The organism is Legionella lytica (assembly GCF_044626755.1).
Classification (GTDB): domain Bacteria; phylum Pseudomonadota; class Gammaproteobacteria; order Legionellales; family Legionellaceae; genus Legionella; species Legionella lytica_A.
In genome coordinates this window covers 1-461,373 of the sequence record NZ_JBGORX010000001.1, presented here as the reverse complement: position 1 = coordinate 461,373, position 461,373 = coordinate 1, and the positions used below count along the sequence as shown (strand labels likewise).

Below are 461,373 nucleotides of genomic sequence, written 5' to 3'. Positions count from 1 at the left end.
CCATATCGCCAGCATCCTTTTCCTCTACTTGCTTACGGAAACGCTCTGCTTGATCCTCGGCATCATTTAACTCAGAGAATCCATTCGCAATTTCCCGCCCAGCAATAAAGAACTCAAAACGATCGGTAACTTCAGGGTCCTGATCATTACGACGTGCCAAAGGTGAAATTTCTGTAGGGTATGCCGTAATAAATGTAGGTTGGAACAGTTGATGCTCTACAGTTTCTTCAAACAGAATCATTTGTAACTTACCTAAACCATCGGTTCCTTTATACGCAAAACCTTTTGCTTCGAGTTGTTGACGACAGAACTCAACATTTTCTAATTGTTGTGCGCTAATTTCAGGATGGTAATGCAAAATAGCTTCTTTTACCGTCATACGTGCAAATGGCTGATTAAAATTAATCACTTGCCCTTGATAGTCAATCTGGCGTGAACCAACCACTGCATCACATAAATACTGTAGTAATTGCTCGGTAAAGTTCATCAAGTCATTATAATCCGCATATGCCTGGTAAAACTCAACCATAGTAAACTCAGGGTTATGACGTGTAGAAAGCCCCTCATTACGGAAATTACGGTTGATTTCATAAACACGCTCAAAACCACCAACAACCAGACGTTTTAAGTAGAGCTCTGGAGCAATACGCAAATACATAGTCATATCAAGACTGTTGTGATGCGTAATAAATGGACGCGCGACCGCGCCCCCAGGAATAGGATGCATCATCGGAGTTTCTACTTCGAGAAACTGATTCTTATCCATAAACTGTCTGAATGCTTGAATAAGACGTGAACGGGCCAAGAAAGTAGTACGACTGTCTTCATTCGCAATTAAGTCAACGTAACGTTTACGGTATTTTACTTCCTGATCCGCCAAGCCATGAAACTTGTCTGGCAATGGTCTTAAGGATTTGGTCAATAATTCAACATGTTCTGAATTTACAGTCAACTCTCCAGTATTCGTTTTAAATAACTCTCCACGAACACCAACAATATCTCCTAAATCCCAGTGCTTGAATTGTTCGTATATTTCAGGAAGATCATTAGCTCTAATGTAAATCTGAATACGACCAGAAACATCCTGAATATGAAAAAAACTAGCTTTCCCCATAACACGTCTTAAAACAATTCGTCCCGCAACCGCGACTTTAACATGCTGTTCAGCAAGCATTTCTTTTTCTGATTCAGCATATTCTTTAACTAAATCAGCAGCTAAATGCTCACGGCGAAATTCATTAGGGAAATTAAAGCCTGCTGTGCGTAAGTCTGCTAATTTTTGCTTACGTATAAGATAAACTTCGCTTTCATCTATATGTTCTACTTGTTGCTCATCTGTCATGCTGCACCTACTCCTGCTTTTAAACTGGCTTCGATAAATTGATCTAAGGCACCATCCAATACGGCTTGTGTATTGCTTGTTTCCACACCGGTGCGAAGATCTTTAATACGGGACTGATCCAATACGTAAGAACGTATTTGTGACCCCCAACCTATATCTGATTTGCTGGCTTCCAAAGCTTGTTGCTCAGCGTTTTTCTTTTGCATTTCCAATTCATATAATTTAGCGCGCAATTGCTTCATTGCTTGATCTTTATTGCGATGCTGACTACGATCATTCTGACATTGCACCACAATGCCACTTGGAGCATGGGTTATACGTACTGCGGAATCCGTTCGGTTTACGTGCTGACCACCTGCACCTGAAGCACGATAAGTGTCAATTCGTAAATCAGCAGGATTGATTTCTATTTCAATGTCATCAGCAATTTCAGGAGAAAGAAATACCGCCGCAAAAGAGGTATGGCGTCGGTTTCCTGAGTCAAACGGTGATTTACGAACCAGGCGATGCACCCCACTTTCAGTGCGTAACCAACCAAAAGCGTATTCACCACTAAAATAAATCGTGGCGCTTTTGATTCCCGCAACATCTCCAGGGGAGCATTCAATGAGTTCCGTAGTAAACCCATGTTGCTCACCCCAACGCAAATACATGCGCAATAACATTTCTGCCCAATCCTGGGCCTCGGTACCTCCGGAACCTGATTGAATATCTAAATAGGCATTACAGACATCCATCTTTCCGGAGAACATACGTCGGAATTCTAAATCAGCAACTTTTTGCTCAATAGATTGAACTTCAAGCCCTATTTCATTAATCGATTGCTCATCATTTTCTTCTCGAGCTAATTCAAATAACTCAATCGAATCATTGATGGATTGACCTAGCTCAGCTAGTGTCAAAACAATATTTTCAAGCTGGGTTCGTTCTCGCCCTAAAGCTTGAGCGACTTCAGGATTATCCCATACTGAAGATGATTCCAACTCTCGAACTACTTCCTCTAAACGCTCACGTTTGGCGTCAAAGTCAAAGATACCCCCTAAGCGCTTCCACTCGCTTATCCAGATCTACCAGATTAAGGTTAATTTGGTTTACTTCCAACATAAGTGTCTCATTTAAAAAATTAACTTCGCATTCTACCGCGAAAGTGCTTTTCTATCTAGAGTCAACTTAAATAAGTGCGTTAAATATACAAAACTGTGCCAATAACTCGGCACAGTTTAAAATGAGGGCAACTAAATATTAATGTACGAGGAATTTTAATGATTGAGGAAGTAGTTTAGATACACCGGGTACCCCAAAGCTAGTAAACATTCCATTATCTTGGTAATCAGCAGGTAATGCCGGATAGAGACTATTAATCGAATAGCTCCAGGTTGTTCCTCCATCACGACTAACCGCTAATAACGGATAATTTTTAGTGCCATTGGAGTAACCACCCGCTGCAAAACAGATAGTTTCTTTACACTGAACCGCATTAAAATAGCCATCAGTCATCCTATCATTCGTCATGCCCGGATAAGTACTGGTAATTCTATACGTCCATGTTTTGCCAGCATCAGTACTATTTGCTAGTAAAGGATAATTTCCATTAGCATTTTGGTAATTTCCACCAGCAATACAAATAGCTCCACTACAGGCTGAGGTGTAAAGTTGGCCAAAACCTTCCGATGAAAGAAAATCAGCGGGCAACTGGGGCTTAGAACTATCCATCGTATAAGCCCACGTCTGTCCCTGATCTGAGCTTGTCATGATTAAAGGATAAGTGCTATTTTGGTTGTTTCTATAACGCCCTACAGCAATACATATTTTGCCACTACAACTCACATTGTAAAACACCCCACTGTTAGAATAATCATCAACCCGGGTAGTACTATCAATAGGAAAAGACCATGTGGAACCCCCATTGGTGCTTAACCCTACTAAAGGATAACTCGTATAACTGAAATTATCATAAGAACCCACGACAATGAAATTAGAGCCACTCGCATCAACTGCATTAAGAACCCCATTATTATAGAAATCAGGAGGGAGTCCATCAGAATATCCATCTAATGTATTAGTCCAACTTGTTCCCTGAGTTCGACCAGTGGAAATGAGGGGGTATGTAAAAAAATCATCCGCAAGATAGGTGCCTACAGCAACACAGGTCGTGGCTGTACACTTCACATTTGAATACCCCTTGCTGATACTAAAGTTAAATAGTGTTGGCAGTGAAGCGTAAGACCAATTTGCTGTAATATTACTTCTAAAAACGATCGCTGGGTACGACTTACTGCTGTCAGAATAGGTACCTACCGCAACACAAAAAACTCCGCTGCATGAAACCCCCAAAAAGTTTCCACTAGTAAGGCCTGTAGGCTCTCGTACCGCACTATGTGCAGTCATTGTATAGCGCCAAGTTTGGCCGCTATCAGTACTGCTCGCAATAAGCGGATAAGGTTGAGTGCCATAGCCACCTACAGCAGAACAATTGTTCTGCACACAATCAACAGCCCAAAGTGGAGGTGGTTCATCCTCAAAATTATAAGCAGGCCCGCTATTCGCTAAGGAGGTAGGAAGTGTAGGTCCCGTAACTCCAGAAAGGGTGTAACTCCATTGCATGCCATTATCAATGCTCGTAGCAATTAACGAATTAGCTTTGATGTTATTGTCATAGCCCCCTACCGCGATAAAAGGTGTTATCGAAACCACGCTCACATTTAAAGGTACTGATGAAGAAGTGCAACTTGAGGCTTTACACAGATAAAAGGCACCTGAAGCAGCCCCACTAATGTCTAGTTGTAAGACACAACTTGCTTTGGCCGCAAGGGTAAGTGGGAACATGCAATTTCCACTGCTTAAATTCGGCATTACTGTTGATGGAAGCCCTTTTAACGTGTAGCCACTACGTATGGAGTTCGTATTATTAGTGATTGTGTAGTATGCAGAAACACTTTTTCCGATAGGTACCGTAGTTGGTAGTGTAGTCCCTGCTTTGGGTCCTATCGTAAAATTAGCCCCGGCACTTGCCTGAGCAGAGAAAAACATGGCAATAAGAGACAAGGCCAAATTATATTTTTTATTCATCTATGAAAATCCTGTTCCAATGAAATTAAATTATGTAGCTGATTTGCGCAACTAATTGGTTCGCATACAGAGTACGAATGCCGTAGGTAAATGGTACTGGGGCAATATAGTCACCAGCCACAATATGCCCTCCTTTAAACGAAGCATCACCAAAGCCACTGAATCGATAACCTAATCCCACGCGAACATTCTGGTTGACGTCCACATCAACACCAGCCCCCAGGCTGTAACTAAATTGTGATTGATTATTATCCCGGAAAGATGCAGTACTATTTAAGTTGCCAGTTTCTGCAGTTGCTGCTCGAAAACGCCCCACATCATTAAAGGCCGCACCTAAGCCCACTGAAGCATAGGGATGATAACGCTCATGAGTTGTCATTAAGAATTTGGCAGAAGCAAGAACTTGCTGTGTTTGAAAGCGGTACTGGTAACTATATAAAGTAGATGTTTCAGGCTCTACACCCACAGTATTAAATCCATGGACAGTTAAAGGTCCAAAATAGCTATATTCCACTCCTGCTTGCACTAATACATTATACCAAGGTAATGGATGTTCTAAACCTATAAATCCCCCAATAAAACCGTCATTATGCCCATCCTTTGAGCTTCGATAAGTATAAATATTATCATCATCACTCAAATAAGAGTCGTGGCTACCCGCATTAATACTGGCATATCCTTCCATAAAGGAAACTACTGAACGATAACTTGGAGTCATGGATTGAATACCTGATTCACCTGCCAACGCAAATGAAGAGTAGAAGCAGACTCCGGCTATACCAAGAACAGAGATTCCTAAACGCATATCATTCATCCTTAAATTTATTTCTTTAATATTCTGAAGCTTAATTACATCATCATCGGTAAATAGCTCGACGCATAAGATGGTAACATAATATTTTTTGAGTACAAGTCAGATTAATTTGATGAGGTAACAGAAGGAGATGTTTGTAAATGAAACCTGGCTGCTCGCAACCAGGTTACATTCATTTGATAATTAAACGGTTTTCATTGCAGCGCGGTATGCCTGCAAGTTCATTAAGAATTCTGCTTCTGCATGAGAAAGATGGCAACTATCAACAATCTCTTCGCGATTCCCCCCCATTTCCAGGATTTTCATCGCATGCTGGTAACCACCGTCATTATCACGTTTATTTTCTAAACCTTGGATTTGGTTATCCATACTAACTAGTTGTGAGTTTAATTCTTTAAGCTGCTTCGAGAATAATAAATCGGCATGGATCAAAACAGGATGATCTTTAGCGATTTGCTCTACAGACTTAGCAAGGCTTTCCTGACGTTCTTCAAGAACCATCATTTTTTTACGTTGAGCCCATAAACAATTTCCAAACAAGACGAAGAGCCCTACAGTTAAACTCATAATAATACTATTTATCATTTTATTTCCTTATTTCCCTACAACAACACGATGCACCTGTTTATTTAATGCTGGATTAAGAAGACGTTTGTTATTTCTGTCTACAGCAATAATGATGCTTACCCTGCGATTTAATGCCCTACCTACTTCTGAAGCATTATCAGACATAGGATATTGCTCTCCATATCCTGTTACCATCAAGCGGCTCGTATCAATACCATAAGAGTTTAAAATACGACCCACTGCTGCTGCCCGAGCAGCTGACAGTTCCCAGTTTGAAGGGTACTGCGGTGTTTCTATTGGCATGTTGTCAGTATACCCTTCTATAGAAACAATAGCATGTGATTTTTTAAGCTTTTCAGCAAGTTGCATCAATTTAACTAATGCATCTGCCTTTAAATCTACATCTCCGGAACCAAATAAAGCACCGGATTTGATGTCTAATTCAATCCAGCCCTTTTGGCGATTAATCTTGTAATTTTTATCTTCCAACTGGGATAAAGATTGATTTATTTCATCCAAACCATCTTGGTATTGCCCATAGACTTTTTTCGTATAGGGTCCCTTTTTTTGATCTTCCTTTGACTGCTGTTCGTGTGGTTGATCCATTTTACTAAAGGCGGTTTTCATCCCTTCAGAAAGTGATTTGTATTTTGCCGTATTTACGGATGAAATAGCATACATCACCACAAAAAATGCAAACAATAAGGTAATAAAATCAGCGTATGAGATAACCCAACGATGATGATCTACGTGTTCCTCAGTCTTTGATTTTCTTGATCTCATTTTTCTTCTGCTGTCCAAAATTATTAAGTTTTAGCAATAAAATGCCAGGACTTTCACTGGCTGCAATAGAAACCATCCCTTCAACAATCATTTCATCATAATGAACCTGACGCGCAATGCAGGCTCTTAACTTATTTGCTATAGGAAGAAAAACCAAGTTCGCTAAGCCCACACCATACACGGTAGCAACGAAAGCTACAGCGATACCTGCCCCGAGTTCATTTGGCTGAGATAAATGGCGCATTACCTGAATCAATCCAAGTACCGCCCCCAAAATGCCTAAAGTCGGACTGTAACCACCCATACTTTCGTAAACGTGGGCTGCACGTAAATTGTTATGTTCAATACGATCGATTTCTGCTTCTAAAACTTGTCTAATCGTCTGCTTATCCACCCCAATAACTAATAACTCTAATCCCTTATTAATCAGTGGGGTTTTTTCTACTTCCAGGTGATCTTCAAGAGAGAGCATTCCAAGCTGACGAGCCTTGCGTGCTAATTCAAACATACGTGTTCTACACGCTTCGAAATCGAGATGGGGTGGCTTAAAAATCCAGGGTAAAATCGTTATTGCCCGCTTAAAGGTGTGTAGTGGTGACTGCACCAGCACCGCACCAATAGTGCCTCCAAGCACAATAAGTAAAGCAGAAAAGTTGAATAAAGATTCAAGAGTACCACCTTCAAGCATTTGCCCAATGATGATGGCGAGAAAACTGGTCATAAGACCCATAAATGTTAATGCATCCATACGCTCTACTATTCCCTACTATTCCGGTAATCGTGATTTAACACGATGTGTTGCTTGACTAAGAATTTGTGAAACGCGTGATTCACTTACTCCTAGAACCTCCCCAATTTCTTTCAAATTCAAATCGTGTTCATAATACAAAGACAACACCATTTGCTCTTTATGGGGTAACCCTTTTATGACCTCTGACAAACGGCTCATTAAATCATTATGAAATACGTTTGCGTGAGGTTCAGTAGAGGTTTGTCCACCCTCTCCTTGCAAGGCATCGTCGGTAACGCCCAAATCCTCAAAACCATATAAATGGCTACTGGCAGAATCCTGCAGCATTTCATGGTATTCATTAAGCGGAATACCAAGCTCTGCAGCAATTTCAAAATCTTTTGCCTCACGCCCGAGTTGATGCTCTACATGCTTCACTGCTTCAGAAATCATTCTTGAGTTTCGGTATACTGAACGCGGAACCCAATCATTCCTTCTAACCTCATCAAGCATGTAGCCTCTAATGCGAATTCCAGCATAAGTTTCAAATGAAGCGCCTTTGGATGAATCATAATGTCTTGTAGCTTCTAACAAACCAAGCATCCCAGCTTGAATTAAATCATCAAGCTGAACACTACTCGGTAAACGTCCCAACAAATGGTGGGCGATGCGTTTCACTAACAAAGCATGATTCTTTACCAGCGTTTCCTGGATTTGTTGATTTACTTTGCTGTACGCAGCCAAAGCATCCACGACACTCTCCTTATCGCAAACTACCCATCAAATTTATACTTCATCCATTACTAAACGCTCTAAAAAGAAACTTGTATTGCCACCCAATAAAGACTTTAATGGCCAATTGGCTACACCTGCCGCAATTTCTCTTATAGATGCCGCAGCATTTGAATCCGGATAAGCCATTAGTACAGGTTTTTGATTTTTAACCGCCTTATGAACATGTTCATCAAACGGTATCGCTCCTAGATAGTCTAGCTTAACCTCAAGAAATTGCTCGGAAACTCGGAATAATTTGTTAAATAAATCACGTCCATCTTTCTCACTTCGAACCATATTGGCTACGATATGAAAATTTGGCCATCCATAACGCTTACTCATTACTTTAATTAATGCATAGGCATCCGTTAGCGAAGTTGGCTCATCGCAAACTACTACAAGCAATTCCTGAGCAGAACGAGTAAAGCTTAAAACTGTATCCGAAATCCCTGCGGCAGTATCAATGATCAGGTAATCCAAATCTTCAGTGAGTTGATTAAATGCATCAATAATACCCGCATGTTGTCGGCTACCCAATTGTGCCATAAACTCCGTACCAGAGGCGGCTGGAATTATTTTTAAGCCATTGGGACCTTGCAAAATCACATCATTTAACTGACAAGTTCCTTGAATCACATGCGACAAATCATATTTGGTATGTAAGCCCAACATAATGTCGATGTTTCCTAAGCCTAAATCAGCATCCAAGAGCATCACTTTATTATTCAGCTGGGACAATGCTACGGCCAAGTTCACCGAAACATTGCTTTTACCTACACCGCCCTTACCTGCCGTCACCGCAATGATGTTCATTGGCTTAACGCGAGATAAATTTCTCAGGCCCGAGGCTTGATCGCCAATAATATCATTAACTCTCAACATAATATTCTCTCCCAGCAGGTTGTCGCTCTTTACTCATGTAGTTCGCTTCTACTGGAAACAATTGCTGTTCTTGCTGAGCAAATAATTCAACAAGCTGATGACGTGTAGCTAATTTAATATCTTCTGGAACACGTTGGCCATGTGTCAAATAACTGATGCGTAATCCTGTTTCAATTGCAGCACTTAAAGCGCCACCAATTGCTTGAGCCTCATCCAGTTTAGTTAAAATACATTGATCCACACAATTGGTTTCATAGCGATGAATCGCATCAACAAGTACTTGGTAATGGCTTGTTGCAGGTAGAACCAATACCTTAGAAATCGATTGCATGTGATTGCTTAGAATTTGCATTTGGCGAATGACACGCTCATCTGATGGATTCATTCCTGCAGTATCGATGAGAATAAGCTTTTTATCGCTTAATTGACGTAATACTCGAGATAGAGACACTTCATCATTGGCAAGACATACTTGCACACCCAAAATTTTTCCGTAAAGCATTAATTGTTCTTGGGCTGCCATGCGGTAGGTATCCATCGTTACCATACCTAATTTATCGGCACCAAAACGTAGAGCAAAGCGTGCACCAATCTTAGCCAGAGTTGTTGTTTTACCAACACCGGTAGGTCCTAAAAATGCGTAAATGCCACCTTCTTCGATTCGACGTGTATCACGAATAGGTAATTGTTCAGTAATGTGGGTTAGAACAGCTTGCCATGCGCGTTGTTGATTTAAATCAGGGCGTACTGAACGTGTCCAAGCTGCCGCTGTTGTTGGGCTAACTCCTAAATACAAAAGCTTTTGTAATAAGACAGTATGTAAAGGTTCTGTACTTCCCCCTACACTTCCGCCTCGTAATTGAGCCTCAAGCATGCCACGCAGAGTTTGAATTTCCATACGCAAATCATCAAATGGTGTTTGAGTTTGGAATTTATCGACTTGACTTGGTGGTTCTGCACACGCAACCGCAGCTTCTGTTGAAAGAATTGTTTCGTCAAAATCAATCGCTGCGACGATTTCAACTCCACCATCAACATCACTGCTGGATAAAATAACTGCATCAGAACCAAATGTCGCCTTTATTTGCTGCATTGCTGTTCGTGTATCTGCGGCGACAAATCGTTTTAATTTCATAAAGCTCCCCCTGCTATGACGCGTACCCAATCGTCAATATTAAAAATTAAGTACTACTTCCGTTTTTTTATATAAAACAAATATTTACCTGAAAAATCGTAAAAAGTCAGCCCCCTATGTGTTTTTAATTTTAGGTTGGGTTCATGACCTAATCGCGATGCCTGAAGACATTTTGCCTTTATATCTCCTCTACCCTACATCCCCGGCTCGGAACGAAGGTAGTGGGAGTTTGGCTTAAGGCACATCATTAGGCCCAACCTACAAAAATTCTATATTACTTACCCCACGGTGCCAATGATTCTTATTTGTTTATTATCAGGAATTTCCTGATAAGACAAAACATGGAAATCAGGAGATATATTACGCACAAATCGAGCCAGTACAGAGCGTATTCCTGGTTGAACGACCAGTACTGAACTTTCTTGTTTTGCTTGCTGTTGCATAGCTAACTGCGCTAAAGAATGTTGTATTTTGTCAGCCATCCCAGGCTCAAAACTTACACCGTGGGAATTACCACTTTGAATCGTGTTCTGTAGTAATTGTTCCAGCTCTGGTTTTAACGTAATAATGGGTAGCTCTTCATTCATACCACTGATTTTCTGCGTTATCAATCGAGATAAAGCAATGCGAACTTGGCTAATTAAAAACTCACTATCCTTAGACTTAGGCGCCATTTCGGCCAAAGTTTCAACAATCGTGCGGATATCGGTTAAAGGTATATGTTCAGCGAGCAAGCCTTGCAGAACTTTGTTCACCATTCCTAACGTTAATCCGTCTGGTACTAATTCTTTCACCAACTTCGGCGAGGAGATAGCCAGCTTATCTAACAACTGCTGGGTTTCTTCATAACCAAGCAATTGTTGGCTATTACGCTCGAGAATTTGGCTTAAATGGGTAGCCACTACGGTAGACACATCAACCACGGTATACCCTAGAGTATGAGCTTGTTCCTTTTGCACTTCAGTAATCCATACCGCTTCCATGCCAAAAGCAGGATCACGGCCTTTGATCCCATCCAACTCACCAAACACTTGGCCAGAGTTAATTGCCAAAGAGCGATCCGGATGAATAACCGCCTCCCCCATAATCACGCCTGCAAGGCTAATTCGATATTGATTGGGTTTCAAATCCAAGTTATCACGCACATGCACAGAAGGAATTAAGAACCCTAACTCTTGCGATATCTTCTTACGTATCCCTTTAATACGTGCCAACAACACACCGCCTTGCGAATTATCAACCAAGGGAATCAATCGGTAACCTACTTCAAGACTAATCACATCAACGGGGTTTACATCATCCCATGATAACTCGGTTGACATACTTGGGCTTTGAACGACAGGTGTATCGCTTTCTTTCACCACCTTCTTTTTGTGCTTGTCTTTTTCTTGCTGTGCAAATAAATAAGCCATCCCTCCAAGACCCGCAGACAAGAGGAGAAATGCAACATGAGGCATTCCAGGAATAATACCAATCACTCCCAAAATCGCTGAAGCAATAATTAAGGAGCGAGGATTAGCCAAAACTTGGGAAACAACTTCACGCCCCATGTTTTGCGCACTGGAAACACGGGTGACAATAATTGCAGCTGCTGTAGATAAAACTAATGAAGGAACTTGGGCAACCAGACCATCACCAATGGTTAGCAAAATATAATTGTGTAAGGCATCAGAGATACTCATACTATGTTGGAATACACCAATGATTAAACCGCCAATAATATTAACGACGAGAATCAATATCCCCGCAACAGCATCTCCGCGGACGAATTTACTCGCTCCATCCATTGAGCCATAAAAATCAGCTTCCTGTGCTACTTCCAGACGACGTTTAATTGCTTGTTCTTGATTAATTAAGCCCGCGTTCAAATCCGCGTCAATCGCCATTTGCTTACCTGGTAAGGAGTCCAAAGTAAACCGAGCACTCACTTCTGAAACACGCCCCGCCCCCTTGGTGACTACCACAAAGTTAATCACCAGCAAAATCATAAACACGACTAAACCAACAGTGTAGTTTCCACCAATAACCACTTCACCAAATGATTGAATTACATGCCCTGCAGCATCAGTCCCATTGTGGCCATTCAATAACACCACCCGGGTGGAGGCCACGTTTAGCGCTAAACGAAGCAAGGTAGCCAGCAAAATAACTGTAGGAAATACTGCGAAATCCAAAGGCCTTTCGCTATAAATTACAGCCAATAAAACTACTAAAGATAAGGCGATATTAAAGGTAAAAAATACATCCAGTAAAAATGGAGGTAAAGGCAAGATCATCATGCCGAGCATGACCACCAACATCAGTGGCGTGCCTAGGCCTTGGCTCATCCAAAATTGAACATGTTGCCAGGCATTCTTAGTGCTACTCATTAAACATCCTCCTCACGCGCTAATTCAGGTGGAATAGGCACATCTTGTAATACTTCCGGTTTGGGGTCATAACGTGTTTTATCACGCAGCTGAAACACGTAAGCTAATACTTGTGCTACTGCAACATAAAGTCCTCTGGGAATTTCCGCATTCAATTTGGTCGAGAAATAAAGTGCTCGGGCTAAAGGAGGTACTGAAATAATTGGAATATCATGCTCCTTTGCTACCCCATTAATTTGGAAAGCGATCAAATCTTTTCCTTTGGCAATGACCATCGGAGCCTTATTCCCCTTTTCCTTATACATCAACGCTACCGCATAATGGGTAGGGTTAGTTAGTACAACATGAGCTTTGGGTAGTTCAGCCATCATTCGCCGTCTGGCAATTTCTTGCTGTGCACGACGAATGGCATTTTTAACCTCAGGCTTTCCTTCAGTATCTTTATATTCTTCGCGTAATTCCTGCTTAGTCATCTTCAAGCCTTTATTGTGCTGATATAATTGAAACGGAACATCCAGCGCAGCAATTAAAAGCAAGCTTGCAGAAACCCAAAGAAAGGATTTGATAACAATCAGTGCACCCGTACTAATCGCTATTTCAATAGGGCTATGTGCGAGCGCAAGCAGCATAGGTACTTGTAGGTTAAGTACGACAACAGCAACGATGGCCACTAAGACAAACTTAAAAAAAGATTTAATCATTTCGACAAAGTTCTTCAGCGACACCATACGCTTCAAACCTTGCAAAACATTTAAACGGGAAAATTTTGGCTTGACTACTTGACCACTAAATACCCAGCCACCCATTAAAAGAGGTGCAGCTAAAGAAACCAAGAAAATAACAATTAATAGAGGAAATAGTGCCAACACACCCATTTTCGCGGTAAAGAACAAGCGCTCGAGACTGACTACAGGGGTAATAATGATTTCAGTGTCAAACTCAAAGGCTTCACGCATCATCAAGGCTAATTGCGTTGATAACTGTTTGCCAAAAACTAAAAAACCAACTGCTGTAAATAATAAAGCAAAGGTAGTATTAAAGTCTTTTGAACGAGCAACCTGACCTTTTTCACGAGCTTCTTTAAGTCGTTTGGGCGAGGGCTGTTCGGTTTTTTCGTCGTTCTCTTGTTCTGACATTAACGTAACATCCCTACTACAAAACGTATTCCATCATCAATGATATCTGTCATCTGAGCCGCCACGCTAGGCAAGCCAATTTTAATCACTGCAATTCCCATCACCAAAGTAATAGGAAAACCTAAAGAGAAAATATTCAACTGGGGCGCGGCACGCGCCATAACTCCAAATGATAAACTAACTATAAGTAAAGACAATAAAGCAGGAATAGAAATTAATAATGCTTTTTTAAACATCCATCCTGAAAAAGTAATAACATTCCATAGCATATTGGAACTTACAGAAGTCTTCCCTATAGGCATTGTTCTAAAACTATCCATTAGGGTTTCGATAATGAGTAGGTGTCCATTCAAAGCCAAAAAGATTAAGGTCATCATCATTAAATAAAGCTGACCAACTAAAGGAACACTGGCCTTACTGGCGGGATCCACCATTACAGCAAATCCCATCCCTGTCTGCATGGAAATAATTTGCCCTCCTAAAATAAATACCTGGAAGGATAATTGCACCACAAAGCCCATCAATAAACCTAATAATAATTCCTGAGCAATGTATAAGGGATAAGCGGCATTAAAATTAAGAAAGCTAAGCTCTGGTGCCACTAAAGATGAGCAAATCCAGCTTAGAACGAAAAGAAAAATAACTTTAACTCGAGTCGGTATGAGCACCGATGAAAAGACAGGAACAGCAATTAATAATCCGCCCACACGTGCAAACGGCCAGACAACCTGGCTGATGTAACGTATTAATGTTGGATAATCAATATTCATTGCCGCATTAACCTATCAAATAAGGAATATTACTAATCAAAGAGCTGGTGTAATTGATCACCGTTTTTAATAGCCATGGCCCGGCAAATATCATCACTAAAAAAGTAGCGAATAATTTGGGAATGAAGCTGATACTTGATTCATTAATTTGCGTTGCCGCCTGAAACATAGAAACAACTAATCCAACGAGCATCCCTGGCACGACTAACACGGTAATCAGTAACAGCATGAGGTAAACCCCTTCGCTGAATATGGCAACAACCGACTGCGGTGTCATTGGCTCTCCCTGTAAAAATACATAAAAAATCTTAAGCGTAAGCTAGTTGCTTACAACTAATGGTGCTACTTAAGTGTTTTTACCTAATAACATTTTCGAATTATCACGACTTGACCGCGGTAATTCGGTCCTCAAAAGTAAGACCTGTTAGTTGCAAGCAACCAAGTTTTTATTTTAATTGTTCAATTCGTGGGTTCAGACCGGAACGGTTCTATGCAAGAATTCACACAGCAAAACTCGATGCCAATGAACCAAGGATTAATGTCCAACCATCAACCATCACAAACAACATAATCTTAAACGGTAATGAAATAATTAGAGGAGATAACATCATCATCCCCATCGCAATCAATACGCTCGATACAACCAAATCAATAATTAAAAACGGTAAAAATAAAATAAACCCAATTTGAAATGCTGTTTTCAATTCGCTTGTAATAAACGCTGGAATAATGACACTCATCGGCAAATCATCTAAAGAAGCAGGCTCTTTATTGGCAAATTTTTCAAATAAAGCCAAATCATTTTTACGGGTTTGATTGAGCATAAAGTGCCGTAATGGCGCTTGTGCATTCGCCATAGCCTGGGGAAACTCCATGGTTTCGGCTAAATAAGGTTGAATCGCAGTATCATTAATTTTATTAAATGTGGGGGCCATCACAAAATAGGTCATGAATAATGCAATACCAATTAATACCTGGTTTGTTGGAGCTTGAGCCAAACCAATTGCCTGACGTAAAATGGACAAAACAATAATGATTCGTGTAAATGCCGTCATTGCCATCAATAAACCAGGCAAGACCGTTAGCAAAGCCATAAAGATTAGGATTTGCAAATTGACGCTATATGATTCGCCGCCATGAGAGCCGGGTTGTACTGTCATTGCGGGTAAAGATAAGGAGTTTGCTGCTTGTGCTGCAAAAGGTAAAACACTTAATAAAACCCCAAAAATTACATAATTTTTTATTTTCATCTTATGATTTCACTACCGCCGATTTAAGCAGCTCCGCAAATGAAGGTTTATTTGGTGCATCAAAACCTGGAGGTAACTCTTCGCCAAAATCATACAGAAGTGTGATGTGACCGGAACCAGAACCCAGCAATAGATATCGTGTACCAACTTTCAACAGCATAATCTTTTCTTTAGGCCCTAGGATCATACTGGCAACAGATTGAAATCCTTTAGAAGAGCCTAAGTGTGCTCCTTGCAATCGCTTTACCACCCAAGATAAAACCATGATAACTAACAGAACCGAAAACAAGCCCAGCACAAGACGTACGAGCTCGCCTTGAGTAATTGCATGCTGAATCATCTTAATCGTCTAATCCGCTCAGCCTTACTCACGATGTCTGTTAATCGAACTCCGAATTTATCGTTAACCACAACAACTTCGCCGTGAGCAACCAACGTTCCGTTAACTAATACATCAAGTGGATCACCTGCTAAACGATCCAGAGGCACAATTCCCCCCTGATTTAATTGCAGTAAGTTACGAATGGTCATTTTAGTACGACCAATTTCGACCGTTATCGCAACAGGTATGTCTGAAATCAACGCCATTTTTTCTTCGTCATTTTCATGAGGTAGCGCACTTACCTGTTTTGGCTGCTCCATTGCTGAATCTGTCATCTCAATCCCCTAATAACTAATATGCTTGATTATCTTTACAGCGCGTTTATCATTTGCAGTACCCTGAGTTGCTGTAAAACCCGGTGTGCCTTCAATATCCAGTGTGACAATTTCTTTCATTTCCACCGGTATAAAATCCCCTGCTTGCCAAGCCATTACCCCACCTAAGGTAGTTGTTGCTTGCGCCATTGCGGAGCTGATAATCAATTCCACATCCATCAACTCTTCTTTTAAGGATTTGACCCAGTTCGGATCAATTTCATCCTCTGGGCGAGCGGCCCCTAACTCTAATTGCTCTTTAATGGGTTCAACCATGGAATAAGGAAGAACAAAATAAAAATCCCCTGTTTCCTTACCAAAATCTAAAGTAAAACGTACCACCAATAACATTTCTTCAGGTTCTGCGATGTTCACCAGTTGGGGGTTTGTTTCATCATTAAATTTTGTAATATCTAATTGAATAATCGGCTTCCAGGCTGACATCAAATCAGCAACCAATTTTTTAGACACAGCATCCATAACCCGCAATTCAGTTGCGGTAAAGTCAGTGCGGTCTTTTTGAGCAAAAAATTGAGAGCTACCGCCAAAATAATAATCAACCAAATCATAAACAAAGATACTATCAAACATGATAATTCCTTTGCCACGCAAAGGTTTGAACTTATAGACATGCATTAAACTTGGGTTGGGAAGGCCTTCCATGAATTCGCGGTTTTTAACAATTTGTAACTGATCTTGCGTAATCTCAAAATCTTTAGCCGTTAATTGATAAATGTCTGAAGCAAATGAGCGTACGGCGCGATCATAAATTCTTTCGAGTACAGGTAATTTACCTTTGATAATGCGTTCTTGAGTGGAAAAATTGAGTGTTTTTACCTCACTCTCTTCAAAGATAATAATAGGGTCAGCGGCTCCTTCGGAAGCCCCATCTGCTGCTTGCTTTGCAGCACTACTTTTTTTGCGGGAAGATTTTTTCTTGGCTGTTTCTTGGAACTCAGCATTTAATACTTCTTCTTCCTCAGCAGACTCATCAACTGACTTTAGAAGCGCATCTATTTCTTCTTGCGATAAAACGTTTTTCTCAGCCATAAGCAATCCATACTAAAAAATACTAAAATTCAATACTGCTTTTTGATGTTTCTATGCAAATTGCATATTTCTAAAAATTAATTAAAAATCAAACAGCTGATCCATTTAGACTACGCAATTTGACATAAAAAAGAGGCCCTCGTCAATGAGTTAAGAAAAATAAGACTTTCATTAGGGAATAACTGTAATTAAAACGAACTATTTGTATTTGCAACCCAAAATATAGCCAACAATTTCTTTTCAATCATTAGCTAAATCGTTATAGTTTTTATATCCTCACTAATCAGGCAATGGTACATGCACAGTAAAAAAGTCCTACTGTCCAATTTTAGCCATGCAATGTTCAGTCAATCCTTATGTGTTCGCCCCGAAAGTGAGCATGAGTTGATTACGTACAGTACCCAGCATCCGGAGCAAGCGATGCTTCCGCGAGGAGCTGGATTAAGCTATAACGACAGCTGCTTCAATACAGATGGCATTATTATTGATACCCAACGATTCAATCACTTAATCAGTTTTGATGCGAATACCGGTGTGGTCGTCTGCCAAGGTGGTCTACCCCTTAAAGATTTATTTTTAGTACATCCGGATTTTATTCCACCAGTAATCCCTGGAACCATTCATGCAACCGTTGCCGGGGGAATTGCCCATGATGTGCATGGAAAAAATAATCCACATGCAGGGAGTTTTGGTAATCATATTCTCTGGTTTGATTTACTGGTAGGAGCAAAGCTAATACATTGTAGTCCTGAGGAAAATCCGGAGCTGTTTCATGCCACAATTGCAGGTCTTGGACTCACCGGAATCATTATGCGTGCAGCCATTCGACTACAGAAAAGATCGCGCTCGCTAGAGGTAAAACGCGAGCAATTTAATGCTTTAGATACCTTAACTGAAGCCATGTGCAACTATGGTCGTGAACATGACTATCAAGTTGCCTGGCTGGATTTGCTGCATAGCACACCCTGCTCCGTGCTTTCCTTGGCAGATCATTCGCTTTCTCCTTCACCCACTCAAAAACGCCCAGCAATGACAGTACCCAAGCTGCCCTTTGGCTGCATTAAAAAATGGAATATGAAATTATTTAATTCTCTATTTTTTAAACAGCAGAAATCAGAAGAGACATTAGAACTCCTGCAATTTAATAATCCGCTGGATAAATTAAATCATTGGAATCGACTCTACGGCCCTAAAGGGCTGATGCAATTTCAAGCAGTATTTGCCCAAGAACAAGCGGCAGAAACTTTAGAACAGTTAATCCAACTAATAAGAACCTATAAAGCCACGCCTACCCTTGCGGTACTTAAACTATTGGCCCATTCAGGCCATGGCTTGCTTTCGTTTTGCCAACCCGGTTTCACGCTTGCCGTTGATTTCCTCCATAATGAGTATGCGGTAAACGCTGTAAACGCAATGAATCGGTTAATTACGGAATGTAATGGACGTGTATATTTAGCCAAAGATCAACTGCTCAATGTGGAGCAGTATCAAAAAATGTATGAGCGGCACAATGTATTTTCTGCGGTATTAAAACACTATGGCTGTACAGCACAGTCGGATCTGGCTCGACGTTTAGGAATAATAAAATGACACAAAGAACTTGGGTAATTTTAGGAGCAACCTCAATTATTGCCGAAAAATTCGCTCATATCGCAGCACAATCAGGACATCGCTTGCGCTTAATTGGCCGTCATGCAGAACAATTACACTTAATAGCTCAAGATATTCAACTACGCTATCAAGTTTCCTGTGAATTTTTTGTGGCCGATATGACCGCGCCTGAAACCCTACCTACGGTTTTAAACAAGAGTGAGCAAGAACTGGATTTATTTGTTGCTCACAGTGACTTTACCGAGAATGAACACTTAAATCCACATTCGATTCAGCATTTAATCCAAGTAAATATTCAGGCAACGACCCTACTTATCAATGCTTACTTAAATAAAGCACAAACACACCACCACCTTGTGTATTTAAGTTCCGTCGCCGCCTGCCGTGGACGTGCTAAAAACAGTCTTTATGGTGCGACTAAAGCCTGTATTGAAGTATATCTGCAAGGACTACAACAAGCCGCAAACAGCCATCAACACATTACCATTGCCCGCTTAGGTTTTATTGATACGCGTCAAACCTATGGTCGACCCGGGATCTTTTATGCAGGCCCTCCTGAGGCTTGTGCTCAAGCGTGCTGGAACGCTTTAGGCAAAAAGAAACGACTCATATATTATCCTTTTTTCTGGAGATGGATTATGGCTGTTATAAGCAGAATTCCCTTTTTTATTTATAAAAGAATGAGTTCGGTTTAATTTTGTATCTAAATTCCTCATTTCTTGCAAGAACACATAAAACATGTATAATTTGCCCACTATATGAACAATTGCTTGGGTATCTCAATGCTCCTCTATTTTCCAGCTTTTTTTGACACACCTCAAGAAAAAGACATTAACAGTAAACTTCGTCTACCAGCAACATTGGCCTGGAATATTAATGAATACAGACAGTTATGGAAATTAAAAAAACATACGGAAAGAGTTACTGCAAGTATTCATCAGTTACAATTTATTGTTCCAATGGATCAAACGCTTAATGATTTAAAGGTGCTTGTGTCATCAGCCTTTGCTCTGGCAATTGAAGGAAAGAAACTCAACCGTACACAGCATACTAATCGATTAGAAAATTGCTTTTATATTTTGGAAAGTGAACTTTCTGAGTCTGCAACTTGGGATATTTCTTTTAGTTGTTTGAACTTGATCTCTAATACATTCATTATTGGACTGGCAAGCGCTAGCACTCTTTTATTTACCGCTACAGCTCTTGCAGGACCAGGTCCTATGCTATTACCGTTAGCACTAGCAGTTATTGCTAGTTCACTCACTATGATTGCAGCTTATAGTATGTATGTAGATATACGTTTCGCACGCCACAAACAGCTTACGGAAATTAAAGAGGGTATTGACTTTCTGTGCGCAAACTACTGCCCTGACTACGAGTCTGAATCAACTAATGAAGATAGTTTAGCTTACAAATAAGCCTATTGAGAGTAAGTTTTTAAGTTTGACACCACAGTCAGAAATCCCCGACGCGCTCAAATGAGCCCCACTACGTCGGAGATTTCCCTTATAAAGAAAGCCTTAAGTGATTATAGTTTTTCAGACTACCCTTTCACACATAAAACCTGCTTCAACGTATAAACAATCTCAACTAAATCACTTTGTGCAGCCATTACTGCATCAATATCTTTATACGCTTGAGGCGTTTCATCCAAGGTGCTCGCATCTTTTTTACATTCAACACGAGCCAGTGCCCGTCTATGTTCATCCAAATTAACTAATTGTTTGGCTTTAGTGCGTGACATCACTCGTCCTGCGCCATGACTACAACTATGAAAACTTTCCGGCGTTCCTAATCCACGCACAATAAAGGACTTAGCTCCCATAGACCCAGGAATTATACCCATTTGCCCTTTTTGCGCAGAAACCGCACCTTTACGAGTAACCCAAACCTCCCGTCCAAAATGTTGCTCTCGTTGCACATAGTTATGATGACAATTTACAGAATACTCGTGACAAATAATGTCACGTTCTAATTGCTTGCTCACCGTATCGATAAGAAGCCTCATCATAATACGGCGATTTTCTGCTGCGAAATTCTGGGCCCACTCAACCGCTTGGCAGTAATCATTAAAATAAGTACTTCCTTCAGAGAAATAGGCTAAGTCCTTGTCTGGTAAATGAATTGTATGCCGTTGCATATCTTGTTTGGCTAATTCAATAAAATGGGTGCCAATTGCATTGCCAATACCTCGTGAGCCGCTATGTAACATAAACCAAACGTCTTGATACTCATCCAAACAAATTTCTATAAAATGATTCCCGCCACCTAAAGTCCCTAGGTGATTCACATTATTGGTTTTGATAAAACGAGGGTATTTTTCACAAAGCCTATCAAAAGGAACAGCTAAAGAATGATTCCATTGTTGCATCACGTAATGTGGAATCAAATTCCACTGGCCTATCTTTTGTCTGGGGCTGCTGCCAACAGGAATTGCTTCTTCGATTTTATTGCGTAATAAACCCAGGCTATCGGGTAAATCCTTGGCGACTAAGTTAGTACGAACCGCCATCATGCCACAACCTAAATCAACACCTACCGCGGCCGGAATAATTGCCTTCCTCGTTGCCATTACCGTACCGATAGTAGAACCTTTTCCCACATGCACATCAGGCATCACCGCTAAATGTTTATAAACAAAAGGTAAGGTAGCTAAATTTTTAAGCTGTTTCTGCGCCTCTTCATCAAATAAAACTCCATCAGTCCATGCCATAATTGGCACATTTGACGTAGTAATCATTTTCATTTTCTTTCCTGTTTTTGCTCTAAGGACACGAGCCAGAGCCTAACTTATATAGTTTACATATGCTATCTTAATAACATATATTGATGCTTCATGGATGAGATTTTGAATCCCACGCCCCTGACTACTGAGCCTGTTTGGAAGCAATCCATGTTAATCTTATTGGTTTTGTTTCCCGCCGTCATGTTAGAAAACATGTATTTTTTCCCCCATCTGGCGTCCCTCAATCCGGTACTGGCACGATTTTTAGGTGTAATAATCATTGTTTGTAGTATTTCTTGGGTATTAATGCCAATGGTGCATTATTCTTTGGGATGGTGGCTAAGTCCTATCTCAGCAAATCAGGAATATGGAGGATTTTTCATTGTTCTTTGCTTATATCTAATGGAAATTTGTTTTTTCCTGTTACTGTATCAGTATTAGTGATACACCGGAGCCACAATACCTGTTTCACAATACTGTTGTAAATGTTGCATAAGAGTTCGCCAAATCTCTACACAACGCTCAAGCTTAGGATCATTTTTATTCCAGCCTTGATGATTAATAGTAAGCGTGCACTGGTTATCTGCTGTAGCCTTTAAATAAAATCCAGCCTCGGTTCCTGGGGAGTTTCCAGGGCCGTCGATACATTTCCATACTACACATTTCCCCTCGTCCATCATCACTATTTTCCAGTCAAAAGAATGTTGATTCTCAAATTTCAATATCCAATCACTATCCGGTCGACCAGAACCTTTTACTTGCGTAGTAAACCATGAGCTCAAACCCTGAGCAGTGGTTAGCGCTTCATAAACGGTTGCACAACTTGCATTGATAACTCGATCATGAGAAATGGCAGACATAGCTCCTCCATCCATAGCGGTATTATTAATTAAGCTTAGCAGAATTACCTCATTTAATTTGTTAATGAAATGTGTCCGGATGAATATTTTTTATAAATAGTGTATATTACGCGAACTTTTATTGTTTAATATTCAGCTTATGTTTCTCAGTTTTTTCCAATCTGTCTTTAAATCTTCAGCTGTCAGTAATGCGCTTGCAAAAATAAATAATGATTACTTTACTAATCCCAATATTTACTCCTTCAATGCAGGGAGTAGTTTGTATTTTGATGAAGCCTCGTTGCAAAAAACCAGTGCTATTGATGATGAGCGCCGACTTTACATCTGGGTTTCGCAAATTGCTCGTTATTTTAAAGTAGGTGCAGACATCAAAGGTACGAACTCTAAAGACACTACCAGCACCTTGATTAGTAAATTTCTAAAAGACATCAGCACCTTAAATGATAGCACGAAGCAGTTTTTATGCACTGATGAACATGCATTGAACTGTTTAGTACTCGCTCTTTTATTAAGTAATAATAAAAATGACTGGAGTACCGTCTTAGAATTAATCCGTCAAAATAATACCTCCTCTCCTGCCCTATTAGTGCAATTAGAGTGGTTTTTTGATTTTGCATTTAACGCTACATCGCCCTCCTCCTGCGAAAAATTATTCACTCCGCAATCAGAGCCACTATCCTTAATTTCTCTGCCTGTATTTCCGGTCCTCAAGTTCATGATTTTGGCCCAACGTTACCTGCAAAATCCGAGCAGCGACTTTAGGGAGCTCTCTCATCTTGAACTACCGTTTACAGAACAAAGCCCTAAGTTGGAAATTTTAGCAGCACTAATTCAACAAGGCATTGTTGCCACTCAATTTACTAAGCATCCTTTTGTGCATGATTTACAGCATGCGCTAAAACAAATTTTCCGCGTCGAATTTCAAAACCTAGAAAAAGAGCCATCCAACAAAAAACCACTTAAAAAACCTCACGAGCGATTATTTTTAGAGTATTTTATTATTGATTCACTCAATAATATGAAACAACTAGAGCAAGAAGAGCAACTCATTGGTTTATCTCAAATGATTCGCTTTTTCTCAATGAAAACACTCGAATTTTACAAGAAAACCCAAGACAGCAGTGCTGCACTTGTGCAAAAGCTCTTTGCATTAGAAAAATACACAGAAACCTACATGCTGCATGATGACGTCATCCAATTTGTGACACATACAGATAAAAACATGATCGATGCAAGAATCGCTTTATATTGTGTGTGCTGCCGACTGGAACAATGGCTTTCAGGTAATACAGCTGTTCCTACATTCAATTCAATGGAAGAACCTTACATCGAGAAATTTAAAAAATTAAAACTTGATTTTAAAATGGGAACGCTTGCTCGTGAGCAATTATTTGCACTGGCAAAAAAAATAGTTCAGCAATTTGCGCAAGTGCAAAATAAGACCAGACAAGATGAATGCAAAAACTATTACAACACCCTTATAAAAAAATACTTATCGTCAGCACAGCAAAAAACGATAAATAAACTCTTTGAGGCCTCTATTGTAAATAAAAAGAAAGAGCTATTTCAGCCCCCAACACCATCGAAACCAAAAAATAATAAAATAAGTGAAAGCCAACAGATTCAGAAACCATCGGAAGAACACCAGGAAATAGCGAGCACATTAAGCCCAGTACTAACGTCAACCGCAGTTCCAATCCAGTCCGAAAAACCAGCGGTCCCTCATGAAACGAGTACGATTAATACTCCTGTGATAGCCTCCGAGCTTGTGCTTGCCTTACCAGATATTCAAGATCCACAACCTATTTCTACTAAAGCGAGTAAGGTAGTCTTCTCTCACCCACTAAAAACGACACAGCCTAAAATAACCGCCCCAAACACGAAAGAAAATAAACAAGAAAAAGCAGTGCTTCCTGCTAAGACAAGCTCGGCGTCACCCAAGCCCACTCAGACGGTTACAAAAGCTGTAGAAGTAAAAACTCTTCCGGAAAAAAACCTGACCAAGACATCACCAAAGAAAAAAAATAATACAGTCGTTACCCTCCCCCCCGTAGCGCTTATACCTCAATCACCCGAAATACTTAGCGAAAAAGAAAAAAGTGCCGAGCTAAAAACCGTGGAACCCCCTACACCGCTTAGCCCCCATTCATTTTTTAAGGCAGAACCATCAGCAGTATATCTAACACGAGGACAAATACCTCAAGAGCTATTGCAACTCATCGATGAATTACGTAAAGAATTTCCTAAGGCTGCATTTTATTTAACGGGGGCTGCTCCGGGAAATATATTGGAAGATAAAGAGCCTAATGACTATGACCTATTAGCTTTGAATATCTCCCTCTATGAACTCCAAAACGCCCTTACTAAGAAAAAGATTTCTTCCGAGCAGCGCAGTGTGAAATATCCCATTTTATATTGCCCTTTAACGTCTAAAATCTCTATTGATTTTTCTGTGAAATTTTTAGGCTCAAAGCAAACCACTCAAGAGTTATTAAAGGACGATTTCCTCGTGCGGGACTTTAATCTTAATGCCCTATATATGGAATTTACTGAACAGGCGCAATTCCCTATCTTTAGCTTTTCTAATGCCTTAGCCAAAAGAGCAGAAAAAAAGATTGTTGATGTAGTTGGCTCACCCGTTGAAACACTCAAACAAGATCCAATCCGTTTGTTTCGTCTGGCAAAATTAATAATTAGCTATCCTGATTATAATCTAGATGCAACCATGAAAAAGGCATTAATAGAATTACAAACTCAATGGCCGGAAATAATGAGTACGTATTTGCTGCAGGATAAAGCAAATCTATACCGAATGAGTCATGCCTTAAGAAAACTATTCTCAAAATGCAGCATGGAAGCAATCAACGAAGCATTCGTAACACTGCACGTATTACCAGTATTCTCGGGTAACTCAAAAACATTAAGTGATACTGCATGTGCGCGAATCCCTAAACATCTCCCGAGAGAATACTATTGCTTTAGTTGGATTTTAGCGAACTCCCTACAATATTTAGAAGAAAAAAAACAAGTCTATTGTCCACTTCTGACGGCTTTAGCGCTTACATCCAATGAATCGCTCTGTCTGCAATTTGTTGCGCAAAAAGTAAATAATAATGTGATTGATATGCAAGCATTCAACCTGATTAATGAGCCCGCATTAGTTGAGCTCTTACAGGAGTTCCATTTGATTGAACCATCCACCAAGCCCTCGCTGTAGTCAGTTACGTAGCCCGTAGTGATACGGGCTGCGTAGGTTAGAGAGCTTCGTCACCTCAAGATATGAATCATCGGCAAGATAGTTTTAATTAAGCCAAAAAATTGCAAAATATAAATTATTAAAACAATTAAGACTAAAATGTTTAAAAGGCTTTTAATTGCTCCCGGCATTGGGATAAACGCATTGATAAGCCATAAGGCCACCCCAAAGACAATAATTATCGCAATAAGGTTTAGTAGCTCGCTCATAAATTTCCTTTTTAATTGCTAGTAATGAAATTATAGCATAGAAGAGATTTTTTGTTTAAAAATAACGCACATGGGGTGATGAGCACTTTGCCTTTCCTCCTATGTAGGCACCATTACTACGGATTGCCTGAATATCCACTAAGGTGCTAATACATTACCTATGATGCTTCTTCAATTGTAAAAAAGCGGCATCTTCTTGGGCCGCTGCCCTTAATTAGCCATTTATTAATTAGCCATTTAATGGATACCGTGCTTCAGCCACGGTAAGGAAAGTAAGGGGTTTCTAGGTGCAAGCAACCCAGCAGCGCAAGATAACTTTATTGGCTATTTGTTTTAGTTTTCAAAAGATCTCGAATTTCGGTTAATAACTCTTCTTCTCGAGTTGGAGGAGTCTCTTTTTTCTCCTCTTTTCTTATGAAGGACATGCCTTTGACGGCGAGAAAAATTGAAAAGGAAATAATCGTGAAATCAATAATGGTCTGGGTAAACTCTCCCCATTTTACAACCGCATCTCCTACTGTGACAGATTTACCGGCAATATTAATTCCACCTAAAAGTAATCCAATCAGGGGCATGATGATTCCACTCACCAAGGAGCTTACTATCTTGCCAAATGCAGCGCCGATTACCACCGCAACTGCTAAGTCAACCGCATTACCTTTGACGGCAAACTCTTTAAACTCTTTCATAAAACTCATATTATCTCCTTATAGCGAGTTTTGATTTATAGCCCGTATCAAACAAAGATTTAACACAAAAGCTGGGACTAATAGCCTTACCTCGGACTAAATTCTCATTGTACCTACGTCCCACTTGCCTGCGGGACGTAGAATCTGTAGAGGTATGCATTCCAGATCTAAGAACCAATATACCAGTATATGCTAATATGAGCTATACTCTGCTTTATTGCGAATTACGAACCATGTCCTTGATTTCATTAATTTTCGCCTCTAAATCAGCAGGAACAACGCCCCCGCCTTGAGCCATGTCATCACGACCACCGCCTTTGCCACAAAGATGGCGTACTAAAGCTGCAGCTGCAGGAACTTTCCCTAGAATATTTTTGCTTACACCTGCAATCACATTCATTTTATCTTGATCAATAACAAAGAGCACAATAACCGCTGAATCCAATCTGGATTTTAATTGATCTAAAGTAGCGCGTAGAGCTTGGCTATCAGCTCCTTCCAGTTGTTTCACCAATAAATGTACCCCATTGATGTCTTCAACTTCACTGGCAAGATCAGCTCCTGATTTCTGAGCTTTCTCACTTTGCAGCTTAGCTACTTCCTTTTCAAGCGCCTTGCCATCAAGAACCAATTGAGAAACTTTTTCCACCAAGGTCGCCACATTCGTTTTCAATAAGGAAGCAAGTTCAACCAGTAAATCTTGTTGCTGATTAACCCAAGCTAAAGCATGGCTGCCAGTAACTAGCTCAATACGGCGTACTCCACTAGCAATGCCATATTCTGCAACAATCTTAAATAGGCCAATATCGCCCGTGCGTCGTGCGTGTGTACCGCCACACAGCTCTTTAGAAAACTCGCCCATAGCCAATACACGTACATCATCAGCATATTTCTCGCCAAATAAAGCAACCGCACCACTCTTTTTAGCGGTTTCGATGTCCATAATCCGAGTGACCACTTCGTTATTGGCACGAATCTGCTCATTAACCAGAATTTCAATCTGTTGTATTTGATCTGTAGTTACAGCCTCAAAATGAGAAAAGTCAAAACGTGCGCGCTCTGCATCAACTAGAGAACCCTTTTGTTGCACTTGGGGCCCCACAATAGTTTTTAATGCAGCATGAACTAAGTGTGTTGCAGTATGATTTAAACGAATGGCTTCACGACGCGCTACATCAATTTGTGCATCAACCAATTGGTCCACAAAAATGGAACCTTCAATAACTTCACCATAATGTACAATGGCTGGGCCATTCTTTTGCGTATCATCCACCCGAAAACGTAATTGATTTGCAAGTAGAAGACCACGGTCACCTACCTGGCCACCACTTTCAGCATAAAAAGGTGTATGGTCAAGTACAACCACACCTTTCATACCAGCGCTTAAAGACTGAACCTCTGCTCCGTCTTGCAATAAGGCAACAACTTGTCCTTCCATTCGGTCTTTTTCATAGCCATGAAAATCTGATTGGTGATCAAGTTGGGAGGCCGCATGATAATCCGTTGTAAACTGACTGGCGGCTTGAGACTGTTCTCTTTGCTGTTGCATTAATTGATTAAAGCCATCCATATCAACATACAAGCCCTGCTCTCTGGCTATGTCTGCTGTTAAATCAACGGGAAAACCATAGGTGTCATAAAGTTTGAACGCGATTTGCCCAGTAATTTCTTGACCACCTAAAGAATGCATTTGCTCTTGTAATAAACGCAATCCTTGATCCAAGGTACGCGCAAACTGATTTTCTTCTTGAGCTAAGATTTTTTCTACATGTGCTTTAGCACTAACCAGTTCAGGATAAGCATCACCCATAACATCAATTAGAGGCTGAACTAATTTAGAGAAGAATGGGGTTGGTAAACCCAGTTTATTCCCGTGACGTACTGCACGGCGAATAATTCTTCTTAATACATAACCACGTCCTTCATTGCCCGGGATAATGCCATCAGCAATTAAAAATGCACAGGAGCGGATGTGATCAGCAATAACTTTTAAGGAAGTATGGTTGAGATCAGAAATAGGGCCTAGCTTCGCAATGGACTTAATTAGGTATTGGAAGGAATCAATTTCATAGTTACTGTGTACACCTTGTACCACCGCAGCAAGACGCTCTAATCCCATACCGGTATCAACGGAAGGCTTAGGTAGTGGGTGCAAATTACCGTCTTTATCACGGTTAAACTGCATGAATACTAAGTTCCAAATCTCGATATAGCGATCGCCATCTTCATCAGGGCTTCCTGGAGGGCCTCCAGCAATGTCTGCGCCATGGTCATAGAAAATTTCCGTACATGGACCACAAGGACCCGTATCGCCCATTGACCAGAAATTATCTTTTTCTCCACACCGTGAAAAACGTTCTGCAGAAACCTTCATTTCTTTAAGCCAAATGTCCTCTGCTTCTTGGTCATCTTTATATACCGTGATCCATAAGCGCTCTTCAGGCAAGCGTAAAACTTCAGTCAAAAATTCCCAAGCGAACTTAATGGCCTCACGCTTAAAATAATCACCGAAGCTGAAATTACCCAGCATTTCAAAAAAAGTATGATGACGTGCGGTATAACCAACATTTTCTAAATCATTATGTTTGCCCCCGGCACGAACACAACGTTGTGCAGTGACCGCTCGTTGGTAAGAACGAGATTCAAGCCCTAAAAATAAATCCTTAAATTGCACCATACCGGCATTGGTAAACAATAAAGTAGGATCATTAGCGGGAATCAATGAGCTCGATTCTACCGGCTGATGGCCTCGTTGTGCAAAAAAATCAGTGAATGCTTGTCTAATTTCAGAACTTTTCATATTCAAATCGATACCAAATAGAGGGGGATGATTAACAGAGTAAACGTAGGTAACCCATACACATCAAGCCCCAAATTGAGTTAATTCTTGCTACAGTTCCAACTCCTTTGTTACCTGAGCAATAATATCCATACTAAATCCACGATAAAGTAAGAAGCGTTGTTGTTTTTGCATCTCGTTAAATGACATTTCCTCCTGGCCTTTACTTTTTTTGTGCCAAACATCTAAAGCATAAGCCAACCAATTGCCTTCTTCTTGCTGCAAAACATCATGAATTATTTCTTTATCGATCCTTTTATTATTTAATTCCTGGCGAATTTTTAAAGGCCCATAGCCCTGACGAATACGTGAACGACTGTATACTTCAACAAAACGATGATCATTTTGTAAATCCATCTGTTGACAAGTATCCAAAGCTTCTTGTGCTTCGCTCGAGCTAAATCCCTTCTGCCTTACTTTCTCATAAAGCTCTATTGCACCGTGCTCGCGCCTAGAGAGTAGGCGCACAGCACAGTCAAATGCTTTAGTCATCCATAGCCTCAAGCTCATCTTCTGTAGCAGAAGCCCGTATAGGTTGCTTCTTCTCTAATAATTCAGAACGAATTTGCTTCTCTAGCTCAACAGCAATTTGAGGATTGTCTTTTAGGTACATGCGAACATTTTCTTTACCCTGGCCAATTTTTTCTTGTTTGTAGCTATACCATGCGCCAGCTTTTTCAATAAGATTCAATTGAACGGCCAAATTAATAATTTCGCTTTCACGAGAAATACCTTCATTATATAGGATATCAAATTCGGTCATCTTAAATGGTGGCGCTACTTTATTCTTAACTACTTTAACGCGAGTCTCACTACCTAAGATCTCTTCACCTTTCTTAATTGAACCAATACGACGAATATCTAAACGCACAGAAGCATAGAACTTCAATGCATTACCACCTGTAGTCGTTTCAGGGCTACCAAACATTACGCCAATTTTCATACGAATTTGGTTAATGAAAATTACCAGGGTATTTGAACGTTTGATATTCGCAGTCAGCTTACGCAATGCTTGAGACATAAGACGTGCTTGTAAGCCTACGTGAGAATCCCCCATTTCCCCTTCAATTTCTGCTTTAGGTGTTAATGCAGCAACCGAGTCAACGATAATCACATCAACTGCAGCAGAACGAACGAGCATATCGGTAATTTCTAAAGCTTGCTCACCAGTATCTGGTTGAGAAACTAATAATTCATCGACATTAACCCCAAGTTTTTGTGCATAGCTTGGATCTAAAGCATGTTCTGCGTCAACGAACGCAGCGGTCCCACCCATTTTTTGGCACTCAGCAATAACTTGCAGAGTAAGAGTGGTTTTACCAGAAGATTCAGGACCATAAATTTCAACGATACGACCTTTAGGTAAACCCCCTATTCCCAAAGCAATATCCAAACCTAATGAACCGGTTGAGACTGCTTCGATATCACGGGATACAGTGCTGTCTCCCATACGCATCACTGAGCCCTTACCAAATTGGCGTTCAATTTGCGAGAGAGCGGCGGCTAAAGCTTTTTGTTTGTTCTCTTCCATAGTTTTTTCCAGGTAGATGTTAATGCAAGGACAAAATTATCACACAGATAAGAACAAGCAGCAAACTGAATTAAGCAGGATTGATGGGAATATTTTTTAGGAGTGAATGAACACCGGTTAAAGCCTCTTGGCAGGCAGCCAAACGAATCTCATGACGAGTACCTGAAAATTGCCTTCTCACCGTTTTGGCACTGTCCATACCTTGAGCAAACCAACCGAAACATACAGTACCTACTGGCTTCTCCACACTTCCACCGTCGGGTCCCGCAATGCCAGTAACGGATACTGCGATCTGTCCTGCACTGTGCCGTACTGCCCCAGTTGCCATAGCTGCCGCAACGGGCTCACTAACTGCCCCATACTCAAGAAGCAAGTGTTTAGGAACTGCAAGCATTTCTTCTTTGGCTTGATTACTGTAGGTGACAAAACCACGTTCAAACCAAATTGAACTTCCGGGAATTTCGGTAAGATATCCAGAAACGAGCCCGCCCGTACAGGATTCAGCCGTGACTAATTGCCAATGCTTTTTTTGTAACAGGGTTGCTATTTGGAGGATTAAAGAATTCATGAAGCACCAGAAAGTGGGTTACCCTTGACCTGAAGATATTAAAATTACATCTCCACCGACATCCCACGGACAATCTGTGGCACGTCGGAGAGGTGTAAAAAGCGTAACGCTAAGAAATCTTAGTGACCTTGACCTTCAGTTGGTTGTTGCTGAGGAGCAGGTGCAGCACCTTGTTGCTGCTGAGCATTGTCAGTAGCTACGGGTGGTTGTTTGTTGCCGTGCTCACCGCAAGCAGTTAACGCTAATGCCAAAAATCCAGTTGCAGCAATTAGAGCCAAACGATTCATAATTAATTCTCCCTATTAGTTTTATATATTTCCCTCTTGAGTTTAGCAAAGAAATTTAAGTTCAACCATGAGGTCCTGATAATTCACAGGAAAAATCCGTTTCATTATCCTAAGGAATTTCCTGAGATACTGACTTCCCGAGGTGCTTTTGTTAGAATCGGGACAATTTTATTGTTAGCCAATTACTATGACTGCTGCACACACGCCCATGATGCAACAATATTTACGCATCAAATCCGAATACCCCGATATGCTCTTACTTTATCGTATGGGCGATTTTTATGAATTATTTTTCGATGATGCAAAACGTGCAGCTCACTTGCTTGATCTAACGCTGACACACCGTGGCCAATCTGCTGATAAACCAATCCCTATGGCTGGTGTACCCTATCATGCGATAGAAAACTACTTGGCACGACTCATAAAAAAAGGCGAATCCGTTGCCCTATGTGAGCAAATCGGTGATCCCGCTACCAGTAAAGGACCGGTAGAGCGCCAAGTAACCCGTATTATTACCCCGGGAACCGTCACTGATGAGGCCCTGCTGGATGCTAAAAAAGATAATTTACTGCTCGCCTTGCATCAGCAAAAACAAAAAATCGGTCTGGCTTGGGTGGATTTAAGTAGCGGTCGCTTTCATTTGCTCGAACTCATAGAAAGCACTCAGCTCAGCGCGGAATTAACTCGTTTACAACCTGCGGAGTTACTTTTACAAGAAGCATCTCCTTTAGAAGAATACTGCCAAAACTTTCCGGTCAAACAAAGACCAGGCTGGGACTTTAATAGAGAGAGCGCGCAACATCGCCTGCGTGAGCAATTTCAAGTCACTGATCTGGCAGCTTTCGGCGAACACGACTACCCTACGGCATTAATTGCAGCAGGTGCCTTATTAGCTTATTTGCAAACCACTCAGAAACAGGCCCTGCCCCATCTGAATGCCATTACCCTGGAAAACTCCCAGGATTATTTACAACTGGATGCCTCCACACAAAAGCACTTGGAATTATTTGAAAACGTACAAGGTAGCCAGGAAAACAGCCTGATTTCCGTACTGGATAGAACGGCATGTACTATGGGTGGTCGGCTTTTAAAACGCTGGTTAAGTAGACCACTCAAACAACATCATTTAATTCAGGCCCGCCAACAAACCATTAGCGAAATGATTCAGCAACAGTCTGATGCAGGATTACATCAATTCCTACGCCAGGTTTGCGATGTAGAACGTATTGTGTCACGTATTGCACTTAAATCAGCACGCCCACGGGATTTACATGCCTTAAGTAATACTTTAACCCTGCTCCCGAAGCTCCATGCAGCCCTTATGCCTCTGCAAAGCATGCTTGCACTAGAACTGAAAGAGCACACCAAGCCTTTACCTGAATTACAACAGCTGCTTGCTACAGCTATTATTGATAATCCACCGGTATTAATTCGTGATGGGGGCGTCATTGCCCCGGGCTTTGATGAGGAGCTTGATGAATTAAGAATCCTCAGTACTCGTGCCAACGAAACCTTAGATAAGCTGGAGCAAGATGAGCGACAAAGTACAGGCCTTTCCAGCTTGAAATTTGGCTTTAATAATGTACAAGGTTATTATATTGAGCTATCAAAAGCTCAATCAGAAAAAGCCCCTGTTCATTATCACCGCAAACAAACATTAAAAAATGTTGAGCGTTACATTACTCCCGAACTCAAAGTATTTGAAGAAAAGGTTCTTTCCGCTCAAGTAAAAGCTTTAGCTCGTGAAAAGTGGTTGTACGAAAATTTATTGGCAGAAATCCAACGCAGCATCAGCGAGCTCACCCAACTTGCTCGAGCCCTCGCGCAATTGGATGTATTGATTACTCTGGCTGAACGCGCTCAAAGCTTAAATTGGTGTTGTCCAAAACTAGTGGCTCAATCACAAATATCTATTGAGGAAGGCCGTCACCCAGTGATTGAAAATTTACTGCAAGAGCGGTTCATTGCCAATGATCTACAACTAAACCCTTCACAAAATATTTTATTAATCACCGGACCGAACATGGGTGGAAAATCCACCTACATGCGACAAACTGCATTAATTGTGCTATTAGCCCATATCGGGAGTTTTGTACCAGCAAAAGCAGTGACGCTAGGACCAATTGACCGCATTTTTACCCGGATTGGAGCGAGTGATGACTTAGCCTCTGGTCGCTCCACCTTTATGGTTGAAATGACCGAAACCGCACAAATTTTAAGGCAGGCAACCGAAGAAAGCCTGGTTTTAATTGATGAAATTGGTCGTGGAACCAGTACCTATGACGGTATGGCCTTAGCCTATGCCAGCTGTGTGTATCTTGCTACCTCGATTAAAGCCTATACCTTATTTTCTACCCATTATTTCGAGTTAACTAATTTACCCGAACAATTTCCTTGTATCCGCAATGTGCATCTACAAGCTTCATTAGATACGGGACGTATTATCTTTTTATATCGTGTAGAACCCGGCTCAGCCAATCGCAGTTATGGTCTGGAGGTTGCTGAATTAGCCGGTATCCCTGCAGCCGTACTTAAAATAGCTCATTCCCATTTAAGTCATATGCAAAATAGCACACCCACTGTAGAACAATTTCAACCTGTAGTCGCAGCTCAATCCCCGATACTGCGTGAATTAGAACGCATTGACCCAGATCAATTAAGTGCGAGAGAAGCGCTTGATTTGATTTACCGGTTTAAACAAATGGAGACGGTGGATGCGAGGTAGCCTGGTTGCGCTCTGCCTAATACTTCTCATTGTATGCACCTCCTCTTTTGCTAAAAGCAATGATGCCCTGTCGATTAAAATTACGGGCATCAGTGGCAAAGTACAAACAAATGTTGAGAAACACTTGCAAGAACTTCAACAGTTAAAGCCATTAACCGCTTTTTCTGAGGATGAATTGCGTGAGCAAGTTCTCAAGGCCGTACAACCTTTTGGTTATTTTAAAGCGCAAGTAGCAGTAGACCAGCTCGATGCGAAAAAACTAGTGGTGTTCGTGCAGGCGGGCCCACAAATTTTGATTTCTCGCTTAACCATTGAAGTCATTGGCGAAGGAGCACCTAATCCATCGCTGCAAAATGCCTTAAAAAACATACCATTACATCTGTCTGCTCCGTTGCTTACAGAAGACTACAATCAAAGCAAACAAAATCTCATTAATGCAGCAGAAAGCCAAGGCTATATGCATGCTAATTTTAAAACCAATGAAATTTTAATTGATCAGGAACGCTATACCGCCGAAATTACTCTGATCTTTGATACAGGCCCCTTATATTATTTTGGCCAGGCCCAATTTGATCCTACCTATATCAATCCTAAATTACTGCATCGATTTGTTCCCTTTCGCCCAGGACAAGCCTATTCAGGCGATAAGATTCTGCAGCTTAATAATGATTTAACTAATAGTGGCTACTTTAGTTCCGTGGTCGTAAAACCACAAATTAGCGACAATACAATGGTCCCTGTGCTGGTCCATGTTGAGCCTGTACCCAAATATTCATACACCTTAGGTGCTGGTTATGGAACGGACACCGGGATACGTGGTCGTGCGGCCCTGCATGTCATTCCTGTAAATCGTAATGGACATAAATTTAATGCATTAGCACAAGGTTCTTTTGTACAAAGTGCATTACAAGGCCAATACGTTATTCCAGGGTTCAACCCAGTTACCGATCAATACAGCATTACTGGAAATTACTCCAATTTAAATTACAGTGCGGGTTATAGTAATGCCTGGTTACTGTCTTTAGCACAACAACATCATCTGACACGCTATAAACGAATCCTTTCGGTAAATGCTCTATATGAAGGATTTCATTACAATGCTGAAGAAAATACAAAACAATTTTTGCTCTATCCTAAAGCCACTTTATCCTTTATTAAAACCCAGAATATCTTGTTTTCTCCCTCAGGTTATAACATTACCATTAATGGTTTAGGGGCAAGTACAGCAACCTTATCAACCATTAATCTTGCCCAATTTTCGGTGGATGCTAAAGCGGCTTTAAGAATTGAGCCCTGGCGGTTGCGTTTGTATGGACATGTAATACAAGGCTTTACTGCCATTGATAATATTATACAGCAGCCACTCTCCCTCGCCCTATTATTAGGGGGCATGGATAACTTAAAAGCTTATAGTTTTAACTCCATAGGACCTGGAAGGATATTAACTTATGCCGGCTTTGAGATTCAAAAAGAGACGAAAAAGAATTGGTACCTAATCGCCTTCTATGATGTCGGCGATGTGTATAACCCAACTCCGGCGGCCTTCCAACAGGATGTAGGAGGAGGATTAATGTGGGTCTCTCCTATTGGTCCGATTAAAGTGGGAGTAGCACAAGAAATTAATAATCATTGGCAACGTACCCACCACAGTCCACGGTTAGTTATTAGTATGGGGCCCGATTTATGATTCGCTTTCTCGTAAAAACGTTATATTTTTTGATGCTGTTTTTTATTTTACTAGCAGGAATTGTAGTTTCTTTAATATCTACAACCCCCGGGTTAGAGACCTTAATCGATTTGGGGCGAGTCTATATTCCTGGCACGCTAAAAATCCAACAAATTAAAGGAACTCTGCTCGGTGATTTTACCTTAGGTTTCCTGGAGTATAAGCATCAAAATACCCACATAAAAATAAATAATATCCACGTGCAATGGCATCCTGGCCCCTCATTTAAAAATCATCAGCTAACCCTGCAATGGGATGCATTGAAAGGATCACTAAGTTCAGAGCAAAAATTCACTAGCCCTCATGGTAAGCTTACCGCCACAGCAACGCTCCCCGATCTAAGCGTTGAATTAACTACCCAAATCAATCCTTCTGCGGAGGAGCATTGGCAAATGAATGCCCGGCTATTAGGGGCTATGCCATGGCAGTGGACTTTTAGTGCTAATCTGTCACCTACCGCTAACACGTCTATTAAACATACTGGTTTGCATGCCAAGCTCTCATTAGATGGGAAAACAACTGCAAAGAATAAGGGAGGTTTAGTATTCACCCTCTCCCCGGGTACCTACCAAGTTCCCGATAATACGACGATTCCCGCATTGGAATTTAAAGGCGGCAAGCTCAATGTCGCTCTATCCCCACAAAAACTGTCTGGATCAGGCAGCTTTATGATTGACCCGAATAAGAATTTAAAACTAGCATTTCAATTACCTCAGTTCTCACTTGAAAAAGGATTCAGCGCGAAACAAAAACTGAATAGTGAGGTTCGCCTAGAAATTAACAGTTTGGATTTTTTACACAATATAAGTCCTGAAATAGACAAGCTAAAAGGACAAGTGGTCGCCTCGCTTAAAGCAACGGGTAGCATTGGGAAACCACAAATAGACAGTCAATTACTCCTGTTTAAGACAAGCCTCTTTATTCCCAAGCTAAAGTTAAGTTTAGATTCAGTCGATCTGGACGTTCGTAGCAAGAAAAAAGCCTGGGATGCCAATGGTTCTATCATCTCCGCGGGACATCGCTTAATACTTAAAGGTAAAGGAACTCTTGATACTGCCTATGTTGCAGAATTAAACCTTGAAGGCAATGATTTTCCCTTGATGAAAACCAATGAGCTCGAGATCACCATTTCCCCACAGCTAAAACTCCAGGCAACGCCTACTACACGTGTGATTTCGGGCTCAGTACTCATTCCTAATGCACAAATAAATCTTCAAACATTTAGTAATAGTGTGTCCTTACCTGATGAGGTTGTCTATAAGCAACAAAAACCAGAATCGCCCTCCTCCATTGCGGGTACTAGCATGGATGTTTTAGTTAAGCTTGGAGAAAATGTTGCATTAAATGTTAAAGGATTAAAAGGCCATCTTGATGGCGCTTTAAACCTAAAGCAACAACCCCAGGGCGCAATCAATGCTTATGGTGAATTGTCTGTTCGCGATGGTACTTATAAAGCCTACGGACAAGACTTAACCATTAAACAAGGCGAATTAATCTTTACCGGTGGTCCCATTGATAATCCTGGTATCAGCCTGCGCGCAGCAAAAAAAATTAATAATACCTCCACTTATACTAATGCATCGCAGCTTTTTGATTTTAATAGTTCGAATTTACAAAATGCTGGTTTTGGCGACACCATTACACTGGGTGTAGAGGTAACCGGGAGATTAATGAAACCCCAGATACAGCTTTATTCAGAACCTGCCATTTTTTCTCAAGCAGATATTCTTTCAATGCTGGTACTTGGACGTCCAGCCAGTCAAGCAAATAAAGCAGGGGCGCAGTTGCTATTAACTGCTCTATCCTCGATGAATGTTGGCGGTACGAATAGTAGCCAACTGTTAGAACAATTGAAGCAAACTTCAGGTTTAGATTTTAACGTACAAACCAACACTAATTACAATCAATTAACAAATACAGTAAATGATTCAACCGCTTTTGTGGTGGGTAAATCCCTTTCCAAACGGCTTTATTTGAGCTATAACATCGGCCTATCACAAACTGATACCAATATGTTAACGTTAAAATACATGCTGAATAAGTTTTTTAGTATCCAAATTAGTACCAGTGATACGAGTAGTGCTATTGATTTTTTATATACTTCACACAAGAAAAAACTCAAGAATACCAAATGATGCACACCCTTAAAGAGGCAATACTTATGACCAATTACAATATCCCTCTGCGCTTAACGCGTTTAAGAAACAATCCGGCAACGCGTGCCCTAGTTCGAGAAACACGGCTGCATGCTCAACAATTGATTATGCCCTTATTTATCAGTGAAGAACTAACTGCTCCTAAAGCAATCAATGCGATGCCTGGGCAATATCAATTAAGTCTTGATGCCCTCCCCAAAGAAATTGAAACTCTAAGTGCATTAGGTATTCAAGCCGTATTACTTTTTGGTATTCCAAAGCACAAAGATGCGTGTGGAAGTGAATCATTTAACGATGAAGGTATTATTCAACAAGCCATAAGAAAAATACGTGCGGTGAGTAAAGACATTTTAATTATTTCTGATTTATGTTTTTGTGAATACACCGATCACGGCCATTGCGGAGTGGTTTCCGAAGAGCGTATTGATAATGATAAAACCTTAGAGCTACTTGCTAAACAAGCAATTAGCCATGCTAAGGCCGGTGCTGATTGGGTCGCTCCTAGTGGTATGACTGACGGTATGGTTAGTGCCATTCGTGAAGCTCTGGATTCTGAAGGATATAAAAATATTCCAATTCTAAGTTACAGTGCAAAATACTGTTCGTGTCTCTATGGTCCCTTTAGAGAAGCAGCCCAAGGAGCCCCTCAATTTGGCGATAGAAAGTCCTATCAGATGGATCCCGCTAATGGCAATGAGGCCATTCGTGAAACAGCACTGGATCTGGATGAAGGCGCAGACATGATTATGGTTAAACCTGCCGGATACTACCTTGATGTGATAGCCAAACTGAAACAGAACTTCCCTGAGGTTCCTCTTTGCGCGTATCAAGTGAGTGGTGAATATTCCATGATTAAAATTGCAGCGCAACATCAACTCATTAATGAAGAACAGGCCATGATGGAAAGCTTAATTGCGATTAAACGTTCGGGAGCTGATTTTATAATTACCTATTTCGCCAAAGATGCTGCCCGTTTTTTGGACAAAACTTCGTGAATTATATATAATACTCACCGGTTTTAAGATATAATCGGTACGCGTTGTATGAAATTACAATTAAATTGGCGCGGGCCAATTGCTTATAATTACAATGGAGAAATAATGAATTTAATTGCTAAAAGTCTTTCAGCAGTAGCGTTGAGTTTAAGCGCGATCACTTCTTTCGCTGCTCCGGCTTATTTAATAACTCACAATAATACTAACGAAGAATCTAATGCTTTTGTTGCAGGCGCCCCATCTATTTACCCAACAGCTCCTCATTCATCTCGCAAAGTTTATTGGAATTTGGTGAAGTTAGCATGTCATGGTCACACTACTAATGGCAGATGTCCTGCTGTGATTAAAATGGCTACTAACACTGCAAATCCTATCGTGGTTGGCACGGTAGAAATGGAAGTGAATACTGGGGAAATTTATCCCAAGCAACTCACTGGAAATGGATACACAGTAACCGTAAATGGTCCTGGCGAGTCCACTATCAGCAAAAACTAAGATATTCCTATAACGTGTTGGGAATATTCTGACACGTTATACCGTCGTAGACTTACTTCATTCAAGCATCAATTCTCCTTATTACTCTGCGCAACAGTGCGTTCATTTGTTATTAAAAAATATCATAAGCAGTGCTCCTGTAACGTGAAAACAATTCTATTTAAGCAATAAAAAAAGCCACGCATGCGTGGCTTTTCAGCTTTTGAAAATTTCAAGAATTATTTCATTGGCGCTGTTTCTACTTTATCAAGAACCCAAACAACTTGTCCCCCCACTAGATCAGCAGCGAACTTACCATTGTTAGAATCAACGCTATAAGAAGAGCTTGAAGACAATTGTTGATAAGAATGAATACTTGGTCTGCTACCTGGGAACAGGTGAGTATAGCCAAGATCAAATCCAAGATTTGGTTTCATTTGATAATGACCACCAACAGCAACAGCCCAACGATCAACGTCTGGCAAACGAATGTTTCTATCTCTGTTGTTAGTTGGGCTCTGATCATAACCACCACCAACACGAAGCATTACGCGGTCATTAAAACGATAGTTCGCGCCAATTGCTACACGCCATGCATCAGTAAAGTTTTCTGCCACAGAGCTAATAGCATTTGCTCTGCTCACAGGAAATGGAGGATCTTCGCTAATGTTAGGAACAGGAACATTATTCAATTGAATGTCTTTGAATGTGCCCCAGGCAGTGTAAACAACAGAACCTAATAAAGCCAATTTTTCATTAACATCCTGATAACCACTTAGAGTTACTACATCTGGAAATGCAATCGAATTACTAAAGAGATCATAGTTTTTCCAAACGTTAGAAGCAGGAACCTCTGGTGAAACTAAATCAAAGTCATTCGCCAAACGACCTTTGAAGAAGCTATGTCCGTTGAACACATGTCTTACTCGAGATTGGTAATTCACCCCAATACGCGTATGGTTGTCATTAAACATGGCTAAAATACCTGCATGAAAACCTAAGCCCCATGAAGCGCCTTTATTTTTACTTGATGAGTCAACCAGAGACGGGTCTTCACCAAGAAAATCAAATAAAGCTGGCGCACCAACCATTTGGTTGAACTTAACACGTGACCATTGGAAATCCATACCCGCACCAATGGCAAAATGCTCGGATATTTGTGTACCAATTTCAGGAGAAATATTTGCAGTCAACAGCTCAGTAAAAGTGGCTGAATAACGTACTGGGGAAGAAGGTTTCCAATCCGTAGCCAAACCATAAGGAGCAGTAACACTTAAACCAAGTGTAGTACGCTCACCCACTGGTAACGCAAAATGAGAAGATGGAACAAAACCATTATAGTCACCAGCTAACCCGCGATAGTACTGACGATAAGGAGGCAATCCTGCTGTATTAAAAGTACTCGAGCCATCCATTTGGATAGTAGGGAATATACCTACTCCCCCGAAGACCGTTTGTTTTTCATGAAGAAGAGCCAAACCAGCTGGGTTGTACCAACCAGTTGACGCATCAGCAGCTTCTGCTGCAGCACCAGCAGCGTAGTTACCCGCTGTGTAACCAGCACTTTCACCATACAAAGCAAAACCAGCTGCATGAGCTGCGCCAGTCGTTAAAACACCAAGAACTGCGGCATTAACCAGCGTTCTTAAGGGCTTATGCATATTCATCACTCCTATACACTCCTTTAATAATCAGTACATCAACAGTTGAATAAAATCCGTTCGATGAAAAGAGTGTACCTTGTTTTCAAATCTTTAAAAACATTTTTTTCTTTTTGCTTTCAATAAGTAAAAAATATTAATCCATGGTGGGCCAATTGGATTCACGCTAGGCAATTAATGAACAATCACCTGGCAAATTTCATCAAAAGACAGCAATTTCAGTTAGTACGCAGAATAATTTTCAACTTGATATTTGTGCAAAAGAATCGCCGATTTAAGGCATAATGATAATTTGTCTAAAGAATCTTGTATCCCTACTAAAGTCCATGCTAAGGTGTACTAATTTAGTGCGGAAATAGACCATGCAGCAGATCGTAACAAAATTTGGTGGGACTAGTGTTTCAACGCGAAGTACTTGGAACAATATAGCTTCAATTACGAAAAAACACTTAAGCACTGGGGTACAGCCAGTTATCGTTTGTTCTGCGTTAACGCAAATCTCCAATAAACTTGAAAAGGCAATTGATGCCGCTCTTATTAATGAGCATCAAAGTATTTTGCTGGATATTCGTAATAGTCATCTTAATCTTGCTGAAGCCCTGGAAGTTAATCCTGAGGTGATTCACGATGACTTACATCAATTAGAACAATGGCTGACCGGGATTGCCTTATTGAAGCAAGCCCCCGCAAAAACTCATGCGCAAATATTAAGTATGGGCGAATTAATGATGACTCGTTTGGGGCATCTATTTTTAGAACGCCAGGGAATTTATTGCAAATGGTATGATGCTCGTGAATTATTAACTAGTACTCCTTTCCCTGATGGTCAATCAGCAAATTATCTTTCCGCACGATGCGACAGCGAACATGATCCCAAATTAGTAGAGAAATTCATTTCCAGTGGTGCAGAAGCAATTATCACTCAAGGTTTCTTTGCAGCAAATCCTGAAGGCGAAACTGTGTTATTAGGCCGTGGGGGTTCAGATACTTCCGCAGCCTTGCTTGCCGGCAAATTACAAGCTGCAGCCTGTGAAATATGGACTGATGTCCCCGGTATTTACACGGCCAATCCTCATCAATTGCCCCATGCACGTCTATTAAAAAAATTAAATTATGATGAGGCTCAAGAGATTGCGTCGATGGGGGCAAAAGTATTGCATCCCAACTGCATACCCCCGGTGCGTCGAGCCAATATTCCCATGTCAGTGAAGTACACTCAATTACCTGAGCACTCAGGTACGTTGATCACTAAAGATATTGATGAGTCAGCCCCATTTATTAAATCAATTCAAATTAAAAACAGCATTCTGCTTATTTCTATAGATACCTTACATATGTGGCAACAAGTAGGTTTCTTGTCGGATGTGTTTTCCGCATTTAAGCATCACGGTTTTTCTGTAGATTTATTGTCTTCATCCGAATTCAATGTGACCTTATCGCTGGATATTAATACGAAAATACATGATCGAGCGGCAATCAATGCCCTATTGGATGAACTCAACCAATTTGGTCGTGCAAAACTTATTGAGCCATGTAGTGCAGTTAGCTTAGTAGGACACCATATTAGAACCGTATTGCCACAACTGGGCCCTGCTTTAGAAGTCTTTGATTCCAAGCAAGTGTACTTAATGTCACTGGCCTCTAATGACTTAAACTTAACTTTTGTGGTTGATGAGTCTCAGGCAAATTTATTGTGCCAAAAACTGCATCATTTATTAATAGAAAATAATCCGCAAATTTTCTATTACTCTAAAAGCTGGCATGAAGAGTTTGGAGCCCCCTCAGTACGATTCGTACCGTGGTGGGAAAAAGAGCGCGATCGTCTACTGACCACTGCAATACAGCATTCTCCTTGTTATGTCTATCATACTCCAACGCAAGCAGAGCGTGCGCAACAATTATTAGCATTAAAGTCTATTGACACCGTATTTTATGCCATCAAAGCAAACCCCTATCCTTCTATTTTACAAACCTTAGAAAAAGAAGGAGTTGGCTTTGAATGCGTTTCGATTCAAGAATTGGATAGAGTATTAGAATTGTTCCCAGGAATCGATCGCAAACGTATTTTATTTACACCAAACTTTGCACCGAAGTCTGAATATGACTATGCACTGAAGATCGGTTGCTATATCACCATCGACAGCCTCTATCCATTAGAAAACTGGGCATCATTATTTAAAAATAAAGACGTAATTATTCGTATCGACCCAGGTACTGGAGCAGGTCACCATAAACATGTATCTACCGCAGGTAATGAATCCAAATTTGGTATTACTCAAAATGATATTGCGCATGTGGTGGCATTAACCAAGAAGCATAATATTCACGTAATTGGCTTACACGCGCATTCAGGTAGCGGCATCCTTACTCCTGAACTGTGGCAGCAAACAGCATCGATGTTAGCGTCATTAGCCCACCAGTTCCCTGAGGTTAAAGTGATTAATCTAGGTGGTGGCTTAGGTATTGTTGAAAAACCTGGACAACAGCCCTTAGATTTCGCCAATTTAGATGCCTTGCTTATGGCAGTGAAATCACGCTATCCGCACCTAGAGCTGTGGCTAGAACCCGGACGTTTTTTTGTAGCAGAAAGCGGTGTTATTTTAGCCAAAGTTACCCAGTGCAAAGAAAAAGGAAAAGTTCGCTTTGTCGGTATTGAAACCGGAATGAATTCATTGATTAGACCCTCCTTGTATGGTGCTTATCATGAAATCGTCAACTTAAGCCGTCTATACGAAGAAAAAGCAGGTTTTTCTCACATCGTGGGTCCTATCTGTGAATCCGGAGATACCCTAGGTTATGACCGATTATTACCGGTCACCCAAGAAGGTGATATCTTATTAATTGCAAATACAGGCGCTTATGGGCGCTGTATGAGTTCACATTATAATTTACGTCCACCGGCTCAGGAAATTGTCCTGGAGTAGTAGTTCCCTTGTGAATTATAAACGGATGTACACCGTGCTGAAATCCTCTGATTGACCTAAATCCCGACATACCAGGGAGATAGAAAAAATAAGAGGATTTAGCTATTCATGATACAATTTTCTCAAGATGACCCATACCCTTTGTTAGGAGTTTTACCCCCATCATGCTTGTTGATAGCCATCAAAGAAGTCAAGCGACTAATCCAACTCAATCATTCATCGTACAAGCTCCCGCCGGCTCTGGAAAAACAGAAATCTTGACACAGCGTTATCTACGTTTGTTAAGTACGGTCACAGCACCAGAACAAATTATCGCCCTTACCTTCACTCGTAAAGCTGCGAGTGAAATGCGCGAGCGTATTCTTCTAGCCTTGCAACAAGCTGCACAAAATATCGAAGCAAAAAGTGCACATCAGCAAATGACGCTTGAATTTGCTCAGAGTGCGCTCCAGCGCAATAGCCAATATCAATGGGATTTGCTCAACCAGCCTAGTCGTCTAAAAATTGTCACCATAGACTCGTTGTGCCAAAGCATTAATCAGGCAATTCCATTACTGGAAAAACAAATTGCTTACTCGCAAATTACTGATAAAGCAGAAAGCCATTATTTAAACGCGGGCAGAGCCTGTATTCAATTTGCTTTAGCGAATCCAGAATATCAACATGCAATAAAAACCCTCCTATTACATGTAGATAATCGCCAAGAACTTTTGTTGGATTTATTTAAAGAGTTACTCGCTCAACGCGATCAATGGCTCTATCCCCTCTTTCAGGCAAGGACTCAGGATAAAGCTATTTTTGAACAAGCATTAACTTTAATCGAAGAACATGAATTAGCTCGGTTTAAAGAAAGTCTTCCCTTTCAGTTAGCCGATGAATTGGTGCAACGGGTACGCGAACTCGCATGCATTGAAAATAATCCAGACTCTCCTCGCTATTTGCTGCAAGATTGGCATAGCTTTCAACACACAAACCAGAAAATTGCAACCGCCTTAAGTAAAACCTTATTAACCGGCGATTTGAATTTACGTAAAAGTTTTGACCATCATGTAGGGCTGTTAAGTAGCTCGTGCCCTGCTGCTGAATACAAACAACTTAAAAATGCCAGCAAAGAACTCTTAACGCAACTGGGTGACTATCCAGACTTTATTGAGACCTTAATCCAAGTCAGTAATTTGCCTAAGCCTGAATACGATCTAGAACAATGGGAAGTATTACAAGCCTTATTTATACTGCTACCACTGCTTGTTGGCCATTTGTATCTGCTCTTTAGTGAGCATAATGAAGTCGATTTTACGGCGATTTCGCAACAGGCACTGATCGCTCTGGGGGAGTCAGATAATCCTACTGACTTAGCCTTGTATTTGGATAACGCCATTCATCATCTATTGGTTGATGAGTTTCAGGATACCTCCATCACGCAATTTGAACTACTCAATAAATTAGTCCATGGTTGGCAATCCGGGGATGGGAAAACACTATTTCTGGTTGGCGATCCCATGCAATCAATTTATCGTTTTAGACAGGCGGAAGTAGGTTTATTTTTCCGTGCAAAAGAACATGGAATTGGTCCTGTACAACTTACCCCTTTAGAACTTAGTTGTAATTTTCGCTCCACAGAAACGATTGTCAGTTGGGTCAATAAACAATTCGCACAAATATTCCCAAAACAAGTGGATATTGAATCGGGTGCCGTATCTTTTCACCCCAGCGTTAACGTGATTCAGAATGATGAACACAGCGCTGTTCATGCATGGCAATTCCAAGGTCGTGAACAAGAAGCAGAAAAAATGATGCAGCTTATTCAAACAGAACAGCAAATAAATCCAGAGCAAAGCATCGCCATTTTAGTACGCTCGCGCAGCCAACTTGCTGAAATTATTCGCTTATTACGACAATACCAAATCCCCTACCAAGGCACAGACATTACCTTATTGGCAAACCTGCCCCATTTACGCGATGTTTGGTCATTAACTCAAGCTTTATTATCACCGGCAAATCGTCTTACTTGGTTGTCCATGCTGCGTAGTCCTTACTGTGGTATGTCCTTGTCAGACGTACATACTATTGCCCAATATAATAAAAAGAAATCCATTTATGGTGCTTTATTGCAGTTACATAAAATTGCTGGCTTAAGTGAAGATGGATTAATTAGAGCTCAGTTTTTTATTCGCGTGATGCAACAGGCATTGTCGCATCGCTATGAAATCAAACTATCAACTTGGGTAATTAACACCCTTAATGCCTTGCATGTTGATAAGGTACTGAATCAAGCACAACTGAATGATCTGGAGCAATTCTGGTCCCTGCTTGATCGCTACGAGCTCGATGGACGCTTATCAAATATGAAAGAATTCATGCAAGAATTTAATAAGCTATATTCCCAACAAGTAACCCCCTCCACATTACACGTGATGACTATTCATAAATCGAAAGGCTTAGAATTTGATACCGTGTTTTTACCCAGCCTAGGTTCCCAAGCCAATCGCGGTGATTCACCGATGTTAAGGTGGCTCAATTTACCCACCCAAGACCAGGATAATTTGTTACTCATGTCTCCCATACAGGCAGCCCATCTTGATCGTTGCCCAGTTTATGATTATCTCGGGCAATTGGATGAAGTCAAAGGAAGCTATGAAATACAACGCTTGCTTTATGTTGCCGTAACACGAGCAAAATCACGTTTATACCTAATGGATAATAGTGAAAAATCGTCAAAAAGCTCATTTCGTAGTTTATTAAAAAATCAGAGTTTTGCTGATGATGAATCCACTGGCAACATGGAAGAACTCGAACGCCCCTTACCCAAATTAGTACAGCTTCCCTTGCATCATTACCAAAACCAGCAATCCGAAAATGATGAGCCATTCTCGCGGAATGCGCCCTCCACTTTAGTATCGAATATTCCCCGCTTAACCGGAATTGTTACCCATCAACTCTTACAATGGATCTGTGATAATCATCCAGAATCATTAGATGATGTCCCCTGGAATTTAGCCCGTTATGAATTCAAAAAATTGGGGTTTGATGAAGGCATGCAAAACGATGCAATGCAGATACTTCAAGAGCAAATAACTCGCCTTACTCAGGATCAAATTGGTTCCTGGATTATTACCTCCCATGCTAAAGAACAGAATGAATATGAATTGCTAGTGGCTCCTCAAAATCGTCCCATTACCCGCATCATTGACCGAACCTTTGAAGACGATGGTAAACTATGGATTATCGATTTTAAAACAGGGAAAGAAGATAAACATAGCTTAGTTAAACATCAAGCCCAGCTAAATGAGTATGGTGTTTATCTATCGGAGCGTACGCATCTGCCCATTTACTGTGGAATTTATTACCTCCCCACAAATCACTGGGTCAAATGGCAATACGAACCGGCTCATAGCCAATAGCCTGCACCGTGTAATCAAGATCACTCTGGCAGGAAGCCTTGATTTTGCCTTGTTATCAACAAAGCCCTGAGCTATTATTCACCTTTTGCAATAAAGGTTCGTAATGACTGTTGAAAGCACGGTACTAAGCATATTAAATACCCTAAAAGATCCCTTTTTGGAGTGTACTAGCAAAGAGATGAATTTACAGTGTAAGGTCGAAGCTAGGGAAGATAAATTATTTATCGATCTAGTCGCCGGCTTCCCCGCGCTCTTGCTCGAAGCAAATTATAAACCGCTCATGCTTTCTGCATTACAAACCCAGTTTCCCAATTATGAGATCTCAATTACCATTGAGCAATTGATTAAGCCGCATCGTACTCAATTAGCGGGTAAAGGATTACGGGGTGTTAAAAACACCATCGCTGTCGCCTCAGGTAAAGGTGGGGTCGGTAAATCAACCGTAACTGTTAATTTAGCCACTGCATTAGCCCGTACAGGCGCGCGTGTAGGTATTCTTGATGCTGATATTTATGGCCCAAGTATGCCACTTATGCTGGGGAAAACGGAGCCAGTGCAGCTGCAAGGTGATTTCTATTTACCCGTTAAAGCCCATGGAGTCCAAGCGATGTCTATTGGTTATTTAACGAAGGATGAACACGCATTAATTTGGCGTGGTCCTATGCTTGCTAAATCATTAATTCAAATGCTGGACATTACTCTTTGGGATGAACTGGATTATTTATTTATTGATTTACCTCCCGGAACCGGCGACATTCAGCTGACTTTAGTGCAAAAAATCCCACTGACTGCAGCAATTGTAGTGACGACCCCACAAAACGTTGCTACCCTAGATGCACAAAAAGCAATAAACATGTTTTCTAAAACAGGAATCGATGTACTCGGTATTGTGGAAAATATGTCCACCCATATTTGCAGCGAATGTGGTCATCAGGAAGCGATTTTTGGTGCTGGTGGTGCAGAGGCTTTGTCTGCAACCCATCAATGCAGCTTGTTAGGGCAACTTCCATTGAATGGCTCCATACGGGAGCATTGTGACGAAGGTCGTCCAACGGCAACTCAAGCCCGTAACAATTTAACCGATGCGTTTATAAAAACTGCTATGCGTGCCGTGATTGCTCTTGGCAAAAAGCCAATTAATTATGCGGATAAGTTTCCTCCAATTGTAGTGGAATAAAAAGTACGGCCTTGAACAGGTATTAACAGCACTGCTCGAAGCTTGGTATTGTGTGGTTTAAATGGTCGAATTACCGCGACGTGACCGCGGTATCTAACGATCTTGCCACATTCCTAGACTCCTACACCCGCGTCAAAGGTCCGAAAAACTAACAAAACACATACAGATAAATAGTTAATTCATATAAGCATAAAGCCTAATAGCGTTTTGGTATTTCTTAAGTATATAATGCTGAAAAACCAAAGAATTTAAATCATGCAACGACTACTTATCATTACAATAACAGTACTGTATTCTTGTCTTAGTTTCGCAAAACCAAATTATCAAATTGACCTCATTGTCTTTGCGCAAAACCCTTCAACGACACAAAATTCGGGACCAGGATTAGATTCTCCCTTAATTCCCATGGCCTACACGAATGCTATTTCCTTAAGATCCAGTTCGGAAAAAACCCAGAAGCCTTATTGCTTGCTGTCTAACTCCTACTCCAGCTTAAAAGATCAATATTACTTACTAAGCCGCCGCTCGCCCCACCCAGTTCTAGGACATTATTCATGGAGGCAACCTGCGAATAACCAAAGCTCTGTTGCCCTGCCTTTGGTTGAACATAATGGATGGCAAATGCAAGGCACGCTGCGCATCACCCAAAGTGCTTATTATAATTTCGATGCGAATATTCAGGTATCTCCTCCTGGTAATCCACAAGCATCAATGAGCATAAGCCAAAAACAACGTTTAAAAGGTGATACAGTTTATTATTTAGATAATGATCATTTGGGAATGGTCGTGAAGGTTCATCAAGTATCCTAAGATTGGATAGAGGGTAATTCGGGATCAATACGTCAATTCAGCAGTGATCCCGTATTACGCTGAGCTAATAAGTTACAGTCTGTTTCTATGGCCTGTTCTGAGAAAAAAGCTGTTGATATACAGAGTCACCACCATTAATTATATTACGAGCTGTGTTCTCTAGGTCTGTACTTGGGTCTCCCGTGTATGGCGCAAAAAAATTATTCATTTTATTAACCATATTCCCGATTGGCCTCGTTGGTTCGCCTATTTTGTTAAACTGATAAAACGTTGTTCCTGTTATCAATACCAATAAACCAGCCCCCAAACGCGAATCAGCAAAAAAAGCTGGAATTGAAATTAAATTGAATAAACCTACTACGATTGCGGTATGAGCTACTTTTTCTGTACTTGTTGCTTCTTTTGGCATAAACAACTCCTTTTGAGTAATAATTCTAATACAGACTATTGGAGTAGCAATAAAATTGCAAGAGTCCCAAACTGTACACAAAACACTCATAATTTATTTAAAGTAGATTGTGCTTCAAATACAAATTGGTTATAATTTCACCAATAAGATTGCAATTATCAGGGGCTCTATGCCAAGTCAAATTAGAATTATTAATGCAGTCAACCTGTGTCTGCAACAGAAAGAAAATACTGAATTTGCCTTAAATCGTTTAGGTGTTTGTGCGGGCTTAGCGGGTTTGTATGTGAAATACAGCGTAGAGAACAAAACTCACCAATTTTTTGCCATTATCGAGCGTTTAGCAAACCTTCCTCCCAGTTATCGCATTGGTGATGATCCGCTAATTGATGACTTTATCATCCAAATAGAAAAAGTCTATAATCCCGAAGACTACAGTGGCCACCAATTAATTCAAGGTGATTTAGACAAAATACTGCACGTGGGTACCAAACCCTTAAGCAATGAATTTAACTTTGGTTTAGTGGCTGAAGAACAGGAATGGGCGCAGATTTTAGAGCAAATTACCCGCACTGACCGAGCTTATTATATCTGTAGTCACAATCACGCCGTTGCAATATCCTTTAAAAATGGAACATACTCCCTTTACGATCCAAACTACCAACAAAAAACGAAAGAATTTGCCTCAGCAAAAGAAGTTATTCAAGAACTTAAAAATTGCTTTGGATACAGAGATAAAGTATTTGGCCTTACTCTTCGTACCTTTGCAAATCCCAATATGCCAGCAGCAACCTACCCTACACCAACCGAACTTCACCCGCTCGTAGCATCAAGGCCGATGGGCAAAGCAGAACAGCCTACGTGTGAATTTTCAGCGATGGCACGCGATATCAGGAGCATAGATTATTTAGCGCAGAAAGATACGGCTAATTGGGAAGATTTAACTAAGGCTCATTTAATTCCAGAAGTCATTGAAATCTTGTTAAAACAACCCAAATCAGTTTCTATAAAAAAAGCATTACTCAGAAGTATTGGGCTCAATTTTTATGTTGGAAATATTGAAACGGCCAAAAAACTAATTGCCCATTATCAAACACATTACCCTAATGTGGAAGAACAAGTGCTCTTAAAAGAGCGACTTCAAGAACTTCTTATTAATCCAGTGACAAAACAGTCGCGATGCCTGAAAACCATAGCCGACTTCAGCGAATTTATAACCCTTTGCGAACACTTAGGACTCGCTCAAGAACATCAAACCTATCTTGATCACCTGCGATTCCTAACCCTCGTGCATCATAACGACCCAATTACACTCGAGCGCTTTTTAGGTGATTTATCCCCTCAGCAGTTAGTAAAACATATTCAATATGCGTCAATCACCAATCAACAACAATTGTTAGATACATTACTTAATGTTCCGATTAGCCCAGAATTTCTAAGAGCTGCTTTTACCCCTAAAGTAATTGAACATATTGGTGTTGTCAGTTTAAAAAAACTGCTCGATAAAGGATTTATTCCAGATATTCAGGATGCTCAATTACTAGCACGCTGCATGAATAGAAAAGATAAATCTATTTTTAAATTAATCGCTGGCGCCTGGGCAATACAAAGCAAGCAACACGATTTATGGGAACGGATTACAAAAAGTCAGGTTAAAGAACTCGATCTAGGTGCTACCATCGGTTCTGTATCCCTTCTAGGTATTTTGGTCTTTCTGAATAAAGAAAAACTTATTAGTGCAGCACCCGCTAATTTTTCAGAAGAGCCACTACAAAGCGCATTAATGATTGCCATTATGGATAGCAATAGCAAAATGAGCAAATGGCTGCATGAAAAAATATTAGAGCACGGCTTTAGCTTTGATCTGGATACCTTGCAGCATTTTTATGAAGATGCATTGGCAAATGAACATTTAACCAAACTAAACATCCTTGCCGACATAGGTTTTGATGTCCTACCTGTAGGAAAAAATACCGACAAACTATTAGCTTTGTGCCATGATAATAACGATTACTCAATCATTTTTAATTCTTTTGATGCCGCATCAGAAAAGGTAAAACAACAGATTATAGACAGCAGTTTGCGAATGAACCTTGTATCTGTGGCCAGACATTATGCACAACATGCCCCCCAATTCTTTAATGTTGCTTTAAATAATTCATTAGATAACCTAGCCAAATTAAAAAAACTAAATCAGGCCGCTCGTTTTCTGCCTCCAGAAACACTGGCTGTTAAACTTCAAGATCCCAACGGGAAAACGTTTATTGCAAATTGCTTTAAACAGAAATTACTCCACCTAGCAGGTGCATTAGCTCAAACAGTTCAGTGGACTGAAAAAGAATTAAATGAATTATGCGATGACTTAATTGAGGCCAAAAATGAAGAGGCAGTAATTAAGCTCATCCAAATCAATCCTCAGTTAAAACAAAGACAGGAATTACTTCCTCGATTAATCCAAAGTAATCTGCTTGATGTGGTTGCTTATTTGACGCCAGAAGAGCGAGAGCTAAGCCCCAAACAGGCCGAAGAATTATTGATTGCCGCACTAGCCAATAACAAAAAAAAGTTAGTAGAGAAATTTTTAACTCCTGAGCGCATCAACACCCTCGAGCAACCACTAATGAGTGTAGTTGAACAAGTCGTTGCCCGAGGTCATTATGAAATCATTGAAACTCTAGTCCAATCACCAATTGATTTAAGCTTGGATTATAAAGCACTTTATTTCTACAGCTGTGCGCAAAAGCAAGGAAAAATAGCAAACTTATTACTTACTAAAGCCCCTAATTTGGACGAAGAAGAAATCCGACAGTCAATTCAACAGCTTTTTGGTGAACACGATCAACCCGCTTATTTTGAGATTACTTATCAGCAAAGCTATGGCAGACTGTATCAACTTTTATTTAAAATTGGCTTAAAAAATCCAAGAGAAGAACTTCTAAAAACCATTTTAAATCCAGAAACCGATTTGAAATTTCAAAAAACCAGCCTCTACATGTCGCCTTTAAAACGCGCGCTTAAAGAAGAAAATGAAGAACGCTTTAATGTCATGTTTGGCGAGGCGAATGATTTACCCACTAATGTGGATGAAAATGTGCTAATCTTCTTACAGAATCCGGTGACCACTGCCAAAATATTACCGCTTTTCCTCAGAAAATATACCCTGGAAGCTTTGCTTTCTGAAGCACTGACCCAGGAAAAATGGGATGTTGTTGCCAACATACTTGAGCAATCTGTACAGTTAAATGTCCTTGACTTGGGGCTGCAGCAACAAATCGAAGATAAAGCCGAACTCATTATGAAGGCTTATATTAAAAATTTGGAAGCTCATTTTGATAAAGCAGATATGCGACCTCGTTTATTTAATTTGCTTTCAGGTCTGAGTGCTAATGTACTCCAGCATATTGCAACACCTTTGAATAAAGAAATCCAGGAAGGTTTAGCTCGCATTGAATTGGCCATGATTGAAAATAACCTTAATTTGGATAAGCAAATTTATCGCCACGCCTTTAGTGAGTTAACCATTCAACAGCAAAAATGCACCCAAGCTATTGAAAATTACCTTGGCCATCGCGATAAAACCCTGAGCTACTTATCCTATCTTTTTGATTACAGCCGTGGTCAAACACGAGCTAAACATTATGAAAACCTTATTAAATCAGCAGCCACTAAAGAAGAACTGTATGTGCTTGAATATGCTATTTTAATTAATTCGTACACTAAGCAATTTAAAAAAGATATGATTCAAGGGCTTCAATTTACTGATGAACAAAGTGCTAGAGAACAACTCAAAAGAAGCATTAAAAACTCTCGTTTAGGGAAATATGCATCGCAATTAGATGATATTATTGAGCGCATTAACAACAAAGCGAATGCAAATGACTCATCCTCAACTGAGGATCTGTTCAATGAGGAATTAGCGAGTTTAAGGAAAATATGTAAGCCTCGCAGTGCCTTAGAGCAGTACACCTTGTTCCAAACCTCAGAGCCTGCTCAGCAAACTGGCTTCTGGCATTGGCTTACTCATTTGTTTAGTAGTGACAATCAGGATAAATTGGCATCAATGCCTTAGGCTTATGCAAATGAAGGTGGCTTGACCCCGTGAGTACCTCAAACTTGGTTTAAAGATAATTATTGCCAACTTAGGCGTATATGACGCAATTGAACACTGAAAGTATTGAATAACAAAATGCCTATTAATTTCGTGTTAAATGCTCCCCCCTGAAATACATTAACCCTGAGTTTATATTTATAATATGGTAGCCTCCTATCATGGATTTTCCTTAGAAATCATCCCGTATTGGTACATAAAATAGCAATAATTAAGTCCAACCCCGAAAATAAATTTACACCTAGCCCGCAATCCTATATATTCGGGCTTTTATTTAAAATGTGTATTCTCAGTACACAGTTAAATATGGGGAATGATCGTATTGAATACATCACCATCGCAAAGCTCAAAAAGTATTATCATCTGGCTGGTTGGCGTTTCCTTTTTATTATTCCAATTTTTTTTACAATTATCTTCTGGTATTGTTATCGGTGCAATCATGCACGAGCAAGGTATCTCTGCGCTGACAGCAGGACTTTTAAGCAGTTCATTTTATTATGTATATACCAGTTTACAAATCCCCGTTGGCTTACTGTTTGATCGCTATAACACGCGCACCTTATTATCCGTTAATGCCCTCTTATGTGCCTGTGGCTGTTTTATTTTTTCCATGGGGCATACCCTACCTGTATTATTCTGTGGTCGCCTGATTATTGGAGCTGGTTCTGCTTTTGCTTTCGTTGGTTTAACGCGTGTATTACGGCAAAACTTCGCCTTGAAACAATACGCCTTTATGATTGGTTTATCTGAAACCTTAGGATTTACGGTCACCGTAACGGGCATGGTAGGGATGGGAGCCCTGATTAGCCAAATTAGCTGGAGATACTTTATTGCTATTGCAGGAACTGTGGGAATATTTATTGCCGGTCTATGCCGTATGGTTATTCCTAGCAATAAACCTGAGCCACAAAACCAACAGCAATATAACAAGCAATTAGCCCTTATGCTGAAAGACAAATTGATTTGGATTAATGGTCTATTTGTCGGACTGGAATTTTCCGTAATCACTGTTTTTGCAGCAATGTGGGCGGTTCCTTTTGTACAACTTAAATTGCATTGCGATATTAAAACGGCCAGTATCCTGACCTCTATGGTTTTATTGGGGGCTGGCTTAAGCTGCCCTATTTATGGCTGGTTATCCATCATTCTCAGCAGACGCAAACCGCTAATTCATTTCTCTTGTTTATCGACTGCATTACTCTTATTGGTTGTTCTTTATTTACCGATGCAAAGCACTCATCTTACCGGAGCTCTTCTCTTTTTGATTGGACTACTCTGCGGCGCTTACATGCTTGCATTCACGATTTCTAATGAACTTGCCCCCCCTGAATCCTTATCTGCATGTACTGGATTCACCAATACCTTAGGGATGCTCTCTGCTCCTCTCATGCAACCACTAATAGGCTACTTTTTGGATTACTCGAGTAATCACTCCGGGCATTATACTTTGGCAGATTACCAATTTGCCTTGTTGAGCGTCCCTATAGCTCTAGTTATTGCTAGCATATTGTCACACTACTTGCCTGAAAAAAACAGCAATGGAATGGAAAATATTCAAAAAGATAATCCTTCCTTACAAAAATGCCCCCAAGCTTAAACAATCCCAAAACGCCCCTTATTGCCGCACTTTGTTCGTAATAAAGACTATTATCATTTGCAAATGCTTGAATTTAGTGTATGATTTTATTCCAATTTTAGAATGAAAGTTTTTTCACATGGGATTTCATCATGAGACATCTTATTCTAGGAACGGCACTATTCTTTTGTGGCTATAACGCCTTTGCTCAATGTGAATTACGCATCAATAATCTCACCGATAAACCGGCTTTAGCCTTAATTCAATATGACCAAAGGTTAAATGATCGAGTAGATATTGCCCCGCATCGCTCTTTATTCGTTGATTTATACTACGATGGCTACTGTCACAGTGGCGCTTCCATCCAATTATATCGTGATGCTTCCGAATTATATTTTTCAGGCGTATTAGCACCGGGGCAAATATTTGATATCACCCCTTAATCCGTATTAACCATTTCAAAGGACAACGTGATATGCCAACAATTTCTGTATCAGGCTCGGAACAAAGCGATGCTGGTGAAATAAACATTGTGCTTGAAGAGAACCATAACGCAACAATTGCGATAACCGGTTCCCATAACCTCACGGTGCCTTTTGTTGAAAAGCTACGTTTATTAGCCGTAGGTGGCGATGGTCTGGATGGAGAAATAGGCGCAAATGGCCGTGATGGTTCTCCCGGGATTGATGGATGCGATGCAGATAGATATCGCTCTGGAGAAAATGGAAGCCCCGGTGAGGATGGGGAACACGGGTACGCAGGAACTCATGGTGGCCCAGCGGGCAATGGTGGTAAAGTAGATGTCTGGGTAAGGCAAGAGAATTTAGCGCTCTTGGACGCCATTTCCACCATAGATGTTTCAGCGGGTATCCCGGGAAAGGCAGGAAGACATGGTTTGGGCGGGCGTGGTGGCCGAGGAGGTCGTGGAGGCTCATCTTACTCCTGGAATGAACCCTATACTGTAAATCATACAGAACATTGGACCGATGCGGAAGGCAATAGCCATAGTCGTATAGTGGGAGAAACACACCACCGTCATCACTATTCTTCTGGTGGATGTAATGGTCGCGATGGTTTCGATGGTGGTTCATATGCTTACCCTTTATATCCAGGAGCGGAAGGAAAAGCAGGCCAAATTTACTTTCATGTGATGCGCGAAATGACGACCCATCATTTAACTCCCTATAAATTAATTACTCGAGCAATTCATTTCCAAGCCGCTGAAAATAGTGGCCTATGGGAACCAGGTGATGTCATTACGGCATTTTATGGGATTGAAAATGCGGGACTAACAATGATGTCCCCTCCCGAATTAATTCCATTAATGTTGGAAAATAATGAACTTTTGGAGTTAATTCAAACAGGTAGCGTTACAGGTAGTATTCAGCCTGGAACAACTCATTCGAATGAGGCAGCTCCGTTGCGGTTTCGCATAAGAGAACCATACAGCCATATGGGAAATGAGCCCTATAACCTTACGGCCAAGATTAATGTAGCAGCCCATAATATTCGCCTTAATCAGCCCTATCAACACAGCTGGGCTAGTGATGCTCTAAACATACAGTACCCTGCTTTACTCGAGGCGCAATCAACGCATTTTTCTATTGCCGAACATGAATCTCATCTACTGCAGGCAACGGTGAAAAATATCGGAGCAAAGGCTCTAGGAAAATATGCAGGGCGTGAACTATTTGTTGAAATGACGGCTGTTGATACTAACTTTTCTTTAGTTTCCGAACATATATCCTTCATAGAACCACAGAACAATCATCAAATAACTTATCGTGAACGCTTTAAACCAGGAACAGAACTCGGCGAGCAACAAACTTATCAGATGAGCCTGTATTTGCAACCAATTAATCGCAGCGAAAAGAAAACACTAATTCAAAGACAAACGATAACCGGACAACTCAGCCCTAAATACACTCCTCCTGCCAACAAATTCATACTGGTTATTAATTGCAATACAAGCAAACAGCAACTTAAATATTGGACAAACTTCCTTGGTGAGTTATCGGGAGATAGCCAATTAGCGATATGGAATACTTATTATTATCAAGGGTTAAATTTAAATGGGAGTCCCTGTTTGCTTGATGATGCAGCTCATGGAACCATCATTATTCTCGATGACTTATTCCCAGAAAAAACATTCAATAAACAGCAGCAAAATACTCAATACATTACTCCAGAACAATTACTAAAGGCATCACAGCAGTATGATGTTTCATTAGTTTCTTTAGGTCCTAAAGCACAAACTAAGCCTTATACACACCGTGATGTTGTATCTTGGCTAGATCCCAGACAGCAATATGCATCAATAAAACAACTAATGGACATATTGCTCCATGAAGACATTAACCAACCCATATTAGTACATCAAGTTACCGTCCCCTTAGAAGAACGGTGGTTTTGCAGAGGAAGAGAGCAAGCAGATGAGGTTCTTGCGTTAGTAAGAACGCAACTGAATAACGTGTTTCCTAATCGGACTTATCACGTAAGTATTGCCAGCGAAGAGGAACAACAAGTAACTATAAGTGTGCGCCGTTTAGCAGATACATTAGAGCAGAATATCCATCAGGTTTCATTAACAGATGAGCAGTTAAGTAATCCTGAAAATAATCGGGACTTGATTGAATCGGGAATAATAGAGAACTTATCTTTTTCGCAAAAATTAGATTTATTTATGCGAAAAAGTAATCCTTACCATCTGCACTTAGCTCAGGCAATTACGAAAGATTTATTAAATGAATCGAATGTCGTAATGCAAACTGGTACTTATAATAATTGGTTAGAGCAAATCATGCAAAAAAATCAGCGTGATTTTAGCTTGGAATTTAAAAAGTTACGCCAATTGGTTAATTTATTAGAGCAATTTGTGCAAAATGGAGATTTTGAAAATGTGCAGGCATGGTCTCCTTATGTAATGCGTATGATTGCGCAAGTGGACTATCATAGCAAACAACACTCTTCTTTTTGGACCCGACTCATTCATTGGTTTCTACCCCAAACCAACGAGCAAATTATTGCCAGTAGTCATGCCTTATGTGCTCAGGTTTGGGATTTGCAAAGTCGGTGTTTAAACATCCCTATTCAAGAAATAAAGGCATCGGCTCAACGTGAGGAACAGATTATTAATCTTGCTGTGAAACTGAAAACCTTTTTGCAAGAGTATGATGACCGAAGTTCAAAACAACATTTTTGCTTCTTTAATAAATCGGTACTCAGCAATATGGAGCGAAAAGCAACACAACAGTTATTGAGTGTTTGTGTAGAGAGGACCACGTTAGCTCCTTTAGATTGGCGTACCATAGAGCAGAGCACTAAACTTAAAGCGTTCTCTTCGCCGTTTAAACTATTGTTTCCTGAGTTTACTCCGGAACAGAGCGTAGTTTTAGCGATTCATTAAGAAAATCCTGGTTGCAGGTGTAGCGTTCAGGTAATGGTAAAAATAGTACTTGGGCTTGACAACCCAGCCTACATTAAATGGAGCCCTTTCGGGTTAGATTCACGGGATATGCAATTTTGTCATTGCAAGCCTTAGTGAAGCAACCCAGAGCGATGCTTCGTTAAAACTCAGTGCTGGGCTGCTTCGCTTGGTTCGCAATACTGACTGTTTTTTATTTAATTTAATAAAGTACATAACCCCGACAAGTTGGCCGGTAGAAGGAGAGGCAGTTACGTTGCCGACAACCAATCAGCTCCTATTATTTTATGCCGTAGCCTGCTCTTTAAATGATTGCTCTGTAACAAAACAAAAAGCACCTTTATTTTCTTTAGAAAAACCGGCAATGGAATGAGAGGAATCATCAGACTTCAATGTATTCAATAATTTTAACGTTAGCTTAGGCAATCCTACATTAACAATACATTGATCTTTATCTAAAGATTTGATGGACACAAACTGCGACATTTTCACGCGATTTCCCGTAGGATCAAGCCAACCCGCCACCGCAGCACTGGTTGCATCTTTTTCTTTTAAGTTCGCAGAATAAAAACCATTATCGTCGCTCAAGCGGCAGAACGTGGTGCTAATGTCATGAGGATCTTTTTGCTCCGCGCTTAAAACTAACTTACCAAACCAAGCTTTATTTCCAGTAACAAATTGCTCTTTGTCATCAACTTGGATATGCCCATTTAGCTGACTGGTTTGTAAAGCCTGCAATTTAACTCCAGGACGTAAAACTAAAGTTTCGCTGCTATGATTTTCTTGTTTTAGCATATCTACTTTAAAATTAAATCCCTTTTTATCCTGTTCCTTCACCCCGAAAATCCAACTGTCATTAATTGGGTTATAACGGATAAATGAATGGCCAACATGCCAATCCAAAGAAGAAGTAGTGGCCTGTTCAATTTTTTCATTACCTTCATAGAAAAAAACGAGCTGATTGGTTTGGCCATCAATCAGTGCAGCTTTGGTATGAAATTTTTCGCCTTGACGTTGCATCGCAAAAAAATATCCGTATTTATCGCCGCTTTCATTATTAACCATTCCCGAAAAAGTCCAACTGCCTGTAGTTGGATCAACAGGTTTGCTTTCCAGTTTTATTTCTTCTGTTGCCGCAGCAAACAAGACAGTACTAATGAACAATAAGATCCCAAATAAAAAACCACAACGTCGAATAGGTAACATATTAATAATAACCTTTTAACTGTTGATGTGACCACAATGCGTTCCAAAATGCATCATCCAATACTGCGTTTACGGGCAAATAATACATATTATCGGAACTAAACGAGCGACACTTTACTGCATCCTTTTCGGTCATAATAATCGGTGAGCTCAAATAGTTCAGATCCTGCGGCTTAAACTGATAGTGATCGGGATAAGAACAGGTATCGAATTCTATCTCTAATTGGCTTAAAGTGGAATAAAAACGTTGCGGATTCCCAATTGCCGCAATCGCCTCCCATTTTCCACTGACTGATTCGGGATTTATCTCCGCGCCAGTGCTAAGTTGCGTTATTTTACCAGGCCTTAGCTGCATCGGATACGCATTCTTCCAACTGCCCTGGTTTACGATAACGAAATCTACCTGATCCAAACGAGCGGCCGATTCGCGCAGAGGACCAGCCGGTAAACATAAGCCATTTCCCAAGCCTCGGGTTCCATCAATTACGGCAATTTCAATAGCACGTCCCATGCGATAATGTTGTAGCCCATCATCACTGATGATAATTTGGCACTGATGCTTTTCTAAAAGATAGCGCACCGCATCCATTCGTTTTGGTGCGATCACTACTGGACATTGAGCGCGTTGCGCTAATAATAAAGGCTCATCTCCTACATCTTTAGCGGCATCCTGAAGGCTCACTTCATGAGGAAAGGTTTTGATTGCAGCACCATAGCCACGGCTAACGATGCCTACAGATAATCCTTTGGCTTGGCATTGACGAGCAAGTTCAACAACTAAAGGTGTTTTCCCCACCCCACCAACGCTAATATTACCCACGACAATTAGAGGCACTGGGCACTTAATTTGGCAATAACGCTCTAAGTACCATCGTCGTAAAGAAGTAATACCTTGATAAGCCCAGGACAAAGGACTAAACACCCATCGTAACGCATGGTTTCCATACCATAAATTTTCGATGAATGAGGACATCAAATTAATGCTTCCTCATACCGTAGATTAGTTTGTTGCACCCCGTGCAATTGCGCGTAATGCCCTTGTAACGCTAACAGTTCGTGATGAGCACCCTCTTCTACGATTCGACCATGTTGCATCACAATAATTTTATCCGCATGCTGAATAGTAGAAAGTCGATGAGCAATTACTAAAGTGGTACGGTTTTTCATTACGCCTTCCAAAGCAATTTGGATATAACGTTCTGATTCACTATCCAGAGCTGAAGTTGCCTCATCCAAAATTAATATAGGCGCATCTTTCAAAATGGCACGTGCAATCGCAATTCGTTGGCGTTGTCCACCCGACAGTAATACCCCATTTTCACCAACACGTGTATCGTAACCATCCGGTAATTTACTAATAAATTCATCGGCGAACGCTAATTTTGCTGCCTGAATAATTTGCTCTCGACTTACATCTAAATGACCATAGGCAATGTTATTCGCTAAAGTATCATTAAAAAGGGTAACGCTTTGACTCACCAGAGCCATTTGCTCACGCAAACTACGTAAATTAATTTGGTTAATTGGCATGCCATCGAGAGTAATCTCTCCCTGAGATATCTCATAAAAACGGGGCAGTAAACTGGCGATAGTCGTTTTACCACTTCCTGAATGCCCTACCAAAGCAATAGTCTTGCCTGCTTCTGCAGTAAAACTCACGTCATGTAACACGTGTTGGCCTTGACGGTATGCATAAGAAACATGGTTAAACGCAATCTCGCCTCGTGCTCTTTGGGTCAATATGCTGCCCTGCTCGTTTTCAACGGGCTGATCTAATAAATTGAATACACTTTCAGCCCCAGCTAATCCTTTTTGAATGACCGCATTCAACGTAGTTAGGGTTTTCATTGGCTTAATTAACTGCAACATCGCAGCAATAATCGCTAAAAAGGAACCAGCAGATACAATAACTACCGTGGAGAGTTGAATTGCCGCAGCAATAATGGCGGCAATACCGATCGCAATCACGATTTGTACACCAGACACATTAATTGCTTTGCTCACCGCAACTTTCATGTCGTTTTGGCGTGAACGCTCTATTGCTTTACTAAATTTCGCGTTTTCATAATCAAGGCCACCAAAAATACGCACCACACGATAACCATCGATTGCTTCGCTGGCAATTTCCGTCACCTCACCCATGGTTTTTTGTACTTTATGGCTAATACGTCGAACTCGTTTGTTGGTATAGCTGACAATGAAACCAACAAAAGGAATGGTCAATAAAAACATCAGCGATAATTGCCAGCAAATAACCATCATTACGGTCAATAATCCCAGAATCAAACAGGTATTTTGGACGAAATCGGTTAAAGCTTCAGCACTAACCTGCGCTACCTGCTCTACGTCATAAAGAATTTTAGACAACAATTGCCCTGAAGTCGCTTCATCATAAAAATCAGCCGGTAAACGTGAGACATGGGTAAACACTTTCTGGCGAAGCACTTTAACTACAGAACGAGCAACCCAGGTCATGCAATAACTTCCCAGAGAGCTTACTAATCCTCTTAAAGTAATACCAATTAAAACAATGTATGGAATTTTTTTAATGAATTCTATATCGATGTTAATAAAGCCTTTATCAAAAAATGGCCGCATCATATACGTAAAACCGGCATCGATTAGCGAATAAAAAATATTGGCACCAATACCTAATGCCAAAACAGGCCAAAATGGTTTGACATAAGCAAGTAAACGCTTATAGAGGACGCTGGTTTTTACCGTATGTTTCTTTTTCATTGATCGGGAATTTGGGGTTGTTAGTAAATGGCTCAGATTGTATCGCTTATTAACCCGAAGTGCTAATGATCAATACACTCAAATCGCGATTAAGATATTTTTTTTAAAAATTTTAATATTAAAACAATAGGTTATCGTTGATGTTGTTTTAATTTTTTTATGTGGGTGCTTTGACTGTTTAGCTAAGTATGTATGGCTAATGCGGGCGTGGTAACCAGCCTATTTTCCCTTTAAAGCGGCTCGACTGCTAGCAAATCCTCAGCCGAACGACTTAATATAAATAGGAATCTGTTTAATACAACCGTCTATTTGGGCCACTAAATCTTTGGTTATTTATTTCATTTGGTTTTTAATCCTGCAACCAGTTCGCGAACTAAGCGAGGTCCCTGATAAACTAAACCACTGTATACCTGGACCAAGGAAGCTCCCGCATCCAGTTTAGCTTGAGCACTGACGCAGCTATTGATGCCCCCCACTCCAATTAAGGTGACTGCATTACCCACATATTCTTTGAGCAAACGTAAACACTGTAATGAGCGCTCTTGCAAGGGTTGGCCACTTAACCCACCGACTTCTTCAGCATTAGGTAAACTAACCACTCCCTCACGCGAACAGGTAGTATTCGTTGCAATGATCCCTTCTATACCATGGCTTAAAATCACTTCCGTCATTTGTTTCAGTGTTTCGATTTCTTCATCAGGAGAGACTTTTACAACCAAGGGAACATGGCGCTGAAACTTATCAGCTAAACGCTTTTGAGCCTGCTGTAATTGCGATAACAAATCAGCAAAATAGGCCTTTTGTTGTAATTGGCGCAGATCAGGAGTATTGGGTGATGAGATATTAATGGTGACATAAGTAGCATGCTCATACACCTTTTCCACACAATAGAGATAATCATCCGCGGCTCGATCTAAAGATGTATCTTTATTTTTACCAATATTAATGCCCAAAACACCTTGATAATGCGCTTTTTTCACCTGAGCCACCAAAGCATCAACCCCTTGATTATTAAATCCCATACGATTAATAATGGCTTGCGCTTGCGGTATGCGAAATAAGCGGGGTTTAGGATTTCCCTCTTGGGGTCGTGGAGTTACCGTTCCTAATTCAATAAAAGAAAATCCAACCTTGGCCAAAGCATCTAGGTGCTCGCCATTTTTATCTAATCCAGCGGCTAATCCCACGGCATGAGGGAATTGTATTCCCATCGCCTGAACCTGATTTGATTTTGCTGTTTTAAAACAGGCTTGTGGAATAAAATGCAAGGCGGACAAACTAAAAGAATGCGCCCTTTCCGCATTCATACAAAACAATAAAGGGCGGACAATAGAATACAAATTAGACATCACACTTCTGCGCCCACACTCGAAGCATCGCATTTTCTGCTTTATGCAAATGATAATCTACTTCCCGGACCTCAACCCCATAATTTTCCTGTTGAAGCTGCAGTAAAACGGGACCTAAAAGCTCTGAAGTTTTGCCTTCGCGATCGATAAGCGGGAAAACACGTACTTCTTTTGCTACTCGAGCTAATTCGCGAAGTACATTTAAATGAAAGTCTACGGTCTGATCCTCTAAATCAGCAAAAAGATAATGAGCACTCAAAGCAAAATCAAAGGAAAAATCAGGATAAGGTAAATGATAATCTGCAGCACCATAATAACGGCCTTGTGCCTTGCCCTGCTCGTAATCTGCAAAAAACTCTTTCATCCCTCTTTGGCGTTTTTCAATTAATTGTTCCAAACTCCCGTATTCACTAAAATCAAATTTATCTTGCTCTTTTTCTATTTCGTGTACCATTTCAGAAAAAATCATTACGGATTTGGAGGATAAGGTATCTTTATCTAAAACAAATAAAGGATCACAACTCACAGCTTCATGCGCTTCGTGAACTTGCTGCGCATTGACTGCACTTGGGCCACATCCATATTCTAAAATTCGGGAGTTCATATCTTCTTGAGATAAATCAAACATCTCGCGATACTCATCAACATTGTGTCCCCAGAGCACTAACTTCCGCATAAGCAACTCTCCTTAATAAATATAAATCTTGATTGCAACCTGCAGGGTGTGCAAGGCTGAAAGATTCCCTCTTTGTCAAACCCTCCACATGCCTCAGGGCATCGATATTCTTTCAGTACAGCCCCTTTATTGGTTGCGACAGCATTCTAAGCTCGTTTCAACTTCTAACTTGGCTTAAGATTAGGCGATTTTTTAAATCAGGTAAAGGAGCTTTTTATAAAATTAATATCAAAGATGAGTGAAAAAGAAACAAGAAATAAAACTCCATTAAACTTAACCCGCATTAAGACAGACCTAATGCGGACTATAGCTTTTTTAGAATAATCAATACACTCAATTAATTAGAACAGGTCCGTGGTTGGTAATAACCACCTCTGTCAATTCTTGAACCCGCTTTTCTCTAGCGGAAAGAGCAAAGAGGCTATAAGCGGCCATACCCCCACCAGCAAGACCTGCTGCAGTACCAGCAATACTCGCAGTGATCATTGCACCTTGAAACCCACTTAAAAATGCACTAACTAGCGTGGCAATGAACGTGCCTGAGCCAGTAATTGTTCCCGTAGCTAATCCCATACCCAAACCAATTATCGCACCTGCCATACATCCAACGACAGCTGTAGCAAGACCAAGCACTACACCAGCAAGCACCTTATTACCTACACTCCACTGTTTGCCACAACACAGATTTACGTTAACGTAATCCGTTGCCGCGGTGAGAATACTCTCTGGGCTTACATTGGGTGCGTAAATTGCATTAAGAAATGCAACTGTATTTTTTGCAACTATCAATACTTCTGAACTTTGAATAAGAGCAATATTTTTTCCTAAACAAATTTCAAAATTCAATTCTTCTTTTAGTACTGAAATCAAAGCCAGCAAATTATAACAAAGCGCATCCTTTACTGAGGCTCCATCTAAAAGCTCCTGGAGATAACCATTCACACATAAAGAGTTAATCGCTACATAAAGCTGCTTCTCATAAACTCCAGCCTCATTAAGTACTTGCTGACAATCATTGTAAAATTTTTTTAAACCAGTATGTCCTGTCGCAATATATTCTTGAGCATAATCTTTAAGCCGTTGAACTAAATCCTCATCTTTTGGATGAGTTACTAAATAGCTATCAAGTATCAAAGTAAAATTGCAATAATGCTCCAGATCAGTTTTCTCATTATTATAATAAGGATGAGTAACACCATATAGCACATGTTCAGGTACAGCCTTAGTCAATTGAGCATGCCGCCAATTAATTGCTTCCAACTTCTCTTTTTGGGTATTGTTAGCAATCAGATGCCCTCCGTAGTGAAGATTGCGTTCTTCAAAGGCAAGAATCCTATTTTTTACCCAAATGAGTAACTTTTTATAAGCTTCAATTTGTTGACGTTGTAATGCGCCTCCATCAGAACCAACATCATGACCATCTGCCTCGAGAATGGTCATAGTCTTTGCCTCCCCAAGATCATACAGTGCCTGATGCTCGACCTCAGGTCTAATTTGCCCACTATGTTGAACATCATACCAACCAGGTAAGGCCTCTACCTCAACTTTTGTAGCAGCATGGAACTTAGGAATAAAGGCGTCCCATCCAGCAGAACCTAAACCTTTCTCGTGTAAAGTCAGATGAGCATGTTTAACTAAATCACAATCACTTAAGTCATGAACCCTATTCGCTGTTATTAAATTACCGCCAATTGCTGTGGACCAACGAAAATTACGAGGAACCAGTTCATGCAAATCTACAGTGATAGTAACGCGCCCCATTAATTGAGGATCCGCCTGAATTTTTTTAATAGCGAGTAAGGCCGAAAAACACCCCTGCGAATGCGCGATGAAATTAATTTGAATCTTTTCAGTATTATCCGAAGATTCAATTTCCTTTTTTAAGTCAGTGATAAATGCATCAGCCTGGCTTTGTATTCCAATCGCAAATAGCCCTGCATGACTGTGGCAGCCATCATATACTCGTAAGGCAGTCTTACTTGCATTAATGTTGACACGAAGAGTCTCATAAAGCTTATCATTTTCGCGAGTATAATCCGTACCACAAAAAAAACCGATTATCATTTTCGTCATAAATAATGCTACCGTGCTGGATGTTTGTGCCCATTTTAATCAATGGTAGCGTATGCTAACCTTAACTCGATAAATTTTCATCTTTCTTTAATAAATTCATGTTATTGATGAGCCACCTCAATTCGAACATCACCCACAATGATCTTATTTAATTCGTTTTGATAGCGTTAAAACCCAACTGAAACACTTTAAGTCGGAGCGTCAACCAACGCATTTTGGGTGTAAATAATAATTTGTTATTCAATAATGAGATAAGAACAAAAACGGGAAAAAATTCTGGTTGCAACTTCAATGCGATTGGGTATAGTTAGTGCATTTACAAAAATTACAGGAAGTCATCTATGTATACAGGGCCAAACTATCAACTAGGCGAAACCTACGATCTTTTACGAGACAGTGTTCGCCAATTTGCTCGTACCGAAATCGCCCCTTTAGCTGCAGAAATCGATACCAGCAATACTTTTCCTAATCAGTTATGGCCAAAACTGGGTGATATGGGCCTATTAGGTATTACGATCAGTGAAGAATACGGTGGAGCCAATATGGGCTACCTTGCCCATGCCATTGCCATGGAAGAAATCTCTCGTGCCTCCGCCTCTGTGGGTTTAAGTTATGGCGCACACTCCAATTTATGCGTCAATCAAATTTATTTAAACGGTAATACTACGCAAAAAGCGAAATATTTGCCTAAACTTATTAGCGGAGAATATGTTGGCGCTCTAGCAATGAGTGAATCCAATTCAGGCTCTGATGTAGTCAGTATGCAATTACACGCTCAAGCTTCCGGCGACAAATTCATTCTCAATGGCACCAAGATGTGGATTACCAATGGTCCTGATGCACATGTTTTAGTTGTTTATGCTAAAACAGATAAGCAGGCAGGAAGCAAAGGCATCACAGCGTTTTTAATTGAAAAAGGAATGCCTGGATTTAAAACCGCCCAAAAACTCGATAAGCTAGGAATGCGTGGTTCAAACACCTGCGAATTGGTCTTTGAACAATGCGAAGTGCCTGCAGAACAAGTATTAGGCGAAGTAAATCAAGGTGTTAAGGTATTGATGAGTGGTCTTGACTACGAACGTACTATTCTTGCGGCAGGTCCCGTAGGCATTATGCAGGCTTGTATGGATGTTGTTCTACCTTATGTGCATGAACGCAAACAGTTTGAACAACCTATTGGCGAATTCCAATTTATCCAAGGCAAATTGGCTGATATGTATACAGATTTAAATGCAAGTAGAGCCTATTTATATGCAATTGCCAAAGCCTGTGATTGTGGGAACGTCAGCCGTAAAGATGCTGCGAGTGTGATTTTGTATACTGCAGAAAGAGCAACACAAATGGCATTACAGGCAATTCAAATTCTAGGTGGCAATGGATACATTAATGAGTATCCAGCAGGTCGTCTATTACGTGATGCTAAGTTGTATGAAATTGGAGCTGGCACTTCTGAAATCAGAAGAATGCTTATTGGACGTGAACTTTTTAAAGAAACAGCATAAGGAATATCGACATGGATCAGAATGATATAGTAATTGTTGCAGCCAAAAGAACGCCTATGGGAGGTCTATTAGGCACTCTTTCTGCACTGAGCGCGCCAGAATTAAATGCAATTACCCATAAAGCAGCTTTAGAACAAGCAGGCATAAATCCTGCCGAAATTGAAGAAGTAATTAGTGGTTGCGTACTCCAGGCTGGCATTGGTCAAGCACCCGCAAGACAGGCCGCCATCAAGGCAGGTGTTCCTGATTCAGCAGGCGCAACTACTCTCAATAAAATGTGTGGTTCTGGAATGAAAGCAGTGATGCTAGCCCATGACCTAATTAAAGCAGGTTCTGCAAATATCGTTTTAGCTAGTGGTATGGAGAGCATGAGTAATGCCCCCTACCTCTTACCTAAAGCACGTGCAGGATACCGTCTAGGACATGGGGAAGTTAAAGATCATATGTTTCTTGATGGGCTTGAGGATGCCTACACTCGTGGCCAACTGATGGGATGTTTTGCTGAAGATACGGCAGCTCATTTCAATTTCAGCCGCGAACAACAAGATGAATATGCAGCTCAATCAATGAGCAAAGCATTAAAAGCAATTGAAAGTGGCGCTTTTGCTGAAGAAATTGCAACGGTGACCATCAATACCCGTAAAGGAGATGTCAGTGTAACTACTGATGAAGGCCCTGATGCGTCAAAGCTATCTAAAATTGCGCAATTAAAACCCGCATTTAAAGCAGATGGTACCGTTACAGCGGCAAACTCAAGCTCCATTTCTGATGGCGCAGCCAGCTTAATTCTAATGACTGCAGCTCAAGCAGAAAAACGTGGTATTCGCCCATTAGCTCGCATTGTAGCTCATGCAACTCATGCACAAGCTCCACAATGGTTTACTACAGCGCCAATCGATGCGATTCGCAAAGTAATGAACAAAGCAAATTGGAAGCAAAGCGATGTAGATTTGTACGAAATTAATGAAGCATTTGCAGTAGTTGCCATGGCGGCGATTCAACAGCTTGAATTAAATCCAGAACAGGTTAATATTCACGGCGGAGCTTGCGCTTTAGGCCATCCAATTGGTGCATCAGGTGCCCGTATTTTAGTTACCCTACTTCACGCTCTGAAGCAACAAGGTAAAAAACGTGGTATCGCGGCATTATGTATTGGTGGTGGTGAAGGAACAGCAATGGCTATTGAATTGGTATAAAGCCAATCGCCAACGTCCCGCGACTTGTCCGCGGGGCGTTGACTCATGCGCTGTACCGCTAATAAAAATAATAATCTTTAAAGGAAGTACATGCTAAGACAAAGTCTTATCTATCTGGGGCTTAGTATCCTGGTAGTCATATTTGCAAAATACGCCCATCTTGTAGTCGTTTATGTTGATATGTTTTTCACTTACGTCAATGTAAAATTAACGCCCATTTTCAGCCAAACTGGCTGGGGACTCGTCATTCGTAAAATTCTCGTATTAGTGCTACTTCCTGTTACCCTAACAGCAATCCCTGCACTCTTATACAAAGCAATTAAAGGCAAAGAAATGCCTCACTTTATTGCAATCACCTGGACCATTTGGACGGTAATCGTTTTAAGCGATATTTTGGTACGTTAAGGACTAAAGCATGGCAAAATTAATCAGTCAAATTAATACTGGCAGTCAAGAGTTCAAAGCAAATCAAACTGCGATGCAAGCATTAGTTGATGACCTGCAAAACCACATTCAACGCATAGTACTTGGCGGGGATGAAAAAGCTCGTGCCCGACATTTAAAGCATGGTAAATTATTACCCCGAGAACGTTTACACCAATTGCTTGACCCAGGAAGCCCTTTTCTAGAACTTTCTCAGTTGGCCGCTTATCAAGTATACGATGATGTAGTACCCGCAGCGGGAATCATTACCGGTATTGGCTGGGTTTCAGGCGTGGAATGCGTGCTCGTCGTTAACGATGCAACGGTTAAAGGCGGCACCTATTACCCGCTTACCGTTAAAAAGCATATACGTGCGCAAGAAATTGCACAGATGAATAACCTGCCCTGTATTTATTTGGTAGACTCTGGTGGTGCCTTTTTACCCCTCCAAGACGAAGTATTCCCCGACAGAGACCATTTTGGTCGCATCTTTTTTAACCAAGCACAAATGTCCGCACAAAACATCCCGCAAATTGCGGTAGTGATGGGATCCTGTACTGCAGGAGGTGCCTATGTACCGGCAATGGCTGATGAATCCATTATGGTAAAAAACCAAGCCACAATTTTCCTAGGCGGACCACCTTTAGTGAAAGCGGCTACTGGGGAAGTAATTAGTGCAGAAGAATTAGGTGGTGCTGAAGTACACTGCAGACACTCAGGAGTGTCAGACCATTATGCCGAAGATGACGCACATGCACTGCATCTAGCACGAGTTGCGGTTACGAATTTAAATCGAAAAAAAGAAATTACATTAAAACGTATTGAAACCATTGAGCCTCTGTATGACAGTAAAGAGCTAGCTGGTATTGTTCCCGCTGATCCAAGAAAACCTTTTGATATCCGTGAAATCATTGCGCGTATTGTGGATGGGTCTGAGTTTGACGAATTCAAAGCACTTTTTGGCACCACCCTAGTTTGTGGTTTCGCTCATTTATATGGCTATCCAGTAGGAATTATCGCCAATAATGGCATCCTCTTTAGTGAAAGCGCACTGAAAGGAAGTCATTTTATTGAACTCTGTTGTCAACGCAAGATCCCATTAATTTTCTTGCAAAACATTACAGGATTTATGGTCGGCTCTAAATATGAGGCTTCTGGTATTGCCAAGCATGGAGCAAAAATGGTGACTGCGGTTGCTAACGCCAGGGTACCTAAATTTACCGTTATTGTTGGTGGAAGCTTTGGTGCAGGAAATTATGCCATGTGTGGACGAGCTTATTCCCCCAATTTTATTTGGTCCTGGCCCAACTCACGAATTTCAGTGATGGGCGGTGAGCAAGCAGCCAATGTTCTAGCGCAAGTCAATCGTGATAAGCTAGGAAAGCAAGGTCATGAATGGTCTGTAGACGATGAAGAACTGTTTAAAAAGCAAATGCGTTCCCAATATGAAACCCAAGGCCACCCTTTCTATGCAAGTGCACGTTTATGGGATGATGGAGTAATTGCTCCCCACGATACACGTAAAATATTAGGGTTGGGCTTGTCTGCAACATTAAATGCACCGATTAAACAAACACGCTTTGGCGTATTTCGCATGTAAGGGATAACACGTGAGCGATCTATTATTTGAAATTCAAGATTATCTTTGTTTACTGACATTAAATCGCGTAAGCAAACATAATGCCTTTGATAATACTGTACTGGCAGAAATGCAAAGCAAGCTTGATGCCGCAATCGCTGATCCACAAGTACGGGTTATTATCATTAAAGCAAATGGTAAACATTTTTCTGCTGGCGCTGATCTCGGCTGGATGCAGGATATGGCACGCTTCAGTGAAGAAGAAAATCTAAATGATGCCATGGTGCTTGCACGGTTAATGTTTACCTTAAATCAAAGCCCAAAGCCAACCTTAGCAATGGTGCATGGCGCAGCCTTTGGTGGCGGGGCAGGACTTGCTGCAGCCTGTGATATAGCCATCGCAGCAACCACTGCACGCTTTTGTTTTTCAGAAGTAAAGCTAGGATTAATTCCTGCCGTAATTAGCCCCTATGTGGTAAACGCTATTGGTGAACGCAGTGCAAAAACCTTATTCATGAGTGCTGAAGTGTTTGATGCAAGTAAAGCCATGACGTTGGGCTTGGTACAACACTGTGTTGCTGAAGAAGAATTACTAGAATTCACCTTAAATTATGCCCAACAAATTAGTAATAATGCTCCAGAAGCAGTGAAAGCCTCTAAAAGCTTGGCAGCTCACGTAGCGAATCAACCCATTAACGAAGAGTTACTTTATTATACCGCTTCATTGATCGCTAAAAAGAGAGTGTCGCCTGAGGGACAGCGGGGGCTGAATGCATTTTTAAATAAAGAAACACCTAACTGGAATTAGAGGCTTGCATGTTTAATAAAATTCTTATTGCTAACCGCGGTGAAATTGCCTGCAGAATCATCAAAACAGCACGCTCTATGGGAATTCATACGGTAGCGATTTATTCTTCAGTGGATAAAGACAGCTTACATGTACGTAGTGCGGACAGTGCTTACTATATAGGTGAGGCAACAGCGAAAGAAAGCTACTTAAATGCTGCAGCCATTCTCGGTGTCGCAAAAGAAAGTGGCGCTCAGGCCATTCATCCCGGCTATGGTTTTTTATCTGAAAATCCTGAATTTGCCCAAGCATGTGAAGAGGCCGGCATTGTCTTTATTGGCCCCTCCGTAGCAGCTATGGAAGCTATGGCTTCCAAACAATTAGCCAAACAACTTCTGGAAAAATCCAACGTACCTCTAACTCCAGGCTATCACGGCAGAGAACAATCCGAAGAGCATTTGCTTAGCCAGGCAAAAAAAATTGGCTTCCCCATTTTAATTAAAGCAGCGAATGGTGGTGGCGGTAAAGGTATGCGTACGGTCAATTCTGAAGAAGAGTTTAGTGCTGCCTTAGCTGGTGCAAAACGTGAATCAATGGCGAGTTTTGCCGATGATACCATGATTATCGAAAAGCTGGTTTTACATCCACGCCATGTTGAATTACAAATTATGGCCGATAACCATGGCAATGTGGTTCATATTTTTGAACGTGATTGTTCCATTCAACGCCGCCATCAAAAAATTATTGAAGAAGCTCCAGCTCCTAACCTCTCCTCTGCTTTACGTAAACGCCTAGCAGATGCAGCGTGTGAAGTGGCACGTTCTATAGAATATCGTGGCGCTGGAACCGTAGAGTTTTTGGTCGACTCACAAGAACAATTCTACTTTATGGAAATGAATACTCGATTACAGGTTGAGCATCCGGTTACTGAAATGATTACTGGCCTTGATTTGGTTTCTTGGCAATTAAAAATTGCTGCTGGCGACCCTTTGCCACTTGCCCAAGAAGAAATTAAATCTCATGGACATTCAATAGAATGCCGTATTTATGCTGAAGACCCCTATAATGAATTTATTCCATCTATAGGCCAGATTCACTTCCTAAAAGAACCTGCCGGTGAAGGTATCCGCATCGATACCGGGGTTGAACGCCTCTCGCAAATTACCATGTATTATGACCCCATGATTGCTAAACTCATTATTTGGGGAGCAAATCGCGAAGAAGCATTACAACGATTAGAACAAGCGCTAAGTCATTATTATATTGGTGGCTTAAAAACGAATATCCCCTTTCTTAAAGCAATCTGCCAACACCCCAAATTTAGTCATGCCGAGCTAAGCACCGACTTTTTAGCAAAAGAATCGATTCAATTAGCAACACCTGATGACGAAATTGCACAACTTATGGCAATAAGTTTTGATTATTTAAATACCATCAAAGAAATTGGCGATCCGTTACTACGTGATGCCTTTTCCTGGCAATCTCATAGTTTGGGAAATTGGGTATACCGTTATCAGAGTAAGGAAGCACGAATTGATACCCTAATTACTCCGATTAATGCCAGCCAATTTAAGGTAAAAATTAATGAACAAGAACACAGTCTTCGCGTATCATTAAATGAGATGAAGCTGACCATTGAATTGGATCAAAAGCAATACACCGCTATAGTAGAAAATACAAAAGATGCTTTGACCTTATATAGCACGCAGGGCCAAATTACTGTTGAACGATTTAATTGGAATACGTTAGGCACGCACTCAGCAGCTCATAAAGGCCAGCTAACCGCTCCCATGCCTGCGACTGTAGTAGCTATACTAAAAAATATAGGCGAGCAAGTTAAAACAGGTGACCGCCTAATTGTGCTCGAGGCCATGAAAATGGAGCATACCATTCATGCCCCAAATGATGGGATTCTCGCCGAAATTTTTTATACCGTGGGTGCTCAGGTTAATGAAGGTGAAGAACTATTATCTTTAAGCGACCCTACTTAATTCCTGGATTATGGCTTTTGCCTAGTCTGGGCTTAACAGCGAACACAAAGAGATGAATATGGATTATCCGCAGCGCGTGACAATTATCGAAGTAGGACCACGTGATGGACTACAGAATGAATCTGCTTTTGTGTCCAGTAAACATAAAATTGAGTTAATCAATGCATTGAGCCAAACCGGCTTGGAATACATTGAAGTCACCAGTTTTGTTTCTGCCAAGGCTATACCTCAATTAGCAGACAATGAGGAAGTCTTCCGTGCGATTAATAAAATACCATCGATACACTATTCAGCCTTAGTTCCCAATGAGCGAGGAATGCAGAAAGCCCTGGAGGCAGGTGTGAAGGAAATCGCTGTATTTACCGCTGCCAGCGAAGCATTTAATGAGCGCAACATTAATTGCTCTATTAATGAAAGCATCGAGCGTTTTAAACCTGTGCTTGCCTTGGCCAAAGAACAAGACATCAAGGTACGTGCTTATATTTCTTGTGTTTTAGGTTGCCCTTATGAAGGAAGTATCTCCCCCTTACAAGTAGCTGAGGTAGCAAAAAAACTGTGGGATTTAGGTGTCGATGAAGTTTCTTTAGGGGACACCATTGGGGTGGGCACCCCCAAACAAACCCAATTACTCTTAGATGAACTTCTTAAAATCTTACCTTTAGAGCAATTGGCAATGCATTTTCATGATACTTATGGGCAGGCAGTAGCGAATATTTATGCCTCATTAGGTCATGGAGTACATCGTTTTGATAGTTCCGTTGCAGGCCTTGGTGGCTGCCCTTATGCTTTAGGTGCTACAGGAAATGTAGCAACGGAGGATGTTTTATATTTAATGCACGGCTTAGGAATAGAGACCGGTGTTGACGTATTTAAAATTGTGGCTGTAGGCGATCTCATTTGTAAGATCCTCGGTCGCAAAAATCAATCAAAAGTTGCCAATGCCTTATTGGCTAATCCTTGTAACTAAAAGGGTTGCTTACATTTCTACTGCCTTAGCCAAAATGGTATGGTTTTCCGTGCATCAGTGGGTGAAAATAATACTCTTTTGACTCAAGCTTGTGAAAATTTAAGCCCCCTAAAAATAGAGAATTAAGAATGAGTGAGCTCGTATGGAAACCTCAAAACCCTAAAGCTACAAGAATGTGGCAATTTATGGATTTTGCTGCGGAAAAGCATTGCCAAGTTTTTGAAAAATATCAGGACCTACATACCTGGTCAATCAAGCATCCCGACTCATTTTGGTCGACCTTATGCGATTTCTTTCACTTGAAGTTTGACACCCCTGCTCATCAGGTTTTAAATTATTACAGTGAGATGATGGAGGCTCGTTGGTTTTCTGGCGCCAAATTCAATTTTGCACAAAAACTCTTATCTCGCCGCGATGACCACATCGCATTAATCAGCAGAAATGAGAATAATGAGCGACATGTTATGAGCTATGCGGAATTATATGCTGCAGTAGCCCAATGTGCTGCAGGCTTACAAGCCGCTGGAGTCATCACCGGAGATCGTGTTGCCGCCTTAATGCCAAATACACGCTTCACCATTATTGCCATGCTGGCAGCGACCTCGTTAGGGGCAATATGGTCATCATGCTCTCCTGATTTTGGTACTCAAGCAGCACTAGATCGTTTGGGACAAGTAGATCCAAAAGTATTATTCATTTGTGATGGTCATCAATACAATGGCAAGAAATTTAGTGGTGCAGACAAAATTAAGCAGCTGAGCTGCGCAATGAGCTCACTAAAACATACCGTCATCTGTCCCAATATTAATGAACGTATTGATTTAGCGGATTTACCCAAAGCGAGTTTCTGGGATGACTTTTTAAAACCGGCCAAAGAATGTGAATTTATCTCTCTATCCTTCGAACACCCTGTTTATATTATGTTTTCTTCGGGTACTACCGGGAAGCCCAAATGCATCGTTCATGGGGCAGGTGGAACCTTAGTTCAACATATTAAAGAATTGGGGTTGCATACCGATCTCCAGGCTAAAGATAATTTATGCTTTTATACGACCTGTGGCTGGATGATGTGGAACTGGACCGTTTCAGCCTTAAGCTTAGGCGTAACGCTGACCTTATATGAAGGTTCCCCTACGTATCCTGAAAGCAATCGTCTGTTCAAACTGCTTGAAGAAGAAAAAGTCACCGTATTTGGTACCAGTGCTAAATTCATATCTAGCGTTGAAAAAGCTGGCGTTAAACCGAAGGAACAATTTGATTTAAGTGCTTTGCGTTGCATTCTTTCCACAGGCTCACCCTTGCTACCTAAGAATTATGATTATGTATACGAGCAAATAAAAAGTGATTTGCAGCTTAGTTCTATTTCTGGCGGTACCGATATTATTTCTTGTTTTGCTTTAGGTAATCCCATGCTGCCGGTTTATCGCGGTGAATTACAATGTCTAGGCTTAGGAATGGCAGTAGAGGTTTTTGATGAAGAAGGAAACTCCATTAAAGAGGAGCGTGGTGAATTAGTATGTACTATGCCCTTTCCATCCATGCCTGTAAGTTTTTGGAATGATAAGAATCGCGAATTATATCATCGCGCCTATTTCAATCATTTCCCCGAAATCTGGGCTCATGGTGATTTTGCAGAAATAACCCCACATCAGGGACTGATTATCTACGGTCGCTCTGATGCAATATTAAATCCTGGTGGAGTTCGCATAGGTACAGCGGAAATATACCGCCAAGTTGAAAAAATTGATGAAGTGCTCGACAGCATCGTCATTGGCCAAGACTGGGAAGATGACGTTCGCGTCGTTTTATTTGTTAAATTGAGGGAAGCCATTGAATTAAATGAAGAATTAATGGATAAAATCCGCTCCACCATTCGCAAGAATGCATCACCACGCCATGTCCCAAGCAAAATAGTGCAAGTAACTGATATTCCTCGCACCATTAGTGGAAAAATAGTCGAGGTAGCTGTTCGGCAAGTGGTTCATGGACAACCGGTAAATAATCTGCAATCACTGGCAAATCCTCAAGCATTAGATGACTTTAAAAATCGCCACGAGCTTATGAGTTAAAAGCTAAAACAAGGCTTGGCGCCAGTATTAACCATAAGCTATGAATGAGTAGCAAGATAAATAGGGTACAGCAGCCAAGCCTTACAACCTCCATCGAACTATAACTGAAGGTCGAATTACCGTGGCTTGTCACGGTATCCACTGACTGCATTATCAATTGCATCGGACTCTTTAGCTCAATTATTTAAGGCCGTATATTTCTTAGGTTTCAGCAGTTTATTAAGGCATGCTATGGATACCGCGGTCAAGCCGCGGTAATTCGGAGGTGATACTAATGTTTGGTAATACAGTCTTCGAGAAGTTAAATTAAACAGTGACCGTGCACACAAAGGCATTCGCGTAATTATCGCCCGTTTTAACTGAATTAAGTATTTGTTCATTATTAGTACGGAATTTCCCTTGACCTAAATAGAAAAAGCGATAACCGCATTCCAAAGGAATACTATCAGGTGCACTCACAAAACGAATACTCGCTCCGACAGTTGCCGAGAATGTCGTGTTATTTCGACTGGAAAATGCTTGGTCAGGAATAACAAAAGAAGCCAGTGCCTGTTCTTTATAATGGCTTGCACTCATGAAGTTGGGACCGATACCCGCATCAACCGCGAGTTTTAGTTTTTCTACCTTGGTATCAAGTACGGTTTTAGCAACAAAATAAAGTGGTATGTGTTGCAATTTATAACGGTAAGATAGATTAGTAAATTCATCTTCTTGGATGATATAACCACGAACCGAAGTCTGACCTAAGAAAAATGCATTTATCCCATAGGAAAGTGGGAATTTACCTTGAATTACAGGACCATCAAACAAATATCCTAATCCAACTAAACCATTACCTTGATTGTGGGTCGTTACAGTATAGCGATTACCTATTAAATTTTCGGCAATATGAATCGTTTGTGCTTTTCCTTGAATTGCGGAGTAACCGCCGATTTGCGCCAGAAAGTGTCCTTTAAAAGCGGGACTTACAGGTCCCATGGATCCTGCAAATGATGCGGAGCAACTCAAAGTTGATAATAATGCTACAAATGCTGTACTGTACTTCGTGTTACACAAATACATGGAACATCCTTGTGAAAAAAGGAAAAATCATACAATGTACCGAACTATTCTGGCAATAGATTTATGTATAATCGACGTAGTTTTTGAAACCCGCTGTCTTGTAACTGCCAAAATAATCCTTTGTTTAAGCAATCAGTTTGTGTATAATTCCAAACACGGCGTCGATTTGAAATTCAGCTTGCGGACGCTCAAAAAAGTCTTCTTTTTTGAAAATACGGCTAAAGCGGGTAGTGTTCACCATTCCCTCCAGCCGTCCCACAAGCATAAAACATAATCTCAGGTTATAACAATGATTGAATTAGTGGGATTAAACAAATCCTTTTCTGGCAAACCTGTTTTACAGGATATTAACTTATTCATCCAAGAAGGTGAGATTTTCGGTATCATTGGTAAGAGTGGTGCAGGAAAATCTACTTTATTACGATGTATGAATCTATTAGAGCGACCGGATCAAGGCGATGTGGTTATTGACGGCCAATACTTGACCAGTCTTTCTCGCAAGGATTTAGCGCGAGCGCGCCATAAGATGGCGATGATCTTCCAACAGTTTAACTTGCTTAGTTCAAAAACAGTCTATGATAATATTGCCCTCCCCATGCGCATACAAGGCATAGACGAAGAAAGCATTCGCATTAAAATTGAAGAGCTATTACCTATCGTCGAATTGTCCGATAAAAAATTGGCTTATCCAAGTCAATTAAGCGGTGGCCAAAAACAACGGGTGGCAATTGCACGTGCATTAAGCTGCTCACCTAAAATTTTACTTTGTGATGAAGCAACATCAGCGCTCGACCCTGAGACTACCGATTCAATTTTAACCTTATTAAAAAAGATTAATGCTCTCTATGGAATTACCATTATTCTGATTACCCATGAGATGGATGTCGTGAAACGCATTTGTAAACGACTTGCAGTGATTGAACATGGCCGTTTGACCGAGACTACCTCCTTAGCCAATGTATTTAATAAGAAAGACAGCTTAGCCCGCAGTATGCTTTATGCTCAATTGAGTCCAGAGCTTCCTGAATGCCTAACCAGCAGGCTCGCCTCTTATGTTACCGATAAACCTTTGCTGCGTTTATTTTTCCAAGGCGAAGAGGCTACAGTTCCCTTCATTAGCCAAACGAGCCGTGAATTGAATCTGGATATCAATATATTGCTTGCGAATATTGATCGTTTTGACACGATAACTTGTGGCGTTCTAATCGTTGAATTAACCGCCCACCCTTTATTACTCGATGCATTCATTGAGCGCTGTGAGCAAGTAAAACTAACTGTGGAGGTTTTAGGTTATGTCCTTCCCGATGGCATATGATTTATTAATTGCAACTGCTGAAACGCTCTATATGGTGGTTACCAGTACTGTATTTGCCGTATTGCTAGGACTCCCTTTGGGTACCTTATTGTATTCATCGAATCATATAAAGCACATGCCAAAATTACATAAATCCTTATCCGTTTTTATTAATATGGCGCGCTCTATACCCTTTATTATTTTATTAGTTGCAATCATTCCTTTTACCCGACTCATTGTAGGCACTTCAATTGGTATGAATGCAGCGATTGTTCCCTTAACTTTAGGTGCCATCCCCTTCTTTGCCCGGTTGGTCGATAATATCTATCAAAGTTTACCCCATGGGCTTATCGAAACAGGTTATGCAATGGGGGCCAATACGAAGCAAATTATTTTTCATATCCTACTTCCCGAAGCAAAACCAGCCTTAGTTCATGCAATAACGGTTACGGCAATTACCTTGGTAAATTACTCCGCTATGGCCGGAACTGTAGGTGCGGGAGGACTCGGTACTTTGGCGATTAATTACGGTTATCAACGTTTCGATGCCGGGGTAATGCTCGCAACCGTAGTCGTATTAATTATCATGGTACAGTTAACTCAAATGTTCGGTGATTATTTAGCAAAACGTTTTGTACATAATTAATTATTGGAGTTGTCGATGCGGATTTTAACTTATATTGTTTTATTATTTAGTCTGGTGGCGTGCAATAAACCCTCCCCTAATACTTTAGTTGTAGGAGCAATTGCAGGGCCTGAGACAGAGCTCATTGAAACAGCAAGGGAAGTAGCAAAAAATAAGTATGATATTGATGTTAAAATTATTTCTTTTAACGATTACAACTTACCTAATGAGGCATTACAAGATGGTAGTCTGGATGCCAATGTTTACCAGCACTTACCCTATCTTCAAGCCGCAGTCAAAGCCCATCACTATAATCTAGAATCTATTGGCCGCACTTTCGTTTACCCCGTTGGTATTTATTCGAAGAAATTCAAAGAGCTCAGTGACTTGCCGGAAAAAGCGGTGATTGCCGTACCTAATGATCCAAGTAATGAGTTACGCGCATTACAATTATTAGAAAAAGCTCATTTAATTACTTTAAAAAATAATGACGGTAGCGGATTAAAGGACATAGCCAAAAATCCTCACCACTTTCAATTTAAAGAAATGGATGCAGCCCAATTGCCCAGAGTATTACCTGATGTGGATGCTGCGGTGATTAACACCACCTTCGCACTTCCTGCAGGCCTCACACCATCTCGTGATGCGCTTTTTACTGAAGATAAAGATTCACCCTATGCCAACATCATTGTAATTCGTAGTGATAGCCCTAAAAAGACGCAGTTAGAATTATTTGTAAAAGCATTAAATTCTGATGAAGTAAAAGCAAAAGCTAAAACACTATTCGGTGATGCAGCTATTCCTGCTTGGTAACAGGTTAGCTTGCGTGAAGCAACGTTCTCATAGCCATCTCTTCCTATACCCGTGGCTTGTCCGCAGGGTATAGGAATAGGGTCAATCGACTGGAACCAAATTCGCCAAGTTAAACTCGTGTAGAACTGAATCTAAGCTATTAATTTCTAAACTATCTTAATCCTACCTTAATAAAAATAGTGTTATACTTAATCTAATATCAAGTATAGAGGTATCAGATTATGGCTACTGGTTTTTTCAATCATGTTGTAAGCGCCCTAATAGACAAGCTAATCCTAGAAGCTCCCTTTCGTGGTTTAGAGCAAAACCCCACAAAACCTGAAGACCGTAGCCTGTTTAATAAAGTTTTCGGTGACCGGGTCCCCTATCAACGATTTAGCCCTGGGGCTATGGCACAACTTGCTGAAGGACACCTCCATTACCTTGACAGCATTGGCCTAGGAGCAAATGCTACGCTGGCTACTGATGCTGTTGATAAATTTGTTACTAATCGGGTTAATGATGTTCTGAAGCTAACCGAAGCCAAAACACCTGATGGGGTCTTAATTCATGAAAAATTAAGCGATACTGATCCAAATAAAAGAGATGCGATAAAAGCAGTCAAAAAAGACATAAATGAAATATTAAGCAGTAAAGCGCTTGAAGAGGGAGTTCAGAAAGAATACACCGCGTCGATGGCAGCATTCCAGGAACTATTAGCCGGCAGCAAAAAATACCATGTGCAGGAAGTACAAGGGCTATTGGAAGATATTACTAAGACCGCCCATACAGCCCTTAAAGCTCAACAAAAAAGTGAAATCGCACAACTGGAAACACTCTTTGAGAATGCAGAGTTTCAGACCAATCTTGCCACAGCACTGGACCTTCCCGATGGTACCGAAGCTTTAGAAGCTGTTAAAAAAAGCATGAGCGCGGATTTAGCAAAGAAACATGAAACACAGTTAAAAGCTTTTGAAGAAGATGTTAAACAAGCAAAAACTGATTTACATAAAGCGGCAGAGCAGCAACTAAAAGCGTTCTTATTTATGGCTGATTTATATAAAAACGATCCTAAAATGCAAGCAATGATAGAGAAGCTCGCTGAAGATAATCGACCCCATGCAAACGATGTTACTCTAGAAGTCTCTGAAGATAGAGCGGATATATCCTGCGTTAATCTTGACCAGCTACAATTTATTCAACGTCTCGGTGGCGGTGTAATAACTCCCACTAAAGATAAGGATGGTAACGTTCTGTCCTATTCATTAGATATGGGGATGAAGTTTACTAATCCTCGTTACTATTTTAATGACCATCATAAAAAAGACATGGAGATAATGGCTCAAGCAATTCGCGCTTCTGGCTCAGAAACCATTACCATGTCGCTTAATTTTAAAAATGAAAAAGTTGCACAAGAACGAGCACGTGAGGCTTTTGAAGCCTGCCTAAAAAGCGGTTTCCCCCCAGAGAAAATCAATATTAAAGTTAATGGTACTCTTTTTACCTATCAGCCTAAAGAAACTGATGGTAAACCAGAGAATCAAGCTATTTCAAGTCTCTATTACGATGATAAGAACCCAAATAAGAATAAAAGAGCACGATATGAAACAGTTGTCAAAGATTCAGAGAAAACCCGTGAGGCTTTAGATGCGATAATTAAAGCCGGCGTAGAGGAAAAGCTTAAAGGCTCAACAGGAGACCTGACATCAATTAAAGACGAGCTACACGAATTAAAACGCAAAGCAGCAGAAGTTAGTATGGGCGTTACGCGAGTATCGGATGAAGATCATGATGATACACGTTCATTAACTCACAGTTAGAAGCTGTTCAAAAAATTCCACTGTCCCTTAGGTCTTAATTCTGTTATTTTATAGACGAAAATAACGGGTTAAGGCTAAAAGGAGATGGCTATGAGTGCTCGTGGTTTTGACGAAGAAGAAAATGAACAGGAAGATTATAGCGCTAGTGCTACAATCGCGACCGAAGCGAATCCCTCTACAAAATTAGAACGCAGACGTAAGATAGAGGAATTACTGGAAGAAAAACTCTTAAGAGAAGAGATGGCAGAATTCGGCTAATTTTAAACCTGGGTTAGCTAGGGTAAATTAATCCAGGTTCCTATTCCCTACCTCATATCCCATAACAAATTTATATATCCTGATTGACTGATGTTAATTATTTAAGCAGGGTAAGCGCGTAATTTCCGGACAAGAAAATAATCACCTATTCTCAAACTCCAGCAGCTGCACCGCAGGATGCATATATATTCCAAAATGGTAGTAACTATTGGTATTCACTGCGTTTGATTGAGTTACCATTTAAGCAAGCAAACCAGCCAGCTGGTTTCGATGCGTGGATTGGCGAGAATGTTTAAGGAGTATAAATATCAAAACGCACTGTTTTACCTTCGATAGTTGCATTAACGGGTAACAAAGGTTTTATTTTTTGTGGCCATTTCACCACAACTCTTTGCTTGACACGAGTGATTGATGTGTTAATCAACTCCAATGCATCTTCATCTGCACCTATCATTTGCTGTAAAGCTTGCATGTCCTTTTTGACTAAAGCGGATTTACTGCGTTCAGGATGCATTGGGTCAATGTAAATAACATCAGGATATTCGGTAGCGGGTAACTGTTTTAAAAAAGACAGGGTATCACATGCACGCAGTGATAATTGAAGTTGCTGTTTATCCTGTGCCTCTTGATGCGATAAAGCATCTGCCAGCAAAGCAGCCATAACAGGATGTCGCTCTAACATCATCACTTCTGCACCAAAACTTGCTAGTACAGCCGCATCCCGTCCCCAACCGGCCGTAGCATCAATAATCTTTAAACCTGCAGTAGGCTTACATGCACGTACTAATCCTTGCTTTTTCCCATCTTGCCGGCGTTTCATCCAATGAGACGCGTGGAAGTCAGCATAAAGCAAAGAAAAACGCTGCATTTTTAAGGCAAGGCCCTCTTCACTAAGAAAAAGACAAGGATTAGCATCTTTGTCTAAATCAAAGTGTAATTGTTCTGCCACAACTAAAGCCTGCTCCCGCAAGCTGTCATCAGCATAACCTACAGCAGAAACAGTAATCATGTGAGCTGCAATAAAGAAATGTCGGCAACACCCTGCAGTAGTCTTTGTAAGCTAGCTAACAGTGCCAAACGATTCGCCTTGATTGCCTCATCGTCGACCATCACCATTACTTTATCAAAAAAGGCATCTATGGGGTCTTTCACGCTTGCTAATAACTTCAATAGGGCACCATACTCAGCAGATACATATAAAGGCTCTACAGCGTGTGTTACTTGATTAATTTGGCCAAACAACGACTGTTCTGCACCTTCTTCCAGTATAGCCTCATTAACCGCTGTCAGCGTATTATCCCCGACATGATTCAATAAGTTATTTACCCGCTTACAGGCTGCTGAAAGTGAAGCCGCTTCGGGAAGGTTAATAAAAGATTGTAATGCATGCAATCGCTTATCTAAATCATGTAACCAATCATCTTGGCGCGCACATACGGCATGCACCAAATCCCCCGCTAAGCCCTGAGCTTGATAATAAGATTGTAAACGCTCAAGAATAAATGTTTTTAACTCAGGAATTAAACTCGGCTCAATGCTTATCGCATTTCCATAATGCACAACTGCTTGCTCAAGTAAGGTGTTCAAACTTAAAGGAGCAGGAATAGCAATTAATAAACGGACAACTGCTAAAGCATGACGTCTTAATTTAAATGGATCTTTCGCTCCAGAAGGTTTTTGCCCAATGGCAAAAATTCCTACTAAAGTATCAATACGATCAGCTAAAGATAAAGCCATACCTAAAGGAGACTCAGGTAAAGCATCGGCAGCAAAACGAGGCATGTATTGCTCATTTAGTGCTTGTGCTACCGCGGGGTTTTCACCATCATGCACAGCATAATAGTATCCCATTAAGCCTTGTAATTCGGGAAACTCACCTACCATTCCCGTTAATAGATCACACTTACTCAATTCAGCTGCCCGCTCAGCCTGCTCTACAGACAAATTCAGAGCAGAACTTAAGTAATTCATCATCAACTTAACCCGCAAAGCCTTATCCTGCAAACTGCCCAGCTTTGCCTGAAACACAACCTTCTCAGTTGCTGCAATATGAGAACTTAGGGGCTGCTTTTTATCCTGTCTAAAGAAAAATGCGGCATCACTTAAACGGGCGCGCATTACTTTTTCATTACCTAAAATAACCTGCTGTGGGTTCGTGCTCGCAATATTAGAAACAGTGATAAAATGCGGGAGTAACTTTCCTTGCTGATCTTTTAAAGCAAAACACTTCTGATGCGATTGCATAGAGGCAATTAATGATTCAGCCGGAACCTCAAGAAACTCATCTTCAAAGTTTGCTATTAGAGCCTGTGGCCATTCAACAATAGATGTAACTTCATCCAATAAGTCCTCAGGCATTACCACCGTAGCGTGTCGACTCGCAGCGAGTTTTTCAATTTGCTCTTTGATCACTTGTTTTCTAAGTGCAAAATCAGCAAGAACGAATCCTTGGTTCATTTGTTCTTCATAGCTTTGTGCTGAAGCAATTTCTATTGGCTGTGGATGATGGAAACGATGCCCTCTACTGTGACGCCCCGTCTTAATACCAAGTAGTTGATGATCCACTACCTCATCACCATAAAGCATGACCGCCCAATGCACAGGACGAGCGAATTCATCATCACCATCGCCCCAACGCATTGGTTTTGCAATCGGCAATGCAGCCAAAGCCTGGCTTACTAAGCCAGGCAATAATTCTATTGTCTTTTTTCCATCGCTCATACTTTCATAGATAATCCAATCGCCTTTATCCGTAGCGATACGAGAAAGTTGTTCTAAGCCAACACCACATGATTTCGCAAAACCAAGTAATGCGGGAGCTGGTTTCCCTTCTTTGTCATAAGCGGCAGCTACCGCAGGCCCTCGCCGAACTATCAATTGGCTTTGTTGTTCCGCTTGTAATCCTTGGATGATTAGGGCAATACGTCTTGGAGTAGCAAAACGTTTTACTTGCCCATAACTTAATTGCGCTTTATCTAATGCCGCTAGTAATTGATTTGCAAACTCGTCTGCCAAAGGCCAAACGGAACCAGAAGGTAGCTCTTCACAACCTAATTCAAATATAAAATCGTTGACCATTACACACCTTTTGCCATAGGAAAGCCCAATGCTTCGCGTGCTTCATAATAAGCTTGCGCTACTGCTCTTGATAATTGACGTACACGTAAGATGTAACGTTGTCGTTCAGTAACAGAAATCGCTTTACGTGCATCAAGAAGATTAAATGAGTGAGAGGCTTTAATCACCATTTCATATGCAGGAAGTGGTAATTGCAACGCAATCAACTTTTGCGCCTCACCTTCATAATAATCGAATTGCTTGAATAATTCATCCACATTGGCATGTTCAAAATTATAAGCAGACATTTCTACTTCATTTTGATGGAACACGTTGCCATAAGTCACCACGCCATTTGCCGTATTACTCCATGGCAAATCAAATAAATTATCTACACCAAGAATATACATTGCCAGTCGTTCCAGACCGTAGGTCAATTCGCCAGTCACAGGCTTACAAGGCAAGCCACCTGCTTGTTGGAAATAAGTAAACTGAGATACTTCCATACCATTTTGCCAGACTTCCCAACCTAAACCCCAGGCTCCTAAGGTTGGCGATTCCCAGTTGTCCTCAACAAAACGGATGTCATCAGCTAAAGGATCTACACCCAGTGCGCGTAAAGAATTCAAATATTTTTCTTGGATATCTAGTGGAGATGGCTTTAGTACCACCTGAAATTGGTAGTAATGCTGTACCCGGTTTGGATTATCACCATAACGACCATCGGTAGGTCTTCTTGAAGGCTGAACGTAAGCAGCATACCAAGGCTCCGGACCTATTGCGCGTAAAAACGTTGCCGGATGAAAAGTGCCTGCACCGACCTCCATATCAAAGGGTTGCAATATAACGCATCCTTGAGCTGCCCAATATTGTTGCAGGGTGAGAATAATATCCTGAAATGTAGTTGGTTTTGTCATGAAAATCTCAAAAAAAAGCGATGGCGATTATTTTAACGCAGAATATACGAAATATGAACTGTTACCAGCCTATGCGAGAATAACCAGCACGGAAACCACTGAGATGAAATTAAGAAAAAATACTGAGGCTTCGTCATTGCGAAACATAGTGACGAAGCAAGCCTGGGGGATGGAGCACAACCCCGGGTTGCTTCACTCCGTTCGCAATGACGGCAGATCCATAACAGCAGTACTAAAGCCTACAGTTCATACAATTCAAAAAGAATTATATATTTAGGCTTAGTTACCCGCTGCTTTCTTAATTAACTCTTGTAATGATTCTTCGCTGGCAGCACCAGGAATGAAGGAAGGCTCAGTACCTGCTTTAAATTGGCCATCTGGAGTAGAAGCTACGATAAAGGCAGGAGTTCCCATCAAGTGTAATTTTTCAGCTAACGCACGGTTTGCTTCTAATACTTGTGCAACTTCTTTGCCATCCATATCCGCTTTGAATTTCTTCATATCTAAGCCAATAGACTTAGCTGCATCCATAACCATTTTATCATTTAAACGCTTATCAATGCTAATTAAAGCATGGTGCATTTGTTGGTATTTGCCTTGCATGCCCGCTGCTAAAGCTGCTTTTGAAGCTAATTCTGAGCTCTTACCAAAAATTGGGAACTCTTTATAAATTACTCTTAAGTCACTGTCTTTTTTGAGTAGGCTGCTAATAACTGGAGCCATTTTTTTGCAATGAATGCATTGGTAGTCAAAAAACTCGACAATAGTTACATTACCTTTTGGGTTACCAACAACTGTCGTTTTACCCATGAATAATTGATCAGTATTTTCTTTAATTGCCGATTGAGCTTGTTGCTGCATGTTTTGTTGTTGTTTTTGTTGCAGCGCTTGTGATGCTTCCAATAAAACTTCTGGGTTAGCTACTAAATAATCATGCACAACTTTTTCAACTTCTTTTTTTTGTGCATCAGACATAGCGGGAGCAGTATTATCATCTGCCATAACTGCAGGTGATACTAAAGATGCAGTGAGTGCTCCAACTGTTAATAGATTTGTAAATTTCACACAATTCCCCTTATTTAATAGTAATATACTTCCAACCGGCACCCTAGCATTCACTAGGGAAAAATTCAATAGCTAGGTATTTTAAACTTAGTGCACAACTAAGCTTCGACCACCAAATTTGCATAGGCCAACACCAGCCACTTCACCCCATGCTCTCTAAATTTCACCTGCACACGAGTATGCGCCCCACTTCCCTCAACGGCCAAGACAACCCCTTGACCAAATTTTGCATGAGATACGCTTTGTCCCAAAGGCAAGCCTGCATCTTGAGCGTGGGTTTTCGCAATCATCGGCTCTTTAGTTCTCGGGGAAAAACTTGAAGAGGCAGGCGCTTGGAAGCGTGCTTTAACTCGCACTTCATCCAACAACTCTTGGGGTAATTCACGTAAAAATCGAGAAGGGCGATGATATTCTTCACGTCCGTACTGGCGTCGAACCTCAGCATAAGACAAAATTAATTTCTTCATTGCCCGAGTCATACCGACATAGCATAAGCGACGTTCTTCTTCTAAACGGCCCGGCTCTTCCATGGATTGTTTTCCTGGAAATACCCCCTCCTCCAAACCGACTAAAAATACAGTAGGAAATTCCAAACCTTTAGCAGCATGCAAGGTCATTAAATGGACTGAGCGCTCATGATCATCAGCCTGCAACTCCCCAGCCTCCAAAGAAGCATGTGCTAAAAAGGCATTAACTAAAGGTAGCTCTTCATCTTCTTCTTGATCATAACGGAATTGCTTCGCGGCATTGATCAGTTCTTGCAAGTTATCCAGGCGAGATTCTGATTTATCCCCTTTAATTTTGCTAAAGTGCGCATATAAACCGCTCATTTGAATGACTGAAGATAATTGTTCATCCAATTCCATCGCAGCAGTATTGCGTTGTAACTCTTCGATGAGATCAATAAATCGTGCTAATGAGGAACCAGCACGTTGAGGCAAGCCCCCAGAGTAAAGCAGGTCTTTAGCCGCATGCCATAAAGAAGATTCTTGGGCTTTGGCATGAAGACGTACATCGTCCAGAGTTTTTTCCCCAATGCCACGCGTTGGGAAGTTCACCACCCTCTCAAATGCGGTATCATCTCCAGGATTAACCAGCATTCGTAAATAGGCTAAGGTATCTTTAACTTCAGCTCGATCAAAGAAGCGCAAACCACCGTAAATACGATAGGCAATACCCGCTCGTAAAAGAGCTTCCTCAATTACCCGCGATTGGGCATTGGAACGATATAAAATAGCGATTTCATCCGCACTAGCACCTTGATTAATTTCCATCATAATGCGTTCACTAACGAAACGTGCCTCTTCCAACTCGTTAAACGCACTGAATACTAAAATCTTTTCACCTGCACCACCTGCAGTCCATAAATCTTTTCCCATACGTGAATTATTATGGGTAATTAAGGCATTAGAGGCATCAAGAATAGTCGAGGTAGAACGGTAGTTTTGTTCTAGGCGAATAACTTGGGTTCCTTTAAAATCACGAGCAAATTGCTGAATGTTTTCAACCTTGGCACCACGCCAGCCATAAATAGACTGGTCATCATCGCCCACCGCAAGGACCGCCGTGTCTTCTCCAGCTAAAAGGCGTATCCAAGCATATTGAATGGTGTTAGTGTCCTGGAACTCGTCAACTAAGATTGCCTGAAAACGTTGGCGGTAGTGCGCCAAAATATCCGGATTATCACGCAGTAATTCATGAGTGCGCAGTAATAATTCAGCAAAATCAATAACCCCAGCGGTCTGACAAGCTTGTTCATAAGCACTATAAATCGCCAATAAGGTTCTACCAGGACCATAACTTAAGGTGTGCACATGTTGAGGTCGAAGACCTTCATCTTTGCGACCATTAATAAAGGATTGTGCTTGTTTTACTGGCCATTGCTCTGAATCTAAATTCAATGCCGCAATCACCCGTTTAATTACTCGCGCTTGATCTTCTGAATCCAAAATGTGGAATTGCTCAGGTAAATTCGCCTCTTTATAGTGGCGACGTAATAAGCGGTGGCATAAGCCATGGAAGGTACCAACCCATAAACCCAGCACTGGAGTTGCTAGCATGTTGTTAAGACGCGCCCGCATTTCACCTGCGGCTTTATTGGTGAACGTGACCGCAAGAATACCATGCGGTGACAGCTGTTCTTTCTCAATCAACCAGGCGATACGGCTAACTAAAACTTTCGTCTTACCACTACCCGCTCCAGCCAAAACCAAAGTATTACCAAGCGGTGCCGAAACCGCTTCGCGTTGTCGCTCATTTAGGCCATTGAGAAGTGCAGTAATACTCATACATTTATTCCAACTAAAAACTGTGAGCGTATTATCATCAATTTAATATATAAAAACTATAAAAATATTATCTCGAGAGGTTGAGGGGCTGGCCTTATGACGCTGCCTTTAAGTACTGGGGCATAATTTTCTGTTTTCCATGAGCCACTTGCTTTCTCGCCGCTCCCAGAGCAGAATAAGGGCATTAAACCCATTGATTCTTTAAAGGATTAAGATGCATTCTCTCTACCCTGCCATTAAACCGTACAAACAACATGAGTTGAAAGTTAGCGATTTACATACACTGTATATTGAAGAAACAGGAAATCCCGATGGAATTCCTGTTATTGTTTTGCATCAAGGGCCTGGGGGCTGCTCCACGGAAGGGTATTTGCGTCGTTTTTTTGATCCCCAACACTACCGTATTATTTTATTTGATCAACGCGGGTGCGGTCGCTCTACCCCACATTTAGAAATCAGAGAGAATACTACTCCTCTTTTATTAGATGATATCGACGCCATTAGGGATTTTCTAGGCTTATCGGAGTTTATATTATCTGGTGGTGGCTGGGGCTCTCTACTTGCTCTGCTTTATGCCCAAAAATTTCCTCAGCAAATTAAAGCATTATTGTTACACCAAATCTTTTTAGGCCGCCGACAAGATGATGACTGGTTCTACCGCGAAGGTGCCAGCTTGGTTTATCCTGATTATTGGCAAGAATTCATTGGTTGTGTTCCTCAACACCTGCGCGATGCAGTTCCGCAATATTATGCTCAATGCTTGCAAGGCACTAATGATTTAATCCGCATGAGTGCAGCAAAAAACTGGGCTCTTTGGGAAGCACGTTGCAGTAGCTTACAGCCTCATTTATACGTCATTGATCAATACAGTGACCCACACTTTGCTCTGGCCTTAGCAACACTTGAAACACATTACATTACCAACAAATACTTTATAGAAGAAAATCAGGTACTCGAAAATGCCCATAAAATAAGACATATTCCTACCTACATCGTACATGGTCGATTTGACCTTGTATCGCCACTTGCAGCAGCTTATGAATTACATCAAGCGATTCCGGCATCGAATTTAAGAGTGGTACGTGATGCGGGGCATTCGGACCGAGAGTCAGGAATTATTGATGCCCTCATTTATGCCAGTAAAGAAATTTCCAAACAAGGGCCTGATGCATGCTAATTGTAATTCAACGGGTCCGTGAAGCTCGTGTTGATATTGATAATGAAACCGTGGGGAAAATAAATCAGGGACTGATGATCCTCTGCGGTTTTGAACCAAATGATAATGAGCAAACCATCGAAAAGATGCTAAAAAAATGCCTCAGTTACCGCATATTTGATGATGCTCAAGGAAAAATGAATTTAAGCTTGAACGAGGTTAATGGCGGTCTATTATTAGTACCTCAATTCACCTTAATGGCCGACACTCAAAAAGGATTACGTCCTAGCTTCTCACGTGCGGCTCCCCCTGAGTTCGGCCGCCAATTATTTGACCATTTATTGACTTGCGCCACCCAACTTCACCCGGGAACGCAAAGTGGTTGTTTTGGAGCGGACATGCAAGTTCATTTGTGCAATGATGGTCCAGTAACCTTTTTAATGCAATTTTAAATCTACTCGTTTTCAAGAGCCATAAACTCGTGTAACATCGTTCCTAGGTTGGTTTAATAAGTTATAAAAATCATGCGATTAAAATTAATAAGTATCAGTTTGGCAGGAAGCCTTGCATTAGCGGGCTGTGTAACAAAAGGAACAAACCCCGCGGATCCTTATGAAAAATTTAACCGCAAAGTTTATAAGTTCAATTCGGCACTTGATAAAGTGGTTTTAAAACCATCAGCCAAAGTATACCGAGCCGTACTTCCTGCCTTCGTCCGTAAAGGTGTGAATAATTTTTACAACAACTTGGATCTGATCCCTACTGTAGGTAATGACCTGTTACAGGCCGAAGGTAAATGGGCCATTAGAGATACCTGGCGTTTCCTCATTAACTCAACCCTAGGGGTGGGTGGTGTTTTGGACGTAGCCCAAGAATTTGGTCTACAGCCTCACTCGAATGATTTAGGTCTTACCTTGGCAAAATGGGGCGATAAAAACTCACCTTATTTGGTTCTTCCCCTCTTAGGCCCAAGTACCATTCGTGACGGTGCTGGATGGCTATTCCAATTTGCTCTATACAGTCCTTATGTTTACATTAATGAGGATGCGGTGGTTTATAGCTTACTGGCGCTACGTTATGTTGATTTACGTTCTCAGCTGCTGACAACGGATCGTATTATGGATGAAGCTTTAGATAAATATGCATTCATGCGGGATGCTTATCTACAACACCGTAACTACCTCATTTCTGGTGCCAAGCAAGATAATGGCGAACTTTATGTGGATGATGTTGAAGCAGATAAGTCTGCTGCTGCGGCAACAGCTCCAGCAAATGCGGGTAGTGATTACGTAGAGGAATAAATAAGTGTAAGCTGGGCTGTTAAGCCCAGCATCTGGATGCTTGCTGGACTTAACAGCCCAACCTACTAACCTAAACAAATATTCTTAAGTCCTTGCAAGAAATCCCCTGCAATATCTAATCCGGTTTCCGCTGTAATTTCCCGAAGACATGTAGGACTAGTCACGTTAATTTCAGTTAAATAATCACCAATCACATCGATACCAACAAAATATAAGCCTTTGGATTTCAATGTAGGGCCAATTTGTTGGCAAATCCACCGATCGCGCTCATTCATTGGAACTACTTCCCCACGTGCACCAGCAGCTAAATTTCCACGTAATTCACCTGGAGCAGGGATGCGGGCTAAGGCATAGGGGACTGGCTCACCGTTAATTACTAAAATACGCTTATCCCCTGCTGTCGTAATTTCAGGAATATAACGTTGCGCAATAATGGTTCGTGTTTGATTCTCAGTGAGTACTTCTAAAATGACGGATAAATTACGTCCATGCTCATCCACATGAAAAACGGAACTTCCACCCATTCCTTCGGCAGGTTTAAAAATAACTTGTTGATGTGTTTCCCAAAATGACCGTAGTTTTTTAATATCACGTGAAACTAAGGTCGTTGGGCAACATTGGGGGAAATTTAAGGTAAAAAATTTCTCGTTAGCATCACGTAAACTTTGAGGTTTATTGGCAACCAAAACCCCTTCACGCTCAGCCAACTCTAATAAGTAGGTGGTGTAAATATATTCCGTATTAAAAGGGGGATCCTTACGCATCAAAATAATATCAAAATCACCTAAAGGTTTTTCACCTAAATCATTGGTTTGCACCCAATCCCGGCTATGTTCATCGCCAACAATAAGCTCATAGACTTGAGCATAAGCACGCCCTTCTCGGCAAAATAGATCCTGTTGCGTAAAATAAACGCATGACCAACCCATCTCTTGTGCCCTTTTGATCAGGGCAATCGTGGTGTCTTTGTATGGTTTTAAATACTCTAAGGGATCTATCAATACAGCTAATCTCATTTATTATCCCCCAATTGCATCAATTTCTCGTGCTGCAGCAAGAGCAGCTAAGCGAGCAATTACACCATATACATAAAAACGATTAGGACAATCAACTACTTCTAATTCATCCGAAGGTATGTTGCAAGCTTGCGCAAATGCCAATGGTTCAAAATGCATCCCTGGAGCATTCAGATTTTCATCAATACCACGTTCCTGATGTACTCGATAAAAACCACCAACCACAAACTGTCCAATCATATACACAACGGGTTCAGCAACAGCACCATTGGGCATGGTTTCAAAAGTGTACACCCCTTCCTGAATAATCACGCGCTCAACCTTTTGACTTCCCTTACTGGCCGACATTTTAGTACGTTGCTTTCTATTTAATTGGCGTACTTGATCCGCATTATGCACCATCATCACGCTCATGCCATAAGTGCCATTATCCGCTTTAATCACTACGAACGGTTTTTCTTTAATCCCGTAGGTCGCGTATTTATCTTGGATTGATTCAAGAAGCTTATCTACTTCTGTAGCCAATTGCTCAATGCCTTCCTGAGCCATAAAATCCACTCCATCAATCGCACTGAAATAAGGATTAATAAGCCAGGAATCCATCCCCACTAGCTCAGAAAATTCAGCGGCGACTTCATCAAAAAAGCTAAAATGACTGGACTTTAATCGCGAAGACCATCCTAACTTTTCTGTAGGTCTGATTTTTTGCTGCAAGCCATGTAAAATTTCTGGAACCCCTTGGGATAAATCATTATTTAACATGATAAAGCAGGGATTAAAATCCGATAAACCAATACGGTCACCCTGTCTTTGGATTGGTTCAATCAATAAGGTATCACCACTGTCAAGAGTAATTTCTGTTGGTTCTTTTAGTTCCGGATCCAAACTACCAATGCGTACCACAAAACCCGCTTTACTAAAAATCGTACGTAATACATGCAAGCTTTGCATGTAAAATTTATTTCGCGTATGACTTTCGGGCAACAGTAAAATCCGAGTGCAATAAGGTACGTAATCGGCTAAAACAGATTGAGCTGCTTGAATGCATAAAGGAAGAAACTCGGGGTTTAAATTATTAAAACCGGCTGGAAATAAGTTCGTATCCACAGGGGCTAATTTGAAGCCTGCTTGACGCAAATCAACAGAGGAAGTTAAGGATGGAGGCGTTTGCTTCCATTGCTTTCTAAACCAAGTTTCGATTGCAGCAACTTGATTTAAAACAACTTTTTCGACGTGATACAAAGGACCAGGATTGGCGGTGGTTAAATGAGGAACAGGGACTTCAGAAGCGTTCATGTTATCTCTCTTATTATTTTTATTCACCGCATGTTACCGAGGTTAGCAAAGAAATAAAAGATCTCTGTCATTTTCTGTTATCATATTCGTACTTGATTTTCATCGAGAAGGACGACAACCAGTGATCTCTGAATTGGCAAAACAGTTTACTACTCAAATCCAAACTTTTTTTTATCTAACAATGGTAATCAATGGCATTTTGCATTTAGTTTTTGCAGGAGCTGTTGCTCGTGATGCTGGCGGTATGAACCGTCTAGGACAAAAAACAGTCCTTGTATCTGCATCAACCTGGGCATTTGCAACTTTAATTGGAGGTGTATTAACCGCAACCATTTACTGGTTATTGCATCACTCAACGTTAACACGACCACAAATAAGAGAAGTACGTTATGACAAACCCTAATATTAAAACAATTGATGTGCATGAATTGAAAAACAAAATGGAGCAAAACCCGCAATTATGCCTAATTGATGTTCGTGAGCAAGCGGAATGGCAAGCAGTACGTATACCCACTGCTATTCATATTCCTAAAGACAGCATTAGCGGGAATATTGAAGCGCATATAGCTGATAAAGACAACCCTATTTATCTTCACTGCAAAGGCGGTGTCCGTTCTTTATATGCGGCGCAGTGTTTAATGGATTTAGGATATCAAGAAGTGTATTCTGTTGATGGAGGCATCATGGAATGGGCGATGTTTGGTTATCCAATAGAACAATAATTCATACCTACGTCATCCCTCGCAGTGTTTGAGATGACGTAGTATTTTCTCTTCATTGCATGCAATAAACAAATAAACTGTGTGCTCTTTCAGGATCGTTGGGATCGGGATCATCAAATGTTGTTTGTCCTTTTTCTTCCTTAGCACTGTCATTACGAAAGATGCTTCCCTTGCTTACCTCTACTTTACTCTTATATTCTTTCTTTACAGTGTCCATGACTTTCTGTTCGAGTGTTGCAATACGCGCGATTAATTCATTAATAAAGTCTTCTACAACAAATCCTTCTATTCGTGCACTGGAAAATACCATAGAAGAAATTATTGCTTTAGAAGCTTGAGACTCTTGCTGGCTATCAACAACTAAATACCCATGTTCGGGATTATGAGGATCAGCATATGTCTGATGCAGAATAAATTGTTTTAAACAAGAATACATCGTCGATGCTTCATTATTCGTCGGTAGATTACTCCGAGTAAAAAGCAACGCCGAACCCAAAAGATTATAAAATTTACTATTGTCGACTGAGGTAACAAAGGAGGCCCAATAATTATTCCAAGAGGCTTTAGCATCATAGGATTGATTAATAATATCGCGGACGTAACACGCAGATGCATTAAGTAAATATTCACAATCGTCTAAAGATTCAGGTTGCGCTGCAATCTGTTCATCCAGACAACGAATCATCGTTAATAAAAACGCCGCTTGTGAACGTCTTATTTCGGAAATATTATCATATTTCTTTTTCCATATTGTGGGATCTACCGTTTGCTCCTCCAAGTACGCATGAAGAAGGTCTGATACGTCAAAGTATTTGTAATGCTTTGCTAGGGACTTAATACTGCTAATTATGTTTTTTCTAAGTAAATCATATTTTACTAATGTAAAAGCCATTTCATTCCTCCATAAACTTCTAAAAAAAACCATGCCCTATAAAGCACAATTAGCATAGTAGAAAGTAACCGTGCTCACTAAGATTTACATCTTACTGTATTGATAAAATTCCATTGTCAAATGAATTCTAAACTAATTAATGGGAGTACGATATAAAAAAATAATGTTATTTTTTATATCAAACCTAATCTATTTTGATCGCTCCTTATCTCTTTGGTAGTTGCATTATCCTAGTACAATAAGTTAAGTTACGCATTCCCCCAATGGAGGTGTAGTCTTATGAAAAAATATATCTGCTCTGTTCTATTAGCCTTGAGCTGTATTAATACTCATGCTGAAACCAATCAGCCTAAATTGGTTGTACAAATTGTAGTTGACCAATTACGTGGCGATTTAATTCATAAGCATCAACAACAATTCGGTAGCTCAGGATTTAATTTCTTATTAAGTCATTCTATCAATTTCAGTAATGCGCATCATCCTCATGCGAATACCACTACTTGTGCAGGGCATGCCACAATTTCAACGGGTAGTTACCCCGCCATGCATGGCATTATCAATAATGATTGGTACAACCGAAAATCCAAGCAAACAATCTATTGCATGGAGGATTTGAAAACGCAAGTATTACCCACACAACATACGAAAACCCCGATCCCTGGACGTTCGCCAAGAAATTTATATGCATCCACCTTAAGTGATGAAGTAATCTTAGCCAAAAAAGGACGCGCTTTTGGAGTTTCATTTAAAGATCGTTCAGCAATAACGCTTGCAGGACATGCAGGCAAGGCGTTCTGGTTTGATACGACCAATGGTGGCTTTGTAACCAGTAGCTATTATGCTAAGGAATACCCAAACTGGGTAAAAACCTGGAACCAACAGTACCACTCCCCCAATTTCGAGTGGCATTTAGGTAAATCAAAAGCAGAGTATCAAAACGCAAACTCCCCTATTTTCCCACAGGCAGACCAGGCCTTTGGACAGAGTTTTCCACATCAGGTACGACATGAGGAAAATCAAGACTATTTCAAAGCCCTGTCTAAAACTCCAAGGTCCGATCAGTTGACCGCAAGTTTTGCAGAACAACTATTAACTGAAGAGAAACTTGGACTCAGCGCGAATCAAACGGATTATTTAGCTATTAGTTTTTCGGGAGTAGATGCGATTGGGCATCAGTTTGGCCCCAATAGCCTCGAGGCTGAAGATAATTTATTAGAGTTAGATAAACGATTAGCGCATCTTCTTGGAGTAATTGATAAGCAAGTGGGCTTAAACAATACCTTAATTGTCCTTACCGCAGATCATGGGGTTAATGATGGTCCAACATATCTTAAGGCACATAATATTATTGAAATTCAGCCTATTAAAATTGCGGAAATGGAGCGTTTCATTCATAAGGCTTTAAAAAAACACTACAAACTCCCTAAAAAAGCCCTCATGTCTGTCATGCCACCCTATATTTATCTGAACCATCACATAATAAAAAAGCATCACTTAAGTCCTCGTAAAGTAAGTAATTACCTGGCGCAACAATTAACGTTGAAACCCAGGATATTTAAAGCCTATCCCCTCCCCGTTACCCAAATTGAAAAAGATTGGCTCAGTGCAAAAGTAAATAAAATGTATTTTCCTAATCGTGCTGGCGATGTGTATATCGTGCAGCCTCCAAACCAATCGAATGGAGCCAAAGGTATTTATCGTATATCCCACGGCAGCCCCTGGAATTATGACAGTTATGTTCCTTTATTATTTGTACATCCAAGCTTCAAAGCACAACGTATTTTCCGTAAGGTTCATACAACAGATATCGCTACAACTCTATCTTCTTTGCTAATGATCAAAGCCCCATCTGCGGCAGTTGGCCAACCTTTAGAGGAGGTATTGAGCGCATTTAATGGCAACACTCAAACCATGTAGCCCATATTAGAAGCACTCATAATACGGGGAAGAGAAGGTAGAAATCCCCGTATTAGGTTGGGCGAATCCAGATTACATTGCCCAGTTCCATAATTAAAGATTGAATTTGATACAAAAAACTATTACCATTTGCACCAAAATTTAAGCGAAATCATCATGAACAAAGAAGTCATTATTATTGGGATTTCAGGTCCCTCTGCGTCTGGTAAAAGTCTTTTTGCAAATACAATAGTTAACGAGCTAGGCTCCGATCACGTAGTGGTAATCTCTGAAGATGCCTACTACAAAGATAATGGGCATTTACCATTCGCTGATCGAGAAAAAATAAATTATGATCACCCGGATTCATTTGATCATGCACTATTATGCGAGCACTTGCGCCAGCTCCGAGAAGGTAAGCCGGTTGAGATTCCTATTTACTCGCATTCAAAACATCTTCGCTTGCCAGAAACCAGAACGATTGGCAAACATGCCATTATTATTCTGGAAGGTATTTTACTCTTTAGCGATAAAGAATTACGTGACATTATGGACATTCGAATTTTTATGTCTACTCCTCTGGATGTCTGTCTCACACGACGCTTAAAGAGAGATGTTGTAGAACGCCATAGAACATTTGAGTCTGTAGTTCATCAATATGAAACAACCGTACGTCCTATGTATTTGCAGTTTATTGAACCATCAAGCCGTTATGCGGACATTATTGTCCCTCGCGGCGGTGAAAATAGAATTGCTATCGAAATGATTCAAGCAAAAATGCGTGAATTATTAGCTTCACATACTAATACCAAATAGTAATAGGAGAATAACTGTGGGTTTTTTAGCTGGTAAAAAGGCACTGATCATTGGTTTAGCGAGCAACCGCTCTATTGCTTATGGAATTGCCAAAGCCTTTCATGAGCAAGGCGCTGAATTAGCATTCACCTACCAAAACGACCGCTTAAAAGAGCGTGTTGAATCAATGGCTGCTGAGTTTAATTCAAAGCTTGTATTCCCCTGTGATGTTGCCCACGATGAAGAAATTAAAACCCTGTTTGCTAACTTAGGACAGCATTGGGATAAATTAGATAGTATGGTTCATTCTGTAGCTTATGCACCTGCAGATCAAATAAGCGGTGACTTTGTGACCTCTTGTACTCGTGAAGGTTTCAAAATTGCTCACGATATCAGTGCGTACAGCCTAGTTGCTTTAGCGCAAGCCGCTCTACCCATGATGGAAGGAACTGAGGGTTCTATCATTACTCTTAGCTATTATGGTGCTGAAAAAGCAGTACCTAATTATAATGTAATGGGTATTGCTAAGGCGAGCTTAGAGGCTTCTGTACGTTATTTGGCAGCAAGTATGGGGCAACGTGGTTTGCGTGTTAACGCGATTTCCGCAGGCCCAATCAAGACTTTAGCGGCAGCAGGAATTAAAGATTTTCGTAAAATTCAAACTGCTTACGCAAATATTACCCCTCTGCATAGAAACGTGACTATTGAAGAAGTAGGTAATACTGCTGCATTCTTATGTTCAAGCTTAGCCTCAGGTATTACTGGGGAGATAGTCCATGTGGATGCCGGTTATCATGCTGTTTCTACGATGAGTGATTTAGCATAAATTGATTAAGCTCTTGGGTTAAAGCCTAGCTTTAGCCCCAACTTCCAGTCTGATTTAGCCTAAAAACGCCTCTTAAAACTCTTAATTTAATCTAATTTCTCTATCAATGCTGTATTTGCCTGCAACTATACTCATACCTTAGCGTTCCCAATATAAGATAGGTTAAGTCTCCCAATTGAATTACAGTTTATTTTCAATCTTCATTAATTTGACAATCATTGTTAAAAAAAATTACTATTAGCCCGATATAAATAGAGCAAAAAGAAAATAAATGACTCATTGCATAATATTCCCTTAAGCTCCATTTGTTATTATTCATTATTATTTTGCCTTTAGAAAAGTACATAAAATGACTGATAAAAAATTAGACATAGTAGCATCCACCATTGAGCAGGATCAGCAAACCGTAGCGAGTCAATGGGCTAATACTTTTTTGCACAATAACCCCAATGATGTGGGGACGCAAATCATGCAATTGTTAAGTGCCTGTGTCGCTGCCGGCGACTTTAAAACTCGCTCGGCCTTTTCTTCATCTAATGAATTACAAGCCCCCAATGATCAATTAACCATCGCTGATTATTTATCGCATGCCAGCCGTATTATTCTGGATTATGAAGGGCTTTCTGAAGCGTATAGGGCAGAGTTATTAAGCTATTTCCCAGCTCCGGGCTCCTCCAACGCAATATTTTCTCGTTCTGCAACTCATAATGTATATCGTAAAGACGAAACCATTGCGGAGGGCAAAGGAGTACTTATAGGACTGCGCGGACAATTACCTACTTTATTCAATACGCCACGTGACTTTGGAGTCAATATCGCCATGGGCGGTGAAGGCAAACAGAATTTCTATGGCAAAAAAATTTCGGACAATGGATTTAGTGGCCATGTTTATTTTCACAAAAATGAAGCTGACCATTTATTAATGGTTGGACTGGAGCAGAGTGCACCAGCGGCCTCTATTTTGGAGTTATTCACTGGACATCCAGAATTCAATGAAGAAGAACAACAGCATAGTGACCAATTTGGTCAAGGGCATTCGTTAACTGGAGCCTCTGACGTATATACTGCAGCTGCATCATTATATTTCAGTGATCCAGTGTATCAAGCCAAACTAATACTGGAAAAAGGTTGCTTCCCACCGGAAAAATATGGTGCGATGCAAGTGACGTTAACTGATGGTAATTGGCCAGCTATTAAAAGCTTCTTAGAGGCACTCAAGCAAGGAGCAAATAAAAAATCAGAAGATGAGCTCGTACAACGCCTTTTGCAAAAACCAGTAACGGCTAGTCCCCAAAAACAAGAGTTCATAAGTTACATCGCTCTTGATTTTAAAACTTATTTTCAGCGTATTTATACGACATTCATCAAAAACAGTAGCCTAGAGCAAACAGAGCAACTGAACTTGCACACCATGCAAAACGATTTATTAGAACTGATTAAGAAACTTCAGAATGGTGACCATGATTCTTATGAAGCTTTTCTTAATCTAGTAGCTAAAATTACGGACCACGAATTAATCCCTACACCATATAAAGAAGCTATTGCACGTGTTGGTAAACTGTTCGACTTACAACTTAGCCTTGATAGTGAATTAAAGAATATACATGGCAAATTAATGTTAAATGCACGCTATGAAGAATTGCAGGAAGAGCGCAATGAACTAATACAAAAATTAGCGGTAATCAAGCAATATTTTGAATCGGAATATATTAATAAAGATCAGGAAATTTATAATTTTCTTGGGGCTTTAGGTAAGCAATTAGATTTATTTCTCCAACCCGAAGACGATTCGGTGTCCATAACCGAAACTGATTTAGGGCTAAGTGTAATCATCACCAATCCTGTATCAGGAATTACTGCAGAAAAAGTTGCTGAGTTAGATCAGCAAATTCAACAATGCCGTATCCTTTTAAGTCAAACACCTAAATTGCACTCACAAGCTGCAATGAATGAACAACATGAATTATTGGGACAAGAGAAAGAAAACAGAAAGCAACTTGAACAAGAGTTTGCAGACTACAAATTACAGGCGGATGCGGCCCTAAAACAGCAGCAACAAATGCATGTAGAGGAACAACAAAAACTCGTGGAAGCCAATTTAGTTGCCCAACAAGAACTTGCAAGTAAACATTTAGAAGTCCAAAAACAGCTCACAGATGAGTATTTAGAAGAGCGACAAAAACTTCAAGCTGTAATTCAAAACGCGCAACAGCAATATGAGCGACTACTAAAACAAGGGGAAATAGCCCAAGCGCGTATGGCAAGAATTGCTCCGATTCTAAGCAATATTGAAAACCTGGAAGTACTGAGGACACATTTAGCCCAAAAAGGACCGAAAAGTGCACAGGCAGAGGTTGAAGCTGGGCAATTAATTTCCGAACTTAGAAAGATTATTGGCCGATATAATAATAATCCAACTGAAAATGAGGAAGAAGCCCTTGCTGACTTTAAACACGAGTGTACTAATGAGTTATTAAAACCTAGAGCAGAATTAGACAAACATGAAAGTTATAGACGTATTATTTCCAATATACTCTTGGCTCTTTCTTTATTAATTGTTGGTTATGTCGTAGCTGCAGGTGTAAACCGTGTAACAACGGGTCGTTATACCTTTTTCAATAGCTCAGCTTCAGCGTTGATAGAAAATGTTGCTGGTTTAACTATAAAATCGGCATTGGATACAGGAAAGGAAAATGAACTGGTGCAAGAACCAGGGAGTGATCTTTTGATAAATTCCAGAAACTAATACTTTAATATAACTAGGGTGCGAGAAGCGGAATCTACAGACCTCGCCCCCAGCTCGATACTCCTACATCTGGCGGCTAGTCCGCTGACGTAAAAAGAAATATACCAAGAAAAAGCTGCAAGTCACCAAGTTTCCCAATAAAGAACGCATTAATCGTGTTGGGGTAGCGTATACAGGGAGCAAAGCATCCATCAAGTTTCGCCCCTGTATTTACGACTTCTTTACTAAAGAATAATTTCACCAGTCTTTTTAAATACCGTATCAATAGCCATTAACGATTCTAACAGTGGCTTCATTTTCTCTAAAGGCCAACTATTAGGACCATCACTTAAAGCCTGATCAGGATTAGGGTGAGTTTCCATAAAAATACCCGAAATACCTGCCGCTACTGCAGCACGAGCAAGAACAGGGACAAACTCACGTTGCCCACCAGAAACCCCGTTATTTCCACCAGGAAGCTGGACTGAATGAGTCGCATCATAAACTACTGGGCAACCCGTTTCGCGCATAATCGCTAAAGAGCGCATATCAGAAACTAAATTGTTGTAGCCGAAACTCACGCCTCGCTCACAAGCCATAATTTGCTCATTGCCCCCAGCTTTTGCTTTGGTAATTACATGTTGCATTTCCCAAGGTGCTAAAAACTGGCCTTTCTTGATGTTTACCGGCTTATTCATTGCCGCTACTTTTTGAATAAAATTTGTTTGTCGGCATAAAAACGCAGGGGTTTGTAACACATCAACCACACTGGATACTTCAACTAAAGGCGTATCTTCATGCACATCGGTTAAGACTGGCACCCCAATTTGTGCCTTTACTTTTTCCAAAATTGCCAAGCCCTTTTCAAAACCAGGGCCACGATAGCTGGATAAAGACGAACGATTTGCTTTATCAAAAGATGATTTATAAATAAAAGAAATATTAAGCTCGCTACATAACTCTTTTAAATAGCCCGCTGTCTCCAATGCTAAACCTTCACTTTCAATAACACAGGGGCCTGCGATTAAGAATAAAGGTTTATCCAAGCCTACTTCAAATCCACATAATTTCATGCGTTATCCTTGTTTTGATGTCTAGTCCGTGCAGCAAGTACAAATTGTTTAAACAATGGATGACTGCCTCTTGGCGTTGACGTAAATTCTGGATGGAATTGGCATGCTAAAAACCAAGGATGATCTGCTAACTCAACCATTTCCACTAAAGTGTTGTCTGCTGAGCGACCTGAAATAATCATGCCATGCTCAACTAAACTTTCCACAAACCTATTATTCACTTCATATCGGTGGCGATGACGCTCAATAATTTGTGGCTTTTCATAAACTGTGCGCGCTAAAGTGCCCTCTTCCAATTGGCATAACTGAGCTCCTAAACGCATAGTACCGCCTAAATCGGTGTGTTCATCGCGCAATTGCTTAGAACCATCGGCATCCATCCACTCATTGATTAATCCAAGTACAGGATATGGAGTATTTTTATCAAATTCAGTAGAGTTTGCCCCAGATAAACCAACAACATGGCGCGCAAATTCAATTACTGCCGTTTGCATTCCCAAGCAAATCCCTAAGAAAGGTACTTTATTCTCACGAGCATATTGAATGGCTTTAATCTTACCCTCAACACCCCGCTCCCCAAAGCCACCAGGAACCAGAACAGCATCCACCGTGTCCAGTAACTCGGTACCATGCTTTTCAATGAGCTCGGCATCAACATAAACAATTTCTACTTTAGTTTGTGTATGAATTCCAGCATGCAATAAAGCTTCATTAATGGATTTGTAAGCATCATTGAGTTCAATGTACTTGCCAACCATGGCTACTTTTACCGTCATGGTTCGAGTCTTTTGCATGTCCACAACACGTTCCCATTCACTAAGGTCGGCTGGTTTGGCATTCAGAGCTAGTTTTTTAACAACAATCTCATCTAACCCTTGTTCATGCAAAATCATGGGAATTTGATAAATGCTCGGTGCATCTTCCAAGGGAATTACACCTTCTTTATCCACGTTCGTAAACAATGCGATTTTAGCGCGATCAGCCATTGATAAGGCTTTTTCAGATCGGCAAATTAAAATATCTGGCTGAATACCAATAGAACGTAATTCTTTTACAGAATGCTGAGTAGGTTTGGTTTTAGTCTCACCTGACGTAGCGATATAAGGAACCAAAGTTAAATGAATAAAAATAGCTCTTTGTGAACCTAATTCGATACGCAGCTGACGAATTGCTTCTAAGAAAGGCAAGGATTCAATATCCCCAACCGTTCCGCCGATTTCAACCATTGCCACATCAAAACCATCAGCACCTAATTTAATGCATCGTTTGATTTCATTAGTGATGTGAGGAATAACCTGGACCGTGCCCCCTAAATAATCTCCGCGTCGTTCTTTTTTAATTACGTTTTCGTAAATTTTTCCCGAAGTGAAATTATTACGTTTTGTCATGATGGTATTTACAAAACGCTCGTAATGTCCTAAGTCCAAATCAGTTTCAGCACCATCATTGGTTACGAAAACCTCTCCATGTTGAAAAGGACTCATTGTGCCAGGGTCGACGTTAATGTATGGATCAAGTTTGATTAATGTAACACTAAGACCGCGTGCCTCAAGAATGGCAGCTAAAGATGCAGCAGCGATACCCTTCCCTAAAGAAGAAACAACACCACCCGTAATAAAAATAAAGTTTGTCATATTGACCCCGTTCAAAATGCTGCGTTCACTAGGGCCTGTGCCCCTAAATACATGAAAATTACATTCGCATGTAAACGGGATTTAATTCTATCAAAATGCAGATAAAAATGACACCAATTTCTTATTTATATATAAAGAAAAGAGTAAACTTAATTTTTCGATGAGAAAATATCTGAAAAATCCTAGCTGTAGACTGCTCTGAGAGGCCCCTGCCCCCAAACTAAAAAAATACCTTGACTCAATTTACGCGACTCCCGCGGTCAACGCCGCGGGAATTCGAGAGCACTTTTTAGGAAATAGTTCCCACCAACCAATCAGCGACGTTTAAGGCAACATTCACTTAGCTTAATAGATATGGACTAATATAAAAGCTTAGCCGCAGTATCAATACTAATTAATTCCCAAAAAATGTCCCATTTTTTCCTTTTTAGTTTTTAGATAGCCCTGACTCTCTGTCGTCGCATCCACTTCTAAAGGAATACGCTGGGTTACCGTTACACCAAAATTCTCAATGGCCGAGAGCTTAAGTGGGTTATTCGTTAGTAACCTAATGTTATCAATTCCAAAATGCTTTAATATTTGGTAAGCAATGGTGTAATCACGATTATCTACCGGAAGACCTAACTTGCAATTGGCATCGACCGTATCCAATCCTTGATCTTGCAGTGCATATGCCTTTAACTTGTTCGCTAGGCCAATGCCCCGCCCTTCTTGGCGTAAGTAAATCAATATGCCCCCTTCCTCAGCAATTTGAGCTAGGGATTGATCAAGTTGCTTACCGCAGTCACATTTACATGAACCGAAAATATCACCGGTAATGCATTCAGAATGAATGCGAACCAAAGGTATGAGATTTGCATGTTGAGATGGCTTAACTAGAGCAAAATGTTCTTTTAAATCTAATTCATTAGTAAAGACAGTCATGTTAAAGTCCCCTTTATCCTGCAAGGGAATACGCGCGGTGGCAGCCTCACTTACTAACACTTCATGACGTACTCGGTAATCGATTAAGTCTTTAATCGTAACTAGAGGAATATTATGCTCTTGTGAAAAACGAACTAAATCATCAAAACGACTCATGGTGCCATCTTCATTAATAATTTCGCAAATCACCGCAGCAGGAGTTAAACCCGCAAGCTTAGCTAAATCAACACTGCCTTCAGTTTGGCCTTGTCGCTCTAACACACCTTTTTTTCGTGCGCGTAAAGGAAAGACATGTCCAGGAGAAATAATATCCTCGGCAGTGGTTGCCGAATTAATAGCGACCTGAATTGTATGAGATCTATCTTTGGCTGAAATTCCAGTGGAAACACCTTCTGCTGCTTCAATAGAAACAGTAAAAGCTGTACCGTAAGGCGATTTATTCTTTTGAGCCATCATAGGTAATTGTAATTTATCCACGAGCTCTTCAGCCATGGACAAACAAATTAAACCACAACCATAACGTGACATGAAATTAATTGCTTCAGGCGTAGCATGCTCCGCGGCGATAATTAAATCCCCTTCGTTTTCCCTATCTTCATCATCGATTAAGATAATCATGTTACCGGCTTTTAGTGTTTCCACTGCCTGTTCAATTGTTGCGAGTAAATGCTTCATAAACGCGACCTCATTTAATGCAGAGTAGATTGGTCTTCTTGCCAATCAATACATGCGATCATATTATCCCCCATAGCCTTCCATGAGACAGTATGTGGACGGTTAAATATCTCTTCTTGTTGGTATGCAGAAATTGCATTTGGCTCCAAACTGGTTGGAACGAGATACAAGTAAGTTCGATGAACTAATCCTTCACGATGTAAAGCACTAAAAATAGCACCTCCGGCCTCAACCCAAACATCATGATACCCCAATTCACCTAAGTTCTGAATTATCGCAGCTAAATTCATCCTCCCATCCAACAGAGGCATAAAATGCAGACTGCTGTTTGGATATGCAACTTGTCGCTCATCAGCATGATAAATATGACAATGAGAGGCAGTTGAAAAAATGGTGGCTTCTTTATTCAGTGTTAATTGCCTATCAATAATGGCTATAGGCTTTGCCCTTTCCTCAGCTCCCAAGCGTACATTCAACTTAGGATTATCTAGATGGATTGTGCGCGCACTCGTCAGAATTACATCTGCTTCTGCACGTTTTTGATGGGTAAACTCCCCACAAAGTAAATTTGATAACATGACCCGCTCACCCGCTGCTCGTCCAATTTTACCATTTAGAGTATGGGCCATCTTCACCGTCACTCGGGGTCTTCGGGTTAAAACCCAATGGGTGTAACTTTTATAAAATTCAGTAATCTCTTCTACCGGATAATGGGTTACTTTAATTCCTTGAGCACGTAACTTTTCAGACGAATTATTTTGAGCCACTATGGGATTAGGATCCGAATAAGCAAAAATAACATGGTCAACGCCACCATGGTTGATAATTGCATCAACACAAGGAGGAGTTCGTCCCCAGTGATTGCAAGGCTCTAGAGAAATATAAAGACTAATTCCTGGCGTTTTAGGTGGGATCTGTGCTAACAATAATGGTTCAGCATGTGGAGTTCCTGCTCCTCGATGGCTGGCCTGTGCTATAATATTTCCATTTTGCACAGCGACAGCTCCAACACAAGGATTGGGAGCGCAAAAACCTAGCCCTAACCGGGCTTGTTCGAGTGCTGCGAGCAAAAATTTTTTATGCATTGATGTATGGTACCTTTAAACGCTGTACGAATGATAACAAATTATTCAATTTTTGAGTAGCCTAATGATTAGATTGAAAATTAAAAACTATGTTTTTGGGATGCTTCTGGCAAGCACTTTAATTCAACCTGTCACGGCCCAAGGGTTGTCCCCCTATTCCACAAATGAACTGGAACAATTAGAAAAAGAATTTGTTCAGCAGATTAATCAATCAGATAGCGTGGAGCGTAATCCTTTAGCCACTCAATATATAAATCATGTAGGAAAAAACCTCGCAACTCATGGACGCATCAGAACGCCTGATTTTTTTATTGTAAAATCTCATGAAATAAATGCCTTTGCCGGCCCTGGAGGGCATATAGGGATTAATTCGCAGCTTATTTTAATCACCAATAATGAAAGCGAGTTAGCCGGAGTAATGGCTCACGAGATTGCACACGTACGTTTACATCATTTGTACAGTGCCATTGAGCATCAAAAACAAATGCGTATCCCTATGCTTGCATCCTTGCTTGCTTCTGCAGCTTTAGGAGTGATTAATCCTACCGTGGGCATGGGCGCAATGATGGGCTCCTTATCGGGTTTTAATCAGGACAATATTAATTTTACGCGCTCCAAAGAAAAAGAAGCAGACCGAATTGGTATCGATATGCTAATTAAAGCAGGTTATAATCCGCACAGCATGGCGGCCTTTTTTAAAAAAATGCAGGAAAACTCACGTTATTATTATACCGCTAATGTTCCCGCTATCTTGCGTACTCACCCTCTGGATTCAGACCGTATTGCCGAGGCGGAGAGCCGTACTACTCAATTTGCCAAGAAGATCTATCCAAGTTCTACAGATTATGCTTTTGTTAAAGAAATCATCCGCAACGCAGTAGCCTCTGATCCTAAATTATTGTTTGAATACTATACCCACCAATGCCCCAAAGTGAGCCCTATAGACGCTTGCAAATATGGGCAAGTACTGGCGTTATTAAATACGAATAAATTTTCTCAAGCTCAAGCGCTACTAACCCCCTTATTAGCCCAAAATAATAATCTTTATTTCCAAATAGCAATGAGCCAAGCACAAACGGGGCTATCTCAGCATCAGGCCGCTGTAGCGCGCATGGCAGAAATGCAAACTAATTACCCTAACAGCTATGCGGTACTTATGGCCCACGCTCAAGCTTTATTGGCAGCAGATCAGAACGCCAAAGCCACCAGCATCTTGCTTCGAGGCAGTCGTCAGTACAAACATGACCTTCCCCTTTGTCGAGAGCTAGCTCGTGCTCAGGCCAAATCGAACCAAAAAAGTTATGCTTATTTTACACAAGCACAGTGTTTATTGCTGGAGGGACAAAAACGAGCGGCCGTGGCACAATTGAAAGTTGCTCGGAGTCTTGCGAAGAATGATGAGTACTTGCAAGCGAGGATTACAGCTAAAATAGATGAGATTGTTAATTAACTTATAGTTGGGCTTATAGTTGGGCCTATAACTCAAAATTCTTATCATGCTTACTTCAGGCGACTTGTCCGCGTGCTCCAAAGCTTCAATGCGTCGAGTGAAATTTCGATTCCGCGAACAAGTCGCGGAACGTAGGTATAAAAGGAGACTAAACGTCCCTATTTAATCTCTAAAATTCTCATACTGCATAGGTAACTTAATCTCAGATTTCTTCAACATAGCAATCGCTTCTTGAAGATCGTCACGCTTCTTACCCGACACACGCACCTTATCGCCTTGAATAGAACCTTGTACTTTTAACTTAGCATCTTTCAAATACTTCACTATTTCTTTTGCTGTTGGTTGATCAATCCCCTGCTTAAAGGTCATGTTCAAAGAATAAAACTTGCCACTATGAACGGGTTTCTCTTCCATATCGACCCCGGATGCATCCAAATTTCGTTTGCTGCAATGGTTACGGAACAAGTCTTCTAATTGACGAACTTGGAAATCAGATTCGGCACGTAACGTAACGGTAAGCTCTTTTAGCTCAATACTTGACTCAACCCCACGAAAATCAAAACGGGTTCCCATTTCACGTACGGCGTTATCTACAGCATTGCGTAGTTCTACCTCATTCGTTTCTGAAACAATATCAAAAGATGGCATAAGATTCTCATTCGAATTAAAAAAGGTAATTTAACAAAAAATGCCTCTGTTCAACAACATTTATTTATTGTTCAAATTATTGACAATTTGATATAAGTGAATCTAAACTTAGAATAGAGAGTAGCCTTCCTAAAAGGTCCCAAAATGAATGAGCAATACACCGCGTCTGTATACTGTGGCGAAGAACAGATTGCTAACCAGGCTGGGAATGATATTGATGGGCTTTATACTTGGATGCTCACTCAAGCAAGTTCTCACATCGGAAACATTCACGGAGAAATAGTCGATAATCAAACCCAAAAAGTTATCCGTACCTTTCGGAAATCCGCTATAGAATAACCTCTATTGACTAAATGCTATAAGCACTTAAAATTCCTAGCATACTAACAGCGGCTTATCTAAGCCCATAAAAATAAAGTGTCCTATGTCTAATCAGCCCATCTCTTCTTTTAAACTTATGTGGTTATTAAGTTACATTTCTATTGCTTCGGTATCAGCAACAATTATTACCCCTGCCCTCCCGTTAATTCAGCGTTACTACGCATTAAATCCCGGAGCAGTGGAATGGTTAGTTTCAGCATTCTTGATTGGTTATACAATTGGTCAACTGCTTTATGCTCCGCTTGCTAATCGTTACGGTAGTTTAAAAGCCTTACGTTTCGGACTAATAATCAATTTATCAGGAACAATCATTTGCCTGCTTGCTCTTGCACTCAATAATTATTGGCTATTAGTCAGTGGACGCTTAATTACCGCTTTAGGTGCTGCCAGTGGATTAGCCTGTACCTTCATGCTGATTAATGCTTGGTTACCCGAGCAACAACGCAAAACAGCGATGGCCTATTCAGTGCTTTCCTTTGCTCTGGGCATAGGTATTGCCGTAGTCTTAGGCGGTATGATTACTGACTTTTGGCAGTGGCAAGGATGTTTCTGGTTTTTGTTAATGCATGCCATTGTGGTGCTTGGTGGCACTTATGTGTTCAAGGAAGCGTCCTTTGTCTCCAAACCAATTCAGGTTCTGACGATTATTAAGGATTATACTGTCGCCTTATCCTCGCCTAAGTTGGTGGTATTTTCTCTGGTAGTAGGTAGTTCCACGACAATATCTTATTGTTTTTCTGCTGCAGGTCCCCAAATCGCTAAAGATATATTAGCTCTTTCTCCTGCTGAATATGGATATTGGAATGGATTAAACATCATTGGCATGTTAGCTGGAGGTCTTATGGTCAAACAGCTTTTAGCACGCTTTTCTGCAATCCAGGTTATTACGATTGGTTTTCTTGGCATCGCTTTGGGCATTATGAATTTATTTTTCATGTGGACAATGAACAGCCATTCGACTCTATGGTTTTTCCTAATCGCTGCCAGCTTTTATTTATTTAATGGTCTATTATTTTCCAGTGGTTCATTCATTGCATCAAATGCTCTGAGCGACAAAGCAAGTGCCGCAGGAATGATGAGCTTTATTAATATGAGTTTTGCAACACTCTGGGTAATTGTCATGGGCTATTTAGGGGTTAATCCCTTACTCAGTTTTGCAGAAACTTTAAGCTTGGTATGGGTCCTGGTCATTGTCTTAGTGCTTATCGAAAAACAAAGCACGAAAGTGAGACAATATGTGAGCGAAGGATCCTAAAATTAGGGATAAGTTGATCGGGAAAGAAAAACCTGGTTACAAGCAACCAGGTCACATTATTTTGAAAATAGCTGGCCTTATGGGGCGATATGGATATCTACTTGGTTTTCGTCTATGTGCGTATCTTCCCTCATTACACCTAGCTGTTCTTTAAATTTACTCGTTACAGAACTTTGTTCTTCAACCAACTCTGCCCCTGACTGCACATTAACTTCAGCATGAATCACCTTATCTTCACCCGGTTCTTCAAATAAATCAGCAATATCCTCTATCCCGTATTGTTCCTCTTCACTAGATTCCTCAAATAACTCTGATATATCCTCTAGAGAATCTTCTTCATCTTCACTATCCGAATCATTAAAGTTAAAATCTTTAAAATCGAAAATAGGGACAGGGAATGTTATCTTATCGAATAAATTCTGTAATTTATTCGCAATACGTACAACATTAGCAAAATTTTGCTCACCCTCCAGTTTTTTCGCCTCAACCTCTATTGCTTTAGCGTAAATCTCATATTGAGCTTTATCAGTCTCTTTTAAATCAACTAACTCTTCCTCTATTTTATTAATCACCTCTTTACAGGCATCCTTTTTCATTGCAAGCAACTGCTGTTCATCGTAACCCAGTTGCTTTTTACCAAAAAGATTTTGGATGTAATTAATAAGTAGATTTACCATTGTAGAGAATGAACGATATTGATCTTTCTCTTTACTTTGAATAATGTTTTCCGCTTGCTCAGAAAAAGGTACTCCATTCTGCTTTAATATTCTCAGTACATCTAAGTCAGTTCGTTTCACTGACAAAGGAGACATAGACAAGAGCGAAAGTACTTCTTTAGACATGTCAGGATGAGCATTAATTAGTTTCTCTAAAGCGTAGGGTTGATTATGCTCTATTGCCTTCAAGAAATAATTAAGAAGCTGTTTTTCATTGAGTGGCTCTTTATAACTATTTAATTGACCTATTAATATTTTAATACATTCTGTATTACCTTTTTCTACAGCATAACCCAGAGCTACATGGATTCCATCAACCATATTTTTGTTCATGAAAATTTGTAAGTAAGCATCTTTGGCAAAATCCATGCTTACTCCACCTGGAATAGTCAATTTTCCATTGTTCATATTTTCAGTTACGAATTTATCAACATAGGCTCTCTGGCTAGGCTGCACCTCATTTAAAACTCGCTCCAATATTTGCGGATTTCCACCCTTCGCCGCAAGCGCCACAAGATGACCAAGATGCTCTGATGAATAACACTGCGGGAAATACTTTTCCAGCTGACTGTAAGTGCCTAAACGGCCTGTCCCAATTGCAATTTCCAGTAGTACTCTCAATTTTTTAGACGGTTCAGTCTCAGCATGAATTATCTCTAATAAAGGCTCTAGAGCAGCACTATTATTCTTCAAAACCACACGTTTTGCCGTGGTAAATAGTTCCTCTTTACTGGGTTGAATTTGAGCAATTAGCATTTTTATAACGAGTGGATCTTTAATGATAGTACTAGCATAGTCAAAGGTATTAAATGTTTTAGAACCCAGCTTAGCAGTTGACTTTTGGGGTGATAAATGGTGTTCATAAAGCGCTTGAATCTCAGGAAAAGGGACTTGCCTGGGAGTTGCATCTGGATTGCGAACCACATGCACCTCCATGCCTAAATTGCCTCGTCCATACCCAAAAACATTTTTATGCAACTCCTTAATCATGGCAGCTTCTGATACAAATTCTTTAAAGCCTGAGGAGTAATTAGGATCATAAATTCGATATTTATCGTTGAGTTTACGTACAGAAACAGCATGATTTACACTGTGCACTATCATCACTTCATCATGTTGCAGCTCTATTTTAGCAATAACTTGACTCCATTCCTTATCTGCTGCTGCCAAAGCAAAATCAAATGAAGAACTTAATGGTTTCCCATTAATTTTTAGCATTTCCATACTTGTAGACTGAGTTTGGCTTAAATCATACTTGCTCGGCTGAAAAGACAGCAATACCTGGCTAGCAAACAATAAAATGGAACCCTCTTGCAATCCATAGTTTTCTTCTTCGGTCAGTTTCCCATCAGCAATTAGCTTAAGAATCTTAAAAAACTCTGCCTCTTTTTCAGGTCCCTGCAATGCATATTGAGCATATACCATAGCTAAACCGTTACAAACCCCTCCCTCATTAAAATGAACTTGGGTAGGAAAGCGTAACTTCTTAAACTCTTGATTTAAATTGTCTATTAATAAATCTTGACCTAAATAACTCATGATGTAACCTCTCGAGAACACTTGACCGCAAATAATGATCACCAAGTACAATAATTATACTATCAATGCATAGTAAATAACAATACTCAAATCCAGCTCAAAAACAAAAAGGAATTCCTTTCAGAGATGATTACAGTTGCTTTAATTGGCACTGTTGTAAAAAATAATGTGCCGAGGTGTCATTGGGATTTACCGTGAGGATTTGCTCGAAAAAATTTGCCGCATTGCGATATTGTTTTTCCTCATAGCATTTTAAAGCACTGGCAAAAATGGAAACCGAATCTTCCTTCAGCTTTATTTCTGCAGCGCTGTTATTATTAAATATTTCATAAATGGCTATGGGTAAGCTTTTACCCTTAACCCAAGTGAGGCCTAATGAGCGCAAATGGTAGTTCTGACGAAACTTAAGTTGTTGGTAAGTTTGACCACTAATGAGTAAATCAATATTAAAATCGCGCGTTAAGGACTCAACGCGTGAAGCAATATTGACAGCATCACTAATCACACTGCAATCCATTCGTGCTTCAAAACCAACCGTGCCGACGATTAAGGGGCCAGTATTGATCCCTATTCCAACATTTACTGGCGGCAGGTTATGAGTAGCCCGCTCGGTATTAAAAATATTTAATGCATTCAACATATCCAACGCGGCATGTACCGCATCATCGGCGTCATCAAATAAGGCCATAATGGCATCGCCTATGTATTTATCAATAAAACCCGAATGCTTAACAATCACTGGGTCCATATAACTCATTAACGTATTGACCAGATTAAAAATTTCAACTGAAGTGAGCTGTTCAGAGAGTGTCGTAAACGATTTAATATCCATAAATAAAACCGTCATGACCTTTTCCACACAATCCCCCACGCGAATATCCGCGATATTTTTTCGATTGAGCATTTTCAAGAAATTTTGGGGAACAAAGCGAGCTACTGCTGTTGCATTTTGTTGAATCTCCATAAGCTTACTAATAAGCTCATCATTAAGTGCATGTACTTTTTTCTCAGCAATTTGTAGCTCCTGAAAATAAAAACTGGTCCGCACCATATAACGAACACGATAGCCAATTAAGTCTGAGTTCAACGGTTTAGTAGTAAAGTCCGTTGCACCTGCCTCAAATGCTTTGTTAATGGAGTCATAATCCTCCAAACCTGTAACCATCATTATGGGGGTGTACTGATGTTCGGCTAGCTTACGAATTTGCGCACAGACTTCAAAACCATTTAATCCTGGCATTTCTACGTCTAAAAGAATCGCATCAGGTTTTGTTGTATTTAAGATAGACAAAGCCTGCTCGCCATTTTCTGCCTGCACAATGGTGAATCCAGCTTTAGTTAATGCACTGCTGGTAAGCAGACGCATTGTAGCACTATCATCCACAATTAAGACCAACACATTTTCTTTGTCCATCGCTTCACGCGCCTTAGATACAAATCGTAGTTAAATAACTTGCTATGCTGTCTAATTCAATAACCTGATCCACAGCGTCTATTGACTGAGCAACCGCACCCATTCCAAAAACTACCGCACTTCCAGGGCCCTGAATTAAAGTATGGCCATGAGCTTGTTTTAATGCCAATAAACCTTCAGCACCGTCATCGCTCATGCCCGTTAAAAGCACTCCGATTGCTTTCTTGCCTGAAACCTTAGCTACTGATTGCAATAACTCGGTAATAGAAGGACAAAACCCTTCATTAGAATCTCCATCAATAAGTTTACTGACTAATCGGTCATGCTCACGCCTTATTTGTAAATGCTTTTTATCTGGTGCTATATAGACAGTCCCCTTTTCTAATAGCTCCCCGTTTGTGGGGACTTTCACTTTAAGACTTACATTTTGCTCTAGCCATTGCACAAAGCCACGGATAAACCCATTGCTCATATGCTGAACCACGACAATGGGCAAGGAAAAATCAGGAGGTAGATGAGATAAAATAGTTTTTAATGCCATAGGCCCACCCACCGACGCCCCCATAGCAATGAGTTCATAATGCCCCACGTTGACCTTATGCTTATGCTTTGTTATTTTTCTTACGTCTTCATGAGGCATTTTCAATGGCTTTTTAGTGACGCGAATGTCTGAAAGACTGCGTAATGTATCAATGATGTAAGCGCTTCGCTCTTTAAAGGAAGGAGAAAAGATATTAATTGGCTTTGTTAATGCGGTTAACGCTCCAGCTTCAAGGATATGGAAGGTAGCATTAAGTGATTCATCACTCACGGTGGAACTAATCACAACAATAGGAGTTGGATGGTGTGCCATAATGATACGCGTTGCCTCGAGCCCGTCGAGAACCGGCATTTGAATGTCCATGGTAATCAAATCAGGCTTTAATTTAGTAGTTAATTCTATTGCCTCTTTTCCATTCTTAGCAACACCAACCACAATCATATCGTGTGTAGATTCAATAATATGCTGAATTAAGGCCACTTCCGTCGGTGAGTCATCGACAATTAAAACTCTTATCATAGGCAATAGTTCACTTATATTTTTGCCACATTCTAGCTAGCATGCCTGATATTAAAATAATGCTTTTTTAATAAGTTCAGCTGAATTTAAGACAAAATTAATCTGGTTACTTCCGGATAAAGTAGCCCCAGTAACACAAGGTATATTGGTTAAAGGTTCTTGAAGTGGTTTCAAGACAATTTCCCGCTCTCCAATGATTTCATCAACAACCAATGCAATGCGTTCTTGTTTTTTATGAATCACAACCACGCACAAATGTTCCTTCTCATCTATTTTTTCATTAAGATGCAATACCTTAGCCAATGAGCATAGCAAAATCGGCTGTTGATTGACAAGCACCGCTGGACTCCCTTCAACCTCAATAATATCTTGTCTTTTTAACAAGAATACGCGGTCTACTGCGCGGGTAATCAGAACAAATAATTGATTACTGCAAGAAATAATTAGTCCACGCTCAGTAGCCAAAGTAATTGGTACTTGCAAACGAAAATGAGTCCCCTTGCCAACTTGACTTGCTACACTGACTTGGCCTTTCAATTGCACTAAATTAGAACGAACTACATCCAGTCCTACCCCTCGCCCAGAAATATCTGTGGCAATGTCTCGCGTAGAAAAACCGGGTCGAAAGATTAAATCAAGAACCGCCTCCGAACTCATTCCCTCAAGCTCAGCGGAAGTAATGATATTTTTTTTCAATGCGGATTGAATGAGTACTTCTGGATTAATTCCAACACCCTCATCTGAGATTTCAAAAATAATTTGATGATCTTCCTGACGCACATCAATGCGAATATTTCCCTGCGCTGATTTACCGGTAGCTTCACGGATCTCAGGCCGCTCAATTCCATGATCAATGGCGTTACGTAACAAATGCACTATGGGATCTTTTAACCCATCAAGAATCATTTTATCAATTTTTACATCATTATTGATAATGTCGAAATTAACTTGCTTTTGTAACCCATGCGCTAAATCACGCACCACACGCGGTAAGTAACGCAATTGTGCGTCAACCGGAATCAAACGAATTCGACGTACCTCATCCTGTAGAGAACTGAGTAAAGTAGATAATTCACTAATCGGCATACGGAGCGAGCGTTGCATCGCATGCATGGAATTATTGATTTCCGTTAATTCAGTAACTGGCGTAGAAAATAAGGCATTAAAACGTTCATTTTCGTTATTAAACAGGTTTTTTAAATTATCTAAGTTCTTTTTCCAGGCATGTACAAAATAATCTATTTTATAATTTATTTTGATTAAATCAGAATAATACTCTTCAATAATAATCTTAATTGCCTGAAGTTCTTCCATATCGGCAGAAATACGGTCCAGATTTTGTAAAGAAACACGAATCGACTCAAACTCTCCAGACCTAAAGCGGGTCTCTATATTTTTGGAATTCTCCGTCAGTATTTTCGGAGATTTCTCAACCACTCCTTGCAGCAATTCAACCTGTGGATGTTCCGTATAGTATTTAAGCTGATTCAAATGATCTTGCAGGTCAAAAGTGGAAGGTATCTCCTCACTGTAACAGCGCATTGCTTCATTCATCAAATCAATGGACTGTAAGCAAAGATTTATAATTGCTGGGGAAATTTCAATGTTTTGCTGTTGGATTTCTGCAAATAAGGTTTCTATCTGATGAGCAATTTCTCCCACATCAATTGCCCCAATACCCCGAGCAGAACCTTTAATATTATGTGCTGCGCGAAAAATCGCCGCGAATAAATGCTGGAGGTTATCTGCACTACTCTCCCTTCTTTCGAGCTGTAATAGACCATCAGTAATTGTCATTAAATTTTCTTGAAGCTCGCTTTTAAAGGTTTCAACGATTTTCTTTAAAAACTCTCGCTCCGAGGCACTTTCATGTGTGATGGATTTAGAAAAAAAAGGTTCGGAGGAGACAAGTTTTTCTGCGGCTACTTCTGCCTCACCATCAGGAATGCCCGCCTGTCGTCGCAGTTGATGTATTAACTCACGTAGTTTAACTGAAGGCTGTCTTTTGATAATAAAATCTTGCAAAGATTCACGCATTCCCTCCACTGCATTGTAAGTTAGATCCACACGCTCTGGCGAAATAGGCTGTGTCGGCATAAAAAGCTTTTCAATGCATTCAGCAATACTACCTAACTCAGTAATGCCTACAGAAAAGGCAGAGACTTTAATGTTACGCCCTGAACGTGAAATTTCTACTGCAATTTGATTTAGTTCTGCCTCTGAGGTATCTTTTTTTATTTTTTGCAAATTATCAATAATTACTGCAATCAATGACTCAAGTTCGGTACTAAAGGTTTCTATAAGTTGTTTTAGTAATGAGTCGTCTGGAGTCATAATAGTTCCTACACTTTATAGGTATTTACGTCATCTTTAAGATGTTTGGCAATTTCGTTTAACTTATGGATGAAATCCATCATTTCGGTTAAACCACCAGAAAAAGTTGAGGTTGTACGATTAATCTCATTCATACTTTCAACAATCTGCTCAATGCCAACCGCCTCCTGACGAATGGCTACTTCAATATGTTGACTTGAAATAGATGCATCATTAATCATCTTACTTAACGTCTGAATAACGTCTCCTGCTTTTTCAATTAAATGCATGCCAGAGCCCAACGATTTAGAGCCCTCTTCAGTTACCTCAACCGCTTTTTCAGTTGTCCGGCGAATATCCTCAAGAATTTTTTGCACCTGAACGGTTGATTGCTCAGACTGCTCAGCCAGATTTCTTACCTCTGTTGCTACAGCTGCAAATCCCTTTCCAGCCTCACCAGCCTTCGATGCTTCAATTGCCGCATTTAAAGCTAACATTTTAGATTGCTGAGCAAGTGTATTAACCACCGCCGTAATCTCACCAATTTGTTGGGTATGCGTGCTTAAATCTAGAATCGTCTGAGCAATTAATTGCATTTTCTCTTCAGAAACTTTAATTCCCTCAATACTTTGCACAACGGACTCACTACCCAACTTTCCTTGCTCATAGGTATTTTTTGCCACTTCACGTAAGGCTTGAGCTTTGCTCATGGTTTGTTTGGAGCTTTTATCTATTTCCTCTAAAGATACTGAGATTTCGTTAATTGCCGATGCTTGCGAATTAATACTTTCAGTTTGCTCATTAGCTGAGGTAAGTACCTTATCTGCCATAGCAACAATATTGCTGCTTACCTGGGTAATTTTTTTGGTAATGGAGGCTAAGCCATCAGTCATTAAATCTAAATCATTTCCTAACTCATATAAGATATCGTCTTTATCTACCTTTAATCGATCTCTAAGATCACCTGCAGCCACTTTGCTGCTGTATTCACTAAATTTTTTCGACGTATTAACTAATTGCTCAAACAATTGCCGCGACTCTTCCTCTTGTTCACGGAGCTTTTCTTCATTTTCCTTAATTGCCTGTTGCATGGTTTTAATCGAAAGTAGCATACGGCCCAACCGGTCTAAGGCTGGAATCTCAATTTCTATATCACGTTCACCCGCAGCTATTCTTTGAGCAACCTCAATCACCCGATCAATGGGACTTGCTAAATAACCCAGGGTGCCAACTGGAACAATAATGGTTAAAACAATTCCTAAAATTAATAACCCATATGCAGAACGGGTCAAGGCATGTAAATTGCTATTAATGTGTGCAGTGTTTCGATTAATTTGAGTCACTAAACTGTCGGTTAAGCCACCAACGCGCTTACCTAATTCCTCGGAAAAAACCCCATCAATTATATCAATCATTTGATTTTCAATGGGGCGAGTATCCTCGATGTGCTTTTTTAAGGCAGCAACAATATCCATACTTCTTGGCGCATTAATTACTTCCGACTGAGCGTGATATAACGGATCATATAAGTCTCTGAGCTTTCGCCATTCATCCAGTATTTGCTCATTCCCCAAACGAGTGAGGCCTTCCTCCCAACGTTGTTTTATTTCATTTATTTCAGTCCAAGCGTGTTCAAAGTGCAATCTATATTTCGGATCTCCAGTTACAATCCAATCAATAACTAAATTTTGTGATTGAAAAATTCCCGTATCTAAAACTTGAGATAAATTTTCTTCATAAATTTCTTTACTGTAAAACACCACCGCATTAACTTTTGGCAGTAACAGCATGATTAATAACAGCAACGGTAAGCTCAGTGATAAAAACCCAATAATTAAACGGGCACGGAGTGAAATAAAAAAACCAGCTTTACTCTTCATGTACATCTCCTATCCGATATATGCCTTCTTTAATTGCTTGATATAAACCGGGCATTAATACATCGACATTAAGAATTGCGGTCACTGATTGATGTAATCCTAAAATGTAATCAGGATTTGCGACTTTTGTAGAAGACAATGGCATACTTAATTGGTTGGGCTGATACATTAAGCTCCCCTCAATGGAATAAGCGAGTATTCCTAGTGTCATATCCTCGACACTTACAATAATAATAAATGCAGCTGCCGGTCCAGAATATTCTGGATGAAAAAATTTCATCAAATCAACAACAGTGATTAAGGAACCGCGCCAGTTAATTACCCCTGCAACAAAATTCGGAATGCATGGAGGTTTTGAGACCGTAATATGATTCAGGATTTCCTCAACATTCTGGTAGGAAATCCCGTACTGTTCCCTGGGGCTCAGTTGAAACCGTACGTAGTCGACTCCACGTACATCTACTGGACTAACTTCTGGCTGGGCAAGCAATTCTGCACGCGCTTTCAAAATGCGCAAAGCATCAGCATCTTGGGGCATAAGTTCAGAAGCATGTTTTTGTTGTTTAGTCGGCACTGCCAAAATCCTTTTTTATTTATCGCCATTCAAAGTAAAATAAATTGCACCTTCGTGGTGAAACACAAGATGGGTATCGGCTATGATAATTGGATCTGACGCCCCTAATAAAAGATAAGAATGTTCCGCCAGACACTGACTTAATTTTTTCATGATTTTAACAACCAAATCATTCTCAAAATAAATTAGCACATTACGACATAATATTAAATCAATCTGATAAGTACCATTGACAATTGAAGGATAACTATTATCGCATAAATTCAGGTATTTAAAGCGTACCATGTCGCGAATCTTAGGAGAAAGAACGTAAGTACGTTTCGCTTTGGTAAAGTGGTTTTGCAAGTACTCTTCAGGAATAGAGCGCATCGACCATTGTCCATATATGCCTTTCATCGCCTTTTCAAGCGCCGTCACATTAATATCCGTACCTAATAATTGTAAGTCCCAACGCTCAATATTAGGAATTAACTTCAAAAGCAGCATGGCAATGGTATATATTTCCTCCCCTGATGAGCAGCCCGCACTCCAAATTTTTAAGATACGAGAATCTTTTTTTTGTTCTATAAGATTGGGTAAAAGTTCTTTTTCTAATAAGCGTATTTGCGATTTATCACGAAAAAAATAACTTTCACCCACAGTAATTGCGGCAACCAAATCCGCCAATAGTGAGGAACTACTAGAACAATGTTTTAACTTATCCAGATATTCATTAGGCTGGAAATTAAAGGTAGTACAGGTTTCAGCAATAATCCTCGTTAAATCTCTTGCTTGGTTAATGTGAGTCACTAAACCAAAGCGCTCATGGATTAACTTGATAAATGCCGGTTCAAGAATTTTTATACTATCTATCAAATTAGTCATGATCCGCCGAAATCTGATCCATTTCTTCCGTTAATTTCAATGCAAAGAGTGATGCAACATCCATCAGCAATGAAACACCGTTATTACTTGCCACTGCACCATAAAATAGTGAATGACTGCGAGTAAATTCTTCATGTATTTCAATTTTGTTTTTATCAATCTCACCAAGTCCGATCATTCTGTCCACAATAAGACCCAGACGATGTGTTCCATCAGAACATAAAAGAATAGGTATTCTTAGAGCATAAGGCTCATCACACGTCAATCCGGCACAAATTCGCAAATCTACAACGGGAATGCACTTTCCATGTAAGTTCATCAATCCTGCAAGATAAATCGGACTCCCTGGAATGGGCTCCAAGAGAGGTAAAGGAAATATTTTTTCTACATACTGCAAATCCAAACAACATCGTATGTCGTGTATTAGAAAATGCAAAACTTTAATATAACTTAGTTCCTTACCAACCATTTTGCACCACATAAATTAGATTTCTTATCATTATAGTTATAGGCTGAATCAGATGGGCACACAAGATAATTTTAAGCACGTACCTTTCCTAAAACAGTAAGCAATAAATGGCGCTTGTGGGGTTGGTAACGATGCTCATAAAGATAAATCCCTTGCCATGTACCTAATGCTAATTTACCAGCCTGGATCGGAATAGAAAGGCTGGTTTGGGTTAAAACCGTCCGTACATGTGCAGGCATATCATCCTTGCCTTCAATAATATGCTTGAACAAAGGATCGCCATCAGGAACCAGGCGGACTAAAAAATTTTCCAAGTCCATGCGAACCTGTTGATCATAATTTTCACAAATCATCAATGAGGCACTGGTATGCTGTAAAAACAATTGGCATAAGCCTTGCTGAATCGCTGTATTCGTTACAACCGCTGCCACTTCTGCTGTGACATCAATCGTTCCGCGGCCAGAAGTGTTCAGGTAAATAGAATGTTGTTCAAGATTCATTAACTTACCTCGCTTACCAAGAGTAACTCTGGAGAAGCATTCATCCGATTCAAATCCCGGATAAACTGTTCATTAATCTCGTATAGCAACGAATCATTCGGCAGCATTTGGATGTAACCCAGCTCTTCCAATTGATTTAAAAGGGGGATAATTTCTTCAGATAGATCATAGCGTAAACGAGGAACAGAAGAGTTCATAATTGCCATTTTATCGACAACAAAGAACTCTCTGATCTGTGCATTAATCGGTTCATTAATATCTTTTTTAAATTGCTCCATAAAAGGAGAATGAGCTTGAAACAGTTCATTTAATGCCGTTTGTTTCTCATTTTTCTTTATTGAACCTGTACTGCCACCCCCTAAAAATAATAATTGCACACAATATTGGCCTATAGCACCAATCATGCAACCCATAACTAGTCCGGCTGAAAAAGAAGAAGCCATGATTACTGTTTTCCTTGGAACGTTAACTTACACTATAATAATTTAAAACAGGTGCCGATTAAATAAGTGAGGATACCCAATGAGTATCGAGCGATTTATACAGGCCCAGCAAGGACAAGACTTTTTCCCTACCTATACAGAGGCATATAAAGAAATTGCCCAGGGTCGTAAAACCAGTCATTGGATATGGTACATCTTTCCGCAGCTGCAATCACTAGGTCATAGTTCAACAGCAAAGCATTTTGGCATTACAGATTTGCAAGAAGCCTTTGATTATTTACAAAATACCACACTTTTTGAACACTATAATGAAATTCTCCATTTAGTTTTAAAACAATTACAAACCATACCACTGAGAACCTTAATGGGCGGAAGCATTGATACGTCTAAATTAGTGTCTAGTGTGACGCTTTTTCGAAAAGCGGCCTCCTTACTTAGTAACGAGAAAGAAACAGAGCTGGATTATCATGAGCTCATTCGCTGTTGCGATTTGGTTTTGCGTAAAACGGCAGACCAAGGCCACCCGCCCTGCCAGTATACTTTGGAGTTTACTGAGATGTAGATAGTGCCTTAAACCCATGCCCCTCGACGTCTCGCGGCTTGTTCACGGAATCCAGATCCCCACTCAACGCATTGACTTGGAGTGGTAGACATGCCACGTGACGTAGACTGTTAGGGTTTAGTTTAAAGTAGAGAAAGCGGCTACGCCCCCTTCGTCAAATGCATAAATTGCTGCAGGTCACAAACGGTGCCACCACAAGCGGGTATACTCACAGGTTGACCATTATAAGTTACTTTAACTACATGCGATCCTGCATCACTTTCATAAAGGGAAAAATTAAGATTCGATGCATACGGAGGGGCCTGCTCTAATGGTGCGCCTAAAAAGCTTAATGAACTGGCAATAGTGGTATCATGAGCCGATAATAAGACATATTTCAGCTTGGATTTATTTTGGCTCCCCTTATTAAGATAATTGGCAATATTAGCCATTATCTTACTACTATAAACCCGAGCCACCTGTTGGGGACGTTCTTGTGCCATAAAAGCCCAACTACAGGTATTAATAATCTCATTAACATCTTGTGAACTTAAACCCTCGGGCAATGGCGCATGGTGTATTTGATGAATGAATAAGGTATCGCCAAGTAATCCTAAATCCTGGAGCTTATTAATCTGCATCCCTGTTAAAGAGCTCCAACGTGCGTATTTATCTTTCAATTCATTGTTTTTTTGTTGCCACTCTTTGGTCGGATAGACATACTGTTGCATTAACTTCTCACGTACCTGAGGGCTTACAGGTTGTACAATGACATCATCATATTTATACGGTGCGCTAAAGACGGGAATAGGTTGATACGAATGCGGTAACGCGGGCAGAGCAGATTCCGAAGTATTAGGCCCTGTTCCTGGAGGATACAATCCCATCAATAAAGATTGAGCGCTCATAAGCGTACGATCATAATCGGTGGAACGAACATACATCGTTCCAGCTTCATAGTGTTCTGGTAATAGATGGGTTTCCTCAACATATTTTTTACGGAACTCCATACCCAGATTATGTTCTTGTTGCATTCCCTCTGCAGTTAGTTGCCCTAAACCTGCAGTCCATTCATAATTTAAGCCAGGAATAGATACTATTGGCGTTCTATCCCCATGGCGAATAATATCCACGGCAAAAAGAAGTGTCTCTGCAAATAACAATGAGGGGGCACTGAGTAGTAGTGCGAATGCCAGGCAACGTTTATGACCCATTTTAGCTCCTTAAATTCAATCGTGGATAAAGCAAACCGGATCATACCACAAAAAAACCAAGGCCAAGCAAACAATTTGAATTATTTTAAATCAGTATGGGCCTATAAAAACCAATCGATGCATTCTTTCTAGCTACTCTCCTGCCTGACGACATTGATTATGAGCTGTCTGCGTACAAGTAGAAGCGCAATTGATAATTTTAGTTTTTTGACACTTCTCCATGCAAGGAGAAACAGTTTTTCTGACGCATAGCTCTTGGGCCTCGAGTTGTGAGGCATTAACTGTAATCGCAAATAAAAGAGAGGAAATCAACGTGCTGAGCTTATATTTATCCATTAGTTAGCCCCTTTATTCATCAAACTAAATATAAATCTAGCACATTTAACTTGTTCAAACTAAACAAAAGGAATAAAATTCACACAATCCGTTCGTTAATAAAAATAATGCGACTTAAGACTCTCTTAAGCTTCATCGGCTAAACTGCCGGCATTATAGAGGTATAGATGTTTAAATTATGCAGAAAAACACTCTCAGTCCTTCACAATCTACTTTAAAGCAAAATACTTAACCTAATTTCTATTGTCGTTAACTTCCAACAGAAGGACATGCTCATGAAAGACCAATTGTATGCGATATTAAGTAAATACCCCTTTATCCATATTGATAAAGTTGGGGAATTGTCCATGCTGGTTCCGTTAACCCTCGCCCGGACAGTTTCTTTTGATTTCACGCCCGGCACGGAAAAAGCGACCTCGCTCTATGTGTTTGGTGATAATACCTGCAAATCAGACTTAGAAAGGACACTATTTTTTGACCCACCCGCGGGAGGTCCCAAGAGCAGTTTTAACACGTTATTTTATGATCTCATTAAGGAATTGAAGGATCTGATACTCAAACTGCCGTCGCCTCAAGATCAACAAATAATTCAGGGCATCATAAAGTTATTAGAAAAGCAGAGGCCGGAGGTAGATAAACTTAAAGAGTACATGCCCCAGCTCAGTATCAATAAAATGCGTGACGATCTGTGCGTAGGAACACAAGGCTTTGTTACTAAGGGTGAGTTTGTGGTACAGTCTGCGGATACAGCGAGATTTCTAAACCTACCCAGTGTATTAAATTTAATCCTCGCTCAGGCTGACCGGGAGAAGATACTTCCTAATGATTTTGCCTTCGATAATGAGATTGCCAGTTACCTGAAGGCTATCCCCAATACCCAAGACAAAAATGCTCTGGAAACCAGTCTTCAACACCTAATAAAAAACAAAGGTATTCATGCGTGTCGACAAGAGTTAGCTCAAAATCCAACGCAATTATTTAGATCGTTGTATTACACTCTAAAAAATTCCAGCCATCCTAAACTAATCGCTCAACCCGAAAATTTTTTTGACGTTTTAACCGAGAATTTAGGATATCTAGTTGGTGAGAATGAAAACTATCATGGTTACAATGAAAAAGACTTAGTGGGTACCATTAAACTCATTTTTAGCCAAACCTTATTCTTTAATCAAGCGGATGAAGAGCAAAAAAGTTTTTCCTCAATTTATCATCAGACACTCACATCGTTTGAAACAATAAATAAAGATAATGAAGAAAAGACGAATTCATTTAAATTGTTTTCTATTCAAACTTTTCTTTTTTTATGTACCCTGCAACTGCGCTTTAAAAATATGGAACTAGCAAAAGAATTCCTCAAAGCCCTCCAAAATTCTAAATCTGCTAAATCATTAATTGGGCAATTATGTAAGAACGAGACCAAATTTAAACAGATGCTCCAAGAAAAATATGGGTTTTCTGCTCAAGAATACGATGCACTGGTTGACTCAACCTTCAAAATACTTACGGACCATGTTGAGGCACCCCATTTTGATGAACTGCGAGTGTCCTGCCTTTCTGCGGAACTGGAAAATACTCATTATCTAGTCTTAGGTGGACGACTTTGCTGGAGTACAGCTGAAATAACTGAAGATGCTACTATTAACTCTGAAGAACAAAAAAAACGTAAATTTGATGCCAATTTCGAACAATTCTTCGAACACATTGAAGCTTATCTTGATCGCCCCGAACATCTAAGTACTCTACGCGAACTATTAACCGAGGGCGAGGAATATGAAGAAGAGGCAGCCCTGCAATCATTAGAATTTAATGCCACGACATTCTCATTCTCTCAGAAGAAACAACTTTTAGAACTTGCCATTCAACATAATAAATATCAATGCGCGGCATTTTTAGTTAATCAAGGAGTTTATGACGAAAGACTATTCCAATTAGCCTATGCTCAACACCCTGCGAATACGCTATTAATTAGTAGTTTTGTCCGTGCTAATAATAACTACATGAGCCAGTGTGCGACTGAAGAACACCTAATCCATGCCATTTTTGATGGTCGACTAGACCGGGTTAAAATTATTTTAACAGTAAGTCCTCATCTCCTAGACAGCCAACTCTGTATTGATAGTACCCCTCTTCTATTGGCTAGCAATCAGGATAGAGCCGAAATAGTGGACTACCTTATGTCCATAGGCGTTAATACTCTAGCATCAGGTACAACTCAGCGCCAAATTACTGCCAAAGACAATGCAATGCAAGGTGGTAATGAAGAACTAATCAGGTTATTTACAGATTATCACTTACGAGTAAGAGAACAACTTGAAGCCGGTACTGATTTTGCATTCCTATCGACTCCTGAATATTTTTTTACCGCACTAAAACAACAAGAACATCAATTAGTAGAGGTCTTATTAGAGTTTTTCCCTGAATTGCAAAATGAATTTACTAGTCAATGTTTAATTGATGCAATAAAAGATAAATCCCTGCCTCTGGTTCAAGCAATACTCGCACTAAAACCCGAGCTTCTAAATGAATGCAATGATGCCAATGAAACTGCTTTGTTTTATGCGTGTCAACTCAATGATGTATCCATAGTGCAGCATTTAATCGACGCTGGAGCAGATATTTTTATGTCGGTAAACGGTAAATTACCTCGTGATGCCGCATCAAACACAGAGGTCAGTGATTTATTTATTCCATCTTACCAAAGACTTGCTCCCAATTCGGAGCAATATAAGTCTCTATTCACTAGTGATAACTATCGAGAGGCGATTCGGAATAATGATCTTAGCCTCGCTCATTGCATCCATCAAAAATATCCCGAATTTGCTGATGAAATAATAGTTGACGATTTATATGCAACTCGATTCCCTGAAGCGATTGCCTACATTTTCAGTCTTAGAGATGACCTAATAGAACATAAAGACCCGAGAAATAAAACACCATTTTATTATGCTTGTGAACATGATAATTCCGCATTAGCAGCAGCGTTAATAACTGCTGGTGCTAATATTCATGCAGGTGTCATTACCGCAGTAAGCCCAACAAGTTATTCAGGTTATACAATACGTAGAGCAGCAGAGCGAAATAACTCTCCAGCGATCAAGGGGTTACTAGCGAGTTATAATGACTTTTTACCGCAAATTAAAGAGCAGAACATTAGCTCAGCCCACATTATTGACGCGATTGATGCGCGAAACCTGGTTTTTGTCACCTATTTCTTAAATAAGCGTCCGGAGTTAACGCAAGAATTAAGTGAAGTTGACTTAAAACATATAGAACAGCAAGAAATACAACAAAATTTATACAATCGCTATAAACTATTGCTCGATGGATTAAAGAGAAAGCGCGATCAGTTTTCGCATTCCCAGGAAGAAAACAGCCCTTATCAAGTCCTCAATAAACTCAGCACGAGTTTAAATAATGCCGGTGATCAATTCTTTAATACTCATATTTCTGAGAATACAGTAAAAGAATTTGAAACCGCTTGTAACCAAGCATTAGTTGCAGCCAACCCAGTATTGAGTATTCACCGAGGATGGCATGGCTTCCCTCTATGGATGAGAGCAATCGTCGGTATTATTGCGGCAGCAACTCTACTTCCCGCGATTACTGTGCAAGCAACGACAACCAAAGGATATGTTGGCACATTCTTTAAATCTTATGAAACAGACTCTGAAATGCACACGAAGAAATTCTCATCGGAGCTTGACTCCATCAAAACGGAGTTAATAAGCGTTCTGTAGCTATAGCTGAAATGGAGTAATAGGGATCTGGGTTTTAATCCAACTTTGATCCCGCCTCCCCTCATTTAGACTCTAAAAAAACCGTCAAGAAAAGCACAGTTAATATTCTTTTAATATAATTATATTAAAATTACACCTATTTTATAAAACACTCAAAGGAAAACAATGCCTAAGATTATTATTTTTACTGATTTTGATGGGACTTTAAGCGGAAGAGAAGGCGGTAAAACTGTATTTGAACCATTTTATCAATCCCTATTAAATGGCTATGTTTCTGGAGTGATACAAGATTATAGGCAAGCTCCCCTTAAAGACAGTGCTACCATACAAGGTTTATTCGAAACCCAATTTGGCCCCTATAGGGAAGGATTTGATTATAACCAGCCAGATGCCGACTTGTTGTTAAGTCGTGAAGCCGTTGTATTTCTTCATGACATGCTAAACAATGAGGACGTATCTGTAAAAATCATTACCAGAAATCGTCAAGATTACATCCAAGCCTTACTGACCTATCAAGGTTTTAGTACGGAAGAACTCAGCAAATTAGTTATCTCCGACTCATTACGAAAAGACACCGCGGTTCAAAGATTTTTATCTGCCCAGCCTGATATTTCTACTGTTTATGTGCTCGATGATAGTCTAACAGACTATAACCAGATGGTGAATGCGGTTGCTGCTTGTAGAATTCCAGACAGTCAAACCAAAAAATATCATAAAACACCGGGCAGCTTTGAATGGGCTGTATATCACCAAGACATTAATCACCTCCTTCAAGCCTTTTCTCTAGCTGAGCATGAAAAAGAAGAGGAAGAGAAAAACGAAGTAAAAGAATTAGCTATTGATTTGTTTGCCTGCGAAAAAGATCGGGAAGAGGTGGAAACATTATTCAGTAAACGGATTCGTAATATCCAAGATGTTGAAGAATTTAAGGCCATTACTCCTCCTAATATAAGAAGAAAACTACCTTCTTTTTTTAAAACAGAGAACGAACTTCCTGAGAAAAAGAGCGAGGGCAATGAGTCATCTTTAACCTTAATCAATGGGTAATCAGCATACATTTAAATATAAATTAGCCATCCCTGCTCCAGCAGGGATGAGGACTCAACTAGAATACTCAAAAGCAGCAGAATTGTTCGTATGAAGTAAATTGGCTCGTATCAAATCCGCCAAAGTTCTAGTCTCCATTTTTTTCATAACCTTAGCGCGATGAGCTTCTACTGTAGAAATGGAGATATTAAGATCATAGGCAATCTGCTTATTTAATTTACCTTCAATAACTAAGTCCATGATCTGCTTTTCGCGTTTAGTTAAGCTATTTATCCGCTGGTAAAAATCAGATTGTAAGTGGAAGCTGTTATTTTGATTTTTTTTCAGACAGCTTTGCGTGATTTCTAATAGATCCTGATGATTCACGGGCTTAAGAATAAAATCTGCCGCTCCCGCTTTCATTGCCCTGACTGCCATGGGAATATCGCCATAACCGGTGATGATGATTACCGAGAGCTGATTTTTAGTGGTATTAAGGTATTCTAATAACTCAAGACCACTGATTATAGGTAATCTTACATCAATAATCAGACAACCATGTTGCGTAGCATCATAATTATCAAGAAAATCTTTAGCATTCTCATACGCTTGCACTCGCAGATTAACAGACTCAAATAACCAACGAAATGACGCACATATTTCAGGATCATCATCAACAATAATAACCATGGGCTCCTTAGTAGACATCTTGTGGATCCTTATGAAACATAAGCAGTTGAAAACAAATACCATTCGGTACGGATTCAGTTAATAAACGACCACAATCAGTGGTGAAAAGAGTACGACAATAAGTAAGCTCTTGCTCCACACTCTCTTCTTTAATTGGAAAATTACTGGTTATTGTCACACTTAGTATATTCTGTTGATGGGGTTTGGTTTGGATTAGCAACTCACTTTGTTTTATATCATTTTTTTCCACAGAATCAATGCATTGTTTTAATAAACGAAATAAAACACATTTAAGTTGAGACTTTTGCATATTAAAATCGGGAAGGCTTTCATGAAAATCTAAAGTTAATTGAATGTGATGATGCTTTATTTCCAAGAAAAATAAAGAGGTAATCTCGGTAATAATACTTGAGATATTAACCCCCTCTTCTTGAACTATTAACTGCTGCATCGAATAAATTTTATCTTTAAATAATTCCGTATGCTCATTAATTTTTTGTAATACACTATTCATTTGACTGGGACTAAGTTCATTTCTTTGTAACTTAATTTCACACCCACCAAGATAGGCTTTAATTACTGTTAATGGCTGATTTAACTCATGAATAAACTTCAATAGAAGTTGGGTATATAAGTTCTTTTGCATTAATCCATTCATCTAGTTGCTCTATCCTAAAATATCCTATGAAAATGCCGGTTAATTTTTGCTTAACATAAATAATATCAATTAATATACCTATATTTTGAGCCATTTTTTATATGTTAATCTATTGAATTTATGTGGTTTATTAGGGTTATCCTTAATATGCGTTAAAATAACAGTTCTCTCACATGCGCGAGTTAAATTATGGATAGCACTCTATAAATGCGAATCTAACATAAAGATAAATAATATCCAATTTGATATTTATTTATAAAACAAAAAAATATCAGTAAAAATATAAATTGATTTCAGTCAGTCCAAATTCACCCCAGCAATAAATTCGACTTTCCATATAACTATTTGGAGAGAGGATTTGATCCTTGATTGAGTGTGTTAACTGGGAGACTAGTTGCCAACACACCCAAACCAAGAATACACAACTTTAGTTTTCAAACATTATTTTAACAATTGTGGTTTTCCATAGCATTTAACTACATGGCCATCATTCGACTGCCAAAACGTGGCAAAAACCAAACTTATAAAGGAAGATTTTTCTTATCATCAGGAATGGGAGGTACATGATTAAAAAAATTGATAATTAATAAAACAAACAACAGCACTAAAGAAAAATAAAGAAGAATTTTTGCAAGCAAAATAAGTGTCGGATTAGTTCCTTTATATAAATAAAGCGCTAAAAGAAATGCCAGCACAAAAAAAATAAATGCTCCTGCTAACATGATTTATTCCTTTAATTGAACATCATTTTTTAATTTACAATTTAGGCAAAAATTCACTATATAGCAAATAAGGGACAATTACCGCGGTGTGACCGTGGTATTGGAGAGTATTATTGGGTAAGAAAACCTTAAGTTACGCTACTAGCCCATCCCCAGCTCTCTCTAAGCTGCCCTTTTGTTATGCTCAATCAACTTCAATAGCGCCTGAGCCGCCTCGGTAGACGAAGCTGGGTTTTGTCCAGTGATGAGACGTCCATCAACAATGACGCAGCTTTGCCAATCAGAGGCTTTTTCAAACAGACCCCCTAGTCGTTTCAACTCATCTTCCACCAGAAACGGTACCTCATCAGTAAGCCCTACTGCAGCCTCTTCACTATTGCTAAAGCCAGTCACACGTTTACCTTTTACCAGCGGGGCCCCCTTGTAGGTTACGCGATGCAATACACCAGGTGAGTGACAAACTAAGGCTATTGGCTTTCCAGAATTATAAAAAGACTCAATTAACCTGATTGAAACCAAACTTTCTGCAAGATCCCACAAAGGGCCATGACCTCCCACATAAAATATCGTGTCAAAATCATCGGCTTTCATATCAGCAAGTTTGGCGGTCTGCGAAAGTGCTTTTTGTGCCCGCTCATCTTTTTTAAAGCGTTCCATTGCCGCTGTTTGGTTTTCAGGTAAATCGCTCTTAGGGTCAACTGGAGGCTGGCCGCCTTTCGGTGAGGCTAAAGTTAATTCAACCCCTGCATCGGCAAAAACAAAATAAGGCGCCGCAAACTCTTCAAGCCAGAAGCCAGTCTTGCGTCCGGTATTACCTAATTGGTCATGAGAAGTTAACACCATCAATATTTTCATTTTCGTTCTCCTTCCGCATCTTACGAATGTGAACTTGATTCTACTGATCGTGAACGGTGATAAATTATGATATACGGATATTGTTCTTTAAACGTTCAGGTGCAGCCAAATTATTATTATTTTAGAATCTTACTTATTAATTTTAGCTCAAATCGCATCAAATATCCTCGCTCTGCAATAAAGACTAGCATCAGACATGGCTTCTGCTGTACAATTAACTAACTATACTAAACCACACGTTGACTATGTTTATTTACCTTCCCGGATTGATTAATGTACCAAAGTTTCAAAAAACTGCCCAAACGCATAATTTAGATCCCAAAAAAGTGGTTTTCTTATTTCCGGGAAATTCTAGCCATCATAGTAAAGGCACAAACCTTTACACCATCAAAGGCGGTGGAGGCCTGGCCGTTGTCGCACAGGATTTAGGAGCTGTAGGTTACCCCGTTCTGAGCCTACCTACCACAAGCATGGACAACTGGTCTACGAATTTAAACCAGCAACAAACAGTACATGGTGCCCTGGCTGATTTATATCGCGCGGTGGGTGCAGGTTATCACTTGTTATTGCCAGTTAGAACTCATGACGACACCACTTATTTTGATTCCGGTTTGGCTGATACGAAAGGCGACCTAGAACCCAGCTTTTGGGGATTCAATCTCAAAACACCCAATAAACCTCTAGCCACCCACTACATCCAAGAACTGAATAAATTAGCAGTATTCATAAAATTGTCCGAGGAAGAGCGCCTTAAAGCAGTAGAAGCAGACAGCTCCAATCCGTTCTTTGCGGCCTACCTAGATGGACTGCAAATGCAGGAAAATGACCCTTGGTTGCAATTGCCCTCCACTGTAAAAAAGCAAATAACTCCCGTACTACCTAAACCAATCCAGGCCATGCCAACAGTAAAAAAAGAAGAGCTAGCTGTTAGCGAACCCAATAAAAAGCCCCTGAGTGAAAAAGAAATTAGCCAGCCATTTTCCTCCTCCTTAGTTGAGACAAATGACTCCAGCTCGGACTCTAACGGCAATGCTGCCTTCGATTTTCTAGTATATGGGGCTCTATTTACCGCGGGCTTAGGGGGCCTTGCTGTAGCCATATTGGCTTGGCCCATTATTGTCCCTGCATTGGTGGCTGCCGAGATTATTTCTGCAAGTTCAGCGGGTTTGGTTGCGGCTACACTTGCTGCAGTCGGATTAACTATTGCTGGTGGTGCGACCTTCAGTTTTTTTAAGCCATCAATTGCAGAGTCTTACGATAGTGAAGAGAAGGGAACTGACTATACCTTATCACCTGTTAGTTAGTTTACCGTTTCACAGCAATAATTCCGTTTACAATGAACACATGGCTTCTCTAATTGGATCGCAACGAGATCCAATTAGAAGCGTTCCACCAGCGCAATTAAGGCGCATTAGCTCTGTACGGTTAAGGCCTTAAGATTTGGGAGTCCGTCTTTTCTTGCTCGTTAATTTTGGGAGTTTCAAAACCTGGGGGAATCCATCCACAGTCATTAGTCCTTAGTACAGCCTGTCCACGAACTAGTTGGTGAAGTTTTCCACAGTCTCTCTCCTCAGAATTACTCATCGGTGGTAGAGCTGATGGACCCGCTGAAGAAATCACATTACTCATATAGATTTTTCTATAAATTTTTTTAAAATTAGCTTCGTCCGCATTTTTTATAGCTTCTTCACATGCCTTGCGAATTAAAAAAATCATAGGAAAGGAGTGAAAATCTTGAGACATATTAGTCATAAGAGCAAAAAGTTTCTCAACTGCAGCTGAAGCCAACTCGTGCTCACTATCCTCAACTGAGTTCATCAAAGTTAGGGACATTTCTAATTTATATTGGGCGAGTTCATCAGAATTATATGCGCTGCATAAACGATAAGCGTGTTTTATATAGGTATGATATTTCTCTAATAAATCTGTTTTAGATGCCATTTCAGGATGAATAGCTAAAATATCATTGCAACGTGCATTCCCATTGACACTACAAAGAAAGGGGCTGGAGGTTTTAATTTCTTCCAGGTTTGAATCTGGGAATTCAACATCAAAATCTGTATAAATCCCCGAACGATAAAGTACACTTAATGTACGCACAACATCGCTTGCTGCACCCACATTTCCACCGTGGGATAAATTTTGTAATTCCATATTCGCTAATGCATACAATTCCAGCTCATTAGCATCTAATAAATTCTCCTGAAAACTCTCTGCGGAAAAGTCATAAAATTCTAACTGGCTGGCTCTATTTAAAATACTTAGTTCTTGTTTGAAATTAAGAAAGTCTTCTTTTCCTTGCGTACCTAATAATCGACTGTCATAGATTAGCGATATTTTTCGAGATGGGAATTTAGTAAGAAATTCAATTATTTTTTCTTTATTCTTTTGGGGAATAAATTGGTCGGGATTTGTTGTAAACCATATTCTGGTCCAATTTTTTGTTGAGAAACTATAAACGCCTTCATTTACCTCATCGTCGATAACAGAAAATAATTTGAAATTGGGTTTATATCGATTCACGCGCTTCATGTAAATTCCTTATCTAACAGAGGAATAGAAAATTATATGTGATAGAAATTCCATAATAAGTTAAGCTGTCTTTTAAGGAACCATGAACCAAACACGATCCGTACTGAGACGTTTTAACCAAGTTTATTGGCACAGTAGTTACACTTTATGTATTGATTATAGCCCCTGTGTTAGTAAAGGCATTATTATGGTGCCCCTTATTGACTGGCGTCACTAAATAACTATTGATTGAGAGTAACGCAGTGTCGTGTCAAAACAAAGGCCCTCTGATTACGAATCAACTTTTCCTTTCACTAACAACAGCAAAAATGTTAAAAAGTATCACGTACATGAGAGGTGATGACGCATTTTGATTGTTGTGTAATTACCCTTTTTTTCCTATAATCCCTTGCGTTTTTGTCAAAAATAGTCAAAAATGCCCAAAAATATACCATCGAGTTGTACTTTCGTTTGCTTTGGTGCGATTTTGGTATTTACTGTAAACTATTTTGCTCATTTTAAGAGAGAATTGTTTTAAATTTTGGGGGATGAATATAACATTAGTTCATCAACGTTAACCTAATATAATGTGAGAAATAAACAGCCCGTGGATAATAGTATTTCAAAAGCAACTAAGCCTATTAAAGATAGTGGTTACAACCGTGGATTGAAAGATCGACATGTTCAGCTAATTGCCCTTGGGGGAATTATTGGTTCCGGTTACTTCTTAGGTACAGGCGAAGTCATTAATCTCGTTGGCCCTGCAGTGTTTATAGCCTATGTACTTGGTGGTTTAATCATTTTCCTAACTATGCTTTGTATGGGGGAGCTTGCTGTTGCTATCCCCATTTCAGGTTCCTTTGTAACCTACACGGCTGACTTTATATCCCCTTCAGTTGCCTGTGGCGTGGGATGGTCTTATTGGATTAGTTGGGTGGCCTATATTCCTGCAGAGTGTGTTGCGGGGGGTATCATCATGGAGATGTTTACCGGCGTCAATGGTTATGTATGGGCTATTTGTTTTGGCCTCTTAATTACCTACATTAACCTTGCTAAAGTCGATACCTTTGGCGAAATTGAATTTTGGCTAGCCTTAATTAAAATTCTGGCGTTGCTGGGCTTTGTTATTTTAGCTATTTTAATATTCTTTGGTCTAATTCATGGTAGTGAGCCTGAAGGCGTTATTGGTACTCGCTATATTTTAGGTGAAGGCGGAATGCTTCCGAATGGAGTGATGCCCTTATTAACCGCCATGGTGCTCTTGCTGGTTAATTACCAAGGCTCCGAAATCATTGGTCTTGCTGCAGGCGAGTCTGAAAATCCTGCGCGGATGATTCCTCATGCAATTCGTAATGTGACCTATAGAATCCTCTTTATCTACATTATTCCTATATTTTGTCTGGTGTTAATTTTCCCTTGGCAAAAAGCGGGTTTAGCTAATTCAGTATTTGCTGATGCACTTAACTTCTATGACTTAAAATGGGCAGGAGCCGTAACCAGCTTTGTCACTCTTAGTGCGACGCTATCTTGTGCTAATTCAGGCTTTTATGGCACCGTTAGAGCCTTAAACGCGCTTGCTCGTGATGGAATGGCACCTCATACCTTTGCTAAGTTCAATCACAATTCCGTGCCACAAAATGCAGTAATCGCAACATTAATTATGGTATGGCTTTTGCTGTGTGTTGGTTTCTTCTTTGGGCAAACAAAACTTTATATTTCCTTACTTTTAGTTTCTGGTTTTACTGGTACTTTAGCTTGGATTTCTTTGTGTCTTTCACAAATCAGGTTCCGCAGCCGATTGTATCAAGCAGGTTATACTACGGACAATCTTCGTTATGTAACACCTTATTCCCCTTATACCGGAATTTGTGCAATTGTATTGATGTGTATTGCTTTATTTTTCTTGGTACTGAATAAGGATCCTTCTTATAAATTAGCATTTTATATTGGGATGATAAGCTTTATTGTTCCGATGATTGTTTATAAGTTGTTTGATTTATCTAAGAAGCGACGTAAGGCCTTACATCTTAAGACTCGTGTTAAGTTTCAAGATTTATTCCCGCCGGTGTAGTATTGGGTAAAGACTGGTTGCAAGCAACCAGTCTTTCTTTAGCCTAATTCGGAAGCTGGGTTCAACCCCGTATTACCCGAAGAATAAACTTTCATTGCAAGCCTTGGCGAAGTAATCCAGAACCATTCTTTGTTAAAAACTTAGTTCTGGGTTGCTTCACTTTGTTCGCAATGATTGCGGTTTTTTAATTTAATAAGTCACATACTACTTGAATGCTTTGCCTGCTCCTGTCTGATTCGATTGCCATTGTGGGAAATCCTGGTTGCAAGCAACCAGGTATGTGTCTTTAATACGTAACGGTTTTAATGCAGTTTTTCGCCGTTGGGTACTTTGGGGTCGGTAGTGATTAAGCTAATGGCCCCATTGGCGTCGGAGAAGCCTAGTAAAAGAAATTGTGATACAAATCCTGCTATATTTTTTTCGCCTAAATTGACACAACCTACGACGGAGCGCCCTATCAGGGTTTCAGGGGTATAATGCACTGTAACTTGTGCTGAAGTCTGTAATATTCCAATATCTGGGCCAAAATCCACCCATACTTTATACGCAGGTTTTCTGGCACGAGGGAACGGTTCTACCTTAACAATCGTGCCGGAACGAAGTTCTACTTTTGCAAAATCATCGTAAGTTATTATCATGGTACTAATTTCTCTTATGCAAGCAATTTAGGTAAATCAGTGGAATGGAGCTCAGGGACTAAACTCTTCAATAAAACGTACAACTCTCCAGTCTGGTATTCCGCGCAGGCCTGGTTTAATAAAAACATAGTTTGCGATAGTTCATCCCAGTTCAACTCGCGGTATTTAGCTTTAAACAGCTTCCCATGCTCCGTTGGCGCGAGCTGCTCTGACTCATGGAATAACTCTTCGAAAAGCTTTTCTCCCGGGCGCAAACCAGTGTATTCAATTTGAATGTCTTTTCCGGGTTCTTTTCCTGCTAAACGAATCATTTGCTCAGCCAGATAACTGATTTTAACAGGCTCCCCCATATCCAAGACAAAAATCTCACCGCCAGAACCGTTGACCATGGCTTGTAAAATTAGCTGACAAGCTTCCGGAATCGTCATAAAATAACGTTGCATATCAGGGTGTGTTACCGTGATAGGGCCACCTGCTTTTAATTGCTTTTGAAACAAAGGCACCACACTCCCTGCTGAACCTAAAACATTTCCAAAACGTACCGTAATAAATTGAGTATTTACGAGGCGATTCATATTCTGACAGTAGATTTCTGCGACACGCTTAGTGGTACCCATAAGATTGGTGGGATTAACTGCCTTATCCGATGAAATCAAAATAAACTTTTCCACACCACTAGCCACGCTCGCTTTGGCAACAATTTGTGTTCCTAATACATTATTCAGCACAGCAACACGTATTTGATCTTGCAGCAGCGGCACATGTTTATAAGCAGCCGCATGGAAAACAAGTTCTGGATTAAGTTCTGTAAATACGTTTTCAATAGCAACCTCATCAGTAATGCTTACTAAATACAGCATACGCGGAATGTGAGGGAACTTATCTTTTAATTCCTGCTCCATTTGGTACAAATTAAATTCGCTATTTTCTATGATGCCAAGGCATGCGGGACTAAGCGCCATAATTTGTCGGCACAGCTCAGAGCCAATGGAACCGCCACCACCGGTAATTAACACCCTCTTTCCAGCAATACCTGCTGTTAATTTATCCCATTCCAAATAAACTTCATCACGACCCAATAAATCTTCAATATTTACCGGTCGTAATGCATTAACTTCCACTCTTCCTGCCGCTAAGGCGCTAAGACTCGGTAAAGTTCTAACAGGAACATTACATCGTTCACAATGAGTCACTATACGACGTATGGCGGCAGAGCGTGCTGACGGAATGGCAATAAACACTAAATCAATCGAATACTCTATAACGCGATCAGCAAGCTGGCTTATCGTGCCGATAACGGGGACACCATGTACTTCCAAGCCACGTTTTCCAATGTTGTCATCAACAAAGCCTACAGGGTGGTAATTTTGGCTGCGCTTTAAATCACGCACTAAGCTCTCGCCCGCCAAGCCAGCCCCCACAATTAAAACACGTTTAATGTCTGCTAAAGCATGGCCTCTAGCCTTTTTGTCCCAATATAACCGTGTGATTAAGCGCCCTGCGCAAAGCAAGGTAGTCAAAATCATAAAATACAGTGGCAAAATAGAACGAGGTAAATAATGGACTATTGAGCTGAGATAAAAAACCGGGATAACTAAGATAACAGTAACCATCGCCGCTTTTATTATGCGCATCACATCATTTAATGAAGAAAAACGCCATAAACCGCGGTAGGTTTTGAAATAAAAATAACAGGCAGTCTGGATTCCTGTTAATAAAGCCAAGGCCATGTATGAATGGGTAGAGGTTAACATTTTAGGGAATGGCTGCATGTTATAACGTAGCCAATAAGCGGCATACCATGCAACGGGAATTGCCAAAATATCATAAGAGATGACCGGCAATTTGAATAAGAATTTTCTCATAAAAGATGTTAATTTTTGCATCATAAACTATAAGGCACTCAATCCATTTCTAGATGAAGATAGTACACTATGTTGTTGGGTTATAACATCAGAAATTGTATGATATTTAGATAAATTATTTCTTAACGCGCCAAAAATTCGCAATTTATGATTTTGATGTAGAAAGGGAAAATAATTCATAGCGATAGGTCGAATTAAGATCATCGGTGCTAAACGATTGGCGGAAGGTGTAGTCATGCTGGTTTTTAAGAGCTGCCTTTAAACACAGGTCACTCGGAGTATAGATTACCCGTCCCTGCTCCACTAACGAAGTTAAAATAATAACCTCAGGTTTCTGCAGCATAATCTCTCGACAAAACTGTTCATAACGCTGTTGCGTGGAATAATGCCCCATATCTCGGTTATTTAAACAATAGGAATCAATGAAGTTTAAATCACTGTAATAAGGAATCATGCCACTGTCTCCCAAAACAACATCCACTCCTGGTTTGGTATTTACCTTTAACCATTGCACTACTTCTTCTCGTAATCTCTCCCCTTTTAATGGATTTTGACTGAAATAGCGGTAATCCGATAAAGACATTTTAGGAATAAACATCAAAACCATTCCTAAAAATAAAACATATAAAGCCAGTAAGCTGTTTTGCATATAGCGCACAACCAGCCAATTAACACCTTGTAATGCCAAAGGAAGTAATAAAGCAAGCGCGGGCAAAAAAAGTCGATTATCAAAGGCTACTATGGGATCTGCGTCAGTCAGCATTAACAAATAAGCCAAACTAGGTAACCATAAAAAATAATGTCGTTTATCAGGCATTTTGATACAAGCTAATAAAGCCAATAAAGCAAAAGGCCAAATCAGTTTTAAGTAATTGAAATCTAAAGCAAAGCTAAACGCTTTGGTCACTCCTTTGCAATAAACGGAGTTAGGAAATAAATAGCCAAAATAAAAAAATCGCCAACTAAAATAGGGTATAAAAAGAAGAGCGAGTGTAAGACAAAATAGAAAAATACCCTGCCAATACAGTCCTCCTCCATTGCTAGGTCTATCCCAGCACAAAAGAATAAAAAACAAAGCCATTAATGCAGGGGCTTCCGGGCGTGTGAGCCCTGCGAAAGTAAGTAATAATGCAGCCAAAATAAATGCATAATTTTGAGGCTCAGCCCTTGTTTGCGGATAAGGCTGATACCCCATCCCGCGAAAACAAAAGTACACGGAGCCACAAATAAGCGCCTGATAAACAGCAGTTTCTAAACCACTTACGGTCCAAATAATCTGCCCTTTATAAAATAATAGGGCAATACAAGGCAACAGTGCACTACGTTGCTCAAACCAAAAACGAGTTATCAAATAAAGAAAATAACAGGTGAAAAAAAGCCCTAAAACACCAGCGGATTTTAAAACAATAACGGGATCCGCTTTTAACAATAAAGCTAGGGTCGCAAGCACTACAAAACTGAAATTCGAATAGCCTTCTACCGGTGGCGCTTGTACATTCCATAATAAGCCATTTCCTGATGCCCAATTATGGGCATAGCGCAAGGAAATATACATGTCATCAATGGTAAAAGGCCCAATTGCTTGAAGCTGAAACACAAATAAATAGATCGCCAGTAGTACCAGAATGCCGTCATACCAACGAAAACAGCATTTCATTGAGTTAGAGCCATAAAGGTCAATACCACAAAACACCAAAGATTAATGCGTGATAAGCGATCATTTATAAACACAATTATCGGATCATCATTTTCAATATCCAGAGTTGCAAGCCAGCCAAAACGCCACAAAGCAATCGCTGCAAAGGGCACTGTGAGCATAAAATAAAATGATTCATCTCGTGCATAAATGATGTAAAAAATGTAGGTGCTAAAGGTCGCGATGCCAGCAGCAAGAATTAAAATGTGGAGCATCATCGGATTGTATTTTTTCAAGACAGACCGGGTTGCATGCCTTAATCCTAAACGCATCTCAAGTCGACGCTTATTTAAGGCGATATAAAGACTAAGCAAGGTAGCAGCAATAACAAGCCATGTAGAAATCGACAAGCCTATACCAATGGTTCCAGCTAAAACACGCAACATAAACCCAGCGGCAATACACAACACATCACAAATCGGAATAAGCTTAAAAATATAGTTATAGGCAAGATTAATTACCAAATAAAAGCACAAAATCAGTGCTAATTTCTTTGAGATCAACCAACCTAAAGTAAGGCCGGTAACCAGCAATAAAAAAAGCGTGAAGATGGCCTCAGCTACTGAAACCTTTTCGCTCGCTAAGGGACGATGCCGTTTATGTGGATGTAAGCTGTCTTCGCTACGATCTTCAATATCGTTGTAAATATAAACTGCGCTGGAAATCAAACAAAACGCTAAAGAAGCTAATAGTGCGGGCACAAAATACCCAGGGATTGGCGTATAGCAAAACCCAAGCATTACAAAAACCGCTTTAGACCAATGAGATACACGAAGCAACAAGAAGAAATGTTTAAGTCGTTCTGTGAAACTTACTTTTACCGTGTCATTCATCAATTCAATCACCTTTATTTAGGTCAAAACTTAATAAAACGCGTGTACTACCACATGAGTCGTAATACAAGGGATACTAAAAGTATCATAATCTAGAAAAAAATCATCATTTCAAGAAGTTAATTGCTAAATAAAAAGTAGTCTACACTATTTCAATAAAAAATAATCAAATAACATTGCATTTAGACAATGAGGAAGTAAGATAAAATATACAACAGGATAAGCGCTGTTTGCCTTTTAGCAAGCTTAAGTCGAAACATCTAAGGACGGGAGATATCATGCAATTCATTCTAGTTGCGGGAAGCATAGAAAAATTTAAGAATTTGCGTAAAGACTATGAAGAAAGACGTCAAATTAATTTAGAAAAAGCCCCTACTTCATGGCTCACCTTTTTTGGTGCTACTGATGTTCAAACAAGAACCAGACAAATTTCATTTCTGGAGAAAACCATCGCGGTTCTGGAACACTTTCTTCATAAAGGTGACGAGTTTACGACCCAACATGAGTTTCAAGCAAATCTAATGGCTTCCCGCATTATGATTGCAGCCGCCCTCTCCGTCCAAGAAGAAATAAAAAACACTTATGTGCAACATCAAATTGGGAAATGCGAGGAAAAATCCGCTCTATATCAACTAATTAATGAATATCTAGGGGTAAATGCTGAAAATTTCCTGGATGAGGAAGATAAGCAGAGTTGTTATGAAACGGCTTACAAATTAATTAAAACTCAAGATGCACTGACACATCTTAATCATGAGCTGAAGCAACTCAAGCATCCTGAGTTTACGGAAGCAGAATGGAAACTATTCTCTGAGTTCATTAATGGACAAGAAAAAAAGAGAGCAACGCCTACACCTCTACCAAGTTATCTTCCTGTCGGTAATACGTTTGCGCCAGTTTTTGGAGAAACATTCTATTATGTGGGTTTAACTATTGGCTGGGTAGTTGCAGGAGCAGTGAGTAGTTCATCTGCGGCGATTACACCTCGTCTTGAGGTTACCTCTTGGGTTAGTAGTGCCCTTTTATTCATCGGCCCAACAAATATTGCGGGTGTCGCCTTATTAGCGCCTACCATTGCGTCTAGACTCATCTCTACGTTTTGTAACTTCAGTTTTTCCAGCATATCAGGAAAAGCTGGGCGGCTTGTTGGGCAATACACAGGTCAAGTGGCAGGCTTACCTTTTGATATTGCTTATAATCTGCTTCGAACAACAGGTTCATTCTTAGTTAGTTATTCCTCTCAGCCACCAAGTCTTGCCCCCTTAGATGGTATTTGCATTGCCAAAGGAGTCCCTGCTGTTCATGGCCATCCCATTCAACTTAATGTGCTTCCTCAACAGCTTGAACCTACTCCCAGATTGCAAATCACTGAAAATGGGGAAATTACAGTGGATGGTAAGCCTGTTGATGATCCCAGCATTGATGAGAAAATGTCCTTGGTGATTAAAGAGCTCAGTGATAAGTTAAAATCCAACACTAATGGTCCAAAAATAGAAGAGATTGAGGAGACTGCTCCTGAAGAGTCGGCTTTGTTTACACTTTAAAACCACTAAGGAAAACCTGGTTGCTTACAACCAGGTTTTAATTGATTAAGGACGATCGTCCAATTCTTTGCGCTGACTTGGCATAAAATCTTTTCTATCTAATCCCATCGCTACGGCTAAGGCTCCAGCAACATAAATGGATGAGTAGGTACCAATGAGAATACCGATAATTAATGCCAACGAGAATCCATGAATCGCTTCCCCACCATAAACGAATAGAGCAACCACCACAAAAAGAGTCAACACTGAGGTCATGATGGTTCTAGACAAGGTTTGGTTAATTGATATATTCATGATTTCTATTGGAGTACCACGGCGAATTTTAATAAAATTCTCACGGACCCGGTCAAATACTACGATGGTATCATTTAACGAGTAACCAATAACCGCTAATAAGCCGGCGAGTGCTTTCAAGTCAAACTCAATACCAAAAAAGGCAAAGATCCCCAGAATTAATACAGGGTCATGAACCAAGGCAACAGCAGAACTTACGGCCAGACGATATTCGAAGCGCATGGCAATATAAATCATGGTTGCCAATAAAGAAACGAGAACCGCCAAAGCACCTTTAGTCGCTAATTCCTGTCCTACTTGTGGTCCAACGAAATCAACTCGTTGTTTCACAGCGCCAGGCAAAGCACTCATTACCTTATTAACCATATGTGTTTGGTCAATATCTTCTCTAGGAGCAATACTAATCAACACGTCTCTAGAAGTACCGTAACTTACCACCTGAGCTTCTTTAAAGCCGGCATTACTTAAGCTATTTCTAATTTCAGTCAGATCAGCTGCCTGCGGATAGGATATTTCAATCTGAGTACCACCAGTGAAATCAAGGCCCCACTTTAAGCCATGAATTAACAAAGCACCAATTGAAACCACAAAAATTAATACAGAGAACAGCGCCGTCCAACGACGAGCGCCCATAAAGTCCACTTTTGAATTTGGATTAAAAAATTCCATCTGAGCCTCGCCTTAAATACCTATGGATAATTTTTTCACTGTACGACCACCATAATACCAATTGACGAGAGCACGAGTGAATGTAATACCTGTTAGCATGGAGGTTAATAGCCCTAAAGAAAGGGTTACTGCAAATCCACGTACAGGACCGGTACCTACTGCAAACAGAATGATAGCTACAATTAAGGTAGTCACGTTCGCATCAAGAATGGTCGAAAAAGCACGCTCATACCCAGCATAAATTGCGGCTTGAGGTGACAATCCATGACGTAACTCTTCACGAATACGTTCGTAAATCAATACGTTCGCATCAACAGCCATACCAACGGTAAGTACTATCCCCGCAATCCCCGGAAGGGTTAAGGTTGCATCAATTATTGATAACAAGGCACTTAAGAGAATAAGGTTAAGCACCAAAGCCACGTTTGCAATCAATCCAAAGAATCGGTAGTAAACTAACATCAGGACTAAAATTAATCCCATACCTACAGCTAAAGAAACCATACCACGATGTATATTTTCTTTACCTAAAGTAGGACCTACTGTACGTTCTTCAATAGGATAAATCGCTGCTGGAAGTGCCCCTGCTCTTAATAATAAGGCCAGGTTACTTGCTTCTTTCGAATCAGTTAATCCGGTGATTTGGAAATTATTACCTAAAGCATTTTGAATTACGGGTGCACTGATTACACGTTCTTCTTTATGAGTTACGCGGGTTTCAACACCGTTAATTGATTGCATGTCATTCTTGGTTTCCACGTAGACAATTGCCATACGCTTGCCAATATTTTCACGAGTTACTTTAGTAAATAAGCTTTCACCACCACCGCCTAATTGAATCTGTACAGCCGGAGTAGCTGTTTGTTGATCAAAGCTGGATACGGCAGAAGTAATAGAATCACCGCTTAAAACAACCTGTCTCTTTAAAAGAATAGGATGTCCATCCATCATGTACAGCTTGTCGCTTACAGGCACCGAACCAGTTTGTTTGGCAATTTGCGGATCATTTTCCTGATCAACCAAATAGAATTGTAACGTTGCAGTACCGCCAAGGATTTGTTTCGCACGGGCTGCATCCTGAATTCCAGGTAAGTCAACCGCAACACGAGTAGCTCCCTGTTGTTGAACAACAGCTTCACCTACGCCCAACTCATTCACACGATTACGCAAGATACTCATCGTTTGTTCAATGGTATTTTGACGCATTGTGTTTAGTTCTGCAGGAGGAATGGAAGCAACCAACTCATTTGCTGCTTTACTTTTTACAAAAAGCACATCAGGCATTTTATCTCTTAGAGCAGCAAGGGCTTTTTCCATAGATTCTTGATCACGGAAGCGTAAGTTCACCCCTTTCTCAGCGACATAACGAATGCCAGAATAACGCACGCCAATTTCACGTAACGCTTGGCCGATATTTTTCATGATGCCTTCGTAACGACGGCTAACCACACTATCAACATCAACTTCAAGTAAGAAATGCACCCCACCACGTAAGTCCAAACCTTGTTTCATAGGTTCAGCACGAATAGAACGCAACCAAGCTGGAGTTGAGGAGGCTAAATTTAATGCAACCGTGTATTGATTGCCTAGCGCATTTTTAATGGCATCACGCGCTAATAACTGAGCGTCAGTAGATGTAAAGATAACTTCGACACCAGTGTCCGTCGCATTAGCCTCACTAAATGCTAGCTTATCTTTTTGAAGAATTTCTTCAATCTGACCTTTGAGCACCTCATAATCGACTGGTGTTTCAGCTGAAATTTGCACCACAGGATGTTCTGAGTACAAATTAGGTAATGCATAGATGAACCCAACGACTGCAATAATTATCAGCATTAGGTTTTTCCATAGAGGATATTTATTTTGCATATTTCCGTGTCCCTATGACTGGCTTAAAGCGATTTTATGGTGCCCTTTGGCAATACAGCTACAACAGCACCTTTTTGTATATTGATTTCTATCCCTTCAGCAAGACTCACTTTAATGTATTGCTCATCCAGGTTTACTACACGGGCTAACATACCGCCAGAAGTAACAATTTCATCCCCTTTCTTTAGGCGACTTATCAAATCACGATGTTCTTTAGCTCTTTTGTTTTGTGGTCTAATCAACATGAAATAGAACAACACAAAGATAGCGGCGATCATAATGAGTGAAAAGGTTCCATCAGCTTGAGCAGATGGTGTTGTGCCTGCAGCGGCCAGAGCATCGCTAATAAAAAAACTCATAATATCTCCTTAAAACTGCTATTAAATTAATCGCGTGACATCATATAGGGAATTGGTTAGAAGGTAAATGAATCGATGCGGAATTCCCCAGCTAATTTTACAAATTTTTAGTTTTATCTCAACGTGATGCAGCTGTAATAGAGCAGTAGCCTGGAAAATCGCCCCATATGAGGAGCTTACACCGAAGAAATTCCTGAATGCGGTGGCATTATACTTTATACTTCTTTCAGAAGGATGGGGTGTCTATATACGAGCTAATAACCGTTTTACAGCACTATGTGGATCAGCCGCTTGGGTAATAGCAGAAATAAGAGCAATTCCGCATACCCCGCTAGCCGCAACCTCAGCTATTCGTTCCTGATTTATCCCTCCAATCGCAACTAAGGGATAGCTTAATGTACGCTTCCAACGATGTAAATTTTCTATGCCTTGTGCGGCATAATCCAAATCCTTACTTTGAGTTGGATAAACAGGACCGATGGCAATATAAGAAGGATTAATGGCATGTGCCCGCGCCACTTCATGATAGCAGTAGGTGCTTACACCTAATAAAAGCCCTTTTGCTTGAATTGCCATCAAATCCGCCGTATCTAAATCCTCTTGACCTAAATGAACTGCCTGTGCATCAAGCTTTAATGCCAAATCCCAATGATCATTGATAAATAATATTGCCTGGTATTCCTTTGCTAAAGCAATGCTACGTTTCATCTCCTCTTCAAGACTGTCTGTTCGCTCTTTAATGCGAAGTTGAATTGTTTTTATTCCCATTTTTAATAAAGCCTCTACCCAATCAGCAGTGTCAACTACAGGGTAAAGTCCCAAATAAGGAGAAGGTGTAAAGGGTTTTGGGGCTGAATACAAAGGGGCTGAGGCGACATAGGGGAGATCTAGTTCTGACTCAGGGAAGCCACCATAATAAAGCTCTTTTTTAGCCAAACGTATTGCCTGATTGACATACATCTTAGCAATAATCAAAGCATCTTCGATTGCGTAACCAAGCGCTAATGCCGAGGTAATTGCAGCAGAAAAAGTGTTGCCCGCATCAGAATAATTGGCTCCTGCATAACGGAGTTGCGTCAGCCAAAAAGAATTTGTGCCATTGCTCCAATAGTCATGAATCCATTGTAGCTCATGCTGTTGTTCCCCTTTAATGAGCACACTACCCACCCCTAGAACGATTAATTGGGCAGCCGCTTGTTCACAAGCGTCTTGCGAATTAATAGTACAATTTAAAATGAGCTCTGCTTCGTGAGTATTTAGAATCCAAAGGTCAATTTTAGAGGCTATTTCCTGAATTTTCTGTAGAGGTAAAAGACAATCTATGACTAAAAAACCCGCGTACTGGTGTAAAAAGCCAGAGGCTAATGCAACGTCCTCTGCCGATTCAAATACCCCTATTTTGATGGCATCTGGAATTGCAGCAATCTCGGCATGAGCAAGTCCTAACCCCTTGATTGTTTCTACATCTGCAGCGTTTCCTTTAATAAGCCCAATGGTTTTCATTCTGCCTCCTGGTGCTCAGACCACTTAATACATAACAATCTGAAAAGAAAATTTACAATTATAATGAAAAATGATTAGTTATTGAATATAATTGCGTCCGATTAAATAATTCATATCAAAAGGAGAAAATATGTACGGCAAAGTTCACCACCATCCTAGTCATGGTCACCACCATAGCCATCATTACGGTCGTCGCAGTCATCAAGCAGATACTGGCGTTTTTTTAATGTTTGCAGGTCTTTTACTTGGTTCGCCATTTCTTGTCATCCTTGGATATTTTGAATACATGACCGCTCCAATGCTTGTTGCTGCGAGCAGTACCACGCTCTTAGGATTATCAACTCTAAGCCTTAGTGCGCTAATCGTTTATGGTTCTATTGGGGTCGCCTATATGTTTTCTGGTGCCAGAGAATGTTATAGCAGTGATCATGGTCCATTAGACCTATTAAAATCACGTTTAAATAACAATGGTTTCATCAGTACGCTGGGTGCAGTTCTTTGGTCTCCGTTCTTACTCGTTGGTGGAATAGCAGGAGCAACAGCTAAAAACATAGTAAATGTGTTTAGCTCTAAGTCATCTAACACAGGGAATGGTTCTAACCCAATTACAGATTCTTCCGATGATGAAGAATCGGAAGAAGATAATCACAGTTTAGCTTCTTCTCACTCTCATTCTCCAGTGCCTTCTCAACACCTTCCGCTGGTACACCAAGAGCATTCAGAGACCACTGAACATGTAGTAGTTTCTGTACAAACTGAGGATAGTCCAAAAAAAGAAGAGGAAACACTTGAATCTCCTCGACCTACATCGGACTCACAAACGAATGAAGTCCTCGCGACTCTCATACACTCAAGCCCTGAGAGCGTTCCCCACTCAGGTGAAAAGAGTTCAACAACTGGCTTCCGCTTGCCAATAAGTAAAAGCCAAGAGATCTTATCGTCTTATAACAAAATGGCATCCGGACTTGATGTGAAACCATTATCAATTCGAGATGATTCGCACCTGGAGCAAGTGCCAGTAAGTAGCCCCAGACTTTTAAGCCGATCTCAACAGGCTGTTCTCATACAAAACGATGAGCAACACCAAACTCCTGCGCCTCAATAATAATTATCAAGCACAACCTGCGTAGAAGTTTTTCTACGCAGGACTTTCGTGTATACCCATCTATAAGCTTTGCTAAGCCATCCAAAATACATTATGCTGGATTAAAAATCGCTGACAAAGCAAAGGAGTATGCTCGATTAAGTGATGAAAATATGCCTTGGTAAATTGTTGTTTACAAACAGGACAAATACAGGACGAATCAATTATATCAAATTGCATCTCTGCATCTTTATTCGTTAAATCAATCTCGCCTTGCTGACTATATACTTTGCCATGAAAACCCGCTTTTACTGGCTCATCAGTTTCAACGAACTCAATACCTTGTGCTCGCAGATGCCGAATTGCTTCCTCATTAAAATCCCCCATTACATAACGTGGTAAATGAGCCCATTGTGTAAAAGAATCATTCGCCTCAGTAAAATAGACACCATGTTTTTGAGTTAACGGATGGTGACGCAAGTCTTCCGCATTGAAAAAAGGCATAATTGACTCAGGCAAAATTGCCCAAATTTGTGGGGAATCCTGAAGAATTTTTTTCGGGAGAATTACTGCGTCAGGATTTAAATGCTTGATAAGCTCAACCAATTCCATTGCGGTTATTTTAGTTTTAGAACCATCAAAAGGTGATTTAAGAAGATAAGTTCCTTCTCGATTTGCTTTTAGTGAGCTGGCATTTAAGATAATTGCCCCAAACCAACCCAAGTATTTAGGCAAAGAAGGGATTTTTTTAAGTAGCGTAAGGCCGGGTTTATAGAGTAGAAACTCTAACGAGAATGACAAGGTATTTACTTTTGCTTCCAGCCAATTCTCAGCCGTTAAACACAAGCCTGCCTCTGAAGTGCCAACTGGTATGTACTTTTGTGTTGTTACCAACATTCACTATCTCCCTTTAGAGCAATAAACTGGTGTCACCATAACTAAAAAATCGATACTCATTCACAATTGCCTCTTGATAGAGTGCCATTGCCTCTTTATGACCGATAAATGCGGACACTAACATTAATAGCGTTGATTCAGGTAAGTGGAAGTTTGTCATTAAGCCATCACAAACTTTAAATTCATATCCTGGATAAATAAAAATATCAGTATCTCTACTGCATGGGGTCAGTGCCCCATGTTGTGCCGCACTTTCCAAACTACGTAATGCCGTGGTACCCACAGCAATCACTCGATTGCCTGCAGCTTTAGTCGCTTCCACAGCAGCACAAAGTTCCGGAGTAATGGTAAAATGCTCGCTATGCATTTTATGTTCTTTGATATCATCGCAACGCACAGGTCTAAATGTACCCGCTCCAACGTGCAAAGTAACGTATGCAATGTGCACACCCCGCGCTTGTAAACTGCTGATGACCGCGTCATCGAAATGTAATCCTGCCGTTGGTGCAGCAACGGAACCCTCAAATTGTGCATAAACTGTTTGATAGCGATCTTCGTCTAAAACTTCATCGCTCCGTGTTATGTATGGTGGTAAAGGGATATGTCCTACTCCATGCAATAATGCCAAGACATCCATATTGGCTTTACACACAAATAAATCATCGTTGCGGTCTATTACTTCAAGCTGACGCTCTTGATCTAAAAAAACGACTGCCCCAGGTTTTAATGCTTTACTGGCTTTAATATGAGCAAGGAAAGTAAACTCACCGGTAATTCGTTCCACCAATAACTCTACCTTTCCTCCCGTCGCTTTCTGTCCATAAAGACGCGCGGGAATCACTTTAGAGTTATTCATTACCAAAAGATCACCTGGCTTAAGAAAATCAGCGATTGCTTTAAATTGGTGATGACCATATTCTCCACTTTCGCGATTATAGGTTAATAGCCGAGAATCACTCCGATTCGCTAAGGGATATTGAGCAATAAGCTCTGGGGGTAAATCAAAGTAGAAATCCTGCTTATTCATGGTGCAACCTGAAAATAAATTGGCGCCATTATACACTGAATGTAAGTTGAAGTGGAATCCCAGAGCTGTAGCCCGTCCGTAATACGGGCTACGTTTCTGCTTAAATGTTCACCAAAACTGCATCAAATTCGGGATCATGCAATTTAGCCATTGCTGTTTCTAGCGCAGGAATCTTTAAACACACGTCACCAGCCTTATTAATCCACTGCAATTCAGAAAGCACTTCGCGAACATCACTTCCATCCTTAGTAAAAGCATGGTGCAAAATCTCATCCAGACTTGCAGTTTGGTAGGCAAGACTTGCTTTTTTATGTCCAAAAAACCCTGAGCTCGCTTTTGCTAATTTATCTGCATAACGGATGCAAAAGGCTTTTTGCAATTGCGCCACGGAAATATCCATTGCAGGCTCATTAACCTTCTTACCCTCTGGTTCGCTAAATGCAAATTGCAGATTATATTTTTTATAAAACTCATTCCCTAAAACTGCATGTACATCCGCTGTAGGGTGAATATCATCCCAAAAAGCATAGTCTTTAGCTGGGGCTGTTCCATTAGGCAATATTCTAAAATCTGGTGAGGTAGTAAACGGTTGTTTTAATTTATTGGGATCCAAGCCATAGTCTGTAGGGTTATTATAGGCCTTAACAAAAATACTATTAATATCAAAAACATCGAAATAGCAATGTGGGAACGTAGTCTTAAATTTTTCACAGGCTTTAGCGAGTTCCTGATTGAAATAATCAACGCATTGGTGAGCATTATCACGAGCCCTTTCGCCTGACTTACCGGTCATATTTTGAAAACGTGGTGTTAATGAAAGATCGGGTAAGTTAAACCAGACAAAATTGCGATATCCCTTTTGCAGAAGAATTTCAATATTTTTGACACGCTCTTTAATTGCTCTATCTACCTCAGCAATTGAAGGCTCTGCATTCACGGTAATTAAGTCATTTGCTCCAGACCATTCAACAATTAAGGTTTGCTCTTTTTGCAGGCCTGTTACTTGGTGCTCTTCGTCATAGGCTAATAACTTTTCACGCTTTTTCTCTAGGGTGGATAAAATGATACGGCTGAAAAAACGGGTAATGCTGGTACTGGGTTTCCAAGCATAATCATAAGCGCTTAGACCTCCCTCATCGTAGGAGCGAATGAAATCACGTCCTTCAAATGTGACATAAAGATCATTCTCTAAATTGTAATCATAACGCAGGCTGTCTATTACCCCTTTTTCTTTGGCAATTATCGCATCAGCAAGGTCATCATTGCTGTAGCCATATTTCGCTTTAAGATCTTTAATTAAAAAATCATTAGCAAAAAATGCACTAATAACATCCGCCCATACATAGCCATTAGTAAATCGTCCTTTTGGAGAAGTTCCCACCAAACCAGCAAACCATCTCATAGGAATGCAACCTAATATTTCGGCCTTATCTGCAGTTCCTCGATCACTTAAACTATCTCCCATCATTACGATATGCGAAATCTTTTTCTGTCTCATGATTGCCATCCTTAACTAAGGGGTAATACGAGCTCACTGAATAAGGTACAAACGCTTATAGTGACCAACTGCATCCAGATTTGCGGCTAACCCAGTTTTATAATTATCCAAAATAAATAGCGTCTGGATTTAATATGGTTTACGAATTATGAGGATGCAAGGAACTATGAGGATATTTTTTTTATAAACTGCTGTATTATTAAGAAGTTATATGCAATATATGAACAGCTTGTCAAATATTTATCACGACGACAGTTTTATTTGCAAAATACTTTGGGGCTTTATTGATTTTTTTATAAGTATTGATAGTCTATGCACCTCCCCCAACTACGGAATTGGGAATCATGGAACTATCAGTGTCTTGCTGATAGAGCAAACTAACTCTTAATGGAAAAAGGAACCTATATGAAGTTCTTCAAACTCAGCCTCTTAATTAGTTTCATTGCATTTAATTTTCAATTGCATGCCGGTGAATACATGTATAAAAGCAATTGCCGCAGCTTCAACCATCTAGGACTTTTTGAACAATGTCTTGATAAACAGCTAGCCTTTTATGATGGAAAGCTAAATGGTCTGTATTCCAGCTTTGGTGGTAATCGAGGTTTGGAGCAATCAGAATTACTGTGGATTAAATTTAAAGAAACTGATTGCCGTTTTATGTCCCGTGCAGCTCAAGATGCGGTCCGCACCCGTCTGGTTTATAAGGCCTGTGTTCTGGAAAAAACCAAGGTTCGTATTAATGAATTAAAAAACTCAGTTTCATATGGGGATTGGTTTAAGACCGTATAAACCTTAACCCGTATTAGCATAGCGTAATACGGGTTCGCTCTACCACCAGGATATATTTAACGTGTAGGATGTAATTCGAGGAGGCTTTCTTCTTCTTGTTGTTCTTCGGTTTGGCCTTTAATCAATATGAGAAAAGGAATAAATGCTAAGGCACAGGCAATAGACAGCTGATACAATCCTACCCAGCCGATAACCATTTGAATAGACGCAGCCACTGGTCCTGAGATAATTCTCGGGATTGTTGATAAGGCTACTAATATGGAGAATTGGGTACCCGTGTATTGCTTATTCACCAATCGCATAAATAAAGCGACTAATGCAGTAGATCCCATGCCTGCAGCAAAATTATCAAAAAACACTGCGACAGAGAGTAAGGTTATGTTTTTACCCACCATTGCCAACACTACAAACAAAACATTGGTTAAAGCTTGTAATAGACCAAAAGCAAACAAAGAACGATACAAAGAGCAACGGGTTAATATAAGGCCTGCGAGTAAACCACCTAATAAAATCGATCCGACTCCAAGCATCTTGTTAATATAACCAATAGTATCTAAAGAAAACCCTAAACCCTGAATCAAAAATGGCATAACAATCCCACTCGTTGTTGTGGTAAATGCTTCTCCCAACTTGTAGCAAAAAATAAAACATAACAGATAAATGATGCCGGGACGACTTAGTAATTCTTTAACGGGGGCTATGAATGATTGTGTAAAAGGAAGTTTCTCTGTGGGTATACTACTTGGCTCTTTACTGAATATCACAGCCAGCATACCCACACTCATCAATATTCCCATAAAACGATAAGTGAAAGCCCAACCTAATTTTTGCGCCATAACTAAGGCAAGGCCACCAGAAATTAATAAGGCCAATCGATAGCCAAAAACGGCTAATGACGCTCCTAAAGCATGCTCTGACGTGGGTAAGTATTCAGCGCGATGAGCATCAATGGCAACGTCCTGTGTTGCCGAAAAACAAGCTAGAATAAATGCTAAAACAGCTAAAATCTTTGGATACTGTTCTGGGGTCAACCAAGCCATTAAATTAAATCCCACCAGCAACAAACCTTGCATGGTAAAAATCCAGCTTCGTCTTTTACCTATAGAGAACAGAGAATAACGATCTAAAATCGGGCCCCAGAAAATGCGATACACATAGGGCAAGCTAATTAAACTTAAAGTGCCAGTGACAAACACAGACATTCCGTTGGATGCATACCAGGCTTGCAAAGTACTGCTGATTAATGCCATAGGCAAACCAGAGGAAAAACCTAGAATGAAAATGATCAACAGACGCTTGTTCATTATCAAATCACTTGAAGCATAAATAAGAGGTAGAAGCTCACCCTGGACAGAAAGTCCAGGGTGGACAAGGATATTAAGCTGCTGCTTTTTTAACAGAGATCAAATGAATTTTGAAAATCAAAGTCTCGTTAGGACCAATAGGACCACCAACACTACGTGGACCGTATGCTAGATCAGCAGGAACAAAAACTTCCCAAGTAGAACCAGCAGGCATTAATTGTAATGCTTCAGTCCAACCAGGAATAACTTGTGACACTTGGAATGTAGCTGGCTTGCCAGTCTTTTGCGTGCTGTCAAATACAGTACCGTCAATTAAAGTACCAGTATAATCAACAGTTACAGTATCTGCTTTTCCTGGCTTAGCACCCGTACCGGCTTCAATAATTTTATATTGTAAGCCACTTGGTAAAACTACTACACCAGTTTTTGCTTTATTAGTGTTTAAAAACGCTTCGCCTTTAGATTTGTTTTCTTCAGCTTTCTTATTGAATTCTGCGCTGCGCTTAGCCATTAAATCTTTTTGAAATTTGTTTAGAACATCTTTCATTTGTTGTTCAGTTAAAATCAATTGACCGCCAGACATTCCATCTTGCATTCCTTTTGCTAATGCTTCAGGATTGATATCGATGCCTTGACCTTTAAAATTTTTCCCTAAATCTGCACCGATACTGTAAGACAATTTGTCTTTGTCTGTAACTAATGCATCAGCAGCCATTGCAGTTGACATTGCAAGCCCTAAAACGGCTGCAGTGACCAATCTCATCTTCATAAAGAATCCCCTTTTAGTCTTTTGCTTATAGTACATATCTTTTTCAATAACGGAAAAGATATAAAACCCTGAAAAAATCCTCGTTTATTCTGCCTAAAAACACATTAAATTACCAGTAATATATAATTTAATTAGAAATAGACAAAGAGGTAAGATCCTTCTACACTTGCCTCTATTTAAAACAAGAGATAGAAAACTCATGAACATTAGTGTATTTGATTTATTTTCTATTGGCATTGGCCCATCAAGTTCTCATACCGTTGGCCCTATGCTTGCTGCGAATGCGTTTTTGGCTTTACTTGACGAAAAACAATTAATCAATACGATTCAACGAGTTAAAATTGAGCTCTATGGCTCACTTGCCTTAACCGGGAAAGGTCATGGCACCGATAAAGCTATTTTAAATGGTTTAGAAAATAAAGCTCCGGAAACCGTAATACCTGAATCTATGGTACCGCGTATGCATGAAATTCTAAGCACTCATACATTAAATCTAGCGGGCCAGAAAAAAATTTCATTTAATGAAAAAACTGACTTTCTATTTCTACAAAAAGAACTATTACCTCTGCATACGAATGGCTTACGTTTTTCCGCTTTTGATGCTCAAGATAATTTATTAATTGCACAAGTTTATTATTCAATTGGTGGGGGATTTATTACCACTGAAGAAGATTTTCATAAGGCAAGCGAAGATGCAAATCCTCCGCCCTACCCGTTTTCTACAGCCAATGAATTATTAAAATTATGTGAAGACAATAAGTTAAGTATTGCAGAACTTATGCTTCAGAATGAATTGACTTGGCGTAGTACTGAAGAAATTCATCAAGGAATTCTAGCCATTGCCAAGGTGATGGATGAATGTATTACGAATGGTTGTCAGCATGAAGGTATTTTGCCCGGAGGCCTTAACTTAAAAAGACGTGCTCCAGCACTTTATAGAAAGTTGATGGACCAACAAGGGGTTAAGAGCATATTCGAAAATTCGGATATTATGAATCAGCTTAATTTATATGCTATGGCAGTGAATGAAGAAAATGCAGCGGGTGGTCGTATTGTGACTGCTCCGACTAATGGCGCAGCAGGTATTATTCCCGCGGTGTTAAAGTATTGTCAGCAAGCGCATGACCGGATGAGTAATGAGGATGTCTATACTTATTTCCTTACCGCAGCAGCCATTGGCATACTCTATAAGAAAGGCGCTTCGATTTCAGGTGCAGAAGTTGGATGCCAAGGTGAAGTAGGCGTTGCTTCTTCGATGGCGGCTGCCGGACTTACTGCGGTGTTGGGTGGAACCGTAGCCCAGGTTGAAAATGCGGCGGAAATTGCCATGGAGCATCATTTGGGTATGACCTGTGATCCGGTTTTAGGTTTGGTACAAATACCGTGTATTGAGCGTAATGCTATGGGCTCGGTTAAAGCGGTTAATGCAACGCGTATGGCTTTGATTGGTGATGGGCAGCATCATATCTCTTTGGATAAGGTGATTAAAACGATGAAACAAACGGGTATGGATATGCAAAGTATCTATAAAGAGACTTCTATGGGTGGTTTAGCTGTTAATTTACCGGAGTGTTAACTGTCTCTTCGCTATTAAAATTAGTTGCCGTTTAAAGAAAGCCTGGCTGCGAGCAGCCAGGCTACGCTGTTTAAAAGTCTTTTTAACTTTACCCCTCCGCAACACAGCAAGATATGGTCCTGTGCTCACGCTAAGGGCTCCATAGATCTCGAAACCGCATTAGAATCCATGTTATGCCCCAGGAATCCCTGAGCAATGGTTATGCGATTAACCTTTGGGTCTCTACTACCTCCAACCCTAAGCAATTGATTTGTTCTGCATTTTGTAAAAGCGCACCATAAACCTTTTGCAAACGACACTGATGCCAGCCTGGGAAAAAACCAATCCTTAAATGAGAACTTGTTGTTGCCACTAATTCATTTTTCAAACTCTCATATAGAGCCTGAAAGCATTCTCCTTGTGTCCCTTCGTGCTGATCTAGCAATGTAATCTGCTGTTTCAGACGTGTAATTGAACTCTTGCGATCTTGATGATGAGTGCCCTGCTCTAAGTAATGTTCGCATTCTTGTCCAATCAGATTTTTTAAAATCGTGTATTTCATGGCATCAAAACTTAATGGCGTGTTAGTCCAATCCTTGTTGGTAATAAACGAGGCCATCTTTTCAGCTTGATGAAGAACAGGAGTAAACGGAGCATAAGAACGTGAGGTGCAATACCATCCAAGACAGTTAAACTCATGCGTTTGTCCCAGATCATTTTGCTCTGTTTTAATTAGTCGCACCAATGAAGTATAACGCTGCCCGTTTTCATCACTACTAATTTGCTCTATGTTTTGTAAAAATTGCACTAAAGCTGCTTTATTTCCTGTTGCAAAAGATTCCGCTTCATTATCAATAAGTTTTTTTAAGAGTAAATACAGAAAAGTATCAATGGCGCCTAATTCAATTTTCTTTTTAACGTCCACTATTTTTTGCTCAAAAATTGTTTTCTGTTGCCTCATCTTTAAAATACACTTGGCTGTACTCTGAGTAATGTACTCGGCGGAATCATAGTCAGGGGGAATTTTCTTGTTCAAGGCACTAAAAACATTATCCATTATTTTCTGCTGCTTTAAAAATTCATCCCATTTTTTTTCCCAAGAAAAACACATGCTATTTCTTTCTTGAAAACACTGCTCTAATCTTTTAGCGGCATCCTTATACTGTTGAAAAAGAGCGCTCACATCCTCTTGTAACAATTCATTTAATTTACCAGCTCCTTGTTGCTTAAAAAGCAGCAATCTCGCCTTATGGCTTTCAAGATTTCGTTTTATACTTTCTATTGACTCATAGGCAGTAGCCCCAATCCCCTGATTTTTTAACTCACCCTCAACAATGGTTTTAGCAGTACCATCTAACCGCGACAGCCATTCTAACTTTTCCTCAATATGTTGGTTTAATGACTTTTGTTCGCTGATTAAATGAAGTGCATCTGTATCCTTCGTGCACTCTACACCATTTATAACTAAGCATTCATTAAGATGAATCAGATCACGAATATTAATTCGTACCCATTTCTTATAATAATCAATTTGCTCTTTAACCTTTTGCATCGCCAAACCCAACTCATCCCACTGTTGGGTTGCATTATTAGCTATGGATATGTCTGTAAACCGTCGAATATGTAACTCTTTAATTTGCGCAATAAGCCCACTAATTTTTTCTGCTTTCGTAAAAAATTCAATTAGAATACCGACACGTAGCGATATATTCTCATGGTTCGCTAATAACTGATTCGCCACATGAAGTAAAGGTGCTACTTTGGTATAAATATCCTCCCAAAATGTCCCAATCAAAGTATGTAACTGCTCTTGAGCCTTATATTGCTTAGTACCTCCCACAACTCCCCCCAAATGCTCTACAAGAATCTCTTCGGTAATGTAGGGCGGCTCTATCTGAGTAATATGCAGGATTTCGTTAAGCTCAGTGTCAAACGCATCGATTGCCTGATATAAATTTGTATAAACTTCCTCATGCGTTATCAGGGCATTTTTAACCAAGTGCAATAAGCTTTCTAATGACTGCAGCCTACTCTTGTAATTAAAACTGATAAGACGTTCATAATGTAGAAGCAAATTTTGCGCCTCATTGAAACATTTTAATAAAGGATGAGCAGCAACCTCTTCACAAGAAATTTCACTTAGTTCTTGTAGTCTTTTATAGCACCGTTCGTATGCTAGCTGTATTTTATCTTTATCAAATAAATCCAGATCAGATAATCCAAGCAAATATAATGCTTTTTTTATCGGTTGATTCAAAAATTCTTTCTTGATTAGCAGTTGTCGGTCCACCTCAAAAGAACCTACGTTTTCCCCACTCAGCTCCCACGACCAAATAATGGATCGAGTTGAGCTAAATTGAGTATCTACAGGAAGAGGGGCTAAAAATGCATTACAACGTGCTAATGATTGCGGGTCGGCTAATAACCCTTTTTCGGAAAATAACTTTGCCAATTGCTCATAAGCTGCTTTTTTCCTTGATACATCCTCAGCATACACAGCAACTAAAGCCAAACAAACACCTGCTTTATATGTCAGCTTTTTATCGATTTTACTATTCGCTTCGAGCAATAAGGCCTCAGCATGCTTCAATAAAGCATCTGTATCAAAATGGGTAATTAGTTCTTTGGTGTTTAAGGTAATAAAATGGCTAATATTTTTATAATCATCTTCTAAACCGCCATTCGGTATGCCACTGAAATAATTAAGATAAGAAAAATAGCCCGTATAGCAATTGCTTTTTAATTTGGTATGGAGATCAGCTACGTCTTCAGGTTTTGCCCAGGGATTGTCTGCTTGTAACAAAATTGCTGTAATCAATGAATCATTCATTTTATTAAGCCCTCAGAGTTTTTAAATACCAGGTCCATTGACATTCGAGCTCTTGAGTGAATCCTAAGTAGGCATACGACAACCTACTCGAAGCACAGTAAAAAATATATCACTCAGATGTATAAGGGTCAATCATAATGCCCATCTTAAGCCTGCTGTGTTTTTAAAGACCAGGCATGGGGTACATTGCGATTAAAAAAGACATCACTGATGGCGTAATTAACTACTGCGGCAAGCTCATCATTGATATAAAGTAAGGGAGTACGCTCACGCTGCCACGGTGGTATTTGCCACTCCTGGAAGAGTTTTTTCAATTGTTTGGTTTGACCATGTAAAACAAGTGTTTCTCCACCTTGCCGAAAACGAATCGTTATTTTAGCGTTTGCAGGCACGACTAGACCTTGGCGAGCTGATTCTGCAATCACTCCAAAGCCATCGGCTCCTAACATTAACGGAGAAGGAAACTGCAGCCATTCACTGTAATTAGGCAAGTGAATTGTATTTTTTTTATCAAGATAGAGATGCTGCTGATAACGGCGAACCACCACCTTATCCCAATTAACTTGAGGTGCAGCATCAATTCGCGCAAAAATGAGCTCATCAATTATGCGACCTAATAACGCAGTCGAAGGAGCTTGTATTTTTCTTTTTCTTAGCCATGTTCTGAGTACATTGGCAAGACGAGCAAAATCCAATTTCAGAAGCGGCGTAATGCATAAGGAGTCGCTTGCAAAAGACAGTTCTGGACAGTCTTGCAAAGCCAATACATCTAAATTACTTTTAGCCTGTTGACAGTGTAGAGCGGTACGAGCAATATTTCCCGTTGCTCCTGGCCATTTGTCCGCAAGCAAGGGCAAAATTTTTTGACGTAAATAATTACGCGAATAACTAACGTCTTGATTGCTTTCATCGTCAATCCAAACCAACTGTCGCACCTTTGCATACTGCGCCAATTGAGCCCGGGTGCTATTGAGACATGGCCTGGCTATTGCTCCCTTTCCCAAAGCACCTCGCTCAGTCATTGCCGCCAAACCATCAACCCCTGTCCCGCGGAGCAATTGTAAAAGGACCGTTTCCGCTTGGTCATCTTGGTGATGGCCTAAAACCAGGCAATCCTGTTCCCTTAGCAAGGATGAAAACACCGCGTATCGAGCAAGCCGCGCTCCTTCTTCAATATTGGCACTACGGTCAAATTGAACTGCCTTAGTAATAAAGTGAATACCTAAATGGCGGCAAAATCGTTCACAGTGCTGCTGCCAAGCTAAGGCGTTGGGGCTTATTCCATGATTAATGTGTACAGCAAGTAATTTCGAGTGAAGCGAGGAATGGGAAGCCAGTGCGTGTAATAGTACCGTTGAATCAAGGCCGCCGCTAAAGCCCACAATTAATTTATCAAAGCGGTTAAAATACGAGAGCCAATCAGCATTTAATAATTCTGTTGGGGTACGATTCATTGCACTACCATATTGATTTGACTCATTGTGCCTGGGTTTTCGTCTTGTGATTCCGAGTTGCTATTTACAGGGTATGGGAATTTCATCATTGCGAGCACAGAACTCAATACTGAATTTGCTGCACTCGCTATGACGAAGGGATATGTCAATCCGCTTAACTCACGGCCCCCATAGCCATAAATTTTTGGTATCGTTGTTCAATAAGCTTATCTAAGGGCATTTTCTGCAATGCTTGTAACTCTGTTACCAAAATTTCTTTTAAGCGTGCAGACATTTCATCTACATTACGATGAGCACCACCTAAAGGCTCAGGAACTACCCCATCAACTAATAGATTTTCATTTATTTTATCTGCAGTAATGCGCATTGCACGAGCCGCATCTGGGGCTTTCGCTGCATCTTTCCAAAGAATTGACGCACATCCCTCTGGAGAAATTACTGAGTAGATGCCAAATTGCAGCATTAGAACCTTATCACCGACCCCAATCGCTAAAGCACCACCGGAACCCGCTTCACCAGTAACGACACAAATAATAGGTGTCTTTAATCGAGACATCACAAATAAATTGCGTGCAATGGCTTCCGACTGATTGCGCTCTTCTGCACCAATTCCAGGATAAGCACCGGCAGTATCGATAAAAGTAATCACCGGTAATTGGAATTTTTCTGCCATGTTCATTAAGCGTAATGCTTTTCTGTACTCTTCAGGACGTGCCATACCAAAATTACGGTACACTTTTTCTTTGGTTCGTTTTCCTTTTTGATGTCCCAGTATCATCACAGGCTCGCCATTTAAGCGCGCTAAACCACCAATAATAGCAGGAGCTGCAGAGTGACTACGATCACCATGTAGCTCTTGGAAATCAGTAAAAATGCGCTCTATGTAATCTGTTGTTTGAGGACGTAAAGGATGACGAGCCATTTGGGCAATTTGCCACGGCTCTAAGTTAGAAAAAACTTGTGCGGTTAATTCAGAACATTTAACTTCCAGGCGAGCGATTTCCTCGCTTAAGTTAACCTCATTGTCATTACCTACCATCCGTAGTGCTTCAATTTTCTGATTCAACTCTTCTATTGGTTGTTCAAAGTCCAAAAATTGTCGGCTCATTCAATACTCTTTGGTAAATTAAAATATCATGGTATATGATAACCTATAATTACTAATTGATGCCAGATTCGACAAAAATATGATTACTACAGGGTTTGCTGATTTAGATACGGATAATTGCATATTACATGAAAACCGAATTGACCTTTGGCAGTTTTCTTTAGCCGAAGATTTACCTAATGCAGCACAAATATTAAATGAAGAAGAACAAACACGTGCTGCCCGATTTTATTTCAGCAAACATCAACGGCGTTTTTCCACTGGGCGAGTAACCTTAAGAATTATTTTGGCTCGTTATTTAAACACGAGCCCTGAACGCTTAGAGTTCACCTATAACTATCATGGTAAACCCAAGGTCATGAACTCAGCTCGATTACAATTTAATCTGAGCCATACTGCCGATTTAGCACTTCTCGCTGTAGGAAAGGGCTTTCCCATGGGAATTGATGTTGAAAAATATTCTGCCCGTCCCTATGAAGGGATTGCGAAGAACGCATTTTCAGCTCAAGAACTAGCGGAGTTTAATAAAGTGCCCCGATCGTTAAAACCTGCCGTATTCTTTCATATTTGGTCGCAAAAAGAAGCCTTTATTAAAGCATGTGGATTAGGGCTTGCCTATCCAACCAAAGATTTTAACGTACCAACTTCCATCCCTACGCAGCAATTAGTGGATGACCCTTTAAATAATATGACTTGGCAATTACGCTCATTCATGCCTGAGATAGGTTATAGCGCCGCTCTGTGCTATCACCCCACAGTCAGAGAAATCAGGCATGGAATAATTCAAATACAACCCAATACCCCTCTGAGATTTTAGCTGTATGATGCAATTTACTTCGACACAGTACACCTTGTTGTCTATTTTAGGTGATGGAGAATGTCACAGTGGTTCAACCCTAGGGAAAACTTTAGGTATTACCCGTTCTGCTATTTGGAAACAGATTAATCAACTTATTGATTTTGGCATTCCCATAAAAAGCATACCTCAACAAGGCTATCAACTTCCGCGTCAGCTTATTTTATTAAACGAACAACGTATTAGCGAACATCTACAAGAGCAAATTGCCAGCCCGTTTAAGATGCATGTGTTTACTTCCCTTGATTCCACAAATCGTTTTTTAAAAGAGCTTGCCCCCAGCAATCAACTTGAACTATGTTGTGCAGAAATGCAGAGCCAAGGCCGAGGACGTTTTGGAAGGCAATGGCATTCCCCTTTTGGCGAAAATATTTATTGCTCCAGCCGTTGGAATCTGAACTATGACCTAAGCAAACTTTCAGGCTTGAGTCTCATCACCAGTCTTGCCATTCTAAACACCTTAAATGAGTTTAACCTAGCAAACGATGTAAAAATAAAATGGCCTAATGACATTTATTGGGGCGATAAAAAGCTTTGCGGCAGTTTAATTGAAATATTAGCCGAATCGAATGCAAACGCCCAGGTTATTATTGGTATTGGCCTAAATGTTAATACCGATACAGAGAATCACCCTCTTGCGGATAAACCCTGGTGCTCTCTCTATGAAATGTCCCACAGTTATTTTGACCGCAACCTGTTAATTGCCGGGCTGATTAAAAATCTGGAGCATTATATAAATAAATTTATTCAGACTGACTTAAATGCTTTTATGAACGAATGGAACCAATTTGATTATTTGGTCGGTAAAGAGATTCAAATTACCCAGGCACAGGGTGTATTGTCCGGTAAAGCCTGTGGAATTAACTCTATGGGCCAACTCTTACTAGAGGATGAATTAGGTGTAAAGCACTTACTTTCGTCAGGAGATACAACGTTGCAAAGAGGGAATTAAAGAGTAAATTAAGGTTCGTCCCGAGCGTTTTTAGGCGCTCGGAACTGGATGACTGCGAGGAAATCAATTATACGGTTGTTTCAGAATCGTCTGATTGTTTTTCTTGTTGTATACGTAAATAAATTTCTTCACGGTGTACAGATACATCTTTTGGGGCATTGATACCCAAACGAACTTGGTTACCTTTTACGCCCAAAACAGTAATATTAACGTCATCACCAATAATAAGTGTTTCGCCTATACGACGAGTCAAAATTAACATAACAAAATCTCCCTAACAAAGTAGTCACTCGCTTCTCCATAGTACATCCATGGTTGTTCTCTGCAACTACAAGATAACTAAAAACAAAGCAATATTTAATTCACGGGTATTATTGTACACCTTTATTATTAACAAAGTATTAAGGAAAACTTTAATCCATCTTACTTTATAAATGGAAAATTGGAATTTTTCAATAAATTCAAGAGCTAAACTCAGAACAAAACATAGGAAAAATTTTTTCAATTAAACAATAAACAAGTACAACAAGGCCTATTTGCAGTAATATAACATAAAAAGGAAAAAAGAGGTCCATATTAAGTAGAATAACTAAAATAAAAAATGAGCTATTCAAAACTAACTGCCCTAATAAGATGACCGGCACAGTAATCCCTGACTGTCTTAAGCGCTGATAAGCATGTTTTTTATGGGGCATAGACCATTTTTCTTTGCGGAGCATGCGACGGATTAAAGTCAATGTTGCATCAAAAAGAAAGAGACTATTTAACATAAACCAAAACAAAATAGGAATTTGAAATTTTTGCTGTCCGATAAGCGCAATACAAAAACTAATTAAACCTAAAGTAGCACTACCCACATCCCCCATAAACAATTTGGCAGGTGGGAAATTAAACATCAAAAAGCCAACAAGACCTGCCGCCAAAGCGAAACAAAAGCCTTGATAAAATGAAGCCCCATGCAACCCAAATAAAACCGCATAAGAAGCACATAAAAATAAGGCTTGAGAGGCACAAAAACCATCAAGACCATCCATAAAATTAAAATGGTTAATTGACCAAAGCACGAGTACAAAGACAAAAGGAATGATAAGGAACGAATAGGAAATTGAAAAAAGGGAAAAATCCAACTGTTCTGGTTTCATAAACCATGCCACAAGTCCGGCAGCAACGCATTGAATGAGAAAGCGTGGTTTTACGGATAAAGTAAATAAATCATCCGCAAAGCTCACTGCAGCAATCATGAGAATGCTCAGCATAAAAATAAATTGCTCATGAAATGGGGTTTGAGTTAAATAGCAAAGAACGGGAATTGAGATGAGAGATAAACCAATAAATATTACCCCCCCTCCTCTAACCGTAGGTTTAGAGTGCATAGAGCGATTATTAGGCTTGTCCATTAAGCGAGTACCCTGAGCCATACGGCAAAATACTTGCGTTAAAATGGCTGAACATGCTAAAAAAAAGATACTAAGAACCGAATTCACATTGATACCATTTTACAGTTTCTCTTAACCCCTCAGTAGCAGTAACTGGAGGAACCCAATTCAATTGCGATTTTATTTTATTGTTACTTACTTCTAAGGAACCAAATAAGCGCGTATTAATGTTTTTCTTACCAAGCAATGCGAATGTAAACGACATTAACCCCACCGGAACAGGCATTAATTTTGAAGTCTTACCCATTGCTTTACCTATAGTACCCATCATTTGGGTTAATGATAATGAGTCATCATCGGCTACTAAATAGGTTTGATTAGCGGCATTAGGATGAGTGGCTACAGTGCATAATGCGGAAACTAAATTCCCAATATAAACCAAGCTACGACTGTTTTTTACGCGACCAAAAGGCAAAGGTAACCCTTTACGTACCAAATGTAACATTTTTAAAAAGTTTGCTTTAACTTCGGGACCATAAATTAAGGGTGGTCTAATAATAACAACTTCCAAGCCCGTATTTTGGCTAATGGCATGTAAATATTGTTCTGCATACAGCTTACTTTTTCCATAGGGGTCCTCGGGCTGAGCAATGCTCTCCTCGTTAAACGGAGTATTTTTTAAGGTGAACTCCCCATTGACTTTAATCGAGCTCAAAAAAACAAAGCGTTTCACTTGGTGTTGAGCAGCCTGGTTTGCAAGGTTTCTTGTGGCAATACTATTGATCTTACAATAGTCATCCATTGCTGTGGCAGATGTTTCGTTCATTACATGTACTCGAGCGGCAAGATGAATTACTACATCAATATCGGCAAGCGCTTCAGTCCAGTCAGGATCATCTTCTAATTTATTAACAATAACTTGTTCGGCATTCAACCAAGCCACCGTTTTGGAAACCGCGCAACGTACTTCATGCCCCGCGGAAATAAGCGCTGGCACTAAACATTTGCCCACAAAGCCTGTGGCACCAGTAACTAATATCTTAGACATAATTTACCCTAACCATACATTAATGGACTTAACTGCAACCGCACACTCTATACCACTCTCATAAATAATTACAAGAAAAATAACAATAATTTTTCGTCACACAGCAGTCGCAAAACGCCCTAATTTAGGGATATACTTACAAAATCATTTTTAAATTGGAATTTTGCATGTCCTTGAAGGCCATGTATAACGAAATCGCTGAGAATTATGCCACTGCTAATCGCTTCGGAGCAATTAGTCAGAGTCATCAGGTAGCCATAGAGCAGATGCAGAAATTTTATCTGGGGATGAAACCTCATTATAAAGTTCTGGATCTTGGAGTTGGTGATGGCGCATTTTTAAAAAAGCTACAACAAGCAATGCCTCTGGCGGAATTTACTGGTATTGATGTTTCTTCAGAAATGTTGCGACGTGCGAAAGAAATACTGCCCTTAGTTACCATTGAGAGCAGTGCCGCGCATGCAAGTAAATTCTTACCCGCACATAGCCAGGATTTAATTTTAGCTCATTTTATTAATGCTTATATCCCCATTAATATTTTGTTTAATGAAGCTAAAATGCTAACCCGCGCTAATGGTCACTTTTCAATGATCACTACAACCTACGATTCCTTTCCCATAGCACAGCAACAATTAGCAGAGTTTATCTCACAAGATTCGATCTTAAGCAGTGTAGTTGGGCACTACTATAAATCGATCGTAAAAAATACTACTGTTGCAGCAAACAATGATGAATTAATGTTAGCCTTTAAAGAACACCAATTCGAAGTCATTGATCATCGCCGGCTGGAGATACCCATTACTCTAAACAATATTGATGAACTGGCTCTTTTCGGTATTGAAGGAACCTGGTTTTTGAATAGCTTATCCATTCGTATGTTGCCTAAAAACTTTCTACTTCAACGGCTGAAACGCTTGTTTAGTAAAATATTCACCTTCCCCTATCATGATACCCACATAATAGATGTAGTTCTTGCCAAGAAGTGATAATCTGAACTCATGTGGTAATACTTCATATGAATATGTCATCCCAAATAGGACGAGGAAATCTCCATGCGGTATGCAGGAGAACTTCGTCTAAGCTCCTCAGGATAGCGTAAGCTTATTACTACATAACAAAGGATGACGTAACCTTATTACCAGTATTTTGCTGAATGTGATTAATTATCAATGATGAGGTGGGAAATGATTTCTCAAGAAGTAAAAGACTACTTACCTGAATTAGATCTTCGACAGAAGCAAACCAGTAATATCGTATTCATCACCTTCTGGAGCCAATTCTCTGTTTATGCATTAAATACCATTTTAATTTTATTTTTAACTCGCCCTCTGCTGGCCAAAGGATTAGGTTATAGCCAAGCCAAAGCCTATGCCTTTATTGGCGTTGCCCATGCAGCAGGTTATTTAATGCCCATGTTAGGGGGGTATATAGCCGATACAGTTGTGGGGGTGCGGCGCTCGATACTTCTTGGCAGTGTAATGCTCGCTTTTGCTTACTTACTGATGATGCTCAGTGGCTTCACGGTAACTACTTTAGGTGATCAACTATTTATTGCAGCTTATGCCTTTATTCCAGCAACAAACTCACTCTTAATGGGTACCTCCTCCAGTATGGTTTCCCATATTTATGCGGATAATGTCATCAAAGCAAAATCCGCCATGACTTACTACTACATTGCCATTAACGTAGGGGCCCTTCTAGCTACCCTAATTGCCCCAGCGCTACTAGAAAGCCGTTTTGGTCCCCTTTCCATTCTGACCATAGCCTTTGTAGGTAAATCTATTGCCGCCTTAAACTTCGCCAATCGGTATTTTATTTATGACAATGTGATTTGGGGAAAAGATTTAGCTAAACTCCCTCGCTCAGGAGTACTGCGCCTTATCGCCTACATTATTGTTATTTACTTACTTACCCTCTATGCGTTTTCACATGTCTATATGGCTAGCACCTTGATTGCGGTAGGCAGTAGCATGGGTATCGTATGGTTTTTGAAAAAGACCATCAGCCTAAATGGACCTGCTCGTGATAAACAGATGATTGCTATTTTGCTGGTTATTGAAGCCATTGTATTTTTTGTTATTTATAATCAAATGAATAGTACTCTTATCCTTTTTGCTCAAAATAATTCAGACCATAATTTATGGGGCCTCACGGTTTCGCCAGCTCATTATCAAATATTAAATCCCCTTTTAATTTTGGCAATTGGTAGCCAGCTTCCCCGGTTCTATAAAATGGTTCCTCGATTTACAATTCCCTATCAATTTGCAGCAGGTGTCTTTCTTTCAGGACTTGCTTTATTAGTCATGACATTTGCCGCGCATAGAGCCATAAATGGGATAGTAAATGGTAATTACATTGCCCTAACCTACATTTTAATTTCTATTGCTGAATTATGGGTCAGTGCTATTGGTTTAAGTATGATTGGTTTGTATTGCGATCAAAAATCCATAGCCTTTGCTATGGGTGTTTGGTATCTGGCAAGCTCACTTGCTCATGCCATATCCGGCCGACTTGCAGGCTGGGTGGCAATCCCAGTCACGGTTAATTCAGCGGTGGAAAGCTTGCCCTATTATAAGGCTTATTATTTGACTTTAGGACTAAGTGCTCTTGTATTAGGTAGTTTTATGTATCTCGCGGCTTATTGTTTGCAAAAGCTCATGAAAAAAAGGGGTATTTTTATAGTGTAGCCTGGAACTTTAGAGAACAGAAAATGAAGTATATTAAGCTTGTGCTCACCAAAATAAGATCAAAAAAATTAAAATTATTAACAAAACGTCCTCTGTTATCGCACTAAAGATCAACTGACTTGACCCGTACCGCAATGCCTAACACCAAAGGGCCATTTATGATACACTATGCCCACTAAAAACACTTAGGGCCTTATTATGAATACCCCCGTTTTTTATTTGCCCACGCAAATGCTCTATCAAAAACCTGATTTTACGAAACATGACGAGGCTATGAAGACTTATCTTCATGCGCAATTCGGTAAAGAATATTTGAATGAGCAAACGCCCATTAGCGAAAAATGGGACAAATTAATGGGTGCCTTTAAAACCCAGGTCCCAGCTGAATATAAGCAATTATTTGAATCTTTTCAAGAAAGACGCAAGCAGGTTGTAGATAACAACCGATTTAATTTATCGCTTACAGATGTCTTGGTGCTTTTTGAAAATTTTTATTTTTTATACAACGGCGATATGCCCGATTTTTGCATTCCCAAATCAACTCAACCTAAATTTCTTGAGGGGTTAAAAAGAGCGATGGGGTATGGAGTATGCGAACCGGGGATTGTCACAGAATTAAATACGCATTTGAGAAAATATCGCTCAGATACCAACTGGATTTTAGTTGAGCTTCATGAACAACGCTGTAACATTATTCAGCGCATTGCAGATGAATACAATACCATAAATACGGTAGCAGAATCTCTTTCCATCCATACCGTCATGCATATGTTTTCTCTAGCCAAAAATAAGTCCCTTGGTGTGGAGAATGAAAGGGAGATCGAAGATGCATATGCTTATTTAAGCCAACCTCAATCAATGACTGCATACTTTGAATCAGTATACGAAGAATATTTTACGCAGTATGAGGCCAACGTTATAAATAATCTGGCTGAATATGCCTTATTTAACATGCGAATAGACCCTCTGGCTGAACTCGATCTCACTGACTGGGACAATAACGCGCTGGTATTAACGGAGGAAAAGACGAATAGCCTTTATCCAAAACTTGGTGAGTTTTTTGCTCTTTATTTTGCACTAGATGACCGGCAATCTATTGTAGAATATGATGCAACCCTTTCCATATTTAAAAAGAGTGAAGTATTAGCTCAGTTAAAAAAACTGGTTGAAGAAAAATTAAAGCAGGAGAACTTCCTTGTTAATTTTAACGACCTCACTAAAGAAAATGTCGCAGGTTATGAATTACGTCTACCGACAGGCATTAGTGTAGAAGTGCTTTGCACGTTAAGCGAAATGCTCCAAAACGCTCAAGATAATCCTCAACAGATACGAAGGATTTTAACCGAAAAACGAAAACTAATTGAAAAATATCCCTATTTGATTGCTAACTCCGTACTAGCTAACCCTAAATTATGGCGCTATTTACCGGGAACATTAAGAAATAATAGTGACTTTTTAGACTCCCTAATAGGCAAAATTAACTTTGCTTGTGACGAAATGATTCAAAAAGGCACTATGGAGCAAGCGGACTCTCTGATTGACTTATTGATAATGATGAGTAAACCCACGAGTGACTTATTAAGCGGATGTTCTTCTTCCATCTTTTTAAATAACAGGGAAATCGCTCTACGTCTCGTAACTAAAAATGGGATTATTTATAAATATTTAAGCTCAGCTCTTCAAGAGAGTCAGGAAATAATGGACGCCGCATTATTACAAAATCCCGAAGTGAGTAAGTATTTTCCCGCCAATAGACAATTACAATTAAATAGCAATGTCGCTAAATTAATAAATGTGGAGGCGCAGTTTTACCAGAATTGGGAGAACAATAGCCTGCTTGAGATAATGGATAAATCCGAAAATGTTTTACGCTTGCTTGAAACAGAATTTTTGTCCCAACCAACACTCACACAGCTTGCCCAACCTCTATCTCCCAGCGAGCTGCTATGGATCATGAATGCTCGTCGACAAAAAGGGCTCCCCAACTTACCTGAATTGACTGAAGAGGGGCTAAATCAATTTATTGAAGCCCTGGGACTAACAGGAAATAAATGGGAACCTAATTACCTGGCCTTTAAACATAGAACTACCAAAAACAGCCAAAATTTAAATCAGAGTGCTCCCTTCAACCACACATACAAGCATGTTATAGCAACGAGATGTGTTGTTCGCTCCAATCAATGGCTGAGTGCATTTTTTGCATTTCAAAAACAAATCCCTGTATATCATAAGCCCTTCTCAGGATTAGAAGAGGTGTGGGAGCAATTAAAATTAACCGGACATATTGCGTCCTCATTTTTAAAATCTATTAGTGAAACCCTAATTGTTTTGGGTACACTGGGGCTAAACTATGCAATTACTCTGTTACCTCCTTTAATTGATTTCTATTTCACTCCTTACATAGAATTAATAATCAACGGTGCTGCTGCATATACCGGCGGACTGTTCTTGCTTTCGATGTTGCAGCTCTACGTAGGTTCAGTAATGATTAACAATTGGTTGGGTAATTCGGAAAACGAGCTTGTCAACATTGTGTTATTTATTACAGCGCTTTTGATACCCTCTTCTTTTATTACTTGGATGCTTACACTGGAAATGGCCTATATCGGTTGTTATCTATTGGCTACTGTGATAGCTGCCTCGAGCTCTATCTTCGGTACCCAATGGTCACTGGCTGAAATTAATACCCTGGCATCGACTGCATTAGATCATTGGTTGTTTCCGTATTACTATATCATCATCTCATCTTTTCAAACAGTGGGTTATTTTGTGAACTTAATGGTGGAATGCCCAAGACATTTTTTTGCGATGACTATCCCTTGGATTACTCGTACCTTGGCTAGCTGCTTTAATGCAGATCATTCAGCTATTGGAGAAGACCTATTAAAAATTAAAGTGGAAAATAGTATTTCCCGTTTGTTAGAAAGTGATTCGGTCAGCGCTAATGTCAAGGGTTCTATACTAGAATCTATATGGCAAAAAATCAACCAGGATGTTCAACATTCCAATGGAACTCTAACGTTCGAAATAGCACTCAATCGCAAATATACGCTGACTACTGATAACCACACCTGTGAAAAAAGTTTTATCGACGTTGCAGAAATGCGCCGCTCCGACAAAGAGGGATTTAACCTCCATACACCTCAAACACGTTATTCTTTCTTTGGGATTCAATCAAAAACCTCAACAGCAAGTAATTTAAAGGAATACGCTATCGAGAATGGAGATATTGATGAACCACCCACACTGGTTTTTGTCTAATCACCGTGAGTGAGAGGCACTAGGACTAATGTCTCTGAGGTTATAATCAAACCTTAGCACCGCGATTCTCCAGGGAGGAGGCTAAAAGCGGTGGTACATAAACCCTGGTGTGACAAGGGCTTGAACACACTATCCCTCTTATTTTATTAGCATACTGGGCGATGTGAAACTTTTATAATTCCAATCCTAAATTATCTCGCTTAAACACTCGGTCTGCACGATAACTGGAACGAACTAAAGGTCCTGACGCAACCTCAAAGAATCCTTTTTGCAAACCAATTTGTCTTAACTCCGCAAAAGTTTCCGGGGTTACATAACGTTCGATTGGCAGGTGATTTTTTGTTGGCTGCAAATATTGCCCTAACGTCAAAATATCTACATGATGGGCCCGTAAATCATCCATCGTTTGAATAATCTCTTCATCCGTCTCACCTAATCCCAGCATTAAACTGGTCTTAGTTAAAACATCCGGACGATAACGTTTAGCAAAAGACAGTACATTTAAAGTTTGCTGGTAACCTGCGCGGTTATCCCGAACAGGATGGGTTAAACGCTCTACCGTTTCCACGTTTTGCGCAAAAACATCTACTCCACTATCCAACAATAGTGCAACGTCACGCTCAACACCTTGAAAGTCAGGAGTTAAGGCTTCTACTTTAGTTTTAGGAGAGCGGTGTTTAATCGCTTGAATGGTTTTTGCATAATGATTTGCACCACCATCGGCCAAATCATCTCGGTTTACGGAAGTTAAAACTACGTAATCCAAATCCATTAAAACAACCGTATTGGCTGTATTTTCTGGCTCTTCTGCATCAAGCCAACCATGAGGGTTGCCAGTATCCACTGAGCAAAAACGACAAGCACGTGTGCACACAGCCCCCATGAGCATTATGGTCGCCGTGCCATGTGACCAGCATTCTGAAATATTTGGACATTTAGCCTCTTCACACACGGTGGCTAAACGATGCTTTTGCACCTGTTCTTTTACCTGACCATAAGCTGGAGTGGTCTGATTAACAATGCGTAGCCATTTTGGTTTAGGCAGACGCTCATGAACATGCCCGGTTGATTTTACACCATCTTTAATTGCTGTAATGCCATTAGAGGTTTTGTATTTATATCCGCTTTCAACAACCACGGGAATATCAATGAGCTTACTCATGCTACCACCTGAAAAACAAAGAATAATGATGATCCCAAATCATTAGTTCAAGATCAAGTCAAATTTATAAAACGACCACAAACACCCAAGATCAGTATTGTGAATACCGACACAGTTAAATTAGCCAACAGAAGAGGGTATGCGATCAAACACGCAGCAATCGCTAAAATAAATAGCAACCCTATAGGAACCAAGCGGGGCTGCATAGCTACAAATCGCTTCACTTTAAACAGGGTTAAATAAAAAATCAGGATAATCACTAAAGGCAGTATGTATAAAGCCTGGTACAGCAATTGATAAAAGCCTGCATGAAGGGACGAGACATTTTGATTATTTAACCATTGTTCAAAAATATAAGACCAATTCATCACACAGGTTTGCTGATAAACAGTGACCATAAATCCGAATAAAAATGCCAAAGATAGCAACCAATAACGAGTCGATTTTCTTTTATAAAACTGCACAACAAAGTACACTGCCACAGCCCCTAAGATAAATGCCGGGCCACGTAACCAGGGAAGTAGCTCATAAAAACTACTCGTATGCACTTGCTGCCAATAATGGGTAATTGCCATCGCTAAAATAAATAATAAACTGGCACTAATACGTGTTTTATGATTTTCGCCTAAAAACAAAAATGCTAAAAAGCCTGCAAAACAGAAAAAGGCACATGGAGAGAAGGCATCGGTAATCGCAATCGTTACGATGTAACTAAAGGTTGAAGGCTTCTCAACCATCCCTGAATCAAACTTATTAGCATTCGCCCAATGCCGTAAAGTATCGATTGTTGCGGGAGTTAAAGTCCCGTCTTTTTCAATTTGCTGCTTACAATAATTAATGGCATGCAAGAGATCTTTCCCTGTTGTTTCAGCAGAAGCAAAGCCCAGCCAACGAGAACCACAAAAATAGATCGAAGGAACCGCAAAATCATCCATATGCTGTTCGCTTAATAATTGATTAAAACGAATTAAAGCATTTTTGTCTTCATTAATGATATTGCGTTGCACATGTAAGTAAGGATTCGACTTGCTAAGCGAGCTAAAAAACTCATCCGCTTTATGGCAATGAGGACAGGTGGAAGAAAGAAATAGCTCAACATTAAGCGTTAGCTTCTTATTCGCATCCTGAGTGTACCAGGATGTCGCGCCATCCCCTGCCCATAAATTAAAGCTTAATAAAAAGAATACCCAAAATAATCTGAATGCTGTTTTCATAAGATGCAAACTTATATTGAAAACAATACTATAGCACTCATTCTTATCTCGTTAATAGGTATGAATGTAATTTTCTAAATGCTCTATGATTCGCGATTTATCTTCCAGTATGTGATAAAGCAAGTCACCAATCGATACAATAGCTACAAAATCGTGTCGCTCATCATCACGAATTAGAATGTGCCTTCGTTTGGTAGTGGTCATGGCTTGCATTGCCTTTTCCACCTCATCATTAGAATTCAGAATGGTCACATTTTTATAAACAACATCTGCAACCTTACCGGTGTCCAAATTAACACACTTATGTAAACAGGAGCGAACAATATCACGTTCACTCACTATGCCAATTAACTTTTTCTCATCATCCACCACCACTAAAGCACCAATATCCAGTGCATTCATCAAATCAATACATTTCCTTATTGATTCATCAGGGCGGATGTAAGTAATTTCGCGGCGAGGCATAGGCAAGACACTGTGAATTAAGTCAGCCATTTTTTTCTCCGTACGATATAAAACGTCTCTATTGTATAAATATAGTACAATGATCTGTTTTTGAGATCTTTCTTGACGTTGATTCTTATTAGGAGGCTGATTTGACTAGATCTACCCTAAGGTTTTCCTTAGTTGGAAAACCCTTGATTAGGCTATGCTACATCAAGGGTTTTAAATTTATGGGCGAACGATAATACGGTTTTCTACAGAGTGAACTCCAGGAACTTGGCGTGCAATTAATTCTGCCGTATCACTTTGGCGAATCTTTTTAACATATCCTGATAAAATCACTACACTTTGGCGTGTTTCAACACGAATTGGTGCTACAGCCAGTTCATCGTTACGCATTAATGCCTCTTGGACGGATTGAGTCAAATCACCTTGAGCAGGAGCAAATGAAGGATTAGCAAATGGCGCACCAAATAAAGACGCTGGTTTACCTGGATTTGACTGACAACCTACCAGCAATCCAAAAACCCCAGCAACTAAAACTTTAAACATACAGTTTCGCATAAAAAATCTCCAATAAAATTAAGTGCACTGCTAAAAACCAGCATATGCCGTCTCTTAGGTATAAGCAAAAGAAGCTGCTATACTTTTTTTATTAAACAAAATTGCATTGAGACAGACACCATGAAAAAAATGGCAAAGGCTGTTCCTGCTAAAAAAAAACAATCGTCACCTGCAACAGAAGAGCAACAAGCTACACTAAGTGCTAAAGAGTGTAAAGACTGTGATCCACCAGAAACCGATGATATTTTTGATTTTATCGATAAAACCTACCAAGCTAATTTAGCCAAAATTACAGCAGGCATTAGTCCTGCTTCTATTGGTGTCTCCTATTTTTCCTGGATTTCGCAACTCATGCAAGCACCTGGCACCATGATGAAGTTAGGGCTATATCCAGCAATAAATTTTTCCGACCATGTAAATAACCTATTACATCAAGAAAAACCTGCTGATGGCCAGGACGTACGTTTTCATACTGATAATTGGAGTTACTATCCCTGGCGTCTGTGGGCTGAACAGTTTTTACAAATTGAAGAATGGGGTTTAAAAGCGTCTACAGAAATACCGGGACTCCCGATCCCAGTAAAACGGATTATTTCCTTCATTACTCGGCAAATCCTTGACGCCGCCTCTCCCTCGAATTTTGTATTAGGTAATCCAGATTTATTCCAGGAAACCATCCGTTCAAACGGTAAAAACCTAGTTCGTGGAACTGAATTAGCGGTGCAGGATCTCGTGGAAAAATTGACGGGCTCCCCTCCAGCTGGCGTGGAGAATTTTATTCCTGGCAAACAAGTAGCAATCACCAAAGGCAAAGTAGTATTCCAAAATCATTTAATGGAGTTAATCCAATATGAAGCCCAAACTAGGGATGTTTATAAAGAACCTGTATTGATGCTTCCTGCATGGATTATGAAATACTATATCCTGGATTTATTACCGAAGAACTCTTTAGTTAATTGGCTTACTCAGCAAGGACATACCGTTTTTATTGTGTCGTGGAAAAACCCGGACTCTAAAGATCGCGATATTGGCCTTGAAGATTATTACAGTTTGGGAGCAATGGCTGCAATTGATGCCGTATCGAGCATCATACCGAATACTAAAATTCATTTAATGGGTTATTGTCTTGGTGGCACCTTGGCCATGATAACGGCTGCAGCAATGGCTAAAAATAAGGATCTCCGTCTAAAATCATTATCCTTACTCGCCGCACAAGGCGATTTCACTGAAGCAGGAGAATTATTATTATTCATCACGCGAAGTGAGGTGTCTTTCTTAAAAAGTATGATGTGGGATCAAGGATATTTAGATACCAAACAAATGTCAGGTACATTCCAAATGCTACGTTCATACGATCTTATTTGGTCCAAAATGGTTCAAGACTACATGCATGGTACTCAAAGAGGTATGATTGCATTACTAGCATGGAATGCGGATGCAACACGTATGCCTTATAAAATGCACAGTGAATATTTAGAAAAATTATTCCTCAATAATGATTTTGCTGAAGGACGGTTCACCGTCGGGGGAAAATACATTGTTGCTGAAAATATTCAAACGCCAGCGTTTGTAGTCAGTACGGAAAACGATCACGTTGCTCCTTGGAAATCGGTTTATAAAACCCATTTAATGATTCACGGAGATATTACCTTTGTGCTCACCAATGGCGGGCATAATGCAGGCATTATCAGTGAACCCGGTCATGAGGGACGAAGTTACCTGATTCGTGAACAAAAAAGAGATGATTCTTATATTGGCCCAACCATGTGGCGGGAAGAAGCAGAAAAAAAATCAGGCTCCTGGTGGATAGCCTGGCATAAATGGCTTGTTAAACAATCAAGTTCTACTATGATCAAAGCACCAAGCTTGGATAAAAAATTGCCGGATGCTCCGGGTAGTTATGTATTACAAAAATAAAAACGCAATTGAGGTCTAAAAATGGATAAAGACTATTATAAAATAATGGGATTAAGCCAAGATGCAACTGAAAAAGACATTAAGCTAGCCTACCGTAGACTGGCCCGTAAATATCATCCGGATCTCAGCAAAGAAAAGGATGCAGAAGAACGCTTTAAAGAAATGGGCGAGGCTTATGAGGTTCTTAAAGATCCAGTAAAACGTGCTGAATATGATAACTTTCTAAAAAATCGTGAATTTCACTCTAATGCGCAGCAACAATCAGACTGGCATAGTGAACGCTCCGGCCCCTATCAAAGCCATGGTACACAATTTAATGATGATTTCTTTGAGTCTTTATTTGGCCATTCTCGATATCAGCAACAACCAATGGCCGGACAAGATTATCAAGGGAAAATTAATGTGAGTTTGGAGGAAGCATTTAATGGAACGACACGAACCATTGAAATTCCCAGCCGCCACGAAGGTGCAAATGGGACCCAAGCATTGAAAGTAAAAATCCCTCAAGGGGTGAAATCCGGTCAACAGATTCGTGTGGCAGGTCAAGGTGCCCCAGGAATGCAGGGAGGGCCACCTGGAGATATTTACTTGACCATTGAAATCGATAAACATCCAATTTTTGATCTAATGGACAATGATATCTACCTAACCCTTCCTATTACCCCATGGGAAGCGGCTTTAGGGGCATCAGTGACTGTACCTACCTTAGCCGGAAAAATTGACTTAAAAATTCCTCCTGGCTCACAAGGAGGACAAAAATTAAGATTAAAAAATCGCGGTCTTCCAGGTAGCACTCCCGGTAATCAGTACGTACTCTTAAAGATTATTACTCCACCCGCAACTACGGAAGCAGCAAAGGAGCTTTATAAAAAAATGGCTGAAGTAATGCCTTATAATCCTCGCGATAAGATGGGGGCCTAAACATGGACAAAAATGATATTTTAGTTGGCATAATTATTGAGGAAACCCAAACCTTCACTTACACCGAGGTATGCCATAAGTACAATATACCGCAACAATTATTAAGTGAAATGATGGAACATGGGTTATTTTCCAACACTTCTATGGAGCTTGAGCAACTAAAACTCAATCAAAAGGAACTACACAGAATTGAATCAGCCTTTCGTTTGCATCGCGATTTAGGTGTTAATTTACCAGGTGTAGTACTGGCTATTGAGCTAATAGAAAAAATAGAGCTGTTGAATGATGAATTGGATATCTTACGTAAGCACTTAAAGTAATACTAAGCATCTGCACGATGCTGCATGCGGATATTTAATAGCGGTCTATTGAGGTATAATCAAGAGACCGCAGGAAGTTAGGATGAGGGATACTCTCATTCAATTTTTGTCACTTTTCGATACTAGGGATTTAGAGCCAGGGAAGTCTGCTGTAGCATGGCGGCCCATTGATCTTGTAATGCATCAATAAGGGTCACGTTGATAGTAGGGCTCGGATTTCCCCTCTGTAAATTAGTAACAGAAATAGAGTCAATTAACTTTTTAGAGCTGTCTATATCCTGACAATTATTTTCACGTCCTTTCACCACCCACGACATCCCCCACTCCGCAAGAGCATTTAATGCCATGTCGCTTTCATTCTGGACAGGGCCACGGATGATATTCCTTAATTGTTTTGCTATGGATAAAGCACATGGATTAGTCGGCGAGCAGAAAACACTTAAGAATTTTCCTAAAGAAGGAAATGGCTGCAAATACCGCCCCATTGGGTTTTGAATTTCTGCAAGAAACATGTTGATGTACGTCTCATCCAATTTGGGTGCCAGTGCAGCTAAAATCTGTTCTGCATTGTTGCGTATCTGGTCATTCTTATGGCTAAGATCGCTTACAATTTTGTAAAAAAGTATGGGCGTAATGTGTTGCTGAGTCGGTTCCAGAGCAATAAAAGCACGTTGTGCCTCGAGACAGTAGTTTTCATCCACGTCACACAAACCCTCTTTAATCCAGCCAAGAAGTTGAGGTATGTTGGGTATCTCATGTAAATTTGGCACCACAGCGATTATGGCTCTTTGTAAACGCGCTGCATCCAGAAAGTCTCTCGACTCAACCCAAGCAAAAATATTGCTAATCTGCGTACCACTGAGTTTCGGTGCCAACGCAGCTAAAGCCTGTTGGGCCTCAAAACGTAGCATAGAATCACTTTCTAGCAGCCTATCTCTAATCCTGGTAAGCAGAGTAGTACTGAGTTCTATCTCATTTTTTCGGGGTACCAGTGCAACTAGAGCATTTAGTGCATTTATCATTACGTCAATACTGTTGTGCGACAGATTTTCTTCAATTAAATCAAGAAGCGTGGGAGTTATGTACTCTTCATCCAATGTAGGTGCCAGTGCGATTAGCTCATGCAGTGCACTGGAACGCAACAAAGGATTGTGATTAGCCAGCTGAACTTCAATCAACGCAAGAAGTTCACTGATCTGATCATGACTGAGTTGGGGCCGCAGGGCAATTAAACCGAATCGCGCGACCCGACGGTTCTCATCATTGGAATGAGTCCGACCGTTCATAGTCCACTTCCAAAGCTCGTTGAGGAGAACCTCATCCAATACCGGTACGAGAGCAATTAAAGCCTCGCTGGCGTTTATCGCAACATCACGATAAAACATATGATCTTTAATTCCCACAAGAAGCTTGGAAATAGTATTCCTGTCCTTCAGTTTTGGTGCCAGTGCAGTTAAAGCCTTTAGTGCATTACGGCGTACGTTAAAATCTATATGACGCAGATCCTCTTCAATCCAGGCAATAAGATTGGGATTGATGTTCGCCTCATCCAGTATTGACACCCTTGCTGCTAAAACAGTTTGTATGCTAGAGCGCACATTATAATTCTCATGCCCCATATTTCGCTCAACCCAAGCAAAAAACTTGTTGACATGCTCCTTATCCAATACTGGTTCCAGAGCAGTGAAAGCCTGTTGTGCAAAAATACGCTCCGCTTTATCTGAGTCCACAAAGCCATTCTTAATCCGCTGCAACAGCATTTGGATGTGCGCTTCCTCCAGCCTGGGTGCCAAAGCGATTAACGTCTGTTGTGCGCAGCGAGCCATCCCAGCATGAGTGCAATTCAAATTTATTAGAATACTTCTAACCAGCTCGGAAGTAATATGCGCCTCATTCAGCTTTGGTTCCAAAGCAATTAAAGCTTCGTGTGCGCTGCGACACACATCAAAATTATTACTTTTCAGATTAAATTGAATAAAGTAAAAAAGGTTTTTAGTAATTTGAGTCGTATTCAACCTGGGGGCCAGCACAATTAAAATTTGTAGTGCATTCTCCAGCTCAGAAGGATCTTTACGGTACCAATTTATCCCAATGTCTTCAATCCATGCCAGAAGTTTGCTGATTTGTTCCTCTTTCAGCTGTGAAACAAATAATCCGAGCATTTTTTTATTGCTCTCACGCCCCTGACAAATGTCATTAATCTGCCGGGTCAATAAATGGTCTATTGACGCATCGCTAGCCGTCTTCTCACTACTAATTACATGTAATCCTGCAATTTTATAGGGTAGATCAAGCCCCTGCAGGGCTTCTAAAAACACCTGAGGATTGTCACGAGCAACAGCAAGGGGATATGTAGTATGACCTTCCAACCAGGATTGGATTATTTTCTGCTGATACGACTTCGCCGCATCCCTTTGCATAAACAAAGCGGTAATGACTTCATCACTCTTTGATAATCGGCTTTCTCCTGACTCCCATAGGCGGAGTAATTCTTTTGGTGTAAGATTATTATATATCCCCATCAAAACTTTATTCGGAAGCGCAAAAAAATAGCTCATTTGAAAATAACCTTAATAGTAATTTTTGATGCGTTATTGTACACCAATATCCCCTTAAGCTCAAATATTGCACTAAGCCCATGCAAATCAAGACAATTTGTTCTTTTATTAATCTACTCTCTCAAGAAAATTGCAGCCAAATCCCTTAATTAACTCTTAAAATTATTCCTTAATATATTGCTCCTTATTGAAATAAAGTAATACAATAAAATTATACGAATACCTTAAAACAAGCTAAATCTATGCGCCCAGTATTTATCATTTTAATTATTGCCTTAGTTGTGCTCCAACATAAACTCTGGCTCGGAGATGGAAACTTAATCCAATGGGTCTCGTTGCAAAAAAAATTGGCGGAGCATGAGCAGAAAAACGATAAATTAGTCGTGCGTAATCGAGCTCTGGAAGCAGACATTAAAGAACTAAAAAGTGGTGACCAAGCTTTAGAAGAGCAAGCCCGTCATGAATTAGGTATGATTAAACAAAACGAAGTGTATTATCAGTTTGTTGATTAGGCTTATTACCCTCACCAATTACGCGGACATGTAATTTCTTAAATTAAATAAAACCGTCGTCACTGCGAACAAAGTGAGGCAAGGAAGAATTTTACATTCCCCTATGTGAGCTAAGAAAATGGTAGGCTGGGTTGTCAAACCCAGCATCGGATGTTACTCGAGCCCTGATTTGTTGGGCTTAACAGCCCAACCTACACAGGCAATAACTCCAAATGCTTTGGAGGCGGGTTATCCCAAAGACTCAAAACAAAACCGCCACCGCCAGAACCCGTAGGTTTCACTGCTAACGCACCCATGGAAGTCAAGCAATTCATATGCTGCTGTAAGCTCTCACTCACCAAACCCCACTGCATAAAACAATCGGCAGCTTTATTAATGGCCTTAGCTAAATTGCTAGCTACTTCTGCACCACCCTGCTCTAACGCGGCTTTAGCATCTTCAACCGATTCAGCCATTTGTAAATCCAACTGTTTTGCTAATTCAGGGGCATTCTTCCATAAATGCTGCACCTGCTGAATACAATGAGAAGTAATGCCAATTTGATTGCATGACGATAGAAAAAACTTGGGCTGGGCTGTTTGTCGCAAAGGAGTTGCCTCACCTGCTTTAAAATAAATCCCGCCTTCCGCTGCAACACCAGCAACGTCTAAGCCACTGCTCTTACCATGAAATAAATGTTCTAACTCTTTGGCAAAATCATTACATTTTTCCTGGGCTAGCATTTGCTGTGCGCAGAACCAACGACTCATTGCCACACAAAGTGCCGCAGAAGCCCCCATGCCACCACCTACCGGAATGGTACTGTTTAAAAGAAAATGTCCACCAAGTTGGTTTAAAGAATGACCGAGTAACTTTAATCCATGCTCTAATACACTCCAAAATAATAGATGCATATCGGAGCCATTACTCCCCAGATAGTCGGCACTTAATGAAGGAGCATTGGCAGAATAAGTAAAAATTAATTTTCTTTCTTTAACCGGAAAAACTAAGGCTGCATGCCCACGAACAACCGCATGCTCCCCTACTAAAATCCACTTACCAAAAGTTGTTGTTTCAAAATCACAGAACTTCATAATTACCTACCAGATAATCACGCTTGAACTCGCGCGCCATTTCCATTTGATCAGGTCGATATAATAAATGAATGTTTGGTCCAGCATCCATGGTTACTATAGGCCCATCGCCTTTGGTATCCCAAAATTGCTGCAAATCATTCAGTACACTCAAACTATTTGATGATATATAAGAAAAAGGGTGTGCACAGGTATTAAATAATTGATGCATATCTTGAAACTCGTACCAACAAATCTGGTAAGCACGTTCCCAGTCGTTTGCCATAAAGGCAGTCAACAATTGCTCTAAATTTTCTTCTGCCCGTTCAGAACGCGATGCATAAAGTTCACTGCTTTTTACCAATTTATGTGCCTCGCTAGATGATACTGCTTTTTGCTCAGCACTAATAACTACAACCTGATGTATTAATTCAGGATAAGGCAACTCAATTGGTTTTACCGTGTTATCATCCTGCCATAAAACCCATGGGCTGTGAAACGAACGACAAGACGAACCAGAACCCAAACGGCTCAAGGAGGCTTGTTCTTCTACGGAAGGTAATTCTTGTTGCGTTAATTCTGCCAAGGCATATACAGCGCATCGGGTAAGTGCTGCAAAACTGGAAGCAGAACTAGCCATACCACTACTATGTGGAAAGTTATTACAAGACTGTACTAAAAAACTACCTTCATAACCAAATTGCTTTTTTATCCGCGCTAAGTGGTTCAAGAACTTCTTTTCACCTAATGCAGATAATGTGAATTTAGCCTGGCCAGGCACAACTAAAGGCTCCCATGCATCATGGGCAGAATCAATTTGCTCCAGTTTTACGGTGCTTAATAGATTATTTAAGGTGTAAGATAAAGAGGAGTTATCTGGATTGTTGGAACTCTCATCTTTCTTTCCCATATATTTAATTAACGCAATATTAGCAGGAGCATGAGCCAGCCAATGCATAATGGTCTCCTTGGAATTAACTCCAGTTGTAGCAGTGGTATAGGAATAAATGAGAAAGACACCCTGTAATGGACATCATAGGGTGTCTTAGCAATGAAAGAGCTAAATCGGATATTTGATTTACAAAAGACTTCATATTGTTCGCAATTTTGAATTAGCCAGTTGCGCTGTAGGCGTATTAGGATAAGCTCTTACTACTTGTTGTAGATATTTTTGCGCCTCAGGCTTATTGCCCATTTCAGCATAGGCATAGCCTACTTTCAACATACTTGCAGCAGATTTGCTCGAAGTCGGAAACTGCTTTAATACGACATCAAAATGCTCGATTGCTTTTGCATAATCTTTTTTAACTAAATACAACTCGCCTAACCAATACTGAGCATTGGAGGTATAACCACCACGAGGGTATTTTTGTACGAAGGTATTCATTGAGCCTAAAGCATCATCATAACGTTTGTTTTTAATTAACTCATACGCGGCTAAATAGCTGATTTGCTCATCAGCAGGATTTGCTCTAGAAACAGAAGTCACCACTGGCTCTGCAACAGATGTGGTTTTTGCCACGGTAGGTTGTGGTGCAGGCTCTTTAGAACCAACTGAAAGATCCATTGCAGGCTTATCTGTAACTGCTTTAGCTGAAACAGAAGCACCGCCACTTAAACGAGAATCTAAATCTTTATAAAAGGCAAGTTGTTGTTGCTGTAATAATTTTAAATCATGAGCTTGTATTTCTAACTGTCCACGAAGCTCTTGGACTTCTTTTTGTAAGGTCTGAATTTTATCAATTAACGAAGCACTGTCAGAGACATTAGAACCCCTTGGGCTGCTCATTTGATCATCTTTAGCAAGTGCTGGACCATCATCCCCTTGATAGGCATCAGAAGGATAGTCATTTTGAGCCACATCCATTGGCGCATCATCATAATATCGAGAATCGGCAACAGTCGCATCATGCGCCTGTCGCCCATCCGTCATTGCAAAATTATCACTATCATCAACCACAGGCGCCTCTGACCAACAGGTCAAAGGAAGTATTAACGAAAAACCTGCAGCGATAATGTGTCTTTTGCAATTAATCATCTTGTTGCCTCATAAGTAAATTCTACACGTCGGTTTTGTGCATGCGACTCAGCATCATGTCCTAAATTAATCGGACGCTCTTTACCATAGCTCACTACACGCATTTGATGTCTGTTTACACCAGCCATACGTAAAATGTCTGCTACAGTGTTTGCACGGTGTTCACCTAAAGCAACGTTATATTCACGGCTACCACGCTCGTCAGTATGACCTGCGATTAAAACGCGTGCACCAGAGTGTGACTTTAAGTATTCAGCCTGAGCATTTACAGATGGCAGGTACTTAGGATTTAAAGCACTGTCATCGTAAGAGAATAAATATAATTGGTTATGAGGTGCTTGAGTAGTATAAGACTCACCTGGCTCTTGACCAGCAAAACGAGTAAATTGGCCTAGACCTTGAGCACTAGCACCGGCATCACTCACCCCGGCTCCAGCCATTCCTGGTGCCTTAGAACAAGCTGCTACCAACAAAACACTCGCTGCAAGCAGACCTAATTTACAAATTGATCCGGCTTTCATCCTCAATCTCCTTTATTCTTCTTATTAGTAAAAATTTACGAAATCCCAATATGGGCTCTTGGGGCGACATTGTACAGTTCTTTTTTTTTTTTTGCTAGAAGAGCGGTAAGAAATAGATCAGTTATTCCTTGTTCCGCTAGGCAGTCATTCCGTGAACAATCCACTGGCTCTTCAACACATCCCTACCAATCTAATCACGTTCTCTACTCCTACGCCGCGGGCGTAGGAGTAGAGGTCATCAAAAGGCAGGAACAAGCCACTAGAGGTGGAAAGCAAAGATATAGAAACGTTGGGGACGTTTTATAAATGCGATACCACAAACGCAGACATCCTCGCTGTAAATTCGCGTGTTGCCTGATTAGCAGCGACTACCCCACCGTAAGGATTATCTACAGAGCATGGGATTTGCAGGCTAATAATTTTCGAGCCCATCACTTTATTGTCGGAAACGCGCGTCAACACTACTTTGGCAGAAAACTGGAGCACGCTAGGCCTTCTAAGAAAACTTTGCTCCAAAGAAAGTAATTGAGTATCTAAACGATAATCAGCCCCTTGGCTATATGAGCTAGAAAGCACCGCATGGAAAACTCCCGTTTTTTGCAAACTTTGCACCATTAACGGATAAAGCATATCTGCAGGGGGATTGCTCCAGGCGTTTTTCACAAATGACTCAAGCTGAAAAGGCTTATTCACATAAAGCATTTGCTCTGATTGATAGCCTGCAGCTGCATCAGGCGGCGTCACCCAAAGCGCAACCCGCTGAGGATGCTTGGTGAGTTGTTTACTGCTATAGGCCGTTAATTGATATTGGTTCGACGCAGGAATTTTAACTGGTGAACAAGCAACGAGCAGTAAACAAATCAAACACAGCCCTATTCTATTTAATCTTCTCATTACTTATTCTCCAGGCCCTGGTTTTGGAGCGGAACTCCCACGAATTACCACCGAAGGGTTTTGACGCATTTCATTACTAACCTTTTCCAGGTTGACTGAAATAGCATTTAATCGGCGTAATAATGTTGATGCAGGTGCCAAAGTATCTTGGGATAGTTTTTCTAAAGTATTTCTTCCCGATCCCATGGTACTTGATACGCTAGTTCCCGCATGGCTTAAACTATCCGCCATCGCTTTAAATTTGGCAACCCCGGTTTGCAACTCTCTAAGTAATTGCGGAAACTCTTTACTGGCTTTAGCCATATTAGTTAAAAAGACATCCGCATTTTTTATGGTGTCATCAATATGGCCACTATTCGCCGCAACTACATGAGTTAGCTTTTCTACATTGTTTAAAATACGAGACACGTGTCTGGCATTTTTCCGGTTAAAAATATGTTTCGCTTGAGTGCTGACGTTATTAATGCTTTCAGAAACCTCTTTTAAAAGCGTATCTAATTGGTTAAATAGTGAAGGTTTGGCTGGAATCACTGGATAGGGTTCGCCGGGAAGCTTCACAATAGGAGCCAAATCAGAAGTACTCGCACTTAAACCAATGTAGGTAACGCCAGTAATTCCCTGAGAAATTAAGGTAGCGGCAGTGCTCTTAGTAATTGGGGTGCCATTTTCAATCGCTAAAATGATTTCTACTTGTCGTGGATCATTTTTATTTAGCCTTATTTCGTTAACATAGCCTACTTGTACTCCATTAAACTTAACCGGAGCATCTTTACTTAAACCCGAAGCGGCTTCGTGTAAATACACGGTAAAATTACTATATGATTTTTGATTAAAACCAACAGATAGCCATAGCATGGCAGATAAAAGCCCTACGAATAGAACGACGATAAAGACACCGATTAGGGTGTAGTTGGTTTTTGATTCCAAAAATTTCTCTCCGTAACATTAATCTTGAGTGAGGACTTTATACCTTACTGAAGTAATCAGCGATTAATTCGTTTTTATTTTTCATTAATTCATTAATGGGCTCTACACTCAAAATTCGCCCATCACCAACAAAGGCCACTCTATCGGTGGTACGTTTTAAAGACTCAATGTCATGACTGACCATGACGATCGTCAGATTTAAGGAGTCACGTAAAAACACAACTAAATCGTCAAAAAGCCGCGCACTACGAGGATCCAAGCCCGTAGTAGGCTCATCAAGGAATAATAACTCCGGATCCATGGCAATTGCACGTGCCGCTGCTGCCCTTCTTTGCATTCCCCCACTAAGTTCCGAAGGCAATTTACCTGCGGCCTCTTTGGGCAAACCAACTAAGGCTATTTTTAATAAGGCTAATTCCTGCATGAATTCCGGATCCAGCTCCGCAAATTCTTGCATAGGAAACATCACGTTTTCTAAAACATTCATTGATGCAAATAACGCACTGTGTTGAAACAACATACCCCAGCGACGTCTCAACATAAATGACTGATGCGCATCAAGACGACTAATATCCTGGCCGAATATTTTAATATCGCCCGCAGTTGGTTTCAATAACATCAACAAGCTGCGTAAAATGGTGGTCTTACCGCTACCCGAGCCGCCAATAATAGCCAGAATCTCACCTTGGTTTACGGTCAAATTAATGTCCCTATGCACCCATTGACCACCAAGAAAATTCTTCATTCCTTTGATTTCAATAACTGGGTCATTCATCTATAACTTCATCCAGCTGTAAATAATTGAGTAAATTGCATCAGCAATAATAATTAAAAATAAAGACTGCACCACACTTTTGGTGGTCTGACTGCCAATATTATTTTCACTGCCCGCTTCCACTCGAAATCCTTGAAAACAACCGACTAAAGCGATGATTAAGGCAAATGCAGGAGCTTTATAAAGACCAAGTCGAAACTGGGAAATACCTACAGAATCTCTTAATCGCTCTAAAAAATCAATAAAGCTAATCCCTAACATGTTTTTGGCCATGAACATGGACCCTAAAACACTAAAAATATCGGACCAGAAAATTAATAATGGAAAGGTTATTAATAGTCCTATCACTTTAGGCAGTACCAAGTGCTCGGTTGGGGATAAGCCCATAGTTAAGAGCGCATCGATTTCTTCATTAATTTTCATACTACCAAGCTGCGCGGTAAAGGCAGAGCTGGTTCGTCCTGCCACTATAATCGCGGTGATTAAAGGAGCAAACTCACGAAAAATCGCCATTCCAGATAAGTAGGCAATAAACGAGTTAGCACCATAGGTACTTAATTGCAGCCCCATTTGATATGCTAAAACGACTCCAATCAAGAATGAGAGTAAAGCAAGAATGGGTAATGCTTTAACGCCTGTCGAATCAAGATTTGACATAATGCTGGGAAATTGAAAACGGCGCCAATTACCAAAAGCCTCAAAAACTCGGGTCCCCAGGTCACCGATTAAAATAACTAACCCATCTACCTGACGTAGTTTTTTCTCTGCTTCTTTCCCTATCTTATAGAAAACATTCTCTTTTTCTGGATCAGGAATCTTGTAGGATATTGCATCGTGTTTTTCAATGATTAAATCAATGAGTTGGCATTGTCTTTCAGTAAAGTCGGTCAACTCAACTTGATTATCCTGCTGTTTTAATTTCTCAATACATTGAATTAAGGTTAGAGCACCAGCACTATCAAAATGACTGATATTCTTACCATTTAGCTGAATTTTTTGGGATTGGGGTAATGTTGTTGCAGTAAATTGTTTGACTACATTCCCAACATCCATAACAGACCAAGCACCTGAACAGTTAAACTGTTTGAGTTGCTCATCAAATGTTATTTGCGGGCTATTATGTGCCATAAGTCTTTATTTAAATTAAAAATTATCACAAGAATAATACGAATAGTGCAGAAGCGCAAAAACTAATAATTTAATTTGAGTGGTAGCTCACATTAGGATTCCATCTAAAATATGAGCTACGAACGTTTTAAAGCAAGAATTTAAATTAACTCATGCTCAGCGCAGAAATCTTTTCATTCACCGCACCAACAACATTTGCAGTGTCTGTATTGAATTCAAAGAATTTACCTCTGTAAGCACAAACAACAGCGTACCCTACCCCTCCGCCAAGAATGAAGAGTGCAAGGTTACCCAAAAAGTTTTTTGCCCAACCACGGTGCTCATTGATGGTTTTCATATCTTCTGTATTTTTATCCAAAAGAGCACTCGTTCCCTCTTGGAAATGCTGTAAATCACCATCTTCAATGTATTTTTCGGTTAAATTATGGATTGCGTGATGAATACGTCGTGTAGCCAGAGTAGCCTCTACATACGCATCGCCTTTCTTAGACATTCTATCGCATTTATTAGCAACGTTTACTAATTCAGCTTCAATACGCGCAATGGCTATTCTTCTGAGTTCTTGTAAAGGAGATATCTCTGCTTGTTGAACTTGTCCTGGTAGTTCATGTGACTCAACATCACTACGCTCATCGACAAGACCTAGACCTTCTATACTAGTAGATAAATCCTGTTCACTACGCTCATCGACAAGAACTAGATCTTCTAAACTAGCAGATAAATCTGCTTTAGGCTGTACTAAACGCGCCTCTATCGTATTTTTTTGTGTCTCGAATGCTTCTTTAATTTGCTTATCTAGAGACACAAGCTCTTGCAGCTCAGGTACAGACATTGTTGGCTTTACCCTATTTCTAGGGAGGTTAGTTGAAGCTTTAGGTACAGCATATCGGTCATCGGTTGTATAGTTTTTTTCCAAACGTTTAAGCTCAGCTAAAGACTCGCACGTCGTTATAGTATTTAGAAGCTGTTTTCTTGCCTCTATAACTTTATTAGCCGCACTTTGATTCTTAGAAGTTCCCATCAGACACCTCGATAATATTAATTTCACAAGTTGCGCATAAAATAACCCAAACAAGAAAAAAATACTAGCCAAACAGACAAATTAATCTGCAGAAAATTGGATTCATTATTAGTGTGCTCTAGTTTTAGGCACCAAATAACTAAATAATCGCACCGTATCACCTGCTCTTTTTTGAAAAAATCACTCGCCAGGGCCCTATTTCCGGTAGTTTGTATTGCCATTTTATGATACAATTCACTTCATTTTTTTAAACGAACACCAGGTATGCAAGGCAATAAGAGTCAATTTGACTCACGCAAACGCTGCCTTATTTAAACTTGCGTAACGCCGGCTAAACAGAGGAGAAAGCATGCCTTTAGCGCCCAATACTGACGAATTATTTTCTGGCTTTTCAAAACTCTCCCGTGAAGAACGCTTTAAACGATTACTTGCTTTAGGTGCAGTGACTCCTGAAGACATTACGTTTCTCAAAAATGGCGGGATAAAAGATTTAAACCTGGCAGATAAATTAATCGAAAACGTTATTGGCTATTTTCAACTTCCTTTAGGCGTGGCGACCAACTTTAATATTAATGGCCAAGACTATGTCATCCCCATGGCTGTTGAAGAAACGTCAATTATTGCCGCCTTATCGAAATCAGCGAAATGGATTAGACAGTGTGGTGAAATCAAAGCTTGGGTGCATGGTGAATGCATTCTCGGACAAATTCAATTAGCGCAAGTACAGAATTTCCAAAAGCTCTCACGTATTTTTGCAGAAAACCGACAATACCTTATTGAGAAAGCAAATAAAGATGTGGCAGCCAATATGGTAAAACGAGGTGGTGGAGTTGTTGATTTAAGCTTGCGTCATCTACAGCGAGCTGATGGTAAGGACATGGCAGTAATTCATTTAATGATGAATAGCTGTGATGCCATGGGCGCCAACATCATCAACCAAGTTTTAGAATACTTAAAAGGCCCTATAGAAGACTTAACGGGTGAAGAAGTCACCATGTGCATTTTGTCCAATCTTAACGATCAAAAGCTGACTACGGCACAAGTAACGATTCGCAACATTGACCCGGTGCTTGGTCAAAAACTACAAGAAGCCTCTCTTTTTGCTGAAATGGATTCCTATCGTGCAGCGACCCATAATAAAGGGGTGATGAATGGCATTGACCCGGTACTGATTGCGACAGGAAATGATTGGCGCGCCGTAGAAGCAGGCGTACATGCCTTTGCTGCTCGCGAAGGCCAATATCAAGCGATCACCCGCTGGCGTTACCAAGATGGCGTACTTACTGGACAATTAACTGCACCCATTATTGTAGGCACCATCGGTGGAGTAACGGCACTTCATCCTACAGCCAAAATGTGCTTGCGCATGATGAATATCAACTCCGCTAATGAACTGTCTCAAGTAATTGCCGCGGTGGGGCTAGTACAAAATTTAGGTGCGCTAAAAGCCCTATGTACAGAAGGCATCATTCAAGGTCATATGAAGCTACATATTGATAACCTGCTCTTAGCTGCAGGGGCAAATGAAAATGAAATGCCGGAATTAAAAGAGCGTCTCCAAAACTGGCTGCATATGCACAAGCGAATTAGTCTAAACAACGCCCATGATTTACTCGCAGAAATCAGACAGACACCGATTGCTATATGAAATGGCTCATCCCTGCTAAAACTTTTTTGTTAGGCGAATATGCTGCTGTTGCAGAGGCTTCGGCGATCGTACTGACGACTAGCCCCTACTTTGAGCTATCGCATAATTCTGAACTCGATTTAGTCGGGATTCATCCTCAATCGCCAGCGGGCTTATGGTGGCAGCAACAAAACCATTTAAAAACTGGCTTATCCTGGCATGATCCTTACGCAGGTTGTGGCGGCTTAGGCGCATCCAGCGCACAATTTTTAGCAAGCTACCTCGCCAGCTGCATGCTTCAAGAAAAGCCCGCGCATATGAACAGCATGCTCGAAGCCTACTACCAAGTCTCATGGACCGGCAAAGGCCTAAGACCGAGTGGCTACGATGTAATTGCTCAATCCCAACACGGATGTGTCTATATTAATAGACAGAACAATATCGTTCAGTGCTATGCCTGGCCATTCCAGAACTTGTCTTTTTTCCTCATTCATACCGGGGTCAAACTGGCAACCCACCATCATTTACAAGATACCGCTCTACCGGCCCAAATTGATTATCTATCAAATCTGGTTGATACAGCTAAAAACGCGTTTGAACAACACGACTCACAACAATTAGTTACATGCATCAACGACTACCATGCAAAATTAGCTGAATTAGGCTTGGTAGCGGAGCATAGTCAGCAATTGATTAACCAATTTAAGAGCTACCCTGAAGTACTGGCCATAAAAGGCTGCGGTGCTTTAGGAGCCGATATTATATTGGTTCTTACATCGAGAAGTGCAGCCACAACATTCAATGCAAAACTGCAACAAGAAAATCGTGCCCTATTAGCTACCGAAAAGTTCTTAAATTTTACCCCGTCCCTTTTAGCTATAAAATAAGAACCGATAGAGCGAGAAGCAGAGCAATCCGCTGAAACAAAAGAGGATTTTTCAGTGTGAAATACAAGTACCCCTAATTTTTTTTCGCCTTTCCCACACCAATGCCCTACTTCCCGAAAATACATCTAAAAGCCGAAAACATCACAAAGAAATGACCATATATTAATCACTTGACGCAAATGATGGGCATGCTTTAAAATTAGCCAACTTTTTTAAAGGAACCTCAATGCATCCCATTTTCGACCGTATTAACAGCCTAACCCTAAATGAACAGCAACTGAACCTCGCTGAATCGGACCTTTATCAGCTCTCGCAAGAAGAATTACTGCTGCTGTTTGCCGCAGTCCCCGAGCACATCAGCCACCTCAATCTCGGCTGGAATTACGCCAAGCACAAATCCAATGAAGAGCTCATTACGCTATTTCAAGCGATTCCCCAAACGGTCACCCATATTAATTTAAGTGGACATTCGCTGCATTTAATAAAGGACTTTCGTCAGTTAATGGCACTCCTTAAGATTTTCCCCTACTATGTTTCTATCACCACCGAAAATAATCAATTCAATCAATTACTAAACGTACTGCAATTGATTAAAACCGTAAAAGAGGACGCGAAACAAAATACTTTATTTCCCCTTCCTCAACAAACACAGAAATTCCTTAGTGCCTTCACTAAAACAGAACGCCAACAATTAATTCAAATCATTGAAGAGCATCTAGAGCAATTCGATGAAATTACTGCCTTTGATGAACAGTCAGACCGCCCCTGGGCCACTCTTTGTTGTGCTTTTCTCCTGCGCGATAACACCGACTGCCTCACTTGGGAAACCGCTGAGCTCAGTAATGAAGAACTCATGGAGCAAGAACAAGAGTGCCATCGAATGCTTGATTATTTTCAGCAAATGCGCCCCATCGATGACTTAAATGCACTGGGTGAAAGTTTTGATTTTCTAATCCATGCCAGTACTCCGTTCCCATCAATTAAGGAGCGTCTTGAACTAGTACCCCGTCAAGTGCATGAACAATTTATCCCAACCATCGGAAAATTTGCTAACGACTCACTCCTATCCTTGGCCAATTTTCAGCCCCAATGGATTAAGTTGCAATCCTTTTTAAGACCCGCACCATTAAGCAGCGCACAACTAGCCCTCTTGGCATTAAAAACTCAGTTCCCTTTTAAACCGACAAGACCCGTAGGACTAGAGCCCCAAACCCTAGCAATGCCCCCACGTATCGATGCCGCATTAGCTACACTACAAATTCCCAATCCGTGGCATTATGAAATCGTATCGCTTGCAAATAAAAAATTGTTTCGATTAAACAGCGGCGAAAAACGTGAAGAATACACGGCAAGTGAAACACCCTACCTGCAAGTACACAGTAATGAATTACCTATTACCCCAACACCGCCAGGGTTTATGCTGGTCGAGGGGTTTGAGTTTAATCAGGAAAAAAAACAAACTCTTTTTTACTTCGCCTTTGCTGAGGATAGCACCCCAACTCATCCACCCAAAACCTTAGCAATGATTCTTGAGGAGGGCCCTAAACCCACCACCACCCAGCTCATTGATTTAATCACCAAAATAGCCGCCGACGTAGATTGGTTAAGCCCAGGATTGGTTTTTTATCCCTCAGTAAAAACGATTTACATTACCAATGCGCAAGCTCTTGGCACCAACCTCCCACTGAGCTTTAAATTTTGTCCTTCCGCATTAAAAATGCGTGAAGAACTACCAAACACTATTCCCCGCCATCTCATTCATCAACGCATGACCGCAGTACTCGCCCTACAATTAGCACTCCAAACCACTAATCTGCAAACACCGGAGTGTGCACAAAAAATGTTAGCGGCACGAAGCCAATCACCCGCACTCCTAGCCCTCTTCTCGGAGCTGTGGAATGCGAATCAACAACCCGATGCCAAAACACAATCCATGCGCCAACTCGCACCAACCCTTGATGCCTTAAATAAGATTCGTATCAGAACACCCCAAACCTGGTCGATTAACCATCTCCCCGGACTCCTTTCAGGAGCCGCCTGTAATCATTCTGCAACCCTGAGCTCGGTAGCCGCGGAAGCATTGCTCCAGCTGCTGGCAGAGACCAACCCCCCCCAAAAGAATAAGCAGACAATTTTAGAGTCTTTGGCCAACAGCATTGAATTAGTGATGCCTCAAGAACACTCAGCCTTAAGCGATCCCTCTTCTGTATCTAAAAGCATGCCCTGGATGAATCGCATGAATCTACTGGTTCAGGTACTAGAATATATGGAAAAACAAGGGGACTATGAACGACTGCATACTCTGCAGCAACGACTACTCGCGGCAGACATTAATCAAAACCTGGGTGGCAACCTGCCAGGATATCAAGGTAAATTTGCTCTTGCCGTGTTAATTCCCGTGGTGAAACTTAGCGTCTGGATGTCATTTCAGTTTGAGACCCTACGAGCCCGATATATTTTTGATAGAAATACTCGCAAAATGGCTACCATGCTCTACGATTACCTGAAAAAGAAACCCGAGCTCGAAGCAGAAATGCAACGCTACGTAGCCATGATGCTAGTAATGTCCGATTTTGGTGCATGGATTGGACAAGACCCAATGGAAACTACCCTCGATGCCCAATTACAAATCAGTTGGGACCGTATCGATTTACAAACCTTCCTCGATTACGTGATTCCCTGTTGTCGCCCCACACTATCATTCACAACTACCGAGCGGATTACTCAAAAACTAGCCCAGCATAGCACCCTGCTGATACAAAAATCTGCACAAGAGAAACTAAGTGTTCTTGAAGAAAAACAATTACATGCAGCCCTTCAATACCTAAAAAACATCGCTTGGAATGGTCATTTACAAGAACAGCACACCTCATTTCAATCACGATACACAGGTCATTTGCTTGCCCAACTATTTGCTGTTCCCCAACAAACGCTGTTTACTCAAGCCATGCAAAACAGCAGCAATGAACTACCATTGCGCACTCATAGCTTAGACGAGCTATTTACTCTTCTGAATAATCAGACCATGGAAACACCCTGCCTACGCCAACAAAGGAAAATACCGCTAAGCCTCAGGCAGCTAACAACAATCAATTACCCCCTATACATACCCGACCAAACGACACGTTATACTCCAAAACCCGCACAAGCTGGCGCACCTTTGGATATTAATCATTTCAAGTTCAACCTACCGGAAAATAATGGCCATGCATACCATAGAGACACTCAAAGCATCAGCTTTTCTTCTATTCGTAGCCTAACCGTAGCGGAACTGCAACAAAATAAAATTACCTTTACCCCAACAACACTCAGTACCGTACACCGCGTGTGCACCGTAGTCGACACCCAGGAAGGTACCCAAGGAGCATGGCAAGCAACACTCGCTAATGGTGGCGAGAATAGAAAGGTATTCTTCGGCATCAGCTGGGATAAACAACAAGATAGCGAACAAAGCATTCCCGGAACCACGACAAGCTCTATTGCTTTGGATGCCGCAACCGGAACCATTTATTATCGCGACCCCATCACTAAAGAACAGAAAGAATACCCTTATACGATACCGATGCACGCTGGCTCAAACGTAATCATAGGTATTAGTGGCCGACAGGTTTATTTTGTGGTCGATGGACACTTCTTTCCGCCAATCCCAGACCTCCTATTACCCGTAGGTGCCGATATCCATCCCCTGATTCGTATTGGCTGTCCTGCGATAAAACTAAATACTCGAGTCATGGGCGCTAAATGGACTGTTGAAAGACACCCAGCGGGGAGATTAGTCTATGCGGACACCAACCCAATTGCCCATGAGCTTTATTTAGCTGACTTACGATTAAAAGTATGCCCGCATCACCATGCTCAATTACTTAACCAACAACGCATCGAGCTTATTCCTGAGTTTAGCGAGTTGTTAAACAATCCAGAACTCATCGCAGCACAAGATCTAAACACCCAATTTAATTTATTCATGGTCTTATTAGCCAAGCAACACTGTACTGGTGAAACTTGTGCTGCCCCAGCTTTTCTCAGGACAGTAATTAGTGACATCTTCACTATACCAATACAAGATGATGGACCAGGATTGGATGACCTCATAACCCCTGCTCGCGTTATCGAACTGGCACAAATATTAGGGCTGAAGGAACTAGCCAGTATGCTGGAACATAAGGCAACGCAAGCCAACACAAGACCTTCATTGCAAGGCTTCTTTGGACTGAATAGCTCTACTTCACTTCAGGAAACGGCAAGTCCTTCAGAAGATTCCGAGCAAAAACCATCGTCCTCGATATCCCCTCGATAAAATCAACCGCCTTAATTGCAGCACTCTGTGATTAAGGCTTTTAGTTATCATCGTCCTATCCATTCCCACATAGCGGGAATAACAAATTCTCGCGAAGGCAGTCCCATTACGATCAAAGATAAATAGTAAAAAATCTTAAAGCAACGCTCGGTAAACGCTCGAAACTAATCTGCTTCAACTAAAAGTGGAACATTTCTTCGCCAGCCATATTAACTAAAAGCTCTATAACAAAAAATACTTATAAACTTCTGTAATATCATCGATATGCAAAAACAAACCAACTTATACAGTTTAGTACCAATTGCATCCTTCATGCAAAAATAAATGAGCTATTGTGCGATAAAATTACAAAAAAAATGACAAAGATTGCAAAAAACACTTGTAATTCTGTGCCAATAAGGTATTATCTCAGCCTCTTTAGGGCCGTTAGCTCAGTTGGTAGAGCAGGAGGCTTTTAACCTCTGTGTCATAGGTTCGAATCCTATACGGCCCACCAGTTTTTGTAGTACAGTGTAGTAGTTTTAAAAGTTTTGCCCTAAAGGGCCGTTAGCTCAGTTGGTAGAGCAGGAGGCTTTTAACCTCTGTGTCATAGGTTCGAATCCTATACGGCCCACCATTCTTGGTCACCAAATCAATCACCGATCAAGATACTTTCAGCACCGAATTCACACCCCAATGCGCTCGTAGCTCAGCTGGATAGAGTACTTGGCTTCGAACCAAGGTGTCGGGGGTTCGAGTCCCTCCGAGCGCGCCATTTAATCAAATACTTACGTTCATTTTTCGGCTCTTTCCCATTTAAGGGGGCAGCTATAATCACCCACAGAGCACCTTAACACGCACTCTGTAATTTTCAAAATTCCTAAAACCATAAGCTCTACGTTGAATCAATTTCATTTTTCTATGAAACCCTTCTGTTATCCCATTAGATTTACTAAACCGCCACATTCTAGCTACTTCATCTTTCCAAGAAGTTAGTGTTTTACCTAATGAAGCTAAGGCTTTAAATTCACTTTGTTTTAACTCCTGGAGCATATCCAAAAAAGTTGGGATTATTTTTCGACAAGCTCGTTGAGTTAAAGCTCTTTTCATTAATAGGGAATGCAGTCGTTGTTGAAATTGATAAATAGCATCTACTGCTGGGTTTTGCTTTAAGAAAAATCCTACTTTTTGGGAAAAAACCTTCCATGTTAATTTAGAGAAAACCATACTACACTAAATTACCTCACCAATTTTTTTAAGTAATCACACATTGTTAGATAGATGGAGAACATAGTATGAAAAGGATTCCATACCTTATTACTCTTAGTTTTTTATTAAGTAACGTAGCTTATGCTGCAGATCTCATAAGCACTGCACCAATAAATCAAGAGCGCCAAGCGGACGCAAAAAAACCTAATATTGTAATTATTTGGGGAGATGATATTGGGCAAACCAACATTAGCGCCTATTCGCATGGTCTTATGGGTTATACCACCCCCAATATTGATCGTATTGCTAAAGAAGGTATGTTATTTACCGATTATTACGGTGAACAAAGTTGCACTGCGGGTCGTGCTGCGTTTATTACAGGCCAAAGTGTTTTTCGAACAGGCTTAAGTAAAGTAGGTATGCCTGGAGCAAACATAGGATTAAGTAATCAAGATCCAACAATTGCCGAGTTAATTAAAAAACAAGGCTATGTAACTGGCCAATTTGGAAAAAATCACTTAGGAGATAAGGATAATTTTTTACCAACAAATCATGGCTTTGATGAATTTTATGGCAATCTCTATCATCTAAATGCTGAAGAAGAACCAGAGCTTCCTGATTACCCTAAAGATCCTGGTTTTCGTAAACAATTTGGCCCTAGAGGAGTTATTCACTCCTATTTAAATAGTGACGGAACCCAAAAAATCCAAGATACAGGTCCTTTAACTAAAAAGCGTATGGAAACAATTGATGATGATATTGCTTCTCGAGCAGCAGATTTTATTGAAAAACAAAATAAAGCAGGAAAGCCTGTCTTCATATGGATTAATTTCACCCACATGCATTTTAGGACTCATGTAAAGCCTGAAAGTAAAGGTCAATCAGGAGTAGGACAAAGTGAATATCATGATGCAATGATTGATCATGACAAAAATGTGGGAACTATTCTTAAAAAACTAGATGATCTGGGTATTGCTGATAATACTCTAGTGTTTTATAGCACCGATAATGGCCCTCATATGAATAGCTGGCCAGATGCAGGAATGACTCCTTTTAGAAATGAAAAGAATTCCAATTGGGAAGGAGCTTATCGTGTTCCAGCCATGGTCAAATGGCCTGGTAAGATTAAACCTGGCTCGGTTTCAATCGATATTATGTCACATATGGATTGGTTACCCACCCTACTTGCTATTGCAGGAGATCTCAATATTAAAGAAGAATTGTTATCAGGCTATCAAGTTGGTGACAAGCAATTTAAAGTACATCTTGATGGATATAATTTTTTACCGTACTTGACCGGACAAGAAGCCCATGGCCCAAGACAAGATTTCTTTTACTTTTCTGACGACGGGGATTTAACCGCCCTGCGTTATAATAATTGGAAGATAGTTTTTGCAGAACAGCGTGCTCAAGGAACACTGAAAGTATGGAGTGAGCCATTTGTTAAATTAAGAGTACCCAAAATCTTTAATTTACGAATGGATCCCTATGAAAGAGCCGATATAACTTCAAACACCTATTACGATTGGGTTTTAAACCATGCGTTTATCCTGGTACCTGCACAAGCCTATGTAGCTAAATTTATTGAGACATTCAAAGAGTTCCCACCGAGACAAAAAGCAGCATCCTTTACTGTAGATCAAGTTTTAGAAACATTGAATAAGGGTGTAGTCTCGGACTAACCGTTGCTACTTACTCAACGTGAAGCATTAGTATTTCAAGTTGAGTAAGTACTTAGGATGGAACAATTTATGAACTATAAATCAATATTTTTTATATTAATTAATGCTCTATTATTTAATGGACTAATTCATGCGGCCACATTACCTTCATGGAATGAGGGTAAGATAAAACAGAATATTATTGCCTTTGTAGAGCGAGTAACGAATCCGTCAAGTCCTGATTATGTAACACCTGATGATCGCCTAGCTGTATTTGATAATGACGGTACGCTATGGCTAGAGCAACCACTTTATACTCAGTTCATATTTATAATGGATCGCATACAAAAACTAGCTGCCAAACACCCAGAATGGAAGACGAAAAAACCGTTCAATGTCATTTTAAATGGTGATAAACAAGCTCTTGCCCAATTCTCGCTGCACGATATCGAACAAATTATCGCAGTAGTGCATTCAGGCATGAGTGTAGATGAATTTAAAAATAGTGTACGCAATTGGCTGGCTACTACTAATAACCCACGTTATGAGCGTCCCTATACCCAATTAGTGTATCAACCAATGCTTGAAGTGCTGCAATACCTTCGTGAACATGATTTCAAAATTTATATCGTTACCGGCGGTGGCCAAGATTTTGTCCGTACATTCTCACAACAAACGTATAATGTATTACCCGAAAAAGTCATAGGCTCGGCAGGGAAAACCAAATTCGTTTATCAAAACGATAAACCTGAATTAATTAAAACACCGGATATTTTAATTTTTGATGATAAAAAAGGGAAGCCTGAAGCTATTAATTTATTTATTGGCTGTAAGCCCATTATTGCTGTTGGTAACTCAGATGGGGATAAAGAAATGCTGGAATGGACACAATCTCGACATGGAGCTAGTTTATTACTATTAATACATCATGATGATGATAAACGAGAATACAGTTACGGCGCATCGTCAAAAATAGGGACCTTTTCTGATGCATTAATGAATGAAGCTAAAAAAAATCACTGGAATATAGTCAGCATGAAAAACGATTGGAAAATCATTTTTCCTTTCGAAAATAAGGAAAAAAATTAATTTAATAAAATATCCAATATAAGATAGGTTCCTCCCAAAAAGCAAAAGAGATACATAAATAGTGTTTTTTGTATAAAATAAGGCCCCTGCCCCAGTTTAGCCTCAATCTATACAGTAAACCTTGCTGTCTATCCAAATACCAAAAAACATGGGGCGCTTATGTTAAAAAAAGCATTATCAAACGTCTCTGCTTACATGTAGCTGGGGAACGTAATTTTAACTAACTTGCTTTAATTAACTCTCGCGTCAAATTCCTGAATCTTAAATATAGAACTGCATTTTAATTCTTATTTATAATGACGCTCTCAAATCAATCAATACACTGTCAAAAGAATCAACACGAATAAATCCTAAACGTGGATACTCTATATCAACAATAGAAAAAATCACAAGGCTAATCACTAGAGCATAAAAGATAATATGAATCATACTAATGTCCTTGCTATAGCCAAGATTATTACCAATAAAAAAAGTCGCGACTAAAGCAACCCCCACGAGCAAAACAAAAATATATATTGGTGGATGCAAGAGTGTATTTTTGAGTCGGGTATTTTCTATATCAAATACTTGGTTTAATGCTGGCATAATGAGCATGCAAGGATAATTACTTTTCGTACCTGAGCAAAACAGAGCAGCATCCGACCAAAGTTTATTTTGATAGGCATGAGACTTATCTAAATAACGGTTTACTTCAGCCATATTAGGAATTGCACGATAGGCTTTAATGTGAACATTTAAATAATTTTTCAATGTTGTCTTAAACTGCTCTCTTTCTTCAGCCGGTAATAGGTCAAAACGTAAACTAAGTGTTCCTATCGCGTTTGCTTCATCAATAATTAATTCTTTACGATGCTCTAACTTTGTAACGGCTGAGGAAAATGTAAATGCTAACAATAGGCCAAGTAAAGCAAACATAGATCCTTCAATTATTTGCACCCCTCCTTCTTTTTTTATTTTTTGGCTCGATTTAAAATGATTGGAATATTTATACCCCAAAAATAAAGACAGCATCATCAGACCAAATAAAATAAATACAAATAATACTCCCGTGATGGTATATAAATTCATACTACTCCTTAATCTAAAATTAAATATTTATACCCAAGATGTTTCTATCTATTTTTAATAAAAACGCAAACTTATTTATTGGAATAATAGGTATATTATTCACCATTTAAATAGGTTATCAATAAAAATAACCTGCTGTTTGTGTATAATGGGCGATTTGGTGCAGGGGCTTGACTCCAAATAAACAAAGTTAATCTAACCTCATAAGCACAAAAAAAGCCCCTTATATTAAGGGGCTTTAAAGTATAAATGACTCTCAAATGATGTAGAAAATTTGCAAATGGCGCGCTCGGAGGGTCTCGAACCCAGATACTTTGGTGAGTTGCGATGTAATAAGTCAGTGAAATCCTACCTAAAACTGCCTGTGTCCACTGTAGTTCAACTACGGTTTATTAGCCTTCTTTCAATTGATCATTCATCATCTCAACAGATGTGTAGGTAGCACAGAAACATAGTAAATCTCTAATAACCTAAAGTTAAAAATTAATGATTTAATTTAAACGGGTGTTAAAGGATTTATGTTTATACTGGATTCCGTTCCTGAGGTGGTCTTATCAAAAAATCCTAGAGAGTGGGATCGGCTTGGCTTTGTTGTTGGCTGCCCCTCTTCATCGGCAAAGTAAGCTAGTTGCTCGGTGTCCGTATTGGAGTCTGGTATCATTAATTGATTTTCTATGTCGGATTGAGATTCTACATATTCTATAACCTCATCACTGTGAGTAAGCTCCCGCCATTCGTGGCGAGCAATCATCAAGCTAAACATCGTCAGCATAATTAGATAAATGGAACTTACAGCTACATTGCTAAAAAAGAACCCTTCACTAATCTCGTCCCCATTTTGGGCTGCATAAATATCATTAGGAAAAGCGAAAAAAGCGACCGCTAAAGAGGGATTTTCTAAAATGGTTTCCATCAGCGCATTTAGAACATGAGCAATTTTCGGATGTGATTTATTGAGGAGTCCTGCCATAAGACCAATGATTCCCGCCCCCAGAATCCCATAACCCGGTATCTTCGATTGCTCATCCAAAATACCTTGTTGCTGTAACAAGCCTAACACAAAAGTAGGAGAATTGGCCGCTCGAACGGTATTCGCAGTAATTTCTAAAGGCAAGCTATTATGCTGGCCTGCAGCATGGCGGTTTCTAATGTAGCGAATTAATCCAGCAGGGAGAATACTTACAAGGGGAGCAATAATTTTGCCAAAAGCATTACTTGAGTATTGAATACCCCCAATTTGTACTGCAATAGTAGTTAGCATACCCATAGTGAAACCAAAATCCTCCAGAAAACCAACAAGCACTTGGTTAGTACCTTTAGTCATCTTCGCCATCTGGGTAATAAGCGTATTGTCAGGATAACGCTCTTTTAATAAGGAAAATGCTTCATCACTAATACTAATAGTCCCCCCGATTAATACTGGAGCGAGTAACCATAAACCTTGGCGATATAAAACGGCTATTGGTCCAAAAGTCGCATAAGTTTTGCCCATCCCATCAGGAAATGCTTTGGTTAGAGCAATACCCCTTGTCAAAGATTCTTTAGGTGCTGGACTATTATCTTGATCATGAGCAGAATGATTAATCGTTAATAATGGACTGGTTTCACGCGACATAAATTACTCATTAAAAATTAGTGTTGCACCATTATAATGACTAAAAATTAACCGAACCTTAAGAGAAAATAATACAGGGTAAACAACGAAGTGGAATTATGATGTAATCTTGGATTTACACCATAATTCATGGTGAGTTAATAATTCATTAAAAACCACCTGGGTTCCAATGAATATCATCAAAAAACATGACTAAATGCTTTAAATGACCACTATCCAGCGATTTATTGTCTAGAGTCCTAATTTGATAATTTAACGTATTATTCGTATAAGTAGGTTTGGAAACTTCTACAACTACATTTTGTTCTTTACCTTGCGCTAATACCATGTTGATTGCCACATTAGGTGGGTTTTTGGCAAAATTATTTGCCCTATTTTGGTCCGTCCATAAAGACAAGAATTCAGGCAAAGCGACCAGTCCGGATTTACGAACAGGGCGGTCCGTGAAATAAGTTACATATTGTGTGGGATTTTGAACGCTGAGCGTATAACTATTTTTTGCTGTTTTAGTAATTGACGCATCGGCAGCGGCTTGAAAAAAAAGCACATTAGCACCGGCGGCGACACTTATACTACTCATGCTAAGAAGTAGCGGTATCATTATTTTTTTCATGGGTAAACTCCTGAACTATTCGGTATTTATTTCAGCGTAGCACATTACAAATAATGTCATGCAACGACTCAATGACTTTAAGATAGCCTACTTAAGTGCTTAAATTCAACTATTTTGATTAAAAATAGCACGAAATATGGATGAGACAAGACATTAATCCAGATGCCCTCTTGCGATGGACACCTGGATAAACCCCATTAGCAAAATATTTGATTAAGCGTTATAGAAAGAATGTTTGTATTAGAGCCAGAAATCTGTGAGGTCGTACTTCCACCCTCATCACCTGGAGAAAAGCTCAAGCTACAGCTATCACCAGGAGCTAAGGCGATCGGGCAGTTATTATTAATGATCGTGATTCCAAGATCAGGACTATTCACAATCGCATTAAGGCCAATTGCAGGATTTACCCCATTATTCGATATACTAATTTCCTCAGGAGAACCACTAGTGCTTTGCGTACACAACTGCACTATCGACTGAGCAGTCGTCAACGTAGTTGGTGGTATCGAACAGACAATTGCCTGCATATTAAAATAAGTGGCCGTAGTATTCGTACCTTTAACCAAAATATTGCTTAATGAAAAAGAGGCGGCACTGTTCGTATCAAATGAAATAACACAGCTATTATTAGGATATAACTGGGAAGGGCAACTATTATGTGTTACCACATAAGAAGTAAAATAAGGATCAGTAGAAAATACCTTGATATTCTTCGCTATTATCTGCGAGTTGTTTCTAATTGTAATGGAACCCGGTTGAGATAAACAAGGTGCATTTACTTCGCTAATTACAATAGAACAATTTTGTAATGAATGCGAGCAAGGCCGTACCTCCGCATTCTTACCATTAATGCCAATAGCTAGCTCTGCCTTTTGCAAGATAGTCGCCTTGGCTGCTAATGTATGGCTATAAGGCAACGCCAATAAAATTAAATTTCCCCACAGTTTATAATTCATCCACTCATGTCCTTGGCTATTTAGTAATGGATTGAGACTAATCCACCCGTTTTGCTATAAAATATTTACTTTCCCATAATACATGGTTCTAAATTTTATGAAATCATGGTAATCAATAGCAAAAAACTCGATTGAATAAAGCGCATAAATGAAGCTCCAGGAAAAATCCTTCTTGTACCATCAAGTCAACTCCTAACGTTTATTATTCAATAAACATACAAGAAGTGACCTATAAATTCATTGAGAAAAATTAGGGTGATACATACACACCTAAAGGATTTAAATAGCAGGAATTATCTGCTATCAATAACAAATAAACTTATTTAGTAAGTTGTATTGGTCTATGTGGAACTAAATCTTCTTTTACTGCTATATTAAAAAGCGTTGGCATTTTCTTATGGATTTGTTTAATAAGAATTTCATCTTCTTGGTGATTATTTTCAAATAGTATTATTTCATGCGAAGGCCTCTCAAAAAATTTATCCATCTCATTGGCATATCGCAAACTTACTTTACTTTTATTATTTTGATAGCGGCAAGTAATAAAATTTACCCGAAGCTTAGGTTCAACCTCAATCATTACAAATTTAAGGTCCGGTATCGCATTTAATAACTTAAGGCGATGTTTGTCGAGATACATGGCTTGTGAGATAACAAAACTTTGTGCTGGAGTTTTTTCTTTCTGAACTTTGATAACATCGATTAATACATCGACAAACTCATCAATTATGTCTGGAGTCATTTGTTCATCCTCCATTAAACAATCCAGCATCCTGGGGGTGATATGTTTATCACCATCGATATGGAGAATGTTTCGTTTTTCGAGTAGTTCTCCTATATAGCTTTTTCCAGAGCCCGTTTTACCAAACAAAAAATAAATAGTCATTAATTCCTATCAAGCAATAAATAGTTTATCTAATGAAAATACATTAAAATAATAAGAATGTGTACTCCATTCTAGTTGACCAAACTAAACCACTGACACTAAAAAGCTTTTTAGTAAAAAGCTTTATCCAATCAATTAAAACAAAACCTCATTCAGTTTTTCCTGGCTCACTAACCAGCCCCGAAATGCTCTTTTATTAATCACTTTTTACTATAATTTAGTAAAGGGAAGTAAAAAATAAAGGAATTCATCATGTTCATTATTAAGAAAACCCCCATACTCATATTTTATTTATGTGCTTCCATTATTTTATTTAATACCGCATTCGCAGACCCTGTGACAGATATAGCCAGATTAAATCTAGTGACTGGTAGTGTTAGTCTCCTAGCTGCTGGAGAAGAACAATGGGTTGATGCATCACTTAATAGGCCGTTGGTTGTAGGAGACAGTCTATGGACCGATACATCCGCAAAAGCAGCCCTGGAATTTAGTAGCAAAACGGCAATTTGGCTTAATAGCTTGACTAGTTTAAAAATAGTAAATCTTACAGAGAATCTAGGCCAATTTCAGCTGACCGAAGGAAGCATGGTTTTAATTGTCAACGAAATAAAACCAGGTAAAACTTATGAAATAGACACCCCCAATATCGCATTAATTATAACTAAACCTGGATATTATCGAATTGATGTTACCAATGAAGAAAACACCTCAACAATAGTCAGTATAAAAATAGGTTTAGCGGAAGTGTATGGTCAAAATACACCTGCTCCCTTGCCAATAAAAGAAGGGACTACTTGCCGTTACACCGGTGTTGACTTGCAAGCCCCTGAATGTACCCAATTAAAATCCTTAGATGATTTTGATAATTTGGTATTACAACGAGAGAAACACAGTTTAGAGGCTAAAAACACTTCTAATTATGTTTCTCCCAGTGTTTTAGGCTATCAGGATCTTGAGTCTTCTGGCAGCTGGCAAACTAATGATACCTATGGAACTATATGGGTACCAGAAAACGTGAGCGCAGATTGGGCTCCTTATAGGGAGGGCCAATGGATCTGGTTAAATCAGTGGGGATGGACTTGGGTTGATAATCAACCCTGGGGATTTGCACCATTCCATTATGGTCGTTGGGCTTTTATTGACGATCGCTGGGCTTGGGTTCCTGGTCCTGCAGATGTTGAAGCTCTTTATGCTCCTGCGTTAGTAGTTTTTATCGGAACAGAGGATGACAATATTTCATGGTTTCCTCTTGGCCCGGGTGAAATATATACTCCTGCCTATGCAGTGAGTGGTGCTTATTTTAATCAATTAAATGTGAGTAATACTTATTTTCACAATATTAATGTTAATCACTGGTATCAAAAGAATAATGCTCAATTTGACTATAAAAATAAGCACATTGAGCATGCGATTACTAGTGTTAATCGAAATACTTTTATCAACGCTCAGCCGGTTAATAAAGCTGCGATTAAACTTACCCACCCTGGCTTACTTAAAGCCCCATCTCTTACTCATGCGCCAATAGCGCCTACAAATCAAAGCATATTGGGAGGAAGTCTTAGCAAAGGAGTAAAACCTCCAGAAAAAGTAATCAATCAACATACTATTATTAAAAATCAGCCTTCTGCCCCCCCTACCTCTTTTACCAAAGTAAAAGATGAGTTAACCAATAATCCTGGTGTACCTTTGAATGGTTCAAAATCAACCACACCCATGCCAACAATGCAGAATCCACAACCGGTAAATAAACCGCTCAAAGAGAATCAACCAATTCAAATCCCTCATCAGCATCCAATCCCTATACCTCAACACGAGAAATTAAAACCATTAAAACCACAACAAACGCCTGCACAACCAGTGATAAGGCAGGAGAACATTCAGCAAACACCCGCGCAACCGGCGATAAGACCTGAGAACATTCAAAAAGCTCCGGCTCAACCGGCGATAAAACCTGAGAACATTCAACAAAAACCCGCGCAACCGGTGATAAGACCTGAGAACATTCAACAGCCTCCTGCACAACCAGTAATAAAGCATGAGAATATTCAACAGCCTCCGGCTCCACCGGTGATAAAACCTGAGAATATTCAACAACCTCCTGCACAACCAGGAATAAAGCATGAGAATATTCAACAGCCTCCGACTCAACCGGTGATAAAACCTGAGAACATTCAACAGCCTCCTGCACAACCAGTAATAAAGCATGAGAATATTCAACAGCCTCCGACTCAACCGGTGATAAAACCTGAGAACATTCAACAGCCTCCTACTCAACCGGTGTTAAGGCATGAAAACATTCAACATTAAAGATGCTTTTGTAAACTTACACATTAATTAAAGGATCTAAGATGATGGCTCAATGGAATTAAAAAATTTTACATTAGCAGATGAAATGGGACGCACAGTCATTAACTTAATGACTTTATATCCATAAGATAGATTGGACCATACACAACTCAATGTTAGGCACGGACCAACCTATACGTTTTACAAAATTTTCTATTGTTTTGATAAAGAGAACAAGCTCTCATTATCCAGTATTTTATTGTATTTACTCATGCTCTGGAAAAAGCTATAGAGGCTATTAGGTGCTTTGGATTGCTCCATTTTACCTATTCGGCTAGCGGCATCCATAAATTCAGGAACCTGTGTTTCCAATTGTCGGGTGTCGTTATAACGACGAATTTCCTCAATAAAAGGCTCCGTATTTTGATCTTTCTTTTGTTTAAGAAACACAGCGGTATCTAAGGCATTGTGCAAGCTTTCGGTAAGTGATATCTTTGATTTTTCAAGAATCATTTTAAATAACTTCAAGTTATTATTAGCTACGCAAACGCCCAAGGCAGTAAGTCCATCATCGCCTTTTATATTTGAATCAGCACTATGGTCTAAGAAAAATGAAACCCCTGCATCCCATTGTGCCTCACAGGCAGAAGCAAGAGGACTGCGCTTTTGATTTTTTTTGCCTTGTTTTTGGTTGAGAGCATCTGGGGCATGTCGTAAAAAGAGTGCTAATAGGTCAATTTGAGGTTGCTTAAATACCAGAGCGCCAAAAGGATTAAATCCATCGGCATTCATTAGTAATGGATTCGCTCCCGCTTCTAATAATAGTTCCATTTCCTTGAAACGTCCCTCTTCACATGCGCAATAAAGAAGAGAGTTTTTGTTGCTACAAATAACATCTGGAGATGCTTTATTTTGTAAAAGCTGTTTAAACATCTCAAAATGATGCTTTTTATAGGCGATTTCCAGCATAGATGCATTACTCGCGCTTACAGCATTCACATCAATATCTTTACGCTGTGCAACTAAATATTCGAAAGTGGCTCCGCGGTTGCATTCCACCACAGTTTGCAGTACTACATTCGTTTTAATAGAACATGATGATATGAGACTATGTAATGCCTTTGTATCTGCACTATATCGTTTATTATCTTTCAATATATCAAGAATACAACGATTAATTTCTTCTTGTAATTCAGTCACTTTATTCAAAGTCATCATAAATTCATTATCAGTATCTTGGTGATTTGTTTTTTTAGCGCTTTTCTTGGATGAAGAACTGTCACTTTTTTGGAGAAGAGTTAACTTTTGCTTATATAAATCATTCTCCTGCAGGATTAAGCTCGGTGTTCTGCTTTTCCTCTTTTGACTCAAGGCGACGATTTTTTTATTCAGCTCATCTATTTTCCTGGAAGTAGATTCCGTTTCCACCGACTTGCTTGCCGCTGGTAAACTAGGCTCTTGAACAGGAGTTTCCTTAATAACTGGAACGGCTTTGTTGCGCGCAGCAGTGTGAAGAGAGTTTATTTTTAGTTGCGCCTCTTCAAGCAAATCCTCATGTATTTTTATACTCGCTAAGTGATCTTGATTAAAGAAGGTGCCACTGTTAATAAACTGAATCAAGTCACTTACACTGTCTTTATAACGCTCCAATGTTTTTTTGTTTGGAACATTACTTTCAAGTGACTTACTAAGGTTATTGGCTGTATTAACGAGAGTACTATACTTGTTGTGGTATTCTCGCTGCAGTTCTTTAAGGGTACTTAGAAACTGTTGAATATTGTTTTTGTCAAAACTTAATAATCCTTCTACGGCTTTTAATTCGTAGAATTTATTCTGACCATCCCGGAAGGAATGAAAAATATAATCCCCAGATTGGCTATAATAGATGTGAGCGCAATACTCATCCCCCACATTATTCTCTAAGTTTGCAGTTAAATGAAATGCAGAATGTCCCACTTCTCTTTTATCTTCCTCATAAATAGAAATATGAGCATCAACGGGAGTAAACTCACCGAGAGCAGTTCTAACTTTATTTCGAGTTACAGCAAAATCCAACATGTGATAAGGTCCGTAGTCTAACGAGTTTTTTGACTGAACCCGGAATCCTTTCATAAACGCTTGCTGTTTCTCATTAAGAAGTCGATATAATGGATTGGTACTTTCTTTCATCTCTAATACTCTGCTAGTTCGTAGGAAAACATATTGTTTTTATTAAAGTTACCGTAACGAGGGAACTTGAAAAGAAGCGGAGTATAAATAATAAACATTATCGCAATATTAAGAACAGCCACTAATTGACCATTTAGCTAATAATTTCCACTTCACCCTTATAATAGGGAGCAAGAATCGATGACTGGAACTTTATACTTGAGAGAGTAACGCTAAAAAAGTACAAAAAATCACCACCCCAGAATAGTGAAGATCTTAGGAGGGTTATAGTGATAGAGGCTAAGGAGATAGCAAAGAATAAGTATCGCATTCTTATAATCGGCCCCCACCTATTCAGGGGCCCAGTATGTTAGCCCTACACTACAAAAGTAAGTTGGGCCATTAATTGATTCGCATGGGTATTATGAACCCCAAGAGCAAATGGTACGGGAACAACTTGATTATTTGCTAACATCTTCCCTCTTTTCAATGCAGCATCGCCTAAGCCACTGAACCGGTAGCCTAATCCCAAACGCGTATATTGATTCACATCTACGTCCACACCAAAACCAACACTGTAGCTAAATCGGGTTGAATTATTTTCTGAGAAAGATGGGGCTGTAGTCATACCACCATCTTGAATGGGCGTTACTCGAAAATTCTCCATATTAGTAACTGCGGCCCCTATTCCGCCTAAGGCGTAAGGATGATAGCGACCATGAGTAGTGGTTAAGAATTTTGCTGACACAAGAAATTGGTGCGCGACAAGATTATAGCGATAGCGATGTACGGTGGATATCCCGGAAGTCATACTTACGGTATTAAGTCCCTGGACTCCCACAGGACCAAAATAACTATACTCTAGGCCTGCCTGCACCAATAAATTATACCAGGAGATAGGGTGTTCAACACCAAGAAAACCACCAAGAAAACCATCGCTTTGACCGTCTTTTGAACTTCGGTAGGAATATGCCGTACCATCGCCTCCTAAGTAGGATACCCTGGCCCCTGCATTAATATTGGCATAGCCGCCAAAAAAAGAAAGCACTGAGCGATAGCTCGTAGTCGCGCAATTCATCGTGGATATACCGGATTCCCCCGCTAAAGCATATGAAGAGTACAAGCAAGCCGCGGCGATACTTAGAACAGAAACTCCTAAACGCATATCATTTATCCTTAAATTAATTTCTTTTTAATATCGTACCAAAGTAGCGATGCTAACATAATATTTTGTGATAATAAGCAATCAATTAGAATTAATATTATGTGCCAAGGCGCCTTAGCCTCAGCAGACATCGAGTTGTACAAAAAATCCTGTGTTGGCCATGAAGTCACGCTACCAGTGGCTGCTCGTTATGTTTTTTTTGCAGAATATGCGTTAATGAAGTACAGTTATTTTGTGGAATCCCTTTAGCCATGCTCCTGAAATCACCCAATTAAACCCTAATATAAAACAAGAATATTCCATAGAACAATGGAATACACTGAATACTCTTTATGTAGCTCTTAAACGCAGTCAACAAAATGTATTTATTTATGAAGGGCAGAAACGCTGGATGCAATCGGAAATTGCAGAGTTCCTTTTAGGGACACATCCATTGAATGAACTTCATGCCTCAGAGCTAAAACCTACAACTCCTGAACAAGAGGAATTAAAATGGCTTGCTCAAGAAAATTATCACCGAGAGAAGGAAATATTAAGCAGGCAGAAGCAATCAGAGCAAGTCATGGCACATCGCTATTTTGGGAATCAGCATTGAGATATTAAATTTTTAAAAGATTCATTCGGAGTCCTTTCGAACAGTTTTTATTCCCAGCTTTCTAATAAGAGCACCGCAGTAAATCATCTAGCAGTAAATCATCCATTAGAGAAAAAATTACCGGAAAGTTATCAATCGGATAATATTTTATTGTTTCCTCACGAACCAGCTCTTTTTAGCGGCCATCCGCAAATAGAAACTTTCCTTTTAGACTCTCCTTCCTATCAAAAATTAAGAGCAACAACGACGGGAGCCGATGCATTAGAAGTACCGAATGAAGATAAAGAGAAATTATCGTCTATGGCTACACCGCCCTAATAAACGCCTACCTTAAGGCCTTATTACCCAATCAATATTCCCGAATTACCGCAGCTTGACTGCGGTATCCAGAGATCTCATTCTGTACACAGATGTTAGATCCCGCGAACCAGTCGGGGATGTAGATATAGAGGAAGCGGGGCATTCAGTATTTTGCATATCACTATTGATTAGACTCTTGATATAAAATGATTTTCGACACACCCCGAAATTTATCTATCATTGATGAGACAGATAAAATAGACTTGTAGCGATATGATTAAACAATACCAATTAAGCTCAACTTGGGCTTATTTTAAGGATTGCCAATTAAGGGAGGTAGTAACATGACGGATAAAGACCAAACTCAAAAATTTGTAACGACAGATGCAGGTATACCTGTTCCTAGTACGGAACACTCACTAACCGTTGGACCGAATGGCCCTATAGTGCTGCATGATCATTACCTCATTGAACAGATGGCTAATTTTAACCGCGAAAGAATACCTGAGCGTCAACCCCATGCGAAAGGAAGCGGTGCATTCGGACATTTTGAAGTAACCGAAGATGTAAGTAAGTATACTAAGGCGGCGGTGTTTCAGCCTGGTGCACAAACCAATGTAGTCATGCGTTTTTCAACAGTTGCCGGAGAGCGTGGCAGCCCTGATACCTGGCGGGATCCGCGCGGATTTGCCGTAAAATTTTATACTTCCGAAGGCAACTTTGACCTCGTTGGTAATAATACTCCCGTTTTTTTCCTTCGCGATCCCATGAAATTCCAGCATTTCATTCGCTCTCAAAAACGCCGTGCCGATAATAATTTACGGGATCATGACATGCAATGGGACTTTTGGACCCTGTCTCCCGAATCAGCGCATCAAGTGACATGGCTAATGGGTGATCGCGGGATTCCTAAAAGCTGGCGACAGATGGATGGCTTTTCAAGCCACACCTACATGTGGGTTAATACCAAAGGAGAGAAATTCTGGGTCAAATATCACTTTAAAACAGATCAAGGTATTGAATACCTCACCCAAGATGAGGCCGATTATCTGGCCGGAAAAGATAGCGACTACCATACCCGCGATCTATTTGAAGCAATCAAACGTGGTGAGCATCCAAGCTGGACGCTGCACATGCAAATCATGCCCTTCCATGAAGCAGAAACTTATCGCTATAACCCATTTGATCTTACCAAGGTATGGCCCCATGCAGATTATCCCCTGATTAAAGTTGGAAAACTTACTCTTAATCGTAATCCAACCGATAATCACACGGAAATGGAACAAGCTGCCTTTGAGATAAATAATATGGTTCCGGGAACAGGCATTAGTCCAGATAAAATGCTTCTTGCGAGAGTCTTTTCATATGCTGATGCACACCGAGCACGACTGGGAGTTAACTATAAGCAGATACCGGTTAATAGACCACAATGCCCCGTTCATAGCTACAGTAAGGATGGTGCAATGCGTATGGAAAATGTTGCGGATCCTGTTTATGCACCGAACACTAAAGGTGGCCCTGTAGCTGATAGTTCGCTTAATCCAGAAGTAGCAACATGGAACGCTCACGGGGACTTGGTCCGTGAAGCATATACGTTGCGTAAAGATGATGATGACTACGGACAGGCGAATACATTAGTGCGCAAAGTAATGAATGATGAAGAGCGAAGCAGACTGGTAAGTAACGTCGTTGGTCATCTGCAAAATGGGGTTACGCCGCCAATACTCGAAAGAGCCATTCAATACTGGAAAAATATCGACCAGGAAATTGGGCAACGTATCGAAGAAAAAGTAAAATCCTAACAGGCTAAGGCTTAGAAACAGCCCCAAAGGGGGCTGTCTGATATACAAACACTAATGGTCTACGACTCTACCCCTTTGATTCCAAAATATTAATTGGATTTACAATAATTTGTAGATTTTTTTTACGACCCAATAAACGACCAAACCAACAAATCCCCATAACAAGGCTAATGGGAGAAAATAAACGAGAAACTGAATCAAACTATAAGTGAAGTTACGTAATCCACTAATCAAATCCACATAAGAACTCTTAAATACTTCAGCTATGCGCCATTGTGACTGATAGTCATTTTGTATCGTGGGGCTCATGTGCAAAGTAATACTTATCAAAGATAAGGCAACTGAGTCTTTGTAATATTTTATTTGCCCTTCCAAAACATCTATTTGTCCTTGAGTATCAGTCAATTGCTGATGTACCTTAAGCACGTCCTCAGTCTTTGTTGCACCAAGCATAATTTTTTCGAGTTGACTTTTGGATTTCTGTAAATTTTCTAGCTGACTTTGTAAATTGACGTATTGTTGCGTGATATCCTCTCCACTAATCGTCTCTTGCGTCACCTGAGTGGCTAAGGATTTTAATTGGCCTAATACATTATTTAAGCCTTCTGCAGGAACTCGAATACTAATTTCGCCTGAAGTACTGCCTGTATTCTGGCTAATATTTGAGTTTACAACATATCCCCCGGAAGTATTGGCCAGCTTTATAATGGCATCCATAGCCCGATTAATATCGCTCACTTGTAAGGTAATATTGGCATTACGAATAATCATCCGCCTCATTACATTTTCCGCAGATGGCGATAAGGGGCTTATTTGCGGTGCAGAGCTCATCGCGGCATTATCCATGCGAGCATATGCAGCTACAGGCGCTGGGCCCGGAATAGATGAGATGCTGCCACTACCATACATTGTTGCCCCAGTTATGCTGAACAACCAATGATAAGAGAGAAACAATAAAAACAAAACGCCAATAAAGGCTAAGAAATAAAGTACGGCTTTTTTCATCGTTCGTGCCCCTCATTAAGAGTAGACTTCTTATTTTGAATATATAAAATTTACGCACCTATGCTTTTAAGCATAGCAAAAATTGCAACTGACTTAATCTAACAAGCCACATCATTGACCTACTTCTATTTTAGGTTAAATTTGCACTTCTACTTTAATAATTTAAGATATTAATTATACTTTCAAAATTCCCAGTATTATCGTTTTAACCAGAGTTGGCAGCTAAAGATCCAGCGTTAAACAAAGCGAGATGGAGAATTACCTAAAAGGTTTAGCAAGCGAAACTGGAGTTGAATATCTGAGTTACCAGGATTTTGGTAACCTGCAACTGAAAAATCACTACTGGCTGCATCTAAAGGAGAGACAGCAGCGATTTCTGACAAAAAAACCTCTTTCTTTCCTTTAAGTTCTGTAGTTATTAATATACCTACAGCGGAAAGTAGGCTTCCTGGTACAGCATTTGGAAGCAATAAATAGGAATCAGGGATTTACTTTTCACCTCGATTGATTTGCTTGTTGCATTTCAATCGAGTGTTCCGTTGATTGATATATCAGGGATTTATTCCAAATACCTCAAGCAGGATAAGTTGAGCCAACCACTACTTCTTTATTGACAATCGTACCCAGCTTTTGAACTTCTAGCATGAAACCAGGAATGTCGAAGCTAGTACAAAGATCAACATCCTGAGTAAACTCTACACCATTAATCTTAGATCCTTTACGAAAATGCATGCATTTTGAAACACTAAAAAACATAAATTGTACGCGTTGCGGTGTGTGAATCACTTGGCGTTGCTCACCTTGACTATCCTGCACAGTGAAAGTGCCTTGCCAATCTTCCGTCCCAGCGAAAGCACTACTTAAAGTGGCAAAACCCAAAGCTAAAGACAGTGCCCATTTTTTTACTGACATAAACTAATCCATAGGTAATAAAAAAAGGGCATTTTATTTCACTCTTAAGATGCTTGCAATTAATTCAATGCGTTTATTATCTCTATAGCTTTGTCCTGTTGCAGATTGTGTACGTACGGCTTTATATAACTTAAACCCGATGCCTCATCATGCTACTAATGCATTTAATCCAGGGACTGTATGTGCAAATGAAATTTCTGGCTTCCACGAGCAATTCGTAATAATGAACCTTGTAAAAAAATCCACACATATCGGAATATTTAAAACAAAGTGGCAATAGTTATATTATTCTTTAAGAGCCCATGACTCAAATTTATTTCTGCTATGCTTTAAAGTCATGTTGTTAGGCCATAGGCACAGCTTACAATTGATGAAAATAATCCGTCACTATCATTAGAGATGCTATAATAAACCAATGAATAAGAGTTGGATTCATCGACTGGGAGGCCCTCTCCATAAAGCACATAAACTTTACCATGCTAGAAATTAAATTATCAAAAACTCATCACATGGCATGACTTTAATGCAAAGCATAAGGAATGATTATGTTTTATAAAAAGATAATGTTAGCAGTTGATGGTAGCGACACGTCCAATTCCGCTATGGAAGAAGTTATTAAATTAATAAAAAACGAAAATGCCCAATTGAAAATTATCCACGTAGTTGATGAGTCTTTGCTTTATTATGGGGGTCCAGGGTTTGATTATTCTGCATATATAGAAGTACTCCGAACTGAAGGACAAGATATTTTAAATAAGGCGCAGCAATTTATCGCAGCTCGGGTAGCGATTACAGTTGAAGCAGAGCTACTTGAATTAGGGCAATTGCAGGGAGGAAGAGTCGCTGAGGTAATAGTAGATGCGACGAAGGAATGGCCTGCGGATTTATTGGTTTTAGGTACTCATGGCCGAAAAGGATTTAGCCGTTTTCTGTTGGGTAGTGTGGCAGAACACGTGATGCGTATTGCCTCTACTCCTGTACTCCTTGTCCGAGCCCCATAACTCATGACCTAATGGGACTATCTTTATATAAATGTGCAAAAAAAGCTTAAGGTCGCACGAAAAAAGATAGCGTCCCTTATTGATGTTTGTTTAAGACTCTTGAAACCATATAATAAATGGTTGGTAAAACAAAAAGAGTAAATAAGGTTCCTAAGGATAAACCACCTAAAAGTATCATCCCAATTGCCCGGCGCGCTTCAGCACCGGCATCATGAGATAAAACTAGAGGGATCACGCCAAATATCATGGCTCCTGTTGTCATTAGAATGGGGCGTAAGCGCAGAGCACAGGATTTCTTTATTGCTTCCAGTAACAACACGCCCTCTTTTTGTAATTGATTTGCAAATTCAACAATTAAAATTCCATGTTTGGTAATTAATCCAATTAATGTGATAAGCCCTACTTCGGTGAAAATATTTAAGGATTGACCAAAAAGATAAGCAAATACTAAAGCTCCAGAACAAGCCAGAGGAATGGTGACCAGGATAATTAAGGGATAAACGAAATTTTCAAATTGGATGCAAAGAATAGAATAAATAAATAGAATTGATAATAAAAATAACAAGAGCGTCCGCGATGATTCATTATAAGTTTTAGCAGTCCCCGCCCAGCTCAATTTGTATTGACTGGGTAGGTTTGCTTTCGCAATGCTCCAAAGAGAATCCATTCCTTGTTTAAAGGATTGTTTCGGTGCTAATTGCACATGCAAGCTTGTAGACCTCATTTGATTCACATGCTCTAAGGAAGCAGGTTGTGCGTGGTTTTTCATAGAAGCAACAGTACCTAAAGACACTCTGTGCCCTAATGGGGTAGTAAGGTACAGCTCATCGATATCCCAAGGCTTACTCTTCCCTTGCAAAGTTAAGTTATAAACCACGTTGTCTTTCTGAAAATTGATGGATTTATCACCACTAAAAAAAACCTCGGTCGTTCGCGCGACTTGAGCGGGCGTGAGTCCTAGTTTAGCTAATTTAGATTTATCGACTTCTATAACATAACCCATGGAATCAAGGCGTAAATTATGACGAACTGATTCGAATGCTTTATGACGAGCAAGTAAGGCTTTAAGCTGCTCCGCTTTATTATACAACTGCTCATAATTCTCCGTGGTCGAGAGAACAAGCTCTAGCTCATTTCCATTCATTTCTGTATCCGTACCGGGTAAACCATCATCCCAGCTCCATACCGAAGCATCGGTGGAACGTAGCGTGGCCATTTGAGGTCTCAACGACGCAACAATTTCTGTAGCTGAGCGCTGCCGCTTGGCATGAGGTTTTAAGGGCAAAATAATATTACTCCCCCAGTCACCAGAGAAAGCTAATTGATTTTTAGTCTCAGGCAGCGTTCCAATGACCTGTTCTACTTGTTTACCCTTGGCATCCATGTCATCAACATTTTCACCAATGGAGCGTGGTGTATAAACACCGATTAAACCACGATCTTCTTTGGGTGCAGTTTCCCGAGGCAGTAATTGATAAAAGAATAGGCTTATCCCTACGGTCATTAAAGCGACGAAAAGAGTTAACTTTGTTTTACTGAGCGTTGAAGACAAGACATTAATGTAAGATGTTGAAAGCTTATCAAGCATTACATCAATTTTAGGCCAAAATTGGTTGGTATTTTTAGTGAGCAGGCTGGAACACATTAAGGGAGATAATGTCAGTGCGATTACACCAGAAATAAATACACTTCCTGCCAAAGCCACGGCAAATTCAATAAATAATTGCCCAATCATCCCATCAATAAATGCCAAAGGCGCATAGACGCTAGCTAAAGTGAAGGTCATAGATACAATCGCAAAACTTATTTGCTTCGCCCCTTTTAGAGCAGCCTCCATGGGGGAAAGCCCCTCTTCAATATAGCGCCATATGTTTTCCAGGATTATAATGGCATCGTCCACGACTAAGCCAACCGCAAGCACCATCGCAAGCAGAGTCATTTGATTGATACTAAAACCACACAGCTTTAAAAAGAGCAATGAGCCTAATAGTGAAATGGGTATTGTGACTAAAGGAATCAGGATGGAACGTATATTCCTTAAGAACAGGAATACAATCACCAGCACCAAGAGAATGGATTCGAAAATAGATGATTTAATATTTTTTAATGAAGCCCTGATAAATTCTGATTGATCAATAATGACCCTTATCTTCATATCATCGGGTAAGGTCTTTTTTAATGCTTTAAGTTCTTTGCGGATGGCTTGAGAGACTTCAAGCGGATTAGCATCATTGGCACGCTCAATGGACAGAACCACGCCCGACTGCCCATTAACTTTAATTTGAAATTGGCTATCGTCCGTTTTTAAGCGCACCTGTGCCAATGACTTAAGAAAAACAGGATTATTGTTTACCTTTTTTATAAGTAAATTTTCATAATCTTTAGCCGTTTTTAAATCAAACTCCAGGGTGGTTGGGATTTTATTCTGATATTTTCCTGCTGGAAGCGATAAACGATTCGCAGCAATAGCACTAGCCACTTCATCCGCATTGATACCAAACGCATATAATTTCTTAGGGTCTAAATTAATCTCATAAGTATAAGGACGTCCCCAGACTGCAACTGAGGCAACACCATTCACACTACGAAAAGCATTTTTCAAATTGAGTTGAGCATAATGGGTGAGCTCGCCAAAACTTAAAGAGCGGGATTCAATAGAAATCCCAATAAAAGGTAAACCATCAGACTGATTCTGACGCTCAATTTTCGGAGCCCTTACATTTTCAGGTAAGAATACACGAGCTAATTCTACTGCCTCTTGCGTTGAATTGAGCGCCCTATCCATGACCGTTCCAGGGCGAAAAACTAATTTAATATGAGAAAAACCAGTGTTGGAATAAGAGTTCATTAATTCGACCCCTTCTACTCCAGCCAGCTGTTCTTCAAGTGGATTAGTTACCGCAGATTCAACCAGTTGAGGACTTGCATTCGCATAGCTTGTGTTTACCGTAATGACTGGGAAACTAATCGCTGGATATTCTCTAATTGCTAAGGAGTGATAGCAAAGTACTCCAACCAGCGCAATCAGAAGATTAAGAATAATGGCAATAACCGGATGCTTTAAGAAATAGGTGGTCACATTCATTTGAGTTTATCCCGAAACTTGATTCTTAGGTTGATAAATCGACACTTCCATTCCTGGAGATAATCGCTCGGGACTTTTGATAATCACTTGATCATTTGGTTTTAATCCGGAAATAATTTCTACACTATTTTTTTCTTTAATCCCCGATTTTACGCTCACTAACTCAATACGATTATTAACGACTTTGTAAAGAGAAAGCCCCCCTTCTTTGAGAAATAATGCCTGAACCGGCACCACTAATGCCTGTTTCTTTTCCTGAATAAGGAGTTGTGCATAAATAGTGTCGCCAATAATGCAATCATCACACTGAATATCAACCTCTGCTGGACACATCTGCGTATCACCATCCATCATTTGCTGCAAATGAGATAAATGGTACTTGTGCTTATTAATATAAACGATTTGCTTTTCTTTAATTTGATGGAGGTAATGGCAGGGGATATCCAGGTCAACCGCGATATTTAAAGGATCATAAACAGTAACAACCACATCCCCTGTTTTAACTTGTGAACCCTCTCTGATTTTAAAGGTGCTCACGATTCCATCAAATGGGGAGTAAAAGTGTAAATTCTCTACTTCGATTTTCGTTTTAGCCGCTTCTTTTTGCGCATTGATCCATTGTTGTTTTTTTTCTTCAAGCTCTCTTATGCTGACAAATCCTTTACCTTTCAACTGCAGGAATCGATTATAATGAGCTTCTGAAATTGCCGCTGCATCTTTTGATAACTGGTAGTTTTTCTCAACTTCAGGGTTAATAATTCGAGCAATTAAATCACCTTTTTTAACCGATTGGCCGGACGAACAATTTGCCTCGAACAAACCAGGCGCTTTTGCTGTTAATAAAGTAGCGTGTTTGGGGTGTATCGTACCGATAAGTTTAATGGTTTTTTTAAGCGACGTTGGCTTAACTCGCGTTGTTTCAACAACTTTAAGCGATTTTTCGGGAATAGAGGCAGGGCGATGAAACAAATAAAAGCTCACCATTAATGCTAATGAAATCATCATTAAAATAGATAGATTTCTTTGCCGTTTTTTAGATTTCCATAGCGTATCGACTGCTAATTTGAAGCTCAATCTATTCTCCTAATTGAGTTAATCAAATATCTTTGCCGTGCAATTTACCACAAATTCGGTTTTGAATTAATTATAAATTAGTTAATGATTCTAAATGCCGAAGCTCCTGAGCTTTACCCATGAATACTCTCTTTGCGATTGAGCTAAGGTAAAAGCCGTTTAGATTGAGGTAAGAAAATCACAGGACAAAGTATTCGGTGTGTAATACATCGGAGGTAGATCTTGCGATACAATTTCTTTTCTTTCATGGGTATGCCGTCATTGTATGGGTTTAATAATCGTATCAGGGACGCAAGAGAGCGTGAAAAATCAATTTAAATCATCTAGTTAAATTAACGTGCACTTCTCCGATATGACTGTATGTGGAAGATTTAACCAGCAATCTCTATGCATAAAGAGAATACTATGGGATAATTATTACCCAACTTCGACAATATTAATTTATTTATATGAAAATTAAAACAATTTTGTTAATTATTTCTCTTTTTTTCCCTCTCTCATTGTTCGCTAATGGAACCTGTCCTTTAGCCAACGGAATCAATGTACATACTAAAAAACGGACCTTAAACATATGTAAACAAGGCACTGTAGTTAAGTCATTTAAAGTCGCTCTGGGAAACAATGGCGTGGGTAAAAAGAAAGCCGGTGATAATAAAACACCTGTGGGTCTATATAACTTAGCTTATCCCCGAAAATCCAAACAATTTAAAGTCTTCATTCCCATTATGTATCCAACCTCCAAACAAGTCGCTGCGGGATATACAGGTAGAGATGTTGGAATACATGGACCAACTCAGTCAGGTAATGTGTTAAGTTGGTTAAGTAACTTACCGGGCTCAACGCGGGGTTGTGTTGCTGTGGGTAAGAATAACTACATTGAATATGTAGCTAAGTGGGTCAAATCTAATCCTGGGACAAAGGTTTTAATTATTTAGATGTTAGAGTGCCATCACTTGGCCGCTCTGTGTAAATAAATAGATGCAAACACACGCTTAGCAAATCACCTTATTTTTTGTTAAACTAAGAAGAGCTATTTTTATACAAAGATGTATTAATACGAATTTAGTTTAGGGAAATTGTTATGCTAAAAAATACGCTAAATGCATTTGGAAGTGTGTCGAAGCTCTTCCACTGGGCTATCGCTTTATTAGTCTGTGCTCAGTTTTATTGGGTTTGGTCACCTAATTTTATTTCAATAAGCGACACCATAAAAACTCAATACGTGCTATTGCATAAATCACTTGGTGTAACCATTTTGGTTCTCGCCCTATTATTTATGCTGTGGCGAATGGTAACTCTTCGACCGTCCGACCCCTCTCAGCCTTATTGGAAGTATATTCTGGCAAAAATCGTTCATTATTTCTTGTTTATTTTGCTATTGGCTATGCCTGTATTAGGCTATTTAATGTCTGCGGCCGATGGACGAGCAGTTAGCTTTTTTGGCTTATTTGACTTGCCCAATTTAATCTCGCCTAACCCATACATGGCGGATTTATATTTTCAGGCCCATTCCATATTAGGCTATGTTTTTGCCGTGTTAATTGGGTTACATGTAGCGGCAGCCTTACATCATCATTTTATTGTAAAAGACGATGTATTGAGAAAAATGCTGCCTTTTATAAAAATAAATAAGTAATCGGTAAGATAAAAAATGAGCTTTTACTTTTTAGCTAAGCTCATTTTTTATTTCAAGTGGCTTTTTTTGGAAAAACTTATAATAAGCAATTAACCAGGATACTGTTCCGCAGGTTATTAAACTCACGACACAACCGAAAACCAAAATATAATCATTGATTATCCAGCCATGTAACAAGGTAAATAATTGAATTATATTAAAACCTAGAAAAGTACATAATGAGAGCCCTTCTGCAGTTTTTGCTTTCAAAAGCACAAATATTTGAGGAATGTATAAGGCTGCATTAGCAATTAAACAGACAGAAAAACCCACATTTATAACAAGTTCCCAAGATACCATTTTTTATCCCTCATTTTTTATCTAGTATAGACAGCCGTAGAAAAACAAGTGCCAAAATAAGCAAGTTGTCTTATTTTTTAAAAACATTCCCTGATACTAAATTAATAATATTTGTGCAATATCTAAGCACTCTAATTTTATCAACTACACTTTAAAGGAATATCATTTAAGGAGTTCTAGTAATGCAAGCTGCGAAATATCTAATTGACTTATCCCAAAAAAAGCAGGAATCAGAAAAAGAAAAAGCTATTGAAGCCATTAAACAAGTGTTAGGTTTAATTGGTGAAAATACTGAAAGAGAAGGTTTAATTGATACGCCAAGAAGAGTGGTTGAAAGCTGGACAGAATTATATGAGGGATACTCTATCGATCCTGAGAAGGTATTGGGTACATGCTTCTCAAATGAAAAAAATTACAATCAATTAGTATTACTTCGCGATATAGAAATGTTTTCTATGTGTGAACATCATATGTTGCCTTTTTTCGGCCGAGTACATATAGGCTATATTCCTGATACTAAAGTTGTAGGTTTATCTAAATTAGCCCGCATAGTTGAGTGTTTCTCTCGACGATTACAGATCCAAGAACAGTTAACTGTGCAAATTGCCGAAGCAATATATAACCATTTAAACCCTAAAGGTGTGGGGGTTATTATTGAATCACAGCATTTATGTATGGTGGCACGTGGTGTGAACAAACAAAATCCATACATGGTAACGTCACATTTTATGGGGGTTTTAGAATCAGATTTAACTCGTAGAAAAGAATTTAATGAGCAAATCTTAATAAGAAGATAAATGCTACTTCTTGTATTACCTCTCCTACATAACTAGAAACACTGTTATGTAGGAGAGGTTTTTAGATAAAAGTAATTACAACCCATCATTTTTGGGTTAGGGTGCAAGAATTCATGGAAGGAAATACAAATAAACTCATTCTGATTACTGGTGGAAAAGCGGGTCTTGGCAGAGCTTTAGCGGAGCAATTGGTTCAACAAAAAGCTACGGTCATCGTCACCTCCAGACAAGCCCATTTTCACAAAGAGTTACGCCTTATTCCTGGTGAAATCCATCTACAACAACTGGATGTAACTCAAGAAGATTCAATTTTACAGTTATTTTCATGGATTAACACCCTAAATCGCCCCCTCGATGTACTGGTTAATAATGCAGGCTTAGGAATATTTCAGGCTGTGGAAGACATTAGCACTGCTGAGTGGGAGTTAATCATTAAAACCAATTTAACAGGGGCATTTTTATGCTCAAGAGAAGCGTACCGCATCATGAGAGAACATGGCGGAGGACGCATTATTAATATTGGCTCCATCGCTAATAAAGTAGGATTAACGAATAACTTGGCTTACGGAGCCTCCAAATGGGGTTTAAAAGGCTTGTCAACCAATTTAGGTGAAGAAGGAAAAAATCACCATATTCGTGTGAGTCATGTCACTTTAGGGGCCACCTATACTGAAATTTGGAGAGATAGGCCTGGCTTCGCCAAAGAAGATATGCTGGATCCAAACATTGTTGCTCAGTATCTATCTTATCTGGCTTTACTCCCTTTAGAAATTGCCGTTAATGAGATTGAAATATTGCCAGAAAAAGGAGTTTTATAATGAAACAGCCCCCCTTCCCGCGTATTGCCTTAATCACTGGCGCCGGAGCTGGAATTGGTGCGGCCATTGCACATAAGCTGATTACAGTTACAGATCATTTAATTTTACTCGATCTGCACTTGGAACCTATTGTAGAACTTGCGAAACAATTTCAAGAAGAACACCAGAAAACTGTTTCAACCTATGAATGTGATGTCGGTGATGGACTCAAAGTTGCCCAGCTTTTAACGCAGATACCCAAAGAGAAGTCCCCTACCATTCTGATTAATAATGCTGGATTTGGCGGTCCTTTTCATACTATTGATGAGGTCACTGATACTGAGTGGGATAAAGTGATAAATACTAATTTAAAAAGTATTTTTTATTTTGCCAGAGCCTTATTGCCGGAAATGAAAAAACAAGCCTACGGCAGAATTGTAAACATCGCCTCCATCCAAGGCCTATTTGGAGCGGCCCTATCCTCTACTTATGTAGCAAGCAAGCATGGGGTTATTGGCTATACCAAGGCTATTGCTGCGGAGTGGGGTGAATTTGGTATTAATTGCAATGCTATTTGCCCCGGTTATGTAAATACACGGATGGGAGTGCAGGATGCATCGGTTAATGATCATATGCAAAAAGTAATTAATTTAACACCGGCAAAGCGAATTGCTGAACCGCAGGAAATTGCCGCATTGGTGGGGTATTTAATTAGTGATGAAGCTGCTTTTATTAATGGCGCAAGCTTTACCATTGATGGGGGTTTAAGCTGTCATGTTGGTGTTTCTTAAGGAACGAGGTTTGCAGCCAGACTTTTCCTTAAGTTAAGACTTGAAAAATAGCTATCTCCCTTTAATACTTAATTATAACTTACCACAAGAGTTGAAATAAATATGGTTAAGTTTGTTGAAGTAGAACATAAATTTTGTTTTGATGACCGACAAAGTTTTCAAGAAACAGAAGCCGCAATTATGCAGCTTTATCCTTTGCAAGATTATAAAGTTGAAGTTGCGGAACGTTATTTTCTTGTCGATGGTTTAAAAAACTTTATTGTTCGTCATAAAGTGGATAAAGATAAGCAAAGCCTCACCTTAAAATCATTTTATCCCGGACAAGATACTGAGGCGCGAATTGAAATTGATATTCCTTTAGCTCAGGAAAAAGGTGATCAACTCCAAGCCGTAGAGAGATTCTTATGCGCCTTTAATCAATACAAAGAATATAAGCTAATGAAATATCTACAAGTATTTCTTTTTCCTGAAGCTGAAGTAATTTTATATCAAGCAGTTTCTCAAGACAGAGAATTGTTTGCTTTAGAAATTGAGAGTGTTAAAAAATCCAAAACACAAGCCTTAAAGCATATAAAACAATTTGAACAACAGTTAGGTTTAGATGCGCGACAACGCGAAAAACGTTGTCTGTTTGAATTACTATTTTCTAGCTAAATCATCTGCCGGTGAAAGATTTAGACCCATATTAACATTATTATAATAAGTCAGGGATAGTCGTATGCAATCAAATACTAAAGTAGCGCTCGTTACTGGGGGTGCCAAACGGGTTGGGCGAAGTATTGTTGAAAAATTAGCGCAAAATGGGTTCGACATAGTAATTAACCACCATGCTTCTGATGAAGAAGCACTGGAGGTAAAACAAATAGTAGAACAATGCTCGCAGCGATGTTTAGTCATTAAAGCAAATATTCAGTCCCAGCACGAAGTAAAAGAAATGTTTACTCAAATTAAAGAGCATTTTGGGCATATTGATTTATTAGTAAATAGCGCCTCGTTATATAAAAGTCATTCTTTTCCCTGCGAGGATTTTCAACCTTTATTTGATTCATTTGAAGTTGCTGTTTATGGTAGTTTGTATTGTGCTAATGAAGCCGCCAAAATGATGCTGGAACAAGAAAGTGGTTGCATCATCAACATTATTGATTTATTTGCTTTTTATCCACGCAAAAACATGATGTTTCATGGAGTGTCTAAGGCGGCCTTAGCCAGTATGACTCAATACTTAGCCGTTGAGTTAGGCCCTCATATTCGTGTAAATGCCATTGCCCCAGGCCCCGTGTTAGCCCCAGAACAATACTCTGTTGAGCAACAACAAAAATCAGCAGAGCGTACCTTGCTAAAACGTTGGGGAACACCAGAAGATGTTGCCAAGGCCGTATTGTATCTGGCAGATGCTGACTTTATCACTGGAGATATTCTATTTATCGATGGAGGAAGCCATATTAATATGGCAGAGCACTAGATTCTGGTAGGGTCCAGTTAAAGGATAAAGGGGTTGGTGCCGATTCATTATAGGAAGCCCCCCAGCTCGAATGCGTTTTAGTGCTTTTGGGCAGTTAATTCTGACTGAGGTTCTGCTTTAAGTACAGAGTCGGCTATAGAGATACATTTCGCCATACTTCGCTCGAGGTCACTGGAAAAGAACGTTGCTTTAGATAGTTTAGGATCGGAGGTATAAGTGTTTTCTACCAGGCCACGTAGGTCTTCTAACGAACTGGCATTCCTAATATGTTCAATCAATTCTTGCGTTGCGGTAACTTTATAAGCGGTTAATTCTGCGTCTCTAAACACTTTAGTTATAAAAGATGGGCTAAACTTACCCTCATGAATTTTTCCCCGTGAATTAATATACCGTTCTAACTCTTTAATACAGCTTTCTTTAGCACTATCAAGATTAGGCGATTTTTCAGCACTTAAAAGAGCATGCGCTTTTTCCTTTTGTTCATTTTGAGTAAAATTAACCATTAGATGAGCGTTCTCTCCTAAACTCCGTGCAAAACGTTCATTGTCTTTTTGCTCATCAAATGCTTTTGCTAATTGCGCAAGCTCCTCTGGTTTTCCTTTTAAAAAACTCACATCGACTATATCAGGCCGATGTTCTTTAATATATAACAATGCTTTTACTGTATCTGTTGCTTGAGGATAAGGAAATTGTTGGCCTTTAAAAAACTTTTCATAGCTCCCTTTGTATTTGTTCCAGGCCTGCTCACTGATGATACTATGCTGCTCTTTATCCATCAGTCGTTGAGGTGATAATTGAGGGTCGCTATTTTCTAGGCGTAATGCCATGCCAATGTCAATGCACACAATGTCACCTGATGGGGTTTTAAGGAAATTTTTAGGTGCTGTCGCATCAACAACGATACGTCCTGTTTTGTTATATACATCGAGTAATCCTAAGCTTATTTCTGCGTCTGATGCTTGTTCACCCTCAATATAGGGACAAACCCAACCAAGTCCATGTTCTGATTCAATAATAGTTGCTGGTGGTAAATTTGGATTAATTAGGTTCCATAACCGTGCAGAGCGCTCAGGGCTATCGGTGGTGGCATCAACATTCTTTTGAACTTTAAGTATGCATTTGCCATCTGCACTTTTATATACGTCATTGTAATTGCCGGCCCCCAAGAAGGCCCATTCTTGCTCTGTTTTCTGTTTCATTTAGCACTCTCTTTGTTTTGTTTAAGTATAGTGTAAGTAGAAAAATTTATGCCTAACTTAATATAAAGGCGCTTACGTGCTTAAGAAAATGCTTTTTATAAATGATAATGTGGGCTTTAAAAAGAGTAACTAAGCCGAGATAAAGCCAGCTTAGCTACTTAGTTGGGGGATTGTCTTTTTTACAAAGGCAATTAAATCGTGAAATCAAGATCAGAATCACTATCTAATTCATCATTATCGGGTCTTAGCTCCCGTGGCACCTTAAAGAATACACTGCCAGTTGGGTTCGCATAATATTTCATCTCTTCGGGGCGTATTAATTTAGGTCCGGTAGTTGCTTGAGGCTCTACCAACGTATGATTGATTGGCGTATTTGGAGGCGCCGGGGGAGTGCTTAGAGTAGTACGTAGTGTTAAGGGTAATTCATCTTTTCCTTGCATTTAAATCTTCCTATAAAATAAGGTAAAAAGTTATATATCACAAATACTAAGGAGAGACAAATATGATTGCAGCCGCCCTGGTTAGCGAACTAAAAAGCAAGATTGGGCAAAAAGTTTATATCGTAGATTTTGGTAATTTCTTTACGTAATATATCTGTTAGCCTGTGCTGTCTTGAGTCTATAATGAACCGATATTGTGTAGCCTTATTACCTATAAAAAATTCCGATGCATTTATTGCTTTATCACAGCAAATCTCTTTAGAAAAAGACTATAAATTAGGTATAAACTCAATTCCTCATGTTACGATTGCTCAATTTTGGTTCGAGGAAAATAAGCTAGAAAAGCTATGGGAAACAGTTATAGAGAGAATTCAGGTTACCACTGTAAATTTAACATTTAAAAAATTTAGCTGTTTAACATTTGATAATAACAATTATTGGATATCCCTATTACCTACTAAAATAAAAGAATTACACGAGCTCCAACATCAATTAAATTCAATAATACATATTAATTCACTTCGTCCCTATGATCCCCATCTAACCTTATTAAGTACTAAAGACACCAACTACATAGAGAAAGCCCAGCCTATTTTAAATAAAGATATCTTCATATCCGATGATTTTGTAATAGCTATCGGTAATTGTGACGAGCTGGGGCAATTTACGAATATTTTTTCAAGCCTAAGTCCTACTGAATGAGCAATCGCCTTAAATTTATTCAGATTAGCTATTTATTCATCACCATGATCGCAATCATTACGTAGGGCCTCTTGCGAGCCATGTCCAATTATTGTACGATAATATTTTTAATACATACATAATAGAAGAATGGCGTTCGGGGTGCACAATGTTAGTTAGGTATATTAAAAACAGCCTTCTTACTAAAACAATCAATGAATTAGATGTCAGGCAACATCCAGACATAATCGAGTTGATACGCTCAATAAATCGAGCCGACTTCGACCACCCGTTTTTCCAAGCAGAAAATCATACTACAGAACCATGCAATCAGTATGAGCTGTATTTGACTTATGCCTATCTCTCCCATCTCTATCTTAATGACCAACTTGCCTACCCCGGTTCCGAGGTTGATTTATCTGGATTTTTAAGTACCGTAAAAACAAGAAAACGAGATGGGCATAACCTGCCTTTTCTTGATAAAGATGATTTTTTGCAAAGTTATTTTATTCATGCAGCCTTACAAAGCCACCCCGAAAAAATTACCCTCTATAATGCCCAGGATTCTGAAAACGAAGCCCTGATTCAAGACTATATTAAACAATTGCACGCAGACTTTCCGATGGTAGCCATAGATAGGCTAGAGCAAATAATTGGCTCACTATCAGGTATTAATCGCATTTTTGTTAGAGTATCGACCACCCGTCATGAGGATCCTCTGCTTTATAACATGATAAGGCCAGGTGGATTTATCGATGTGCATACAGCAACCCCTTTTAATGAGACACACATAGTACCATCCATTAGTTTTATCCATGCATTGGCTCAAGAGTGCAACCCAAGCCATCAAGTGACAATGGAGCCCATTTTTGGCCAAATTAGCGTGGAAACGCTTCATAGAGATTTCCATCAGTACCTTTGTCATCCGATCAACATCTATTCAACCTGGATACAGAATAACTTGGCATCCGTACATCACACCCAAAGCTCTAAGCTTAGCGTTGCGATGCACGATTCCTATTACCACTTTATGGCACTATGCCAATTTGAACCCAGCGCCCTTGACTTCCTAGCCAAAGAATTGTGTCCTGCATTAAAAAACTTGGCAGCCAATAAAAACCTTGAGATTAATAGTAGTGCGATACTTTCTTATCTCTTCGAAAAAATGAACGACTTCGCTGTGCCACCGAATAGTAGTGAAAAAATAAATGTATGGTCCTATATCCGCAATAGAATTACTTATCCTTTCGGAAACTCAAAACAAGAACGCTATCGCCACAATCGAAATATTGATTTATTAATCATGGCTATTCATTCGCTGAACCCCAGTCAGGCATTTATTGAAACCAATTATCAAATCAATCTAAGTAATTTATTAGAGCAAATAACGGCTCGACTAACTATTAAACCACCCCCTGGCTCTGTTATCCATTTAGCTGACCTATTAAATTTAGTAGCGGAGCACTCGCTTAACTACGGTGTGCACGAATCTATTTCAGCAATTAATTTCTTATTGGAACAAGAAATAACGGTCAATACAGAATTGATTTTATTGCTTATTCAACACTGTCACCGTCAATTAACCACCATATTAAAAAATATTGTTAGGCAGCACGGCGATGCTTTTTTCCAACAAGCTATTGCTGAGATCAAGGAAGAAATAGAGAGCTATCCGAGCATTGAGGAACCATCTATTCCGGAATACATCAGAACAAGTTACCTAGTCGAACAAGCCCTCCCTCTCGTGGGAAGAGACGTCAAAAAACAGCTTCCGAAAGAACGCATTGAGAGCATCCTTGATGAAATCGTGCCTATCTTTTTAAGTACGGTGGATTTAAGTTGCACACCTGCTAAACCTGTACGAACCTCCTTAGAACCATTTCAGCCATTCTTAAACAGCCCGACATTTTTTATGTTTTTAGCGCATTTTAAAAAAATTAACTTCCATTTTTCTGAGCAGAATTGGCAAAACATAATAAATTATGGAGAAATGGTTGGATGCGACTTCACCTCAATTGTTCGGAGTATTTCCTTAATCAATGACAAAAATATTCATCTGTTAACAAACGAGCTCATGGACTTAATTTTAGCTCCACCAACGTATACGCCCTATACCACCTCGCCTTTATCTTTGAGTGAAACTCAAAATCAACATGCGCAGAATATCCTGGAAATCTTCGCATTTTTGACAAAGAGAATTACGGAACGTATGCCCACTAAAATAAATTTTTTTCACGAAGAGCCACTACCACACTTAGCGTTTCAACAATTGTTATATGCCATGAATAGAGAAACCATTTCACAAAGTACGATGACAGAGCTCCAGGATGATTCTGAGTTTCGACGGCTTTCCGAAAAAAAGGAATACAGCCCCATAATTGAACTATTCTGCTCTATGCAATCAGTTCAATGTAAAATAGCTATACCGTAAAAAATACGGTATAGACATTGAGTGCAAATCGATATAATTATTCTTCATTTTGGATTTTGGAGAAACAAAAAATGCTTTTTTTACCGTAATACGTAAACACATCAAAACTAGTTTTATTCCTGAAGATACAGCCAACCCGACGCAAAATGAGCTTTTAAATGATATAAAAACATATCCAAAAGTTTACTTGTTTACATCTTTAGAGGAAGCACAAGACCTTGCTAAGACCTTTTTTCACTCCCCTCATGTTCCTAAAGTTGCTGGACATTATGGTTTAGTCGCAGAAGTTACAGCAACCTTTACTGATATGCCTGAAAAAGCAGAAATTGATGATTCGGTACAGTACAATAATTGGGTTGATAGTCAGAAACTGAACTATTCTAAGAGAGAATTGTCAGGACACACTTCTTCATGCGTCCTTATTTTCCCAGAACAGATTACCTCCATATTAAGGAGTTATATACCTGAGATGGCTAAAAACCATAATCCCAATCTTCAGGATACTGACTTCACAGAAGTTAAACCTTCTTTGTGCAAGGTGATGTAATCTTCCCCGGTGCTTTTGAAGAGCTTCGCCCCGGAATGGGTCATTATTGCACCTGCATTTTTTTGGATAGCATTCTGATATCAAAAAGATGCAGTGCAGTACCGTATGTATACGGTATACACTACTATTACGCGTTAATGATAAGTCATGGAGGCTGCAATTGCCCCGTGCTGTACTAATAAATTACCGATATCTTTCATATGCTCGGATTCATTAACAACCGTTTCACTAAGTGACAATGGGGTATGATTTTGCTCATCTCTGGCATTAACATCAAGCTTTGCGTTTTCAAGTAACCACTGTACTAACTCGGGATTACCTGATTTAACTGCATGATGTAGCACAGTGAATCCCTGGTCATCCACTAGATCTATTTTCGCTCCATGGCTAATCAGTGTGGCCACGGCCTCTATATTGCCAAGCTCGGCAGCCAGCATTACTGGTGTTCTACGGTGAATATCTGGCTCATTTAAATGATTTGGATATCTCAAACATTCCTCCAAGATCATATTATTTGTTTGACGAGCAGCAAAATGAAGTGGTTTCCAACCATTACTATCCGCCAAGTCTGCACTATTTTCGTTTAGCAAAGAAGAAACGGCCTTCTCTTGGCCATTTAAAATAGCGGTATGTATTGGATATTGGGTATTATTGTTTTTCATAGATGCAAGGCGTGGATTAGAAATTAATGTTTCATCAATTAAGTCATTAAAGCCATGCAAGGCCATGCGATGCAGCACTGTGTCCCCGTTACTGTCTTGATGTTCTAATACTTGATTTCCTTTATCCTTTAACAGCTTAAAAATAGCTATTTTATTCATTTTTAGTTTCGGTAGATCCTCATCCAATATGGGCATAAATAAAGCGCTAAAAATTGGGTACTGTTTCTGATTATTTAATGCGCAGGAGTCCGCCCCAAGATTGAGCAAGATTTGGGTCGTGTTTAAATAACCATGGCCGGCTGCCGAATGAAGCAAAGTTAAGCCATTTTTATTAGGAATATTTACTATATTTTGAGTAGGGTTTAATGAACGTAATACTTGATCAAACCCCATTATAACCACTGCAGCAATTAAACTTTCTCCCTCAAGATCTGAATTGGGTTTTTCCATATCAGAATGCATTTTAGGAAGAATGAGAGTTAAATAAATTACAGTTGCTTCTTCATATTGTTGATATTGCTCCTTCTCATCTCCTGAAAATTGTATATCAGTAGATACGGTTTTTTGAAACCATGCCTTTAGCAATCCCAGTTTTTCACTTATGGGTTGATGGTCATTCATGCCTAATTCGTCACATAGTGTATTAAAATTCATTTTTTCACTTCCTATAATTAAATTTTTAGCCCATGTACTTCCTCATTACCGGGCTCTTCTTCTTTAGGAGCTTTTGCCTCCCCAACCTGATCTATAAACTTAGCTTTAAAATCTTTAAAACTTTGCGCTGACTTTTCCACATCAATTTTTCCATCTGCGGTTAAATTGACTTGGCCTCCTTTACCCCAATGACGATGTGATGCAAGCGCCTGCATCACAGGTTCTGCCTTAGCTGAACCTAAAAAGTTACAACGCTCTTCAATAGACAATTTCCCCATAGCAGACTCAATTCGCTCCGCTTTAGCATTCATTCCTACAGTAAAAATGCCTGCACGGTCTCTAAGGTCTTGAATTGTACTCTTTACTCCTTCGACTGCTTTATCTGCCTTTAATGTAACGATTGTTTGTTGTAACTCAGCTAAAATTGCTGGGCGACCCTCAAGAGGAGTATTATTGATTTGATTTTGCTTATTACGAATAAACTCGTTCATTTTTTCATCATTTTCACCAAATTTCAATGCCTGGAGCTCAGCAAAGACTGCTTTAAATTCAGGATGATTTATCATAAACAGGCGATCCAGAGCCTCCCTTACTTTCATGCGCTCTTGAGGTTCGGGTCTTACTAAACCTTGAATAATTTCTTTATATTCTTTTCCAACCGGGCCTTCAAATCCAACGCTATCAAATTTAAAATCTGCGGCATCATCTCCTTGACCAAGCTTTCCTGAAGCATAATAATACAAGTTTTTACCCAATATATATGCATGCACTGCATCAGCACTCATTGTTGCATCATTAAGCTCAGGAGGAGTAAAACCAGAAGTGCGAAGCATCCCACAGTATTTATTTCCAGGTAACCCTTCTCTATATTGTTGATTAGCGTCAGTAAAAAGAAAACTTTTAGTATCAGCAAGTTGAACTTTTCCGCTTGCATCAACTAGCCAGTTTGTAATTTTGGCATCAGGGAACATACATCCTGCTTCTTGAATATTCAGAAGAGTACCCGCCATTTGTTCAAAAATCTGGCCTGTACTTTTTAATAACTCTGTTTTAGTGGTTAAATTACTCCGGTGTTCGTTAACACTACCGCCTTTACAAAAATCAGTCACTAACATTGTTCGAGATATTGATTCACCCTTTTCATTGCGACAGCATACTTGTCGTTCAGCTGCAATTGGTGCAAAACTATCCGGCATTTTTTCGCGAAGATGTGACTCAACATTTCTGGGCATATCAAGACGGCAGTCAATTTTTAAAACCGCCTCTTGACCATTATCAAGATCCACAACTTTAAAATTCTTAGAGTTTCCGCCACCTAAATAACTAATCTCATGCCCACGTAAAAACTTACGAAAATTTTTGGCTTCCACACGTTCATCAGTAACATCATATAAACTTCTAAGTTCGTCATCTAACGCAGGATTTTTACCTTTGACTAAAATCCCTAAAAGTTTATCAGCTTTCTCAGGAGCCATATTGGCAATCACTTCGGATAGAGGGGATGAGTTTCTGGGATCCTTAATTAACGAGGGAGTACCTAAACTGGCGTATTGATACTTTATTTCATTAAAAAGTACAGCTTGGGCCTCTTGATAACCCGGAGATGCTGCCAAATGTCTAGGTTTATATTTATATTCGACTTCTTGTATCTTGTCCTGTATTTGCTGCAAAATTTCTTTCTTTGCAGGATCGGGTATGTCTTTATTGTACTGATTTATTAGCGTATTTAAGGACTTCGTAAATTGAATCATCTCGTCCGCTGGCAATCTGCCTGCATCAAACGGAGCAATTAATGGCATTGGTTTTTTAGCTGGTAACTCAGGTCCCCGCACTATTCCAATTAGTCTAGCTAGCATAGCGCCCCCATTTTCCTGCGGATATATTAAGTATATGCCCTAACCAACAGTTATGGGGATTTATAAGCATTAAAATGTTAAAATTGCCCCTTTTCATAAAATTGTGAAGCCAGGATAAATTGCCTTTCTCCTCCGCTAAAATAATTAATTATTAAATAGAAATTTATACACTCACCGGCTAATATGGAGTACAGGAACTAATTTTAAGTCAAAGGACTGATATGAAAATAAAAACATTAGCTTTAAGTATGCTTGCTGCATCACCAATACTTTTGAATACCTCCTATGCAGCTGAGTCTCCTAAAGATGCGGCCTCTGCAACCAAAAGCATAAATAATGAACTGTTAAAAGAACTTCCATTTAATGATAAAGAATCATTTGCTAATGCATCTAAAGGATTCATTGCTCCCTTACCTGATGAGGGGGTGATTAAAAATGCAGAAGGGAATGTTGTATGGGACTTAGGCAAGTTTTCCTTTATTAAAGATGGCAGTGCATCACCAGATACAGTCAACCCTAGCTTATGGCGCCAATCGCAGTTAGTTAAAAAGGGAGGACTATTTAAAGTTAGTGAGCACATTTATCAAGTACGTACAGCCGATTTGTCCAACATCACCTTTATTGAAGGGCCACAAGGCCTTGTGATCATGGACCCCTTAATTTCCACAGAAACAGCAAAAGCCTCTCTTGATTTATATTTTAAACATCGTCCCCCAAAGCCTATTGTTGCAGTCATTTATACGCATAGCCATGTTGACCACTATGGTGGCGTTCGCGGGGTAGTTACAGAGGAAGATGTTAAGGCCGGCAAAGTGAAAATTGTAGCCCCAGTTGGCTTTACGGAAAGTGCGGTCGCTGAAAACGTGATGGCAGGTAACGCGATGAGCCGAAGAGCAAGTTACATGTATGGTAACTTACTGCCCATGTCCCCCACTGGACAAGTAGGTGCAGGTTTAGGAATGACAACTTCTTCAGGAACTGTATCGCTTATTCCCCCTACTGATCTCATTAAAGAGAATCAACAGCATTTAAACTTGGCTGGATTGGATTTTGTCTTTTATATGGCTCCGGATTCTGAAGCACCGTCTGAAATGTTCTTTTACGTCTCCGAATATCATGCTTTATGTACTGCTGAGGACGCAACTCATACCTTGCATAATACCTACTCCTTACGTGGAGCCAAAATTAGGGATCCCTTAGCCTGGTCTAAATATTTAAATGAGGTAGTTTACCTCTGGGGCAATGATGTTCAAGTATTGTTTGCTCCCCACCACTGGCCAGTTTGGGATAAAGACAATATTGTTAAACATTTAAAATTACAACGTGATATGTACCGCTATATTAATGACCAAACCTTACATTATGCAAACCAAGGTTTTACGATGGATGAAATTGCTGAAAAAGTGAATCTTCCAGAATCGCTAAGCCATTACTGGTCCAATAGAGGTTATTATGGAACGATGAACCATAATACGAAAGCTACCTATGTAAAATATCTAGGTTGGTTTAGTGGTAATCCTGCGACCCTACATCCACTAGTTCCTGTGGAGGCCAGTAAAAAGTATGTCGATTATATGGGTGGTGCTGCCAAAATTATGGAGCAAGCGAAAAAAGATTATGAGCAAGGAAATTATCGTTGGGTGGCTGAAGTGATGAACCACGTGGTCTTTGCTGATCCGAATAATCAAGAAGCGCGTAATCTTGAAGCCGATGCCCTGGAACAAATGGGTTATCAAGCGGAATCTGGCCCATGGCGTAATTTTTATTTGAGTGGCGCGAAAGAACTACGTAATGGTGTGCAAAAAGCCGCATCTCCAGATACCGCAAGTCCGGACACTATTCGCGCAATGAGTACGGATTTATTTCTTGATTACTGGGGAGTCAAACTCAATGGCGAGAAAGCAGCAAACACCACGCTGACCTTGAATTTTGTTTTCCCTGATATTAATGAAAAATATCTAGTAGAACTCAATAACGGTAGTTTGCATCATATTAAGGGATATCAATCCGATAAAGCGGATGCGACGATTACGCTAAATCGCGAAACATTAAATCAAATTATTTTGAAGCAAAAAACACTTGAGGGTACGCTGCAAAATAACGAGTTAAAAGTTACGGGTAATCAACAGGCTTTACAACAATTACTTGGGCTGCTGGATAACTTTGATTTCTGGTTTAATATTGTTACACCGAATTGATAGCGATAGGACTGACTTTCGAGGCAACCAGGAGTTTAAAGCACGGAACCCTGGCTTGCTTCACTTCGTTCGCAATGACGGTTAGTTTTTGAATTAATCAATAGTGCTTCAATAATCCCCGTCATTGCTGTCTGATTTAGTTTTTCTTTTCGTAAACCCAGGTGCAAGCAAAGAGCTATCCTATTTTTTGAATGAATTTTGCCAAATTTCTCCCCTTGAATAATCAGCATAAGCGAGAGGATAAAAAGAGATATAGTTAGTAACTCAAAGAAAAAAAGTTATTAAATCTGGCAATATCAAAATCTGAGCAGTACCTGAAACGATGTAGTGATTCAGTTGAGAGACCAGGAAACTCACTTGATTGTAGTTAGTAGAATAGAGATTTAAAAAAATATAAAATATGGGAATACTTTTAAATGAATGACTCCATCGCGTCTTCTCCCTTTATAATCCTCTTCTCTAAAACGGCTACTGTAATACGCTCCAGAGGGAAACTCCGTAGAGACGAGGTACACAAGAGCATTCGCATTATCTTTATAGTTGAATAAAATGATAGCTTATAGGCCCGTAACCACCTAACACCCAAAAGAGATAAAGCCAATATTAATATTGACTACGGTAGTATTTATTTTAAAGAGTTATACTCATTGTTGGTGCCATGTCTTCTTTCAATGTTTTGAGCTGCTCTTTTAATTCCCTTAAGGTACTGGTTTCTTTTTGAGTAGCCGTGATACGAATAGATAATAGGCCTCTATTTATATTGATTGCCTCAAGAAATTTACCAATTACAGTGTCATTTTTTTGCAATTGCTCTTTTAGTTTCTCAGGGGTATATGTAGCTAACTCTAATTTTTCCTCTATAGACAATGCCTTATAATTAGAGCGAATCGCCTTAATCTTTTCCTGAGGAGCATAGAAAAAGAACGTATTTCGTTGAGAAATATTCTTAATAATATTCTCTATGTTTGTAATTTGATTTGACTCTAAATACCGTACTTTTTACGGTATTTAATGGAGCACACGCTATCTTAGGTTGATTAATTCTCATTATAATAATGAACTATTTGAATCAATATAATAACGAGGTTCTCTTGGATATTCCGACACTCTATACATTTAGACGTTGTCCCTATGCGATTAGGGCCAGGATGGCGCTTGCCTATGCACAAATATCCGTGACTCAATATGAGGTGGATTTGAAAAATAAGCCATTAGAATTATTGCAGCACTCAGCTAAAGGTACTGTTCCGGTTTTAATTTTGCAAAATGGCCAAGTTATTGACCAGAGCCTTGATATTATGCTTTGGGCCTTAAAACAAGCGGATCCTGATGGTTGGTTGAATCCCAAACTAAAAGCCGCTGGTGATAAATTGATTCATCAAAATGATACGCAATTTAAGCCCATTCTAGACCGCTATAAATATTCTCCAGAGCCAACAATCGCGCGTAATTATCGAGAACAAGCCCATAGTTATCTTAAACACATAGATTCATTACTCGCCTCACGCCCCTATTTGCTGGCAGACCATATAAGTCTGGCCGACATCGCCCTCTTTCCCTTCATTAGACAATTTTTTATGGTAGACAAAGCCTGGTTTGCGCAAAGTGAATACACGCATTTACAAACCTGGCTTCAATCTTTTTTAGATTCCGAATTATTTCACAGAATCATGCAGAAAACATAAATCGCTTAAAACAACCAGGTGTACATTATTTGAATCTAATCCCGCTAGTATTTACATCCGAGTCATTATTCTGAGCTGCCTTTTCATGCCAACGAGCAGCGGCTCGCAGGTCAAAAAACAAAAATTGTCTTTTTTGATACAAATCACCCAGTTTATTTTTCGTGGATTTATCCGCATCTTCAGCTAACCGATTCAACATGGGTAGTGCTTCAGTACAGCCCCACATAACTGCCGTAAATAAATAGTGGACCGGCTCATCATCAGTAACGCTATTCAATCCTCCAAGCTCTAATAACTGTGCCAAATAAAAAGCTGCATGTTTATCCTTAAGCTCATAAGCTTTTTTATAAAAGAAATAAGCTTGATCTAAGTCCTCATCGACGCCCTCTCCTTCTTCATATTTTTTGCCAATATGAAGATATAGATCAACTGAAAACGGCGTTGATTTTAAATAATTCACCGCAGGTTCATAGTGTTGTGCACTGGCTTGCATACATCGGTCAATTGCCTTTTGATGATGCCCGCGAGGATGATGATAATGAAAGCCTAAATAAAATTGAGCAGGCGCATCGCCTTCGTTAGCAAGCCGTACTAAGTGGTCTGCAGCCTCTGCATGGTTTTTATTAATCGCGTTAATAAAATAGGTGAATGCCTTCTCTTTGTCTCCTTTATCTAAATAATAGAGGCCTATTCGATAAGTACATTCGATGTCGCTCTCTGCAAGTACTTTTAAGGCATGATTGAAGCCGGCCTTATTCAGATCATCAACCAATAAATACCACCTTAAGGCAGTTAAATTGTCCTGTACTACGTACTGGTAAATAGTACCGATTTCTAAAGCAGCCACGATTTTCTTATCTATTTGCGACACGTTAAAAGCTATGCGCTCTAAGGCTAACAGAGCTTTTTTATGGTTTAATCGAGCAGCAATAAGATAATAATTCCACGCGTTAAGTAAAGCCTCATCGCTGTTTTGTTCTTCCGCTTCTCTGCCCATCCTGAAAGCACAGTTACCATCGCTGGAGACTAACGATTTTATTTGACCAATCGCTCCCAAGTTATCAGGAGAAGCTTTTTTAAAACACTCTAACGCAGTTATATTATCTTCAAAGGGTTGTCTATACAGCCCTCCGAGCAAAAGCCACAATGAATCGTTGGGTGCCGCTTCACAAATTCCTCTAATCGCCAGCAAAGCTTGTTCATGTTTGGCTTGTGCCGCAACATTATGGAAAAATAGAGCCGTCTCGTAATCCTCAAGTCCTTCATGCCAAGAGCCACAAGCATAGGCGTAATTAATACTCTTGTTAATGTAGATGAGTAATTCATCGAATGCACTTTGGCTTTTATCTATGTGATATGCGTAATTAAAACAATCAACAGCTTCTGAGTCTTGCTGTAATTGTTGATACAGTGTACCCAGCTCAAACCAGCAAGAAGCTTTATCAGCATTTAAGGCCATTTCTTTTAATTTAGATAAAGATTCAGGAACACCTTTATTCGCAGCAATTACATAAAATTTCCATGCATTTTTAAAGGCATTATTTTGCTCATAAGCTAAACCAATTAAATGCCCATAATAATTATTTACTTCAGTAAATTCACTTAAAGAGGTGCCCGTTTGCGAATTAGTAACCTGCACAGCACAATCGATGGCTGAAGCATAATCATCAAATTCTGATTTATAAATAAAGCCCAGCTTCAACCACTCTATGCCCCGCGTAGTAAGACAAATGTCTCTTAATCCAGATAAGGCGTGTGAAACCAGAGAAATTGACTGCTCATAATTGCAAAGCGCTAACACTTGTCGATAACAAGCCCAAGCTTTTAAGAAGTCGACGGGATTATTTAACTCCCCATAATGATGCATTTGCCCCAAGCAAAAACTTGCTTGGGCATTATTTTTACTCCATTCAACAAGCTCCTCCATTGCGGGTCTATAGGAGTGAGTTGTCGCATATCGATAATAAGATAAAGCCTCTATTTCTGCAGTTTGCGATAAATGAGTAGCTAATTTATGAGTGGCTTCCATTGAGGCATAACCTGCCGCCTTTTTATAGATCTTAACCGCCTCATCGTTTCCATCGGTTAATTCACAGTATCTGCCAAAGTGATAATAGGAGTCTGCATGGTTCCCCTTTTCAAATAATAAATGGGCAATAAACCCATGAGCTAAAACCTCACCCTCATCAATGGCCTCTTTATAATAAAACTCAGCGAGCTCTATATCTTTTTCCACCTCATCACCAAAATGGAAGGCCTTAGCAATATCAAGACTGCGGGATAGACCGCGCAAACGCAGCTGGACTAGTAATAAATATTTTTTCAACATCGATATACTTCACTTAATAATTAAGACTGCTATAAAAAGGTTCGCACTGCGCTTTAATCGTTTGCTCTTGGTGTTCATTAATAAACAAAATATCCATATGCTGATTAACCGCAAAAACAGCAGAAAATTGCTGAGCGCATTGTTCTACGAGACGCCCATCCTCATCGGCTGTTCTACATACTGCACACACACTAAATATGCACGAAGTGGTTTCCCGTACTCCATAAATGCTTGGCTAAATTTTTTCTTAATTAACAGCTCCATTTCTCCATCTTGTTCACAAATTACCAATAGGTCTGGCGTGATTTTTAAAAGCATTTTTATTTCCTTCGCTGCAATAAAGTCTCTTTAAAATTGAGGATTTACACCCGATACGCTGGTAACTTGTACTTTGGATCTATTGAGAATAATCACCTCATTCCCTTTTGCCGTTTGCCCAGGATATATAGAATAGGCAGCTCTCATTGAGTAAATATCATGAGCAGAGACATAGCCTGTGGTGACAAATTGCCCTGTATTTGCATGAGGTAGGCCTGCGTAATCCCTGTAATTAGCTACGTTATTTGGATTAACTAAACTCCAAGATGCCCCATCAGCGTGGGCCTCGCCCCCCCAAACTCTATAAACTTGAAACCCACCATACGCTAAAAGCTGCCCGCGATAAGGGCTATCTGCTCTCAAGATGTCATAGATAGGTTGATTTAAAACCCCACCATAAACCATACGTGTCGTCTTGTTATTCACTTGATGATTAATCGCGGCAGGTACCCATAAACATTGCGTATCTAGTTTTGAAGAAACGCTTATAATCCCAATTCCCATTGCATCAAAGGCTTTTTTTAGCACCACGCATTTGTTAATTTCTTGTTTTAGTGCTTCTTTTTGATGATCAATACGCCAATTGAGCAAAATACTCATTAACGCTGATGAGTTCCCTTCCATAGCCTGTCTCACTGCAGCTGCCGTAAACCCCTGCTCTTTATTTGCTGCCGCTACTTGATAAGGAAAGCTCCCAATTTCGGCTCTCGTTATATCTTCAACCAAATCGTCAAAATCATTATTAAGAAAATTACCCAGTGATGTCCTTCTCGCGTTAGGAAAAGCCTTATCAAGTGCCATTAATCGCTCGTTAAAAGTAGCGGTACTGCTGTTAACTTCCTGATAGATTAGTCGTAATCCAAACTTTTTTGATGATTTGCATTTGGCTACCGCCATTTGCCAACCTTTAACCATTTCAGCAACACTCCCTTCCAATTCTTGGAGTATTTTTTTCTCTAACCTAGACCAAAAAAACCAATCCTTTAGAGTATCTTCACACCTTTTAAGCCGTTGGTTATTCGCCTCACTCTGATTCTCAAGCTGTCTGACCAGAGACGTGGCCTTACACAGTTCTTTTAGGCGACCAAATATTGGAAAATATTGGGCAAACTCATCGTAATGAATAGTGAACTCTTGAGCAAAAACATATTCAGGTGAAAATTTATGCGGTTTATTCGCTTGTTTACAGACTTCCTTTGCTAAGTGATACAAGAGCCTATTATTGTTCGAGTTTAATGTGATTTTTCCATCTGCAGGTAGGGGTAATTTAAACAAATGTTTTAAATATTTATTATCATGCTTTATTATCAGTAAATCCTCTGAACCGTCTTCGTTCACGAAGTACATATGCTGAGCGTTTTTAAGAAAGATTAAAGCAGGCTTATTGAAGGTATTGATATTAAGTTCATTTTTTTCTTGAATGGTTAAAACATAGATAGGCCACCCCTCGCCAGCCTCATCCGGATCATCGATTAAATTGCCCTCCATGTCATACTTCATCAAATGCTTCTTAACTACCATTTTCAGCTCGCCCAGAGCAATGAATAGCTTATTCGAAGTTTTCAGCGCTTCATCATTGATTGCGCATTCAACTCGCTGGTTTTCTATCCAAAAACGATGCACCCCGCCTGTGGGTGTTGCTTCCTGATAATCGGTGATAATTTTTCTGAGGTATCTAGGTAGCTTCTTGATTAATGATTCGATGGAGCGAGTATCATAAGGTTCTTGAGCCTGGACCTCACATCCTACTGTAAAAAACTTTAACAAATAATCAGCAAGAAACATACAATGATACAGCTGTGAATCATAGATTTCTTTGGGGCCAAAAACGATCTTATTTACGGGAGTGTAAGGCTTTTCACGATCCCCAGGCTCCAAACTAAAAAAGCTATGCGAAGCCTTTGTGGCAATTAACTCTCCCAGGTCATAGGGAGCCAATTTTTTTTCATAGCTCGGGTCCCCCTTTTGCCAGGGAACCACATGAAAATCAGTTTCTCCCGTAGTCAAATTAATGCTGAGTCCATGAACTGATTTAAAATAAACCGGTGGCGCACCTTTGGGAAAAGCCACTTCAGGTATCGGCTTTAGCCAACCCTGTTCGTCTCTGGGAACAGTTAACCAAGGACCTTTAATACTGTATTCTAGCTGTTGAAATGTCCATTTATTGATAGCTAATAATTCCTTCATTAATTTATAGCGCACCTCGCTTTCTTCCTTACTGCTGTAAGGGCTGCTATACCAATGTCTCAAACATCCTTCAAAGGCATAATATAATGGCTCGACAAGAGGAAGAGGTGATTGTATCCCCTGGCTTTTTTCTTCCTCCCCTAAAGCAATCAATTGATTTAAGTAGCGTCGTAAAAGCACTACGGTTTTAGCACCTTTTAGCTCTCGAGAAATATTCGATTGCAACGCAGCAAAAAAAGGAAAAATACCCGCAATTTTTAAGCAATTTTTTTGCAAGGCAGGAATAAAATCTTTAACTATAGGATGTTGCCAATGAAAATGAGCGATAAACTTTAAACTATGAGTCTGAATATAAAATTCTGTATCTGGCGCTGCCCGATCACTTAATGCAATCGCCTGTTGATACAGTTCTAAAGAAATCTGCTCATCAGCCATACGTGCCGCACCAGGATGGTTAGTATCCAAAGCAGACTTTTGAAAATACACTGCTGCTTGCAACATGGTGTTCGCGATTACACCATAACTGTAGTTCTCGATAATGATAGGCAGCCAATCTAATATCAAATAAGCGACTTCCCGATAATTTTCATTGGATTTTTCAGGATAATGTTCAAACGAATCTAATAATTTGACATAGCGCCACTCTTCCTCTATTCGAGGATTATCACTTACGCGTTCAGTAAATGTCTTCAACAATTCTTCTGTTTGCTTGGTCCCATCAAAAACAGCTAAATCTTGGGAACTAAAAAGCTCATCCTTTGCATGCCAATAACAATGCAGTGCATATTTGTATAAATCTCTAAAATAAACACTACGAAATAATGGGGTTAACCATAAAAGCTCATCTTCATCAGTAAGCGCTGCATAATCAGTTATCTTTATAAAAGCGCCAATTAACTTGTTATTACTTACTTGGGGGCCCGAATGATAAAGTGCCTCGGTAATTATTCCATGAATACTTTCATATAAGAGACAGTCCCTAGAATTTGGATTATCGACTTTAAGACGCTGAATTTGAGCATTCAGCTTCGCCAGAAAACCATCCACGGCACTACGTCTATAATGCATTTGAAGAAATTTATGAAACGTATCAATAACAAATTGTGGCGTCAGTGCGTGGTCTTGTATTTCTACAAGCAGGTTGTTATGTAAAATACTGTGGAGAGAAGAAAATAGTGTTTGTTGATTAGGATAAAGGATGGGTACAAATTGGTTTAGATACGATTCGCCACAAACCTCTTTAAGTGGAAGGCGTTGATATTTTGCCTCTAATTGTGCGTGCTGATTACGAAACTTTTGTCCAAAAGCAGTCCCTGCCGTGGTAAGATTGCCACTGATTGCTCCTTCATACACGTGCTCATAAGCCGCTCGTCGCTCCGAGTCACGCAGCACATGAAACGCTTCTGTGATTATTTTCATTTCCTCTTCAGCCTCTTTGACGCGATGAGGATTACGATCTGGGTGCTTAGACCGAGCTAGCTCATAATACTTTTGGGTAATTTCTGATGTTGTAGCATTTCGAGAAACACCTAAGACTTGGTAATAATCTATTCGAATTTTGGTTTTAGTACGCATCACTTCATATCAGCAAAAAGAAAGTATTTTAACCAAAATGTGTATTTTGAAATACCGTAAAAAATACGGTATAGGCACGCTCATCCACGCTATACAATAAACTCGCTACACTCATATAAAAAAATTACCTATTTTTTATGAGTTGGATGGGGTCAAAGTGGGGGAATTAATTGTTTACTAAAATGCTCTAATTCAATCTGTTCTTTCGAAGGCATTAGATCCCGTATTACGCTCCGCTAATACGGGCTACAGCTTCCATCCCTCCTCTGTTTAACTGAGCGCACTCGGGAGTCTCTATTGGCTGATTTGTTCAAAATCCCCCGGTTTCCAACTGCCATCAAAAGCCAAGGCCTCCGGACCATAAATGCGAAGGAGGGAAAACCAATTTTTCCCAGGAATGGTTTTTATCCAGCGCGCGTTCTTGTCTGCAGGGGGTATTGGACCAAAATAAAGGGGAACTGGTTTGCTCTTATCCACGTCCTTAAAATCCATTAAGGAACCTAAAACTGCTTTATTTTGCTCTGTTTGAATCTCACTGCGCGTTTCTACATCATACACCGTAACCGACCAAAAAAGACGAGCAGGTACGGGTTGAGGGATAGTTAATTGGTAGGATTTGCTCCCGTCTAAATACTGATTTTTTTTATCCCGAATACCTAACCAATATAAAGAACCCGCCCCGGGTGCGCGACTGAACATTGCTGGCGATGCCGCTATTGCTATGGCAAACCAGCGATCGCGGGCGGCAAGATCAATACCCCAAGGAGTTTCAAAATTGCCCTTATTCTCCAGAGTACCAATCCACTGCCATTTTCTATCCGGCCAGACTAAGACGTTCTCTGACTGATTAGTAAATGAAGAAAGCATCATTTGTGAATGCCCAATCTCTGCAGCTTTAGTTAATATTGCTTGCATGCGCTCATCAGGATTAAAAGGTTGGCCCTTTTCTATTCCCAATGAGGCTAATAAGCCATACATGGGTTTATATTCATCAAGAATAGGCTCTTCATTGATTACTTTTGCTAATTGCTTCCAGTATTCAATATTCTTTTCCCAACGCAAAGGAGTGGTGTCCATGTAGAAGGTATCGCCATCCACATAAGTTACTAATTGCGGATTAGACGCGCTCGCTAGAGGATAAACTTTAATCTTGCGTAGGCTATTCAAAGCCCCAGCAGTATCGCCTCCCTGGGGTAATGCTCTAATGGCTAACATTAACTTATAAGTTGATGAATGAGCCACATGATAGCCCTCAGGGATTGGCTTATCGTAATTAGGAGGTACGATTAAATATTTCCCCCCCTTCCCTCGATCAGGTCCAGGTATACCCATATCCACAATCCAGCGCTGATGATGATCATCAACTAAGGCAATATAAGGTCCTGGAGGTAATTCAATGACAAAAGGTCCCTGCGTTAAATCCAGAGTCCCTCCCCCATAAGGCGTGTCCGAATTTAAAGTAAAGCCAAGCTGTTGAGGAGTAGCAGCTAAGATAACCAAGGATTTATTATCGAGAATATTTTTTTCACGATAACCATGAAAAATCGCTTCAGCAGAAACGGTAGGATACCAAAACCGGTAAGCAACTACTGCTTGTTGCACTGTTTGCTCATCTTGAGCACTCTGGATTTGCGCTGGAGTTAAAGTAACTACATTTTGACACAATGCTTGAGTGCTTAGAATCATCAATAACCAGAACAATTTTGATAACATCTTCATCTCCCTATGATTTTAAATAAGTATATATCAAAATTATCGTTTAATTTTTGATCAACACCACCAGCCTGGTGCAAGCAGCGAGGCTACTTTTGCTCTTAACCAAATTATATTAATACTCTAAAAAATGCTGCATACAAAAACCAAACGCATTGTATTATATTTGCTCGAATCTTGTTTTGACAAATACGGACTCAAAATGCCACAGCTAGATTAAAATTGCTAAATGCGCCCACTATAGGACCACATAGATTTGCACCAGGTATTTTTGAAAATTTATGCTGAGTAATTACGCATTTCTTCCACATTTATCTTTAGCTGCCAAGATCAGAATACCCCAGGATAATTGTAAATATTTTTTTGCTTTTAATTGCATAAAAAAATAATTCAATGAGTTGTTCTGTCAGCATAATAGAGTCCTAAAAAATATTTTTTAAAATTTTAGGCAACAAATTTGTTTCATATACCGTAAAAAATACGGTATATGAAACATCTCGACCTGACTTAAAATAAGACACATTGAAAAATTTAAACAACGCACGCACTGCGTTATATGAGGATGTTCTATGAGCTACAGCAAAATTACAGATAGATTAGATCTAAGTCCTGTCGCACGAATCCACCCCCAATTTCCTTTACCCCAAGAAACTAAAGAGAATCCGGCTCTGGCTTACTCCGATCATTTAGCTATCTTAGCCCGGGTTCCCCTATCCGATGAATCAACACTGAATATCATTTCATTAAATATTTTAGGCGGGATTGTCTGTTCCGGTATCCATGAACGCAATTCAAGAGAAACTGCGACACAAATGCTAGAACGATACCAGCGAATGGTCGAGGGATTAAAGTTAGGTATCGCACTGCACGACGTTGATATTCTTGCTTTTCAAGAAGCCTCTCCTGAATTCATAGTGCCAGTGCTTAAAGAGAAGCTTGGTGATGCGTGGGAAATTATAGAGGACGAATTTAAAATTGTTACGTGTTACAGAAAAGATCGTTGGATTGCCCAACAAACTTCCTCAGACAGACAGAATCGAATCCGCTCTCTTACTTTATGTCAGAGTGATAATAACGCAATCACTGTTGATTTTCACAATATCTGGGGTATTTTTGATGCAATCCCTTTAAACTTAGAACGTCAATGCAGAAAAGCTCTTGAACACTCGACCTCAACGAGAGCGGTTATCATTGGAGACACGAACTCCAGACTTGCCCCCCTAGATAATCTCGTGAGAAATATCACTACGGGTGCCATCCCTCTAGCATTTAATGAGGAAAATGGAGCAGGAGAAGGCATACAAATTCCCGACCACCCAGATGGCGGGTTTTATAAAGATGAGCAAGGCACAATTCATCAATTAGAAATCCAAATCTTAAGTTTTGACGATGGCTCTATTGTTTTAGATCAACGCACAGCTGGGGAAGTAAATTCCTGGCCAGAATATCGAATGGTCATGTGCTTAGACGAACACTATCAACATACACCACTAATTAATAATCAAACAATTTTTGAATACGAACAATTCCTGCAAAAAGAATTTAGCAGTAATGAAATTGTAGCTCGGGTCGCTTCAACCTGTTTTAACCAAAAAGCGATTGCCATAGGACTTCGTCCCACCAAAGACTTAATACCTCTCTGCGAGCATATTAAGCAGCACTTCGAACATGAAGCTGATTTTCAAGTGAAACGTTTTAATATAGAAATGGAAATAGGATCTGCAGGTAAAAAGCAATTTGTTTATAATTGCATTTTTGTGCCGATGCATAAAGTTGACTTATTGCATCGCGCTATTGCAGATTATTCCTTCCAAAAAAACCACCCAATCCTCGCGGCAACCAAACACTTAATTACCACTCCATCTTGGATAAGGGATGCTCTTATCGGCGTAGGAGTAGGAATACCCGCAACTCTATTTTTAGGTCCAGGTATCATTGCCCTATTAGGGATGAAATTGTCCACCTTAGCATTGGGAGGATTGGCATTTAGCTCTCTAGGATTCTTCGCCGGCGCATCAGTTACTATCGGCTCTATGAGACGAAATACACAACGATACGAAGAAGAACAAATTGATTCTACTTCTTTAACGAATCCACCAGAAAACAATCCGGAAATAGAGGACACTCCTCCAAGACGTCAATTGAACCCCAGCGCCCTAACGAATCAACAAACGACGACGTCGAATACAGATTTAATTGAAGAGGATGCAAATCAAATGCGCATGGGAATGAGTTAACACCGTAATCTGCTTAAAAAAATGATCCGACAAATAACGATCATATTAAAAAATAGATAAGAAACAACATAAGGTATTTACATGAAAACAATTGTTAGTGTTGCACCAGGTGAAAAGATTACCCATCGTGGTGATTTAACTATTACCCAGGATGTAGGAAAAGGAGCTACTGTTATTGTCGAAGATGGCTCATTGATTATTGAAGGAAATGTGGAACGACATGCTAATTTGCAGGTATCTATATCCGCTACAACACGACAAGCCTCAGCAATGCATCAGTTGCAAAAGCTTGGTGGAACAATTTCTTTTGGTGGAATGACTATAAAATCACAAAGCATTGTATCTCAAGGCAGAGCAAGCTATACCTTTGCAGCGCTTTCCGTCTCAGCAATGATGTGTATGGGCGATACATATATCGGTAATGTTAAAGTAAATGGTCGAATCTTCACCAACGATACGTTAATTTCTCATGGTAATAACGTTTTTGAAATCGTCCCGACAGCCCCATCAATGAATTTTTTCGCTAGCTCCTCCTCTTCAGTTGATGCTAAACCTGCTGGGATAACCAGCGCAACCATTGATGGAGTCACTTATAAAGGCACTAAAATTATTGTCAACGGCCCCTCGGTGACGGTTGAAGGGAGAATAGGAGCAGCTCCAGAACCTCTAGCAGCACCTTCTGCTCCTGCTGAAGAAGAATCCATGTCCCCAGCTAAATTACAAGTTAAAGGAAGAATTAGCCGTTTTGTAACTATTAACTCCGATGCCCCAATTGAAGCAGACGAGATCAGTAAGAAATGCCTCATAAAAAGCGCACATGAAGGAATCACTGCGACTACTATTGGCTCAGGTACCGTCGTAGAGGTTTATGGAGCAATCAAAGTAAGCCAAGAAATTAAAGATGATTGTCGATGTAAAAGTACTGATTATGGGATTGATTTTGGAAAACTAGGAGACCGAGTCACTGTAGATGTTTATAGTATAATTAAAGGTGGCGATGTTGGTGATGCTTGTATTTTAAAAAGCAAAAACTATGGTTTAACCGCGGGTAACTTAGGCACAGGTGTAACAGTTGAGGTTAGTGACCGAATTAACGTAGGAAATATTGGCGCTGATTCACATCTATCGAGTAAGAATTATGGACTAGATGCTGCAGAAGTAGCGGATTTAGTTACCATCCAAGTAAGTGATGCAATTAAATTAAAGAGCCTCGGCAGTAATTGTACTCTAACCTCGAAAAACCATGGAATAACGGTTGAAGAAAATATTGGGAGTCACAGTAGCCTAACTTGTTCAGACGCGATACAAGTCCGTGAGTTAGGTGCTCACAGTACATTAACCAGCAAACAAAACAAGATTAAAGTACGTGGAACAACCGGAGACAATTGCATTATTCAAGCATATGACTCCGTTCATTTACATACTGTTGGTGATAATGTGCGTGTGACATCCACGACGGATGAAGTGACTACCCGAGACATTGGCAGCTATGTTTACATCAAGGCACATAGCGGTATTGAGGTTGATGGAACGTCACCACACCCATCCTCCTGTACGTTTACCTGTCGAGATGGTACGGTGATTAAACCGAAAAAAATAGCACCCGCTCAAAGTCCAGCTCAAGCGGCTCCGAGCATCTCATTATTTAAAACTGGAGCGCTGGTAGCAGCACCATCAATAGAAGCCGGAGCAGGTATGAGCAGCGCCCCTAACACCAACCCAAACGACCAAGAGCCACCAAGGCATTTATGTTGTCCGATTACTCTAGACTTAATGACGGATCCAGTAATTTGCATTCTAGATGGCATTACGTATGAACGCTCAAAGATTACCAAATGGCTTGCTGATCATAGAAAAACTCCGAGTCGCATCAACATGCAGTCAGAACAAAAAATTACCGATGTGTTGGTTCCTAATCGGGCAATTATGGAGGCCATTGAAGAATATAAATCCGCATTAGCTGCAAATGCAAATTGGGGCGCAGGAATGGTTCCCAAAGCATAAAAATGCGATTTGATTGGGCACGAAAGTGCCCAAAATGACTATGGCTTTTAAATAGGCGCTTTAAACAATGCAGTAAACATTCAGAATTTAAATAAATTTCATAATTATGAATGCTCCCAATTAAATATTGTATATTATATGGCCAATAAACTGTTATAATTAACTCTATATGCGACACGCGCATGGAGCTTGCATCTGGGAGAATAGAGCTGTGAACTTAATTAATGTTGATGACTTTTATCATAGGCCTTGTCATCTTTATATTAAAAACTCCAAAGGGGTTCTATTGGAGTGTAATGAGATGCAGGCTATTAGTGCTGGGTTTACCAGTCCCTCAGAGATAGTTGGTGCACAAGACCGAGATCTGGTACTTGATCCCGATGAAGCATACAAATGGCAAGCAAATGATAAAGCAACGTTAAACTCGGGCAAACCGCAGATTTTTGTGGAATATGGTTCTTTTGAGCCAGGTAGAGTTAGAGGTGGTTTAAGTTATAAATCCCCTTATTATTCCCACACAGGAAAAGTCATCGGGGTCATTGGCGTCAGTTTTTTTCCCGAACAATTGAAAGATCTGGATGAATGGGATGATCAGCCGCTGTTAAAATCGCTTTTATTAATGACCGCGTCTCACTTTAAGTTGCTTGAGCCTCCCAAAAGCGCTTCGTCTTTACTATCTCAGCTCTCCTTACAGCAAAAAGCTATTTTTAGTTATACGATTCAGGGCAAAACGATTAAAGAAATCGCCTCTCTTATGAAGTTATCCGTGCGAACCGTAGAATATTACATTGAAATTATAAAAAACAAATTAGGCTGCGCACGTAAAAAAGATTTTTTCTATTATACAAATCATTAATAGTAGCCCGTATTAGCGAAGCATAATACGGGAGCAAGACCGGAAAAATGTATTCAATTAACGTTATTCCAAGCCAGCTCTTCGTTTATAATTTTGCAGCCCAAACAACTTCAGACTGCTCTAGCTCTGGCACCACCACCTTGTTTTTTAAATTCTTAAAAAACAATAACCTCGGTTGCCCACCAAATTTAATAAACTCTTCCGGCTCCTGATGTTTCAGTGTTTTTTCTAAAATTCTTTTTGAACCCTCATTTTCAGGGTGAACTGTGGCAACAATTTCTTTAATATTTTTTTCTAAAGTCACCTCGCTTTCAGAAATAATATGTTTAATAAACTTCTTTCCTAAAATTGCTAGTTCAGTCCCATACCCCTTCCCCCAAAAATCCTGGTCAAGAATATAGGCTATTTCACTGACATTTGTATGGCCGACACCGATATGAGAAAAATCATCTACCGCATGTCGTACTTGAAGAAAACCCATAAACTCTTGGGAACGCGCATGATAAATTGAAAACACCGAAAACTTGTTGCCACAATTCCAGTTTTTGAGTTCTGCTTGTATGAATTCTGTTACCTCAGAAGAGGTCCAAGCTTTCCCTGCACCAAATAACTTTACATTTTCAGGATTGCTTAAAAGGCGAGTATATTTCTCAATTAACTCGGCCTCATCCTCTTGATTAAGGGATTTGGCCCGCACTCGGCTTGAAAAAATTGTATATTGATTCAATTCACTACTAATAAGTACATTACCTAATTTCTTTGATGTATAAATTACTTTCATGCTGTATTCCTCAATTTATCTTATTCAATGGTACTTACAAGGCTGCAAGCACCGTTTCGCGTCTGTATAGAGGAGTCTGTAATAAAAACTCACTGATGTTGTGCTTTACAATATCAATAAGACTCTCATTATGAGCAAATACCTTACGTTGTCGTTCGGAACTAGTTCCCGCATCCATAATCATTTGCAGAGTAGAAAAGTAGGTTTGATAATTAAATTTATTAATGTAAGGATTTAATTTTTCAACCCACTCATTGATGTCTTCACGCATTAGCTTGGTTTTTCCCTCCGTATTCACTAATAACTCAGCATCCAAGCCATAACGAATGGCTCGCCATTTATTTTCACGAGCAAGCCAATATGGGGGGCAGGCAACTGATTCCAACCAACTCCCATTATCAGCAAACCAATGAGCCAACGTGTGAATCAACGCAACTAAGGCAAGCGTTTCAGCAAGGGTCGCCGCCCCATCACAGACACGAATTTCTAAAGTTCCAAAGCCTGGGCTTGGTCTTAAATCCCACCATAAATCCTTCAGTGACTTAATTGACCCACATAACTTCAATGTTCTATATAAGCTTTCAAAATCCTGCCAAGTCCGTACATGATAAGGCTGCCCTGCTGTAGGTAAAGCCTCATAAGTGGTCGGTCTACATGCTGCAAGCCCCGTATCGATTCCTTGCCAAAAAGGCGAACTGGAAGAAAGAGCTAATAAATGGGGCAAAAAATACATAAAAAAATTATTAAACCGAATACAGTCTTCCCCACTAAGCATACCCAAATGTACGTGCAAACCATACACGCTCATGCGACGCGTGAGCCATTGATTACGATCAATTAACTCTTGATAACGAGTCGTGGGAGAAACCACCCAATCATAATATTTAGAAAATGGATGAGAGCCCGTAGCTGAAAATAAAATGCCTAAATCTTTGGTTGCATGCTGTAGTGACAGCAGGGTTTTGTAAAGATCATCTTCAACTTGCTGAGCAGAACTGCATTTATCCGTATTTACTTCGATAGTACTTAAATAAAACTCCGGTTTAATTTTTTCAAGATGTCTTGTGGCATTTAGCACCTCGGCAGCTCTTGAACATAAATTATAATCTTCAGCATTGATGAGTTGCAGCTCGATCTCTACTCCTAAGGTTAAAACCCCATTACTTTTAAAATGAATTTCATCCTTATCTGAGCTGCTCGCCAATTGCGAAGCATTTCCAGTTAAAAAGTTATTTTGATTATCCATCTGATAACCCTCCTTTGTTTATAATTTTTAAGAGAGTGCTAGTAATTGAATTACTACTTTTGCGGATATTCCCATAACGATATTGAATACTTAGATAATACAAATAACACTCTTATTTTTCATTTCTGTTGATATAATTCGTACTCAAATCATTTTTTATAGTAAAGGCTAAGCTATTTTTTTTCAACCTTTATGATTTTGATGCAACCACGAAAACATTTATTAAATACCCTATTAGGCACAAACTATTTTTGCTAAGGCTGCTATAGTTTGCTTGTGCACTTGGATATAATAGAGGCCCTTAACATCCAGGTAATTACACACTATGAGTGAGACTCCCCCCCGAGTTGACAAAGTTACAAATCAACTTGATCACCGCTCTAAAACCATTATTCTTGCGGTGCGCAAAATTATGCAACAAATGGACTATCACTCAAGAAGACTGAATAAACATTATGGCTTAACTGTACCTCAAGTTATTTGCTTGTATGAAATTTACGAAAATGGAATGATGACCATTTCATCCCTTTCCAAGAGAGTCTATTTATCGATGAGTACCTTAGTTGGTGTTATTGACCGCCTAGAAGAAAAAAGCCTTGTTAGCCGGACGCGAGACATTAAAGATAGGCGCAGTATTTACATTGATATCACCCCAAAAGGTAAAGAATTTGTACAAGAAGCCCCCTACCTTTTACATAATCGCTTAAATGAAAATCTACAGGCATTAACCGAACAAGAACAACATGTTATTGCGAATTCCCTGGACCTTCTAATTAATCTTTTGCGAGAAATTTAAGATCATAAATTCAGAAAATGAAAACAAGGCATTATCTAAGATTAGTGTGCGCAACTGAATATGGTGTAAATCTTTTGGAATTTCAGTGCAGGTACGTTGGAAGGATCTCTTTCAGCAGATCTTTCGTAAACTCTTCGAGATGTAGAATTTATGGGCGGATAATAATGAAGCCTCGATACCCCTCGTTATCTTTTGTATTCACTGCATTCCATAAATCTTCCGCTTTTACCCAGTATGCAGGATATTTATATCGCGCTACGTCAAGAATTAAGAAGCGATCCGTTTTTTCATCATAAGCAGCAATGGGAGAATGATGGCCATTCCCCTGCTGTTGCAGCTCTGTTCTTAGGAAATTGACAATAATAAATTGCTGATTTGATAATGCAGTTTTCAAGACAGAGCGAAACTCATCCATCGAGAGCTCGTCTGCAAAGAAGACTTCACTTTTTAGCCCAAAACCCTTAATTACCTGGTTTAAGGTGGATAAGCTAATCCCCTCTTTTTTAACTTCTTCAGGACTAATAATCTGCTGCACCTGCTCAGTGAAAAAATCATCTTGGGTAAAATAATGATAAGGTGCATGTTGCAAATCAATTGGTGCTTCCAGATTAGAAGAATTTAGTACCATGACTGCACTAGCAATTCCACAATAAGTCATTGTTTTTTGAGTCGTAAAATGTTCAAGTAGCTTTAGTACATGCTCATTTATATTCTTGCGAAAAAGTACAACTCCAGGTTTGCTTGAAATACCGATTAAATTATCGGGCAAGGGTTCAACCGCGTAACATTCTGTAATAAAGGCAAATATAAAGCATAAGCACACGAATTTTAATTTCATAAAAATAAGGTCCTACGTAGGAGGATTGCAGAGGAATAAATAAAGAAAAAGATTTATAAATTCCTCTCAATAAACACTTAATGTTGTGAGCGTGGGTTAAATCTATTACCAGCCTCTTCCTGATACTCTTTATCTTGTTGATGGTCTATTTTACGTCGTGCGTTGCTACCAAAGAAACCATGTGTGGTGGTTAGTAGAGGAACTTCCTCAACTTCTTTTTCTTTAATAACGGGTACTTCGTTAATAACAGGTGCATCTAATTGTACGAGTGTGTCTGGATGTTCTTTGGTGTTACTAGTCTCTCTGGCCAAGATTTTTTTATCATAGATCTTACGTAAGTCAGCAAAATTTATTTCGACTTCTCGAAAATCATGTCCATATTCTAAAACGATGTTAAATTGAGACGCAAAAGGAAAATCTTCTTGCTTAATTAAAAGGATTAAGGGAGCAAGAAGGGTTTCCACTGGGCATTGAAAATGTCCCGTTTGATTGGATAATCGCTTGATTTTCCATTGCCCACCTTCATCGATAAATTCAATCTCACCCGCTGCGATGCATGCAGAAGCCTCTTCTTTACCACAAGCAAGCTGACTATGAGACATGCCATCTCCTTTTACCACCTTTCCAGACCATTTAGAAAATAAAATATTTACTGTATCATTTTGGTTGATTACCGCAAAACGAAAATCCGAACGCCTACCTTCGGCTCGCACACTAGGTAAGTCTGCGAAGCTAAGACGTTTAAAATCAGGAAAACTAGGATTATCAATTTGTTTATCAACCTCCTCCTCTATAGAGAGCTCACCAAATTTAAATGCCTTAGTATTGAAATAGTAAAGACTATTGCAACGTTCCTCAAATCGAGCATTAATGTTGTGATCAGAAAAAAGCAGTTCAAGAACTTCCTGGCTGTTGTTGGGTTTTTTCTGAGGCGCAAGTGGAGGCGGAAAAAAATCAAATGGATCAGGGATAGGAGCTAAATTTAGCGGAGGGACAGGGCCGCTGGGGTGAAGAATAGGAGTTAGTGACGGTGAAGAGTTTGGTGTATTCATTAGCATTCATCTCATAAAGTTATTTCGAGCAAAAAATAAATAACTGCAATCATCAAACAACCAGGTAACTAAAAGCCAAAACATCAATAGACAAAAAAACACCTTATTGACAGGTATCTTATTGTGTCTAATTACAAATCCCTCTGGTTCTTAATTCAATTCACTTTTGTTTTATAACGATGTATGCACCCAGCTTTAGAAGACAACTCCAGTCAATATATACCGCTATTCTACCATTTCAAATCAACTCTGTATAATTTTTTCTCAAACAACAGATCGGTTGTACTATTTATACACCGATAAGTTTTACCCTTCTTACCAAATTAACCCCTTCATTTTATTGTATAAATATTCAAATATTTTAGTTTATCTTGCCTGAAATTATCTGTTACCCTTAATAAGGAGCGAGGCTTTTTTAATTTTATAGGGATATTGCATGAACTACAGCCGCCTAATCAAATTTCTTCCCCTGCTATTATCTGTCCCCATACCAGCAACAGCAGCCGATGAAATAGCCCAAGCGAATAACCCTTTAGCCAACATGCAAGCATTTAACGTACAAAACTATTACGACCCTCAGATATCTGGATTTCCCCAGCAAGGTGATACCTTTTGGCTTCGATATGCGCAACCAGTGAAGAAATTTTTAATACGCGCATCAATGCCATTTACGTCCTATCCGATTACTCAGATGATTAAAAAAAGTGGCCCAAGTGATTTTAATATTTTTGCTACCTATTTACTTGATACCAAAAATCCAGCAATCAGTGCTGGGGTTGGGCCTTTACTGGTGGCTCCTACGGCCAATCCCTCAGTCCTAGGATCAGGCAAGTGGCAAACCGGCTTGGCTGCCGTCTTTTTCGATGCTAAATCGACCAAACTGCAATATGGTGGCCTGGTCACCTACCAAACTGATTTTGCTGGACCTAAAAATAGAGCGCACACCAGTGTTCTGGCAGTACAACCCTTTGCCTTTTTGCAGCTTACTCATGGATTTTATTTAAGATCAGCGCCAATATGGACGTTTAATTTGGAAAATAATAGTCACGTGATGCCGCTGAGTTTAGGGGCTGGGAAAGTAATAAAATCAGGAAAAATTGTTTATAACGTTTTTGTGGAACCTCAATTTTCGGTGTCGACTAAAGGCGATGCTCAGCCGACAACGCAAATTTTCGCGGGCTTAAATATGCAGTTTTATAAATGAAGCTGGATAATTCCAGCTTCATTGCAAAAAATTAATCTTTTGCTTCGCATTTTATTTGAGTGCAATCACGACAGTTTTTAGCAGCATAAGCAAAAGACTTGGCGGCAGAGCCTTGAGTATTTGCCATTTTATCGTCTGCAGATTTGTCATCGGCCCTCGCGCTGCCACTTGCATTTGTCGTGCAAATCCATTTTTCATTCATATTAGTTTGCACAGAAGCAAAGCTAACAGTTGAGCTAAAAATAAAAAAACTTATAATTAATTTTTTCATCATGTTTCCCTATTTAGATCATTATTTAATGTTTTATATGAGAGCGGAAGTCTTTAACTGCCTTTTCAACTTCATCTTTTGAATAGCCATAATGTTTTTGAAGTTTGCCAAAAATTTCCTGATGATTTCCTTCAATTACTTTAAAGTCATCATCGGTTAACTTGCCCCAAGTTTGCTTCATTTTGCCTTTTAATTCTTCCCATTTTCCTTCAAAGATGTCCTTATTCATTTTACTCTCCTTAATAGTTTTCGTCTAAAAATGTAGAGCAGCTTATTAGAAAAAGCGAATATTAATCCCTAGTGGATTACCCTAGGAGTACCTAACCCTTTCTTAAATAAGCATTATTTTAATATTAAAAATTACTACCCCTCGTTAGCAGCACAATACAAGCTCACAAAGACATAATATTAGTTATACTATGTAAGATAAGGACTGAATACTCTGAAAGAAATACATCAAAGCACGAGCTCTTAATATTAAGGGATACGATATGATCAAAGGTTCTGAACTCTTAGTCGCAGCACTGGAAAATGAAGGAGTTGAATATATTTTTGGGATTCCTGGTGAGGAGAATCTTGATGTGGTTGAAGCACTACGCACCTCCTCCATTAAACTGATATTAACCCGACACGAACAAGCAGCCGCGTTCATGGCAGCGACCTATGGTCGATTAACCGGTAAAGCTGGTGTTTGTATTACCACCCTTGGCCCTGGAGCATTAAATCTTACTACGGGTGCCGCATACGCGTTACTGGGTGCGATGCCTATGATTATGATTACAGGGCAAAAAGGCGTTTTATCATCGCATCAGGGACGATTCCAAATAGTAAATACTGTGGCAACAATGCAACCGCTCACCAAAATGTCACGTCAAATTGTTTCACCATCCATGATCCCTACTTTAGTACGAGAAGCATTTCATGTGGCTCAAGAAGAAACTCCAGGCCCTGTTTATTTAGAACTTCCTGAAGATATAGCGGCTGAACGCAGTAAAAAAGTTAGCCTTATTCCACCACATCCCATTGAATACCCCATTGCTAATGAACAAGCCTTAAATCGCGCCGCAGAAATGATTATGCAAGCGAAACGACCCTTGGTAATGCTGGGCGCTGCAGCCTCTCGACCACGAGCCACCAATGCACTTGCCGACTTTATTTTGCGCAGCAAACTTCCCTATTTTACGACTCAAATGGGTAAGGGAACCGTTAGTGGAGCCAGAGAATATTACATGGGTACTACAGCGCTCTCCGCACGCGACTATGTTCATCAGGCAATCGAAGAGGCGGATCTGATTATAACGATTGGCCATAGTACCGTAGAAAAACCACCTTTTATTATGGAGGGTACTAATCTTAAAGTAATCCATGTCGGCTATCAATCAGCCACCGTTGAACAAATTTATTTCCCACAAGCAGAAGTTATCGGAGATATGGGACCCTCATTAAAATTACTCGCAGATAAAATTGAGGGCAAAATCCCCCATGCCAATGCCCTGCTCCATCTACGCGATGATATTTTGAATAAAATTGCAGCTCGAGCAACAGAAGACCGTTTCACCCCGCAACGACTGGTTTATGATATACGCCAAGTCATGCCCGAGGATGGGATTCTGGCTTTGGATAATGGGATGTATAAAATCTGGTTTGCACGAAATTATCGAACCCAAATGGCCAATACCATCCTTCTGGATAATGCTCTTGCGACCATGGGAGCAGGACTCCCCTCTGCCATTATGGCATCACTTTTGTATCCTCATCGTCGCGTAATGGCGGTTTGCGGGGATGGGGGGTTTATGATGAATAGCCAAGAATTAGAAACAGCAGTACGGCTTAAATTAAACCTAGTGGTACTCATTCTTGAAGATAATGCGTTTGGCATGATACGTTGGAAACAAGCTGTGGATCGATTCCCCGATTTTGGTATGACCTTTACCAACCCTGACTTCGTCAAATACGCAGAGGCTTATGGAGCCCGCGGAACTCGCGTGGAATCGATTGAAAATTTTCAATCCATTCTGGAGAACGCGTTTACAACTGGCGGTGTGCATCTTATTATTTTTCCAGTTGATTATTCAGAAAATAAACGCGTTCTTGTTGACGAGTTACAGCAACGACTTCCCCCTGTTAAAAAGGGATTCTAATCATGAAAAAAACCCTGCAAGTAGTGCATGCCTTTGACCGCAGTTTAATCACCGAAATTCCTGCTGATGATGCTGAGGCACTGGAAGCCAAGCTTAATCAAGCAAGCCTAGCTTTGAACCATCGCGATGCCTGGCTTAAGCCGCATGAGCGCATGGCCATATTGAAACGCACCGCCCAATTATTATCCGATCAGCAAGAACGATTTACCCAACTGATTGCGCAAGAAGGCGGCAAGCCCTTTACTGATGCTGCAATAGAGGTAACGCGAGCAATTGATGGATTAAATGATGCTGCTGAAGAATTACGTCAATTCGCAGGTAAAGAAATTCCGATGGGGCTTACTCCTGCCAGTGATCATCGTTGGGCATTTACGATTAAAGAGCCTATTGGGGTTGTCGCCGCTATTTCAGCCTTTAATCATCCATTAAATCTTATTATTCATCAAGTAGCGCCAGCAATTGCAGTGGGATGTCCCGTGATCATCAAACCGGCAGCCCCCACTCCCTTATGCTGCATAGAGCTGGTTAAATTGTTAAGGGAAGCAGGCCTTACCGAGCAATGGTGTCAAACCTTAATTACTGATGACAATAACTTGGCTGAACAGTTGGCAACCGATAAACGCGTTGCATTCTTAAGCTTTATTGGTTCTGCAAAAGTAGGTTGGTACTTACGCAGTAAACTTGCTCCTGGGACTCGTTGCGCCTTAGAACATGGTGGAGCCGCCCCGGTAATTGTGGATCGCAGCGCTAACTTGGAAAAAACCATTCCATCATTAGTCAAAGGTGGATATTACCATGCCGGTCAGGTTTGTGTTTCTGTACAACGGATTTTTGTTCATCAGGAACTTATCGACGAATTTATGGAGCTGTTTGTTAAGCACGTCAAAGCACTTCGTGTTGGCGATCCCCTACTTAAAGAAACTGAAGTAGGACCTCTTATTCATCCACGAGAAGCCGAACGCGTCATCTCCTGGGTTGATGAGGCCGTCACTCAAGGGGCAAAATTATATGGCGGGGGACGCCTTTCTGAAACAACATTAATTCCCGCGGTATTACTCAATCCTCCAGCTGAGGCGAAAGTATCGCTGTTGGAAATTTTTGGTCCAGTAACCTGTGTTTACGCGTATGAAGACCTTGAGCTGACCATAAAGATTGCCAACTCATTACCTTTTGCTTTTCAAGCCAGTGTTTTTTCAGAAAATCTGGAACCCGCCTTAAGAGCAGCAGAATATCTTAATGCCTCAGCAATACTCATCAATGATCATACTGCCTTTCGCACTGATTGGATGCCATTTGCGGGATTAAAACAATCAGGTTATGGTACGGGTGGAATTCCCTTTACGATGAAGGATATGTCCCAGGAAAAAATGATTGTTTTGAAAAGAAACTAAAAAATGTAACCTATTAGCTTGCAACTGAAGCTTGCCCACATCTATGCCTTTCGAGTCCTGCTCTATACTTCTATGTCCCCCGGCCTATCCTCATGGCGTAGAGAGAAGGACCGGGTTTTCTTAAACCGCAGTAAACCCGATAATATATGACTATGTTTCGTTTACCTGTAAGAAAAACTTGGAGAAGATATAACTTCCTCCTGTTCTCGAATAGATTTGAAAAAATTCAAATAACTAGAGACAGATTCCGCTGAGGGAGGATACTCATACCACCCATTACCATGCTGCGACTCTCCCTGAAATTTTGCTTCGTGAAACAAGTCCGCCTCACTGTCCTTATCTTTGTCCGTAGGAAGATTCATCGCAATCGTATGTTCAAATTTGCGATGTAACTCATAACAAATGGCAACAGAACTGCCATTGGCCATAGCTATCAAGCTTCTCACTAAAACAAGAGAGTAATCCTCTTAGATAAAATAAGTAAGTGGCGTTGTAGCAACTTGTAATGCACCTATAAACATAACCATAGCAACTAACGTATTTAATTATTTAACCCTTTGTATACCCTTATTAAATGCAACACAAATAAACTTGGTATATGAAACCCTAGGTCCTAAAATGCAAACTCGGGTTGCACTTTATTCCAATAACGCCGAGTTGCAAGCCGCAATGGTCAATCTCTTAACAGCCTTAACACCCAAACCTACTCTCGTACAAACAGAACGAATCGCTGCTATTTATTTAAATGCAATCAACGATTGGGTCTTAACTCTGGAGGATTGGGATGCCTTATCCGCTTTAGCAATGCAAATTACCAATAAACAATTAATTACCTCAATTTTAGATTCTTTCTTATCAGTAGCAGACAAGGCAATGCTTTTTGACGCACCGAGGATACTTCTCTTTAATGTACTTAAAGTTTTGCTTCCCAAGCTCGATCATGAACAATTAACTCGAATTCTAAATACTGATTATCGAGAAAATATGCAGGTCTTATCAAATACATTAACTCATTTTATTATGTCAGGAAATGGCCAAGGAACTCCTTTAATGCAAATAATGAGGGAACAGAAAAACACGCCAAACCGTCTCATTCAAGCCTCATTGCTTACTCTTTCTGAGTGGTTTGGGATTGTAGCTACGCCTGAATCAGAAAATGATTTAGACGTATCAGAGGTACCCACAATTTGCCTCAGCTAACCCAATAAATCTTCTCGCCATTGCGCATGAAGTGAAGCAACCCAAAGTTTTTTCCTGGATTGCTTCGTCACTAAGTTCCTCGCAAGGGCGAAGTATATATTAGCCCCTCACATTGTCGATTATAAATATTGATTTGAGGGATCCAGGTAGTACGGTATCTAGTCTCTCCAACATTCAGCCAGCCCTCCGAACTGTATCTTAACTCACCATTCACACCGAACTAATGGATATGAGATTGATTAGCACAGAGAAATAATGCAAAAATAAGATAACTTACGCAAAACGGACAGGCGAAGTCACCCTATTAAAGCCACTTAACAATGGAGTGTTCATGAATCAATTAATCACCACGTGCCTCATTTCCAAAAAGCACAATGTTACGCATGTTGAATTAGAAGATGAAATCGTTGTTTTAGAACCGACTAGCCAAGCTTATTTTAACCTAAATCCCGTAGGTACCAAGTTGTGGCCTCTTTTCGAAAAACCAGGGAAATCGATGGAGGAAGTAATTCAATTTTTAATGCGAGAGTACCATTTGGAATGGCTAAAAGCGGCTGATGATGCGCTTTCGTTTATTCAAACCATGGTCAATCACAATATTCTTGCTGTTGAACCAATCGCGGAAATCATCTAAGAGTGGTTTATTAAGGGACGCATGTTAGTGCGCTCCCCCAAATAGCCCATGTAATTTTTTAATACTCTCTTCTGGCTGAAATTTAACTAGAAAACACCCGTCTTCTGCAGCCATCTCAGCAAAATGATGATTTATGTTATTTTCTCTATCCATATGGCCCACTTCATATTCTTAATTCCATGTCACATTATTTAAGACAATGGAGCAGTAACATAAATATCAGACTTTAAGAAGCAAGTATTATTTATATATCCCTATCACAAATAGCTGGAAAATCTTTCGGACAATGAACAACTCTTTTTCAGGAGCGCAGCATATTTTTTTTGTATTAAATCTGAGAGTTACGCTAAAAAATCCAGAGAAAACTGGACAAATTATAGGGTTATGAAGCTTATCGGCCCAGAGTTAACCTAAGTAATTTGAAATAACTCGAAATACTACCTATATTTTATTAGCGAAGAGAATAAAAATTAAAAGGACTTGTCGGTGAGATCATCTAGAATTCGTTTATTTCTATTGTTCATTTTTTGTATTAGCTGCGGCTTATCAACCTCTGTACTCGCGCAAGAAAATACTGAAGTGGTTCTTTTAATCGATACCTCAGGGAGCATGAAAACAAATGATCCCCAAAACCTACGAATTCCTGCAACGAATTTATTGATTAATCTACTTAAAGAGAGAGCCAAACTTACTATTTTTACTTTCTCTACCCATACTAAATTGCTAGTGCCTACAAATGAAGCCTCTGATGCCTATGTGAATCAATTTCATGCAAAAGAAAAGCAAATCAATTCCCAAGGTCAATTCACGAATATCCTTGCTGCGCTAAACGCGGCAAATAGCTCATGGAAAGACAGCAAATCTCGATTTATTGTTCTGTTGACCGATGGAAAAATCGATCGCGGCTCCCAACAACAAGACCGGGACGACAGGCAAATCATCAATAACCGCTTACTTCCAGAGTTGAAAAAAAATCACATTAAACTCTATCCCATAGGTATAGGTTCTAATATTGATGAAGAGCTCCTTAAATCCTTCGCCAATCAAACCAATGGGATTTATCAGTTTATCAACTCCATGTCTGATGCAGAAAAATCCTTATATAATACATTTACCGCAGCCATGCCAGCCCAAGGTATCCCCTTAGAAAAAACAGACAATAATGAGCGAAAAATCCCGGTGGATGCGAATGTAAAACAATTGTCTGTGATTATTGAGAAAAAAGATAAACACACTCCAGTGACTTTATACCAGCCGGATGGAACCATACTAGAATCGAAACTCCCCTCACTTAATAAGTATATTTTCATCGATGTGAAACATCCTGCTGCAGGGGCATGGAAAATCAAAGGGGATGAACAACAAGAAGAACGCGCCATTATTTTAACTAATTTAGAATTAATAACGAATAAGTTAAGTGGGGAGTATTTCAATAGAGAACTCATTACCGTAAATGCGAAATTGCAGTCAGAAAAAAACAATAATGATTTATCTCAGCTACTAACGAATACTGCGGTAATACTCGATCTTAAAAATGAAAAAGATAACTTTACTACCCCTATTCCCTTAGTTAAAAATATGCAGTTTGCAAAAGAATTTCTTTTAGACATGTCCCCAGGAATGACTAAGAGTATAGTGACGGCCAAAAATGATTCTTTTGTGCGGGAAGAACAATCGTTATTTAAAATAATGCCAACCCCTTTTCAACAAAGCATTAGTAATAACGCCTTTAAAGTCGAATTAGTTAACCCACACATTGAACAAGACTCAGTAAAAATCAAACTGGTAAACCCGAAGCGAATTGCTTTATTAACTCTTGCTCCGCATAATGGTTTTTGGCAAACCAGTATTAAAACTCTGTGTAATTTACAGGAGCTACCTAGCTTATTACTCCAAGCGGAAATTACAGCAAAATCGCCCAGTGGACGCTCATTGGTTTTGCTCTTACCCCAAGAAAAAATTAACTGTAATGCCGCTGCACTCCAGATAAGCAGCTATATTGAACCACTACCCTTAAATAAAATAGAACAAAGTGCCCCAGTTCCTGCGGTTAATAAAACCAAACACATGAATAAAAGGCATCCACTTCTATCAATCAATCTAGTCTCTATGATTGGGTTACTTGTATTGATTTTGGTATCACTAACGTGTGGTTATTTCTATAAGAAAAACCAAAGGCTTTATAAAGAAAAAATGGATGAACTAAGGGGCAACGATGACATCTGAGGCTTTGTTACCAGTGATACTGGTCATTACACTATTAACCTTTTCATTAATCGTCTTCTTCATTCATAAGACATTAACCAATCGTACCAAAATAAAAATATTATCTGAGGCCAAAACTAAGGCTGAAGAATATATAGAAAATAATGCATCAGAACTTAGTCCGATACTCGTTAATTTCTATGGTGATCAAAGTGAGCATTATTTAAAAAACATCAAGAAGCAAAATCAGCTCGTTTTAAACCAACTAATCCTGTTAATGATGGAGTGTAAATCCAATGTCGCTAATCGTTTAACAAACACATTGGAACTACTGGACCAGGCCTATGTGAATACATTTTACGAGGCAGCCCAGCATCATCATTCACTAACCAATCAGCCACAGCACCAACCTCCAGCAGTTCATCGTCAATCTATTGAACAAGAAATAGAAGAGATGATTTTAAAAATGGCTCACTTATGTAATCTAAATGTTGATGAAAAAACACTGGAAGATCCTGAAGCTATAACCAAAACCATTAGTAAGTGTAGAGAAAAAATAGAAAGCGTTTTTGAAGAAAATAAAACGCGGGAGGAAGAATCGAATCAATACTTGGACTTAATTGAACAAATTCGTCTCGAGAAGAAAGACATGCGCCAAACAATAAACCAAGCGCTAAAGATTTTGGAGCAGATTTATCAACAGTATAAAACAGAATTAAAGCTTGATGAGGACGCCACATTTAAGCAATTTAATTATGATGCACTCGCATCAGCTTTTAAATTAACTGAAGCGGATAAAAAATAAGTAAAACAATGCCCGCCCTATCTTGTATATTCCGCGTGAAAAGCAAGATAAGTCTGGATAGCGCGGCTTGACCGCAGGATCCAGACTACTGAGTAAACGGAGCATAGGCAACAAAAATACCCCCAATTAATAAACTCTAATACTTAAGACAAATCATGTTTTACCGCATTAGGCGAAATAATATTAAACATCAATGCAAACTCATCAAGCATCCCAAAAAACTCGTTAATCTGTTGTTGCGCGCCCTCTATTTTTACTCGACCACTTTTCAACTCATCATCTAATGAATTAATTCCCATACTCAAATTTGCAAAATCAGCCTTATTAGCAATTAACTCAACACCAGGTTTAACAGCTGAAGAGGCAGTTTCTTTATCATAAATTAATACCGAGTTTTTCAATTTCAATAAATAAGCCTCTTTCGTATCAGGCTGCATCCAACGAATCAGTAATTCTTTATCTTTGGATTTTTCACTATTAACCCGAATTCCCAGATAATCCAACAACATTTCTGCAGACATAGCATTGATTATGTCCGGAGTTGCAGTACCCGCAATTTTAATCTTCGGCACACCATTTCTTAACTCTTGCGCCCCCATAAGAAAATTATTACGCCACGTTGCATTTTCCGTTTGATAACCTAATTGCTCTAAAGCATCCGCCTCTAAATTTCGCGCAGCCTGATTCTCTGGTTCCGCAAACACCACCTGATTCATTACTTCTGCGACCCAACGATAATCACCTTTATCAAAAGATTGTTTCGCCTTGGTAATCACCGCATCTGCCCCACCCATAAATTCGACGTAACGCTTAGCGGACTCCGTCGGAGGCAGAGGATAAAGATGTGCGGGATTAGAATCATACCAGCCTAAATAACGCTGATAGACTGCTTTAGAATCATGGTTGATGGAACCATAATAATCGCGGTTATACCATTTACTCGCTAAGCTTTGCGGCAGTTTCATCTGCTCTGCAATTTCAACAGGGGTAAATCCTTTATTCGCTAAATTTAAAGTATGGTCATGGATAAATTTATAAACATCACGCTGATTTTCTAAAAATGGAATAACCTGCTCTTTCGTCCACATAGGCCAATGATGCTGAGCAATAACCACATCAGTTTTATCCCCATAACGATTAATCGCCGTATTCAATACCTTCCACCACGTCTTCGCATCACGCACTTGTGCTCCACGTAAAGTATACAAATTATGGACGGTATGCGTTGCATCTTCTGCTGTATCTAATAAATGAAACTGCGGAAAATAAATTAACATTTCAGCTGGCGCCTCCGTACCTGGGGCCATTTGAAACTCCATGGTAACCCCATCAATAGTACGCTGTTCGCCTGTTTGTTTAATTATATCGGTGGGCGGAATTAAGGTAGAGGCTCCTAAAGATGCTGTTTTTCCTAAGCCACTATCGATTTGCCCACGCTCATTTTTAGATAAAATTGCTCCAGTGTGATAGAGCGCCCGACGCCCCATCGCTGTACCGGCATAGACATTCTCACTCACCGCCTCTTCAAGAAAATGCTCTGGCGCCAAAATAGAAACTTTTCCACTAGCAACCTCTTGAGGAGCAACTACGCCCTTCACGCCACCAAAATGATCAATATGGCTATGAGTGTAAATTATTGCTTTAACCGGTTTCTGTCCCCTGTTTTTGTAATAGAGCTCAAGGCCAGCCTTTGCTGTTTCCGGAGACACGAGCGGATCAATGATAATAATCCCCGAATTTCCTTCAATAATAGTCATATTAGATAAATCAAAACCCCGTATTTGATAGACCTTGTCTACCACCTGGAACAAGCCATAATTCATATTCAGCTGAGATTGGCGCCATAAACTTGGGTTCACGGAGTTTGGTGCTTGTTTGTTTTTTAAAAAGTCATAAGAGGTCATATCCCAAATTACCTGACCTTGAGCATCTTTAATGACTAAGTTTGGAACTGTTTCAATAAGTCCCCTGCTCGCATCGGTAAAATCTTGCGTATTATTAACCGGTAATGATTGAATGAAGTTTTTATTTGCCTGGGTAGTCAATGGGCTCGCGTCTTTAGGCATCTGTTCTGCCTGAACCTGCACTGCTACAGATAATAACGATAAACTGAATAAAGAAGACTTGTTCATTTTTATGGGTCCATCCATACGTATTCGAATAGATTTTATAGTACACCATTATATAAGATCATAAAATCCAAGCTAAATTTTCTTTAAGCACTGGACGGCATCTGAAAAAATAACACGCGTCATGAATGCACTTTTACAACGCAACTCGATACCTTAAGTTCCAGACAGTAGCAATTGACTGATGGCCTGTCATTGGCAACGTTTTAATAAATTGAATATTAGGTGTTAATTGAGAGTTAGGCGTAAGCTGAATTCGATAAAAACTTTCTAGTATAGCTTGATTCGTTGCATCATCAGCCAACTGCCCATAGCCCATTCCTAGCCCCCACAAGCCAATAGAACCATACAAAGGATGCTGCAAACCAAAACCGGTGATAAATAATTTATTAAACGTGGCGACTCGCCCCTTACTCCAATCTAATTTCACAAAAGGAATGAATTTATTAAATAGATTTTTTTGCAGCACCACCGAAATACCTTGATCGCTTAATTGTTGCTTTTCAGGCTGATCTGGAACATGCCAAAGAAAGACATGATAATTATCCGACTGAGGGTTCTTAATAACGTCTCTATACCCTAATTCTACCGCCGTAAAAAACTTCCCCCGATCAAAGGAGGAAAAACCCGAGGTGGTATCTTCACCATCAAGACCTACAGCTCCTATAGCAGTATACCAATGGGTCCCTAAAGCAATACCAAGCACAGCCCCTGGAGATTTAGATGGAACCGCGGTCGCTGGATGCTTAGTAAATACATTGCTTAAAAAATAAAATTGCCTACTGTCAAACGCATAAGAATTCATGATTGAGGTTAAATCAATTTTTCCTAAACGATAGGCCACAAGATTAGGTATAAGGCTTTGTTGTATCCATAGCTCCGTCACTGCCACAGGATAAGGTTTATAGCCCGAAGTAGTTAAGATAGTCGAATTAATTTCTTCTGCAAAATATCCTGGTGCAATGTCTCCATAACGATGATTGCCTTCAACTTTTAATCCGAGGGTTGTTTTTAGTTGTTGAAAGAGTTTCGGTTTATAACTACCAAAAAATTGATACGCACCTCCAGATGCATTCACATGAGGGTCACCAGAAGAAGAATACTCCAACAATGGAATATAATTCATTCCCCAACTCAGCCCATATTTCTCCTTTTGCCGTTTTTTTTCTTGCTCTATTTTTTTTACTATAGAACTGAACGGGGTCTTGGGGATTAAACTGTTATTTTCCTTTTCCAAAGTAGATAACAGTTGCGTCACATCATCAGGAGAAGAACTTAATTCATTCGATATTGAATCAGTTGCAGAGACAGCAAAAACCGGGGAAGCCAATAATTCCACGGCTAAAGCCGAAAAAATGATTCGTTTTTTTAATTTAATTTTATGTTTGCAAGACAACCTGTCCATAGGTAAGTTTGGTGTCCTTATAATTTTAACTGCAACTAAAATAACATTTTTTCCAGAATGTTTTTAGCTTGGCGGTTTTTATTTTTTACCCCCCACGACAACCTAATATTTCTAATTAACCCATTGATCTAAAAAAAGTAATTACACTTCCTCTAGTGAGCGCATTATTCCCCAATAAATTTCACCTAAAAATCCAACATCTTTTAATAGTTAAATCACGCCAAGGAGCAGGCTAATTGATGCCCCTGGCATCATGTAAAAACAGGAGTAAACTCTAGAACAAAAAACATTAGCTCTCCCTGCCAATCACTATTTAATGCTCATAATTTACTCTTTTGAGACCATGCCCCGCGTGAAACCTCATTTAAAAATATTTTGAGGTGTCCGAGAACTAGCTATCTCTGGCTGAGGACGTGAACTAAAAAAGTGTATCCCCGAACTAGGCCTACATTGGGTACTCGCAAGTAGAGATTCTTTACACCGTTGCAAATCAGACTCAATGTTACCCAACTTCCGCAAAAGCTCACTAGGGTCCCTTCGTCTTAAAAACACTGAAAAAGCCTTTAAGGTCTCCGCCCCCATACTTAGCACCCCCTGCTGATCGGCTAATAATTCAATCGTTTCGTCATAACCATGAGATAATACGCCCATTATTCGCGAAGGATGAATGACACCTAAAATATCCTCTAGACTAGCAATCAAATTGTCGTGCTTCGTACTAAGTTGCAAGAGGGCAAGTAAAGTTTCATATTCAGTCTTTAATTCACTGTACTCCAGAAAAAATTCATTTAAATCAGGGGCGCTGAAATTAAGGTAATGCAAATACTCTTGAAATTCAGCACTAAAACTTATGGGATTAACCACTGAGATCAAATAAGAAGTAATGTCTTGACTGGGCTTATAAGTACGATGATTATAATAAAAGACTTTAGCAATAGGGATGTCTTGCATTAAGTTGACTAAACCAGAAAAAGGCTGTGCCGGAGGTAGAACTAACCAGGCATTGGTTCCTGTAAGACTCACACAATTAGAATCAGGTAAGCTATGACAAACCTCCCTTGTTCCATATAAAGCAACTAAAAGAAACTCCATCAAATTCGGCCCATGAGTTCGTTCTAACCCAGAATAAGCCTCTACTGTAGCCCTGCTAAAACACAGCAACTCCTTCTTCGCCACCAGCAAGTTTTTTCTTTGTACAATTAAATGATAATTAAGATAAAATACATAGTCATATGCATCATCATCTTCTTTACTGCGTTTTTCAACGCTATACGTATTACTAATATAGCCCAGACCTTTTTCCTCCGTATTTTGATAAAGTTCCGTGATTGCCTGAATCGTTTTCAAGTGGCTGATTAGGCTTTTAGGAAGTACTAGAGGAAACGCATAATGTGCTATACTGGAATACGCAGGAACGAGCATACCTTCCTGGAAAGTTGTCGTGCCAAATTCAAAATCAATATTGTCAATATTTTTGGTAGTTAATGCCCTATCGATAATATCTGTATAACCCGTAAGATAATTGTGAATCTTGGCATTCAGAGCCTGTTTACTTTGACTCAATTGCTGCAATGCCAATACTTTTTTACTTTCAGTAAGCTCTTCTAGCTCGAGGGCTTTAGGAAAGGGATTGATTGAAGTAGCAAGCGTTTTCGGTAACTTTATTTTAATTTGTTCGCCTAAAAGATAAATTTCTTCGTGGTTAATTACCGCAAAAAAATGTTCTTTAGCTAAGGCTATGAGTGGCTCCTTATGCGACTTTTCAAGACGAGTACGCGTGCTAATCCATTGTTTGGTTAATAGATCACAATAAGCTATAAATACCGAGTCCTTAGGATTGGCCGCCTCTTTTTGATCATAAGCATCAATTAAACTCACAAATCCGTCGTTGATGTGTTCTGCTAAAGACTTTAAGAATGTAGCTCCAATAAATTCCATATAGCGTCCGCGCAGGCTATTTACTACCCAAAAAAAAGGAAAGGTTGATATGGCACCTAAGAGCAATAATAGGTTTTTGCGTTTAAAATCTTCCAAGTCGACCAACCAACCTAAAGGCTGCTGTAATAAATGAGCTAAAGCCTCACGCCCAATGCCTACAAACTGGGTATTTAATACATTCTGTTTTACTTCAGCAAACGTATATTGCACATCGACAAACATCGTTTCCAAATAAGCTTTTTTATCTTCCTGATTTCGTTGGCACCTCTCCTCTTCCTTTTGTTTTTCAAGCTCAGTAATTTTATTTTTTAGCCGGGAATACTGGCTTTGTAAAAGCTGAAGCTGTAACGGCAATTTATTGGGAATAGTATCTAAAAACAGCTGTATTGGCTGCATTAAATCATAAGTAGACTCTAATGTTGCAACTAACTCTTCAAGCCTGGTTTTTGGCAACTCACACGCACGAACATGTATCGCTGAGAGCACTTTAAAATTCGGTAACTTAAAGGGAAAATTGACTCGTTTAGCAAGGTAACTGAGATACCCCCAAGGTCGAGTAGAAACATTGATAATCTTAGAATCAAAGTTTAATTTAGCGCTGTTGTAAGGCATTTTAAAAGCATCCGCTTGATAGCTGATTAAAGTATCTATATTTTTTGCCCGACTAATTTCAGAAGTTATTTTAGCAACATTCACTTGATAGGTGTTCACACGTGTTTCTTGTTGCGTCCGATAATTTTCTATATGAATCCCATTTTGGGGAAAACGACCCTCATCATGCATCCGGTTTAACAGTTTTTTCATGATCACTGGAAGTTCGCTTCTTTTTAACTGCTGTAGTTCTTGAACGACGAAGCGAGTAAGCGCATAGTGACCATCTATTTTTTCACTTAAAAATTTCGATTGCTGGTGAACGAGTTCATCCACGTCATTAAAGTACTGATTTAAATTATGGTGAAGCTGCTGAAAATTTTGTTGAATCAAATACATCAGTGGATCTTTAGGTGGTTCTATACCAAATAAAGGCTCCCCCACTAAATCAAAAAATAAATTGCCTATATTAAGAGCCATTCCCGCTAAATTAACGCTAGGAGTAATGAGTTCGCGTACTGTTTGTTTTAGCGTATTTGCAGGGTCCAGCTTAAAACTGCTTAGTATTTTGGGTATCTGATAAAACCCAAAAGTTTCTTTTTGGGTAAGAACGTAAAGAAGTTTCCCAGCTTGCAAAGATTGATCGATAAGCCCCAGAACTGCGGCCGGTTTTTCACCAACAAAACGTCTTAAACCTAAGGCCATATTTTTTCCTGCGCCAATCAGATCACCAAACTCCCGCATGCCCTCGTCCAGACTACTTAGGCATTGATACCACTGACTAGCACGATAGGATGCGGCCTTTTCTCGAGCGCGTACTTGCAGTTTATGCTCATCACTTAGTCCTTTATATCGCGCCTCATCATCATTTAAACCCGCCTCATAAAACTCCTGAAAGCTTGGCTTTAATAGTTCGGCTTCTTGAGATGCCGCTTGAAAAGACTGCAGTGCATTAGTATTTTGATTAAGTGCCTCATCAGCATCCACTTTTTGTAAAGCGAGTTCATTTTTTTGCGAATCAACTTCCAAAGTATGCACCGTATAACCCTGTATTAATCCTTTAAGACGTCCCCTTTCTTTTTTGTTTGAAGTGGCATCATATAGCGTGTGTAAATAGTGGATGGAAGTAAGATAAGATTGTTTTTTTTGCTCTAACATCTCTATTTGTCCTTGCAACCTATTAACATCTTGCTGATAACCTACTTGTTTTTTTTGAAATTTTTCCGTTGCTTCTGCAAGAAATGTGCAATATCCTTTAGGATCTTGCTCCATGCCACGACTTAATAATTCATTTTCTATACCTGCAATCACACATCGTACATCCCCTTTTCCTTGTTCATTAAGCTGTATTAGCGTGTTCTTGCATTGCATTTGCGTATTTAAATTACTTAAAGTGCTTTGTATTTTAGATACTCGGTGTTGCACTCGTGTCGACGCTTGTTGTGTGGACATGCTTAGAAGAGTGTTAAAACCACCCACAGTAGCGCCTAGAAGTGGAGCAAAAGCCGGTCCCACCATAAATGCAGCAATAGCTCCCAATCCTTGTAAGCCTGCCAGAGCATAGCCATAATTAGGATTATGAGTAACTCGACTTAACTTACTACATAGCTTCTCTTTTTTTTGTTCAAGAACTTGCAAATCTTTTAAGAATTGCTCATCAATTTTTTGACGCTTATCTAGGGCTTTATAGGCTCGATACAGCTCGTTATGCAGCGCATTACATTCTTTTTTGAGTTCAGAGATAGATTTTCTACTGCCATAGTAAATCTCAAGTGACATTCTCTGGCAAAATAACGTGACAGGAATCGTTTCTGTTCTATAGCGAGAAAAATTGATTTTACAGAAAATCAATTCGCTTAAGTTTTGTTCCGCCTGAATTAAAGCCTTTTTGTGGTGTTCCAATAACTGGTGTTCACCGCTAGTTTTTTGCCAAGTAGCGACCGCTTGAGCAAGTTCTTCCACCGCTTTAGCCACACGCAGAGGTAATTGAATTTGATCTTGAGCTAATCGCTCCAGATCCTGAGCCTGTTCCTCAAAGTGTTTATGAGACGTTAAAAACTCATTATATGTTTTATCAATCTGAGTTTTGCTATTTTTAAGCATAGCCTGAGGAAGCAAGCATTCAGTTGCTTTATCGGGAGGAGCCACCTGAATGTTCCATAGATTTGGAGCGGCTAGCTCTTGGGTCATCAAATTTAAAAAGGAAGAAGAAGTCTGCTCAGGCCTCATTAAGACCTCAGCAATACATCCTTTTAACCAATCCAGCCCCTCATGAATTTTGACACATAGGTAGGCACCTGAACCGATATAAGAACCTTGTATTTCAAGTAGCAAATCAGCATATTCTTCATTATCTGAAATCAGGGCTTGCTTATACAATTCAGGTATGTCGTGAAGATAAATGTGGGGGTTAACCATCGCTCCTGCCGTATCCGCCAGAGCTAAAGGTAAACTGAGGGGCCTTACTATTAAAGAAATACCTCGTCGCATCAGCCAGTTTGCTGTAGTATTTCCTAAAGCATCAATTAGGCCCTCATCAGGCCTTTGTACGAAATTATTTGCTACATCCAGCGCGAATATATTTTTATTTAAAATAACGCGTAGTACTTTGAAATCAGAGGTATTAGGAAGATTGGATTGTAAAAGCCTATTTCCCCATTTAACGCTTGTTGTTACCTTACCTACAGCATGTTGCCCTACAGTTTTTTCTTCTTTGTTTCGCATGATGATTTGCCTTTGCCATGGATCTCTGTTGATTGTAGGTATGTAGTATGCGTAATAAATAGGCACATTGGATACCCGTAAAGTTTACGGGTTTCTTTGACAAAATACCCATAAGCTCCAGGGCTCAAACCTCAATTAAGTAGAAACGGGCATCACATGCGTAGATTTAGGCAAGCAATTTTCAAGCTGAGGCTTATTTTAAAATAATAAAATGGAGGCTATTAGGATGCAGGCAACATCTGAGGTCTTTTTCTGTTCCGAGAGAGTATCACATTACTAGATTAATAGTGTTTGTATTGATCTTATCAGCGTCAGCTAGAGATTGTCCTACTTCATCTATTATTTGATTGAATCTACCTTTAAAACTAAACAAACCACTTGCATAAGCATCCATTTGCTTTAATTCTTGAGCATGATGTTTTAGTAGTTCCCTATCAATTTTTGGGGTAGATAGAGCTTGGGACAATAGTCCGATGGCTTGGATTGCATCCTCGTATTTCTTACGTTTATCAGCAGTCAAACCTGTTCCAGTCAACCACATATCAAATTGGCTTTGACTTGCAATTTCATCTCTTAACTGGTTAGCATAGACTTCCAAGCTGATTATTTTTTTACTTAATTCTAAACGCATCTTATTCTTTGGTTGTTTCAGATCAAGCTGCATTTTATTTTCTAGTTGCTTAAAGAACTGCGTACAGTCCTGTAGTGTTGGTCGTTGAAACTCATTCACCGCAGTCATTTGCTCAAGAAAATGTTTTATCATTAATTGATCATAACTTAAATGGTACTTATTCGTTAAAGATTCTTTTTGGCCGTTTCCATAATCTATGTAAAATTTTTCAACAAGAATTTTTCCTAATGAATAAACATCACTCGCTTTAGAAAATCGATACTCACGACCTGTAAAACAATCCGCGGCCATATAAGCTCTATCTGACGAGGCATCTGTATAAACATATGTTTCATCAGAAATGAACTTAGCTCGGTTAAAGTCAACAATATTAGCTTGAGCCATTCCTGGTTCCCAAATGACATTCGCGGGTTTTAAATCAGAATGAATAATATTCTTGTCATGTAATAGCTGTAAATTAATACACAGTGCCGATGTTAATTGAACAAAAGTAATCGAACCATAACTGTATTTATCTTTATGGGCTTGAATATCTTTTCCCGGACGCAAAGACATGGCAATCACAGCTTCTTGAACCGTAGCAACTCCATTTATAGTAACACCTGCTTCTGGCTTTAGAATAACATTCTTAGTTCGTTGCCCTAAAGAAAAACCCTTAGACTGCTGTAGTTGGTAAAGAATATCATACTCATGTTCAGCCTCTTCTCGTGCAATGTCTATATCTCTTTTTCCCAGTGTACCACCAGCACTATAATCAGTAATTTTTATTGCAACTTCAGCATCTGGAATTACCTTGCTATTTTTAATATCAAGCTGAATTCCCTGCGATACCTCTCCAAATGCACCCGCACCGAGTTTTTGCAACACAAGAAAATAGATAGGATTTTGATCCTTATCAAAAAGCCTGACTATTTTGAATTGCCCTTCATCATCTTCAACGATATTAATAGAGTCCAATTCAGCAAATTTCTGAATTGCTTTTTGGGATAGTTGATCAATAAGTGCTGGATGAGGCAGCATCTTTCGTTTTGCTTTTGAATGAGCATCTAATTTAATACCAACCTTAGTCATTTTAGCTCTCCAAAATGGATTTACAAACAATACTTAATAAGTGTTTTTTATATATTATATTGCGCAAATATTAATGAATTATTAAATTTCAAAAACTACATTATGATGCAATTCGAATCGGGACCTGAATCATTATCTGAATCTGGCTCAGAATCTCGCCGTGGCATGTCTGTACCCGGCAAATCTGGTTTTTGAAACAAACCAAATGCGTGCAATAAATGATGCCTAAAACCATGTTCAGAGGGTGCTGAATAATTCCAGTCGTCACGGAGATGATGAATGTGCTCTATGTATTTACCTGCTGCATGGATTGTTTTATATCCATTTTTTCCAGCAGCGGTTATATTTTTCAGGTCATCATCGACTAAGACGATAGTATCTGGCGAACCGATGTACTTCATGTCTTTTATAGCACCGGCTATATGTTCATTTTTGTTTGCTTCCCCAGGTTTTAGTGGAAGCCAAGATTCAACATGTATGCCTTGGACTTCCTCTTCATTTAAGCCAATTACTTCTCGCAAATATTGTGGAATAAATACACTGCCATAAGCATTAAACGAGGCAATCGCAAGACTATGGCCTGTGTCAAGAATAGAGCTAAGTGTAGTTCGCCAAATTTCAGCGCCATTTATTGGCTCAATTTCCTTGATAACATCCCACATCTCTTCAGTTTTCGTAAGATGCGATACGGCATTATGAGTATTTTCAGAGGTGATTGTTTCATCAAAATCTAGAATAAATAAAGACATGTGCAGCCCAATGAAACGATATTAATTGAGTATTTATTATACATACGGGTTTCGTAAATATCAAACCAAGCAACTCTATTTATCTTTAAAGCAATAACCATTTCCCTGATTAGGCTACTAATATAAGCCACGCTCGGAACCATTGAGAACCTCTACCTCCACACGATTTCGTCCCGCCCCCTTAGCCTTGTAAAGCGCTTCGTCCGCCCGTTTCATAATCGTTTCCACCTCTTGCTCGCCAGGCGCACGCTCCGTAACCCCGATGCTAACCGTAAACGGAATAGGCCTGCTTTCATGCCAGGTATGGGTAAAATCCTGCGTCTCAATTTTAACTCTTAACTTCTCTGCGATAATCCGCGCGGCCTCCACATTAGTGCCTGGAAGCGCCACCGCAAACTCTTCTCCCCCCCATCGGGCAAAAACATCCATAGGACGACAAATCCCAGCCCCTATTTGCGCTAAGACGCGCAACACCTCATCGCCTACATCGTGGCCGAAGGTATCATTAACTTTTTTGAACAAATCAATATCAAGCATTAGCAAAGACAATTCCTCTTCTGCTTGCAACGCATTCTCAACGACGCTAAGAAACTCTCGGCGATTTGGCAAACCGGTTAATTGATCGGTTACTGCTTCTTTTTTAAGTAAGTTCATGAGGCGGACGCGATCTTGTATGTCCCTGATAATCGCCGTAAATTCCAGCAAGCCTCCAACATTGATTTTAGATATGGCGATTTCAATCGGTAATAATGAGCCATCTCGATGCAATCCGTAAATAAGGCTGCGTTCATTCATTTGCCGAGAACGAACAGGAGAACGAGCAAATTGGCTGACATAGCGGTCATGATGTTGACGATATTGTTCTGGAATAAGCTGCATCAGTGGTTTACCCACGACCTCAGAAGAATCGTATCCAAACAAATTTTCTGCGGCACGGTTAAACAAAGTAATATTATGTTCTTGATCGATGGTTACGATTGCATCATAAGCAGCATCAACCACCGAACGAAAACGGGAGGTAGAAACCTCCAGTTCATGCATCAACTCCATTTTTTGGGTGATTTCTATTCCAGTTACAAGCAACTCAAGAACCTGGGTACCTTCTTCCGTGTGTCTAAAGGGTTTTAATGAGAGCCGCCACCAATGTGTACCATCCCGCAAATCATAAGCCTGTTCTAATTCCTGAGCCACACCTGAATTGAAACACTCTTGTAATTTGGTACGAAACTCATGACGGGCATAGCTAGGCAGCAATAGATCGAAGGGTACGGGAAAATCCCCTACATTAGCGCCACGCCCACCGGTCATATTAAGAAACCCTTTATTGCATGCAGTGACCTGCAGTGCCCCTTTCTCATCATGCCCAACTAAGGCGACACTGGCCGCAATCTCATTAACAAACTCCTGCGTTCGCAACACTTTTTCAGCCTCTTTGCGGCTAGTAATGTCCTCTGCTTGCGCAATAAAATAAAGCGGTTTATTCGTACGGTGGTCCCGAACAACGGAACGAGTGATCTGCACCCAGATCATAGTACTGTCTTTGCGAATATATCGTTTTTCAAGTTTGTACGAATTGATACTACCATCCAGTAATTTCTGTACATTAAAGTCATCTACCCCCAAATCATCTTCCAAGGTCAATTGCTTGTAATCCATACCGAGCAATTCTTCTTGGGTGTAGCCGGTCATCTCGCAATAAGAGGGATTAACTCGCAATAATTTTCCATCAATGGAAACGGCACCAATGCCTGTGGGTGCATATTCAATAATCTTTCGTAGATCATACTCTGTAAGAAAGGTGTTATCAGGAACTTGTGTTGGTGAATCATGGGGAATTCCTTTTGACATTACATTTCCTTATTGCCAGCCCTAACTCTACATTTATTATAACATGCTTTAATGAGGTGATAATTGAAGTACATGGAATACCGTAAAAAACACGGTATTTCAAAATAGCCCAGCTTATATAATAAGCACACTAATTTTCATAGAAAAGATTATGCTTACAAGCCCTGTTGCCAAACAACTTCAATTGACTTAGATGCAATTCAAATGCTACTTGCCTCTAATAGGCAACGATACAAAACAAAGACATTAAGTCCTGAGAATTACCCGTCACGGCCTAACCGCACATATAATCACCTCTAATAATGATGATGAACTTCTTCAATTATTAAAAAAATAAGTACACGGACTCTAGCAGGGTAAATATCCTATCAAGATAAAATCTATTAAAATAACCTCTTGCATAAGAAGAGGGAAAGACGCTCAGGTCTTCGTGCCATGCTGAATTATGTTAAGCAAAGCTACCGCACTATTATGCTCCATCTCTTTAGAGCCAAATAATAAAGTCATTTTTTCAATTTTTGCCTTGTCTTTAATTTCATCAATTAAATCCCGTTTATCCTCTAATTCTTGGGTGAAAACCTCGATTCATCCGAGCTCCCACATAAAGCATATTCAGCAGTCCACCTGCCCTATTCTATACTCCTATGGCAGGAGAAGGGCGATGTGAGAGGCCGTTGCAAAAAAGGAGGTACCCTGATTTGATAGAAATGTAGGTACGATTGTGTGAGAGCCATTAAATCTAAACTTAATGAATTGCTAAGGACGCCAAGAAAATTGCTTCTCTTCATCCTCGGCAACTTTCTCGATGTCATCGTCCTCTAATTCCCCATCCTCGTCCGCTGACCAGAAATCGTCATCAGGATTAACAAAGGCCTGCTGACTATTAGATGCCACTTGCTTTGTCACATTCAAACGGACTATATAATCCATAACAGAATCCAGGTGCATGGAAAAATCCATGAGCTGTTCTTCACTTAACGAGTTCTTATTGGCTTGAATGAAAACATCCAAATCCAGTAACTCTTTCAGACTAAGGTTGAAGGTGTTCTTTGATAATAAATCAAAAAACTGATTGTCTTCGATAAGGCCTTCTAACTTGATCTTAATTGAAAGCTCCTCGTTTAAATGCTGTCTGAAAAGATAAATTAAAGATACTTTTTTTCTTGTTTCACTAGAACTAGAGGTCGCTTCACCCCTTAATAATGGTTCTATTTTGATTTTCTCAACCATGATCTCTGCTTTCCTCATAAAAAAACCCGATGGTGTATAAGACCCTTTGCCGTCGATTAATTGGCGAAACCGTGCATACTCCTGTTTATCAATTTGTCGTGCCGTTAGAAATTCCAATCGTTGAAACAACTGTAGCTCCCAAGATGACAATAAATCGTTATTAATCATTGCAAAAAACTCTGCATCATTAGAGCAAGTTTGCAGCTTAATTAAAAAATCTATATAAGAGGTAGGGTTGTCGATATTGGTATCTTGAGCCTGGACACTTAACATTCCTACTTGAGAACGAGTCTGTTCAAAAATAGACAGTGGCTCTGGAATTAGCTCGACTCGACTTTTAAGAATTTGCATCATTTCATGGTATGAAACTTCTTGCTCCGGTGTATCCAGTACGTAAGTACCTTTATAAAGAGCATATAATTCAATTAGATGTAAAAATTGGGGGTTAGCTATTCTTTTAAGAAAAAACTCATCCGAGGTAGAAGAAATGATGAAATCTAGGATATTTTGGGCTCGTTCTTTTTCATTAGGTAGGATAAAAGGACTACTTACAACTTGTTGCCAATAGGTACGTAATACAGATAAAAGAGTACCCGAATCCTGTAGTAAAGTGTGTTGGTGATGCATGAATCATTCCTTGGTAATTGCAAAAATTGAAGTTTATTGGGGGTAAATATTAGGCTATTTATTGCTTTTATGCCTGAATCCCAGCAATAACCTCTACCACAGCTGGAATCGATAGGTCATCTTACAGAGACAAGATGCCTTAGGAAAACAGATATCAGGTGTATTGGGTATTTTACTCGGACAAAATCAGGTAGTGCACTCTGTAATCTATCTTATTGTTTAATATTCAAAAAAGCAGCTAACTGACTAGGGTTATGCAATACATCAGCTAAAGTATACTGCCCCAATATCGCCATAAAAGCCGCCCGAGCTTCATGCAGCACGGTCTTTAATTTACAGGTTGGAGCAATACAACAATTAGCCTTTGTTTTATTAAAACAGGGAACCAAATCAAAATGCGGCTCCAATTGGACAACTAATTGACCTAAATTAACAGATTCGGGTTGAGCCGCCATTAAAATGCCCCCATTTTTGCCACGAATCGTCTTAATCAATCCAAGCTTTCCTAAATTATGAATAATTTTAACCATGTGATTATTGGAAATGTTGTAAGCATCAGTAATGTCTTTAATCGTGCATGAGCCTTTTTTAAGCGCGATATAAATCAAGGCGCGTAATGAATAGTCAGTAAATTGCGTAAGCTGCATAATTAAATCTCATAGTGTTCTTGAATCTAAGTATTTATCCTTAGAAGGAATATTGCAAATATACCTTAAGAAAGAACGAGTCAAAATACAGTAAGTTTAGAGAACTATTGCATCTTGACCGTGGTATCCTAACTAGGCTTTCCCACCCTTCGAGCACAATGGGAGAACACTCTATATTAAAGCAATTTTTTCTTTTAATGATTGAATTTTAAAAGGTTTTTCCAAAACATCATTAGCCCCGATCTCCAAAGCTAATTCTTTAATATTAGGAGAAGCAGAAAGGATAATAACGGGTATGGCCTGGGTTCTTGCATTCATCTTAAGGATACGACACAGTTCAAGGCCATCGAATCCCGATAATTGTTTATCTATCAAATAAACATCCGGTACCAACATATTTTCTGCGAACACTTCTTCTGCTTTCCCGCAAAGCAGCAACTTGTATTCAGGCTCTTGAAAGATTAATTGCATCGCATCTTGTATCGAAGGATCATCCTCAACTAACACGATTACTTTCATTCGTTCCCTTCGATAACTTGTATCGGGATAATAAAACTAAGCGTAGAGCCAACTCGTTCTTGGCTTTCAACTTCCATCCAACCTCGATGCATATCAATAATATCTTTACAAATCGCAAGCCCTATCCCCATGCCTGGAAAAGTTTTGGCTTCATTAGACAGTACTCTATAAAAACGTTCGAAGATTTTTTCAAAATCCTCTTTGGGAATGCCGATACCACTATCAATAACGCTTACTTTTACAAAATTATCTATTGTTGCACTGGAAATCACAACTTTGCCGCCTAAAGGAGAATATTTTATAGCATTAGAAATAAGATTAATAAGCACCTGCCCAATACGTTCTTCGTCAGCAGCAATATGCTCAATCGACTTAAGCTGCAGCACCAATTGGTGCTTTTTCGTATTTAGCTGGATATTTTCAGCTTTCTCTCGGATTAAAGTATGCAAATTAAACAATGCTATTTTTAACTGCAACTTCCCTTCTGCCAAGCGTGTGGTATCCAACATATCCCGAATCAGCACATGTAAACGATCCACCTGCTCTCGGAGCTTTATAACCATCTCGGTATGACGAGAATTAACAGCTCCTTCAAATTGCTGTTCAAGTATTTGTGCATAAATCATCATGCTAGTAAGCGGGGTGTTTAATTCATGGCTCGCATTACCAATAAATTCATCGCGCAAACGCAACAACATCTTCAACGTCTTTTCGCTTTCGCGTAAGGCTTCTTCGACTTGGGTGCGCTCCACTAATTCCTGTTCACGAGAAATAATGATTGCCGCCGCATGCGTGAGAATTCCTGCCAATTCTAATTCTTGGGCAGTAGGATGGCGAGGCACATGAAAATAAATACCTAGAGTGCCAACTATGGGCCCATCCTTAGTGCGTATAGGAAAAGACCAGCAGGCACGACAATTATGCTTACGAGCTAAATCTCTTAAGGGCCCCCATAATGGGTCCTCTTCAACATCAGGAGTGATAATAGGCTCACCTTTATACATCGCCAAACCACAGGCCAGCGAATCAGGACCCACTTTAAAACCGTTTATATCATTTGCATAATCGTCTGGCATACCAACGATATGATAAAGTCCAGTACCCTCTGCTGACATGCGATAAAAAGCAGCCCTTGCTGTACCGTTGGTCTGAATAATGATGGTATCAACCAAAGCCTTAAGTGATATTGTCAATGGCAAGCCACTCATCGCGGCCTGAAAAGCTTCTTTTTGCCCATTTAGCCAAGACTTATTTTCACGCAACACTGTTTGCACGCGCATCCTCTCCAAGCGTGCATTTTTTAAGTCTTTCCTATCTTTATCATGAAGTTTTTCGTAAATATCTAACTGCTTTTGATAATGTATTTTTTCTTGGCGCAGTTGATCGAGCTCTGTTAAAAGAGCCTCTAAAGATTGATTAGTTAATGCTTCAGCCCCCCTCCCTTCTAAGAGCGGCTTAGGCTCACGGCTGTGTGCTGTTTTAGCCATTATTACTCCTGTAAATCTTCTGCCGCTTTATACTGATCTATCTTTATATAATCAATGGTAAACCGGTAAATTTTTTTGCTACGAGGAAAATATCGTAGCCATATAGTACTTAACTTCCTAAATAATAAAATAAAATCTGAAAAATACTGCGGATAGAAAAATCAAATGCTAGACTGGACGAGAGTGGGCTGCAGTGTAATCCACTATTCAATTAGGTTTCATTCAATTAATAAATTATAAAGATGATATCAGATATGAAAACAACAAAAACCTTATTAAAATCGATACTTACTGTGGCTTTATTCTCTTCTCCTGCTGCTTTTGCGGCAGGTAATGCCATCAGTGGCCAAGTGATGATTATTAACAACATGGGTAACGTAGACAGTAATACCAATTCTCCTGGTGCATCACAATCTGCATTCCAGGTTTCAGTATCTGATACCACTGGCGTGTGCAGTACAGCTAAACTGAATTACAATGGGTATGTTGTGGTTCCATGGTATTCCTCTGGTACCCATAGTAGCTCTCATTGCGTAGGTGCTCCTGTATCTATAAAAGTTACTCCTACAATAGGAACAGTGAGTGGCATTACTACTGCAATATATGATTCTGCGGTGATGACAGCACCTGACACCTCCCCTACACCTACTACCCTAAAGGCACCAACACCAGGTAGTGTTGTTTGCGGTATGAGCCTTTGCACAACAAGCTATGAAAATATGGCAGTAATTCTTACCGGTGATGGCAACCCCAGTACTGCCGCTGCGGCTACAGCAACCACTTGGCAAAGTCTTGCTGGAGCAGTACCCGTTTTCGATGCAGGCAATGGTGCATTACGAAGTACCGGCGTATTTGGCTTATTAGCAGTTATTGATTTAAAAGCTGAAGAGTTAATGAGAAAATATGGCTATAAACCCCATACTGGTGGTCAAGCCCCTAAATAAGGACGAGTTAGCCTGGTTGCTTTGCAGCCAGGATTTCTTCTGTTCGCCATCGAAACCAATTCCAACACTACTCCCCAATTTAAGCTCCGTCATTGCGAACGCAGTGCAGCAACCCAGGAGTGCGACAGTTTTTATTACAAGATAAAATGAATCCCGCTTGCAAGCAAACGGGATTTGATTTTTAACGCTTTTTCGGCTCAAGCATAGGACGAGGCATCACTTCACGTGGTGCATTAGCATGAAGATAGGTTTTAACAGATTTCTCGCTATCACCGAGAACAGCCGTGTCGAGCGTGCAAGCTTCCAGTAGCGCAGCATCCATAATCCCTGAGGCCTTACAAACAGCAATCGCTTGCGCAGCTTCCTTCGAACGGAGATCACTCATAAAAAATGGCCTCTCAGGAACTCCTGCTTTCACCATAGAATCGCTCTCAAGTAACATTTGATCCGGCTGTACACGCCAGCTTTCACCATAAAGGTTATAAAGATCTTGGAATGAAACAGGCCAATTCAAGACCATTCCCTGTGAAGTCACTAACTCATGAATATTACCCTCCTGGGTACCAAGGAGACCTCGTGTCTTGCCCATAGAACTACTCAGACTCACAGTAACATTCATCCAAGTATTCATGCCATTATCAAAAAGTTGTGCACGAACACTATCCCCTTTCGGCCCAATGATCACATACTCGTTGTCCCTACGAGCAATTTGCACCCCATCAATGTCTAGGTGTCTTTGCCCCTTGCTCATCTTATAAGGTTGATCATTGATGACTAACCTTGTTGGTCCGACATAAATAGCTACCCGTGTTTGTCCCATTTGTACAGCAACCGCCTTATTAATTGACGTATCCTTCCAGCGAGGATCAATCACGGGTACCCCTTGACGAGTCTGCACGATGAAATCAGGACCAGCCTCAGCTAACACAAAATCCCCAGTTGCTTGAAAGTCATATTCTAAACCAGCAAAATTGGTGATGTGGGTATCCCCAGTACTCGACGCCGTTTGACAAGCAGAGCTACCAGTATTAGTGCTACTTTCCGTAAACACAATTGCGGCTGGATTTGCTCCTGCCGGACTTGCTGTGAATATTCCAAAATTCAGGTTATTGGTCTCCGCTGTATAGCCCGTCGCCAAACAGCTTGGTGCCGCGGAACTCCCCGCATCAACCGCTGTTCTCACTTTAAGCGCTGCGACATTAGCCGAATTGTAGTTAAAGGTGGCTGCAGATCCATTACCGTCGCCAAAGACATTAAATTCCGCGGTTTGCCAATAATTCGCAAGGTTAACCACAGTGTCGTGATCATTTGTAGAATAAGCTGTTCCACCCACCGTCATCGTAAACGTGTCATTCCCCCCAGCAGCAGCTTGCCCTGCAACGACCATCTGGTTAAGTTTAGAAATGTTTAAAGGAGGGCTGGCGGTAACAGTAACTGCATTACTATTGCCATAGCAACTATTACTATAAGATATCCATCCCGTACCTGCAGGCCCCCCTGATGTTGGGCATGTCGGTCCGTAATTAATGAGCCAATATTGAATAAATGCTGTTCCACTCGCATTGGAATAGACAAATTGTGCCCAGCCTAGACAGCCAGAAACCCCATGACAGGCAGGTGTATTCTCAAAGAAATTTGAATTCAGTTGAAGAGAAAAAATATTCGGTGAAAACACATTATTGTATGGATTAACTCCGTATTCGTTCACCACACCGGTAACACTATCAAAGGATCCAATCGCTTCACTTATAGTACCGCTGGCCGCCTGCGCAGTAACATCATTACCATTACCGATTACAAAGCCATGATGCGCACGGCGACTAGGAAGATAAGGCCAGGTCGGCGCTTTGACACAAGGAACCTCAGTCCATTCAGCTTTAGGGTATTTGGCCGAAGAACACCCATTTTTTGGTCGGGGTACACGCATAATAGATGAGCGCCAGGATTTAAGTTCCTTCATGCTTGGGTGAGATGGAGATTGAGGTATCATCTTGTGGTTAGCAGGAAATTGCGGCTCAGTAGCCCCTGCGTGATTTGACGCAAGCATCAAGAGCAATCCCGAGCTCCCGATAATGTCACGTACTAAATTATATCCTTTCATATATTCTTGTCCTCCTTGGCAAATTAACGTATCGCTAAATAGATAAAAAATCCTTATTTATCAACCTTATCATACTACAATACTTTCAAACGCAAGCCAGGTATCCTGATACTATTTTTTATTAAACGAAAAATACAACTCATTGACAGCATAAAAAAACTTACGCACGATATCTTTCGGATGTCTAAAAAATACGGAAAAATAGTAAAAAATAATGCGTTTATAGGAGTTATTGGCTATTGTGATTAGATAAGTATCATTGATGTATTTTTCTGGAAAAAATAAATTTGCTTATTAGATATCAGTATCACTTAAGGCATTAATTACATAGGGAAATATATGATGCTTAATATCATTGTGAGTTTAACCTACGCTATTCTCGTTTATTTTGCTATTTTAAATATCTGGTGTCTTATCCTTTTAATTAGCTGTGCCCCAGACATCCTTAAAAAATTCAAAGAAGCCACCTATGGTGGCATTGATCAATTAATCGATCATCTCCATTTGATGCCTGTGACTATTGTTACTCCCGCCTTTAATGAGGAAAAGCGTATTTTAAATATGCTGTACAGCGGGCTAAACAGCGACTATAAAAACGTCAACTTCATTGTTGTTAATGATGGCTCAACCGACGGAACCCTGGAGCTATTAAAAAAAGAATTTTTACTTTATGAAATCCCGGTGACCAGCAAGCAATTAATAAAAACATCAAAAATAAAGAATTATTATCAATCCGAACACTTTAAAAATTTAATGGTTATTGATAAGGAACATTCTCCTTGGAATTGTGCTGCTGATTCAGTGAACGCCGGTTTAAATGCCTGCCAAACGCCAATCATGATGACGATAGATGCAGACACCGTTGTCGAGCCTGAAGCAATAACCCGGTTAATCTATACCTTTTTATCACATCGACATTGTGTGGCCGTGAGTGGCACCGTTTACTGTTTAAATGATAATAAAGTTGCTCATGGCAAAATGCTGACCCATCGATTACCCAAGCCTTTTGTTTCTGCATCACAAGCGTTAGAGCATATGCGCTCTTTTCTTTATAGCCGCTCAGGCTTAAACACCTTTGGTGGTGCTTTATGTTTTCCAGGCGCATTTACGCTCTTTGAAACCGAACTATTGCATGAGGTAAATGGTTTTGACACCCAAAACTTCAGTTATGATGCAGAAATAACCATCAAAATACACCATTTCATGCGCAAACATAAATACCCATACCTGGTAAAACATTCATCAGATGCTTTTTGCTGGACTGAGATGCCTCGTACATGGGGTGCCTTTTGGAAACAACGTGATAAATGGCAACGGGGCATGTTGCGCAGCACCGAAAAACATATAGGAATGCTATTCAATCCGAAATATGGGATTGTGGGTTTATTAACCTTTCCGCTGTATATACTTTTTGATGTGTTCGGCCCAGTAATTGAATTTACATCTCTAGTATTATTTTTACTGTGCCTTTACCTTCATCAAATTGATTGGTCCATGTTGTTTTGGTTATTGCTTTTAGCATGGGGATTTATTACTTATTGTACGTTAACAGTACTTTTCCTTAACGTAATTAGTTTTAACAAGTACCGAAAAAAGAGTGATGTATTCCGAGCGATGTGGTTATGCTTTACCGAAATGTTTGGCTTTCGCCAATTTCGCTCCATAAACTGTGCAGTATCAACATTCCGTTATACGGTTAATCGTATCTTGGGAGGACCGCTTTAGTAAGCTTAAACGATGACCACTCAGTTTGACGATTACTACAATTTTCTTAATAAAACAATACGTTAAACATCTTGTTGACCATAAACCTCAGCAAGATTATATTGGGGACGGATGACATTTATGATAATCAGTGTGCATTCATGCATCCCTACACGCAATTTAATTTTTTAGACATTTAAAAAGGAGTTCACAGTGTCGATTTATTGCTTTTTCTCTATACTTAGCGGGTGCATCTAGATGCAAAAGCATATACTTATTCTAGCCGGTTGCCTTTTCTATGATGCACTAGCTAGCGCATCATCACCCATTAGTCAAACAAACCATTTAGAAAGTCCAAGTAATCATAAACAGTCCGCTGCATCACCCTACTCTCTTCAACAAGTTCAAAAATTACGCAAAAAAGGAAAGCTTGCAGAAGCAAAAACCTTAGCTCAAGCTTACCTACAACAGCACCCTAATGATGGGGATATGCTCTTTGTATTAGGGTTAATTCATTATCAGCAAAAAAACTTAAAAGAAGCCAGTACGTGCTTTAACAGCGTCTTAGCTAAAACACCTACCTACATGGAGGCACGAATTGCCTTAATACGCACCAAAATTCTTGAGAAAAAATATCAAGAAGCATCCAATTTAATTGTAGTCGGACTGTACCAAAATCCTAAACAACCAGAACTCCTTGAACTAAAATCAATCATTATTCAAGAGGTAAGTGTTTCATCGGCTAAAGAGCTATTAAAAAAACAGCCCGTAGAAGCAACTACCCAATCTGTCGCAATATCAAAACAATTTGTAATAGCAAATAAACCACCAGTAGCAAGTCTTACAGAGATCAAAACTTTAAGAGCACAAGGCAAACTAAATCTTGCTAAAGCAAAGGCTTTACAAAATTTGAAAGTGAATCCTAAAGACCTGGATAGCGAATTATTATTAGGGCTTATCTACTTCCAATTAAAGGACTACCCTCAGGCAAGAGCTCATTTAACGGACGTCTTAGCCAAAAAGCCGGACTATTTAGATGCTCGGGTAGGGTTGATTAAATTAGATTTAACGCAAAAAAAATTTACAGAAGCGCAACATTTAATTAAAGAAGGCATGACTACTAATCCGCACAATTATCAGCCCCTCTTATTACTAAAAAGACAACTCGCGTATTTAAGTAATCCCAAAAGAGCCAAGAGAGGTCATGCAATACGCCCAGTACCGAAAATAGATAGGCTAGCCCAAGCAAAAAGTTACATCGCACAAAAAAAAAATGATGAAGCAAAGATTGCTCTACACAATCTGATCGCCCAATATCCTCATAACAGTGAATACTACATTGCACTAGCTAATTTTTATCTGGCTCAACACAATGATATGAACGCTTTGAGCGTAGTTAGAAAAGGGCTAAGAACCAATCCTTATAATACAGAGTTATTGATCACACAGGGAATGATCCACAGCACCCTGCGCCAATACGCTTTAGCTGCACGCTCCTATCACCAAGCGAAGAAAAATGCACCTAAGGATAAAAAAATCGATGGCTTATTAGCAGACATGGATAGTGTTAGTCCTCGTTATAACTATGGCTTAAATGAAATAGGTATTTCCACTGACAATGCTTATGTATCTGACGTACATTCAGTTTGGGATTGGTCCAGCATCTATTACAGTCGAGATACCATCTATGGGGTGGCGACAGCTAGAGTCAACTATGCATCAAGACTCAATCAAAATGCACCTCAATATGAGCTGGATTTTTCACCACGATTTAATAGAAATATTTACGCCGATTTAAGCGTAGCCTTTGCAAGTAAGCCTGCGATATTCCCTGACGTTGCTACAGCAGGCGAGGCTTACGTTAATATCCCGGGATTTTTTGAGCTGTCTGGGGGTGCTAAATATGCCAAAATAGCCCAAACCTTTTTTGTAACGTACACCAGTTCTATCAGTTTTTATCCTCAAAAATATTGGTTCAATTTCCGCCCCTATTATTTTGTCCCCAAAGGCCATAAAAATACGACTATTTTGTATACATTAAAGGCCAGGAGATATTTTGGGGAGGACTTGGATCATTATTTTGGAATGGGTGCTGGGAGCGGAAAAAGTCCCGACCTTGCGGACTTATTGACAGTTAATTTTATTGTTATCCAAAATAATTACGTCAACGCAAGCTATGGCTTTCCTATGTTCAACCATCATGTGATTACTGAATTAGGAGTAGGCTATCAACGATGGAAATACCCTAGCCCTTTAGTTCGTAATCTTTATGACGGCTCTGTTGCCTTTAAATATAGGTTCTGAAGGAAATACTCATGGAAACGATACTGCATATTGTAAAAATTGTAGCAATAATAGAGTTAATCCTAATCACCCTATTTGTCGTACTCATTCTTTGTGCGAAACTTTATTTTAGTTCGCATAAGAAAAAAAATAGTCAAAATTTAAAAAGGATTTTTGAGTTACTCCATACTCATATGATAAATAAAGAACCCATTTCAACTGAGCAGGCTAAAAAATTAAGAAAATCCATTCCGAATGTCCTCATTGTCATGAAGCGTCTGGGGGAAAAACCGAATGATTACTTTGAGGGGTTCAAAAAGCAATTATTCAATTTGGTATTGAAGCCCTTAGCCGTAAAATTGTGCAAATCTTATAGCGGGTTCAAACGCAACCAAGCTGCAATGTGTTATTTATACGGCCTGGAGCCCGATGATCGGGAGAGAATATACCGCTTGCTCAATGACCCTACCCTACTGATCTCCATGAATGCCGGTCTCAGCATCGTGCAATTTGGTGATGCCGAGCAGATTAATAATGTCATTACAACCTTTTCTCAAGGGCGACGTTTGCAACAAACGTTATTAGCAAAGATGATTACCCAAGGGCCTCGTGATTTATCCCCAATTATCATTGAAAGATTACGTGTCGAACTCGATCCTTATGTGAAAACATTTTGTTATCGACTGCTTTGCGAATTTCCACAACAAACCATTGCCCCCATTGCTAAAGAAGATTTTAACATTGATGTAGTCGATTTAAAAATTGCCATTATTCGCTATTATATGCATTGCCAAAACCATGAAAAAAATGAATTGATTTATGAGCTGGCAATGGATAAACACTGGGAAGTCCGAGCCGTCATAGCAAAGTCTATCGGTACCATTCCGGGAGATAAGAGCATCCAACTCTTAGCTAAATTATTATGTGATACCGAATGGTGGGTGCGACTTAATGCAGCAAACGCATTAATCGAACAAGGCGAAAAAGGCATCGATGTTTTAAACAATCAATCTCCTGATAAAGATAGATTTGCTTATGAAACCGCGCAGAAGGTATTAATAACAAGAGAGCATGTATGATGTTAAATGTTCTTGTTTTTTTTACAATTGTTATTCTTATCTATTTTGCGCTATTAAATATCTGGTGCTTTATGCTGTTAATTAGCTGTGCACCCGACATCATTAATAAATTCAAAGAAGCAACCTATGGGCGTATCGATCAATTCATCGATCATCTCGAGCTGATGCCCATGACCGTAGTTACCCCGGCTTTTAATGAAGAAAATCGCATTTTAAATATGTTGTACAGTGGGTTAAATAGTGACTATAAAAATGTTAACTTCATTGTCGTCAACGACGGCTCAACCGATGGAACGCTAGAATTATTAAAAAAAGAATTCTTGCTCTATGAGGTACCCATTACCAGTAAACAAGTGATCGAAACCTCAAAAATAAAACATTATTATCAATCTAGACGATTTAAAAATTTACTGGTTATCGACAAAGAACATTCCCCTTGGGGCTGTGGTGCAGATTCAATTAATGCAGCTTTAAATGCATGCCAAACACCAATTATGATGACCCTGGATGCCGATACCGTTGTAGAGCCCGAAGCCTTCACTCGCTTGCTTTATACCTTTTTATCACATCGTCATTGCGTTGCCGTCAGTGGCACTGTTTATTGTATCAATGATAATAAAGTTGCCCATGGAAAAATGCTAACACGTCAGCTGCCTAAATCTTTTATTTCTTCATCGCAAGCATTAGAGCACATGCGCTCTTTTCTTTATAGCCGTTCGGGTTTAAACAGCTTTGGCGGCGCACTCTGCTTTCCAGGAGCATTTACCTTTTTTGAAACCGAACTATTGCATGAGATGAATGGTTTTGACACCAAAAATTTCAGTTATGATGCAGAAATAACCATCAAAATACACCATTACATGCGCAAGCATAATTACCCTTACACAGTAAAACATTCATCAGACGCCTTTTGCTGGACGGAGATGCCGAAGACTTGGAAAGCCTTTTGGAAACAAAGGGATAAATGGCAACGTGGAATGTTACGCAGTGCAGCCGTACACATGGGTATGTTTTGCAATCCCAAATATGGAATTGTAGGTCTTTTAACGTTCCCATTTTATATTTTATTTGATATTTTTGGCCCCGTGCTTGAATTTCTTACTCTCGTACTTTTTATAATTTCTCTCTTTCTGACCCAAGTTGATTTCGTCGCATTAGCATGGTTGCTTCTTTTAGCCTGGGGCTTTATCACCTACGCTACAGTTACCGTACTTTTTCTCAATGTAATTAGCTTTAATAAATACCGCAAAAAAAGCGACCCATTCAAAGCAATGTGGTTGTGTTTTACCGAAATGCTAGGCTTCCGCCAATTTCGTGCCTTGGGTTGTACGGTATCGTCCATTCGTTATTTCATTAATCGTCTTTCAGGAAAACCACTTTAACATGGAGTAAAACATGATGCATGATGTAGAACTACGCTTATCCAAATATTGGTTTTTAAAAACAAACCTTCCGAAAAAAGATCGCGGAGCTATTTCACAATTAGGAGCTCATATCATAACTCAATGCCAACATATCCTGGCGATGACGGATGATCCATATACCAAGAAACAATTAAATTTAGTGATTCATAATACAACGGGCCTGATGTCCCTGGTTTCTTCAAACTCTGTGAAAGTAGGCCAGGAGCAAGACATTGAAAATGCATGTAAAGCGCTACAAACCCACATTTTATGCTTCCCAACGACCATACATACCCCAAGTAATCTTGCCAGCGTAAGCCAAAGAATATCTATGATATGTATGTACATCCTCTTACTGAGTGTCGCCTTAACCGTGGGTGGGGCATTCGGGGCTCTATATTTTGGTTTTCTTTCTGCAAGTTATATCGCCGATTACCTGGTAATCGCTTTGGCAAGTATAGGAATTCCCGCACTCTGTGTAGGGACTTTTTCTTATGGTATCTATTCATCACAAAAAGACCCAGTATCCGAACGGTTTAATGACCTGGTTAAAAACATTGAACTGTTTTGTAATGAGGTCTATCCTGTTGAAGAAGAGGTAATGCCAGAAAATACATCATTAGTAGCGACTCATTAAGAACTCGTACAAATAAGCTTTTAAAATTTAAAACAATATAACCTGGTTGCGTGCAACCAGGTTTTCACCCACTCAAACCGCAGGCAGCTATTAGGGCGATAATAACTCCTCATGCCATTCCTCCCCTACCCTAATAAATCGCAGAACATGCGAAAAAGAAACGGACTCAACAGTATAAAAAACATAGGTCTGAGGCTTAAAACGAAATCCCACATAATCATCACAGAAAGGAATAGGTTGATTAGGAAATTGCTCATCTAATTCTCGCTTCCGCTGATCCAACTGACTCAAATCGGAAATTACCTGTCCCGATGTAGGCGCATAGGCTGAAAAACGTAGTTGTCGCTCTCGATTTAAACCCGCCCAATAATGCTCATTTTCTTCTGGAGAAATTGGTTTGGCAATTCCTTCAATACTCACCTGACGTTGCTGCATAGCGAATAAAAAATTCAATGTGGCCGCAGGATTAGCAAGCAACTCGCTAACTTTGCGCGTCCCTTTTTGTGTAAAAAAGAGGATATGATCGTTTTTTATTTCTCGAATCGCCACCACTCGGCTATGAGGTATTCCTGATGCAGTGCAGGTTCCTAAAACCGCACATTCAGGTTGGGCTATTCCCAATTCGTTCTCTTTACTCAACCAATCGATTAACTGATTAAATGGCACTGGGGACTCCTATAAATCATTTATTGGGGCCAGAATGGCCAGCAGTTTAAAATATGAAATGTCAATTATTAACGGCTAATGCTGTCATAGAACGTTCATTTTGCCTCGCTCAATAATAATACATAATTAGTGCGAAATAATAGGACTTTTGATATGACTTGATAGATAAACTCGCATAGAGCACAAGGACAACTGGATCATATTTTCATTAAACTTGCTCTTTTTAACCAGTCTTGATCGTGCTCTTGGCTTAAAGAACAAAACGTTTATAAGCGCCTTAAAACGCTTCTTCCAAACACCGCTGAAGGACTAATCGTGGGCTGCTATTTTAGGAACCCGGTTGCAAGCAACCAGGTTCCATTATTTTATTAAAAAAACATTACTTCTGCTGAGCAACCCACACAGTGGCCTCACCACAGTCAGGGTCGTTTATTTTATGAATTAATACTTTAAAGGACGCTTCATTTAAAAGATGCTCATATTCACTGGTTGATAAAGAAGCATGATAAAGCGCTCGTCCTCCATTGTTCGACCATACCTCTCCTTCTTCAATACCTGAAGTAAAAGCAAGTATGCCTTTGGGTTTAAGGTGAGCAGCAAATAATTGAAACATCCTGCGTTGACTCTCTTGGTCTAGATGAAAAAAACTATGCCAAGCCAGAATCACATCAAATTGTCTTTGCAGATTTAACTCACGCATATCAGCAATAAACCACTCTGCATGAGGAAATCGCTTTTTACACAACGCAATCATCTTTTTACTGCCGTCAACACCGGTAAGCTTGAAACCCTTTTCAATGAAAAACTGCGCAATTGGCTCTCCTGTCCCACAACCTAAATCTAAAATTGAAGCCCCAGCAGGAATGGAATCAACAATTAAATTGAGGTACTCGGCTTCCATTAAGGTTTTCGTACGGGCCGCATCCATCCAGTCAACAATGTGCTCATAAGCTTTATAAACTTGTTTTTTATGGCGTTTGGTCATAATTATTTTACTCATATGTTATCAGTTTCCAATCTCCGCTCTCTAAGGATAAAACCACTCCTTAACCGCCATATTCCATTCCTGAGGCTGCTCTAAATTGGATAAATGACCCGCATTTACTAAAACAACTAATTGGCTATTGCGGGTTAAATGATGCATCTGTTCACTTTGCGTAGGGGAAATAATTTTATCGTGTTCGCTGGTAATAATTAAAACCGGTATTGTCGTTGTTGCCAAGAGTTCAAGCATCGAACTGCGCATGGCCATACCCCGTAAAGCAGAGGCAAGTGCAGTGGGTTTTTGCATCGTTAAAATGTGGGCCAAAATTGCTTTGGTTTGTTCTGAGGTACTCGGAGCGAGTGCTTTTTCCATGAAGCCTTCAACCAATTTCTTAGTACCGTTTTCCAATACATCGACTGCACTTTTTTCACGGTTGATTTTTGCTTCATCACTATCGGCGACCGCTTGCGTGTTCGATAAGATTAATCCTTCTACTTTATTAGGGTAATGCTCTAAAAAAGAAAGCGCAATGTAAGCACCCATAGACTCGCCACCAATAATCGCTTTTTTAATGTGTAAATAATCTAATAAATCCTTAACTTCCAGCGCGTAATCCACCATAGTTACCGCATTTCCATCAACTGCAGAAGACTCCCCAAATCCCCATAAATCTAAACTGATAACGCGAAAGTGTTGCTTTAGCCCTTCCTGTTGGGGTTCCCATAAACGCCTATCTGTTGGGAAAGCATGAATCAATACCAAGGGTTTTCCTTGACCGGTTTCCGTGTATGAAATAAAACGATTATTTATATGAATGGTTGTGGCACACAGCTGAATACTGAATAATACACTACAGACAAATAGAAAAAGTAAAAATCCATTTTTTCTCATCATTAATTATCCTTAAATATAAATCCATAGATACACGACGACATTTTGATTGGTTTACCAAGACTCCTTCAAGAAGCGTTTAAGATCTTCCCTAAAGCCACATCCTGAGGATCACCTTCGTAGCTGTCTGGGTCATCAAAGGACATTTTAATGTACCCATTTTTTTGATAAAACGCTAAGGCTTTTGGCCAAGACTCTACATGTAAACTTTTATAACCTTGCTCTTTAAGCCAACGCTCACATAAAAGCAAAAATTGCTGCCCATAGCGATGATTTCTTTTGCGCTCATCAATGACAATAATCCGCATAGCAACCCGATCGTCAGACCAAGGCTGTAAATGAGCGTAGCCAATGATTTCGGTCCCTTGATACAAAACAAAATGCAGATGTGCATCATGATCAAAAGTCCAAGTATAAGGATCCGCAAGTCGCGCCCTGTCAAAAAAATAAATTTGGCGCAAATGACGAACGGCCTTCCATTCAAGAGGAGTTAATGCATTGACTACCCGCAAACCCAAACCCGCTGTTTGTTTATCAATACGCGCAACAAAATCATCTTTACCAAAACAATAAGCACTGATGTCATGAGGATGTAACTGAGCCAAATTTTGTTTTAACTGAGCATAAGCATCTCGGTCTTCGGGATGAGTACGCATCCAATCACGAAACTTTACATGCCGCTCAATTTCAGAGCTCCCCCGCTCAAATACATGGACATTGAATGAATGCTGGCTGCCTCCCTTTTGAAAAAAACGGCGAAAAAGCATTCCTAACTCGCCTTTAACCTCATATCCTAAGCCAACCATTAAGGGATTCATGATATCCACTTGTGTAATATCCAAAACCACCGGAATCATATCGATAATAGGCTTAGCCGCTAAACCTGGCACTGAAGTGGAGCCAATATGGTGAATCTCGATGCAATTAGGTCCTAAAACCTTTTGAATTAATTGTGCCTCTTCTCTAAATTGTTCTGGCCAGTGACTATCATAAGGAAGCACTTTAATAAGTCGTTTTTGTAGTTCTTTTGTCATAATCTACCTCCTCATTTATTCCAACTGGATTAATAACTTGCTTTTAAAAATTTAAGGGGTGCTTAGTAGAAAGATGATGCGCAAATGCTATTTTATCTCGTCAATTGCGAGAAACATAATGACAAAGCAATCCAGGCACGCTCCCGAGAGCGTTCGCAATGACGGCATCTGAATTTTAATTAAAAATCTCACCTTAATTTATTATCCCGTCATTGCTTCTTTATTTTTACTACTGTCTAATTTTTAATTCAAAGCTAATTCCACAGCGAAAGCCAAACCTAATTTGGCAAAATTTTCTAAATGATCCAAACTGATGGTTTCCAAACGATCATTAGAGGTATGCACATTTTCATTATCATCATCTAAGGTTGCAGCCGATGGATAACATGCAGGAAATCCATTTAAATGCCAGTTGGCATGATCACTGCAAGCATAATCACAATGAGTATAGGAAACAGGAATATTCACATAATGCGTGGTTAAATTAGCTAAGAATTGGGTTAACTTAGCATCCACGTAATCATCTAATAACCAAATAGTATTGTCTTTAGGATTGGCTCTAAATCCTGCCTGATCAAATTGTAAAACTGCTTTGACAGCGATTTTTTTATCTAAAAATGATTGCACCACAAAACCAGAACCCACCAAGCCCTGCTCTTCTGCGGCATAAGCAATAACATAAATGGGGTGCTCAAAATTAATCCCTGATGATAACAGCGTTCTGGATACCTCCAAAATTGCAGCTATTCCGCTGGCATCATCATCTGCCCCTGGCATATTGCCTTTTAGTGTATCGATATGAGCACCAATTACGATCGCACCGCCTGGCTTTTCTTTGCCAATAACCGTTACTACTGAAGGTTGTTTATACTTTTTACCTGTGGCGACCAAATAACTTTGAACATCGTTGCGATGATACTCTCTCGCCATAGAATCGATTTGACTCTTAAACCATCGCGCAGCCAAAACACCAGTTTGAGAGTTTGCAGCACGATTTACATAGCTCGTCAGATGTTGCATGTAGCCCCAGATGTTATTCTTATTAATTTGTTTCAATAATGGCTTAACCTGAGCATCATGGCTTATACGATATTCATCCCGTGACAAAGTAGCTCGGGTTTTGGTTAAATGAATGAATAATTGACTCTCGTTAATTTGCTGTTTCTGATAAGGCTCAAGATTTAAAAAGCCGCCGCAAGCACGTCGATTATCATGTAACACTCTAATCGCTTGCTCATTCATTTCAATTTCAATTAGCGTATATTTATTGGTCTTTGTAATTAAGGTTGCTAAATTTTCCAGCTTCTCATACATACACTGGGTGACGATTAGTTTATCCTTAACCGTTAATTGATTTGCCCCAAGATTAAAACTTAGAGTCATCATCAGTAATAAAAAAATTCTTTTCATAATTATCCTTAATGCAAAAAAAGTATTTTACCTTAGTTAAAAATAAGTTCTAAAAACAATTAAATATTATGGTCATTATAATTGAACTCATTTTGACCAAACGGTATCCGCCCAAGGAAGTTCATTATTGATGAAATCATCTATTAAGATAAGGATGCTTTACCCCTTAAGTGATGCAATTTATTCTAAGCACTTATTGAGTAATGGAAAACCATGTCGTGTTCCTCTTTTTGGTCTGCCATAATGGAATTGTTGATGAAAAGCCTGAGCAGTCAATGCTAAAGGAATTTAAACCTCAGCATTCATTGCGTCCTATTATTCCTTACCACAAGAAAGAGACCAGTTTTGAATTAACGTGGAAAGCTCGCATAGGGACCCAATGCCAATCACCAGCCAAAAGAGGCTTCAAGTTATTATCCCTCGTAGGAAAATTTCAATGTGCCGCGGGTTTGTCCACAGCACATTGAAAATAAGAGAAATCTTAGCGGCCAGCTAAAGCAATGGCAGCAGGTGTGTATTCATAACCTAAATCACGAGCAACCGCTTCAAAGGTAATTTTGCCTTGGTGAACATTCAAGCCGTTTAATAAATGATGATCATTTAATAAAGCCAGTTTCGTGCCTTTAGTAATAATGCTTAATACAAAAGGTAAAGTTGCATTGTTCAAGGCAAAAGTAGACGTTCTTGGTACTGCACCAGGCATGTTGGCAACGCAATAATGCACTACTTGGTCCACCACATAAGTGGGTTCTTGATGCGTCGTAGGACGGCTTGTTTCAAAGCAACCACCTTGGTCAATTGCCACATCTACTAAGACAGAACCTGGACGCATAGATTTTAGCATCGCACGGGTTACTAATTTTGGAGCTGCCGCACCAGGAACTAATACCGCACCAATCACTAAATCAGCTTGAGATACGTACTTTTCAATCGCATCAGAAGTAGAATAAACAGTATTAATCTTAGAGCCAAATTGGAAGTCCAATTCATTTAGGCGTTGTAATGAACGGTCTAATACGGTTACTCGTGCTTCCATACCCATAGCCATACGTACGGCATTGGTACCTACAACCCCGCCCCCAATAACAACAACATTAGCAGCGGCTACACCTGGCACACCACCCAATAAAACACCACTACCACCTTGCGCCATTTCTAAACAATGAGCACCAGCCTGAATAGACATACGACCGGCAACTTGCGACATTGGGGTCAACAAAGGTAACCCACCATCATCTTGAGTTACCGTTTCATAGGCAATTGCGGTTACACCAGATTCTTTAAGCATACGTGCTTGATGTGGGTCTGGGGCTAAATGTAAATAAGTAAATAATGTTTGACCTTCGCGAAGGCGCTTGCATTCAATAGGTTGTGGTTCTTTAACTTTAACGATTAAATCCGCTTTAGCGAATACTTCATCAGCGCTATCCACAACCTCAGCACCAGCATGGCTGTAATCATCGTCAGAAATACCAATTCCTAATCCCGCACCTTTTTCAACGATAACAGCGCTACCAACTCTTATGATTTCCCTAACACTTGAAGGGATAAGACCCACACGGTTCTCTTGTGGCTTAATCTCTTTTGGAACACCTACTAACATAAATTACTCCCTTTTACTGTGTTTTATAGGCCCTATTTTCACTCCCACCAGGTCTAAATAGTCCAAGTTTACAAAGTGACAACAGTGCCTATGGTTTTATTTATTCTTTAAATGCGCAATTAATTGTGGTACCAATTCGAATAAATCACCAACCAACCCATAATCTGCGATTTGGAAAATTGGGGCGTCTTCATCTTTGTTAATGGCAACGATCACTTTAGAGTCTTTCATACCCGCCAAGTGCTGCACGGCTCCTGAAATACCTACAGCAATATAAAGCGTTGGGGCAACCACCTTTCCGGTTTGCCCAACCTGATAATCATTGGGGACGAATCCCGCATCGACTGCTGCGCGTGATGCCCCAACTGCAGCGCCTAGAGCATCGGCTAATTCTTCAATTAATTTGAATTTTTCAGCACTTTGTAATCCCCGCCCCCCAGAAACAACAATCTTGGCGGTACCTAAATCCGGGCGCTCAGATTGACTCAGTTCATGCTTCATAAATTGACTGCTTTGTGACGCAAACTCTTTGGCCAGCGTTTCAATAGTGCAGGCAGCTTGAGTGGCAGTTACCGCATCAAATGCTGTGGTTCTAATGGTCATTACTTTGATGTCATCAAGAACACGTACTTTTTCTATAGCATTACCCGCATAAATTGGGTGCTCAAAAGTAGTGTTATCAAGGATTTTACTCACGTCTGAAATTTGCGCAACGTCAAGAAGAGCGGCAACACGTGGAGCAATATTTTTACCAAAAGTACTGGATGGAATTAATATGGCTTTAAATGAGTTGGCAAGTGATAATACTAAATCACCCATTTGTTCTGCAAGTGGATGCTCATAGCAAGGCTTATCAACATATAAAACCTTATGGACGCCGGAAAGTGCAGCCACTTGCTCTGCAACTATTTTACATTGATGTCCTGCAACCAGCACATGCACTTCTTCGCCTAACTGCTGTGCCGCAGACAAAACATTCCGCGTTGCTGGGTGCATGTTTTGATTATCATGTTCCACGAGTATTAAAGTGCTCATCCTATCTCCTTATCAAAGCACTTTGGCTTGATTTTGTAATTCGTTCATGAGCTCATCTACTGAACCTACCTTTTTGCCTGCACTACGGCCTGCAGGTGCGGTAACTTGAATTACTTCGATATGTTTCTTCAGAGCTAAGCCCATATTATCTAATTCAATAACATCTAGAGGCTTACGTTTTGCCTTCATAATATTGGGTAAACTGGCATATCGTGGCTCGTTCAAACGCAAATCAGTACTTACTATCGCAGGTAATTGAACTTTAATTGTTTCTAAACCACCATCTATTTCTCGAGTTACTTCAAGATAATCGGTGCTTGCATCCAGCTTAGAAGCATAAGTTGCTTGAGGCCAATTTAATAAAGCGGAGAGCATTTGAGGCGTTTGGTTATTATCGCCATCAATGGCTTGTTTTCCCATTAGGACTAAAGAAGGTTTTTCATCATCAACAACCTTTTTCAATACTTTAGCAATGTTCAAACTTTCTAAAGAATCTGGGGTACGCACTAGAATAGCCCGATCAGCACCTAATGCTAATCCATGGCGTAAAATTTCTTGTGAGCTGTCCGTACCAATACTCACAATGACTACTTCAGTAGCCCAATTTTTTTCACGTAAACGTAGCGCTTCTTCGACAGCAATTTCATCAAATGGATTCATTGCCATTTTGATATTTTGTGTTTCAACTCCGGTATTATCCGATTTGACCCTAATTTTGACATAGGGATCAATTACACGCTTCACTGCAACGAGAATTTTCATAAGTCCTCACTGGAAAATCAAAACAAAAGCATCTTGCCAGAGTTTTGGGGGCTAATTCAAGGGGGCAGCGAGATTAAGTTACAGCTTATTGCATAAAACAAGACCTAAAGAGGCCCATCCCCTCCTTAAAATGTAGCCGTATTAGCGCAGCCTAATACGTACTACACTATATTCCATCACATCGAAGCGCTGCTTACACTTTCCTCTGAATCACTCTCTGCCTTGCCATCCATCATAGCCAATGGATTCTCAATAAAAAACTTGAGAAAGCGTTCCGCCTTGTTAATCGCAGGTCCAGTGTAACGACCCTCTTCATATACCATTTTATTTTCTTTTAATTTAACAATTAATCGCTGAGCCACCTCTAATTTTGTTTCAATAGGATCATGATTTTGATCCAGTTCACGCATCTTCCCCAAAAACCGAGTAAGCACTCTGTCCTTTTCAGCACCAGTACGATGACGTAAAAACCATTGCTCTTTTAACGCAGAACAACGAACTTCTATAGGCGCAACAATTAGTTTTAATTGATAATTTCTGAAAAGCAATCCACCGTCTTTATTTTCACCTGCCTTAAGTAAAGCTTCTTCTATATTTTCCCCAAGCTCAGCCTCGGTGCCAGAAAAAAGTGGTTCTAATACATGAGAACCTACTTGTAATGTCGCCATGTAGCATTGGCGAGAACTCCAAAAAATTAACTCCATTAAGCGCACAAGTAATGCAGTTGTAGTTGCTGCAGTAACCGAAGTAACTTGTTGGACGGTACCGCCAAAAGCTTGCAGCTCGGAAATATTGGTTTTACCGATATACTCCCCCCCTTTTAGCACAATAAAATATAAGGCATAAATTGCAAGTAACTCTTCGGCAAAAGCAAGGGTACCTATACTCACTAAAAGTACCGGAATAAAGGATAATAAGGCTTTGATTGCGGTAGGTTTAACTTTCCCTATCTCATCGTAATAATTTACAGATTCATTTAATAAGCCCAAAAGACTATTATATAAACTGCGCTCATTATAAGTTCGCGCTTTTGCTGATAAATTTTCTAACCATTTCTTGAGATCATCCTGATTCGTTATTTCAGCAAATGTAAGTTCTTTATAATTTGAAGGCATAACTAAGCGTTGATAGCAATCAATTAAAGTTCGTTTGCACAAGCCATCATTTAAGCCTTTAGATAATTGTTGTTCAAGCCAAACTACTTCCGGTGTTAAACCAGTAGAGTCTTCAAAAAATGAAAGCAGTGTATTATAGTTTTCTTCTATTCGTTCCTTTTCAGCACCATCATGCAATAATTGTTGATTCAGTAATAAGTTAAAAGAACGCTCTAAATTAAAAAGTTGCTCTTCACTTAAACTATGATTTGGAGTTAGGTATTCCTGCTCCATAACAAGGGAGGGATATGTAAGTTGTTCCCCATCAATAGGACCAATATGAATTCCATTTTGAGCGTTGTGTTCGACAACGAGTCCATCTACAGACGGAAGAGCATCTAAAGGCGTAAGCGGCTCATTTTTATTGATGTAAGTCCCTTTTTCTTGATCAAATTTAGCATAGACCTCAACTAAAAATTTCAAAGTAGCTTCTATAGCCATAATCACTCCTTGAAACCTAAGAAGCGTGATTACGCCTCTTAGGTGAAATCATCGGGGCTGTTTATATTTTTCAAATTAATTAAATGATTAACAGTCCCTACGATCTTTGTCCGCTTAAAATTAAAGGCATTGCATCAATGCAGCCTTTTTCCTCAAACCAATTTTTTTGTTTAAGATAATGAGTATAAAAGCCTACTACTAACATCGTTAAATAAAAGCCAGTCATCACATCACTTAAATAATGATAATACAATAATACTCTAGATGCTGCGACTAAGAGTGCTGCTCCAAGTACTGCGTAAAAATAACGTGGAAACAAAACACCGAGACCTACAGCCAAACTAACTACCGTTGTAGTATGTCCTGAAGGAAAAGACCAGTAATACTTGCCCATTTGAAACCAATAAAAACCAAACTCATTACTGCTAAACAATAAGTCAGGGCGAGCTCGGCTTAAAGCAACTTTCAAAACAAAACACACTAAGTTAGCAATAAAAACACAACCTAATAAATACCATGCTCTTGCTTCAAATACTGGATTAGTACGTACATAACGAAAATATAGTGCCGCAGCAAGAAATAAAACTATGTAAGCAATCCATTGTCCAAATGCGGTCATAATACTTAAAATATGAATATTTGTTCTTAAATCAAGCTGATGAAAATAAGTAGCCAAATCCTTATCCACAAAAATATAGGACAATATGACCAAAATTGCATAAAGCAAAATAACCCATGGTTTTTTCATAAACTCAAATGTTTTTTCAAACTGTGTCATCAATCAAATTCCTCTTACTTAAAGTCAATTTCCTGTTTAGAACTACTGGCACGTACTTAAGTATTACTTTGCTACGATAAACATTCGGTGGCACCTAGAATTAAAATTACGGCTTTGTTCATCACATTCTAATAAATAATAAACCACGCAAACCAGTGCATAAATATTAGGTAACAAATGCTCATACCATTGGGTAGTCCTAACTCAGGTATAATAAGCGCAATAATCCTGTCTGTCCTTCGTTTTTTCACTTTTTTAATATAATTAAGTATTGGTTCATATATACGTCGATAAAGTGATTTACTCCTTTCCAACGAAGGTAGAGTACTTGTAAGGTGATCCTATTTTTTTATTTTACTTGTTATTACAACACACAATTCGTTAAAATCATCAAACACTGACGAGTACATAGTTTTTAATGCCAGAATTTACTTTAATACAGCAGGTATGCATTTGGGCTCTTCCCGTTTTACTTGCTATCACCCTACATGAAGCTGCTCATGCGTATGTTGCCAATCTTTGCGGTGACACTACTGCAAAAATGTTTGGGCGTCTCAGTTTAAATCCAATTCGTCACATAGACCTGGTTGGTACGATTATAATACCCATAGTGGTTGGCGTATTAAGTAATTTTCAATTCGTTATTGGCTACGCAAAACCTGTGCCAATTAATTGGAGCCGGTTTAAAAATCCGCGACGTGATATGATCCTAGTCACGCTTGCAGGACCATTTTCAAATATTTTTATGGCTTTTTTATGGGCTGCTGCGTTTAAAGTTGCAACTCATATGCATCCAGAGACCTCAATGGCCGCGCTTTTCCTGTTAATGAGTGCGCGTGCAGGAATGGTGATTAATTTAGTCTTAGCCGCATTAAATTTATTACCTTTACCCCCTCTCGATGGTAGTCGAGTAGTAATGAGTCTTTTACCTCAGCGACAAGCAATGGCCTACGCACAAATTGAACCCTATGGATTTTTTATTCTCATCTTATTAATGATCACCGGAATTTTAAACTACATTATGCTCCCGATCATAAATATGGGCTTCTTTGTATTAAGTTCAATTTTTCAATTATGAAGGTTTTAGCGGATGCCTCACTCCCTGGACTAGACCAAGCTTTTCCTGAACCTTTTTGTCTCACACGTTATACTCAGGCTAACGAAATTGGCCCACTGCTTGTGGGGCAAGATGTCCTCTTGTGTCGAGCCAATCTCAAAGTTAATCAGGCTCTACTAAAGACCCACAGCTTAGGTTATGTTGCCACCGCGAGCAGTGGTAGTGATCATTTGGATACTCAGTGGTTAGCAAGCCAAAATATCCAGGTCATTGATGCGAAAGGATGCAATGCGCGAGCAGTTGCCGATTATGTAGTTTCCTGCCTTGCTTATTTACATCAACAGCAACTTATCAAGGGGCAGCGTGCGGGGATTATTGGTTTTGGGGAAGTGGGGACAAGAGTGCAAGCACGATTGGAAGCTGCAGGCTTTATTACTCGTGTTTATGATCCACTGAAAGGTTTAAATACTCCGCTTGAAGATTTATATCAGGTAGATCTTTTATGTATTCATGCCGAATTACATAACAGGCAACCTTACCCAAGCCAGAATTTACTTGATCAACAATTCCTTGCTCATTTAAAGCCTGGATGTGTCGTTGTTAATGCCGCACGTGGAGGCATTATTGATGAGCATGCCTTACTAAAGCTGGGTGATAAATTCATTTATTGTACTGATGTTTATCTCGATGAACCGAATGTGAATCCACACATTATTGCACAAGCCACGTTATGTACACCGCATATTGCTGGTCACAGTCTTGAGGCTAAATATAGAGCGGTAAATAGGGTGAGCGAAGTCCTGCATCAAATCGCTGAATTACCCTTACCCACGTTTGCTAGTCCTGAAATGAGCGAGCCTACACCTTTAGAGTCGAATAAAACATGGCAAGAGCAAATTTTGTCTTTGTATAATCCGCTTGAGGAAACCCTGCGTTTAAAGCAAGCTAAGAATTTGAAAGAAACCTTTTTACAGGTTAGAAAAGAACATCAGAACCGCCATGATTTTCAGCTGTATGCTGCTGGGGACTTGGATGTACAGACTAAAGCATTGCTTGGGTTTGGTAAACAAGTGAGCACTCCTTATTAGGTGTAGCCTGATTGCGAGCAAACAGGCACACACTAAGAGCAAAATCAATGCCCTCTTAACCGTCGCACTACTTCCTGATCTGAAAATGCATGCTTGACTGTACCTATTTGCTGATAAGCTTCATGCCCTTTACCCGCAATTAAAATAATATCATTCTCATGTGCTTCTTTAAGTGCGTAAGCAATCGCCTCTTCCCTGTTCTCTAATTGCTTCACAGAAGCCGATGGTAAAACCCCCATTGCAATTTCATTAATGATTGTTTGGGGATCTTCTGTACGCGGATTATCACTAGTAATAACAAGTTGATCCGCATACTCAGCAGCAATCTTTCCCATCACTGGGCGTTTACTTTTATCGCGATCACCACCACAACCAAACACCACCCAGAGCTGACCCTTTTTTATTTGCCCTAAGGTCATTAAAGCATTCTCTAAGGCATCTGGGGTATGAGCATAATCAATAAGCACATAAGGAGTGCTGCTGACAATTTCCAGCCGTCCAGGTGCTGCTTTCAATTGAGACATGACCTGTACCACTTTTTCGGGTGCATAGCCAGAAGCTAATAAACTGCTAAATATCGCTAAGCTATTGTAGATATTAAACGCACCTAGGGCTTGAATGCGGAGCTGATGTTTTCCCCAAGGAGACTGTACTTCAATAGAGGTTCCATTGATGTCCATATGCCAATTGAGTACGTTAACATCACAGTCCTGCCCCATACCATAACTTAACTTTTTCACGTGTGGTTTTACTGCTGCCGCCATGAACTGTTGGTACTCATCATCCTGATTAATAATTGCCCATTGCAAAGATTCCCGCGCAAATAAATTAGCCTTGGCGGCAGCATAATTTTCCATTGTATGATGGTAATCCAAATGATCTAAAGTCAAATTGGTGAAAATCGCCTGGTTAAAATCAATCGCATCCACGCGATGTTGGGCTAAAGCATGAGATGAGACTTCCATACATACTTGCTGTAGACCTTCGCTCTTATATTGGGCGAATAATTTTTGCAAAAACAAGGCATCAGGTGTAGTGTTATCTAAAGGTTGGAGATGATGCACTTCACCCTGACCAATGGTGCCAATATAGGCAGTACCTTGTCCCAGCAAAGAATGAGCTTGAGCTAATTGATAGGCAATAGTTGTCTTACCGTTAGTCCCTGTAATTCCAGTAAAAGTTAAGGCCTCTCCGGGATTGGCATAAAAGGCTTTAGCAATATAAGCCAGTTTCGTGGCCAAATCAGGAATAGCAATACAGGGAACATCAGGCGCGATGACATCGGAGGGAAAATTAGTTGGTTCAAAAAGCACCGCTACGGCACCCGCAGCTACTGCTCTATGAATAAATAAACGGCCATCCGCAGCAGCACCAGGATAGGCGACAAACAAATCCCCAGGCTGAATCTGCCGACTGTCATTTTGAATGCCAGTAATTGTACAATCCACAACTTCTTGCTTTGTCCAAGGTGCTAACAATTGGCTTAGTTTCATGGTATTTCCGCTATTTTTGACGTTAACTTATTGCCTCATCCGTGGGGATATTAAACAATCTTAAGGCACCCATCATAACCTTAGAGAATAATGGCGCAGCAACCGCAGCAGCATAATAACCTTTCTTAGAAGGCTCATGAATAATGACCACTACAACAAATTTTGGCTTGGAAACAGGAGCAATACCAATAAAACTTGCTGTATATCGACGATCTTTATAACCGTCTTTACCAGCTACACGCGCTGTTCCTGTTTTCCCTGCTACTCGATATCCGGGTACTCTAGCTGATTTACCTGTACCATCTTTGCCAAGTACAGCCTCCATCATAGCTAAAACTTGTCTTGCTGTCTCAGCTTTAATTACTTGCACACCCTCACTTGGTGGGTCATTGTGGATTAAAGTAACTGGAATTAAACGACCCTCATTAGCAAAAATCATATGAGCTTTAGCTAATTGCAGTGCGGTTGACGATAGACCATAACCAAAAGCTAGCGTAGCCAAAACAAATGGGTTTGCATCTTTTACTTTAACAATACTTCCATCACTCTCGCCAGGATAAGTGCTTTCCGTGCGTTGTCCAAAACCACAACGCTGTAATAAACCAATTAATTGTTCAGGGGGACTGGATAAAACCATTTTAGTCACCCCAACATTACTTGAATGCTGCATAACACCGGTTACATCAAGTACTCCATAATTATGTACATCGCGTACCACATGACCATGCACCGACATCCAACTGGGATTAGTATCAATAATCGTCGAGGGTGAATACAAACCCGTTTCTAAAGCACTTGCAATACTAAAGGTTTTCATTACTGAACCCGGCTCAAACGTATCCGTTACTGCCCTATTTCTATAGGTATCTTTATCATAACGGCCCCGAGAGTTAGGATTATAGGAAGGCACATTCGCCATCGCTAAAATTTCCCCATTTTCGGTATCTACTACCACTACCGAGCCTGATTTTGCCCCAAACTCTTCTACCGTTTTACCCAGTTCACTATAGGCCAAATATTGCAGACGTCTATCGATACTTAACACAATACCACGGCCAGGACGTGGTTCTTTAGTCACATTTAATTCTTCGATAATGCGGCCAAGGCGATCCTTAATAACTCGCTTTTTCCCCACCACGCCCTTTAACCAATCCTGATAGGCTAATTCAATACCTTCTAAGCCTTGATCATCTACGTTGGTAAACCCTAACAACTGCGAAATACTATCGGAGTCAGGATAATAGCGTTTAAATTCCTTCTGGAAATTAACCCCGGGGATTTTCAGTTTTTCAATTTGTTTTGATAAAGCGGGCGGTAGCTGTCTTTGTAAGTAAAGAAACTCGCGATTATCGTTTTGTGCATCAACTATTTTTCTGCTTAACTGCTTGGGAGTGAAATGTAAGTACTCGGCTAAGGACATGAATTGTTCTTCATCAGGAGAGAACTCTTTAGGATTAACCCATACAGACTCAACAGGAGTACTTATTGCCAGGGGTGCACCATGACGGTCGGTAATCATCCCGCGATAAGCAGGAATATCTACTGTACGTAAGCTCCGTGCGTTACCCTGTCCTTGCAAAAATTTTCGATGCAATACGGTCAAATCAATCATTCGCCAAATCAAAATAAGCGTTAATAAAATAAAAAACGCAGAGACAATAACCAGTCTGTTCAGATGGCGTGATCTTTTCATAGGCAACTACTCAAATTATTATTATGGTTTAATTTTGACCTAATGATTTGCATATAATGTCCTTATTCAGAACAGACAGCATGACAATCCTGATGCTTAAAATGAAATTTTAGCTGGTTTATCAACCTATGCTATGTTCCTAACATTAAGCGGTCACAAAATAAGTCGTGATGGTACTCGCTTAATACGAAAACTTCCAGACCTTAATAGTTCGTTCGCAACGACAGCAATTTTTCCACGGCTTATTCTACAATTGGAATGTAGGTAGGTTGAAAAGCCCAGCATTGGTCCCCAGACCCACACATGGAAATTTGCTGGGCATTCAGCCCAGCCTATGTTTTCCTAAGGTTGTCCCTGTAACCAAAAAGTATTTTTAGTTGTGGGTAAAACCATTCCTAATTTATCACTGGCTAAATCTTCTACTCGTGCTGGAGTTGCAAGGCTTGCTTGCTCAAGCAACAATTGCCCCCATTGTAATTGCAAATAATGAGTTTGTTGTTCTTGTTGTTCTACCTGGCTAAACGTCGAGCGATAAGAATTCGTACTATAAACCACGGCTAAGGCACTTACTAACACGGCAACTACTAATATAATTAACATATATGATGACTTTGACATCTGCATATCGGCCAGTTGACCATTAAATAAAGTACCTTGATTAATCACTTTCGCTGCAGCGTTCATGCTAATTTCTCCCCTATCCTGAGTACGGCACTTCTAGCTCTGACATTTTCTTTTACTTCACTTTCCTGAGGCATTATTGCTTTACCTATTCTCTTAAAATTTGTCTTTAACTCTTCATAACGAATTGGTACTTCTGGCGGTGGTCTTTCTCCCTGCTCCTTGTTCCGCATAAATTGCTTCACAATGCGGTCCTCAAGAGAGTGGAAACTGATTACTGCTAATCGTCCCCCTGGTGCCAATACCTTAAGACATTGCTCTAGACAACTACTTAAATCATTTAACTCTTGATTCACATGAATGCGAATCGCCTGAAACACTCGAGTTGCTGGATGTTTATGCTTTTCCCACTTGGGATTTGCTTCCTTTACGATTTCTGCCAACTGCAATGTTGTGGTAATTGGTGTACCGCTTCTCGCAGTAACAATCGCCCGCGCAATTCGTCCAGCAAATCGCTCTTCACCATACAACCTGAAAATTGCCGCCATTTCATCTGCTTCAGCATGATTGACAAAATCGGCAGCACTCATGGGTTGTGATAAATCCATGCGCATATCCAAAGGACCTTGCTGCATGAAGCTGAATCCTCGCTCCGGATTATCGATCTGTGGTGAAGATACTCCTAAATCCAACAAAATACCGTCTACCTTACTCAGCACTCCTGCCTCAGTAGCAAACTGCTCTATCTGAGCAAAAGAACCGTGAAAAATATGAAAGCGTTGATCTTGGCCAAAACGTTCTTTTGCATGAGCAATTGCATCTAAATCTTTATCAATCGCATACAGACGACCTTGGGCATCCAAATGACTCAAAATTTTCTGACTGTGGCCACCACGCCCAAAAGTTCCGTCAAAATAAATACCGCTACTATTAATCGCTAAGCCATCTATTGACTCCTCGAGTAACACTGATTGATGCATTGCCATTTTTGTTTCCATTACAAAGAAAACGTTTTCATTTCTTCGGGTAATCCAGAATCACCTGAACTTTCCTCGGCCAACCACTCTTCGCGTCGGGTATCCCAAAGTTCCTTACTCCAAACCTCAAATTTATTTCCTTGACCAATCATCACCACATCTTTTTCCAACTTTGCATAATTTCTTAAAACAGTAGGCAGTAACACCCGACCATTTGCATCTACTTCAATATCCGTAGCATGCCCAATCAGCAAACGTTGTATTCTGCGTGCAGCTGCATTAAAGCTAGGCAATTTCTGTAAGTTATCTTCGATAATTTGCCACTGCGCGGCGGTGTAGAGCAGCAAACAAGTTTCTTCGGTATCGATGGTCACTACCAAGGGAATTTTTTCCTCAGCACCTAAGGCAGAACGATAGCGCGTGGGTATCGCTAGGCGTCCTTTAGTGTCTATGGTGATGGCGTTTATTCCCCGAAACATGGCTCTCTCTTTTTATGTGGACGTGTTACCTCCACAATTCTCCACTTTTTTATTATTTTACTCCACTTTTATACACTATAGGAACACATTTCTACACCCGTCAAGCGAAAAACCCACTTTTATGGCAAATTATTTGTAATTTTTTTGAGCGAAGAAACAAGATGAATAAAAAGAAAACAACGACGCAATAAGCTGATCAGCGCGGTATTTTATATTGCATTGATTTTTGGAAGTAATTGAAGGTAGTTTCCCGTGGTCAAGCCACGGGAAAACAGAAGATCATTGACCATTGCCGGGAGCAAAAGACATTGCCTCCTCATAGGATGGTGGCTTATCAGATGATGAAGGGGAAGCAGAGGGTTTGGCAAAATGCGTTTGTGACACAGTAGTCACTTTTACTGGCTTTTCTTCATTGGTTTTTCCTAGTATAGGCTGTGGGCTGATTACAGATGGTGTAGGTTTCTGTGATGGCATAGTTTGGCCTCTACTACTTAAAAGTTCTTTCTCTAATTCAGAATCAAGCTTGTTTTGTGTGAGTACAACCACTTTCACTGTTGATGGAATTGCTTGCATAATCTCCATTAACTCGGTCTTATTAAAGGTTGAAAGTCCATTATCTCTTAACGTCAGACGCGTTACACTCTTAGGAATCATGCTGAGCGCAGTACACAATAGTATATGATTCTCTTTACTAGCAGGATCCGGATCCAAACGGTTTAGACCATTGTTGTCTAACATAACTTCGCGTATCCCCTCACAACAAGAAAGTATAAGAGAAACTCCCCTTACACCAAAATCGCTCATTTTCATATCCCTTAAAGAGAGCGTGGTAAACTGCCGATTAAGGTATGCCACCAACATACCAAATTTTTCATACCCCATTTGGTGTATAGCAGTAACTATACCTCGACCGGATGTTTTGAGCTGCATCCATAGCAGCCCCTCCATCGGTACAAAATATATGTCAAGAAAATACGATATCATATGGTCTCTAACCTGCTCCTTAAGTTGTTTATCGCGGAGCTGATGTTCAAAGGGTTGAAAGCGCTCATCTTGGCAATAATCTATTTCCTGAAGAGCCATAAGAGGTTTTAATACTGTTTCGTACACAGAATTGTCTTTAAAAGACGAGAACTCCGAACTCCAGAATTTCGTTGAGTACTGACTTTTTGGGTCAAAAAATCTCTTGTCTTTTTTTGGCCCCTCTTCAGAATTTATCACCTCAATATTTTTGATAGAAAAACCCTTGCGGCCGCTCTTTTGCCCCATAATCAGTAATGCAGTCCATAGATAAGCCAAATCACTCGTCTCTTCAACTGTTCCAAATAAATTAATTACATAACTTGGGGGGAAGTCATCCCCAGGTTTTAATTTAAGTGCATGAAATACCATCGATAATTTCATCTGCGCATGGACCAATGCGCAATGCATGCGTAATGCTTCATTACCTTGTTTTGCTTCGGGAAGTCTTTTGAAATTCGGCATAATAATTCCTTTAATTGTTCTCTGGACTTTGCTACGTGTATCTGTATTCGCATCCAATCATGAAAATTACTTATCACTACGTACAGCACAATAAGTATTGCTTAAAAAAACAGCATATCTTATGATGTATCCCTCAAAAAGGAAAGTATATTTTGCTATTTTTGTTTTATATTAAATATAAGAAATTGATATAACTATAAAAATTGTTTTACATATATCTCAAATTATTATGGCTTGTTATAGAACAAAGTGACTTTCTATTGCTCATAAAATAAGGACATAAAGAAATCTTGGTCGAATTCCCGAGACTTAACTGCGGGAATTCAGTAGAAGAATGGAGTTAACTATCCGACTTCAAGCTCAACAATTCATTAACGCAGCTAAACGAATACCTTGAAGGACTAAATCAGGCACTAAATGATCATATAAATCGTGCTTATCAAATAAGGAAGCAAAACCACCGGTCGCTAATACCAAAGACTTATTTGTACCAAAAGCCTCTTGTTTCATACGCTGAATTAATTCACGACAAGCCCCAAGAGCTCCGTGATAAACCCCCGATTGAATACTCTCTATAGTAGAACGCCCCACTGCATTATCTATTTTAATAATTTCTACAGCAGGTAATTTCGCCGTATTTTTCGATAGTGCATCAACAGACAGACGTACTCCGGGTAGAATTGCCCCCCCCAAATATGCCTTTTGTGCATTAATGGCACAAAATGTGGTTGCGGTACCAAAATCAATCACAATAACGTTTTGATTAGGGTAACTGTGTGTTGCCGCAATCGCGTTAGCAATGCGATCTGCCCCAACTTCTATAGGATTGCGGTATTTAATGTTCAATCCAGTCTTTACGCCTGCTTGTAACAAAAAAGGATCAATTGAAAAATATTTAAGGCACGCGGCACGCAATGAATAATCGATTTGCGGTACTACTGAACAAATACCGATTTTGCTAATCACCTCAGGAGAGCAACCATTTTCTCGCAAAACACTCTTCAAAAAAATCCCTAATTCATCAGAAGTACTCACTTGCGAGGTATGGCGAAACCGAAGTTTAATTTCTTCCCCATCAAACACACCACCATATATATGAGAATTCCCCACATCAATACAAAGAATCATTTATAATACCTGCTTTAAAAAAGTTATGTGATTTTAGTATTCTTAAGCGAAGAAAAAAAGCCCTGCATAAAGCAGGGCATAGAGTGGAGATACTGCATGTTACAACTACTTGAAAACTCCTTGCTCAGGAATTTATATTTATTTGTACAACTGAACAGTTTCTAATTCAACCTACCTTCTAATTTAGTTTAGTAGGGTTTTACAATTACGGTAGTGCCAACATCCATAAAATCTTGGTTTAACCATTTTGCAGCACTGGGTAATACGCGAATACATCCATGGCTGGCATTGTAATTAGGTACTTCGTAAGCAGCATGGATTGAGTAACCGCCATGAAAGTGCATGCAATAAGGCATTCTTGCTCCTCCGTGAGTTTCAAGTGGGTAAATACTGGACGTACAATCCTCCCCTTTTTTCTGATAAACACGATAGGTACCTGTCACAGTGCGGCATGGTTTACCAGCATCCTCACAAAAATCTTTACCCCCAGATGCGCTACCGGTATTTATCCTGTTACCATCAGCATCATATGCAGCCCAAGCAGTTGCTTTCGGGTCAAAAATAAACACTTTTTTACCTGTCGCTTCTCGTTTTGCAGGGAAATGAGCAGTTCCACGATGATCACTTGACATGCTTTTTGTATAATGAGTATAGCCCGCATCATCAACTACAGGTACCCCACCATCCATAGAAGAACATGACGCGGCTAATGCAAAAATAGGTGCTACAAGTAACAATTTTTTCATTTTTTTCTCCCTCTTTTTCTTATTTATCGGGAGAATAGAAAATAGGTTTAGGTTTTTTTGTAAATTTTTTTTACTTTTTATTCATTTTATGAGTATCATGTTCATTTTATTTGGATTTTTATTTTTCTCGCGGCAGCATAAATTGAATAGCTAATCTGAGTTGTTTGTCAGTACACTCAAAACATCCCCCTCGAGGCGGCATTGCATTTAATCCTTCATCAGTATGCTGAAACAAAACGTCCATTCCTTGTTTTAGACGCAGTTCCCAGTCGCCATCCTCCCCCACTCGTGGCGCACCCAGGGGAATAAGCGGCTTTGCAGCATGACAGTTGACACAAAAATGATTATAAATCTGCTCACCTTCATTTTTAGAACCACTCACCGAGTGTAAAAAGTCTTGAGGGCGGTGACTATTGGCATACGCCTGAAGAGAAATGAAAAGCCAAGCAGCAGTACTTATAATAATAAAATACCTTCGCATGTGACAAACTCCTTAATTTGATACGGTGTTTACTGTATGATTCGTAGAACGATTTACAGGGACATTAGGGATATTGTTGTGAAAAAGAGCATACTAAGCATTTTACTATTTTTTGCAAGTGCTGGAGCATTTGCCGAGCCAACTCAGTCGCCTGAGTTATTAACTCAAAAAATTGAAGAGTACGTTCTTAAGCAATTGACCTCTTATAAAGAAGGAAAAATTCATGTCTCCGCGGATAAAATTGACTCTCGTTTAAGCTTAAAAGCCTGCGCAGAGAATCAATTAGTCGTATTTAATCCCTATAGCACTCCTATTTTAGAAACCAGTACGATGGGAATCAAATGCCAGGAAGCCGATAATCATTGGTCCTTATATGTACCAATCCGCATTATCATTCTAAAAACTGTTTTTGTAGCAAATCGCACCTTAATGAAAGGTGATAAAATTACGGGTAATGATGTTTACCAAACCGAAATGGATGTCCATAAATTAAAACATGGTTATTTTAATGACATCGACAATTTAATTGGCCAAGTATGCAAACAAAATATTCCGGTTAATTATCCCTTTACTCCAGCCAATATTGAATTACCTAAAGTAGTTCGTAAAGGAGAAAAGATCTCGATGGTAACTGGGAATGATAATTTAATGATTAGTATGGAGGGAATAGCAGTTACCGATGGCTCCTTAGGAGAAACCATCAAAGTACGAAATTTGAGCTCCAAAAGAATTGTGGAGGCCCAGGTTTCAGGAGAAAAAAGAGTAACAGTGATTTTTTAAGCTAAGAATTTATTTTTTAATAAAAAAATCATAAAATTAAGAAAAATTACTAAAGTATTTTCTCCTGCTGCCGATAACGCGTTTACTGATGCAATTTTTAGAACTGCTAACTATAGGTCATCAGTATGGAATAAACACAAAAAAACGTGAGGATAAGTTTATGTTTAATCAAATTAGTGATGCTACTCATGTAAAACCTATAGAGTCAGACAATCGTTTGAAAAGTAAGCAGCTGGAAATTAATAAAATTTTAGCTGAAGGCTCTTCATCGTTTGATGACAGCGTTAGCATCAGCAATACAACCAAACAGCTTGAAGCGATTAAAAAATCATTAGATTCTGTTCCAGAAATTAATGACGCACGCGTTCTCTATTTCAAAGCTGAAATTGAATTAGGTAATTACCAAATTAATAGTGACAAGATTGCGGCAAAAATGTTAAATAGTCCGGAAATGGCATAAATTTAGGGTAGTTATATGAATAACGACAAAATAAAAACATTATGCAAGCATTTAGAACAAGAGATTTCTTGGGTTGAATCACTTAATGATTTATTAGCCGAAGAAAAAGGACTTTTGGAAACGCGCCAATATGCTCAAATGGAAGAGTGTGCCAGTAAAAAACACGACTTATCCACTAAGTTAGAAGACAGTTCGAAGCAGCGTATGGAGATAATTAACCCTACGAATCAAGCTCTTGACGCAGCAAATGCACTCAATGCATTTCTTAGCGAGTGCCCAGAACCAGAAATAAATTTAATAAAAACCTTAAATAACAAACTAGCACATGCGTTGACGCGTTGCCGTGAATTAAATACCGTCAATGGTCAAGTGATTGCGAATAATCTCTATGTTCGTCAAGAACTGGTTAATGCGCTGTCAGGAAATAAGCCTGATGCAGTGAGTGTTTATAATGCTCATGGTAATTTATCCTCTTCAAACGATGCTAACCGTCATCACGAAGAAGCTTAATTTTCCTACATTAGGTAAACGCGTACAAGCGACATTGGGTCCATGACCCAATGGATCTTCCTTCAACATTATTTAACCTACAAAACATGAATGCCCGGTATCCCGCTTTTCCTTGCTTCTCGTCTCGAATCTATGGATACCGCGGTCAAGCCGCGATAAATCATGCTTCTATAAATCCAATAACTCTTAAGGAAGCGCTATTAGACAACAAACCCATCCTCTACCGCATGCGCAGAGCACCATCTAATCGAATCACTTCCCCATTCATCATCCCATTTTCAATGATATGTCCGACTAAAGCAGCAAACTCTTCTGGTTGCCCAAAGCGTTTAGGGAACGTCATGGTGGAAATTAAGTTATCCTGAACCTCTTGAGGCATATTGAGTAATAACGGAGTACCAATCAATCCTGGAGCAATGGTATTAACCCGGATAGCAAACTGCGCCAATTCACGAGCAGCAGGCAAAGTCATGGAGACAATCCCCCCTTTGGAAGCACTATAAGCTGCCTGCCCTACCTGGCCTTCAAAAGCTGCAATCGATGCAGTATTAATAATAACCCCACGCTCCTGAGATTTACTGTCCAACTCCAAGGTAGACATTGCATGCGCCGCGACTCGCATGACGTTAAAGGTGCCAATAAGATTCACATCAATGACTTGCTTAAATGCCGCTAAGGGCATTGCCCCCTCTTTACCCACAATACGTTTGGCAGGCGCTATTCCCGCACAATTAATACAAACTCGTGGTGTACCAAGTTGAGCAATAGTTTGCTGCATTGCTTCTTCCACTGAAGCATCACTGGTCACATCACAATTAATAAATAGATCGGCCTCCGTTTGCGTGTCCGCTTGCTTATCCCAAATAGCTACTCGCATTCCTCGTTGCTGCAAATACTGGGCACAAGCCTTGCCCATACCGGAAGCGCCACCAGTAATTAATGCTACTTGATTTGTAAAATTCACTATAAATTCTCCGTAATTATAAAGGTATATTATCCATTGTCCTCTTGAAGCCCTACAGAAGGAATTCGACCGAAGCATTCTGCATATGCTAAGGCGCCATGACGGCATTTTTTATTTAACTTTTAAATAACATACCATGAACAATTGAGGGCACTCAATGACAACCTAAGCCAAAAACTCTTTACTTAATTCCTTAAACTCAGGTGTCCCTGCCTTTCTTATCCACTCAAAAAATACCATTTCTGAAGTAACCAATTGCACCCCTGCTTGCTGCATACGTTTCAGTCCGTATTTTATATTTTGCGCTCCCCGACTGCTGACTGCATCAACAACCACAAAAACCTCAAAACCCTGTTCTTTCATTTCTAAAGCAGTTTGCAGTACGCAGACATGGGTTTCCATCCCGATTAGAACGAGTTGCTTTTTATGTAATTGGTGAAGACGCTGAGTATAATTCGCATCGCTCATGCAAGAAAAATGAACTTTATCAATACATTCTTGGGAATCATAATATTCTTGAAGGGGGGAAACAGTTGTGCCAAGGCCTTTTGGATATTGTTCACTGACTAAAACGGGAACTGACAATTTACGGGCTAGTTTTAAAAGCCACTCACATTGAGCAATGAGAGCCTCGCTGTTTATTACCGCTGGGGTAAGTTTTTCTTGAACATCAATTAATAATAACAATGACTCTTCTTTATTAAGTAACATATCCCTATCTCCTTAAATAACTCCCTGTCATCCCAAACGCAATGGATGATCTCCTGCTTCGGAATGACGGGAAAAAACTAGATTATGCTCCAGCAATATCAATAGTTTTCATGGCTAAATCCATCTGCTTATTACCCCGCTGTACGGATACCGTAATTTTTTCACCAACCTTAATATCAGTCAACAAATTATAGAGCTCATCATAGTTATTAACTGAGTGACCATTCAGGGCAACAATCACATCACCAATTACCGTGCGCCCCCACGGATCGCGATGTGTGCCTTGTAAATGTGCTTGTGAGGCAGGCGTACGCGGAAGTACTTCTGCAACCAGTATCCCTTTACGCACTCCTAAACGCTGCGCAACATTAGGCGCCACACTGTGAATCCCAATTCCAGATAATACCACACGACCATGCTTGATAATTTGGGATACAACCCGTTGAATATCGTCAGCTGGCACCGCAAACCCAACTCCAGCAGATGCGCCTGAGCGTGAGAAAATCATGGTATTCATACCGATTAGTTGTCCAGCACTATTTAATAATGGGCCACCAGAATTACCAGGATTAATTGGTGTATCTGTTTGGATCATATTGCGAATAGTCACCCCACCAATACCAGGAACTTGTCTACCTAATGCCGAAATGACTCCTTTAGATAAACTGTGATCTAAACCATAGGGATTACCGATTGCAATAGCCTTTTGTCCAACAATCAAATCGACAAGATGCACAATTTCAAACGGTTTAAACGATTTTAGCGTCGATAAAGCAGTCGGTGATTTCACTTGTAATACCGCAATGTCTTTACGAGGTTCAGAGCCAACTACGCGTGCCGGAACCGTCATATTACCCAAAGTAACCGCCAGTTTATCCGCACCTTTAATAACATGATAATTAGTCACGATATGACCTTTATCATCCCAAATCATGCCCGAGCCAGAACCATCAGGAACTTGCATTTTCTTAAAAGAATAATGATTAGTTACGGTTGCCAAGCGATGAACATACACCACTTTAGGTGATGCTTGTTGAAATACTTGTACCGTATTTTGTTCATCGGGAAGAAGTGCATTTACATTAACACTGTACGCAGGAACAGCCAAAATAGCACCTAAAATAAATCCTAAGCAATGTTGCTTCATTGTTGTAATACTCCACAGCAATTATAAAATTGTATGCATCCCTAAATGGAACGAGATTATGAGAAATTTTCTCATTTTTCAACACCCTTTGACTTATTCATAGGATCAAGGGACTTAGAAAGAGCTCTGAATGCCGCAGAAAAGCCGCGGCATGTTGAGGTATGGTAAAAATGAGAGAATTCTTCAGAACGTGATTGTATTATAAATTGGGCAAATTGTCACCATTTGGCTTAAAATGACAACTTAATCCCCGTTTATACCGCAAAAGAAACAGAAGTACTTTTAACATCTCCACTTTGGCCATCAAGCGCGTGAAGATGTCGATTAGAGCGGTCATCAGGATTGTTTATATCGTTTTCTACACGCTCTACTTCTTGTCTGGCACCATGCTCCACTCGAGTTTGTACCAACGCAATATTAGGTAAAGCCCCGCCTGCTCCAAAAAATTGCATTAAAAACTGTATAGGTGCCATCAGCATATCTTTAAACGACATGGTACCCGCATCAATCAGCTTCACTGCAACCACCTCGGTATCATCAATATGACGTAAATAAACTTTTTCTAATAAAGCAGAGTGGTGCTTGTAAATATTATCCAAATTAACATTACTCGCTTTCTCCTGATTTAACAGATACCGTTCAAAATCGGCATGTGTATCCCATAATATGGCTCTTCGTTTTTGTAATATCTGCAGTTCCCCGTCATAAAATGCGATTTTTTTATCAATTTCATCTCTTAATCTATCGCAAATCAATTTACGTTCCGCGGATGCCTCTCCACTCGAAATGATAACTCCAGACTCTTTCAAAGTGGCTTGTGCATAACGCTCAATGAGCTCCGTTTTTTTATTTAAAAGCTCTTCGATTTGAGTATCCACATACTTAATCGCATCCTTGTTTTCACCAAGCATTTGATAATGAGCAGTAAAACGTTTTTCATTTTGCATTTGTATGCGGATTTTCTCTAACTCATTTGCTTCTTGCGCTAATGCCCTACTTTGTGCCTCATCATTTAGTTTTTTATCTCGACTGAGTAATAATTGTCTAATAAAAGCAGATGCAACCATCACTGTCCCAAATACTGCTGCGCAAATAAGCCCCATAACCATCGGATCCATAATCCACTCCCTTACTGATACAAATGAATCAATTGTGTATGTATTTCAACTGCAAAATACTCATTAAACTGGTGAAACGAATCAATCGATGGCCATTGCTCCGATTGATTACTAATACGAGTCATAGCCGTGGAAAATATGGGCTGATAATGACTTTTAATAAAAGGCTTAATTTCTGTTAAATTAGCAAAGTTCTTCACCATTACCGTAGCATTTTCTTCTAAATTAGATAAGTGCACACGCTCAATTACCTCAACCAACTCACTATTCCCCTCCGCTGTTGACTTTAACCAATTAAGTAAAGCCAGCCGGGGTTTAAAGAGTAACAATTGTTTTCCCTCTTCAAGAGCATGCTCCATCAAAATAATATGGTTGTGTAATTCAAATCGGAAACAGCACAGGAAATCTAAAAAATTAGTTTCAATCTCAGAACGGACACTATCCCCCAACCAACGAGAAATTTCATGACGAAACATTTCAGGGAAACGTTTTTCTATTTCATTAAGGAGAGCATCCTCTGATGCTTGTTTGGGAATGGTGTAGGCTGTATTGTCGATATGCAATAAACGCAAATCGGGTAATTTGACTTCTGGTAGTTGTGACGCCAGAAATGATAAAAAAACAGCCGTAGGCTTTAAGACTATTATTTCATATGATTTTTGGCGCATAATTATCTCCTTATAATTTCTTTCTACATAAATCACAAAAAAAGCCCCCACTCTGCGATGAACTTTTCTCCGCGGATGAGGGGACTTTTTATATATTTAGCTCTGTCCTAAAGGCTGTTTGCAAACAACCCTTAATAAAACGATAGACCATGGACAGAAAGTTCGCGAATAAATTTTAAAATTTTTTCTGCATCGTGTGCAGGTATTAATCATATTAAAATTAAGATATTATCTTGGCTGATTAACTGGCCAATGATTTAAGTGAACAATTTATCTGAGCAATTTAGCAATCCTTTACTTGAATGGTTTGCGAGCCATGGGCGCAAAAACCTGCCCTGGCAATTACCCCGCAGTCCTTATCGCGTGTGGATTTCTGAAATTATGCTGCAGCAAACGCAGGTACAAACAGTCATTCCCTACTTCGAACGATTTATGGAGCGTTTTCCAAGCATTAGCGATTTAGCTCGGGCGCATGAAGATGAGGTCCTTTCTCTATGGTCTGGATTAGGTTATTACAGCCGGGCACGAAATCTGCATCGTACCGCACAAATTATTGTTTCAGAATATCAAGGCGCTTTTCCTGAACAACTTGAACTGTTGCATGCATTGCCAGGAATCGGAGCTTCCACAGCAGCTGCAATTTTATCACAAGCTTTTAATCAACCTACAGCAATTTTAGATGGGAACGTCAAACGAGTTTTAACGCGTTTTTTTGCGATTAACGGACATCCTGAACAAGCTGCTATTAAAAAACAATTATGGCAACTTGCTGATGCATGCATGCCTCAAGAACAATGCGCGGATTACACGCAAGCGATTATGGATCTAGGAGCAACCTGTTGCACCACGAAAAATCCTGATTGCCAACAATGCCCAGTACAAGATCATTGCCTGGCGTTAAAATATAGAGAACAACATTTATACCCCACAAAAAAAATTAAAAAACCAGTACCAATACAACAGCAACAACTATTGGTTTTATGTAATGACGAGGACAAAATCTATTTGGAAAAAAGACCACCCACCGGGTTATGGGGAGGGTTATGGTGTTTGCCCAGTTTAGATGAAGGCAAGTGCCCCCTTGAGTTCATCCAGAGGGAATATGATTTAAACGGGGAATCATCTCAACATTTGATTGCGTTTAAACATCGTTTTAGTCATTTCCTTTTGGAAATCAACGCACTAAGAATTAAAACTAAGGGCTTAGGCACGAGACTTGCTGAACCCCAAGGTCAGTGGTTTGCGAAAGAGCATTTAAGCTCGTTGGGATTGGCCAAACCAACAAGTAAGATTTTGGCATTATTAGATTAAAAATCCAAACCTGGTTGCGTGCAGCCAGGCTCTACCATTGCTAAACAAAGGCTTAATAAACTTTAGGATTAACTACAGGGGTATTCATATTCCCGTCCAGCATTTTCGCCGCCACAATCGCATCAGGCTGCCCAGCATTGGCCGCTGCAGTGATCCAAAACCATGCTTTTTTACGGTCCTCAACCACGCCCTTACCATAATAATACATATAACCAATCGCATACTGCGCATCACGCTGGCCCTTTTTAGCTTCGGGCTTCAAACGTATAAATGCGGTGCGGTAATTTTCCACACGAAAATTAGTAATACCCTCGCGTAAATTGGTGGTGCTTGTCAGACAAGCAGCTAATGCTGGAATAAACAGTACAACAATTAATAATTTTAAAGCATGTTTCATCTAATCTATTCCCCTTTTAAAGGCTTAGCTACAGGCTCAAAGGTTAATTCATTTTTGGGCAAGCTTAAACTTTCCAAAGCCCCCTGACGCTCAACAAGTACCCCATTAGCAGTAATTCGTTTAATGACCGCATCACCTGGAATGGTGTCCCCTATTTTATAGGTCTTCTCTTCTCCATTTGCAGAACGAATGATCACTTGAGAGTTCTCCATAGTACCAGCAAATAGGATTCCTACCAAAGTAACATTTAACATCGATTTTTTGACGCTCCCATCACTTAAATCATTGGAAACATAAACGCCAAAAAGTGATGAATTAAGAATGTCATTAAAAGAGTCATCTTTCTGCGCAGCAGGAATCGCTCCTTTACCCGGTTCAGGAACTATTTGTACTTGAATCGGCGCAAATCTTAGCGAAAAAAACTCAATAATAATCAATAAAGAAAAAAAGGAAATTAAAGCAATGGCAATCCATTGTGCATATTTGCCTGACCATAAATAATGAAAATCAACCTTCATAGTTTCCTAAGCCTTGGATTAAACGCGATTTCAGAATAAGAATCGCATAAAATCAAAAGAAATCAAAATTATTGCGGCAAAAATGACCCAAAAGTCACCTATTTAAAGGTAAAAGCCGCCATTCGTCTTAAATTTAGCATCTATTGATACCTTGCCTAGAGGAAATTCCCCCTCTAGAATACAGACGATGACCTATAAGGAATATATTGAATGAAAAAGAATCACTTCGATACACGTGCTATTCATGCAGGCCAAGAACCCTGCCCAAGTACCGGTGCAGTAATGACCCCAATTTATGCCACCTCTACTTATCGACAAAGCGCACCAGGTGTACATCAAGGTTATGAGTACTCACGCACGCAAAATCCGACTCGTGCAGCTTATGAAGGCTGTATTGCCAATTTGGAATCAGGTCAACGTGGTTTTGCTTTTGCCTCGGGAATGGCTGCCATTAATTCCGTTATTGATCTGCTTGATGCCGGTGATCACGTGATTGCTACCGACGACCTTTACGGTGGCTCATTTCGTTTATTCGATAAAGTGAAAACTCGCACGTCTAAGTTATCCTTTTCTTTTGTTGATATGACCGACGCGCGCACTATTGAAGCGGCAATTACTCCTAAAACCCGCTTAATCTGGGTAGAGACTCCATCCAATCCCATGCTAAAGCTGGCTAACTTACGTGAGATTGCCGCGATTGCCAAACGTCATAACCTCATTACCGTCGCGGACAATACCTTTGCGACCCCCTGGATTCAACGTCCACTTGAATTGGGATTTGACATTGTACTGCACTCCGCAACCAAATACTTAAATGGCCACTCTGATGTAATTAGTGGTGTCGTTGTTGTAGGCGATAATGCGGATCTCGCTGATCGAATGGGATTCTTACAAAACTCGTGTGGAGGTATTGCTGGCCCATTTGATAGCTTTTTAGTGCTCAGAAGCCTAAAAACTCTATCCCTACGCATGCAAAGACATTGTGAAAATGCAGAACATCTAGCAAACTGGCTAAGCACGCATCCGAAAGTCAATAAAGTAATCTACCCAGGTCTTGCCAGTCACCCGCAACACCAATTAGCTAAAGAGCAAATGCAAGGTTTTGGCGGGATGATTTCCATGGTAATCGACGGCGGTATTGAAGAGGCGAAACGCTTTTTATCCCGTTGTGAACTATTCACCCTTGCTGAGAGCCTAGGTGGCGTTGAAAGTTTAATTGAACACCCAGCAATCATGACGCATGCTTCAATTCCCCCCGAGCAACGCAAAGCTTTAGGTATTGAAGATGGCTTTATTCGTCTTTCGGTAGGTATTGAGCACGGAGAAGATTTACAAGCAGATTTACATCATGCTTTGTCATAACATTATTTAGGAAAAAACACATGCATACGTTACAAACCATTATTGAACAAGCCTTTGAAGAGCGCCAAACTTTATCCATGAGTACAGCTAGTGCTGAACTCATTACGGCCGTGAATGAAGTACTTTCTTGCCTGGATAGTGGCCAGTACCGTGTTGCCGAAAAAATCAATGATGACTGGGTGGTGCATCAATGGATTAAAAAAGCAGTCCTTTTATCATTTAAATTATTTCCTAATCAAATTATCGACGCTGGATTTTGTCAGTTTTATGACAAAGTCCCATTAAAATATCAAGGCTATAGCGAAGAACAATTTCAACAAACCGGTGTTCGTGTAGTACCCCATGCTATGGTGCGCAAAGGAGCATATATTGCCAAAAACAGTATATTAATGCCCTCCTATGTAAACGTGGGTGCTTATATTGATGAGGGAGTTATGGTTGATACTTGGGCTACCGTTGGTTCATGTGCGCAAATTGGTAAGAATGTGCATCTATCCGGTGGCGTTGGTATTGGTGGTGTATTAGAACCTCTACAGGCCAATCCAACTATTATTGAAGATAATTGCTTTATTGGCGCACGTTCTGAAGTAGTTGAAGGAGTCATTGTAGAGCGTAATTCCGTACTGTCCATGGGTGTTTATCTAGGACAAAGTACCAAAATCTACAATCGCATGACTGGGGAAATTACCTATGGTCGAATTCCTGAAGGTTCCGTCGTTGTTGCAGGCAACCTGCCTAGTGAAGATAAAAGCCATAGCCTGTATTGTGCCGTGATCGTAAAACAGGTAGATGAAAAAACCCGAGCAAAAGTGAGCATTAATGAATTACTAAGAGCTAACTAAACGATGAGTAAAATAAAGGAACTATTAGCAGAACTTATTAATTTTCCCTCGATTACTCCGGATGATGCAGGGTGTCAGGAACTTATGATTCAATTCTTGCAGAATGCAGGATTTAGTTGTGAACGGATGAATAATGGCCCTGTATCTAATTTTTTTGCTCTTTATGGAAACAGCGGTCCTTTATTAGTATTTGCAGGCCATACTGATGTTGTGCCCGTTGGTGATGAGTCCAAATGGCATACGGATCCTTTTGTTTTAGTAGACAAAGACGGTATGCTTTATGGGCGTGGAGTTGCGGATATGAAAGGCAGCCTTGCGTGCATGCTCCTCATGGCAAAACGCTTCGTCGAAGCCTACCCTGCTTTTCCTGGACGCTTAGGCTTTCTCATTACCAGTGGTGAAGAAGGTGATGATTATGATTTAGGAACGCCTTATGTGATGGAGCAATTACAAAAAGAAGGAATTCATATTGATTACTGTATTGTTGGCGAACCTTCCAGTACCACTCATGTTGGTGACGTGCTTAAAATTGGCAGACGGGGGTCGTTAAGTGCAAAAATCTGTTTGCATGGAAAACAAGGACATGTAGCCTATCCACATTTAGCAGAAAATCCCATTCATAAAATAAGCCCTGCCCTAGCAAAATTAACGGCCCTTCATTGGGATGAAGGCAATGCTTATTTCCCCCCGACGTCCATGCAAATAACCTCTATAAGTTCCGGTGGCCAAGCTCCAAATATCATTCCTGGTGAGCTCAATATGAACTTGAATTTTCGCTATTCGACAGAGCAGACTCAAGAGAGCTTAAAAGAGCAAGTTATGGCAACTTTTAATGAGTTTGGTCTTAGCCCAAGCATCAATTGGCGTTTAAGCGGGGAGCCCTTTTTAACCGCTCAAGGAGCTCTATTAGAAAGCACGCAGCAAGCTATTCGGGAACAATCCGGTTATACACCTGAATTATCAACCAGTGGTGGCACTTCTGACGGTCGTTTCATCGCCCCTTATGGTGTAGAGGTTATTGAATTAGGCCCCGTTAATGCCACCATCCATCAAGTCAACGAATGTGTTTCTTTAATCGATCTGCATCAATTAGAGGCACAATATTTTTCAATTTGCCAAAAACTACTACTTGACGTGAAGTAGAGCTATACTCCTACAAGAGGCATTTTATGCCTCTTGGGCTGGCCAGCAAACAGCTTTAATTGTGAACCACCCGTAAACACCAACACTGCCTCTTTTTATCGAGGCCTTTTATATGGAGATAATTATGAGTGGTTGCAGATTAAACCCTGTAGGTTTGGGTCTGGCTTTTGGTGTGCTTTGGGGAATATCCATCTTATTGCTAGGCTTTATCGCTACATATTATGCCTATGGACATGATTTTGTTATTTCAATGGGAAATTTATATCCTGGATATACTCCTTCCATTAAAGGAAGTATTTTGGGGGCGCTTATTGCCTTTATTGACGCATTCATTATGGGTTTTCTTATTGGCTGGCTATACAATAAGTTTAATAATTGCGGTTGTTCTTGTTGTGATAAGAGTACGAAGGAAGTTAAGGATCAGCCTCCAGTTTAATAGCTTATTGCGGATTTTGTCATTGCGAGCTTTAGCGAAGCAACCCAGGCCGATGCTTCGTTGATGCTCGATACTGGCTTAACTTCACTGAGTTCGCAATGACCACAATTTTTGATTGCTTTCGCGACTTTTAGCGTTTAGCTAACTACTAGTTCACCACGTGCCAACTTCCATCAGGTTGACGGCAAGCGCTACCGCGGAGAAGTTGAGTGCGTCCATCAATCCATGCTTTTGTAGTGTATTCACGACAAGGCAAACGCTCATGATGCTGCTCGTGATAGTAAGTTCGAGTAGGTTGAACGGTATAACGATATCCAGTATCTGGGTTTGACCAATTAACTGCTCTACCAGTCGGTGCAGTTTCTAATGCTCTTTGCATTTGCATTTGGTCTACTTTATCCATGCTTCGCCCAATTTGGCCACCTAAAACAGCACCAATAAGAGCGCCACCAGCTGCTGCAGCGACTTTACCACCGCCACTACCAAACTGGCTACCGAGCAATCCACCAACGACACCACCAGAAAGCGCGCCAATGCCTTCATTATTCACTCCGGTACAACCGACGAGTAAGAAAGACAAAGATAAGGATGCAACAGTTAACTTTTTCATGATTGTCACCAGATTAAAGGGTTAAAAAATCGCCACCATTCTAGCACCCTGTGTGATTATGATCCATATTCTTTTGATAAGGGACTTTTGAGGGAATTAAAAGCATGTGCTGGGTCATGAGCCTAATGAAGCAGCGTAAGTAGTATTTGGCTTCCCGAGGTACAAATTACCACGACTTGACCATGGTAATTCGTGAGTGAAACACCCATAAGCCAAAAATGGCTAACAATGACGCACCCGCTCAGAAATCTGGCATAACAGCTCATAGGCAATCGTTCCGGCAGCCTTGGCAATACGCTCGACTAAAATATGAGTACCCCACAGCTCTACCGGAGCCCCGGGTTGCACATCAGGATGTTCTGTTAAATCAACAGCCAACATGTCCATAGAAATACGCCCCGCAATCGGCACTTCCCTACCCTGGACCCACACTGGTGTATTCGTCGCAAGATGGCGTGGATAACCATCACCATAACCTGCAGCAACAATACCAATCCGCGAAGGTTTGGAACTACTCCAAATACCGCTATACCCTACTTGCGCAAAAGCAGGATTGTCATAAACCGCACTGATCGCAGAAACAAAACGCATGACCGGCACTAGTCCCAAATCCGTTGCGGTCTTATTCGCAAAAGGTGACACTCCATACAGCATGATGCCTGGTCTAACCACATCTGCATGGGTTTGTGGGAAAGAAATAATTGCCGCGGAATTAGCCATACTACGCTGACTAAAACCAGCTACAGAAATACGTTCAAAAAGAGAGATCTGCTGATAATTTTCCGCACGCTCCGGCTCATCGGCACAAGCCAAATGAGTCATTAAACCAATATCTTTATCCACCCAGGGACATGCTTGTAAAGCGCTCATCACCTCCTGTAACTCATGGGGCTTAAAACCCAGACGATGCATGCCTGTATTTACTTTCACCCATAGTTTAATGGGCTTATCCAAGGGGGTATTTAATAACCACTGTACCTGATGTGGCTGATGCATGACACAGCCTAACTGGTGTTCTGCAACAAGTTTAAACTCATCCGGGCTAAACACCCCTTGGAACAGAATGCAATGAGTGCGACTACCCAGGCGGCGAATAACCATAGCCTCTTCAATGCATGCGACACCAAAGGCATCAACGTGCCCTTCTAGTACAGGAACTACCGCATGGATACCGCAGCCATAAGCATTGGCTTTGACCATAGTAATTACTTTTTTACCTGGAGCAAATCGTCTTATTTGCGCCAAGTTATGCAGTAAAGCACTCGGCTCAACAACCAAGTGGGTTGGTCTTGACACTATTCGAATCCCTCTTGATAACCATTAAAGGCCAAATCTTCAAAGCGAGTATATTTACCAATAAAGGCTACACGGACCTTTCCAATAGGTCCATTTCTTTGCTTCGCAACAATAATCTCCGCAGTTCCTTTATCAGGACTGTCTTCGTTATACACCTCATCCCGGTAAATGAAGCAGATTAAATCCGCATCCTGCTCAATCGCACCGGATTCCCTTAAGTCAGACATTACAGGACGTTTGTCAGCACGTTGCTCCAAACTTCGGTTTAACTGCGATAAAGCAATTACTGGTGTTTGTAATTCTTTAGCAAGCGACTTCAAGCTTCGAGAAATTTCCGAGATTTCTGCCGTTCTGTTTTCAGCATGAAAACCAGGTACTTTCATAAGCTGTAGATAATCCACCACAATTAAGCCAACAGGGCCATGCTCTTTGGCCACACGACGCGAGCGTGCCCGCATTTCCGAGGGGCTTAACGCTGGAGTATCATCAATAAATAAGGAGGCTTCAGACAGCATATGCACCGCTGATGTCACGCGAGGCCAATCATCATCATCAAGCTTTCCGGTTCTTATCTTATGTTGATCAATACGACCTAAAGAAGACATCATCCTCATCGCTAGTGAATCCGAGGGCATCTCCATGGAGTATACGATTACTGGCTTTCCAGACTGAATCGCGACATGCTCTGCCATATTCATTACCAAGGTGGTTTTACCCATTGAAGGACGACCGGCAACGATAATCAAATCGGAGGGTTGTAGACCCGAGGTCATTTTGTCTAAATCACTCAGTCCCGTAGGAGCCCCAGTAAACGCATCACCACTGTGGTATAAGGCATCAATCTTCTCCACGGTACGCACTAAAATGGATTTAATATTTTCAGGACCACCATCGCCGCCGGTTTGTTCCCCGATGGCGAATACCTTAGTTTCAGCTATATCTAATAACTCAGGTACCTCTCTGCCGTCAGGATTATAGGCTGCGTCAGCAATTTCAGTAGCCACCCCAATCAATTGTCTTTGTACGGATTTTTCACGCACAATGTCCGCATAGGCATTGACGTTTGCCACGCTGGGTGTGTTATTTGCCAATTCAAACAAATAAGCTTCCCCGCCAGCATCATCCAGCTCATTATGGGACTTTAAAGCATCAAGCAAAGTAACTACGTCAAAGGGTTGGTCTTTTTTAGATAAGGTAGAAATTGCCCGAAATAAAATACGATGTTCCGTACGATAAAAATCTGCCTCACATAATTTAGTGCTAATTTTATCCCAAACCTGATTATCCAGCATCAAGCCACCAATAATCGATTGCTCGGCTTCGACTGAATGAGGAGGTCTTCTTAGTGGATCAACGGATTTTTGAGTTTTTTTTAGATCATGCATAGTTACGTAGGCAGTGTGAGTTGGAACAAGGGCTATTGTAATGATCTTTTGCTAAGATGTCATCTGCTAAAAGGGTTGTAAGGGGATTGGCAGGGGGATTTCTAAAAGAAAAACCTGGTTGCAAGCAACCAGGTTACGGGAATTATCTAACCCATGTTTGAGTGCGTCCTAATAAGGAAACGCCTAAATATCCTCTAACATGAAGTTTATTTCCATCAAGAGTCATTTTTGCTTTATAAATTTTACCTGATTTCGGGTCTAGAATAGAGCCACCACCCCACTCATTGTTACCTTCACTTTTCAAACCCCATAAGAAACGTATGCCCGCAATTTTTTTACCTTTGAACGAGCCTGGGCATTTTTCACAAATTCCAGTATCGCCTGCTTGTGGGTATACTTTTTGAATAACACCACTGATAACGCCGCCAGATTCAGAAATCATTACAACAGCTCTTTTGGCACCAGTTTTATCATCTATTGTAGTCCATTGGCCAACAGGCGAGCCTGATGCCGCAATGGCATTTGAAACAAATGATGCAGCAAAAACTAAACCACAAATCGCTTTCCATAATTTCATAGTTTTCTCCATAATTACAATCATATATAGCTTATGCCATGATTTGCGACTATGCCAGTTTTTCAATAAAAAAGCATTAAATTTTATGTTTTTCTAAAGGATGGTTTGTTTGGAAATAAATCAAAACCACCGGTCTCTCAAGGCTCAAACTCGAATTCTCGTGATCAAGCCACGGTAATTCGAGAGGGATGATAATTTTATAGAGAGTCATCAAGACTTAAGGACTGTAGTTCGTTTTGATTATTGAGCGAGAAAAACTTAGGCCTAAATTAAAAACGTCGACTTACAATGGAGCAAAAAACTGTTCAATATCTTCTTCGCTTAAACTAATGGCCTTAGCCGGATCTGCAGATAAAATCCCATCCACCAGCAGACGTTTACGCTCTTGCATACCTAAAATAGCTTCTTCAACCGTACCTGAAGTAATCAGCTTATAAACAAACACTGGATTTACCTGACCAATACGGTGCGTCCTATCTGTAGCTTGATCCTCTACCGCCGGGTTCCACCACGGGTCATAATGAATTACGGTATCCGCACGCGTTAAGTTCAATCCTGTTCCCCCTGCTTTTAAGCTAATTAAAAACACTGGGGTTTTACCTTCCTGAAACTGTTCCACTAAAGCCTGTCTGTTTTGTGTTTGTCCGGTCAGCTTTAAATAATCGTAATTACGCGCACGCAACTCATCTTCAATTAATTGCAGCATGGAGGTAAATTGAGAGAAAACAAGTACTCGCCTGCCCTCTTCCACCAGATTATCGAGCAGTTCCATTAAGGTTTCGAGCTTCGCTGAAGTACCATGAGCGATTGCTGCCTCAGGTAATGATAATAAACGCGGATCACAACAAATCTGGCGCAACTTCAATAAAGCATCAAGAATAATGATATGACTTTTACCCAAACCTTGCTTCACAATCGCATCACGAACCTTTTTCTCCATACTCATGCGAATCGCTTCATAAAGATCACGTTGTGGCCCAACAATTTCAATAGTACGCGTCATTTCCGTTTTGGGCGGCAATTCACGAGCAACCTGGTTTTTGGTTCTTCTTAGAATAAAAGGTTTTACGCGATTCACTAAAACATCACGTCGATGCACATCCGCATGCTTCTCTATAGGATTTCTAAACCACAGCCTGAATTGTTTGGTATCACCTAATAAACCTGGCATTAAAAAGTGGAATAATGACCAGAGTTCCCCTAAATGATTTTCTAAGGGAGTACCCGTGAGACATAAACGATGTGCTGCATGCAATTGCTGGATAATCTGCGTTGTTTTAGTACGCGCATTTTTAATAAATTGCGCCTCGTCCAAAATGAGATAATAAAAGGGATAACTTACAAATTTTTCTTTATCTCGATGAATGAGCCCGTAAGTGGAAATAACCAGATCATAATCATCAAAGCTATCTTGATGGCGTTCACTGCCATGATAAACCAAGACTTTTAATGCTGGAGTAAAACGTCGGGCCTCTGCCTCCCAATTGCCCACTAAGCTGGTGGGGGCAATAATTAAGGTCGCAGTGCGTGTACGTCCTTGCTCTTTTTCATAGAGTAAATGAGTCAAAGTTTGAATGGTTTTTCCCAAACCCATATCATCAGCTAAAATCCCACTGAAACTACTCGTACGCAGGAACTGGATCCAGCTTAATCCTTGACGCTGATAGTCTCTTAGTTGCGCCTGCAAGCCCTGAGGAACCGGAATTTCCGGAATATCAGTTAACTTAATCAGGCGCTTTAACTCATCGCGTAGCATTTCAGCACCTTGCCAACGTGACTTCGTGGCTGCCAGCGCTAATTCAGCTTCCTGCATTAAAATCAATTGGTATTTATTAATTTGCAGCTCATGGTTTTCATCTATGTGGCGTAAACCAAATTGCAAAAGTAAACGGACTAAAGGCTTAATGCGCCCCATTTCTAACTGCAAAGCACGTCCATCGTCTAAAGGTAATTTAACTAATTGCTCATCAGGAAGACCATCCAACTCCCCTCCTTTATAATGCTGAATCAAATCAGCTACCAAAGGAACGATGCTGACTGATTTACCCTCGACTAAGATACCTAATTGATAGGAGAAGAAATCGGTGCCACTCCCTTCATTTAAATCAGAAAACCATTCCACATCATCCGCACTAACAACTTGCTGATATAATGAGCTTACCATCTCTACCTGCCAGCCACGGTGGCTTAGTAAAGGTATGGCTTGGCTATAAAGAAACTCCAAATCTGAAGCCTGGGCAATATCTTCTAATACGAAATCAACTTCCTTGGTTTTATCCCACTGTGCCTTTTCCCAACCTTTAGCAGTTCTCAGTTTAAGAATCTGATGTAATTCGTTTAGCTTTTCCGCTTCAAAATGTTTATCGCGTTGGTAATGAATTAAAATACCGCTTTCTTGGGTCACTACCGTATCGCAGGTTTCGTTAAGAGCTATTCGTGATTGATTGTAATTGAAAAAAACCCGAGCAATGAATAAGGCGTTCAATTCCTCATCATCATAAAACCAAGATGTTTCCTCCTGCTCCTCACTTACGGCATCAAGAATCAGCATAGGTGTAGGAGTAACCTGGCGCGTTTCCTGAACAGTAAAGACTTGCGGTACAGGAAACTCCGGGCAAGTTTGCTCCATTTTTTTAGCCAGTAAGGGCGCTTGTTCAATAGAAATGGGGGGAGCCTCTAATAAATGCCCGAGCTGTTTTATGGGATAAGGCGTTTTTAAATAGCCCATAACTCCGAGGTCATAATCAAAATACCAACTCTCGTCGAGTAATACAGGCTTAACAACTTCATCATCATGCATCAACAATAAGTTCTGGCTACCATTTTGTGCCAAAACCCACTGGCATGTACCATTATAGGTTTCACCCAAGTGAATAGCGTGCTCTTGATCATGAACAAAAAAGGCCCTGCCTGTAGCAAGAATCCCTACTAATAATTCGCTATTCCGAATGCTTAAGGAATCAAACCAACCCGAAACACCGCATTTAAACAACAATTGGGCGACTAATTCATTATCATCCCCAATAAAATGTTGTTTCTTAGATTCAGCAAGACTGTTAAAGGTGATCATCTTTCCATAACCACCTCGTTTTAATAATTTAGCTAAGGCCAATTTGACGATTACTTTATGCTCATAGCCATCAAGTCTCAGCTCAATTAAATAGGTTAAATGATGCGTAGACTCGTGAGTCTTAACTACCGCGGCTTCTTGAGCACGCAGATTTTTTAACCAGCTATCCAAGCGTTTATCCAATTTATTTGCAGGCTGCGACACCATGTTGGTTTGAGCGCGTAAAGCAAATAAACAGGCAGCAGCATGTTTGCAGTTAGCGTGGGAGGTACAGGTGCAACTTGCACGTTTTCCAGGCCAGGCTTTTAAATCCATGTGTACATCATAAATCTGGCTGGAGCTGCCTTTCACGCGCCCTTTTAACAGCCCCTCGCTGAAACGAATATTCAGCACATGGCCATTCTCAAAATATTCTTGCCCTCGCAATAATATTTTGGCCTCAAACGCTTCAGGCATTTTTGATAGTGCTTCATTTAACATAATATTTGGGATGTTCTGGGCAAAAGCGTCTATTTTATGCAATTTTCAGCCTAATTAACACTTATATCTTTCATTTAGGTACACTTTGTAATAATTTACTGCCCATTACTCTCAAAGTTCACTTAAATATCATGCAAAACACGCTTCGAATTCTTATGGCTCAAATCAATCCCACTGTTGGTGCATTGACACTTAATCGGGATAAAATTATTGAAATCATAAAAAGCAAGCAAGATGACCATGATGTCATTGTTTTTCCCGAATTAGCCTTAGCCGGCTATCCCCCTGAGGATTTACTTTTTCGGAATGAGTTTCATCTATCAGTCATGGAGCATTTAAAACAAATCCAAGCGATAACCAAAGACTGTTATGTACTTGTTGGTCATCCAAGTATCGATCAGAAAAACTGTTACAACAGTGTGAGCATTTTGCATCAAGGGCAAATAATTACGGAATATCACAAACAAAAATTACCTAATTATGAAATTTTTGATGAAGCACGCTATTTCACCGCCGGCCAAAGAAAACCTTGTATTCTAAAAATAAAAAATTACCAGGTCGGTATTTGCATTTGTGAAGATGCATGGCAACCCGGTCCGATCTCAGACTTAATTGAACACGGTGTCTCGATAATACTCATACCGAATGCCTCTCCATTTGCTGAACACAAATATCAAAAACGTGAGGCCTTATTAAAGACCTACGCACAGCAAGGGGTTGCTATTGCCTATGTAAATCAAATTGGTGGACAAGATGAATTATTATTTGATGGGCATTCATTTGCTCTGGATCAACAAGGCGCTGTATGTGCTCGTGCCGCAGCGTTTAAAGAAGATCTCTGTACCATTGAATTGCAAGACAAACAGCTTTCTGGTCCTATAGCACCTCTACCTACGAAAGAAGCATTGCTTTATGAAGCCTTGGTTTGTGGAACCCGTGATTATGTTAATAAAAATCAATTTCCAGGAGTTTTGTTAGGCCTCTCGGGTGGTATTGATTCTGCACTTACCTTAGCTGTTGCGGTAGATGCCTTAGGAACAGAACGTGTACATGCAGTGCTGATGCCTTCACGCTATACTGCGGAAATGAGCGTTGAGGATGCCATGCTTGAACTACAGGCACTCGCGGTCACCCATTCGATGTTATCGATTGAACCGGCATTTGAAGCCTTAATAAATACCTTGCAACCTGAGTTTCATGGGCGACCCGCTGATCTAACAGAAGAAAACATCCAAGCTCGCGTTCGTGGCTTATTATTAATGGCTATGTCGAATAAAACGGGGAAAATGGTCCTGACCACCTCCAACAAAAGTGAATCCGCAGTAGGATATGCAACCTTATATGGAGATATGTGTGGTGGCTTTGGGGTTTTAAAAGATGTACTAAAAACCCAGGTTTATGCACTGGCACATTATCGCAATAGCCTATCACAGGTAATCCCTGAGCGGGTGATTACTCGCCCTCCCTCTGCTGAATTAAGAGATAATCAAACCGATCAAGACAGCTTACCTGATTATGAGATTTTAGATGCGATTATCGTTGCGTACATGGAAAAGAATCTAAGCCCCGCAGAAATAATTCAACAAGGATTTAAACCGGAAGTGGTTACTAAAGTAATCCAGATGATTAAACGCAATGAATACAAACGGCGCCAGGCCGCTCCTGGAATCAAAGTGAGTACGGTAGCCTTTGGTAAGGATTGGCGCTATCCGATAACGAATGGGTTTAAATAAGTGTGATCCCGAAGTATCTCTGAAGATCTCCAGAATACCTCAAATGTAAATTTCGTCATTGCGAGCCTTGGCGAAGCAACCTAGAAGGATGCTTCGTTAAAACTCTGGCTTGCTTCACTTTGTTCGCAATAACGGCAGTTTTATAAATTACTTATCTTTATCGTTAAGCATTAAGACTACGTGAGATCTTTTCAGCATTCTCTACAGCTTCATCCATTATTCTCTGTTCCTGCCACATCGTAGGCAATTTACTGATTGCAGTATACCTTTCTTTGCTTAAAGGCTGAGGTTTAACCTTCTGAGTCTCCTCTTTAAATGATACATCCACCTTGGGAACTACTTTTACCTCTTCTGGCGACTGCTCCACTTGCTCGGCAACTTGCACTTTTAATCTATTTTCAAGCATGGCCTTAATATTTTGAAAACTGTTCTTATCTAACTCATGGATGGGGTTAACATCTACCAAATAATTTTTAAATGCCAATTCATCCTCTGCCTTAAATGGCGCAGGATGAGTTCCAAGCCAACTCAAAAGTTCAGGATAGTTTTTTAATCTAATTTGATGGATATGGCCTAAACTATTTGCCCACCAAAGAGCCTGCTCCTTGTGTGTATGACGTAAAATGAAAGTTGAGGTAATATGCATACGCTGCAAATCTCTGATTCGTTCTTCAGGATTGATCTTGTATTGCAATAAACTAAGCGCTCGTTCATGAGCATCATGTTTTACTTCATCAATATTTTGTTGACCTATTTTTCTATTAAAAATACTACCTAACTGTCGATTCATCTGAGAGACAGTAGTTGTATTTAAAGCTTTGGCCGTTTTTACTCCCAACAAATGTAATTTTATTGTGCTCTCAATTTCTTTTTGGGCAGCCTCATTAAAGTCCTTATCGTGCAACACGCCAAGATAGTTAGTTAAACATTGATGCAGCGATGGATAATCTTTGAGCTCAATAAAATTGAGCGCGCCCAAACTACTTACCCACCAAAGATTTGCTTTAGGCGGATCAGTACGTAAAATGAATGCTGAATTAAGACCTTGATTCACCAGATCCATATTACTTTGCTCGGAATTGATTACTAATTGTAAACGCCCAAGCAATTTGGTTTTCGCCTGATGGCACTCTGTTAGGATATGTTCCAGTTGCTCAGAGTTTAATTGGCTTACATCGGTAATTTTCTTATTGGACAGAAATAATTTAAGCTCTAAGCTTACATCCAAGGAATGTACTTTGCCTGCAGCATCCACTAAAGAAAGGCTCCACTGCTTAGTATCTTTTACCAAGCAAAACACAACTTTCTCCGCTTCCGTGACGGCTTTATTTTTTGCGATCTCCAGATCTTGCTCCAGAATGGCTGAATTGAGTACCCGTTGTTTCGCTAGCCCTGCTTGCACCAATTCATCACTGCGACGTTTTGCTTCCTCTTGGGCTTTCTTATGATCGGCAATTAAGTAATTTAATCGATTCATAATTGGATCTTTTAGTTTCAGCACAAAAGAAAGTTTCTCCTGCTCCTCTAAAGACTTATATCCCTCAATAGCGCTGGTAAGTTCTAAAAGAAAGTAGAAATTGTAAGAACCATTATTCCATTCCCCTTCGCTTAAAAGCTTTTTAACAGCATCCCAGCGAAAATAAGAATCCTTGGTTTCTTTTAAGTCATGAATAAAACTGTTGATGTCCCGGGTACGCGTAAAATAATAAAGCCAATACTTGTATTTTACTTTGGCTTGTTCAGCCAGATCGACTATTTTCTGACGGCCTAGCTCAGTCGTATCAGAAATAAGATCAACAACCTGTTCAATAAAACTAGAGGGTATCTCCAATAGCGGTTTGACCACACCTTTCTTTTTATTATCAGTCATGATGAAACTCCATTTCAATATGTTAAAAATTTATCATTGCACCAATGTTCATTTGAAACAAGTAGACGATTCACACAGATAGTATATTTCTCAATAACGAATACCGTGAGCAAAGGAAAGCCATATTGATAGAGTAAAATCAATATGACCAATTCATTATAGTAGTGATAAAAATTTTTTGCTTTTTAATTCTATTTTTTACTTTCTAGGATGAAATAATGAGCATAAAAGACCTATGATAATCACTGATTACTCTTAAATCTTTGTTAAATTTTTTTGAATTGAAGGACTTGCAAATTTAGAACAACACGATAACATGACTTCACAAAAATAATAATAAAGGGAAGTCATGAGATCTGTACTTTTTTCCACGGCTTTATTAGCTTCAAGCATCGCATCAGCTTCTGCTGCTGTTGATGGCTGGTATATGGGTGCTTTTGGAGGCTATAGCTATTTATCTTCTAACGTAAATACGAATATTTTAGGTGTGCAGCTTTCTAACGTACGCTACCGCGATGGCTGGAATGCGGGGGGCCGTCTAGGCTATCAATATAACCCGGTTCGTTATGAATTTGAATATACGTACATCTCTGCTAATCCTGATCGTTTCCGTGTTACCGACTTTGATCTCACTTCATTTAGCGGCAGAACCTCAGCTAATGTGCTTATGGCTAATCTTTATTTTGATTTCCCTGAATTTTTGGAAACATTGTCTCCCTTTATTGGTGGCGGTATTGGTTACTCGTTCTTAAATCTTGATTTAAATGCATCTGGTCCATTTGATGCGATTTCATTTCACGCCAAAAAGAATGTGTTTACCTATCAAGGAACTGTGGGTATCACTTATAATTTCTCAGAAAACTATGCCCTTAATGCAGCCTATCGCTATATGTCTACTACGAGCATTAATACGTTTGGAAGATCATTCCAGTCACAAATGGGTAGTATCGGGGTAATCTATCGTTTTGACTCTTGCAGTTATAAATAAGAAGCCTGGTTGCTTAACGGTTTGTTAATTACAGGCCTTCCTATGTCCCACGGCTTGTCTGTGGAACATAGGAGAGTAGGGTAGAAGAGACGGCTTTTTATTTAATTTAATAAATTACATACACTTTTCGCGTAATGCGGGCTACAAAATTAATAATGAATGGACCTTTTACCTTTAATATGAGGCATTGCCTGAGGCTCTTGCCATAAAGTCACAAAGAGTACCATCACCACAGGACCAATAAATAAGCCCAATAAACCTAACGTCTCAACTCCACCTAAAATACCAAACAGTACGGCCAAAAAGGGTAATTCAATTGCACCACCAATAAGCGCAGGCTTAATAAAGTGGTCCGCAATAAACATCACTAAGGTTCCCCAAACCAAAACAATGATCGCCCCAACCATGCTTCCGGCTGAAAATAAAATCATCGCAACAATTGCCAAAACAATAGGCACGACAAAAGGAATCATAGCCGCTAAAGCGGTAATAAATCCAGTTAACGTAGGTGCAGGAAAACCTACCAGGCCATAACAAATCCCCATTAATATCCCGACTCCCAGACCGACAACGATTGTGCCATTCACCGTAGCGCTCAATGCTTTCGGTAATCTATCAGCGTAGCGGAACCATCGCTCCCCCAAACAATACTCCCCTATCTGATAAATCTGAATTAATAATTTATCCCCATCACGATAGAAAAAGAATAAGGTTAATAAAGTAAAACCAACCTGGATACTGCGATGCGCTAAACTTGTCCCTATCTGTTTGACATAATAACTGGTAGGGGCTAATGATAAATGTACATTGGAAAGAAAATCACGAACCTTTCCTGGCTGACCAATATTGTCATCCCAATAAATTACCAATTCATTACCAATAAATGGAAAATGCTTCAAAAACTCAGGAGCTGCACCACCCTGCTGATTTAAATTTTGTAAAAAATTTATGAAATACTGAATTTCAGTAACCAGAATTCGCACCAGCCAGCTTAAAGGAAGAAGAAAAAGTAACCCAATTAACGTTGTAAAAAGAAAAGCTGCAAGGTTATCTTTATTACCAAACAAATGCCGCCACTTTTTATACAAGGGATAGGTAGCAATAACAATGATTGCAGCCCAAATCATCGAGGGAATAAAACGATGGATAATAAATAATGTGAGAGCAACAATACCTACCGTTAACCCTATACTAATTAGTTCCTTATGATTCTCATTCATCACGCAAAACTCCAAGCGAACAACTGCATTATGAGCCAAGCAGGTATTGCAGCTAATACGTCATCCAACATGATCCCCATGCCACCTTTTACCTTTTCGTCAATGTATCCTATAGGTTGCGGTTTCCAGATATCAAAAATACGAAATAGAATAAAACCAAATAACATCCATTTAAATCCTTGCGGCGCCATAAACATCGTTAATAAATAACCAACTACCTCGTCCCAAACGATCCCTTTATAATCATGAACACCCAGTTCATTACTTACTTTATCAGAGACCCAAACACCCAAGATAAATGCCAATGTCGTTAAAATAAGATAAACAATTGGATTGCAATGCATCAGTAATAAATAGACCGGTACAGCCGCTACGGTCCCCCAAGTTCCTGGAGCCTTAGGCATCAAACCAGAACCAAAACCAAAAGCGATGAAATAAACAGGGTCTTGCCACACTCGAGTTGCTAAATTGACTTGCTTCATATTATTCTCACTACAGTTGCAAACTATTCATCTAATCCTCTACGTCATCCTGACGCAGATTCTTAAATTACACTCTCTACAGATTTAAAAATGCGAATAGCCTTTGGGAGCTATTTCATGATATAGATTCTCAGCCGTTTTGACTCTTAAGCCCGGCTCTTGTTCAATCACCCCAATTGGATAACAAACCATTCCAGCTTGTTCTAATTCATGCATCAGTGAATCAACTTTCAGCTCAGGCACAGTAAAACATAACTCATAATCATCACCGCCTGTAAGGGCTAAGTCAACTGCTTTATCGGGATAATAATGCTTCACCAAAGGTTCTATAGGAATGGCGTCCAGATTAAGACAGGCACCTACCTCACTGGCAGTGCAAATATGATTAAGATCAGCGCTAAGCCCATCAGAGATATCGATTGCCGCCGTAGCATAAAGACGTAAAAAATTGATTAAATCAATGCGTGGTTGTGGGTGCAATAGCTTATGCATTAAGGTGGCGTGATCGGATGAAGATATATTTTGCTTATCAAGAAATTTAACCGCCAAAGCAGCGGCCCCAATGTTTCCTGATACAAAAATAATATCGCCAGGTTGCGCCCCTCTCCGACGCACTTCCTGATTAAGTGGTGCTTGGCCAAAAACCGTTAAGGTAATTGAAAGTGGGCCACGGGTAGTATCACCACCAATTAAAGCAATATTAAATTGCCTTAACGAATCACTTAAACCATGAGCAAAAGACTCAAGCCAAGAAGGCTCCATTTGTGGCAGGGTTAATGCCAGCAGTGCCCAACAAGGCTGAGCAGCCATGGCTGCCAAATCACTCACACTAACCATAACCGAACGATAAGCAATATTGTATGCATCCCAATCAGGAAGGAAATGAACTTTGGCAACCAAAGTATCCGTGCTAACTAACAAGTTCATGCCATTGGGAACCTGCAAACATGCAGCATCGTCCCCAATACCCAACAAAACATCATTGCGTTTTAGGTCTAAGGGCTTGAAAAACCTATCGATTAGAGAAAACTCATCCATTACCATTGTCTAAGTTGATTTCAACTGCACGAACTTGTTGAGCCAGATTGTTTAATACTCCGTTGACGTAACGATATCCGTCTTGTGCGCCAAATTCTTTAGTCAATGATATGGCTTCATCTAGAACTACTTTATAAGGAATATCCGGGCAGTTAATTAACTCAAAAGCTCCTATGCGTAACACCGTCCATTCAATCGGATTTAATTCGCTGATGTCTCTATCCAAAAATGGAGTAAAACTCTCTTCGAGTTGCTGCACATTCTCCGGAATACCGTACAACAGGCGGCAGAAATAATCGACATCAACTTTTTCCATATTATTAGCCACTCGGAATTGCGCCTCAATTTCATATAAATCAGAACCAGACATTAACCACTGATAAAGTGCCTGAAGTGATAATTTTCGGGCTTTTCGTTTTCCACTTATAGACTGCTTTTCCACTATAACCTCATGAATTTTGTTGTAAGTGCTCACCGCATGGTCAAAATAAAAAAACTGCCATCATCGCTTTGCCTAGACTTGCAATGACAGCAAATTACCTATTCTGTGAACACTTATTTCGTGTTTGCTTAAACCTTAAAAGTTTACTCTTTTAAGCTAGTCCCATCAAAATCCTTTTTTACTGCGGGCCTGTTTATATTTTGCTATAAACAATCCCCTAATCTTTTTTCATTTGATCAATTGTCTGTCTAAAATCACTCACGTCTTTAAAGCGCTTATACACTGAAGCAAAACGCACATAGGCAACATGATCCAGACTATATAAAGCTTTCATCACTAACTCACCAACAAATTGGGAATCAATTTCACGCTCGCCTCTACGACGAATTTCTTGCGTAATAGCGACCAGCGCTTCTTCTAAAGAATCAACACTTACCGGTCGCTTTTCCAGCGCCCTTAACATTCCTGAGCGCAAATTATCGATACTAAAAGTCTCTCGTCTACCATCGCGCTTAATTATTAAAGGCATAATCAACTCTGCCGTTTCAAAAGTAGTGAAACGTTCATGGCATTCAAGGCATTCCCGCCTTCTGCGTACTTGAGCACCATCAGCCACTAAACGCGAATCGACAACCTTAGTTTCTTCTGCATGACAAAATGGACAATACATAATTACTTATAAACCGGAAACTCACGACATAAACGCAATACATCCTCTTTAACCCGCGTTATAGTCGCTTCATTGTTAATATCATCAAGAATATCTGCTACCCAATTTGATAGAAGAGTAATTTCTTTTTCCCTAAATCCTCGAGTGGTAACCGCTGGAGTTCCCAACCTTAAACCACTGGTAACAAAAGGTGAACGTGGGTCATTAGGTACTGAATTTTTGTTTACTGTAATATTGGCTCGCCCTAAAGCAGCGTCAGCATCTTTACCAGTAATGTCTTTATTAATTAAATCAACGAGCAGTAAATGATTCTCCGTACCACCAGAAACAATATTATAGCCGCGGCTTATTAAAACCGAGCTCATTGTTTTTGCATTCAATAAAACGTGCTCTTGGTAAGTTTTGAATTCAGGTAATAAGGCCTCTGCAAAAGCAACTGCCTTAGCGGCAATAACATGCATTAAGGGTCCACCTTGCATGCCGGGAAATACAGCGGAATTTAATTTTTTCTCAACTTCCTCATTTGCACGACATAAAATCAAACCTCCACGAGGACCTCTTAGAGTCTTATGAGTCGTTGTAGTTACTACATCAGCATAAGGAATAGGCGAAGGATATAAACCTACGGCGATCAACCCAGCAACATGAGCCACATCAGCCATTAAGTAAGCGCCTACTTTATCAGCAATTGCTCGAAAACGTGGCCAATCAAGAACACGCGAATAAGCAGAAAAACCTGCAATGATTAACTTAGGTTTATGCTCTAAAGCCAAACGCTCTAGTTCATCGTAATCAATTAATCCGGTTTGTTCATCCACACCATAAGGTACCGCCTGGTACAACTTTCCAGAAAAATTAACCTTTGAACCATGCGTTAGGTGACCACCGTGAGGCAATGCCATACCTAAAATAACATCACCTGGTGATAATAAAGCCATCATCACTTCAGCATTAGCTTGAGAACCAGAATGGGGTTGCACATTGGCATAATCTGCGCCAAACAGCTTTTTCGCTCGTTCAATTGCCAGGGCTTCTGCCACGTCCACGTACTCGCACCCGCCATAATAACGTTTGCCGGGATAACCTTCGGCATACTTATTGGTCAATACGGAACCTTGAGCCTCTAGTACACGGGGGCTCACATAATTTTCCGATGCAATAAGTTCAATATGATCTTCTTGGCGACGCTCTTCCTCGACAATTGCCTGGAAAAGTTCTTTATCAAAATTTTCTATGGTATAGCTTCCATCAAACATAAGTAAGTTCCTTAGCCTGGAAATAATTACATCAAGGTTTAACAACGATATCGTTAATAACGCTGCTTACACCATCTACACCGGCAGCAATAGCGCCTGCTCTTTGTTTTAAGCGCTCAGTAGGAACGAAACCACTTAGTTGTACCTGATCTTTAAAAGTTTTAACTTGTATCGAAATTCCAGTCGTTCCTAAATCATTCACTAAGGTTGCTTTTACTTTGGTGGTGGTCGTGGAGCTATCAAGAAACTCCCCCGTGCTTTCACTTCCTGGCGAAGCCACACATGCAGTCAAAATTAAAGATAAAAACCCAAGATGGAGGATTTTAAATAGGTTACGCATCAATGGAATCCCTCAAATAAAAAAACGCAGCTAAGACTACCACAAAATTCAATCGGATACGAATGCAATGCTGTACCGCATCCTAAGAAGCCCCTACTCTTTCGCGATGAGCTATCTTCATATGATAGGGCCCCGTATTAGGTTGCGCTAATACGGGCGGGGGTTTTTAGTTATTGGTGTTCTACTGCATTCGGATGAACGATTACTTGAGCAGCAGAGGATGGGTGATTCGCAGGCCCTTGTGGGCGCGCCTCCTCCTGTGATTGAACCCGTGGTTGTGAATGTACTTGTGGTTGTGGCCGTACTTGCGGTTGTGGCCGTACCTGTGGTTGTGGCCGTACCTGTGGTTGTGGCCGTATTTGTGGCTGTGGCCGTACCTGTGGCTGTGGTCGTATTTGTGGCTGACCAGGATTAATAACTACCCCGTGCCCACCGTGCCTAGCACCATGGCCATGAGCATTTCCATGAGCATTACTCGGCGCTTGATATACCCGAGCTTGAGGAGCGGGGCGGTAGTCATTATGATGATGACGAGGACCATGATCATAATGACGATGCTCTTCATAACGATGTATTTCAACATAGGGTGGAGGCGGTGGTGGCGCATAATAACCTGGCTCGTAATATGCCCCCTCAGGAACACAAGAAGACAGTAAAGGTAATAACAGCATACAAGGTATTAAACGTTTCATTGGATGACTCCACATAGACAAAAAAAAGGAAGTTACACCTAAATGCAACTTCCCTATTAAATAAACTTTTTTACTTCTTAATCAAAAATTATCGGCGTGATATTTCAGCTTTAACGCCATTTTTCAGGAAAGGAACAACGTGAATAGTGCTGTCTACGTTAGTCCAACCAGAATAAACAACTCCGTATGGAGATTGAATTGTGAGGTACATACCGCTATGGCAGTAGAAATAATAGAATAAGTTAATGTAATGAGGCGCTTCGTAACGATAGATACTAAAATCAATTGTGCTACCATCATCAAAAGTTCCATATACGTAAACGTCAGTGAAACTGTCGTTTATAATTTCGATTTGGCAATAGCCAGGAAACATAGTCGCTTTAGCGATAGACTTTTTATCAGCTGCATCTGCCTTTGGATGCACATGTGCAGTTACTGCAAAAAGATTGCTAAAGAAGCCTAAACAGATTACAAACAACAAGGACTTCAACTTCATGGTTTTCCCCTTTTTCGTTATGAAAGCGGCATAGTAACAAAGTATTGTATTTAGTCAATAGGTTTTTTTTGTAACCACGTTGTAGTTATCAACAAGGTAAAAACTTAAGTAAAGATGTTTTAAACTTTGACCATTGTAGCAAAAAGGCATGGTGCGTCACAAAGAAAGAACAAAGTATTATGGCCAATACAATCTATTGTCAACCCATTAAATAAAATTAAAATAATTGAGAGAATTAAGCCTCCCTTTCGTGATATATTTAGCCCCGTTTTAAATTTGTAGAGGCACCTCATGAAAAAACGTTTGATTATAATGGGCATAGCCCTCTTGGTTATTTTCGGTGGAATTATTGCTTTTAATTTCATTAAGGCATTTATGATTAAACGGTTTTTTGCCAGCTACCAACCTCCTGCAGTTGCGGTTGCATCTACTGCAGCCAAAGAAATCAATTGGGTTCCAACGCTCAATGCTGTAGGTAATTTTGTTGCCTTAAATGGTGTGGATCTCGGCTCTCAAGCCTCAGGCAATGTGATTAAAATTGATTTTGAATCAGGCCAGTATGTTGAGAAAGGTGCCCCACTAGTTACTTTAGATGATTCAATTGATCAAGCCGTTCTAAAATTTAACCAATCCGATCTGGCACTAAAAGCACTTAGCTACAAACGTCAATCCGATTTATTTAAGCGCGGAGCAACGCCCATTTCCAGCGTGGATGAAGCCAAAGCAATGCTTGATCAAGCCCAAGCAAAGGTTGATCAAACCCAAGCCCAAATTAATCAAAAGCATATTACCGCGCCATTTTCAGGACGTTTAGGTATTCGCCAAGTCAACGTAGGTCAGTTTGTCAATCCAGGACAAACAACGATTGTTTCCTTGCAATCATTAGACCCATTGTATTTAGACTTTTATCTTCCTGAGCAACTGTATAAAAAGGTACACCCCAATCAAACCATTACCTTTTCTCTAGAACAGTTCCCTGAGCTTCTCTTTGAAGCAAAAGTTTCAGCGATTAACTCTAAAGTAGATTTGAATACACATAATGTTCTGGTGCAAGGTGTGCTCGCGAACTGCCCTGCGAGCGCAATTAAAAATCCAGCTGGCTCACCGCTAGTTAAAACGCATCAGGAAGCAAATAGCAGCAAACACATTGTTTCTTGTAGTACTGAAACCAATGCCCAAAATAAAGTACAAAAATATGCTTTTGTACCTGGGATGTTTGCTGCAATAGAAATTGACCAAGCAGCAAAAGCCCATACCGTTGTAGTGCCATCAACAGCAATTTCCTACAGTCTCTACGGTAACTCGGTTTACATCATCGAAAAAGATAAAGAAGGTAAGAAAAATCCCGATGGTACCGACGTACTTACTGTAAATCGTGTGTTTGTCACCATTGGTAAACAACGTGGAAATTACACCGTAATTAAAAAAGGGGTAAAAGCAGGACAACAGGTTGTTAGTGCCGGGGAAATCAAACTACAAAACGGTACTCCTGTTGTAATCAATAATGAAGTCAAACTCAATGATACCAGTAATCCCCATCTACTGGGTCAATAAAAGATAAAGTACCCCCCTTAATCCTTGGGTTAAGCATTAATGCCTAACCCAGAAAATGAATTACTTTTTATCAGGATAATTTATGAAATTTACCGATCTTTTTATCAAGCGGCCTGTACTTGCCATGGTAATTAGCTTGCTCATTTTCCTGTTTGGCCTCAATGCCATGCATGACATGCAAATTCGCCAATATCCACGTATGGATAATACCGTTATTACGATTATGACTGGATATCCTGGGGCCGATGCCGATCTAATCGCCGGCTTTATTACCTCACCATTAGAAAATGCGGTTGCCAGTGCAGAAGGGATTGATTACATGACCTCATCAAGCACCCAAGGCATGAGTACCATTACCCTCAACATTAAATTAAATTTTGATCCTCAAGTCGCCTTTACAGACGTGATGAGTAAGGTGCAACAAACCATTAATCAGCTGCCCAAAGAAGCACAACAACCCGTCATTTTAAAAGCATCTGACTCATCAACTGCCTTGATGTACATCAGTTTAGACAGTACGGAAATGACACCGCAACAAATCACCGACTACGCAACTCGGGTGGTGCAACCACAATTACAAACCGTTGATGGGGTAGCGAAAGCAGAAATTCTCGGGGGTTCAACTTACTCCATGAGAATATTCCTCAATCCGATAAAAATGGCAGCTTTAAATGTGGCCCCTTCCGATGTTTCCGCCGCACTTGCAAAAAATAACTTCTTAACCGCAGCAGGAAATACTAAAGGCGAATACGTAGCGCTGAGCATCACCGCCAAAACTGATCTGAATGATGCTTCGCAATTTAGTAACCTCATTGTTAAAAGCGATAAAGGTTCTATCGTACGCTTACATGACATCGCAAAAATTGAATTAGGTTCTCAAAGCTATGACACCTCAGTGACCTTTAATAGTAAAAAAGCAGTGTTTATTTCTATTACCCCAACCCCAACGGCAAATCCATTAACAGTAATCAGTGATGTACGCACGCTCATGCCGTCCATTACCAAGGAATTTCCACCTTCATTAACCGGAACCATCGTTTATGACGCAACAGACTTTATTCGGGCCTCATTAGATGAAGTAATCCATACTATTATTGAAGCAGCAGCCATTGTTATTGTAGTAATTTATTTGTTCTTAGGTTCTATGCGTTCCGTATTTATCCCTATTGTAACCATTCCATTATCACTCGTTGGTGTGTGTACCCTAATGCTCATGTTAGGTTACAGTATTAACCTGCTTACCTTGCTCGCCTTTGTGCTCGCCATTGGCTTGGTAGTCGATGATGCCATTGTGGTTGTGGAGAATATCCACCGCCATATTGAAGAAGGGAAAACGCCTTTTGATGCAGCAATCATTGGTGCCCGCGAAATTTCCACTCCCGTTATTGCCATGACCATCACTCTGGCGGCAGTTTATGCACCAATTGGCTTTATGGGGGGATTAACAGGAGCGTTATTTAAAGAGTTCGCATTTACACTAGCCTGTGCGGTAATTATTTCTGGACTGATTGCATTAACCTTATCGCCAATGATGTGCTCTAAAGTACTAACGGCCGATATTGGTAGTAGTAAATTCGTCCATTTCCTGGATACCTTTTTTAATAAATTAAAAGACAAATACCAACGCGTTCTTCACAGTCTCTTAGACACACGAATCATTATGCTTCCCTTTGCCGCCGTAGTGATTTTAATGTTGCCTTATCTTTATACGCACAGTGCTGCAGAAACTGCGCCCGAAGAAGATCAAGGTTTCTTCTTTGTCATCGGCACGGCACCTCAATTTGCAACAATCAACTACATTGAAGCGTTTACGAAGCCATTTGATGACATCTACAAAAGCTTCCCTGAAACTGGAAACTACTTTACGGTTAATAGTAGTCAACCGGTTTCTGGAATGGTGCTCAAGCCCTGGAATGAGCGAAAGAAAAGCCAATTTGAGTTAAAGCAGCCCTTACAAGATAAGTTATCGCATGTGGCCGGCTTAAATACCTTCGCGATTGTCCCCCCTCCCCTTCCCGGCGGGGGTAGTGGCACTCCAGTCCAATTTGTGATTAAAACTACAAATGACTTCCAAAGCCTCTTTGAAATTTCGAATCAACTTGCGGATAAAGCAAGAACTAGCGGTATGTTTATTTATGTTGATAACTCGCTGAAATTCAACCAACCGCAAATCGAGTTAAAGATTAACCGCTCGAAAGCATCCGAAATGGGATTAGACATGCAGGCGGTAGGAAGCAGTTTAACCAGCGCCCTTTCAGGTAACTACGTGAATTATTTCAATTTGCAGGGACGTAGCTATCAGGTTATCCCCCAACTGGATCGCTCATTCCGCATGTCACCTGAACAACTGGGTCGTATTTATGTGAAAAGCATTAATAGTACGATGGTCCCACTTTCTACTGTAGTAACCGCTGTGGAAAAAACCGCGCCTAATGCGGCCTCCCATTTCCAACAGCTCAACTCAGCGACTATCCAGGCAATTATGATGCCCGGAAAAACCCTAGGTGAGGGCTTGGGTTTCTTACAAGAAGCAGCCAATGAAACCTTACCCAAGGGCTTTTCTTCCGATTATGGCGGTGCATCAAGACAATTTATGCAAGAAGGTAATGCGCTTTTATTCGCCTTTGTCTTCGCCATTGTCATTATTTTTCTGGTTCTATCGGCTCAATATGAAAGTTTTCGTGATCCATTAATCGTCTTAATTAGCGTGCCGATGTCGATTTGCGGTGCCTTAATCCCGTTAAACTTAGGCTTAGCAAGTATTAACATCTACACTCAGGTAGGTTTGATTACCTTGATTGGATTAATCTCCAAACATGGAATTCTGATTGTCGACTTTGCCAATCAATTGCAACGAGAAAAAAATCTGGACCGCCGTGCCGCAGTAGAAGAAGCTGCAGGAATTCGATTAAGACCTATTCTTATGACTACTGCAGCTATGGTGTTTGGCGTATTACCGCTACTAATTGCTAGTGGAGCAGGCGCGGTAAGCCGTTTTGATATCGGTTTGGTTATTGCAGCCGGGCTTTTAATTGGTACCTGTTTTACTTTATTTGTAGTACCAACGATGTACACTTATATTGCTGAAGATCATCGCACTAAAAAAGACGATGATCGAGTGCCTGAGGGAACCTAGTTAGCCTAACCTGGTTGCTTGCAATCAGGCTACCCCAGATAAGAAAAACAAGAAAAATAACCCGTATTAGCTCAGCGCAATACGGGTTACATTTAGGAGCAATCCCCCAGCATTACAAAATCCCTTCAAGCATGTAAAATGCCCCCTAACCTGTGGTACTATCTCTGGTTTTATCAGTACAGGTTTATATCATGGATAAAATCTACTCTCCCGAAGCGATTGAAAGCGCATGTTATAAAACATGGGAAAGCCATCATTACTTTCAACCTCAAGGCGATGGCAAAAAATACTGTATTATGCTTCCTCCTCCGAATGTGACCGGAAGTCTGCATATGGGACATGGTTTTCAACATACCATTATGGATGCCCTAACTCGTTATCATCGTATGTTAGGCGACAAAACCTTATGGCAACCTGGTACGGACCACGCCGGTATTTCAACACAATTAGTTGTTGAACGCCGATTAGAAGCGAATGGTATTTATAGAAAAGATTTAAGCCGTGAAGAGTTCCTCGAACGCGTATGGCAATGGAAAGAAGAATCGGGTAATACCATCACCCAACAAATGCGACGTTTAGGTGCTTCCGTTGATTGGACTAGAGAACGCTTCACAATGGATGAAGGTTTATCAGCTGCGGTGCAAAAAGTATTCGTACAGCTTCATGATGAAGGTTTAATTTACCGTGGAACGCGCCTGGTTAACTGGGATCCTAAATTAGGCACGGCAGTATCCGATCTGGAAGTTTTGTCTGAAGAAGAAGATGGCTTTTTATGGCATATTCGTTATCCGGTTGTAGACTCTGCGGAGTCATTAATTGTCGCTACTACTCGTCCTGAAACCTTGCTCGGCGACACTGCCGTTGCAGTAAACCCAGAGGATGAGCGCTTTAAGCATTTAATTGGCAAGCAGTTACAATTACCACTGTGCGATCGAACCATTCCTATCATTGCCGATGACTATGTTGATAAAGAATTTGCTAGTGGTTGCGTTAAAATCACCCCAGCTCATGACTTTAATGACCATGAAGTTGGAAAGCGTCATCAACTACCAGTAATGAATGTCTTTACCAAAAAAGCCTCCATTAATAAAAATGCACCGTTAAAATATCAGGGTATGGACCGATTTGTTGCGCGTGAACAAATTATTAAAGATTTAGAAGCAGAAGGTTTTTTAGTTAAAACTGAAGCGCATAAACTAAAAGTACCTCGTGGTGAAAAGTCCAATGTCATCATTGAACCTCTATTAACTGATCAATGGTATGTAAAAATCCAACCCTTGGCAGAGCCTGCTATCGCTGCGGTTAAAAATGGAGATATTCGTTTTATCCCGGAAAACTGGAGCAAAACTTATTTCCAATGGATGGAAAATATTGAAGATTGGTGTATTAGCCGTCAATTATGGTGGGGGCATCGTATCCCAGCCTGGTACGACAGCAATGGTAATGTATATGTAGGTTACAGCGAAAATGATGTGCGCTTTAAATACAAGATTAAAGAAGGCACCCTGTTAAAACAGGATGAAGATGTTCTGGATACCTGGTTCTCCTCTGCTCTATGGCCTTTTTCAACCTTAGGCTGGCCAGAGCGTACTCCTGAACTCGAACAGTTCTACCCTACTTCGGTATTAGTAACAGGTTTTGACATTATTTTCTTCTGGGTTGCCCGCATGATTATGATGGGTCTTAAGTTCACTGGAAAAGTTCCGTTTAAAGACGTATACATTACTGGTCTAATTCGCGATAGCGAAGGCCATAAAATGTCTAAATCAAAAGGGAACGTGTTAGATCCCCTTGACCTGATTGATGGTATTGATTTGGACTCACTGATCGAAAAGCGTACTTCCAATCTGATGTTACAATCCGTTCGCGATAAAATTGTGAAGGCAACTCGTAAAGAATTTCCTGATGGCATTAACGCCTATGGAACAGATGCACTGCGCTTTACTTATTGCTCATTAGCATCAACTGGACGTAACGTCCGCTTTGATGTGGGTCGTGTGGAAGGCTATCGAAATTTCTGTAATAAATTATGGAATGCAGCCCGTTATGTATTGTTAAATACCGATGAAGAACAAGTTGATTTCGAAGATGGCCCATTCCAATACAGTCCTGCAGATGAATGGATTTTATCCCGCTTACAACGAACCATTAGCAAGGTACATCATTATTTTGAAACCTATCGCTTTGATTTGTTGGCTAATACAGTTTATGAGTTCGTCTGGCATGAATATTGTGACTGGTACCTCGAATTATCTAAGCCCATCCTTCAAGATGAGCATGCGCTAGCTCCATTAAAACGCGGCACACGTAAAACCTTGTTCCATGTATTAGATCAAATCCTTAAACTACTGCACCCATTAATGCCGTTCATTACCGAAGAGATTTGGCAACGTACGTCTAAACTCACTAGCGAGAATGGCACCACCAGCATCATGCTAAGCAACTATCCTCAAGTAGATGAAGAATTCCTCAATGATACCATTGAGGAAGAGTTGGAATGGCTTAAATCCGCAATCCAGGCAATACGTACTATTCGTAGTGAGATGTCGATTTCCCCCGGAAAACAAATTCCATTGTATGTTCGTAACTATACTCCTGAACTCAAAGAGCGCATGGAAAAGTATCAGCATACCTTAAAAGTTTTAAGCAAGTTAACGCAAATTAACTACTTGGAAGCAGATGAAAAGCCTCCTGTTTCTGCAACTGCAGTACTAGGAGAAATTGAGCTGTTGATTCCAATGGCTGATTTAATTGATAAAGAAGCAGAGTTAGCCCGCTTGGTTAAGGAATTGGCAAAACTGGAAAAAGACATTAGCTTGGCTGCAGGTAAATTGGATAATCCTAAGTTTACGGATAAAGCCCCTGCTGAAATTATTACCAAAGAACAGGAAAAGCTGGCGCAAGCACAACAAGCTAAAGAAAAACTGTTGCAACATAAGATTCGTATTGAATCGTTGTAAAAGATATTCCCCGTAGGCTGGGCTATCAGCCTACATTTCTCCAATCTACCTCATAATTTTATAAACTAATAATAGCGATCTCTTTGCTTTTATTTTATAATTTTGATCAAAAATAAGCCAAAACAAGACGGATAGTTACTCTATGGGTACATTGAAGAAATTAGGAAAGGTAGTAAAAGGCACAACCACTGTAGTAAAAGGTACCGCAAAAGTAGTAGTAGGAACAGCAAAAGTTACCACGAAGATAGTAAAAGGAACTGCAGAGTTTTTTGCCAACAGCTCCAATTCATCAGAACAGTTGCCCCAAAAGCCACAAGCCACTCCAAGCTCCTCAAATAATCTCCTTGCAGACACTGTAGCCTCTTCTTCCAGACCAATCCCCATCGACAGAAGCCCCTCCAATTTCTATAAAGAACAAATCATCCTCGCAGGTAAAACCGCAGCCGAACTCAAGATCATCTTATCTGGAACCAATGAGGCACACAAAAAAAACTACCAGTCACTTCTGGAGCAAAATATTGAATGTCTAGTGCCAACCGGAGAACCACTGCTTACGGTTCCTTATTCCACAAAACAACTGGATTCATGGACAAAACGCATGTTGCTTATTTCCATGGTTCTCAACGCCGCCACTAATCGCGAGCAACTCGTACAACGTTTGCTCGAGGCAAATATTAGCCAACACCTGCACCTTCAACCACCACACCCTCGGGATCGATCTTTGCTTGAAGCCTTGCTTGCCTCCACGTTCGTATCAATATTGGTGCTAAACATACAACCAAGTACTGCTGAGCACCTAAGAAAAATGACAGGCATTCTCTTCGCAGCGTGCAACGCTGGCCTGCTCACCGCGCCCCAAACCACGCAATATGTTTTAACAATAATGATACATTCTGATTTTGGTAGATGGATTAGCCCAAACCACCCAGAAAACCTGGCTGATAATGAATTACTCCATTTTTGGAATAACCTAGCCCCTTATACCCTACTAACACACGCTCTTTTTATGCCAGTATTTTTGCCGCAGCAAAATTCCCGACTACAGCCATTAAGCAACACAACTCATAAATTCATTGTAGATAAACTAGAGCGCCAAATAGTTCTGCTCGCTCAAAAAGCACAGCCTCGACTAGACCCAATAGATAGTTTGCAATTATCACATTGTTTAAACTATCTGCGTACTACTGCCTGGAGGCAAGCAGAGCTAACCCCACATTTTACTGAATTATTACAGGCCCCTAAACACTTAGCCGCTCTTGACGAAAAGCACCAAATGGATATTTTAATAACTTTTCTAGCCCAGAAAGAATGTAGTCCAGGTGAATGTGGACGCACAGAATGTAGTCGCGAAGGATGTATAATACCCTATGTCTTCAAGAGGCTAGATGCGCACAAGAGCACCACACATCAAGAACCGTTAAAACCATTAGAACTTATGCAAATTATGGGATTGAATGAGTTGGCGCTAAAATGTCAAATTGCCTTTATAAGCCAAATAGCCGCACAAGACACAGAATATGGACGTTTATTATTCATTGAATTTAACAGCGCGCATGCCACATCCACCCTTTCTGTAAACGAAAAAATCGCCTTAATTGAATACATACATGAAGAACATCCTAACCTGATGGATAAAACACAGTCCTTAACTCAAAAAATGACCGTCTATGCCGACAACCAAGAGGTAGATTTATTCTCAGGTACTGCTGTTCAAATCATACATAGAAATCAAGCCCCTAAAAGTATTAGGGATGAAGCCTGTGTTAACCTAGTTCACCAAATTGCCATGGGAAATATGGTAGCAGTGACACCAGTTATCGTAGGCACAACAGCAGGAGAGACTGATTTACAACGTTCTATTTATGCTTATCAATTTTTATTAGGTAATGACAGTCCAGATGCAGCATGCTTTAAAAGCTTATATGACCTTATTCTTTCTCAAGGACATATCCAGGATATACATGAAACTGTACCACTATGGAAGCCTCAAATATTAAGGTTACTTATAGCTTTTTATCAGCGTCCTGAGAATATTTTAGTGCCACAATTCAAGTTTAAGCGCTTGTTTATCGAGACACTTCAAAAACAAATGCTATTACTTATTCGCGATGAGCGATACAGTGAACTTACAACAGAACTACTTGATATTGCCGCACACTACGATCCTGAGCTCTTTAAATTGTTGGTACTGGGAATGGCTACACTTTCTGTGGAAGAGCAAATGCGCTGCCTTATTTATGTACCTCATGGCCCCTATAGTAATGTTTTATTCTATGTAGCTGCTCAGCATCCTGCATTATTCAAACCTGTAATCGAGAGCGTCTTACAACATCCTAATGCAGAACAAGTCAGTGCATTATTCAATCAAGAAACTCTACATGGAGAAACATCCTTAACTCTGGTTTCGTTATTGGGCTCCGAAGAGCAATTAAGCCAGTTAATTAAATTAGATGTAAACATCAATCAACTTGATACGAATCTTGATACCCTATTGCACCATGCAATCAAAGGCGGTAATACCTACTTAGCAAAAAAACTACTCGATAAAGATGCCGATATTAGTACCAAGAACTTACAGCAAATGCATGCCCTTGAAATAGCAATAGTGTACCAACCTCGGTTGATCACACCTATTTTATTCAGGCTTGCACGTTTGTCGCTAAAGGAGCAAACAGAATATCTGCTTAATCTCCCAGATGCATTCTATGATGTTGTTCTGGATGATTCTGAGCTAACTAATGTACTCATTACACTGAGCTCATTTAACCATGCTCCAGAATTAAACTATATGTTAACTGCTATGGGGCTCGATACGCATTTACAAAAACTAGGTACTCAGTATCTAAGTATGAAAGAAAAATCGCGTACAAACGTAAGATATACTGAGGCCGCTTCCGCAACGAAAACCCTATTAGTCGAATGCATGAAAGCTAAAATTACGCTTTTTCAAAACGATGCTGCTGACGATATCAAAATAAACGCATTTAAACAGCGCTATAATAACGCAATTGAAACGGCGAGAACCGTACTTTGTCATTATCGAGAATGGGGTAAATGGTTAGCCTGCGCAGCTCTACCTGTTTCCGTCGCCTTATATGGTTTAGGGTTATTTTCTTTCAAAACCAAATCAGAACAAGCGCTGGATGAGTTAAATCAACAAGTAATGCGATTGCACTAAAGCAAGCACATAAACGTAGGTCTAGCCATAAGCCCGACCTACATACTAAGATTCAAAATAAATATAAACTGGTTAATAGATTCATTTTGGGTAAATTCAACCAGAGGTCAGACCCTAGGCCCAACCTACATTTAAATTTTTCCAGAACAAACGCGGCGATTAATCCACCAAGCTAATAATAATGTAGATAAACCCCCTAAATAAACACTGGCATTTTTCCAGCTAGCGCCGGCCAATTGCAATGCATCAGGATTTTTCGCAATCGAGAATGGAATAGCGAGCAATACATCAATGATCGCCGAACCCGCAACTAAACCACAAGCAATCAAAGTGCCCTTTTGCTTTCTCGTAACCTGTTCTTCCTTATCTTTCTGAACGCGACGTAAATGCCGTTGTACAAATAAAGCAATCATCCCACCAATGAATAGTGGGAAGGAGGAGGAAAGAGGTAAATACATGCCTATCGCAACCCCAAGAATGGACAAATTGAGAATGCGTCTTATTTTAAAAATATGATTCAGTAAAATGATTACTAAAATGATCCCTGAACCGATAAACATCATATTCCAAGGCAATGAATTTTGAAACACTGCTTCAGTTATTGCAGCCATTAAGGCAGCTGTAGGTGCAGGTAAAGATTGGCTCACATCCATCCCTGGGTGTGGCATTACCCCCGCAATACCATAAACATTAAATAACAGCTGCATCACCGGTGGAATTACCAGCGCAGAAACCACAACCCCGAGTAAAAGCATAAGCTGTTGCTTCCAGGGCGTTGCGCCAACCAACTGCCCTACTTTTAAATCCTGAGTATTATCATTGGCAATAGCCGCAATCCCAGTAACTACCGAACCAATTATAATGGTAATCGCCTCGGCTGCTTGTATTTGCTGAGGGCTTAAGGGCAATGGTAGGAAATGATCGATGGCAACTAATAACAACCATGCAGCAAATAACATTCCTGAAATAACTACCGAGCTTCCTGGACTGGCAGTAACCCCTACCATTCCCGAAAAATAGGCCGTAATTACTGAAAAGAGAAAACCAATAAATAAGACATACAGTACGGCGAGAAATACTAGTGTGGGTGAATAATTGTTCTCTAAGCCCACTTGCGCTAAAGGGAGCACTAACTGGAAAAATAAAAACAAAATCGAAGCCATCACCCCGATCCCCATGAGTAGATAAGGAAGAGGGATGTCTTTGTCTGTGCGCGGAACTTGCGAATCCAGACGGCTTTTCGCTACAAAGGTACTAAAAGAGGTTTGAATGCTCTTTGACAGTGGCTTAACTAATTTCAGAAAAGTCCACATGCCAGCGAATAACATAGCTCCAATCCCCAGATAGCGCATTTCACTATTCCATAGGAATGAAGCGGCTTGCTCTGGATTGTAATGGGTTAAAAATTCAGGGTAAAAACGACTTACTATAGGTAGCGCCACTAACCAGGAAATAACGGCCCCCAAAAAGATGCTGATGGCCATATCATGCCCGACCAAATAACCCGCACCAATCATAGTTGCCGAGAAACCCGCCCCTACACCAAATAAGGAGCGCTTCACCACAAACCAATACCCCCAGCTGCTTGCAATAAGTTTAAAACCAGTTTGCAACAACTCAATCAGGCCGCCAATCGCGCCCCCCATCATGATGTCGCTAATTCCGGATTTTTCTACGGAAGATTTTAACACCTCTGCAATAGCACGTCCTTCAGGGAATTTTAAATTACGATCATTAACTAAAAGACGGCGCAAAGGAATTGAGAATAGAACACCAAGAACTCCCCCACTCACGGCAATAAAAAAGTTAGTCAGGTAATCAAAATGATTCCAATAACCAATAATAATCAAAGCGGGAATGGTATACACAATGCCACCAGCAACAGCTTCTCCAGCAGAGGCGGCTGTTTGCACGGCATTATTTTCCAAAATTGTGGAGTTTTTAAAGAAGCGTAAAATTCCCATGGAAATAATGGCAGCAGGAATTGATGCAGAAGTCAGAATCCCTAACTTCAAGGCCAAATAGGCATTGGACATGGCCAATAATACAGTCAATAGTATGGCCAAAATAATGACCCGAAAAGTTAACTCAGCTACTTTTTTATCAGCAGCAATAAAAGGTGTATCTCTCATCAAGACTTCCAAACTTTTTGTATTTCAGGTTTCAACATCGCTGAAATAGCAGATAAAGGAATTGAAACTATTTGTGGACCATAAACATAAGCCGCCACTTGATAGCTATCGAAAATGAGCTCAAGTCCTTTTGGTGAGAAAGACCAAACATGGTAATTCTCTGCGACGGGCTTAGTCCCTTCCTTAATCCATTTCGCATCAGAAATATTCTTTGCACTAATATCTTTACTACTCAGTTCAGAAATTGTTTTTAAATAATCTGCCCCGTTAACAAATAACTCAGCGAGTTCCACTTGGCGATTATTAACAAAATTCAATACAGCAGTAGTATTTAAGGGATGAGCCGCACCGCGATGATAAATAGAAACATTAAAACGAACACTTAACGCATTATTTTGTTCGTAAGGAATAGAGTAAGTAATATTTAGTCCACTTTTACCCGAGACATCTAATGCAATATTTTCATCTTCTGAGAGCTCACTAAAAAAACTTTTTTGTGTTTGCTCAATAAAATCTTTTACCACCATATTCACAGTGGCATCTTTAAAGCCCTGTGGGTATTTTACATCGATAATATAAGTCGATGTTTCTTTCTTAAATGATGCTGGAGTTACTGCATGAGCAGCAAAAGAAGAAGCAATAACTAACAGCGATAAAACGAATTTCAATTGGTTCATCATAATTTAGTTCCCAAATCATTCTTAGATATCCATTCACCAGCAATCATTGTTTGGTGAGGCAATGGATATGCAAAATAATAACACAGTGCCGCCCCTTCAGTAGCGGACCACAATACCAAATCTGCCGCCATACCAGGAGCAATCTGCCCTACATCTTGGTCTAAACCCAAAGCTTTTGCGGCTTGACTTGTCACTCCAGCCAACACCTCAGGAACAGATAAAGCAAAAAACTGGCAAGCCATACTCATCATCAATCTTAATGAGGCAGTTGGTGAAGAACCGGGATTGCAATCGCTAGCAATAGCCATCCCTACTCCCGCCTGGCGTAATAAATCTACCGGGGGTTTATGTTGTTCGCGTAAAAAATAATAGGCTCCAGGAAGTAATACCGCGACAGTATTAGACTTAGCCAATGCCTGTGCGCCTTTCTCATCCAAAAATTCAAGATGGTCACAAGATAAAGCCCCAAATTCGGCAGCAAGCTGACTTGCACCCAGATTAGATAATTGCTCTGCGTGGCATTTTATCGGTAAATTAAAGGCCTGAGCGGCACGAAAAATTTGTTCGGTTTGCACAAGCGAAAAAGCGATGGATTCACAAAAGACATCAACCGCATCAACTAAATTCGTCTCCACTAAAGCAGGAAGCATTTCCTGGCATAACAGATCAACATAAGCTTGGCTGTTTCCGACAAACTCAGGTCCGACTGTATGAGCCCCCAAAAAGGTTTTACGTACTCTCAAACCAGTCATTTCACCCAGTCGTTTCGCCACACGGAGCATTTTGAGCTCCGTAGGCAAATCTAAACCGTAGCCTGATTTAATTTCTAGCGTAGTCACCCCTTCGTTTTTTAACGCTAAAACTCGCGGTAACGATTGCTGAAGGAGCTCTTCCTCTGAGGCGGCGCGAGTTTGCTTTACCGTTGAGATTATTCCGCCACCGGCTTTAGCAATTTCTGCATAACTTACCCCAGCGAGTTTCATCTGAAACTCTGCCGCTCGATTTCCCGCAAAAACCAAATGCGTATGACAATCAATCAAGCCTGGTGTAATTAATTGCCCATGACAATCAACCCGCTCTTTCGTTTCGTTAAAGTGCGAGGGCAATTGAGCTTCAGGACCACACCAGGAAATAATGCCATCATTAATGGCGATTGCCTGTTGTGTCAATTGTGTGCCACAAGCATCAATAGTCGTTGCATTAACTAGTAATTTATCGCAAGCAGACATTAAAAATCCCAATGAAGAACTTGATGAGGGGCTTTAAGCCATGACACATGGTGGCTGGTGTCGTAAATGTCCCACTCTTTAGAAACATAGGTTTGGGCATCAACATCCAATAATAACCAGGTTAAAAATTCGGCAACAGTTTCTGGGGCCACTAAACGTCCCTTCTCTTTCAGACGTTTATAAAAATTACCTTGATCATGATCTGGATTTTCGTCACTGCGAGCAAGAACTTGCATGTTCGTATCAATAATTCCTGGCATGACACTCGCAAAGGCAACTGATTCTGATTCCTGGTGCCAACACTTAGACAACATGGCTAATGCGGCTTTTGAAACGCAATAAGCCCCCCAGCCTTTTATGGCAAAATAAGCAGCTCCGGAACCAATATTTAACACGCGCCCTTGGTTTAACTTGGCATATAACATTTGTGATAAATAGAGGGGGGCATTTAAATTCGTGTTTATGGCATTCTGCCATTCTTGAGTATCGATGTCTTTTAATAAGCCCAGGGGATATAAAATACCTGCATTATTAATCAATGCGGTAATTTGAGTGACCGAATCCAGGTGCGTTTTTATCGCTGCTAATCCCTCAGGAGTAGCAACATCGGCACAGAAATATTGAATGTTTGTCCCGGCAGCTGCTGTTTCCTTCAATAACTGCTCTCGACGACCAATGATTAATACATTTTTACCGCGTTTATCCAAGGATAAGGCTAAAGCTTTTCCTATACCACTTCCACCGCCAGTAATAATATACACAATATCCTCTGTATCCTCTATCTTAGGGTATTCAGATAATACCAGACATTAGGCGAAGTTGGCATATTTTAACCTGGTAAAGGCAAAATTTCTTTTTTTATAGCAAGTGCTATAGAATCAATAACTTTCAATAGATGTAGCTAATGGAGGGAGAATTTAATGTTTGAAAATCTGTCCAATTATCGGCATGCCGATCCGCTTTTATGGCAGGGTAGAAAAGATACTCCTAATGCAGAGCGTTTTTTTCAAAAAATAACCTTTCCCACCCAGCAAACCGATTTAATAAGTAAAGAGAAAAAAACCGTTTTTGTTGGTTTTGCTAGCGATGCTGGTGTGCGACGTAACCTAGGTAGGCCTGGGGCAAAGCTGGGCCCTGACCAAATAAAAACTCAATTGGCTAAACTCCCCTGCTCTAATAACAAAGTGTATGTCGACTTGGGAAATATTGTCTGTGAACAGGATGAGCTTGAATTAGCTCAAAACCAATTTGCTAGTTTGATTAATTTTTGCCATCAACAGGGACACCAAACGATTGCTTTAGGTGGAGGCCATGAAATTGCCTGGGCACATCATCAAGGCCTAGCGGCTAATTATACGCGGTTAGGGATTATTAATTTTGATGCACATTTTGATCTGCGCCCATACCCCAAGGAGCAGGTTGGAACCTCAGGAACTCCTTTCTCACAAATTGCCGCCTGGTGTGAAGAAAACCGGCGTAAATTTGATTATTGTTGTCTGGGCATACAGCAGATGGGTAATACGCCTTCCTTGTTTCGTCGGGCCGCAGAATTAAATGTACGCTATTTAACGGCGGAAGACATTTATGAGAAAAGTCTTGCCTGGCATTTGGCTTTTCTTGATGATTTCATGCTAAATTTGGACCATATTTATTTAACTATATGTCTTGATGTTTTAGCTGAATGTTTTGCCCCTGGAGTGAGTGCTCCACAGCCATTAGGGTTAACCCCTTGGCAAATCTTGCCACTCTTGAAATACATCATGCAAAGTGGCAAAGTAGTCAGCTTAGACATTGCAGAGCTTTCGCCGCCTTTAGATCAGGATCAAAAAACGGCCAGACTGGCAGCGCTTATTATCGCAGAATTGCTGCACACAATTTAAAGGAGTTATTTCATGAAGAAAACCATACTATGGAGTGCTTTAGCTACTCTAATCAGCACTCAAGTATATGCTGCGGATCCAACACCACCAGCAACTCCAGCTGCAGCCCCCCAACCAGCATCTAGTGCTGTTCCAGCAGCGCCTGCAGCTCCGATAACACCAGCCCCAACCCCAAGTGCGGTCATTGATTGTAATTATAAAATTCCTGCGCAAGTAAAAAGTGTTGAACAATCTGTGGTTTTAGCCTGGTCGGAAAAAGCAGTAATCCAATCATTTAGCTTTGATCCAAATACTTTAGATGCGCAGATGCAAAAATTACAAGTTTGTTTTACTGAACAAGGTTGGACTGGTTTTAGTACTGCTTTGCAAAAGTCAGGCAATCTCGAGGCGATTAAATCACAAAGTTTAACAGTCAGCAGTCATATTGATGGACAAGGGTTTATTACTGCTGCAAAAGATAACCAGTGGAAGGTCACTTTGCCTTTAGTAGTGGTATATCAGAATGAGAAAGAAAAGGTTAGTCAATTGTTGAGCGTTGATTTAACAGTGAATCGTAAACCTACGGGCGATCTGGGAATTACCCAAATGATTGCGACTCCCCGTGGTACAGTGACTACGAAAAAGCCTGTGCTGATAAATAATCCGGAAAATACAAACCTTGATACTCGCCCACCGGCTGAGAATACTCCTAATGCTCCGCAAAACCAGCCTGTTATAGGTAAGCCCCATTAATCAGGTCTAGTACCGCTGCGCTCCCGTATTACGACTGCGCCTAATACGGGCTACGTTCTTCAACGTAGTCCGTATTAGCGAAGCGCAAGGTTCTTTATTTAAAATGAACGCGGTTGTGAACGATTCACACCATTTTGATCTGAGTAAGCTAAGATGATGACTTTAGTACCAATCTTCATAAAGTTTTCATTTAACCATTTTGCCGCACTTGGGAACACGCGTACACAACCATGGCTTGATGGACGTTCTGGAACATCATAGGCTGCATGGATGGTGAATCCTTGATAGAAATACATGCAGTAAGGCATTTTAGCGCCGCCACGTGTATCTACCGGATATTCTCCTGAACGACAATTAAGACCTTGTTTGTTATAAACACGGAACACACCGGTTACTGTTCGGCAGGACTGACTTGAGTTTTCTTCACATGTATCAACCCCAGCAGAACCCGCTCCAGTTAATAAACGGTTACCGTCTTCATCATAAGCCGCCCAAGCAGATGCTTTAGGATCGAACACAAAACGCTTTTCACCAGTTGCTTTAATTTTCATTGGAAAATAGCTACGGCCACGTCTGTCTTTGGTGTAATGAATGGTTCGGTGCACATAACCTGCATCATCAGTAATTAAAGTAGATTCATCTAACTCTACGCAGGATGTTAACCCAAGGCATAACAGCAAACCTGCCCAAAATAACTTCTTCATTTAGATATTTTCTCCAAAAAATAAATGCCCTTCCCTGCTCAGGAAGGATTAACTTACATCAATTAACCCCAGCGTGGCGCTAAGGCTTGTTTCAGAACTCTATTCGATGTTCCGCGGATAAACCGCGGGGAAGTCGAATAGAGTTAACATCTTATTCACTTAACAGCAATCAAAATGCCTTTAAGCGTCTAACTTTCTGTATTTAATTCGCGAAGGTCTATTAGCAGCATCACCTAAACGGCGTTTTCTATCTGCTTCATAGTCACTGTAGTTTCCTTCAATAAAGACGACTTGTGAATCTCCTTCGAACGCCATGAAATGGGTACAAACTCGATCAAGGAACCATCTATCATGCGAAATGATCACAGCACAACCTGGGAAGTTTAACAAAGCCTCTTCCAGCGCGCGTAAGGTTTCAACATCCAAATCGTTACTGGGTTCGTCAAGTAGTAATACGTTACAACCACTCTTTAGCAATTTTGCTAAATGCACACGGTTGCGTTCTCCCCCAGAAAGTTGGGACATTTTCTTTTGCTGATCAGTGCCTTTAAAGTTAAAGCGCCCGACATAAGCACGCGAAGGCATTTGGAAACTGCCCACTTGCATAATATCGTGGCCATCAGAAATTTCTTCCCAAACGGATTTATTCGGATCTAATTCATCGCGAAGCTGGTCCACATAAGCCAGCTGCACTGTCTCACCAATACGAATAGTACCGCTATCAGGTTGCTCCTGACCAGTAATCATTTTCAAAAATGTTGACTTACCCGCACCATTTGGACCAATAATGCCCAAAACGCCGCCCTTGGGTAATTTAAAGTCAAACTTATCCATTAAGAGTCGATCACCAAATGCTTTAGTAATTTGCTCAGCTTCGAATACTAAATCACCTAACCGCTCACCGGGGGGAATATAAATTTCATTGGTTTCATTACGTTTTTGGAACTCTTTAGAGTTCATTTCTTCAAAACGTTGTAAGCGGGCTTTATTCTTGGCATGACGCCCTTTCGGAGAAGTACGCACCCACTCTAACTCAGACTTAATGGTTCGTTGGTGTGAATCTTCCTGTTTCTTTTCCATCTCTAAACGAGCTTCTTTTTGCTCTAGCCATGCCGTGTAATTGCCTTTGTAAGGAAAGCCTTCGCCACGGTCTAATTCCAAGATCCACTCAGCTGCATTATCCAAGAAATATCTATCATGCGTAATCGCAACCACAGTTCCAGGGAAGCCTTCTAAATAATGCTCTAACCAAGCTACTGACTCGGCATCCAAATGGTTGGTTGGCTCATCAAGAAGTAACATATCTGGGTTGGAAAGTAATAAACGGCATAAAGCAACACGACGACGCTCTCCCCCAGACAGATTGCGCACAACCGCATCCCATTCGGGTAGTCTTAATGCATCAGCTGCAATGTCGAGCTTTCTATCTAAGTCCCAGCCACCACCCGCTTCAATGACGTTTTGTAACTCGCCCTGTTCAGCCAGTAACTCATTCATTTCATCGTCGCTCATTGGCTCAGCAAAACGCATGCTGATTTCATCGAAGCGCACTAAATGCTGCTTCATTTCAGATACGCCCTCTTCCACAATGTCGCGAACCGTTTTATCTAAATCGAGCTGTGGTTCTTGCTCTAGGTATCCAATTTTAATCCCTGGTTGTGGTCTTGCCTCACCTTCAAACTGGGTATCAACTCCCGCCATAATACGTAACAGCGTTGACTTACCTGAACCGTTCAGACCCAGTACGCCAATCTTTGCCCCAGGGAAAAAACTTAATGAAATATCCTTTAAAATAAACCGCTGATTTTCAACAATTTTGCTGACACGGTTCATGGTAAAAATATATTGTGACATAAAAACTCCGCTTTACTTAACTCTATAAAAATTAGGTCCAGTCTAAAATAACTTTTCCAGATTGACCTGATGCCATAATTTGGAATGCATTTTGGTAGTCATCTACAGGGAAATGATGCGTGGTTACGGGTGAAATATCTAATCCACTTTGTAACATGGCGATCATTTTATACCAGGTTTCAAACATTTCGCGACCATAGATACCTTTAATAACTAACCCTTTAAAAATTACCTGGTTCCAGTCAATTGGGGTTTCTTGAGGTGGAATACCTAACATTGCAACATGACCACCATGAGTCATGGCTTTCATCATTTCATTTAAGGCTAAAGGGTTACCTGACATTTCCAAACCCACGTCAAAACCTTCGTTCATGCCGAGTTCTGCGACCACATCAGAAAGTTTTTCATACTTAACGTTGACCGCACGGGTAACCCCCATTTTACGCGCTAAGTCCAGGCGGTAATCATTCACATCGGTAATCACAACATGGCGTGCACCAATATGGCGAACAATTGCCGCAGCCATAATGCCAATAGGACCTGCCCCAGTAATTAAAACATCCTCACCCACAACATCAAAAGATAAAGCACAATGAGCGGCATTACCAAATGGGTCAAAAATCGATGCTTGATCGTCAGTAATATTGTCAGGAAGAACAATAACATTCGATGCAGGCAATGCTAAATATTCAGCAAAACACCCAGGACGGTTTACCCCCACACCTAAAGTGTTGCGACATAAGTGTCGTTTTCCTGCACGGCAATTACGGCAATAACCACAAGTAATATGCCCTTCACCAGAAACACGTTGCCCTACACTCAAACCTTGAACCTCTTGACCTAAAGCTACGATCTCGCCCACAAATTCATGGCCGACCGTCATAGGTACAGGAATAGTCGCTTGTGCCCAATCATCCCAAGAATAAATATGAATATCAGTGCCGCAAATCGCTGTTTTTCTAATTTTAATTAAAACATCATTAACGCCGTATTCGGGGACGGCTACCTCTTCCATCCAAATTCCAGGCTCTCGTTTCGCTTTAACTAATGATTTCATTTAATTACCTCAAAATAGTGAATTATTCTTCAGTCGCTATGGCGCGAAGACGCTCCAATATTATGTCCCTATTTATATAACCGAAAACTCTTTACCTACTGTTTCAAATGCAGCAATAGCTTTATCTAAATGGTGCAACTCATGTGCTGCAGACATTTGCGTACGAATACGTGCTAAACCTTTAGGTACCACTGGATAAGAAAAACCAACTACATAAATACCTAATTCCAACAGGCGATTGGCCATACGTCCGGCCAAACTCGCATCCCCTAACATCACAGGAATAATGGCATGCTCACCAGGTATTAACTCAAAGCCTAACTTTGACATTCCTTCACGGAAATATTGACTGTTACGCTTTAACTTTTCTGATAAATGACTGTCTTTCATTAAATTATCTAAAACCACACACGATGTATGTGCAATTACTGGCGCCAGAGTATTAGAAAATAAATAAGGTCTGGAACGCTGACGCAACCAATCAACAACCGTTGCATTTGCGGAAGTATATCCACCAGAAGCGCCGCCTAAAGCTTTGCCTAAGGTACCAGTAATAATATCAATGCGCTCACTAACGCCAAAATGCTCAGGAGTACCACGACCTGTTTTCCCCATAAAACCAACAGCATGCGAATCATCTACCATAACCATCGCATCATATTTATCTGCTAAATCACAAATAGCGGGTAGGTTGGCAAGAATACCATCCATAGAAAACACGCCATCAGTAGCAATCAAACGAAAACGCGCGCCTTTTGCGGCAATAAGCTGCTCTTCCAAGGCCTTCATGTCATTATTTGCATAACGATAACGCGCTGCTTTACACAAACGGACCCCATCAATAATGCTGGCATGGTTCAAGGCATCACTAATGATCGCATCTTCCTCACCTAATAAGGTTTCAAAAAGCCCCGTATTCGCATCAAAACAAGAAGAATATAATATAGTATCTTCTTTGCCTAAAAACTGACTGATTTTTTGTTCTAGTTGTTTGTGTGGCGTTTGTGTTCCACAAATGAACCGTACTGAAGCCATGCCATAACCGTATTGCTGGAGGGCTTTTTGCCCTTCGGCAATCAATTGAGGGTCATTGGCTAAACCTAAATAGTTGTTCGCACAAAGGTTAATTACTTCTTTATGATTTACGGTCACATCAGCCTGTTGTTGGCTATCGATGATACGCTCTGATTTGTAGAGTCCTTCACTTTTCAGCTGTTCTAATTCGCCTTGCAAAAAATCGCTAAATTGGTCAAGCACGGTTCTCTCCTATACATTAACTTAGAAACAACAGTTGCATCGCTCCGCCTCAAACAAAGAATACATTTGCTTTTTCGAAGTGAATTACGATAAATTTGCGGATCATAACAAACTTTAACCACAGTCACCACGAAATTAAGGATTCGGACATTATTTCTTAGCACATAAGCTAATTTTTTGCTAAGATGGTCGCAGAGTTTTAACCCATTAAACACAATGAATACGGTAGAGCAAATGAGTTATCAACACGCACGCACGAACATGGTTAAACAACAGTTACGAACTGGTGATGTTTTAGAAGAGTCAATTCTGAGCTTGTATGATTTAATACCAAGACATGAATTCGTCCCTGAGCAATATACTCAGTTTGCCTATTCAGATATGCAAATTCCTCTAGGACATGGTCAGCGTATGCTTACCCCTTTAGAAGAGGGAGTCATTCTTCAGGCTTTAGAGCTTAAAGGTACTGAAACTGTTCTCGAAGTGGGCACTGGGAGTGGTTTTTTTACTGCCTTGCTAAGCAAATTATGCAAGCAAGTAATTAGTGTAGACTACTATTCTGAATTCACTGCCAATGCAGCGCGTAAATTAAAAACACACCAATGTGACAATGTAGAATTAATTACTGGCGATGCCTGTCAAGGTTGGTTAGAAAAAGCACCTTACGATATTGTTATCTTTACTGGTGCTCTGGAAAAGCTCACTGAAACCCATATGCTGCAAGTATTACCAGGCGGAAAATTATTTGCTATTGAAGGAAAAATGCCTGTAATGAAAGGCATGTTATATCAATTAGATCACCAAGGAAATTGGCAAAAATCAGTAATTTTGGAAACTGGAATTCCATCATTAATTGATAAGCTCAAGCCAAAAGAATTTACATTCTAAATCAAGAATTAGTGCTGCCATTGAGTTAAGTTATTGTCGAACCTATTGTAGGAATGGCAATAAATTTTAGCTTATGGCAGTGGGTGATCAGAAACAATTATTCAACACAAAGCCGCAGGAAGACGGACTCTGTATTTTTAGGGTGAATCTTATAATGAAAAAGCTGCTGTTCTGCTCTCTCATAACCATGGGACTGTCTTCATCTGCTTATGCAACAGACTTAATGGATGTTTATCAACAGGCTCTTGCAAATGATCCAATTTTCAAGAACGCCTATGATACGTACATGGCCAATGCAGAAGCAGTTCCTCAAGCAAGAGCTGCATTGCTTCCACAACTCACCCTTTCCGGCCAGGGAAACCGTAATTATTTTGAATATAATTCTGCAGCATTTGGAGCTACTGCCCAATATTACAATTCAGCAGTTTGGCAAGTAACCGCATCGCAAGCCTTATTCAATTATGAATCCTGGGCTAAAGTGCGCCAAGCCAAAGCCTATGTTAAAGCCGCACAAGCTACATTTAACGATTCAGCCCAAGATTTAATTCTCAGAACAGCAAAAGCCTATTTTGATGTGCTGTATGCGCAAGACACGTTAGAGTTTGCCGAAGCGAAAAAAAGAGCCAATAAACGTCAATACGATCAAGCACAGCAACGTTTTCAAGTGGGTCTGGATGCAATTACCTCGGTTTATGAAGCTAAAGCTGCTTATGATCAATCGGTAGCTACAGTTATTGCTTCTCGGAATAATAAAATAAACCAGTATGAGAATTTAAGAAAACTAACTAATCACGTTTATGAAGCCTTAGCGCCTCTGCGTGATGGCAAAATCCCTCTGATAAAACCTGAACCGAATAACGTTAATGTTTGGGTCGACACCGGTTTAAATCAAAATTATAAATTGTTTGCCGCTAAATATAATCTGGAAGTAGCACGCGAAAACGTCAAAGCGCTTTCAGCGGGTAACTGGCCTACCATTGCACTTCAGGGAAACAGTACTCAAACCTTTAATCAGGTAACTAATGCTGATAATAATCCCCTGCTTCCCAAAAACCAGAAACAAGCGAATGTAGCCTTAGCCTTAAACTTCCCTGTATTCCAAGGTGGTTTGGTGCGTTCGCAAACACGTGAAGCTCAGCATAATTTCCAAGGAAGTAGCGAGCAAATGGAACAAGCTTATCGCAACGTGGTCGTAAATAGTCGTATTGCATTTAATACGATCATTGATGGAATTAGCAAAGTAAAAGCGGATAGACAAACCATTATCTCGCAGCAAAATTCATTAGAAAGTACCGAAGCCCAATTTGAAGTGGGTACGCGTACCATGGTTGATGTAGTAAACGCACAACAACGTTTGTTCGAAGCTCAACAGCAATTAGCTAATGATCAATACAACTTGATTAATTCTGTTTTGACTTTAAAATACTTTGCCGGTTCATTAAATGTTAATGACCTGCAACTCGTCAATTCATGGCTGGCAACGATGCGCATTAATACTCATATCGCCAGTAAGAAAAGCAAATAACAAGGTTTTATCATGTCCAATCCGTCTCAAGTTGAAAAAAAACTACTGCATTACACTGGCAAGGCCATTGCAGATTTTAATATGATCCAGCGCGGTGACCGCGTCATGGTCTGTTTATCCGGAGGCAAGGATTCCTTCACGTTGTTAACTATTCTTGATCAACTACGTCGTCGTTCAGGAAATAAATTTGAACTGTTTTCATTTACTTTGGATCAAGCACAGCCGGGGTGGGATGATTCAACACTGCGTCAATGGCTCGCTGATCGCTCAATCAAACATGAAATATTGACACGTGATACCTACAGCATTGTGAAAGAAAAAGTTCCCGAGGGAAAAACCTATTGTTCTTTATGTTCTCGCTTACGTCGCGGTATTATTTACCGTTATGCCGAAGAAAATGGCTATAACAAAATCGCTTTGGGCCATCATCGCGATGATTTAATCCGCACGCTGATGATGTCTATCTTATATAATGGTGACGTTCGCTCTATGCCGCCAAAACTACTGAGCGATAATAAAAAACATATCGTCATACGTCCATTAAGCTATGTACAAGAAAAAGATATTATTACCTTTGCTAATGAACAAGCCTTCCCAATTATTCCTTGCAATCTTTGTGGCTCGCAAGAAAATTTAATGCGCAAGAAGGTAGCGCGTTTAATTGATCAACTTGCAGAAGAAAACCCTAAAGTTCCAAGCAATATGTTGCATGCATTACAAAGTATTAAACCAAGTCAGCTCATGGATCAAAGCATGTGGAACTTTAAAAACCTAGAGCATGAATTGATTACTGAAAATAGAAACGAATCAGACGAACTTTTTTCTACTGAAGAATTTGAAACCTCTGAAGAATCTTAAGCAAAACACTGTCTATTTTATTCTCCTTTAGCCTGGTTGCTCGCAATCAGGTTTTCAACTTACTCCGATCAATTAAACTTCCCCAAATATAAATGGCCTCAATGTACCCAGTAAAATCCTCGCACTATCACGCATTGAATTCATTTTGAAGAGAAGGAACAATCAAGAATCAATCTTTACAAAATCGTTACATAATAGTTACATTTCTGTAACATTTGTGTTTCAATAGCTTACACTTTAGTCTAAAATTACTGGGCTTATAAAATAAGCGGATTAAGGCAAGATCAGATAAATAATTTTTAATATAGGATACTATTCATGCAAGCAGAAACGATGTTTGATATACGTAAGTTTCGAATCTACGGCAAACGCTATTTAAAGTTTGATCTAGTCGCAGGAATAGTCGTATTTCTGGTGGCAATCCCACTGTGTTTAGGAATCGCGCTCGCGTCCGGAGCCCCACTATTTTCGGGAATTATAAGTGGTATTATTGGAGGAGTCGTTGTCGGTATATTAAGTGGCTCTCAGGTCAGCGTGAGTGGTCCCGCCGCCGGAATGGCTGCCGTTGTAGTCACCGCCGTCGCCCAGATAGGAGACTTCAATTCCTTCCTGGTTGCTCTCGTACTTGCGGGTATGCTGCAAGTCATTATTGGTATTCTAAAAGCGGGCTTTGTGGCTGATTATGTTCCCTCTAACGTCGTTCAAGGTTTACTGTGTGCAATCGGTATCCTATTGATTATTAAAGAATTACCTCTGGCCTTTACACATGCAAGTGATTTTAACGAGCTAAAAACACACTTAATGGAAACTACCGATGTTATTACCTTAAGTCCTCTGCTCGCGCTTTATAATCATCTAAATAATGGGGCAATGATAATTACCCTCATTTCTTTAGCCATTTTAATTTATTTTGATAAAACCAAAAATAAAGTACTCAAGGAAATACCCGCGCCCATCATCGTAGTGATTCTGGGTGTGCTTTTAAACGAACTCTATATGTGGGCTGATTCAGAATTAATACAAGATACCCCTCAATTAGTTAATATCCCCCATAGTGAAAGTGTCTCAGATTTTATTAGTAAATTAATACATCCAAACTGGGCAGCTTTGAGTAATGCGAAAGTCTATTTTTACGCAGTTATTATTGCTATTGTGGCATCCCTTGAAACCTTACTAAACATTAAAGCAGGGGAACGTCTAGATAAACAAAAACGCCATTCATCCGCTAACCGTGAATTGGTCGCCCAAGGTGTTGGTAACTTGACTGCGGGGCTCGTCGGTGGAATCCCCATTACTTCAGTGATTGTACGAACCTCTATTAACATCCAGGCAGGTTCAAGAACTAAAGTTTCCATCATTTTACATGGATTATTTATTCTTTTTGCCGTGATGTTAATCCCGGGAACACTTAACAAGATCCCCCTATCCTCATTAGCCGCTATTCTTATTTATACCGGATATAAATTAAATAAACCTGCTATTTATCGTTCAATCTACGCCCAAGGTATCGATCGCTTTGTTCCTTTTATCGTGACCGTAATTGGTATTATTGTATTTAACCTTTTAGTAGGTATTTTAATCGGTCTGGCTGTAAGCTTATTTTTCATCTTAAAATCAAATAGCCAAGCGCGTATCGATATTATTAAAGAAATTTACCCTAATGGAATAACCAGCCGCCTGATATTGCCACAACAAGTGACCTTCTTAAATAAATCGACTTTAATTGCAGAACTTGACTCAATTCCCAATGGTTCTCAATTAATTATTGATGCTCATTATACTCAGTATATTGATAAAGAAATTTCAGAACTACTTAAAGAATTTAAAGAAGAACAAGCTCCATTAAAACAAATATCAACCAACCTCACAGGCTTCAAAGAGCATTATAAGATTCATAATTATATTAACTTTATTAATGTTACTACTTATGATGTGCAATCTTATCTATCGCCAGCGCAAGTACTTAACATCTTAAATGAAGGAAATAGTCGCTTTCTAGCTGATGAGCGTATTCACCGCTTAACTCATCTTGATGTGCAACACACCGCAAAAGAACAGCATCCAATTGCTATTGTATTGGGTTGTATTGACTCACGAGTACCTGTAGAGACTATTTTTGATATGACTTTTGGTGATATTTTCTGTGTCCGTATTGCAGGTAATGTGGTTAACGATGATGTTCTAGCGAGTATCGAATACGCGTGTAATGTGGTTGGGGTTAAACTAATTGTTGTTTTAGGTCATACACGTTGCGGCGCAATTCAATCTGCGTGCAATGGCGTAGAACAAGGCCATATCACCCAATTATTAGCAAAAATAAAGCCCGCAATTAATGCTGAAACCGAAACCACCTCTGATCGTAATGGCCAGAATGCCAATTTTGTGAAACATATTACGGAATTGAATGTGGCGAACACATTACAAAATATTTATGAGCGTAGTCCCGCACTGCAAGACATGATTGAAAAAGATGATGTTGCTGTTGTTGGTGCTGTTTATAACGTTCAAAGTGGTGAAGTACACTATAGTGATTATGCTAAAGAACTTGCCCAATTAGATGGGGATAAGAATGCGCATTTAGCATCCAAAATCGCTCAAGTATTAAAGGATGCTAACGTACACCCTTAAACATCTGTAATCCACTGCAGCCCCTCAAAAGGTGGCACCATGCCTCACTTTGAGGGGCATCGTAAACCCAAATGTTTACGAGCTCTATCATTTATTGAAATGAAACACAAAACTACCGTTATTGCAACTAAGTAAAGCCCTTCAGTACTGGGTTTTAACAATACATCGCTCTGGAGTTCTTCGCCTAGACTCGCAATGCTCTCAGAAAGAGATACTCGTAAACGCCTCAAAAAGATGGCATTTGTTTCGCTCGCTGAGTTCTGTTTTAGGCAAAATTAGCCGTCAGCGACACAGTAGTCTGATTACTGCTATAAATACTTCCACGTTTGAAATACTGCTGTTCAACACGTAGCGCATATTGTTTATAAGAGAAACTCACTCCACCACCAACTTTATAACCATTCTTATCTAAATTAAGTCCAGGAACAGGTCCTATAAATGCAACCGGTACACCCCGTTGGTTATTAGAGAAGTTGGCTACTTGTAATAAGCCACCATTAACAAAAGGTTGAATCATTGGCGTTGCCTGATAGCCTATCTCAGCATTTTCCAAAAGAAAGGTTGCATCAGTACTCAGTCTATCCACAAACTGGGTGGCAACGACGTTAGCAAAATCAAGATTATAAGGTCGTTGATTTACTTCCGTATGCAATACACCTACATTGGCATTAATAATGAAATTATTCAATTGCTTACTGTATAAAGCAGCCCCACTGATAAACCAATTATTGCCCCGATTATTACCGCTAGCATAATTTGTTCCCAGGCCAGGAAATTCTACGCTGGTGCGAAAATGCCCTGTATTCTGTCCATAGCCTCCAGCTACATCAAAAAAGAAGGAGGGCTTAATGTGCGTGAGCACATGTCCATAAATACTATTATTGGTAATGGATTGGGCCGTTTTAGAGAAAGAAAAACCGGGTAAAAATAGCTGTGAATTCAAGCTGGTATTAATCCAATAAGCAAAAAGCCCAGCTGAAAAATAATCATTTAACCGAACATTATTGCCGCCAATACTATAAAAATTCGCATGGCCCTTATAACGATTAAATCCGCCTGTCAGAGTAGTCGAATTAAAATTAAAATCATTATAGGCATAAACACCGTTCACACTGTATCTGGAAATATTAGGCGTTTGTACCGGCTGTTGATTTGCAGTGGCAATAGATTGAGCCAACAACAGAGAGATAAATAACGCCTGCTTTTTCATCATAACTCCATTCATTCGTAATTCCTGTAATACTTTTACCAATTAATTTTTAAAAAATACGATACTAGCAACACGGGCATCCGCCTGAACCTACAATCGGTAGAATTGTCGTCGTCACCGTATGAGTCGCAGAATTAGTAATTGTTGCATTAACAACTTGAGTTAAAGTGCTGGGATCAATAAAGTCTGGGCCATTACCAGCTTGAGATGATGGGAAATCAACCCAACCATTTGCTGCCCAATTAATTGGTCCATAAGTCATTTGCTTGGTACTTGCATTATAAATTGCACTACTTTGTTGCTGCCCAGGGCCTAGAGGATAACGGTTATCAACAATCACTAATCCATCAGTAACCTCAATCGCAAACTTTTTACACTTCGCGGTGTTACAAAATATTGCAGCACGATACTTGGTTCCTGCAATAGCTAAAGCCACGAGGGGAGTGCTCAAAAGAGATTTTCTTTTAGAATCAGAGGTTGCTGTGGATGACTCCAAACCACCTTTGGCCAAATAGGCAGAATTACCAACCGCTGCTGCTTTATGATAGGAAACTACAGAATAATCCGAGTTAGGTTGTAATGAGACTAATGTGCCATTGGAGTATTGAAGTTGAGCAAGTGCCCCATTCCTCGTACTAATCACATCGCCTTCAAAAAATTCAGCTCCACGCGTTAATGTACGTTGTTGATTATTGCGTTTAGCAATGACTTCTTTGCTAGTAAATAAAACCTTTCCTGCGGTTTCTGAAAACGCTACGGCTTGATAGATAAATAAAAATACATATAACCATTTTTTCATCGGTGTATCCTTCACACATTTTTTTACAAACGCGTTATCATAGTACAGTGCGACCCAGAAGGTAAGAGAAAAAAACATTTTTATAAAAAAGCTGGCAATATCAGTGGAAATGCATTATAAAATTTGCCTCTGAATTACATGTATTAGAATTTTAGATTTTTACAAGGATTGTCGATGCAGTACCCTAGAAGAAAGATATCTAAACCTGTACCCTCTTTAGTCTTAACCAGCATACTAATCGCCACCACAGTAACTCCTGTCAATTCAGTGTGGGCGTTCGGAGGGCCTTGGAAACCACGACAAACGTTAAATATCCAAGGGGGTCATGGTCTTCAAGACTACTACGATGCGCTTCTTCCTATTTCTGGCGATGCCGAAAAAATGTTCTACATTAATGGCGCATTTGCGGGTACTCATCATGTGACTGGAGGCGATCTAGGACTTGGCTATCGCCAAATTATCCTCAACAATGAATATGTAGTTGGTGGTTATGCCCTCATGGGACGTTATCAAACTAATTACCATAATATGTTTACCCAATTAACCTTAGGTACAGAACTCTTTGGAACCATATGGGAAGGACGAGCCCATTTATATCAACCCACAAGCAGAAGAAATAAGTTTGTGAGCACCCGTTCCGAGGGATTTAGCTTTCAAGGCAATAAATTACTAGGTATTCAAACAACAACCTATGAACATGCCGAAGGCGGAGCGGATGTCGAAGTTGGGCGAGTAGTCCCATGGATTCCTAAACTACGCGGTTTTGCAGGATACTATCGTAATGGTATGGGTAATGATCGCAAGAATGTTAATGGGGGTTATGGACGTTTTGAATATCGCTATAATAATCATTTTACCTTCACCCTAAGTGATGCCTACGATAATTTTCAAGGTAATTTCTTTGCCGTTGGGGTAAGAATGAGCATTGGCAGTCCCGCAGGTACTGTGCCTTTAACAGCTGATCAACGCATGACTGATTACTCAGTAAGACGTCGTGATGTATTTACTTATACCAGTAACTACAGTGTACCCTTTGCTTCGGTAGAAAACTTTTATTTTGTGGCTGGTCAATCAACCTCAGGTAATGGAACCTTTGAAACACCTTATGGCACCATTCAAGAAGCAGTCACCGCAGCCAATGCGGGCGGAAACACCAATAACTATGTTTATGTATGTAATTGCAATAACACCTCGAGCTACACTTATGATTTAGGTGGCCAATTAAACATCGGACAAAATACCAAGCTCATTGGTTCTGGTGGAAGCTTTACTTACAATAATATAACCGTCCCCTCTTTGTGCGGAAGTGCACGACCTACTTTAGTGGGTAGCCTCTATCTTCCCGGAAATAATGAGCTTACTAACTTCAATATTACAGGAGCAGGAACTACTCAAAACGCTGGTGTAATCGTTTCAGGACAGAATGTTACGCTCAATAACCTCAGTATTTATAGTTATACTGGGACTAATGGGGCTAATGGAGCTAATGGGGCAGATGGGGATAATGGTTCTGACGGAGCTAATGGAACATCAGGAAACAATGGGACTAATGCTTATGGTATTTTCATCAGTAACTCATCTAATGTGCTGATTAACAACGTTACTGTAACTGACATTCATGGCGGTGATGGTGGACTTGGTGGTAATGGAGGTAATGGGGGCCCAAACAGTGGTAACTCCACTAATGGCGGATTTGGTGCTGATGGGGGTAGTGGTGGTGACGCTTGGGGTATTGCTATCAACAACAGCAGTTTAGTTACTCTAAACCAGGTTGCCATTTCTAACCTACTTGGCGGCAATGGTAATTTAGGTGGTTCTGGTGGGAATGGTTTGTCTAGTGACATATTCTCAGCGGGGAATGGTGGTGGTTCAGGTAATGGTGGAAATGGTGGAAATGCTGGAGGATTATCACTAAATTCCGGTGCTTCTATTTCCATCAATGCATTAAACATCAGCGGAAACCTTACAGCGGGTAATGCAGGGGTAGGTGGTACAGGTGGTATAGGTAGTGTAGGAACTGAACCCTTTTTCAACACTCCCATTAGTGGTATGGGAGGTAATGGCGGTAGGGGAGGTAATGGGGGTAATGGCGGAAGTGCTGTAGGTATTTCAATCATTGATACCTCCTCCATATCAGCTTCTGGAGTCACTTTAAGTGGCTCTTATAGTGCAGGTGCGGCCGCCGCTGGCGGTAATGGAGGCGCAGGTGGCGACGGAGGTGATGCCCCCATCCCAGGTACAGCCGGTGGTAATGGTGGTGATGGTGGTGATGCAGGTAATGGTGGTAATGGTGGTAATGCTTATGGTATAGAATCTAATAGCGGAACCATTAATGCAACCTTTGAGCAAACACTTACAGCAACATCTGGGGCGAGCGCGGGTACGGTTGGCGCCGGCGGTGCAGCAGGTACAGGTAATGGAGCACCCAACGGACAACCCGGTACACCGGGAGCAGCGGGACAGAATGGAACTGATGGTACAGCAAGTAATACTGCCCCCTAATGTCCAAATAGCTAATAGCCCGGAACCATTTTAGTCTCAGCTTTGACTACGTCTCGCGGATAAGCTACCCGAGACGTAGGAGATAGAGTAGTCAGGGGGTTACAAGTTGTGCTCAAGAAACCGTGTCAGCAACTAGGATTTTCTAAGGTTGACAGCGTATGTAGCCGAAATATTAAACGCTCTCTTCCTCACACTTTACCCTTATAAAATCATACTTCATTAAATACGTTAAACTCCGCACCACCACTCCCGAAGAAATCGTTCGATCCCGACTAGCAACCAAACTGACCACCTCTTGAGTACTGATTGTTTTATGATGAACAGCAGCAACAATTTGCTGCAAATACATAAGGGAGACAATCTGTTGCGTCCCCATTCCGCCTAAATGATTGGCTATTAATAGTTCTAATTGGACAATCGAAGTCTGGCCTGGTTTAAAGTAATCACTAGGTCTTAATGCGCTACTAGCATGCCCAGAAAACGTATGGAAAGGGTCCGCTAACAACGGAGGAACTGCGATTGCAGATTTCGCGTCGCTGCTCGCTGCCCGACGTCTTGCCGAGAGCTCATCCCACAAGGCATCATAACGCGGTAATACTTTTTGCCAATGAAAATGTTCCTGAACCCGTCGATATCCGGCCTCTCCCATGTGCTGTCTTAATTCAGGATTTGCATACAACTGCCATAAGGCATTCACACAAGCCCCCACATCTACGGCAGCCATTTGCGCGGTCAATCCTGCATAGGTCAACCAATTAATCCCCTTAGTTAAATACCCCAGGCTTAGATCCACACCACAACCCGCAGGAGGTAAAACCGTAGGAATCAGAAAACCATCCACTTCATGCCGAACGCTATCTCGGTAGCCATCCCAATCAGAAACAATTACCGGTAATTTATTCGCCATAGCTTCTAAAGGTGTTACCCCAAAACTTTCCTGAATATTGTCTGATAAAGACATAAATACATCCGCGCCAGGCCAAATCGCTTTTTTCTTTGCTTCCGTATCCAAATCATTAATAAAGTGTACTCTTACCGAGGGGCAAAATAATTGGGCTGCCTTTTGATAATGGACTTTATGTTCTTCCTTATCAAACCACCCTGCTTGTACAAAATGAACTCGGTGTTGAGAACCAATACGTTGTGCCAAAGCCTCTAGGGCCAAATACATCGGAATAGGGTGTGCTTTTTCATAAAAAAATAAACGCCCCACAAAGAGCACGACATAATCCTGTTGCGCAATACCGTATTGTTTACGAAACCGGTTACGATGTACATCATGAAGTTCTGGAGCCGAAACCTCTTCAGGATGAATCCCTAAGGGGAGCACGGGTAATTGTAAACTGCTCTTTAACGATTCTTTATAACGGATTTTTAGATAGTCATACCATTGGCTAAATAAATTTTCCATAACGCGCTTGGATGCAACGGAAGTACAAATTATTGCATCCCAATCATGTAAAGGTGCTTGAACTAATTGCGCCACTTCCTCTGCCGTATCCATACCAGCTAAAGCATGTACTAGTCCGCAAATACTAAATGAATCTGGACTCATAAAGGCTCTAGACCAAGCCATCTTGTTAATCAGAACATCCGGCTGCATGTAAAGACTCGACTGTTTCAAGGCTGGGATATCGCCCTGCATAATGGGAGAGAAGGTTTTGTATGGAGAATTGTGTTCGTAATTATTTTTAAAATCATCAAAAAAGTGAGGATGCGCAATATAGGGAGATAAGGTAGAACGAGTACCGTATTTAACTAATGCCTTCAGCAAACCATCATTAGCAATAGTATTGCCTGCAACACGGGTTACAGTCCGATAATTGACGGGGGCATAATAAATACTCATTGAAGAATTTATCATAGTACATCCTTTTAAGCGCGACATCCCCATAAACTCAGCACTGAGTTGGATTGAGGCGAAATACAAAAAACGAATACTCCTGTAACTCACCTTAAAAATCAAGAAAAACAGCATCCCTAATCCTCTGCTTTAATAGTATTTTGGCATTTCTTGGGTATATAATGCCTGAATTTACGAAATTACTTTCAGGAGCAGAAATGCGTGCGTCACAATGGTTTTTAGTTACCCTAAAAGAGACTCCTAACGATGCTGAAATCGTTTCTCATCAATTGATGTTGAGAACAGGGATGATCCGTAAACTAGGCTCAGGTCTTTATACTTGGATGCCTCTAGGACTTAGGGTACTTCGTAAAATAGAACAGATCGTTCGTGAAGAAATGAATCGCACCCATGCCATGGAAGTACTCATGCCGTCAGTACAACCTGCTGAACTTTGGCAAGAAACCGGACGTTGGGAAACCTTTGGGGGACTGTTACTCACCATGACCGACTCAAACCAAAGAGAATATTGCTACGGCCCAACACATGAAGAAGTAATTACCGACATTATGCGTAATGAGCTGCAATCTTATAAGCAATTACCAGCAAACTTTTATCAAATCCAAACTAAATTCCGCGATGAAATCAGACCTCGTTTTGGGGTAATGCGTGCGCGTGAATTTATTATGAAAGATGCTTATTCATTCCACTTAGGCATAGAAAGCTTACAAAAAACCTATCAAGATATGTATCAGGCTTATTGCCGTATTTTTGATCGTATGGGTCTAAAATATCGTGCCGTAGAGGCTGATACCGGGGCTATTGGTGGTTCTGCATCTCATGAGTTCCAAGTATTGGCTGATTCTGGTGAAGACTTGATTTTCTATAGTGATGTAAGTAGCTATGCAGCGAATATAGAACAAGCCATTAGTCTAAAACCTGCCAAATCAACGCAGCCTACTACGCAAAAAATCGCATTGGTTGATACACCAAAACAAAAAACCATTGCTGAAGTATCTAAGTTCTTAAATATCGCCAACAGCGAAATGATCAAAACATTAATTGTGCGCGGTAAAGAACATCCTATGGTTGCATTAGTGTTACGTGGCGATGATGAGCTTAACGAAGTAAAAGCCATAAAACATCCTCTCATTGCCTCACCATTACAACTTATTGATGAAGAAAGTATTCTAAAAACATTAAATGCTCCGATTGGTTCATTAGGTCCTATTGGTTTATCAATTCCAGTAATTGCCGATCACCAGGCGCTTGCGATGGATGAATTTGTTTGCGGTGCAAATCAGGCGGACAAACATTACCAGCATGCTGCTTGGGACAAAGATATTGAAGTTTACCAGGCCTATGACCTACGTAATGTGAAAGATGGTGATCCAAGCCCAGATGGCCAAGGTACCCTGTGCTCTTGTCGTGGTATTGAAGTGGGCCATGTATTCCAGTTAGGCGATAAATATGCCAAAGCAATGAATGCTTCAGTAATTAATGAGCAAGGTCAATTAGAAACCCTAATGATGGGTTGTTATGGTTTAGGTATCACTCGTGTCGTTGCTGCAGCAATTGAGCAACACCATGATGAACAAGGGATTATCTGGCCACAAAATATTGCCCCCTTCCACGTAGTAATTATTCCCTTGAATGGACATAAATCTCAAGCAGTTAAAGACCAGGCCGAAGCTCTGTACCAACAACTTAGCAATGCTGGAGTTGAAGTATTACTTGATGATCGAAATGAGCGTGCAGGCGCCCTCTTTGCTGACCATGATTTAATTGGTATACCCCATCGCTTAGTGGTGAGTGACCGCAATATTGAGCAAAATTGTGTGGAATATAAATCACGCGCCACGGGTGAAACCCAACAACTTTCCCTAAGTACTGCGGTTGCAGATCTGATTAAATTAATTTCACAATAATCCTACAAAAACCTGGTTGCCTGCAACCAGGTTTACCTAATCACCATTTCTGAATTACCCTGGCTTGATAACATTTACAAACACCAAATAAGCCTACCAAATATCGCCTGTGTAAAAAGCTCATCTTATAAGTTACGAATTCTGCTGTAAAAATTACTTTTAATATAAAAATTATTCAATGTACCTTGTCCTTCAACACCGAAATGTTATACTATAACACTTTCAGAGTTGATATGACTTCATTTGCCCCTAACCGTCCACTAAGTGATCATATGAGTAAGAAAAATAAAACCTCCAAGCATCATCACCATGACAAACATAACCACCATAACCATTCTCATGACCATCATGGGCATAGTCATGACCATCATCATGGAGATCACCATGAGAACCATTGGCTAAAAGCCACATTGGGTTTACTTTGGGGCGTGGGTTTGCTCGTCTTATCTGTCGGAGGCTTTAGCATACCGATTGCCGCCTACTATGCCATCACCGGACTTACTTCTCTGATGACATTATACCTGGGGCACACTGTTTACCAATCAGCCTGGAACTCATTTCGTAGGGAGTGCCACCTTCATGAGCTCGCTGAATTGCCTAAAGAGCCTGGCGAATTACCTAATAGCTACATATTTTGCAAAAATGAACTGTTTTATATTAATACAAATGGAGAAAGTCGAAAGGTTACCATTAATGACTTAGCTCTATTTAAAGAAAAGCTGAGCGAAATCAGCAAGAGCTCCAGCTCCCTGAAATTGACCACAGCACAAATTAAAAACTTAATTACCACCAATGGAGGCCACAGCCTTCCTCACAGCAAATGGGATATGACAACTTTATATACCATTAGCACGCTTAGCATTCTTGCTGTATCGATTGCCAGTGTTCTGATTCCAGGCTTACCCATGATGTTTGAAGCCGCTCCTTTAGTGTTAGGTTTTTGGCATTTAGGAGAAGGCATTGAACATAGCCTCATTGATCAAATCAATAATCAATTAAATATCCTTGATTGCCTTCCTAAAAAAGTCTTATTAAAAGGCGAAGAAGATAAAAAAATTTCCGTTAAAAAATTAGTCCCAGACAATCTCATTGTTATCAAAAAAGGCGTTGTAATTCCTGTTGATGGTATATTAACTACAGATGCCCTGCTCTATACCACTCGCATCGATGGCTCTCCTGAACTAAAAAGCTTTAAAGCTGGAGCTACCGTAAAGTCTGGCATGCGCTTAGCCGAGCATATTCCTTCGCTAGAAATGCGTGTTACTGAAACTTATAAAAATTCTTATCTTTCTTTAGTTGCCAAAGACATTAAGGACGCTAATGATGAAAAAGCACCTATTGAATTAATTGCCAATCAAATCTTGGATTATTTTGTTCCAGGCCTACTCATCACTGCCGCTGTATCCGGCATCGTTATTGGTTCATTGTTTGGTATTGCCCCAGCCATTCAATGTGTTATCTCTGTTCTGGTCAGCGCATGTCCTTGTGCCTTAAGTTTAATTACCCCAATGGCAGTTAAAATTGGCATGAACAAAGCAGCGGAACAAGGGATTCAATTTCGTAATGGTGCCGCATTACAAGCAGCCGCTGATATTGATACCATCGTTTTTGATTTAAACGGTACTCTTACCCAAGGTAAAATGCAAGTACGCGACCTGCAAATTAGTGATAGAAAGCTATTAGCCCGCATCGCCTTATTAGAACGCAACGCCGATCATCCAGCTGCCAAAACCATCGCTGATTATATTCAAAGCCATGAGGAGGGTGTAAGTGATGAACCATTAGAAATCACTAATATCGATAAAAGCCATCACTCAGGCATAAAAGCGCTAATCAATGGGGAGCGGTTTATCGTAGGCACTGCGGACATGCTCTCAGCAAATGGCATTAGTCAAATCAATGAACCATATAATGATTCTGGAAAGGGTTCTACTTATATTGTGCATGGCAATAGTGTAATTGGGCAAATCGCCTTAATGGATACTCTACGTGAAGATGCGATTGACACCATCAAGCAATTAAAACAGCTTGGTAAAACCGTACATATTTGTACTGGAGCATCTCTGGAAACTGCGAAACGATATGCTGTTCAATTAGGTATTGATGAACAGAATATTTATGCTAATGCAGATGGAGTAAGCACTCAAGCAAGACCTAAAACTAATTACATTCAAGAATTAAAAGATAAAGGATTTAAAGTCGCTATGGTAGGCGATGCAGCCAATGATTCCGCGGCTATTGCCCGTGCTCATATAGGTATTGCTGTGGAATCCAAGATTGGCGACAGCAGCACCAAGGAATTTGCCGGAATCATCGTACAGCAAGGTTTATTATTCCCTATCGCAACAGCATTGGATCTGGCTCAGAAAGGGAAACAAAATATTATGCAAAACTATTTTGTGAGCTTAACTTATAATTCAACTATTACATTAGTTGCATCTGGATTATTTATTGCTCTAGGTTTTAGCATAACCCCACCAATCGGCATTGCCATGATGGTACTGGAAACGACCGTAGTTTTAAGCAATTTATATCGTTTTAAACAGCAAGGCATTGTCTCTACAACAACACAAAAAACTAATACAGTTGATCAGCCATTGAATGATTCACCCTCTGTAATGTCTCTACTTCTGGGTGCTCGCCCTCAGCCAACAGAGGCATCAGAAAAAGAACCGATCAGCGTGAATTTATTTACCTCCAACGAAGAATATTCTCTGCAACCAACGCAACAAAGCGGACTAACATTTCAATATTAATCAATATAGACCGGATTAATCATATATCCGGTCTATGTAGCTGCTTTCCCAAAGCGGTTTTGATTATTAATTGAACAAAATAAGGGGGTGTGTTAATCTTTGCCTTTTAATAGTGCTGAGAAAATCAAAACATGTTAGAAAAATTATATAATGCATTGAAATATCTTTGGAGCCTTCTAGGGTTCAATGCAAAATCAAAAACTGAAGTTTTTGATTTGGAAAAAGCGATACTCCAGATGCCCGAATTCGACATAAAAAGGATAGACACCATTCCCGCAGTTAACATCAATGAGGACCTATTCCAACTTAATTTGCAGCGCCAAGCAACGATATATGAGCCTCTAACGAGCATCCGAGGAGATATTCAATTCATGAATATGCCAGCAACCTTGTTTCCAAAATCTTATCAACCAACCCCATTGGCTCCCCGAGTATTTAATAATCCATCTGCAGAAAATGGGGAACAATTAGCGGCCACACTTCCCGTAGAACTTTGGCTTAACATCTTTACAAAATTACCAATTCCTACTCTTTTAAAAGTGATGATGGCATGCAAATACTTTGGAGAACTTACTAATGAACCAAAGCTTAGAATGGCAATGGCTCAAGAAAAATACCAACGTGCTCAGGTAGAGTTCTTTACTAGCTTGAATACCTTTAAGCTACATCCAAAAGATTTCGCTATGGAAAATAATGATATTTACTCAGAACCAGGAGAGCTAGGTTTTATTTTGAAAGGTAAACGATAGGTTCGTGTTTGTGCGACAGCTGCAATCTTTTGCAGGTTAATGTCCAGCCAAGATTCCAGCCGCGCCAAACAGATACAGTATAGCTAGTATTTCTAAAAGCACGTGTTCGAAAATACTAATTTATTTGTAAGATATTTCTTAATTTGTCGTAAGCTCATTTATGTACATGGGATGGACCCCGGTCAAAGCCGCGAAAATTCGGGCGGAAGAATTCACGCGCAGGAGAATTACCTGGGGAGAACTAGTTCATATACTGACGAACATACTAAAAAAAAGCACCTCAGTGTTGGCGCACGGAGGTGCATCGCTTACATCCTCGCACTCAAGCTTAGTGAGTTGCTGGTGCAGAAGCTGATACTTTTGGTTTTTCTGCTAACGCATCTGCAGAACATGCTGCGGCAACATCATTAACACCTTCATCATATTGCTTATCAGTTAAATTGTCTGCTTGTTTAATCAAAGCCATAACTTTAGGTTTAGCACATTCGCAATAAGCCATAGTTACCTTTTTATTTTCTTCACTGAGGTTAGGATAAATAAGGTTCCATCGATCCTGGCAAAACTGAAGGAAATCGCTTTCTTGTGCTTTACTTAAACCTACATCATCTTCCATTGCATCTAATGCATCATGCAATAAAGTGCGTGACATACATACTTGAATTGCTTTTTGTATTGCTTCATCACTACCTAAAGGTTGTGCGGCAGCGCAGGCGCAATATTTTTCACCAAAATTTTTGAAGTCCACTTTATCTTTGGCAGCATCTGCTTTTTCCATCCAAGCATTAGTACAAATGCTCGCAAAGTCCTCTTTAGGACTAGCATCTTCAGCAAATACAGAAAAAGAGAACAAAGCAGCAGCAGCGATTATTCCCGTGCGCTTCAATAAAGAATAACTCATGATGTATCACTCCTTTGATTAATAATTATTCTTAAATGAGCATAGACCATCGCTGATCAGTTAGCTACCAAATCATCAGATATATTTATTAATCGTTGCTGTATATACTTTAACTTTTTATAGTACCAGGAGAGAAAGAATGAATGTATTGGTTACTGGTGCCTCAGGATTTATTGCTTCCCAAATTGTTACCGATTTAATTGCCTCAGGTCATCAAGTTACCTGCTGTGTTCGTGATGTCGCTTATACGCACAATTTATTTCCAACAGCAACCATTATTCCTTGTGACTTTATTCACGAACAATCCAGTGCAATTTGGAGTGAACGTTTAACCAATATCGATGTAGTAATTAATAGTGTCGGTATTCTTTATCATCCCAAAGAGCAAGTAACTTGGGCAATTCACTACCATACTCCTCGCGCCTTATTTGATGCCTGCGTCAGTGCTGGGGTCAAAAAGATTATACAAATTTCCGCATTAGGCATTGAGCAATCCGATGTAGTTTATGCGACCAGTAAGAAAGCGGCGGATGATTATTTACAAACACTGCCAGTTCAATCAATTATCATACGCCCCTCATTAGTTTATGGGCGAGGCTCCTATGGGGGCTCCTCTTTATTCCGCGGTTTAGCGGGGCTTCCCTGGATGACTCCCGTACCCGATAAGGGCAGCCAAGAATTTCAACCCATTTATCTAGAAGATTTATCGAAGGCTGTGGTCAGACTGATGGAGCAACCCTCGGATCACCATTTAATCTTGAATGCCGTTAGTGCAAAACGCATTAACCTAGCTAATATTTTAACTCAGATGCGTACCTGGTTAGGTTTTTCAAATACTAAATTAATTCATGTTCCTTTAACCTTAATTCGTTTGGGAGCATGGATTGGTGATCGCATCCCCTACTCCATTTTTAATAGTGACTCCTATAAGTTACTCTTTCAGAACAACGTTACTAGTAGTGAGGAAACCCAAAAGTTTCACCAACACATTGGTTTTACCCCGAGAGAATTTACCTCCGGCCTCTATAGCCATCCCAGTTCAATACAAGATCGCTGGCATTCGCGGCTTTATTTTCTCAAGCCTGTGTTAAAATTTAGCATTGCCTTTATTTGGCTATTCACCGCGATTTGTTGCCTATTCATTTATCCTAGAGCCTCATCTTATGAATTATTGGCACAAATTGGTGTTAATGAATTTTGGCAACCCATTTTATTTTATGGAGCAAGTATTCTGGATGCAGCACTAGGTGTAGCCGTCTTGTGTTCAAAATCGACGAGAGTGGGGCTATTACAAATTATATTGATAATAAGCTATAGTGTCATACTTACGTGGAAGCTTCCCTCGTTGTGGTTTGAACCTTTTGCTCCTTTGGCAAAAAACATTCCACTGTTGGCAGCTATATTGGTTTCTATGTCTTTGGAGTCGGATCGATAATGCTTTATTTTTGGCTTAAATTCATTCATGTGTTAAGTTCGACCATACTTTTTGGCACGGGCATAGGCACTGCTTGCACCATGCTCTATGGTCATCGCACAGGGAACACCCAGGTCATTGCCGCAACTACACGGTATGTGGTTTTAGCTGATTGGATCTTTACCGGGACTTCCGGTTTACTCCAACCACTCACCGGCCTATGGATGGTTTATTTAGCCGGCTATACCTGGACCTCTTTATGGGTTATGGGTTCAATTATTGGTTATGCGATTGCAGCTTGTTGTTGGTTTCCGGTGGTGTATTTACAAATTAAAATGCGGGATTTTGCGGTTGAAGCAGAAGAAAATAAAGCCGTACTACCTCCAATTTACTACCGTTACTTTAAGTACTGGTTTTGCTTGGGCTGGCCGGCGTTTATTAGTTTAATTATTGTATTTTATTTAATGACGAATAAACCTGCAGGATTTTAAACTTAATAAATGCAAACATGATTGCAAGCAATCAGACTTGCATCTTTAATCAGTAAGCTACAAAAATGGTAAAACTAAATTATTAGTCTATATTGATTAATAGTTGTTCGGTTTTCGCTTATCTAGGCGTAAGTTACTCCTTACCGCTGATTTTTCAAGGTAAATTATGAATACAGGTCACATCGCCTGGATGTTAATTTCTTGTGCCCTTGTCATGCTCATGACTCCAGGATTAGCATTCTTTTACTCGGGACTAGTCCCCGAAAGAAATGTATTGAATACAATAAAAATGAGCTTTATTTGCTTAGCCATTATCCCTTTGATATGGGCTATTCTAGGGTATTCGCTAGTCTTTAGTGAACACAACCAATGGATTGGGGGCTTCACCTATTTTGGCTTATCCCATCTAGTTGATGCTCATCAAAGCAATGGCAGCATTCCACCTCCCCTCTTTATGTTATTTCAAATGATGTTTGCCATTATTTCTCCTGCCATTATCTCTGGAGCATTTGTTGGACGCATGAAATTCGCCGCCTATTTTTTATTTGTCAGCTTATGGAGTTTATTCGTTTATGTTCCCCTGGCACATTGGGTTTGGGGGCCTAACGGTTGGTTAGCACAAATTGGGGCAATTGATTTTGCCGGTGGTGTGGTCGTCCATATCAGTGCTGGTTTTTCAGCCTTAGTCGCCGCTTTATTTTTAGGGCCTCGACTTAAGTCATTACACAACAAAGACAAACCTCATAACATTCCTTTTGTAGTACTTGGTGCTTCATTACTCTGGTTCGGTTGGTTTGGTTTTAATGCCGGTTCAGCCTTAGCTGCTGATGGAATTGCTATCAATGCCGCCATTACCACCATGCTTGGCGCAAGTGCATCCGTCACTTCCTGGACCCTACTCACCTGGCTCAGAAAAGCTCGACCATCTGCTGTAGGTGCTTCAGCTGCGGCCGTGATTGGTTTAGTTGCGATTACCCCCGCTTGCGGCTTTGTTACTCCTATGGGCGCAATTGCGATTGGCAGCCTCAGTGCAATTATCACTCAACTTGTTTTGTTATACATAAATAACATCAAAAAAATTGATGACACTGCAGATGTTTTTGCTTGTCATGGAGTTGCTGGAGTGGTGGGGGCATTATTAACTGGTGTTTTTGCCAATTCAGTAGTAAATCCAGCAGGTAAAGATGGTTTGCTTGCGGGAAATTATCTGCTGTTATGGCATCAACTGATTGCGGTTTTAGTTGCTATTGCGATTTCAGTGGCAGGTACGACATTAATTTTATTTTTATTAAAAAGCATCATGAACATCCGTACGAGTCCGAGAGAAGAAATCCAAGGCATTGACATTATTGAACATGGAGAGTCAGCTTATGATCACTCCTCCGTTGAGAATGCCCCGAATAAAGTATTAAAACGTAGAGGCACATAGTAAGGATGACATAACTCTGTATGTAGCCTATCCTTTTGCTATGCTTCCACGCATGGCCAAATTCCCATAGCTTGACCATGGGAATGGGCAAATTCTGGCTCTAAAAGCTATATTCTTAATGTTGTCCCATTAAGCGTACAACTAGGCAGAAATTTTACCACAACCAATACGAGCCCCCCCGCCACCTAAAGCTGGGTTATCACTGTAATTATCGCCACCTTCATGAATCATAACCGAGTGACCTTGGATGTCCCTGGTGGTTAAACGAGGAGCAACCGTAGGTGTATTGGCCATGCCTTTACTATCCACTACTAACACCGGCAAATCACCTAAATGCCCTTGTCCATAAGGACCTTGGTGACTATTGGTTGCTGCGGGGTCTAAATGCCCACCTGCCTTCATAGCATGATCACCACAATCAGGATGTTGATGAATATGAAAACCACGAGCACCTGCAGGAAGACCAGAAAGTTGTGGCTTCACTAATAAACCAAATTTACTGTCTTCAAAAATAATTTTTCCTAATACCGCACCTGCTGTATTAGTTACCTCACTAGTCACTGTAGCGGCATGACTTATGGATGCTCCTAATAAGGCAAGCACTCCTAGAGCGAACACTCCTTTATACTTAATTTTGTTCATAATCTATCCTTAAAAAGTTAACGCCATAATTGTAGCCTAAAATTCCCCTATTATGATACGCTTATCCCTCCATAACTAATGTAGGGACGCATATGTATTTTAAAATTCGGAATACTCTGGGACCATTGCTGTTAATTCTTACCTGCCCCATTTTTGTCATGCTCATGTGGTATACCAATACGGAACTTAAAGGCTCCTTATCCACACTCTGGAGCCTGATGAATGAGCAAGGTTTTTTTCAAACCATCTACAACGTCTGGCAGCCTTATTTTTGGGGCTCAGCAACTGCCTGGAAAATTATTTTTGCCTTTATCGTTTTTCAATTAGCCTTAATGCGTTTGCTACCCGGTAAAGCATTTGATGGCCCAATTACTCCTAAAGGCAATATACCTACCTATAAAGAAAATGGTCCTTTAGCCTTTGTTACCACCATGGGGCTTTTTTGTGTAGCTAGTTTTGGTTTGAATTTATTCCCCGCGACCATTCTCTATGACAATTTGGGAGCCTTATTCGGCGCATTAAACATTTTTAGTCTTGTCGTTTGTCTGTTCTTATACCTGAAAGGACGTTTTGCTCCATCAAGCACAGACTCAGGTATTACCAATAATTTTATATTTGACTACTACTGGGGTACCGAGCTTTATCCCAAGGTTTTAGGTTTTAGCATTAAGAAATTTATTACTTGCCGTTTCGGTATGATGAGCTGGGGATTATTCCTGATTTCTTATTGTGCTAAACAAAGTGAATTAAGTGGTATCTCTAATTCCATGCTCGTCTCTGTAGCCTTACAGTTCATCTATTTAGGCAAATTCTATCTCTGGGAAAAAGGTTATTTACGTTCTCTAGACATTATGCACGATCGGGCTGGTTTTTATATTTGCTGGGGTTGTCTGGTTTGGGTTCCTTGTATCTATACCTCACCAAGCATGTACTTAGTATTACATCCCATCCAATTAAGCCCTTGGTTAGCAGCGACCTTCTTCATTTTAGGTGCAGCCGGAATTATTATTAATTATCTTGCAGACAAGCAACGGTTAGTAACCCGAGCAACTGATGGTAATTGTAAAGTTTGGGGTAAAAAACCAGTTACTTTAGTAGCTCACTACCAAACCACTGAAGGTGCTAAAAAAGAAACAATCCTCCTCGCTTCGGGGTGGTGGGGTGTTGCTCGGCATTTTCATTACATTCCTGAACTTGCTGGTACATTTTTTTGGACGGTACCTGCTTTATTTGAAAATTTCTCTCCCTACTTCTATATTTGTTTTCTAACCGTTCTTTTAGTCGATCGTGCTTTTCGTGATGATCAAAGATGCTCTGAGAAATACGGTCATTATTGGAGTAAATATTGTGAGTTGGTGCCATACAAAATCGTTCCGTTTTTGATTTGATACACTCCTGCGCTTTACTTCAATATCCCCTCCTTCGCCTTTAGAAGGAAGGGGACCTACGTTCAAAGTCGCAAAACAACAAGAGTTCCAAGTACATCATTCTTCGCATTGATATACTTTTGGTTTGTTTGTTTCATTACGATAGCAATCGTCAAAAAAGTGCGGTATGTTGAAGAAGAAATAGACACAATAAGGAGATTGCTGCGATGGAAACAGATGAACATATTGAACTAGGTAATGCGACTAGACTACGGATGGAGTTATATAAGGACAACCCGTATGTCAAATCTGCTCCCGATGGCACTCCGCTTATAGATCTTCAAGGTCTTGATGCTAATGGCATGCCCATATCAATTAATCTCAACAATGTCCCTGCTGGATTAATTATAGGTATGTCAGGTGATTATTTTGGTGGTCGAGAAGTAGCTTATGAGTTGCCCATGATGAATGACTTTAAGCATCTTAAAGAAACGTTTAACAGGGATGACTCATGTGAAACATTAGGGCAATTATTAAATAAGATGCCAATTACTGACGAACAAGCCCAAAAGCTGGTTTGCTCATACAAACGATTTGCTAATGAAAATGTCACTCAAAAAGAAATCGACACGATTTTAACAATTAATAGTGCAAACTATATTCCCTTTTCCTCAACCCTCAATTCTTATGTGCAACAAATTATGTTTGCTTTGCGCGTTAATAATTATAGTGAAATATTAAATCGGAATTTATCCCATTTTACTCCTTGGTCAGTACGTGCTTATACCATTGGACACCATCTTGCTCTGCAATATGCACGCCTCTCCTACGAGCTAAAACAACTCGCAGATAATCCTGCTTATCAATCTGATAGTGCAGAATTTAATCGCATTCGAGTCATCTTAGAAAATACCCCCAATGGTTTATCAACAGAGAGCTTGCAAGACTATTCTTACCGCTATCAAGCTCTCTCACTGAGCATGGAATATTTTTGCTTCCATTATTATACGGATCATTTCGCAGCGGGCCATGGGGCATTTATGGGCGACTTACGAACCATATTACCTGAGCGCTTTGGCACTTTAGGCAGTATTTTAGTCAATAACCTACACGATGAATTAAACCGGGTCGCGGTTTACACTAAAAAGCCTTATGATCCCACCCCAAATCCCCAAGACCCTCCCGTTATTGCTGGAGGAGATGGCGACTTTGATGCCCCCCATAACCATTTCAATAAAGCAGCCTGTATCGAAGGGATGCAATGTTCATTAGGCGATCTGGATAAGGTATTCATGGGGGATGCAATACCCCAACAAATTCAATATGGCGGGTTAGAAAGCATGCCGGATATTGATGAGAAATATCGCCAGCCTCAACCACTAATTGTTCTTGGTGAAGACAATAAGGTATATCGTCGCACTCACGTCAGTGAGATTAATACCTTATCTCCATCCCAATTAAAAGCAGCCTTTGTGGATCCGAAAAACAATGGCTATACCGAGTTGTCGAATAAGTGGGATGCTTTTCGTTTGGTATTTAAGTTACGTATTTTACCCTTCTTTTACGAGGGCAAACTGCAACCACTTAGCTCCGAGCAACTGCAAACTATTGTGGATGAAGAGGCGATTCTCAATCCAGGAAGAGCACCTATCCCAACGCTACAAACCGTACTTCCCGTACAAATCCCGGTTACCACGCAACCTGCTTGGCAAACACCAGCAACTCGTACGGCGATTAGTGAAGGCTTAAGACGGAACAGTCTATTAGCCACCAATACATCTGCAAGAAACGTATCTGCGGATATGGATGTGGAATTAGCGACTGAGCCATCAATGGCAATGTAACCTCAGTAGTAGGCTTGAGGCAGTGTAGCGGAATCAAGAGATGGGGAATCTACTAAGTACTCTCCATTTTGATTTCGTTGTGCTGTATCAAGACTACGCTTATTGAAAAAAAGATGTGGATTTTTCGCTAAATTCTCTGATTCATCATTCCTATGTTGGACCCTAGACAATTCATCGTTTACGGCGTTTAAGTGCTGGAAAAAATGATGATTTGCTGCTCTTTTTTTATGATGACTTCGTTTTTTAATATAATGCAGCACCATGTATGCTCGAGCCAATGCTGTTTTATGATTTTGAAATAGTTCGCGAATCTTTTTAAATTGTTCAGTAGTAAGAAGAAAGAACAATAAATTATGTTCGCAGGTATAATTATATTTATGGCGAGCATGTGCACTTTCATTAAGTTCATCTATTTTATTGTGTACTGAATTATGTTGACGAAGCGCGTGTAAATAAGCAATTAATAAGGGATAAGCCGTCTCGTGTAATTCAGCTTTCTCCTTGATAACTGGCTTAAACGGCACGACATCCTTTACAGACACATCCTGTTTCGATTGAGTCAATTCCATTCACTATCCTTGTTTCGAACTCACCTTAGTTACTACTGATGCATTCCTTGCTCATACTTTTCAGTATAGTAGTAACTCATAAAAAATGACCACATTATAATCATAGAGATTTTATTTTGCTTTTGTTGATACTTAAATAGACTTTCCTGGGCAAGCAAAGTGTAAGTTCAGAGATACTCGATAGGCCTTTTACGAAACTGGAGAAGTTAAGTTTGTTTATCCTGGATTACCTCTTCAGCCAAGATTGTATGAAACCTGACCCGAAATCTTGATGTACGATGCTGTGCAGCCTTGAGGACACCACACTAAGGCTCTATGGGTACACTTTGAGTTTTTTACCATTTATGATAAATTTTTTAATAAAAGGACTTATCATGCACTCACGCATTTTTAACTCAGGAAGAGATGCCCTTGTTTTAGCTTTAAAGAATAAAAACCTAGCGCCTAAAACCCTTTATTCTTTAGCTCTATCAGGTGCCCCACAGATTCAATCGGATGCCATCGATGTGCTTTTTAAACAATCCACTGCTGAAGCTAGAGCCTTTCAGCGATTTATTCTGGTTTTCTGGATAAAGCATCCTGAAAATAAGTTGATTCCAGAGGAGAGTAAATTAAACGATTATTTACTTCCTCTAGCTGAGCCCGAGCGATTATTTATGCTTGTAGTAATGGCCATGCGAAAAAAACTGTCTTATCCCATCCAAATGGGTAATAGCATTAGTTATTGGCATTTTCCGTGGGCAAGTCCGCATCAACATAAAAAATTATTCACAACCTTGGCAGATGAAATAAAACTCTTGGCCAAAAATGCTAGAGAAAGTGAAGAGCAACAAGAAAATCCCAGCATCAAATATTTTAACAACATGATGGATTTTCTTTATTTTAAAGAAAATGCACATTTCCTTAGGGTGATTACCACTACCCTAATAAATACACCACTTTTATTGACCACCTGCTCTTTACAAAATTTATATGCACTGATTACTTTGCTTTCGGCTGAGGATAGATTCGCGATTGTGGACGCACTCCTTTCTCTCCCCTTTTTAAGAGAGGCTAATTTAAGTAGCTATAATCAGTACAAAAAATTTGACTTAAGTTTACTTGATACTATTTTAAGTCTTTTTCTGGAATCGATGTCTGAGGAAAAAAGGGCACTATGTCTTGAGAAACATGGCGCATATTTTTTAGCTAATTATGCCGAGAAAGGTAAGAGCTGGAAACCCTTTCCCAACCAATTCATCATCGCAGTCCTGCCTTATCTTGATAAAGCAGCCATGAAGCAACTTATAGGCAATTTTTTAAGTCATTTTAAGAAAGGGGTAAAGCTTTCTAAAAAGCATGCTGAACTAGGATTAAGTCTGATGCCTTATTTAGATAAAGCCTCTTTAGAGTTCATCGCCCCACTCTACTTATGCCCTGGAAACTTAAGTCGTCAACAACGACACAGAGCCTGGGCATTTATATCCGTTCGCGTAAGTCCACAAGGCTTTGATTTACTCGATGCATGGATTAAAAAGCAAGGATTTAAGGATTGTCTCGATAACTTTTTCCTAGATTTGCATATCCCCTTATCTGAACCAAAGAAGTTGATTTATTTACAGCAATTTTATGACGGCATACTAAAACATGAAGTAATTCTACTGGAAGAAACCGAAGCCTATGCTCGCCTCTTAAGCTTATGGTCTATACCACATGATGAGACCAACCAAAAAATTGTGCGTGAGGGGTTAAAAAAAATATTATTCGTATCTTCTGAGACAAACGGCCTTTCATTAAGGCCAGAAGCCCGATTTATTTGCGAAGCATTTAATAGTGCCACCAATCCAAGCACCCCCTTACCTATATCCTTAGTAGAAAGTTTAAAAGAGCATGGTCTAGACTTGGACGAACCATTAAAATCATTTTTAGTGCTGCCTTCTCCTTACGAACTACTACAAACAGTTTGCCTGGCTGAGCGACGTACATTATTAAATATGCTAAAAACCTGGGATCAGCTCATGTATAATTACCTACAAAATGAAGAAACGGCAAAAGAGGCGATTCGTCCATTACTCGAATGGATGAATGCAAGCAATAGCTTTTCGCACCACCAGGATGAAAATCTATTGTATATGAGTCAAAAAGCCTGCCAGCTGGGGTTCAAGTTATTGAGTGCCTATCTTTCCTCATGCGCATTAGAGCAATTGCCTCTTATACAACAACTCATAGATACGGGTTTATCTGTCCATACTTATCCATCAGAAGCATACAAAAGGAATTATACTGAAATTAACAATTTATATTGTTTATCCTGGATTGCTACTGTCCGCTGGGACTACGCACAGCCTGAATCTAAATCTCGGTGTATGATACTGTGATGTATAGGAGATGGTAATCTGATTATGCTGCACACTGAAGAATTTGCACAAGCAGCGACGTGCTTTAGCACGTCGCAAAGGAGAAAATTGTTCCGTATTATACCCATCAAGAATGTTAAGACATCCCTAAGAAAGGATTATCAAACTCCAATTCCTCATCATCCAAGAACAACTCGGCTTCGTATTGTCTGCGGGTATCAATCTGCTGTTGAATTTGACTTGCCAAGTGGGACTGGAACTGGGCTTCAAATTGATAAAATTCAGCGACCGATTTAAAACGTTTACAATAAATCCCGCCTTTAGCCTCTTCCTGATTTATTTTTTGCGCTAAAAACTCTAACTTCTCATTAAGCGTATTTACCTCGCTTAATGTCTTTTGCTCAAAGTCTTCGAGCGCACTCGCCAACGCATCCTGTTGTTTCTTAATTGTAAGCAATAAGTTTTTTTGAACTTGCGTTTGACAATGCTTTTTAAGCTCTTCCAAAAGCTCCTCTCGATCCTCTTCAGATTCCTGATAACGCACGATACTCACCACAGCAGAAAATGCGCTTTTCCAAATTGATCGAGGTTTAGCAGCTTCAGCAGCTCGCTCATATAAACCTATTAAATCTAATTTTACATCTTCATCCTGGATTTGTTCTATTTCATCCAAGTCTAAAGTAGCTAAAGTGAAGTTTTTGATGCGCGCCCTATCCTGGAAAAAAGCCTGCATTGGCGCGGAAAACCCACTCAGATCCTCAGGTGTTTCCCCTTTAACATAAGCATTTAATTGCAAAATAGCATCGACCCTAGCTTGAAACTGAGCTGGAAATAATTTCGAGTCTGCAGGTTTTACAGCCTTATAACTTAACAAAGGTAATTGTTCTTTTTTAAGTTGTGCGAGTTGTTCAGACAAATCCAGAGCCTTGGCAAATTGTCGCTCATATTCTCTTTGCGTTTTCTTCAATACAGGGATTTGAGAGTTATAGCGAAGGAAGCCATTAAGTGCCGAATTAACACCACTGCCCTCAATCACTAAATCCAGATAGTCACTAAATCCATTGTGACCCGATTTTAAGCTAACATCCTTAACATGAAAATTATTCTTTCCTGTCAACTGAGCCTTAATTTTGCTTGCTTTTAGCTTGAAGTATTTACTCTCATCCATTAACTCCTGATGATGTTGCTCACACTCATGCCACATTTTATTTAACTCACCACGTAAGTGAGTTAATGGCGCTAAAAGCCACGCATCGGCACCAGCGTTGTCAAGCTTATTTATTTTATTGACAATCAATTCATTCATTTCATAAAGGGAATAAACACTGTCATTATTTCTTTGTATTTCGAGGAGCTGTGATTTAATTAGCCCCCAGCTTCTATCTCCACGCAGGAGGGTATTTTCTCGTTCTAGCCTACTTAGTGCAAGATGAAACTTATCACGCATTACCATATAAACAGCCTGTTCTTTACTCTCTTGAATAAAGGACTTATCCAGGGTTTTCTCCCCATTGCCAATTAGGGTTAAACCATCTAATGTGGCTAAGGTTTCTTGAATCAAGTCACGCGTATTTTTATGCCCCAAAGGAAATATCCATAAACCATCCAATCGTGCTTGATGCTGCATAAGAATTCTATAGAGATTTTTAATTGCAGCTTGTCGTTGCTCCGGAGTCAGCGAAGCCCTTAATGCGGCAACTGCAGTTAAAATATCATTAGCCGCATCAGTAACTGCCGTACGTTCTAATAAATATCCTAGACCACGTCGCCCTTTAACTGACCATGAAAGGCTATGCTCCAGTGTCTCAGCAATTTCTTTGACTACATCATTAATATAAGTATCTTTTAAGTAAGCCAAATCAACATCTTCTGGATAACCTACCTGCTGAACCACCTCGAGCAACTCTTGGATAACAGGTTGCATGGCATATTTTCTTTCGAAATCGTTCTCATCAAACCAAGTTTCGTAGGAATTTAAAAATAAAATTAAGTCCTTTAAGGTGTCGCAATAATTTATTTGTCTTAACAAATTATCGCGAATTGATTTTCTTAATACGGTCTCTGTGGCAATAATCTGGCTAATATGTTGTTGGAATGATTTAACGCGATTTTTAGTAAATGCCGCTTTGTAGGTATCAAGCGTACCATCAGAGTAACGCATCATGGCACCATTTACGTCTAATCCTGCCACCACATATCGTTGTGCTTGTTCTTTTGCTACCCGCGTTACATTCGCCTGCTTACGTTCTTCGATTTCATGCAAACGGAATTGCTCGCTGAGGGATACCTCCGCTAAATAGTTGCAGCGCATCTCATCGAGAGAATCAAGTTCCACTACTTTTGCCGCTTTGTCTTGCAATGCAGCACAGGTGTTCTTCCAGATCGCGACAGTTGCGTGCTCAAACTGAAGCAAGGCTTTTTGAAAACCGCTCAGCAGAACGTTTTGCCCCATCGGATCTTGGCGCTCATAGGCATTAAGATAGAGTTCTGGTCGACCCAGAGGAGAGAGGCATTCTTGCCATTTTTCACTTAAAGCCCTAGCCAAATTATCTTTCAGCACCAGCAATTCATTACTTAATTGTAAGCACTCATCTTTCGAATAAACGGAATATAAAAATGCTTGCCAACCATCAAATTGTTGCATCGCCACATCACACAGCTCACCAGCAGTCTGGTTATAATGACGTTGCATTGCCGTAACCTCTTGTTGTTTATGGCGCAATAGATCAAGGTTTTCAAACATAAGCTCACGTTCAGCATTGTCATAATAACTCCAAGACCGGGCTCGTAGTAGCTCTTGAGACTCATAAATAGCAGTGTATTTTCCGGGCTTCTCATAGGTGGAAATTCGACGTAAAAACTCACGAATATGATTTGGTGAATCAAGATAGGTTTGTATTGTCAAAAATCCTTCGGAAAGGTCTGTATTAAAAGACGTACCTCTTCCGAGTGAGGCAGCTGTAGTTATCGTCACCGTATTTAGCTTGCCTGCCGTTCTCAACCAAGACTGCCTATTCTCTATATCCAACACCCCAATAGGACGTGCGGGACCATAATGTGCTGTTAACATTTCTTGAAGATAACGAACCTCATTCTCATCTTGTGCAATGAGTACTATAGGCTGGCCATTTACTGCATTAGCCATTACGTTTTGAATCAGTTGACAATACTGTTCTTCATGTTTCGTAGGAGTAACTACTAATTCGTTTTGAACTGGCAGGCATGTCGGAATAGCGTTGACGGCAGTGACATTTAACTGTTCACATAGTCCTCTTAACTTATCCGAATTCATCGTTTTAGATAGCCCAATAATGCGACCTTCAGCTTTATGATCATCAATAAAATCTTTTACCGATGCCTGGGCAAGAGTACTACGTACTGGATTTAGAGGGAATTTCAATTCTAAAGCGACATATTCTTTTTCTAAACGTGCATGTAAAAATTGCTGTACCTCTTGAGCGATGCTCATCCCTTGCTGTGCCGCCATCAAACTATAAGGCACTGCCATATAGATATTTGCCTCTTTATGTAAGACCTCAAACTCCACCCCTTCGACCATACGCTGAGCCGCTACCGCAGAATCCATCCATACACTTAATTGTTCATTAGAGGTATTTTTTAATTTAGCTCGTTGACTACCCGTTGAAGCATGCTGCTCTAAAAATACTCTTAGCTGAGTAAAATCTTGTCGTTGACTCCAGGCATTAGACTTAGTTAAGTTTTTAAACTGCGGCAGATTAATAAACTCATTAACCAGTGGGTAAATCCAGGCGTCAGGGTGTTCGTCTGCTTCATTAGCAGTCAAGCTAAAGGATTGTTTATCATTTAATGCCGAAAGATCAGTGCCACAAAGAATTAAATTAGTAGATAATGAATGACCATCTTTTTCAGCAATTAATGATTCTTGTCTTTGCTTGGCGCATTGACGATATAAAGCCAAATCACCCATAGTGGAGCAATTGATTCCCCCTTTCTTATAAGTACCCCAAGCTGAATCAGCCTTAAGACAACTGGAATCAATGCCTACAGAAGTAAAGAAATCTTTATGACCACGATCATAATAATCATGCGTTACGTGTTCTCGGCTTGCATAACATAAGTTAACTGTACCCCCATCAGCATAAATCCATTGCATCACGGCAAGCAGAGCATTAGTCACTCTAACATCGTGCTCCGAAGCAATTTGCATCAATAGATTGCCGCGCTCATTTTTTAGTGACTGCAATACAGCCGCCAATTGCGGAGCATAAATAATTTGCCCTGTTGCCCGTTCATATTGCTCGCGCAATACGGCAAGAAGATTTAGCTGAGCTTTTAATTTGTCTGCAGATGAACTATTCGGTTGGCGTATCGTAGCAATCAAGTAATCGGATGCTCGCCGTAAATCCGCTCGAGAAAGTGTCGTTAAATCCTTATGGATGCCCAGCCCTTTAATCTCTAAAGGAGCTTCTTTGCCAATGGCATTAATGTAGGTAATTTGTTGCGCTAGCTCATATTGCTCTTGGGCAGTTAAATCAACATCCCCAAGCATATTTCTTACTTCGGCAACAACGCGTGCAACTTGAGACGTGTCAAACTGTTCTTGCAGCACCTGCTCAGCAGTCTTTGTAACCGTAATGCCAAACTCTGCATCATATTGCGCAGCTCGCCCTTTTTTAGGATCTTTATCAAATTGTTCAATATAAGTCTTAAATTCTCTGACGCTTCCATTTAATACACCAATAAATTGCTCTAAATCGGGGTAAGGAGGACTATCAAATAACGCGGTCATCTCGGCTAAATTAAATTCTTGTATTTGCAGGCCTTCATGTAATTTAAACAACAAAGGCAATTTATCGTCCGTAACATTTTGCCCATAAGCAGAGAGTATCTTGATCCAGGCATTTAAAATGGGGGATTTAATCTTCTCAATAAACTCATCGAGTAGTGCTTCATACTGTTGTAACTCCGCCGCAGGTCCAGGTGTACATGCTTTAATTAATGAGGTCATTAAAGGGAGTATAGTGCTGTCTGAGGCAGGAAAAACATCCAGAACATAGAGAGTCTGGGTAATAATCCGTTCTAGAAACACACTGTCTACTTGCTCTACATTAATTTTTTTAAACAACTCCATCCAGGCATCAAATAAAGCATCCGCCTGCGTAGACTGGCTAGGGAATAATTCATAAATCTTTATTAATTGTTCAAATGGAAATAAAGTAATCACCGACAAAGTATGTACAAATGACAATTTTAATAACTTCATATAGCTAGCAAAATCAATAACACCCGCTATGTGGTATTGCATGAGGTTAGCTACCTGCTCAATGGCATTATCGAATTGCTCTTCAGAATAATCCGATGTGCTCTGCATCGCATTTAATAGAATATCTAATTGGGCAACCACATTGTCTTTGGCTATTTCACTAAAGCCTTTTAGCAAATTTCCTAATTGTGCAGAGGTAAAAGTGCATCGTTGAGAAGAAGATGTAAGTTCATTTGCTAAACGGCTAACACAACGACGGAACTCATTAGGATTGTTATTCTTGAGATAAATTAGGGCATTAATGATTTGCGCAAGATCATCAAATGATGTGCTTAAATCAGGTTCGAATTCATCATCAAAATTATCGCTATCATAGGGGATTAAACTCAACAGGTAATCGTCAAAATCCGAGTTTGCTGTTTGCAAGGAATTTATAGCCGCAGTAAGATGTGCATCATAATCTTCGATACGATCTGGCTTTTTTAGCTCCATAACATCGCTACTACCTATTATTGTATTAGGTAAAGCATCCTGGATTATGTTTAAAATCCTAAGCTCCTCTGGCTCAACGCTGATCGCTTGAACAATTTGCAGCAAATTCTCTAAAGAGGGCAAGCGATAAGATGTTTCAATATCAATATCGGTAAGCTGAGTAAAGAATAGGGTTCGCTGTTCTTCCGAAAGAGCTAAAATATTCTGCGCTAAAATTTTCACTTGAGTTTCAAACTCTGAATCAGCTACTTCAGCCGCATCATTATATGCAGGAATCTCGTCACTAATTAAGGACAGTAACATCATGAATTGTGGTAAAATATTAGGCTCTTCTGCAAAACATTCTGCTAGGTGTCTGCCCAACTTAGCGGTCGGATGTAAGTGTCTTAACAACACATTAATATTAAACGAATTAATCTCAGTAGTTTTGCTTTGTTCCAGATTAAGGCGTATTTGGTAACTATCAATGAAGGAAGCGCCAAGAGCCCCATAGGCATGGAGCGAGTTTAGCGAAAAAGTCATGAGCGCGAGCAAATTAACTCGGGCATCAGCAGTCACAGCACTCTCATCCTGTGGTTCTACAACCGCTGGAGCCAATTCATCCAATAGCGCTCTTAATGCTTCATTATGGGCGTGCACATTATTCTCGGAAATAAGCGGAATGTAATTTGCCTTTTCACTCTCAGGTATCTCTATAGCTGAACCATGCTTGAGTAATAAGGTGTCGAATAAGGCATTTAGCTCATGCAAGGAAGGCATGTGTTCTTGCTCATAAGCTCCTAATGTTCCCTGGCACATTAAAAGAATAGGCATCAACCCCGTTTTTACATCGGCTTCAGGAGTGATAATTTTGGCAACAGCGATCATTTTATCAATTAAATTTTGGACTGCCGGACCTGGGTCACCCTCCTCAGTGCAAGAACGTTTTCCAGTTGTGGTTAACAGAATAATGCCTCGCAATACAGAGCTAACTTCAGGACCTAAATGACCATATTTTGCGTTTAGTTGTATCTCAATATCTTCATAAACAGTCAAACCATAAGCCCAATCCTGTATACCAATAAAGCGATAAAATTGGGTGCGTGCCTCTTCAGCACTGTGCTCGCCAGCAAAGAAAGTACAAAGCTCCCGGGAGTTTTTAAACGCTACCGCGTTAACCTCTCCAGGAACTAATTTCATATGGTGAGAAACGATGCGATAGTCTTGCTCATAATCAGCCGTAAAATCCAAACCCCAAAGATGTGCCAACTGTTCTTTAGGATCTGCTGAATTTTTAATAATAAACAAAGCCCTATCTAACGCAGGCTTCATATGTTTAGCATTTATCAGCGGGCAACTCGCAGGTAAATCGCGAGCAAGCTCCCCTAATTCAGTAAGAAAATAAGAATAAGCATCAAATAATTCATTAAAATTAGTTCGCGCGCCAGAAGCCTTATGCTGATTTACTAATGAGCACCACCAGGTATATTGCTCTGGACTTAACTCTGCTAATTTTTTAAGGTTCTCAATACCCTTAAGGGTTGCCAACTCCGCATAGCTGTCAGGGTTTTCGAGAAATAAGTGATGTAAATCGTTAAAAAGCTCTTGTTCATGCAGCGTTTTAAATTGCTGCAGAACTAAGACGAGCCCATCAACTCCAGCATTAGTCAATACATAAGCTAAACCATGGTAATGAAGAGTAGTTAAAGGTAAAAATTTAAATAAATTATGAATACGCCGTAGGTTTAACGGATTCGGTTCCAGCTCCGCAAGAAAAAAGTTTAATGCGTTTAAACGTGTTTCTTTTGCAATTTTAGGTGCAAATAAATGAGAAAACTCAGTCTCATAACGTGCACGATTTGCTAAATTTTCTGCAAGTAAGGTGAATTGCTCAAATGAACCGTTAACGGTTGGGTCCAGCACTTCAGGAACAATCGTTAATGGCGTAATCGTATCCAAATGTTGCTTTTCCAGCTCAGAGCTATAGCATAATACCAGCCCATCTTCATTGGTCGTTTGCAGAGAAAATCCGGCAGGTAGGTTATTCAAAACCACCCCATCAGTAAACTCAGGATAATAACGAATAATTTGTTCCATAGCTTCAGTGTGTACATGAGTGATTTTCTTAGCTTTATCAGTGGATACGCCCACCAGTCGGTCCCATAAGAGTTGTAAATCGGGAGCTTTATCTTTAAATAGTCGATTGGCAAAACGCTTTGATTTTGCATTAATCGTCTCACGGTCTACAAGTTCGCCAAGTGTATCCATAGGTACAGACGGATTTGGAGCAACCCCATCAACAACAACGCCCTCCCTTTGTTTTCTTAAGCTTGTAGCTACAGGCTGCCTTGCTTGTACTTTGACTGAGGTTTTCTCTACTGGAATTTGTATATTTAAACTTGCCCCTTGAGTTCCTTCAAGCCAATTTTTCTTAGATTTTCTTATGGGGAAAGAAATAGGCGGAAAAGAGCGGATAAGCTGGGGTAATTCTGCAATATGCGGTTGAAAATCAATGGCTAATCTACGCCGCTTACTTGCCAAATAGGCATCATCAAAAACTAATTGGGTACTACTATTCTTTAAAGATGCTATTTGTAATTTATAAGTATGAGGATGCGCAGGATCTAAAATAAAATCAAGCAGCTGCATCACATGCTCTGGTTCAAGCCCCTCATACTTTAAGCAAATAAGTACTTCTCTCGATGCAATTTGGACCTGTCCATAAGTCTGTTCCAAATGATCAGTAAATGCTTGGACGGTATCAAAACTCAGCGTACCCACAGTGATCTTCATGCAGCCATCCTCTTCAAATAACGAATACTTATATCTTATTGTTCATTGAGTGCGAAAATATAGCACATGTAGTCTTAAGATAATATGAAGGAATGAATAATTTCAGTTCAATTTAGTTAATCATGGTGAGGCTAAGCAAGATTACATTACTTGTCTCATGGTTACGTGAATGAATGCTTTGATGCAAATATCCTAGGTCCATCACAGTTGATTTAGAAAGCTGCTTGGCAATTCCGATAAATGCTCGATTCTGTTCAAAAAAGTAAGGTGAAGTCCATTGAGGATGGTTTAGGTTGAAAAAAAACTCATCAAAAGTTGAAAAAGAATAATTCCGCCATTTAAAGGGGACTCTTAACCACAAACGTTCACGTAAGCGAACAGCCGTTTGCGATTGATTGCTTTGTCGTCGTTCTTCCAGGCGAGTTCGGCTGTTAAGGCTAAAATTAGCATCACTCGCAACACGCCAGTTTAACTGTTGCCACCATCGTTGTTCTGTGTGCGTAGTATTTGCTGGTGTTTTTGTTAAAATCCAACCAGGTCCGACAAAGAACATTAGGTTTGGATTAAATTGATAACCTAATCCCCCTAAAAAAAGAAATTGATTAAAAACTGAAGCGTTATCAATTAAACGCAGTTGAGGTTCCACATAATATTTAAAGGATGAGTTTTCGGATAGAGGGCCAATAATGTTTACCACCGCCCAATCCTTACTATAGGTTCTGGTACTATTAGCAATTTGCACGCCACTACAAAGAAAAAAAACCGCTATTAGTTTTATCCAAAAGGAATAACGTAGTCTGTCCATAAAAATTCTCATCGTTTTAATTGTTAGCCACCTATTAAATAGATGCAAAATCATTTTATATCATTAGGATAGCTATGTATTCTAAAGTCTTTAATTATTTTAGGATATGCCTCTGCTTACTGGAATAGTGCGCTCAAAAGACCCAAATTACCACGCAGCCAGACTTTGTCTCACTACGAACTCACCGTCACGCCGCGACAATAATTCATTCACCAAACATAAAGCCATTTTATTTAGCCTATTTATTTTAGTACCATAGAGTCAAGCTTTTAAATAAAACATCATTCATGGTTACCAAAGAAAAATGGGACAAACTCGCAGAGTTAATGCATAAACTCCATATAGTTGAAGCAGAACTCATCGAAAAATTTATTGTGGGCAGCGGCAAAGGCGGCCAAAAGCTACACAAAACCGCCTCAACAGTCTACTTGAAACACCCCTCCTCGGGCCTGGAAATAAAATGCCAGGAATCCAGAAGCCGAGAAGACAACCGTTATTTCGCCAGAATGCGGCTTTGTGAAAAAATACACTCTTTAGTTAGTGATGAAAAAAGCAAAGCCCAACAACACATTGAAAAAATAAAACGCCAAAAGAAAAAAAGGAGCAGGCGCTCCAAACAAAGGATGTTAGATGAAAAGTCTAAAAAAGGTGCGATTAAAACATTAAGAAAGTCGCCTCAATCTTATGAGTAAAAATTTCCCTCGATCAGGAACTACCAAAGTCATAGCCCCTATGTCACGTCATCCGGACTACAGCCCGTCCACAAACTTGCCATAACAAAATACAAAGAACACAATGAACAACGACAAGGGAATGCAAATACTCCAGATATTTATATTCGAATAACTTTCTCCAACAAATCCTACAAAAATCGCACCAATTACACCGCTAAAATAATAGGTCATTTTCCATGTAGCCAGCCCCAAACCTTCATTCCCAGGACCAAATGAAGTTGCTGCTATTTTTTTAGAAATTGGCGAGAAAAGCATCTCGCCAATGGAAGCAAAGAAGATAAAAATTAAACTCAATACTAAATAACTGGTGATTCCAAATAGAAAATATCCTACTCCTAAAAAGAAAGCCCCAGTACTTAGCAAAACTAAATTACCCTTAGCTTGTAATTTACCGATTACTAATGGTTGGAGCAAAATGAGCATCATAGGATTGAGCGATAAAATCAGCCATGAATAAAATGGATTGTTGAAGCGTGAAACGGCCTCTAAAGGAAAATAAATTCTAATTAGTGAATAAATAATCCCATAAACAAACACAACGGGTATGATCATACCGAGAGCAGACAAATTCCTTTTAACTGCATGATCAACTTTTCTTTTTTCAATCACCAAGCCATCATCCTTAGTCAGTAAAAAAATAGCTGAAAATAAGAGGAGAAATCCAAACAGCAGAAAAAGACTCTTCAAACGCTCTGCTTGAAAGTAACTCATAAAAAAACTGCTGATGGAAAAAGAAAGATTAAACACTACCGATTGAATCACAATGATGCGATTTTTCATTGCATCGCTATCAGCCAATTTAATCAGGGCGGTGAGATTTGCAATCATCATAAAAACCCCACCAATACCGCATAAAAATAAGATGGCGAGCAAATAGGAATAGGTCGTTATGGACGATAGAAAGAAAAATCCTAAGGCATACAAAAATATCCCCAATGCAGATACTTTTACAACAGAAACTCTAGTGGTTAAATAACCGCTAATTAAGGAGCCCACGCAGGTTCCTAATGAGAAAGCGGACATTAATTTTCCGACTTGGAAAGTGGTAAAGTGTAAGGAATGAACTAAATAAATGGAGATTAAATGGGAGACACACATCGCGATTGATTCAATAACAACCAGTGGAATCACTTTTCCTGTGCCTTTAGGAACATCCGTATAATTGGCTAGATAATTTTTTACCAATGCCTTTGCTGCTCGGTCCATAGATACAACCTATTTAAATCCATTTTCTCTAAGCGGCATATTCTGTGATATTTATATTTTTTTCAAGATGTAAATTAAAAAATCATCAGGATGGCTTAGCCATCCTGATATTCACTGAATTATTTAGCTGCATTCATTTTTGCTAGTTCTTCAGGAGTTGCTAAAAATTTATCTTCGAAGTCAATAACAAAACCTGCAAAAATACGTACAATTCGGTCATCAATTTTTTCAGGATAATGTACGGAAACCGTCCAGTTATTTTCGCTCTTATTGCGGTTTAACTCGGCTATGGGATGAGGATTGGTATTAGATTCAAGAATAACAAATCGGTCAAACGTTGCATTTGCATAAGCACTCCCAATGTACTTTGCATTACCTGATTCATCATATTCGTACAGGTTAAATTTAGCTGATTCCAGAGTAGCCATGTCGCCATCGATCAAGCCAATTTTTATTCCCCGTGTATCGTAAATATCAATATCAGTTGCCCAAGGATAGAGAGAACCCATAGAAATTACACGGGTAATCCCTGTAGCTTGCCAACCCTCTTTATTGGATAAGTCATAGTTGGTACGAATACGAAATGCGCTCTTTTTTATTGAACCCGGATAAGTTTCTTTAAGTGGGGATTTGATTTGATACACTTCTGAGAATTTATAAACATCTTTGGTAAGTGCTAAATCATAAGGATGATCTTCATGAACACCATAGCTGTTAGCGCCGGTTGCAAAAATAAGCGCAAACAGAAAAAACATGCATGAGGTAAATAATTTACGCATTAAATACTCCTGAATTAAATTTATATTGAGAGGCAGGTTATGCTTCTTTGCAATGCAGGGCTATCATATATCATCTTTATTAATGATTTATTAACTGCATGAATTTAAATTTTGAGAAGGCATCTTCTACATTACAGTACATTCCAATGAAACTAAACTGCCCATCATTACTTAAATATCGAATCACCGGGGTTAATTCGTGAGCACTATTCATTAGGGGAGAATATCCGTATCAAAGCAGGGTAATTCGAAAATTAATAAATAAGATCGTGTGCTCTAAACAATATCCAACACCGCATTGAGCAATTGCCGGGTATAGGCATGTTCGGGATGATGGAAAATTTTTTCACAAGGTCCAAACTCAATTGCGCGCCCCTCTTTCATCACCAAAATCTCATCCGCAATGTAGGAAACAACACCCATATTATGAGTAATAAATAAATAGGAAATGCCGGTCTGCTGCTGCAATTCTTTCAATAGGTTAAGAATCTGAGCTTGCACCGAAATATCCAACGCACTTGTGGGCTCATCGCAAATCAAAATATCCGGATCCGTCGCTAAAGCCCTGGCAATACAGATTCTCTGCCGTTGCCCCCCGGAAAACTGATGGGGGTAGCGGTGCAAGCTGCTTGCAGGCAAATTCACCTGGTTTAACAGCTCTTTTTGACGCTTATTTATTAAAGAACGTTTCATCCCCTGAGCACGCATGCCTTCTGCGATGATTTCCCCTACGTTCATCCTGGGGTTCATAGAAGAAAACGGATCCTGGAAAATAATCTGTACCTTTTTACGATATTCTCTCAATGCCCTGCCTCGCAACGATAAAACATCCTGACCGCGATAGTGCACCGAGCCCCCAGACACAGCTAATAAACGCAGCAATGCACGGCTGGCAGTCGTTTTGCCACAACCTGACTCCCCTACTATAGCGAGCGTTTTTCCTTGTTGTAAACGAAAAGAAAGCTTATCTACGGCCGGAAATAAGATTTTAGCTCGACTAAAAAAACCTTTTTTTTGAATAAAATCAACCGATAAATCAGTAACCTGCAAGATAGTTTCAGCCTCATGCGCTGCAGCATTCCATGCAATTTTCTTTGCATCTAAAACCGGTAACTCTTGACGCTCTGGATATAAATGACAGCGTACTAGACGTTGTTCTTGTTCTTGTAATTGGGGTTCTTCTTGATGGCAACGTGAAAAAGCATAAAGACAGCGTGGATGAAAACGACAGCCGGAGGGTAAAGCATCCAAAGCAGGAACAAAGCCTTGAATCACCGATAAGCGCTCTTCTCTTTTGGCAAATGAAGGCAAGGAAGCCAGTAATTGTTGCACATAAGGATGCTTCACTTGGGAGAAAAAATCATAAGCAGTTGATTGCTCCACTACCTGTCCTGCATACATCACGCAAACGCGATCAGCCATGGCTTTCACTACCCCTAAATCATGGGTAATAAGTAGCATACTCATTTGATGATTCTTTTGGAGCTTCTTTAATAAAGCGAGTATTTGCGCCTGAATCGTAACATCCAAAGCCGTAGTGGGTTCATCCGCAATTAAAATTTCCGGGTTACACGCCAAAGCCATGGCAATGACTACCCGCTGCTTTTGCCCCCCCGATAACTGATGAGGATATTGATGCATTTTGATTTGCGGTTGTGGCATTTCTACTTCGTTAAGCAATGCCAACATGGCCTGCTCTAACTCGTGTTTTGAATAGGTTTGCTTTCTTTTTAATACTTCGGCTAATTGTTCGCCAATGGTCATCACAGGATTTAAGGCAGTCATCGGCTCTTGAAAAATCATTGCCAAGCGCTTGCCTCTTAATTGCCGCATCATCTGTTCTGGTAAATTGAGGATATCCGTTCCGTTAACATTTATTTGGCTATCAAGGCCATAAACACCCGTATGTGGCAATAAACGCATCAAGGCTAAAGAAGTTAATGATTTTCCACAACCGGATTCACCTAACAATACCAGGGTTTCTCCAGGATGGAGCACGAAGCTTAACTTATCCAATGCGGAGACTGTTTTATGTGGTTCTTTGAATGCGACTGATAGTAAATGAGCTTCTACCCGATGTTCCATATCTTTTATTACTTATGAATATTCCTCTACTCTACCATATCTATGATAAAATAAACCCTAATATATATATTTGAGTAAGTGTCATGTCAGAAAATTACACCGCCCAGGCCATTGAGGTCCTTAGTGGACTTGAGCCAGTTCAACGTCGCCCCGGGATGTATACCGATACCACGCGCCCAAATCACTTGGCTCAAGAAGTCATTGATAACAGTGTGGATGAGGTATTAGCAGGCTTTGCTAGCCGCGTCACCGTCACCCTTCACGAAGATGGTTCTGTTGAAGTGGAAGATGACGGTCGCGGTATGCCTGTCGATATCCATCCTCAAATAGGATTAAGTGGGGTGGAAGTCATCATGACGCGTCTGCACGCGGGTGGTAAGTTTTCTGATAAAAACTACAGCTTCTCAGGCGGATTGCATGGTGTGGGGGTATCTGTAGTTAATGCCTTATCCGACCGCCTGGATGTCACCATTAAACGTAATGGCATTGTTTATCAAATGTCCTTCTCAAATGGCGATAAGCTCTGTGAATTAAATGAAACAGGGGTGGCTAAAAAACGAGATACGGGAACGACTATTCGTTTTTGGCCCAACCCCAAGTATTTTGATACCACCCGTATTTCCGTAAAACACCTCAGCCATATTTTAAGAGCCAAAGCGGTGCTATGTACTGGCTTATCAATGACTTTCGTTAACAAAACGAGCGATGAAGTATCGACCTGGTGTTATGAACATGGGCTAGTTGATTATTTAAATCAATCATTAAGCGATGGCACCTATTTACCTGAAGAACCGTTCACAGGTGAATTCAAAAGTGATGAAGCAACGGTGGATTGGGCATTAGTTTGGGCTGATGGCGCAAGCCTTGGTTTTAGTGAAAGCTATGTAAACTTGATTCCTACCATTCAAGGGGGAACTCATGTTAATGGCTTACGCTCCGGCTTATTTGATGCAATGAATGAATTCTGTGAACTTAGAAATTTATTACCACGCGGGGTTAAACTCACCGCCGATGATCTGTGGGATTCATGTCACCATGTTCTTTCTGTAAAAATGAAAGAACCACAATTTGCGGGACAAACTAAAGAACGCTTAAGCTCTCGACAAATCTCCGCCTTTGTGAGTAATGTGGTAAAAGATGCTTTTGCTCTTTGGCTAAACCAACATCGAAATCAAGGTGAAGCAATTGCCTCTCTCGCAATAGATCGTGCGCAGCGCCGTTTAAAACAAGCGAAACAAGTAGCACGTAAACGGGTAAGCCAAGGTCCTGCTCTTCCGGGAAAACTAGCGGATTGTTTGCAAACAGATCTCAGCCAAGCCGAACTCTTCTTAGTTGAGGGAGACTCTGCGGGCGGTTCTGCGAAGCAAGCACGTAATAAAGACTATCAAGCCATACTTCCATTACGCGGGAAAATTCTAAACTCTTGGGAAGTGGATTCATCTCATGTCTTAGCCTCTCAAGAAATTCATGATATTTCGGTTGCGATTGGCGTGGATCCAGGCTCTATTGATCTCAGCGGTCTGCGTTATGGAAAAGTCTGTATTCTTGCCGATGCGGATTCGGATGGTGCGCATATTGCGACCTTGATCTGTGCCTTATTTTTACGTCACTTCAAACCTTTAGTCCAAGCCGGACATGTGTTTGTAGCGATGCCTCCTCTTTATCGTATTGATGCAGGAAAAGTGATTCATTATGCCCTTGATGATGAAGAAAAGAATCGCTTAATCGCACATTTAACGCAAACAAGCCGAGCAAAAATTAACGTCCAACGCTTCAAAGGATTGGGAGAGATGAACCCCATCCAATTACGTGAAACTACGATGGATCCAAACACCCGTCGCTTAGTTCAGCTTACCTTGGATGACGAAGCCAATGCTGAAGCCGTCATGGATATGATGCTTAACAAAAAGCGTGCGGGAGATCGTAAGCTTTGGTTAGAGATGAAAGGAAATTTGGCAGAGTGTTAGAGTCAGACCCAATCATACCCGCGGCACCTGATTTACTTCCCGTTTAAGGAAACCTGGTTGCAAACAACGGGCTCTTCGCCCCTTCTTTGTCCACGCCGTTCAGTTATTTTCTTACGTCTCGTCCGACTTGTAGCGAGGCGTAGAAGGATATGATTGCCTCAGTAATTAATTTTCCCTTAAGTATCTTATGTTAGATTAATGAGCAAAAATTTAACGTACACGGTATCTTTTTCATGTCTTCGTTAAAAATAGATAAATTATTACGTGAAGGGATGCCTCATCATATCCCTGTTCCACATAAGGCACCTTCTTTTCTTGTACAAGATCCCATTTCCAAACATTTACGCAAACAGGATAATCACGAAATTCGATTCCCCTTTCCGAATCAAGCAGGAGTGTATATAAATACTAATGAACATGGATTTATACATGTTTTTGCGCAAATGAGTTCTCTCCCTCTAATACCACAATCCATCCATATCGGTTTTTCTGGTTGGCATAATTTCGATATTATGGCCCAAAGAGAATCATCTAGAGGGATTATTTGTGACATTAATCCCGAAAATGCATTGTTTATGCATTACACCTTAAAATATTTAATAAGGTGTAGTAATAAAGATGAGTTCATTGAAAAAATGACTCACTTTGTTAAAAAAAATAAGTATGACGGCTCAAGAACAAATTTTGAAAAAAAAGCCTATCATGGCTTTATTACACCTAAAAGCATAAAATTCAGTTTAAATGTTAGTGACGAGTATCCAGACCACTTCGAAGTACTTGAAGAAATTGCATTGGAACAACAAAGAGAGACGAGTTGGCTATTTACAACGGAACGTTACAACTATATTAGAAATTTAGCCTTAGGCGATAAAATCGTTGTACTTACACAAAGTATTTGCGCTCATGAATCATTCTTGCGTATCCGTCGGTTATTAACAGAAAATGCGCTACAAATAGATACCGTCTATGTAAGCAATATAGGCGAGTGGATGAGAACTGAAGAGCAACAAACCCATTTTCTTGAAACCATAAGCGTGTTATTGAGCGATAATGAAACTATTTTAATTGATGCTATAGCACATCGTCAAAGTAATGAGCCTCCTTCCCAACGCTGTATTTTGAAAAAAAATATTGAGCAGGAACTCTCTTTGAGAGACTGGTTTTTCTCAGGTATAAAACAAGAAAACACTGAAGAATTTACTACCTTATCCGCACCAAGCAAGTAGCAGACATTCACACAATGGCGTCAGTAGGCTATCCTAGCCCTTCAACAGCGGAATTATATTTGAATAATCATCAGTCCATAAAACCTGTTTGCCACTCGCCACAAAATGCCATTCATTACCCTTCATCAATTTAAACGCTAAATCCTGATTCATAGTCAACATAGCCCATTGCGAAGCAAACTGGCCTAATGCCGTATTCCCCAGATCCACTTTACTCAATACCATAAGATCCAAAGCACGCCCTGCCGCAGTAATAACAGGTAATAAATCTAAATGGCGATTACTTAAATTAATCAGAATAGCCCCCTCATCAGTGATTTTCTGCTTATACAATGAAAAGGCTTCCAACGTAATTAAATGGATGGGAATAGCATCTGAACTAAAAGCATCAACGATTAAAAGCTTTTGCGAGCCATCCCTTAATTGCTCTACCGCCAAACGGCCATCATTTTTGATGAGTTCGATTTTGGGCGGACAGTCTCGCAAATAGGTAAAATATTGGGGATCTTTAGCAATTTGAATCACTTGCTCATCAATTTCAATAATCTTAACACGATCGGTATGGCGAAATTGGCAGGCCATAGTGCCTATGCCTAAGCCAATGATCGTGACCGACATCGAGGGCCACTCTTGTTGAAGCTCCATCACAACTGACTGAATTGCCCCATAGTAAGAGCTAAAGCCAAAGGGTATGGGATCACTCATAGACTGCAAACCATGTACGGTTGATTGGCTAATTAAGGCATGCACTGCGCGTTTATCGCCTCCTTTATCAACAACCTTTTTCACTCCATAAAAATTACGCTCTTGCACTAAAATCTTATCCCCTTGCAAAGAAGGAGAAAAAATAAAGCTAAATAAAATAAACAATGAACTTAATAGAGTCGCTTTACTTCGCCCCCAAATAGCAGCGAGCGCCAAGGCGACAATAGCACCTATTTGAAAATTCGAGAACCCACCAGGCCATAGGATAGCTGGAATCCAATACTGGCCCACTAAAATAGCCAAGACGATAACGGGAATACTAATTGTTTGTAACGTTGATTGTTGTTGATAAACAGCTTTTACGTTCCCATCCCCCTCTACAGACCAGCTTATGGGTAAAGCAATTAAACTAAGTAACAAGGCTAGAGGATATTCATAAACTTGATTAAACCAGTGTGGTGCTAAAATACCATTAAATATTCCGGCTAAAACACCACCCAGAGCTAAGCAGACATAAAATAAGGTCAGTAGTTGCGGCTTGGGTCTTTTTAGAAATAATTGCCGATGGCAGAGTACCGCCAGAATAAAAAAGCTCGCTAAATTAAATAAAATACTCTGCCACGCGCGAACTTGACTCGCATTTAAAATAAAACAAAGCACGGTAAACACTAAAAATAAAACAAAATTTTGTGCCAACCAGCTAAAAGAAATTAGAGGCTTGGATGAGAAGGCAAAAATAAAAGTCAGTAAATACAACGCCAGCGGTAATACCCAAAATAAGGGGGTCGCAGCAACATCGGTAGTAATATATAAAGTAACTCCTAACATTAAACTGCATGGGACAAAACTTAAAAACACCCAATATGCCATCTGCCGCCAAGGCCATGGAGCACTACCCTTGCTATCGGAGGTCAAAGGATTAAAACGGTGAGTACAAAACACTAATACTAAAAGCCCTATATAGATTAGATAGCCAATCCCCCACCAGTGAAATTGCCCCTTTAATCCGATAAAGCGTTCGATTAACCAAGGGTAAAGAACTAAAGAAGATAAGCTCCCCAAATTAGACGCACTGTATAAAAAATAGGGGTCAGCAGCACCTTTCGCCTTGGTCTGGCTGTAGGCAAATTGTAATAAAGGTGCAGAGGCACCCAGGACCAGTAGCGGCAAACCTAATTGAGTTAATAAATTAGATAAAATACTCCACTCAGGTGCCCCAGCTATAACCGCTGGCTTCAAGAAAAGAGGAATTGCGCTCAGGCTAAATAGCAAAACAATACTATGAATTATCCGCCAGGTCTTAGTATTTTTTAAAACACTCAATAAGGCGGCATATCCATAGGCAACTAACAATACTCCCTGAAAGAAAAGCATGCAGACAGTCCAAACTGCAGGAGTGCCACCATAAACAGGTAATAAAGCCTTCGCAGCCATGGGTTGGATACTGAACAGCAAAACTGCGCTGAGGAATAAGCAAACAGGAAATAGAAAATGTAGCACCACTCGTCCTTGATTTACCTGAATTCTATAAAGGCCGTTATTGTAGAATTATAAAAATTTATATTCAACCGAAGCTTGATATGGGCTTTATGCTATAGCATTCCCCTATTACTACTTCATTTAATACGGTCTACGGCTCTGTAATAATCGGTAGGAATAACATAGACTAGCGCCTTAGAGAAGCGTGTCCCCAATTTTTTTATAATTTCGCTCACCAAAAATCGCAGAATCATAAAAATAATATTTAAATTCCAGTAAATTATTACTGGGATCTTTTAAGAAAAAGGATTGATGTTCAATACGTGTACCCGCAAAGCGTGTTTTTACGGGAATTTCAAAATGGACCTGTTGAGCCTGCAGTCTGTCAATAAAGGTCTGAAACTCTTCTTGCTCCAGGAAAATTAAACCAAAATGCCGGGGGTAAATACTCTCCTGTACAGGTACTGGTTCTTCAACTTTATGCGCGACGATCTGATGAGTTCCAAAATTAAGAATTAATGCATGCTCTGATTCACGTCCTAATATAAAGCCTAATTTATCTTGGTAAAAATTCTTTGCTAAAGCCAAATCATGAATTGGGAATGCCAAATGAAATAAGGTCTGCATAAAGATTGCTCCGAATAAAATCGCTAGTTTGATGCAAATTAAAAACTACTCTTAATTATATGACATTGAGCCAGGCGGATGGTAGAGCATCGACAAGAAAGTATAAAGTATGTGAAAATGGCTGCAGCGAGTATGGCGGCCTAAGCTAGGTGAACGAGCCACGGGACGTCGGCAAGCTAAAACGGGGACCACCCTCGGCACTTAATTTCATGAGTGATTTTTGATAAATCATCAACAATCCTAACCTAACCCTAGGGATAAAATGAGCTACTTACATCAACTTATTGATTATGTCCTTCACATTGATATTTATCTAAATACCTTTGTTACTACTTATGGATTTTGGACTTATCTTGCTTTATTTGCAGTAATTTTCTGTGAAACAGGGCTTATTGTCACTCCCTTTTTGCCAGGCGATTCACTATTATTTGCCGCAGGAAGTATCGCCGCTCAACCTGATAATTCATTTAATGTAATTATCCTGTTTGTGCTCCTTTTTATTGCGTCTGTCCTCGGAAATCAACTTAATTTTCTTATTGGTAGAGCCTTAGGGCCGCGTATTTTTTCCGCAAATGAATCTTGGTTATTAAATAAAAAACATTTGCATGAAGCGCATGTATTTTATGAAAAACACGGCGGAAAAACTATTATTTTTGCTCGCTTCCTTCCCATCATCCGCACCTTTGCCCCCTTTGTTGCTGGTGTAGGTACCATGAAGGTGGTGCACTTTACTCTTTATAACTTAGTCAGTGCGCTACTGTGGATCGGCGGCTTACTTAGCTTAGGGTATTTTTTAGGCTCACTCCCTGTGGTTAAAGCTAATTTTGTCTTAGTAATTTATGGGATTATTTTTGTTTCTTTATTGCCTGCTTTATTCGCATTGCTTAATAAGAAAAAGATTTGAGTGTCATCCCAATTATTGGCGACTAATCGAGTTATTAGTTGCCAATAATCGGATTAAATTTTTTAGAGTGTACTACCAATTGTTGCTGCTGTACGTTCTTCCATACTCATTTGCTTTTTTAATTGCCCCAATTGCCACTCATAATTTTTTGAGGTTTCCACCAAAGTACAATTCACATTAGCATTGATTAACTCATGTAATAGCATCGTACGGAATGAGTGTGGGTGGGTATTACCATTCTTATCATCTTCAAGATAATCAATCAAACGCGTCTTAACCTCATTAAAGTTTTTATCTTTATGAAGATTGGCTATAAAATCTTGAGCCCGACGTCTCCCTGTTCCCCCATGGCGGTGAAAAATAGAAAAAGAAATATTGTCGCTATAATCACAATATCGTATCACCGCATCACCAACTAAACGCAGCAAAGACTCTGTATCATTTATTTCTTTAAATAACTTTTTACGACTGACGGGTTTACTTGGCGAAAAAGTAATTGGCTTTGATTCAGTCTTAGACTCAGCCTTAGGCTTAATCTTTGGCTCAACCTCTGCATCAACCACAAGCTCTATTTTTGCATCCGGCTGTTTTATGACTTTGGTATCAGTTTTTAAATGAGCCACAGGTTGCGGCGGTGCAGCAATAAAAGTAGTCCAATGGCCATTGCCTTCGTTATTTAAAGTAAGAACAGGACGACCGGGTAGATCACGAAAAACATATTTTTGTTGATAATTTTCTAAGGTATGTAAATTAACATTAAACGGATAGGATAAATAATCCAAATCCAAATGAGTTCCCCATAACCTATCCTGCATGATACGTTGCATTGCGGTAGAAACAATGGAATCCCTGGCTATTGGAGTAGCCTCGGTAGTCGTATTAAGATCTACATCTGCGCCATAAAATAAACGCAAAAATATGGGTACCAAAGTATAATTTTCATAGCATTCAACAAGTAAAGTGGGCTCCTCCTGTAGAACCTCTAACACATGTTTTTTTATTTCAGCACTAACAGCCTCATATCGCCGACTTTCTAGGTTTTGGCGCATAGCCTCTGCTAAGTGGTCATCATCCTGGGATAGTGCTAATACCTGTCTTTTTATTGCTTCAGAAAATGCCTTATAGTGTACGTCACCTATTTTTCTCTGAAAATCCTCTGCTAAAATACGCTCCTCTTCACTTATATCTCTTAATAAGTGCTTATTAATTTCTGCTGCAAGGGCTCCATTAAGCAACAAGTATTCTATTTGTATACGCAGCTCCCCACCTAAAACCGTTTGGTCTGGAAGCAGCGTTAACATCTGTGCTTTTAATTGAGCAAAAATGCCTGAATATAATGTGGTTACTACTTGCTTCTGCAAAGCTTCGCGTTCTTCTTGCGCAAGAGTGGAGATGTGTGTTTTTAGACGTTCTAAGGCTCTAGGTTGTATTAAATCCCCAGCCTCATTGAGTATATCCCATGTCTGTTGTTGTTCCACATCAGCAATGTTTAAGGTGTGCTCTAAAAAACTCTGGAGCGTACGTTGGCCCACGGCCTTTTTCAGCTCACGTTGATTAAGTTCTTTTTTGGCTAAGGCATGATCCAGGCTTATTCTTCGTAGGGTAGGTACCGTCTTTTTAATTTGTGCAATTATACCTCTATCCCTAAACTCATTATAATTAGCGTCATTATCAATTGCTAAGCCAATAAACAGGAAAGAGAAATTGTTAAAGCTACTCGTGCCAACAAGTTTATTATATCCGTCCTCAACTCGTGCTTGCGCACAGGTCTTACTCAATTCAGCTAATTTATATTGATAAGTGATTCTTCTAAGGCCCTGTTGCATGCGATCTAATAATGCTTTTTGCCTATTAGGGTTGTTAAGATCAAATGCACAAATAGCGTAATAGTCATTAGCAAGAGAAGGGTCTAAAGCAATCCAGCGTTCAAACATAGGACTGCGTAAATTATTATTGGCGGCTCTTTCTTTTTTGATAACCTCAATCAGAGCAATAGCAAAAGCATAAAAAGCACAATTACCCCCGCCTGGATTATTAACCCGTTTGAGAGGAGCACGAACATAGGCTGCTCGTTCTTTGTTGATAAGATCACCAAGAATAGAAGGTAAAGAAATGTCTTCTGCATCTTGAGCAACAACTATCGGACTAGGTATATTACTATCGCTTTCCGGATTAGCAATCCGAGTTTGATTTTCAAGCTCTTCGTCTGTGCCTAGAGTCGAATCAGGTGTATTCTTTTTACCGCCAGTCATAACCCCTCCGGGAATATAGGATATACTCCACTGTGTATAGTTATTATACTACGAGAGAGCAAAGCATTCAATGGGGCATCTATTTAAACTAATGGCACGCGTTCCATTCCTAAGAGTATAAACTCATTAGTCTAAACCCTTTAAGACGATGTAACTGAACACATTAATAACTCAGACAAAAGACCACGTTGAATCCAGCTTTTAAGATAAGAAGCAACATGCATGCCAACTTCTTCTTCAACCACCCATTGACAGAGTCCCTCACATAGTGAGCCAAAAGAGGCACCTTGAGCCAATTTATCTAAAGCCCAAGATTCCGCGGCAGATAAGCTGCAAAATTGAATCATTAATTCAGGAGTACGCCATAAAATCCAGGCAGAAGTCTCAGTTTGCTGTTGTAGTTCAGGTAAATCTTGCTCATGAGCCAAAGCTTGCCAAAGGGATACACTATTCCATAAATAAGTAGGTCGTTGTACAGAAGGATGAAGGGTAAATTGCAAATCAGCCCATGCTTCTGGTGGAACCATAGCCATATCGGCAACCGATACCACTGGCGCCTCTGCGGCATCAAATACTAACGTCATCTTCCATTCAAAATCGACTAACTCACTTAGATAGGCTTGCAAATAATTAGCTCGTACAAAAGCTGCCAAATTATCACCAAACCAGCGAATGGAATGAAATGAAGAGGGGTATTCGCGAATATAGGCTCGTGCACACTGATTAAATTCCTCCGTACCAAGATAGGCATAGAAGCAGGGAAAATTTGCCGCGAGGCTGTCAATTAAGCGCAGCTCATAAGCGTCTCGATAAATCGCCAAGCGTGTTTCGGTGGAAACCTGCTCTGTTTGCATGATGGAGTGATGAATTTGATTATCACCAGATAATAAGAATTGGTGAAACTGGTCCTGCAGCTGCTTCAACTCATTCATATCAGTACCTCATCAGATAATACCGTTTCAGCGATATTGCGGGCTTGGGTCATTTCAGCGAATAATTCGGCAAAATCAGGCATATTATCATCGCGCTCGATCATAGTGGATACAGGCCCTAAATGGCGGATCGTTGTCGCATAAAGGTCCCAGACCTCCTGCACCACGGGCGCATCATGAGTATCAATAATGTAATCGCCCTGATTGGAATGTCCTGCCAAATGAATTTGAGCAACCCGCTCTCCAGGCATAGCATGAATATAATCTATAGGATTAAATCCATGATTAACCGAACTGACATACACGTTATTTACATCCAATAAAATGTAACAACCCGATTCTTTAACGATTTCTAAAAGAAAGTCCCATTCAGACATTTCCGACTGTTTATAAGTAAGATAGCTAGACACATTTTCAATTAAAAGCGGGCGGTGGAGAAAATCTTGTACCTGCTGGATACGTGCCACAACATGCTCTATCGCATAGCGTGTGTAAGGAATGGGCAGCAAATCATGAGCGTTAAGGCCATTAACCCCAGTCCAACATAAATGATCAGAAATCCATTTGGGCTCGGCTCGTGCAGCCAGATTTTTTACTTGCAGTAAATAATCCTTATCTAGAGGGTCACTGCTCCCAAGGGAAAGAGACACTCCATGCATTACCACAGGATAATGTTCGCGAATCTTGTCAAGATAATATAAAGGCTTCCCACCGGGAACTAGATAATTTTCGGTAACCAGTTCAAACCAATCAACGTTGGGTTTTTTTAATAAAATTTCTTCGTAGTAATCTGGCCTTAATCCAAGACCAAAACCAAGGAAAGGCATTTTTTGTATGGATTTATATTGAGACATAATAAACCTGGATAGCGCCAGGCAGATGCTGATGCCTGGCGTAAGGCAAAATTATTCGGCAGTACCGCCCGCTTTTTCACACTCTTCTTTAGTCATTTTAACAACGCCTTTTCCTTTGCAAGAATTTTGGCCTTTGCAGGAGTTATCCGCAGTTTTGCAAGAGCTTTGGCCTTTGCAGGAGTTAACACCTTTACATTGAACCATTGGCGCAGAAGAAGCTGTATCATCAGCAAAAGCAGGAGCTAAAGCGAACATAGAAGCAGCTCCAACAGCAAGGGCAGCACCAGTTAATTTAATTTTGTTCATGTGATTAATTCCTTTTAATTTAGTTGATAAGCACTTGAGATACCAAATAATAATTTGGTCACTTGCATTTTAGAAAGCAATATTAAAGCTTGTCAAGTAAGACCCTAAATTAAGACTACACCAAAACATAAATGTATTCTGACCCCACACTACTCATTTCAGACTGGGATTATTTTATACAAATTCATGCCCAACATCACGTTTACCTCTATGGAGGAGCTGACTATAACTGCATCTCCCTTCTGAGGGCTCTACTCGGTAACTTGATTTTAAACTAGTTGGAGAAATCGTGGGGCTAGATTAGAAAAAAATATAAAAACATTATTTATCAAAATGTTAAAAAGCCAATAAACAGCATTTTCAATGTCCATAAGCAAAAGAGTAGCTAACTTCATTTATATTAATTAAATGACCTTGACAAACTCCAAGGATAGACCAAAATTTACTCATTACCATTGGTTTCTACTCGATTGACCAGGACCTGAAACGGAGAGCATGATGGCTACAGCAAAAAGACCTAGGGAAGCCCGCCCTGCACGCGAAATAGATGCTATCTATAAACGCCGAACGGTACGTGATTACAAACCACAAAAAATCGAAGCACCAATGATTCATGCTTTACTTAATGCTGCGGTTCAAGCACCTACTGCATTACGAGAAGAACCATGGGCCTTTGCAGTAATCCAAGATAAAGAAGTGCTCAAACAATTATCCGAGACAATTCAAGGCTTAATCTATAATGAGGCTCGTAATTACCCCAAACTCATGAAACGCGTCAAAGAACTCACCGGCGACCCGAAATTTAATGCATTTTATAATACAGGCACACTCATCGTAATTTACAGTAGAGTTCAAAGACCCTTTGTTGTAGCTGACTGTTGGTTAGCCGCTCAAAACCTGATGCTCACTGCCTGTGTTAATGGTTTGGGAACGTGTGTTATTTCCCTTGCTGCCGCTGCATTAAATACTCCCGAATGGAAATCCAAATTACATATTGGGGCGGAAATGATTGCCATCGCACCAATTATTGTCGGAGTTCCAGCCGGCCCTGTAGAGCCTGTATCACGCTTAGAACCGGATGTCCTGTCCTGGATATAAAATAAAACTAATTCCAATCTCCCTTCACACCACAGTCCTGTTTAAATCAGGACCTTGGTTGTATTTTAATAAAAAGACTTTACCATAACGAGTACTCGTTCAATATCAGCGGTGGAAATATCCCGATGCGTAACCAGGCGAATACAGTTCATTTTATTCGCTTTTTTGGGGAAAATAATACCATGCTGAGCTAAATAACCCTGAAGATTAGAATAGTTACTTCCCACTTTGATAAATACCATATTCGTCTGCAAGGACTCCAAATCAACCAGCAGGTCCCCTAGCCCGGACAAACCATGGGCTAATAAAGCAGCATGATTATGATCCTCTTCTAAACGCATCACATGATGTTCTAAAGCATAAATTCCGGCAGCAGCAATAATGCCAGCCTGGCGCATACCACCCCCTAATACCTTACGCCATCTTTTTGCTTTACTGATTAACTCTTTATGGCCACACAACACCGAACCAATGGGAGCCGCCAATCCCTTAGATAAACAAATAGAAATAGAATCAAAGCCTCGACTGATGTGATTTAAGTCCACATTCTGCTTCACTGCTGCATTAAAAACACGAGCCCCATCAAGATGACTCGCCAAATTTTTTGCTTGGCAAAAAGTCTTAACGTCATCTAAATAGGAAAGGGGTAAAACTTTGCCATTGGTTGTATTTTCCAAGCACAACAATTTTGTACGCGCATGATGATTGTCAATGGGCTTAATTACCATCTCTACCTTGTGTAAAGCCAGGCTCCCATCGGGTTCAAAATCCAAAGGTTGCGGCTGAATACTACCCAATACCGCCGCACCACCTCCTTCCCACATATAGGTATGAGCAGTTTGTCCAACAATATACTCATCACCCCGTTCACAATGGGCCATAATTCCTAATAGATTAGTTTGCGTGCCTGTAGGTGCAAAAAGAGCCGCCTCCATCCCTGCCTGCTCAGCCAGCATAGCCTCCAATTTTTTAACCGTAGGATCTTCATCAAAAACATCATCGCCTACTTCAGCATCCATCATCACCTTTAACATTTCCTGAGAGGGCTTGGTCACTGTATCACTGCGAAAATCAATGGAACTCATGCATAACTCCTTAACAAGCAACAGATCTTTAGTTTTTTCTTTTATTTTCTTATTCTAGAACTATGTTCATTACCCAAATTGCTTAGAGTATGCTCGCTGCTCTTGAACCGGCGTCACTCTGAATCAGACGTCACATACCAGGCTTTTCCTTGCATCACTTTAGCCCACCAGGCATCAGTTGATTCTTGGTCCATCGAGTTCCAGTCAGGGGTGTGGCTCACTAAAGCGTCGCCCATGGCTTTTGCCTTCTGAGTTTCTTCAATTAACTGCTGGTGCTGGCTTTCCTTCCACAAAGTGACATAGTCCGTAAGTTCAAGCTGAGGCTTACTCATAATAAGGTTGACTAATTCCAATCCATTAGCCAAAGCTTTAAAGACTCCCGAGCCCATATGCGGTCTTAGCGTCGCAGCAGCATCTCCTACAAAAATGACTCGATTACTTGCATAGGCAGATAAATGAAAATCAAAAATAGCTTGGACAAATGGCCTTGGGGTTTCCATGATGATTTGTTTAATTGCACTGGGTAAGACTTGAGCAAAATTATGAAGATATTGCATGTGTTCTATCGTTAACGTTCCTGCCGGTAATGAGCGGCTACGCTGCCTTCCTTCATTATCAATCAATAGGTTACTTAAAGAAAGTCCTCTACGATCTTCATACATCACCCAATTCAACAATGTTTTTCCTGTCTGTGGGTAGTCTGCGCCGGGAATGCGATATAAAAGAATATGACCCTGAGGATAAACACCATAAGGAACGTGCTCGTGAAAAAGCGTATTAGCAGCTAAATGATCACTATCAATAACCCCACGCCAAGCCACATAACCCGCGTATTCAGGTTGACTGTTTGGTAATAAATGAGCACGAATTGTCGAGTCAACTCCATCGGCAACAATAAGCAAATCCGCGTTATAAACCTGTCCCTCAGCCGTTGTTACTTGACAACCATCTTGCGTTTCCTCAAAGTGGCAAACCTCAGTATTGGAAAAGTAGTTTACCGGCTCAATTCGTTTACGGAGATTTTGATAAACATCAATCCAGTTTAATGCCACAGCTCGAATCGCTTGTTTCCAGAAAACATGCTCATCGGTCTCTTCTTGTTCATTTTTGCGAACAAAGGAACGACTTGTAGCCAGTAGGCGTGGAATATCAGCATCAAATAAATCATTTTCGATACACTGACTCACTACCGCTTCAGGGAGGGTGATTCCTGAACCTTGGCCTATTCGTCCCGATGAACGTTCTAAAATAGTGACATTTGCCCCTAAACGCTGAAGCAAAATTGCTGCCGTACAACCAGCAATGGAACCACCGACAACTACTATATTTTTTCCATGCATAAATCACTTAAGTCCTAAGAGCGCTAATCGCCATCATACAAAATTTTATTAACAAAACAACTATTGAGTAGAATGACAGCAACTTAAAGAAATACGCTCCCTTTACCAATGGCCATCATAAGGGCGATGCTCTTTAATCTGTTGTTTGGTTTTGCCACGATGATAATGAAGTTTCCATTCTTTGGCTTGAGAGGCTTTATTCCAGAAGGGGTGGTAATCAAGGGCAAAAACACGTTGTGAATGACTACCTATTTGCTTGTATAGATTTAACCCTCCTCCTCCCTTCGTATACATTTGTAAGACGACGCGGTAATTACCGGTGCGTAGCGCCCCATAAGCGGCTACGGATGTCACTATGGCGGCAGTTGCTGTGGCTCCAAACGAAGAATTTTCTGATATTGGTTCTTTGATTGTATGGTCAGTCATGAGATCCTTTCTCCTGTTGCCTCAGATCCTATCTGATGAAAAAAACTGACATATAAAACCACATTTAGGACATTATTTGCAAATAAACTCTAGCGTTTTGCATAAATTACAATCGACAAGAGTACCATTCCCATGCCAATTATTTGCCCCATTGTTAATTTTTCGCCGAGCAAAAGCCAGGCAAGAACTACCGTTGCTAAGGGCATTATCGCTGTAGATAGCGAAGCCATAACCCCATCAACGCGTTGAGAACCAAAATACCAAAATACATAAAATAAACCAGAGCTTAAACCTAAAATCGTTAATATCCACCAGCCAAAAGCATCAATATGAATACCATGCCAGGAACTAAAGCTTACAAAACATAATAATAGAACGGCGTTGATCCCATTGAGCAGTGAAGAAACTAAAAACACCGGCAGCGAACTTACATACATTTTACTTAAAAGGTAGTACGCCGCCTCGGGAAATAAAGAAATTAAAACAATTGCATCGCCTAAGAATGAATGGCTAACAACCGGCCCACCAAGCTTTTCTCTGGCAATAACCAAAAGGCCCAAGGTAGCAAAGCCAATACAAACCGCCGTCTTAGCAGAAATTTTCTCATTCAGGATAATCCAGGACATCAGTGCGATGATTACGGGTAAAACACTAGTAATAATACCTGCGATATTTGCATCTGTATAATGCAAACCCAGGAGCATCAGGGCATTAAAAAGAACACCCGCACATAAAGCCTGCCCCAAAATAAAATACCAATCTCGCCGTTTTAATTGCGAAAAATAGTAAGAAATAGACTGTTTTCTTGCAGGGGACACTTCATGCAACACGAATAAAATTGCCGCAGCCAAACTAAAACGCAAAGCTAAAATGAGTTGGATAGGAATTGAGGCCAAGATGTATTTAGACAATACAATATTAATTCCCACCATAATTTGGGCCAGAAAGAGAAAGAACATGCCCTTAAATAAAGAATCACCTTTTTGCATCGCGTACCGCTTTTTTATTTCCAAGTACGCACAAGTCTAGCAGACTTAAAAACAAAATCAGTGATCCGTTTCACGCATCGATTTTGCCGTTAAGCGCCATTGTGATGGGGATGTCCCGTATACCTTAGTAAAACGTCGACTAAACGCAGCTAAGTTTTCATAACCCACCTTAAAGGCCACTTCTTCAATAGAAAGAGCGCTTCGCGATAATAAACTTTGAGCTTGTTGCAGTCTCTGCATACGCCAATATTCAGCAAGAGCACACCCTACCTGTTTCTTAAAACGCCGCTGTAACTGACTGACACTCAAATGACAATGCTTGGCCACCTGACTGAGCAGGACCGGTTCAGCAAAATGCAAATCAATCCAATGTTTTGCTTTTTGCACTAAAGTATCCCCTGCGAAAACAAAGGATTTGGTGGTAATGTGCAGTAACAATTGGTTCATTAATGCATCGCTAAATACATCACGCTCATGATGGGTTAAATAATGATGACTAAACTGCATTAATTGCTTCGCGCTACTCGATAGATGCAGCAAACTGGGAATTTTGCCCTCATTCCACAAGGAGCTTTTATCTTTAACATCAATAACTAAAAAAAGATTATCCGCGCCCCCCGAAAAACAATGCCGCTCTTCCGGTGCAATGTACACTCCTACATCCGGATGAATAACGCCAGCATAGTGATTAATTTCCAACTCCATCGAACCGGACAAAGGCAACACTAACTGAGCAAAATCATGGACATGGCTACAACTTTCGGCATGATAAGAGCGCAACTCAATGTGATTGTTAAACACGCGATAATCCTTCTAAAGCGAATTACCCGAAAATGGGTAGTCACATTATAGCTCGCGTAGACATTTACTGTATATCTTCATCGTTCAAATTAAATGCTTCTTGAATATTTTCCAACTGCTCTTCAACCACATTTAATTTCTCAAAACTGGCAATGTGGAATAAAGCTTGCCCGGCATGAACCAGCGGCATCATATTTTCGCCAATAATAATTCCGGAAACAGGTGACTTGAGCTCGTACTCTTCCGTGCTGGTAGGATTAGCTATAACCGCAATAATTTGCCCTTTACTGACACGGTGTCCCGCTTTTTTAATATGACGTAAGATGCCACTAATTGGCGCTCTGAGCCAATAGCTATTTCTGGAAATAGTGGGCGTAAATTTTTTGATGCCAAGTCGCCCTGGTTTGATCATCCCCAAGGTGGCCATAACACTTAAAATGCCATTAAGTCCGGTGCGAATGGATAGCTCATCAAAACGCAGAGCCTCCCCCCCTTCGTATACTAAAATAGGTACCCCTCGCTCATTCGCATATTCTCGCATAGACCCATCTCTAAAAGAGGAATGCAAAATTACCGGGGCATTAAAAGCATGAGCAAGCATCTCAAGCTCAGGCATATCCAGATTGGCGCGAATATGCGGTAAATTAAAACGATGATTTGAGCCGGTATGTAAATCGATAACATAGTGTGATTGAGACAAAATTTCGGCACTGATAATCCCTGCAAGAATGGATGCCAAAGAGCCCTTCGGACCTCCAGGAAAAGCACGATTTAAATCCCTTCGATCCATTAGATAACGTTCTTGGTATAAAAAACCATACACATTCACAATGGGGATAGCAATGATGCTACCCTTGATGTGTTTCAACCCTTCTTTGTGGAATAGGCGTCTAATAATTTCTACGCCATTGATCTCATCACCATGAATCGCCGCTGTCACACACAGGACCGGCCCCTCCTCTACCCCATTAATGACATGGATGGGTAAGCTCATGGGAGTCCAATCATATAATTTAGGTAAAGGCAAAAAAACTGTTTTTTGCTGCCCAGGGGTGATGTGTTCAGTACCTATAACAATAGTTGCTTTACTCATAAATTATCCTTTATATGAGTGAGTGTGAGATTAATTGACAATATTGGTGGGAGGATGTTGAAAGGCCAGGTAACAGCGATAAAGTCGACTTATTTCTTCACTGGCTACATGCATCATGGTAAACCTCCTATCCATTAAGGTTGCCCTATAAGTATAGTGCATTTCTTAATTAAACAGGCTTCGTGCGCTAGAGTAGCAAACTCGAGGCCCCAGTGGCCTGATTGTTCAGGTTGAAAATCCAGCCTCTGGGGACAATCTGATAATATTAGTGTTGTGTTTTACTTTTGGATTTACCACACAACCAATCAATACTAACCTCAAGTTCATCAGCAATTTTTTTCATGGCGTAGTTATCTAAAGCAACCACACCATTTAATAATGCCTCTATTTTAAACTTAGGCAGTTCAAATAGTTTGGAGCATACTTGCACTCGCTCAGTCATCAAGGATGGAACACCTAGCTCGTCAAGTTCATGATTCAAACGTTCAGTTAGTTTTTTGTTTGACATAGTATTTCTCCTCTTGGCTTTTCATTAGTGTAAAACACTTAAGCTTAAGGGTTGATTAACTACTCAAAGTTTTTTGAAAATTATTTTTGTTGCCGTTTTACTTTAAAAAAACGTGTTTACGAACCTCCTGACGCCGCTTCTAAAATAGAGCCTGCGGAGACGTTAGCAGGTCGAACTCCACTGGAAACTAATCATTTCCACAAATAATTGCAGGCTATGTCTTTTCTAAGAACCGTGCTAGTGTATAAAAAAAGCGAGTTCCTGTTATTTAAGTTTAAATTAATGGCTGGTGAATTATGAAGCAATTATTGGAAAAAAATAATCCTGTTTTAAGACAAATTGCTGAGCCTATTCTAAAAGCCGAATTTGGAAGTGCTTGGTTAAAGGAATTGGTTCAAGACATGTTTCTCATCATGAAAGAGCAATGTGCTGTCGGTGTCGCCGCTCCACAAATAGGTCTCAGTAAACGGGTTATTGTTTTCAGTACTGCCTATACAAAACGCCAAAATCTGGAATACCCCATACCGAATACAGCCTTGATTAATCCCTCTTTAAATATTTTGTCAGAGGAAATTCAAATCGGTTATGAAGGTTGTCTCAATTGCGGTGAACTCATGGGGCAAGTACCCAGAGCTATGGAAATAGAATATTTTGGGTTAGATCTCAATGGAAACTTCATTTGCAAAAAAGCTCATGGCTTGGAGGCAAGAATTCTGCAACATGAAATTGATCACCTTAATGGTTATTTGTTTTTAGACCGTATTCAAGATAAGGAAACATTAACAACGAAATCAGAATTGCAGGGTAAGATTTAGCTAAGCCATAGCAATAAATTTCCATGTGCCATTTGCTGAGCCCTGCAGCAGCCCAGCCCTAGGAACAACTCGCCTAGCTACTTAAAGCTGGCCTGCAGCGCTCATCGACCTTTGTTTCTGGACTCAATGCCTCCATTAAACCCATTGCCATTTGCGCCATCTCTTCCAGCTGTGGCGATGTAATTTCCTCAAATACATGCTCCTCAGCCTCAGCTCTTGGCTTACTTGATTGGGCTTGTTGCTCTTTTATAGCTTCGCCCTCTTTATCGAAATGATGGCCAATCAAATTGGCATAACTTTTTGTTTCCAACAAAATATCCCTTTGTGATCTAGTCAAACACTTCCATTCGGGCATAGCGAAAAGGTCTACTTTTTTCACTAGTTTTAAATTTTCACCAATAATATTAATAAGCATTTTAATCGCACTATGAAGGGAGAGATCTTCCTCAAATGGCATTACTATTCTAAATTTATATAAAGCTCCCATAATCTTAAGGCTCGCTCGAATATCTTCAACTATTTGCTCTGAGTTTTGCTGATAAGCCCTAATATCTTCATTTCGAATCTCCGCAAAAGGCAGGCCTTGCGCATATTTCAAGGATGGGAAAACCAATGAAACGCCCTTTTCAATAGCCGCGACTAAAGGTGTATAAAAGGTTTTGTGTAACGCTATGGCATAAGGAACAAGCAAATCATTGTATTCTTCAATAAAATAGCCATGACGAATCATATTGCGAATGGTATAAGCTGTTTCCGCATCAATAGGTAGATTACGAACGAAATATCTACGTTGAAAAATTCCCAGCACATGGTGGAAACGCATTAAATTATATAAAAGTCCCAGCTGCACTTGTTTTTGCGCCACATCTGTTGCCTCTTGGGCACATAAAACATGCATACACTCTAAAGACCTCCGCGCATTATGCAGATAAATCATATCAGGACGTGCCGGAAATAATTCCGCAAAACTAAAGGTCGGATCAGAAGGACGGCGCTGCCTGAAAAAACCTGTGCTCACCTCAACCTTATCTCGCAGAGTACTACTGGGAAGTGGACTAGTCGACGCCGACGTTGTTGCAACCAAGCTCCTTGGAGATATTCGGGTTATAGTCTCTTCATTGGGCCTAGCTCGCGCCGAATTATGTCCCTCACTCCAAAAGCGTTGATTATTGGCATAGGCTTGTGCAAATGATGCTTGCAGCTCTGATTTCTCTTGAAGTTCCGCCTCTTTTTCTTTCTGGCTAATACGAGCAAAATGATTACTTATCTTTTTATACCATTGCTCAAATTTTAAAATAAACTGACTATCGATTGCTAATGAGTCAAATTGGCTCTGATACGCAGCAAGGCTAAACTTATTTAACTCCTCATGAGCTTCTATGGCATTCTTTAACAAGACAATTTGCTCTTGACGTTCTTTAAGAACAGTGTGTTTTCTATTTAATTCTTCATCGTTAAAAGTATCGTATTTTATTAGGCGGGCAATTTCTTTAAGGCCTTCATCAATGTCCCTTAGTAAAGTCGATGCCTCTATATTTTCTTCTTCAGCTACCGTGTGCACAGTATCTACTATGCGTGACATTTTGCGTTTTTTTTCTACTTTTTCAGGACGAGCCTTTATTTGCCGGTCATTTTGTTTGGTGGGTTCAATATGATTTTGTTTACGCCAATAGACCGCAAAAATCATACTGGCAAAAAGCGACACAAACAAAGTTGTATAGGCAGCCTTTTCTGCCCCACTGGCGGTATCTTTCGAATACTTCGCTTTAACCAACTCAAATTGTTGTTGTAATTTTGGCAACTCAAAATCACATTTATGAACGTGCTCTCCATATTGATCTAAATAGCGGGTTGCAAATTTAATGAACGTGTCCCCAACAAAACTTTTCCCTGGGTTCTTTAGTTCCATATCCATCCAACCCGTGAAGAGAAAAATAGAATTAGCCAACGTCTGTTCATCAAGGACAAGTGCTTTATCCAACTCCCCTACTGCATACACAAAAAAACCGAAATGGGTTTGGGCTTTAGGACTTCTTAAATGTACCTGCACAGTTCGATAATACTCTAAAAAAATTTGGGGGCAATGCGCAATCGCATACTCACCTGAACGTAAAGGAAAACGCTCGCGAGCTGAAAAAAGGCGGTCGCTCCCATTCTTAATCTTACTAATATGATTATGGATTTTGCCTATTTCGATGATGCTGCAAATATCTTCCTGTAGCTCACGCGGAGCGCCCGATACAGTTAACAGGGAACTCAACCTTAAAGTGGTCTTATATTGGGCCAGGCTTCCCCAAGGTTTCGAGGTATAACTATCTATATTATGGGGAAGATCATAGACTGCATGTCGGTCATGTAAGCGCTTAAGAGCAGGCTGATAATGCTCTTCTAATTCGCTTATTGATTGGGCACTTAGTCCTCTATACATGGACTGTATGGAACTTTTAACATATAACAAGGGATAAAAATTGCTAAACGTCGGCTTACGTTGATGCGCCTCCAACTCGAACAAAGCACCGGCAAACTGAAATAGATCGGTTGTAGCCACCCCACCTTCATACGCATTTCGGTAATCCGCGATAAACTGACCAAATCCTATGTGAGGTCCAACAACGCTTAGAGACCGTCTGATACTAGATAAACTTAGAACACAGTATTCCAAGTAATTCGGAGCTAAAGAATAACCATAAACTTCGTAACCTACGAGCGCACTAGAACAGATATGGTAGTTTTGAATAGGCGTCAGCTTGAGTGCAGAATCTATCAGAGATACTGCCATATTAAATTGTGGTGCAGTACCTGGCTTCAGTGTTTCATAAGTACTGTACTTCTCTTGGGGAATGTCTGAACTTGCCTTGGCTGTAGGTATGCGGCCAATAAGGCAAACCAGACTAAGAAAGATTAAATACTCTACGGCATTGCGAGGACAACGGTTCAATAAAGCAAACTGGTCCAATAAAGAAAACTGTTTCACCCGCGCAAACTCATTTAAAAGCTCAAATTCCTGCTGCACTTGCTTTCGTTCATGCATCAGCTTACGGCTTTGAGCCTCTGAATGCTTATGTCTATAGTAATGTGAATTTTTTTGTGGCTGGGGCGTATTAATCTTATGGTAATAAGGATTCTGTGATATCCGAGGCATGTAAATCCTTTATTAAATGGTATAAATCAAATAAAGCCCGATATTTTATCTAAAAGATCTTATTTTGTCCAACCGCAACAAACAAAATCAACCTCATTTGGGCCATGAATGTGTTTGTGCGAGGCAAATTTATAACATAAGTTAATTCAATAGAGAAAGCGTTGACAACCCCCTGCACTCCTGTTTCATGCATCATTAATAATAATTTATGGGGCGAACGTGGATAATAGCTCCGGAGGTAACTCCCGGAAACCTCCGCTACAAAACAAACATCCCTATTTCATTTGAGTTTTCGTAATGCGCTTTTAAAGGTCAACGAGAGGGACTTAAAAAATTATAAAAATCTTTTTTGCGCTCACAGCCCAATTTGTTTTTAATAATTTCGATGTAATATTCTACAGTTCTAACAGACAAACTCATGAGCTTTGCAATTTCTTTGGTTGTTTTACCCTGGATGGTGAAATCAAAAATCGCTTTTTGCTGAGTGGAAAGCTGAGAAAACAGAGTCGCATTTTTTGGCGGTTCCAATAAATTAAAATGATGTGCCGTCATTAATAACAAAGACTGGAGTAAGGGCTGGTCATCCCAAGAGGATAGGTTTCCAAGATCCTCTGGAAAAAAAGAAATACCAATTACGCCAATAGTTTTTCCTGAACCTGAATAATAAGGAGCTTTATAACTTAAAGCCCTTTGAGCAGAAGAAAATCCTGGGCTATGAGGTGCTAGCTCCATATGCTCCACAAAAATTTGAGGCTTGCCTTTCCATAAAACCAATTTATCATTGTCATGCCATTTACGTGCATCATAGTCATTAAGTGCAATAGCAGTGTCTTCTAAACCAATAATCTCCGTTGGGCTTGAAAAATTCGTCCGAACAGCCATCATATCATTCGACTCCAAAATAATGTGCTTGGCGTCTTTAATGTAACAATGGCCTGGCTTATGATAAAAATCGTCGACAGTAATTAAATTCCGCGCCATTTTTTTGTTCCAAACAAACAAACTGATTCCTCATTATTATAACACATAAAAGAACAAATTATATACAAATTGCCTTTGATCACGGGGTAATATGAAAATGCCTCTCACTTTTTATAAAAACTCCAACAAGCTATAGCACATCGAATATAATATAGGTTTTTCTCATACCTTCGAAGTCAAAATAAGCCTTCTTATATCGTATCTTTTTACGGTGTTTAAATAATCCAAACCACATAAAGTTAAATCAAAACAACCCATTACAAAACATTGATCAGCGCAGATAGGAGATCTAATGAGTTACCAGACTTTTTTATGCTGGGAATAATAGAGATTTAAAAAAAGTTATCTCTTATTTAGACGAAGGAGATGCAATTGATAGACAAAACTGTGATGAATCCAGGAGAGTTGCCAATAGCTGTACCGCATTATTTTTAGCTGCACAAAATAATCATGAAACATCGTCCATACCATAATTGCACACGGAGCTCATGGGGACTTTCATCGTTTAACTGATGGTGAATCCTAGTTATTACCTGCCATGACAACACTATGCTGCTGCCTTTACGATGATTACAGCTTTATTGATAGCTCTTGGGATCAGTATTATCTTGCACTACATCATCAGACAATTGCTATCCACTATGCCAATAACTGATTATAAACCAATTGAGGATAACCTCGTTCAAAAACAAAGTCTGGACGTAGCCTAGGAAAACCATAATGTGGCTTTCCTAGAACGATACACTTAATTGTATTTTGAATTAATGGATAAATTCTCCAACTTCCTTTTAAAAACTGACTAAAAAGAACTGATGAATTGCGAGAAAGTAAGATGAAATGCTCAGTCCGACTTATCTAGGCTTGTTCGTAGAACGGTTCTCTGGCTCATCTTTATCTAATCCAGCTACTTCCGTTTTAGAATCTAATGGTCCTAGATTATGAAGTTGTGCATCAAACTCCTCTACTGTATCAATAGGGCTGCCTAGTTGCGTATTATTATACAAACGGTGGGCCTTTGCCGAGGTATCAACAGCTGCATTGGGATTATCTATGCCATTAGATTGAGGTTGTGGTGGTTGTTTGGCCATAACATTTCTCTCGATGATGCAATCTTACTATCATTATAGTCTATTATTGCGGTTATTTGACTTAGATTACCCTCGATGTCCATTTCCTGTTCATAGAAACTTTTCCTTTAGTGTTATAAATGCTGATGCAGCAAGAGCGTTGTAGTTCATATTACCTAACTTATTGTTCTCTTTTAATTTTCTGTAAAAACTCGCGCGCAAAACTCATTGCTTTTTGGCCGCGTCTATCCGTAAAATCCCTGATAGCAATAATTATGTTTTCAGGTACACTTTTTCACTGAATAATTAATTTTTAAATAATAAGAAACGGAGTACTATTTATGAGCTTTAAAACAATTTTTTATTCCACAATTATCGCATCCTCTCTTTTATCTCAATCGATTAATGCCCAAGAAAATACCACTGTATTTAAAAATCAAAGGGGTTCAACTTTAGAGCTTAACCTATTGGAAAATAATAAAATTGAGGGCTACTTTACTACCGCAGTAGCATCTAAAACTTGCCCACAAGTAATTAACCAGAAAAGACCTCTCATAGGCTATGTATCAGGAAATGCATTAACGTTTAGTATTGTTTATCCCATGTGTAATTCCGTATTAAGTTTTACGGGTAACATGAGCAAAGATAAAAAGACCATAGACACACTTTCTATACTGAATAAACAAGCCGAGGACATCATTCATGAGGGACCCGGAGCGCGCTTTATTGGTCATGATATATTCGAAAAAACAGCATAATTAAATAACTCCTATCGAACCTCAAACCCTTGTCCTGGCGAACGAAGTGAAGCAACTCAGGAGCTTGAAGCACGGAACCCTGGGTTGCTTCACTTGGTTCGCAAGCTGTATCCGTTTTAAGAGACGAATATCTAAGTGTTTTACCATTAAGTTCTATTCTATTCGGTGAAATCGAGGAACTGTTTTTCCATTATGAGTCACATGCTCAAAAAACATTTGCATAGGGCGAACCCACAGCTGGTTTTTACCAAACTCATCACAATGATAAAGTGCCTTATACACTACCATGTCTTCCTCGGTTTCACTGTGACGCGCTTGTCCAATAACCTCATATAGTTTTTCGTTTTTATAATGTCTGTATTTTCCGCATATATTAGAATCAGCTAACATTTACCCTGCTCTCACGTAATAACCTAGAAGTCAGATAGTGTAACTACAAACGCAATAAAAAACATTCCATTCCAACGCCATCTACAGCTACGCCTCAAAACTTAATATGATTCGTTTTGGCTGATGTAAATCATAATCAACCCCCATAAGTTTTTCTGTATAACGAATTAGCATATGAAACAAGACCTAATAATCCAAAAGCTAAAGAAGCAGGTAATTGAATGGATTCAAAGAAACATTCCTTTTATGGCTACTGGAAATTGACTCATTTTTTTTTTACTAAAGGAGTATATTTACAAATATATTCAAAAGGAAGAGGACAATCTGTAGGATGCAAATGAACATATAATTTATTAGCTTGGCTGCTTAAAAGCTTAGTTAAATCTGTTAGTTGCTCAGCATCGTACTCTACATCCTGAATAAAATCTCTGTGTGCTGACTTAAAATTTAAAGTTTTTATTGCCTTAAGCGCGCGGTTTTTTGCTTCTAATTCATTAGGTGCAGCAATAATGACATTTTCATGTATTTCTGCAAAAACCCCAGGAAGATATCCTCCAAGGTTTACAAAAAAAAGTCTATTTTTATACGCAGGTGCATGCCCTGTAACCGTAGTGATTAGCTCGATATCGTGTTCTTTTAAAGGAGCTAATAGTTCTTGTCTTAATTCATCTTTTTGATTAAACACGTGTAATAGATGGACAATTTTCTGGCCAACTTTTTCTTCTAATGCTTCAAATGACTTTAAAACCTCGCCTTTTTCAACATACAGCCACCCCAACTGCTGTTCTTTTTGCATATAAACATATGCTTTATCCAAAGTACTTATAGTTTTTTTCAGCAGCTCATCAGAAACCTGCCTCATAAAATAATTAGCACACGCGGATTGGGGTTTGCTGTCTAATGTAATATTATTACCATCTGCACTTAGTAATGGACCAATACAATCAATGTGCACTGTATTTTTAATCCCTTTCCATGTTTTTTCCACTAGAGGATAAATATCTTCTGCCTTAGTACCGAAACCAAAAACAACATCATGAGCTTCGATTTTTTTACCCGGTTCGGTCCCGCCAATGTAGGCGTACCATAGTTTAATTTCAGTAGACTGGTGGTCGTGAGATTTCGTATAAGGCATATTTACCTCCAAGAGTTTGCATTAACATAGGGAATTTTGAACTACAATTTCCGTGTGATTTACACGTGTTATAAATTTAAATTACCGTGTTTTATACGGTAATCTTGCCCGTTACGGCTCAAGCTCAAATCAATTAAACATACTTTGACAAATAAAAAATTAAACTATAGCATGGCTTTGCTTTTTTAGATGGCGCGGGGTGTCGGGAAACCGACTGAGAATTACCCGTCGAACTTGATCTGAGTCATATCAGCGTAAGGACGCCTTCAATAAATCTGTGTTCCTCTATTTATGGAGCAGGGATCCCTTTTGCCATCTCCGGAATTATTTACCTTTATATAGGAGTTATGGCTATGTCTTCTCATTTATCAACGAGAACCACTTTATTATTAAATTGGTACGCGAATCCTTACCACACGCCAATTTATGTAGCACAGCAACTCGGTTTTTATTCAGAGGAGCAGATTAAACTTGCCATTTTGGAGCCCACGGATCCAAGCGATGTTACAGAGCTTGTGGGTTTAGGAACTGTAGATTTTGGCGTAAAAGCCATGATTCATACCGTTGCCGCAAAAGCGAAAGGCTATCCCGTGAAATCTATTGGTACCTTGCTTGATGAACCACCAACAGGATTGATTGCCCTTAAATCAAGTGGCATTAATTCATTTCACGATCTTGTTGGCAAGCGTGTTGGTTACATTGGCGAATTCGGGAAGAAAATTATTGATGACCTGGCACAACTTGCCGGTATTGATCCTGACAGTTATCAAACCATCCGCATCGGTATGAATGTAACGGATGCAATTTGTCGCGATATTATTGATACGGGCATTGGATTTATTAATTTTCAACGTATCGAATTAGAACAAAGAAAAGGTGAAACCGTATTTTTACGTCTGGATCAGTTAGCAGGACTGGGATGTTGTTGCTTTTGTTCAATTCAATTTATTATTCCGGAACAAACTTTGCAACAGCCCGAATTAGTTCAAGGGTTTCTGAGAGCAACCCAAAGAGGTGCTGCATTCACCACCGAGCGACCGGAAGAAGCTTTTGAGTTATTGTGCCAGGCAAAGCCACAATTACGTACCCCAATGTATCAAAAAATATTTACTCATACCCTCCCCTTTTTTTCACGTACATTACACAATGTAGAAAGAGACTGGGATAAAGTAGGACGTTATACGCAACATTTGAATATCATTGACCAAAGTTTTGCTCTATCACAATGCTATACCAATGAATTTCTGCCTGAGGCCCCTTACTCTGATTTACAACCAATTGCTTGTTGCCTCGAGGTATAGCAAGCAGTAGATATAGAATCCCAAAACCCATTAAAGAGTCTTGCTCGTCGCAACTTGCTAATGGGTAACCTCTTTTATTTCCGCTCACATGCTCCTGGCCCGACTATTTTTTGCCATAAAATAGAAAACAATAGGCATATGCGTTATATTTTACTCACAAAGGACACCAAAAAACCACCATAGAGGCATAAAATATGGCTCCTCAAAATACACAACCTCAACTACTACTTGGTAATTTGCGGCAAGGTTTAACCCACTTAAGGAATATCCCCACCGAACAACTCTATCGCCTGTATGTGGATGGATGCAAATTGAAAGATGAGGCTGGTCCAATGAGATATGACCGGCGCTATGAACATGAGAATGGCCCCATTCACAATGAAAATGAAATACTGAAAGCCTTACAAGGTTTACTTGCTCCCATTCAACAGGGTATCAGCCAAGAGCAGCAACCCTTGCAGATTCCTAATGAATTACTGCAAAAGATTCATTTTCGTATCATGCATAAAAATGATGAATTTTACGATGCAATGACTGCAGGTTGCATGGATGGTTCCGCGGGATTTGGCATAAGTTCCAATAATATTTCTAGAGAAGGCTTAAAACAATTGTTACAACGCAGCGCTGATCCACAAGAAACCGCTTATCGTCATATTTTATCTCCAGAATCCGCGCAGCTAGTCTTTAGCGATAAAGAAGACTGTATTGGACAATCTTATACAGAACAAGAAATCGATTTCTTTCATAGAAAACTTCATTCTAAGGGTGGCTTTTTTGAAACTAGTGGGGACACAGAGGATAATAACTACGCACAGATAATGGAAGGATATACTCAAAACTTTATTAAGCAATTTGAAGCAGTTAATAATGCAGGAGATGTAGATGAAGTGATTCGTACCATAGTAGATTACATTCAACGCTGCGAACAACTTCATCCTTTTCCAGATGGAAACAGCCGTACTTTTGTTAATACCATGCTGTGTTACTGTCTCATGCAAGCTGGACTCCCTCCAGTCATTTTAGAAAGACCTTCGGTACTCGATGGGCATTCGCTAGATGAGATAACGGCTATTGTTAAAGAGGGATGCCTTAATACCTTAAGATTAATTAATGGCGAAGATGGATTTCATGGTTTTAACCATGCACAGATGATGGAACAGCAAAAAAATAATACCCATTTAAAAAATATCATTATGCAAAGCTATGATATCAAAGCGAGTTTGGACGAAATGTTAGAGCCTCTATTCGGTGAAAATACCCAGTCTATAAGTGAAGAACGCATTTTAGAAATAGAACCATACAAACGTGATGCATTAACCAAAGAAGTTCAATCATTATCAAAAGTATTATCACATGCTTCAGCGCTTGCGCTATCTACCGAAGCGAAAAATGCATTGGCTGAAAAGATAAAGGAAGAAACAACCGCCCTAGAGAGCAGCAGTGTAACTAACTTATTCGCTAAAAAAACGTCTTTGTATTTTGCTCTTGAAGCCAGGATTAAAAAAAGTGTCGCACAGGTTCAGCAAGAATTACAAAGCGCCTCCCCCAAAATAAAAAACAAATTACAAAGCTGTTTACATTCATTAGAACATCTCAGCGCATCCATCGCAGATCGGGTATTTCTAGGAAAACACCACCATACAGAAGAAAAATATTTCACGTACCTCACAAAACTTTTAGAGAACCTGAATTTAGAGCTAAAGAAAATTGAGGCAGAGCCTGAGTGCCAAAAAATTCAAGCACAAATAAACGAACTAACAGACACCTATCTTAATACGCTAAATCCCAGCCATAAAAATTATAATTTAGTGAACGAATTAAAAGAAACATTAGAGAGTAAAACTTATCTGTCTTTTGATTGCATTGATAACTTTTATCAAAAGTTAAATGAGGAAGATAATCTGCAATCTATTAAAAGTGACAACACCCGCTCTTCGGCTCAATTTTTTTTAGGGATTGCGCTAGTTGCGGCCACAATGGTCACAGGTGTTTTACCAGGAGTTCTCCTTATGTGGGCAACAAAAAAATGGCCTAGTGACTTATTTAATACTCATGCAGCTACATTTGTAAAAGATGTTGGTAAAGAATTGAAGCTATTTAGCGCTCACCGACCGAAGAAATTGGCAGAAGAGCCCCTGGCAGAAGAAGATAACAAATTATCTCCTGAAGGTTGATACAAAGTTTTTTAACTGAGCGACTAAGCATGCTGCCCTGCCCAGAGCTTTCACAGCAGAGAGCAGAGCTCTTATTAGTTCAACTTTAAGGATGATTTTGTTTTATGTAAAACTAAGCGATCACATTTTAACTAATTTGCGTCCAGATTGAATTTCCCGGGGTATAAATCTTCTCGTGTTTCCCGAGCTTTGTTTAACTTAGTAAGTGTAGCCAAGTCATAATAACGCTCATTGAGTATGGCTGGGGTGGCGCGCAGCATTTGTGGCATGATACGATGGGACAAAACCTTTGCTTCCCAAAAGGCCATCACATGTATCGTTCTCCACTTGCACGCCCATTTTTACTGATTATCACAACTATCCTGATTAGCACCTCTATTCCTGTCTTTGCCTCCCTCCAAACCGGCATAGAGAAAAAACTCGCTGCACTAGAGGCAACTATGAAGGGACAGGTAGGTGTATTTGCCATGAACACAGCAAATAATCAGCACCTTCAATACCGAGCTAATGAGCGTTTTCCAGTACAAAGCACCTTTAAGGTGATGGCTATTTCCGCCATCTTAAAACAAAGCATGAACAATAAACATTTGCTTCAACAAAAAATAACATACAGCAAAAACGATTTGGTTTATTGGTCCCCCATCACCGAAAAACATCTTGCTGAGGGCATGACAATCGCTGAATTATGCGCTGCCGCCATGAGCTACAGTGACAATACAGCAACCAATTTAATCGTAAAAAAGCTAGGCGGCCCTAAAGCGGTCACCGCATTTGCTCGCTCTATTAACGATAAAACCTTTCGCATAGATAACTGGGAGCCTGAGCTAAATTCCAATCCAAGTAAGATACAAGATACATCAACACCAAAAGCCATGGAAAAGAGCCTACAAAAACTGACTCTGGGGAATGTTTTAGCCTCACCTCAGCGGGAGCAATTAGTAACCTGGATGAAAGGCAATACTACTGGAGATAAGCGCATTCGGGCGGGTGTTCTTAAAGGATGGACCGTTGCGGATAAAACAGGCTCTGGTAGTTACGGAATAGCCAATGACATTGGAATCATTTGGCCACCCAATTGTGCCCCGCTCGTTGTCGCAATATATTCTATGCACAATAAGAAAGATGCCCGCATCGATGAACGTATTATCGCCTTAGCTACGCGCCATGTGATAGGTGAATTCGCCAAAACAGACCAATGTGTAAAAAGAAATTTGATTAATTTTACAGAAAAAAACAACCCCACATAGTTAGTATGGCCTACCCAATAATTAGCGCTCAAGGAAGCTTCCACGGTGTATCTCACGAATGAGTCTTTTGAGCATGGAGACGCTTTATTGACGGTAAAGCCCTGAACGCTTAAGCGTAATATCAGACTGTAGCTTATTGGAATAAGATAATCTCTCCCCCTACTATATGAATGCGCAAGACGTCTCTTAGCGGAATTTCATCCAAAGCTGGGTATCACTCAGGATTGATCGGCTGGGTTACCACATCAGGCATCAAAAAACTAATAGCCGAAGAAGGTTCAGCATCATGGGTATTTAATTCTTCCGCCGCATCGCATAAAAACAGCGTAAACGGGAGAGAAAGGGCGAGGGGTGTAACTACAAGATGTATGTTTGATCTTTTGCCAATTGTCGTTAAAAAGTTATCAAATGTATCGCATGGATCTCGAGTTCATTAATTTTCTTAAAATTTTAAGTTGGATCAGGTCATCATCTAATGAAACTACTTAAGTATTTTGAGCACCGGATCCACGGAATGAACTATTAAATTACATTTTATTCTTTAATTTTACTTGTAAAAAAGAATTTTTAAGGCAGTATATGCCCGGGGTCAGTCATTTATTGATCATCTTGTGGATACCCAGGTCAAGCTCTGGTAATTCTTAATGGTAATCATGATGAAGGGAGGGGAATCCATAAAACCACTTGACCCTTTAAAATTCTTAAATACAATCCCCCTACTAAATTTTAATATCAATTTAAAGGAGTAATTAATATGCTTGGAGATTCAAACACCCCCTATAACAATGATAATGACTCGTTAACGAGTTATTATGTTCTATTTACACTTCTTGTTGGTCTCGCGACCACCCTTTATTTAATTACCAGAGCTATGTCTCAAAATCGTCTAGCCTATAAAGACCCAAGTGCTCGTCTCATAGCCGGTTCATTAACCATGATGATGAACACCCTACACACCACGAAAGGTGATTTAGAGATTAAAGATGCCGGAGGTCAAGTCCTGGCAATAGGCCCACATCGAACAGGCTTGGTAGATGCTGCAGTTACCGCCTCCAAAATTATCGGCACACCGCCACGCTTTTTTGCCACTGATGCGTTCAATGTCCTACCTGGCGTCGGCGCTTTTATGAAGATGTTTAAAACCATTCCAGTAGTAGAAAAAGCAAAAAGAACGACAGGACAATCTGCAAATTCTGGAGTTATCGAATTAGGATGCGAAGCACTTGATAATAAAGATTGTGTGGCTTTGTTCCCTCAAGGTAATATAGCCAAACTCGGCCAAGATCCACATCCAGTGTACGCAGGAGCCGCCAAGATGGCTGTGAAGAGTAATGTGCCTATTCAAGTAATACGACTAGATGGTTTCGGATTCGAAAAATCGCTATTACCCACCTTTATTATCAATAATACGATGTACCGCGCTATGTTTTCTTTATTTTCCATAAGAAATATAACCGCTACACGCTGTTGTGTAATTGATTTTCATATGCAACCAGAGAATAAACATCTAACAGATGAAGAAAAAATCGATGAGATCTGTGCACAAATGTACGCTTACTTCCGCGAAAGCAAAGACTTAACACCTCAACAAATTAAGAAAATTGACACAGATATAGAGAGCAAAAAGCATCTTCTCATTTGGGGAAATAAGAAAGCTCAAGAAGAAGCTAAGAAAACTTTGTCAACGTTGAAAAAAGAAGAAGCTTTATTTGATGAAACTCCCTCATTCAGTCAGTAAAGCAAACGTAGGCCATAGCCTAATTATAGAGACACAAATTACTGTCGCTTACTCCTAAGAAAGGCCGCTCAAATTTTAACTAATCACCAATTACGGTGAGTAAGCCCTGAGAGATGGTCACAAAGGTGACCATCTCTCAGGGGCAAACCGCGTTAATTGGTGGGTATTATTGGCTAAAACCCTGTTTAGAGCCCTGCTCGCGTTTTACGTGATTGGTGTAATTTCTTATAGCTCTCAATCAGTCGTAAATGAGGCTCAATACCTTCAAGGGCCAGGCTTGTTTTAGTTAGTCCGTAAAAACGTACTGTCCCTGTGACGGAACCAACTACATTTTCCATCACCTCAACCCCAAACATCCGATTGAAACTCTCCATAAAATGCTCAAGCTCCAGATCGTCATCTAAAACGACTTCAAGTACAGCATTTACCGCTTGATAAAACAAGCTGCGTTTAACTGTATTGTCGTTATATTGTAGATACTCCTCGACCAAACCGATGGCGTCCTCATGCGCGCCAAGTGCAAGATAAATCAAGATTTTAATTTCGATAATAGTCAGCTTACCCCAGACTGTATTCTCATCAAACACAATACCAATCAAGGTACCGATATCAATGTAGTTATCGAGTTGGCTTTCTTCCAAACGATTCACTAAATTCTCTAATTCTTGGGTGCTTAATGAGTGCACATTTAAAATGTCTTCACGATACATGAGCGCCTTGTTCGTATTATCCCAAATAAGATCTTCAACTGGATACACTTCTGAATAGTCAGGGACTAAAATACGGCAAGCTGAAGCGCCAAAATCGGATAGATTAGCAACATAGACTTCTTTACCTATAGACTCTAAAATGCCGAATAACTCCTTAGATTCTTCTTCGCTAGTGCCAGAGAAATCCCACTCACAGAACTCATAATCGCTTTCACTGCTAAAGAAACGCCAAGAAATCACTCCTGTCGAATCAATGAAGTGTTCAACAAAGTTTTCAGGCTCCGTAACAGCCATGCTATTAAATGTGGGCTTGGGAACATCGTTTAAACCTTCAAAACTCCGGCCTTGCATCAGCTCGGTAAGACTACGCTCTAATGCTACTTCAAAGCTTGGGTGCGCACCAAAAGAAGCTAATACTCCACCCGTTCTAGGGTTCATCAGGGTGACACACATAACCGGGAATTGTCCGCCCAAAGAAGCATCCTTCACCAACAGCGGAAAGCCCTGCTCCTCCAGGCCTTTAATGCCTGCGAGAATACGAGGATACTTTTCGAGCACACTCATGGGCACATCAGGTAAAACCAGTTCTTGCTCAATAATTTGGCGTTTGACCGCGCGTTCAAAAATTTCTGATAAACACTGTACATGGGCTTCGTGTAAGTTGTTACCTGCACTCATGCCGTTGCTTAAGAATAAATTTTCAATTAGGTTTGATGGGAAATAAACCGTTTCCCCATCAGACTGACGAGTATAGGGTATGGCGCAAATACCGCGGGCTTTATTACCTGAATTAGTATCAATCAGGTGCGAACCATTTAATTCATTATCAGGGTTATAAATATCAAGGCAATAGTCGTCCAAAATACCTGCAGGCAGCGCATCATCTTCTTCTAATGCAAACCACTTTTCATTAGGATAATGCACAAATTCACTGTTCGCTATTTCTACACCAAAGAATTGATCATTATAGAAAAAGTTATTATTCAACCGCTCAATAAACTCTCCTAATGCAGAGCACAGTGCGCTGTCTTTGGTTGAGCCTTTACCATTAGTGAAACAGATAGGTGATGCGGCATCACGCACATGTAAAGACCATACATTAGGCACAATGTTGCGCCATGAAGAAACTTCGATTTTCATACCCAAGTCAGCTAACATGGCGGTCATGTTTTTAATAGTTTGTTCAAGAGGCAAGTCTTTACCCAGAATAAAGGTATTCGCCTCCCCTTCGGGCTGGTCCATCAACATCGCATTGGCATCAGCACTCAAGTCGTCAACGGTTTCTATTTTAAATTCGGGGCCAGTTTGCACCACTTTCTTTACCGTACAACGGTCGATAGAACGTAAAATTCCTTCTCTGTCTTTTTCGGATATATCATCAGGCAGTTCAACTTGAATTTGGAAGATCTGGTTATAGCGGTCCTCAGGATCAACAATATTGTTTTGCGATAAACGAATGTTTTCAGTGGAAATATCACGAGCCTTGCAATACACCTTGATAAAGTAGGCAGCACAAAGGGCTGATGATGCTAAGAAATAATCAAACGGACTCGGAGCAGAGCCATCACCTTTATAGCGAATAGGTTGATCAGAGATGACGGTAAAATCATCAAACTTGGCTTCGAGTCTTAAATTGTCGAGAAAATTTACTTTGATTTCCATTGAGTATATCCAAAGTCATGCACAGCCTACAGGCCAATGGCATTATGATTATGTTTAAAAGGCAAAAGAGTCATTCAATGTTGAGCTAGGGTTACTGTCATTTGAAGAAAATCTTTTGTTATTTGAGGCTAAAATAAGCCTAATTAGCTAAAACTAGCTGAAATATATCATAGAGTACAATATATTTGCAAAATCAAACTATTAGTCATTGAAAGTGAAGTAATTTCAACAACCTGATGATACCAGTTTAGGTCGGGCATAGATCTAAGATCCCTTTAATGCTTGACTGCGTAATTCACCCTTTTTTTTATCAGCCAAAGAATACTTAAGCGACCACCATTAGGCCATGAGTCCATGAGTCCATGAGTCCAGTGGGGGACGGTAAATAAAACCAAAATCTTTAGGCAGCTGCCGCAGTACGATTTTCCAAAATAGCCACGTCCTCTTCCACCGCCATTAGAAAATGGCCCTCTCTTTGTTGCCAAAAATAGTGGCTTCGGAGTCTTCTCTCCGCTAAACGAACCTGGTCAGCAGTATTTCTATCAACCCCGGATCCTATAAAAACCGCGACTAGAGCTGCTGAAATTGCAGCCGCTAAGGCGCTCCCTGGGTTTTGTATTCCCCATCCAATCATTGATACAATACCTGTAAAATCAACCATTATGTTCTCCTTCTAACCAGCAATATTAAACGGAATATAATGGGCCTAAATATTATCATATTGATTACTTTTAATCCACAAATATATGTATCAAATATTTAAACAGCTAACAACGATACCTAACCGAATGCAAACCTCATCAATGGCACATACCGTATAAAACAAGGTATTGTCTCATTGTTTTTTACTTTAAAATAAGCCCGGAAGATTAAAATATATTCACATTGATAATTTTAACCACTTATGATTAGTTTTAATTTTAAGAGAAGTGTTACAAGTGAACACCAGTGGCAGCGAAGACGAACTGGACGAAGAATGTAAACAACTCGTGGAGGAACATGAAACCATGATAAGCACCAAAATAGAGACCTATCAACAGCTTCTGCTACGGGCAAACAATTAGATTTAACTATCCAAGAGTTTAGCCAAAAATTAAATGAGGAAGAACAAAATCATCGTCCCCATAAAAAAATGAATAATTTTATCAGAAATATACTAATGGCAAAGCAGTGCCCTGCTTTGCCATCAGTAATTAACAGAATCAATAGAGGCACACTCGAGTCAACTAGAACGCTTTTTTCACTTATTTATATCTCTCAACGAGGAGTCAAAAAATAACTAAGCGATTCGGTTTCAAGATTGACATCGACACAAGGTTGTACTGCCCCCTGTTGTGTTGCGCTTGGGAAAAGAAAAGACCGATCGGTTAGAGGAGCGCGCGGAACTAGAGACTCACTAGTCTCGCTATCATGAGCAGTTATTGCTGTCAGCTCAAGAGCTGGGGGCTTGAAGCGAGCACGTAAGGAGCGAGCTGCTGTTCCAGCAAAAAAGTCTCGCTCCAATAACATCTCTTTAATAGAAGTTGTTGGGCTATCAGGAATACTCTTAGCTGTTGAGGTGGACCATCCATTAATTATACCCGCAATTTCACCATTTTCCGTTTGTGATTCATTCAGCCCTGCTTGCCTTTCTAAAGGTGATATCTTTTTTAAAGCCCTTAAAACTCGAACCTTCGAACCCTGCGCAAGAGCTAGTTTGGGCCCAGGATTAGCTGATGCTTCTGTTCTATTTTGAGAAGGCTCAAGCTCCAGTTCCCGATAATGTTGTTGCGGAGATCTACCCTCTGGTCCTGATACGGGAAAAAATCGGGGAGAGCGTGGACGATGAAAAGGCTCGGCTCTCATAGCAAATGCATTTGACTGGCCAAGTTGAGCAGCATTTTTAGAAGCGGTATCAAAAGCATTAGAAGCTAAATGAGGCATCGGCGAACCAAGTCTGGGTGGAGTTGATAGGCTTAGGGCGCTGCGTATTGCTTCAGGATCTTGAGGATTGATATATCTATGAACAACTGGCTTTGCAGGCTCTTGCATTCTCGCAGCTTCTCGCTGAGCCAGCCTTAATTGAATCGCTTTTAAACTTTCATACTCTCTATTAGGCACTATCCACTCCATCTTTATAAAAAGAGAACAACTATATCATTTATTGCCCTAAATGTACACTTGTTTTCACACATATTTAAGATGACTAGCCCGCTCACTACCTTTACCATCTATGAATGGATGCAGCTGTTTCACAAGATTGGATGAAATTAAAGATTTCCCCTCATTTCATGGTTGGAGTCCTAATATCATGCAAACCTGCTTATCATCTGACTATTCACTTGATGATGAGTTTCATTGGATTCCAATATTTTTCTTATAAACTACCTTTGCTTTTTATCTCACAGATTAAAGGAATAATTAATATCAGCGTCTGAAACAATAGTTATCGAGGAAATGGAGCAAAACAAACTAAAGCAAAAAAATAGCCAATCAAAACAAGCTTTTTTCTCTCAAAGCATAAAACTACGGCTGTAGTTTTTGTGTATTTAAACCCGATTTAAGCAGTTATTGGAGCAATATTTCACGTCAAATTGTGCCCCTAGGTTTTTAGTATTTGCACCAAATAGATTGCAGTCACATTTTATTAGCTTGCCCACCAGCGACTTGAGGTGGTACGTACCACCAATCAAGCCGTTGGCAAGTGCTAATCCACATCATATTGGCGATAAACTCCGAGTACTCTGCAATGATGTCGTTGACGAATAAGGACAGGCGTCTTTACGGTGGTGCAATTTATCCAAAATTGGCCCCGCATAGGATGCAAGAACATCTTTGAACATAGCATATTCATCACCCAACATATCCCTTCCAATGGTTTTGTTAATTTGGTGGCCTCCAAGAAAGTTCTTAATCAATGTGGGTATGGCAATAGTACCCATTTGCTCAGGAAGCATTTCAACATAGATAACATGCTGATTATCTTTTTCTGCGCCTTTTCCGCCATGATGCAAATACATATTTTGGAAAAATTGTTTTTCAATTAATCCTTCACGTGGACCATGCGGTCCAACGATAAGCACCCGGGATGCATTGAGATCAACAGCATATTTATCCTGCCATGCCGTTATTATCGTGTCTAAGCCAGTTAACTGCAGCTCTGTTGCTTCCTTTGCATATTCTATATTAACATCATGAACCCATTTCAAATAATTTCGATACAATTCTTGTACCTGCTCTAGCTCAGAGCATAAAATGGCCTGTTCAAGGGCGGATAAGGTTTTTTCTATCACAAGTTTATGACGATGCAGATGTATATCATCTAACTTTTGCAGCAGGCCTATCATTTTTTTGAGTTCCCCCAAAGCATGTTCTCTATGACTCAAAGCAATAGCCCCAGAACCGATGGATTTTAAAATCATACCTAACCAAACAGATAGATGTGAAATAGTTTTGAGCAGCTTATAAGCTTCTCCCATGGCCGGACTCATGCTAGTCGCCAACTCTTGAAAGCCCTTATCAGGAATGTTATGCCACAGCGATACCTTACCATTGAGGTAAACAATGACATGCGAAATAACAGTCAGTTGGAATTGTGCGTGTGTGGTATGCGCATGTAGAAACTTTTGGGTTATTTCATCGCAAACGGAATGAATGGTCTGTGGTACGAGTAAATCTGGAGTTTGAAAGAAACTATAGGGAGAGGATGAAGCTATAGGATTAGGCTCATTGACTAAAAAGGTACCCCCGACTCTGTTTTATAGTTGCCACTTCCGTTGTACCAAGCGTAACTGATGTATCTAATATCTCATTTTTTTCTAACATGACAATGCTCCTTAATTACAAGTTAATGCATAACCAGAATACGCCGATCATACACAATGTGTCAATGTATCGGGCATATTTATGGGGTAGATTAATAGATTATCAGTGTATAGTCATGAGTTGTCCGGTTTTTAGTATGGCTAGGCAAACATGAAGCAGACAAAATGGCTATCCGATTTTCAGGAAACTTTTTGCAAATCTTGTATATTGCTTACCTTATATGAGCCATCCCTCATTGAATCAATTTTAACTTTCATACTCTCTATTAGACTCTATCTTTATCAATAAAGATAATCACGGCTGGGAGGATGGACTTAACTGACCCTCCTCAAAAAATTGCGGCATAGTTGGTCTGGATAGCTCTTCCGCAGCCACCACTTCGTTAAAAGAAGAACTCAAATAACATTCACTTGCTAAATAACCTAATACTTTGTCTGTACCTTATATAATGAACCCGTATTGATCAACATTAAGGTATTTTGCATCCCATCTAAAACCATATGCAAAAGCTCATTTCTCCCACATATATCAAATTTATTAGGATCATCTAATATTGCCAGCGGAAATCCATTCTTCATTAAATATACTTGCAAATCCCTGGCGTAGTTTCTTTTAAATAACCAGGCTCATTGCGCTCGAAAGGAATCCAAGCTTTATCCAAATCACCAGATCCCATAATTTAAATTGTTCTTTTCTTTATCACTAAAAACCCAGGTAGCATTCTCCAGTAAACTCTCTAAACAAATTGATAATAGAGGACCTTGATTTAAGTAGTGTTCAACAGTTGAGGAAAGATAGTTACTTTGAAAAAAGCGATACAGTTACCCTATTTAAAAAACAGGTTAGCATTTAATTTCCTCTCTTTTTCCTGCTTCCATCCATCGATGAAAAACTGCCATAGTTCCTTTGCTAGGATTTTCAGTCTTAATTGGTATCTTGCTGAGAGGTATGCATAAGCTTGTAAAATATTTGCGAGCTGGGGTACGTAATAATTTAGGCATAGCGAGAAAGCATTTTATTTGTTTTTATGCCTTGTATCTTACAATAATGATAAAGAAATTATCACTTAATCAATGGGTCACACTCGATTGAAAATTTGGTTTTACACCTTACTATGGCCTATAGCTTGGCGAATTTGCAACACCATATTCAATCCGCCATCTCCTATCGTTTGGCTCATAATCACTTCGAACCTCGAACTGTTCATTTTCATTTATTTTCAAGTCACTTATTTGATTTAATGCCATTACTCTAAATGTTATGGGTTTTCCTTTAGTGAGATGAGAGTTAGAAGTACCGCCAATTTGATAACAAAGCAAAGAATCTACCTGTGGTTTTTTTATTAATTTAAATTGTGGTGTCATCAAAGGCACCCCATAATGGTAGGGTTCCGCTACTCTTAAATGCCCTTTATAATTAAAAGATATCGTATTCCTGGCATCTATAGCGACTTTCAAATCATCCTTGATACTCATGTTATTTTCCTCCATGACCCCCTCTTAAAGTATAGCTAATTGAAAGGAAACAAAATCCAAACTATTCACGTACCGACACTATTCAGTCTTAGCGAGTTAAGACCCATACTGAACCGAGGAACCCAAAGGGTCAAGCCTTGCTTTTTGCGTTTAACCTTAGAAAATCCCTCAAGGAACCCAAAGGGTCAAGCCTTGCTTTTTGCGTTTAACCTTAGAAAATCCCTCAATGGAACCCAAAGGGTCAAGCCTTGCTTTTTGCGTTTAACCTTAGAAAATCCTCAATTGATTCATTGAATAATAAGAATAAATAAATTAAATTTGGATTTATAGGGAAAAATAAAAACAAGGTAAGTCCAGCATGGTTAGAGCATTACGTATAGAATATCCTGGAGCACTGTATCATATAACTACGAGAGGCAATAAGCAGGAAAATATTTATTTATCCGATGAGGATAGGATTTTATTTTTAGAGATTCTTTCGCACGTCTGCATGAGATGTAACTGGGTATGCTATGCCTATTGTCTTATGAGTAATCATTATCATTTGCTTGTTGAAACACCGCATGGGAATCTGAGTAAAGGAATGCAATTATTAAATGGAATTTATACACAAAAATTTAATCGAACACATCGTCGTGTTGGCCATGTATTCCAAGGTCGTTTTAAGGGAATTTTAGTAGAAAAGGACAATTACTTACTGGAGCTTTCTCGGTATATTGTTTTAAATCCTGTAAGAGCCCGCATGGTCGTGTCCGCTGATGATTGGGTTTGGAGCAGTTATCTATCAACTATAAATCAGTCAGCAAAGCCTTCTTGGTTATCTACTGATTATTTACTTTCTTTATTTGGTCAAAATTTATTAGAAGCAATTAAACAATATCAACAGTTTGTTAAAGAGGGCATGGCTGTTAATGCTCCATGGGATAATTTAAAAAATCAAATTTATCTTGGTTCAAATTGTTTTGTTGATGACTTGCAGAAAAAAATTGAGCAAGGAAAAAAATTGCTCTACATACCTCAGTCACAGTATATGCCGGTCAAAGGTTCACTAAAGGAGTATGAGAATAAATCATCGAATCGAGATGAATGTATCACACTAGCTTATGCTACGGGACAATTTAGTTTGGCAGAAATTGGCGAGCACTTTGGATTACATTATTCATGGGTAAGTCGTATTGTAAAAAAACAGAACAGAAACAGAACAGTAGAGCAAAAAGCAAGGCCTGACCCTCTGGGTCTGGAAGGAAAATAAGTGATTACTCAAAGGGTTGCAATCATTATAAAGTTATCTAAAAAGCATGGGGTCAAGGCATTGACCCCATTTTACATCAGTTAAGTTATGAGGTGGTGAGACACTGATCAAATAACTCTGTACAAACTGTCATTGGCATTTTTTCTGTAATCGATCATTCATTATAGGATTATAAAAATCTTCAGCCTTCAAAACGTTATCTAAACTCAATTGCTCTCCTTTTTTTAGATCTCCTGGATATTGACTTACAAGAGCTATAGGGCGAGCACATTCCTTCGATAAATCTTCAAGTAGGCTAACTGTTGAAACCGCTTCTGTCTTGAAAGCCCTAAATCGATAAGATAAACACAAATAAATATTGGGTAATATTTCAATCGGTTCTTTAGAGTCCATTACACTGGTATCCACAGATCCATTAAATTTCAAATCTGGATTGCCTTCTTTAAACAAAGCCAGGATAGCATTTACGTTTAACTCATTAGTATTGGAAATTAAGTAAACTGGCTGAGTTTTTGCCTCTTCCACTAATTGAGAAAGCCTATCTTGAGTTTTTTCACTGAGCTTTATACTGGCATTCCAAGCATTAGCAAGAAGCGAGTCTCTTGTTTCCTTATCCATATCCTGCATGAAGTAGAAGATTTTAGATAAGTTCTCTAAAAATTCTTGTGTACTTATTTTGCCTAATTTGTAAGGCTCAATTAGTGAGGTGTAATTCGCTTGGTATTTTGCCATGACCCAAGCATAATTAATCCAATTTTGGAAAAATCCTGGCATGCTCTGTAGACAACCTTTACTATGTTGATTACACATTTGAACAAAAGCAGCAACAGTTTTATCTATTGAATAGTCATGAGTCGTGGATAAGTTAACAATAAGCGTCATCTAATAAGTACTCCGAAATTAAAGTTATTTATTATCTTAGATTACTATTTTGATTTCAATTTATAATCAGAGTGCGCATTTTGTATTTCATCGACTACTAATAACAATACATTTGCTATTTGAAAATATTATGTGCCGTAGTTTTGAAAAAACTTTGCAAAATAATGAAAAATTAATGCTATTGCGGAATCTACTAATCACGAGAAACCGAGAGGGTCAGGCCTTGGTTTTTGCTTTCCGTGGTTTCTGTTTGCCTTCTTCCAGAAACTCAATATGTGAAAGCAAAAAGCACGGCCTGACCCTCTGGATTTTCTTACAGGAGTTAGAACAGCCGAAATCTGAGTAGCCAAATGGTCAGAATTAGACTTTGAAAACTCCTTATGGACTATAAGTATTAAGAGAACTCAAAGCCCACAGCGATTCAGAATACGTCATTACAGGCGCAGACGATCAAAGTATTTTATCAGACCGAGCTATGCCAAGAGCAGTAATCAGAATACAATCACGAGTCGGCATTCCCCACTGGACAGCTCACGATTTAAAACAACCCTTTGCTACTCAGCTTGGAGAGGCTTTGCATGTTGATCCAGTGGTGATTGAAAAATGTTTAGGGCATAAGATGCCGAAGATCATGGCTACTTACAATAAGAATGAAATGCTACCTCAAAGCAAAGAGGCATTAGAAAGATGGAGCCAACATCTTGAATCGTTAACTTAAGACAATTCAGACGTAGCCCGGATGAAACAACGTGAAATCCAGAAAACCATGAGCGAAGCGAATTCTTTCTAATAAGCATCTATTCATTGATTAATAGCAAAGCCCAAGGGTAGGGATAATTTGTCCCTACCCTTAGTTAATGAACATAATTGAGTAGTAAGCAACTGTTTCCAAATTGGAAAGAGTCCAGTATTAGATCATTCTTCGAAGATAGAAACTACAAAAATACATATGTTCCAAAATGGGATATGTGTTATTTGTACCCAACAAGCTAAATTTTTAATGATTTTAAATCAAATCTTGTAAACTAAGTTTACAAAAACTATAATAACAATATGGAATAGAAGTAATGGTTAAAAAACCTTCTAAAAAAACAGACCAAGAGCTTTTTGCTTTAATTGAGCAGAAAATTAAAGAAAGAAACTATCTCTTTGTGACGCATGCAAAAGAAAGGCAAAAACAAAGAAATATTTCAGTTCTTGATGTGCTCAATATTTTAGAAGGTAAATCAGGCTATGTGAGAAAAAGAAACAAAAGCAAGGATTCCTATGAATCCAACTACATACATGAAAAACCGCAGGATTGGAAATACTGTATTGAAGGTAAAGATATAGATCGGAGAAAAGTACGAATTATTCTTACATTTATTGATGATCTGATGCCCATTATTACAGTGATTAATTTAAGCGAGGAGGAAACACCATGAAAACTAAAATTGAACCCACATTCCTTTACGAAGGACTTGGTTTTCCTATTGAATTAGAAAATGTAACAATGATTAACATCAATGACGAATGGCTTCCAAAAATTGATATCCGCTATGTTGCTGATGAAATAATAAAAAAATTGGCTATCCAAGAAGAAAGATTAACGGGAAATCAAGTGAAATTCATTCGCTCCTATTTTTCCATGCCTCTACGTCAATTTGGTGAAACAGTGGTTCATGAATCGCACACAGCTGTCAACAAATGGGAAAAATGTGAGGATGAGACAACTAATATGAATGAAAATACCGAACAGGTATTACGACTCTATATAATAGAACAAACTCAAACTAAGACCAAAGCAGATCAAAAGAATTTTTATTCGAACTTTAGAAGAAGCAGAGAGTTTGTAAAGTCTAAAGGCAAAAAACCCAAACCAATTCAATTAAAACTCTGCGCATAAATTTTTTGCACTAGCACCAGTTGGTGACATTTTGTTACCAACTGGTGCTAACAATAATGATCAAAATTGGACATAAGGGGGCTCTACACCATTTGAGGGGGCACTTTAATCGTATTAGTCTAAACTAACCTATTGATTTGACGGTCAAAAAGGAGATTAAAGTGCCTGGATCCAATCTTATCCTAAATTTACCTGGATTTTCTATAGTAAAAGTGAGTGGATATCAACCATTGTTATTAGATGTAACTTATAAGCGCTTAGCTCATTGTGGTCATTGCCAAAGTAAGAGAGTACGCAAGAAATCATCGCATATAAGGATGGTGCATCATGAGTTAATAGGGCATCGTCGCAGTATATTAAGGTTTAAAGCCTATAA

The 461,373-nt window shown here is 40.0% G+C and carries 373 protein-coding genes, 3 tRNA genes, 3 pseudogenes and 1 riboswitch (1 of these 380 only partly in view); of the genes and pseudogenes, 154 read left to right on the top strand and 225 right to left on the bottom strand.

Features of this window, described 5'->3' with window-relative positions; translation table 11 throughout:
• The 18 genes from lysS to fliM all read right to left on the bottom strand — a co-directional run.
• Positions 1-1,342, bottom strand: the 5' portion of a protein-coding gene (gene lysS, locus ACD661_RS01895; protein WP_400185896.1) for a lysine--tRNA ligase. Its footprint begins 155 nt before the window's first position; only the first 1,342 of its 1,497 coding nucleotides appear in the window; its start codon is at positions 1,340-1,342; its stop codon lies beyond the left edge, outside the window.
• A protein-coding gene (gene prfB, locus ACD661_RS01890; RefSeq protein WP_400185895.1) for a peptide chain release factor 2 occupies positions 1,339-2,446 on the bottom strand; the annotation gives its coding sequence in 2 pieces (ribosomal slippage) (positions 1,339-2,370 and positions 2,372-2,446; 1,107 coding nt in all). The genes lysS and prfB overlap by 4 nt, the downstream gene beginning before the upstream one ends.
• A gap of 138 nt (positions 2,447-2,584) precedes the next feature.
• A complete protein-coding gene (locus ACD661_RS01885; RefSeq protein WP_400185893.1) occupies positions 2,585-4,411 on the bottom strand; it encodes a sialidase family protein in 1,827 nt (608 codons plus the stop codon).
• A gap of 25 nt (positions 4,412-4,436) precedes the next feature.
• The gene (locus ACD661_RS01880; protein ID WP_400185892.1) at positions 4,437-5,216 is read right to left on the bottom strand and encodes an outer membrane protein; all 780 of its coding nucleotides are present in this window, start codon (positions 5,214-5,216) and stop codon (positions 4,437-4,439) included.
• A 192-nt stretch (positions 5,217-5,408) separates the two neighbouring features.
• A complete protein-coding gene (locus ACD661_RS01875; protein ID WP_400185890.1) occupies positions 5,409-5,810 on the bottom strand; it encodes a DUF2802 domain-containing protein in 402 nt (133 codons plus the stop codon).
• A 9-nt stretch (positions 5,811-5,819) separates the two neighbouring features.
• Positions 5,820-6,575, bottom strand: coding sequence for a flagellar motor protein MotB (locus ACD661_RS01870; RefSeq protein ID WP_400185888.1), 756 nt, complete (start codon positions 6,573-6,575; stop codon positions 5,820-5,822).
• Positions 6,550-7,323, bottom strand: coding sequence for a flagellar motor protein (locus ACD661_RS01865; RefSeq protein ID WP_400185887.1), 774 nt, complete (start codon positions 7,321-7,323; stop codon positions 6,550-6,552). Before ACD661_RS01865 ends, ACD661_RS01870 begins: the two co-directional genes overlap by 26 nt.
• An 18-nt stretch (positions 7,324-7,341) precedes the next feature.
• Complete coding sequence (locus tag ACD661_RS01860; RefSeq protein WP_400185885.1) at positions 7,342-8,058, bottom strand: RNA polymerase sigma factor FliA; 717 nt, start codon at positions 8,056-8,058, stop codon at positions 7,342-7,344.
• 33 nt (positions 8,059-8,091) lie between these two features.
• On the bottom strand, positions 8,092-8,961 hold the full coding sequence (locus ACD661_RS01855) for a MinD/ParA family protein (RefSeq protein ID WP_400185884.1): 870 nt from the start codon (positions 8,959-8,961) through the stop codon (positions 8,092-8,094).
• Positions 8,948-10,096, bottom strand: coding sequence for a flagellar biosynthesis GTPase FlhF (flhF, locus tag ACD661_RS01850; protein WP_058534837.1), 1,149 nt, complete (start codon positions 10,094-10,096; stop codon positions 8,948-8,950). Before flhF ends, ACD661_RS01855 begins: the two co-directional genes overlap by 14 nt.
• Positions 10,097-10,374: 278 nt before the next feature.
• Positions 10,375-12,465 (bottom strand): flagellar biosynthesis protein FlhA, encoded by a 2,091-nt coding sequence (flhA, locus tag ACD661_RS01845; RefSeq protein WP_400185883.1) that lies wholly within the window; start codon positions 12,463-12,465, stop codon positions 10,375-10,377.
• Positions 12,465-13,601: a flagellar biosynthesis protein FlhB gene (gene flhB, locus ACD661_RS01840; protein WP_400185882.1), complete on the bottom strand. Its 1,137-nt coding sequence runs from the start codon at positions 13,599-13,601 to the stop codon at positions 12,465-12,467. Before flhB ends, flhA begins: the two co-directional genes overlap by 1 nt.
• Entirely contained in the window at positions 13,601-14,371 is a 771-nt protein-coding gene (fliR, locus tag ACD661_RS01835) for a flagellar biosynthetic protein FliR (RefSeq protein WP_400185880.1), read from the bottom strand. Before fliR ends, flhB begins: the two co-directional genes overlap by 1 nt.
• Before the next feature lie 7 nt (positions 14,372-14,378).
• On the bottom strand, positions 14,379-14,648 hold the full coding sequence (gene fliQ / locus ACD661_RS01830) for a flagellar biosynthesis protein FliQ (protein ID WP_133137283.1): 270 nt from the start codon (positions 14,646-14,648) through the stop codon (positions 14,379-14,381).
• 223 nt (positions 14,649-14,871) lie between these two features.
• Positions 14,872-15,621 carry a flagellar type III secretion system pore protein FliP gene (gene fliP / locus ACD661_RS01825; RefSeq protein ID WP_400185878.1) on the bottom strand — a complete coding sequence of 250 codons (750 nt, stop codon included), beginning with the start codon at positions 15,619-15,621 and terminating at the stop codon, positions 14,872-14,874.
• A gap of 1 nt (position 15,622) precedes the next feature.
• Positions 15,623-15,961 carry a flagellar biosynthetic protein FliO gene (gene fliO, locus ACD661_RS01820; protein WP_400185876.1) on the bottom strand — a complete coding sequence of 113 codons (339 nt, stop codon included), beginning with the start codon at positions 15,959-15,961 and terminating at the stop codon, positions 15,623-15,625.
• Positions 15,958-16,263 (bottom strand): flagellar motor switch protein FliN, encoded by a 306-nt coding sequence (gene fliN / locus ACD661_RS01815; protein WP_400187203.1) that lies wholly within the window; start codon positions 16,261-16,263, stop codon positions 15,958-15,960. Before fliN ends, fliO begins: the two co-directional genes overlap by 4 nt.
• Positions 16,264-16,287: 24 nt before the next feature.
• Complete coding sequence (fliM, locus tag ACD661_RS01810) at positions 16,288-17,367, bottom strand: flagellar motor switch protein FliM (RefSeq protein WP_400185874.1); 1,080 nt, start codon at positions 17,365-17,367, stop codon at positions 16,288-16,290.
• Positions 17,368-17,664: 297 nt separating this feature from the next.
• Between fliM and ACD661_RS01805 the strand changes: the two genes are divergently transcribed.
• The 3 genes from ACD661_RS01805 (at position 17,665) to ACD661_RS01795 (ending at position 20,396) form a co-directional block, all read left to right on the top strand.
• Positions 17,665-18,957: an FAD-binding oxidoreductase gene (locus ACD661_RS01805; RefSeq protein WP_400185872.1), complete on the top strand. Its 1,293-nt coding sequence runs from the start codon at positions 17,665-17,667 to the stop codon at positions 18,955-18,957.
• Positions 18,954-19,673: an SDR family NAD(P)-dependent oxidoreductase gene (locus ACD661_RS01800; protein WP_400185870.1), complete on the top strand. Its 720-nt coding sequence runs from the start codon at positions 18,954-18,956 to the stop codon at positions 19,671-19,673. The genes ACD661_RS01805 and ACD661_RS01800 overlap by 4 nt, the downstream gene beginning before the upstream one ends.
• An 87-nt stretch (positions 19,674-19,760) precedes the next feature.
• Positions 19,761-20,396: a hypothetical protein gene (locus tag ACD661_RS01795; RefSeq protein ID WP_400185869.1), complete on the top strand. Its 636-nt coding sequence runs from the start codon at positions 19,761-19,763 to the stop codon at positions 20,394-20,396.
• A gap of 125 nt (positions 20,397-20,521) precedes the next feature.
• On the opposite strand, the gene ACD661_RS01790 is transcribed toward ACD661_RS01795, so the two are convergent.
• On the bottom strand, positions 20,522-21,724 hold the full coding sequence (locus ACD661_RS01790; RefSeq protein ID WP_400185868.1) for an RtcB family protein: 1,203 nt from the start codon (positions 21,722-21,724) through the stop codon (positions 20,522-20,524).
• Positions 21,725-21,814: 90 nt separating this feature from the next.
• On the opposite strand from ACD661_RS01790, the gene ACD661_RS01785 reads away from it, so the two are divergent.
• On the top strand, positions 21,815-22,144 hold the full coding sequence (locus tag ACD661_RS01785; RefSeq protein ID WP_400185867.1) for a putative antibiotic biosynthesis monooxygenase: 330 nt from the start codon (positions 21,815-21,817) through the stop codon (positions 22,142-22,144).
• Here ACD661_RS01785 and ACD661_RS01780 read toward each other — a convergent pair.
• Positions 22,141-22,563, bottom strand: a complete 423-nt coding sequence (locus ACD661_RS01780) for an SRPBCC family protein (RefSeq protein WP_400185866.1) — start codon at positions 22,561-22,563, stop codon at positions 22,141-22,143. The genes ACD661_RS01785 and ACD661_RS01780 overlap by 4 nt on opposite strands.
• Before the next feature lie 139 nt (positions 22,564-22,702).
• On the opposite strand from ACD661_RS01780, the gene ACD661_RS01775 reads away from it, so the two are divergent.
• Complete coding sequence (locus ACD661_RS01775) at positions 22,703-25,780, top strand: hypothetical protein (protein ID WP_400185864.1); 3,078 nt, start codon at positions 22,703-22,705, stop codon at positions 25,778-25,780.
• Between the two features lie 50 nt (positions 25,781-25,830).
• Here ACD661_RS01775 and ACD661_RS01770 read toward each other — a convergent pair whose 3' ends face one another.
• From ACD661_RS01770 to ACD661_RS01740, 7 genes are all read right to left on the bottom strand, one after another.
• Positions 25,831-26,028 carry a Thivi_2564 family membrane protein gene (locus ACD661_RS01770; RefSeq protein ID WP_400185863.1) on the bottom strand — a complete coding sequence of 66 codons (198 nt, stop codon included), beginning with the start codon at positions 26,026-26,028 and terminating at the stop codon, positions 25,831-25,833.
• 317 nt (positions 26,029-26,345) lie between these two features.
• Entirely contained in the window at positions 26,346-26,726 is a 381-nt protein-coding gene (gene mscL, locus ACD661_RS01765) for a large-conductance mechanosensitive channel protein MscL (protein ID WP_400185862.1), read from the bottom strand.
• A gap of 205 nt (positions 26,727-26,931) precedes the next feature.
• Positions 26,932-29,517 (bottom strand): alanine--tRNA ligase, encoded by a 2,586-nt coding sequence (alaS, locus tag ACD661_RS01760; RefSeq protein ID WP_400185861.1) that lies wholly within the window; start codon positions 29,515-29,517, stop codon positions 26,932-26,934.
• A 90-nt stretch (positions 29,518-29,607) separates the two neighbouring features.
• The gene (gene recX / locus ACD661_RS01755; RefSeq protein ID WP_400185859.1) at positions 29,608-30,048 is read right to left on the bottom strand and encodes a recombination regulator RecX; all 441 of its coding nucleotides are present in this window, start codon (positions 30,046-30,048) and stop codon (positions 29,608-29,610) included.
• A complete protein-coding gene (gene recA / locus ACD661_RS01750) occupies positions 30,041-31,087 on the bottom strand; it encodes a recombinase RecA (protein WP_400185857.1) in 1,047 nt (348 codons plus the stop codon). The genes recX and recA overlap by 8 nt, the downstream gene beginning before the upstream one ends.
• A 70-nt stretch (positions 31,088-31,157) precedes the next feature.
• Complete coding sequence (locus ACD661_RS01745) at positions 31,158-31,655, bottom strand: CinA family protein (protein ID WP_400185856.1); 498 nt, start codon at positions 31,653-31,655, stop codon at positions 31,158-31,160.
• Between the two features lie 119 nt (positions 31,656-31,774).
• A complete protein-coding gene (locus tag ACD661_RS01740; RefSeq protein ID WP_400185854.1) occupies positions 31,775-31,942 on the bottom strand; it encodes a hypothetical protein in 168 nt (55 codons plus the stop codon).
• A 187-nt stretch (positions 31,943-32,129) separates the two neighbouring features.
• Here ACD661_RS01740 and mutS point away from each other — a divergent pair, with 187 nt between their 5' ends.
• The 5 genes from mutS (at position 32,130) to ACD661_RS01715 (ending at position 40,039) form a co-directional block, all read left to right on the top strand.
• Positions 32,130-34,667: a DNA mismatch repair protein MutS gene (gene mutS / locus ACD661_RS01735; protein WP_400185853.1), complete on the top strand. Its 2,538-nt coding sequence runs from the start codon at positions 32,130-32,132 to the stop codon at positions 34,665-34,667.
• Entirely contained in the window at positions 34,657-36,354 is a 1,698-nt protein-coding gene (locus ACD661_RS01730) for an autotransporter assembly complex protein TamA (protein ID WP_400185852.1), read from the top strand. Before mutS ends, ACD661_RS01730 begins: the two co-directional genes overlap by 11 nt.
• Entirely contained in the window at positions 36,351-38,528 is a 2,178-nt protein-coding gene (locus ACD661_RS01725; protein ID WP_400185851.1) for a translocation/assembly module TamB domain-containing protein, read from the top strand. The genes ACD661_RS01730 and ACD661_RS01725 overlap by 4 nt, the downstream gene beginning before the upstream one ends.
• A gap of 26 nt (positions 38,529-38,554) precedes the next feature.
• Positions 38,555-39,544, top strand: a complete 990-nt coding sequence (hemB, locus tag ACD661_RS01720) for a porphobilinogen synthase (RefSeq protein WP_400187202.1) — start codon at positions 38,555-38,557, stop codon at positions 39,542-39,544.
• Between the two features lie 105 nt (positions 39,545-39,649).
• Positions 39,650-40,039, top strand: coding sequence for a hypothetical protein (locus tag ACD661_RS01715; protein ID WP_400185850.1), 390 nt, complete (start codon positions 39,650-39,652; stop codon positions 40,037-40,039).
• 218 nt (positions 40,040-40,257) lie between these two features.
• On the opposite strand, the gene ACD661_RS01710 is transcribed toward ACD661_RS01715, so the two are convergent.
• The gene (locus tag ACD661_RS01710) at positions 40,258-41,679 is read right to left on the bottom strand and encodes an OmpP1/FadL family transporter (RefSeq protein ID WP_400187201.1); all 1,422 of its coding nucleotides are present in this window, start codon (positions 41,677-41,679) and stop codon (positions 40,258-40,260) included.
• A gap of 362 nt (positions 41,680-42,041) precedes the next feature.
• On the opposite strand from ACD661_RS01710, the gene ACD661_RS01705 reads away from it, so the two are divergent.
• The 4 genes from ACD661_RS01705 to ACD661_RS01690 all read left to right on the top strand — a co-directional run bounded on the left by ACD661_RS01705 (position 42,042) and on the right by ACD661_RS01690 (position 49,991).
• Positions 42,042-44,603 (top strand): bifunctional aspartate kinase/diaminopimelate decarboxylase, encoded by a 2,562-nt coding sequence (locus ACD661_RS01705; RefSeq protein WP_400185848.1) that lies wholly within the window; start codon positions 42,042-42,044, stop codon positions 44,601-44,603.
• A 164-nt stretch (positions 44,604-44,767) separates the two neighbouring features.
• Positions 44,768-48,004, top strand: coding sequence for a UvrD-helicase domain-containing protein (locus ACD661_RS01700; RefSeq protein ID WP_400185846.1), 3,237 nt, complete (start codon positions 44,768-44,770; stop codon positions 48,002-48,004).
• 103 nt (positions 48,005-48,107) lie between these two features.
• A complete protein-coding gene (apbC, locus tag ACD661_RS01695; RefSeq protein ID WP_400185845.1) occupies positions 48,108-49,181 on the top strand; it encodes an iron-sulfur cluster carrier protein ApbC in 1,074 nt (357 codons plus the stop codon).
• A gap of 255 nt (positions 49,182-49,436) precedes the next feature.
• Positions 49,437-49,991, top strand: coding sequence for a CsiV family protein (locus tag ACD661_RS01690; RefSeq protein ID WP_400185844.1), 555 nt, complete (start codon positions 49,437-49,439; stop codon positions 49,989-49,991).
• A gap of 85 nt (positions 49,992-50,076) precedes the next feature.
• Here ACD661_RS01690 and ACD661_RS01685 read toward each other — a convergent pair whose 3' ends face one another.
• The gene (locus tag ACD661_RS01685) at positions 50,077-50,400 is read right to left on the bottom strand and encodes a hypothetical protein (RefSeq protein ID WP_400185842.1); all 324 of its coding nucleotides are present in this window, start codon (positions 50,398-50,400) and stop codon (positions 50,077-50,079) included.
• Between the two features lie 169 nt (positions 50,401-50,569).
• Between ACD661_RS01685 and ACD661_RS01680 the strand changes: the two genes are divergently transcribed.
• From ACD661_RS01680 to ACD661_RS01665, 4 genes are all read left to right on the top strand, one after another.
• Positions 50,570-54,466: a hypothetical protein gene (locus ACD661_RS01680; protein ID WP_400185841.1), complete on the top strand. Its 3,897-nt coding sequence runs from the start codon at positions 50,570-50,572 to the stop codon at positions 54,464-54,466.
• A gap of 361 nt (positions 54,467-54,827) precedes the next feature.
• Positions 54,828-56,102, top strand: coding sequence for an MFS transporter (locus ACD661_RS01675; protein ID WP_400185840.1), 1,275 nt, complete (start codon positions 54,828-54,830; stop codon positions 56,100-56,102).
• Between the two features lie 131 nt (positions 56,103-56,233).
• Positions 56,234-56,524 (top strand): hypothetical protein, encoded by a 291-nt coding sequence (locus tag ACD661_RS01670; RefSeq protein WP_400185839.1) that lies wholly within the window; start codon positions 56,234-56,236, stop codon positions 56,522-56,524.
• A 32-nt stretch (positions 56,525-56,556) separates the two neighbouring features.
• Positions 56,557-59,487, top strand: coding sequence for a collagen-like triple helix repeat-containing protein (locus tag ACD661_RS01665; RefSeq protein WP_400185837.1), 2,931 nt, complete (start codon positions 56,557-56,559; stop codon positions 59,485-59,487).
• A gap of 303 nt (positions 59,488-59,790) precedes the next feature.
• On the opposite strand, the gene ACD661_RS01660 is transcribed toward ACD661_RS01665, so the two are convergent.
• The 6 genes from ACD661_RS01660 to ACD661_RS01635 form a co-directional block, all read right to left on the bottom strand.
• Positions 59,791-60,711, bottom strand: a complete 921-nt coding sequence (locus ACD661_RS01660; RefSeq protein ID WP_400185836.1) for a hypothetical protein — start codon at positions 60,709-60,711, stop codon at positions 59,791-59,793.
• 1 nt (position 60,712) lies between these two features.
• Positions 60,713-61,684: a tetraacyldisaccharide 4'-kinase gene (gene lpxK / locus ACD661_RS01655; RefSeq protein WP_400185835.1), complete on the bottom strand. Its 972-nt coding sequence runs from the start codon at positions 61,682-61,684 to the stop codon at positions 60,713-60,715.
• Positions 61,684-63,450 carry a lipid A export permease/ATP-binding protein MsbA gene (gene msbA, locus ACD661_RS01650; protein ID WP_400185834.1) on the bottom strand — a complete coding sequence of 589 codons (1,767 nt, stop codon included), beginning with the start codon at positions 63,448-63,450 and terminating at the stop codon, positions 61,684-61,686. The genes lpxK and msbA overlap by 1 nt, the downstream gene beginning before the upstream one ends.
• A gap of 338 nt (positions 63,451-63,788) precedes the next feature.
• Positions 63,789-64,790, bottom strand: coding sequence for a quinone-dependent dihydroorotate dehydrogenase (locus ACD661_RS01645; RefSeq protein WP_400187200.1), 1,002 nt, complete (start codon positions 64,788-64,790; stop codon positions 63,789-63,791).
• Between the two features lies 1 nt (position 64,791).
• Positions 64,792-65,475 carry a hypothetical protein gene (locus ACD661_RS01640; RefSeq protein WP_400185832.1) on the bottom strand — a complete coding sequence of 228 codons (684 nt, stop codon included), beginning with the start codon at positions 65,473-65,475 and terminating at the stop codon, positions 64,792-64,794.
• A 333-nt stretch (positions 65,476-65,808) separates the two neighbouring features.
• Positions 65,809-67,548: a hypothetical protein gene (locus tag ACD661_RS01635; RefSeq protein WP_400185831.1), complete on the bottom strand. Its 1,740-nt coding sequence runs from the start codon at positions 67,546-67,548 to the stop codon at positions 65,809-65,811.
• 341 nt (positions 67,549-67,889) lie between these two features.
• On the opposite strand from ACD661_RS01635, the gene ACD661_RS01630 reads away from it, so the two are divergent.
• The 8 genes from ACD661_RS01630 (at position 67,890) to ACD661_RS01595 (ending at position 78,062) form a co-directional block, all read left to right on the top strand.
• Positions 67,890-69,050, top strand: coding sequence for an isovaleryl-CoA dehydrogenase (locus tag ACD661_RS01630; protein ID WP_400185830.1), 1,161 nt, complete (start codon positions 67,890-67,892; stop codon positions 69,048-69,050).
• Positions 69,051-69,061: 11 nt separating this feature from the next.
• A complete protein-coding gene (locus tag ACD661_RS01625) occupies positions 69,062-70,246 on the top strand; it encodes a thiolase family protein (protein WP_400185829.1) in 1,185 nt (394 codons plus the stop codon).
• A 90-nt stretch (positions 70,247-70,336) separates the two neighbouring features.
• Positions 70,337-70,651 (top strand): hypothetical protein, encoded by a 315-nt coding sequence (locus ACD661_RS01620; RefSeq protein WP_133137322.1) that lies wholly within the window; start codon positions 70,337-70,339, stop codon positions 70,649-70,651.
• Between the two features lie 10 nt (positions 70,652-70,661).
• On the top strand, positions 70,662-72,269 hold the full coding sequence (locus ACD661_RS01615; protein WP_400185827.1) for a carboxyl transferase domain-containing protein: 1,608 nt from the start codon (positions 70,662-70,664) through the stop codon (positions 72,267-72,269).
• 10 nt (positions 72,270-72,279) lie between these two features.
• A complete protein-coding gene (locus ACD661_RS01610; RefSeq protein WP_400185825.1) occupies positions 72,280-73,056 on the top strand; it encodes an enoyl-CoA hydratase-related protein in 777 nt (258 codons plus the stop codon).
• A gap of 8 nt (positions 73,057-73,064) precedes the next feature.
• The gene (locus ACD661_RS01605) at positions 73,065-75,026 is read left to right on the top strand and encodes an acetyl-CoA carboxylase biotin carboxylase subunit (protein WP_400185824.1); all 1,962 of its coding nucleotides are present in this window, start codon (positions 73,065-73,067) and stop codon (positions 75,024-75,026) included.
• A gap of 58 nt (positions 75,027-75,084) precedes the next feature.
• The gene (locus ACD661_RS01600; protein WP_400185823.1) at positions 75,085-75,993 is read left to right on the top strand and encodes a hydroxymethylglutaryl-CoA lyase; all 909 of its coding nucleotides are present in this window, start codon (positions 75,085-75,087) and stop codon (positions 75,991-75,993) included.
• Positions 75,994-76,121: 128 nt separating this feature from the next.
• Positions 76,122-78,062, top strand: coding sequence for an acetoacetate--CoA ligase (locus ACD661_RS01595; RefSeq protein ID WP_400185822.1), 1,941 nt, complete (start codon positions 76,122-76,124; stop codon positions 78,060-78,062).
• 306 nt (positions 78,063-78,368) lie between these two features.
• On the opposite strand, the gene ACD661_RS01590 is transcribed toward ACD661_RS01595, so the two are convergent.
• Positions 78,369-79,124 (bottom strand): hypothetical protein, encoded by a 756-nt coding sequence (locus tag ACD661_RS01590; protein WP_400185820.1) that lies wholly within the window; start codon positions 79,122-79,124, stop codon positions 78,369-78,371.
• A 289-nt stretch (positions 79,125-79,413) separates the two neighbouring features.
• On the opposite strand from ACD661_RS01590, the gene ACD661_RS01585 reads away from it, so the two are divergent.
• From ACD661_RS01585 to ACD661_RS01565, 5 genes are all read left to right on the top strand, one after another.
• Complete coding sequence (locus ACD661_RS01585; protein WP_400185819.1) at positions 79,414-80,439, top strand: methionine ABC transporter ATP-binding protein; 1,026 nt, start codon at positions 79,414-79,416, stop codon at positions 80,437-80,439.
• Complete coding sequence (locus ACD661_RS01580; protein ID WP_400185818.1) at positions 80,417-81,064, top strand: methionine ABC transporter permease; 648 nt, start codon at positions 80,417-80,419, stop codon at positions 81,062-81,064. Before ACD661_RS01585 ends, ACD661_RS01580 begins: the two co-directional genes overlap by 23 nt.
• Before the next feature lie 15 nt (positions 81,065-81,079).
• Positions 81,080-81,856: a MetQ/NlpA family ABC transporter substrate-binding protein gene (locus ACD661_RS01575; RefSeq protein ID WP_400185816.1), complete on the top strand. Its 777-nt coding sequence runs from the start codon at positions 81,080-81,082 to the stop codon at positions 81,854-81,856.
• A gap of 221 nt (positions 81,857-82,077) precedes the next feature.
• Positions 82,078-83,655: a hypothetical protein gene (locus ACD661_RS01570; RefSeq protein WP_400185815.1), complete on the top strand. Its 1,578-nt coding sequence runs from the start codon at positions 82,078-82,080 to the stop codon at positions 83,653-83,655.
• Positions 83,656-83,745: 90 nt separating this feature from the next.
• Complete coding sequence (locus ACD661_RS01565; protein WP_400185814.1) at positions 83,746-83,913, top strand: PA3496 family putative envelope integrity protein; 168 nt, start codon at positions 83,746-83,748, stop codon at positions 83,911-83,913.
• 292 nt (positions 83,914-84,205) lie between these two features.
• Here the strand turns inward: ACD661_RS01565 and ACD661_RS01560 are convergent, their stop codons facing one another.
• The 3 genes from ACD661_RS01560 to glyQ are packed head-to-tail and all read right to left on the bottom strand — an operon-like array spanning position 84,206 to position 87,887.
• Positions 84,206-84,922, bottom strand: coding sequence for a class I SAM-dependent methyltransferase (locus ACD661_RS01560; RefSeq protein WP_400185813.1), 717 nt, complete (start codon positions 84,920-84,922; stop codon positions 84,206-84,208).
• Positions 84,919-86,991, bottom strand: a complete 2,073-nt coding sequence (glyS, locus tag ACD661_RS01555; RefSeq protein ID WP_400185811.1) for a glycine--tRNA ligase subunit beta — start codon at positions 86,989-86,991, stop codon at positions 84,919-84,921. Before glyS ends, ACD661_RS01560 begins: the two co-directional genes overlap by 4 nt.
• Positions 86,991-87,887 (bottom strand): glycine--tRNA ligase subunit alpha, encoded by an 897-nt coding sequence (glyQ, locus tag ACD661_RS01550; protein WP_400185810.1) that lies wholly within the window; start codon positions 87,885-87,887, stop codon positions 86,991-86,993. Before glyQ ends, glyS begins: the two co-directional genes overlap by 1 nt.
• Here glyQ and ACD661_RS01545 point away from each other — a divergent pair.
• Positions 87,886-88,164, top strand: coding sequence for a hypothetical protein (locus ACD661_RS01545; RefSeq protein WP_400185809.1), 279 nt, complete (start codon positions 87,886-87,888; stop codon positions 88,162-88,164). The two genes, glyQ and ACD661_RS01545, sit on opposite strands and share 2 nt — an antisense overlap.
• Positions 88,165-88,166: 2 nt before the next feature.
• On the opposite strand, the gene ACD661_RS01540 is transcribed toward ACD661_RS01545, so the two are convergent.
• Positions 88,167-88,952, bottom strand: coding sequence for a DsbA family protein (locus tag ACD661_RS01540; protein WP_400185807.1), 786 nt, complete (start codon positions 88,950-88,952; stop codon positions 88,167-88,169).
• A 98-nt stretch (positions 88,953-89,050) separates the two neighbouring features.
• A complete protein-coding gene (gene uvrD / locus ACD661_RS01535) occupies positions 89,051-91,240 on the bottom strand; it encodes a DNA helicase II (protein ID WP_400185806.1) in 2,190 nt (729 codons plus the stop codon).
• Between the two features lie 214 nt (positions 91,241-91,454).
• On the opposite strand from uvrD, the gene pip reads away from it, so the two are divergent.
• The 3 genes from pip (at position 91,455) to ACD661_RS01520 (ending at position 93,697) form a co-directional block, all read left to right on the top strand.
• On the top strand, positions 91,455-92,417 hold the full coding sequence (gene pip / locus ACD661_RS01530) for a prolyl aminopeptidase (RefSeq protein WP_400185805.1): 963 nt from the start codon (positions 91,455-91,457) through the stop codon (positions 92,415-92,417).
• A complete protein-coding gene (gene dtd, locus ACD661_RS01525) occupies positions 92,411-92,848 on the top strand; it encodes a D-aminoacyl-tRNA deacylase (RefSeq protein WP_400185803.1) in 438 nt (145 codons plus the stop codon). The genes pip and dtd overlap by 7 nt, the downstream gene beginning before the upstream one ends.
• A gap of 72 nt (positions 92,849-92,920) precedes the next feature.
• On the top strand, positions 92,921-93,697 hold the full coding sequence (locus ACD661_RS01520; protein ID WP_400185802.1) for an MlaA family lipoprotein: 777 nt from the start codon (positions 92,921-92,923) through the stop codon (positions 93,695-93,697).
• A 65-nt stretch (positions 93,698-93,762) separates the two neighbouring features.
• Here the strand turns inward: ACD661_RS01520 and gshB are convergent, their stop codons facing one another.
• Together gshB and gshA are read right to left on the bottom strand one after the other, a co-directional pair.
• The gene (gene gshB, locus ACD661_RS01515) at positions 93,763-94,713 is read right to left on the bottom strand and encodes a glutathione synthase (protein ID WP_400185800.1); all 951 of its coding nucleotides are present in this window, start codon (positions 94,711-94,713) and stop codon (positions 93,763-93,765) included.
• A gap of 3 nt (positions 94,714-94,716) precedes the next feature.
• Positions 94,717-96,009: a glutamate--cysteine ligase gene (gene gshA, locus ACD661_RS01510; RefSeq protein ID WP_400185799.1), complete on the bottom strand. Its 1,293-nt coding sequence runs from the start codon at positions 96,007-96,009 to the stop codon at positions 94,717-94,719.
• Between the two features lie 121 nt (positions 96,010-96,130).
• Between gshA and ACD661_RS01505 the strand changes: the two genes are divergently transcribed.
• Positions 96,131-96,412, top strand: a complete 282-nt coding sequence (locus ACD661_RS01505; protein WP_400185797.1) for a hypothetical protein — start codon at positions 96,131-96,133, stop codon at positions 96,410-96,412.
• Complete coding sequence (locus ACD661_RS01500; RefSeq protein WP_400185796.1) at positions 96,399-96,731, top strand: rhodanese-like domain-containing protein; 333 nt, start codon at positions 96,399-96,401, stop codon at positions 96,729-96,731. Before ACD661_RS01505 ends, ACD661_RS01500 begins: the two co-directional genes overlap by 14 nt.
• 52 nt (positions 96,732-96,783) lie before the next feature.
• On the opposite strand, the gene ACD661_RS01495 is transcribed toward ACD661_RS01500, so the two are convergent.
• Positions 96,784-97,623: a hypothetical protein gene (locus ACD661_RS01495; RefSeq protein WP_400185795.1), complete on the bottom strand. Its 840-nt coding sequence runs from the start codon at positions 97,621-97,623 to the stop codon at positions 96,784-96,786.
• A gap of 279 nt (positions 97,624-97,902) precedes the next feature.
• Between ACD661_RS01495 and ACD661_RS01490 the strand changes: the two genes are divergently transcribed.
• From ACD661_RS01490 to ACD661_RS01475, 4 genes are all read left to right on the top strand, one after another.
• Positions 97,903-99,540, top strand: coding sequence for an alkaline phosphatase family protein (locus tag ACD661_RS01490; RefSeq protein WP_400185794.1), 1,638 nt, complete (start codon positions 97,903-97,905; stop codon positions 99,538-99,540).
• A gap of 156 nt (positions 99,541-99,696) precedes the next feature.
• The gene (gene udk / locus ACD661_RS01485) at positions 99,697-100,335 is read left to right on the top strand and encodes a uridine kinase (protein WP_058534773.1); all 639 of its coding nucleotides are present in this window, start codon (positions 99,697-99,699) and stop codon (positions 100,333-100,335) included.
• 16 nt (positions 100,336-100,351) lie between these two features.
• Complete coding sequence (locus ACD661_RS01480; protein WP_400185793.1) at positions 100,352-101,140, top strand: enoyl-ACP reductase FabI; 789 nt, start codon at positions 100,352-100,354, stop codon at positions 101,138-101,140.
• Between the two features lie 349 nt (positions 101,141-101,489).
• Positions 101,490-103,886, top strand: coding sequence for a hypothetical protein (locus ACD661_RS01475; protein WP_400185791.1), 2,397 nt, complete (start codon positions 101,490-101,492; stop codon positions 103,884-103,886).
• A gap of 224 nt (positions 103,887-104,110) precedes the next feature.
• Here the strand turns inward: ACD661_RS01475 and kdsA are convergent, their stop codons facing one another.
• The 4 genes from kdsA to ribD all read right to left on the bottom strand — a co-directional run bounded on the left by kdsA (position 104,111) and on the right by ribD (position 109,256).
• Positions 104,111-104,938 carry a 3-deoxy-8-phosphooctulonate synthase gene (gene kdsA / locus ACD661_RS01470; RefSeq protein WP_400185790.1) on the bottom strand — a complete coding sequence of 276 codons (828 nt, stop codon included), beginning with the start codon at positions 104,936-104,938 and terminating at the stop codon, positions 104,111-104,113.
• Positions 104,935-106,572 (bottom strand): CTP synthase, encoded by a 1,638-nt coding sequence (locus ACD661_RS01465; RefSeq protein WP_400185789.1) that lies wholly within the window; start codon positions 106,570-106,572, stop codon positions 104,935-104,937. Before ACD661_RS01465 ends, kdsA begins: the two co-directional genes overlap by 4 nt.
• A gap of 390 nt (positions 106,573-106,962) precedes the next feature.
• Positions 106,963-108,171: a 3,4-dihydroxy-2-butanone-4-phosphate synthase gene (gene ribB / locus ACD661_RS01460; RefSeq protein WP_400185788.1), complete on the bottom strand. Its 1,209-nt coding sequence runs from the start codon at positions 108,169-108,171 to the stop codon at positions 106,963-106,965.
• A 14-nt stretch (positions 108,172-108,185) separates the two neighbouring features.
• Positions 108,186-109,256 carry a bifunctional diaminohydroxyphosphoribosylaminopyrimidine deaminase/5-amino-6-(5-phosphoribosylamino)uracil reductase RibD gene (ribD, locus tag ACD661_RS01455; protein WP_400185787.1) on the bottom strand — a complete coding sequence of 357 codons (1,071 nt, stop codon included), beginning with the start codon at positions 109,254-109,256 and terminating at the stop codon, positions 108,186-108,188.
• Between the two features lie 100 nt (positions 109,257-109,356).
• On the opposite strand from ribD, the gene ACD661_RS01450 reads away from it, so the two are divergent.
• Complete coding sequence (locus ACD661_RS01450; protein WP_400187199.1) at positions 109,357-110,706, top strand: M48 family metalloprotease; 1,350 nt, start codon at positions 109,357-109,359, stop codon at positions 110,704-110,706.
• 162 nt (positions 110,707-110,868) lie between these two features.
• Here the strand turns inward: ACD661_RS01450 and ACD661_RS01445 are convergent, their stop codons facing one another.
• The gene (locus tag ACD661_RS01445) at positions 110,869-111,354 is read right to left on the bottom strand and encodes a YajQ family cyclic di-GMP-binding protein (RefSeq protein WP_400185786.1); all 486 of its coding nucleotides are present in this window, start codon (positions 111,352-111,354) and stop codon (positions 110,869-110,871) included.
• 144 nt (positions 111,355-111,498) lie between these two features.
• Between ACD661_RS01445 and ACD661_RS01440 the strand changes: the two genes are divergently transcribed.
• The gene (locus ACD661_RS01440) at positions 111,499-111,693 is read left to right on the top strand and encodes a hypothetical protein (protein ID WP_400185785.1); all 195 of its coding nucleotides are present in this window, start codon (positions 111,499-111,501) and stop codon (positions 111,691-111,693) included.
• An 85-nt stretch (positions 111,694-111,778) separates the two neighbouring features.
• Complete coding sequence (locus tag ACD661_RS01435) at positions 111,779-112,990, top strand: MFS transporter (protein WP_400185784.1); 1,212 nt, start codon at positions 111,779-111,781, stop codon at positions 112,988-112,990.
• 77 nt (positions 112,991-113,067) lie between these two features.
• Here the strand turns inward: ACD661_RS01435 and ACD661_RS01430 are convergent, their stop codons facing one another.
• From ACD661_RS01430 to ACD661_RS01385, 10 genes are all read right to left on the bottom strand, one after another.
• Positions 113,068-115,245: a hypothetical protein gene (locus ACD661_RS01430; RefSeq protein ID WP_400185782.1), complete on the bottom strand. Its 2,178-nt coding sequence runs from the start codon at positions 115,243-115,245 to the stop codon at positions 113,068-113,070.
• Positions 115,246-115,375: 130 nt separating this feature from the next.
• The gene (locus ACD661_RS01425; RefSeq protein WP_400185781.1) at positions 115,376-116,659 is read right to left on the bottom strand and encodes a response regulator; all 1,284 of its coding nucleotides are present in this window, start codon (positions 116,657-116,659) and stop codon (positions 115,376-115,378) included.
• A gap of 13 nt (positions 116,660-116,672) precedes the next feature.
• The gene (gene cheB / locus ACD661_RS01420; protein WP_400185779.1) at positions 116,673-117,719 is read right to left on the bottom strand and encodes a chemotaxis-specific protein-glutamate methyltransferase CheB; all 1,047 of its coding nucleotides are present in this window, start codon (positions 117,717-117,719) and stop codon (positions 116,673-116,675) included.
• Positions 117,720-117,770: 51 nt separating this feature from the next.
• Positions 117,771-120,053, bottom strand: a complete 2,283-nt coding sequence (locus ACD661_RS01415; RefSeq protein WP_400185778.1) for a chemotaxis protein CheA — start codon at positions 120,051-120,053, stop codon at positions 117,771-117,773.
• Between the two features lie 8 nt (positions 120,054-120,061).
• Positions 120,062-121,918 (bottom strand): methyl-accepting chemotaxis protein, encoded by a 1,857-nt coding sequence (locus ACD661_RS01410; protein ID WP_400185776.1) that lies wholly within the window; start codon positions 121,916-121,918, stop codon positions 120,062-120,064.
• Positions 121,902-122,486 (bottom strand): chemotaxis protein CheW, encoded by a 585-nt coding sequence (locus ACD661_RS01405; protein ID WP_400185774.1) that lies wholly within the window; start codon positions 122,484-122,486, stop codon positions 121,902-121,904. Before ACD661_RS01405 ends, ACD661_RS01410 begins: the two co-directional genes overlap by 17 nt.
• 15 nt (positions 122,487-122,501) lie before the next feature.
• Positions 122,502-123,350, bottom strand: coding sequence for a CheR family methyltransferase (locus ACD661_RS01400; RefSeq protein ID WP_400185772.1), 849 nt, complete (start codon positions 123,348-123,350; stop codon positions 122,502-122,504).
• Positions 123,343-123,831, bottom strand: a complete 489-nt coding sequence (locus ACD661_RS01395) for a chemotaxis protein CheW (protein ID WP_400185770.1) — start codon at positions 123,829-123,831, stop codon at positions 123,343-123,345. The genes ACD661_RS01400 and ACD661_RS01395 overlap by 8 nt, the downstream gene beginning before the upstream one ends.
• A 59-nt stretch (positions 123,832-123,890) precedes the next feature.
• On the bottom strand, positions 123,891-124,319 hold the full coding sequence (locus ACD661_RS01390) for a secondary thiamine-phosphate synthase enzyme YjbQ (protein WP_400185769.1): 429 nt from the start codon (positions 124,317-124,319) through the stop codon (positions 123,891-123,893).
• Complete coding sequence (locus ACD661_RS01385) at positions 124,319-124,762, bottom strand: hypothetical protein (RefSeq protein ID WP_400185767.1); 444 nt, start codon at positions 124,760-124,762, stop codon at positions 124,319-124,321. The genes ACD661_RS01390 and ACD661_RS01385 overlap by 1 nt, the downstream gene beginning before the upstream one ends.
• A gap of 79 nt (positions 124,763-124,841) precedes the next feature.
• On the opposite strand from ACD661_RS01385, the gene ACD661_RS01380 reads away from it, so the two are divergent.
• Positions 124,842-125,324, top strand: coding sequence for a DUF1810 family protein (locus tag ACD661_RS01380; protein WP_400185765.1), 483 nt, complete (start codon positions 124,842-124,844; stop codon positions 125,322-125,324).
• Between the two features lie 140 nt (positions 125,325-125,464).
• Here ACD661_RS01380 and ACD661_RS01375 read toward each other — a convergent pair whose 3' ends face one another.
• Together ACD661_RS01375 and ACD661_RS01370 are read right to left on the bottom strand one after the other, a co-directional pair.
• Positions 125,465-126,517 carry a histidine phosphatase family protein gene (locus tag ACD661_RS01375; RefSeq protein WP_400185763.1) on the bottom strand — a complete coding sequence of 351 codons (1,053 nt, stop codon included), beginning with the start codon at positions 126,515-126,517 and terminating at the stop codon, positions 125,465-125,467.
• A gap of 132 nt (positions 126,518-126,649) precedes the next feature.
• Entirely contained in the window at positions 126,650-126,853 is a 204-nt protein-coding gene (locus tag ACD661_RS01370) for a hypothetical protein (RefSeq protein ID WP_400185762.1), read from the bottom strand.
• Between the two features lie 275 nt (positions 126,854-127,128).
• Here ACD661_RS01370 and ACD661_RS01365 point away from each other — a divergent pair, with 275 nt between their 5' ends.
• A complete protein-coding gene (locus ACD661_RS01365) occupies positions 127,129-130,590 on the top strand; it encodes an ankyrin repeat domain-containing protein (protein WP_400185761.1) in 3,462 nt (1,153 codons plus the stop codon).
• 165 nt (positions 130,591-130,755) lie between these two features.
• A complete protein-coding gene (locus tag ACD661_RS01360) occupies positions 130,756-131,637 on the top strand; it encodes a hypothetical protein (RefSeq protein WP_400185760.1) in 882 nt (293 codons plus the stop codon).
• A 54-nt stretch (positions 131,638-131,691) separates the two neighbouring features.
• On the opposite strand, the gene ACD661_RS01355 is transcribed toward ACD661_RS01360, so the two are convergent.
• The 4 genes from ACD661_RS01355 to ACD661_RS01340 form a co-directional block, all read right to left on the bottom strand.
• The gene (locus ACD661_RS01355) at positions 131,692-132,324 is read right to left on the bottom strand and encodes a response regulator transcription factor (RefSeq protein ID WP_400185758.1); all 633 of its coding nucleotides are present in this window, start codon (positions 132,322-132,324) and stop codon (positions 131,692-131,694) included.
• Positions 132,314-132,964, bottom strand: coding sequence for a sensor histidine kinase (locus tag ACD661_RS01350; RefSeq protein ID WP_400185757.1), 651 nt, complete (start codon positions 132,962-132,964; stop codon positions 132,314-132,316). Before ACD661_RS01350 ends, ACD661_RS01355 begins: the two co-directional genes overlap by 11 nt.
• 521 nt (positions 132,965-133,485) lie before the next feature.
• Positions 133,486-133,686 carry a DUF1328 domain-containing protein gene (locus ACD661_RS01345; protein WP_400185756.1) on the bottom strand — a complete coding sequence of 67 codons (201 nt, stop codon included), beginning with the start codon at positions 133,684-133,686 and terminating at the stop codon, positions 133,486-133,488.
• Between the two features lie 162 nt (positions 133,687-133,848).
• Positions 133,849-134,541 (bottom strand): type 1 glutamine amidotransferase domain-containing protein, encoded by a 693-nt coding sequence (locus tag ACD661_RS01340; RefSeq protein ID WP_400185754.1) that lies wholly within the window; start codon positions 134,539-134,541, stop codon positions 133,849-133,851.
• 245 nt (positions 134,542-134,786) lie between these two features.
• Here ACD661_RS01340 and ACD661_RS01335 point away from each other — a divergent pair, with 245 nt between their 5' ends.
• Positions 134,787-135,845, top strand: coding sequence for a hypothetical protein (locus tag ACD661_RS01335; protein ID WP_400185753.1), 1,059 nt, complete (start codon positions 134,787-134,789; stop codon positions 135,843-135,845).
• A 121-nt stretch (positions 135,846-135,966) separates the two neighbouring features.
• On the opposite strand, the gene ACD661_RS01330 is transcribed toward ACD661_RS01335, so the two are convergent.
• The gene (locus ACD661_RS01330) at positions 135,967-137,073 is read right to left on the bottom strand and encodes a glycosyltransferase family 88 protein (protein WP_400185751.1); all 1,107 of its coding nucleotides are present in this window, start codon (positions 137,071-137,073) and stop codon (positions 135,967-135,969) included.
• Between the two features lie 586 nt (positions 137,074-137,659).
• Between ACD661_RS01330 and ACD661_RS01325 the strand changes: the two genes are divergently transcribed.
• Positions 137,660-139,123, top strand: coding sequence for an amino acid permease (locus ACD661_RS01325; protein ID WP_400185750.1), 1,464 nt, complete (start codon positions 137,660-137,662; stop codon positions 139,121-139,123).
• A 302-nt stretch (positions 139,124-139,425) separates the two neighbouring features.
• Here the strand turns inward: ACD661_RS01325 and ACD661_RS01320 are convergent, their stop codons facing one another.
• The 4 genes from ACD661_RS01320 to ACD661_RS01305 form a co-directional block, all read right to left on the bottom strand.
• Complete coding sequence (locus ACD661_RS01320) at positions 139,426-139,761, bottom strand: tRNA-binding protein (RefSeq protein ID WP_400185748.1); 336 nt, start codon at positions 139,759-139,761, stop codon at positions 139,426-139,428.
• A 14-nt stretch (positions 139,762-139,775) separates the two neighbouring features.
• A complete protein-coding gene (locus ACD661_RS01315) occupies positions 139,776-141,647 on the bottom strand; it encodes a polysaccharide biosynthesis protein (protein ID WP_400187198.1) in 1,872 nt (623 codons plus the stop codon).
• Between the two features lie 124 nt (positions 141,648-141,771).
• Entirely contained in the window at positions 141,772-143,283 is a 1,512-nt protein-coding gene (locus ACD661_RS01310; protein ID WP_400185747.1) for a protein LphB, read from the bottom strand.
• Positions 143,280-144,167 carry a decaprenyl-phosphate phosphoribosyltransferase gene (locus ACD661_RS01305; RefSeq protein WP_400185745.1) on the bottom strand — a complete coding sequence of 296 codons (888 nt, stop codon included), beginning with the start codon at positions 144,165-144,167 and terminating at the stop codon, positions 143,280-143,282. The genes ACD661_RS01310 and ACD661_RS01305 overlap by 4 nt, the downstream gene beginning before the upstream one ends.
• A 266-nt stretch (positions 144,168-144,433) precedes the next feature.
• Between ACD661_RS01305 and ACD661_RS01300 the strand changes: the two genes are divergently transcribed.
• Positions 144,434-145,699: a hypothetical protein gene (locus tag ACD661_RS01300; RefSeq protein ID WP_400185744.1), complete on the top strand. Its 1,266-nt coding sequence runs from the start codon at positions 144,434-144,436 to the stop codon at positions 145,697-145,699.
• A 45-nt stretch (positions 145,700-145,744) separates the two neighbouring features.
• Here the strand turns inward: ACD661_RS01300 and secF are convergent, their stop codons facing one another.
• The 4 genes from secF to thiE all read right to left on the bottom strand — a co-directional run bounded on the left by secF (position 145,745) and on the right by thiE (position 150,393).
• Positions 145,745-146,662, bottom strand: coding sequence for a protein translocase subunit SecF (secF, locus tag ACD661_RS01295; protein ID WP_400185743.1), 918 nt, complete (start codon positions 146,660-146,662; stop codon positions 145,745-145,747).
• A gap of 12 nt (positions 146,663-146,674) precedes the next feature.
• Positions 146,675-148,531 (bottom strand): protein translocase subunit SecD, encoded by a 1,857-nt coding sequence (gene secD, locus ACD661_RS01290; RefSeq protein ID WP_400185742.1) that lies wholly within the window; start codon positions 148,529-148,531, stop codon positions 146,675-146,677.
• Positions 148,532-148,554: 23 nt separating this feature from the next.
• A complete protein-coding gene (gene yajC / locus ACD661_RS01285; protein WP_400185741.1) occupies positions 148,555-148,890 on the bottom strand; it encodes a preprotein translocase subunit YajC in 336 nt (111 codons plus the stop codon).
• A 243-nt stretch (positions 148,891-149,133) separates the two neighbouring features.
• Positions 149,134-150,393, bottom strand: coding sequence for a thiamine phosphate synthase (gene thiE, locus ACD661_RS01280; protein ID WP_400185740.1), 1,260 nt, complete (start codon positions 150,391-150,393; stop codon positions 149,134-149,136).
• A 130-nt stretch (positions 150,394-150,523) separates the two neighbouring features.
• On the opposite strand from thiE, the gene ACD661_RS01275 reads away from it, so the two are divergent.
• Positions 150,524-151,498 (top strand): hypothetical protein, encoded by a 975-nt coding sequence (locus ACD661_RS01275; RefSeq protein WP_400185738.1) that lies wholly within the window; start codon positions 150,524-150,526, stop codon positions 151,496-151,498.
• A gap of 72 nt (positions 151,499-151,570) precedes the next feature.
• Here the strand turns inward: ACD661_RS01275 and ACD661_RS01270 are convergent, their stop codons facing one another.
• The 3 genes from ACD661_RS01270 to ACD661_RS01260 all read right to left on the bottom strand — a co-directional run bounded on the left by ACD661_RS01270 (position 151,571) and on the right by ACD661_RS01260 (position 154,899).
• Complete coding sequence (locus ACD661_RS01270) at positions 151,571-152,374, bottom strand: tRNA-guanine transglycosylase (RefSeq protein WP_400185736.1); 804 nt, start codon at positions 152,372-152,374, stop codon at positions 151,571-151,573.
• Between the two features lie 13 nt (positions 152,375-152,387).
• Complete coding sequence (gene queA, locus ACD661_RS01265) at positions 152,388-153,401, bottom strand: tRNA preQ1(34) S-adenosylmethionine ribosyltransferase-isomerase QueA (RefSeq protein WP_400185735.1); 1,014 nt, start codon at positions 153,399-153,401, stop codon at positions 152,388-152,390.
• A 100-nt stretch (positions 153,402-153,501) separates the two neighbouring features.
• Complete coding sequence (locus ACD661_RS01260; RefSeq protein ID WP_400185734.1) at positions 153,502-154,899, bottom strand: SGNH/GDSL hydrolase family protein; 1,398 nt, start codon at positions 154,897-154,899, stop codon at positions 153,502-153,504.
• A 405-nt stretch (positions 154,900-155,304) separates the two neighbouring features.
• On the opposite strand from ACD661_RS01260, the gene ACD661_RS01255 reads away from it, so the two are divergent.
• The gene (locus tag ACD661_RS01255) at positions 155,305-155,688 is read left to right on the top strand and encodes a lysozyme inhibitor LprI family protein (RefSeq protein WP_400185732.1); all 384 of its coding nucleotides are present in this window, start codon (positions 155,305-155,307) and stop codon (positions 155,686-155,688) included.
• Between the two features lie 56 nt (positions 155,689-155,744).
• Here ACD661_RS01255 and ACD661_RS01250 read toward each other — a convergent pair whose 3' ends face one another.
• Positions 155,745-156,992 (bottom strand): AmpG family muropeptide MFS transporter, encoded by a 1,248-nt coding sequence (locus ACD661_RS01250; protein ID WP_400185731.1) that lies wholly within the window; start codon positions 156,990-156,992, stop codon positions 155,745-155,747.
• 73 nt (positions 156,993-157,065) lie between these two features.
• Positions 157,066-157,761 carry a BamJ family beta-barrel-assembly machinery protein gene (locus ACD661_RS01245; RefSeq protein WP_400185729.1) on the bottom strand — a complete coding sequence of 232 codons (696 nt, stop codon included), beginning with the start codon at positions 157,759-157,761 and terminating at the stop codon, positions 157,066-157,068.
• Positions 157,762-157,960: 199 nt separating this feature from the next.
• On the opposite strand from ACD661_RS01245, the gene ACD661_RS01240 reads away from it, so the two are divergent.
• A complete protein-coding gene (locus ACD661_RS01240) occupies positions 157,961-159,337 on the top strand; it encodes an L-serine ammonia-lyase (RefSeq protein ID WP_400185728.1) in 1,377 nt (458 codons plus the stop codon).
• A gap of 199 nt (positions 159,338-159,536) precedes the next feature.
• Here the strand turns inward: ACD661_RS01240 and ACD661_RS01235 are convergent, their stop codons facing one another.
• The 3 genes from ACD661_RS01235 to ACD661_RS01225 all read right to left on the bottom strand — a co-directional run bounded on the left by ACD661_RS01235 (position 159,537) and on the right by ACD661_RS01225 (position 164,708).
• A complete protein-coding gene (locus tag ACD661_RS01235; RefSeq protein WP_400185727.1) occupies positions 159,537-162,146 on the bottom strand; it encodes a hypothetical protein in 2,610 nt (869 codons plus the stop codon).
• Positions 162,147-162,292: 146 nt separating this feature from the next.
• The gene (tilS, locus tag ACD661_RS01230) at positions 162,293-163,600 is read right to left on the bottom strand and encodes a tRNA lysidine(34) synthetase TilS (protein WP_400185726.1); all 1,308 of its coding nucleotides are present in this window, start codon (positions 163,598-163,600) and stop codon (positions 162,293-162,295) included.
• Between the two features lie 154 nt (positions 163,601-163,754).
• Entirely contained in the window at positions 163,755-164,708 is a 954-nt protein-coding gene (locus ACD661_RS01225) for an acetyl-CoA carboxylase carboxyltransferase subunit alpha (RefSeq protein ID WP_400185724.1), read from the bottom strand.
• A gap of 79 nt (positions 164,709-164,787) precedes the next feature.
• Between ACD661_RS01225 and ACD661_RS01220 the strand changes: the two genes are divergently transcribed.
• Together ACD661_RS01220 and ACD661_RS01215 are read left to right on the top strand one after the other, a co-directional pair.
• Complete coding sequence (locus ACD661_RS01220; RefSeq protein WP_400185722.1) at positions 164,788-165,525, top strand: 4'-phosphopantetheinyl transferase family protein; 738 nt, start codon at positions 164,788-164,790, stop codon at positions 165,523-165,525.
• Positions 165,526-165,529: 4 nt separating this feature from the next.
• Positions 165,530-166,516, top strand: coding sequence for a biotin--[acetyl-CoA-carboxylase] ligase (locus ACD661_RS01215; protein WP_400185720.1), 987 nt, complete (start codon positions 165,530-165,532; stop codon positions 166,514-166,516).
• A 67-nt stretch (positions 166,517-166,583) separates the two neighbouring features.
• On the opposite strand, the gene csrA is transcribed toward ACD661_RS01215, so the two are convergent.
• From csrA to ACD661_RS01200, 3 genes are all read right to left on the bottom strand, one after another.
• Entirely contained in the window at positions 166,584-166,778 is a 195-nt protein-coding gene (gene csrA, locus ACD661_RS01210) for a carbon storage regulator CsrA (RefSeq protein WP_006869248.1), read from the bottom strand.
• A gap of 199 nt (positions 166,779-166,977) precedes the next feature.
• On the bottom strand, positions 166,978-168,000 hold the full coding sequence (locus ACD661_RS01205) for an MraY family glycosyltransferase (RefSeq protein ID WP_400185719.1): 1,023 nt from the start codon (positions 167,998-168,000) through the stop codon (positions 166,978-166,980).
• A complete protein-coding gene (locus ACD661_RS01200; protein WP_400185717.1) occupies positions 167,984-168,940 on the bottom strand; it encodes a UDP-glucose 4-epimerase family protein in 957 nt (318 codons plus the stop codon). The genes ACD661_RS01205 and ACD661_RS01200 overlap by 17 nt, the downstream gene beginning before the upstream one ends.
• 167 nt (positions 168,941-169,107) lie before the next feature.
• Here ACD661_RS01200 and ACD661_RS01195 point away from each other — a divergent pair, with 167 nt between their 5' ends.
• The 3 genes from ACD661_RS01195 to ACD661_RS01185 all read left to right on the top strand — a co-directional run bounded on the left by ACD661_RS01195 (position 169,108) and on the right by ACD661_RS01185 (position 174,888).
• Positions 169,108-169,926, top strand: a complete 819-nt coding sequence (locus tag ACD661_RS01195; RefSeq protein ID WP_400185716.1) for a class I SAM-dependent methyltransferase — start codon at positions 169,108-169,110, stop codon at positions 169,924-169,926.
• A 198-nt stretch (positions 169,927-170,124) separates the two neighbouring features.
• On the top strand, positions 170,125-171,627 hold the full coding sequence (locus tag ACD661_RS01190; RefSeq protein WP_400185715.1) for a peptide MFS transporter: 1,503 nt from the start codon (positions 170,125-170,127) through the stop codon (positions 171,625-171,627).
• 198 nt (positions 171,628-171,825) lie between these two features.
• Positions 171,826-174,888, top strand: a complete 3,063-nt coding sequence (locus ACD661_RS01185) for a DUF4116 domain-containing protein (protein ID WP_400185713.1) — start codon at positions 171,826-171,828, stop codon at positions 174,886-174,888.
• A 172-nt stretch (positions 174,889-175,060) separates the two neighbouring features.
• Here ACD661_RS01185 and lipA read toward each other — a convergent pair whose 3' ends face one another.
• From lipA to ACD661_RS01165, 4 genes are all read right to left on the bottom strand, one after another.
• Positions 175,061-176,050, bottom strand: coding sequence for a lipoyl synthase (gene lipA, locus ACD661_RS01180; protein WP_400185712.1), 990 nt, complete (start codon positions 176,048-176,050; stop codon positions 175,061-175,063).
• Positions 176,051-176,103: 53 nt separating this feature from the next.
• The gene (locus ACD661_RS01175) at positions 176,104-177,264 is read right to left on the bottom strand and encodes a hypothetical protein (protein ID WP_400185711.1); all 1,161 of its coding nucleotides are present in this window, start codon (positions 177,262-177,264) and stop codon (positions 176,104-176,106) included.
• A 51-nt stretch (positions 177,265-177,315) separates the two neighbouring features.
• Positions 177,316-177,759, bottom strand: coding sequence for a CBS domain-containing protein (locus ACD661_RS01170; RefSeq protein WP_400185709.1), 444 nt, complete (start codon positions 177,757-177,759; stop codon positions 177,316-177,318).
• Positions 177,760-177,936: 177 nt separating this feature from the next.
• Complete coding sequence (locus ACD661_RS01165; protein WP_400185708.1) at positions 177,937-178,272, bottom strand: BON domain-containing protein; 336 nt, start codon at positions 178,270-178,272, stop codon at positions 177,937-177,939.
• A 120-nt stretch (positions 178,273-178,392) separates the two neighbouring features.
• Here ACD661_RS01165 and ACD661_RS01160 point away from each other — a divergent pair, with 120 nt between their 5' ends.
• The 3 genes from ACD661_RS01160 to ACD661_RS01150 are packed head-to-tail and all read left to right on the top strand — an operon-like array spanning position 178,393 to position 181,430.
• Positions 178,393-180,189 (top strand): PHA/PHB synthase family protein, encoded by a 1,797-nt coding sequence (locus ACD661_RS01160; protein ID WP_400185707.1) that lies wholly within the window; start codon positions 178,393-178,395, stop codon positions 180,187-180,189.
• 21 nt (positions 180,190-180,210) lie between these two features.
• The gene (locus ACD661_RS01155; protein ID WP_400185706.1) at positions 180,211-181,110 is read left to right on the top strand and encodes a DnaJ C-terminal domain-containing protein; all 900 of its coding nucleotides are present in this window, start codon (positions 180,211-180,213) and stop codon (positions 181,108-181,110) included.
• A 2-nt stretch (positions 181,111-181,112) separates the two neighbouring features.
• Entirely contained in the window at positions 181,113-181,430 is a 318-nt protein-coding gene (locus ACD661_RS01150; RefSeq protein WP_400185704.1) for a chaperone modulator CbpM, read from the top strand.
• A 122-nt stretch (positions 181,431-181,552) separates the two neighbouring features.
• Here ACD661_RS01150 and ACD661_RS01145 read toward each other — a convergent pair whose 3' ends face one another.
• Positions 181,553-183,988, bottom strand: coding sequence for a hypothetical protein (locus ACD661_RS01145; RefSeq protein WP_400185703.1), 2,436 nt, complete (start codon positions 183,986-183,988; stop codon positions 181,553-181,555).
• Positions 183,989-184,230: 242 nt separating this feature from the next.
• On the opposite strand from ACD661_RS01145, the gene ftsB reads away from it, so the two are divergent.
• A complete protein-coding gene (gene ftsB / locus ACD661_RS01140) occupies positions 184,231-184,500 on the top strand; it encodes a cell division protein FtsB (protein ID WP_400185702.1) in 270 nt (89 codons plus the stop codon).
• A 191-nt stretch (positions 184,501-184,691) separates the two neighbouring features.
• On the opposite strand, the gene ACD661_RS01135 is transcribed toward ftsB, so the two are convergent.
• The 9 genes from ACD661_RS01135 to ACD661_RS01095 form a co-directional block, all read right to left on the bottom strand.
• Positions 184,692-185,573 (bottom strand): mevalonate kinase family protein, encoded by an 882-nt coding sequence (locus tag ACD661_RS01135; RefSeq protein WP_400185700.1) that lies wholly within the window; start codon positions 185,571-185,573, stop codon positions 184,692-184,694.
• A complete protein-coding gene (locus ACD661_RS01130) occupies positions 185,560-186,510 on the bottom strand; it encodes a diphosphomevalonate decarboxylase (RefSeq protein WP_400185699.1) in 951 nt (316 codons plus the stop codon). Before ACD661_RS01130 ends, ACD661_RS01135 begins: the two co-directional genes overlap by 14 nt.
• Positions 186,511-186,642: 132 nt before the next feature.
• Complete coding sequence (gene ybgF / locus ACD661_RS01125; RefSeq protein ID WP_400185698.1) at positions 186,643-187,590, bottom strand: tol-pal system protein YbgF; 948 nt, start codon at positions 187,588-187,590, stop codon at positions 186,643-186,645.
• A complete protein-coding gene (gene pal / locus ACD661_RS01120; RefSeq protein WP_400185696.1) occupies positions 187,587-188,111 on the bottom strand; it encodes a peptidoglycan-associated lipoprotein Pal in 525 nt (174 codons plus the stop codon). The genes ybgF and pal overlap by 4 nt, the downstream gene beginning before the upstream one ends.
• A 300-nt stretch (positions 188,112-188,411) precedes the next feature.
• The gene (locus ACD661_RS01115) at positions 188,412-189,005 is read right to left on the bottom strand and encodes an ABC-type transport auxiliary lipoprotein family protein (RefSeq protein WP_400185694.1); all 594 of its coding nucleotides are present in this window, start codon (positions 189,003-189,005) and stop codon (positions 188,412-188,414) included.
• Positions 189,006-189,008: 3 nt separating this feature from the next.
• Positions 189,009-189,932: an MlaD family protein gene (locus ACD661_RS01110; RefSeq protein ID WP_400185692.1), complete on the bottom strand. Its 924-nt coding sequence runs from the start codon at positions 189,930-189,932 to the stop codon at positions 189,009-189,011.
• Positions 189,933-189,969: 37 nt separating this feature from the next.
• Positions 189,970-190,707 (bottom strand): ABC transporter ATP-binding protein, encoded by a 738-nt coding sequence (locus tag ACD661_RS01105; protein WP_400185691.1) that lies wholly within the window; start codon positions 190,705-190,707, stop codon positions 189,970-189,972.
• A complete protein-coding gene (locus ACD661_RS01100; RefSeq protein WP_400185690.1) occupies positions 190,708-191,835 on the bottom strand; it encodes an MlaE family ABC transporter permease in 1,128 nt (375 codons plus the stop codon).
• A 145-nt stretch (positions 191,836-191,980) separates the two neighbouring features.
• Positions 191,981-192,856, bottom strand: a complete 876-nt coding sequence (locus ACD661_RS01095; RefSeq protein WP_400185688.1) for a hypothetical protein — start codon at positions 192,854-192,856, stop codon at positions 191,981-191,983.
• 349 nt (positions 192,857-193,205) lie between these two features.
• On the opposite strand from ACD661_RS01095, the gene ACD661_RS01090 reads away from it, so the two are divergent.
• The 6 genes from ACD661_RS01090 to ACD661_RS01065 all read left to right on the top strand — a co-directional run bounded on the left by ACD661_RS01090 (position 193,206) and on the right by ACD661_RS01065 (position 200,421).
• On the top strand, positions 193,206-194,504 hold the full coding sequence (locus tag ACD661_RS01090) for a hydroxymethylglutaryl-CoA reductase, degradative (RefSeq protein WP_400185686.1): 1,299 nt from the start codon (positions 193,206-193,208) through the stop codon (positions 194,502-194,504).
• Complete coding sequence (locus ACD661_RS01085) at positions 194,501-195,370, top strand: mevalonate kinase family protein (protein ID WP_400185685.1); 870 nt, start codon at positions 194,501-194,503, stop codon at positions 195,368-195,370. The genes ACD661_RS01090 and ACD661_RS01085 overlap by 4 nt, the downstream gene beginning before the upstream one ends.
• 226 nt (positions 195,371-195,596) lie before the next feature.
• The gene (locus ACD661_RS01080; RefSeq protein ID WP_400185684.1) at positions 195,597-199,667 is read left to right on the top strand and encodes a hypothetical protein; all 4,071 of its coding nucleotides are present in this window, start codon (positions 195,597-195,599) and stop codon (positions 199,665-199,667) included.
• 420 nt (positions 199,668-200,087) lie between these two features.
• Positions 200,088-200,163: transfer RNA gene (locus ACD661_RS01075), tRNA-Lys, on the top strand.
• Between the two features lie 44 nt (positions 200,164-200,207).
• A tRNA-Lys gene (locus tag ACD661_RS01070) sits at positions 200,208-200,283 on the top strand.
• A 61-nt stretch (positions 200,284-200,344) separates the two neighbouring features.
• Positions 200,345-200,421, top strand: a tRNA-Arg gene (locus ACD661_RS01065).
• Positions 200,422-200,480: 59 nt separating this feature from the next.
• Here the strand turns inward: ACD661_RS01065 and ACD661_RS01060 are convergent.
• A pseudogene (locus tag ACD661_RS01060) lies at positions 200,481-200,822 on the bottom strand (transposase); the annotation flags it as partial.
• 119 nt (positions 200,823-200,941) lie between these two features.
• Between ACD661_RS01060 and ACD661_RS01055 the strand changes: the two are divergent.
• Both ACD661_RS01055 and ACD661_RS01050 read left to right on the top strand, forming a co-directional pair.
• A complete protein-coding gene (locus ACD661_RS01055) occupies positions 200,942-202,537 on the top strand; it encodes an arylsulfatase (RefSeq protein WP_400185683.1) in 1,596 nt (531 codons plus the stop codon).
• Positions 202,538-202,606: 69 nt separating this feature from the next.
• Positions 202,607-203,605 carry an HAD family hydrolase gene (locus ACD661_RS01050; protein WP_400185681.1) on the top strand — a complete coding sequence of 333 codons (999 nt, stop codon included), beginning with the start codon at positions 202,607-202,609 and terminating at the stop codon, positions 203,603-203,605.
• Between the two features lie 291 nt (positions 203,606-203,896).
• Here the strand turns inward: ACD661_RS01050 and ACD661_RS01045 are convergent, their stop codons facing one another.
• The 5 genes from ACD661_RS01045 to ACD661_RS01025 all read right to left on the bottom strand — a co-directional run bounded on the left by ACD661_RS01045 (position 203,897) and on the right by ACD661_RS01025 (position 208,743).
• Entirely contained in the window at positions 203,897-204,673 is a 777-nt protein-coding gene (locus ACD661_RS01045) for a bestrophin-like domain (protein ID WP_400185679.1), read from the bottom strand.
• A gap of 496 nt (positions 204,674-205,169) precedes the next feature.
• Positions 205,170-206,288: a hypothetical protein gene (locus ACD661_RS01040; RefSeq protein ID WP_400185678.1), complete on the bottom strand. Its 1,119-nt coding sequence runs from the start codon at positions 206,286-206,288 to the stop codon at positions 205,170-205,172.
• A 148-nt stretch (positions 206,289-206,436) separates the two neighbouring features.
• Positions 206,437-206,901: a hypothetical protein gene (locus ACD661_RS01035; protein ID WP_400185676.1), complete on the bottom strand. Its 465-nt coding sequence runs from the start codon at positions 206,899-206,901 to the stop codon at positions 206,437-206,439.
• Positions 206,902-207,098: 197 nt separating this feature from the next.
• Positions 207,099-207,857 carry a hypothetical protein gene (locus ACD661_RS01030; protein ID WP_400185674.1) on the bottom strand — a complete coding sequence of 253 codons (759 nt, stop codon included), beginning with the start codon at positions 207,855-207,857 and terminating at the stop codon, positions 207,099-207,101.
• Between the two features lie 319 nt (positions 207,858-208,176).
• Positions 208,177-208,743 (bottom strand): hypothetical protein, encoded by a 567-nt coding sequence (locus tag ACD661_RS01025; protein ID WP_400185672.1) that lies wholly within the window; start codon positions 208,741-208,743, stop codon positions 208,177-208,179.
• A 252-nt stretch (positions 208,744-208,995) separates the two neighbouring features.
• Here ACD661_RS01025 and ACD661_RS01020 point away from each other — a divergent pair, with 252 nt between their 5' ends.
• Entirely contained in the window at positions 208,996-211,050 is a 2,055-nt protein-coding gene (locus ACD661_RS01020; RefSeq protein ID WP_400185671.1) for a DUF6600 domain-containing protein, read from the top strand.
• Positions 211,051-211,242: 192 nt separating this feature from the next.
• Here the strand turns inward: ACD661_RS01020 and ACD661_RS01015 are convergent, their stop codons facing one another.
• Positions 211,243-213,198 (bottom strand): ankyrin repeat domain-containing protein, encoded by a 1,956-nt coding sequence (locus ACD661_RS01015; protein WP_400185670.1) that lies wholly within the window; start codon positions 213,196-213,198, stop codon positions 211,243-211,245.
• A gap of 355 nt (positions 213,199-213,553) precedes the next feature.
• On the bottom strand, positions 213,554-214,342 hold the full coding sequence (locus tag ACD661_RS01010; RefSeq protein ID WP_400185669.1) for an outer membrane protein: 789 nt from the start codon (positions 214,340-214,342) through the stop codon (positions 213,554-213,556).
• 99 nt (positions 214,343-214,441) lie between these two features.
• Between ACD661_RS01010 and ACD661_RS01005 the strand changes: the two genes are divergently transcribed.
• The 4 genes from ACD661_RS01005 to ACD661_RS00990 all read left to right on the top strand — a co-directional run bounded on the left by ACD661_RS01005 (position 214,442) and on the right by ACD661_RS00990 (position 217,039).
• Positions 214,442-214,591, top strand: a complete 150-nt coding sequence (locus tag ACD661_RS01005; protein ID WP_400185668.1) for a hypothetical protein — start codon at positions 214,442-214,444, stop codon at positions 214,589-214,591.
• Positions 214,575-214,937, top strand: a complete 363-nt coding sequence (locus ACD661_RS01000) for a hypothetical protein (protein ID WP_400185667.1) — start codon at positions 214,575-214,577, stop codon at positions 214,935-214,937. Before ACD661_RS01005 ends, ACD661_RS01000 begins: the two co-directional genes overlap by 17 nt.
• Positions 214,938-215,087: 150 nt before the next feature.
• Positions 215,088-215,255: a hypothetical protein gene (locus tag ACD661_RS00995; RefSeq protein ID WP_400185665.1), complete on the top strand. Its 168-nt coding sequence runs from the start codon at positions 215,088-215,090 to the stop codon at positions 215,253-215,255.
• Between the two features lie 326 nt (positions 215,256-215,581).
• The gene (locus ACD661_RS00990) at positions 215,582-217,039 is read left to right on the top strand and encodes a catalase (protein WP_400185663.1); all 1,458 of its coding nucleotides are present in this window, start codon (positions 215,582-215,584) and stop codon (positions 217,037-217,039) included.
• Positions 217,040-217,138: 99 nt separating this feature from the next.
• On the opposite strand, the gene ACD661_RS00985 is transcribed toward ACD661_RS00990, so the two are convergent.
• The 3 genes from ACD661_RS00985 to ACD661_RS00975 form a co-directional block, all read right to left on the bottom strand.
• On the bottom strand, positions 217,139-218,044 hold the full coding sequence (locus ACD661_RS00985; protein ID WP_400185661.1) for a DUF4349 domain-containing protein: 906 nt from the start codon (positions 218,042-218,044) through the stop codon (positions 217,139-217,141).
• Between the two features lie 236 nt (positions 218,045-218,280).
• Positions 218,281-218,427 carry a hypothetical protein gene (locus ACD661_RS00980; protein ID WP_400185659.1) on the bottom strand — a complete coding sequence of 49 codons (147 nt, stop codon included), beginning with the start codon at positions 218,425-218,427 and terminating at the stop codon, positions 218,281-218,283.
• Positions 218,428-218,617: 190 nt separating this feature from the next.
• Positions 218,618-218,956 carry a hypothetical protein gene (locus tag ACD661_RS00975; RefSeq protein WP_400185658.1) on the bottom strand — a complete coding sequence of 113 codons (339 nt, stop codon included), beginning with the start codon at positions 218,954-218,956 and terminating at the stop codon, positions 218,618-218,620.
• Between the two features lie 545 nt (positions 218,957-219,501).
• Here ACD661_RS00975 and ACD661_RS00970 point away from each other — a divergent pair.
• The gene (locus ACD661_RS00970; protein ID WP_400185657.1) at positions 219,502-219,957 is read left to right on the top strand and encodes a universal stress protein; all 456 of its coding nucleotides are present in this window, start codon (positions 219,502-219,504) and stop codon (positions 219,955-219,957) included.
• 76 nt (positions 219,958-220,033) lie between these two features.
• Here the strand turns inward: ACD661_RS00970 and ACD661_RS00965 are convergent, their stop codons facing one another.
• Both ACD661_RS00965 and ACD661_RS00960 read right to left on the bottom strand, forming a co-directional pair.
• A complete protein-coding gene (locus ACD661_RS00965; RefSeq protein ID WP_400185655.1) occupies positions 220,034-223,042 on the bottom strand; it encodes an efflux RND transporter permease subunit in 3,009 nt (1,002 codons plus the stop codon).
• A 6-nt stretch (positions 223,043-223,048) separates the two neighbouring features.
• On the bottom strand, positions 223,049-224,116 hold the full coding sequence (locus ACD661_RS00960; RefSeq protein ID WP_400185653.1) for an efflux RND transporter periplasmic adaptor subunit: 1,068 nt from the start codon (positions 224,114-224,116) through the stop codon (positions 223,049-223,051).
• A gap of 449 nt (positions 224,117-224,565) precedes the next feature.
• Between ACD661_RS00960 and ACD661_RS00955 the strand changes: the two genes are divergently transcribed.
• Together ACD661_RS00955 and ACD661_RS00950 are read left to right on the top strand one after the other, a co-directional pair.
• Entirely contained in the window at positions 224,566-225,051 is a 486-nt protein-coding gene (locus ACD661_RS00955; RefSeq protein WP_400185652.1) for a L,D-transpeptidase family protein, read from the top strand.
• A gap of 146 nt (positions 225,052-225,197) precedes the next feature.
• On the top strand, positions 225,198-225,752 hold the full coding sequence (locus ACD661_RS00950) for a cytochrome b (RefSeq protein WP_400185650.1): 555 nt from the start codon (positions 225,198-225,200) through the stop codon (positions 225,750-225,752).
• 30 nt (positions 225,753-225,782) lie between these two features.
• On the opposite strand, the gene ACD661_RS00945 is transcribed toward ACD661_RS00950, so the two are convergent.
• A complete protein-coding gene (locus ACD661_RS00945; RefSeq protein ID WP_400185648.1) occupies positions 225,783-226,091 on the bottom strand; it encodes a hypothetical protein in 309 nt (102 codons plus the stop codon).
• A gap of 182 nt (positions 226,092-226,273) precedes the next feature.
• On the opposite strand from ACD661_RS00945, the gene folE reads away from it, so the two are divergent.
• From folE to ACD661_RS00920, 5 genes are all read left to right on the top strand, one after another.
• Positions 226,274-226,888: a GTP cyclohydrolase I FolE gene (gene folE, locus ACD661_RS00940; protein ID WP_400185647.1), complete on the top strand. Its 615-nt coding sequence runs from the start codon at positions 226,274-226,276 to the stop codon at positions 226,886-226,888.
• A 113-nt stretch (positions 226,889-227,001) separates the two neighbouring features.
• A complete protein-coding gene (locus ACD661_RS00935; RefSeq protein WP_400185646.1) occupies positions 227,002-227,706 on the top strand; it encodes an SDR family oxidoreductase in 705 nt (234 codons plus the stop codon).
• Positions 227,706-228,476, top strand: a complete 771-nt coding sequence (locus tag ACD661_RS00930) for an SDR family NAD(P)-dependent oxidoreductase (RefSeq protein WP_400185644.1) — start codon at positions 227,706-227,708, stop codon at positions 228,474-228,476. The genes ACD661_RS00935 and ACD661_RS00930 overlap by 1 nt, the downstream gene beginning before the upstream one ends.
• Positions 228,477-228,578: 102 nt before the next feature.
• On the top strand, positions 228,579-229,130 hold the full coding sequence (locus tag ACD661_RS00925; protein WP_400185642.1) for a hypothetical protein: 552 nt from the start codon (positions 228,579-228,581) through the stop codon (positions 229,128-229,130).
• Between the two features lie 64 nt (positions 229,131-229,194).
• Complete coding sequence (locus ACD661_RS00920) at positions 229,195-229,938, top strand: SDR family NAD(P)-dependent oxidoreductase (RefSeq protein ID WP_400185641.1); 744 nt, start codon at positions 229,195-229,197, stop codon at positions 229,936-229,938.
• A gap of 77 nt (positions 229,939-230,015) precedes the next feature.
• On the opposite strand, the gene ACD661_RS00915 is transcribed toward ACD661_RS00920, so the two are convergent.
• Positions 230,016-231,137 carry a hypothetical protein gene (locus ACD661_RS00915; RefSeq protein ID WP_400185639.1) on the bottom strand — a complete coding sequence of 374 codons (1,122 nt, stop codon included), beginning with the start codon at positions 231,135-231,137 and terminating at the stop codon, positions 230,016-230,018.
• 191 nt (positions 231,138-231,328) lie between these two features.
• A complete protein-coding gene (locus ACD661_RS00910; RefSeq protein WP_400185638.1) occupies positions 231,329-231,577 on the bottom strand; it encodes a hypothetical protein in 249 nt (82 codons plus the stop codon).
• A 183-nt stretch (positions 231,578-231,760) separates the two neighbouring features.
• Here ACD661_RS00910 and ACD661_RS00905 point away from each other — a divergent pair, with 183 nt between their 5' ends.
• The 3 genes from ACD661_RS00905 to ACD661_RS00895 all read left to right on the top strand — a co-directional run bounded on the left by ACD661_RS00905 (position 231,761) and on the right by ACD661_RS00895 (position 235,236).
• A complete protein-coding gene (locus ACD661_RS00905) occupies positions 231,761-232,279 on the top strand; it encodes a 2'-5' RNA ligase family protein (protein ID WP_400185637.1) in 519 nt (172 codons plus the stop codon).
• A gap of 148 nt (positions 232,280-232,427) precedes the next feature.
• On the top strand, positions 232,428-234,689 hold the full coding sequence (locus ACD661_RS00900) for a hypothetical protein (RefSeq protein WP_400185635.1): 2,262 nt from the start codon (positions 232,428-232,430) through the stop codon (positions 234,687-234,689).
• Between the two features lie 49 nt (positions 234,690-234,738).
• Positions 234,739-235,236: a hypothetical protein gene (locus tag ACD661_RS00895; protein WP_400185634.1), complete on the top strand. Its 498-nt coding sequence runs from the start codon at positions 234,739-234,741 to the stop codon at positions 235,234-235,236.
• Positions 235,237-235,370: 134 nt separating this feature from the next.
• Here ACD661_RS00895 and ACD661_RS00890 read toward each other — a convergent pair whose 3' ends face one another.
• Positions 235,371-236,552: an ankyrin repeat domain-containing protein gene (locus ACD661_RS00890; RefSeq protein WP_400185632.1), complete on the bottom strand. Its 1,182-nt coding sequence runs from the start codon at positions 236,550-236,552 to the stop codon at positions 235,371-235,373.
• A 17-nt stretch (positions 236,553-236,569) separates the two neighbouring features.
• Positions 236,570-238,027: a protein kinase family protein gene (locus tag ACD661_RS00885; RefSeq protein WP_400185630.1), complete on the bottom strand. Its 1,458-nt coding sequence runs from the start codon at positions 238,025-238,027 to the stop codon at positions 236,570-236,572.
• A 602-nt stretch (positions 238,028-238,629) separates the two neighbouring features.
• On the opposite strand from ACD661_RS00885, the gene ACD661_RS00880 reads away from it, so the two are divergent.
• Entirely contained in the window at positions 238,630-240,606 is a 1,977-nt protein-coding gene (locus ACD661_RS00880; protein WP_400185629.1) for an alkyl/aryl-sulfatase, read from the top strand.
• A gap of 630 nt (positions 240,607-241,236) precedes the next feature.
• Here the strand turns inward: ACD661_RS00880 and ACD661_RS00875 are convergent.
• On the bottom strand, positions 241,237-241,473 hold the full coding sequence (locus ACD661_RS00875) for a hypothetical protein (RefSeq protein WP_400185627.1): 237 nt from the start codon (positions 241,471-241,473) through the stop codon (positions 241,237-241,239).
• A gap of 197 nt (positions 241,474-241,670) precedes the next feature.
• Here ACD661_RS00875 and ACD661_RS00870 point away from each other — a divergent pair, with 197 nt between their 5' ends.
• On the top strand, positions 241,671-242,291 hold the full coding sequence (locus ACD661_RS00870) for a glutathione S-transferase (RefSeq protein ID WP_400185625.1): 621 nt from the start codon (positions 241,671-241,673) through the stop codon (positions 242,289-242,291).
• 25 nt (positions 242,292-242,316) lie between these two features.
• Here ACD661_RS00870 and ACD661_RS00865 read toward each other — a convergent pair whose 3' ends face one another.
• The 4 genes from ACD661_RS00865 to ACD661_RS00850 form a co-directional block, all read right to left on the bottom strand.
• Positions 242,317-244,620, bottom strand: a complete 2,304-nt coding sequence (locus tag ACD661_RS00865; RefSeq protein WP_400185624.1) for a tetratricopeptide repeat protein — start codon at positions 244,618-244,620, stop codon at positions 242,317-242,319.
• 13 nt (positions 244,621-244,633) lie between these two features.
• A complete protein-coding gene (locus ACD661_RS00860) occupies positions 244,634-244,810 on the bottom strand; it encodes a hypothetical protein (protein WP_400185622.1) in 177 nt (58 codons plus the stop codon).
• A 158-nt stretch (positions 244,811-244,968) separates the two neighbouring features.
• Positions 244,969-248,700 carry a J domain-containing protein gene (locus tag ACD661_RS00855; RefSeq protein WP_400185620.1) on the bottom strand — a complete coding sequence of 1,244 codons (3,732 nt, stop codon included), beginning with the start codon at positions 248,698-248,700 and terminating at the stop codon, positions 244,969-244,971.
• Between the two features lie 294 nt (positions 248,701-248,994).
• Complete coding sequence (locus tag ACD661_RS00850) at positions 248,995-250,413, bottom strand: DUF1254 domain-containing protein (protein ID WP_400185619.1); 1,419 nt, start codon at positions 250,411-250,413, stop codon at positions 248,995-248,997.
• A 569-nt stretch (positions 250,414-250,982) separates the two neighbouring features.
• On the opposite strand from ACD661_RS00850, the gene ACD661_RS00845 reads away from it, so the two are divergent.
• The 3 genes from ACD661_RS00845 (at position 250,983) to ACD661_RS00835 (ending at position 255,510) form a co-directional block, all read left to right on the top strand.
• A complete protein-coding gene (locus ACD661_RS00845; protein WP_400185617.1) occupies positions 250,983-252,650 on the top strand; it encodes a hypothetical protein in 1,668 nt (555 codons plus the stop codon).
• An 81-nt stretch (positions 252,651-252,731) separates the two neighbouring features.
• Positions 252,732-254,654, top strand: coding sequence for a U-box domain-containing protein (locus ACD661_RS00840; protein ID WP_400185616.1), 1,923 nt, complete (start codon positions 252,732-252,734; stop codon positions 254,652-254,654).
• 211 nt (positions 254,655-254,865) lie between these two features.
• Entirely contained in the window at positions 254,866-255,510 is a 645-nt protein-coding gene (locus ACD661_RS00835; RefSeq protein ID WP_400185615.1) for a LuxR C-terminal-related transcriptional regulator, read from the top strand.
• Between the two features lie 85 nt (positions 255,511-255,595).
• Here the strand turns inward: ACD661_RS00835 and ACD661_RS00830 are convergent, their stop codons facing one another.
• Both ACD661_RS00830 and ACD661_RS00825 read right to left on the bottom strand, forming a co-directional pair.
• Entirely contained in the window at positions 255,596-256,291 is a 696-nt protein-coding gene (locus ACD661_RS00830; RefSeq protein WP_400185613.1) for a GNAT family N-acetyltransferase, read from the bottom strand.
• Between the two features lie 34 nt (positions 256,292-256,325).
• Positions 256,326-257,537, bottom strand: coding sequence for a carboxylate-amine ligase (locus ACD661_RS00825; RefSeq protein WP_400185611.1), 1,212 nt, complete (start codon positions 257,535-257,537; stop codon positions 256,326-256,328).
• 325 nt (positions 257,538-257,862) lie between these two features.
• Here ACD661_RS00825 and ACD661_RS00820 point away from each other — a divergent pair, with 325 nt between their 5' ends.
• A complete protein-coding gene (locus tag ACD661_RS00820; protein ID WP_400185609.1) occupies positions 257,863-258,333 on the top strand; it encodes a MarR family winged helix-turn-helix transcriptional regulator in 471 nt (156 codons plus the stop codon).
• Positions 258,334-258,481: 148 nt separating this feature from the next.
• Here the strand turns inward: ACD661_RS00820 and ACD661_RS00815 are convergent, their stop codons facing one another.
• Both ACD661_RS00815 and ACD661_RS00810 read right to left on the bottom strand, forming a co-directional pair.
• Positions 258,482-259,171, bottom strand: coding sequence for a phytochelatin synthase family protein (locus ACD661_RS00815; RefSeq protein ID WP_400185608.1), 690 nt, complete (start codon positions 259,169-259,171; stop codon positions 258,482-258,484).
• A gap of 77 nt (positions 259,172-259,248) precedes the next feature.
• Positions 259,249-260,223: a hypothetical protein gene (locus tag ACD661_RS00810; RefSeq protein WP_400185606.1), complete on the bottom strand. Its 975-nt coding sequence runs from the start codon at positions 260,221-260,223 to the stop codon at positions 259,249-259,251.
• 436 nt (positions 260,224-260,659) lie between these two features.
• On the opposite strand from ACD661_RS00810, the gene ACD661_RS00805 reads away from it, so the two are divergent.
• Positions 260,660-261,427: a hypothetical protein gene (locus ACD661_RS00805; protein ID WP_400185605.1), complete on the top strand. Its 768-nt coding sequence runs from the start codon at positions 260,660-260,662 to the stop codon at positions 261,425-261,427.
• A 31-nt stretch (positions 261,428-261,458) separates the two neighbouring features.
• Here the strand turns inward: ACD661_RS00805 and ACD661_RS00800 are convergent, their stop codons facing one another.
• Positions 261,459-261,701 (bottom strand): hypothetical protein, encoded by a 243-nt coding sequence (locus ACD661_RS00800; RefSeq protein ID WP_400185603.1) that lies wholly within the window; start codon positions 261,699-261,701, stop codon positions 261,459-261,461.
• 22 nt (positions 261,702-261,723) lie between these two features.
• On the bottom strand, positions 261,724-261,927 hold the full coding sequence (locus ACD661_RS00795) for a CsbD family protein (protein ID WP_400185601.1): 204 nt from the start codon (positions 261,925-261,927) through the stop codon (positions 261,724-261,726).
• Between the two features lie 262 nt (positions 261,928-262,189).
• Between ACD661_RS00795 and ACD661_RS00790 the strand changes: the two genes are divergently transcribed.
• Together ACD661_RS00790 and ACD661_RS00785 are read left to right on the top strand one after the other, a co-directional pair.
• Positions 262,190-263,839 (top strand): acetolactate synthase large subunit, encoded by a 1,650-nt coding sequence (locus ACD661_RS00790; protein ID WP_400185600.1) that lies wholly within the window; start codon positions 262,190-262,192, stop codon positions 263,837-263,839.
• A gap of 2 nt (positions 263,840-263,841) precedes the next feature.
• Positions 263,842-265,230 carry an aldehyde dehydrogenase family protein gene (locus tag ACD661_RS00785; RefSeq protein WP_400185599.1) on the top strand — a complete coding sequence of 463 codons (1,389 nt, stop codon included), beginning with the start codon at positions 263,842-263,844 and terminating at the stop codon, positions 265,228-265,230.
• A gap of 161 nt (positions 265,231-265,391) precedes the next feature.
• Here the strand turns inward: ACD661_RS00785 and ACD661_RS00780 are convergent, their stop codons facing one another.
• Positions 265,392-265,658: a hypothetical protein gene (locus tag ACD661_RS00780; RefSeq protein WP_400185598.1), complete on the bottom strand. Its 267-nt coding sequence runs from the start codon at positions 265,656-265,658 to the stop codon at positions 265,392-265,394.
• 190 nt (positions 265,659-265,848) lie between these two features.
• Between ACD661_RS00780 and ACD661_RS00775 the strand changes: the two genes are divergently transcribed.
• The 4 genes from ACD661_RS00775 (at position 265,849) to ACD661_RS00760 (ending at position 270,074) form a co-directional block, all read left to right on the top strand.
• Positions 265,849-266,430 (top strand): hypothetical protein, encoded by a 582-nt coding sequence (locus ACD661_RS00775; RefSeq protein ID WP_400185596.1) that lies wholly within the window; start codon positions 265,849-265,851, stop codon positions 266,428-266,430.
• A 331-nt stretch (positions 266,431-266,761) separates the two neighbouring features.
• Positions 266,762-267,064, top strand: a complete 303-nt coding sequence (locus ACD661_RS00770; protein ID WP_400185594.1) for a PqqD family protein — start codon at positions 266,762-266,764, stop codon at positions 267,062-267,064.
• 486 nt (positions 267,065-267,550) lie between these two features.
• Positions 267,551-269,290: a vWA domain-containing protein gene (locus tag ACD661_RS00765; RefSeq protein WP_400185593.1), complete on the top strand. Its 1,740-nt coding sequence runs from the start codon at positions 267,551-267,553 to the stop codon at positions 269,288-269,290.
• Positions 269,280-270,074, top strand: coding sequence for a hypothetical protein (locus tag ACD661_RS00760; RefSeq protein ID WP_400185591.1), 795 nt, complete (start codon positions 269,280-269,282; stop codon positions 270,072-270,074). Before ACD661_RS00765 ends, ACD661_RS00760 begins: the two co-directional genes overlap by 11 nt.
• 143 nt (positions 270,075-270,217) lie before the next feature.
• On the opposite strand, the gene ACD661_RS00755 is transcribed toward ACD661_RS00760, so the two are convergent.
• The 10 genes from ACD661_RS00755 to ACD661_RS00710 all read right to left on the bottom strand — a co-directional run bounded on the left by ACD661_RS00755 (position 270,218) and on the right by ACD661_RS00710 (position 287,670).
• Positions 270,218-272,206: an alkyl/aryl-sulfatase gene (locus ACD661_RS00755; RefSeq protein ID WP_400185590.1), complete on the bottom strand. Its 1,989-nt coding sequence runs from the start codon at positions 272,204-272,206 to the stop codon at positions 270,218-270,220.
• 133 nt (positions 272,207-272,339) lie between these two features.
• Complete coding sequence (locus ACD661_RS00750) at positions 272,340-273,608, bottom strand: hypothetical protein (RefSeq protein ID WP_400185588.1); 1,269 nt, start codon at positions 273,606-273,608, stop codon at positions 272,340-272,342.
• Between the two features lie 360 nt (positions 273,609-273,968).
• Positions 273,969-278,861, bottom strand: coding sequence for a hypothetical protein (locus tag ACD661_RS00745; RefSeq protein WP_400185587.1), 4,893 nt, complete (start codon positions 278,859-278,861; stop codon positions 273,969-273,971).
• Between the two features lie 268 nt (positions 278,862-279,129).
• A complete protein-coding gene (locus ACD661_RS00740) occupies positions 279,130-280,563 on the bottom strand; it encodes a protein kinase domain-containing protein (protein ID WP_400185586.1) in 1,434 nt (477 codons plus the stop codon).
• 95 nt (positions 280,564-280,658) lie between these two features.
• Positions 280,659-281,312: a hypothetical protein gene (locus ACD661_RS00735; RefSeq protein ID WP_400185584.1), complete on the bottom strand. Its 654-nt coding sequence runs from the start codon at positions 281,310-281,312 to the stop codon at positions 280,659-280,661.
• Positions 281,313-281,429: 117 nt separating this feature from the next.
• Positions 281,430-283,160: a PAS domain S-box protein gene (locus ACD661_RS00730; protein WP_400185582.1), complete on the bottom strand. Its 1,731-nt coding sequence runs from the start codon at positions 283,158-283,160 to the stop codon at positions 281,430-281,432.
• A 756-nt stretch (positions 283,161-283,916) separates the two neighbouring features.
• The gene (locus ACD661_RS00725) at positions 283,917-285,017 is read right to left on the bottom strand and encodes a hypothetical protein (RefSeq protein WP_400185580.1); all 1,101 of its coding nucleotides are present in this window, start codon (positions 285,015-285,017) and stop codon (positions 283,917-283,919) included.
• A 212-nt stretch (positions 285,018-285,229) separates the two neighbouring features.
• Positions 285,230-285,664, bottom strand: a complete 435-nt coding sequence (locus ACD661_RS00720) for an Rrf2 family transcriptional regulator (protein ID WP_400185579.1) — start codon at positions 285,662-285,664, stop codon at positions 285,230-285,232.
• 171 nt (positions 285,665-285,835) lie between these two features.
• Positions 285,836-286,183 (bottom strand): response regulator, encoded by a 348-nt coding sequence (locus ACD661_RS00715; RefSeq protein WP_400185577.1) that lies wholly within the window; start codon positions 286,181-286,183, stop codon positions 285,836-285,838.
• A complete protein-coding gene (locus ACD661_RS00710; protein WP_400185575.1) occupies positions 286,180-287,670 on the bottom strand; it encodes a sensor histidine kinase in 1,491 nt (496 codons plus the stop codon). Before ACD661_RS00710 ends, ACD661_RS00715 begins: the two co-directional genes overlap by 4 nt.
• Positions 287,671-287,924: 254 nt before the next feature.
• Between ACD661_RS00710 and ACD661_RS00705 the strand changes: the two genes are divergently transcribed.
• Positions 287,925-288,614 carry a hypothetical protein gene (locus ACD661_RS00705; RefSeq protein ID WP_400185574.1) on the top strand — a complete coding sequence of 230 codons (690 nt, stop codon included), beginning with the start codon at positions 287,925-287,927 and terminating at the stop codon, positions 288,612-288,614.
• 181 nt (positions 288,615-288,795) lie between these two features.
• Here the strand turns inward: ACD661_RS00705 and ACD661_RS00700 are convergent, their stop codons facing one another.
• Positions 288,796-290,715, bottom strand: a complete 1,920-nt coding sequence (locus ACD661_RS00700; protein WP_400185572.1) for a VWD domain-containing protein — start codon at positions 290,713-290,715, stop codon at positions 288,796-288,798.
• Positions 290,716-291,054: 339 nt separating this feature from the next.
• On the opposite strand from ACD661_RS00700, the gene ACD661_RS00695 reads away from it, so the two are divergent.
• The 5 genes from ACD661_RS00695 (at position 291,055) to ACD661_RS00675 (ending at position 297,821) form a co-directional block, all read left to right on the top strand.
• On the top strand, positions 291,055-292,440 hold the full coding sequence (locus ACD661_RS00695; RefSeq protein WP_400185571.1) for a glycosyltransferase family 2 protein: 1,386 nt from the start codon (positions 291,055-291,057) through the stop codon (positions 292,438-292,440).
• A 237-nt stretch (positions 292,441-292,677) separates the two neighbouring features.
• Complete coding sequence (locus tag ACD661_RS00690) at positions 292,678-294,723, top strand: YaiO family outer membrane beta-barrel protein (protein WP_400185569.1); 2,046 nt, start codon at positions 292,678-292,680, stop codon at positions 294,721-294,723.
• Between the two features lie 11 nt (positions 294,724-294,734).
• Positions 294,735-295,781: a HEAT repeat domain-containing protein gene (locus ACD661_RS00685; protein WP_400185567.1), complete on the top strand. Its 1,047-nt coding sequence runs from the start codon at positions 294,735-294,737 to the stop codon at positions 295,779-295,781.
• On the top strand, positions 295,778-297,163 hold the full coding sequence (locus ACD661_RS00680) for a glycosyltransferase family 2 protein (protein WP_400185566.1): 1,386 nt from the start codon (positions 295,778-295,780) through the stop codon (positions 297,161-297,163). The genes ACD661_RS00685 and ACD661_RS00680 overlap by 4 nt, the downstream gene beginning before the upstream one ends.
• A gap of 13 nt (positions 297,164-297,176) precedes the next feature.
• On the top strand, positions 297,177-297,821 hold the full coding sequence (locus tag ACD661_RS00675) for a hypothetical protein (protein WP_400185565.1): 645 nt from the start codon (positions 297,177-297,179) through the stop codon (positions 297,819-297,821).
• A gap of 90 nt (positions 297,822-297,911) precedes the next feature.
• Here the strand turns inward: ACD661_RS00675 and ACD661_RS00670 are convergent, their stop codons facing one another.
• The 10 genes from ACD661_RS00670 to ACD661_RS00625 form a co-directional block, all read right to left on the bottom strand.
• Positions 297,912-298,487 (bottom strand): pyridoxamine 5'-phosphate oxidase family protein, encoded by a 576-nt coding sequence (locus ACD661_RS00670; RefSeq protein ID WP_400185564.1) that lies wholly within the window; start codon positions 298,485-298,487, stop codon positions 297,912-297,914.
• Positions 298,488-298,866: 379 nt separating this feature from the next.
• On the bottom strand, positions 298,867-299,472 hold the full coding sequence (locus ACD661_RS00665; protein WP_400187197.1) for a class I SAM-dependent methyltransferase: 606 nt from the start codon (positions 299,470-299,472) through the stop codon (positions 298,867-298,869).
• A 42-nt stretch (positions 299,473-299,514) separates the two neighbouring features.
• The gene (locus ACD661_RS00660) at positions 299,515-300,366 is read right to left on the bottom strand and encodes an alpha/beta fold hydrolase (RefSeq protein ID WP_400185562.1); all 852 of its coding nucleotides are present in this window, start codon (positions 300,364-300,366) and stop codon (positions 299,515-299,517) included.
• Between the two features lie 65 nt (positions 300,367-300,431).
• Complete coding sequence (locus ACD661_RS00655; protein ID WP_400185561.1) at positions 300,432-301,397, bottom strand: GNAT family N-acetyltransferase; 966 nt, start codon at positions 301,395-301,397, stop codon at positions 300,432-300,434.
• Positions 301,398-301,640: 243 nt separating this feature from the next.
• Positions 301,641-302,807 carry a M20/M25/M40 family metallo-hydrolase gene (locus ACD661_RS00650; protein WP_400185560.1) on the bottom strand — a complete coding sequence of 389 codons (1,167 nt, stop codon included), beginning with the start codon at positions 302,805-302,807 and terminating at the stop codon, positions 301,641-301,643.
• 481 nt (positions 302,808-303,288) lie between these two features.
• Positions 303,289-304,410, bottom strand: coding sequence for an alanine dehydrogenase (gene ald / locus ACD661_RS00645; RefSeq protein WP_400185559.1), 1,122 nt, complete (start codon positions 304,408-304,410; stop codon positions 303,289-303,291).
• Between the two features lie 96 nt (positions 304,411-304,506).
• Entirely contained in the window at positions 304,507-305,445 is a 939-nt protein-coding gene (locus ACD661_RS00640; protein WP_400185558.1) for an electron transfer flavoprotein subunit alpha/FixB family protein, read from the bottom strand.
• 12 nt (positions 305,446-305,457) lie between these two features.
• Complete coding sequence (locus ACD661_RS00635; protein ID WP_400185557.1) at positions 305,458-306,207, bottom strand: electron transfer flavoprotein subunit beta/FixA family protein; 750 nt, start codon at positions 306,205-306,207, stop codon at positions 305,458-305,460.
• Between the two features lie 176 nt (positions 306,208-306,383).
• On the bottom strand, positions 306,384-307,802 hold the full coding sequence (locus tag ACD661_RS00630) for a J domain-containing protein (RefSeq protein WP_400185556.1): 1,419 nt from the start codon (positions 307,800-307,802) through the stop codon (positions 306,384-306,386).
• A gap of 97 nt (positions 307,803-307,899) precedes the next feature.
• Positions 307,900-308,580: a phosphatase PAP2 family protein gene (locus ACD661_RS00625; RefSeq protein WP_400185554.1), complete on the bottom strand. Its 681-nt coding sequence runs from the start codon at positions 308,578-308,580 to the stop codon at positions 307,900-307,902.
• 418 nt (positions 308,581-308,998) lie between these two features.
• Here ACD661_RS00625 and ACD661_RS00620 point away from each other — a divergent pair, with 418 nt between their 5' ends.
• Together ACD661_RS00620 and ACD661_RS00615 are read left to right on the top strand one after the other, a co-directional pair.
• Entirely contained in the window at positions 308,999-309,658 is a 660-nt protein-coding gene (locus tag ACD661_RS00620) for a site-2 protease family protein (protein WP_400185552.1), read from the top strand.
• Entirely contained in the window at positions 309,655-310,725 is a 1,071-nt protein-coding gene (locus ACD661_RS00615) for an NAD(P)-dependent oxidoreductase (RefSeq protein ID WP_400185551.1), read from the top strand. The genes ACD661_RS00620 and ACD661_RS00615 overlap by 4 nt, the downstream gene beginning before the upstream one ends.
• Positions 310,726-310,769: 44 nt before the next feature.
• Here ACD661_RS00615 and ACD661_RS00610 read toward each other — a convergent pair whose 3' ends face one another.
• From ACD661_RS00610 to ACD661_RS00570, 9 genes are all read right to left on the bottom strand, one after another.
• Entirely contained in the window at positions 310,770-312,218 is a 1,449-nt protein-coding gene (locus tag ACD661_RS00610; RefSeq protein ID WP_400185550.1) for a UDP-N-acetylmuramoyl-L-alanyl-D-glutamate--2,6-diaminopimelate ligase, read from the bottom strand.
• Between the two features lie 22 nt (positions 312,219-312,240).
• Positions 312,241-313,911, bottom strand: coding sequence for a peptidoglycan D,D-transpeptidase FtsI family protein (locus ACD661_RS00605; protein WP_400185549.1), 1,671 nt, complete (start codon positions 313,909-313,911; stop codon positions 312,241-312,243).
• A 342-nt stretch (positions 313,912-314,253) separates the two neighbouring features.
• Positions 314,254-314,595: a cell division protein FtsL gene (ftsL, locus tag ACD661_RS00600; protein WP_347573654.1), complete on the bottom strand. Its 342-nt coding sequence runs from the start codon at positions 314,593-314,595 to the stop codon at positions 314,254-314,256.
• Entirely contained in the window at positions 314,592-315,518 is a 927-nt protein-coding gene (gene rsmH, locus ACD661_RS00595; protein ID WP_400185548.1) for a 16S rRNA (cytosine(1402)-N(4))-methyltransferase RsmH, read from the bottom strand. Before rsmH ends, ftsL begins: the two co-directional genes overlap by 4 nt.
• Before the next feature lie 11 nt (positions 315,519-315,529).
• Positions 315,530-315,988, bottom strand: coding sequence for a division/cell wall cluster transcriptional repressor MraZ (gene mraZ, locus ACD661_RS00590; RefSeq protein ID WP_252581501.1), 459 nt, complete (start codon positions 315,986-315,988; stop codon positions 315,530-315,532).
• Between the two features lie 279 nt (positions 315,989-316,267).
• Positions 316,268-317,473: a leucine-rich repeat domain-containing protein gene (locus tag ACD661_RS00585; protein ID WP_400185547.1), complete on the bottom strand. Its 1,206-nt coding sequence runs from the start codon at positions 317,471-317,473 to the stop codon at positions 316,268-316,270.
• A 360-nt stretch (positions 317,474-317,833) separates the two neighbouring features.
• On the bottom strand, positions 317,834-318,601 hold the full coding sequence (locus ACD661_RS00580; protein ID WP_400185546.1) for a type III pantothenate kinase: 768 nt from the start codon (positions 318,599-318,601) through the stop codon (positions 317,834-317,836).
• Between the two features lie 188 nt (positions 318,602-318,789).
• The gene (locus tag ACD661_RS00575) at positions 318,790-319,347 is read right to left on the bottom strand and encodes a L,D-transpeptidase (protein WP_400185544.1); all 558 of its coding nucleotides are present in this window, start codon (positions 319,345-319,347) and stop codon (positions 318,790-318,792) included.
• A 118-nt stretch (positions 319,348-319,465) separates the two neighbouring features.
• On the bottom strand, positions 319,466-319,828 hold the full coding sequence (locus tag ACD661_RS00570; RefSeq protein ID WP_400185542.1) for a c-type cytochrome: 363 nt from the start codon (positions 319,826-319,828) through the stop codon (positions 319,466-319,468).
• A gap of 78 nt (positions 319,829-319,906) precedes the next feature.
• On the opposite strand from ACD661_RS00570, the gene flgA reads away from it, so the two are divergent.
• The 3 genes from flgA (at position 319,907) to ACD661_RS00555 (ending at position 321,578) form a co-directional block, all read left to right on the top strand.
• Positions 319,907-320,608 carry a flagellar basal body P-ring formation chaperone FlgA gene (gene flgA, locus ACD661_RS00565; protein WP_400185541.1) on the top strand — a complete coding sequence of 234 codons (702 nt, stop codon included), beginning with the start codon at positions 319,907-319,909 and terminating at the stop codon, positions 320,606-320,608.
• A gap of 160 nt (positions 320,609-320,768) precedes the next feature.
• Entirely contained in the window at positions 320,769-321,068 is a 300-nt protein-coding gene (gene flgM, locus ACD661_RS00560) for a flagellar biosynthesis anti-sigma factor FlgM (RefSeq protein WP_400185539.1), read from the top strand.
• Between the two features lie 15 nt (positions 321,069-321,083).
• Complete coding sequence (locus ACD661_RS00555; protein WP_400185538.1) at positions 321,084-321,578, top strand: flagella synthesis protein FlgN; 495 nt, start codon at positions 321,084-321,086, stop codon at positions 321,576-321,578.
• 220 nt (positions 321,579-321,798) lie between these two features.
• Here ACD661_RS00555 and ACD661_RS00550 read toward each other — a convergent pair whose 3' ends face one another.
• From ACD661_RS00550 to ACD661_RS00530, 5 genes are all read right to left on the bottom strand, one after another.
• Positions 321,799-322,542 (bottom strand): SDR family NAD(P)-dependent oxidoreductase, encoded by a 744-nt coding sequence (locus tag ACD661_RS00550; protein WP_400185536.1) that lies wholly within the window; start codon positions 322,540-322,542, stop codon positions 321,799-321,801.
• Positions 322,543-322,707: 165 nt separating this feature from the next.
• Complete coding sequence (locus ACD661_RS00545) at positions 322,708-323,253, bottom strand: hydrolase (protein ID WP_400185534.1); 546 nt, start codon at positions 323,251-323,253, stop codon at positions 322,708-322,710.
• Positions 323,254-323,335: 82 nt separating this feature from the next.
• On the bottom strand, positions 323,336-324,400 hold the full coding sequence (locus ACD661_RS00540) for a S1C family serine protease (RefSeq protein ID WP_400185532.1): 1,065 nt from the start codon (positions 324,398-324,400) through the stop codon (positions 323,336-323,338).
• 254 nt (positions 324,401-324,654) lie between these two features.
• The gene (locus tag ACD661_RS00535) at positions 324,655-325,518 is read right to left on the bottom strand and encodes a hypothetical protein (protein WP_400185531.1); all 864 of its coding nucleotides are present in this window, start codon (positions 325,516-325,518) and stop codon (positions 324,655-324,657) included.
• Between the two features lie 11 nt (positions 325,519-325,529).
• Positions 325,530-326,186: a hypothetical protein gene (locus tag ACD661_RS00530; protein WP_400185529.1), complete on the bottom strand. Its 657-nt coding sequence runs from the start codon at positions 326,184-326,186 to the stop codon at positions 325,530-325,532.
• A 261-nt stretch (positions 326,187-326,447) separates the two neighbouring features.
• Here ACD661_RS00530 and mutY point away from each other — a divergent pair, with 261 nt between their 5' ends.
• Positions 326,448-327,497 carry an A/G-specific adenine glycosylase gene (gene mutY, locus ACD661_RS00525; RefSeq protein ID WP_400185528.1) on the top strand — a complete coding sequence of 350 codons (1,050 nt, stop codon included), beginning with the start codon at positions 326,448-326,450 and terminating at the stop codon, positions 327,495-327,497.
• 52 nt (positions 327,498-327,549) lie between these two features.
• Here mutY and ACD661_RS00520 read toward each other — a convergent pair whose 3' ends face one another.
• Together ACD661_RS00520 and ACD661_RS00515 are read right to left on the bottom strand one after the other, a co-directional pair.
• On the bottom strand, positions 327,550-327,894 hold the full coding sequence (locus ACD661_RS00520; RefSeq protein ID WP_400185526.1) for a tetratricopeptide repeat protein: 345 nt from the start codon (positions 327,892-327,894) through the stop codon (positions 327,550-327,552).
• A gap of 5 nt (positions 327,895-327,899) precedes the next feature.
• Positions 327,900-328,412 (bottom strand): type II secretion system protein N, encoded by a 513-nt coding sequence (locus ACD661_RS00515; protein ID WP_400185524.1) that lies wholly within the window; start codon positions 328,410-328,412, stop codon positions 327,900-327,902.
• A gap of 210 nt (positions 328,413-328,622) precedes the next feature.
• Between ACD661_RS00515 and ACD661_RS00510 the strand changes: the two genes are divergently transcribed.
• From ACD661_RS00510 to ACD661_RS00495, 4 genes are all read left to right on the top strand, one after another.
• Positions 328,623-329,774: a trans-sulfuration enzyme family protein gene (locus ACD661_RS00510; RefSeq protein ID WP_400185522.1), complete on the top strand. Its 1,152-nt coding sequence runs from the start codon at positions 328,623-328,625 to the stop codon at positions 329,772-329,774.
• Between the two features lie 20 nt (positions 329,775-329,794).
• A complete protein-coding gene (gene dapD / locus ACD661_RS00505; RefSeq protein ID WP_400185520.1) occupies positions 329,795-330,616 on the top strand; it encodes a 2,3,4,5-tetrahydropyridine-2,6-dicarboxylate N-succinyltransferase in 822 nt (273 codons plus the stop codon).
• Positions 330,617-330,619: 3 nt separating this feature from the next.
• The gene (dapE, locus tag ACD661_RS00500) at positions 330,620-331,759 is read left to right on the top strand and encodes a succinyl-diaminopimelate desuccinylase (protein ID WP_400185519.1); all 1,140 of its coding nucleotides are present in this window, start codon (positions 330,620-330,622) and stop codon (positions 331,757-331,759) included.
• Between the two features lie 124 nt (positions 331,760-331,883).
• On the top strand, positions 331,884-332,195 hold the full coding sequence (locus ACD661_RS00495) for a bacteriophage holin (RefSeq protein ID WP_400185518.1): 312 nt from the start codon (positions 331,884-331,886) through the stop codon (positions 332,193-332,195).
• A gap of 148 nt (positions 332,196-332,343) precedes the next feature.
• Here the strand turns inward: ACD661_RS00495 and ACD661_RS00490 are convergent, their stop codons facing one another.
• The 5 genes from ACD661_RS00490 to ACD661_RS00470 all read right to left on the bottom strand — a co-directional run bounded on the left by ACD661_RS00490 (position 332,344) and on the right by ACD661_RS00470 (position 339,613).
• Complete coding sequence (locus ACD661_RS00490) at positions 332,344-332,805, bottom strand: RT0821/Lpp0805 family surface protein (protein WP_400185516.1); 462 nt, start codon at positions 332,803-332,805, stop codon at positions 332,344-332,346.
• 222 nt (positions 332,806-333,027) lie between these two features.
• Positions 333,028-334,101, bottom strand: coding sequence for an alanine racemase (alr, locus tag ACD661_RS00485; protein WP_400185515.1), 1,074 nt, complete (start codon positions 334,099-334,101; stop codon positions 333,028-333,030).
• Positions 334,101-335,486 carry a replicative DNA helicase gene (gene dnaB, locus ACD661_RS00480; protein WP_400185514.1) on the bottom strand — a complete coding sequence of 462 codons (1,386 nt, stop codon included), beginning with the start codon at positions 335,484-335,486 and terminating at the stop codon, positions 334,101-334,103. The genes alr and dnaB overlap by 1 nt, the downstream gene beginning before the upstream one ends.
• Positions 335,487-335,628: 142 nt before the next feature.
• A complete protein-coding gene (locus ACD661_RS00475) occupies positions 335,629-336,063 on the bottom strand; it encodes a DUF2147 domain-containing protein (protein ID WP_400185512.1) in 435 nt (144 codons plus the stop codon).
• Positions 336,064-336,346: 283 nt separating this feature from the next.
• Positions 336,347-339,613 carry a DEAD/DEAH box helicase gene (locus ACD661_RS00470; RefSeq protein ID WP_400187196.1) on the bottom strand — a complete coding sequence of 1,089 codons (3,267 nt, stop codon included), beginning with the start codon at positions 339,611-339,613 and terminating at the stop codon, positions 336,347-336,349.
• A gap of 131 nt (positions 339,614-339,744) precedes the next feature.
• Here ACD661_RS00470 and ACD661_RS00465 point away from each other — a divergent pair, with 131 nt between their 5' ends.
• Entirely contained in the window at positions 339,745-341,346 is a 1,602-nt protein-coding gene (locus ACD661_RS00465; RefSeq protein WP_400185510.1) for an NAD+ synthase, read from the top strand.
• Positions 341,347-341,509: 163 nt separating this feature from the next.
• Here the strand turns inward: ACD661_RS00465 and ACD661_RS00460 are convergent, their stop codons facing one another.
• On the bottom strand, positions 341,510-343,216 hold the full coding sequence (locus ACD661_RS00460; protein WP_400185509.1) for a hypothetical protein: 1,707 nt from the start codon (positions 343,214-343,216) through the stop codon (positions 341,510-341,512).
• Positions 343,217-343,565: 349 nt separating this feature from the next.
• Between ACD661_RS00460 and ACD661_RS00455 the strand changes: the two genes are divergently transcribed.
• Positions 343,566-344,204, top strand: coding sequence for an outer membrane protein (locus ACD661_RS00455; RefSeq protein WP_400185508.1), 639 nt, complete (start codon positions 343,566-343,568; stop codon positions 344,202-344,204).
• A 149-nt stretch (positions 344,205-344,353) separates the two neighbouring features.
• On the opposite strand, the gene ACD661_RS00450 is transcribed toward ACD661_RS00455, so the two are convergent.
• The 9 genes from ACD661_RS00450 to ACD661_RS00410 form a co-directional block, all read right to left on the bottom strand.
• Positions 344,354-345,424, bottom strand: coding sequence for an AI-2E family transporter (locus tag ACD661_RS00450; RefSeq protein WP_400185507.1), 1,071 nt, complete (start codon positions 345,422-345,424; stop codon positions 344,354-344,356).
• Positions 345,424-345,906: a phosphatidylglycerophosphatase A family protein gene (locus ACD661_RS00445; RefSeq protein WP_400185505.1), complete on the bottom strand. Its 483-nt coding sequence runs from the start codon at positions 345,904-345,906 to the stop codon at positions 345,424-345,426. Before ACD661_RS00445 ends, ACD661_RS00450 begins: the two co-directional genes overlap by 1 nt.
• Positions 345,907-345,990: 84 nt before the next feature.
• Positions 345,991-346,944, bottom strand: coding sequence for a thiamine-phosphate kinase (thiL, locus tag ACD661_RS00440; protein WP_400185503.1), 954 nt, complete (start codon positions 346,942-346,944; stop codon positions 345,991-345,993).
• The gene (gene nusB / locus ACD661_RS00435) at positions 346,937-347,386 is read right to left on the bottom strand and encodes a transcription antitermination factor NusB (protein ID WP_400185502.1); all 450 of its coding nucleotides are present in this window, start codon (positions 347,384-347,386) and stop codon (positions 346,937-346,939) included. Before nusB ends, thiL begins: the two co-directional genes overlap by 8 nt.
• Positions 347,387-347,603: 217 nt before the next feature.
• Positions 347,604-348,056, bottom strand: coding sequence for a transcriptional regulator NrdR (gene nrdR, locus ACD661_RS00430; protein ID WP_400185500.1), 453 nt, complete (start codon positions 348,054-348,056; stop codon positions 347,604-347,606).
• Positions 348,057-348,058: 2 nt separating this feature from the next.
• Positions 348,059-349,312, bottom strand: coding sequence for a serine hydroxymethyltransferase (glyA, locus tag ACD661_RS00425; protein ID WP_400185499.1), 1,254 nt, complete (start codon positions 349,310-349,312; stop codon positions 348,059-348,061).
• Positions 349,313-349,343: 31 nt separating this feature from the next.
• The gene (locus ACD661_RS00420; protein WP_400185497.1) at positions 349,344-349,652 is read right to left on the bottom strand and encodes a BON domain-containing protein; all 309 of its coding nucleotides are present in this window, start codon (positions 349,650-349,652) and stop codon (positions 349,344-349,346) included.
• Positions 349,653-349,822: 170 nt separating this feature from the next.
• Positions 349,823-350,344: a hypothetical protein gene (locus ACD661_RS00415; protein WP_400185496.1), complete on the bottom strand. Its 522-nt coding sequence runs from the start codon at positions 350,342-350,344 to the stop codon at positions 349,823-349,825.
• A gap of 88 nt (positions 350,345-350,432) precedes the next feature.
• Positions 350,433-350,840: a hypothetical protein gene (locus tag ACD661_RS00410; RefSeq protein WP_400185494.1), complete on the bottom strand. Its 408-nt coding sequence runs from the start codon at positions 350,838-350,840 to the stop codon at positions 350,433-350,435.
• A 291-nt stretch (positions 350,841-351,131) separates the two neighbouring features.
• Between ACD661_RS00410 and ACD661_RS00405 the strand changes: the two genes are divergently transcribed.
• From ACD661_RS00405 to ACD661_RS00390, 4 genes are all read left to right on the top strand, one after another.
• Positions 351,132-352,394 carry an efflux RND transporter periplasmic adaptor subunit gene (locus tag ACD661_RS00405; RefSeq protein ID WP_400185493.1) on the top strand — a complete coding sequence of 421 codons (1,263 nt, stop codon included), beginning with the start codon at positions 351,132-351,134 and terminating at the stop codon, positions 352,392-352,394.
• Positions 352,395-352,476: 82 nt separating this feature from the next.
• Positions 352,477-355,530 (top strand): efflux RND transporter permease subunit, encoded by a 3,054-nt coding sequence (locus ACD661_RS00400; RefSeq protein ID WP_400185491.1) that lies wholly within the window; start codon positions 352,477-352,479, stop codon positions 355,528-355,530.
• Positions 355,531-355,721: 191 nt separating this feature from the next.
• The gene (locus ACD661_RS00395) at positions 355,722-358,490 is read left to right on the top strand and encodes a valine--tRNA ligase (RefSeq protein WP_400185489.1); all 2,769 of its coding nucleotides are present in this window, start codon (positions 355,722-355,724) and stop codon (positions 358,488-358,490) included.
• Positions 358,491-358,632: 142 nt separating this feature from the next.
• Positions 358,633-361,668 (top strand): hypothetical protein, encoded by a 3,036-nt coding sequence (locus ACD661_RS00390; RefSeq protein ID WP_400185487.1) that lies wholly within the window; start codon positions 358,633-358,635, stop codon positions 361,666-361,668.
• A gap of 131 nt (positions 361,669-361,799) precedes the next feature.
• Here the strand turns inward: ACD661_RS00390 and ACD661_RS00385 are convergent, their stop codons facing one another.
• From ACD661_RS00385 to ACD661_RS00370, 4 genes are read right to left on the bottom strand one after another with little or no spacing between them, the layout of a single operon-like run.
• Positions 361,800-363,800, bottom strand: a complete 2,001-nt coding sequence (locus ACD661_RS00385) for an OPT family oligopeptide transporter (RefSeq protein WP_400185485.1) — start codon at positions 363,798-363,800, stop codon at positions 361,800-361,802.
• Positions 363,800-364,480: an RsiV family protein gene (locus ACD661_RS00380; protein WP_400185483.1), complete on the bottom strand. Its 681-nt coding sequence runs from the start codon at positions 364,478-364,480 to the stop codon at positions 363,800-363,802. Before ACD661_RS00380 ends, ACD661_RS00385 begins: the two co-directional genes overlap by 1 nt.
• Positions 364,477-365,709 carry an imidazolonepropionase gene (gene hutI, locus ACD661_RS00375; protein ID WP_400185481.1) on the bottom strand — a complete coding sequence of 411 codons (1,233 nt, stop codon included), beginning with the start codon at positions 365,707-365,709 and terminating at the stop codon, positions 364,477-364,479. Before hutI ends, ACD661_RS00380 begins: the two co-directional genes overlap by 4 nt.
• Entirely contained in the window at positions 365,709-366,470 is a 762-nt protein-coding gene (locus ACD661_RS00370; RefSeq protein WP_400185480.1) for an SDR family NAD(P)-dependent oxidoreductase, read from the bottom strand. Before ACD661_RS00370 ends, hutI begins: the two co-directional genes overlap by 1 nt.
• Positions 366,471-366,629: 159 nt before the next feature.
• Between ACD661_RS00370 and hutG the strand changes: the two genes are divergently transcribed.
• Both hutG and ACD661_RS00360 read left to right on the top strand, forming a co-directional pair.
• Positions 366,630-367,589, top strand: a complete 960-nt coding sequence (gene hutG, locus ACD661_RS00365; RefSeq protein WP_400185479.1) for a formimidoylglutamase — start codon at positions 366,630-366,632, stop codon at positions 367,587-367,589.
• A gap of 12 nt (positions 367,590-367,601) precedes the next feature.
• A complete protein-coding gene (locus tag ACD661_RS00360) occupies positions 367,602-368,321 on the top strand; it encodes a DotI/IcmL family type IV secretion protein (RefSeq protein ID WP_400185478.1) in 720 nt (239 codons plus the stop codon).
• A 98-nt stretch (positions 368,322-368,419) separates the two neighbouring features.
• Here the strand turns inward: ACD661_RS00360 and ACD661_RS00355 are convergent, their stop codons facing one another.
• The 4 genes from ACD661_RS00355 to ACD661_RS00340 all read right to left on the bottom strand — a co-directional run bounded on the left by ACD661_RS00355 (position 368,420) and on the right by ACD661_RS00340 (position 373,193).
• Positions 368,420-369,025 (bottom strand): L,D-transpeptidase, encoded by a 606-nt coding sequence (locus tag ACD661_RS00355; protein WP_400185476.1) that lies wholly within the window; start codon positions 369,023-369,025, stop codon positions 368,420-368,422.
• A gap of 180 nt (positions 369,026-369,205) precedes the next feature.
• The gene (gene ettA / locus ACD661_RS00350) at positions 369,206-370,879 is read right to left on the bottom strand and encodes an energy-dependent translational throttle protein EttA (RefSeq protein ID WP_400185474.1); all 1,674 of its coding nucleotides are present in this window, start codon (positions 370,877-370,879) and stop codon (positions 369,206-369,208) included.
• A 31-nt stretch (positions 370,880-370,910) separates the two neighbouring features.
• Complete coding sequence (tdh, locus tag ACD661_RS00345; protein WP_400185473.1) at positions 370,911-371,936, bottom strand: L-threonine 3-dehydrogenase; 1,026 nt, start codon at positions 371,934-371,936, stop codon at positions 370,911-370,913.
• Positions 371,937-372,008: 72 nt separating this feature from the next.
• On the bottom strand, positions 372,009-373,193 hold the full coding sequence (locus tag ACD661_RS00340) for a glycine C-acetyltransferase (RefSeq protein ID WP_400185471.1): 1,185 nt from the start codon (positions 373,191-373,193) through the stop codon (positions 372,009-372,011).
• Positions 373,194-373,427: 234 nt separating this feature from the next.
• On the opposite strand from ACD661_RS00340, the gene ACD661_RS00335 reads away from it, so the two are divergent.
• From ACD661_RS00335 to ACD661_RS00320, 4 genes are all read left to right on the top strand, one after another.
• Positions 373,428-374,081, top strand: coding sequence for a protein-L-isoaspartate O-methyltransferase family protein (locus ACD661_RS00335; RefSeq protein WP_400185470.1), 654 nt, complete (start codon positions 373,428-373,430; stop codon positions 374,079-374,081).
• Positions 374,082-374,235: 154 nt separating this feature from the next.
• Positions 374,236-375,606 carry a TolC family outer membrane protein gene (locus tag ACD661_RS00330; RefSeq protein ID WP_400185468.1) on the top strand — a complete coding sequence of 457 codons (1,371 nt, stop codon included), beginning with the start codon at positions 374,236-374,238 and terminating at the stop codon, positions 375,604-375,606.
• A gap of 12 nt (positions 375,607-375,618) precedes the next feature.
• The gene (ttcA, locus tag ACD661_RS00325; protein WP_400185467.1) at positions 375,619-376,464 is read left to right on the top strand and encodes a tRNA 2-thiocytidine(32) synthetase TtcA; all 846 of its coding nucleotides are present in this window, start codon (positions 375,619-375,621) and stop codon (positions 376,462-376,464) included.
• Positions 376,465-376,782: 318 nt separating this feature from the next.
• Complete coding sequence (locus tag ACD661_RS00320) at positions 376,783-379,092, top strand: bifunctional SulP family inorganic anion transporter/carbonic anhydrase (RefSeq protein ID WP_400185466.1); 2,310 nt, start codon at positions 376,783-376,785, stop codon at positions 379,090-379,092.
• A gap of 265 nt (positions 379,093-379,357) precedes the next feature.
• On the opposite strand, the gene ACD661_RS00315 is transcribed toward ACD661_RS00320, so the two are convergent.
• Together ACD661_RS00315 and ACD661_RS00310 are read right to left on the bottom strand one after the other, a co-directional pair.
• Positions 379,358-380,317, bottom strand: coding sequence for an autotransporter outer membrane beta-barrel domain-containing protein (locus ACD661_RS00315; protein WP_400185465.1), 960 nt, complete (start codon positions 380,315-380,317; stop codon positions 379,358-379,360).
• A 49-nt stretch (positions 380,318-380,366) separates the two neighbouring features.
• Positions 380,367-381,101 (bottom strand): FecR family protein, encoded by a 735-nt coding sequence (locus tag ACD661_RS00310; protein WP_400185464.1) that lies wholly within the window; start codon positions 381,099-381,101, stop codon positions 380,367-380,369.
• A 174-nt stretch (positions 381,102-381,275) separates the two neighbouring features.
• Between ACD661_RS00310 and ACD661_RS00305 the strand changes: the two genes are divergently transcribed.
• A complete protein-coding gene (locus ACD661_RS00305) occupies positions 381,276-383,603 on the top strand; it encodes an inverse autotransporter beta domain-containing protein (protein ID WP_400185462.1) in 2,328 nt (775 codons plus the stop codon).
• 172 nt (positions 383,604-383,775) lie between these two features.
• On the opposite strand, the gene ACD661_RS00300 is transcribed toward ACD661_RS00305, so the two are convergent.
• A complete protein-coding gene (locus ACD661_RS00300) occupies positions 383,776-385,467 on the bottom strand; it encodes a glycosyltransferase family 4 protein (protein WP_400185461.1) in 1,692 nt (563 codons plus the stop codon).
• Positions 385,468-385,664: 197 nt separating this feature from the next.
• Between ACD661_RS00300 and ACD661_RS00295 the strand changes: the two genes are divergently transcribed.
• The 3 genes from ACD661_RS00295 to ACD661_RS00285 all read left to right on the top strand — a co-directional run bounded on the left by ACD661_RS00295 (position 385,665) and on the right by ACD661_RS00285 (position 390,879).
• Positions 385,665-387,374: a proline--tRNA ligase gene (locus ACD661_RS00295; protein WP_400187195.1), complete on the top strand. Its 1,710-nt coding sequence runs from the start codon at positions 385,665-385,667 to the stop codon at positions 387,372-387,374.
• Positions 387,375-387,646: 272 nt separating this feature from the next.
• Positions 387,647-390,130, top strand: coding sequence for a heavy metal translocating P-type ATPase (locus ACD661_RS00290; protein ID WP_400185459.1), 2,484 nt, complete (start codon positions 387,647-387,649; stop codon positions 390,128-390,130).
• A 131-nt stretch (positions 390,131-390,261) separates the two neighbouring features.
• Positions 390,262-390,879, top strand: a complete 618-nt coding sequence (locus ACD661_RS00285) for an F-box protein (RefSeq protein ID WP_400185457.1) — start codon at positions 390,262-390,264, stop codon at positions 390,877-390,879.
• A gap of 328 nt (positions 390,880-391,207) precedes the next feature.
• On the opposite strand, the gene ACD661_RS00280 is transcribed toward ACD661_RS00285, so the two are convergent.
• Positions 391,208-391,777: a hypothetical protein gene (locus tag ACD661_RS00280; RefSeq protein WP_400185456.1), complete on the bottom strand. Its 570-nt coding sequence runs from the start codon at positions 391,775-391,777 to the stop codon at positions 391,208-391,210.
• Between the two features lie 139 nt (positions 391,778-391,916).
• On the opposite strand from ACD661_RS00280, the gene ACD661_RS00275 reads away from it, so the two are divergent.
• The 3 genes from ACD661_RS00275 to ACD661_RS00265 all read left to right on the top strand — a co-directional run bounded on the left by ACD661_RS00275 (position 391,917) and on the right by ACD661_RS00265 (position 395,111).
• Positions 391,917-393,212 carry an NAD(P)H-binding protein gene (locus ACD661_RS00275; RefSeq protein ID WP_400185455.1) on the top strand — a complete coding sequence of 432 codons (1,296 nt, stop codon included), beginning with the start codon at positions 391,917-391,919 and terminating at the stop codon, positions 393,210-393,212.
• Complete coding sequence (locus ACD661_RS00270; protein WP_400185454.1) at positions 393,212-393,682, top strand: DUF2269 family protein; 471 nt, start codon at positions 393,212-393,214, stop codon at positions 393,680-393,682. The genes ACD661_RS00275 and ACD661_RS00270 overlap by 1 nt, the downstream gene beginning before the upstream one ends.
• 166 nt (positions 393,683-393,848) lie before the next feature.
• Complete coding sequence (locus ACD661_RS00265) at positions 393,849-395,111, top strand: ammonium transporter (protein WP_400185453.1); 1,263 nt, start codon at positions 393,849-393,851, stop codon at positions 395,109-395,111.
• 141 nt (positions 395,112-395,252) lie between these two features.
• Here the strand turns inward: ACD661_RS00265 and ACD661_RS00260 are convergent, their stop codons facing one another.
• Positions 395,253-395,753, bottom strand: a complete 501-nt coding sequence (locus ACD661_RS00260) for a superoxide dismutase family protein (protein WP_400185452.1) — start codon at positions 395,751-395,753, stop codon at positions 395,253-395,255.
• 92 nt (positions 395,754-395,845) lie between these two features.
• Here ACD661_RS00260 and ACD661_RS00255 point away from each other — a divergent pair, with 92 nt between their 5' ends.
• Both ACD661_RS00255 and ACD661_RS00250 read left to right on the top strand, forming a co-directional pair.
• Complete coding sequence (locus tag ACD661_RS00255; RefSeq protein ID WP_400185450.1) at positions 395,846-397,141, top strand: phosphatidylethanolamine N-methyltransferase family domain-containing protein; 1,296 nt, start codon at positions 395,846-395,848, stop codon at positions 397,139-397,141.
• Between the two features lie 206 nt (positions 397,142-397,347).
• Positions 397,348-398,964 carry a hypothetical protein gene (locus ACD661_RS00250; protein ID WP_400185448.1) on the top strand — a complete coding sequence of 539 codons (1,617 nt, stop codon included), beginning with the start codon at positions 397,348-397,350 and terminating at the stop codon, positions 398,962-398,964.
• A gap of 2 nt (positions 398,965-398,966) precedes the next feature.
• Here ACD661_RS00250 and ACD661_RS00245 read toward each other — a convergent pair whose 3' ends face one another.
• Positions 398,967-399,533, bottom strand: coding sequence for a hypothetical protein (locus ACD661_RS00245; RefSeq protein ID WP_400185447.1), 567 nt, complete (start codon positions 399,531-399,533; stop codon positions 398,967-398,969).
• Between the two features lie 374 nt (positions 399,534-399,907).
• Here ACD661_RS00245 and ACD661_RS00240 point away from each other — a divergent pair, with 374 nt between their 5' ends.
• Positions 399,908-401,890 (top strand): hypothetical protein, encoded by a 1,983-nt coding sequence (locus tag ACD661_RS00240; protein WP_400185445.1) that lies wholly within the window; start codon positions 399,908-399,910, stop codon positions 401,888-401,890.
• 115 nt (positions 401,891-402,005) lie between these two features.
• Here the strand turns inward: ACD661_RS00240 and ACD661_RS00235 are convergent, their stop codons facing one another.
• Together ACD661_RS00235 and ACD661_RS00230 are read right to left on the bottom strand one after the other, a co-directional pair.
• A complete protein-coding gene (locus tag ACD661_RS00235) occupies positions 402,006-410,378 on the bottom strand; it encodes a hypothetical protein (RefSeq protein WP_400185444.1) in 8,373 nt (2,790 codons plus the stop codon).
• 112 nt (positions 410,379-410,490) lie between these two features.
• Positions 410,491-411,183, bottom strand: coding sequence for a DUF2490 domain-containing protein (locus ACD661_RS00230; RefSeq protein WP_400185442.1), 693 nt, complete (start codon positions 411,181-411,183; stop codon positions 410,491-410,493).
• Positions 411,184-411,470: 287 nt separating this feature from the next.
• On the opposite strand from ACD661_RS00230, the gene ACD661_RS00225 reads away from it, so the two are divergent.
• The gene (locus ACD661_RS00225; RefSeq protein WP_400185440.1) at positions 411,471-411,875 is read left to right on the top strand and encodes a peptide chain release factor family protein; all 405 of its coding nucleotides are present in this window, start codon (positions 411,471-411,473) and stop codon (positions 411,873-411,875) included.
• Between the two features lie 57 nt (positions 411,876-411,932).
• Here ACD661_RS00225 and ACD661_RS00220 read toward each other — a convergent pair whose 3' ends face one another.
• The 3 genes from ACD661_RS00220 to ACD661_RS00210 all read right to left on the bottom strand — a co-directional run bounded on the left by ACD661_RS00220 (position 411,933) and on the right by ACD661_RS00210 (position 415,987).
• A complete protein-coding gene (locus tag ACD661_RS00220; protein ID WP_400187194.1) occupies positions 411,933-413,015 on the bottom strand; it encodes an MFS transporter in 1,083 nt (360 codons plus the stop codon).
• Positions 413,016-413,242: 227 nt separating this feature from the next.
• On the bottom strand, positions 413,243-413,902 hold the full coding sequence (locus ACD661_RS00215) for a hypothetical protein (protein ID WP_400185438.1): 660 nt from the start codon (positions 413,900-413,902) through the stop codon (positions 413,243-413,245).
• Positions 413,903-414,178: 276 nt separating this feature from the next.
• Complete coding sequence (locus ACD661_RS00210) at positions 414,179-415,987, bottom strand: ABC transporter ATP-binding protein (protein WP_400185436.1); 1,809 nt, start codon at positions 415,985-415,987, stop codon at positions 414,179-414,181.
• Positions 415,988-416,070: 83 nt separating this feature from the next.
• On the opposite strand from ACD661_RS00210, the gene parE reads away from it, so the two are divergent.
• Positions 416,071-417,954 (top strand): DNA topoisomerase IV subunit B, encoded by a 1,884-nt coding sequence (parE, locus tag ACD661_RS00205; RefSeq protein WP_400185434.1) that lies wholly within the window; start codon positions 416,071-416,073, stop codon positions 417,952-417,954.
• 233 nt (positions 417,955-418,187) lie between these two features.
• Positions 418,188-419,180 (top strand): LIC_10091 family protein, encoded by a 993-nt coding sequence (locus ACD661_RS00200; protein ID WP_400185433.1) that lies wholly within the window; start codon positions 418,188-418,190, stop codon positions 419,178-419,180.
• 33 nt (positions 419,181-419,213) lie between these two features.
• Here ACD661_RS00200 and ACD661_RS00195 read toward each other — a convergent pair whose 3' ends face one another.
• Positions 419,214-421,385, bottom strand: a complete 2,172-nt coding sequence (locus tag ACD661_RS00195) for a fused MFS/spermidine synthase (RefSeq protein WP_400185432.1) — start codon at positions 421,383-421,385, stop codon at positions 419,214-419,216.
• A gap of 174 nt (positions 421,386-421,559) precedes the next feature.
• Positions 421,560-421,991 carry a VOC family protein gene (locus ACD661_RS00190; RefSeq protein WP_400185431.1) on the bottom strand — a complete coding sequence of 144 codons (432 nt, stop codon included), beginning with the start codon at positions 421,989-421,991 and terminating at the stop codon, positions 421,560-421,562.
• Between the two features lie 262 nt (positions 421,992-422,253).
• Here ACD661_RS00190 and ACD661_RS00185 point away from each other — a divergent pair, with 262 nt between their 5' ends.
• Positions 422,254-422,895: a DedA family protein gene (locus ACD661_RS00185; RefSeq protein WP_400185429.1), complete on the top strand. Its 642-nt coding sequence runs from the start codon at positions 422,254-422,256 to the stop codon at positions 422,893-422,895.
• A 62-nt stretch (positions 422,896-422,957) separates the two neighbouring features.
• Here ACD661_RS00185 and ACD661_RS00180 read toward each other — a convergent pair whose 3' ends face one another.
• From ACD661_RS00180 to bufA2, 4 genes are all read right to left on the bottom strand, one after another.
• Positions 422,958-425,147, bottom strand: a complete 2,190-nt coding sequence (locus tag ACD661_RS00180) for a hypothetical protein (RefSeq protein WP_400185427.1) — start codon at positions 425,145-425,147, stop codon at positions 422,958-422,960.
• Positions 425,148-425,287: 140 nt separating this feature from the next.
• Positions 425,288-426,079, bottom strand: coding sequence for an HvfC/BufC N-terminal domain-containing protein (locus ACD661_RS00175; RefSeq protein WP_400185426.1), 792 nt, complete (start codon positions 426,077-426,079; stop codon positions 425,288-425,290).
• Positions 426,076-426,933, bottom strand: coding sequence for an MNIO family bufferin maturase (gene bufB / locus ACD661_RS00170; protein WP_400185424.1), 858 nt, complete (start codon positions 426,931-426,933; stop codon positions 426,076-426,078). The genes ACD661_RS00175 and bufB overlap by 4 nt, the downstream gene beginning before the upstream one ends.
• A gap of 51 nt (positions 426,934-426,984) precedes the next feature.
• Complete coding sequence (gene bufA2 / locus ACD661_RS00165; protein WP_400185422.1) at positions 426,985-427,239, bottom strand: BufA2 family periplasmic bufferin-type metallophore; 255 nt, start codon at positions 427,237-427,239, stop codon at positions 426,985-426,987.
• 495 nt (positions 427,240-427,734) lie between these two features.
• On the opposite strand from bufA2, the gene ACD661_RS00160 reads away from it, so the two are divergent.
• A complete protein-coding gene (locus ACD661_RS00160; RefSeq protein ID WP_400185421.1) occupies positions 427,735-428,337 on the top strand; it encodes a nitroreductase family protein in 603 nt (200 codons plus the stop codon).
• 65 nt (positions 428,338-428,402) lie between these two features.
• On the opposite strand, the gene ltaE is transcribed toward ACD661_RS00160, so the two are convergent.
• The 7 genes from ltaE to ACD661_RS00125 form a co-directional block, all read right to left on the bottom strand.
• On the bottom strand, positions 428,403-429,422 hold the full coding sequence (gene ltaE, locus ACD661_RS00155) for a low-specificity L-threonine aldolase (protein WP_400185420.1): 1,020 nt from the start codon (positions 429,420-429,422) through the stop codon (positions 428,403-428,405).
• Between the two features lie 113 nt (positions 429,423-429,535).
• Positions 429,536-430,762 carry an FAD binding domain-containing protein gene (locus ACD661_RS00150; RefSeq protein WP_400185418.1) on the bottom strand — a complete coding sequence of 409 codons (1,227 nt, stop codon included), beginning with the start codon at positions 430,760-430,762 and terminating at the stop codon, positions 429,536-429,538.
• A gap of 102 nt (positions 430,763-430,864) precedes the next feature.
• The gene (locus ACD661_RS00145) at positions 430,865-431,188 is read right to left on the bottom strand and encodes a hypothetical protein (RefSeq protein WP_400185416.1); all 324 of its coding nucleotides are present in this window, start codon (positions 431,186-431,188) and stop codon (positions 430,865-430,867) included.
• Positions 431,189-431,277: 89 nt separating this feature from the next.
• The gene (locus ACD661_RS00140) at positions 431,278-432,177 is read right to left on the bottom strand and encodes a DMT family transporter (protein WP_400185414.1); all 900 of its coding nucleotides are present in this window, start codon (positions 432,175-432,177) and stop codon (positions 431,278-431,280) included.
• A gap of 57 nt (positions 432,178-432,234) precedes the next feature.
• Entirely contained in the window at positions 432,235-432,978 is a 744-nt protein-coding gene (locus ACD661_RS00135; RefSeq protein ID WP_400185412.1) for an AraC family transcriptional regulator, read from the bottom strand.
• 64 nt (positions 432,979-433,042) lie between these two features.
• On the bottom strand, positions 433,043-434,071 hold the full coding sequence (locus ACD661_RS00130; protein WP_400185411.1) for a succinylglutamate desuccinylase/aspartoacylase family protein: 1,029 nt from the start codon (positions 434,069-434,071) through the stop codon (positions 433,043-433,045).
• A 265-nt stretch (positions 434,072-434,336) separates the two neighbouring features.
• Complete coding sequence (locus tag ACD661_RS00125; protein ID WP_400185409.1) at positions 434,337-434,579, bottom strand: hypothetical protein; 243 nt, start codon at positions 434,577-434,579, stop codon at positions 434,337-434,339.
• Between the two features lie 296 nt (positions 434,580-434,875).
• Here ACD661_RS00125 and def point away from each other — a divergent pair, with 296 nt between their 5' ends.
• Positions 434,876-435,394 carry a peptide deformylase gene (gene def / locus ACD661_RS00120; protein ID WP_400185408.1) on the top strand — a complete coding sequence of 173 codons (519 nt, stop codon included), beginning with the start codon at positions 434,876-434,878 and terminating at the stop codon, positions 435,392-435,394.
• A 73-nt stretch (positions 435,395-435,467) separates the two neighbouring features.
• Here def and ACD661_RS00115 read toward each other — a convergent pair whose 3' ends face one another.
• The 3 genes from ACD661_RS00115 to ACD661_RS00105 form a co-directional block, all read right to left on the bottom strand.
• The gene (locus ACD661_RS00115; RefSeq protein WP_400185406.1) at positions 435,468-438,536 is read right to left on the bottom strand and encodes a hypothetical protein; all 3,069 of its coding nucleotides are present in this window, start codon (positions 438,534-438,536) and stop codon (positions 435,468-435,470) included.
• A 312-nt stretch (positions 438,537-438,848) separates the two neighbouring features.
• A complete protein-coding gene (locus ACD661_RS00110) occupies positions 438,849-439,517 on the bottom strand; it encodes a helix-turn-helix transcriptional regulator (protein ID WP_400185405.1) in 669 nt (222 codons plus the stop codon).
• Positions 439,518-440,368: 851 nt separating this feature from the next.
• Positions 440,369-440,605, bottom strand: coding sequence for a hypothetical protein (locus tag ACD661_RS00105; RefSeq protein ID WP_400185404.1), 237 nt, complete (start codon positions 440,603-440,605; stop codon positions 440,369-440,371).
• Positions 440,606-440,925: 320 nt separating this feature from the next.
• Here ACD661_RS00105 and ACD661_RS00100 point away from each other — a divergent pair, with 320 nt between their 5' ends.
• Complete coding sequence (locus tag ACD661_RS00100; protein WP_400185402.1) at positions 440,926-441,342, top strand: avidin/streptavidin family protein; 417 nt, start codon at positions 440,926-440,928, stop codon at positions 441,340-441,342.
• 153 nt (positions 441,343-441,495) lie between these two features.
• Here the strand turns inward: ACD661_RS00100 and ACD661_RS00095 are convergent, their stop codons facing one another.
• Both ACD661_RS00095 and ACD661_RS00090 read right to left on the bottom strand, forming a co-directional pair.
• Positions 441,496-441,732 (bottom strand): DUF1653 domain-containing protein, encoded by a 237-nt coding sequence (locus tag ACD661_RS00095; protein WP_400185401.1) that lies wholly within the window; start codon positions 441,730-441,732, stop codon positions 441,496-441,498.
• Between the two features lie 265 nt (positions 441,733-441,997).
• Positions 441,998-442,867: a DUF1543 domain-containing protein gene (locus ACD661_RS00090; protein ID WP_400185399.1), complete on the bottom strand. Its 870-nt coding sequence runs from the start codon at positions 442,865-442,867 to the stop codon at positions 441,998-442,000.
• Between the two features lie 185 nt (positions 442,868-443,052).
• Positions 443,053-443,145: riboswitch (TPP riboswitch) on the top strand.
• A 69-nt stretch (positions 443,146-443,214) separates the two neighbouring features.
• Between ACD661_RS00090 and ACD661_RS00085 the strand changes: the two genes are divergently transcribed.
• Together ACD661_RS00085 and ACD661_RS00080 are read left to right on the top strand one after the other, a co-directional pair.
• On the top strand, positions 443,215-444,168 hold the full coding sequence (locus ACD661_RS00085) for an ABC transporter substrate-binding protein (protein ID WP_400185397.1): 954 nt from the start codon (positions 443,215-443,217) through the stop codon (positions 444,166-444,168).
• Positions 444,169-444,362: 194 nt separating this feature from the next.
• On the top strand, positions 444,363-446,342 hold the full coding sequence (locus tag ACD661_RS00080) for a hypothetical protein (protein WP_400185396.1): 1,980 nt from the start codon (positions 444,363-444,365) through the stop codon (positions 446,340-446,342).
• A gap of 131 nt (positions 446,343-446,473) precedes the next feature.
• On the opposite strand, the gene ACD661_RS00075 is transcribed toward ACD661_RS00080, so the two are convergent.
• A complete protein-coding gene (locus ACD661_RS00075; RefSeq protein ID WP_400185395.1) occupies positions 446,474-446,653 on the bottom strand; it encodes a hypothetical protein in 180 nt (59 codons plus the stop codon).
• On the opposite strand from ACD661_RS00075, the pseudogene bla reads away from it, so the two are divergent.
• Together bla and ACD661_RS00065 are read left to right on the top strand one after the other, a co-directional pair.
• Positions 446,654-447,511, top strand: a pseudogene (gene bla, locus ACD661_RS00070) (class A beta-lactamase); the annotation flags it as partial.
• 832 nt (positions 447,512-448,343) lie between these two features.
• Positions 448,344-449,327 (top strand): lysophospholipid acyltransferase family protein, encoded by a 984-nt coding sequence (locus tag ACD661_RS00065; RefSeq protein WP_400185393.1) that lies wholly within the window; start codon positions 448,344-448,346, stop codon positions 449,325-449,327.
• A 185-nt stretch (positions 449,328-449,512) separates the two neighbouring features.
• Here ACD661_RS00065 and ACD661_RS00060 read toward each other — a convergent pair whose 3' ends face one another.
• Together ACD661_RS00060 and ACD661_RS00055 are read right to left on the bottom strand one after the other, a co-directional pair.
• Positions 449,513-451,699, bottom strand: coding sequence for an OsmC domain/YcaO domain-containing protein (locus tag ACD661_RS00060; protein WP_400185391.1), 2,187 nt, complete (start codon positions 451,697-451,699; stop codon positions 449,513-449,515).
• 400 nt (positions 451,700-452,099) lie between these two features.
• Positions 452,100-452,360 (bottom strand): hypothetical protein, encoded by a 261-nt coding sequence (locus ACD661_RS00055; RefSeq protein WP_400185390.1) that lies wholly within the window; start codon positions 452,358-452,360, stop codon positions 452,100-452,102.
• A gap of 277 nt (positions 452,361-452,637) precedes the next feature.
• On the opposite strand from ACD661_RS00055, the gene ACD661_RS00050 reads away from it, so the two are divergent.
• Positions 452,638-452,763 carry a hypothetical protein gene (locus ACD661_RS00050; RefSeq protein ID WP_400185388.1) on the top strand — a complete coding sequence of 42 codons (126 nt, stop codon included), beginning with the start codon at positions 452,638-452,640 and terminating at the stop codon, positions 452,761-452,763.
• A gap of 193 nt (positions 452,764-452,956) precedes the next feature.
• Here ACD661_RS00050 and ACD661_RS00045 read toward each other — a convergent pair whose 3' ends face one another.
• The 3 genes from ACD661_RS00045 to ACD661_RS00035 all read right to left on the bottom strand — a co-directional run bounded on the left by ACD661_RS00045 (position 452,957) and on the right by ACD661_RS00035 (position 456,978).
• Positions 452,957-453,799 carry a hypothetical protein gene (locus ACD661_RS00045; RefSeq protein WP_400185386.1) on the bottom strand — a complete coding sequence of 281 codons (843 nt, stop codon included), beginning with the start codon at positions 453,797-453,799 and terminating at the stop codon, positions 452,957-452,959.
• 596 nt (positions 453,800-454,395) lie between these two features.
• Positions 454,396-455,169, bottom strand: a complete 774-nt coding sequence (locus ACD661_RS00040; protein WP_400185385.1) for a hypothetical protein — start codon at positions 455,167-455,169, stop codon at positions 454,396-454,398.
• Between the two features lie 1,446 nt (positions 455,170-456,615).
• Positions 456,616-456,978, bottom strand: coding sequence for a hypothetical protein (locus ACD661_RS00035; protein WP_400185383.1), 363 nt, complete (start codon positions 456,976-456,978; stop codon positions 456,616-456,618).
• 358 nt (positions 456,979-457,336) lie between these two features.
• Between ACD661_RS00035 and ACD661_RS00030 the strand changes: the two genes are divergently transcribed.
• Positions 457,337-458,230, top strand: a complete 894-nt coding sequence (locus ACD661_RS00030) for a transposase (protein WP_400185382.1) — start codon at positions 457,337-457,339, stop codon at positions 458,228-458,230.
• Positions 458,231-458,359: 129 nt separating this feature from the next.
• Here the strand turns inward: ACD661_RS00030 and ACD661_RS00025 are convergent, their stop codons facing one another.
• Positions 458,360-459,112 (bottom strand): HAD family hydrolase, encoded by a 753-nt coding sequence (locus tag ACD661_RS00025; RefSeq protein WP_400185381.1) that lies wholly within the window; start codon positions 459,110-459,112, stop codon positions 458,360-458,362.
• Between the two features lie 312 nt (positions 459,113-459,424).
• Between ACD661_RS00025 and ACD661_RS00020 the strand changes: the two are divergent.
• From ACD661_RS00020 to ACD661_RS00005, 4 genes and pseudogenes are all read left to right on the top strand, one after another.
• Positions 459,425-459,830: pseudogene (locus ACD661_RS00020) on the top strand (tyrosine-type recombinase/integrase); the annotation flags it as partial.
• A 349-nt stretch (positions 459,831-460,179) separates the two neighbouring features.
• Complete coding sequence (locus tag ACD661_RS00015) at positions 460,180-460,536, top strand: DUF4258 domain-containing protein (RefSeq protein ID WP_400185379.1); 357 nt, start codon at positions 460,180-460,182, stop codon at positions 460,534-460,536.
• Entirely contained in the window at positions 460,533-460,997 is a 465-nt protein-coding gene (locus ACD661_RS00010; RefSeq protein WP_400185378.1) for a hypothetical protein, read from the top strand. The genes ACD661_RS00015 and ACD661_RS00010 overlap by 4 nt, the downstream gene beginning before the upstream one ends.
• A 161-nt stretch (positions 460,998-461,158) precedes the next feature.
• A partial coding sequence (locus ACD661_RS00005; protein ID WP_400185376.1) for a transposase family protein occupies positions 461,159-461,373 on the top strand: 215 nt, incomplete at its 3' end.

Excerpts from the sequence above, each read along its gene's own strand:
- ACD661_RS01885 (WP_400185893.1), bottom strand. The coding sequence starts at position 4,411 with ATGAATAAAAAATATAATTTGGCCTTGTCTCTTATTGCCATGTTTTTC.
- ACD661_RS01880 (WP_400185892.1), bottom strand. The coding sequence starts at position 5,216 with ATGCGTTTAGGAATCTCTGTTCTTGGTATAGCCGGAGTCTGCTTCTAC.
- ACD661_RS01875 (WP_400185890.1), bottom strand. The coding sequence starts at position 5,810 with ATGATAAATAGTATTATTATGAGTTTAACTGTAGGGCTCTTCGTCTTG.
- ACD661_RS01870 (WP_400185888.1), bottom strand. The coding sequence starts at position 6,575 with ATGAGATCAAGAAAATCAAAGACTGAGGAACACGTAGATCATCATCGT.
- ACD661_RS01865 (WP_400185887.1), bottom strand. The coding sequence starts at position 7,323 with ATGGATGCATTAACATTTATGGGTCTTATGACCAGTTTTCTCGCCATC.
- ACD661_RS01855 (WP_400185884.1), bottom strand. The coding sequence starts at position 8,961 with ATGTTGAGAGTTAATGATATTATTGGCGATCAAGCCTCGGGCCTGAGA.
- flhF (WP_058534837.1), bottom strand. The coding sequence starts at position 10,096 with ATGAAATTAAAACGATTTGTCGCCGCAGATACACGAACAGCAATGCAG.
- flhA (WP_400185883.1), bottom strand. The coding sequence starts at position 12,465 with ATGAGTAGCACTAAGAATGCCTGGCAACATGTTCAATTTTGGATGAGC.
- flhB (WP_400185882.1), bottom strand. The coding sequence starts at position 13,601 with ATGTCAGAACAAGAGAACGACGAAAAAACCGAACAGCCCTCGCCCAAA.
- fliR (WP_400185880.1), bottom strand. The coding sequence starts at position 14,371 with ATGAATATTGATTATCCAACATTAATACGTTACATCAGCCAGGTTGTC.
- fliQ (WP_133137283.1), bottom strand. The coding sequence starts at position 14,648 with ATGACACCGCAGTCGGTTGTTGCCATATTCAGCGAAGGGGTTTACCTC.
- fliP (WP_400185878.1), bottom strand. The coding sequence starts at position 15,621 with ATGAAAATAAAAAATTATGTAATTTTTGGGGTTTTATTAAGTGTTTTA.
- fliO (WP_400185876.1), bottom strand. The coding sequence starts at position 15,961 with ATGATTCAGCATGCAATTACTCAAGGCGAGCTCGTACGTCTTGTGCTG.
- fliN (WP_400187203.1), bottom strand. The coding sequence starts at position 16,263 with ATGGAGCAGCCAAAACAGGTAAGTGCGCTACCTCATGAAAATGACGAA.
- fliM (WP_400185874.1), bottom strand. The coding sequence starts at position 17,367 with ATGGCTGAGAAAAACGTTTTATCGCAAGAAGAAATAGATGCGCTTCTA.
- ACD661_RS01805 (WP_400185872.1), top strand. The coding sequence starts at position 17,665 with ATGCACAGTAAAAAAGTCCTACTGTCCAATTTTAGCCATGCAATGTTC.
- ACD661_RS01800 (WP_400185870.1), top strand. The coding sequence starts at position 18,954 with ATGACACAAAGAACTTGGGTAATTTTAGGAGCAACCTCAATTATTGCC.
- ACD661_RS01795 (WP_400185869.1), top strand. The coding sequence starts at position 19,761 with ATGCTCCTCTATTTTCCAGCTTTTTTTGACACACCTCAAGAAAAAGAC.
- ACD661_RS01790 (WP_400185868.1), bottom strand. The coding sequence starts at position 21,724 with ATGAAAATGATTACTACGTCAAATGTGCCAATTATGGCATGGACTGAT.
- ACD661_RS01785 (WP_400185867.1), top strand. The coding sequence starts at position 21,815 with ATGGATGAGATTTTGAATCCCACGCCCCTGACTACTGAGCCTGTTTGG.
- ACD661_RS01780 (WP_400185866.1), bottom strand. The coding sequence starts at position 22,563 with ATGTCTGCCATTTCTCATGATCGAGTTATCAATGCAAGTTGTGCAACC.
- ACD661_RS01775 (WP_400185864.1), top strand. The coding sequence starts at position 22,703 with ATGTTTCTCAGTTTTTTCCAATCTGTCTTTAAATCTTCAGCTGTCAGT.
- ACD661_RS01770 (WP_400185863.1), bottom strand. The coding sequence starts at position 26,028 with ATGAGCGAGCTACTAAACCTTATTGCGATAATTATTGTCTTTGGGGTG.
- mscL (WP_400185862.1), bottom strand. The coding sequence starts at position 26,726 with ATGAGTTTTATGAAAGAGTTTAAAGAGTTTGCCGTCAAAGGTAATGCG.
- alaS (WP_400185861.1), bottom strand. The coding sequence starts at position 29,517 with ATGAAAAGTTCTGAAATTAGACAAGCATTCACTGATTTTTTTGCACAA.
- recX (WP_400185859.1), bottom strand. The coding sequence starts at position 30,048 with ATGACTAAAGCATTTGACTGTGCTGTGCGCCTACTCTCTAGGCGCGAG.
- recA (WP_400185857.1), bottom strand. The coding sequence starts at position 31,087 with ATGGAAGAGAACAAACAAAAAGCTTTAGCCGCCGCTCTCTCGCAAATT.
- ACD661_RS01745 (WP_400185856.1), bottom strand. The coding sequence starts at position 31,655 with ATGAATTCTTTAATCCTCCAAATAGCAACCCTGTTACAAAAAAAGCAT.
- ACD661_RS01740 (WP_400185854.1), bottom strand. The coding sequence starts at position 31,942 with ATGAATCGTTTGGCTCTAATTGCTGCAACTGGATTTTTGGCATTAGCG.
- mutS (WP_400185853.1), top strand. The coding sequence starts at position 32,130 with ATGACTGCTGCACACACGCCCATGATGCAACAATATTTACGCATCAAA.
- ACD661_RS01730 (WP_400185852.1), top strand. The coding sequence starts at position 34,657 with ATGCGAGGTAGCCTGGTTGCGCTCTGCCTAATACTTCTCATTGTATGC.
- ACD661_RS01725 (WP_400185851.1), top strand. The coding sequence starts at position 36,351 with ATGATTCGCTTTCTCGTAAAAACGTTATATTTTTTGATGCTGTTTTTT.
- hemB (WP_400187202.1), top strand. The coding sequence starts at position 38,555 with ATGACCAATTACAATATCCCTCTGCGCTTAACGCGTTTAAGAAACAAT.
- ACD661_RS01715 (WP_400185850.1), top strand. The coding sequence starts at position 39,650 with ATGAATTTAATTGCTAAAAGTCTTTCAGCAGTAGCGTTGAGTTTAAGC.
- ACD661_RS01710 (WP_400187201.1), bottom strand. The coding sequence starts at position 41,679 with ATGCATAAGCCCTTAAGAACGCTGGTTAATGCCGCAGTTCTTGGTGTT.
- ACD661_RS01705 (WP_400185848.1), top strand. The coding sequence starts at position 42,042 with ATGCAGCAGATCGTAACAAAATTTGGTGGGACTAGTGTTTCAACGCGA.
- ACD661_RS01700 (WP_400185846.1), top strand. The coding sequence starts at position 44,768 with ATGCTTGTTGATAGCCATCAAAGAAGTCAAGCGACTAATCCAACTCAA.
- apbC (WP_400185845.1), top strand. The coding sequence starts at position 48,108 with ATGACTGTTGAAAGCACGGTACTAAGCATATTAAATACCCTAAAAGAT.
- ACD661_RS01690 (WP_400185844.1), top strand. The coding sequence starts at position 49,437 with ATGCAACGACTACTTATCATTACAATAACAGTACTGTATTCTTGTCTT.
- ACD661_RS01685 (WP_400185842.1), bottom strand. The coding sequence starts at position 50,400 with ATGCCAAAAGAAGCAACAAGTACAGAAAAAGTAGCTCATACCGCAATC.
- ACD661_RS01680 (WP_400185841.1), top strand. The coding sequence starts at position 50,570 with ATGCCAAGTCAAATTAGAATTATTAATGCAGTCAACCTGTGTCTGCAA.
- ACD661_RS01670 (WP_400185839.1), top strand. The coding sequence starts at position 56,234 with ATGAGACATCTTATTCTAGGAACGGCACTATTCTTTTGTGGCTATAAC.
- ACD661_RS01665 (WP_400185837.1), top strand. The coding sequence starts at position 56,557 with ATGCCAACAATTTCTGTATCAGGCTCGGAACAAAGCGATGCTGGTGAA.
- ACD661_RS01660 (WP_400185836.1), bottom strand. The coding sequence starts at position 60,711 with ATGTTACCTATTCGACGTTGTGGTTTTTTATTTGGGATCTTATTGTTC.
- lpxK (WP_400185835.1), bottom strand. The coding sequence starts at position 61,684 with ATGTCCTCATTCATCGAAAATTTATGGTATGGAAACCATGCGTTACGA.
- msbA (WP_400185834.1), bottom strand. The coding sequence starts at position 63,450 with ATGAAAAAGAAACATACGGTAAAAACCAGCGTCCTCTATAAGCGTTTA.
- ACD661_RS01640 (WP_400185832.1), bottom strand. The coding sequence starts at position 65,475 with ATGCGGAAGTTAGTGCTCTGGGGACACAATGTTGATGAGTATCGCGAG.
- ACD661_RS01635 (WP_400185831.1), bottom strand. The coding sequence starts at position 67,548 with ATGACGAAAATGATAATCGGTTTTTTTTGTGGTACGGATTATACTCGC.
- ACD661_RS01630 (WP_400185830.1), top strand. The coding sequence starts at position 67,890 with ATGTATACAGGGCCAAACTATCAACTAGGCGAAACCTACGATCTTTTA.
- ACD661_RS01625 (WP_400185829.1), top strand. The coding sequence starts at position 69,062 with ATGGATCAGAATGATATAGTAATTGTTGCAGCCAAAAGAACGCCTATG.
- ACD661_RS01620 (WP_133137322.1), top strand. The coding sequence starts at position 70,337 with ATGCTAAGACAAAGTCTTATCTATCTGGGGCTTAGTATCCTGGTAGTC.
- ACD661_RS01615 (WP_400185827.1), top strand. The coding sequence starts at position 70,662 with ATGGCAAAATTAATCAGTCAAATTAATACTGGCAGTCAAGAGTTCAAA.
- ACD661_RS01605 (WP_400185824.1), top strand. The coding sequence starts at position 73,065 with ATGTTTAATAAAATTCTTATTGCTAACCGCGGTGAAATTGCCTGCAGA.
- ACD661_RS01600 (WP_400185823.1), top strand. The coding sequence starts at position 75,085 with ATGGATTATCCGCAGCGCGTGACAATTATCGAAGTAGGACCACGTGAT.
- ACD661_RS01595 (WP_400185822.1), top strand. The coding sequence starts at position 76,122 with ATGAGTGAGCTCGTATGGAAACCTCAAAACCCTAAAGCTACAAGAATG.
- ACD661_RS01590 (WP_400185820.1), bottom strand. The coding sequence starts at position 79,124 with ATGTATTTGTGTAACACGAAGTACAGTACAGCATTTGTAGCATTATTA.
- ACD661_RS01585 (WP_400185819.1), top strand. The coding sequence starts at position 79,414 with ATGATTGAATTAGTGGGATTAAACAAATCCTTTTCTGGCAAACCTGTT.
- ACD661_RS01580 (WP_400185818.1), top strand. The coding sequence starts at position 80,417 with ATGTCCTTCCCGATGGCATATGATTTATTAATTGCAACTGCTGAAACG.
- ACD661_RS01575 (WP_400185816.1), top strand. The coding sequence starts at position 81,080 with ATGCGGATTTTAACTTATATTGTTTTATTATTTAGTCTGGTGGCGTGC.
- ACD661_RS01570 (WP_400185815.1), top strand. The coding sequence starts at position 82,078 with ATGGCTACTGGTTTTTTCAATCATGTTGTAAGCGCCCTAATAGACAAG.
- ACD661_RS01565 (WP_400185814.1), top strand. The coding sequence starts at position 83,746 with ATGAGTGCTCGTGGTTTTGACGAAGAAGAAAATGAACAGGAAGATTAT.
- ACD661_RS01560 (WP_400185813.1), bottom strand. The coding sequence starts at position 84,922 with ATGATTACTGTTTCTGCTGTAGGTTATGCTGATGACAGCTTGCGGGAG.
- glyS (WP_400185811.1), bottom strand. The coding sequence starts at position 86,991 with ATGGTCAACGATTTTATATTTGAATTAGGTTGTGAAGAGCTACCTTCT.
- ACD661_RS01545 (WP_400185809.1), top strand. The coding sequence starts at position 87,886 with ATGAAAATCTCAAAAAAAAGCGATGGCGATTATTTTAACGCAGAATAT.
- glyQ (WP_400185810.1), bottom strand. The coding sequence starts at position 87,887 with ATGACAAAACCAACTACATTTCAGGATATTATTCTCACCCTGCAACAA.
- uvrD (WP_400185806.1), bottom strand. The coding sequence starts at position 91,240 with ATGAGTATTACTGCACTTCTCAATGGCCTAAATGAGCGACAACGCGAA.
- pip (WP_400185805.1), top strand. The coding sequence starts at position 91,455 with ATGCATTCTCTCTACCCTGCCATTAAACCGTACAAACAACATGAGTTG.
- dtd (WP_400185803.1), top strand. The coding sequence starts at position 92,411 with ATGCTAATTGTAATTCAACGGGTCCGTGAAGCTCGTGTTGATATTGAT.
- ACD661_RS01520 (WP_400185802.1), top strand. The coding sequence starts at position 92,921 with ATGCGATTAAAATTAATAAGTATCAGTTTGGCAGGAAGCCTTGCATTA.
- gshB (WP_400185800.1), bottom strand. The coding sequence starts at position 94,713 with ATGAGATTAGCTGTATTGATAGATCCCTTAGAGTATTTAAAACCATAC.
- gshA (WP_400185799.1), bottom strand. The coding sequence starts at position 96,009 with ATGAACGCTTCTGAAGTCCCTGTTCCTCATTTAACCACCGCCAATCCT.
- ACD661_RS01500 (WP_400185796.1), top strand. The coding sequence starts at position 96,399 with ATGACAAACCCTAATATTAAAACAATTGATGTGCATGAATTGAAAAAC.
- ACD661_RS01495 (WP_400185795.1), bottom strand. The coding sequence starts at position 97,623 with ATGGCTTTTACATTAGTAAAATATGATTTACTTAGAAAAAACATAATT.
- ACD661_RS01490 (WP_400185794.1), top strand. The coding sequence starts at position 97,903 with ATGAAAAAATATATCTGCTCTGTTCTATTAGCCTTGAGCTGTATTAAT.
- udk (WP_058534773.1), top strand. The coding sequence starts at position 99,697 with ATGAACAAAGAAGTCATTATTATTGGGATTTCAGGTCCCTCTGCGTCT.
- ACD661_RS01475 (WP_400185791.1), top strand. The coding sequence starts at position 101,490 with ATGACTGATAAAAAATTAGACATAGTAGCATCCACCATTGAGCAGGAT.
- kdsA (WP_400185790.1), bottom strand. The coding sequence starts at position 104,938 with ATGAAATTATGTGGATTTGAAGTAGGCTTGGATAAACCTTTATTCTTA.
- ACD661_RS01465 (WP_400185789.1), bottom strand. The coding sequence starts at position 106,572 with ATGACAAACTTTATTTTTATTACGGGTGGTGTTGTTTCTTCTTTAGGG.
- ribB (WP_400185788.1), bottom strand. The coding sequence starts at position 108,171 with ATGAAGCATTTACTCGCAACAATTGAACAGGCAGTGGAAACACTAAAA.
- ribD (WP_400185787.1), bottom strand. The coding sequence starts at position 109,256 with ATGCATAAAAAATTTTTGCTCGCAGCACTCGAACAAGCCCGGTTAGGG.
- ACD661_RS01450 (WP_400187199.1), top strand. The coding sequence starts at position 109,357 with ATGCTTCTGGCAAGCACTTTAATTCAACCTGTCACGGCCCAAGGGTTG.
- ACD661_RS01445 (WP_400185786.1), bottom strand. The coding sequence starts at position 111,354 with ATGCCATCTTTTGATATTGTTTCAGAAACGAATGAGGTAGAACTACGC.
- ACD661_RS01440 (WP_400185785.1), top strand. The coding sequence starts at position 111,499 with ATGAATGAGCAATACACCGCGTCTGTATACTGTGGCGAAGAACAGATT.
- ACD661_RS01435 (WP_400185784.1), top strand. The coding sequence starts at position 111,779 with ATGTCTAATCAGCCCATCTCTTCTTTTAAACTTATGTGGTTATTAAGT.
- ACD661_RS01430 (WP_400185782.1), bottom strand. The coding sequence starts at position 115,245 with ATGAGTTATTTAGGTCAAGATTTATTAATAGACAATTTAAATCAAGAG.
- ACD661_RS01425 (WP_400185781.1), bottom strand. The coding sequence starts at position 116,659 with ATGGACAAAGAAAATGTGTTGGTCTTAATTGTGGATGATAGTGCTACA.
- cheB (WP_400185779.1), bottom strand. The coding sequence starts at position 117,719 with ATGATAAGAGTTTTAATTGTCGATGACTCACCGACGGAAGTGGCCTTA.
- ACD661_RS01415 (WP_400185778.1), bottom strand. The coding sequence starts at position 120,053 with ATGACTCCAGACGACTCATTACTAAAACAACTTATAGAAACCTTTAGT.
- ACD661_RS01410 (WP_400185776.1), bottom strand. The coding sequence starts at position 121,918 with ATGTACATGAAGAGTAAAGCTGGTTTTTTTATTTCACTCCGTGCCCGT.
- ACD661_RS01400 (WP_400185772.1), bottom strand. The coding sequence starts at position 123,350 with ATGACTAATTTGATAGATAGTATAAAAATTCTTGAACCGGCATTTATC.
- ACD661_RS01395 (WP_400185770.1), bottom strand. The coding sequence starts at position 123,831 with ATGTGGTGCAAAATGGTTGGTAAGGAACTAAGTTATATTAAAGTTTTG.
- ACD661_RS01390 (WP_400185769.1), bottom strand. The coding sequence starts at position 124,319 with ATGAATCTTGAACAACATTCTATTTACCTGAACACTTCTGGCCGCGGA.
- ACD661_RS01385 (WP_400185767.1), bottom strand. The coding sequence starts at position 124,762 with ATGGCTTCTTCTTTTTCAGCCGGACTAGTTATGGGTTGCATGATTGGT.
- ACD661_RS01380 (WP_400185765.1), top strand. The coding sequence starts at position 124,842 with ATGAGTATCGAGCGATTTATACAGGCCCAGCAAGGACAAGACTTTTTC.
- ACD661_RS01375 (WP_400185763.1), bottom strand. The coding sequence starts at position 126,517 with ATGGGTCATAAACGTTGCCTGGCATTCGCACTACTACTCAGTGCCCCC.
- ACD661_RS01370 (WP_400185762.1), bottom strand. The coding sequence starts at position 126,853 with ATGGATAAATATAAGCTCAGCACGTTGATTTCCTCTCTTTTATTTGCG.
- ACD661_RS01365 (WP_400185761.1), top strand. The coding sequence starts at position 127,129 with ATGAAAGACCAATTGTATGCGATATTAAGTAAATACCCCTTTATCCAT.
- ACD661_RS01360 (WP_400185760.1), top strand. The coding sequence starts at position 130,756 with ATGCCTAAGATTATTATTTTTACTGATTTTGATGGGACTTTAAGCGGA.
- ACD661_RS01355 (WP_400185758.1), bottom strand. The coding sequence starts at position 132,324 with ATGTCTACTAAGGAGCCCATGGTTATTATTGTTGATGATGATCCTGAA.
- ACD661_RS01350 (WP_400185757.1), bottom strand. The coding sequence starts at position 132,964 with ATGAATGGATTAATGCAAAAGAACTTATATACCCAACTTCTATTGAAG.
- ACD661_RS01345 (WP_400185756.1), bottom strand. The coding sequence starts at position 133,686 with ATGTTAGCAGGAGCATTTATTTTTTTTGTGCTGGCATTTCTTTTAGCG.
- ACD661_RS01340 (WP_400185754.1), bottom strand. The coding sequence starts at position 134,541 with ATGAAAATATTGATGGTGTTAACTTCTCATGACCAATTAGGTAATACC.
- ACD661_RS01335 (WP_400185753.1), top strand. The coding sequence starts at position 134,787 with ATGTTTATTTACCTTCCCGGATTGATTAATGTACCAAAGTTTCAAAAA.
- ACD661_RS01330 (WP_400185751.1), bottom strand. The coding sequence starts at position 137,073 with ATGAAGCGCGTGAATCGATATAAACCCAATTTCAAATTATTTTCTGTT.
- ACD661_RS01320 (WP_400185748.1), bottom strand. The coding sequence starts at position 139,761 with ATGATAATAACTTACGATGATTTTGCAAAAGTAGAACTTCGTTCCGGC.
- ACD661_RS01315 (WP_400187198.1), bottom strand. The coding sequence starts at position 141,647 with ATGCAAAAATTAACATCTTTTATGAGAAAATTCTTATTCAAATTGCCG.
- ACD661_RS01310 (WP_400185747.1), bottom strand. The coding sequence starts at position 143,283 with ATGAAATGCTGTTTTCGTTGGTATGACGGCATTCTGGTACTACTGGCG.
- ACD661_RS01300 (WP_400185744.1), top strand. The coding sequence starts at position 144,434 with ATGCAATTCATTCTAGTTGCGGGAAGCATAGAAAAATTTAAGAATTTG.
- secF (WP_400185743.1), bottom strand. The coding sequence starts at position 146,662 with ATGGAATTTTTTAATCCAAATTCAAAAGTGGACTTTATGGGCGCTCGT.
- secD (WP_400185742.1), bottom strand. The coding sequence starts at position 148,531 with ATGCAAAATAAATATCCTCTATGGAAAAACCTAATGCTGATAATTATT.
- yajC (WP_400185741.1), bottom strand. The coding sequence starts at position 148,890 with ATGAGTTTTTTTATTAGCGATGCTCTGGCCGCTGCAGGCACAACACCA.
- thiE (WP_400185740.1), bottom strand. The coding sequence starts at position 150,393 with ATGAAAACCATTGGGCTTATTAAAGGAAACGCTGCAGATGTAGAAACA.
- ACD661_RS01275 (WP_400185738.1), top strand. The coding sequence starts at position 150,524 with ATGTACGGCAAAGTTCACCACCATCCTAGTCATGGTCACCACCATAGC.
- ACD661_RS01270 (WP_400185736.1), bottom strand. The coding sequence starts at position 152,374 with ATGTTGGTAACAACACAAAAGTACATACCAGTTGGCACTTCAGAGGCA.
- queA (WP_400185735.1), bottom strand. The coding sequence starts at position 153,401 with ATGAATAAGCAGGATTTCTACTTTGATTTACCCCCAGAGCTTATTGCT.
- ACD661_RS01260 (WP_400185734.1), bottom strand. The coding sequence starts at position 154,899 with ATGAGACAGAAAAAGATTTCGCATATCGTAATGATGGGAGATAGTTTA.
- ACD661_RS01255 (WP_400185732.1), top strand. The coding sequence starts at position 155,305 with ATGAAGTTCTTCAAACTCAGCCTCTTAATTAGTTTCATTGCATTTAAT.
- ACD661_RS01250 (WP_400185731.1), bottom strand. The coding sequence starts at position 156,992 with ATGAACAAGCGTCTGTTGATCATTTTCATTCTAGGTTTTTCCTCTGGT.
- ACD661_RS01245 (WP_400185729.1), bottom strand. The coding sequence starts at position 157,761 with ATGAAGATGAGATTGGTCACTGCAGCCGTTTTAGGGCTTGCAATGTCA.
- ACD661_RS01240 (WP_400185728.1), top strand. The coding sequence starts at position 157,961 with ATGAACATTAGTGTATTTGATTTATTTTCTATTGGCATTGGCCCATCA.
- ACD661_RS01235 (WP_400185727.1), bottom strand. The coding sequence starts at position 162,146 with ATGAATGATTCATTGATTACAGCAATTTTGTTACAAGCAGACAATCCC.
- tilS (WP_400185726.1), bottom strand. The coding sequence starts at position 163,600 with ATGAATCGTACCCCAACAGAATTATTAAATGCTGATTGGCTCTCGTAT.
- ACD661_RS01225 (WP_400185724.1), bottom strand. The coding sequence starts at position 164,708 with ATGAGCCGACAATTTTTGGACTTTGAACAACCAATAGAAGAGTTGAAT.
- ACD661_RS01220 (WP_400185722.1), top strand. The coding sequence starts at position 164,788 with ATGATTACTACAGGGTTTGCTGATTTAGATACGGATAATTGCATATTA.
- ACD661_RS01215 (WP_400185720.1), top strand. The coding sequence starts at position 165,530 with ATGATGCAATTTACTTCGACACAGTACACCTTGTTGTCTATTTTAGGT.
- csrA (WP_006869248.1), bottom strand. The coding sequence starts at position 166,778 with ATGTTAATTTTGACTCGTCGTATAGGCGAAACACTTATTATTGGTGAT.
- ACD661_RS01200 (WP_400185717.1), bottom strand. The coding sequence starts at position 168,940 with ATGTCTAAGATATTAGTTACTGGTGCCACAGGCTTTGTGGGCAAATGT.
- ACD661_RS01195 (WP_400185716.1), top strand. The coding sequence starts at position 169,108 with ATGTCCTTGAAGGCCATGTATAACGAAATCGCTGAGAATTATGCCACT.
- ACD661_RS01190 (WP_400185715.1), top strand. The coding sequence starts at position 170,125 with ATGATTTCTCAAGAAGTAAAAGACTACTTACCTGAATTAGATCTTCGA.
- ACD661_RS01185 (WP_400185713.1), top strand. The coding sequence starts at position 171,826 with ATGAATACCCCCGTTTTTTATTTGCCCACGCAAATGCTCTATCAAAAA.
- lipA (WP_400185712.1), bottom strand. The coding sequence starts at position 176,050 with ATGAGTAAGCTCATTGATATTCCCGTGGTTGTTGAAAGCGGATATAAA.
- ACD661_RS01175 (WP_400185711.1), bottom strand. The coding sequence starts at position 177,264 with ATGAAAACAGCATTCAGATTATTTTGGGTATTCTTTTTATTAAGCTTT.
- ACD661_RS01170 (WP_400185709.1), bottom strand. The coding sequence starts at position 177,759 with ATGGCTGACTTAATTCACAGTGTCTTGCCTATGCCTCGCCGCGAAATT.
- ACD661_RS01165 (WP_400185708.1), bottom strand. The coding sequence starts at position 178,272 with ATGCGAAACTGTATGTTTAAAGTTTTAGTTGCTGGGGTTTTTGGATTG.
- ACD661_RS01160 (WP_400185707.1), top strand. The coding sequence starts at position 178,393 with ATGAAAAAAATGGCAAAGGCTGTTCCTGCTAAAAAAAAACAATCGTCA.
- ACD661_RS01155 (WP_400185706.1), top strand. The coding sequence starts at position 180,211 with ATGGATAAAGACTATTATAAAATAATGGGATTAAGCCAAGATGCAACT.
- ACD661_RS01150 (WP_400185704.1), top strand. The coding sequence starts at position 181,113 with ATGGACAAAAATGATATTTTAGTTGGCATAATTATTGAGGAAACCCAA.
- ACD661_RS01145 (WP_400185703.1), bottom strand. The coding sequence starts at position 183,988 with ATGAGCTATTTTTTTGCGCTTCCGAATAAAGTTTTGATGGGGATATAT.
- ftsB (WP_400185702.1), top strand. The coding sequence starts at position 184,231 with ATGCGCCCAGTATTTATCATTTTAATTATTGCCTTAGTTGTGCTCCAA.
- ACD661_RS01135 (WP_400185700.1), bottom strand. The coding sequence starts at position 185,573 with ATGAAGTTCTGTGATTTTGAAACAACAACTTTTGGTAAGTGGATTTTA.
- ACD661_RS01130 (WP_400185699.1), bottom strand. The coding sequence starts at position 186,510 with ATGCATTGGCTGGCTCATGCTCCTGCTAATATTGCGTTAATTAAATAT.
- ybgF (WP_400185698.1), bottom strand. The coding sequence starts at position 187,590 with ATGATTAATTGCAAAAGACACATTATCGCTGCAGGTTTTTCGTTAATA.
- pal (WP_400185696.1), bottom strand. The coding sequence starts at position 188,111 with ATGAAAGCCGGATCAATTTGTAAATTAGGTCTGCTTGCAGCGAGTGTT.
- ACD661_RS01115 (WP_400185694.1), bottom strand. The coding sequence starts at position 189,005 with ATGAGAAGATTAAATAGAATAGGGCTGTGTTTGATTTGTTTACTGCTC.
- ACD661_RS01105 (WP_400185691.1), bottom strand. The coding sequence starts at position 190,707 with ATGAATGACCCAGTTATTGAAATCAAAGGAATGAAGAATTTTCTTGGT.
- ACD661_RS01100 (WP_400185690.1), bottom strand. The coding sequence starts at position 191,835 with ATGGCACATAATAGCCCGCAAATAACATTTGATGAGCAACTCAAACAG.
- ACD661_RS01095 (WP_400185688.1), bottom strand. The coding sequence starts at position 192,856 with ATGGGAACTTCTAAGAATCAAAGTGCGGCTAATAAAGTTATAGAGGCA.
- ACD661_RS01090 (WP_400185686.1), top strand. The coding sequence starts at position 193,206 with ATGCCTTTAGCGCCCAATACTGACGAATTATTTTCTGGCTTTTCAAAA.
- ACD661_RS01085 (WP_400185685.1), top strand. The coding sequence starts at position 194,501 with ATGAAATGGCTCATCCCTGCTAAAACTTTTTTGTTAGGCGAATATGCT.
- ACD661_RS01080 (WP_400185684.1), top strand. The coding sequence starts at position 195,597 with ATGCATCCCATTTTCGACCGTATTAACAGCCTAACCCTAAATGAACAG.
- ACD661_RS01055 (WP_400185683.1), top strand. The coding sequence starts at position 200,942 with ATGAAAAGGATTCCATACCTTATTACTCTTAGTTTTTTATTAAGTAAC.
- ACD661_RS01050 (WP_400185681.1), top strand. The coding sequence starts at position 202,607 with ATGAACTATAAATCAATATTTTTTATATTAATTAATGCTCTATTATTT.
- ACD661_RS01045 (WP_400185679.1), bottom strand. The coding sequence starts at position 204,673 with ATGAATTTATATACCATCACGGGAGTATTATTTGTATTTATTTTATTT.
- ACD661_RS01040 (WP_400185678.1), bottom strand. The coding sequence starts at position 206,288 with ATGTCGCGTGAAACCAGTCCATTATTAACGATTAATCATTCTGCTCAT.
- ACD661_RS01035 (WP_400185676.1), bottom strand. The coding sequence starts at position 206,901 with ATGAAAAAAATAATGATACCGCTACTTCTTAGCATGAGTAGTATAAGT.
- ACD661_RS01030 (WP_400185674.1), bottom strand. The coding sequence starts at position 207,857 with ATGAATTATAAACTGTGGGGAAATTTAATTTTATTGGCGTTGCCTTAT.
- ACD661_RS01025 (WP_400185672.1), bottom strand. The coding sequence starts at position 208,743 with ATGACTATTTATTTTTTGTTTGGTAAAACGGGCTCTGGAAAAAGCTAT.
- ACD661_RS01020 (WP_400185671.1), top strand. The coding sequence starts at position 208,996 with ATGTTCATTATTAAGAAAACCCCCATACTCATATTTTATTTATGTGCT.
- ACD661_RS01015 (WP_400185670.1), bottom strand. The coding sequence starts at position 213,198 with ATGAAAGAAAGTACCAATCCATTATATCGACTTCTTAATGAGAAACAG.
- ACD661_RS01010 (WP_400185669.1), bottom strand. The coding sequence starts at position 214,342 with ATGCGTTTAGGAGTTTCTGTTCTAAGTATCGCCGCGGCTTGCTTGTAC.
- ACD661_RS01005 (WP_400185668.1), top strand. The coding sequence starts at position 214,442 with ATGTGCCAAGGCGCCTTAGCCTCAGCAGACATCGAGTTGTACAAAAAA.
- ACD661_RS00990 (WP_400185663.1), top strand. The coding sequence starts at position 215,582 with ATGACGGATAAAGACCAAACTCAAAAATTTGTAACGACAGATGCAGGT.
- ACD661_RS00985 (WP_400185661.1), bottom strand. The coding sequence starts at position 218,044 with ATGAAAAAAGCCGTACTTTATTTCTTAGCCTTTATTGGCGTTTTGTTT.
- ACD661_RS00975 (WP_400185658.1), bottom strand. The coding sequence starts at position 218,956 with ATGTCAGTAAAAAAATGGGCACTGTCTTTAGCTTTGGGTTTTGCCACT.
- ACD661_RS00970 (WP_400185657.1), top strand. The coding sequence starts at position 219,502 with ATGTTTTATAAAAAGATAATGTTAGCAGTTGATGGTAGCGACACGTCC.
- ACD661_RS00965 (WP_400185655.1), bottom strand. The coding sequence starts at position 223,042 with ATGAATGTGACCACCTATTTCTTAAAGCATCCGGTTATTGCCATTATT.
- ACD661_RS00955 (WP_400185652.1), top strand. The coding sequence starts at position 224,566 with ATGAAAATTAAAACAATTTTGTTAATTATTTCTCTTTTTTTCCCTCTC.
- ACD661_RS00950 (WP_400185650.1), top strand. The coding sequence starts at position 225,198 with ATGCTAAAAAATACGCTAAATGCATTTGGAAGTGTGTCGAAGCTCTTC.
- ACD661_RS00945 (WP_400185648.1), bottom strand. The coding sequence starts at position 226,091 with ATGGTATCTTGGGAACTTGTTATAAATGTGGGTTTTTCTGTCTGTTTA.
- folE (WP_400185647.1), top strand. The coding sequence starts at position 226,274 with ATGCAAGCTGCGAAATATCTAATTGACTTATCCCAAAAAAAGCAGGAA.
- ACD661_RS00935 (WP_400185646.1), top strand. The coding sequence starts at position 227,002 with ATGGAAGGAAATACAAATAAACTCATTCTGATTACTGGTGGAAAAGCG.
- ACD661_RS00930 (WP_400185644.1), top strand. The coding sequence starts at position 227,706 with ATGAAACAGCCCCCCTTCCCGCGTATTGCCTTAATCACTGGCGCCGGA.
- ACD661_RS00925 (WP_400185642.1), top strand. The coding sequence starts at position 228,579 with ATGGTTAAGTTTGTTGAAGTAGAACATAAATTTTGTTTTGATGACCGA.
- ACD661_RS00920 (WP_400185641.1), top strand. The coding sequence starts at position 229,195 with ATGCAATCAAATACTAAAGTAGCGCTCGTTACTGGGGGTGCCAAACGG.
- ACD661_RS00915 (WP_400185639.1), bottom strand. The coding sequence starts at position 231,137 with ATGAAACAGAAAACAGAGCAAGAATGGGCCTTCTTGGGGGCCGGCAAT.
- ACD661_RS00910 (WP_400185638.1), bottom strand. The coding sequence starts at position 231,577 with ATGCAAGGAAAAGATGAATTACCCTTAACACTACGTACTACTCTAAGC.
- ACD661_RS00905 (WP_400185637.1), top strand. The coding sequence starts at position 231,761 with ATGAACCGATATTGTGTAGCCTTATTACCTATAAAAAATTCCGATGCA.
- ACD661_RS00900 (WP_400185635.1), top strand. The coding sequence starts at position 232,428 with ATGTTAGTTAGGTATATTAAAAACAGCCTTCTTACTAAAACAATCAAT.
- ACD661_RS00890 (WP_400185632.1), bottom strand. The coding sequence starts at position 236,552 with ATGAATTTTAATACACTATGTGACGAATTAGGCATGAATGACCATCAA.
- ACD661_RS00885 (WP_400185630.1), bottom strand. The coding sequence starts at position 238,027 with ATGGCTCCTGAGAAAGCTGATAAACTTTTAGGGATTTTAGTCAAAGGT.
- ACD661_RS00880 (WP_400185629.1), top strand. The coding sequence starts at position 238,630 with ATGAAAATAAAAACATTAGCTTTAAGTATGCTTGCTGCATCACCAATA.
- ACD661_RS00865 (WP_400185624.1), bottom strand. The coding sequence starts at position 244,620 with ATGTTGAAAAAATATTTATTACTAGTCCAGCTGCGTTTGCGCGGTCTA.
- ACD661_RS00855 (WP_400185620.1), bottom strand. The coding sequence starts at position 248,700 with ATGCGTACTAAAACCAAAATTCGAATAGATTATTACCAAGTCTTAGGT.
- ACD661_RS00850 (WP_400185619.1), bottom strand. The coding sequence starts at position 250,413 with ATGTTATCAAAATTGTTCTGGTTATTGATGATTCTAAGCACTCAAGCA.
- ACD661_RS00845 (WP_400185617.1), top strand. The coding sequence starts at position 250,983 with ATGAGCTACAGCAAAATTACAGATAGATTAGATCTAAGTCCTGTCGCA.
- ACD661_RS00840 (WP_400185616.1), top strand. The coding sequence starts at position 252,732 with ATGAAAACAATTGTTAGTGTTGCACCAGGTGAAAAGATTACCCATCGT.
- ACD661_RS00830 (WP_400185613.1), bottom strand. The coding sequence starts at position 256,291 with ATGAAAGTAATTTATACATCAAAGAAATTAGGTAATGTACTTATTAGT.
- ACD661_RS00825 (WP_400185611.1), bottom strand. The coding sequence starts at position 257,537 with ATGGATAATCAAAATAACTTTTTAACTGGAAATGCTTCGCAATTGGCG.
- ACD661_RS00820 (WP_400185609.1), top strand. The coding sequence starts at position 257,863 with ATGAGTGAGACTCCCCCCCGAGTTGACAAAGTTACAAATCAACTTGAT.
- ACD661_RS00815 (WP_400185608.1), bottom strand. The coding sequence starts at position 259,171 with ATGAAATTAAAATTCGTGTGCTTATGCTTTATATTTGCCTTTATTACA.
- ACD661_RS00810 (WP_400185606.1), bottom strand. The coding sequence starts at position 260,223 with ATGAATACACCAAACTCTTCACCGTCACTAACTCCTATTCTTCACCCC.
- ACD661_RS00805 (WP_400185605.1), top strand. The coding sequence starts at position 260,660 with ATGAACTACAGCCGCCTAATCAAATTTCTTCCCCTGCTATTATCTGTC.
- ACD661_RS00800 (WP_400185603.1), bottom strand. The coding sequence starts at position 261,701 with ATGATGAAAAAATTAATTATAAGTTTTTTTATTTTTAGCTCAACTGTT.
- ACD661_RS00795 (WP_400185601.1), bottom strand. The coding sequence starts at position 261,927 with ATGAATAAGGACATCTTTGAAGGAAAATGGGAAGAATTAAAAGGCAAA.
- ACD661_RS00790 (WP_400185600.1), top strand. The coding sequence starts at position 262,190 with ATGATCAAAGGTTCTGAACTCTTAGTCGCAGCACTGGAAAATGAAGGA.
- ACD661_RS00785 (WP_400185599.1), top strand. The coding sequence starts at position 263,842 with ATGAAAAAAACCCTGCAAGTAGTGCATGCCTTTGACCGCAGTTTAATC.
- ACD661_RS00780 (WP_400185598.1), bottom strand. The coding sequence starts at position 265,658 with ATGGCCAATGGCAGTTCTGTTGCCATTTGTTATGAGTTACATCGCAAA.
- ACD661_RS00775 (WP_400185596.1), top strand. The coding sequence starts at position 265,849 with ATGCAAACTCGGGTTGCACTTTATTCCAATAACGCCGAGTTGCAAGCC.
- ACD661_RS00770 (WP_400185594.1), top strand. The coding sequence starts at position 266,762 with ATGAATCAATTAATCACCACGTGCCTCATTTCCAAAAAGCACAATGTT.
- ACD661_RS00760 (WP_400185591.1), top strand. The coding sequence starts at position 269,280 with ATGACATCTGAGGCTTTGTTACCAGTGATACTGGTCATTACACTATTA.
- ACD661_RS00755 (WP_400185590.1), bottom strand. The coding sequence starts at position 272,206 with ATGAACAAGTCTTCTTTATTCAGTTTATCGTTATTATCTGTAGCAGTG.
- ACD661_RS00750 (WP_400185588.1), bottom strand. The coding sequence starts at position 273,608 with ATGGACAGGTTGTCTTGCAAACATAAAATTAAATTAAAAAAACGAATC.
- ACD661_RS00745 (WP_400185587.1), bottom strand. The coding sequence starts at position 278,861 with ATGCGAAACAAAGAAGAAAAAACTGTAGGGCAACATGCTGTAGGTAAG.
- ACD661_RS00740 (WP_400185586.1), bottom strand. The coding sequence starts at position 280,563 with ATGACTAAGGTTGGTATTAAATTAGATGCTCATTCAAAAGCAAAACGA.
- ACD661_RS00735 (WP_400185584.1), bottom strand. The coding sequence starts at position 281,312 with ATGTCTTTATTTATTCTAGATTTTGATGAAACAATCACCTCTGAAAAT.
- ACD661_RS00730 (WP_400185582.1), bottom strand. The coding sequence starts at position 283,160 with ATGTCAAAAGGAATTCCCCATGATTCACCAACACAAGTTCCTGATAAC.
- ACD661_RS00725 (WP_400185580.1), bottom strand. The coding sequence starts at position 285,017 with ATGCATCACCAACACACTTTACTACAGGATTCGGGTACTCTTTTATCT.
- ACD661_RS00720 (WP_400185579.1), bottom strand. The coding sequence starts at position 285,664 with ATGCAGCTTACGCAATTTACTGACTATTCATTACGCGCCTTGATTTAT.
- ACD661_RS00715 (WP_400185577.1), bottom strand. The coding sequence starts at position 286,183 with ATGAAAGTAATCGTGTTAGTTGAGGATGATCCTTCGATACAAGATGCG.
- ACD661_RS00710 (WP_400185575.1), bottom strand. The coding sequence starts at position 287,670 with ATGGCTAAAACAGCACACAGCCGTGAGCCTAAGCCGCTCTTAGAAGGG.
- ACD661_RS00705 (WP_400185574.1), top strand. The coding sequence starts at position 287,925 with ATGAAAACAACAAAAACCTTATTAAAATCGATACTTACTGTGGCTTTA.
- ACD661_RS00700 (WP_400185572.1), bottom strand. The coding sequence starts at position 290,715 with ATGAAAGGATATAATTTAGTACGTGACATTATCGGGAGCTCGGGATTG.
- ACD661_RS00695 (WP_400185571.1), top strand. The coding sequence starts at position 291,055 with ATGATGCTTAATATCATTGTGAGTTTAACCTACGCTATTCTCGTTTAT.
- ACD661_RS00690 (WP_400185569.1), top strand. The coding sequence starts at position 292,678 with ATGCAAAAGCATATACTTATTCTAGCCGGTTGCCTTTTCTATGATGCA.
- ACD661_RS00685 (WP_400185567.1), top strand. The coding sequence starts at position 294,735 with ATGGAAACGATACTGCATATTGTAAAAATTGTAGCAATAATAGAGTTA.
- ACD661_RS00680 (WP_400185566.1), top strand. The coding sequence starts at position 295,778 with ATGATGTTAAATGTTCTTGTTTTTTTTACAATTGTTATTCTTATCTAT.
- ACD661_RS00675 (WP_400185565.1), top strand. The coding sequence starts at position 297,177 with ATGATGCATGATGTAGAACTACGCTTATCCAAATATTGGTTTTTAAAA.
- ACD661_RS00665 (WP_400187197.1), bottom strand. The coding sequence starts at position 299,472 with ATGACCAAACGCCATAAAAAACAAGTTTATAAAGCTTATGAGCACATT.
- ACD661_RS00660 (WP_400185562.1), bottom strand. The coding sequence starts at position 300,366 with ATGATGAGAAAAAATGGATTTTTACTTTTTCTATTTGTCTGTAGTGTA.
- ACD661_RS00655 (WP_400185561.1), bottom strand. The coding sequence starts at position 301,397 with ATGACAAAAGAACTACAAAAACGACTTATTAAAGTGCTTCCTTATGAT.
- ACD661_RS00650 (WP_400185560.1), bottom strand. The coding sequence starts at position 302,807 with ATGAAAAGAATTTTTTTATTACTGATGATGACTCTAAGTTTTAATCTT.
- ald (WP_400185559.1), bottom strand. The coding sequence starts at position 304,410 with ATGTTAGTAGGTGTTCCAAAAGAGATTAAGCCACAAGAGAACCGTGTG.
- ACD661_RS00640 (WP_400185558.1), bottom strand. The coding sequence starts at position 305,445 with ATGAGCACTTTAATACTCGTGGAACATGATAATCAAAACATGCACCCA.
- ACD661_RS00635 (WP_400185557.1), bottom strand. The coding sequence starts at position 306,207 with ATGAAAATTCTCGTTGCAGTGAAGCGTGTAATTGATCCCTATGTCAAA.
- ACD661_RS00630 (WP_400185556.1), bottom strand. The coding sequence starts at position 307,802 with ATGGCTATAGAAGCTACTTTGAAATTTTTAGTTGAGGTCTATGCTAAA.
- ACD661_RS00625 (WP_400185554.1), bottom strand. The coding sequence starts at position 308,580 with ATGACACAGTTTGAAAAAACATTTGAGTTTATGAAAAAACCATGGGTT.
- ACD661_RS00620 (WP_400185552.1), top strand. The coding sequence starts at position 308,999 with ATGCCAGAATTTACTTTAATACAGCAGGTATGCATTTGGGCTCTTCCC.
- ACD661_RS00615 (WP_400185551.1), top strand. The coding sequence starts at position 309,655 with ATGAAGGTTTTAGCGGATGCCTCACTCCCTGGACTAGACCAAGCTTTT.
- ACD661_RS00610 (WP_400185550.1), bottom strand. The coding sequence starts at position 312,218 with ATGAAACTAAGCCAATTGTTAGCACCTTGGACAAAGCAAGAAGTTGTG.
- ACD661_RS00605 (WP_400185549.1), bottom strand. The coding sequence starts at position 313,911 with ATGAAAAGATCACGCCATCTGAACAGACTGGTTATTGTCTCTGCGTTT.
- ftsL (WP_347573654.1), bottom strand. The coding sequence starts at position 314,595 with ATGAACGCTGCAGCGAAAGTGATTAATCAAGGTACTTTATTTAATGGT.
- rsmH (WP_400185548.1), bottom strand. The coding sequence starts at position 315,518 with ATGGCAATGCATCAATCAGTGTTACTCGAGGAGTCAATAGATGGCTTA.
- mraZ (WP_252581501.1), bottom strand. The coding sequence starts at position 315,988 with ATGTTTCGGGGAATAAACGCCATCACCATAGACACTAAAGGACGCCTA.
- ACD661_RS00585 (WP_400185547.1), bottom strand. The coding sequence starts at position 317,473 with ATGCCGAATTTCAAAAGACTTCCCGAAGCAAAACAAGGTAATGAAGCA.
- ACD661_RS00580 (WP_400185546.1), bottom strand. The coding sequence starts at position 318,601 with ATGATTCTTTGTATTGATGTGGGGAATTCTCATATATATGGTGGTGTG.
- ACD661_RS00575 (WP_400185544.1), bottom strand. The coding sequence starts at position 319,347 with ATGAAAAAATTGTTACTTGTAGCACCTATTTTTGCATTAGCCGCGTCA.
- ACD661_RS00570 (WP_400185542.1), bottom strand. The coding sequence starts at position 319,828 with ATGCGAAGGTATTTTATTATTATAAGTACTGCTGCTTGGCTTTTCATT.
- flgM (WP_400185539.1), top strand. The coding sequence starts at position 320,769 with ATGTTTAATCAAATTAGTGATGCTACTCATGTAAAACCTATAGAGTCA.
- ACD661_RS00555 (WP_400185538.1), top strand. The coding sequence starts at position 321,084 with ATGAATAACGACAAAATAAAAACATTATGCAAGCATTTAGAACAAGAG.
- ACD661_RS00545 (WP_400185534.1), bottom strand. The coding sequence starts at position 323,253 with ATGTTACTTAATAAAGAAGAGTCATTGTTATTATTAATTGATGTTCAA.
- ACD661_RS00540 (WP_400185532.1), bottom strand. The coding sequence starts at position 324,400 with ATGAAGCAACATTGCTTAGGATTTATTTTAGGTGCTATTTTGGCTGTT.
- ACD661_RS00535 (WP_400185531.1), bottom strand. The coding sequence starts at position 325,518 with ATGGATCCGATGGTTATGGGGCTTATTTGCGCAGCAGTATTTGGGACA.
- ACD661_RS00530 (WP_400185529.1), bottom strand. The coding sequence starts at position 326,186 with ATGCGCCAAAAATCATATGAAATAATAGTCTTAAAGCCTACGGCTGTT.
- ACD661_RS00520 (WP_400185526.1), bottom strand. The coding sequence starts at position 327,894 with ATGAAACATGCTTTAAAATTATTAATTGTTGTACTGTTTATTCCAGCA.
- ACD661_RS00515 (WP_400185524.1), bottom strand. The coding sequence starts at position 328,412 with ATGAAGGTTGATTTTCATTATTTATGGTCAGGCAAATATGCACAATGG.
- ACD661_RS00510 (WP_400185522.1), top strand. The coding sequence starts at position 328,623 with ATGAAAAAGAATCACTTCGATACACGTGCTATTCATGCAGGCCAAGAA.
- dapD (WP_400185520.1), top strand. The coding sequence starts at position 329,795 with ATGCATACGTTACAAACCATTATTGAACAAGCCTTTGAAGAGCGCCAA.
- dapE (WP_400185519.1), top strand. The coding sequence starts at position 330,620 with ATGAGTAAAATAAAGGAACTATTAGCAGAACTTATTAATTTTCCCTCG.
- ACD661_RS00495 (WP_400185518.1), top strand. The coding sequence starts at position 331,884 with ATGAGTGGTTGCAGATTAAACCCTGTAGGTTTGGGTCTGGCTTTTGGT.
- ACD661_RS00490 (WP_400185516.1), bottom strand. The coding sequence starts at position 332,805 with ATGAAAAAGTTAACTGTTGCATCCTTATCTTTGTCTTTCTTACTCGTC.
- dnaB (WP_400185514.1), bottom strand. The coding sequence starts at position 335,486 with ATGCATGATCTAAAAAAAACTCAAAAATCCGTTGATCCACTAAGAAGA.
- ACD661_RS00475 (WP_400185512.1), bottom strand. The coding sequence starts at position 336,063 with ATGAAATTATGGAAAGCGATTTGTGGTTTAGTTTTTGCTGCATCATTT.
- ACD661_RS00470 (WP_400187196.1), bottom strand. The coding sequence starts at position 339,613 with ATGTTAAATGAAGCACTATCAAAAATGCCTGAAGCGTTTGAGGCCAAA.
- ACD661_RS00465 (WP_400185510.1), top strand. The coding sequence starts at position 339,745 with ATGCAAAACACGCTTCGAATTCTTATGGCTCAAATCAATCCCACTGTT.
- ACD661_RS00460 (WP_400185509.1), bottom strand. The coding sequence starts at position 343,216 with ATGACTGATAATAAAAAGAAAGGTGTGGTCAAACCGCTATTGGAGATA.
- ACD661_RS00455 (WP_400185508.1), top strand. The coding sequence starts at position 343,566 with ATGAGATCTGTACTTTTTTCCACGGCTTTATTAGCTTCAAGCATCGCA.
- ACD661_RS00450 (WP_400185507.1), bottom strand. The coding sequence starts at position 345,424 with ATGAATGAGAATCATAAGGAACTAATTAGTATAGGGTTAACGGTAGGT.
- ACD661_RS00445 (WP_400185505.1), bottom strand. The coding sequence starts at position 345,906 with ATGAAGCAAGTCAATTTAGCAACTCGAGTGTGGCAAGACCCTGTTTAT.
- thiL (WP_400185503.1), bottom strand. The coding sequence starts at position 346,944 with ATGGATGAGTTTTCTCTAATCGATAGGTTTTTCAAGCCCTTAGACCTA.
- nrdR (WP_400185500.1), bottom strand. The coding sequence starts at position 348,056 with ATGTATTGTCCATTTTGTCATGCAGAAGAAACTAAGGTTGTCGATTCG.
- glyA (WP_400185499.1), bottom strand. The coding sequence starts at position 349,312 with ATGTTTGATGGAAGCTATACCATAGAAAATTTTGATAAAGAACTTTTC.
- ACD661_RS00420 (WP_400185497.1), bottom strand. The coding sequence starts at position 349,652 with ATGCGTAACCTATTTAAAATCCTCCATCTTGGGTTTTTATCTTTAATT.
- ACD661_RS00415 (WP_400185496.1), bottom strand. The coding sequence starts at position 350,344 with ATGAAACGTTTAATACCTTGTATGCTGTTATTACCTTTACTGTCTTCT.
- ACD661_RS00410 (WP_400185494.1), bottom strand. The coding sequence starts at position 350,840 with ATGAAGTTGAAGTCCTTGTTGTTTGTAATCTGTTTAGGCTTCTTTAGC.
- ACD661_RS00405 (WP_400185493.1), top strand. The coding sequence starts at position 351,132 with ATGAAAAAACGTTTGATTATAATGGGCATAGCCCTCTTGGTTATTTTC.
- ACD661_RS00400 (WP_400185491.1), top strand. The coding sequence starts at position 352,477 with ATGAAATTTACCGATCTTTTTATCAAGCGGCCTGTACTTGCCATGGTA.
- ACD661_RS00395 (WP_400185489.1), top strand. The coding sequence starts at position 355,722 with ATGGATAAAATCTACTCTCCCGAAGCGATTGAAAGCGCATGTTATAAA.
- ACD661_RS00390 (WP_400185487.1), top strand. The coding sequence starts at position 358,633 with ATGGGTACATTGAAGAAATTAGGAAAGGTAGTAAAAGGCACAACCACT.
- ACD661_RS00385 (WP_400185485.1), bottom strand. The coding sequence starts at position 363,800 with ATGAGAGATACACCTTTTATTGCTGCTGATAAAAAAGTAGCTGAGTTA.
- ACD661_RS00380 (WP_400185483.1), bottom strand. The coding sequence starts at position 364,480 with ATGATGAACCAATTGAAATTCGTTTTATCGCTGTTAGTTATTGCTTCT.
- hutI (WP_400185481.1), bottom strand. The coding sequence starts at position 365,709 with ATGTCTGCTTGCGATAAATTACTAGTTAATGCAACGACTATTGATGCT.
- hutG (WP_400185479.1), top strand. The coding sequence starts at position 366,630 with ATGTTTGAAAATCTGTCCAATTATCGGCATGCCGATCCGCTTTTATGG.
- ACD661_RS00360 (WP_400185478.1), top strand. The coding sequence starts at position 367,602 with ATGAAGAAAACCATACTATGGAGTGCTTTAGCTACTCTAATCAGCACT.
- ACD661_RS00355 (WP_400185476.1), bottom strand. The coding sequence starts at position 369,025 with ATGAAGAAGTTATTTTGGGCAGGTTTGCTGTTATGCCTTGGGTTAACA.
- ettA (WP_400185474.1), bottom strand. The coding sequence starts at position 370,879 with ATGTCACAATATATTTTTACCATGAACCGTGTCAGCAAAATTGTTGAA.
- tdh (WP_400185473.1), bottom strand. The coding sequence starts at position 371,936 with ATGAAATCATTAGTTAAAGCGAAACGAGAGCCTGGAATTTGGATGGAA.
- ACD661_RS00335 (WP_400185470.1), top strand. The coding sequence starts at position 373,428 with ATGAGTTATCAACACGCACGCACGAACATGGTTAAACAACAGTTACGA.
- ACD661_RS00330 (WP_400185468.1), top strand. The coding sequence starts at position 374,236 with ATGAAAAAGCTGCTGTTCTGCTCTCTCATAACCATGGGACTGTCTTCA.
- ttcA (WP_400185467.1), top strand. The coding sequence starts at position 375,619 with ATGTCCAATCCGTCTCAAGTTGAAAAAAAACTACTGCATTACACTGGC.
- ACD661_RS00320 (WP_400185466.1), top strand. The coding sequence starts at position 376,783 with ATGCAAGCAGAAACGATGTTTGATATACGTAAGTTTCGAATCTACGGC.
- ACD661_RS00315 (WP_400185465.1), bottom strand. The coding sequence starts at position 380,317 with ATGAATGGAGTTATGATGAAAAAGCAGGCGTTATTTATCTCTCTGTTG.
- ACD661_RS00310 (WP_400185464.1), bottom strand. The coding sequence starts at position 381,101 with ATGAAAAAATGGTTATATGTATTTTTATTTATCTATCAAGCCGTAGCG.
- ACD661_RS00305 (WP_400185462.1), top strand. The coding sequence starts at position 381,276 with ATGCAGTACCCTAGAAGAAAGATATCTAAACCTGTACCCTCTTTAGTC.
- ACD661_RS00300 (WP_400185461.1), bottom strand. The coding sequence starts at position 385,467 with ATGATAAATTCTTCAATGAGTATTTATTATGCCCCCGTCAATTATCGG.
- ACD661_RS00295 (WP_400187195.1), top strand. The coding sequence starts at position 385,665 with ATGCGTGCGTCACAATGGTTTTTAGTTACCCTAAAAGAGACTCCTAAC.
- ACD661_RS00290 (WP_400185459.1), top strand. The coding sequence starts at position 387,647 with ATGAGTAAGAAAAATAAAACCTCCAAGCATCATCACCATGACAAACAT.
- ACD661_RS00285 (WP_400185457.1), top strand. The coding sequence starts at position 390,262 with ATGTTAGAAAAATTATATAATGCATTGAAATATCTTTGGAGCCTTCTA.
- ACD661_RS00280 (WP_400185456.1), bottom strand. The coding sequence starts at position 391,777 with ATGAGTTATTCTTTATTGAAGCGCACGGGAATAATCGCTGCTGCTGCT.
- ACD661_RS00275 (WP_400185455.1), top strand. The coding sequence starts at position 391,917 with ATGAATGTATTGGTTACTGGTGCCTCAGGATTTATTGCTTCCCAAATT.
- ACD661_RS00270 (WP_400185454.1), top strand. The coding sequence starts at position 393,212 with ATGCTTTATTTTTGGCTTAAATTCATTCATGTGTTAAGTTCGACCATA.
- ACD661_RS00265 (WP_400185453.1), top strand. The coding sequence starts at position 393,849 with ATGAATACAGGTCACATCGCCTGGATGTTAATTTCTTGTGCCCTTGTC.
- ACD661_RS00260 (WP_400185452.1), bottom strand. The coding sequence starts at position 395,753 with ATGAACAAAATTAAGTATAAAGGAGTGTTCGCTCTAGGAGTGCTTGCC.
- ACD661_RS00255 (WP_400185450.1), top strand. The coding sequence starts at position 395,846 with ATGTATTTTAAAATTCGGAATACTCTGGGACCATTGCTGTTAATTCTT.
- ACD661_RS00250 (WP_400185448.1), top strand. The coding sequence starts at position 397,348 with ATGGAAACAGATGAACATATTGAACTAGGTAATGCGACTAGACTACGG.
- ACD661_RS00245 (WP_400185447.1), bottom strand. The coding sequence starts at position 399,533 with ATGGAATTGACTCAATCGAAACAGGATGTGTCTGTAAAGGATGTCGTG.
- ACD661_RS00240 (WP_400185445.1), top strand. The coding sequence starts at position 399,908 with ATGCACTCACGCATTTTTAACTCAGGAAGAGATGCCCTTGTTTTAGCT.
- ACD661_RS00235 (WP_400185444.1), bottom strand. The coding sequence starts at position 410,378 with ATGAAGATCACTGTGGGTACGCTGAGTTTTGATACCGTCCAAGCATTT.
- ACD661_RS00230 (WP_400185442.1), bottom strand. The coding sequence starts at position 411,183 with ATGGACAGACTACGTTATTCCTTTTGGATAAAACTAATAGCGGTTTTT.
- ACD661_RS00225 (WP_400185440.1), top strand. The coding sequence starts at position 411,471 with ATGGTTACCAAAGAAAAATGGGACAAACTCGCAGAGTTAATGCATAAA.
- ACD661_RS00220 (WP_400187194.1), bottom strand. The coding sequence starts at position 413,015 with ATGTGTGTCTCCCATTTAATCTCCATTTATTTAGTTCATTCCTTACAC.
- ACD661_RS00215 (WP_400185438.1), bottom strand. The coding sequence starts at position 413,902 with ATGCGTAAATTATTTACCTCATGCATGTTTTTTCTGTTTGCGCTTATT.
- ACD661_RS00210 (WP_400185436.1), bottom strand. The coding sequence starts at position 415,987 with ATGGAACATCGGGTAGAAGCTCATTTACTATCAGTCGCATTCAAAGAA.
- parE (WP_400185434.1), top strand. The coding sequence starts at position 416,071 with ATGTCAGAAAATTACACCGCCCAGGCCATTGAGGTCCTTAGTGGACTT.
- ACD661_RS00200 (WP_400185433.1), top strand. The coding sequence starts at position 418,188 with ATGTCTTCGTTAAAAATAGATAAATTATTACGTGAAGGGATGCCTCAT.
- ACD661_RS00190 (WP_400185431.1), bottom strand. The coding sequence starts at position 421,991 with ATGCAGACCTTATTTCATTTGGCATTCCCAATTCATGATTTGGCTTTA.
- ACD661_RS00185 (WP_400185429.1), top strand. The coding sequence starts at position 422,254 with ATGAGCTACTTACATCAACTTATTGATTATGTCCTTCACATTGATATT.
- ACD661_RS00180 (WP_400185427.1), bottom strand. The coding sequence starts at position 425,147 with ATGACTGGCGGTAAAAAGAATACACCTGATTCGACTCTAGGCACAGAC.
- ACD661_RS00175 (WP_400185426.1), bottom strand. The coding sequence starts at position 426,079 with ATGAATGAGTTGAAGCAGCTGCAGGACCAGTTTCACCAATTCTTATTA.
- bufB (WP_400185424.1), bottom strand. The coding sequence starts at position 426,933 with ATGTCTCAATATAAATCCATACAAAAAATGCCTTTCCTTGGTTTTGGT.
- bufA2 (WP_400185422.1), bottom strand. The coding sequence starts at position 427,239 with ATGAACAAAATTAAATTAACTGGTGCTGCCCTTGCTGTTGGAGCTGCT.
- ACD661_RS00160 (WP_400185421.1), top strand. The coding sequence starts at position 427,735 with ATGATGGCTACAGCAAAAAGACCTAGGGAAGCCCGCCCTGCACGCGAA.
- ltaE (WP_400185420.1), bottom strand. The coding sequence starts at position 429,422 with ATGAGTTCCATTGATTTTCGCAGTGATACAGTGACCAAGCCCTCTCAG.
- ACD661_RS00150 (WP_400185418.1), bottom strand. The coding sequence starts at position 430,762 with ATGCATGGAAAAAATATAGTAGTTGTCGGTGGTTCCATTGCTGGTTGT.
- ACD661_RS00145 (WP_400185416.1), bottom strand. The coding sequence starts at position 431,188 with ATGACTGACCATACAATCAAAGAACCAATATCAGAAAATTCTTCGTTT.
- ACD661_RS00140 (WP_400185414.1), bottom strand. The coding sequence starts at position 432,177 with ATGCAAAAAGGTGATTCTTTATTTAAGGGCATGTTCTTTCTCTTTCTG.
- ACD661_RS00130 (WP_400185411.1), bottom strand. The coding sequence starts at position 434,071 with ATGAGTAAAGCAACTATTGTTATAGGTACTGAACACATCACCCCTGGG.
- ACD661_RS00125 (WP_400185409.1), bottom strand. The coding sequence starts at position 434,579 with ATGTCAAACAAAAAACTAACTGAACGTTTGAATCATGAACTTGACGAG.
- def (WP_400185408.1), top strand. The coding sequence starts at position 434,876 with ATGAAGCAATTATTGGAAAAAAATAATCCTGTTTTAAGACAAATTGCT.
- ACD661_RS00115 (WP_400185406.1), bottom strand. The coding sequence starts at position 438,536 with ATGCCTCGGATATCACAGAATCCTTATTACCATAAGATTAATACGCCC.
- ACD661_RS00110 (WP_400185405.1), bottom strand. The coding sequence starts at position 439,517 with ATGGCGCGGAATTTAATTACTGTCGACGATTTTTATCATAAGCCAGGC.
- ACD661_RS00105 (WP_400185404.1), bottom strand. The coding sequence starts at position 440,605 with ATGGCCAAACAACCACCACAACCTCAATCTAATGGCATAGATAATCCC.
- ACD661_RS00100 (WP_400185402.1), top strand. The coding sequence starts at position 440,926 with ATGAGCTTTAAAACAATTTTTTATTCCACAATTATCGCATCCTCTCTT.
- ACD661_RS00095 (WP_400185401.1), bottom strand. The coding sequence starts at position 441,732 with ATGTTAGCTGATTCTAATATATGCGGAAAATACAGACATTATAAAAAC.
- ACD661_RS00090 (WP_400185399.1), bottom strand. The coding sequence starts at position 442,867 with ATGCCTTATACGAAATCTCACGACCACCAGTCTACTGAAATTAAACTA.
- ACD661_RS00085 (WP_400185397.1), top strand. The coding sequence starts at position 443,215 with ATGGCTATGTCTTCTCATTTATCAACGAGAACCACTTTATTATTAAAT.
- ACD661_RS00080 (WP_400185396.1), top strand. The coding sequence starts at position 444,363 with ATGGCTCCTCAAAATACACAACCTCAACTACTACTTGGTAATTTGCGG.
- ACD661_RS00065 (WP_400185393.1), top strand. The coding sequence starts at position 448,344 with ATGCTTGGAGATTCAAACACCCCCTATAACAATGATAATGACTCGTTA.
- ACD661_RS00060 (WP_400185391.1), bottom strand. The coding sequence starts at position 451,699 with ATGGAAATCAAAGTAAATTTTCTCGACAATTTAAGACTCGAAGCCAAG.
- ACD661_RS00055 (WP_400185390.1), bottom strand. The coding sequence starts at position 452,360 with ATGGTTGATTTTACAGGTATTGTATCAATGATTGGATGGGGAATACAA.
- ACD661_RS00040 (WP_400185385.1), bottom strand. The coding sequence starts at position 455,169 with ATGAGTCCGGCCATGGGAGAAGCTTATAAGCTGCTCAAAACTATTTCA.
- ACD661_RS00035 (WP_400185383.1), bottom strand. The coding sequence starts at position 456,978 with ATGAGTATCAAGGATGATTTGAAAGTCGCTATAGATGCCAGGAATACG.
- ACD661_RS00030 (WP_400185382.1), top strand. The coding sequence starts at position 457,337 with ATGGTTAGAGCATTACGTATAGAATATCCTGGAGCACTGTATCATATA.
- ACD661_RS00025 (WP_400185381.1), bottom strand. The coding sequence starts at position 459,112 with ATGACGCTTATTGTTAACTTATCCACGACTCATGACTATTCAATAGAT.
- ACD661_RS00015 (WP_400185379.1), top strand. The coding sequence starts at position 460,180 with ATGGTTAAAAAACCTTCTAAAAAAACAGACCAAGAGCTTTTTGCTTTA.
- ACD661_RS00010 (WP_400185378.1), top strand. The coding sequence starts at position 460,533 with ATGAAAACTAAAATTGAACCCACATTCCTTTACGAAGGACTTGGTTTT.